292 protein-coding genes, 3 tRNA genes, 2 other RNA genes, 2 pseudogenes and 1 riboswitch (1 of these 300 running past the window's edge) are annotated in these 347889 nt (G+C 53.7%); of the genes and pseudogenes, 160 read left to right on the top strand and 139 right to left on the bottom strand.

The features are described from left to right. Positions 1 to 390: 390 nt before the first annotated feature. Positions 391 to 1341, top strand: a complete 951-nt coding sequence (locus tag AYK82_RS11485; RefSeq protein ID WP_068315553.1) for a nucleoside hydrolase — start codon at positions 391 to 393, stop codon at positions 1339 to 1341. Between the two features lie 10 nt (positions 1342 to 1351). Continuing rightward, complete coding sequence (locus AYK82_RS11480) at positions 1352 to 2305, top strand: nucleoside hydrolase (RefSeq protein WP_068315550.1); 954 nt, start codon at positions 1352 to 1354, stop codon at positions 2303 to 2305. A gap of 37 nt (positions 2306 to 2342) precedes the next feature. On the opposite strand, the gene AYK82_RS11475 is transcribed toward AYK82_RS11480, so the two are convergent. Continuing rightward, positions 2343 to 2936, bottom strand: a complete 594-nt coding sequence (locus AYK82_RS11475; RefSeq protein WP_068315548.1) for a LysE family translocator — start codon at positions 2934 to 2936, stop codon at positions 2343 to 2345. 81 nt (positions 2937 to 3017) lie between these two features. Between AYK82_RS11475 and AYK82_RS11470 the strand changes: the two genes are divergently transcribed. Next, entirely contained in the window at positions 3018 to 4439 is a 1422-nt protein-coding gene (locus AYK82_RS11470; protein ID WP_068315545.1) for an aminotransferase-like domain-containing protein, read from the top strand. 103 nt (positions 4440 to 4542) lie between these two features. On the opposite strand, the gene AYK82_RS11465 is transcribed toward AYK82_RS11470, so the two are convergent. After that, positions 4543 to 5547 carry a BMP family lipoprotein gene (locus AYK82_RS11465; RefSeq protein WP_068315542.1) on the bottom strand — a complete coding sequence of 335 codons (1005 nt, stop codon included), beginning with the start codon at positions 5545 to 5547 and terminating at the stop codon, positions 4543 to 4545. A gap of 384 nt (positions 5548 to 5931) precedes the next feature. On the opposite strand from AYK82_RS11465, the gene AYK82_RS11460 reads away from it, so the two are divergent. Further along, positions 5932 to 6759 carry a lytic murein transglycosylase gene (locus tag AYK82_RS11460; protein ID WP_068315539.1) on the top strand — a complete coding sequence of 276 codons (828 nt, stop codon included), beginning with the start codon at positions 5932 to 5934 and terminating at the stop codon, positions 6757 to 6759. A 69-nt stretch (positions 6760 to 6828) separates the two neighbouring features. Here AYK82_RS11460 and folD read toward each other — a convergent pair whose 3' ends face one another. Both folD and purU read right to left on the bottom strand, forming a co-directional pair. After that, positions 6829 to 7740, bottom strand: a complete 912-nt coding sequence (gene folD, locus AYK82_RS11455) for a bifunctional methylenetetrahydrofolate dehydrogenase/methenyltetrahydrofolate cyclohydrolase FolD (RefSeq protein ID WP_068315536.1) — start codon at positions 7738 to 7740, stop codon at positions 6829 to 6831. Between the two features lie 10 nt (positions 7741 to 7750). Next, a complete protein-coding gene (gene purU / locus AYK82_RS11450) occupies positions 7751 to 8608 on the bottom strand; it encodes a formyltetrahydrofolate deformylase (RefSeq protein WP_068315533.1) in 858 nt (285 codons plus the stop codon). A gap of 228 nt (positions 8609 to 8836) precedes the next feature. On the opposite strand from purU, the gene AYK82_RS11445 reads away from it, so the two are divergent. The 3 genes from AYK82_RS11445 to AYK82_RS17990 all read left to right on the top strand — a co-directional run bounded on the left by AYK82_RS11445 (position 8837) and on the right by AYK82_RS17990 (position 10996). Continuing rightward, positions 8837 to 9955, top strand: a complete 1119-nt coding sequence (locus tag AYK82_RS11445; RefSeq protein ID WP_068315529.1) for a glycosyltransferase — start codon at positions 8837 to 8839, stop codon at positions 9953 to 9955. Between the two features lie 148 nt (positions 9956 to 10103). Continuing rightward, a tRNA-Gln gene (locus tag AYK82_RS11440) sits at positions 10104 to 10178 on the top strand. A 146-nt stretch (positions 10179 to 10324) separates the two neighbouring features. Further along, entirely contained in the window at positions 10325 to 10996 is a 672-nt protein-coding gene (locus AYK82_RS17990) for a hypothetical protein (protein ID WP_156453327.1), read from the top strand. A 58-nt stretch (positions 10997 to 11054) separates the two neighbouring features. Here AYK82_RS17990 and AYK82_RS11430 read toward each other — a convergent pair. Further along, positions 11055 to 12148, bottom strand: a pseudogene (locus AYK82_RS11430) (IS3 family transposase). A gap of 660 nt (positions 12149 to 12808) precedes the next feature. On the opposite strand from AYK82_RS11430, the gene AYK82_RS11420 reads away from it, so the two are divergent. Then, positions 12809 to 14887, top strand: a complete 2079-nt coding sequence (locus tag AYK82_RS11420; protein WP_068315521.1) for an NERD domain-containing protein — start codon at positions 12809 to 12811, stop codon at positions 14885 to 14887. 394 nt (positions 14888 to 15281) lie between these two features. Here AYK82_RS11420 and AYK82_RS11415 read toward each other — a convergent pair whose 3' ends face one another. From AYK82_RS11415 to AYK82_RS11380, 8 genes are all read right to left on the bottom strand, one after another. Further along, positions 15282 to 16238, bottom strand: coding sequence for an alpha/beta hydrolase (locus AYK82_RS11415; RefSeq protein ID WP_068315520.1), 957 nt, complete (start codon positions 16236 to 16238; stop codon positions 15282 to 15284). A 32-nt stretch (positions 16239 to 16270) separates the two neighbouring features. After that, positions 16271 to 17191, bottom strand: coding sequence for a helix-turn-helix domain-containing protein (locus tag AYK82_RS11410; protein WP_082733871.1), 921 nt, complete (start codon positions 17189 to 17191; stop codon positions 16271 to 16273). 113 nt (positions 17192 to 17304) lie between these two features. Further along, on the bottom strand, positions 17305 to 18384 hold the full coding sequence (locus AYK82_RS11405; protein ID WP_082733870.1) for a glycosyltransferase family 2 protein: 1080 nt from the start codon (positions 18382 to 18384) through the stop codon (positions 17305 to 17307). Then, positions 18365 to 19429, bottom strand: coding sequence for a glycosyltransferase family 2 protein (locus AYK82_RS11400; protein WP_068315510.1), 1065 nt, complete (start codon positions 19427 to 19429; stop codon positions 18365 to 18367). The genes AYK82_RS11405 and AYK82_RS11400 overlap by 20 nt, the downstream gene beginning before the upstream one ends. Next, positions 19422 to 20342, bottom strand: a complete 921-nt coding sequence (locus AYK82_RS11395) for an ATP-grasp fold amidoligase family protein (protein ID WP_068315507.1) — start codon at positions 20340 to 20342, stop codon at positions 19422 to 19424. The genes AYK82_RS11400 and AYK82_RS11395 overlap by 8 nt, the downstream gene beginning before the upstream one ends. Continuing rightward, positions 20332 to 21063, bottom strand: coding sequence for a hypothetical protein (locus AYK82_RS11390; RefSeq protein WP_156453326.1), 732 nt, complete (start codon positions 21061 to 21063; stop codon positions 20332 to 20334). The genes AYK82_RS11395 and AYK82_RS11390 overlap by 11 nt, the downstream gene beginning before the upstream one ends. Positions 21064 to 21086: 23 nt before the next feature. Further along, positions 21087 to 22091, bottom strand: a complete 1005-nt coding sequence (locus tag AYK82_RS11385) for a glycosyltransferase family protein (RefSeq protein WP_068315501.1) — start codon at positions 22089 to 22091, stop codon at positions 21087 to 21089. Between the two features lie 12 nt (positions 22092 to 22103). Next, positions 22104 to 22868 (bottom strand): hypothetical protein, encoded by a 765-nt coding sequence (locus tag AYK82_RS11380; protein WP_068315498.1) that lies wholly within the window; start codon positions 22866 to 22868, stop codon positions 22104 to 22106. Positions 22869 to 22998: 130 nt separating this feature from the next. Here AYK82_RS11380 and AYK82_RS11375 point away from each other — a divergent pair, with 130 nt between their 5' ends. Then, complete coding sequence (locus AYK82_RS11375) at positions 22999 to 23829, top strand: hypothetical protein (RefSeq protein ID WP_068315496.1); 831 nt, start codon at positions 22999 to 23001, stop codon at positions 23827 to 23829. A gap of 48 nt (positions 23830 to 23877) precedes the next feature. Here the strand turns inward: AYK82_RS11375 and putA are convergent, their stop codons facing one another. Then, positions 23878 to 27534 (bottom strand): bifunctional proline dehydrogenase/L-glutamate gamma-semialdehyde dehydrogenase PutA, encoded by a 3657-nt coding sequence (gene putA, locus AYK82_RS11370; RefSeq protein WP_068315493.1) that lies wholly within the window; start codon positions 27532 to 27534, stop codon positions 23878 to 23880. Positions 27535 to 27682: 148 nt separating this feature from the next. On the opposite strand from putA, the gene AYK82_RS11365 reads away from it, so the two are divergent. After that, positions 27683 to 28126, top strand: coding sequence for an Lrp/AsnC family transcriptional regulator (locus tag AYK82_RS11365; RefSeq protein WP_068315490.1), 444 nt, complete (start codon positions 27683 to 27685; stop codon positions 28124 to 28126). 10 nt (positions 28127 to 28136) lie between these two features. Here AYK82_RS11365 and AYK82_RS11360 read toward each other — a convergent pair whose 3' ends face one another. Both AYK82_RS11360 and AYK82_RS11355 read right to left on the bottom strand, forming a co-directional pair. After that, positions 28137 to 29537 carry a YfcC family protein gene (locus tag AYK82_RS11360; RefSeq protein ID WP_068315487.1) on the bottom strand — a complete coding sequence of 467 codons (1401 nt, stop codon included), beginning with the start codon at positions 29535 to 29537 and terminating at the stop codon, positions 28137 to 28139. 154 nt (positions 29538 to 29691) lie between these two features. Next, positions 29692 to 30879, bottom strand: coding sequence for a GAK system CofD-like protein (locus tag AYK82_RS11355; RefSeq protein WP_068315765.1), 1188 nt, complete (start codon positions 30877 to 30879; stop codon positions 29692 to 29694). A gap of 281 nt (positions 30880 to 31160) precedes the next feature. On the opposite strand from AYK82_RS11355, the gene AYK82_RS11350 reads away from it, so the two are divergent. Next, positions 31161 to 32981 (top strand): AMP-dependent synthetase/ligase, encoded by a 1821-nt coding sequence (locus AYK82_RS11350; RefSeq protein WP_068315484.1) that lies wholly within the window; start codon positions 31161 to 31163, stop codon positions 32979 to 32981. Positions 32982 to 33071: 90 nt separating this feature from the next. Here AYK82_RS11350 and uxaC read toward each other — a convergent pair whose 3' ends face one another. From uxaC to AYK82_RS11325, 5 genes are read right to left on the bottom strand one after another with little or no spacing between them, the layout of a single operon-like run. Continuing rightward, complete coding sequence (gene uxaC, locus AYK82_RS11345; RefSeq protein WP_068315481.1) at positions 33072 to 34478, bottom strand: glucuronate isomerase; 1407 nt, start codon at positions 34476 to 34478, stop codon at positions 33072 to 33074. A 13-nt stretch (positions 34479 to 34491) separates the two neighbouring features. Further along, complete coding sequence (locus AYK82_RS11340; protein WP_068315478.1) at positions 34492 to 35967, bottom strand: mannitol dehydrogenase family protein; 1476 nt, start codon at positions 35965 to 35967, stop codon at positions 34492 to 34494. A gap of 12 nt (positions 35968 to 35979) precedes the next feature. Next, positions 35980 to 38379 carry a glycoside hydrolase family 31 protein gene (locus AYK82_RS11335; RefSeq protein WP_068315475.1) on the bottom strand — a complete coding sequence of 800 codons (2400 nt, stop codon included), beginning with the start codon at positions 38377 to 38379 and terminating at the stop codon, positions 35980 to 35982. Positions 38380 to 38384: 5 nt separating this feature from the next. Further along, a complete protein-coding gene (locus AYK82_RS11330) occupies positions 38385 to 39692 on the bottom strand; it encodes a TRAP transporter large permease (RefSeq protein WP_068315472.1) in 1308 nt (435 codons plus the stop codon). A gap of 12 nt (positions 39693 to 39704) precedes the next feature. Then, the gene (locus AYK82_RS11325; protein ID WP_082733869.1) at positions 39705 to 40262 is read right to left on the bottom strand and encodes a TRAP transporter small permease; all 558 of its coding nucleotides are present in this window, start codon (positions 40260 to 40262) and stop codon (positions 39705 to 39707) included. A gap of 467 nt (positions 40263 to 40729) precedes the next feature. Between AYK82_RS11325 and AYK82_RS11320 the strand changes: the two genes are divergently transcribed. From AYK82_RS11320 to AYK82_RS11295, 6 genes are all read left to right on the top strand, one after another. Then, positions 40730 to 42529: a glycoside hydrolase family 2 protein gene (locus AYK82_RS11320; RefSeq protein ID WP_068315470.1), complete on the top strand. Its 1800-nt coding sequence runs from the start codon at positions 40730 to 40732 to the stop codon at positions 42527 to 42529. Positions 42530 to 42540: 11 nt separating this feature from the next. Continuing rightward, the gene (locus AYK82_RS11315) at positions 42541 to 43308 is read left to right on the top strand and encodes an FCD domain-containing protein (RefSeq protein ID WP_068315467.1); all 768 of its coding nucleotides are present in this window, start codon (positions 42541 to 42543) and stop codon (positions 43306 to 43308) included. A 32-nt stretch (positions 43309 to 43340) separates the two neighbouring features. After that, entirely contained in the window at positions 43341 to 44522 is a 1182-nt protein-coding gene (uxuA, locus tag AYK82_RS11310; RefSeq protein WP_068315464.1) for a mannonate dehydratase, read from the top strand. 150 nt (positions 44523 to 44672) lie between these two features. Then, a complete protein-coding gene (gene znuC, locus AYK82_RS11305) occupies positions 44673 to 45491 on the top strand; it encodes a zinc ABC transporter ATP-binding protein ZnuC (protein ID WP_068315461.1) in 819 nt (272 codons plus the stop codon). Beyond that, entirely contained in the window at positions 45484 to 46290 is an 807-nt protein-coding gene (locus tag AYK82_RS11300) for an iron chelate uptake ABC transporter family permease subunit (RefSeq protein ID WP_068315457.1), read from the top strand. The genes znuC and AYK82_RS11300 overlap by 8 nt, the downstream gene beginning before the upstream one ends. Positions 46291 to 46303: 13 nt before the next feature. Further along, complete coding sequence (locus AYK82_RS11295; protein ID WP_068315454.1) at positions 46304 to 46735, top strand: Fur family transcriptional regulator; 432 nt, start codon at positions 46304 to 46306, stop codon at positions 46733 to 46735. A gap of 24 nt (positions 46736 to 46759) precedes the next feature. Here the strand turns inward: AYK82_RS11295 and AYK82_RS11290 are convergent, their stop codons facing one another. After that, complete coding sequence (locus AYK82_RS11290) at positions 46760 to 47572, bottom strand: response regulator transcription factor (protein ID WP_068315451.1); 813 nt, start codon at positions 47570 to 47572, stop codon at positions 46760 to 46762. A gap of 111 nt (positions 47573 to 47683) precedes the next feature. Between AYK82_RS11290 and AYK82_RS11285 the strand changes: the two genes are divergently transcribed. Further along, entirely contained in the window at positions 47684 to 48322 is a 639-nt protein-coding gene (locus AYK82_RS11285) for a TetR/AcrR family transcriptional regulator (RefSeq protein WP_068315762.1), read from the top strand. Between the two features lie 49 nt (positions 48323 to 48371). On the opposite strand, the gene AYK82_RS11280 is transcribed toward AYK82_RS11285, so the two are convergent. Next, positions 48372 to 48653, bottom strand: coding sequence for an SCP2 sterol-binding domain-containing protein (locus AYK82_RS11280; protein ID WP_068315449.1), 282 nt, complete (start codon positions 48651 to 48653; stop codon positions 48372 to 48374). A gap of 198 nt (positions 48654 to 48851) precedes the next feature. On the opposite strand from AYK82_RS11280, the gene rluA reads away from it, so the two are divergent. Together rluA and adhE are read left to right on the top strand one after the other, a co-directional pair. Further along, positions 48852 to 49535 carry a bifunctional tRNA pseudouridine(32) synthase/23S rRNA pseudouridine(746) synthase RluA gene (gene rluA, locus AYK82_RS11275; protein ID WP_068315446.1) on the top strand — a complete coding sequence of 228 codons (684 nt, stop codon included), beginning with the start codon at positions 48852 to 48854 and terminating at the stop codon, positions 49533 to 49535. A gap of 560 nt (positions 49536 to 50095) precedes the next feature. Next, entirely contained in the window at positions 50096 to 52771 is a 2676-nt protein-coding gene (gene adhE, locus AYK82_RS11270) for a bifunctional acetaldehyde-CoA/alcohol dehydrogenase (protein WP_068315443.1), read from the top strand. Between the two features lie 259 nt (positions 52772 to 53030). Here the strand turns inward: adhE and AYK82_RS11265 are convergent, their stop codons facing one another. The 4 genes from AYK82_RS11265 to AYK82_RS11250 are packed head-to-tail and all read right to left on the bottom strand — an operon-like array spanning position 53031 to position 56719. Further along, positions 53031 to 54167 (bottom strand): ABC transporter permease, encoded by a 1137-nt coding sequence (locus AYK82_RS11265; RefSeq protein WP_068315440.1) that lies wholly within the window; start codon positions 54165 to 54167, stop codon positions 53031 to 53033. Further along, positions 54164 to 55090 (bottom strand): ABC transporter ATP-binding protein, encoded by a 927-nt coding sequence (locus tag AYK82_RS11260; protein ID WP_068315437.1) that lies wholly within the window; start codon positions 55088 to 55090, stop codon positions 54164 to 54166. The genes AYK82_RS11265 and AYK82_RS11260 overlap by 4 nt, the downstream gene beginning before the upstream one ends. A 1-nt stretch (position 55091) precedes the next feature. Then, a complete protein-coding gene (locus tag AYK82_RS11255) occupies positions 55092 to 56036 on the bottom strand; it encodes an HlyD family secretion protein (protein WP_068315434.1) in 945 nt (314 codons plus the stop codon). A gap of 2 nt (positions 56037 to 56038) precedes the next feature. After that, a complete protein-coding gene (locus AYK82_RS11250; RefSeq protein ID WP_068315431.1) occupies positions 56039 to 56719 on the bottom strand; it encodes a CerR family C-terminal domain-containing protein in 681 nt (226 codons plus the stop codon). A 636-nt stretch (positions 56720 to 57355) separates the two neighbouring features. On the opposite strand from AYK82_RS11250, the gene AYK82_RS11245 reads away from it, so the two are divergent. From AYK82_RS11245 to AYK82_RS11230, 4 genes are all read left to right on the top strand, one after another. Next, positions 57356 to 58039, top strand: coding sequence for a GntR family transcriptional regulator (locus AYK82_RS11245; RefSeq protein ID WP_068315429.1), 684 nt, complete (start codon positions 57356 to 57358; stop codon positions 58037 to 58039). A 154-nt stretch (positions 58040 to 58193) separates the two neighbouring features. Next, the gene (locus AYK82_RS11240) at positions 58194 to 59171 is read left to right on the top strand and encodes a C4-dicarboxylate TRAP transporter substrate-binding protein (RefSeq protein ID WP_068315427.1); all 978 of its coding nucleotides are present in this window, start codon (positions 58194 to 58196) and stop codon (positions 59169 to 59171) included. A 77-nt stretch (positions 59172 to 59248) separates the two neighbouring features. Then, a complete protein-coding gene (locus AYK82_RS11235) occupies positions 59249 to 59719 on the top strand; it encodes a TRAP transporter small permease (protein WP_082733868.1) in 471 nt (156 codons plus the stop codon). After that, a complete protein-coding gene (locus tag AYK82_RS11230; protein ID WP_068315422.1) occupies positions 59716 to 60990 on the top strand; it encodes a TRAP transporter large permease in 1275 nt (424 codons plus the stop codon). Before AYK82_RS11235 ends, AYK82_RS11230 begins: the two co-directional genes overlap by 4 nt. A 222-nt stretch (positions 60991 to 61212) precedes the next feature. Here AYK82_RS11230 and AYK82_RS11225 read toward each other — a convergent pair whose 3' ends face one another. Beyond that, entirely contained in the window at positions 61213 to 62853 is a 1641-nt protein-coding gene (locus AYK82_RS11225) for a BCCT family transporter (RefSeq protein ID WP_068315419.1), read from the bottom strand. A 612-nt stretch (positions 62854 to 63465) separates the two neighbouring features. Between AYK82_RS11225 and AYK82_RS11220 the strand changes: the two genes are divergently transcribed. Both AYK82_RS11220 and AYK82_RS11215 read left to right on the top strand, forming a co-directional pair. Then, on the top strand, positions 63466 to 64179 hold the full coding sequence (locus AYK82_RS11220) for an SDR family NAD(P)-dependent oxidoreductase (RefSeq protein WP_208976464.1): 714 nt from the start codon (positions 63466 to 63468) through the stop codon (positions 64177 to 64179). A 29-nt stretch (positions 64180 to 64208) separates the two neighbouring features. Further along, positions 64209 to 64718, top strand: a complete 510-nt coding sequence (locus tag AYK82_RS11215) for a DUF2478 domain-containing protein (RefSeq protein ID WP_068315416.1) — start codon at positions 64209 to 64211, stop codon at positions 64716 to 64718. A gap of 91 nt (positions 64719 to 64809) precedes the next feature. On the opposite strand, the gene AYK82_RS11210 is transcribed toward AYK82_RS11215, so the two are convergent. From AYK82_RS11210 to AYK82_RS11185, 6 genes are all read right to left on the bottom strand, one after another. Then, positions 64810 to 66561, bottom strand: a complete 1752-nt coding sequence (locus AYK82_RS11210) for a diflavin oxidoreductase (protein WP_068315413.1) — start codon at positions 66559 to 66561, stop codon at positions 64810 to 64812. 56 nt (positions 66562 to 66617) lie between these two features. Next, positions 66618 to 72122 (bottom strand): glutamate synthase-related protein, encoded by a 5505-nt coding sequence (locus AYK82_RS11205; RefSeq protein WP_068315410.1) that lies wholly within the window; start codon positions 72120 to 72122, stop codon positions 66618 to 66620. A gap of 574 nt (positions 72123 to 72696) precedes the next feature. Then, positions 72697 to 73440: a tellurite resistance TerB family protein gene (locus AYK82_RS11200; protein ID WP_068315408.1), complete on the bottom strand. Its 744-nt coding sequence runs from the start codon at positions 73438 to 73440 to the stop codon at positions 72697 to 72699. Positions 73441 to 73546: 106 nt separating this feature from the next. Continuing rightward, positions 73547 to 74755, bottom strand: a complete 1209-nt coding sequence (locus tag AYK82_RS11195; RefSeq protein WP_172795231.1) for an iron-containing alcohol dehydrogenase — start codon at positions 74753 to 74755, stop codon at positions 73547 to 73549. A 144-nt stretch (positions 74756 to 74899) separates the two neighbouring features. Then, positions 74900 to 75580 carry a ChrR family anti-sigma-E factor gene (locus AYK82_RS11190; RefSeq protein WP_068315402.1) on the bottom strand — a complete coding sequence of 227 codons (681 nt, stop codon included), beginning with the start codon at positions 75578 to 75580 and terminating at the stop codon, positions 74900 to 74902. Next, on the bottom strand, positions 75577 to 76128 hold the full coding sequence (locus tag AYK82_RS11185; protein WP_208976463.1) for a sigma-70 family RNA polymerase sigma factor: 552 nt from the start codon (positions 76126 to 76128) through the stop codon (positions 75577 to 75579). The genes AYK82_RS11190 and AYK82_RS11185 overlap by 4 nt, the downstream gene beginning before the upstream one ends. A 171-nt stretch (positions 76129 to 76299) precedes the next feature. Between AYK82_RS11185 and AYK82_RS11180 the strand changes: the two genes are divergently transcribed. From AYK82_RS11180 to AYK82_RS11170, 3 genes are read left to right on the top strand one after another with little or no spacing between them, the layout of a single operon-like run. Continuing rightward, positions 76300 to 77643: an NAD(P)/FAD-dependent oxidoreductase gene (locus tag AYK82_RS11180; RefSeq protein ID WP_068315397.1), complete on the top strand. Its 1344-nt coding sequence runs from the start codon at positions 76300 to 76302 to the stop codon at positions 77641 to 77643. An 11-nt stretch (positions 77644 to 77654) separates the two neighbouring features. Then, positions 77655 to 78497 (top strand): DUF1365 domain-containing protein, encoded by an 843-nt coding sequence (locus tag AYK82_RS11175; protein WP_172795229.1) that lies wholly within the window; start codon positions 77655 to 77657, stop codon positions 78495 to 78497. A 14-nt stretch (positions 78498 to 78511) separates the two neighbouring features. After that, on the top strand, positions 78512 to 79753 hold the full coding sequence (locus tag AYK82_RS11170; RefSeq protein ID WP_068315755.1) for an SAM-dependent methyltransferase: 1242 nt from the start codon (positions 78512 to 78514) through the stop codon (positions 79751 to 79753). A gap of 12 nt (positions 79754 to 79765) precedes the next feature. Here the strand turns inward: AYK82_RS11170 and AYK82_RS11165 are convergent, their stop codons facing one another. From AYK82_RS11165 to AYK82_RS11145, 5 genes are all read right to left on the bottom strand, one after another. Beyond that, entirely contained in the window at positions 79766 to 80212 is a 447-nt protein-coding gene (locus AYK82_RS11165; RefSeq protein WP_068315392.1) for a nuclear transport factor 2 family protein, read from the bottom strand. Continuing rightward, positions 80209 to 80955, bottom strand: coding sequence for an SDR family NAD(P)-dependent oxidoreductase (locus AYK82_RS11160; protein ID WP_068315389.1), 747 nt, complete (start codon positions 80953 to 80955; stop codon positions 80209 to 80211). Before AYK82_RS11160 ends, AYK82_RS11165 begins: the two co-directional genes overlap by 4 nt. A gap of 150 nt (positions 80956 to 81105) precedes the next feature. After that, on the bottom strand, positions 81106 to 82260 hold the full coding sequence (locus tag AYK82_RS11155) for a M20 aminoacylase family protein (RefSeq protein ID WP_068315386.1): 1155 nt from the start codon (positions 82258 to 82260) through the stop codon (positions 81106 to 81108). Positions 82261 to 82358: 98 nt separating this feature from the next. Further along, positions 82359 to 83888, bottom strand: a complete 1530-nt coding sequence (locus tag AYK82_RS11150) for a BCCT family transporter (RefSeq protein ID WP_208976462.1) — start codon at positions 83886 to 83888, stop codon at positions 82359 to 82361. A gap of 75 nt (positions 83889 to 83963) precedes the next feature. Next, the gene (locus AYK82_RS11145; protein WP_068315383.1) at positions 83964 to 85130 is read right to left on the bottom strand and encodes a M24 family metallopeptidase; all 1167 of its coding nucleotides are present in this window, start codon (positions 85128 to 85130) and stop codon (positions 83964 to 83966) included. Positions 85131 to 85467: 337 nt separating this feature from the next. Here AYK82_RS11145 and AYK82_RS11140 point away from each other — a divergent pair, with 337 nt between their 5' ends. The 3 genes from AYK82_RS11140 (at position 85468) to dpaL (ending at position 87826) form a co-directional block, all read left to right on the top strand. Next, positions 85468 to 86172, top strand: coding sequence for a helix-turn-helix transcriptional regulator (locus AYK82_RS11140; protein WP_068315380.1), 705 nt, complete (start codon positions 85468 to 85470; stop codon positions 86170 to 86172). Continuing rightward, on the top strand, positions 86169 to 86555 hold the full coding sequence (locus AYK82_RS11135) for a RidA family protein (RefSeq protein WP_068315378.1): 387 nt from the start codon (positions 86169 to 86171) through the stop codon (positions 86553 to 86555). Before AYK82_RS11140 ends, AYK82_RS11135 begins: the two co-directional genes overlap by 4 nt. A gap of 89 nt (positions 86556 to 86644) precedes the next feature. Continuing rightward, positions 86645 to 87826 carry a diaminopropionate ammonia-lyase gene (dpaL, locus tag AYK82_RS11130; protein WP_068315375.1) on the top strand — a complete coding sequence of 394 codons (1182 nt, stop codon included), beginning with the start codon at positions 86645 to 86647 and terminating at the stop codon, positions 87824 to 87826. 141 nt (positions 87827 to 87967) lie between these two features. On the opposite strand, the gene AYK82_RS11125 is transcribed toward dpaL, so the two are convergent. From AYK82_RS11125 to mnmA, 6 genes are all read right to left on the bottom strand, one after another. Then, positions 87968 to 89284: an HlyD family type I secretion periplasmic adaptor subunit gene (locus tag AYK82_RS11125; protein ID WP_068315372.1), complete on the bottom strand. Its 1317-nt coding sequence runs from the start codon at positions 89282 to 89284 to the stop codon at positions 87968 to 87970. Beyond that, a complete protein-coding gene (locus AYK82_RS11120; protein ID WP_068315370.1) occupies positions 89277 to 91067 on the bottom strand; it encodes a type I secretion system permease/ATPase in 1791 nt (596 codons plus the stop codon). The genes AYK82_RS11125 and AYK82_RS11120 overlap by 8 nt, the downstream gene beginning before the upstream one ends. Positions 91068 to 91170: 103 nt before the next feature. Further along, on the bottom strand, positions 91171 to 95079 hold the full coding sequence (locus AYK82_RS11115; RefSeq protein WP_068315368.1) for a VCBS domain-containing protein: 3909 nt from the start codon (positions 95077 to 95079) through the stop codon (positions 91171 to 91173). 246 nt (positions 95080 to 95325) lie between these two features. Further along, positions 95326 to 95895: a helix-turn-helix domain-containing protein gene (locus tag AYK82_RS11110; RefSeq protein WP_068315366.1), complete on the bottom strand. Its 570-nt coding sequence runs from the start codon at positions 95893 to 95895 to the stop codon at positions 95326 to 95328. A gap of 271 nt (positions 95896 to 96166) precedes the next feature. Beyond that, a tRNA-Met gene (locus AYK82_RS11105) sits at positions 96167 to 96243 on the bottom strand. Between the two features lie 200 nt (positions 96244 to 96443). Further along, positions 96444 to 97649: a tRNA 2-thiouridine(34) synthase MnmA gene (gene mnmA / locus AYK82_RS11100; protein ID WP_082733891.1), complete on the bottom strand. Its 1206-nt coding sequence runs from the start codon at positions 97647 to 97649 to the stop codon at positions 96444 to 96446. Between the two features lie 402 nt (positions 97650 to 98051). Between mnmA and AYK82_RS11095 the strand changes: the two genes are divergently transcribed. The 11 genes from AYK82_RS11095 (at position 98052) to AYK82_RS11045 (ending at position 110541) form a co-directional block, all read left to right on the top strand. Next, positions 98052 to 100265: a flagellar hook-length control protein FliK gene (locus AYK82_RS11095; protein ID WP_172795228.1), complete on the top strand. Its 2214-nt coding sequence runs from the start codon at positions 98052 to 98054 to the stop codon at positions 100263 to 100265. Positions 100266 to 100290: 25 nt separating this feature from the next. Continuing rightward, positions 100291 to 100950, top strand: coding sequence for a flagellar hook assembly protein FlgD (locus tag AYK82_RS11090; protein ID WP_068315362.1), 660 nt, complete (start codon positions 100291 to 100293; stop codon positions 100948 to 100950). Between the two features lie 128 nt (positions 100951 to 101078). Next, the gene (gene sciP, locus AYK82_RS11085) at positions 101079 to 101354 is read left to right on the top strand and encodes a CtrA inhibitor SciP (RefSeq protein ID WP_068315360.1); all 276 of its coding nucleotides are present in this window, start codon (positions 101079 to 101081) and stop codon (positions 101352 to 101354) included. Positions 101355 to 101753: 399 nt separating this feature from the next. Beyond that, positions 101754 to 103424 carry a flagellar basal-body MS-ring/collar protein FliF gene (fliF, locus tag AYK82_RS11080; RefSeq protein ID WP_068315357.1) on the top strand — a complete coding sequence of 557 codons (1671 nt, stop codon included), beginning with the start codon at positions 101754 to 101756 and terminating at the stop codon, positions 103422 to 103424. Positions 103425 to 103437: 13 nt separating this feature from the next. Further along, the gene (gene fliG / locus AYK82_RS11075; protein ID WP_068315354.1) at positions 103438 to 104493 is read left to right on the top strand and encodes a flagellar motor switch protein FliG; all 1056 of its coding nucleotides are present in this window, start codon (positions 103438 to 103440) and stop codon (positions 104491 to 104493) included. A gap of 33 nt (positions 104494 to 104526) precedes the next feature. Beyond that, positions 104527 to 105234, top strand: coding sequence for a FliH/SctL family protein (locus AYK82_RS11070; RefSeq protein WP_068315350.1), 708 nt, complete (start codon positions 104527 to 104529; stop codon positions 105232 to 105234). Continuing rightward, on the top strand, positions 105231 to 105578 hold the full coding sequence (gene fliN, locus AYK82_RS11065; protein WP_068315347.1) for a flagellar motor switch protein FliN: 348 nt from the start codon (positions 105231 to 105233) through the stop codon (positions 105576 to 105578). Before AYK82_RS11070 ends, fliN begins: the two co-directional genes overlap by 4 nt. A 55-nt stretch (positions 105579 to 105633) precedes the next feature. Continuing rightward, on the top strand, positions 105634 to 106998 hold the full coding sequence (gene flbD, locus AYK82_RS11060) for a sigma-54-dependent transcriptional regulator FlbD (protein ID WP_068315344.1): 1365 nt from the start codon (positions 105634 to 105636) through the stop codon (positions 106996 to 106998). A gap of 34 nt (positions 106999 to 107032) precedes the next feature. Then, positions 107033 to 109183, top strand: coding sequence for a flagellar biosynthesis protein FlhA (gene flhA / locus AYK82_RS11055; protein WP_068315341.1), 2151 nt, complete (start codon positions 107033 to 107035; stop codon positions 109181 to 109183). Positions 109184 to 109197: 14 nt separating this feature from the next. Then, positions 109198 to 109821 (top strand): GNAT family N-acetyltransferase, encoded by a 624-nt coding sequence (locus AYK82_RS11050; RefSeq protein ID WP_068315340.1) that lies wholly within the window; start codon positions 109198 to 109200, stop codon positions 109819 to 109821. A 111-nt stretch (positions 109822 to 109932) separates the two neighbouring features. Continuing rightward, the gene (locus AYK82_RS11045) at positions 109933 to 110541 is read left to right on the top strand and encodes a hypothetical protein (RefSeq protein ID WP_068315338.1); all 609 of its coding nucleotides are present in this window, start codon (positions 109933 to 109935) and stop codon (positions 110539 to 110541) included. 7 nt (positions 110542 to 110548) lie between these two features. Here the strand turns inward: AYK82_RS11045 and AYK82_RS11040 are convergent, their stop codons facing one another. Then, positions 110549 to 111478: a metallophosphoesterase family protein gene (locus AYK82_RS11040; RefSeq protein ID WP_068315336.1), complete on the bottom strand. Its 930-nt coding sequence runs from the start codon at positions 111476 to 111478 to the stop codon at positions 110549 to 110551. Positions 111479 to 112364: 886 nt separating this feature from the next. On the opposite strand from AYK82_RS11040, the gene AYK82_RS11035 reads away from it, so the two are divergent. After that, on the top strand, positions 112365 to 112883 hold the full coding sequence (locus AYK82_RS11035; protein WP_068315746.1) for a GNAT family N-acetyltransferase: 519 nt from the start codon (positions 112365 to 112367) through the stop codon (positions 112881 to 112883). A gap of 22 nt (positions 112884 to 112905) precedes the next feature. Here AYK82_RS11035 and AYK82_RS11030 read toward each other — a convergent pair whose 3' ends face one another. The 4 genes from AYK82_RS11030 to AYK82_RS11015 are packed head-to-tail and all read right to left on the bottom strand — an operon-like array spanning position 112906 to position 119841. Beyond that, entirely contained in the window at positions 112906 to 115008 is a 2103-nt protein-coding gene (locus AYK82_RS11030; RefSeq protein ID WP_068315333.1) for a hypothetical protein, read from the bottom strand. A gap of 8 nt (positions 115009 to 115016) precedes the next feature. Further along, on the bottom strand, positions 115017 to 117848 hold the full coding sequence (locus AYK82_RS11025; protein WP_068315329.1) for a DUF4159 domain-containing protein: 2832 nt from the start codon (positions 117846 to 117848) through the stop codon (positions 115017 to 115019). Positions 117849 to 117853: 5 nt separating this feature from the next. Then, on the bottom strand, positions 117854 to 118780 hold the full coding sequence (locus AYK82_RS11020; RefSeq protein WP_068315326.1) for a DUF58 domain-containing protein: 927 nt from the start codon (positions 118778 to 118780) through the stop codon (positions 117854 to 117856). 47 nt (positions 118781 to 118827) lie between these two features. Beyond that, positions 118828 to 119841, bottom strand: a complete 1014-nt coding sequence (locus tag AYK82_RS11015) for an AAA family ATPase (RefSeq protein ID WP_068315323.1) — start codon at positions 119839 to 119841, stop codon at positions 118828 to 118830. A gap of 282 nt (positions 119842 to 120123) precedes the next feature. Between AYK82_RS11015 and AYK82_RS11010 the strand changes: the two genes are divergently transcribed. The 6 genes from AYK82_RS11010 to AYK82_RS10985 all read left to right on the top strand — a co-directional run bounded on the left by AYK82_RS11010 (position 120124) and on the right by AYK82_RS10985 (position 124496). After that, a complete protein-coding gene (locus tag AYK82_RS11010; RefSeq protein ID WP_068315320.1) occupies positions 120124 to 120702 on the top strand; it encodes a DUF1285 domain-containing protein in 579 nt (192 codons plus the stop codon). Beyond that, positions 120699 to 121364, top strand: coding sequence for a CoA pyrophosphatase (locus tag AYK82_RS11005; protein WP_068315317.1), 666 nt, complete (start codon positions 120699 to 120701; stop codon positions 121362 to 121364). The genes AYK82_RS11010 and AYK82_RS11005 overlap by 4 nt, the downstream gene beginning before the upstream one ends. A gap of 3 nt (positions 121365 to 121367) precedes the next feature. After that, complete coding sequence (locus AYK82_RS11000) at positions 121368 to 121664, top strand: DUF6111 family protein (protein ID WP_068315314.1); 297 nt, start codon at positions 121368 to 121370, stop codon at positions 121662 to 121664. Then, positions 121661 to 122887: a CCA tRNA nucleotidyltransferase gene (locus AYK82_RS10995; protein WP_068315311.1), complete on the top strand. Its 1227-nt coding sequence runs from the start codon at positions 121661 to 121663 to the stop codon at positions 122885 to 122887. Before AYK82_RS11000 ends, AYK82_RS10995 begins: the two co-directional genes overlap by 4 nt. Further along, positions 122884 to 123351, top strand: coding sequence for a DUF1284 domain-containing protein (locus AYK82_RS10990; protein ID WP_068315308.1), 468 nt, complete (start codon positions 122884 to 122886; stop codon positions 123349 to 123351). The genes AYK82_RS10995 and AYK82_RS10990 overlap by 4 nt, the downstream gene beginning before the upstream one ends. 89 nt (positions 123352 to 123440) lie before the next feature. Further along, positions 123441 to 124496: a TIM44-like domain-containing protein gene (locus AYK82_RS10985; protein ID WP_068315306.1), complete on the top strand. Its 1056-nt coding sequence runs from the start codon at positions 123441 to 123443 to the stop codon at positions 124494 to 124496. A gap of 96 nt (positions 124497 to 124592) precedes the next feature. Here the strand turns inward: AYK82_RS10985 and AYK82_RS10980 are convergent, their stop codons facing one another. Further along, complete coding sequence (locus tag AYK82_RS10980) at positions 124593 to 126335, bottom strand: ABC transporter ATP-binding protein (RefSeq protein ID WP_068315744.1); 1743 nt, start codon at positions 126333 to 126335, stop codon at positions 124593 to 124595. 690 nt (positions 126336 to 127025) lie between these two features. Between AYK82_RS10980 and AYK82_RS18365 the strand changes: the two genes are divergently transcribed. Beyond that, positions 127026 to 127514, top strand: coding sequence for an aromatic amino acid transport family protein (locus AYK82_RS18365; RefSeq protein WP_244265753.1), 489 nt, complete (start codon positions 127026 to 127028; stop codon positions 127512 to 127514). Continuing rightward, a complete protein-coding gene (locus tag AYK82_RS10970; RefSeq protein WP_244265752.1) occupies positions 127445 to 128302 on the top strand; it encodes an SLC5/6 family protein in 858 nt (285 codons plus the stop codon). The genes AYK82_RS18365 and AYK82_RS10970 overlap by 70 nt, the downstream gene beginning before the upstream one ends. A gap of 86 nt (positions 128303 to 128388) precedes the next feature. Here the strand turns inward: AYK82_RS10970 and hemF are convergent, their stop codons facing one another. Both hemF and AYK82_RS10960 read right to left on the bottom strand, forming a co-directional pair. Further along, entirely contained in the window at positions 128389 to 129300 is a 912-nt protein-coding gene (gene hemF, locus AYK82_RS10965) for an oxygen-dependent coproporphyrinogen oxidase (protein WP_068315299.1), read from the bottom strand. Between the two features lie 87 nt (positions 129301 to 129387). After that, positions 129388 to 129837, bottom strand: coding sequence for a tRNA (cytidine(34)-2'-O)-methyltransferase (locus AYK82_RS10960; protein ID WP_068315296.1), 450 nt, complete (start codon positions 129835 to 129837; stop codon positions 129388 to 129390). Between the two features lie 526 nt (positions 129838 to 130363). Here AYK82_RS10960 and AYK82_RS10955 point away from each other — a divergent pair. From AYK82_RS10955 to AYK82_RS10915, 9 genes are all read left to right on the top strand, one after another. Then, positions 130364 to 130741 carry a hypothetical protein gene (locus AYK82_RS10955; RefSeq protein ID WP_068315293.1) on the top strand — a complete coding sequence of 126 codons (378 nt, stop codon included), beginning with the start codon at positions 130364 to 130366 and terminating at the stop codon, positions 130739 to 130741. A 38-nt stretch (positions 130742 to 130779) separates the two neighbouring features. Continuing rightward, the gene (locus AYK82_RS10950; RefSeq protein ID WP_068315290.1) at positions 130780 to 132618 is read left to right on the top strand and encodes an ABC transporter ATP-binding protein; all 1839 of its coding nucleotides are present in this window, start codon (positions 130780 to 130782) and stop codon (positions 132616 to 132618) included. A 365-nt stretch (positions 132619 to 132983) separates the two neighbouring features. Further along, entirely contained in the window at positions 132984 to 133544 is a 561-nt protein-coding gene (gene petA, locus AYK82_RS10945; protein ID WP_068315741.1) for a ubiquinol-cytochrome c reductase iron-sulfur subunit, read from the top strand. A gap of 22 nt (positions 133545 to 133566) precedes the next feature. Then, positions 133567 to 134799 carry a cytochrome b gene (locus AYK82_RS10940; protein WP_068315288.1) on the top strand — a complete coding sequence of 411 codons (1233 nt, stop codon included), beginning with the start codon at positions 133567 to 133569 and terminating at the stop codon, positions 134797 to 134799. A gap of 20 nt (positions 134800 to 134819) precedes the next feature. After that, positions 134820 to 135698, top strand: a complete 879-nt coding sequence (locus AYK82_RS10935; RefSeq protein ID WP_208976461.1) for a cytochrome c1 — start codon at positions 134820 to 134822, stop codon at positions 135696 to 135698. A gap of 154 nt (positions 135699 to 135852) precedes the next feature. After that, the gene (locus tag AYK82_RS10930; RefSeq protein ID WP_068315285.1) at positions 135853 to 136395 is read left to right on the top strand and encodes an adenine phosphoribosyltransferase; all 543 of its coding nucleotides are present in this window, start codon (positions 135853 to 135855) and stop codon (positions 136393 to 136395) included. Positions 136396 to 136586: 191 nt separating this feature from the next. Continuing rightward, positions 136587 to 137087, top strand: coding sequence for a GNAT family N-acetyltransferase (locus AYK82_RS10925; protein WP_068315282.1), 501 nt, complete (start codon positions 136587 to 136589; stop codon positions 137085 to 137087). 8 nt (positions 137088 to 137095) lie between these two features. Continuing rightward, complete coding sequence (locus AYK82_RS10920) at positions 137096 to 137929, top strand: DeoR/GlpR family DNA-binding transcription regulator (protein ID WP_068315279.1); 834 nt, start codon at positions 137096 to 137098, stop codon at positions 137927 to 137929. Next, positions 137922 to 138767, top strand: coding sequence for a DeoR/GlpR family DNA-binding transcription regulator (locus tag AYK82_RS10915; protein ID WP_068315276.1), 846 nt, complete (start codon positions 137922 to 137924; stop codon positions 138765 to 138767). The genes AYK82_RS10920 and AYK82_RS10915 overlap by 8 nt, the downstream gene beginning before the upstream one ends. Before the next feature lie 111 nt (positions 138768 to 138878). Here AYK82_RS10915 and ychF read toward each other — a convergent pair whose 3' ends face one another. From ychF to lgt, 9 genes are all read right to left on the bottom strand, one after another. Next, positions 138879 to 139979 (bottom strand): redox-regulated ATPase YchF, encoded by a 1101-nt coding sequence (gene ychF, locus AYK82_RS10910; protein WP_068315272.1) that lies wholly within the window; start codon positions 139977 to 139979, stop codon positions 138879 to 138881. Between the two features lie 5 nt (positions 139980 to 139984). Beyond that, positions 139985 to 140731 (bottom strand): aminoacyl-tRNA hydrolase, encoded by a 747-nt coding sequence (gene pth, locus AYK82_RS10905; protein ID WP_068315269.1) that lies wholly within the window; start codon positions 140729 to 140731, stop codon positions 139985 to 139987. A 38-nt stretch (positions 140732 to 140769) separates the two neighbouring features. Continuing rightward, positions 140770 to 141375, bottom strand: a complete 606-nt coding sequence (locus AYK82_RS10900; RefSeq protein WP_068315267.1) for a 50S ribosomal protein L25/general stress protein Ctc — start codon at positions 141373 to 141375, stop codon at positions 140770 to 140772. A gap of 262 nt (positions 141376 to 141637) precedes the next feature. Beyond that, positions 141638 to 142570, bottom strand: coding sequence for a ribose-phosphate pyrophosphokinase (locus AYK82_RS10895; protein WP_068315265.1), 933 nt, complete (start codon positions 142568 to 142570; stop codon positions 141638 to 141640). Between the two features lie 227 nt (positions 142571 to 142797). Continuing rightward, positions 142798 to 143301 carry a hypothetical protein gene (locus tag AYK82_RS10890; RefSeq protein WP_068315262.1) on the bottom strand — a complete coding sequence of 168 codons (504 nt, stop codon included), beginning with the start codon at positions 143299 to 143301 and terminating at the stop codon, positions 142798 to 142800. Between the two features lie 73 nt (positions 143302 to 143374). Beyond that, entirely contained in the window at positions 143375 to 144535 is a 1161-nt protein-coding gene (locus AYK82_RS10885) for a M24 family metallopeptidase (protein WP_068315259.1), read from the bottom strand. 19 nt (positions 144536 to 144554) lie between these two features. After that, positions 144555 to 145340, bottom strand: coding sequence for a peptidoglycan editing factor PgeF (gene pgeF / locus AYK82_RS10880; protein WP_068315732.1), 786 nt, complete (start codon positions 145338 to 145340; stop codon positions 144555 to 144557). Positions 145341 to 145485: 145 nt separating this feature from the next. Next, entirely contained in the window at positions 145486 to 146565 is a 1080-nt protein-coding gene (locus tag AYK82_RS10875) for a class I SAM-dependent methyltransferase (protein WP_068315257.1), read from the bottom strand. Then, entirely contained in the window at positions 146566 to 147393 is an 828-nt protein-coding gene (gene lgt / locus AYK82_RS10870) for a prolipoprotein diacylglyceryl transferase (protein WP_068315729.1), read from the bottom strand. 224 nt (positions 147394 to 147617) lie between these two features. Here lgt and AYK82_RS10865 point away from each other — a divergent pair, with 224 nt between their 5' ends. The 4 genes from AYK82_RS10865 to AYK82_RS10850 all read left to right on the top strand — a co-directional run bounded on the left by AYK82_RS10865 (position 147618) and on the right by AYK82_RS10850 (position 149837). After that, entirely contained in the window at positions 147618 to 147902 is a 285-nt protein-coding gene (locus AYK82_RS10865) for an accessory factor UbiK family protein (RefSeq protein ID WP_068315254.1), read from the top strand. Positions 147903 to 148175: 273 nt separating this feature from the next. Next, entirely contained in the window at positions 148176 to 148676 is a 501-nt protein-coding gene (locus tag AYK82_RS10860) for a type III secretion system chaperone family protein (RefSeq protein WP_068315251.1), read from the top strand. Between the two features lie 100 nt (positions 148677 to 148776). Then, positions 148777 to 149466, top strand: coding sequence for a hypothetical protein (locus AYK82_RS10855; protein WP_068315249.1), 690 nt, complete (start codon positions 148777 to 148779; stop codon positions 149464 to 149466). A gap of 20 nt (positions 149467 to 149486) precedes the next feature. Then, positions 149487 to 149837, top strand: a complete 351-nt coding sequence (locus AYK82_RS10850; protein WP_425272575.1) for a tRNA-binding protein — start codon at positions 149487 to 149489, stop codon at positions 149835 to 149837. A gap of 21 nt (positions 149838 to 149858) precedes the next feature. Here AYK82_RS10850 and AYK82_RS10845 read toward each other — a convergent pair whose 3' ends face one another. The 3 genes from AYK82_RS10845 to AYK82_RS10835 are packed head-to-tail and all read right to left on the bottom strand — an operon-like array spanning position 149859 to position 152447. After that, positions 149859 to 151238, bottom strand: a complete 1380-nt coding sequence (locus AYK82_RS10845; RefSeq protein ID WP_068315244.1) for an ATP-binding protein — start codon at positions 151236 to 151238, stop codon at positions 149859 to 149861. A 14-nt stretch (positions 151239 to 151252) separates the two neighbouring features. After that, positions 151253 to 151951, bottom strand: a complete 699-nt coding sequence (locus AYK82_RS10840) for a response regulator (protein WP_068315241.1) — start codon at positions 151949 to 151951, stop codon at positions 151253 to 151255. A 16-nt stretch (positions 151952 to 151967) separates the two neighbouring features. Beyond that, entirely contained in the window at positions 151968 to 152447 is a 480-nt protein-coding gene (locus AYK82_RS10835; protein WP_068315238.1) for a MarR family winged helix-turn-helix transcriptional regulator, read from the bottom strand. Between the two features lie 322 nt (positions 152448 to 152769). Here AYK82_RS10835 and AYK82_RS10830 point away from each other — a divergent pair, with 322 nt between their 5' ends. Next, a complete protein-coding gene (locus tag AYK82_RS10830; RefSeq protein ID WP_068315235.1) occupies positions 152770 to 153666 on the top strand; it encodes a branched-chain amino acid aminotransferase in 897 nt (298 codons plus the stop codon). Between the two features lie 53 nt (positions 153667 to 153719). Here the strand turns inward: AYK82_RS10830 and AYK82_RS10825 are convergent, their stop codons facing one another. The 8 genes from AYK82_RS10825 to AYK82_RS10790 form a co-directional block, all read right to left on the bottom strand. Next, positions 153720 to 154961, bottom strand: a complete 1242-nt coding sequence (locus tag AYK82_RS10825) for a multidrug effflux MFS transporter (protein ID WP_156453323.1) — start codon at positions 154959 to 154961, stop codon at positions 153720 to 153722. A gap of 172 nt (positions 154962 to 155133) precedes the next feature. Then, positions 155134 to 155601, bottom strand: coding sequence for a molybdenum cofactor biosynthesis protein MoaE (locus AYK82_RS10820; protein WP_068315232.1), 468 nt, complete (start codon positions 155599 to 155601; stop codon positions 155134 to 155136). Positions 155602 to 155644: 43 nt separating this feature from the next. Next, positions 155645 to 155896, bottom strand: coding sequence for a molybdopterin converting factor subunit 1 (gene moaD, locus AYK82_RS10815; protein WP_068315722.1), 252 nt, complete (start codon positions 155894 to 155896; stop codon positions 155645 to 155647). Between the two features lie 30 nt (positions 155897 to 155926). Next, positions 155927 to 156499 (bottom strand): CDP-diacylglycerol--glycerol-3-phosphate 3-phosphatidyltransferase, encoded by a 573-nt coding sequence (gene pgsA, locus AYK82_RS10810; protein WP_068315229.1) that lies wholly within the window; start codon positions 156497 to 156499, stop codon positions 155927 to 155929. A gap of 103 nt (positions 156500 to 156602) precedes the next feature. Then, positions 156603 to 156890 carry an HlyU family transcriptional regulator gene (locus AYK82_RS10805; protein WP_068315228.1) on the bottom strand — a complete coding sequence of 96 codons (288 nt, stop codon included), beginning with the start codon at positions 156888 to 156890 and terminating at the stop codon, positions 156603 to 156605. Between the two features lie 28 nt (positions 156891 to 156918). After that, positions 156919 to 157548: a thymidine kinase gene (locus AYK82_RS10800; RefSeq protein ID WP_068315225.1), complete on the bottom strand. Its 630-nt coding sequence runs from the start codon at positions 157546 to 157548 to the stop codon at positions 156919 to 156921. A 133-nt stretch (positions 157549 to 157681) separates the two neighbouring features. Further along, positions 157682 to 159661, bottom strand: a complete 1980-nt coding sequence (gene uvrC / locus AYK82_RS10795; protein ID WP_068315222.1) for an excinuclease ABC subunit UvrC — start codon at positions 159659 to 159661, stop codon at positions 157682 to 157684. Between the two features lie 36 nt (positions 159662 to 159697). Next, complete coding sequence (locus AYK82_RS10790; RefSeq protein WP_068315220.1) at positions 159698 to 160687, bottom strand: calcium/sodium antiporter; 990 nt, start codon at positions 160685 to 160687, stop codon at positions 159698 to 159700. Positions 160688 to 161061: 374 nt separating this feature from the next. On the opposite strand from AYK82_RS10790, the gene AYK82_RS10785 reads away from it, so the two are divergent. Beyond that, positions 161062 to 161715: an outer membrane protein gene (locus AYK82_RS10785; RefSeq protein ID WP_068315217.1), complete on the top strand. Its 654-nt coding sequence runs from the start codon at positions 161062 to 161064 to the stop codon at positions 161713 to 161715. 109 nt (positions 161716 to 161824) lie between these two features. Here AYK82_RS10785 and AYK82_RS10780 read toward each other — a convergent pair whose 3' ends face one another. From AYK82_RS10780 to AYK82_RS18500, 4 genes are all read right to left on the bottom strand, one after another. Continuing rightward, entirely contained in the window at positions 161825 to 162436 is a 612-nt protein-coding gene (locus tag AYK82_RS10780) for a glutathione S-transferase family protein (protein ID WP_068315214.1), read from the bottom strand. 71 nt (positions 162437 to 162507) lie between these two features. Then, positions 162508 to 162963, bottom strand: coding sequence for a hypothetical protein (locus AYK82_RS10775; protein ID WP_068315212.1), 456 nt, complete (start codon positions 162961 to 162963; stop codon positions 162508 to 162510). A 133-nt stretch (positions 162964 to 163096) separates the two neighbouring features. Then, the gene (locus AYK82_RS10770; protein ID WP_068315719.1) at positions 163097 to 163957 is read right to left on the bottom strand and encodes a 23S rRNA (adenine(2030)-N(6))-methyltransferase RlmJ; all 861 of its coding nucleotides are present in this window, start codon (positions 163955 to 163957) and stop codon (positions 163097 to 163099) included. A 126-nt stretch (positions 163958 to 164083) separates the two neighbouring features. Then, on the bottom strand, positions 164084 to 164788 hold the full coding sequence (locus tag AYK82_RS18500; RefSeq protein ID WP_068315209.1) for a cold-shock protein: 705 nt from the start codon (positions 164786 to 164788) through the stop codon (positions 164084 to 164086). Positions 164789 to 165237: 449 nt separating this feature from the next. On the opposite strand from AYK82_RS18500, the gene AYK82_RS10760 reads away from it, so the two are divergent. Continuing rightward, entirely contained in the window at positions 165238 to 165903 is a 666-nt protein-coding gene (locus AYK82_RS10760) for an MBL fold metallo-hydrolase (protein ID WP_068315716.1), read from the top strand. Position 165904: 1 nt separating this feature from the next. Here AYK82_RS10760 and AYK82_RS10755 read toward each other — a convergent pair whose 3' ends face one another. Continuing rightward, positions 165905 to 166825 carry a DUF1402 family protein gene (locus tag AYK82_RS10755; RefSeq protein ID WP_208976460.1) on the bottom strand — a complete coding sequence of 307 codons (921 nt, stop codon included), beginning with the start codon at positions 166823 to 166825 and terminating at the stop codon, positions 165905 to 165907. 229 nt (positions 166826 to 167054) lie between these two features. Here AYK82_RS10755 and AYK82_RS10750 point away from each other — a divergent pair, with 229 nt between their 5' ends. After that, positions 167055 to 167819, top strand: coding sequence for a heparan-alpha-glucosaminide N-acetyltransferase (locus AYK82_RS10750; protein WP_068315203.1), 765 nt, complete (start codon positions 167055 to 167057; stop codon positions 167817 to 167819). 457 nt (positions 167820 to 168276) lie between these two features. Continuing rightward, positions 168277 to 169518: an OmpP1/FadL family transporter gene (locus tag AYK82_RS10745; protein WP_068315200.1), complete on the top strand. Its 1242-nt coding sequence runs from the start codon at positions 168277 to 168279 to the stop codon at positions 169516 to 169518. 69 nt (positions 169519 to 169587) lie between these two features. Here AYK82_RS10745 and AYK82_RS10740 read toward each other — a convergent pair whose 3' ends face one another. Next, positions 169588 to 170055, bottom strand: coding sequence for a hypothetical protein (locus tag AYK82_RS10740; protein ID WP_068315198.1), 468 nt, complete (start codon positions 170053 to 170055; stop codon positions 169588 to 169590). Between the two features lie 169 nt (positions 170056 to 170224). On the opposite strand from AYK82_RS10740, the gene uvrB reads away from it, so the two are divergent. The 3 genes from uvrB (at position 170225) to AYK82_RS10725 (ending at position 174072) form a co-directional block, all read left to right on the top strand. Continuing rightward, entirely contained in the window at positions 170225 to 172966 is a 2742-nt protein-coding gene (gene uvrB, locus AYK82_RS10735) for an excinuclease ABC subunit UvrB (protein ID WP_082733889.1), read from the top strand. A 144-nt stretch (positions 172967 to 173110) separates the two neighbouring features. Next, the gene (locus AYK82_RS10730) at positions 173111 to 173611 is read left to right on the top strand and encodes a Dps family protein (protein ID WP_068315195.1); all 501 of its coding nucleotides are present in this window, start codon (positions 173111 to 173113) and stop codon (positions 173609 to 173611) included. Further along, complete coding sequence (locus tag AYK82_RS10725; RefSeq protein ID WP_068315193.1) at positions 173608 to 174072, top strand: hypothetical protein; 465 nt, start codon at positions 173608 to 173610, stop codon at positions 174070 to 174072. Before AYK82_RS10730 ends, AYK82_RS10725 begins: the two co-directional genes overlap by 4 nt. A gap of 35 nt (positions 174073 to 174107) precedes the next feature. Here the strand turns inward: AYK82_RS10725 and AYK82_RS10720 are convergent, their stop codons facing one another. The 3 genes from AYK82_RS10720 to AYK82_RS10710 form a co-directional block, all read right to left on the bottom strand. Next, positions 174108 to 175007: a DMT family transporter gene (locus AYK82_RS10720; protein WP_068315191.1), complete on the bottom strand. Its 900-nt coding sequence runs from the start codon at positions 175005 to 175007 to the stop codon at positions 174108 to 174110. Positions 175008 to 175093: 86 nt separating this feature from the next. Then, positions 175094 to 175504 carry a DUF3775 domain-containing protein gene (locus AYK82_RS10715; protein WP_068315188.1) on the bottom strand — a complete coding sequence of 137 codons (411 nt, stop codon included), beginning with the start codon at positions 175502 to 175504 and terminating at the stop codon, positions 175094 to 175096. A gap of 697 nt (positions 175505 to 176201) precedes the next feature. After that, positions 176202 to 176567 (bottom strand): GtrA family protein, encoded by a 366-nt coding sequence (locus AYK82_RS10710; protein ID WP_068315185.1) that lies wholly within the window; start codon positions 176565 to 176567, stop codon positions 176202 to 176204. A gap of 299 nt (positions 176568 to 176866) precedes the next feature. On the opposite strand from AYK82_RS10710, the gene AYK82_RS10705 reads away from it, so the two are divergent. The 5 genes from AYK82_RS10705 to msrP all read left to right on the top strand — a co-directional run bounded on the left by AYK82_RS10705 (position 176867) and on the right by msrP (position 183860). Beyond that, positions 176867 to 178066 carry a pyridoxal phosphate-dependent aminotransferase gene (locus AYK82_RS10705; protein ID WP_068315182.1) on the top strand — a complete coding sequence of 400 codons (1200 nt, stop codon included), beginning with the start codon at positions 176867 to 176869 and terminating at the stop codon, positions 178064 to 178066. A gap of 128 nt (positions 178067 to 178194) precedes the next feature. Continuing rightward, entirely contained in the window at positions 178195 to 179634 is a 1440-nt protein-coding gene (locus tag AYK82_RS10700) for a hypothetical protein (protein WP_068315179.1), read from the top strand. Between the two features lie 187 nt (positions 179635 to 179821). Further along, positions 179822 to 180397, top strand: coding sequence for a DUF992 domain-containing protein (locus AYK82_RS10695; RefSeq protein WP_068315176.1), 576 nt, complete (start codon positions 179822 to 179824; stop codon positions 180395 to 180397). A gap of 304 nt (positions 180398 to 180701) precedes the next feature. Beyond that, positions 180702 to 182768, top strand: a complete 2067-nt coding sequence (locus AYK82_RS10690) for an elongation factor G (protein WP_068315171.1) — start codon at positions 180702 to 180704, stop codon at positions 182766 to 182768. A gap of 126 nt (positions 182769 to 182894) precedes the next feature. Further along, on the top strand, positions 182895 to 183860 hold the full coding sequence (msrP, locus tag AYK82_RS10685) for a protein-methionine-sulfoxide reductase catalytic subunit MsrP (RefSeq protein WP_068315168.1): 966 nt from the start codon (positions 182895 to 182897) through the stop codon (positions 183858 to 183860). 588 nt (positions 183861 to 184448) lie between these two features. Here msrP and AYK82_RS10680 read toward each other — a convergent pair. The 3 genes from AYK82_RS10680 to AYK82_RS10670 all read right to left on the bottom strand — a co-directional run bounded on the left by AYK82_RS10680 (position 184449) and on the right by AYK82_RS10670 (position 187389). After that, positions 184449 to 185345, bottom strand: coding sequence for a LysR family transcriptional regulator (locus tag AYK82_RS10680; RefSeq protein ID WP_068315713.1), 897 nt, complete (start codon positions 185343 to 185345; stop codon positions 184449 to 184451). A 77-nt stretch (positions 185346 to 185422) separates the two neighbouring features. Continuing rightward, positions 185423 to 186388, bottom strand: a complete 966-nt coding sequence (gene trxB, locus AYK82_RS10675) for a thioredoxin-disulfide reductase (RefSeq protein ID WP_068315165.1) — start codon at positions 186386 to 186388, stop codon at positions 185423 to 185425. A gap of 29 nt (positions 186389 to 186417) precedes the next feature. Next, positions 186418 to 187389: a mitochondrial fission ELM1 family protein gene (locus tag AYK82_RS10670; RefSeq protein ID WP_068315162.1), complete on the bottom strand. Its 972-nt coding sequence runs from the start codon at positions 187387 to 187389 to the stop codon at positions 186418 to 186420. A gap of 159 nt (positions 187390 to 187548) precedes the next feature. Here AYK82_RS10670 and AYK82_RS10665 point away from each other — a divergent pair, with 159 nt between their 5' ends. Further along, a complete protein-coding gene (locus tag AYK82_RS10665) occupies positions 187549 to 188022 on the top strand; it encodes an Lrp/AsnC family transcriptional regulator (protein ID WP_068315711.1) in 474 nt (157 codons plus the stop codon). A 46-nt stretch (positions 188023 to 188068) separates the two neighbouring features. Here the strand turns inward: AYK82_RS10665 and AYK82_RS10660 are convergent, their stop codons facing one another. From AYK82_RS10660 to AYK82_RS10645, 4 genes are all read right to left on the bottom strand, one after another. Beyond that, positions 188069 to 189415 carry a globin-coupled sensor protein gene (locus AYK82_RS10660; RefSeq protein ID WP_068315159.1) on the bottom strand — a complete coding sequence of 449 codons (1347 nt, stop codon included), beginning with the start codon at positions 189413 to 189415 and terminating at the stop codon, positions 188069 to 188071. A gap of 312 nt (positions 189416 to 189727) precedes the next feature. Then, the gene (greA, locus tag AYK82_RS10655; protein ID WP_068315708.1) at positions 189728 to 190201 is read right to left on the bottom strand and encodes a transcription elongation factor GreA; all 474 of its coding nucleotides are present in this window, start codon (positions 190199 to 190201) and stop codon (positions 189728 to 189730) included. Positions 190202 to 190306: 105 nt separating this feature from the next. After that, entirely contained in the window at positions 190307 to 193666 is a 3360-nt protein-coding gene (gene carB / locus AYK82_RS10650; RefSeq protein ID WP_068315705.1) for a carbamoyl-phosphate synthase large subunit, read from the bottom strand. A gap of 193 nt (positions 193667 to 193859) precedes the next feature. After that, positions 193860 to 194105 carry a helix-turn-helix domain-containing protein gene (locus AYK82_RS10645; protein WP_068315156.1) on the bottom strand — a complete coding sequence of 82 codons (246 nt, stop codon included), beginning with the start codon at positions 194103 to 194105 and terminating at the stop codon, positions 193860 to 193862. Positions 194106 to 194996: 891 nt separating this feature from the next. On the opposite strand from AYK82_RS10645, the gene AYK82_RS10640 reads away from it, so the two are divergent. Beyond that, positions 194997 to 195446 (top strand): MerR family transcriptional regulator, encoded by a 450-nt coding sequence (locus AYK82_RS10640; protein WP_208976459.1) that lies wholly within the window; start codon positions 194997 to 194999, stop codon positions 195444 to 195446. 82 nt (positions 195447 to 195528) lie between these two features. On the opposite strand, the gene carA is transcribed toward AYK82_RS10640, so the two are convergent. Further along, complete coding sequence (carA, locus tag AYK82_RS10635; RefSeq protein ID WP_068315150.1) at positions 195529 to 196710, bottom strand: glutamine-hydrolyzing carbamoyl-phosphate synthase small subunit; 1182 nt, start codon at positions 196708 to 196710, stop codon at positions 195529 to 195531. Between the two features lie 235 nt (positions 196711 to 196945). Between carA and AYK82_RS10630 the strand changes: the two genes are divergently transcribed. From AYK82_RS10630 to rpoD, 3 genes are all read left to right on the top strand, one after another. Beyond that, positions 196946 to 197437, top strand: a complete 492-nt coding sequence (locus tag AYK82_RS10630; RefSeq protein ID WP_068315147.1) for a GatB/YqeY domain-containing protein — start codon at positions 196946 to 196948, stop codon at positions 197435 to 197437. 168 nt (positions 197438 to 197605) lie between these two features. Further along, on the top strand, positions 197606 to 199561 hold the full coding sequence (gene dnaG, locus AYK82_RS10625; protein WP_068315145.1) for a DNA primase: 1956 nt from the start codon (positions 197606 to 197608) through the stop codon (positions 199559 to 199561). Positions 199562 to 200062: 501 nt separating this feature from the next. Beyond that, positions 200063 to 202138 carry an RNA polymerase sigma factor RpoD gene (rpoD, locus tag AYK82_RS10615; RefSeq protein WP_068315140.1) on the top strand — a complete coding sequence of 692 codons (2076 nt, stop codon included), beginning with the start codon at positions 200063 to 200065 and terminating at the stop codon, positions 202136 to 202138. A gap of 67 nt (positions 202139 to 202205) precedes the next feature. Here rpoD and AYK82_RS10610 read toward each other — a convergent pair whose 3' ends face one another. From AYK82_RS10610 to AYK82_RS10595, 4 genes are all read right to left on the bottom strand, one after another. Continuing rightward, positions 202206 to 203645, bottom strand: coding sequence for an MFS transporter (locus tag AYK82_RS10610; protein WP_068315137.1), 1440 nt, complete (start codon positions 203643 to 203645; stop codon positions 202206 to 202208). Positions 203646 to 203798: 153 nt separating this feature from the next. After that, the gene (locus AYK82_RS10605; protein ID WP_068315134.1) at positions 203799 to 204290 is read right to left on the bottom strand and encodes a cytochrome b; all 492 of its coding nucleotides are present in this window, start codon (positions 204288 to 204290) and stop codon (positions 203799 to 203801) included. A 126-nt stretch (positions 204291 to 204416) separates the two neighbouring features. Continuing rightward, entirely contained in the window at positions 204417 to 205151 is a 735-nt protein-coding gene (locus AYK82_RS10600; protein WP_068315131.1) for an SIMPL domain-containing protein, read from the bottom strand. Positions 205152 to 205253: 102 nt separating this feature from the next. Further along, on the bottom strand, positions 205254 to 206312 hold the full coding sequence (locus AYK82_RS10595) for an AI-2E family transporter (RefSeq protein ID WP_068315128.1): 1059 nt from the start codon (positions 206310 to 206312) through the stop codon (positions 205254 to 205256). Positions 206313 to 206509: 197 nt separating this feature from the next. Here AYK82_RS10595 and AYK82_RS10590 point away from each other — a divergent pair. Together AYK82_RS10590 and AYK82_RS10585 are read left to right on the top strand one after the other, a co-directional pair. Beyond that, positions 206510 to 206586: transfer RNA gene (locus AYK82_RS10590), tRNA-Ile, on the top strand. Between the two features lie 178 nt (positions 206587 to 206764). Next, positions 206765 to 207340 carry a COG3904 family protein gene (locus AYK82_RS10585; protein ID WP_068315125.1) on the top strand — a complete coding sequence of 192 codons (576 nt, stop codon included), beginning with the start codon at positions 206765 to 206767 and terminating at the stop codon, positions 207338 to 207340. A 37-nt stretch (positions 207341 to 207377) separates the two neighbouring features. Here AYK82_RS10585 and AYK82_RS10580 read toward each other — a convergent pair whose 3' ends face one another. Continuing rightward, positions 207378 to 208013, bottom strand: a complete 636-nt coding sequence (locus AYK82_RS10580; protein WP_068315122.1) for a TetR family transcriptional regulator C-terminal domain-containing protein — start codon at positions 208011 to 208013, stop codon at positions 207378 to 207380. Between the two features lie 203 nt (positions 208014 to 208216). Between AYK82_RS10580 and aptA the strand changes: the two genes are divergently transcribed. From aptA to AYK82_RS10565, 3 genes are all read left to right on the top strand, one after another. Continuing rightward, positions 208217 to 209542 (top strand): omega-aminotransferase AptA, encoded by a 1326-nt coding sequence (gene aptA / locus AYK82_RS10575; RefSeq protein WP_068315703.1) that lies wholly within the window; start codon positions 208217 to 208219, stop codon positions 209540 to 209542. Between the two features lie 296 nt (positions 209543 to 209838). Continuing rightward, positions 209839 to 211341 carry an NCS1 family nucleobase:cation symporter-1 gene (locus tag AYK82_RS10570; RefSeq protein WP_068315119.1) on the top strand — a complete coding sequence of 501 codons (1503 nt, stop codon included), beginning with the start codon at positions 209839 to 209841 and terminating at the stop codon, positions 211339 to 211341. Positions 211342 to 211476: 135 nt separating this feature from the next. After that, positions 211477 to 212415 carry a ChaN family lipoprotein gene (locus AYK82_RS10565; protein ID WP_068315117.1) on the top strand — a complete coding sequence of 313 codons (939 nt, stop codon included), beginning with the start codon at positions 211477 to 211479 and terminating at the stop codon, positions 212413 to 212415. A gap of 36 nt (positions 212416 to 212451) precedes the next feature. Here the strand turns inward: AYK82_RS10565 and nagA are convergent, their stop codons facing one another. The 8 genes from nagA to AYK82_RS10525 all read right to left on the bottom strand — a co-directional run bounded on the left by nagA (position 212452) and on the right by AYK82_RS10525 (position 218894). Further along, the gene (gene nagA / locus AYK82_RS10560; RefSeq protein WP_068315114.1) at positions 212452 to 213612 is read right to left on the bottom strand and encodes an N-acetylglucosamine-6-phosphate deacetylase; all 1161 of its coding nucleotides are present in this window, start codon (positions 213610 to 213612) and stop codon (positions 212452 to 212454) included. Beyond that, entirely contained in the window at positions 213612 to 214637 is a 1026-nt protein-coding gene (locus AYK82_RS10555) for an SIS domain-containing protein (RefSeq protein ID WP_068315112.1), read from the bottom strand. Before AYK82_RS10555 ends, nagA begins: the two co-directional genes overlap by 1 nt. A 34-nt stretch (positions 214638 to 214671) precedes the next feature. Continuing rightward, a complete protein-coding gene (locus AYK82_RS10550; protein WP_068315109.1) occupies positions 214672 to 215460 on the bottom strand; it encodes a GntR family transcriptional regulator in 789 nt (262 codons plus the stop codon). Further along, positions 215457 to 216359, bottom strand: a complete 903-nt coding sequence (locus AYK82_RS10545) for a glucosamine kinase nucleotide-binding domain-containing protein (protein WP_068315106.1) — start codon at positions 216357 to 216359, stop codon at positions 215457 to 215459. Before AYK82_RS10545 ends, AYK82_RS10550 begins: the two co-directional genes overlap by 4 nt. Positions 216360 to 216510: 151 nt before the next feature. Continuing rightward, positions 216511 to 217212, bottom strand: coding sequence for an arsenical resistance protein ArsH (arsH, locus tag AYK82_RS10540; protein ID WP_208976476.1), 702 nt, complete (start codon positions 217210 to 217212; stop codon positions 216511 to 216513). Positions 217213 to 217272: 60 nt separating this feature from the next. Beyond that, positions 217273 to 217677, bottom strand: a complete 405-nt coding sequence (arsC, locus tag AYK82_RS10535; RefSeq protein ID WP_068315100.1) for an arsenate reductase (glutaredoxin) — start codon at positions 217675 to 217677, stop codon at positions 217273 to 217275. A gap of 12 nt (positions 217678 to 217689) precedes the next feature. Continuing rightward, positions 217690 to 218058: an ArsR/SmtB family transcription factor gene (locus AYK82_RS10530; RefSeq protein ID WP_082733859.1), complete on the bottom strand. Its 369-nt coding sequence runs from the start codon at positions 218056 to 218058 to the stop codon at positions 217690 to 217692. A 95-nt stretch (positions 218059 to 218153) separates the two neighbouring features. Beyond that, positions 218154 to 218894: a pirin family protein gene (locus AYK82_RS10525; RefSeq protein ID WP_068315097.1), complete on the bottom strand. Its 741-nt coding sequence runs from the start codon at positions 218892 to 218894 to the stop codon at positions 218154 to 218156. A 360-nt stretch (positions 218895 to 219254) separates the two neighbouring features. On the opposite strand from AYK82_RS10525, the gene AYK82_RS10515 reads away from it, so the two are divergent. Together AYK82_RS10515 and AYK82_RS10510 are read left to right on the top strand one after the other, a co-directional pair. After that, positions 219255 to 220511 (top strand): exonuclease SbcCD subunit D, encoded by a 1257-nt coding sequence (locus tag AYK82_RS10515; protein ID WP_068315091.1) that lies wholly within the window; start codon positions 219255 to 219257, stop codon positions 220509 to 220511. Next, positions 220508 to 224281, top strand: coding sequence for an AAA family ATPase (locus AYK82_RS10510; RefSeq protein WP_068315087.1), 3774 nt, complete (start codon positions 220508 to 220510; stop codon positions 224279 to 224281). The genes AYK82_RS10515 and AYK82_RS10510 overlap by 4 nt, the downstream gene beginning before the upstream one ends. A 6-nt stretch (positions 224282 to 224287) precedes the next feature. Here AYK82_RS10510 and AYK82_RS10505 read toward each other — a convergent pair whose 3' ends face one another. Next, positions 224288 to 226186, bottom strand: coding sequence for a putative bifunctional diguanylate cyclase/phosphodiesterase (locus AYK82_RS10505; RefSeq protein WP_068315084.1), 1899 nt, complete (start codon positions 226184 to 226186; stop codon positions 224288 to 224290). A gap of 806 nt (positions 226187 to 226992) precedes the next feature. Beyond that, positions 226993 to 227205, top strand: a riboswitch (cobalamin riboswitch). 54 nt (positions 227206 to 227259) lie between these two features. Between AYK82_RS10505 and AYK82_RS10500 the strand changes: the two genes are divergently transcribed. Continuing rightward, positions 227260 to 227925, top strand: coding sequence for an energy-coupling factor ABC transporter permease (locus AYK82_RS10500; RefSeq protein WP_068315082.1), 666 nt, complete (start codon positions 227260 to 227262; stop codon positions 227923 to 227925). A gap of 201 nt (positions 227926 to 228126) precedes the next feature. After that, entirely contained in the window at positions 228127 to 229776 is a 1650-nt protein-coding gene (ettA, locus tag AYK82_RS10495) for an energy-dependent translational throttle protein EttA (RefSeq protein WP_068315079.1), read from the top strand. A 103-nt stretch (positions 229777 to 229879) separates the two neighbouring features. On the opposite strand, the gene AYK82_RS10490 is transcribed toward ettA, so the two are convergent. Further along, positions 229880 to 230827, bottom strand: a complete 948-nt coding sequence (locus AYK82_RS10490; protein ID WP_068315076.1) for a glycoside hydrolase family 18 protein — start codon at positions 230825 to 230827, stop codon at positions 229880 to 229882. Positions 230828 to 231081: 254 nt separating this feature from the next. Between AYK82_RS10490 and AYK82_RS10485 the strand changes: the two genes are divergently transcribed. Then, positions 231082 to 231366 carry a hypothetical protein gene (locus AYK82_RS10485; protein WP_208976458.1) on the top strand — a complete coding sequence of 95 codons (285 nt, stop codon included), beginning with the start codon at positions 231082 to 231084 and terminating at the stop codon, positions 231364 to 231366. Here AYK82_RS10485 and AYK82_RS10480 read toward each other — a convergent pair. Next, complete coding sequence (locus tag AYK82_RS10480; RefSeq protein ID WP_156453321.1) at positions 231347 to 231682, bottom strand: DUF2293 domain-containing protein; 336 nt, start codon at positions 231680 to 231682, stop codon at positions 231347 to 231349. The genes AYK82_RS10485 and AYK82_RS10480 overlap by 20 nt on opposite strands. A gap of 89 nt (positions 231683 to 231771) precedes the next feature. Between AYK82_RS10480 and AYK82_RS10475 the strand changes: the two genes are divergently transcribed. Continuing rightward, on the top strand, positions 231772 to 232407 hold the full coding sequence (locus AYK82_RS10475; protein ID WP_068315070.1) for a helix-turn-helix transcriptional regulator: 636 nt from the start codon (positions 231772 to 231774) through the stop codon (positions 232405 to 232407). Here AYK82_RS10475 and AYK82_RS10470 read toward each other — a convergent pair. Beyond that, positions 232404 to 233006: a LuxR C-terminal-related transcriptional regulator gene (locus AYK82_RS10470; RefSeq protein ID WP_068315068.1), complete on the bottom strand. Its 603-nt coding sequence runs from the start codon at positions 233004 to 233006 to the stop codon at positions 232404 to 232406. The two genes, AYK82_RS10475 and AYK82_RS10470, sit on opposite strands and share 4 nt — an antisense overlap. A 520-nt stretch (positions 233007 to 233526) precedes the next feature. On the opposite strand from AYK82_RS10470, the gene AYK82_RS10465 reads away from it, so the two are divergent. The 5 genes from AYK82_RS10465 to AYK82_RS10445 all read left to right on the top strand — a co-directional run bounded on the left by AYK82_RS10465 (position 233527) and on the right by AYK82_RS10445 (position 241308). Further along, positions 233527 to 234612 carry a DUF2336 domain-containing protein gene (locus AYK82_RS10465; RefSeq protein WP_068315065.1) on the top strand — a complete coding sequence of 362 codons (1086 nt, stop codon included), beginning with the start codon at positions 233527 to 233529 and terminating at the stop codon, positions 234610 to 234612. A gap of 208 nt (positions 234613 to 234820) precedes the next feature. After that, entirely contained in the window at positions 234821 to 235813 is a 993-nt protein-coding gene (locus AYK82_RS10460; protein ID WP_068315062.1) for an ArsR/SmtB family transcription factor, read from the top strand. Between the two features lies 1 nt (position 235814). Beyond that, positions 235815 to 236726, top strand: a complete 912-nt coding sequence (gene metF / locus AYK82_RS10455) for a methylenetetrahydrofolate reductase [NAD(P)H] (protein WP_068315060.1) — start codon at positions 235815 to 235817, stop codon at positions 236724 to 236726. Between the two features lie 67 nt (positions 236727 to 236793). Continuing rightward, a complete protein-coding gene (metH, locus tag AYK82_RS10450) occupies positions 236794 to 240543 on the top strand; it encodes a methionine synthase (protein WP_068315057.1) in 3750 nt (1249 codons plus the stop codon). A 171-nt stretch (positions 240544 to 240714) separates the two neighbouring features. Beyond that, complete coding sequence (locus tag AYK82_RS10445; protein WP_068315054.1) at positions 240715 to 241308, top strand: FMN-dependent NADH-azoreductase; 594 nt, start codon at positions 240715 to 240717, stop codon at positions 241306 to 241308. A 445-nt stretch (positions 241309 to 241753) separates the two neighbouring features. Here the strand turns inward: AYK82_RS10445 and AYK82_RS18210 are convergent, their stop codons facing one another. Then, positions 241754 to 242338, bottom strand: a complete 585-nt coding sequence (locus AYK82_RS18210; RefSeq protein WP_068315051.1) for a BA14K family protein — start codon at positions 242336 to 242338, stop codon at positions 241754 to 241756. A gap of 529 nt (positions 242339 to 242867) precedes the next feature. Here AYK82_RS18210 and AYK82_RS17980 point away from each other — a divergent pair. Next, positions 242868 to 243347, top strand: coding sequence for a class I SAM-dependent methyltransferase (locus tag AYK82_RS17980; protein ID WP_172795226.1), 480 nt, complete (start codon positions 242868 to 242870; stop codon positions 243345 to 243347). Positions 243348 to 243436: 89 nt separating this feature from the next. Beyond that, positions 243437 to 244105, top strand: a complete 669-nt coding sequence (locus AYK82_RS10430) for a class I SAM-dependent methyltransferase (protein WP_068315045.1) — start codon at positions 243437 to 243439, stop codon at positions 244103 to 244105. 9 nt (positions 244106 to 244114) lie between these two features. On the opposite strand, the gene AYK82_RS10425 is transcribed toward AYK82_RS10430, so the two are convergent. Together AYK82_RS10425 and AYK82_RS10420 are read right to left on the bottom strand one after the other, a co-directional pair. Beyond that, positions 244115 to 244780 (bottom strand): glutathione S-transferase, encoded by a 666-nt coding sequence (locus AYK82_RS10425; protein ID WP_068315043.1) that lies wholly within the window; start codon positions 244778 to 244780, stop codon positions 244115 to 244117. Next, positions 244777 to 245364 carry a thioesterase family protein gene (locus tag AYK82_RS10420; RefSeq protein ID WP_068315040.1) on the bottom strand — a complete coding sequence of 196 codons (588 nt, stop codon included), beginning with the start codon at positions 245362 to 245364 and terminating at the stop codon, positions 244777 to 244779. The genes AYK82_RS10425 and AYK82_RS10420 overlap by 4 nt, the downstream gene beginning before the upstream one ends. Before the next feature lie 188 nt (positions 245365 to 245552). On the opposite strand from AYK82_RS10420, the gene AYK82_RS10415 reads away from it, so the two are divergent. Continuing rightward, a complete protein-coding gene (locus AYK82_RS10415) occupies positions 245553 to 246671 on the top strand; it encodes an endonuclease/exonuclease/phosphatase (protein WP_068315037.1) in 1119 nt (372 codons plus the stop codon). 73 nt (positions 246672 to 246744) lie between these two features. Here AYK82_RS10415 and AYK82_RS10410 read toward each other — a convergent pair whose 3' ends face one another. Then, positions 246745 to 250350 (bottom strand): hydantoinase B/oxoprolinase family protein, encoded by a 3606-nt coding sequence (locus AYK82_RS10410; RefSeq protein ID WP_068315034.1) that lies wholly within the window; start codon positions 250348 to 250350, stop codon positions 246745 to 246747. A gap of 93 nt (positions 250351 to 250443) precedes the next feature. Between AYK82_RS10410 and AYK82_RS10405 the strand changes: the two genes are divergently transcribed. Then, positions 250444 to 250983, top strand: coding sequence for a winged helix DNA-binding protein (locus AYK82_RS10405; RefSeq protein ID WP_068315031.1), 540 nt, complete (start codon positions 250444 to 250446; stop codon positions 250981 to 250983). A 91-nt stretch (positions 250984 to 251074) separates the two neighbouring features. On the opposite strand, the gene AYK82_RS10400 is transcribed toward AYK82_RS10405, so the two are convergent. Together AYK82_RS10400 and AYK82_RS10395 are read right to left on the bottom strand one after the other, a co-directional pair. Continuing rightward, positions 251075 to 253147, bottom strand: coding sequence for a TonB-dependent receptor domain-containing protein (locus tag AYK82_RS10400; protein ID WP_068315028.1), 2073 nt, complete (start codon positions 253145 to 253147; stop codon positions 251075 to 251077). Between the two features lie 168 nt (positions 253148 to 253315). Next, a complete protein-coding gene (locus AYK82_RS10395; RefSeq protein ID WP_208976457.1) occupies positions 253316 to 255292 on the bottom strand; it encodes a putative bifunctional diguanylate cyclase/phosphodiesterase in 1977 nt (658 codons plus the stop codon). A 363-nt stretch (positions 255293 to 255655) separates the two neighbouring features. Here AYK82_RS10395 and AYK82_RS10390 point away from each other — a divergent pair, with 363 nt between their 5' ends. From AYK82_RS10390 to AYK82_RS10380, 3 genes are all read left to right on the top strand, one after another. Beyond that, on the top strand, positions 255656 to 256348 hold the full coding sequence (locus tag AYK82_RS10390; protein ID WP_068315022.1) for a J domain-containing protein: 693 nt from the start codon (positions 255656 to 255658) through the stop codon (positions 256346 to 256348). Continuing rightward, positions 256345 to 257103, top strand: coding sequence for an N-acetylmuramoyl-L-alanine amidase (locus AYK82_RS10385; RefSeq protein ID WP_068315019.1), 759 nt, complete (start codon positions 256345 to 256347; stop codon positions 257101 to 257103). The genes AYK82_RS10390 and AYK82_RS10385 overlap by 4 nt, the downstream gene beginning before the upstream one ends. A 246-nt stretch (positions 257104 to 257349) precedes the next feature. Then, positions 257350 to 257832 (top strand): lytic transglycosylase domain-containing protein, encoded by a 483-nt coding sequence (locus AYK82_RS10380; protein WP_068315016.1) that lies wholly within the window; start codon positions 257350 to 257352, stop codon positions 257830 to 257832. Positions 257833 to 257958: 126 nt separating this feature from the next. Here AYK82_RS10380 and AYK82_RS10375 read toward each other — a convergent pair whose 3' ends face one another. Then, on the bottom strand, positions 257959 to 258645 hold the full coding sequence (locus tag AYK82_RS10375) for a pyridoxamine 5'-phosphate oxidase family protein (protein ID WP_068315013.1): 687 nt from the start codon (positions 258643 to 258645) through the stop codon (positions 257959 to 257961). 109 nt (positions 258646 to 258754) lie between these two features. Between AYK82_RS10375 and AYK82_RS10370 the strand changes: the two genes are divergently transcribed. Then, positions 258755 to 260254: an aminotransferase-like domain-containing protein gene (locus AYK82_RS10370; protein ID WP_068315010.1), complete on the top strand. Its 1500-nt coding sequence runs from the start codon at positions 258755 to 258757 to the stop codon at positions 260252 to 260254. A 47-nt stretch (positions 260255 to 260301) separates the two neighbouring features. Further along, positions 260302 to 260698: RNase P RNA component class A (rnpB, locus tag AYK82_RS10365), an RNA gene on the top strand. Between the two features lie 1118 nt (positions 260699 to 261816). Here rnpB and AYK82_RS10355 read toward each other — a convergent pair. Genes AYK82_RS10355 through AYK82_RS10345 form a run of 3 tightly spaced genes read right to left on the bottom strand, consistent with a single transcriptional unit; the run spans position 261817 to position 264140 of the window. Beyond that, positions 261817 to 262407 (bottom strand): class I SAM-dependent methyltransferase, encoded by a 591-nt coding sequence (locus tag AYK82_RS10355; RefSeq protein WP_082733856.1) that lies wholly within the window; start codon positions 262405 to 262407, stop codon positions 261817 to 261819. Between the two features lie 58 nt (positions 262408 to 262465). Continuing rightward, positions 262466 to 263878, bottom strand: coding sequence for a DUF3560 domain-containing protein (locus tag AYK82_RS10350; protein WP_244265750.1), 1413 nt, complete (start codon positions 263876 to 263878; stop codon positions 262466 to 262468). 31 nt (positions 263879 to 263909) lie between these two features. Continuing rightward, the gene (locus tag AYK82_RS10345; protein WP_068315001.1) at positions 263910 to 264140 is read right to left on the bottom strand and encodes a hypothetical protein; all 231 of its coding nucleotides are present in this window, start codon (positions 264138 to 264140) and stop codon (positions 263910 to 263912) included. Positions 264141 to 264874: 734 nt separating this feature from the next. On the opposite strand from AYK82_RS10345, the gene AYK82_RS10340 reads away from it, so the two are divergent. The 24 genes from AYK82_RS10340 to AYK82_RS10210 all read left to right on the top strand — a co-directional run bounded on the left by AYK82_RS10340 (position 264875) and on the right by AYK82_RS10210 (position 288104). Further along, positions 264875 to 265339, top strand: coding sequence for a hypothetical protein (locus AYK82_RS10340; RefSeq protein ID WP_156453319.1), 465 nt, complete (start codon positions 264875 to 264877; stop codon positions 265337 to 265339). Positions 265340 to 265647: 308 nt separating this feature from the next. Further along, positions 265648 to 265980, top strand: a complete 333-nt coding sequence (locus tag AYK82_RS10335) for a hypothetical protein (RefSeq protein WP_068314994.1) — start codon at positions 265648 to 265650, stop codon at positions 265978 to 265980. A gap of 252 nt (positions 265981 to 266232) precedes the next feature. Continuing rightward, positions 266233 to 266790, top strand: coding sequence for a hypothetical protein (locus tag AYK82_RS10325; RefSeq protein WP_068314988.1), 558 nt, complete (start codon positions 266233 to 266235; stop codon positions 266788 to 266790). Positions 266791 to 266799: 9 nt separating this feature from the next. Beyond that, the gene (locus tag AYK82_RS10320; protein WP_068314986.1) at positions 266800 to 267105 is read left to right on the top strand and encodes a hypothetical protein; all 306 of its coding nucleotides are present in this window, start codon (positions 266800 to 266802) and stop codon (positions 267103 to 267105) included. A gap of 392 nt (positions 267106 to 267497) precedes the next feature. Further along, entirely contained in the window at positions 267498 to 269387 is a 1890-nt protein-coding gene (locus AYK82_RS10310; protein ID WP_068314980.1) for a hypothetical protein, read from the top strand. Beyond that, on the top strand, positions 269387 to 269809 hold the full coding sequence (locus AYK82_RS10305) for a hypothetical protein (RefSeq protein WP_068314977.1): 423 nt from the start codon (positions 269387 to 269389) through the stop codon (positions 269807 to 269809). The genes AYK82_RS10310 and AYK82_RS10305 overlap by 1 nt, the downstream gene beginning before the upstream one ends. A gap of 17 nt (positions 269810 to 269826) precedes the next feature. Continuing rightward, positions 269827 to 270615 (top strand): hypothetical protein, encoded by a 789-nt coding sequence (locus AYK82_RS10300; protein WP_068314974.1) that lies wholly within the window; start codon positions 269827 to 269829, stop codon positions 270613 to 270615. A gap of 44 nt (positions 270616 to 270659) precedes the next feature. Then, positions 270660 to 271325 (top strand): lysozyme, encoded by a 666-nt coding sequence (locus AYK82_RS10295; protein WP_156453318.1) that lies wholly within the window; start codon positions 270660 to 270662, stop codon positions 271323 to 271325. A gap of 1 nt (position 271326) precedes the next feature. Beyond that, positions 271327 to 271533, top strand: a complete 207-nt coding sequence (locus AYK82_RS10290) for a hypothetical protein (protein WP_068314968.1) — start codon at positions 271327 to 271329, stop codon at positions 271531 to 271533. A 343-nt stretch (positions 271534 to 271876) separates the two neighbouring features. After that, entirely contained in the window at positions 271877 to 272173 is a 297-nt protein-coding gene (locus tag AYK82_RS10280) for a hypothetical protein (protein ID WP_068314962.1), read from the top strand. 98 nt (positions 272174 to 272271) lie between these two features. Further along, complete coding sequence (gene terL / locus AYK82_RS10275) at positions 272272 to 273849, top strand: phage terminase large subunit (protein ID WP_068314959.1); 1578 nt, start codon at positions 272272 to 272274, stop codon at positions 273847 to 273849. After that, complete coding sequence (locus AYK82_RS10270) at positions 273842 to 275926, top strand: hypothetical protein (RefSeq protein WP_068314956.1); 2085 nt, start codon at positions 273842 to 273844, stop codon at positions 275924 to 275926. The genes terL and AYK82_RS10270 overlap by 8 nt, the downstream gene beginning before the upstream one ends. An 80-nt stretch (positions 275927 to 276006) precedes the next feature. Further along, the gene (locus AYK82_RS10265) at positions 276007 to 277044 is read left to right on the top strand and encodes a hypothetical protein (protein WP_068314953.1); all 1038 of its coding nucleotides are present in this window, start codon (positions 276007 to 276009) and stop codon (positions 277042 to 277044) included. Positions 277045 to 277054: 10 nt separating this feature from the next. Beyond that, the gene (locus AYK82_RS10260; protein ID WP_068314950.1) at positions 277055 to 278146 is read left to right on the top strand and encodes a phage major capsid protein; all 1092 of its coding nucleotides are present in this window, start codon (positions 277055 to 277057) and stop codon (positions 278144 to 278146) included. 59 nt (positions 278147 to 278205) lie between these two features. Further along, a complete protein-coding gene (locus tag AYK82_RS10255; RefSeq protein WP_068314947.1) occupies positions 278206 to 278715 on the top strand; it encodes a hypothetical protein in 510 nt (169 codons plus the stop codon). Between the two features lie 9 nt (positions 278716 to 278724). Beyond that, positions 278725 to 279426 carry a hypothetical protein gene (locus tag AYK82_RS10250; RefSeq protein WP_068314943.1) on the top strand — a complete coding sequence of 234 codons (702 nt, stop codon included), beginning with the start codon at positions 278725 to 278727 and terminating at the stop codon, positions 279424 to 279426. A gap of 12 nt (positions 279427 to 279438) precedes the next feature. Then, entirely contained in the window at positions 279439 to 280875 is a 1437-nt protein-coding gene (locus AYK82_RS10245) for a hypothetical protein (RefSeq protein ID WP_068314941.1), read from the top strand. Beyond that, positions 280875 to 281369: a hypothetical protein gene (locus AYK82_RS10240; protein WP_068314938.1), complete on the top strand. Its 495-nt coding sequence runs from the start codon at positions 280875 to 280877 to the stop codon at positions 281367 to 281369. Before AYK82_RS10245 ends, AYK82_RS10240 begins: the two co-directional genes overlap by 1 nt. A 25-nt stretch (positions 281370 to 281394) precedes the next feature. Further along, positions 281395 to 281802, top strand: a complete 408-nt coding sequence (locus AYK82_RS10235) for a GNAT family N-acetyltransferase (RefSeq protein ID WP_172795225.1) — start codon at positions 281395 to 281397, stop codon at positions 281800 to 281802. Then, on the top strand, positions 281795 to 282412 hold the full coding sequence (locus AYK82_RS10230) for a hypothetical protein (RefSeq protein ID WP_068314932.1): 618 nt from the start codon (positions 281795 to 281797) through the stop codon (positions 282410 to 282412). Before AYK82_RS10235 ends, AYK82_RS10230 begins: the two co-directional genes overlap by 8 nt. Positions 282413 to 282436: 24 nt before the next feature. Next, the gene (locus AYK82_RS10225) at positions 282437 to 283108 is read left to right on the top strand and encodes a hypothetical protein (protein WP_068314929.1); all 672 of its coding nucleotides are present in this window, start codon (positions 282437 to 282439) and stop codon (positions 283106 to 283108) included. Then, positions 283109 to 284545, top strand: a complete 1437-nt coding sequence (locus AYK82_RS10220) for a hypothetical protein (protein WP_068314926.1) — start codon at positions 283109 to 283111, stop codon at positions 284543 to 284545. Further along, entirely contained in the window at positions 284542 to 287397 is a 2856-nt protein-coding gene (locus AYK82_RS10215; RefSeq protein ID WP_068314923.1) for a hypothetical protein, read from the top strand. Before AYK82_RS10220 ends, AYK82_RS10215 begins: the two co-directional genes overlap by 4 nt. Next, positions 287394 to 288104, top strand: coding sequence for a transglycosylase SLT domain-containing protein (locus AYK82_RS10210; protein ID WP_068314921.1), 711 nt, complete (start codon positions 287394 to 287396; stop codon positions 288102 to 288104). Before AYK82_RS10215 ends, AYK82_RS10210 begins: the two co-directional genes overlap by 4 nt. Before the next feature lie 428 nt (positions 288105 to 288532). Here the strand turns inward: AYK82_RS10210 and AYK82_RS10200 are convergent, their stop codons facing one another. The 11 genes from AYK82_RS10200 to AYK82_RS10140 form a co-directional block, all read right to left on the bottom strand. Next, entirely contained in the window at positions 288533 to 289129 is a 597-nt protein-coding gene (locus AYK82_RS10200; protein WP_068314914.1) for a hypothetical protein, read from the bottom strand. 62 nt (positions 289130 to 289191) lie between these two features. Beyond that, positions 289192 to 291468 (bottom strand): AAA family ATPase, encoded by a 2277-nt coding sequence (locus AYK82_RS10195; RefSeq protein ID WP_068314912.1) that lies wholly within the window; start codon positions 291466 to 291468, stop codon positions 289192 to 289194. A 34-nt stretch (positions 291469 to 291502) separates the two neighbouring features. Then, positions 291503 to 291709 carry a hypothetical protein gene (locus AYK82_RS10190; protein WP_068314909.1) on the bottom strand — a complete coding sequence of 69 codons (207 nt, stop codon included), beginning with the start codon at positions 291707 to 291709 and terminating at the stop codon, positions 291503 to 291505. Positions 291710 to 291920: 211 nt separating this feature from the next. Then, positions 291921 to 294179, bottom strand: coding sequence for a DNA polymerase family A protein (locus AYK82_RS10180; RefSeq protein WP_068314904.1), 2259 nt, complete (start codon positions 294177 to 294179; stop codon positions 291921 to 291923). Beyond that, positions 294172 to 295191, bottom strand: coding sequence for a DNA cytosine methyltransferase (locus tag AYK82_RS10175; protein ID WP_068314901.1), 1020 nt, complete (start codon positions 295189 to 295191; stop codon positions 294172 to 294174). The genes AYK82_RS10180 and AYK82_RS10175 overlap by 8 nt, the downstream gene beginning before the upstream one ends. After that, on the bottom strand, positions 295191 to 295391 hold the full coding sequence (locus AYK82_RS10170; RefSeq protein ID WP_068314898.1) for a hypothetical protein: 201 nt from the start codon (positions 295389 to 295391) through the stop codon (positions 295191 to 295193). Before AYK82_RS10170 ends, AYK82_RS10175 begins: the two co-directional genes overlap by 1 nt. Before the next feature lie 54 nt (positions 295392 to 295445). Next, positions 295446 to 296108 carry an ssDNA-binding protein gene (locus AYK82_RS10165; protein ID WP_082733855.1) on the bottom strand — a complete coding sequence of 221 codons (663 nt, stop codon included), beginning with the start codon at positions 296106 to 296108 and terminating at the stop codon, positions 295446 to 295448. A gap of 11 nt (positions 296109 to 296119) precedes the next feature. Further along, the gene (locus tag AYK82_RS10160; protein ID WP_082733854.1) at positions 296120 to 297418 is read right to left on the bottom strand and encodes a DUF2800 domain-containing protein; all 1299 of its coding nucleotides are present in this window, start codon (positions 297416 to 297418) and stop codon (positions 296120 to 296122) included. A gap of 1 nt (position 297419) precedes the next feature. Then, positions 297420 to 298055 (bottom strand): hypothetical protein, encoded by a 636-nt coding sequence (locus AYK82_RS10155; protein ID WP_068314890.1) that lies wholly within the window; start codon positions 298053 to 298055, stop codon positions 297420 to 297422. Continuing rightward, positions 298055 to 299398 carry an SNF2-related protein gene (locus AYK82_RS10150; RefSeq protein WP_068314887.1) on the bottom strand — a complete coding sequence of 448 codons (1344 nt, stop codon included), beginning with the start codon at positions 299396 to 299398 and terminating at the stop codon, positions 298055 to 298057. The genes AYK82_RS10155 and AYK82_RS10150 overlap by 1 nt, the downstream gene beginning before the upstream one ends. 754 nt (positions 299399 to 300152) lie before the next feature. Next, positions 300153 to 300461, bottom strand: a complete 309-nt coding sequence (locus tag AYK82_RS10140) for a hypothetical protein (protein WP_068314881.1) — start codon at positions 300459 to 300461, stop codon at positions 300153 to 300155. Between the two features lie 135 nt (positions 300462 to 300596). Here AYK82_RS10140 and AYK82_RS10135 point away from each other — a divergent pair, with 135 nt between their 5' ends. From AYK82_RS10135 to AYK82_RS10130, 3 genes and pseudogenes are all read left to right on the top strand, one after another. After that, positions 300597 to 301055, top strand: coding sequence for a helix-turn-helix domain-containing protein (locus tag AYK82_RS10135; RefSeq protein ID WP_068314878.1), 459 nt, complete (start codon positions 300597 to 300599; stop codon positions 301053 to 301055). Further along, positions 301012 to 301122: pseudogene (locus AYK82_RS18355) on the top strand (hypothetical protein); the annotation flags it as partial. The gene AYK82_RS10135 and the pseudogene AYK82_RS18355, both read left to right, overlap by 44 nt. 65 nt (positions 301123 to 301187) lie before the next feature. Beyond that, the gene (locus AYK82_RS10130) at positions 301188 to 302258 is read left to right on the top strand and encodes a site-specific integrase (RefSeq protein WP_068314875.1); all 1071 of its coding nucleotides are present in this window, start codon (positions 301188 to 301190) and stop codon (positions 302256 to 302258) included. 40 nt (positions 302259 to 302298) lie between these two features. On the opposite strand, the gene AYK82_RS18350 is transcribed toward AYK82_RS10130, so the two are convergent. After that, on the bottom strand, positions 302299 to 302931 hold the full coding sequence (locus AYK82_RS18350; RefSeq protein ID WP_244265749.1) for a Gp49 family protein: 633 nt from the start codon (positions 302929 to 302931) through the stop codon (positions 302299 to 302301). A gap of 300 nt (positions 302932 to 303231) precedes the next feature. Between AYK82_RS18350 and AYK82_RS10120 the strand changes: the two genes are divergently transcribed. The 19 genes from AYK82_RS10120 to recN all read left to right on the top strand — a co-directional run bounded on the left by AYK82_RS10120 (position 303232) and on the right by recN (position 327783). Continuing rightward, the gene (locus AYK82_RS10120) at positions 303232 to 304056 is read left to right on the top strand and encodes a sugar phosphate isomerase/epimerase family protein (RefSeq protein ID WP_068314872.1); all 825 of its coding nucleotides are present in this window, start codon (positions 303232 to 303234) and stop codon (positions 304054 to 304056) included. Between the two features lie 449 nt (positions 304057 to 304505). Next, positions 304506 to 304976: a division/cell wall cluster transcriptional repressor MraZ gene (locus AYK82_RS10115; RefSeq protein ID WP_068314869.1), complete on the top strand. Its 471-nt coding sequence runs from the start codon at positions 304506 to 304508 to the stop codon at positions 304974 to 304976. Then, positions 304976 to 306013 carry a 16S rRNA (cytosine(1402)-N(4))-methyltransferase RsmH gene (gene rsmH, locus AYK82_RS10110; protein WP_068314865.1) on the top strand — a complete coding sequence of 346 codons (1038 nt, stop codon included), beginning with the start codon at positions 304976 to 304978 and terminating at the stop codon, positions 306011 to 306013. The genes AYK82_RS10115 and rsmH overlap by 1 nt, the downstream gene beginning before the upstream one ends. Positions 306014 to 306016: 3 nt before the next feature. Then, on the top strand, positions 306017 to 306367 hold the full coding sequence (ftsL, locus tag AYK82_RS10105; protein WP_208976456.1) for a cell division protein FtsL: 351 nt from the start codon (positions 306017 to 306019) through the stop codon (positions 306365 to 306367). Positions 306368 to 306373: 6 nt separating this feature from the next. Next, a complete protein-coding gene (locus AYK82_RS10100) occupies positions 306374 to 308080 on the top strand; it encodes a peptidoglycan D,D-transpeptidase FtsI family protein (RefSeq protein ID WP_082733852.1) in 1707 nt (568 codons plus the stop codon). Between the two features lie 80 nt (positions 308081 to 308160). Then, complete coding sequence (locus tag AYK82_RS18620) at positions 308161 to 311427, top strand: UDP-N-acetylmuramoylalanyl-D-glutamyl-2,6-diaminopimelate--D-alanyl-D-alanine ligase (protein ID WP_082733851.1); 3267 nt, start codon at positions 308161 to 308163, stop codon at positions 311425 to 311427. Positions 311428 to 311436: 9 nt separating this feature from the next. Further along, positions 311437 to 312522, top strand: coding sequence for a phospho-N-acetylmuramoyl-pentapeptide-transferase (mraY, locus tag AYK82_RS10085; RefSeq protein ID WP_068314862.1), 1086 nt, complete (start codon positions 311437 to 311439; stop codon positions 312520 to 312522). A gap of 13 nt (positions 312523 to 312535) precedes the next feature. Continuing rightward, the gene (gene murD, locus AYK82_RS10080; RefSeq protein WP_068314859.1) at positions 312536 to 313936 is read left to right on the top strand and encodes a UDP-N-acetylmuramoyl-L-alanine--D-glutamate ligase; all 1401 of its coding nucleotides are present in this window, start codon (positions 312536 to 312538) and stop codon (positions 313934 to 313936) included. Continuing rightward, the gene (locus AYK82_RS10075) at positions 313936 to 315111 is read left to right on the top strand and encodes an FtsW/RodA/SpoVE family cell cycle protein (RefSeq protein WP_068314857.1); all 1176 of its coding nucleotides are present in this window, start codon (positions 313936 to 313938) and stop codon (positions 315109 to 315111) included. Before murD ends, AYK82_RS10075 begins: the two co-directional genes overlap by 1 nt. Position 315112: 1 nt before the next feature. Further along, the gene (murG, locus tag AYK82_RS10070) at positions 315113 to 316213 is read left to right on the top strand and encodes an undecaprenyldiphospho-muramoylpentapeptide beta-N-acetylglucosaminyltransferase (RefSeq protein WP_068314854.1); all 1101 of its coding nucleotides are present in this window, start codon (positions 315113 to 315115) and stop codon (positions 316211 to 316213) included. A 34-nt stretch (positions 316214 to 316247) separates the two neighbouring features. Then, positions 316248 to 317678 (top strand): UDP-N-acetylmuramate--L-alanine ligase, encoded by a 1431-nt coding sequence (gene murC / locus AYK82_RS10065; protein ID WP_068314851.1) that lies wholly within the window; start codon positions 316248 to 316250, stop codon positions 317676 to 317678. Beyond that, positions 317675 to 318640, top strand: coding sequence for a UDP-N-acetylmuramate dehydrogenase (murB, locus tag AYK82_RS10060; protein WP_068314848.1), 966 nt, complete (start codon positions 317675 to 317677; stop codon positions 318638 to 318640). Before murC ends, murB begins: the two co-directional genes overlap by 4 nt. Positions 318641 to 318791: 151 nt before the next feature. After that, on the top strand, positions 318792 to 319715 hold the full coding sequence (locus AYK82_RS10055) for a D-alanine--D-alanine ligase (RefSeq protein WP_068315687.1): 924 nt from the start codon (positions 318792 to 318794) through the stop codon (positions 319713 to 319715). A gap of 8 nt (positions 319716 to 319723) precedes the next feature. Continuing rightward, positions 319724 to 320617 carry a cell division protein FtsQ/DivIB gene (locus AYK82_RS10050; RefSeq protein WP_208976455.1) on the top strand — a complete coding sequence of 298 codons (894 nt, stop codon included), beginning with the start codon at positions 319724 to 319726 and terminating at the stop codon, positions 320615 to 320617. After that, positions 320614 to 321936: a cell division protein FtsA gene (gene ftsA / locus AYK82_RS10045; RefSeq protein ID WP_068314845.1), complete on the top strand. Its 1323-nt coding sequence runs from the start codon at positions 320614 to 320616 to the stop codon at positions 321934 to 321936. The genes AYK82_RS10050 and ftsA overlap by 4 nt, the downstream gene beginning before the upstream one ends. A 105-nt stretch (positions 321937 to 322041) precedes the next feature. After that, positions 322042 to 323712: a cell division protein FtsZ gene (gene ftsZ / locus AYK82_RS10040; RefSeq protein ID WP_068315682.1), complete on the top strand. Its 1671-nt coding sequence runs from the start codon at positions 322042 to 322044 to the stop codon at positions 323710 to 323712. Positions 323713 to 323986: 274 nt separating this feature from the next. Beyond that, complete coding sequence (gene lpxC / locus AYK82_RS10035; protein ID WP_068314844.1) at positions 323987 to 324940, top strand: UDP-3-O-acyl-N-acetylglucosamine deacetylase; 954 nt, start codon at positions 323987 to 323989, stop codon at positions 324938 to 324940. A 250-nt stretch (positions 324941 to 325190) separates the two neighbouring features. Then, positions 325191 to 326042 (top strand): outer membrane protein assembly factor BamD, encoded by an 852-nt coding sequence (locus AYK82_RS10030; RefSeq protein ID WP_068314843.1) that lies wholly within the window; start codon positions 325191 to 325193, stop codon positions 326040 to 326042. Positions 326043 to 326109: 67 nt separating this feature from the next. Continuing rightward, complete coding sequence (gene recN / locus AYK82_RS10025; protein ID WP_068314842.1) at positions 326110 to 327783, top strand: DNA repair protein RecN; 1674 nt, start codon at positions 326110 to 326112, stop codon at positions 327781 to 327783. A 199-nt stretch (positions 327784 to 327982) separates the two neighbouring features. On the opposite strand, the gene AYK82_RS10020 is transcribed toward recN, so the two are convergent. Beyond that, a complete protein-coding gene (locus AYK82_RS10020) occupies positions 327983 to 328219 on the bottom strand; it encodes a DUF1127 domain-containing protein (protein WP_068314839.1) in 237 nt (78 codons plus the stop codon). A gap of 308 nt (positions 328220 to 328527) precedes the next feature. After that, complete coding sequence (locus AYK82_RS10015; RefSeq protein ID WP_208976454.1) at positions 328528 to 329157, bottom strand: LysE family translocator; 630 nt, start codon at positions 329155 to 329157, stop codon at positions 328528 to 328530. Positions 329158 to 329417: 260 nt separating this feature from the next. Between AYK82_RS10015 and ligA the strand changes: the two genes are divergently transcribed. From ligA to AYK82_RS10000, 3 genes are all read left to right on the top strand, one after another. After that, positions 329418 to 331571: an NAD-dependent DNA ligase LigA gene (ligA, locus tag AYK82_RS10010; protein ID WP_068315679.1), complete on the top strand. Its 2154-nt coding sequence runs from the start codon at positions 329418 to 329420 to the stop codon at positions 331569 to 331571. Positions 331572 to 331837: 266 nt separating this feature from the next. Beyond that, complete coding sequence (locus AYK82_RS10005) at positions 331838 to 334216, top strand: ATP-dependent helicase (RefSeq protein WP_068315676.1); 2379 nt, start codon at positions 331838 to 331840, stop codon at positions 334214 to 334216. Between the two features lie 95 nt (positions 334217 to 334311). After that, positions 334312 to 335214, top strand: a complete 903-nt coding sequence (locus AYK82_RS10000; protein WP_068314833.1) for a 50S ribosomal protein L11 methyltransferase — start codon at positions 334312 to 334314, stop codon at positions 335212 to 335214. Positions 335215 to 335577: 363 nt separating this feature from the next. Here the strand turns inward: AYK82_RS10000 and AYK82_RS09995 are convergent, their stop codons facing one another. Continuing rightward, positions 335578 to 335796 (bottom strand): hypothetical protein, encoded by a 219-nt coding sequence (locus tag AYK82_RS09995; RefSeq protein WP_068314830.1) that lies wholly within the window; start codon positions 335794 to 335796, stop codon positions 335578 to 335580. 368 nt (positions 335797 to 336164) lie between these two features. Between AYK82_RS09995 and AYK82_RS09990 the strand changes: the two genes are divergently transcribed. After that, the gene (locus AYK82_RS09990; RefSeq protein WP_068314827.1) at positions 336165 to 337982 is read left to right on the top strand and encodes an aminopeptidase P family protein; all 1818 of its coding nucleotides are present in this window, start codon (positions 336165 to 336167) and stop codon (positions 337980 to 337982) included. A 70-nt stretch (positions 337983 to 338052) separates the two neighbouring features. On the opposite strand, the gene AYK82_RS09985 is transcribed toward AYK82_RS09990, so the two are convergent. From AYK82_RS09985 to AYK82_RS09975, 3 genes are all read right to left on the bottom strand, one after another. Next, on the bottom strand, positions 338053 to 338376 hold the full coding sequence (locus AYK82_RS09985; RefSeq protein ID WP_068314825.1) for an AzlD family protein: 324 nt from the start codon (positions 338374 to 338376) through the stop codon (positions 338053 to 338055). Position 338377: 1 nt separating this feature from the next. Further along, positions 338378 to 339124 (bottom strand): AzlC family ABC transporter permease, encoded by a 747-nt coding sequence (locus tag AYK82_RS09980; RefSeq protein WP_082733883.1) that lies wholly within the window; start codon positions 339122 to 339124, stop codon positions 338378 to 338380. A 126-nt stretch (positions 339125 to 339250) separates the two neighbouring features. After that, positions 339251 to 340891 (bottom strand): chloride channel protein, encoded by a 1641-nt coding sequence (locus tag AYK82_RS09975; RefSeq protein WP_068314823.1) that lies wholly within the window; start codon positions 340889 to 340891, stop codon positions 339251 to 339253. Between the two features lie 407 nt (positions 340892 to 341298). Between AYK82_RS09975 and AYK82_RS09970 the strand changes: the two genes are divergently transcribed. Next, positions 341299 to 345426: an AsmA family protein gene (locus tag AYK82_RS09970; RefSeq protein ID WP_068314820.1), complete on the top strand. Its 4128-nt coding sequence runs from the start codon at positions 341299 to 341301 to the stop codon at positions 345424 to 345426. Here the strand turns inward: AYK82_RS09970 and AYK82_RS09965 are convergent. The 4 genes from AYK82_RS09965 to ssrA all read right to left on the bottom strand — a co-directional run bounded on the left by AYK82_RS09965 (position 345423) and on the right by ssrA (position 347049). Further along, complete coding sequence (locus AYK82_RS09965; protein WP_068314817.1) at positions 345423 to 345662, bottom strand: ribbon-helix-helix domain-containing protein; 240 nt, start codon at positions 345660 to 345662, stop codon at positions 345423 to 345425. The genes AYK82_RS09970 and AYK82_RS09965 overlap by 4 nt on opposite strands. After that, positions 345659 to 345886: a DUF4169 family protein gene (locus AYK82_RS09960; RefSeq protein ID WP_068314814.1), complete on the bottom strand. Its 228-nt coding sequence runs from the start codon at positions 345884 to 345886 to the stop codon at positions 345659 to 345661. The genes AYK82_RS09965 and AYK82_RS09960 overlap by 4 nt, the downstream gene beginning before the upstream one ends. A gap of 102 nt (positions 345887 to 345988) precedes the next feature. Further along, positions 345989 to 346591, bottom strand: coding sequence for an SspB family protein (locus tag AYK82_RS09955; RefSeq protein ID WP_068314812.1), 603 nt, complete (start codon positions 346589 to 346591; stop codon positions 345989 to 345991). A gap of 102 nt (positions 346592 to 346693) precedes the next feature. After that, positions 346694 to 347049: a transfer-messenger RNA gene (gene ssrA / locus AYK82_RS09950) on the bottom strand. 185 nt (positions 347050 to 347234) lie between these two features. On the opposite strand from ssrA, the gene AYK82_RS09945 reads away from it, so the two are divergent. Continuing rightward, a protein-coding gene (locus AYK82_RS09945; protein WP_068314809.1) for a thymidylate synthase crosses the window boundary here: on the top strand, positions 347235 to 347889 show its 5' portion. The gene runs 140 nt beyond the window's last position; only the first 655 of its 795 coding nucleotides appear in the window; its start codon is at positions 347235 to 347237; its stop codon lies beyond the right edge, outside the window.

The following is a 347889-nucleotide window of genomic DNA, read 5'->3' as shown; positions in this document are numbered from 1 at the left end:
GGAAGTGAAACGCCCCTGCGCCAATGGTACTTCGTCTTAAGACGCGGGAGAGTAGGGCGCCGCCGGACATGATAACCTCACACACACACACTTCAAATTCAAACAAACACATAAAAAACCTCCCAAAATACAAACTAGCTTCATTCAGCAACGCACGTACAAACGGCAGCATGCGCGCATCGTTGTCTAAGTGCGCGTTAAACAGCATCCGCACCCGCGCAGATCACCCGCACGCACAAAACTCCACGACCGCGCATAACACCACGACCAAAATCAAATATTTAACGAGAAAACATAAAATCTTAGTGACTAAGCAAGCAATCTCAGACCAATACGCTTGACCCGTAACTGTTTGATAACTTCTTATGAGAGCAGCGTAAGGGGAATAGTATGGGCAAACAAAAGCTTATCTTGGATGTAGACACAGGGACCGATGATGCTGTTGCGGTGATGCTTGCAGCTTTGCATCCGGATCTTGAGCTTGTTGGCGTGACGACGGTTAATGGTAATGCCGAGGTGCGATATTGTACTGAGAATACATTACGAGTGTTGGATGCGATTGATCGGAGCGATATTCCTGTTTTTGAAGGCCAGAGAAAACCACTGGTTCGTGACGATTTTCCAGTGCCACGTTTCGATGGAGATTTGACGGACAAAATCCATGGGAAGTATCTCGACGTGGCGCCTGCAAGCAGTAAAAAACAACAGGGACATGCCGTTGAGTTTTTGGTCGAGACCTATCGTAATGCAAGCGAAGAAATTATACTCGTACCTGTCGCGCCCTTGACAAATATTGCAGCAGCCTTGGTTGCAGAACCAAAATTTGCGGATTGGGTACCACGAATTGTGTTGATGGGCGGTGCGCATTTGCACGGAAATACCACGCCATCTGCGGAATTCAACATTTGGGCGGACCCGGAAGCGGCTCGCATTGTATTTGCAGCTGGCTTTGCTGATATTACAATGGTACCGCTAGATGCGACGCATAAGGCGCTGGTAACTTTAGATGATTGTAAAAAACTGCGTAGCTTGGGTACAGCAGCAGGACGCCTCACAGCGCAGTTTACCGAACACCGCATAGGTGTACACGACGAGATTCAACGCATGGACATTGCCCACTCTGCGCCTGTTCATGATGCGCTATGTATTGCTCATTTACTCCATCCTGAGGTTATTACGCTAGAAGAGCATCATGTGGATGTGGAGTGCGAAGGTCGGCTTACTGTTGGGCAGACGGTTATTGATACGCGGAAGCGCGGACGAGGACAGCCGAATTGTAAGGTCGCGTTTGATGCTGATGCAGGGTTGTTTGTTGATACTCTTATCAAAACTTTCAGCTAGGAGAAGGCGCGTGAACCATAATAAATTAATAGTCGATAGTGATGGTGGCACTGATGACGCGCTTGCCTTGCTCCTGCTTATTGGTCATGGGCGGAAGCCAGAATTGATTACGACCTGTTTTGGCAATGTGAATTTAGCGCAAGCTACTCAGAATATCTTGGACACGCTTGCTGTGTGCGATGCGGAGGTTCCGGTTTTCACTGGTGCCAAAGACCCGCTTGCCGGTAATCGGGTAGACGCCGAAGATGTGCATGGCAAAGATGGTTTGGGAGGAATAGAACGCCCTGTCCAGTCTCGCGCTATTGCTAGGGATGGTGCCGTAGAGGCTATTATTCGGCTGCTGCGAGACGAAATGGAGGAAGGGCGCAAGGTGGATGTACTCACCCTTGGCCCGCTGACCAATTTGGCATTGGCCTTAAAAAAGGCACCTGATGTGCGCAGCGGTATTGCCAGCCTCTGGGTTATGGGTGGATCATGCCGGGGACGGGGTAACGTCACGGCTGCGGCTGAATTTAACATCTATTGTGACCCTGAAGCAGCGCGTGATGTTTTTTCGTTGCCACTGAACACGCATGTGGTGCCATGGGAGCCATCGCTTGAAACGGCAGTAGAAGGAGCGGCTATTATCACGGCATTCTCTGGTCTGCCAGACGTGCCTGTTGTGCGTTTTGCACGCGATATATGCGAGCATGGACGAGCGCTTGGGCGTGATTGGTACGACGAAGACTTCTGTATAATGCCGGACCCGCTTGCTGCCGCATATTTATTGGATAGCGAAATTAGTTTGCGGACAATTGTTGCGGGGTTGATTGTCGAGACAGGTGGTGAGAACACGCGCGGTGCGACCATAGTCGATTATGAGGATAAGGTCGGGCTACCAGCCGTTGGCATTGTAGATCAAGCCGATGGAAACCGGCTATCTGTCCTGTTTGCGCAAGCGATGCGAAATTTGGCGAACGCCTGATTGAAAGCCCCGCACATGGTTTGCGGGGCTTTTTTGTTTATACCATTGAGTATCCGGTGACCCCGAGCATGAGGCCTGCGAGCGCGATTGTTACTGTTTGCATAGCGCGTCCGTCACCCAGTATCTTTAAGAGACTGTTGCCTGCGAGCGCCCATGAGTTGTGAAACACCAAGCCACCAAGGCCGAAACCAATGCTAAGAACAAGGGTATTTTGCCAAATCGATAAGTCGTTTTCGCCAAGAAAACTTGTATAGGCGGACAGGCTCATTGCCCAAGTTTTCGGGCTTAGCGGGTGTATAAACAGACATTCCCAAAAACTTGGTGGCTTGCGCAGACTGACCTTTGTGAGAGAGAGGTTGATAATGCGCCATGCCAACCAAGCCATGTAGCAAAAGCCGGCAAGCTTCATGATTGTTACTATTGTACCCCCTTGGGAAAACATATGCCCTAAGCCAAATGCAACAGTTAAGTGCAAGAATGTTCCGCCGGCTATTGCCGCGAGGACGAGAGGCAAAGTGCGCCTAAAACCCATTGTAGCCCCAAGGGACATAAAGGTTAGGTTTCCCGGCCCAGGGGTGCCCGTCATAATAATGATGAAGATGGCTAGGCCGTAAATGCTTGCCGGTTCCATCGTAGAACTCCAGTATTGTTTTCCTATTTGATTTTGGCTAGGGTTACATTCGATACAATAGAGGTCAATTGTTTTATTGTTATGGATACAATATGGGCACCCGAGCTGAGCGGGCAAAATGGGCCGATATACGCGGCTATTGTGAATCAGATGGAGATAGATGTTCGCGCGGGCGTGTTGCAGGTGGGTGATCGGCTGCCACCTCAGCGGGAGTTAGCCTATAAACTTGGTGTCACCTTGGGCACTGTGACCCGGGCTTACAAAGAGGCCGAGCGTCGCGGGTTAGCGCGTGGGGAGACTGGCAGGGGAACATTTATTGCACAGCGACGCCAAACTCCTTCGCCGCTGATACCTGCGGCTGAACCGGAAGGAGGGTATGATCTGGGGCGCAACTTTGCTTTGCCCCATTTAAATCCGCCGTTAGAATTGGCACTAAAGGGTGTTGCCAAGGGGCCACATGTGCAGCGCCTGAGCAGTTACGCCCCGTCGCAAGGGCTTGTGCATCATCGGGAAATGGGAGCTCGCTTATTTGCCGAGTATTTTGGGCTTGGTGTTGATGCGAGCGAGATCGTGTTAACATGCGGGGCGCAACATGCTGTGCAATCGGCCGTTTTGGGCTTGCTGAACGAAGGTGACACGCTGGCGGTAGATGAATTGACCTACCCATCGTTGCTCAGCATTGTACCCCGCGCGGGCAGGCGACTGGTTAATATTGCATTGCAGAAACCCGATGGGCCACGCATTGGGGCAATGGACCCTGCGGCGCTGGATCATGCTTGTGTGAGCCAAGGGGTCCGGGCGGTGTTTCTTATGCCAAGTGTGCACAACCCAACAACTCATAGTATGACTCAATCGGAAGTCGATGCATTGGTCGCTGTTTGCGCAAGGCATAAATTGTTGGTCATAGAAGATGATCCCTATACGCCATTTGTTGGCCCGGAAGCTCTGCGACTTCCTTTTGGAAAAGCATTACCAGATCAAACTGTGAGTATAGCATCGGTTGGTAAGTTGGCATCTGCCGGTGTGCGCATTGGCTATGCGCGCGCTGCCGAGCCGCATTTAAGCAGCCTGCGCAATGCGGTTGGAGATAGCGTTTGGATGGCGTCGCCCATTGGCGCGGAAATCATCAGTTATTGGATTTCTGATGATACGCTAACGCCTGTGTTAGCGGCAAAGCGGGAGGAACTGGAACGGCGCTATAAGCTAGCCAAAAGGATACTTGGGGACTGGTTTGTGCAAGGCGGGGCCGATAAGCCATTCCTGTGGTTGCCGCTTGGCAGGGATACGCAAGGTGCAGTCGTGGAAGCTGAGCTGGCGCGCCAGAACCTGCGGGTTCTGGGAGCTCATCATTTTAAAGCCGAGCAGCGCGGCGGACTTGATGGCCTGCGTGTCTCGCTGGCGACGATTGGGCCGCGCACCGGCGAGCTGGAGGCCGCGTTGGAGCTGTTTGCAAAGGTGCTGGCGCAGGTTGAGCGAGGAGGGCGCTTCGAGCCCTTAGGCTAAGCGCTTCGTTACTGTTTGGACACAATCTGCTAGCCTACTACCGAGTAAAAAGAAAAGGCCCGCGCGGAGCGGGCCTTTTGCAATTTTTCGATCAAGCAGCTGCTTATTTTACTGGGCAGCTGTTGTCGGTGCGGTAATCGTGTACGGAGATCTCGCCAGCGATGATAGCAGCTTTAGCTTTTTCAGCAGCGGCTACCATCTCAGCAGATACGAGGTCTTTGTTGTACTCGTCCATTGCGTAGCTTACAGCGTTTTCCTTCAGGCCAAGGTGCTGAAGACCAGCGGTGAACTTGTCGTTCATTGCATCGGTGAATACAGCCTCAACAGCTACGTCTACGCCTTTAACCATGGAGGTCAAAACGGAGCCCGGATGCACGTAGTTCTGGTTGGAATCTACGCCGATGGAGAATTTGCCTTCGTCAGCTGCTGCCTGCAGAACGCCAACGCCGGTGCCGCCAGCTGCCTGGAAAACAACGTCTGCGCCACGTGCAAACTGGGATTTCGCCAGCTCGCCACCTTTTACAGGGTCGTTCCATGCGGCAGGGGTGGTGCCGGTCATGTTTTCGAAGACTTCAGCGTTGGCATCGGTTGCTTTTACGCCCTGCTTGTAGCCGCAAGAGAATGCGGAGATAAGCGGAATGTCCATGCCGCCAACAAAGCCGACTTTACCGGTTTTGGAAGCCAGAGCGGCGATAACGCCAACCAGATACGAACCTTCTTGCTCTTTAAATACAACAGAGCGGACGTTTGGCAGGTCAACAACGGAGTCTACAATTGCGAATTTTGTGTCAGGGAATTCTTTTGCAACTTTTTCCATTGCAGATGCCTGAGCGAAGCCGATACCAACAATCGGGTTCATGCCGCGGCGTGCGAAATTACGCAGTGCCTGCTCGCGCTGAGATGGGTTGGTAACTTCGAATTCGCGGTATTTGATGCCAGTCTTGGCTTTAAATGCTTCTGCGCCACGGTAGGCCGCTTCGTTGAAGGACTTGTCGTGCTTGCCCCCCATGTCGAAGATAACAGCAGGTGAAATGTCTGCTGCAAACGCTGAAGTTGCAAGCGAAGATGCCACAAGTGCACCAGCTGCGATTGTCTTAAGGAAGTTCATCCCCCAGTCCTCCAAGTAAACTAGTCACAGTTTTTTATCGTGTCGTTTTCTCATGTTAGCACAAGCGATGAGTGTATTTTTTTCAACGCCTTAGCAACAAAAGCCACGGTACTAGTACCGAACCTGCGCCCTCGTAGTCTACCCCAAAACGCAGTAATAGATACTTATAGTCGCATAAACGACAACTGTTTCCGCCAAGTGTTGGCTGAATGGACATAGTTGGCCACATGAATTGGCATTACGCAAGACAAAAACTAAGAAAATCACCGGTAGATGCAAAATTATTCATGAAATGCACATTGGCTCGGCTTTTTATAAAAGAATCATGCCTTCGATTTATTTTAGATCATGGCTTACATAATAGAATCGAAGTGAGGAGGGGTGATGTTTGGAACTTGGATTAAAGTGAGTGTTTTCGCCTTAGGGTTGTGCTTTTCTGCGGTGGGGGCACATGCCGGGAACGGGGCGCAAGCCTGTGGCAATACAGGAGCCGGTTTCGCAAAATGGCTGCAAGCTTACAAGGGAGAGTTGCAACGCAAGGGGCTGAAAACTGCAAACCTAAACAAGGCTCTTGGCGGGGTGAGCTATAATGCGACCGTGATCCGCTATGACCGCAATCAGAAGTCATTTAAGCTGTCTTTTGATGATTTTTATAAGTTGCGTGTCAACAATGCGATGATCAAAAAAGGGCGCAAGCTGATGAAGCGGCATGATGCGCTGTTTACAAAGCTAGAGCGTGATTATGGTGTGCCACGCGAAATCATAGTTGCAATTTGGGGGCTGGAGACCGGGTTCGGGCGTAACATCGGTAAGATGAACACCATTCGTGCGCTGGCAACATTGGCCTATGATTGTCGGCGGGCGGCGTTTTTCCGCAATGAACTCTATTATGCCTTACTGATCGTACAAAAGGGGGATCTTGCTCCTTCTCAAATGAAAGGCGCATGGGCTGGCGAGCTTGGACAGACGCAGTTTCTTGCATCCTCCTATGTAAAGTTTGCGATTGATTATGATGGGGACGGACGCCGGGATTTGTTGCACTCTGTGCCCGATGTGCTGGCCTCAACTGCGCATTACATGTCTGCCTATGGTTGGCGACGAGGGGAACCTTGGGGCCCAGGTACTGCGAATTATGAGGTCATCCGTGATTGGAACAAGGCGGGTGTTTATATAAAAACAATTCAGGTGATGGCGGAGAAATTGTCGCGTTAATCGCGTCAAATGATGGGAGTTCTAGAAACAAGAGCCGCGCGTTTGGCGCGGCTCTGGTGTTTTTAGTGCTTACAGCAGCTCTGCTTCGTCCGGTAAGCCGAGCTGGCGGCGGGCGGCGGTTAGCGTGTTGTTCATCAACAATGCGATCGTCATTGGGCCCACACCGCCTGGAACAGGGGTAATCGCACCTGCGGTATTGAGCGCCTCTTGATAATCAACATCCCCAACAAGGCGGGTTTTTCCTTCGCCCTTTTCGGGTGCCGGGATACGATTGATACCGACATCAATGACAGTAGCGCCTGGTTTTACCCAGGAAGCCTTGATCATTTGCGGGCGGCCAACAGCGGCAATCAGGATATCGGCCGTGGCGACAAGCTTGGGCAAGTCCTTGGTTCGCGAATGAGCGATGGTGACCGTGCAGTTCTCTTGCAGCAGCAACTGGGCGACAGGCTTGCCGACGATGTTGGAACGGCCAATGACAACGGCGTGCTTGCCAGATAGGTCTGTACCAAGTGCTTTCTTTGCCAGCAGGATAGAGCCTGCAGGAGTGCAGGGCACAAGGGCTTTGTCTGTTTGGCCGGCGCTTAGGAGGCCTACGTTAATCGGGTGAAAACCATCAACGTCCTTTTCCGGCTTGATGAGGTTCAGCACTTTGCCCTCATCAATGTGCTTTGGCAAAGGCAGCTGGACGAGAATGCCGTGCACTTCTGGATCATTGTTTAGCTTGGAGACTAGTTCCAGTAGCTCTGCTTCGGCTGTGCTTTCTGGCAAGACATGCTTTTTAGAATCAAAGCCACATTTGGTTGCCATGCGCTCCTTATTGCGTACATAGACTTGGCTGGCAGGATCTTCGCCCACAAGAACGACTGTCAGGCCCGGACGTTTGCCTGTTTCTTCCAGTAGGCGGGCGGCCCTCGCCGCGATTTCGTCAGTAACCGATGCGGCAACGGCGCGGCCATCAATAATTTGGGGCGTGGACATGCGTTTGCTCCTATTTGAAGATGACCGTGCGATCGCCATTTAGCAAAATGCGATGCTCAAGGTGGTATTTAACTGCGCGCGCGAGCACTTGGCTTTCGGTGTCACGGCCTTGAGCGACAAGCTCGTCGACTGTGTGGTGGTGCTCGACACGGCTGACATCTTGCTCGATGATCGGGCCTTCATCAAGGTCTGCGGTGACGTAATGGGCGGTGGCCCCGACCATCTTAACGCCGCGGGTGTGGGCGCGGTGATATGGCTTTGCACCAATAAAGCTTGGAAGGAACGAGTGGTGGATGTTGATGACCTTACCAGCAAGCTTCTGCGAGAGATCATCGGAGAGGATTTGCATGTAGCGGGCGAGAATAACAAGATCAATGCCTTCGCGCTCGACCAAATCCAAGATCTTGGCTTCTTGCTGCGGTTTGGTGTCTTTGGTGATCGGCAAATGGTGGAAGGGGATACCCTCGTGTGCAACACGAGACTGCCACGTGGTGTGGTTTGAGGCTACAGCGGCAAGGTCCATCGGCAATTGACCAGCTGAATTGCGATATAGCAAATCGTTCAGGCAATGGCCCATCTTGGAGACTAGTATCAGGACGCGTGGCTTTTTAGCCAGATCGTGCAGTTGCCACTGCAGATCGTAGGCGGTGGCGACAGGACTAAAGCCTGAGGTGAACTGCGCAGCCGTCATCCCTTGGGGGGCTGTAAAGGAGACACGCATAAAGAAACGCATGGTTTCTGGATCGCCATACTGGGCGCTTTCACAGATATTACAGTTTTGTGAGGCGATGCAATTTGCCACAGCGGCAACAATGCCTTTCCTGTCGCCACAAGAAAGGGTGAGTACGAAGTTTGCTTGACTGTTCATTGCTGTTTCTAGTCGTTGTGTCGTCTATTGGAATCTGGCTGGCAACATAGAAAGAGCTGGGCTGATTTAAAAGGAAAAACTCAAAAGTATTTGCGAAAATATAAGGGGGACGCGGCAAAATCAGGGGGCATTTTTCAGAATTGAGTGCCGCAAGAGACAGCGTTACCCTGCTGCTGGTGATTGCTTAAATGCGGAAAAGGCATTGACGGCAGCATTGGTGGAGGAAGCATGCGTATTTGCATCCTGCTTGAGCGTTTGGATGAAACCAGCGCTTGTTTTAGTGCAAAGGTGTTGGCACGTGGCTTTGCTGCAGAAGGGCACGAAGTTTTTCTTATTGTCGCAAGGGCCAGTCTGGATGATGTAGAGCAGCTGCGGGCTACAGGCGAGCTGCCAGAAGAGATCGCGGCGTTTGGGCTTGGAGCGAACAGTAATGGTGTTGCTGTTGGACCGCTGGGGCAGCTGGTTGCGCAGATAATGCCTAGTCTTGTGTACTCCATAGGCCATGGCGCCAATATTCTTGCTGTGTGCGCTGTGAAAATACGCCTCCGGCTTGGAGTTCCTGTTGTTTTGGCGGTGCCGGAGCTGTTTGATCCACACCCTGAGCTGAATAAAGAAATGCGGCCGTTGGTGCTGTCTCTGGCGGTGCCTGACTGCTACGGAAGCGCTGCGGCGATTGTGTGCTTTGGCGATGGGCTAGAAAATATGTTGCAAGCTTGTGGACACTTGCAAGAGGTGCCAATTACGCGTGTTTACCCGCCTTTGCTTGGGGCCGAGGTCTTCGCACACCGCCAAGTGAGACAACCGGAAGAGCCCTGCAAACGTGTGGTAGTGCAATGCGGACAGGAGCAAGATCTGCAGCACTTGCGCCATGTACTTGCGCATGCTTTTTCGGGTACTTCGATTCAGTTGGTGCTAGCTGTTCCGTATTCTGACTACGGCAATGCCTGTGCGCAAATGCCGGAGGGGGCGCGAACTGCTATCTTTCCCTATGAGGACGCACAACTGCGAGATGAGATAGCCGCAGCGTCGGTGTTTGTTAACTGCTGTCGTTCTCGGCAGATTTCGCGATTGCTGGTTGAGGCTCTCGCTCATGCAAGGCCTGTTGTCTGCCACGATGTGGGGATATCGCAACGCATGCTGTTGGATGGATTGGATGGCTTCGTCTTGGTGCGAGGGGAGAGGCTGCAAGAACTGGCGGCCGCGGCTGCGGCACTGGCGTTTAGCGAAGCTACGAACTCAAAGGCCCCTCGAAGGGCACACCTATTTAATGCGCATTCAAGTGTCATGGCACATCTTTCCCTTTTTGAGCGTTGGGAGGATGTCGCTCCCCAGTTGTTGGGGAGCTGAAATTATGTGGTCTTCCAGGGCGTTTATGCGTCCTGCAATTTGCAAGTCATTGGTCATCCCTGTGAATTTCCACATTAAGTTTTGAATTTATGCAAAACTGGTGTTGCCATGAAAGTTTGTAGGGGCTATAGAAGCGCCACCGACACGATGGGGTGTAGCCAAGTGGTAAGGCAACGGTTTTTGGTACCGTGTATCGTAGGTTCGAATCCTACCACCCCAGCCATCTTCTCCTGAAAATAGTTATATGACAGCATATTACGCGATTAGAGTTTCGCAGATGATTACTTGTAGTACACCGCTGTCGTACATAACGGGTCTAAGCCATCAGAATTTATGCACTTCAACTCTCAACTCTGAGAGGTTTTACGTGTGCATAAAGTGCAACATGCTTATCGTCGCGGTGATGTTTATTATTGGCAACGAAGATTACCAAAAAAACGTCTTTTAGATCCCGAATACGGTATTGATAATCATTACAATGCATATAACGGGATAGAAGAACCGATATTTTATCGAAACAACCGTATTGCTGATAGTGTAAAACCGAAAACACCTAAAGAACACAAAAATTCATCTCCGGGAAAAATACAACATTGTTTGCATACGCGTGAGTTTTATTTCGCGAAACAGAGGGCTTCACTGCTGACAGCCTTCAGTAATGCTGTGTTTCGTGTATATAGGCAAGGTATGCTTTCGGACGCGCAGGTAGTGGCGATGATACAGGAATTCGGAATTACGTTCACACGCGATCTGGATGCTGCTGCCTTGCGTGCAAAGCAACGTACTGATTTCAATATAGATTCTGAAGAAGCTAATGAAAAAGTTCAGCACTGGTTGCACAAACTGTTCGCTGCACATGGGAATAAGGTCAAGCTGAGAGAACGAGATCGGTTGTTAATGGTTCAAGACGGGCTTGGCCTAAAAGAAATAGCAGCTGTTGAACAGAGTTTATGTGACTGCGAATACCGGGCAGATAAGTTCATTTGGTATTCCCCCCATTTTTGGAGGAGTTATGGCGTAGAGTTACGCTCCCCGTTTTGAGAGGATCCTTGTTTTAGGACCACCCGGGTGGAAGATTTTCCGGGGTGTTGCGCTCAAGTCAGGGTATCGTCTGTTGAGCATTTGCGAGTACTGCCGGGGGCTTATTCCCAATAGCACTATGAGGACGTACCTCATTGTAGTCTCTACGCCAAGTCTCCAATTTTTCACGGGCATCGTCAAGGCTCATGAACCAGTGCGCATTTAAGCACTCAACCCGCAGAGAACCGTTAAAGCTTTCAATGAAGGCGTTGTCTGTCGGCTTTCCTGGACGCGAAAAGTCGAGGGTGACCCCTTTCGCGTAGGCCCATAGATCAAGATCGCGGGATACAAACTCGCTGCCGTTATCACAGCGTATGACTTGCGGATACCCAGTCTACCTACAGACCCTTTCCAGCGTTTCAACTACGTTCTCTCCTTTGTAACTAAACCTTGGGTCCGTGGCGGGCGAAAAGCGGGAATAGGTATCAACGATGGTCAGGATACGGACTTTGCGGCCGGTCGCGAGCTGATCATGTACAAAATCCATCGCCCAGACCTGGTTTGTGTGGGTTGGATCATGGCGATCTGCTCGAAGCCTGGCCTTCACACGCCGTTTCGGCGTTTTGTTGCGCAGTTGCAGACCTAACTCATTGTAAAGACGGCGCACGCGCTTTGGATTGACAGCCCAGCCTTCCCGCCGTAACAGAACATGAACCCGCCGATAGCCAAACCGGATACGGGTTTCACAGATCTCTTTTATTCGCAGTTTCAAAGCAGCCTGATCACCACGCTTTGACTTGTAGGTGTACAGGGAACGATCAATCTTCAGAGCCTGGCAGGCTTTGCGAATTGACACATTCCATGCCTCGCACACCTCATCAACGAGCAACCGTTTGCGAGCAGGCTTTAAAGCTTTTTTGACAAAACATCCTGAAGCATTGCCTTGTCCAAAGAAAGATCCGCTACCAATTTCTTCAGACGCCCGTTTTCCGCTTCCAGTTGTCGCAACCGCTTCATCTCGCAGAGCATCAGGCCAGCATACTTCTTGCGCCAGTTGTAAAATGTCGCCTGGCTCACTCCGGCCTTGCGACAGACCTCCGCTACCGCCATGCCATCTTCAGCCTGCTTCAAAACAAAGGCAATTTGCGCTTCCGAAAACTTTGAGGCTTTCATCGAATTCTCCTCTTCCCGACAACGGGAGCTTAAATGGAAAATTCCAACCAGAAACGGTCCAGATTATTGGCGGCAGATCACAGGACAAGACAATCAAATTTCGCGTTACCTCTCACGAAAAGGAGCTGCTGCAACGAGCTGCGGAGAGGCGTGGCAAATCTGCCTCTCACATCCTACGCCGTGCGATCAAAAGTGTAGCGGCGCAAAAGGATTACGGCAGTGATTTTCGCACAAATGTTGTTGAACTCCGACGCAGCATGAGTGCATTGCTTGCCAAAGGCGATGAGCTCACCCCGCAGGATATTGCCGCTACCCGCCAAGTCGTTGAGCAAGTCCTCGCAAATTTCCGATGATCATCAAAGCCCAGCGCGTCTCAACCAAACGCGGCATTGCTTTGGAGAATTCAGTACCCTCCTTCACTTATCCATATACATAGATTGCCTCGTAAGTGGGAAAGGACCGAAAACTAATCGAATATGACCGTTGTGCAGTTAAGCTTATTGCTAGACCATCCGCCCTGCAGGTCTCCGATATTTGAGGTCTCCGACCTGCAGGGCTAACAGCTGACATGTATATTTAGAAAACCTGCAAAACTGGTATTTGCGATCATTTGCTGTAGGGTGCCCATTGATATTGCTGCTAGTATTTGGGATGTAATCAATGCCTGCTTTTACTTTTGCTTCAAGCCTCAAGAAATTTACTTCTCTTGCTCAGCCGTATGCAAACCAAGTTAACCTTGACCCCATTCCTAAAGAAGCTAGCGATGCTACCGTAATCCAAACTGCGCAAAATGCCATAAAAACAGCTCTTGCATCAGACGCTGATGGTTTTCCGTCTAGCTACCTGTTCCGAATTCGTAAATCGATGGAAATTGCATTGTACCTAGAGGAGGCTCAGGTTGAAACGTGGTACCTTCTCTATGCAATCTTTGATAGCTTAACAGGTGTTGAGAAATGCCAACACTTTGAAAACGCAGGTGCGTGGCGATGTGCGCTAGATAATGCGACTTTGCTCATTAACAATCATTGGTTTCGGCATGAATTAATCGAAGGGTCAAGAGAAGAAGCTATTGCGGGTACTGTTCGCTCTCTACGGAGTAAAGGATTTCGCATGAATGTTGATGGCACAGGCATTAAGATTGCTCCCTCGGAGCTGAAGCGGTTGTGTGTTCGTCTGGAGAAAAAAATCCATAAAGTTGGAGGGGTGCAAGCAGCAAACATCCTGCTGGCCTATATGGGTGAGATTGGCCATATCAAAGATGGCTCGCTGATACACGCTCGTCGGCCAACACAGCCGTCTAATCTTCACGGAGGGCCAAGCCTGCCTTGGCACTTCATTTATTCGTTATGTTTGAAAAATGCGCGAATTCCTGCGCGTTCCAGCGCTTCCAAGAACGATATACAATCTATTGAAGAACTAGGTAGGCTCATTGCATCTGTTGTCGATGTAGAGCCGTATAGCGCATTTGAATACTTGAACCTTGATGGAGCCTTATTTTCACAAGCTCTACATGAAACTCTTGTTTATGATGAGATGTTTGCATTTCCGCAATGGCAGCCACTCACGTCGCCAGATTTATTTGCTGACTGGTTCAGGGCGTTGGAGAATGTTGGGTGTCGATTGCCGATTGTTAATGCGGATGGGTGGACTGAGCTCTCGAAGTGTCTACTTTCTCTTTCTAGCGAGAGTGCCTTGTTTCCAGTCACACGATCAAAAATCAGAACCGAAAGTCTTTCTCATGAAGAGACGACAAAGCTCTTAGATGTAATGTGTTCTCCAAGTGTTGATTTGAATAGGAGCTACTTGAGACCACACGATACAAAGCACAGAGATGCAACCTATTTTCCGGTACTAATGGGTCCTCGTGGTGAAGCATTGTTGCAGCCAAAGGGACCTTTGGGTCGTGCTATCTGCGAACGTGCGTATGCTTTAATGCGTGAGAGCAATATCCCTAGACTTGAAAACAAAATGGGCGCGGCGTTAGAGCACGTAACAGCGAGTGCACTGCGAGATTCTGGCTCTCCTGTTTCCGTTGTAAATGGATGTTACCCCAATCCAGATGGTGGAACGGATCTTGAAATTGACATTGCAGTCGAAACTGAGGAGCGCATTTTCCTTTTTGAGTGCAAGAAAAAGGTTTTAACCAATAAATCTCGTCAAGGAGATGCATTGTCTGCACTTGCTGATCTAGATGGTAGCTTCCTGCATTTTACAATGCAGCTGGCTAGGCATGAAGCCGCTTTAAGAACGCAAGAGACGTTACATTTTAGAAATGGTCAAAAGCTGTCGTTGAGTGGACGATCAATAGAAAAAATTGGGATAAGTTTGTTTGATCATGGTTCTATGCAACACAGGGACATGGTCATCTCGTTGTTAGAGTTGTTTATCGGACGACAGCTTACAATTGATGATCCTAAAGCACAGAAGCTTTGCAGTAGTTTTAACTCTAAGCTTGATGGATTAAGCGTGAGCTTAAGAAAGATAATTGATGCTCAATCTGGAAAAGATGCGGATCTCATCTTTTCATTTGCGATGTCAACATGGTGGCTGAGCATAGACCAACTCAAGTATGCAATGCTCAAAGGTAAGGGCTTATGGGTAGGACTTGAAAGAGTAAGGCATCTGACGCAAAGATCCGGTGATCTAATTTATGATATCTGCACACTAAACAACTTGAATGAAGTTGGAGAGGCAATGCTTGAAGTTAGCAAACAAATGGACAACCGTTCGCTAATATAGCCACAACAAATTAGTAATGGCTGTTTGTAAAATCAGGCTAGTGAGGCGTCACGCCAGCAGTGAGAGAGCCTTCATTCTCCTGCAGTAAACCAAGCCACTTACACTCTGAACTTTTGCCAAACGTCTCTATTGAATAATCGCCCCACATAATGTACCCGCATAGGTGTAGTGCACAAGACATTTCTGAGTTGAAATTGTAATTATTTCAATGGCTTACAAAGTATCGGAGTTGCGGCTGAGAATCCTACCACCCCAGCCATTCTCTCCTAAAATTTTACTGAGAATTTTGGCTGTTTAGTTTATAGCGGCGCCTTGTCGCTTTTTACAGATTCTGACAGGCTTTTTGCCTGTGGGATCTGCCCACCCCAAGGGGTTTAGGGGCGGGCAGTCGCGGTCAGCCCAGCATAAAGCGCAGGGCTTCTGGGGCTCTTATTTTCCAGAATGTATCAAAATGGCTTGCCCCTTCTTGGGTGATCGCTATGTAGTCTTTACCAGCTATGTACCCTTTTTCCTTAAGGGCATTTTCAAATGCGATGTGTGGGCGGGCATACATGGCGTCGAGATCTACCGTGCCACGATCGACATACACTTTGGCATTTCCGGGAGGCGGGAAATGTTCTGCAATGGCCTGTTGTAGTGCAGCTTCAACGCGATCGAATGTGTCGGGTGGATAGTTCACTTGCTGCGGGCCAAACAAGAACAGGTGGGCCGAGAATCCAAGTGCTCCGGAAAAGACTTCGGGCCTCGCCATCAGAGCTTCTACCGCCAGCATACCGCCCATCGATTGCCCAAGAATGTAAGTGTTGCCTCGGTCGGGCTTGGTGTCGAAATTGGCGTCGATGTAAGGCTTTAGCTCGGTTATGATGAAGTCGAAATACGCTTCTGTCAGCAGTTCGCCATTGCAAGACTGAGCGAGCATTTGCTTCATCTGCGCGTCGAAGTAACGCGCTATGGTTGGCGAGTTGTATTCGCGTGAGCGTTCCAGATGAATTGCTGCATTGGCAACAACAATTGCCGGGCCGATGCCTTGATGGGCCAGCATGTCAAGGATGAGATCCAGATTCCAGCCGCTGCCATATTTACTGGCGTCCGCATCAAACAGGTTTTCTCCATCACCTGCATAGATTACGGGCAGCGGACCTTTGTGGTGTGTTGTATCAGGCACCCAGATTGCAACGTCCCGGGGCGAAACGTGTTTCGATTTGAAATTTGGCAGATAAGTGATGGTGCCCTTGTCGACTTTTGGGGGGCCATGCATGTCATCGGCCTTAGCGGGTGGGGCGCTCAATAATGTTGGCGCGGCAAGTGTAAGCGCAGCACCGCTGATCGCCTGACGTCTGTTGAGTTTCATTTGCTTCCTCCCGATAAGTTGGTGAAGAAAGCCTAATCTGCCGTTACCGAAATGTCGTGTTGCCAATTGCTCAATTGCTGTTGTGTTGTGCTCGTTGTTGCGTGTGAGGGGGAAATGCCGAAATGTCGTTTGAAGGCTTGTGCGAACGCAGAATGTGAAGTGTATCCGACTTCCACGGCCACTTCCGAAGGGCGCTTGCCGGTGAAGGCGAGCAGGTGCCACGCAAGGCCAAGACGGCGGATTGAAATCCATTCTGCGGGGCTAAGGCCGTACACTTGCTTAACTCTACGGGCAAACGAGGCGCGGCTCATATTAGCCTTGGCCGCAAGGTCGCTCATGCTGATATCATGGCGCCAGTTTTCCTGCAGGACTGTTTGCAGCTGTGAGTCTTTATCCCGCATGGCTGCCTGATAGAGACTGGAAAAAACTTGCGGGCCGTTAAATTCCAGTAATTCGAGCAGTATTTGGTTTAGCAGGAGTTTTCGCATGCGAACACTTGGGGGGCCAAAAGATTGCTCGTGCTGGTGCTGGGCAGCAAGGCGCGCTTTTAAGGAAGGGGCGGGGCTAATGCGTAGAATGCTCTGGTTCGGTTTGTCACTCGAGATCTGTACAGCGTGTGCTTGTACAAAGTCACAGAGTTCTGCTGATGTGAAAAAAACGAGGTAAGAGCGATAATCTGGGCTATCGAGCGTTAGCGTTTGTGCTCCAGCGCGATAGAGAAGTGCAGAGCCCGGCGTGACTGTTAGTTTTTGCGTTGCAGCTTGAATAAGTTTCTTGCCAGCCAAGACTACAGATAACGCGTGCTGAGAAAAGCCAAGTGACATATGCGCGGGCGTGTCTTTTGCCAGATTATGGACGACTAGATTATTGTCCGAGGCCTCTCCACTGAGGAACACATCTGGAAGGTAGTAGTCGTGTGGTGAGTTCGGTAGAGAAAAGTTTTGTGTACTCATGCTCTCTCCCGGTTGATGCCAAAAGGTGAGAGTTGGTTTAATTAAGAAATCTATATGGTGATTATAGATTGTTCCACGGTTGTTGGGAAGTTATGTGTTCCGTCTTTTGTAGATTAAAGAAAGATGGCGTTTTCTTTCATTACAAATTTTAGATGTCGGGTGGTTGAGCAACTCTTATGCAACCGTAATGCAGCTCGCATTAACGGTTTGTTGCCTTTTTGGCGCGCGGCAAAAAACACACGCTCACAGAAAAGGGCGATGTTTTTTCTACCGCCGCCAAGGTAGCCTTTTTCAAGCAGCTTCAGCACGTTGATTTGGTGTTCTGCAGTGGCGGATGCCAGCTTGACAGGGTCTTCCAGCACGTCGTGATAGAAAGGTAAGGTGTCGAGGATCGCGTCCAGCTCGTTGCGGGTTTCAGCGTTTCTTATTTTGGCTGTGTCAACTACACCGCCCATTTCATCCAAAGGGTCTGGATGGCCTTGTCTGCGCTTGTCTGCGCAGTATCTGGCGATTGCCCGGCAATTGTTTTGCGCGAGGTGTTGCTTAACCGTGGTGCTGTTGTCGTGGCTGCGGTAATCAAGCAAGACCTCACTGAGGTTTGCAATCTGCGTGCGGTCTTGCAAGCGTAACCAGAGGTCGTAGTCTTGTGCGGCTGTGAAAAATGAGCGGTAACCGCCAACATCTAGCAGCACTTGTTTTCGGATCACAACGCTTGGATGGCAAACGGGATTGCGCCCCTTGGCGAAGGCCATAGCGATTTTGTCAGGATGGGTCGGATAGCGTGAGCGTTTGGTTTTGTTGTTGCTTTGCGAGAAAACCCGCATTTGAGTGCCAATAACTCCTATTCTTGGGTGCGCTTTTAGATAGGCAACTTGCTTTGCCAACCGGGCCGGATGGGCGATGTCATCTGCGTCCATGCGTGCGATAAATTCACCGTTGGCGGCGGTGATGCCATGGTTTAGTGAGGCGACTATGCCTGCGTTTTCCTGTTTAATCACCTTCAGACGAGGATCAGAGCCAGCAATCTCATCTAGATAGGCTTGCGTTGCATCGGTAGAACCATCATTCACGACGATTAGTTCAAAGTCAGTATGGGTCTGACATAGGATGCTTTCCACCGCTGTTGGTAAAAAAGCGATGCTATTATATGTGGGCAGGACGACAGAGAGATTTCTATGAAAAGAACTTGTCAAAGCGAGGGCTCGTTCGCATTAGTGAATTTTCGAGCAAGGTTTTGCTGCTCGAAAATTTTTGGGCGCTTTTGGTGTAGAAGGGGTTTTTTGTCCCACTATCTACGATTGACTTATACCTGACATACTCCTCGGAGTTATTGTTGTGAGTTTTACGTGCAATCGCGCTATTAACTTTTTCTGAAAAGTCTTGAAGATATTTAAAATGGAGAATGCTACACCATTCGTCAGCAAGTTTTACATTTCCTTTAAGTTGATGTAGCCCGTTGCCAGCGTCTATGGTTGAATTCCATTTCAACAACGTAACCTTACTCATGGCAGGAGAATCTGCGCAGACAAAGCGTTTAATTAATAAATTTTGTAGGGCAAACAATAGTCTAGGGGATCTGTAAGTAATTGATTTGAAAAGGAAGTTTTTAGTAATATTTACCCACTTTTTGTTTGTTTTCTTATTGTAAAAAACACGCTCGCGTGGCCCTCCTTTTATCGTAAACCCTGGAATTTGGTTTTTTGAGTTGCTTTTCCCTTGAAAGCGGTATCCATTTGGATCGAAAAAACTACAACAAGCGATTAGGCTATCGCCCGCCTTGTATGAAATGTTGTTTAAATCTTGGTCGGAATACATGTCGATCATTGGAGAGAATATGGCGCTTTTGTTTTGTTTGTCCCAATATTCGCAAAGCTGGGGTAGCTTTCTTTCCGGCCATAAGGGATGGACGTATAATTCGTCCGCGTCAAGTATTAGGACCCATTTATTTTTTGCGAGTCTATCGGCGACAATCTTAAGCCAGCGAAATCTATTGTTTTTGTAGCTTTCTTTTGTGTGAAATCGGGTCACATCTATTGAGTTGTCTAAAATTTCAGCTGTTTTATCTGTTGAATTGTTGTCTATAATTAAAAAATGATCTACTCCTAAATTGCGTTGATGTCGCAAAAAGTCGGGAAGCCGTAGCTCTTCATTGTACATGACACTAATGCAGATTAACTTTTTGTGTTGTAAATCGGGAACCTTTTCTGTTGTAAACGTTGATTCAAACTCGCTACGCATCTTTCTTTATTCCATAATCGAGCATTCTATAACCTAATTTTGCGGCCATGCCTTTAAGTCCTTTTTTGGGGTAACTTGAAAAACTTAAATCATCATGCATGGGAGTTTTTTTAATGTCAGTATCAAAATCTAGAAGGCTTCCAAAAAAGACATCATGCTCGGTGGTAAGAACACCTGCTAACGGCCAGAAGGTCATTTCTCCAAACTTTGGTTTGCCGTCCAACTCATAGAGATCTACTCTCACAAATTTAAACCCATCAGCTAACGTTAATGCAGCTTCTATCATAGTTTCCCAGGAAGCAGGCCTTGGAGGGGGGGTGTTAGACGTTCGCATCAGTGGATCGAAGGGAATGCCCATTGGTTGGTAATCTCGATCTACAACGATTTCTAAAGGGGATTGTCCCGTGCGTTCATGAATGACTCGCACCCATTTTACTTCATTGCTACAACAATGAAATTTGTAATCGATGACGTCTCCAGGCATGAATTGCTCTGCAAAAAATAATGGTTTTACATGAGCATAGGCCCATTCACCTTTTTCACGGCCAAATGTTCTGCGCGCTCTCTTTTTTAAAAAACTTCGTGCATTCTTCAGGTCGTGCTTATTGTGAATCACACGAACGGAACCATTATCATGGTTTGTTTTTAGCACGTACACGGTTGGAAAAACATCAAATGGAAGGTGATCTATATGATCAGAAACTCCATACACGTCCAAAAGAAAGCTGTTTCCAATACGTTCAGCGACGTAGCCACGGCATAGATATTTGTCTACACACACTATTTGCTCAGGCCGTTGATCATATAGCTTCAGCCATTGAAGTTTGTCAGTGAAAGTACTTGGGTTTGAGAGGTTTGGGGCTACACCCTTTTTCTCAATACACAATCTATTGATGGTGCGTTCAAGCTTCATGAAAGTCCTCAACTACACATAGGCTATTCTCAGAAGTGATGCACTTGTTTGGGAACACCTTGCGTAACGGAATGTGGGCATCTTTATTGTCTTCGCTAAAGTAAACAAAGCTGTTGCTAAGATAACCTTTAAACGCCATCGCGCTATTTTCAATGGTTTCGAGAGAATGAAAACCATCGTCAATCACTATTGATGGCTTGCGGCCGTTCAAGATTTCGCGAACACGTTCTTCACCATCAACAAACTGATCAAACAAGTGAAGCTCAGGTTGGCCAGCAATAAAGGCACCATTTTCTAGTAATCTGGGAAGATTGTTATTGTAGTGCGAGGTATCAATGTCTAGACCCAAGACATCAGCGTTTGGAAATAGTTCCTTCCACAATGCAAGGCCTGTTCCTTGTAAAATGCCGATCTCAACAATTGTTAAGTTGGCGCTTCGATCTTTTAACAACGGGCTTAGGGCGCGCGAGTACTCAGATGCGTAATTGTGATGGAACATGCGATCACCACCTATCATTCCGCCTACTGACAGCTGTTCAACGCTACGCGGGTCTCGTTTTGAGACTTTGTGTCGGCGAACACCCTCAACGTAACCACCAAATTTTTTTTCAACAGCCTGTAGCCATTGTGCCGATCCAATGGCATAGGATTCTGGAGAAGATATTTTGTTATACCTTCTATTCTGCATGTACTTCTTTGCTTTTTTTATGATTGCTCGCACAAATCTGTATCCTTCTATTCCAGCTAAAACACGTGACTTATAAGCTTAGCTGACACACATGCACACGATGTTCTATCATGTGCGTGTTTCCAGCCTAGCGCACCAATGCGCCGACGAAGGGCGTCATCAGAGTGGAGACGGAGCATGAGGTCTATCACTTCTTCTCGGCCCGAGTACTCTAGGATGCCATCCTCATAAAGATCTGATAGGCCGGAGGCTTTGGGGCTTATTGTGGTAATGCCTTGTCCGAGGAGTTGGGCAATGCGGTCAGAGGCATAAAGGTACGGCATCATCAGTGGATCTGTATCGTCCAGTGGTAAGTTCAAGCTGACTGGTGCTTCGCAAAGACGCTGCAAAAATTCAGTGCCTTCGATACGCTTGCTACCAAATGCTCGGCCAGCGCAAGCGAAGCGATAATTGCTGGGAAGTGCGTCTTGGATATATTGAAGTTGCTCTTCTCGTTTGCCAATGCCTGTTCCCAGAAATTGACCATCAAGACGGAAAGAGGTCAAGGGTTGCTCGAAAATCCTTTTTGTCTCTATCGAAGGGTCTACAGGGTTTGGCATGAAGTGGAGCTTATCCATCGGGATGCCAATCGTCGCCAGCTGCTTTTTGTCGGCGGTTGTGATAAAGGCGGCATGGCAATGTGCGGCGCGCGCTTTAAAGCTGGCCATCGTCTTTTTGCGGAAAACGGCATCCACGCAAAAGGTTGCAAGGCGAATGGCAGGATGCTGCTCTTTTAAGCGGTGAAAAAAGCTATCATCCAACAGATCGCAATGGCCAAAGAGCGCCATATGTGGCTGGTAGTTTTTTGCGGTTTGCAGCAGTTTTGCTGCCATGGCCTTGCGGCCAAAGCTTTGACTATTAAATGGTGTTGCTTCGCGTGCGTGATCACGATCTGAGAAGCACAACACACTGTGGCCGCAGCGGATAAAACCGTTGGCGAGCTTGTGATCCACATTGTAGTAGTTGCTGTAGAGCCCTTTACGGCCAAAGTTCCCCACGAGCAGAATGCGTTGTGCTTTCATGATGCTATATTGTTACTCGTGCCAGTGATCTTTGATCCAAGTGGCGGGTCGAAGCCCCTTGTACCATTTGCCCGGCCAGCGACCTTCAAGAGCATCATCCGGGTTCGGGTTGCCGTGAAAGACGCAGACGCTGGCACCTTCTGGCAGTTTTGAAGGTTGAATGCGGTTAAGCAAGATTTTTGGAAAGCGCCACCCGCCAGGCAGGCAAGAAGCTTTGAAGGAAACACACCACTCGGCCGGCCAATAAGAGAGCTTGTCTTGCTTGGCTAGCTCATAGGAAAGGTAGGTTTGTTCAATCCGATATTTTTCAAACCAATGCTGCGTTGGTTTGGACTGAAAGAGTTCGTAGAGATCTGCATGCGCACCGACATTAAAGCGGAAGACGCTGGTGTTGCCGACGATGCGTTTTGGTTGGGTCCAGTTATGAATAACGATGTAGTCGCCGGGCTGGTCAAAAAAACGGTCTAGTGGCCCTGTGATGACCAAATCCAGATCGAAGAACAGCGTAGGACCTTGTAGATCCCCCAGTTCAGGATGGTAGAGTGCAAGTTTGCGCCAGGGTGTGTTTTCAAAGGGGCTATCAATTTTAATAGGTGGGATTGGCATGACCTCGATTTCAGGGCGCAGTCCTCGATGATCATCGGTAAAACACACAAAACGGAACGGCCGTTTTAGGTTGCGGGCGGTCATGGCATATAGCCGGTTTGCGTATTCGGGGCCGTACAGAGTTCCCCATTTCATACACACCACATTTACGGTTGCCGAGCTTGCACTCATTGCGCCCCACCTTCCAAAATTCCAGAGTGATCCCTCAATATTGAATGCTGATAAATCATTGTGTACTTAAGGGCAAGAAGTCTGCGCGGAACCGATAAGAATAAGCAGCATTGTTAGGGAAAAAGGTGAAATGAGTTTAGGGGCTGTAGTTCTAAGCTGGAAGGCGCAGCAAACATTGCGCAAGAGTCTAAGCTCGCATCAGCGTAGCAATTTGCTTGAAAATGTGAATGATGCTGTTGTTTTCTTTCAGGAATTTAACGAAACTGAAGAAGCAGAACTGGCGGCATCTTTCGGGTGGCGCGCTGTTGGCTCTGAGCAAAACCTCGGAATTCACCGAGGGATGGAAGAGGCGGTCGCGGCACTTCGTAGCGACACTGTGATTTATTTGGAAAACGATTGCCAGTCACTCAGCGATCCTATCGAAATGGCACGGGCAATAGAAGCAGGGCAAAGCGATCTTGATGAGGGGTATGACGTGGTGGCACTGCGCGATCGTCGTGATCCGGGCCTGCCATTTATCGGAGTTGAGAAATATCTCAAGCATCACAGTGTGATTGATGCAGTAGAAAGTAGCTTGCCTTATCGGGCGAGGTCGGAATTACAGACAGTGATACGGCGTTTGGTGCGAGGAAAGCGACGCGCAAATTTCCACCTTGGACTTGCACCTTATGTGGAAGCTCGCCCGGACTTGCGACACCCTGAGTTTTTTAAGCGAACATCATCCGGTAACTGGGGAACTGACAGCCGCGTATTCCAATGGACCAATCAACCGTTTATGTGTCGTAAAGAGTTTTTACAGGAAGTGATTTTTAAACGTGTGCGCGAACACCCCTCTCCAAAGCAGCCGCACGATAGGCAGACTTTGGAAACAGCGCTACGTTGCAAATGGTGGGGTGATCGCCGGTTTAAAGTGAGTATAGCTGATCGTGGCGCGTTTACGCATGACCGGATCGATCGTTAGGCAAAGAAAATGAAACCCCGCAAGCATGGAGCTTGCGGGGCCTGATGCTTAATCTGCCGCAGCGGCGATGAGTGAGGCGTTGCCGCCCGCTGCTGTTGTATCCACGCATACATGTCGCTCTTGGACATAGCGCCATGGTTGGCCTGCATCTGTAATAAGCGGCAATATTGCTCCATCGCGGCTTGCAAGCGACTTGCGCAGTTGTTGGGCAGTGGCGTTGTCGCTGAAGTATGCGATTGCGGCGAGATGCGGCAAGCTCTCCACGTCTATCTCCGTGATGCAGCATGGGATCGCGACGACTGGTGCGCCCAGATCCTTGAGTTTTGCAGCCAAAGCTTCCGCGCCTTGTGCAAGTAGAGCGACAGGGTTACCTGCAGCTAGAGCGGCAGCGGCCTGTTGCTCAAGATGTTCCGGGGTTGGGCCGGCACACAGTGTCAGACCACGTGGGGCAATGGAGAGTGTGTTCGTCTCGCCTGTCGGGCCTGGCATGACTTCAGCGCGCATGGCGTTGATGTTCTCAATAAGGCCTTTGCTTGCTGGAAGCGCGTTTGCGAGCGCTGCAAATCTCTCTTCATTTTTCTGCCACTGCGCTGCATTTAGATCGGCAAGCATTTGGCGCAGACGTGCGCCGGAAAGCTTCTCGCCTGTTAATGGTGCTTCCGCTTGTTCCTGCGAAAACTCGGCTTGCTTTGAGCGCATCAGCGCATGCAGGTAGCTCGGTCCGCCGGCCTTTGGACCAGTGCCGGATAAACCTTCGCCGCCAAATGGCTGGCTGCCAACAATGGCACCAATCTGGTTGCGATTGATGTAGATATTGCCTGCGTGGATGCTGTTTTCAATCTGGCGAATGCGGCCATTCAGGCGGGTGTGAAGGCCAAATGTAAGACCAAACCCCTTGCCATTGATCGCATCGATCGCTTTTTGCAATTCGGAGCTTTTGAACTTGGCAATATGCAGGACCGGACCAAAAATCTCCTCTTCCAGCTGATGAATGCCATCAAGTGCTATCAAAGCCGGGGGGCAGAAACTGCCTTCGATTGGCGCCGGAAGGGTCTTTAAGAGTTTGCCCTGCTTCTCCCAATGTTTGATGTGGGCCAATATTTTGGTCTGCGAAGCTTTGTCGATGACTGGTCCGACATCTGTTGAGAGCTTAAGCGGGTTACCAAGCTGGAGGGCGTCCATTGCGCCTTTGAGCATGGTAAGGAAACTATCGTAGATATCCTCCTGTACGTACAGCATCCGTAGTGCCGAGCAGCGCTGGCCTGCGCTTTGGAAGCTAGAGGCGATGATGTCGCGCACGGCTTGTTCTGGCAGCGCAGTGCTGTCGACGATCATGGCGTTCAAGCCGCCGGTTTCGGCAATAAGCGGGGCAGCTGGGCTGGCGTTTTGTGCCATGGCGCGGTTAATGCGCTGGGCTGTGGCCGTGGATCCGGTGAAGCTGACAGAGCCGAGACCCGCAAGGGCGGTGAGGGCCGCGCCAACTTCAGCGCCTCCGAGGAGCAGTTGCACGGCATAATCCGGCAGGCCCGCGGCGCGCATGATCTCAACAGCACGGTGGGCGACAAGTGGTGTTTGTGGTGCTGGCTTGGCAAGAACAACATTGCCAACGGCCAAAGCCGCAAAAATTTGACCGGTGAAAATCGCCAGTGGGAAATTCCAGGGCGAAATACACAGGGAGACGCCAAGCGGCGTGCCAAGAGTGCCGTTTTTCTCGTTCAGCAGCAGTTGCTCTGCGTAATAGTGCGCGAAATCAACCGCCTCGCGCAGTTCGCCAATGGCGTCCATGTGGGTTTTGCCAGCTTCGCGGGTGAGGATCGCAAACAAAGTGTCTGCATCTGCTTCTAGCGCATGGGCGATCTTAACCAGCAAGTTGGCACGCTCGCGCGGGCTAGTGGCGACCCAAGCGGCGGCATTTTCCTGCGCACATTGCATTGCTGCGGTGACAGTATCGCTGGTGGCTTCGGCCACGGTGCCGACTTGGTCGCCCGGATCTGCCGGGTTGATGACTGGAGTTGCAGCGGCGAAGGTGGCGCTTGCCTCGCAGCCAAGCAGAGGTTTTGCCTGCCATGTTTTGTTGGCTGTAGCGCTGAGAGCGGCCTCATAAGCAGCGCGGGCTGGTGGGTTGGACAAATCCCAGCCTTTGGCATTGGCGCGGTCTTCGCCATAGAGCTTGCTTGGGGCGTTGATATGGGTGTTGGCGAGGTTGTCGGCGCGCTGCGCGAGGTTTTGCAAGGGGTCAGCGGCGATTTCTGCTGGGGTGACTGCAGGATCGCGCATTTGATGGACAAACGAGCTGTTGGCGCCGTTTTCCAAAAGACGGCGTACGAGGTAGGCAAGCAAATCCTTATGCGCCCCTACCGGCGCGTAGATGCGACATTGGGTGCCAAAGCGGGCGCGGGCTTTTTCATGCAGCGCTTCGCCCATGCCGTGCAGACGCTGAAACTCGAAACTGGTTTTCGGCAGGTCTTCGGCCAGCTGCAAAATGGCGGCAACGGACTGCGCGTTATGGGTAGCGAATTGCGGGTAAATGTGATCGGTCATTGCCAGCAGCTTTGTGGCGCAGGCAAGATAGGAAATGTCAGTGTTGGCTTTACGGGTGAACACTGGGTAGCCCTCAAGCCCCAGAGTTTGTGCACGTTTGATCTCGCTATCCCAGTAGGCGCCTTTGACTAGGCGCACCATGATGCGGCGATTGTGTTTGCGGGCAAGCTCGTAAAGCCATTCGACAACAAAGCTGGCACGTGGTCCATAGGCTTGAACGACAACACCAAAACCATCCCAGCCATCTAGCGCAGGGTTGGCAAGCAGGGCCTCGATTACATCCAAAGAGAGATCAAGGCGGTCTGCCTCTTCGGCATCGATGTTGAAGCCGATATTGGAGGATTTAGCGAGGGTCATCAGCGCCAATGTGCGCGGAACCAACTCTTCCATTACCTGTTTTTTATGGGTGTATTCGTAGCGCGGGTGCAGGGCAGAAAGCTTGACTGAAATACCTGCATTGCTGCGAATGTCTTCTGCCTTGGCATTTTTGGCGATGGCGCCAATGGCATCGGAATAGGCGAGGTGATAACGGGCTGCATCGGCTTCTGTTCGGGCGGCTTCGCCCAACATGTCATAGGAGTAAGTGAAGCCTTTGTCTTCTTCGATACGGGCGTTTTTCTGCGCCTCTTCGATGGTGCGGCCAAGGACAAACTGGCGGCCCAGCTCTTTCATGGCTTGGGCCACTGCGGTGCGCAGAACCGGCTCTCCAAGGCGTTTCATCATGCCGCGCAGGGTGTTGCCAAGGCCTTGTTGCTCGGGTGCCAGCAGTTTGCCGGTGAGGAACAGCGCCCAGCTGGAGGCGTTGACAAGGCTTGAGGGGGAGTGGCCGAGGTGTTCGCCCCAACTGCTCGGGGCAATTTTGTCGCTGATCAGCTCGTCAATGGTGGTGGTGTCTGGCACGCGAAGCAGGGCTTCGGCGAGGCACATGAGAGCGATACCTTCTTGCGTAGATAGCCCGTATTCTGCAAGGAAGCTTTCCATCAAGGTGGGGGAGGTGGACTGGCGGAGGTCTTCCACGAGGGCGATGGTTGCTTCTTTAGTTGCCAAAGCTCGGTCTTCTTGCCAAGGCAGACTGGCGGCGAGTGCTTTTAGAACCTTGGTTTCATCGGTGATGTAATGCTCGCGGATTTTCTCACGCAGCTGTGTCAATGGCGCGGTGCTCATTGGTGGTTTCCTCCCTAGAACTGTTGTAATTAAAATATCAGGCAGTCTTCAGGAGGTCTTCCCGTATTTCGAGGAATTCTAGGAAATGTGCTTGGTAAATTGCATGTAGTCGTATACATTTTAACGAAATGTGAGGAAAATCAGGAAAATGGATAAGTTTGACACAAAAATCCTAGAGGTGTTGCAGAGAAATGCAAGGGTGACCCTTGCGGCGCTGGCAGAGGAAGTGGGGCTTTCCAAGTCTCCTTGTCAGGCGCGGATCAAGCGGCTTGAGGAGGAGGGGGTCATCCTTGGGTATGAAGCGCGGTTGAATCTGGCCAAGCTTGGCGCTGGGCACATTGCCTTTGTGCAAGTGACGTTGAACAGCACCCATGACGAGGCCTTAGGAGAGTTCAACAAGGCAGCTCTGGCTATTCGTGAGGTGGAGCAGTGCCATATGATTGCCAGCAGTTTTGATTATTTGCTGAAGGTGCGCACCAAAGATATTTCCAGCTACCGGCGGGTGCTTGGGGAGAAGCTGTCCCGCCTCCCGCATGTGTCTCACACCTCTACTTTCGTGTGCATGGAGGCCGTAAAGGATGTGGGGATGTGAGCGCGCTTTGCTAGAGGCTGAGCGATAGTGACAGCAGGATGAGCGCCAGCAGTGCAAGAAATGGAACAACCATGAATTTCAGCCAGCGCACGTATGGCACTTGGGCTATGGCGAGGCCGCCAATGACCACTGCCGACGTGGGGGTGATGAGGTTTACCAAGCCGCTGGCGGATTGATAGGCGGTTACCACTAGATCAGCCGGTACGTTTGAGAAGCTGGCGAGTGGTGCCAGAATCGGCATGGTGAGCACAGCTAGACCGGAGGTGGAGGGGATCAGGAAGGACAGGGCGAATTCTACGAAGAAGAGCAGGTTGATGAAAACGGCTTTGCCAAGGCCATCAAGCGCAGAGGCGGCCCAGAACAGCAGTGTATCAGTTATTGCGCCTTGATCCATGACGACAACGATGCCGCGGGCGAGGCCAACAATGAGCGCAACTCCGAGCAGCTCTTTCGCCCCCTCGATGAAGTGTTCAACAAAATCCCGCTCGTTCATGCGTTCTATAAAGCCAATGAGCAATGCGGCACTAAAAAACAGCGCGGACATTTCACCCATCCACCAGCCAAGGGACGCTGTGCCGATGACGAGTAGGACAAATGTGGCGGCGAAGGTAAGAAGCACAAGCTTGTGACGCAGGGAGAGCTTGTGGCCCAACTCCAGATCATTGTCGTTTAGAAACTGGTGCTCAAGTATCTCGCGCCGGTCAAACACCAGCGACAGCTCGGGAAAGCGGCGCACCTTGCTGGCGTAACGCATCACCCAACCGGCGCAAATAATAAATCCGATGATGAGAATGAGGAAACGCAGCCCCAGGCCTTGGGTAAAGGGAATACCTGCGGCATTGGACGCTATGACGGTGGCAAAGGGATTAATGGTTGAGCCAAGCGCGCCGATACCGGCACCCAGAATTAGAATGGCGGCACCTACAAGGCTGTCGTAGCCAGCGCGCAACATGATGGGCACAATAAGCGCGTAAAACGCCAAGGTTTCTTCTGCCATGCCGAAGATTGTGCCCCCAGCGGCAAAGCAGGCCATCAATATGGGGATCATCAGGGTTTCGCGCCCCTTCAATCTGGCAAGTACGCGGGTGAGGCCCGCATCCAGCGCGCCGGTTTTGCTGACAATACCCAGGAAGCCACCGATCATCAGCACGAATATTGAGATGTCGATGGCACGGATTGCGCCGCTGTGAAAATCGTAGAGACCCGCGATGGGGGCTTGCAGAATTGCTAGGAGCCCTTGGGGCTGCTGTGGGATTTCATGGTAACTGCCGGGGACGGGTACTTGTCGCTCCAGCAGAGGGTTTAGGACGCGGTCATAAGTTCCAGCTGGAACGAGCCAGGTTGCGGCGGCAGCAAGGATGATAAGAACAAAGAGTATTGTGTAAGCCGTGGGAAATCTGTTTTTCTTCATCAATGTGCCGCTCGTTTGCTGGTCGTGCCGTCTTTTGGCACTTTCTCAGCAGTTTGCGCCCGATCAGGTAACTGATTGGTTAGGTAACTCGACGGCTGAGGGGCCAATTTATCTTGCGCTTAACAAGAGGTTGCCAAAGGCATATTGCTCGCGCTCAAGTTAGAGAAAGCAGAGCGCAAACGAGTTTGTCTTCGTCATAACCCTTGGCCGATGCAGGCGTGTCACCGGTTTTCAGCAGAGGCGTGGTGATAAGGGGAATGCCAAGGGCATCAAGCTGGGCCTGGTCAAATTCAGCTGCGTGTGCAGGGTCGCATAAAACTAACGAGAGTAACTTGTTTGTGGGCACATCTTGGCCTGCATCGCGACGAAGTGCGCTGAGAAGGCGCAGGATGCAATCGGTGGGGCTAAGGCCTAGCTGCTCTGGATCCTTGCCAAGGTTAGGGATGTAAACCTTAGGGTTTGGGTTGTCGGCAATCGCTTTTCCTACACGGGTCGGCAGCAAGTTGGCCAGCAGGGAAGAGAAGAAGCTGCCCGGCGGATAGCAGATAAGATCGGCTTGATCTATCACGCTCCGCTTTTTTGGAGAAAGCTCGATGGTGGTTGGTTCTGCGTGGTCAAGCGAGCGAGTTAGGAACAAATCTGCGATCGGGCTCGTCAGCGGGGCTTCTTCTTTGCCGGTCATGCGGTGTTGACCAATGATGACTTGGCCATCTTGCAGCTCAGCCCCCAGATGCAAACGAGCATTGACGATGGGGGTAACTGCGCCGCGGACATTTACCAGTTTGGAGAAGAGAAAGAGAATTGGCTCCAGCTTGGAGCTGTTGTTCAGATAGCCGCCCGCAAGAATTAGATTGCCGATGCTGGCGCCGCGTAAATCGAAGCTCTTTGGCATGGCATCTAGGAAATACTCCAGCTGATTGCAGATCAGATCCCGCATGGGGTTCGGGATTTGATTGATAAGCGGGTGCTGTTGCCCCACCATGTCCAGCAGCGTGTGCAGGAGCTCCTCTGGCGCCTCTTGCTTGGGCAAGCGGTGGGTGAACAAGCGAATGACCTCCGGGTGACCCAAAACGGTTTCATCTGCAAGTGCCATCAAACGCGAGCGCAGATCTCCGATTGCAGGCATGCCAAAGGCACGGCGCAGCACAGCGGACGAGCCGCCACTGTCAAACGGGGTGACTAGGTGAATGGAGTTGTGCGTGTACGTCTTTAGCGCGCGTGCTGTCTGGTTTAGGGCCGAACCCCCGGAAAAGAACAGGATGCGTGGGCCAAGCTCAGGCAGACGTTGATAGCGATTGATCCGCACGGGATCTGGTAGGGTTAGGCCACGAGAGATTTGCATTATACGCCCCAAATTGCACGGCTGCTGCGCTGGAGAGAGCGCAGCCGGCTGGGCCAAGCTGCGATCAAGCTTTATGCATCTGATTTTTTTTTCACAAAATCCAGCGATTTTCACGCGCCCTTGTATATTTCTTCTAGTTTCACTAGCTAGATTGGGTATTAAGCAGGTTAAAGATCAATGCAGGTTGGCACAAGCTATGCTTAGCCTTGCTGGAGAATATGCCGGAATCACGCGGAACGCACCGCGCCGTAGCGGCCAATAAAGAATAAGGACGTATCGTTTTGCAGGGAATAACGGGTGCATCAAGCCAGCTTAAGCCAAGCAAGTTTTTGTCCATCCCCCATGCCTTTTTGCGCAACACCAAAAAGCTGGCAGACAAGCCTGCCTACTATGTGCGCGGACCGCAAGAATGGGAGCCGACCACGTGGTCCAGATATGGTGCGCAGGTGCGACAGGCCGCACGTGCGCTGATCCGACTTGGGGTGCATCAAGGGGATAGCCTTTGTATTTTGAGTTATAACCGCCCGGAGTGGACCATTCTGGACATGGCCGCGATGATGATCGGCGCGATGCCAACCGGAATTTACTGGACAGCGGCGGTACCGGAAATCAGCTTTATCCTGCGCCATTCGCAGGCAAAGCTCTTGCTAATTGAGCAGGGCGAGCTGCTGCATGAGATCGAAGAGTGCCGAGACAGCACGCGCTATTTGCGTCATGTGGTGCGGTTGGACGAGAAGAGCGAGAGCCAGCGCCAATTGGGCTGGGATGCCTTTATGGCGCTGGGCGCGGAAGATGAAGAGCTTGAAAACGAGCTGAAACGTCGCTTGAGTGAGATTATGCCGGAAGACATCGCAGTGCAGATTTACACATCTGGCACGACGGGCAATCCCAAAGCGGTGCAGCTGAGCCACCAAGCGCTGCGGGCAGAATCCGACGCGCTGTGTAAGGCGCAAGCGCTGAACCAGAATGATCGCTATATTTCCTATCTGCCTCTTGCGCATATTGCCGAGCAGGCTGGCACGATCATTCAGGCAAGCGATAATGGCTATTCTGTGTATTACGCCAAGGCGATTACAGAGCTGGCGAGCCACTTGGCGGAGGTTCGGCCCACTGTGATGTTTGGCGTCCCGCGCATCTATGAAAAGATGATGGACAAGCTCAGCGAGCGGTTGCGCGAAGCAACGGGGACGAAAGCCAAGATTGCCGCTTGGGCGATGGATGTTGGCGGTAAGGCCAATTTCTACACTCGGCAGGGAATGCGGGTTCCCGTGCTGCTTTTGCTGAAGAAGAAAGTGGCTGACCGTTTGGTTCTGGACAAGATCAAGCAAAAACTGGGATTGGATGCTGCGAAAATTATTATTAGCGGCGGGGCGCCGTTGTCGCCCGTCGTGATGGAGTTTTTCGCCAAGCTAGATATCACGATTTGCGAGGTTTACGGCCAATCGGAGAATTGCGGCGGGGCAACGATTAACTTGCCCGGTTCAGTGCGATTTGGCTCGGTGGGCAAGCCGCTTTCGGGCGTTGAGATTAAGATCGCAGAGGATGGAGAAGTTCTATGCCGCGCCGAGACGAATTTTTCCGGCTATGCGCATGATCCTGATGCGACTGACGAGGTGCTCAAGGATGGCTGGCTTTATAGCGGCGATTTGGGCCGCCTTGATGAGGACGGGTATCTTTATATCACTGGCCGTAAAAAAGAGATCATCGTGACCTCTGGTGGCAAGAATATCTCCCCCGCTTCCATCGAGAAGGGTTTGATGGGTTTGCCGATGGTGGAGTACGCTGTGGTTGCGGGGAACAATCGCAACTATTTAAGTGCGCTGCTTTCGCTTGATCCGATGGCTCTATCCCGTTTCGCCAAGAGCGAGGGCATGAGCGAAGAGGAGGCGCTGAAAAGCCATGCATTGCGCGCCGAGTTGCAAAGGGGTGTTGATGTGGTTAATGCGCTGCATTCCAAAGTGGAGCATATTCGCCGCTTTAGCGTGGTGCCGGGCGGCTTCTCCGCAGATAATGGCGAGTTGACACCAACTTTGAAAATCCGCCGCGCGAAGGTGCTGGCTAACAATACAGGCATGGTTGAGGATTTGTACGCCGCAGATTAAGGCAAGAGCTTTTTTCCGTATGAAATGGAACGCCCCTGACAAGTTTCACGCTGTCAGGGGCGTTTGTTTATGCGGGCTTTAGCAATAGCGCTAAAGGAACCAGCGGGCAGAGTTGTTGTAGCAGATGTCTTTGACCAAAGAGCCGGTTAGCTCATAGTTGGCGGGGACGTGGCCGTTATCCATCCACTCGCCGACCATCTTACAAAGCAGGCGGCGGAAGTACTCGTGCCGCGGGAAGGACAGGAACGAACGGCTGTCGGTCAGCATTCCAAGGAACTGAGAGAGCAAGCCCATTTGTGCCAGTGCGGTCATTTGCCGTTCCATGCCATCCAGCTGGTCATTGTGCCACCAGCCTGTACCGGCCTGCACTTTGCCGGCATAAGTACCATCTTGAAAGTTGCCTGCGGTGGTAACGATGATCTCGTTTTTGTTTGGATCCAAGCTGTACAGCACGGTGCGGGGCAGCATGTCCTCTTGATCCAGCGTATCCAGAAACGCATTGAGCGGGCCTGCCAGCTCGCTATCGCCAATGCCATCAACGCCAACATCTGGCCCTAATGCACGGAAAAGGCGGGTGCGATTGTTACGCGTGGCACCGACGTGTAGCTGCATCACCCAGCCGCGCTTGGCGTACTGCTTGCCCAAGAATACTTGCAGGGCAGATTGATAGGCCGTTATATCCTCTTGTGGTAGCGGGATGCCGTTTAAGCCTGCCTTGAAAATACGCTCAAGCTCGGCCGCACCGGGTACGGGGGCAAAGCGCATAACATCCAGACCGTGATCAGATGCGCGGCAGCCGTGGGCGTCGAAGTGGTCAAGGCGCGAGACCATCGCCTCCAATAGCTTTTCGTAGCTGGTAATCTGAATGGCGGCCGCATCGCCAAGGCGGGCGATATAGGCAGCAAAGCCATCTTTTTCGATTTTCACCGCATTGTCCGGGCGGAAGGTGGGGCGCACCACCATATCAATGCTGTCATCTTCGATGATTTGCGCGTGGTAGATTAGGCTGTCCGCTGGGTCGTCTGTGGTGCCAAGCATGACGACGTTTTGCTGTTTAAGCAGGCCCCGGGCGGAAAAATCCGGCTGGGTGAGTTTTTCATTACACACTTGCCAAACATGATCTGCGGTTTTTGGGGAAAGAACAGTTCCTTCTAGACCAAAATACCGCGACATCTCCAGATGGGTCCAGTGATAAAGAGGGTTGCCTAGGAACTTGGGTATGGCCTGTGCAAAGGCGTTGAACTTGTCGTGATACGAGGTGTTTTTGCCGGTTATGCGGGCCTCTTCGATACCTGCCCATCGCATGGCGCGCCACTTGTAGTGATCGCCCGCGAGCCAGACTTCGCCGATATCAGAAAACCGATGATCCTCGGCGATTGCCTTGGTGTCGAGGTGATTGTGATAGTCAACAATAGGGCAACTTGCTGCAAACTCGTGGTAGAGCTTGCGGGCCGGTTCATTTTGAAGAAGAAAGTCTGGGCCGAGAAACGGTTGCATCGTGTGCCTCCTGTTAGCCTAGGTCTGCGACAGCTTGACGGGCGCCCTTTTCGGCGACGGCTGCGTATGCGGCATGAATGGCAACGGTAAATGCCGGGTTGGCCACAAGATCTTTGGCAAAGACGTTATCAAGGGCCAGAAGAGCATTCACATAGGCTTGCGGGTCGTTGCCTTGTTCTTTGACGATCTGTGCCAAGCGATCTTTCATCGGGTCTTGGATTTCGTAGGTTTCGCCGTTGCGTTCGGCGCGGATGTAGTTCATCCAGCCACCAACGCCCAAAATAAGGTGGCGGTGGTCTGTGCCATGGGCCAGATGGAAGCGAACAGAGTTTAGCCAGCGCTGGGGCATTTTTTGGGTGCCATCAGAGGCGATTTGCCATGTGCGGTGTTTTAGTTTGGAATTGGCAAAGCGCTTGAGCAACATATCAGCATAGGCGATGAGATCGACTTCGCCGGGCACGTGCAATGTGGGGCGCTGTTCGTCCACCATCAGTTTGCGGGCATGTGAGGCGTAGACATCATCTGCCATGCAATCGGAAATGGTTTCTTTGCCACCAAGGAAACCAAGGTAGGCGAGGAACGAGTGGCAGCCATTTAGGGTGCGCAGTTTCATTTCTTCAAAGGGTTCAACATCGGCTACCAGCTGGGCACCTGCTGCCTCGTATTGCGGGCGACCTGCTTTAAAGTCATCCTCTACTACCCATTGGCGGAAAGGCTCGCAGATAATGCCGTTCAAGTCGGTTTGGCCGCCAAGGGCTGTTTTGATTTCAGCGCGGGCTTCGTCCGTCAGCGCGGGGACAATCCTATCGACCATGGTGGAGGGGAAGGTTACGTTTTCCTCGATCCAAGCGGCAAGGTCTGCATCTACATGGGCGGCGAACTGACGCACAGCAATACCGCAAAGTTTGCCATTGTGGGGGAGGTTGTCGCAGGAAAGCACGGTGAGGGGGCCGTTGCCTTCTGCCTTGCGTTTTGCAAGACCTGCGACAATGAGCCCAATGGCGGTTTTTGGTGCCTGCGGGTTTTGCAGGTCATGCTGGATTATGGGGTTGTCGGTGTCCAGCGCATCGCTTTTGACGCAGTAGCCCTTTTCGGTGATGGTGAGCGAGATAATGGAGACTTGCGGCTCGGCGAGGCCATTGACCAGTTTGTCTATGCCATCGCGGGCGATATGCTGGTTTTCGCAAACCGCGCCAAGCAAGCGGGTGTTTGTTGCCTCATCGGAGGTTTCGACAAGGGTGTAAAGGTGATCGTTTGCGGCGAGTTTGTCAAACAGGTTAGCGGTGCCGAACAGCTCTACTACCCGCATTCCCCAATCGCCGCCATGGGCCTCCAGCGTTTCATGCAGGTGCATTGCGATATGGGCTCGAGCAAAAGCCCCAAAGCCGATGTGAACAATGCGTGGGCGTAGGGCCTTGCGATCATAGCTTGGCCGTTTCACATTTTCAGGTAGAGCAGCTAGATCAAGCGGTTTGAACTCGTTGGTCATGGGTCTGCCTTTTTAAATATCTTGGAGGGAGCAGGAAAATGGTGCAGCGCCTGCGAGCGTGCCGTTCACCGACAATGGGGCGGCGATGCCGTTTGGATTCTTGCCAGCAACCTCGACCACAAGCGAAGCATCGGCCACATCCCACTTGCCTTGGCGGGTGATGGTGAGCGCGTTGCCTGAAGCTGAGCCGACAAGCTGCATTGTTAAGGTGAGGTGATCGCCCTGTTGCCATTTATGGCTGCGGCCATCATCCTCGAAGCAGTAGCTTTCGTTCACGCCCGTTCCTTGGAAGGGGTAGACAACCAATCGTTCCAGTTTGCTGTCTGTGGTGTTGTAGGCACAGGGGTTTGCCATGGGCAGAACAGCGCCAGCACGCACGAAGAGTGGCAAGCGCTCAAGCGGCGCATCGGTGAGAATTGTCTGTCCACCCGCATGGTAGGTTCCAGTGTCAAACTCGTACCAGCCATGATGGTTGTCTGGCAGGTAAACGTGCCGTTGGCGCTGGCCCTGTTCGACAACAGAGGCAACGAGAATATCGCGGCCAAGCATAAAGTCGTCGCATTCGGCAAACGTGTTTGGATCATGCTCATGATCCATGAAGGTTGGCCGGATCATTGGCTCGTCATGCACATGTGCGCGCCAGAGCAGGGTGTAGAAATAGGGCAGCAGCTGCTGGCGCAAACGCATGGCGTTGCGGATCAACGGGGTAACTGCGGGATACATCCAAGGTTCGTTGACGGTATGATCATCGTTCCACGAGTGGATGGTAAAGCGGGGGTGCATGACGCCGTTTTGCACCCAGCGAACGAAGAGTTCCGGGTCTGGCCGGTTTCCCGAGAAACCGCCGACATCGTGCCCTACATTGTAGATGCCAGACATGGAGAGGCCGAGGCCCATCTTGATGTTGTATTTTAAGTTGTTCCAGCCGGTGCGGTTGTCGCCTGTCCATGTTTGCACATGGCGCTGAAATCCCGGGCTGCCACAGCGGGAAATGAGGTAAGGGCGCTCTTCAGGCGCATATTCCACCTGCGCTTCTTCAGAGGCGCGCATCATCAGCAGGGAATGCAGCGGGCGAATTAGGCTGATGTCAATCGGCTGGCCGAAGCCACGGCACTTTGCGGCAGAATCCCAGATTTCGTATTCGTTGTTGTCGTTCCAAGTAGATCCTATGCCGCGCATGAGGAGCTCTTTGGTCACGTTTTCCTTCCACCATGTGATGGTGTCAGGATTGGTGAAGTCCAGATGTGAGCCCTCATCATCCCAGTAAAGAGAGCGTTCCGGCATGCCCGTTTCGCTGTCTTTAATGAAGAGCTCTTTATCTGCGCATTCGCTATAGCGCGGGTGATCTTGTAGCAAGCAGGGCTTGATATTAGCAGCCAGATTAATGCCAGCTTTCTGGAATTTGCCGGTCATTTGATCTGGAGTTGGGACCTTGTCGTAGTTCCAGTTAAAGACGTAGCGTTTATCTCCGATGGAGGTGTAGCCGGAGGAAAGCTGGAAGCTATCGCAGGGGATGGCGTTTGACTGGACAAGATCGATAAATCCTTCCAGCTGCTCCTGCGCATTATCCGCATCGGTGTAATGCATGGTCGAGCCGGAGTAGCCGATGCTCCATTTTGGGGGGAAAGCGGTTTTGCCGGTCAGCCAGACCTGTCGTTTGGTTACTTCATGCAAGGAGGGGCCAAGCGTAAAGTAGTAATCCAGATCACCATCTTCGGTGCGATAGGCGCGGTATGGCTTGTGGTAGTTGTCCAGTTCGTTGCCCAGCTCAAACCAGCAAGTGGCTAGATTATCGTAGAACAGCCCGTAGGATATGCCTGAGGCGGTTCGTGTGAGGGTAAACGGCAGGTGCTTATAGAGCGGGTCGGTTGTTTGGGCATCATAGCCCATGGCATCGAGATTGCGCATTTCGAAACGGCGGCCATTGCGCTGTAGATCGCCGGCCTTTTCGCCAAGACCGTAGTAGAGATCTCCAGAAAAGCGCTGCAGAAAGTGGCTGTGCCGGTGGTCTTGCAACGCCAGCATATAGGCGCCGGTGGGCCGGTCCTGCGCGATTTGTTGCCAATCTCCTGCCGCTGTTTTGGCTTCCCAGTGAAGCTGCAGCGGCTCGGTGATGGTGAGGCGCAGCTCGCCGGTTGTAATCACCAGTTTGTTTGTGTGGGCCAAAAGCTCGAAGTTTGGCAGGGAGAAGCCTTCAGTGGAGAGGCGGCTACGCCCCTCCCACGGTACGTCACGCCCTGCTGGGGTAATGGACCAAGTGCGGTCATGGCGCAGGGCTTTGTGCTTTTGCAGCAAGATACGGACTACCTTGTCTTCCAGCACAAAGATCGAGAATAGGTGTTTACCTTCGACTTCCAGATCAACCTGGTTGTTTTTTGTGCCGAGATAGCTCCAAGTCTTGAGCGTTTTCATGGGGTTTAACCTCCATATCCGAGGATAACGCGTGGCAGGAACAAGCTAATTTCAGGGATAAAGGTGACCAGCATGAGGATGGAGATCACAGCTGCGTAGAATGGCAGCATTGGCTTGATGATGTCCTGGATCGCCACTTTGCCGACAGAGCAACTGATGAACAGGGCACTGCCCACTGGTGGTGTGATGATGCCGATACACAGGTTGTATGTCATCATGATGCCGAAGTGGACCGGATCCATACCTAGCTCGGTGGCGACCGGCAGGAAAATTGGGGTGAAAATCAGCAGGGCCGGTGTCATATCCATGAAGGTGCCGATCACCAGCAGTGCCAAGTTGATCACCAGCATGATGATGAGGGGATTTTCTGAGACGTTGTTAAGCGCCTCGGAAATCACATAGGGGATATCCGAGAAGGCCATGGCCCAGGACATGCCGACGGAGCAGCCGATAAGCAGCAAGACGATAGACGAGGTTATGGCTGCTTCCAGAATGATGCTGGGTAACTCGGAGAATTTAACTTCTCGATAAATAACACAAGCAACGATTAGGCAGTAGACAACGGCAACAGCGGAAGCCTCGGTCGCAGTGAAGATGCCGCCGATGATGCCGCCCATGATGATGACAATCAACATCAAAGGTAAGAAAGCGTCCGCTGTTTTCTTGATGATTTCTTTTACGCCGGGTAGCGGAATTACGGGATATCCGCGGCGGGCGGCGATGATGCCGGCAACGATCATCACACCAAGACCCATGAGGATACCTGGCAGATAACCTGCGACAAACAAGGTTGCGACGGATGTGCCGCCGGAAATTAGTGAGTAAACAATGAGTGTGGAACTTGGGGGGATGAGCAACCCAGTTGGGCAGGAGGCGGCGTTTACAGCGGCGGAGTAGGCCGGATCGTAACCCTCTTTTTTCTGAAGCGGGGACATGATGCCGCCAACCGCAGCGGCTGATGCAACAGCAGAGCCGGATATGGCACCAAAGAGCATATTGGCAAGTACATTACAGTGCGCCAATGCGCCGGGGAGTTGACCGCCGATCACCTTGGCCATCTCGATAAGGCGCCGGGCAATACCGCCCCGGTTCATTATGTTGCCTGCCAGAATGAAGAAGGGAATGGCGAGCAGGGTGAAGCTGTCCAGTCCTGTCGCCATGCGCTGGGCGACAACAAAGATTGCCTGATCGAATGACATCAGGAACGTGACACAGGCGGTGGTTGCGAGACCGATGGCGAATGAAATGGGCACTCCAAAGGTTACGAGAACGGCGAAAATGCCGAAGAGTATGAGGGCTGCTTGAATTTCCATCGAATTAAATCCTTAGATGTCCGCTTTGCCTAGAGTGGCGTCTGGTATGGCGCTATCCTCGGGAGAGTGCTCTACGGGTGGGTCGTTAGGGCCTGTGCCGGTGCCATTGATCAGGCTGATGGTGAATTCCAGACAGTAGAAAAGGATGACCGCGCCGGAGAACGGGATTGCTGCGTATACCCAGCCCATAGGAAAACGTAGGGCGGGGGAGACCTGACCCGATGCAAGGGTTTTTGTCACCAGTGCCCAGCCGCCATAGACCATGACGAAGCCAGCAAAGCCTGCAATCGCGGCTAGGATAAAGAAGTCCGAAAGGCGTTTCTTTGTGCCGGTGAGTGAGCCAGTGAGCAAATCGATGGCGAGGTGGCGACGTTGTCCAAGAGTGTAGGCGGCGCCGATCAAGCCAACCCACATAAACATGAAGCGGGCGAGCTCATCGGTAACCGTACTTGGCGTGCCAAGCACGAAGCGTGAGAAGACCTGCCATACGACGCAGATTACGAGAATGGCAAATACCGAAACGGTGACCGTTCTCAGGATAAGGTTCACTAAACGGGTTAGACTGCGCATTTTGGTTCCCTAGTTTTTATTCGCGCATGATCGACCTTGATTTGAATCAAATTGGACGACCAAAAGGGTCTCACTTTCATTAGGTAGGATTTGGGTGATGCAGACTTTTTCTTTTTTTGACAGTTGTGCCGCATTCACCGAATTAGCTCAGTTTGAACAATCTTCCCTAGCGTCAGTTGATCGGCTGCTATATTGCGCATTTTGCATTATTGGTCAACCAAAATAATAAAATGGTTTGACATGTGGCGACTCTGAGGGCTATTAGTCACATGTCAGGCAATTTTGGTCGGCCAGATGTGTCGGCGCGGCTAGCAGTTTCTTTCCTTACTGTTGTGGCAAGGGAGGCGATGAGAAAGGGTTAAGCCGCGGCGCGCATTTCTTAAAACGGGTGCTTGAGGGGCCAAAACTGCTGAGACTAATGAAGTAACCGTAGACAAAAACAATCAAAATAAAAATACGGGGTTACCATGCTGGAGCGAATGGAAGGTGCCGAGAACGCGTTGGCCTGCTTGCATGACGAGGACTACGACGTTCCCTTTAACACACAGTCCTTAAATGCGGATGGTCTGGTCTTCATGGGAGGGCGTCAGCAAGAACTGCTGAATGGTGAGTGGAACTTTTGCGTTGATCTTCTAGATACGGGATTGCGGCAAAAGTGGCATACGCTGCAGCCTGAAGCGCCGGAAGATCGCAGCGAGCCCTATGACTATGATCCCTATTTGGGCGAAACGGTTCCTGTTCCTTCTTGCTGGTCTATGCTGAAAGAGAAGTGGTACTTCTTTGAAGGGAGCGCGTGGTATACACGGGCTGTCGATTTTGACGGTCTTGGTGCTGATGAGCGCTTGTTCCTGCGCGTTGGTGCGGCGCAATATGATTGCAAGGTGTTTCTGAATGGCGCTTTCCTTGGAAACCACTATGGCGGGTCTACTCCGTTTAACGTTGAGCTGAGCGAGTATATCAAAACAGGTCGCAACTGGTTGATGCTGGTGGTGAACAACACCCGCACCCGTGACCGTGTGCCCATGCGCAACACTGACTGGTTTAATTATGGCGGTATTTACCGCGATGTTTCGCTGATCCGGACACCTAAGACCTTCATCAAAGATCTCTATGTCGCGCTGGTTGGCGATGACAGCTATAGCAAGATCGCGATTGATGTTGAGGTTGACGGGGAGACTTCGCAGCCTGTTCAAGTGGCGATTGCGGAGCTTGGTCTTACCTGCGCTATCCCGTTAGAGAGGGATGGGCGCGGCAGTGTGATTATTGAAGCCCGACCCGAGCTGTGGTCGCCGGAAAGCCCCCGTCTTTATGATGTTGAGGCAACGGTTGGTGCAGACCGTGTGCGTGACCGGATTGGCTTTCGCCAAATCAAGCAGATTGGCGAGCAGTTGTACTTGAACGGGGAGAGCTTGTTCCTACGAGGCATCTCTGTGCATGAAGATGATGAAGTGCATGGCAAGGTGCTGCTTGACAGCGATCTGGAGCGCCGCTTTCGCCATGCGAAGGAACTGAACTGCAACTTTATGCGGTTTGCGCATTACCCCCATGATGAGCGCGCGGCGAAAATGGCGGATGAACTGGGTTTCTTGCTTTGGGAAGAGATCCCTGTTTATTGGGCGATTGATTTTGCCAATCCTGCGACCTTGAAAGATGCGCAGAACCAGCTACGGGAATTGATCAGGCGAGATCGCAACCGGGCCAGTGTGATTATCTGGTCAGTTGGGAATGAAAACCCGGATACGGATGAGCGGCTTGCTTTCATGCGGGCCTTGGTCGAGACGGCAAACAGCATGGACCCGACGCGTCTCACCTCGGCGGCTTGCTTGGTAAACCACGCGAAGAACCGCATCGAGGACCGACTGGCGCAGTACATTAATGTGATCGGCATTAATGAATACTACGGCTGGTACGACGAGAATTTCGATGATCTTATCGAGTTTCTTGATAACTCGGACCCGGGAAAGCCGGTGGTTATCTCTGAGACTGGCGCGGATGGCTATATTGGCGAGGGTAAGCTGGAGAGCGGGTTCTTTAGTGAGGCTTACATGGCCGAAGTTTACAAGAAGCAAATTGCGACCTTGCGGGAAAGAGAATTTGTGAAAGGGATATCTCCTTGGATTCTCTATGATTTTCGCGTTGAACGCAGGCAGAACATGTATCAGCGCGGCTGGAATCGTAAGGGGCTTATCGCCTCTGACAAGGAAACCAAGAAGCAGGCGTTCCATTTGCTCTCGGCGTTTTATGGCGAGCTGAAGGGAAAGGCTTAGGTACATAAGCGATGGCAGAGCAGACGACAAAGCGTCGCTATCAGGATGTGGCCGAGATGATCCGGAGTGAGTTGATGGTCGGCTCATTCCAGATTGGGGATCGGCTGCCAACGGAGCGGCACATTTCCGAGCAATTGGGCGTGAGCCGCTCTTTGGTGCGTGATGCGATGATTATGCTGGAGGTTGAGGGCATCGTGAGTGTGCGCAAGGGCTCGGGAACCTATGTCATGCGGCTGCCTCATGTGGGAGATGATAGTGCGGAACCACAAAATGATATTGGCCCCTTTGAGCTGCTGCAGGCGCGGCAATTGCTGGAAAGCAATATTGCGGCCTTCGCGGCTACCATGGTGACTAAGGCGGATATCGTGCGTATGCGCGAGGCGCTGGAACAAGAGCGTCACGATATGGAAACTGGCAGCGGCGCCTATGTGGCGGACGAAGAGTTCCATCGTTCTGTGGCGCTTGCAAGCCAAAATTCTGTTCTGGTGGAAGCCGTCGATCATCTCTGGGAGATGCGCAAAAGATCTAAAATGTGGGCGAAACTGCATCAACGGATTTTTGACAGTGGCTACCAAAGACATTGGCTTGACGATCACCAAGCCATTCTTGCTGCGTTGCAGTGCCGCGATCCGATGCAAGCCCGACGGGCCATGTGGCAGCATTTAGAGAATGTGCGGCTAAAACTGCTGGAATTGTCCGACGTCGACGATCCGGCCTTTGACGCCTACCTGTTTAACACTGACCCCTTGGCCGCTTTGTCTAGCGACCAGACCCAATAACCGGCAATAAGCCAAATAAAAAGAGAAGTGCAATGGAACAAACGTGGCGTTGGTACGGGCCTAATGATCCCGTTAAGTTGAGTGATATTCGTCAAGCTGGTGCAACCGGTGTTGTCTCTGCCTTGCACCACATTCCAAATGGCGTGGTGTGGAGCGTGGAGGAAATCCAGAAACGTAAAGACGAGATCGAGGCGGCTGGCCTTGTCTGGTCTGTGGTGGAGAGTATTCCTGTTCACGAAGAGATCAAAACCCGCAGCGGCGACTTTGAAGCGCATATCGAAGCTTACAAGCAGAGCATTCGCAATCTGGTAAAGTGTGGCATCACCAAGGTTTGCTACAATTTTATGCCAGTGCTGGACTGGACGCGTACGGATCTGACTTTTGAATTGCCAACGGGTGCAACCTGCTTGCGCTTTGATGCTGACATCTTTGCCGCGTTTGATCTTTATATTCTGGAGCGTGAGGGCGCTGAGGCGGAATATAGCGCGGAGGAGCTCGCGCGGGCGAAGGCCGCTTATGCCGCGATGAGCGAGGCGGATAAGGATAAGCTGGTCAAGACCATTATTGCCGGGTTGCCGGGCTCTGAAGAGAGTTACACGGTGAAAGAAATCCGCGAGAAGCTGGCGACCTATGATGGTATCGATGCTGACAAGTTACGGGAGCATCTGGCGCTGTTCTTGCAAGCTGTGATCCCGGTTTGTATCGAAGAAGGTGCGGTCATGGCGATCCACCCGGATGATCCGCCACGGCCTTTGCTTGGCTTGCCGCGCATCTGCTCGACCGAAGCGGACTATGAGTTCATCTCGAAAGCGGTTGACCATGAGGCCAACGGCTTTACCTACTGCACCGGCTCGCTTGGCGTGCGCGCTGATAATGATCTGGTTGGTATTGCTAAACGTTATGCGCATCGCATTCACTTTGTGCATTTGCGGGCAACCCAACGCGAAGATAATCCCGCCTCTTTCCACGAGGCAGATCACCTGACAGGTGATGTTGATATGGTTGGTGTTATCAGCGCATTGTTGGACGAGGAAGAGCGCCGCCATAAAGCGGGGTGGAAGGACCTTATCCCGTTCCGGCCTGACCATGGCCACGCCATGCTTTCAGATCTTACCATGAAGTCGGCACCGGGTTACCCTGCTGTGGGGCGCTTGCGCGGTTTAGCGGAGCTACGCGGCGTCGAGCTGGCGGTAAAACAGCTGCGTGCAAGCTAAGTTGCTCGCCTAATAGAGACTGTTGGAGGCTCCGTCTTGTGTATAGGCGGGGCCTTTTGTTTTGCTACGCCTCTTTGGGCTGATAAAGGCGCTTGGCAGATTGGTCTGTTATGTTATAACGCGGATTGCAATTCGATTAGGAGTGCGATCGTGCAACTCGTTTCCCTTGATGATATTGGTGTTCATCGCAGTGGCCGTTGGCTGGTGCGGAATGTCAGTTTTGATATTAAGCGCGGAGAAATTGTAAGCCTGATTGGCCCAAATGGGGCAGGCAAAAGCACCTGCGCCCGGGTGGCACTTGGGGTTATGGCTGCGAACGAAGGGCGGGTTTCCAGATCTGCGCGGCTAAAAGTGGGGTATGTGCCGCAAAAACTGGCGTTGGACTGGACGTTGCCGCTGAGCGTAGAGCGTTTAATGCGCCTGACAGAGCGACCAAGTAGCCAGCAAATAGCGGCAGCCTTGGAACGTACGGGTATCGCCGGTATGGAAAAGGCACCTGTCCAAGGGCTTTCGGGCGGTGAGTTTCAGCGTGCGTTATTGGCGCGTGCATTGCTGCGTTCGCCAAACTTGCTTGTGCTTGATGAGCCGGTGCAAGGAGTGGATTATGGTGGTGAGCTGGCGCTCTATGATTTGATTTTGCAGTTACGTGAAGAGCTTGATTGCGGCGTGTTAATGATTTCCCATGATTTACACGTCGTTATGGCGCAGACGGACTCTGTTGTGTGTCTTAACGGGCATGTTTGTTGTCGCGGGGCACCTGCAACGGTTTCTGGCTCACAGGAGTTTCAGCAGATCTTCGGCGAACAGGCGATGGCTTCGTTGGCGCTTTATCAACATAACCACGATCACCAACATCTAGATGACGGGCGTGTTGTTCCCGCAGATGCTGGCGGGTGTTGCGGTGAAAACCACAGCCATCCTCACCAGTCTTCCAAGGAGCAGGATAGTAAGGAGCGCGGCAATGCTTGATGATTTCTTCATGCGGGCGATGGTTGCCGGCTTAATGCTGGCAGCTGTTGCCGGGCCGCTTGGTTGCTTTGTTATTTGGCGGCGACTTTCCTATTTTGGCGATACCATGGCGCATGCGGCCTTGCTTGGGGTTGCGCTGGCGGTGTTTTTGCAGGTGGATATGCTGCTAGGGGTTGGCGCAATTGTGGCACTGGTGGCGGTGCTGCTGGTGGCACTGCGGCGGCGCGGCACTCTATCTGCTGATACACTATTGGGGATTTTATCGCACGGTGCGTTGGCAGTTGGGCTGGTAATGATCGGCTTTATGGATGATGCCAGGGTTGATCTTATGGCTTTGCTATTCGGCGATCTGCTTGCTGTTGATCACTCCGACATATTGGTTATTGCGATTATTGGTGCTGGTGTGCTGGTGTTGCTCTGGGCCATGTGGCAGCCATTACTAGCGGCGACGTTGAACCACGAAATTGCCGAGGCAGAGGGCCAGCGGCCGCAGCTCAGCGAGATGGTGTTTGTGCTGCTGATCGCCGGTGTGATCGCGGTGGCGCTGAAGATTGTTGGTGCTTTGTTGATTACGGCCCTATTGATTATTCCTGCGGCGGCGGCGCGATGGCTTTCACGCTCACCGGAGATAATGGCTGTTTTGGCCGCGCTTCTGGGGATGGTTGGTGTTGCTGGCGGGCTTTGGGGTTCGTTACAATTTGACAGCGCCTCGGGGCCATCTATCGTGGTTTGCAGCCTGTTGGTTTTCATGGTCTGCATCAGCTTGGGTGCGCTGATCGAGCGGCGCAAGCGTGGGTAGTGGAGGAAATGGAATGAGCCAGTGTGAAGCACATGGACATGTGAAGCGGTCTGAACCTTCTCTTACCAAAAACCAGCAGTTGGTGTGGGATGTTCTGCGCCATGCAAGCGCGCCGATGAGTGCCTATGCAATTCTGGATGAGGTGCGAGCCGATGGGCTGCGGGCGCCGCAGCAGGTATACCGGGCGCTGGATAAGCTGGTGGACACATCTCTCGTCCATAAGCTGGAAAGCTTGAACGCCTTTGTCGCATGCGCGCAGCCATGCTGTGCTGAGCATGAAATGGTGTGCTTTGCGATTTGTGAAGCGTGCGGCAGTGTCGACGAATTTGCTGATGATCAGATCGAGCAGCAATTTGCCGAGTGGACAAAGCGGTCAGGCTTTGTGCGGCGGCAAACGGCAGTTGAGATAAAGGGCCTGTGTAAAGGATGTGCAGCGCAGGCTTAGCTGCGCCGCATTATGTGGTTAGTATTAGCCTACAGCAGCCAAATTCGCCCGTAAATCGTGGGTGGTTGCATTATCTAGGGCCTGCTTTTGCCGCACAAGGCGGTGATGGGCAGCCCTGCGACTGACAGCTCGTTTGCGTTTATCAGCGCGTTGACGGGCATACTGACTATCAACACAAAGGCCGAGCTCATTTATCATGGCGACCAGTTGCGAGCGCGAGTAGAAGCCAAGTGCGCTTAGCAAGGCAGATACGTGGTGCTTTACCGTCGCCTCTGAGATGCCTAGGTCATGCGCAATTTGCTTATTCAGCTTGCCGCGCTTGAGATAGCCAAGGATGGTCGCTTGTCTTTTAGTAAGATTGGCGAGGCCGTTGTAGAATTCGCAGCCGAGCGCGGCGATTGTATCTGATGCTGTGACGGTCTCTGGCTGGATCCGTTCGCCATTAAGAAGGCGATCGATGGTTGTAAAATCTGCTGTCTTTGGCAGTACCGCCGTTGCGCCTTGTCCTTCAAAGAAACTGGCGAGGCCGGAGTTCTCTTCATCAAGTAGAATAAAGAGCTGTTTTGGGTTACCGGTCGCACGCAGAAGGGCAATTGTGCGTAGGCCCGGCGCCTCACTCATGCGCGGATTTACAAGAATAACTGCGTTAGTATGTTCTGCACACCAGTTTTCAAGCTCGTCATAGCTTGCGGTTTGCATGATTGTGCAGCCGGGCCACTTGCTGCGAAAGAGATGGGCCATCGCACTGGCAAAAGCCGGATGCTGATCACCAATCAGGACTGTTGGACACAGATCCCCTGAAACAGGCACGGATGCCTGTGGACTTTCTACGTACATGGTTTCTCCTCCCCAAAAACCGTGTCGTGAACTTAAACCTACGTATGACTACGTAGCTGTTGAAAAAAGTACATGCATATGGTTTTTTTGCAAGACAATTTTGGGGCGAAAATGGAACAGGGTAATTCCGATAGTTCGGGAAAGCAAAAATCCAGGCAGGAAGAAAAAAGTCGGCGGATGCGCCGCGAGATTGTCAATGCTGCCATCTCTGTGTTGCATGAGCAAGGCTATCATCGTGCATCTATTAAGAAAATTGCGGAGCGTAGTGCCTTCTCTCAGGGCGCACTGCAGCATCACTTTCCCACGAAGAACGACCTTATGCAGCATGTGTTGGAACGGCTTCTGCGAAAATCCGTAACACTGACGCAAGACTGGATTGCGGAGCAAGGGGGAGCAAATATTCAGCTTGGCGCACTTACACAGAGCTGGTGGCGCCTACAGATTCGTTCGCCAGAGTTTCTAGCCATGGTTGAGATTCTCGTGGCGTCACGGACAGAAGAAACCCTTCGGGGGCGACTGCGCCATGCCTTTGAGGACTATATGCAGCAGATCAGCGCGCTGCTTGCCCGGCATACGAACAGCGATGAGGCGGATGCAGCCGATGCTGCGATGCTTGCACGGGTGACACGCTGTATGCTGTTTGGTTTTATAACTTATGATGGGCTGTTTTTGTCGGAAGAAGAAATGGAGGCCTATGTCGCCAACTGGGCCAAATATCTGGATTTCGTTCAGATGGGACTTGCGGCATAAAAAAAGCGCAGCAAAACTGCGCTTTTGACATACTTTTATGGAGCATGTTTTAGATGAGCTGTTGCAGCTTCATCGCGAGGCCCATGTCCCCGTCAATTTTAAATTTGCCTTGCATAAACGCCATTGTCGGGTTGAGATCACCAGCCATCAACGCCTCGAGATCTTCAAGGGCGACGCCGATCGTGCAGTCTGCTGTCTTATCTTGAGTGCTGACCTGCTCGCCGTCGATTACAAGGACGCCGTCATCGCCACAGTCAAATTTAATCGTGCCTTCAATAGCCGCGGCTTCAACCTGAGGGCGAATGCTGTCGGCGATGGTTTCTAGGCTCATGTTTCCCTCCTAAACGGGGTGGCTGAATATCGCAGCTGACCCTCGAGTATTATTAACGTTTACGTTAAGGATAGGCTAGGGGATTGTGCTTGTCTTGTAAAGTCCTGCCAAAGAAGGGGTTTGCTTTTTGTTGTTGTCTCCAGTTTGGGGGGCGTGCTGGTTTGTTGACGCAAATCGGTGCCGCTGTATAACGGCCACATGACTTCGCAAGCACCCGCATTTATCTACACGCCCCCCAAAGAGCCGTTTCTAGATGTGCTTTATCATGATGCAGATTTGTTGGTGTTGAATAAGCCCAGTGGGCTGCTGAGTGTGCCCGGCAAGGCGGCGGAGCATAAGGACTGCCTTGAAACGCGGGCGCAACAACGCTTTCCAACGGCCACCACTGTGCACCGTCTGGATATGGATACCTCCGGTGTGATGATTATGGCGTTGAATAAAGCGGCGCATCGGCACCTTGGGCTGCAGTTTGAGCGACGGTATACAAAAAAGCAGTATCTGGCCCGCGTTTGGGGGCAGGTGGCACTAGAGAGTGGTGTTGTGGACCTGCCCTTGCGTTGTGATTGGCCGAACCGCCCCAAGCAGATGGTTGACCATGAGCTGGGGAAGCCTGCGCAAACACATTTCACCGTGCTTAGCCGTGATGCCCAAAGCTCTGTCATGCTGCTGAAACCGGTTACGGGGCGCTCGCACCAATTGCGGGTGCATATGCTGGAGTTGGGCCATCCGATCCTTGGTGACCGATTTTATGCTCAAGGAGAGGCTTTGGCCGCGGCAGATAGGCTACAGCTTCATGCGCATGTCTTGGAATTACGTCATCCTATTGGCGGTGCGGATTTGCGATTCGTGGCTGCGTGCCCGTTTCTAGCAGAATTTGGCTAGCGCAATCCTTTTTTAGTCTTGATCTTGTGATGTACTCTTGTTTGCGATGGTTTGCGAACTGCGGCATTGGCGCGCAACTTTGTCATGCTTGTAAGGCCATTTCACTAATTCTCCGGCAGGATGTCATAGAATTGTTTTCGAATTTTCGTTTTAGAATTGTGATATATCGGCAATTTCCCGCTCTTACATTTGTCATCTACGTGTATTAGGTTACGTGAAGTTGCGTGCCGCAATCGTTGTGAATTTTTGTAAGCCTTTGATGCTAAATAGATATATTAACGGTATCTGTTTGGTATGCATGTGAGTGCAAGAAGTAAAGGTAAGTATAAGATAAAATGCTTACGGAGCTTTTGTTTTTAGTTTTTATGAAACTAAAAGTAAAATGACTAATCTCTCATATATCTACCTGTTTTGACATAGATCATCAGGGTGTTTTCTTAATTGTACTTATATTGCTAGCAGCTAACGAGCTTAGGTCTCGGATGTTCCGAGGCTCTATGACAAATAAGTCATAAAATAGATAGTGTCTCCTATCAGATGCAGACCACATGGAGGTGGGAATGCCAGTCACGAACCTAACCGAACTTGACGCCCTGGTGGCACGGGTTACCAAAGCGCAAAAAGTCTTTGCCGAGTATACTCAAGAGCAAGTAGACAAAATTTTCCGCGCAGCTGCTTTGGCTGCTGCCGACAACCGCATTCCACTTGCACGCATGGCCGCTGAAGAAACCGGCATGGGTGTGATGGAAGATAAGGTTATTAAAAACCAGTTTGCTTCCGAGTACATCTACAACAAGTACAAGGATGAAAAGACCTGCGGTATTTTGTGCGAGGATGATAACTTCGGCACTATCACCATTGCAGAGCCAACTGGAGTGATTTGTGGCATTGTGCCTACCACCAACCCGACCTCTACCGCGATCTTTAAGGCATTGATTTCCTTGAAAACGCGTAATGGTATCATCTTCAGCCCGCACCCACGTGCAAAACGCGCAACCAACGAAGCTGCGCGCATCGTTCTGGATGCTGCGATTGCTGCTGGTGCTCCAAAGGACATTATCGGCTGGATCGATACGCCTTCTGTTGAGCTTTCCGAAGGGCTGATGAAACATGACGGCATCAACCTGATCCTAGCAACCGGTGGTCCGGGCATGGTGAAGGCTGCTTACTCCTCCGGTAAGCCCGCGATTGGTGTTGGTGCTGGTAACACACCTGTTGTTGTTGACGAGTTTGCAGATGTGAAGCGCGTTGTCGCCTCTATCTTGATGTCCAAAACATTTGATAATGGCGTGATCTGTGCTTCCGAGCAGTCTGTTATCGTTGTTGATGATGCTTATGAGCAAGTGAAAGAGCGTTTTGCCACTCACAAAGGTTACATCCTGAAGGGCAAAGAGCTTGGTCTGGTGCAGAAAGTTCTGCTCAATGATAAAGGTGCTCTGAACGCGGCGATCGTTGGCCAATCCGCTTACACCATTGCCAAGCTAGCTGGTGTGGACGTGCCTGAGGATACCAAGATCCTTATTGGTGAAGTGAGCGATGTGACTGAGGCAGAGCCTTTTGCACACGAGAAACTGTCGCCAACTCTGGCTATGTACCGTGCGAAAAACTTTGATGATGCTTGCACCAAAGCTGAAGCACTTGTCGCACTTGGTGGTATTGGTCACACCTCCGTATTCTACACCGATCAGGACCGTTGTGTTGAGCGTGTGAAAGAATTCGGCGAGCGGATGAAAACTGCCCGTATCTTGATCAACTCACCTGCTGCGCATGGCGGTATTGGTGATCTTTACAACTTCTCGCTTGCGCCATCGCTGACACTTGGCTGTGGCTCTTGGGGTGGTAACTCCATCTCCGAAAACGTTGGTCCTAAGCACTTGATCAACCGTAAGACCGTTGCGAAGAGGGCTGAAAACATGCTGTGGCACAAACTGCCTCAATCGATCTACTTCCGCCGCGGCTGTTTGCCAGTTGCTCTTGAGGATCTGAAAGGGGCAGAGCGTGCGCTGGTTGTAACCGACGGCTTCTTGTTCAAGAATGGCTATGCGGATGAGACTCTGGCAATCTTGAAAAACCTCGGCATGGAAACCGACGTCTTCTATGATGTGGAAGCTGATCCGACCTTGACGCAGGTTCGTAAAGCGGCTGATCTTTGCCATAGCTTCAAGCCAGACCTTATCATTGCCCTTGGTGGCGGTTCGCCTATGGATGCTGCGAAGATCATGTGGGTTATGTATGAGCACCCAGATGTTGACTTTGCCGACTTGGCACTGCGCTTCATGGATATCCGCAAGCGTATCTACAAGTTCCCGAAAATGGGTCAGAAGGCGAAGCTGGTTGCGATCCCAACCACGTCTGGTACCGGATCTGAGGTGACACCGTTTGCTGTGGTAACCGACGATGCGACTGGCATGAAGTACCCAATTGCTGACTATGAGTTGACACCAAACATGGCGATTGTTGACGCGAACCTCGTCATGAATATGCCAAAGTCGCTGACAGCGTTCGGTGGTATTGATGCAATCACCCACGCAACCGAAGCTTATGTCTCTGTGTTGGCAAACGAGTATTCTGACGGTCAAGCTCTGCAGGCGCTGAAGCTGCTGAAAGAGAACCTTGTCGACAGCTACAAGTTTGGTGCTGAAGCTCCTGTGGCTCGTGAGCGTGTTCACAATGGCGCGACACTGGCTGGTGTTGCTTTTGCTAATGCCTTCTTGGGTGTCTGCCACTCAATCGCGCACAAAGTGGGCGCTGCCTTCCACGTGCCGCACGGCTTGGCGAACGCTATGCTGATCTCTAATGTGATCCGCTACAACGCTAACGATAACCCAACCAAGCAGACTGCATTCTCGCAGTATGACCGCCCACATGCGAAGTGTCGCTATGCCGAAATCGCTGACCATCTTGGTCTGACTGCAGCAAATGACGACAACGACAAGAAAGTGGCCAAACTGATTGCTTGGATCGAAAGTGTCAAGAAAGAGCTGGAAATTCCAGCGGGCTTTAAGGATCTGGGTATTCCAGAGGACAAGTTCCTTGCCGAAGTTGAAACGGTTGCTGTTGAGGCGTTCGATGACCAGTGTACTGGCGCTAACCCACGCTATCCGCTGATCAGCGAGATCACTCAGTTGCTAATGGATGCTTACTATGGCCGCGAATTTGTTGAGGCGAATGTTCGTGCAACTGCAGAGGTTAAAGAAGACCCAAAAGCTGCGAAAAAAGATAAGGCTCCTGCATAAAAACGCTTAGGAGATCACCCCATCAAAACAGGCTCGGGCAGACATGCCCGGGCCTTTTTTGTAAGACAATCACACCAAAAACCGCTTGAAGTCGAAGGTGGTTGCGCTGGCTTGCCGCTCGGCGGCGGTGTAAAGAAACGCGCAAAAGAAAAAGCAGCAAGCACCGGATAGGTACGCTTGCTGCTTTTAGTTGGCGCCCCGGGAATTGGTCTGCGGGCGGGGCCTGTGGACGTCTAGTCGCTGTTTGGCTTGGAAGTTGCTAGTCCAGTGTCCGTTTGGAACGGGACAGTGCCATGAGCGAGAAGACGAATACGAAAACAAATAGAATAGCTAGTTCATTGCCAACTTGGCTTAAGTCTGCACCTTTAAGCATCACACCGCGAATGATGCGGATGAAGTGGGTGATGGGTAGGCACTCGCCGATGTATTGGGCCCAGTGAGGCATTCCTCGGAAAGGAAACATAAAACCGGAAAGCAGAATGCTGGGCAGGAGCGAGAGCACCATTAACTGCATGGCTTGCATCTGCGATTTTGCAATGGTGGAGAAAAAGTAACCCAGCAACACCAAGGAGAACACGTAGATCAAGGTGGAGAACAGGATGAGCCAGAGGGAGCCTACGAAGGGCACATCAAACAGTAACTGCCCTGCTCCTAAGATAATGGTCATCTGCACCGCGCCCAAGCATAGGTATGGGGTTACCTTTCCCAGCATAATCTCAGCGGAATTGGCGGGCATGGCTAGCAGATTTTCCATGGTTCCGCGTTCTCGTTCCCGAGTGAGTGAAAGGGCGGTCATCAGCACCATGGTGATCTGCATAATTACCCCTAAAAGCCCCGGTACAGTGTTGTACTGGCTAATGCCTTCCGGATTGTAGCGGCGATGCACGATGATTTGCAGGCGCTGTGCGCGCTGGAGGGCGATGGCCCGCTCTTCGCCATTAACCCGCGCAAGCGCTTCATTTGCCAAGTTTTTCAATGCGGAAACTGCACCGGAAGAGGCAGCGGGATCGGTGGCATCTGCTGCGACAAGGAGGGTTGGTTTGTCCTTGCGCTGAATGCGGGTTGCAATGTCGGAGGGGATGGTAACAATAAAGCTCACCTCGCCCTTTTGCATGAGATCATTTGCTTCGCTGGCAGAGACGCCAACATGGGAAAACTCGTAGTAATCCGAGACCTCAAGCGCCGTGACAATGGCGCGGGTATAGGGGTCATTCGAGGTGTAAACAAGCGCGGTTGGGAGTGAGTGCGGGTCGTTGTTGATCGCGTAGCCAAATAGAATAAGCTGTATGATCGGCAGCCCGAGTATCATCGCGAAGGTGATGCGATCACGCTTGGCTTGGATGAACTCCTTCAAGAACATTGCATAAAAGCGACTTATTGAGAAAAAATGGGTCATTGCATGTTGTCCTTACTGTCGGACATGAACTTGATAAAGACGTCTTCGAGAGTGGTTTCTCCAAGTTCAACTGTAAGGTCGTAATCAGCACAAATCTCGTCGACGGCACTCTTTAGCTTGTCTTCATTTGGTCCTACCACGTGAAGCGTTGAGCCAAAGGGGGCGACTTGATCAATGTCCGGATGATCGGCAAGTGTATGGGCGACTTTGTCGGTATCTTCGCCTTTAACCAACAAGGTGTGTAAGCCCGAGCTGGCGACCACTTCTTCTACGGTGCCTTGAGCGAGCATATTGCCATAGGCAATGTAGCTGATGCGGTGGCAGCGCTCGGCTTCGTCCATATAGTGTGTGGAGACTAGCACTGTCATGCCCTCAGCAGCCAGCACGTGGATCTCATCCCAAAACTCGCGGCGAGCTTTGGGATCTACCCCCGCGGTGGGTTCGTCCAGCAGGAGTAATTTTGGCTTGTGCATGGTGCAGGCAGCCAAGGCGAGGCGTTGCTTCCAGCCGCCAGAAAGAGAGCCTGCGAGCTGCTTGCGACGAGACGTAAGGCCAAGGCTTTCCAGCGTCTTATCTACGTAGGTATGCAGTGGTTTTAACTTGTAGAGGCGGGCTACAAACGCAAGGTTTTCCTCGATGGTCAGGTCGTCGTAGAACGAAAACTTCTGTGTCATGTAGCCCACCTCGCGCTTGATCTTCAGCTGGTCACGCATCAGATCAAGGCCAAGGACAGTGCCCTCGCCAGAATTGGCGGTGAGAAGTCCGCACATCATGCGGATACTGGTTGTTTTTCCTGAGCCGTTGGGGCCAAGAAAGCCGACGATTTCTCCGCGCCGAACTTGCATTGCAACTTGATTGACAACGGTTTTGTTGCCAAATCGCTTGGTCAAGTCGCGGACATCGATTACTAGTTCAGACTTCATATTACTGCCCCAGTTCAACATCGACGATCTGGCCGGGCTTTAAGCCCGAGGCGGTGTTTAGGGGCTGTGCCTCGACAAGGAACACAAGCTCTTGGCGGTTCTCTAACGAGTAGATCACCGGGGGAGTGAATTCCGGGCCGTCCGCCACATAACTGACTTTTGCCCTTAGATTGTCGGCACAAGACGAGCAGTTTACCTTGAGAGTAGTGCCAAGGTGCAGTTTGCTAAAGCTTGCTTCAGGGACATAGAGCGTGAGTTTGACTGCGCCCTCAGGTAAGACAGAAACAACTGGTGCGGTGGGGCTGGCAATTTCGCCACGATGGTGAATTACATCAAAGACTTTACCGTCGGCCGGGGCGTGGATTGTACGCTCCGCGAGGCGCCATTTTGTGCGTTCAAGGCGTGCTTTTGCTCTTTGTAGTGCGCTTTGTGCAGCTTTAATCTGGTCTTTTCGCGCCGGGAGTTTGGCGACTTCCAACTGTGCTTTAAGCTCAGCCAAGCGCGAGGACGCCACATCATGGTCGGTTTGAGCTTTGTCCAATGTTGCTTTGGACATTACCTCACGCTTATATAAACCGACTTGACGAGCGAGGACGCGTTCCTTTTCGGTTAGCAGTGCGGCAGCAGACGCTATGCTTGCTTCCAGCACGTTTATTTCTTCGGGGCGTTTGCCAAGCTTTAAATTGTCGAGATGGGCTTGCGCTTCATTCACAGCGGCTTCGGCTTCGACCAAGTCGATCTCGACGTCCTCTGTTTGCAGGCGGGCCATAATGTCTCCTGCCTTAACACTGTCGCCACGGCGGACATAGACCTGTGCAATCTCAGCGGCTTCTACGGGCGCCAAGCGGGCGTATTCGCCCTCTACATAACCGGTGGCAAGGGGGAGCGGTGACGAACAACTGGAAAACATTGCGGCGATGAGCGGCAGGGAGCAGACAAAAGACATAATTATTCCTCCCGTGCGGCGGCGATGCCCGCGCGCACTTTCTGCAAGAGTGTTGTTTTAATGAGTTTGCGTTGCTCTGGGCCGATCTCCTCCCAGCCAAGGGAGTTGAGCACGACGAACTGGGCAACGCGGAAGTAAAAAACTTGCCCGACATAGGACATGACTGCAATTTTCGCTTCTTCGGCAGTGGGGGAGATGCCGGTCGCTTTTGAATACATTAGAGCGGCTTGCTCAATGGATGGGCCAATGAACCCCTCAAAGATTTGCTGCATTGCGTCCGACTCGCTGCCGACTTCACGTAGGACAAAACTGACGAAGCTTGGGGCCTCTTTACTGCCCAACAGGAAATCGATCATGCGGCCAACGAAGCTGATGAGCGCTTCTTCAGCGTTTTCTTGGGAGAGGGACTGCCACGCCGCGCTGGTGGCGGGGGAGGTGTCGTTCACGTGCGTTTTTGCGAGCGACACGAAATATTCAGCGCATGCTGTGTGCAGTCCCTGCTTGCCGCCAAAGTGATAGGCAATAGACGAGATATTTGTGCTTGCAGCCTCGGCGATTTCGCGCGTTGAGGTCGCAGCATAGCCCTTGCTCCCAAACAGGCGAAGAGCAGCGTTGATCAGCGCAAGGCGTGTTTTCTGGCTGCTGCTTAGCTCTGTTGATTGGGTCTGGGTGTCTATTGGCATCTTTGGGGCTTCCCTGTTTTTGAGTTGAGGAAAGCATAAACCTAGTTCTGTTCCTGTGTCAATCAATCGATTGAATTAATTATAAAGGCTGTAAGTGTATCTGCGAATGGGTGAACGAAATTTTCTTATCGTGAAGGGCTTAGCGGAAATGCGAATCTTTTCAATAAAAAATAATTCTTTGAGCGCATAGAGCAATGCTCATGTTTTTGCTCGATCAATTTACGGCTTGGCAGTGGATAACTATATCGAGCTGAGGTCGACTTAATTTGCAGTGGTATTTCAGTAAAAATAAAGTTTCGTTCGTTGCGGCTCTTTTGGCTTCTGTAAAAAATTCGCTAGTTATTGCGGTTTTTTGGCATTTCAGAGTGAGGTTAGAGAACCAAACTAGGGGCTAACACCTCACCATTCATCGAAAGATAAGGGCTAGTACGTGTGCCCCATGTTGTGTCTGTAGTGTTTCTTCCGCTACGATAAGCGTCATGTTGGTGAAGTGGTAAAATGTTGAGAAAATTTTAAGTTGAGGCGAGCGCTGAAGGATTGAAGACCGCATTTTTGGTGAATGAAATGCGCAAATTTCAGATAAAAAATTTTCTATTTCATTGACAGTTTTCACGATCAAGACAAATACTTCACGCCATGATGATAACGAAGTCCACCCTAGCCAAGCAGGCGTACGAGGAAATTCACCGACTTATTTTGAGCGGAGAATTGCCACTTGGCGAAAAACTGCGCCCTGCTGATTTGGCGGCGCGACTGCATATTAGCCAAACGCCGGTGAAGGAAGCTTTGGCGATGCTGGAACGTGATGGGCTCGTTGAAGGGGAGGACCGGAAGGGCACTATGGTGCGCCAGTTTTCCAAACAAGACATTGAAAAGGTTTTTGAGGCGCGGATCCTTCTTGAAACAAACGCATTAAACGAAGGCTTTGCGCAATCAAGGGTGACACCCGCTTTTCATCGCACGCTTGCAGATTTTGCTGCAAATATGGAGGAGCTTGGGCAAGCGCACGGCCTTGCGAAGCTGGCGGAGTTTTTGCGCCTTGATCGCGAGATGCACGCAAAGATTGTCGGGTTGGCGCAGAACCCGTTGTTTAGTGAGTGGCATGAGGTGGTGCTGTGGCAAACGCAGACGATCATCACTTACTCGGTCGAGAATTATGATTTCGCCCGCACGGTTGCGGAGCACCGACAGTTGGTTGCCGCAATTTGCGAGGGGGAGCCAGATGCCGCGGTTGCATACTTGCGGACCCACTTGGTGGAATCACGGAATGACCTTTTGAAAAGGTCTGACGAGACGCTTCCTGTCAAACCCGGTCGGTAGGAAGTCAAGCCAAGATTGCTGCATGCAGAAAACTTGATTGCAGCGATTTAGATCGGAAACCGCCAGACCTAACTTGGGCTTTGAGGTTTGGCACTGCACCTTTTGGGTGCGCTTTTTATGCCCCCCGTTTTGGGGAAGCACGTGGAGGAAACTTATGTTTAAGCTACTTAAAACTGCCGCTATGGCTGCTACCATTGCAGCTGTTGGAGCGTTTTCTGCAAATGCAGCGCCTTTGGAAATCAAAGTTGCTTATGGCAACAACCCGGGCGAGCCATTTGATGTGGTCATGAACCACTGGGCGAAGCTTATCGATGAGCGTAGTAACGGTGAAATCCAGTTCAAACTGTATCCTAGCTCCCAGTTGGGTGCGAAGAAGGATGTGACCGAGCAGGCTCTGCTGGGTGTGCCGGTCATTACTCTGACCGATGTTGGCTTCCTTGCTGACTATGAGCCAGATCTGGGTGTGTTGTTTGGTCCATACCTGTCCGACAGCCCAGAAAAACTGTTCTCGATTTACGAGAGCGACTGGTTCAAGGAAAAGGAAGAAGCGCTGAAAGCTAAAGGTATTCATGTTGTCATGAAAAACTACCTTTACGGCGCACGTCACCTTTTGTCTAAAAAGCCGGTTCGCACGGTTGAAGACATGAAGGGTCTGAAGATCCGCACACCTAACAATATCATGCAGATCCGTGCGATTGAAGCGATGGGTGGCACAGCAACTCCAATGCCGCTTGGCGAGGTGTATACTGCATTGACGCAGGGCATTATCGACGGCGTTGAGAACCCGCTTCCTGTGCTGTATGGCGGTAAATTCCATGAGGAAGCCAAGTACCTCAGCCTGATCGGCTACCTCTTGAACACTTCCTTGATCATCGGTGGCGAAGAGTTCTTCTCTACCTTGAGTGAAGAACAGCTCGATATCATCCATTCTACCGCGCATGAAGCTGGTGTCTACAGCCAGAAAATTGCCGCAGAAGGTGATGAGGAAATCATCGAGAAGATGAAAGCTGCTGGCGTTGAAATCATCCGTCCAGAAGCTGGTCCGTTCCGTGATGCTGCTGTTAAAGTCTATGGCCAGTTCCCTGAGTGGACACCAGGCCTGTTTGATAAAATCCAAGACATGCTGAAATAAGCCTCAGTCTGGTAAAGGCGGCGCGGGAGACTGTGCCGCCTCTTTTTTCCCCCCGTAAATGAATAGGGCCTCCCAAAATGAGTTGGCTTAGAAGAATTGTTGATTGGAGCGTGTGCGCTCTATTTACAGTGCTGGTGTTGGCGACGACGTATGCTGTCTTTATGCGGTATTTCATCGGCGACCCTGTGCACTGGTCTGAAGAGGTGATGGGGCTGTTAACGGTTTGGATTGTTATGCTTGGGGCGATAGCTGCTGAGCGGGACGGTGAAAACCTTTCTATCCCTATCTTCACTGACATGATGCCGACGGTGATGCGCCGTTTGGTGGAGGTGCTTATAAAAGCCCTCTCGCTGGTTGCGCTCGTGTTTATTGCCTATCTGGCATGGAAGCTTGCTGAAAAAACCACCTATAAGATCACCCAGATCCTGCGAATTTCCTTCTGGTGGATTGATATTCCTGTGGCTGTTGGCTCGCTCGGTATGGGTGTTTACATGCTGCAATCCCTTATCACCACTGTCAAAGCCCTTGTAAAAGGAGAGGATGAATGAGCTGGTCTGTCATTATCCTCCTGATGTTGGCGCTGTTTGCGCTGAATATGCGTTTGTATCTGGGTATTATGGTTGCTGTGCTGGCGTACTTTTTGTTGTTTAGCGAGTTACCGCATCAGATTGCGATCCAACGCTTTATAACTGCAACGCAAAACACTTCGCTGTTGGCGATCCCGTTTTTTATCTTGCTTGGCACTTTGCTGGCCCACTCTGGAATTGCAGAGCGTGTGGTTGATCTGGCGCAGTTGCTTGTGGGGCGTATTCGGGGCGGCCTTGCCTTGACCAACATTATGGTCAGCACGCTGATGGGCGGCCTTTCTGCCTCTAACCTTGCAGACAGCGCTATGCTGGCGCGCATGATGGTACCGGAGATGGAAAAGAACGGTTATAGCCGTCCGTTTTCTGCTGCGGTTACTGCAGCAGGTGCGTTGATCACGCCAATTATTCCCCCCGGAATTGCGCTGATTATTTTCTCGCTCATGGCGGATGTGTCAGTTGGCAAGATGTTTATGGCCGGTATTGTGCCGGGCATACTCTGCGCTGTTTTGCTGATGACAACAGTCTACGTGGTTTCGGTGCGCCGTGGCTACAAGCCAACGCGTATGGCAAAGCCGACTGCGAAGGAAAGTGTGGTCACCTTGCTGCGGGCATGGCCAGCAATCTTCCTTGTTGGTGTGGTGATTGGTGGTGTTCGTGCAGGTATCTTCACGCCAACAGAAGCGGGTGCAGCGGCGGTGTTGATCGTGGTGGCCATCGGCATGTTTGTGTATCGGCGGATGTCACCGAAGAATGTACTGGATTCCTTGATCGAAACTGGAAAATCCACCTCGGCAGTGATGCTGGTGATTATGGCGAGTTCGGCATTGGCATGGGTGTTCTCGCTAGAGCAGGCCGGCCCTGCATTTGCTGAGATGATCACCGGATTTACAGAGAACAAGTATCTGTTCTTGCTCACGCTCAATATTGCATTGCTGTTTTTCGGTATGCTCATTGAGGGTACGGCGATTTTGATCGTGCTTGTGCCACTGTTGCTGCCAACGATTAAGGCCTTTGGTATAGATCCGTATCACTTTGGTATTGTTATGGTGCTCAACCTGTCTATCGGTACACTCACTCCCCCCGTTGGTACTGTGATGCTGGTTGTTTGCAATATCACCAAGACGAGTGTTGCGGCGTTCTCACGCGAGGCGTTGGCGCTCTACGGTGCGCTCTTGTTTGCTTTGGCTTTGATTGTGCTGGTGCCGGAAATCACACTGGCCTTGGTGCACTGAGTTAGCCACACTTTTAAAGAAAAGGAGAGGCGGCGCTGTTGCTTTGACAGCGCCGCCTTTTGTTGTTGATCGTCGTGTTGCGACGAGACAAAGCCATAGCAAGGCTGTGTATGCGTTGGGACGCCTGCGCAGAAAAGAAAGGGCGCTCCTGCATTTGCAAGAGCGCCCTTTCTTGGATGCTTGAATGGACCTGCGCTTCATAAAAGCGCAGGTGCCGCTAACTTATAGCTTGCCTTCGTATTCGCTCAGGTGCGTTTTGCGCTCCACATAAAGCCCGGTCACCAAGGAGTAACAGGCGAGCAACAACACGATTGCGAATGGGAAGCCGGTTGACACCGAGACAGCTTGCAAAGCGGTCAAGCCGCCGCCAAGCAGCAGGGCGATGGCGGCCAGCGCGCCAATGATCACCCAGAATACCCGCTGCGGTGTTGGTGTGTTTACCTTGCCGCCTGCTGTCATGGTATCAATGACCAGAGAGCCAGAGTCCGAGGAGGTGACAAAGAAGATCACCACCAAGAAGATGCCGGTAATCGAGGTGAACAGGGTCAACGGCAGTTCCGCCAACATGCTGAACAGTTTCAGTTCAAGTGCGGCGTCTTTTATGGAGCTCACACCTTCATGCACAACCAGCGTGATTGCGGTTTCGCCAAAAGTGGTCATCCAGATGATGGAAACCAGCGATGGAATGAGCAGCACGCAGGTAATGAATTCACGCACGGTGCGGCCACGGCTGATGCGGGCAATAAACATGCCGACAAAAGGTGACCAGGAAATCCACCAGGCCCAGTAGAAGGAGGTCCAGCCTTCCATGAAGTTCGTATCTGTGCGTCCGATCGGGTTCGACAGGGCGGGCAGGTATTCAACATAGGCCAGCAGGTTGTTGAAGAAGCCTGAAACCACAAGAGCTGTAGGGCCTGCAATGAGCACAAATAGCAGCAGAACAGCGGCTGCAACCATATTGATTTCTGAGAGCAGCTTTACCCCTGCATCAAGGCCGGCGACAACGGAAGCCAGCGCGATGGAGGTGATGGCGATAATCAGAATAACGCGTGAGGTGTTGGTGACCTCGATGCCGAAAAGATAGTTCAGGCCAGCGTTTGCTTGCTCTGCACCAATGCCTAAGGACGTTGCTAGGCCAGACATAGTGGCAAAGACAGCAAGAATATCGATCAGGTGCCCGGGCCAGCCCCAGATGCGTTCGCCAAAGATTGGATAGAATACCGAGCGGATGGTGAGCGGAAGGCCTTTGTTGTAAGCGAACAGCGCCAATGACAACCCAACAATCGCATAAACTGCCCATGGGTGGAGGCCCCAGTGGAAGATGGTTGCGGCCATGCCAAGGCGCATTGCCTCTGCTTCATTGCCAGCTGCGCCGCCAAGCGGTGCCCAATCAGACCCCGAGAACGAGGTTGAGAAGTGGGAGATTGGCTCAGATACACCGTAGAAAACGAGGCCGATGCCCATACCAGCGGCAAAAAGCATCGCAAACCATGAAAGGTAGGAGTAATCTGCGCTGGCATTAGCGCCGCCGATGCGCACGCGGCCAAGCGGTGAGAGCACAATGCCTAAACATACCAGAACAAAGATATTGCCTGCGGTTAGGAAAAAGCCGGCGAAATTGCTCGTGAGGAAGGAGCGAAGGTCCCCGAATATCGGGCCTAAACTGTCGTGAAATGCGAGGGTAATCGCAACAAACGCAACTAGAAGAGCGCCGGAGATCGCGAATACCGGATTATGAATATCCAGCTCTACCCGGCCAATTTGTGGGTTGATGTTGTCCTGACCAATTTCATAGTCAGTGTCAATCACTGCCGTCGGGCCTTCCGGGGCAGGGATAGCTTCTACATCAGAGGAATTCGTCATTGGTTACCTGTTTGTGTTCATAGCATGAGGCCATACATGACCCCAGCAGACGCGTACACAATCCACGCTTTAAAGCGCGGTCGGCCTGCAAGATGCAGGCACTGCCAAGACAGATAGAAGGCATAAAGCCGGTGCTCCTTAACACAAGAGGCACCCAAATTGCGCCCCAGTAAGGACCAGAGCAAACGCCTACCTTAATTGGGAGAGTGTTCTCCCGTTAACTCGGCTCGTATGTGCAGCAGAAGGCCTGCTTCATTCGAGTAGCGATTTCTCGCCTATAAGCGCAAGGGCTGCGCTTGCGAGATACCTAACTAAAAATAACTGAATGGTCAAGCTTTTGGCAATATTAATTCAATAATCGTTTATGCCGAAGCATCGGCTAACCAGGGTGGGTGGCTATTTGTGGTGTGTTATTTGATCTAAAATATGTACTTGTTTTGAATAATTTAATTTCACAGATGCTTCCGTTTGTAAGGAAACTACACGTTAATTTTGACGGATCGCTTGCGGTTTCAAGTAAAACATAAATGATGAAGAAATCTACGTATAAATGTGTTGGAAGTATTTTTGCGATACTTTGTTTTGTCGCTAATATTAACAAGGGAGGTGCGGGTGCGCGCAGTTATGTTCGGTGCTGGCGGGGCGATTGGAAATGCTCTTGCCCATGAACTGGCTGCACGCCACGAGGCGGTCGAGCTGGTGCTGTTCAATCGGCGCCCAGTCGCTGCGAAGGTCGCGGGGCAATCAGTGAGACAATTGGATATGCAGGATGAGCGTAAACTTGCCTTGGCCGCGCAAGAGCTTCAAACTGTTGGAGAGGTTGATTTTCTAATCATTGCGGTTGGTGCATTACACGGCGTGGCGGGCCAGCCTGAAAAAGCACTTGCAGAATTAAGCGCCGAGAAACTGAAATGGATCTACGAAGCAAACATGGTCGTGCCTGCGTTGTTAATGAAACACTTTGCGCCCCTCCTGCCGAGGGAAAGGCGCGGTGTGATCGCCGCATTGTCCGCTAGAATTGGGAGTATCAGTGATAATCAACTTGGCGGTTGGTACAGCTATCGTTGTGCTAAAGCGGCGCTTAACATGTTCATCCGCTGTGCGGCGATTGAACTTCGACGCAAACACAAGTCCAGTATTGTAGTAGGGCTTCATCCGGGCACTGTGGCGAGCGCGCTATCTGCCCCCTTTCAACAACGTATAGCACCGGAGATGGTATTTGCGCCTGCTCAAAGTGCGAAGAAGCTGGTTGAGGTATTGGAGCATTTAGAGCCTGCGGATAGTGGATGTTGCTTTGCGTATGATGGTAAAGTGATCGCTCCGTAGTGGTGTCGTAAAATTTGTCGGGAGGCCCCATGCTGGCAGTTGTTTGTTTTGGAGAAGAAGGTGGTGTGGATACGTTGCTAAAGCAGTGTGTCGAGCAGCTGCAACAAGATGGCCTCGTATTACACGGTGTACTACAGGAAGAAGGCGTGGCCACAGAATGCTGCGGACCGATGTCCTTACGGCAGATCCGCAGCGGCGAAGCTCGGCAGATTTTTCAGGAGCTTGGCGCAGGCTCGCGGGGATGCCGGTTGGATTTCGGTGCGTTGGCGGCGGTTTGCGCGCAGCTGGAAGCGGGTTTTGATGGGACAGAGGACCTCGTCATTCTCAACCGCTTTGGCAAGAGCGAGAGTGAGGGCGGCGGGCTACGCAGTGTTATCGAGATTGCAATTGCGCAGGAAACCCCGGTGTTGATCGGGGTTAAAGAGACTTACCGTGATGCCTTTTTAGAATATGCGGGTGAATTTGGTGAGGTCTTAGCAAATGATGTGAGTGCTGTGCTGGCTTGGTGCAGTGCAATGCGGGCAAAGAAAGCGGCCTAATTCAAGTCGGGGCGAGCGCCAAAAACAACAATACCCGCCGTTTCAGGCGGGTATGTGATTTTTGGATTTTCAGTCTGCCCGTTATGCAAGCTTAGTAAACATCGCGCAAGTAGCGCTTTTCTTTCTTTAGCTTGTTAACGTAATCCTTAGCGCCGTCTTCGCTGAGGTTCGCCTCTTTGGCGATGACACTGTGCAGGGCTTTGTCAACATCTTTGGCCATGCGGCTGGCATCACCACAGACATAGAAATGACCGCCTTCTGCCAGAGCTGCGAACAGTTCCTTGGAGTTTTCCATCATGCGGGTCTGAACATAGATTTTCTCGGCCTGATCGCGCGAGAACGCCAGATCAAGGCGGGACAGCACGCCGTTTTGCTGCATAGTTTCGATTTCATCTTGGTAGATATAGTCGCTAGCGGCATGTTGATCGCCAAAGAACAGCCAGTTCATACCCTTGGCACCAATTGCCTGACGCTCTTGCAAGAAGGCGCGGAACGGAGCAATTCCGGTTCCCGGGCCAACCATGATCATTGGCACATCGTTATTTTGTGGTACGCGGAACGATTTGTTTGGTGCCACAAAGATTTTTGCTGTGCCGTTCTCGATTACACGATCAGCTAAGAACGAGGAGGCAACACCACCATGCTTACGGCCATGGCTTTCATAGCGTACGGTCGCAATGGTAAGGTGTACGCTGTCAGTCGCGAACTTCGAGCTGGAAGAGATCGAGTAAGCGCGGTGCTGCAATGGCTTGAGTAGGCCGGTGATTTCATCCAGCGAGAACTCCACTTGCGGGTAAAGCAACAGCAGATCCAGGGCGTCCTTGGACCAGAGGAAGTTCTCCATGGCTTCTTTGTCGCCGTGCTCAACGATATGGGAAAGGTGATCGTCGCCTGCTTTCGCAGCAACTGCTTTTACAAAATCGTTCGAGGGAGTGGAGATTTCGAAGTGGCTGAACAACAGCTCACCCAATGGGCGGTCGTGGCCGTTGACGCTTGTCTCCAGGGATATGCCAAGGCGCTTGCCCCAATCTTCGACCAGTTGTGGATCGTTGGTTGGAATAACACCAAGTGCATCACCGGCTTCATAGGTAGGCGCGCCGTCGCCGAGGCCAATTTCGTAATGACGAATTTCCTTGGCCGAGCCTTCACCAGAGAGCAGGCGGTTCACAGTCACCGGTGCATCGTACGGGTTCTTGCGGGACCATTTGGATTTCTCAGGTTTCTTGGCAGCGCTAGCAGCAACAGGAGCAGCGCTCCCGCTCGTGCCTTTTAGCTCGGCCAGTTTTTCCAGTACGCCATTTGTCCATTCTTCAGCCGGGGCTTCAAAATCAACATCACAGTCTTTGCGCGGGTAGAGGCGTTTTGCACCCAGCTGCTCCAAGCGCAGATCCATCTGCTTACCGGCTTCACAGAAGCCATCGTAACCGGTGTCGCCAAGTGCCAGTACGGCAAAGCGCATGGCTTCAACGCGTGGGGCGTCGGTGGCTTTAAGGGCATCCCAGAACAGTTGGGCGTTGTCTGGCATTTCGCCTTCACCGTATGTAGAGATGACAATGAGCACCTGCTCCATGGCTGCAAAGTCTTCTAGGGCGATGTCATCCAGACATGCCACGGTCGGGCTCATACCGGCAGCAGTGAGGGCCTCGCCAATTTCTTCGGCCACCATTTCAGAGTTGCCGGTTTGCGTGCCGTATAAAACATTGACGCTCAGCGCAGCAGTGCCTTCTTGGGCGGCATCATCGTTGACAGCCATTTGGGTGTGAAGTCCGGCAAAAAAGCCTGCAAGCCAATTTTTCTGCTCAGGTGAAAACGGAGCGTTTTCTGGAATAAAGGGAAGTTTCATAGGTCGTTACCGTGTCTCGATCTGTCTTGAAGGATGGGTGGGAGCTCTTTGCGAGCTCATACCATCTGCTTCACCAATTCCATGGAGCTTGCCTTGGCAAACAGCATTTCGAAGTCTGGGATTTCGCCCATAGCCTGACGGTTCTGGCGGTCTTGCAGCAAGATCCAGCCATAAGTGCCGATGCTGTCCATGAGGCGGACGTTACGGTTTGAAAGTGCGGTTTTATAGTCTTTCATCCGCTTGTCCGAGATCATCACCGCGAGTTCTTCATCGCCAAAACTTTCCAGCGCTTTTCGGGCATGGCCCGCTAGTTTCTGGTTTAGCGCGAAGTCTTCTGTAAGGATCAGCTTGCGGACCCCTGAGGTGATGGTGTTTTGATCCAGATCCTCGGCCTTTTTGTAGCGCGATTTCACCACATCTTCAGCACAGTGCCAGACAGTGTAGTTGTTGATGAGGGTGTACATCAACGCTGTGTCGGTCTCGCCATAGCTCGGGATTGCGCCATCCGCGATCGGCTTACCGTCGCGGTATGCCTCTTTGAACTTGCGTGTTTGGTGGGCAACGAGAGCTTGCGACAACTCTTCCACCAGCTCTTTGCGGCTCTTGGCTTTCAAGATGGCCTCGTAGTTCTGGTAGGTTTCCAGCGCTAGCGGGGTGGCGAAACGGAAGTTCGCAACTTCGGTAGCGAAGTTGTCGAGCAGGAACTGTGCCTTCTTAGAACCGGTGAATTTTACATGGCGCTCAAGCAGTGATTTTACAGCGAGGCGGTGAATTGCTGCACGTTCGTTGTCGTCCGACAAGCGGTGCAGTTTCACGCTGTCAGCGCTGTAGAGCTTTTCGAGCTGATCGTAAGGATCGTACTGGTAGGCGACGCCGCCGGACATACCATTACAGAAGCCCTTGCCGAAGTCCCCAAGGTTCAAAATCGCACCGTTGGTCATGTATTCGCCGCAGAAGTCGCCAACACCTTCCACAACAGCGGAGGCGCCGGAGTTGCGCACGCCGAAGCGATCGCCTGCGCCGCCCTCGACATAAAGGGCGGAGCCTGAGGCACCAAACAGGGCGAAGTTACCAATAAGGACGTTTTCTTCGTCACCGCCGCCGGGAGAGACGATGGCAATGTTACCGCCAGATGCGCCTTTGCCAACACCGTCGTTACAGGTGCCAACGTGGCGGAAGATCATACCCGAGTTACAGAAAGCCGCGTAGCTTTGGCCTGCTGCACCGGTGGTGTTGACGGTGAGCGTCTCCGGCTTGATCAGGCGGCGGCCACGATCATCGGTGTAGACCATTGGCAGGCAGTTTGCCTGTTTGTCGGAGAGCTCGTATTGCAGCGTGCGCTCAATATCAATCGCCAGCTGGCCGCCAACAGTTTTGTTGCGGTTGTTGAGCTTGATGCCTTTGGAGAGCACCGCCTCTGTTTGCTGACGCTGGATGACCTGCTTGCGGAACTCTTTCAGCAGCTCGTCGTCCACATCGAAGTTGGCTTCCAGATAAACCGGTTGGTTGATTTTAACCTCAGGAACGCAGGTGAGCATTTGGCGCAGGTCTAGCTGGCCAATGGAGCGCTCGTGCGCCACAAGATGCAGGTAATCTGCGCGGCCGCGGGCTTCTTGCAAGGATTTGAAACCGAGACGGGCGAGGATTTCGCGCACTTCGTGGGCGATATTGATGAGGTACTGCGCCAGTGCGCGCGGGTCACCTTCAAACACCTCGGCGTTGGTGGTGATACCGGCCGGACATTTGATGTTACAGTTTTTCGCCATCACACACTTGATCATCATCAGTGCGGTGGTGCCGAATTCGAAGCTGTCGCCGCCCAGAAGGGCAGATTTAACGACGTCGGAACCTGTTTGGTGCGCACCGGAGCAACGCAAGATTACCTTGTCGCGCAGGCCATTTGCACACAGAGCCTGATGTACTTCGGCAAGGCCGATTTCAGCAGCGCGGCCGGTGTTCTTCAAGCTGGTTACAGCGGCAGCGCCGGTGCCGCCGGTGTTGCCGGCAACGTTGATGACATCTGCACCGGCTTTGGCCACGCCAACGGCGATGGTGCCAATGCCTTCAGAGGATACCAACTTGACGATAACGCGCACACGGGCGGCTTTGGCATCGTGAATGAGCTGGGCCAAATCCTCGATGGAGTAGGTGTCGTGGTGCGGTGGGGGGCTGACAAGCTCCACGCCCGGTGTACCGCCGCGGGCGGCTGCGATTTCCACGGTTACCTTTGGCCCCGGTAGCTGACCACCTTCACCCGGCTTGGCGCCTTGAGCAATCTTGATTTCCAGCTCTTCCAAAGTCGGGTCGGCGAGGTAGCCTGTCCATACGCCAAAGCGGCCAGATGCCAGCTGCTTGATGCGGCTGGAGCGGATGGTGCCATAGCGGGTGTAGTGTTCGCCGCCTTCGCCAGAGTTTGAGAATGCGCCGGCCATGTTGGTGCCATGGGCGACGGCTTCGTGTGCTGGGGCAACCAATGCTCCGTGGCTCATAGCGCCGGAGGCCAGTGTTGCAGTTACTTCGTGTGCTGGTTGCACCTGCGTAACTGAGAGGCTTTGGTTGGCGTTTTGCAAATTGGAGAAATAGTAGAGCGCTTGGCCACTGGCTTTGAAGGTGATGGAGTTTTCCACCTTCTTCAGATCGTTGAGTTGATCGCCAAATTTTTGGATGATTGCGTCTTTGAGCGCATCAAGGCGGGCACCATTGATCTGCGCCGGACGACCTTTGGCGCGGCCACACAAGCGTAAGGTAAAGCTGCCATCTTCGTTTTGATCGCAATCGATACCGCGCACGAGGAATGAGCTGTTGCCCACTAGATCATGGCTGAACAGTTCTTCTGCGAACTCTTTGGCGCTCATAGCCCAGTTTACGTCTGCCGGGAATGAGAGCACATCACGTAGCGCTGCCGGACGTTTGGCGCGCTCTTGCGCCAGTGACTGGGAGAACTCGCGGTACGACTTGGTGATTTTGAAACTATCAATTTCTTTAGGCGTACGGCGCTCGAAGCTAGTTTTACGATAGGCTTCCGCCCCGCTGTCATACGCGTCTTTCAAGCGGTTCAAGGTCAGCAAGGAGAGGTCTTTTTCGTCTAACTCGCTGTCTTTGTCAGAGGTGCCTTTGAGTTTGATGCCTTCTTCGGTCATCTCGACAAAGCCACGCACGGCGGTTGTGCCGTAGGAGTGGCCAGCACCTTCCGAACGTTCTTTAAACAGGCCGAGAAGCGGGATTTCCTTAGCGTCTTTTATTTCGCAAGCGCGCTGATGCCACTGGGCATTGGATAGGGCAATGGCCGCGAAGTCTACACCGCCGACTGTGGCCTTCATGTTCGGGAAGAAACGGGCGAGAACAGCCTCGTTGGTATCAAGGAAGTTTGGTTCGAAGAACTCCCCACCGATATAGCTTTCAGCGGTACATAGGCCCACTTTACCCATGGTTTTCATCAGGGACTTTTTAGCGGCCTTGATAAAGCGAGACACGTTGGCCTTGGCTTCTTCGGCGTTGCCTGCGGCCATTTCATTGGCACGGGCGATAACTGAAAGGGGCATCAAGGCTGATGCACCAAAGCCAAGGGCCGTGGCAACTTGGTGAGATGAGGCGATCTGTCCACTCTCGGCAACCAAGCTTGCCCGGAATCGCAGACCTTTTTCGATCAATCGCTGGTTTGCCGCTGCGATAAGCAAGATGAGTGGCAGGGGTGCGTTTTGTGCATCTACCTTTGCATCGGACAGGATGATGATCCCGCCTTTTTCGCGCGCCGCTGCTTCGATTTGATCGCAGGTTTTTTCCAGCGCGTTGATAAGGGTGTTTTGCTGGGCCTTGGCACAGTCTTCTGCAACCGGTTGGTACAGCGCTGCAATATCGGAGACCGGCACTTGATCCTGTGCGCGGATGGTGGCCAGCTCGCATGCGTTAAGGATCGGACTGTCGATCACGATCTGGCGCTGCTTTTCCTTATTGAAGTGCGGCTTGGCGCCAAGCGCTACGCGCAGGGTCATACCATCGGCTTCTCGCAGGGAGTCCAGCGGTGGGTTTGTAACCTGAGCAAAGCGCTGGGAGAAGAATTTGGCCATGCCGCCTTCTTGATCCGACAGGGCGTTGATGGCGACGCCGTAACCCATGGCGGAGATCTTTTCTGCGCCGGTTTGCATCATCGGATCCATCAGGAACTTATAGCTTTCCTGATTGAGTGAGTAGGCAACCGCGCGCTGCACATCGGTAAAGCCTTCAGCGAGGTCTGCAGCGGCGTCTTGTGCCGGGAGGTCCTTGATGTTGACGCGCGCTTCTTCAAGCAGGGCTTTGTAATCGTGTGCATTGGCGAGCATTTCCAGCGCTTCATGGCTGGTGTAGCTCTTACCGGTGCGGTGATCAAAGTAGAGCATACCACCGGCCTCAATACGGCCTCGGCGGGTGATTTCGTCTGCCGGGAAGTCGATCTGTCCGGCTTCGGACATAACACAAAGGTAATCGCCTGTTTCAACAGAGCGCATTGGACGCAGGCCCAGACGGTCAAGACGAGCGCCAACGACGGTACCATCGCCAAAAATGAGTGCAGCCGGGCCATCGTTCTTCTCTTCATAGAGCGAGAAGTATTCCAGCATGATGCGAACATCGTTGGAAATACGGGTGTCGTTTTCCCAAGCTGGTGGCATCATGGCAACAACAGCGGTGATAAGGTCGAGATCGTCCTCAATCAGGCGGCGCTGAAGCGTTTGGTCGAGGCGGGCACTGTCAGACTGGCCATGCGGGGTGTAGATGCGGTTGTGGCGCATTTGTGCGATGGCAGCTTCGGACAGGCGGTTCTTTTTATCTGTGTTGAGCTCGCCATTGTGCGCCATAAAGCGGAATGGCTGCGCCATGGAAGACTGCGGCTCGGTATTGGTTGAAAAGCGGGTGTGGAAGAACATGGTGTGGATCTTGTGATCCTCATCCATGAGATCCTTAAAGTATGGAATGATCTCGTCAGAGTTCAGACGGCCCTTGTAGACTTGCGTGCGGGCGGACAGTGACAGAGGGTACAGGCCTTTCAGCGCTTCGCCTTCATATGCCTGAGACTCGATCTTCAACATAATTTCGTTGATTGTGCGATCGAAGGCCTTGGCGTCTTGTCCGTTTGGTTTGGTAAAGATGACCTGACGGATTGGCAGCATGTGCTTTACAGCGGCCGGACGAATGACCGAATTGTCGACGTCGACCATGCGGGAGAGGATCACTTTGCAGCCATTCTCCTCAATAGCTGCGGTGATCAGTGCATCGGCGCTATGCCAATTGTCTTGATTTTCAGGTAAGAAAAAGTTGCCGACACCGAACTCGCCTAGGTTTAGCTCGGGGTTGCCTGTGAGTTTGCGGAAGAAGCTCTGCGAGATGTCAACGTTGACGCCAGCGCCATCACCGACACCCTCGGCACTCATGCCGCCACGGTGCGGAATTGTACAAAGGGCTTCATGGCCTTTCACCAGCACATCGTGAGTTTGTTCCCCGGTTTTACGGGTGATGAAACCTACGCCACAGCTACTTTTATCTTCGCTGTGATCATACAGACCAAACTGTTTGCGATCTTGTTCCAAAACGTGCCTCCGGTATCTTTATGGGGAGGCCTTAACGGGGCTGCATTTCAGGAGGGTCTGGGGGCAATGACGGCGTTGGGCCGTTGCTCCGGTGAAAGGCAGGGGTCCCATTCGGCCACCGTAATCTGTTGGGAAAGACGTAATTTGGATGACGCCTCAAGTCAAGAATTATGACAATACATCTTGATTTTTATTGGGCCTATTAAAAAGTTTATCGCCAAAATGTAGGGTGTTTGACAGAGTTTCTGCGATTTTTTCCCGGTTTGTGAAAGGAATTGCTGGTGAATGTTGAAGAAAGAGCAACATTCGCGAGGGGAGGTATCTTGCAGGTCGGCAAGAGCATTTGATAAAACTTACGGAGGAATTATATTTCTTGGAGATTTGTGTTTATACTTATAACTATTCTAGTTAATCTTAGAGGATTGAAGGGGAGGGTAAAGGGTAAGAAGTACTGACCAAATATTCCGAAGTTATTGTCTTGTTAATGACCTCGGACACGGATGCAGCATGAGCAACTGAAAAACCCGCCAACGTTGCCATTGGCGGGCGAATCACTCGGTACTGTTTTTCTCGTCTAAGTTTCTTGAAGGGCGGCTTTCACCGTTGCATCAATCTGGCTGACGAGCTCGGGGGGGAGTGCAAGGCGTGCAGCCAACATTTGCAAGTAGGCTTGCTCTGCGGGGTGGTCAGGCTCTATTGCCATGCGTGAGGCGGTGTAAAGCTCTATGGCCATCGTTTGATCCCCAGCAGCGGCGACGACGACTTTTTCAATATCCAGCGGCTGGCGCATTTCATCAATGACAAAGGCTTTTTCTTCCACCCCAAGCCCCAGATCATCAATGCGTTCGAATATACGCTGTTGTTCCTGAGCGTCGATATGGCCATCTGCTTTGGCAGCTTGAAGCATTGCAGTAAGAATGGCCCGTGCAAAACCCTGATCTGCCGAGCCGGTTAGCTCTTCTGCTGTCGGCGGCGCTGGCAGTAGTGCCGGAGCTGCGAGCTGAGTGCCTGAGGTGCTTGGCGCCGAAGCATTGTTGCCTTGTTGTTGGATGCTTTTGTTTGATGCGTAGTCCTGATAGGCCTTGTAGGCGAGGCCACCAACCAGCGCGAGGCCGCCATATGTGGCCGTTTTCTTAGCGAATTTGCGAGCCTTTTTGTTACCCATCAGCAACCCTGCCAAGCCGCCGGCAATAGCGCCACCTGCGAGGCCACCAGCGTTATTTTTAGCGTAAGTTTTGCCTTGATTGAGAAGATCGCCAGCCTTTGCGCCCGACCCGGAACCAACAAACTGATCTAGCAATCCTTTAGCATCAAACATATAGCCCTCCTACTTCGTCTTGTTTCATCTAGGAGATATCGGTATGCAGTCGCGATGTTTGTAGTGTTTGATACAAAAAAGGTTTCATTCTTGTGGGTTTGGCGCATCATGCCGTGTTTTCTTGCAAGGTGTTAATGAAAGACACGAGTTCACGTTCAGTGGCAAAGTAGCGTGGTACCGGGTGCGGCGTCAGATTGACTTCGCGCGTGGCGGCCTTGGCGATTGCGGCTAGGTCCTCGGTTTTAATGCAGTCAAAATGGCTAGGGATCTCTAGTTGCCTTGCCAAATCTTTAACCGCATGGATAAATGCTTGTGCGGCTTTGGTCTCACTGGCGGCGTCAAGACCGACAGCGGCTGCCATTTTTGCAAGGCGTGGTGCGCTGGTTTCAAGATAGAACTCCAAGACATATGGCAGGATGATCGCATTTGCCAAGCCGTGAGGCACGCCGTAGAGCCCGCCGATTTTATGGGCAATAGCGTGAACCCAGCCGACGCTTGTGCGGGTAAATGTCCACCCTGCATCAAAAGATGCGCGGGACATTTGCTGACGGGCCTCCACATCATGCGTGCCATCCTCAAAGGCTCTAGGCAGGTAGGTGAAGATGCGTCGAATGCTCTCCAAATTCATGCTATCGGTTTTGGCCGTGGAATACTCGCTCAAATATGATTCAACCGCATGCGTAAGGGCATCCATGCCTGTGGTTGCGGTGATCTGGGGCGGGAGGTCCATCATGTAGGCCTCGTCGAGTACGGCGACGTTTGGCACTAGGCTTGGATCCACCACAGGCAGCTTTGCTTTCTTGGCGGGATTGGTCATTACAGCGACAAGGGTCGTTTCAGAGCCGGTGCCTGCCGTTGTTGGGATGGCTATGAAGAAGTTGCCGCGCCGGCGCAGTTTGAGGGTTCCTGCAATGGCTTCCGGGCGCTTGTGCAGTGTGGCGCAAGCATTGATAATTTTAGCGCCATCAATAGAGGAGCCCCCTCCTACAGCAATAACCACATCAAAGCCATGTGCTTTGGTTATTGCGATGCCTTTTTTAATGCGCTCAATATTTGGGTCTGGCTCGATCTGGTCAAAGATAATCGTATTGAAACCTGCTGCGATTAATTCAGCGTGCAACTGCTGGAAGGCTGGCGTGGTCGCGACAAAGCTGTCTGTGATAAGTGCAGGACGGGATAGCTTCTTTTCTTGCAGCAGGGAGATTATTTGTCTTGAAGAATTGGGAGCGCTGATCACTTGCGGGGTGGAAATCGGCATAAGGCGCGAGACTGGCTTCATCACAGCCTTGTACAAGTTATATAGGATTCTCGTCATTACCATTGGCGCCTTCATTCTTGTTGTTTCCACCCCAGCGTCTAAAGGCTTTCGGTGGTATAACAAGTGATTCTAATCAGTTACTGCGTAGAGTAACGAATTCGCCGCACCTTTTTCAATGGCGAGAGTACCAGCACTTTTCAATCAAAGATCCATAAATGGTCTGAGTAATCTGGGTAAAAATGCGGTAAATCGAGGGGCGCCGGACGTAACGGTCAAGCAAATACACTCTTCTTCCCCGCCTGCAACGGGCTGGTGGCAATCGGCTGCCGTTACGCTTTGAAAGTCTCCTTTGCAGTAGTTGCCGGTTTCGTCGCTGTAAGAACCTTTGAGGACAAGGGTGTGCTCAAAGCCGTGATGACTGTGTTCTGGCGTTTTGAAACCTGGTTCAAGCGCGAGAAGGCGAACGCGTTCCGCAGGGCTCGAAAAAAGGGGCAAGGCGCACTGGCGAACACCTGGCGCGACAAAGCGCCAGCGCAGACGGCTGGAGGATTGCTGAAGAACCTGTTGGAGCAGCGGAGAGAGTGTAAATGCTTCCAGACTATTGGCAAGTTTAATAGGCTGCGGACTTTCAAGTTCGCTTGCGGCAGGCCGCTCAGCCTGTTCTATCTTATCTGAAATGCACTCGAACGTGACATTTTCACTCAGCGTTGTGGGCAAGGCGTTTTCAAGTAAAGCGCCACCGATGGATCTTGCATTCAGCGCGTGAGTGGCGCATGTCGGGCACGCTTCCAGATGAGCGGCGACAATAAGCGTTTGCCCAGTGTCGAGCGTTCCCGCTGAGTAGCTCATGAGCATTTCTGCCGAGGGGTGATGCCTGATCATTGTTTGCTGCCCTCCAACATTTCGGCAAGCCGCGTGAATGCCAGCCTGAGGCGCGATTTCACTGTTCCCAAAGGCAAGGCCAGACGTTTGGCGATATCCGAATGAGTGGCTTCCTCGAAGAATGCGAGGGTGATAACTTGCGCTTGTGGGGCTGGCAATTTTGCGATGGCTTGTGCCAGTTGGGTGTTCATTTGATTTTGATAGGTTACGTCTGTTTGGGTCTCGTGGGTGGTTAATTTAGTCGCGAAAAACTCCTCTTCTTTGTAGATCATAGCTTTTTCCTTTCGCAGTCTATCGATGCGAAGATTGCGAGCTATGGTGTAGATCCATGTAGAGGCCGCAGCCTTTTGAGGGTCATATAGGGCAGCTTTGCGCCAAATCAGCACGAAGGTCTCTTGCACCAACTCTTCGGCAGCAGCTTCTTCGCTCCCTCCTTTTAGATAGAAGGACTTGAGCCGCGGGGCAAAATGATCGAACAGCTCTCGGAATGCGTCGCGACATTTGTTGGAACCGACTTCGACCAGTCTTTCGTCAAAACTGATGGTCAAGAAGCTTAACTCCCTCGCCGCGCTGCCTGCCATGGTCTTTTTAACTCTCCGCTCACCAATATGCAGGTTTTACTGGCGTACGAACGTTATGGATCAGTTTTTTGAAGTTTTAGTGATCCAATAGTCTGTCTTCCTACATAAACGGTTTAAAAGACCCTTTAAGGATACTCTATGAAAATCGCAGTTGTTGGAAGTGGAATATCTGGAGTTTCTGCAGCTTGGCTGCTTTCAAAAGCCCATCAAGTTGATTTGTTCGAAAAAGAACAGCGCCTTGGCGGGCATGCGCATACACGCATAGTGCAGGTGCAGGGGCAGAGTGTCGCGGTTGATAGCGGGTTTATCGTGTTTAACGAGCGAACCTACCTCAATTTGACCGCGCTCTTTGGTCATCTTGGAGTTCAAACCGTTCCTTCATCCATGTCTTTTTCCGTTAGCGATCCACGTAGTGGTTTTGAGTATAGCGGCAATGGGCTTGCCGGCTTATTTGCGCAGAAGCGAAATTACATCTCCCCCCGATTTTGGCGGATGTTATACGATTTGCGCCGGTTTTATATCACCGCGAGGGCGTTTGGCGATGACGAGGCTATAGAAGCGATGACCCTTGGCGAGTATCTAGAGGCGCACCGCTACTCTGCGGCCTTCATACAAGGGCACTTGTTGCCCATGGGGGCAGCGATTTGGTCGATGAGTGTGCAGCAGATGCGCGACTTTCCATTGCTGGCTTTTTTAAGGTTCTTCAAAAATCATGGGCTGCTGCAATTTACGCAGCGCCCACAGTGGCGCACCGTATTGGGCGGCTCGCACCTCTACCTGAGTAAACTTTCCTCCAATATTTCTGGGAAAGTGCGCAAAGGCGTTGCAGTGCGGGCGATAGAGCGACGACCGCACGCAGTTCGGCTTCTGGGTCGTGAGGGCGAGCTTGGGCAGTATGATCATGTTGTGCTTGCCGGGCATAGCGATCAGTCTTTGCGAATGCTGAAAAGCGGCTCTGGTGCTAGTGCCTTAGAAGAGCGGTTATTGAGCGCCATACCCTACCAAGATAACGAGGCCTACATGCACATGGACGAGCGGTTGATGCCACAACGTCGGGCGGCATGGGCAGCGTGGAACTCGATTTGCTCACACAAAACACACGAGCAGACCGGCGTTTGTGTAAGTTATTGGATGAATGCCTTACAACCCCTGACAACGCGGCGGAATATTTTCGTTACAATTAATCCGCCGAAAAAGCCCCGTGAGGAACTGGTTCTCGCCAAGAGCTGTTATGCGCATCCTTTGTTCACTAGTGGTGCCATGACCGCGCAGCGAGATCTTTGGCAGCTTCAGGGGCGGGAAAGAACTTGGTTTTGCGGTGCCTATTTCGGACATGGTTTTCACGAGGATGGTTTGCAAGCTGGCCTGGCCGTCGCGGAGGCGTTGGGCGGGGTCAAGCGACCTTGGGATGTCGATTGCGCTTCCGGGCGAATTCATGGTGCGGATCTGTTTGGCCAGCAGCTTGCCGAAGCAGCAGAATGAAGGCGGGGCTGATGGGAGGAGAGGGGCAAGGGTGCGCAACCCACTTGAGGTTTTATCTGGGCAGCGTGGTGCACAAGCGATTTACGGCGCCCATGCATCGGTTTCAGTATCGTTCCATGATGGCTCTGGTGAAGGTCATAGAGCGAGAGGGAGCGCGCGCAGGTTGGCGGCGTGGGATGCTTTTCGGCTATGAGCGATGGGCGCTGTTTCGGTTTTACGAGCGGGATTATATGCCCGCCTCTTCAGAGGGGTTGCAGCACTTTCTGCAAGCCCAACTGGAAAGCGAAGGCTATGATGGGCCAGATTTGGTGTTTTATGCGTTGACTATGCCGCGATTTCTCGGGCGTGCCTTCAATCCGTTGACGGTGTTTTATGCAGTGGATCCGACCGGTCAGCTGCGCGCAGTGCTCTATCAGGTTAGCAATACGTTTGGCGAGCGGTATACGTACATTGCTTTTCTTCATGCTACATCAAAAGGCGAGCTTGCAGGGGGGGCACGCTTGCCAGAGCACTGGGCGGAAAAAATATTCCATGTGTCGCCATTTTTAGAGAACTCAGGGCGCTACCGGTTTCGCACATTTTATCCGGGGCAGTTGGCGCAATTGTCGATTACTCTAGAGCAAGAGGGGCGGCAGTGCTTTTATGCCGGTTTTAAAGGACGAGAGATCCGTCTTGGCGGCCTGTGGTTTTGGTTGGGCGTGCTAAGAGGGGCGGTGTCGCGTTGGCGTGTACTTGGTCTGATACACTATGAGGCGTTGAAAATTTGGCGCAAAGGGGCAAAACTAAAGCGCAAACCGCCACCGCCCAGAGTGCCGCATTCGTTAGCGCGAGCGGTGGATACCAAAGAAGATTAGTGATTGGGGGCAAAGTGCGAGAGCAAATTGGTCATGTCGCCCCCTCGGCACCGGCGGAGAAGTCGGGGCGGGGGCTGGTTTTTACTCTTTGGCGTGCACTGCTTGATCGTGTTTTCGGCGGGGTGCAGGAAGGCTCGATCATCGTACAGTTGCCCAAAGGGCAGACGTTGCACTACGGTAGGGTGTGTGCGGACGGCGCCGGCGTTGTCGTGCGCATCAAGCGGGGGCGGTTGGTGCGCCGCCTTGCTTCTGGCGGCGGTTTAGCGCTGGCTGAAGCTTATCTTGATGGCGATTGGGAATGCGATGATCTGCGTGGCCTCTTCGATGTTTTTGTCGGCAACAAGCAGATGCTGCATGGGCTCATAACTCGCGGTTCGTTGAGCAAGGTGTTGGCACGTTTGCGACATCTGGCAAGAGCGAACACAAAGCGAGGCAGTCGCCGCAATATTGCGTTTCACTATGACTTGGGCAATGCGTTTTATCGAGCATGGCTTGACGAAACCATGACTTACTCATCTGCCTACAAATTGCAGCCGGGCGGGGCGCTTGCCGCTGCGCAGCGCCGCAAGTATGCGCGGGTTTTGGAGCTTTGTGCGCTGAGCTCTGGTGAGCGCTTGCTCGAGGTTGGTTGCGGTTGGGGCGGCTTGGCAGAAGAGGCGCTTAAGTGTGGGCAGCGGTATCATGGTATTACTTTATCTAAAGAGCAGCTTGCATTTGCGCAAAAGCGCAACAGCACACGGATGACAGCGGGAAGCGATGTATTGGAGCTGCAAGATTATCGTGATGTCAATGAAACCTATGATGCCATTGCTTCGATCGAAATGATTGAAGCGGTGGGGGAGGAACACTGGCCAGCCTACTTCAATGTGTTGCATGATGCTTTAAAGCCGGGTGGAAACGCCGTTATACAGGCAATCACGATTGCGGATGATCGGTTCCATAGTTATCGCCGTAATGTGGATTTCATCCAGCATTACATTTTTCCCGGCGGTATGTTGCCCTGTGAGGCGACGCTGCGCCGGGAAGCGGGCGATGCCGGGCTGGAGCTCGTCGAGCTGGAGTATTTTGGCAAGGACTATGAGCGTACCTTGATGCTGTGGCGGGATCGTTTTCTACAAGCTTGGCCGCAGATTGCAGAACTGGGTTTTGATGAGCGTTTCAAGCGGATGTGGCACTATTACCTTGTCTATTGTGCTGCGGGATTTGCCGAGGGCACAATAAACGTGGGCCTGTTTAGATTTCAGCGACCCGAGTAGGGTGCCGCTCTTTTAGAGGGCGGCACGGCGATTGATCGCGCGGATCAAGAATCCAATTAATGGGATCTGGGCGAGGAAATGCTGATTGGCGTCCCAGTAATCCGTTTGAGAGACGATCGATCCTTCGGGATTTAGCTTTAGCTCGCTGAGGCCTGTAAAGTCTAGTTCGCCCAAGAAACGCTGCTTTGCAGTGAAGCGCCAGCGAAGCACCGCGTTGTCGCCTTGCCAGAATGTGTCGGTAACAACAAAGCGTGGTGCCTCGACATCGCGAAACATCTTGCGCAGCAGCGCGATTGCTTTGTCTTGCCCCGAGACATCATTAAAGGGATCGACAAAGCGAAAACCGGAAATGGTCAGTGGTTTGAGATCCGTAACTGTCTGGGGGCTCAGGTTTTCAAAGAAGCGGATATATGCGGAAACAGTTTCGCGTGCTTGCGCAGTCGGAGCGGCGTAACTCATTTGTTCATTCTCTTGGTGATTAAAAAATACAAGGAATAGGGAAGGTGACGGAGCAAGCGCAACGCCCATGACAGCTGCCACGGGAACGCGATTTCAAACCCCTTTTTTTCCAGTTTTTCGAGGATCGCCTTGCTGGCTTGCTCTGGAGTTCGCAGGAACGGCATTGCAAAGCTGTTTTTGCGGGTCATGGGGGTGTCCACGAAACCGGGATTAATCAGCGTGAGCTTAATGCCGATTGTTTGTAGGTCTGGTTGAAGGGTCTCGCACAGATTGATAAGCGCGGCTTTGGTCGGGCCATAGATCGCGGCTTTGGGTAGGCCGCAGTATCCAGAAAGAGAGGCGATTACTGCAATGTGACCGCCGGTATTCTGCCAATGCGGAACCAGATGTTCCAGTAGGCTGGTGAAGGCGAGGTAGTTTACTTGCATGTGCTCGGTAGCAGTGGCGTGGTTGAGGATTTCCAATCCGCCAGGCTGGTAGATTGCTGCACAGAAAATGACGTGGCTTGGTAGTTTACCAGCGTTTGCAAGGTGGGTGATTGTTGACGCGAGCTGATCGGGGCTCGCGACATCAAGTGCGAGGGCCGTGATCGTGTTCTGTGATGTTGCCAGCTCTGCCAGTGGTTCTTCCCGGCGTGCCGAGACAATGATGGTTTCGCCGCGCGCCGCCATATCCAACGCCAGTTGTTTGCCAATGCCCGAGCTGGCGCCGATGATCCATGTGCGCTTTTGTGTGGAAGCCATGCCCATTCTCCTAATAACTGGCAGCCATAAAGTTATAGGAGAGAGTTTGTGTTTTGGTTCACCTTTAATATTGAAGGGTAGACAAAAAAATGCCCTCACAGTGGGCAGATGTGAGGGCAAGTTGGAACAACTGAATATGGGAAACTTGGGTTATTGTTTCAGCTGCTCTTTGACCAGGTTTTGCCAGTAGTGCACCCCAGTCAGGAGAATGTTGTCGTTGAAGTCATAGTAAGGTTTGTGCAGGGCTGTGCCGCCCTTTTCACCCTCTGCGCCATTGCCGATAAGGATGTAACAGCTGGGGGCCTGACGCTGCATGAAGGAGAAGTCCTCTGAAATGGTGAAGGGCGGTGCTGCCCCATCTACCTTGTCTTCGCCAACAAGGGCCTTGGCTACTTTGACAGCGACGGCTGTCTCTTCCGGCGTGTTGATGGTGGACAGGAAACCATTGTGGAACTTGTAACGACACTCGACACCGGCAGAGGCGCAGATGCCGGCCGCGACACGCTCCATGGCGGCTTCGATCTTGTGCAAAGCGTCGTCTGTAAAGCAGCGGGTGTCACCTTTGAGCGTTACTGATGATGGAATAACATTGGTTGTGCCATTGGTGTTGAATTCTGTTACCGAGATGACAGCAGGTTCGTGAATGGAGCTGAGGTTCCGGCTGGTGATGTTTTGCAAGCCAAGGACGATTTGAGCCCCAACAACAATTGGGTCGGTGCCCATATGTGGCAACGCAGCATGCCCACCAGTGGCAAGAATTTCGATCTCGAATGCGCTTTCGGCGGCCATGATAGGGCCGGGATTGGTGACAAAGTGCCCTTCTGGGACGCCGGGCAGGTTGTGCATGGCGTAAACGGCATCAATGTTCCAGCGGACAAACAGGCCATCTTCGATCATGGCCTTGGCGCCGACGCCGTGTTCTTCGCCGGGCTGGAAAATGAAGTAGACGGTGCCGTCAAAATCTTTGGTGCGCGCCAGCTCGTGGGCGGCACCAAGCAACATGGCGGTATGTCCATCATGACCGCAGGCATGCATGAGGCCCTTGTGGGTTGAGGCGTGTTCGAAGTCGTTTAGCTCTTCGATTTTCAGCGCATCCATATCGGCGCGAAGGCCAATGGAGCGTGGGCTGTTGCCGCATTTCAAAATACCAACGACGCCGGTTTTACCAACATTGCGATGCACCTCAAGGCCAAACTCTTCGAGCTTTTCGGCGACGAATTTCGAGGTCTCGTGTTCTTCAAAGCCGAACTCGGGGTGTTTGTGTATGTGGTGGCGCCAGGCTTTGACTTGTTCTGCGATGTACATAACGCGCTCCCAAGTAATGATGGAGAAGGTAGAGGGCGACGATGGAGCGCCGCCCTCTGGTTATTGGTACCTCGTTTGGCAGTTTGTGCCGAACGCTCTTATTGATCAAATTCCTGACGGAACATTTTGAACGTGCTGATGATCGCAACGAACAAGACGAACATCAGTGGCAGCGCAAAGATCAGGCTGATGGATTGCAGCAGATCGATACCGGATTTTGTTGCCAGCATCAGGGTTAGAGCCATTGCGCCTTGTGCGATGGTCCACATGATCTTCTGTTTGTTGCTTGGGTTCAACGAGCCATCTTCACTCATTGAGCTCAGGGTGAAGGTCGAGCTGTTCATGGAAGTGATGAAGCAGGTGAACAGCGCGATCACAACACCGATGGAAATCAAGGTGCCCATCGGGAAGCCTTCCAGCACGATGAAGGTTGCAGCTTTTGAAGAGGCGGCAGCGGCTTTCAAGGCTTCAGGCTCTGCTTCCAACCCGATGGTGCCGAAGAAGGCAACCCAGAGGAAGATGCCAAGGCAAGGTAGGATCATGGAGCCAAGGATGAACTCGCGAACGGTGCGGCCTTTAGAAACACGCGCAATGAACGGACCAACAAAGGGTGCCCATGCAATGGCCCATGCGTAGTAGTAGATAGGCCAGCCGCCAATCCAAGAGGTTTCTTTGTCTGCTGCGAAAGTAGGCAACATCAACGCATCGGTGAAGAAGTCGTTCATGTAGTTGCCTATGGTGTCAAAGTAGACGTTGATCATCTGGGTGGTAGGGCCCAGTGCGCCAACCAGAACAATCAGGCCAACCAGCAGGTAGGCGTTGTAATCTGACAGGAGCTTGATGCCCTTTTCCAGACCTGTTGTGGTGCAAAGGATGGTGATTAGCGTAATCGAGCCCACCAGAATAATTTTGGCCATTGCGCCATCAGGTGTGCCGATAAGGTAGGACGAGGAGATGGACAAAGACAGGCCTGTTTGGCCAAGCGAGGTGGAGATACCGGCGATTGCACCAAATACACAGATGAGGTTTACAAGTTTGCCCCAACCGCCATTGGCTTTATCACGGCCCCAAGGCAGTAAGATATTACTGATAAGGCCACTTTCGCCTTTGCGGTACATCAGGTATCCAAGAATGAGACCCACGACAGAGAACGCAGCCCAAGCCTGAATGCCTTGGTGGATGAAGCTCTGTTTCATGGCAAACTCGGCAGCTTCTGGAGTTTGCGCGGCGATGCCGGTGGTTTCTAGCGGGTTGATGTAGTGGTAAACCGGTTCTGCCACACCCCAGTAGAGCATAACTGTGCCCATACCAGCGGAGAACAGCATCGCGATCCAAGAGAAGGTGCTGAATTCTGGCTTGGCGTCATCCGGGCCAAAGCGGATATTGCCGTATTTACTGAAGGCGAAATAGAACATCACCATGACATAGGCAAAAGAGCCTGCCATATAGATCCAGCCGAATTTATCTGTCAGGTAGTTCATGGTGCCGACACCGACATCATAAAGCGTTTCAGGGAACATAATCCCGGAAAGCACGACGATGACGATAAAGGCCATGGTGCTGGTGAACAGCATTTTGCCTTGTTTTAGCTCGGGGACTGCCCCTGCCGAGTTGTTTTGGTTACTCATAATTCTCCCCTGAGTTACCATGGCGAATGGAGCGTAGGCGGAGGTCCCTCCCTTCCGCCTACGTCGTTTTTTAAGCTATTTGATGATGATGAGTTCTGGTGCGGCTCGCCGAGTAAGCCACTCTGCGCCATCTTCTGTGATGACGATGTTTTCTTCGTGCACCATCTGTTTGCCCGGCGCGTAGTTCATGCCCGGCTCAAGCGTGAGCACCATGCCTGGACGCAGCAGGGTGTTGTCGGTTGCGGTGTGGGATGGGCGCTCTGTCAGCTCCATGCCAAGGCCGTGGCCAATCCGGCCGACATCGTTGCCGAGGGCTCCGGCTTCTTCCAGCACTGACCACATGGCGTTGTAGATATCGGTTGTGGTATTGCCCGGCTTAGCGGCTTCAAAGCCTTTGGTGGTGGCTTCATATGTGGCGCGGTATGCAGCTTTGGTTTGCTCACTGGCATCACCGAACGCCCAGTTACGGTCAAAATCGGAGAAGTACCCGTCACGTACTGCGCCTGTGTCGATGATAAGCAAATCGCCGTGTTCAATAACGCGATCTGTTGGCCCCATAATAATGCTGTCGTACCCATCAGGGCCGGAGCCCGCGATGATATAGGGGCATTCGTCAGCGCCCTCGCGCAGCATGTCGATGCGAAACTGCTTACAGATCTCGCGTTCGCTCATGCCGGTCTTGGCGTAGTTTGGAATCAGATCGAACGCGTTGTTGGTTATGCGACAGATTTCGCGGGTCTTTTCGATTTCTGCAGGCGATTTGACTGTGCGCAGATCGTGTATTTCGAGCGCAATATCCACTATCTCACTAGCGACTTTTTCTCTTAAATGGAGGAAGTTGTTAACGGGCATGCGCAGGTGGGACTCAATACCCAGCGTTGCGCCGATGCGACCAAACTTTCGTGGAAGCTCGTCAAGTGCTGCGGCCAGCAATGAAATGCCGTCGTCTTCAGGGCAAGGAGCGGCCCAGGTGCGAATGTCGTCAACCCACGTCGCGGCCATGCCGGTCGCGCCGATTTCCGGAATAACTGCAATTGGCTTGCCACTTGTAGGTACAATGAGGAACCAGGGGCGGGTTGGACTATGCCAGAACTGAGTGAAAAAGCCACTAAAGTAGCGAACGTTGGGCTCGGTGGTGAAGAGCACTGCGTCCAGCTCTTTTTCACGCATCAGCGCTTGTAGGCGAGCGGTGCGGTTTTCAAATTCTTCAGTGGTGAAGCCACGTGCTGCAGGACTTGCCATTATTATTCTCCCAAGTGATGGAGGTTAGCCTCCTTAGCGCGTCGCGAATCTAAATGGTTTAAAAATGTTCACCGATGCGCCTTGTGGTCAAATAAAGTGCACCATGACTATAAAGTCAAATAAATTTCACTATATATGTTGCACTACGCACACACTTGAGCTGATTATGGGAAAATTGGCCATAAAGTTCACATCTAGCGATGGTTTTGCGCATTTATTCAGATATTAAGTGAAATATATGTAACTTTCCTATTGAAGTGAAGTGATGCAATCGGTAAGTGTTGGGTAAGTTAGGTTCACTAATGTAACCTATGTGGTTATCGAAAGGTGATGAATTATGAACGCGCATGCAATTAACTCGCTAATTAAAAGCCTTAGTGAAAGCGACCATGTTGCTTTGCGAAATTACTTTCATGTTGCAGATACCATTGCGGACCTGATCGGCCCCCATTGCGAAGTGGTGGTGCACTCTTTTGCCAGTCTTGATAATTCTGTTGTTAAGATTGCAAATGGTCATCTAACAGGGCGCTCGGTTGGCTCGCCGATAACCGATCTGGGGCTGAAGGTGATGCGCGATTACCTTGAAAGTGGCGATACGACGCCAAGTGCGTATTACACAAAGACAGCAGATGGGCGGCAATTGAAATCCAGCACCACGATCTTGCTTGGAGAAAACGGGCGGGCAATCGGGATGCTTTGCGTTAACATCAACCTGTCGGCGCCGTTTTCAGAGATTGTTCAAACGTTTATTGCGCCGCAGCAGTTGCGCCCTAGCGAGGCTACAAACGAGACATTTAGCGCGAATGTGAGCGATGTTATCGATCAAGCGCTCGCACTTGCCGTGCAGGATGCGGAGGCTAATCCGGCTGTCTCCCAGAAAACCAGAAACAAAGAAATTACCCGCTTGCTGTATGAGCGCGGGATTTTTGAATTCAAAGAGGCGACGCTGCTTGTTGCGGAGCATCTCGGGATTACTCGCCATGCGATTTACAAATACATACGCGAGTTTAAAGCACACCAAAAAACTGGAGAAAACCAATGAAAAAAGTAATCGACACTGCGCAAGCCCCAGCTGCAATCGGGCCATATTCTCAGGGCATGATTTTTGATCGGCTTGTGTTTACTTCTGGCCAGTTGCCACTCGTCCCAGAGACCATGGCGTTTCCAGAGGGCGGAATTAAAGAACAGGCCGTGCAATCTCTGGCTAATCTGAAAGCTGTTCTGGAAGAGGCCGGTGCGGGTATTGATAGTGTAATCAAGACCACTTGCTTTCTGGGAAATATGGAAGACTTTGCTGCATTCAATGAAGTGTATACCGAGGTCTTTGGTACCGATGCTGCGCCAGCGCGCTCCTGCATTCAGGCAGGTCGTTTGCCAAAGGATGCTTTGGTAGAAGTTGAAGCGATCGCTTACATCAAAGGTTAAGACTTCTTGCGCGGCCTGCTTAGGTTTACTCGCCCGATCCCCTAAGGGCAGGTGGGTCGCGCAACCTGCCCAAAAAACGGATCACTGTTATGCTTAAGTCCTGTCAAAACCGCTGGTATAGCGGGCAAGGTAGCGCCTTGTTTAATGCTGAGATGGCTCAGTCCGCGCTGGCATTTCACAGAAAAATCGAGGGCTATGCCCAAACACCACTTGTTTCGCTTGAGGTTCTGGCAAAGAAGCTAGGAGTAAAAAAGGTCCTTGTTAAGGACGAGTCCTATCGTTTTGGGCTTAATGCGTTCAAAGTGCTTGGCGGTTCTTTCGCACTTGGTTGCCTGCTAGCGAAAAAGCTGGGTGTGCCGCTTAGTGAGATCGATCTAAAAACGGTCGCGAGTAAGCTGCCAGAGCCTATGGTCTTTACAACCGCAACTGCTGGCAACCACGGCACCGGGGTGGCATGGGCCGCAAGAGAAATGGGGCAAAAGGCAGTTGTTTACATGCCCAAGGGCTCACCACAGGCAAGTGTGAAGAGGGTTCGTGGACTTGGTGCAGAATGTATCGTAACCGATGTGAACTACGACGATACCGTGCGTATTGCCAATGAGACCGCGCAGGCAAACGGCTGGGACTTGGTGCAAGACACTGCCTGGGAAGGGTATGAGGAAATTCCCACATGGATTTCTCAGGGCTATATGACTATGGCTGCGGAAACAGTGCAGCAAATTGCTGATGCGGACTTGCCAAAACCAACTCATGTGATTTTGCAGGCCGGTGTGGGCGCAATGGCTGGCGGGGTACTTGGTTACCTTGTTGATGCACTTGGTGTTGGTACGTTCAAGACCCTGATCGCCGAGCCAAGAGCAGCGGAGTGCATCTATCGCTCCGGAACTTCAGATGAGGGCAAGATGACTGTGGTGGAGGGGGATATTAGCTCGATTATGGCAGGGCTAGCATGCGGTGAACCGAACCCCGTGACATGGCCAACGCTGCGTGATAACAGCGATTGGTTCTTCTCGGTGGAAGATAAGGTTGCGGCTACGGGTATGCGCATGTTGGGCTGTCCATTACGGGGTGATGTACAGGTGATTAGTGGTGAGTCTGGTGCAATCGGTGCTGGTTTGTTGTACTTGCTCCAATCTGATGAGGCTTATGCAAAAGTGGCGAAGGATGTCGGGCTCAACGCGGGTTCAGTTGTGCTGATCTTTAGTACTGAAGGTGACACCAGCGGTGCGCGTTATCAACAAATCGTGTGGGAAGGACTGCATGCTCTTTAGGCGACGGCGCTGCGGTGTGCGGCCTGTGATTGTTGAGCGTCTGGTTTAAGATATGAGAGGCGCAGCTGCCAATGCAGCTGCGCCTTTGTTGTTTCAACCGGATTGGTGTGATGTCCGTAGAAATGACAGGTCATCAACAAATCATGTTGTATCTTCGCGGAACGCTCGGCGAAATGATTGCCTTAGCGGGTCAAGCAAATAACGAAGCGGGGTATGGCGCCCAGTCTGCACGAAAACTTCTGCCGGCATGCCAGGTAATAGCTTTACGCCATCATTAAGCGTCGCGACGCGCATGTCATCGACCCTCACACGCAGGTTGTAAAAGCGTTCCCCTGTGTCTGGGTCACTTTCTGCATCCGCGCCGATCTGTATAACTTCTCCATCTAGCGGAACCATATGGCGCGCCATAAAGGATGTAATCTGTATCTTGGCTCTCATGCCAACACGGACATTATCAATATCGGAGAGCCGCAACCGTGAATCGATCAGTAACTCCTCATTCGCAGGCACAATTGTCATGATCGGCTCTCCGGGGCGTACTACCCCGCCAATAGTCTTGTTGTTTAGTTTTAATACTCGCCCGTCAATTGGTGAGCTAATAAGAGTTCGAGACAATACATCATTCGTCGCTGTCAGCGCCTCTTCCAGTTGAGCGATCTCTGAGTTAACTTTTGTTAGTTCTTCGGTGATCTCTTCAAGCGCTTCAGAACGGAGAGAGATTTTTGCCAACTTGATTTCTTCAATTTTTTGCCCTGCGCGTGCGATCGTTGAATCGAGGGCTGATATTTCGGAGCTGAGTTCAGCGCGCTTGCGTTCCAGCGCAAACATTTCGGGTTTGCGCGAGAGACCACGTTGAACTAGCATTTTTTTTGCCAGCAGCTCTTTCGCGACAAAGCTAAGCTGCTCCTCCATGCCGCGGATCTGGGCGCGCAGGCTAGAGATTTCGCTTTTGACCTGTTGTTGCTGTAGGTCGTACACAGCTTGCTGCTCACTTATTAGTTTGTTTTTAACGAGGAATTTGACCTTTTCATTGCGCACAAACTGCTGATAACTCCTGTCGTCTACTCCCTTCTCTAAGGAGGGTATCTTGAGATCTTTCTTGCCCGCCTCTTGCGCCAGCAAGCGCTCACGCACGACACGGAGCCGCTGAATTTTCCGCCGTGTTGATTGATAGTTTGCTTCGGCGAGGGCCTTATCAAGCAAAACCAACGGTTGACCTTCTGCTACAAGATCTCCCTCACGCACTTGCAATTGGCGGACAATACCGCCCTCTAAATGCTGGATCGTCCGCAGGCTGCCATCAGGGCTGACTTGACCGCTCGCAATTGCGGCTGAAGATATGTTGCTGAGGCTTGCCCATATCCCGAACCCACCAAAACAAATGGTGATTATTAGAAAGCCGAGGAACCAGTTTTTGCGAATGCTGAGCCGCAAATTGCGAGCCAAATCGTTAGCCATTTGCCCCTCCGTGCCAACTCCGGGGTGCCGCTGCAGATTTCTCGTTTGCGCTTGTGGTTGATGGCTTGAGCTTTCCCAGCTTTTTCAATGCATCGCCAACCGGGCGAATGGTTCTTCGCAGATATTCTTCGCCACTTTGTTTTTGCAGTATTTGCCCCATCCCTAGAGTGACAATTAAATCGGCTTTTGCTAGCGCAGCAGGGCGATGGCTGACAACGATTACGGTTGATCCCAAAGATCTCAGTTTGAAAATGCAATCTTGAAGCGCATTCTCGCCTTCTGCATCTAAATTTGCATTTGGCTCGTCGAGTACGATCAGTTTTGGCAGCTTGTATATGGCACGGGCAAATCCAATGCGCTGCGCTTGGCCACCTGAGAGTGTGCTGCGTCCAATGCCGATCTGGGTTTCATAGCCTTCTGGCAAGCTGTTTATCAATTCATGGCACCCGGCGAGGCGGGCCGCTTGTATCACGGCTGTGTCATCAGGCTCGCTTAACCGGGCTATGTTTTCCCGTATGCTCCCTTCCATCAATTCCACGGATTGCGCCAGATAGCCAACATTCTGACCGAGTTGTTGTTGTGACCAATTCTTCATTGCAACGCCGTCTAGTCGCACGGATCCTGATGTTGGCTCCAAAGCGCCAATGAGGAGGCGGCATAATGTCGATTTTCCGCTCCCCGAGGGGCCAACTAGTCCAATCAAAGTGCCAGCCTCTATTTGCAAATCCAATGCTCGTAATATAGGCCTTTCACGACCCGGCAAGGCGTAGCTAGCGCTCTTCAAATCCAATTTACCATGTACTTTGGGTTGCTGAATTCTCGGGGGAGCGACGGGAGCCATGCGCAGGAGATTGGTAATTCTATTGTGTGCCTGCATGGCCCCGACAAGGCTGCGCCAAGCTCCCAACGCTTGTTCGGCAGGAGCGAGAGCGCGGCCCATGATTATGGAGGCTGCGATCATGCTTCCAGCGGAGATCTGGCCGTTGGTAGCCAAATATGCGCCCAGACCTAAAATGGAGATTTGGGCCGAAAACCTTACAAACTTTGTAAGAGCGCCAATTTTCGCCGAGCTTGAAGCAACATCGTACATCGCTTGAGCGACCTTGCTGTTATCTTCCCTAAATCTGGTAAGGACTCCGGGTAACATGCCCATGCTATAGACGCTTTCACTATGGCGCGCCGCCACATCTACAGTTGATTGTGCCCTGCTTCGATGCTCTGCAAGGCCTTTCATCTTATGGCGCGTAATTCTGTCATTTATGCCAGCGAGCAGAAGCAACAATACTGCCGCTCCAACGGCAACAAGGCCAAGCCAAGGATGGATTAGCGTGACGGCAAGCATGAACAGCGGCATCCACGGCCCATCAAAAAAAGGGAGCACGCTTGGGCTGCCAACAAACTGGCGAATTGTGGCTAAATCATTGACCGCGTGAGCGTGTGATGATCCTTTGGCGCGCGAGTGCTGGACAATGGCAGCCAACAAATCCGCGTGCACACTTTCATCCCACCATCTTGCTACACTTGCGAGGATCGATCCTCGGATGGCGTCTAAAATCGCGATTATTGCCAGAAAGAAGAATACGATTACTGTTAAAAAAACTAGGGTCTCGAGGTGGCTGCTTTGCAACACACGATCAAAAATTTGTTGCATGTAAATCGGCGACACCAAAGTCCCCAGATTCACAAAAATTGAAAAGAAACCAACAGCAAAGAAGCCGGAGAACGATGAGCGATAGACTTTTACTGCAGGATAATGTGCCTCTGTCTCATCAATACTACGCATACGTGCCTCATAGCTAATCAAGACTTGTTATCATTGTTAAAACGACTGTGGTTGAGGGCAACGAGGCGTTCCCCTCAACCACAGGATAAGAAGCCAGATCGCGTTAGCCAGCGGAGCCGTCATCTTGTGTTGGAAGCAAGAAATCGGGCACGATCATTTCTCCGTCAACAATTGTGCCATACGGGGGAGTTGCATCCAGTTGCGCTTCGCCGGAGCCGTCGACATGTACGTCAAAATCTGCATTGACGGGCGCTAATCCGTCAGTGATGTCGAAATTGACATTCAGGTCGGCCGCATTGCCTTCATCCAGCATAGCCTCCAGCGCCTGAGCGAAGTTGTCATTCAGCGAGAGCTCACCGTCTTGCTGCAAGGTTACCAATTCTAGTTCGGTTAGCAGCTCAAGTGGTAGGACAATGTCTTCCCCTCCCAGTTTTAGCGTAAGCGCACCGCTCACAGTGTCCAAATCGACACTCAGATTATCGCCGTCAATATCATCTGCATTTAGGCCATCTTCGCCCAGAACGTTTATGGTATTGCCGATTGTATCTGTGTCTGTGAGCGTGACAGGTTCGGTCTGAGGTGCAAAGGTTGGTGCATCGTTTTGCCCGGTTATTGTAATCGTAACTGTTGTTGTTACTTGGGCAGTGTCATCGTCAATAGTGACTTCGAACTGCTCGAAGCGGATTTCACCGTCTGCAAGGCCTTGGATGGTGGGGTGGTCATTATTTGCGGTGTAAATCCACTCTAGATCTCCAGCGTCGTTCACATTTGCTGACAGCCCGCCGACAGGAAACCCAAAGCCTTCGATTCCAACAGGTTGCACACGCGCAATCGAATGGGTGTCTCCAGCATCAGCGTCTTCGATCGCTATTATGCCCGTTAGCGTTGTTGTGCCGTCATCTTCAGAGAAGGCAGTATTGGCACCGATCAAAACCGGCGCATCGTTGGTACCAGTTATGTTGAAGCTGAGCTGTTTTGGTAGCCCGTCATCAATACCGTCACTGACTGTAAAGCTGAATGTTTCCTCGGCTTCTTGCCCCTCTCGCAATGCGTTGAGTGCTTTTGCCTGATCGCTATCGAGCGAGTTTGCCGATGCAAGCTCGTATTTGTAGGTGCCGTCGGCATAGACGATCAGAGTACCAAAGGTGCCCAGGAGTGTTGCAGAAGCTTGTTGATCGCCTGTAGAAGACAAAGTCTTCGTGCTTGATCCATTGCTGATTTTGGTGACTTTAATATCCGCAGGATCGCTATCGACATCAACAACATCTTTCAGCAAGCCTGCATCAGGATCCGAAACCGCTGCAATAGTGTTATCAACACTGTCCTCTTCAAGTATTGTTGTGTCGCTTACGTCTTTGGCGATCGGGGCGTCGTTTGTGCCAATGATTTCGAAGGTCAGCTTCTGCTTAGCCGCACTACTTGTCTCTGCGTCTCCGCTGTCATCTTGTACGACAAATTCAAATACATCCCACTGCTGATCATCAGCCTTCAGGGCCTGCAACGCCTCATTCTTGCTCTCGCCACCGGCATTATCGTCGGCAGTAAAGAGGCGATAGCTGTAGCTGCCGTCCGATTTTATGGTCAGTACGCCGTATTTACCTTCAACCGTCGTTTCTGCACCTACATCAAATAGGGGGCTCCCTTCGACACCCACTTTGCTAACGCTGTGCAAATCGTTGATATCGGCATCGCTTACAAGTGCGTCCGTTAAGACATCCCCACTTGCGTTTAGCTCCAGATCTGTACCGTCTTCAGTTAACGGCTCATCATGAACCATTGCGGTGGCGATAGGGCGGTCGTTCGCGCCTTCAATCGTCAGGGTGACAGGCACCTGCAGCGGCTCGCTACCGTCTACGCCATCAGAAATCACCATTGTGTATGTGGCGGTGATCGTTTCTCCAGCGCCTAAATGATCCAGTTTAGCTGTATCGTTTATCTCGAAGCTGTAGAAAACCTTCCCTTTGTTGATAGAGCCGTTCGGAATGACACCCGCGGTAACTTCCATGGCAGGGATTGTTAGGTTTGGATGGCTTGTCTTAACCGTGACGTCATCTGAGAAACTGACAGAGAGTGAAGACACTTCAGTATCGGGGTCAAATACCTTTACACTTCCATCAGCGACCAGAGAGTCAGAGTTGGGAGTGTCCGCATCGCGCTCCTGGATGGTGAGAAGTCCAGGCGCAGGACCGTACAAAACAGGGCTATCATTGCTGCCGGTAATCGTGATTGAGATCGGAACTTCTTCAGAGGTTGCGCCGTGCTTGTCTTGCACCTTAATAGAATAGGTTACGACGAGGTCTTTGCCGTCAGGCAGCGCATCTAGATCCATTAACCCAGCATCGTAAACATACTTGCCGTCAACAAGTTTAATGTTCTTTGCTGCGGTAAGTTGAGCGATTTGATCTGCGGTTAAAATGTCGGTGTTGCCCTTTATCTCACCGTTCGCAGTGATAATTGCTGCAACCGTTGCCCCTGCATCCACGTCCGTGACGGTGAGAGAGAACTCGGTTTTTACAGCGAATTCTCCATCCCCCTCGCTCATCGTCGCATTGGTAGATGAGGTTATGCTTGGCGCATCGTTCTGCCCTGAAATTGTTATGGTAAGTTCTCGAGGGTCAGACCAAGCTCCTTGTTCATCCTGCACGGCGACCTGATAGGTCAGGGTGAGCACTTGCCCTAGTGCCATACTATCAAGATTGAGAGAGCCAGCCGAATACTGATAGTTTCCATCCACCACCTTGATATTCGAACCGGCTTTAAGGGTATCAAGCTGCTGTTCGCTCAGGCCGTTGGAATCGCCTTTAAGTACGGCATCGCTTTCTGCGCGAACCGCGACAACCTGAGAGTTATGATCGACATCATTCACATCCAAGTTAAACTCGGTGGCTACGACGTTGTCGCCATCTGCCTCCGTTATCTGCGCAGAGCTTGATGCGCTGATAACTGGTTTATCATTCATCCCTGCAATTTGAATGGTGATGGTGGCTGTATCGCCCCCAAGTGTGGTGTAGGTATAGGTTTCCTCGCGCACCTCTCCAGCAGCTAGAGTATCTGCCTTGTCATTGCCAATAAAGTTGGCGGCACCATTGTATTTGTTGATGTTGACGGTTCCGTAATCCCCGGAGACAACAAACACCCCGTCTTGATCTTGTCCACTTGTGTCGCCAAAAGCGAGCGATGTAATCACCGCCTTGGAGTTTACGTCGCCTATTTTTTCGTCATTGTCTAAAACGTTAAAGTTGAAGGTGTCGTCTTCACCTACGCCCTCGTAGAGGTCATCTCTGGCGATTAGGGAACTTGAGAGGTCCAGTAGTTTAACGCCATTACTGGTACCATCTTCAAACTGGGCATACTCGATGTTGACGATGGTGGTGGTTTCGGTCGTAGGGGTGCCGTCGCGTTCGACTTCTCTGGAGATCGTATAGGCCGGTTTGCCTGCAATTGTTGTCGCTGTAAATGTGTAGTCTTCTGCGCTGCCAAATAGCTGGACTACATCGTGGGATCCGCCGCGCCCATCAATATAGTCATTGCCACCATTGCCCAACAGTACGTTGTTGAGCCCGTTACCCATTAGAACATCTGCGTTTTGAGAGCCGATGGCGTTTTCAATAGATTTTAGAAGGTCGATATCTCCGGTTCCGGCCACCGAAAAGTTGAAGGCGAGATCAACAAAAACCCCTTGAGTGCCTGTAAGGTAGCTATAATCGGCGGTGTCGATACCCTCACCACCTAGCAGCAGGTCTATGCCCCCTTTTCCAATCAAAGTATCATTGCCTTTTTTCGCAATGATAATGTTCGCGCCATCGGTACCTTCCAAGGAGTCGGTATTGTCCGACCCTGCTATTAAAATGTCCAGATCAGCGTTAGGCGTGAAGACACCCGTATTGGCGCTCGGGTCATCAAGGTTAAGCCCAGAGACGTCAGAAAGGTTCACGCTCGGTGCATCTTCGATAGCTTTCAAACGCTTGGCGATGGATTCAAGAAACGCGTCCAAATTAACAGTCTTAGACATGATAGATCCTTAGTAAATCGTTGCTCGCTTGGGAGGTTGGCTAGGCGTGTTGGAGTGCAATACGCGCCTTGCTGCTGTGCTTGCGCAGATTAGTAAAGATCAGTGGGAAAGACATTCCCCATATAGGGAGTAAATATCTAATTAATCTAGGGTGTGTTGGCAAATGTATATGTATATATTTCTAGATCTATAATAGTGATTAGGTAAATTGTGATGATTACTTAATTTATTATCTGATTATATGTGCTATGAAATGAATCTGTACCTTTCAAACTTGCGAAATATAGATTTTTGATTGTTGACGCACAATTTTTGCATAACTTGTTTTAGTTGTTTATGTGCGGTGTCCAGCTGGATACCTTGTTGTTCAGCATATTGCTTCAGGGGCATCAGTCTGAGTACAGCTGACAGGACCAGAGTTTCAGATTTTGTAAGTTGAAATAGGCGTCCGAACTGCATCACATCTTCATCGTCGATCTCTTCTTCTTCGCCGATTTCGACAATAATGGCGCTACAGGCTTGCTTGCTTTCGCCCGCTGTATTTATTGGGGCGATGATTTTTAGTAAAAACTGCCGCCCATCATTTTGATTTTGTAAAAGTATCGGTTGGCAGTTTTGAGCCTGATTGCTTTGTTGCGCAAGCCTCAAGCAGGAATTGGCATCGGGGTCTTTGCAGGATATTCCATCTCGGCCCACGCGCAAAATGCCTTTGCTTAACAGTTTCTCCGCTTTGGTGTTCTTGTAGAGAACCTCATCACTAGAAAATACAATTATGCCTGCTGTTCTTCCAGATATAGTATCTGCAATTGCTGGCATAACACCCCCTGTCAGTGCTAATCATTATTGAGTAGATAGTAACAAGAATGTTTTACATTAATACTATTCTCAAATCTCCCCTGCTATTTTAAGGAGATTCTTGCCAATATTCGACATTGTTAAAATTATAAGGAAATTTGTAGTGGATTATCTAGATAAATACTATGAGATGCGGAGTGTAATAATTTCATATCACAAGTGTGTCAGCATTTTCACTATAAATAGTGCTGAATGTACTGTGATATGGTACTCGCAAATCTTAGGAAAGGGATGGTAGCGAGGGAGGGACTTGAACCCCCGACACGCGGATTATGATTCCGCTGCTCTAACCAACTGAGCTACCCCGCCATCCGGTGCGCTATGTTTGCGATGTGTTATCGCTGCGCTGTGAGGGGTGTATAAGGAGATTGCGCTTTATCGTCAAGCACGGATTTCGCAGATTTTGTGGAAACTGCACAGCCTGTGAAAAATCGCCCTAAATCAAAGCATTAGTAAACGTCTTGGTGCGTTCAACCCTAGGCTTTTTTCGGCAAAGCCTAGGGCGTTTTTTATGCAGATTTGTCGAGCCCAGCTGCTTCCCAGCTTTTGCCCAGAAGCGCTTTTAATGCAGCTTCTGCTTGCTGGTCTTTTTCTGCGCGCTGGATCCAACCACCGCCAAGTACTTGGGCTTCTTGGCCATCTTGATCGAAAAACACACAGGCCTGCCCTGGGGCAACACCGCTTTCGCCTGCAAGCAGTTCCACTGTGGTTTCGCCTTCATTGTGGCGCAGAATAGCCTCGATCGGAGGGCGAGTGGAGCGGACTTTTGCATACACTGTTTTGCCTTCCGCCGGTAAGTCTTCCAGTGTTCCCGGGCCAATCCAATTTACTTGGCGCAAAAGCAGGGAGTGGGTGGCGAGAGCCTCTTTCGGGCCAACGATGACTCGCTTGCCATCGGCATCCAGATGCACAACATAAAGCGGATCTCCGGAGGCGATGCCAAGGCCGCGCCGTTGGCCGATCGTGTAGTGTATGATCCCTTTATGGGTGCCAAGAATGCGCCCGTCGACATGCACGATGTCGCCCGGTTCTGCGGCGTGGGGACGCAACTTGGCGATGATATCGGTATAGCGCCCTTGCGGGACGAAGCAGATATCCTGACTGTCGTGCTTGTCCGCAATTTCAAGGCCAAACTCATGGGCGAGCGCGCGCACTTCCGGTTTGGTCATGCCACCAAGCGGGAAGCGCAGGAAATCCAGTTGCTCTTGCGTAGTGGCGAACAGGAAGTAGCTTTGGTCACGATCCAGGTCTACCGGACGGAACATTGCAATCTGATTGCCTTGCATATTCGTGCGCACATAATGGCCGGTTACCAGCACGTCGGCGCCCAAATCCTTGGCTGTTTCCAGCAGGTCTTTGAATTTGACTGTCTGGTTGCAGGTGACGCAAGGAATTGGCGTTTCGCCGTTGATATAGCTATCGGCAAAGCGCTCGATTACCTGTTCCTTGAAGCGGGACTCATAATCCAACACATAGTGCGGGATGTCCAGTTTCTCGGCCACGCGGCGGGCGTCGTGAATGTCTTGTCCTGCGCAACACGCGCCTTTGCGCTGCACAGCTTCGCCGTGATCGTAGAGTTGTAGCGTGACACCCACGACGTCATAGCCTTCGCGCTTCATCAAGCCGGCAACAACGGAGCTGTCAACGCCGCCCGACATGGCCACAACCACACGGGTGTCTTCCGGGCGCCCGGGCAAGCCTAGGCTGTTCAACATGGTTTGAACCTCTTTTTGGCGGGCTGCAGTGGCTTTGGCTGCTTCCAAGCGCTGCTGCATTGGCCCCTTTTTCCCGCTTTCTGCCATTGATGGCAGGCGATGGAGCTGCGGGTTCTTGCAAATTCAGCCGGACTATACAGAAAATCACGGGGGAGGCCAACGGTTTTAGGGGGAGTATGTGGAGACGGGTACTTTTTGCCGCCTGATAGGCTAAAAGTGCCTGCTGTCGCGTTGCAATTGTCTAGAAACGGGCGTGAGAAACCCCGGTTTTAGCGATTTGCGTCGTTGGCGCGAAACTTGCTTTGGGCTGTGCGGGTCTTTGCGCGCAGCGTTTGGCCCGACTTGTTGACCTGCTATGATCCGGATTCTTTATTAATGGCGCACATTGCCCAATCAGCTTTGATGAATAGCTCAAGTGCCTTGCTAGAGGGTGTTGCTCTTGCAGGGGCAGAGAGTGCTAGCGCAGCCTCTGGGGTGTTCGAAGTCCTGTTGGGCGCGCAAACTGCTGCCGTTGCTGGTGGAGAGGCGGCGCATTTAAAGGAACCTAGCGCGCAGACGTCGCTGCATGTGGATGGGCATTTTAGTGCTTCCGGGGTTCTGGCCATGCCTGTTGGGTTGGTGCAAACCGATGGGCTTCTTGAGGTTGCGACGCATTTATCTCAGGAGCAGCCTGCTTTCATGGAACCTAATGCTGCATTGGAAGAGCAGTCTCTGGATGTGCGGCAAGAAGCTGCAAATGGTGTGGCTAATGGCCTTGAAGACGTTAAACCTATAAAAAGTGAAGCGGATAAAGCACTTCGTCGCGCTCCATTGTCGGCGGAGTTGGGAGATGGCCTTGTTGTGGGGCTACTGCATGAGGACGCGAGTGTATTTGCGCCGTTATCCCCACTTGCCTCACCTGTGCGCTTCGGTGAGTTGCAGCTACCTCAAGCGACGGGGGACGATGGCAAGGAGCCCGTTCAATCGGAAAAACTAGCTGCGCCAATGGTTGCTAAAACCGTCCGGGGGACTGGCGTGGTTGCAGCCCAAGCGTCAACTGCTGCGCTGATGGCGGGTCCGCTCTCGCCGCTGATCCAGCAGGGCGAAGTTGCGGCGGAGTTTAAGCATACCCCAATACTGCGTTTTGGACATGGATGGGATGTGCAACTTGATGGTGTGGACCAAGTGCAGGATACAGCGCCGCGTCAAACACCTTTGGCGCAGCCCCTCTTAGGTAAGGGGGAAGGGCAACCGCAAGCGACATTTGCTAAGCCTGATGTCGCAGTGCTTAAGCAGGCGCGCGCACATCTGGCGTTGCAGGGAGGCTCCCATGCGGTGGAGGGATTGGTAGCCAATGCGGACCGCCTGTCTAGCGTAAAGCCTGCGACTGATGTTGCTGCGCGAACTCCTGCGCTGCTGCCACAGGAGGGCGTATCTGCTCGACATATGGCGGTTTCGCAAAGGGTGCAAGGAAGTGACGCGTTGACACTGGAGATAGAGGCAGGCAAAGCTCCCTTACGCTCTGGTGCCGCGGCAGTTTCCACCCGATCAGGCGCCACGTTGGATGGGTTGGCGGATGGCAAAACCGTAGTGATAGAGGCTGGCCTTAGGCCGCTGGAGGGACAGAAGCAGGAATTACTTCGTAACGTGAGAACAACTGGCGTGATGCCGGCAGCTCACGAGGGCGTCGTGAAAGCAGCACAGGTAGAGACGGGCCGAAAAGCAACAGAAGTTCCAAGTGCGCCCACAGCACCGGTGGAGAAGCAGGTTTTTGGCGTTACGCGGGGTGCAAGTGCCGCACAAGTTGTTGCGGAGCCTGCGGTGACAGATCCAAGAGGTGGGCAGGGTGCCACGCCAATGACCCAGATCGATCCTACACCATCCGAGTTTCATGATGATCTTATGGGGGGGGAGGTCGCGGATTTGGACAGCGCTGAGGCACCGCGCTTTGCAGCTATGCTGGGCAAGGGTGCAGTGAAGCCGGAGAAAGGACTTGGCGCGCAGGCAAGAGTTGCGGCGCCTGAGGCAATCGCGATCGAAAAAGCCAATGTGAAGCAAGTCACCGCGCCCATCGCAGAGCTTGATTTGGCTGAACTGCCACTAGAGGATATTGAGGCCGATAAGGTGTCATCGGGAGGGGCGCAGGTTGCGGAGCGTCGTGCCCCAGCTGGACAGACTGCGTTGCCCGGACAAGCCGCGCCTTCTATGCAAAAGGCGGCGCAGAGCTTGTGGTCTTCTCTTTCGCAGAAAATAGAGGGGCGCAGCTCCAAGTTTGATATTCGGTTGGATCCTCCAGAGCTGGGCAAAGTGAAAGTTTCGCTCGATTTCGGGCAGGATGGGCGCGTTCGGGCGCATTTGGTTGTCGAGCGTGCGGAAACAATGGACATGTTCCTGCGCGACCAACGCGGCTTGGAAAAAGCGCTGGCAGAGGCTGGCTACGACGGCGCTAAGACTGATCTACAGTTTTCGATGGGGCAACAGCAAGGCGGACAAGGGCAGGATAACGAGCCACAGGTTGTGCGCCAATCAAACCGCGTGTCAGAAGCTTACCGCGAGGATGCGGGGCAGCTGCAAGCCGGTGTTGTTGCAGATAGGTATGATGCGCCCGGGCGCGGCCAGCTGAACCGGTTGGTTTAATAGGAATTGAAGGTTAGAGGCTGATATGGCGACCATTTCTGATGTTGCAGGTACAGGGGCAAGCGCGACAACTACTGCTGCAACGACCACGAAAATTAACAATAGCTTTGACCTGTTTATCAAGATGCTGACGACTCAGGCGCAGAATCAGGACCCGCTCAAGCCGATGGATGCGACTCAGTTCACCAACCAGCTGGTGCAATTCACAATGGTTGAGCAACAAATTGCCTCAAATAAAAATTTGGGCAGTTTGCTTGAGCAGGTGAAGACGCAAAATGCGAGTCAATTCGTTAATTACATTGGTAAAGAAGTTACGGCGGCTGGTGATAAAACCAAGTTAGCAAATGGCGAAGCAAGCTGGAGCTACGACTCCCCAGTAAGCGGTGCTGGCAAGATTGAGATTAGCAACAGCGCCGGTCAGGTTGTTGCAACTCGGGATATAAACTTGGAAAAAGGGCGGAAAACCTTTGTTTGGGATGGCTTGCAAACCAGCGGCGCGCTAGCGCCAGAAGGCGACTACAGCATCAAAATTTCGCATGAAAGAGCGGATGGACAGAGTGTTTCAGTGCCTACAGAAGTGAGCGGACTTGTGGAGATGGTTGACTTTTCGACGGGGTCAGTCACGTTGAAAGTGAATGGCGTAGATGTGCCAATTGGCAATTTAATCAGCGTTAAAACGACCTAATTTGGTTAACTTACCCAGTGCATTTCAGTAATGAATCTTACTGAATTGTTTAAGGCGGCTTAGTTAATTTTTAAGTGAGTTGTCCTAGTCTCACACTCAAGCTTGGTCATGGTTTGTGTGAGAGTAGAATGACCGAACAGATACGTTCACGAGCAAAATACGTCATTGGTCCTGATGGTAGTCCGCTAACTATTGCAGATTTGCCGCCGACCACAACGAAACGATGGGTTATCCGCCGCAAGGCCGAAGTTGTCGCTGCAGTTCGCGGCGGGCTTCTGTCATTGGAGGAGGCATGTTCGCGTTATACTTTGACAGTTGAGGAGTACCTCTCCTGGCAGAGTTCGATTGATCGGCATGGACTTGCCGGCCTTCGCGCGACCAAGTTGCAGGATTATCGCAACTAGTCTCAATTGGGCAACACATCTGAGAGCTAAGAAGGGAGTGCATGGGTGTGCACTCCCTTTTTTGTTATGCAGCGGTGAAAGGCCCGGGTGGCAGGTCGCGCGTGTTATGCTGTTGCTAACGTTTTGTTAACCATAGTTTTTCGCTGGTACTTGCGGATTGCATGGAGGGCTTGTGCGCTGAAACGTAGCGGCTTTGCTTAGTTTTTTCTGTTCGTTTTAAGAAATTTCTAGGTGCAAAAACCTCTTGTTAACCTTATAACAGGCAAAAATTACCTAGCTAAATCTTAATGTGCGTTAAGCGTAGGGTCTAGGCTTCCAAGTAGGGGTGGTGGCCAGCGGCTGGGTTTTTGAAAGGCAAAAGCAGTGCTGGCACTGTGACTGCGGGTTCGAGGGCGGCGCGTGAACGGATTTTTTGATTTTCTAAAGAGACTTGGACCTGCCCGCCTTGGTGCTATGGGGGCGATGGCCGCCATTTTAGTTGGTGTGTTTGCATTCATCATTATGCGTGCGACCGCGCCGCAACTTGTCCCTCTTTATACAGATCTTTCTCTTGAGGATTCCTCCGCAATTGTCAGCCAGCTTCAGTCTTCTGGAACTGTCTATGAAATTCGTGAAAACGGCGCGGCCTTGTATGTGCCGCAAGAGAGTGTCCACCAGCTGCGTTTGACGATGGCTGGTGTCGGCCTTCCATCAGGCGGTGGCGTTGGTTACGAGATATTTGACAAGAGCGATACGCTCGGCGCGACCAGCTTTGTGCAGAATATCAACCGTTTGCGCGCGCTAGAGGGCGAATTGGCGCGGACGATCCGCTCAATTAGCCGCGTGGTATCTGCCCGTGTGCATCTGGTCATTCCCGAGAAGCAGCTGTTTCAGCGCGATAGGGAGCCGCCGACGGCTTCTATTGCAGTGAAGGTGCGGGGCTCCCTTGATAGTGGGCAAATTCGCTCTATTCAGCACCTCGTTGCCTCTGCTGTGGAAGGGTTGGAACCAAGCTATGTGTCTATCGTAGATGAACGCGGCGCGTTGCTGGCTGCTGGCACCGGCGCTGATGACGGGGCCTTTGGCTCTGCAAATCTGGATGAGCGCCGTATTTCCATCGAGAACCGCATGCGCGCACAAGTTGAGGACATTCTCAATAATGTGGTGGGGAGCGGGCGGGCCCGCGTTCGGGTGGCGGCCGAGCTTAACCTCAATCGTAAAACCGAAACCGAAGAAGTCTTTGATCCAAATGGGCAGGTGGTTCGCTCCAGCCAGAGTCGTGAAGAAAACCAGCGCTCCAGCTCGCTTAATCAGAGCGTGACAGTTTCCAACCAGCTGCCGGATGCAGGCGCTAATGACACCGGTGGCGGGCAAGAAGACAATTCAAATGTGACCGAGGAAACGGTCAACTATGAGATTTCTCGCAGTACCACGACAGAGGTGATCGAGGCAGGTGGCTTGGAGCGCCTTTCCATCGCGGTGCTGGTAGATGGAACCTATGTGAATGACGAGAGTGGCGCACAGGTTTATCAGCCGCGCTCTCAAGAAGAGCTGGATAGCATTGCAGCGCTTGTGCGCTCGGCTGTGGGCTTTGATGAGCGCCGCGGCGATAAGATAGAGGTCGTAAACCTCCGCTTTATCGATACGCCCGTTGAGGAGATGCCGGAGGATGGGCAGGGGTGGATGGAGTTCACCCGCGCGGACATTATGCGCCTAGCGGAACTCGGTGTTCTGCTGGTGATCTCTGTTTTGATGCTCGTTTTCGCTGTGAACCCACTTATGCGGCGTATTTTGGCCAGTGAAGACACCGCAGAGCCAAGTGAGGTGATTGGTGCTGGCGCCGCGGTGACAGGGACTGCGCCAGCTGCCGGGGCGGCTGTTGGCGCAGAGGCGGAGGCAGCGGAGCTGGGTCCTAGTGCAAGCCTGCAAGAAGCAGAGGCGCAGGCAATGCAGAAGAATGGCTGGATTGCGGATGCGAAAACGCAAGCGGCGTTGCACTCCAGCTCAATCAAGGAGCTTGGCAACATGATTGACGAGATGCCAACGGAAGCGGTGAATATCGTTCGTAGCTGGATTAACGAAGCGGCATAGGTGCAAGATCAGGATGAGCCAAGAGCAAGAAGCGGCCGGTGTTGGTCTTCAGGTTAGCGCAGACATTGCCGAGCGAAAGCTCAGCGGGCCAGAGCGCGCGGCCGTGTTGCTGTTGGCGCTAGGGGAGGAATATGGCCGCCCTATTTGGGAAGGACTTGATGATATCGAAGTGCGGCAAGTGTCGTCTGCCATGGCTAGTCTGGGCCCGATCACTCCTGCCATGCTGGAAGAACTGTTCGTTGACTTTCTGAAGCGGCTTTCGACCAATGGGGCGCTGACTGGGAACGTGGATGTAACCGAACGACTGTTGAACTCGTTCCTGCCGGGGGAGCGCGTTGAGCTGATTATGGAGGAAATCCGCGGTCCGGCAGGTCGCAATATGTGGGAGAAGCTCTCCAATGTGCCGGAAAGCGTGCTGGCGAACTACCTCAAAAACGAGTACCCGCAAACCATTGCGGTGGTGCTTTCGAAAATCCAGCCAGAGCACTCTGCGCGGGTGTTGGCGCTGTTAAATGACGAGCTTGCACTTGAAGTGGTGCACCGGATGCTCAAGATGGAGTCCATTCAAAAGGACATCCTGCGCAAGGTGGAACAGACGCTGCGCATTGAGTTTATGTCCAATCTCTCGCAGACCAGCCGTCGTGATAGCCATGAAATTATGGCGGAGATATTTAACAATTTTGACCGCCAGACCGAGGTTCGGTTTCTCTCATCCCTTGAGGAAGACAACAGGGAATCTGCAGAGCGTATTCGCAACTTGATGTTTACCTTCGAGGATCTGTTGAAGCTGGATGCAGCGAGCTGTCAAACGCTCTTGCGCAATGTCGAGAAGGATAAGCTGGCGCTGGCACTCAAGGGCGCAAATGAAATAGCGATGGAATTTTTCACGAGCAATATGTCCCAGCGCGCGGCGAAGATGCTGCAAGAGGATATGGAAGCGCTCGGGCCTGTGCGTTTGCGTGAGGTGGATGAGGCGCAATCTGCAATGGTGGCTAAGGCAAAGGAGCTGGCAACTTCCGGTGACATCGAGATTAACAAGAAGAAAGGGGAGGATGATCTTGTCTACTAACCCCTTTTTTCAATCGTTGGCTAGGATGTGCTGATGGCGCGAATTTTAGATCAGGGCGCAGTGCCAACAAGGTTTTTGTTTGAAACCGACTTTGCGACTCCGGCGGATGTCCGGGCAATGGAGCGTGAGGAAGTTGCGCCGGAGCCTGTTATCACGCTTGGTGAGCATAAGGCGGCGCTGGCAGCTGCTGAGGCGGCCGCATTCGAGCGTGGTTTGGCGCAAGCGCAAGAGCAAGCGCAGAGCGTACAACAGATGGAATCACAATTGGCGCAGCAGCGGCGCGAGGATGTATTGCGGGACGTATTGGCAAAACTTGACGGCGCGCTTGCGCAGCAGGAAAAGCGGGCCGTGCGCCTTGGGCTCATGGCGGCGCATAAGTTTTGCCAGAAACTGATAGCAAGGGAACCGCTGGGTGAAGTGAAGGCGGTGCTGGCAGACTGTTTGGCCCCGCTGCGAAAAACACCTAGCATGGTCATCGAGGTTCCGCTTGCGGATAGCGCGGCACTGGAAGAAGAGTTGGATGCTCTTATGACGCGCGGCGGATTTGAAGGGCGTATCAAGGTTGTTGGCAGTGAAACGGCGCAGCGTGGTGATTTTCGCATAGAGTGGCCCGAGGGCGGGATCATTCGCGAGCAGAGTGCGCTGGCGCGGCAGCTGGATGAAGTGATGGAAACCTATTTCGCGGCCAAGCAGGCGGGTGCTGCCGGGCTAACGCGAGAAACTGACGAGGTGCGGGCATGAGCGGTGAACAATCTGGCGATCACACGGTTGTGTTCGACGAGTTGGATGGCGAACAACGCAGCGGGCATGGCAGTGATGGGGAAACTGTTGTTTCCAAATCCGCAGCAGACCTTGAAGCGGTGTTCGATGTACCTGTGCAGATATCCGCTGTACTGGGACATTCGCGCATGAAAATCTCTGAGATGCTGCATCTGGACACTGGTGTGGTGATGGAATTGGATCGCAAGGTAGGTGAGGCGATTGACATTTATGTCAATGATCGTCTGGTGGCTCGCGGTGAAGTGGTGCTGGTGGAAGAAAAGCTAGGTGTCACTATGACCGAGATTATCAAGTCTGACCGATAAGGGCAGATATTGGCGGTGAACCGGCTTAGATGCCGCCGATTTGAAAGGATGCAACATGCGGCTGCTGATTGTTGGAACCCTTGATGGGCAGCTAACAACTGCGACGAAAATCGCCATGGACCGAGGCGCCTCGGTTACGCATGCGGGCGAGCTGACGAGCGCGCTGCGTGTGCTGCGCGGCGGCGGCGGCGCAGACTTGCTCATGGTCGATGTGGGTGTTGATATTGCTGATCTGGTTGGGCAGATGGAGCAAGAGCGTATCCATGTGCCTATTGTTGCCTGCGGGATCGGAGCGGACGCGAAATCGGCGGTGAGCGCAATCAAGGCCGGGGCGAAGGAGTACATTCCGCTACCGCCCGATCCTGAGTTGATTGCGGCGGTGCTGGCCGCCGTGTCGCAAGACCAATCCAGCATGGTGTTTCGTGATGAAGCGATGGCGGCGCTGGTTTCACTGGCACGGCAAATCGCACCTTCGGACGCATCGGTGCTGATTACCGGGGAATCAGGCAGCGGCAAGGAAGTGATTGCCCGCTTTGTACATGAAAATTCCTCGCGGAAAGACAAACCGTTTATCTCGATTAACTGCGCTGCTATTCCGGAGCATTTGTTGGAGTCCGAGCTGTTTGGGCATGAGAAAGGGGCTTTCACCGGCGCGGTTGCACGGCGCATCGGCAAATTTGAAGAAGCAAGTGGCGGCACCTTGCTGCTTGACGAAATCTCCGAGATGGATGTGCGCTTACAGGCAAAGCTGTTGCGCGCATTGCAAGAGCGGGTGATTGACCGCGTGGGCGGCTCTAAACCGGTTGCAGTCAATATCAGGGTGCTGGCCACGTCCAACCGTGATCTGACGCAAGCTGTGCAAGATGGCAGCTTCCGCGAGGATTTGCTTTATCGTCTCAATGTAGTCAATCTGAAGTTGCCGCCCTTGCGTGAGCGGCCCGGCGATATTCTGGCGCTGAGCGAGCATTTTATTCGGATCTATGCCAAGGCAAATGGCATGAAGCCGATGCCGATCAGCGCCGAGGCGCAAAGCGCGCTGGCCGCCAATGAATGGCGCGGTAATGTGCGCGAGCTAGAAAACACCATGCACCGCGCTTTGTTGTTGGCGCAGGGCGGCGAGATTGGCTTGGAAGCTATTCGTATGCCCGATGGAACGCCGATTGCGACCTCGCCAGCGCAACAGGCCGCGTCGCGTGCCGCAAGCGCCGCAGAGGCTTTGTCACGTACTATGGTAGGGCGCACGGTGGCTGATGTGGAGCGGGATCTTATTTTGGATACGCTGGATCATTGCCTTGGGAACCGAACCCACGCGGCGAAAATACTCGGGATTTCAATTCGGACCTTGCGCAATAAGCTGAACCAGTATGCGCAGGATGGTGTGGAGATTGCACAGCCGGGTGAAACCCGGGGTGGGTCATAAGCGTTAGTGTCGCTTAGGTAGTTTAAGGTAAGGCATGTCGGAGACAACGGGGGGCGAGGGCCCACAAGCAGCAGAGGGAAGCGCGGGCGCTGGCGGCAGTGGCCGATCCTTTGTGGCTGATTTTGCCGATATGCTGCGCAAGGGAGACCTAGGCCTTGCAGCAGGGGTGATGATCATCCTTGTTATGCTGATCATGCCGATGCCAGCGATTTTGCTGGATTTGTTTCTAGCGGTGTCGATCATTTTTTCTGTCATGATCCTGATGACAGGTATCTTTACCCAAAAGCCGTTAGAATTTTCTTCGTTTCCCACGGTTCTGCTCATCGCGACGATGTTGCGGCTGGCTTTGAACATGGCTTCGACCCGGCTCATTCTGGCCAATGGGCACGAGGGACCAGCTGCGGCGGGCAATGTGATTGCTGCCTTTGGCAGCTTTGTTATGAGCGGTAACTTTGTAATCGGGATTATCGTTTTTGCCATTCTGGTGATCGTGAATTTTATCGTGATCACGAAAGGTTCTGGCCGTATTGCGGAGGTGGCTGCACGCTTTACGCTTGATGCGATGCCGGGCAAACAAATGGCGATTGATGCGGACCTATCTGCCGGTTTGATCGACGAGAAAGAAGCGAAAATTCGCCGTAAGGAACTGGAATCTGAAAGCACGTTTTTCGGGGCAATGGATGGTGCCTCGAAATTTGTACGTGGTGACGCGATTGCCGGATTGATGATCACTTTCATCAATATTGTTGCGGGTATCATTATCGGCGTGGCGCAGCAGGGGCTCAGTTTTGGTGATGCTGCTCAGAACTATACGCTGCTCACCATTGGTGATGGATTGGTTTCGCAAATACCGGCGCTAATTGTATCGACTGCAGCTGGTATGTTGGTGTCAAAGGCTGGCTTGCAAGGTTCGGCTGACAAAGAGCTGATGAAGCAGTTTACCGGCTATCCAAAAGCGTTGGGCATGTCGGCGTTTGTGATGGTGGTGTTGTCGTTGTTGCCGGGTATTCCGATGGTGCCTTTTCTGGCGTTGGCGGGCGGGGCTGGATATTTAGCGTACCGGACCTCAAAGCAACAGGAGGCAGAGCGGCAACGAGAGGTCGTTCGCAAGGCGGTAGAGAACGCGCCGAAGGAGCCGCCAGAGCCGCCCATTACAGAAGCCCTGAAAATGGATGTGCTGCGCATTGAGCTTGGCTATGCTTTGCTGCCAATTATCAATGGCCGCAACCAAGAGGAAACGGATCAGGTAACCCAGCAAATCAAAGCGTTGCGACGGCAGATTGCAGCGGATATGGGCATTGTGATGCCTTCGGTTCGGTTGCTTGATAATATCCAGCTGCAACCCAACGAATATGTCATCAAGATCAAAGAGATTGATGGCGGTACGGGCACGCTGTATCCAAGCCAGTTTATGGTGATGGACCCGCAAGGGGGGCAGGTAAAGCTGCCCGGTGTTCATACAACGGAGCCGACTTTCGGTCTGCCAGCGACTTGGGTGGAAGCACAGCACCGCGAAGATGCGAGCCTGCTTGGGTATACGGTGGTGGACCCGGCGACGGTGCTTTCGACCCATTTGACCGAGTGCATCAAGGCGAATGTTTCTGAATTGCTCACTTATGCAGATGTTCAGAACCTCATTAAGGAGCTGAATGAGGAACAGGCGAAGCTGGTGGAAGATCTGGTGCCAACGCTTATTACTGTTTCGGGTATTCAGCGGGTGCTGCAGGCACTGCTCGAAGAAAGAGTTTCCATTCGCGATTTGCCGACGATCCTAGAGGGCATCGCTGAAGCGATCGGGACAACACGCAGCCCGAACCAGATTGCAGAGCATGTGCGCACGCGGCTTTCGCGGCAAATCTGCGCAGCCAACCAGTCGCCTGCCGGCTATCTCCCGCTTATCAGTCTTGGGCCGGAGTGGGAAAGCGCGTTTATCGATTCCATTGTCGGAGAAGGGGACGAGCGAGCCTTGGCGATGGCACCATCCAAACTGCAAGAATTTGTGTTGTTGGTGCGCGATGCTTTTGAAGCGGCGAGTGCGCAAGGAGAAGTGCCCGTTCTGCTTTGCTCGGCGCAATCCCGCCCGTTTGTGCGCTCAATAGTGGAGCGTTTCCGGCCACAGACATTTGTGATGAGCCAAAACGAAGTACACCCCAAAGCGCGTTTGAAAACGATTTCAACGATTTAATCCTCGAGGAATTTATGGATCAAACATTAGAAATTAGTCTTGATGGTACCACGGATATTCCACTAGACCGGATGGCATTTGTTGTCACCAATCTTGAAATGCTAAGCCCGCCCCAAGCCAAGGGCCAGTTGCCTGAAGGCATGCATTTGGAGCGACAAGAGCAGGTGACGACAGAGGGTTTTCTGGCGATGTTTCGTGCGGTGGGTACGCCGTGGCTCTGGTTCGGTCGTTTGCAGATGTCGGAACAGGAGTTGTCCGATACACTTCAAGAAGATGGACGGGAGGTCTACTTTGCCAAGTTGCACGGCACAGATGTGGGCTTGCTGGAGCTGAAGTTTTCCGATGATGGTGATGTTGAGGTCGTATACTTCGGGCTAATCCCAGAGGCAATTGGTGGTGGGCGTGGCCGTTGGATGATGGAGCAGGCCATAGCGATTGCCTTTAGCCGCGATGGGACCAAGCGGTTATGGTTGCATACCTGTACGGGTGATAGTCCGGTGGCGTTAAAATTTTACATGGCGTGCGGCTTCAAACCCGTGAGCCGCTCTATCGAGCTGGTGCGGGATCCGCGCCTAGATGGCGTGTTGCCGAAGGACACAGCCAACCATTTACCACTGCTTGGGGACGACCCTAGTTAACTGATAATTGCTGAAGTGAATTTGTTAAAATTGTATTTATCCTGCGGTAAACTATAGCTGCAGCTCGGCGCTGCGTGCTTGGATGGTAATCTCTAAAAGGATGGGATGCGCATGGCAGACGTGCCGGACAATGTTGTGCCACATGCCAAGGTAAGGTCTTTGCGCGAGGCTATGCGCAGTGTGCGTGTGGCCGAGATGGAGCGTAGTGATGCCGCCATTTCCTCTCAGGAGGGGGAGCGCACGCGGCTAGAGCTGCTTTGTGACGAGCTTGCCGATGTTTTCCAAGATGTGCCAGAGGATGATGAGCAGTTCAGCTTTCAAATCGTTCCGGGCAGTCAGCCACGGCTCTGGATTGATGTGAGTAGCCATGTGGTTATGGCGAGAGATCATCATGCCTATCGATTTGTTAAAGACACCCGTTTGGGCCGTGTGGTGTTATTGGAAAGTGCCAGTATTGACGACATGGCCGATTGTATTACCCACTACATCGCCGAACGTATCTTGGAAAAAGGCCGGGCGCTGGAAGGGGACTGGCTGCTTGAACGGGCCCGCCTCGGTGTTGGTTCTGCACTAAGTGGCGCGCGTAGCGAAGTGGGCCGTGAGCGCCCAACGCGGCTGGTTGGGCTGCGGCTGCGCAGCTTTATCTGGGGCGCGGTGTTTGGCGCTGGCGTATTGTTCGCTGTGATCCTGCTGTATTTCGGTGGAGTAGCGCCTTCCTAGTCAGATCCTAGCTGGAATTCGGGAGTATCAGCGGAGCTTTTGCGAGCGAGGTAACGCCGCTTTTCTTGTCTTGGATACCACGGGTTTCCATCAGGCAGTGCCAATGGTTTTCTTCCTTCGAGATATGGTAGAGCTTGTAGGCAGCGGCTGGTTTGTGGCCGCCCGGGCCGTTGGAGGCAGAAGGAACGCAGAGAACCGGCACAGCGCCGTGCGGGCCGGGCAATTGCATTTGCGTATCCAGATGCGTATGGCCATGCAGGATTAGCTCCGCACCATACTTTGCGATTACCTGTGCAAAGCGGCGGGATGCTACAAGGCGCTTGTGATGAGGTGTAGCCCCTTTGACTGGCGGGTGATGCAGCATAACCACACGGCAAAGGCCCTGTTTCTCACAGGTTTCTAGCAGCGCTGCAAGACGCTCTAACTGGCTTTTGCCGATGCGCCCTGTGGCCATAAAGGGGCCGGTAGCCGCAGCGGAGGAAACGCCGATAATGGCGACATCGCCGCGCACGCGCAGGTAGGGGAAGCTTGGCGTGCCATCCAATTCTTCTAGGGTATTGCTTTGCGCATCATCACCCAGCATGTAAGGCAGCCAATGCTGGCGGGCAGAGCGGATCGCGCCCGGCACATAGGCGTCGTGGTTTCCCGGGACGAGTGAAACATCCTGCGGGGAGCCGAGGCTGCGTAACCACACAGCGGCGTTGATGATTTCTGCTGGCAGTGCAAGGTTCACCAAATCGCCGCAAAGGGCAATGTGATCGGGTGCCATAGCGCGCACATCCGCAACTATCGATTCTAGGTAATGTGAGGTAAAGGCCTTTGCGCGATTGCCTTGCCAGTTGAGGTAGCCAAGGATGCGTTTTGAGGCGAGTTGGCGGGCATTAACCGCCGGAAGCGGGCCAAGATGCGGATCTGACATGTGCGCAAGCGTAAACATGGCCCGCATCTTCCCGTTGCTGCTGCGAAGGTCAAGACAAAAAGCAGCAGCAAAGAGGAAATCAACGCCTTTGAGGAGGGAGGAGAAGGCGTTGACTTCCTAAAGAGTTAACCGTGGTAGTTGGTGTGCAAAGCACAAGAATTGTTGCGCTTGTTTTGATCTACCGCTGGTGCCCAGTTAAAGGATTTGCGCTGAGCTTTTTTTGCGAAGAATTTTTTAAACATAACAGCACCTGCTGACTTATGCTGCTGCCTGTCTGGGCAATGCAGCGGTTAGGAAATATGCAATTGCTTGCTTTCTGATCTTCTTCGTACGCCGATTAAAAAAAAGGAGAACTGATATTTTTGCATGGCTGAGCTGCGCCGCCTGCATGAGCAAAAATATATCTGCTGGGCCGTGATCGCTTTGCATTTGTTGCAAGCTTGGCAATGGCAATTGCCCTATCTTGCAAGATACGGCCAATTTGGCGAATTGTGAGGCGGATTTGCAGTGTGAACCGGCGTGGTTCTAGGTGTGAAAAAAGGGCAGGTATGTTGGCATATTAAAGCCATTCCAAACAGAAACATGAGTCTTTCATGACAAGAATGCTGCCCTTTTTTTAGGAAAACACAGTTTCTGATAGGATTTGCTTTTGACTGGCTGTGTATTTTGCCGCATTGTGCGCGTCGCTTTTACTGCCATGAGGCGGAAACTCGAAATGCAAGGGCTGTGGCGCAGTGATGCTGCATAAGAACGATCAACTCCGACGACGAATGAACGCGCGAGGCATGGCTTCGCGTTGCGTTTCGTGCTGTCGTTCCGGTTGTTCTGCCATTGTTTAAGCGATTGCTGCAGGATGTATCTGAACGCAGATAACTGAGTGTTCCAGATTTCCCTGTTTGATGTGATGAGTGAATTTCAATTTAGTATGCGGCACGAGCTGCCTGAAGATCTGCCTGTGATTGAAGAAATCCAAGAGGAGGCCTTCGGACCTGGGCGGTTTACGCGAACCTCTTATCGGATACGTGAGGCGGGCGAAGTCGACGAGCGTCTGAGCTTTGTTGCAGAGGTGGATGGCGTTTTGAGTGGGTCTGTGCGGCTCACTCCAATTTTCATTGGTGAAACTGATGCGTTGTTGCTTGGGCCCTTGGCAGTGCGGCCGCCATTTAAAGGCATGGGTATTGGCCGGGCACTGATGCAGCGCGCAGCAAAAGCCGCGGCTGATGCTGAGGCGAAATTCGTATTACTCGTGGGGGACTACGAGTATTACGCCCAGCTTGGTTATGAGCAGGTTGGTGAGGGGCAGATCACTTTGCCAGGCCCGGTTGATCCTGCAAGGTTGTTGCTGTTGCGCCTAAAGGGTGGGGTGATACCTTGCGGGCCTGTGCGGGCCGTACCGCCTACGAGCACGGCGCAAGCCGAATAGCTGTAGGGCACACGATGCATTCCTAGCCGCGCCCTTCGCGATACCATGCAAAGAGCAGGGCGGCGGCAACAAGCAGTAGGCCCCATATCCCCCCAAGCAATGGAACGGATCGTACGCCGACTAGATCGCTTGCAGTTGATGCCTTAAGGGTGAGAGGGCCAGTATCGTTTCGAGTGATGGCGCGCGAGGTAAGGCGCAACTCGGGCAATGAAATGCTTTGTGCTGTGGCCGCCAGAGGGCGAAGCGACCCGCCTTGAGTCTTAACCAAAGCCTCTAGCCATTCAGTGCGGGCAACCACTTCTTGATACTCAAGCGGGTTGACAGGACCTATGTGCATCAGCGCTTTTAACTCGCCTTGCTCGGCAGTGTAGAGGCCGTGTTCTGTGACGGGAAATTGTGCTAGCCATGTACCGGGTTGCTCCTCTTGCGCTTCAAGGGTGATTTGCTGTGCTTTCCCGCTTGGAAGTTTTAAGGAAACCAGGTCCTGTGTGTGTTGCAAAGAGCGGCGCTCAATGCTGATATGATCGCCGTGTGCGGTAAGGTGCAAGCTTTCTTCTTCAAGGTCAGGCTCTTTCATGAGCCAGTGGGCAAGGCGGCGGAGCAACTGCAAGTGCGGGCCACCACCTTCGTATCCACGCGCCCACAGCCACACATGATCAGATAGCAGCGCGGCGATGCGCCCCTTTCCTTCACGGGCTAAAACCAGCAAGGGCTCTCCATTTGCGCCAGTCATGATGGTGTCACCATGGGTTGCTTCGGCCTCGATGAGGCGGAACCAGTGGCTCCACTGAGGTGGCGTGACTTGCGCACCTTGCAATGCACGAGTGACTGGATGGCGTGAGCCGATTGATGCGAGCTGAGGCAGGTATCGGTCTTCGATGACGCCTCCGTTTGGTGTTACTGGCAAAACGGTGTGTAGCGGCGTGCGATAGAGCGAGCGTCTGCCGGCAAACTCCGGCCCAGCCGCCATGAGGATAGCACCGCCATCACGAACGTATTGGGCAATATTTTCGTAGTACAGCATTGGCAAAACGCCGCGGCGTTCATAGCGATCAAAAATTATGAGGTCGAACTCATCGATTTTTTGCGAGAATAGCTCGCGTGTTGGGAAAGCGATTAGTGCGAGTTGGTTGATAGGCGTGCCATCTTGCTTGTCTGGTGGACGCAGAATAGTGAAATGTACCAAATCTACCGCCGCATCGGATTTAAGCAGGTTGCGCCAAGTTCGCTCGCCAGCGTGGGGTGTACCAGAGACAAGAAGGACGCGTAAATTTTCGCGGATGCCTTCGACAGAGAAGAACAGTCGATTGTTGATGTCGGTTAGCTCACCGGTGGAGGTGGGTATGGTGAGTTCAAAGAGGTTTTTGCCGCCGTGGGTAATGGTGAGCGGTATTTCAACCTCGCTCCCCGCTTGCGCTCGGAGTGTGGACTGCACTTCGCCGTCGTGTAGCACAGTAATTTCTAGCGGTTTGGTATTGCTTGGAGTGGGGGAGGTGGGGATAGCTGTCTGCAAGTGAAGAGAAACTCGAGCAGTTTGTTGTGAACCAACAAGCGCGAAACGGGGGGCGTGCTCCAATTTCAAAAGGTAGTCTTTTTCGCTGGGATCTGTGGTCACCAAAGCGTGTAGTGGGCCGCCGATATCCGGCAGGCTCTCACCGGTTTTGAGATCATGAAGGATGCCGTCACTGATGAGGATGACGCCAGCTCGCTGGGCGGGAGGGACATCGGCAAAAGCGGCGGATAAAGCAGGGGCGAGCTTGCTGCCTTCATTGTTCTGGTTGGTCTGGGAGGTTTTGATCTCGCGCAGCTCTAGGTTTTTGAATGGTTTGGCGCGCTCGCGCACTTGCTTCAGTGCAGCAGTTGTGCGTGATGCCCGGGCTGAAAGACTTTGGCTTTGGCTATCATCAATTATGACGGCAAGAATTGCGGGAAGCGGGTTGCGCTGCTCTTCTCGGGCAGTAGGGTTGGCAAGAACAAGCATAAGCAACAGCAAGGCTAGGATACGCCACACGGCGCGGGCACGTTGTTGCCACGCTACGAGCGTGCATAGGAGTGCGGCTACTATGCCAAGCAAAGTGAGGCTGTGAGTAGACAGGAGCGGCGAAAAACCAAGAGAGTAATCCATGAGTGCTCCTAGTTTTCCAGCCGTTCCAGCAGGGCGGGAATGTGTACTTGATCGGCCTTGTAGTTTCCGGTGAGGGCATACATGACGATGTTTATGCCGGTTCGGTAGGCAAGCTCACGCTGGAACGGATCGGCGGGCACTGTTGGTAATAGGTAACTGCCTGTGTTGCTGGTTGCCCAAGCGCCAGCAAAGTCTGCTGCGGTGATGAGCAGCGACGAGACACCATCTCCGGCTTCAACCGGGCGTTTTACTTGGTTCTCATTTTGACCAGATGGGCTTGTTGCCTCCACCCAAAGGGGGCTGCCCTGATAGCGGCCGGGAAAGCTCTCAACTAAGTAGAAAGATTTGCTAACAACGTGCTTATCTGTTGCCGGGGCCAGTTGTGGAATATCCATACCGCCCAAAAGTGTTTGCAGCCATTGCTGCTGCGGTGTTGGATTGATAGCACTAGCTTGCTGGGTCTGATCCCTTGTGTCGAACAGGATGGTGCCGCCGCCGCGCATGAAGGCGGCGATGCGTTCTTTTACTTGCGTTGTTGGTTGCGGAGCGGAAGCGTCAACAGGCCAATATATGAAAGGAAAGAAGGCAAGCTCGTCACTCTCGATATCCAGCGGCATAGGGCTTTCAGGCTCTAGAGATGTACGGGCAGCAAGGGCACGGGACAAGCCGGTAAGGCCTGCATGGGTGAGCTCGTTCAGGCTGGTATCGGAGCTGGTGACATACGCCAAGCGGGGTTCAAGCGTTGCATCCAGAGCAAATACGAGCGGATCCTTTGATTGTGCGGCGGACGGGAGGGGCGCGGCGAGTGTCAATGCCACTGCCGTCGATAGCAGCAGAAGAGCGGAGCCGCTGTGCCGCCATTTGGCACGGGGAAGACCGCCGCGAAGCACCATCAGAAGGGTATCAAGCAACAAGAGCAGCAGTGCAAAAATGAGGAATGGTGCCCGCAAGTCCCGCTGAGTTTCTTGCGGATAGCCCAAGCTTTGTTCAAATTCTGCTGGCGTACTACCAGCGATAATTTGGGATGCGACACGCGGACCTAGGTTGCGTGCAGTTGTACTCGCCTCGCTGCCCCAAAGCCCGGCGGGGTGGGCAGCGGTGATTGGCAGGTCTTGTAGGTCGGACAACGAAAGCGGTCTCGTTTTCCTAAGTGGTTTGTATAGTCGCCCGGCGCCATCCAGCAGGCGATAGGCAGGCAGCGATACGGTGTTGGGCGTGGCTTGGTCTTTTGTGTTTTGCTTGCTGGGTGTTGCTGAGGCGGTTTTGGTAATTTCGCCTAACATTTGAGCGAAGGTGCCTGAAAGTGGCAAGTTTGACCAGCTGGTGTCGGCGGTCACATGGAACAGGATCAGGCGCCCGTGGCCTTGCGTGCTTGCGGTCACCAGTGGCGTGCCGTCAGCAAGAAAGGCAAGGGTTTTGTCACGTAGCTGTGGGCCGGGCTCAGCCAGAACCTGTTTGTTTATCAAGATATCAGTTGGCACTTTGAGACCCGCAAACACCCCTTGTTCGGCAAAACCTCCGAGCGGTTGGGGCTGTTGCCAAGACAGGTTAGTTCCAAGCAATCGGCCGGTGCGGCGCAGATCGACCGGCAACAGCGTCCCCTCAGTTGCCGCCAAGCGTGGCCCGGCAAAGCGCACTAATGTGCCGCCTCGCTCAACCCATTGCGTTAATGCGGTTTCTGCCAAGGGCGAGAGCACGCCGATATCGGCAAGGAAGATGGCTGCGGCTCCTTGATTAATGGCTGCCTCGATGTTTTTCGTCAGGCTTTGATCGTGTGAAGGGAGGATCTGGCTGGTGGGGCGTAGGGCCCGCTCCAGATAGTGACCAGCGCTGAGCAGTGGTTGACCAGACGCCCTATCGGTGCCGGTGAGAATGGCGATTGCGCGTCGGCGGGCGCCGCTGTCCAGCAGGAAAACTGAGGAGGCGGCGTTCGGCGCGTTGGTTAGGCGCAAACTTTCCACATCGTTGCGCAGTTGGATCGGCATATCCAGCAGCGCGGTGGCTTGGTGCTCACCTACGCGCCAAGTGGCACTGGCGCTGCCAAGTTTACGGCCAAGCTTATCCAGCGCACTGATTGATAAGTGTTCATCTGCGGCCGTGTCGCTGCGGAGCGCGGTGAAAGTGAGGGCGCTGGTGTTGTTCGTAGCAGCCGAGAGGGCATAGGTAGCAGCGGTAGCAAGGTACGTTGTGGTTATTGTTTCATTAGTCAGATTGGGCTTAATACCGCGAAAAAGCCTTGCGGTTTCCGCCGAGGGCTTTGGGGGGAGCAGCCATGTAACTTGTGCAGGGGCGGCTTCTGCAAGCGCGTCTTGCAAGCGGTTGCCCCAATTTTCAGGGCTTGCTTGCCACCCCTCGGGCTTCATGGCCTCAAGCGCCTCGTTAGCCTTGTCGGCTGTTGTGATGCCTGTTGCTGTGGTGGGGGCGGAGGCAAGAGGGACGAGCAGAACCGGCCTGTCTGTTGTTTGTGCCTCGTCGATAAGCCTTTGAGCCAGCTGTTGTTGTTGCGGCCAGCTAAAAGCGGCGCTCCAGCTGTTGTCCATCAGGATCCAAAGTGGGCCTTTGGCTTTGCTGGCGATGATTGGGGTTTGCGGCTGCCATATTGGACCCGCGAAGGCAATAATAAGCAGTGCTGCTGCCAAGAGGCGCAGGAGCAGCAGCCACCACGGGGTGTGGGCGGGCGTTGTGCTTGTTTCTTTTAGTGAGAGCAGCAGGCGCAGGGGCGGGAAAACCTGCTGGCGCGGCTGCGGCGGGCTGTGACGCAGCAGCCACCACAGGGCAGGCAATGACAGTAGGGCGATAAGCACAAGCGGTGCGGAAAACGTGAGTGGTAAGACAGGCATCAGCGCTACGCCCTCCGATCGGCTTGCGCCGCATGGCCGCTGAGTGCGGCGTGGATTGCCAGCGCGCCTGAGCTGGCGGGCGTATCTGTGTGTAAACAGGTGTAGGAAAAGCCATGCTGCACAGCTAGAGCCTGCAGCTGGTGTTTGTGTGCGGCAAGGCGGTTGCAATAGGCCGTTTGCCATTCCTGTGCTTTTTCGCCGGTGAGGCTTTGGCGGGTTGTTGGATCAATAAAACGGGTGGCGCCGGTGAAGGGGAAGGTCTCCTCGGCGGGGTCCAGAATTTGGATGAGGTGCCCGCTGATGCCTTTGGCGCTTGCTTTTGCAAGGCAAGTGGCGAGTGTGGCGGTATCTCCAAGAAAATCAGAGCAGATCAGCAGAGAGGCCCGGCGTTTTTCCGGCAAGGCGCTGGGCAAGGGGTGATGCTGCGCGCGTGCGGCAAGGGCGTGGGCCAGTTGCGCAGCAGCGTCAAGGCGACGAGGGCGCAAAGGGGCGTCTGGCAGGCCAACTTGCTCGCCAGCCTTTGCCAGCACCTCCGCCAGCGCAAGCATGAGTACTGTTGCGCGTTCGGCTTTGCTTGGCAGCGTGTTGGATGAGCGAAATTGCATAGAGGGGCTTAGATCCGGCCAGATCCAGATGTGTTGGGATGTCTGCCATTCTTGTTCTCGCACATAGAGATGGTTGTCGCGGGCGGAGCGGCGCCAATCAATGCGCTGTGCAGGTTCACCTGATGAAAACGGGCGGTACTGCCAAAAATTCTCGCCTTGGCCTGCCTGTTTGCGTTGATGGGCCCCAGCGGCCACGCTTTGCGCAATGCGGGATGCCTCCAGCATGATTTCCGGCAAGCGCTGAGCGAGCTGAAGCGCTTGTGGCAGTGCGCAGGGCACTTGGCTATCGGTTTGCGCTGGGGTAGAGCTGAGGGCAGAGGAGACCATGGGTAAAGATGCTGTCCTTAAGGGTAAAGCGGCAGAAAAAACGAGGGTTAGCCGAGGGTTTGCGCTAGCTCGCCGATAAGGCTGTGGAGGTCCTGCCCTTCAGCGCGGGCGCTATAGGACAGCGCCATACGATGCTGGAGAACAGGTTCTGCCAGAGCAATGACGTCATCCAGTGACGGGGCTAGGCGCCCTTGCAGCAATGCCCGCGCGCGGGCGGTAACGAGCAGCGCCTGCCCTGCTCGGGGGCCGGGGCCCCAAGCAACTGACGCTTTGATTGCGTCCGGTGCTTCTGGTGTGTCGGGCCTTGCGGCGCGCACGAGGTGCAAGATGCCATCAAGGACACTTTGGGCAACAGGTACGTGCAAGAGGAAGTTTTGAATGCTCTTTAGCTCTGCTTGCGTGAGTTGTGGTTGTGGTTTGTGGCTTTGCGGACCAGTGGTTTCCAGCAGGATACGGCGCTCAGAGGCGCGATCAGGATAGCCGACATTGATTTGCAGGAGGAAGCGGTCTAACTGGGCTTCTGGCAGTGGGTAGGTGCCCTCTTGCTCCAGCGGGTTTTGGGTGGCTAAGACGTGAAAGGGCTGGGGCAGCGCGTGATGGTGCCCGGCTATGGTGACGTGCCCTTCCTGCATCGCTTGTAGCAACGCAGATTGAGTGCGGGGGCTGGCGCGGTTGATCTCGTCAGCCATCAGCAACTGGGCAAACACTGGCCCCTTGATAAAGCGAAAGGCGCGTGCGCCGCTTTCATTCTCTTCAAGGACTTCGGAACCAAGAATGTCTGCTGGCATTAAATCGGGTGTGAATTGTACACGACCTGTGTCTAACCCCAACACAATACCAAGTGTTTCGACAAGCTTGGTTTTAGCGAGGCCTGGCACACCGACAAGTAAACCGTGCCCACCGGAAAGTATTGTAATAAGCGCTTGTTCCACGACGTGTTCTTGCCCGAAAATGGCCGCGCCAATCTCGGCATTTACGCGGGTCAGCGCGCTGCAGACATCATCGGCCTGCGCCAGAATTTCCTCGGCGTTTTGAGAGGTGATGTCGCTGTGCTCGTTCATGAAAGGCGCTCGCTTGGGTTGGTTCATTGTGGGCATTTCGGGCAATTAGGCTAGAGTAAGCATAAGAGCCTTGCCAATTCGTTAGGTTTTTCTTCTAGGAAAGAGAAGCGGGGTGCTTTCGACAATCCTTTAATTTTGTAGATTGCAAATGGGTCGTGTTACAGGGGCAGCTGCCTGACAGCTCGCCAACTTGACAAGGGCGGGCCTTGCAGAAAGAGTTGCTTTAAAAAGACGGTCGTAACGCCCATATAAGCTTATGAATGTGAACAGAACGAGGTGAATATGCAGGATTTCCCAGCCGCGCTGCAGGGGCTGTTATCGCGAGGTGCGGATTTGGCCGCAGCTCCGGTAGATGCATGGGATCCGCCTGATTGCGGCGATATCGATATGTGCATACGGGCGGATGGCTCCTGGCAGTATTGCGGGTCTGGTATTGGCCGCGAGGCACTGGTTCGTTTGTTTGCCAAAGTGTTGCGGCGCGAGCGCGATGGCCGCTATGTGTTGGTAACGCCAGCGGAAAAAGTTGGAATACATGTCGAAGACGCCCCGTTTTTAGCCGTTGAAATGGCGCGCCAACCCGCCAAGAATGCCAAGTTCCCAGGTGTATTGGTGGTGCGAACAAATCTGGATGAACTGGTGGAAGTCGACGAGGATCACCCTTTGCGTTTCGCGAGGGCTGAGGATGGCGGCTTTCGTGCGTATGTCATGGTGCGGCGTGGCTTAGAGGCAGCGTTCAGCCGGTCGCTGATGTTTGATCTTGTAGAAGAGTTGGTAGAACATGCTGGCGGCTTGTGTTTGCGTAGCGGGGACTATGTTGAAAGCGTTGGGCCTGAAATTCTGCGGGAAGAGGCTGGAAAATGAGCGTGCCTGAGGTGAAAAGAGAAACGGAACTGGCGCTCTCCAGCAGCTGTCACTTACGCTTGATGGAGCAGCGGCTTTTTCCGGTTGACGCTTCGGAGCCAGAGGAACTAACCGGTGACTTTGTGTTGAATCCGGATTTTCATGGGCTGGTCGATGAGAAGCGCGCCAACCTGCGCCAAGCAGCGGTGCTTATCGGGCTTGTGGAGCGAGAGGGAGAGTTGCGGGTTCTGCTGACCAAGCGCACGGCACATCTACGAGCGCATGCAGGGCAGGTGGCGTTTCCCGGTGGCAAGATCGACCCGCAAGATAGCGGTGCGGTGGCGGCGGCTTTGCGCGAGGCGCAGGAGGAGATCGGCTTAATGCCAACGCTGGTGCAACCCTTGGGGCGGTTGCCGAACTATATCAGCGGCTCAGGCTACAATATAACACCCATCGTTGGTCGTGTGAATGATGCGGCAGCATTGCAGGCTAGCCCGGACGAGGTTGACGAAATATTCGAAGTTCCGCTTGGCTACCTGATGAACAGCCAGCATCACGAGAGTGGCTCAAGGATTTTCAAAGGACATCGGCGGTATTTTTACTCTATTGCTTATGGTCCCCATCAAATTTGGGGGGTAACAGCAGGAATTATACGTTCACTCTATCAAACGGTGTATAGCTAATCCATGCGCATTCTTATTTGGCAGGTTCTGCTGTTTTTCATTCCTTTTCTTGCCTATGCCTTGTGGGTTTATCTCAACAAGCGGGCACAGAAAGATGTTCGGTTTCGCGATGGGCCGTTTATTCGGCTAACCGCTGCCGGTATCTGGTTGATCGTTTGTAGTTTTTTGGCGTTGGCTTATGTGGCGAATGATCCGGTGCGCGAGGAATTTGTTCCCGCACAGATAATCGACGGCGAGTTTGTTCACGGTCACTACCGTCCACTTACTGATGAAAATGTGGATACATCCGAGACGCGATGATAGTGCATACCCCATTTGCTTGGCTCAACGCTCCGGCGGTGCAGCGCGCTTTTGACATTCTTGAGCAGGATGGCGCTCAAGCGCGGGCTGTTGGCGGCACGGTGCGCAATGCGCTGCTTGGTTTGCCTGTTAGTGATATCGATATTGCTTGTGATGCGTTGCCAGAGGAGAGTTTGGCACGGGCGCGAGCGGCTGGTGTTAAGGTGATTGCCACCGGGTTAGAGCATGGCACAATTACACTGGTCATTGATGGCCAACCGATTGAAGTCACCACGCTGCGCGAAGATGTGGAAACGGACGGCCGCCATGCGGTGGTGCGTTTTGGCAAGAGCTGGGAGCGTGATGCTTGCCGCCGCGACTTTACTATGAATGCACTTTATGTTGACCGGAATGGGGAACTCTTCGACCCGCTTGGCGGTTTGGATGACTGTTTGGCTGGGCGGTTGCGCTTCATTGGCGAGGCCGGGCAACGGATCCAAGAAGACTATCTGCGTATTCTTCGTTTCTTTCGTTTCTTCGCCCGCTTTGTGAAGGGGGAGCCCGAGCAGCAAGCAGTAGAAGCCTGCGAAAGGTATAAAGCAGGTTTGGCTTATCTTTCTCCAGAGCGGGTAACAAAAGAGGTGATTGGCATTATATCCGCGCCGCGTGCCGGAGAGGCCATTGCACTTATGGCTCAGCTGGGCGTATTGCAGGCGGCTTTGCGGTTTCGCGCTGATGAGGCTGCCTTGCGACGCTTGTTAGGGCTTGGCGCCACGGATGATGAAACGCGGCTGGCGGCGCTGCTTGGCGCGGTGGACTGTGCTGCACATGTGAAAGCTGGTGCGACGGGCCTGCGCCTTTCAAACAAGCAGATTGCAGGTGTTTCTCAGCGCCTTGCTGGCGCTGCTCAATTTTCTACATGCGATCACTTATTGGCAGCATTGAAGGCTTTGATGGTGGCGCGCGGGCGAGAGGTTGCGCGCGGGGCGGTGCAACTGGCAGCGGCGCAGCAAAGCTTAACCATTGCGCAGGCTCAGCAAATGCTGGAGGTTTGCAGAGGTTGGGAGATACCGCTGTTTTCTCTTAAAGGGGCCGATTTATTGGCAGCTGGCGTGCCAGCTGGCCCAGATGTGGGCATGGCGCTTGGCGCTGCTCGTGAGGCTTGGGTAAACTCTGGTTACCGATTGTACCGCGAGGAGCTGTTGCAGATTGCATTGAAGTTTAGTCAAGGGGGCTGTGATTGAGCGCTAGAGAGGATCAAGATGTGGTGCGGCTTCGGGCACACCATTTGCTATGCCTGTTAAATTACGTGGGCAAGGGCTATTCGCCCGTGTTTGTTGCAAACTACGATGATGTGGTTGCAAGGCTCCTGATCGGCGCGGACGTTGAGATTGTTGAAGGGGCGGATGATATTTGTGCTCCGCTGGCTTGTGCACGGCAAGGTGAGGGAGTAGGCGCACACTGCTTTAAGGCTTCGGTTCGCAACCGGGACGTTCTGGCTTTTGGGTTGGTGCAGAGGGTTTTGCGCGGTAGTGGTGAATTGCCGGATGTGACAGGGCGTTGGAGGCTTGGGCAAGCGCGGGTGGCGGCGCTGCGGGAGGCATACCGTACCGGTGTGTTTAGGGCTGCTTGTAGGGGGTGCCAGTGGGTGCGCCTGTGCCATCGGGTAAGCCAGAGCGACTATTCTCAGTGCCGCTTAAGATTTTGATGCAGGGCCCTTTTATTATTTTTCTTAGTTCCTATATGCCTTGCTAAATGAGGGAGTGCGTTCTCCTTAGTAGAACAAGATGAGAGACCATGAAGTTTAATCGCTTTTCCAAATTGTTGTCGCTGTTTGTCCTTGCGATGGGCCTTGCGCTGGTAACGACAGATTTTGCCGAGGCCAAGCGCGGCTTCAGCTTTGGTTCGCGCGGTACACGGACATTCAGTGCGCCGAAAACCACAAAGACAGCTCCCAAAACAGCGCCTGTGCAGCGCACGATGACCCCTAAAACACAACAGGCTCCTAAGGCGGGAAATGCTGCAGCAGCCGGTGCGGCACAGCAGAAGCGCGGCTTGTTTGGTGGCGGGTTTATGGGCTCTATGCTTGGCGGCCTGGCGCTTGGCGGCCTCATCGGGATGATGATGGGTAATGGTATCGGCGGTGCTGCTGGTATCTTTGGCTTGCTTATCCAAGGTGCATTGATTTTCTTTGGTGTAAAACTGCTAATGGGCTTTCTGCGCAGCAGGAACCAACCGCAAGCGGCAGCTGGGGGTGCTGGTCAGGCCAATATGCGGCAGGCGGGCCCCGATGGCGGGATGCCTGGCGCTATGGGTGATATGTTCTCGCGTATGCAGGCGGGCTCTGGTTCGGTGCCTAATACCGGTGCGACAGGCGTGGGGGCTGCGCCTATGGGCGAGGGCTACGCGGCCGCACCAGAGCCGGCAATCTCTACGCCTGCCGATGATGAGCTTGGCCTTGGGGCCGATGATTTTGATGCCTTTGAAGCTATGCTCACTAAAGTTTGGACCGCCTATGGTAAAGAGGATTATGCGGCAATCCGCGAGCTGACCACACCGGAGATTATGGGCTACTTCGCCGAGGAGCTTGGACAAGCCGCTTCCAAGGGGCTTGTGAATGAAGTGCGTGAGATAAAATTGTTGCAAGGCGATTTGGCAGAAAGCTGGCGCGAGGGCAGCGATGAATATGCCACTGTTGCCATGCGCTACAGCTCGATTGACGTGATGCGGGAGCGGGCGAACAACAAAGTGGTTGAAGGTGATGCGGATGTGCCGGAAGAGCGCACCGAGCTATGGACCTTTATTCGCCAAACAGGGCAACCATGGAAGCTTTCGGCGATCCAGCAAGGCTAGGCGTGCAAATGCAAAAAGGAAAGGGGCCGCGCTTAGGCCCCTTTGCCGTTATATTGGACCGTTTTTACTGGGTCCTTTAATGTTGCTGGGCGTTTGTTAGACCAGCAGCGGGCTGCTTAACGACTGTGCTTCTACAAGGCTATGATAGATGCCCTGTTTCTGCATAAGCTCTGGGTGTCTACCAAGTTCGACAACGCGCCCCTTATCCATCACTACAATCTGATCTGCGGCTTTAATGGTCGCCAGCCGGTGTGCAATGACGAGAGTGGTGCGCCCTTTTGAGAGTTTCGAGAGAGCATTTTGGATGAGTTGCTCGGCTTTGGAATCCAAGGCAGAGGTCGCCTCATCTAGGATAACAATTCTCGGGTTTTTCAAGAACATGCGGGCAATAGAGACACGCTGGCGTTGACCACCGGAGAGCTTTACGCCACGTTCACCCACAAGAGTGTCAAGGCCGTCTGGCAGTTCATCGACAAGCTCTTTGAGGTTCGCCTTTTGCGCTGCGGACAGGATATCATCGGGAGTTGCCTCCAAGCTTCCATAGGCAATGTTTTCGCCCAGTGTGCCAGAGAACAGGAAGGCACTTTGTTCAACAATACCAATATGATCGCGTAGAGAACTTTGGCTCACTTGGCGCAGGTCGGTGCCATCGAAGGTGATGGAACCGGCACTTACATCATAGAACCTTGGCAGCAATGCACAGATCGTGCTTTTGCCCGCGCCAGATGCGCCAACGAAGGCGGTGGTTTTGCCGATGGGGATGTCGAGGTTAATGTCCTCCAGTACAGCGGGCGCGGTGGAATTCTCTTGGCCATATTGAAACGCAACGTGCTCGAAACGGATAGAGCGACGGGGCGCAGGCATGGCTATGGCTTGCGGCTTGTCGATTATATCCGGCTGGATCTGTAGGAATTCACGATAGCGCTTGAAACCAGTAATGCCATTTGTGAAGCTCTCCATTACGGTGCCGATTTTCTCTAGGGGGCGAATAAAAACGCCAACCAACAGCAAGAAGCCAACCAGCTCTCCATTGGTAATTTGCCCCTCAACGACTTGCCAACCGCCCACGAGCAGCACAATAATCTGCATGGCGCGCGTGCCGGCATAGATACAGCCCATCGAAATGGAGATATTGGCGATGCCGCGTTCGCGAGCTTCGCGGAATTTTTGATTGTCCTTGTCGAAGCGCTGTTCTTCGAAGCGCTGGTTGCCAAATGATTTAACCAGCCGGATCCCGCCAACATAGTCTTCAATTCTGGCAGTCAGTGAGCCGACAGTGTCAAATAGGCTTCGCCAAATTGCTTCAAAACGGCGACCATAGATAAGCGCAGACCAGACTATGAGCGGGGCCAGAATGGCGGTGATCAGCGCAAGCTGCGGGCTTGCGTAAAACATTAGCGCCAATGATCCCAAAAAGGTTATGAGGATAATGAACACGTCTTCTGGGCCATGGTGGGCGAACTCGCCGATCTGGTCGAAGTCCTTCACCAAGCGGCCTGCTAGAACTCCAGACTTTGTATTGTCAAAAAAGCCCACTGATAGGGTTTGCAGGTGGGCGAAGGCATTGGCGCGCAGGCGCGTTTCAATCGCCATGCCAAGCATGTGGCCATAGTAATCAACGCAGAAGCGAAGGGCTGTGTTGACGGCGTATAGCAAGGCGAGCGCGAGGCTGGCTTGCCAGATTAGGCTCCAGTCTTTTTGTGGCAGCAAGGTGTCCATAAACCAGATAACGGCAACGGGGAAAAACAATTCAAGCAAAGCAGACAGGATCGCGCTGCCGAAATCGAGCGCAAAAAGGCGCTTATGCGGGGCGTACAACGCCGCGAAATCTTTAAACATGGAAAGCTCTTTCAAAGCATCAAACATGGATAACGCTGGAGACGTGGCTCCGCGCTATGTAGAATTCATCACCCGCGCGGCTATGGCCGACGGACTGTGCAATGTGGTTTTTAGGCCGTTGCTTAGTGACGGCCGCTGATGGAAATGGTTTTCATATCAGCCCCCAATGTTTGAAGTGCAATGCTGGCAACTATGGGCATGGTTGTGTTGGATGTCTAGGTGAATATCCAGATGTAAGCTTTGCAGGCATTAATTGTGCCCATTGGGCAACAGCTTCATCTAGGAGTTTTTGTAATTTTACTTTGGGTTAATTTGTCAAAAATAAGGTCAGGTTAGCTGGCATAATTTAAATGTTATACACTGCGGAAAACCAAGTCGCCGATAAAAAAGTGAACTTGTTGCAGTTGATGAATATTTCTCGTTTTGATGAAAAATATTGCATTGCTTTCTTGCGGCTTTTGGTGCCGATGCTAGCACTTAGTAAAAAAATATATATAAAACAGGTAGATACTGATTTTTCGAGAAATTGCAGAGCATACTGGTCGATATCTGAAAAGCTGAATTTCATTGATAAGTTAACATGAGATAAGTAGTAATACTTATAGAAGTTGCAAAGGCTTACGCTTAGGCACCCTCCCAAATTTCACGGGCTCCGTTCTTGCGCTGCTTAACTAGTGGAGGCATCACGTTATGTCAGAGACAACCTTATCAGGTGATGCGGGCAACAGTGCCAGCCTCTCCTCTTTTAGCAAGCAAGATCTGACATGGTCGCTTTCCATGTTCGGTACGGCTGTCGGGGCTGGGGTGTTGTTCTTGCCGATCCGCGCTGGGTTGGAAGGCTTCTGGCCATTGATTGTGATTGCTGCTCTTGTCGGGCCAATGACGTATTTCTCTCACCGGGCTTTGGCACGCTTTGTGCTGTCATCATCACGTAAAGATGCGGATATCACCGATGTAGTGGAGGAGCATTTTGGCAAGACGGCTGGCTTGCTGATTACTTTCTTCTACTTTTTTGCAATCTACCCGATTGTATTGATTTACGGAAACGCTATTACCAACACGGTTGATAGCTTCTTGATCAATCAGCTTGACATGGAGCCTTTGCCTCGTTGGCTGCTTTCCGGAGCGCTGGTGGCGATGATGATGGGGGTGATGATTTTGGTCGCCGCATTATGTTGATTACCACTGAGATGCTCGTGTACCCGCTAGTTTTTATTCTGTTTGCCATGTCGGTGTATCTTGTTCCCTCTTGGTCGTTTGAGGCGATGAGCCTGTCCACGATGCCGGACTTCGGGTCAATGATGTCTATCGTGTACCTCACTATTCCGATGCTGATATTCTCGTTTAATCATAGCCCGGCTGTGTCTTCCATGGCGCTCGCCCAACGGGAGGAGTACGGCGAGGATGCGGCGGTAAAAACTGACATGATCTTGAAGCATGCCTCGGTGATGCTGCTGGGCTTTGTGATGCTGTTTGTCTTCAGCTGCGTGTTGGCTCTATCTCCTGCGCAATTGGCTGAGGCCAAGGCACAGAATTTGCCGGTGCTTTCCTATCTTGCCAATGTGTTTGACTCGCCTGTTATCTCCGTACTCGGCCCTGTTGTAGCCTTCCTCGCGATCTTCTCCTCCTTCTTTGGCCACTACCTTGGCGCAAAAGAGGGGCTCGCAGGTATTGCCAAGAAGGCGGCTCCGGGCATGATACAGGGGATGGGCGAGGGGCGCTTTAACACGCTGCTTGTTGCGTTCTTCTTCTTTTCCACTTGGGGTGTGGCAGTGATCAATCCTTCTGTTCTTGGGATGATCGAGTCACTTGGTGCGCCTTTTATCGCGGCAATACTGTTTCTGATGCCGATGTATGCCATCAAGAAAGTGCCGACGATGCGAAAGTATGACGGGGCGCTATCTAATGTATTTATTAGTGTAATGGGCTTGATTGCGATTTCTGCAATCGTGAAAGGCTTGTTCTAGAAAACTGCGTGGGGCCACTCGCAGCAAGGGAGAGAGTGTCGCGGCAGGGGGCGGCGCTCTCTCTTTTTATAAAAAGCGAAGGACCTCTATGGCCATTTGACCACAGGGGGCATAGAGGACAGAATAGAGGCGACATTGCCGCCGGTTTTCAAGCCAAATATTGTGCCGCGATCATAAAGCAAATTGTACTCAACATAGCGGCCGCGGCGGATGAGCTGCTCTTCACGCTCTGCCTCGTTCCAAGGCTTGAGATAGTTGGCGCGCACCAGCTGCGGATAAATTTCCAGAAAGGCTTTGCCGACAGAGCGGGTAAAGGCCATATCGGCATCCCAATCGCCGGTGTTATGGTAATCGTAGAAAATGCCGCCGATACCGCGTGGCTCATTGCGATGCTTCAGGTGGAAATAGTCGTCGCACCATTGCTTGTAATGCGGGTAATCGGCGCCTTTGTGGCCTGTGCATGCCTGTTCCATCGCGTTGTGGAAGGCGATTGTATCGGGGTCGGTTTGGGTGCGGCGGGCATCCAGAACCGGTGTGAGATCTGCGCCGCCGCCAAACCATTGGCGGGTGGTGACAACCATACGGGTGTTCATATGCACCGCTGGAACATGCGGATTGTGCATGTGGGCGATGAGGGAGATGCCGGAAGCCCAGAAGCGCGGGTCTTCATCGGCGCCGGGGATTTGGCCGCGAAACTCCGGCGAGAATTCCCCGTGCACGGCGGAGACGTGCACGCCGACTTTCTCAAACACGCGGCCATGCATCATGGACATAACGCCGCCGCCGCCTTTAGCGCCGGTGTGGTCGGTGCGTTCCCATGGGGTGCGTACGAAGCGGCCAGCCGGTTTGTCGCTATTGGGGCCGCCTTCTACGGCGATATCATCCTCGAGCTTTTCAAAGGCCGCGCAGATCTGGTCGCGTAAGCTGGCAAACCACTGCGTTGCGTTTTGCTTTTTCTCTTCGATATTTGAGGGGATCGGCCCGCCGCGCTCGCTCATCGTCTGTCTCCGCTAGCTGCATTGTGATGGCATATGTAAAAGGCCGCAGGGCGGCGCACAAGTTGAAATGATCCTCATTGCCCACCATCAACCGGTTTGGCGGAGGGCTTCACCGATTGCCATGCCGGTGGTCACCGCCATATTGAGCGAGCGCATGCCGTTTTTCATCGGGATGATGACACGGGCATCGGCGGCGTTGTGGACGTCTTCGGGGACGCCAGAGCTTTCGCGGCCTATGAGCAGCAGGTCGTCTTTCTCATAGGTGAACTGGGTGTAGGGCTGTGCTGCCTTGGTGGAAAGCAGGATGAGGCGGCGGTTGCACGTTTGGCGCCACTCATTGAAGGCCTGCCATGAAATGTGGCGGGTAAGCTTGGCACGCTCGATGTAATCCATGCCTGCGCGCTTTAGTGTGTGATCGGATAGCGGGAAACCTGCTGGCTCGATCAAGTGCACGGTGACATCCATACATGCCGCAAGGCGAAGGATGGTGCCGGTGTTCTGCGGAATTTCCGGTTGGTAAAGCGCGATATCAGGCATGGGCTCTATCTAGGTATTGATCGGATTTGGGGTTTCTAGCGTTTTTTGCAGCGTATCGGCAAGCATCTATACAACGGATTTGGAAAACGGACATTCTTGCTTTTTCTGTCGCTGGTTAGCTCTTTGCGCAACTTGAGGTCGTGCTCGGATTTGTTGCGACTAGGACACAGTGCAAGGGAAATGGTGTTCCTACTAGAAATCCTAGTAGATGCGCAAAAATGAGTCGCCTATAAACGCAGGTGCAGCGGCAAAGGCGCTCCTTTACGTTTGTGAGGAAGCTGCCTTTTCACTCGATACCTGCAACGGGTATCTGAATTTTAACCTGTAGGACAAAAGGAGACGGTACATGAATGAATTTGCTTGTGTGCGTATGGCGCTGACTGTCTCTGCGCTTCATCGCTGATCTTCTCGGGTTTGGGCGCCTGCTGGTGCTCTGTCTTATTTAAAACTCAACCAATCTTTGTTTAAGGGTGCGCCTTCCTATCAGTCCGCGCGGACCCTGCTATCTTCGTCGCTGGAGTTTCCTATGTACTCGTTATTTATGCTCGCGCATCTGCGCGCGGCCCGTCTTTTTGACGCTGAAAAACCTCGAATTTTCTCGCAAAGCCCTCCGGCAAGTCAGGGGCAACAGGCTGGCGTTCTAACTCAACTGGCTGTTTATCTGCTGAGTGCCGGTGCAATTGCACTTGTTGTATTCCTGCCGATCCTCTTTGACTTCCTTGGGCGGATAGAGGTTATCGGCCACGGCGGGCTCTATGAAAGCGGTGCGGCTGCCCGTGAGCGGTTGATGCGCCTGCTCGTGGGAGCCGCAGCTGTTGGCCTTGGGCTGGCGCCTGTGTTGCTTGGAGTTTTTGGCAAGTATACGAAAGAAGAACCTTTGCAAGAAGAGGGAGGCTACCGTTAAGGTAGTTCTGCCTTTTCTGGTCGTTTGTGAGTGGTGTGATGTTTCGACTCTTTGAAAAACTGGTAGATCCGTTTGAAATAACAGAGCTGCAGACCCCACCAGAGGGTCTGTGGCAGTTTATCTGGTTTTATGCGCGGCCGTTCCGATGGCTGTTGCTTTGTACTGCGGTGCTGGCCGGGGGGATTGCGATTTTAGAAGTCTGGCTGTTTTCCTTTATGGGTGAATTGGTTAACTGGCTTGAGGCCGGAAATCGCGAAACCATATGGCAGGACAGTTCTCTGATGCTGGTTGGCATGGGGCTGGTGGTGTTGGTGGTGATGCCACTGGTCTCCATGCTATGGGAGTTTGTGTTTCACCAAGGGATTGTTGGCAACTTTCCGATGCTGATCCGCTGGCGTGGACATCGCTACCTATTGCGACAGTCTATGGACTTCTTCAACAACGACTTCGCAGGCCGGCTTTCAAACAAGTTGATGCAATCAGCGATAGCTGTGCGCGAGGTGGTTACCAAGCTGACCGATATAGGGGTTTATGTTTGCGTTTACTTCGCCACGGCTATTGCGGTGCTTGCCGCTACCGATATCTGGTTGGCACTGCCGATGTTTACGTGGATGTTTGGCTATGTGGCGGTGATGTGGTTTTTTGTACCCAAACTGCGCGATGTGGCCAAGCAACAAGCGGATGCACGTTCTGTTATGACAGGGCATGTTGTTGATGCCTATACGAATATCTCGACTGTAAAGCTGTTCTCGCAGGCGCAAGATGAAGAGGCTTATGCTCAAGGGTCTATGGAGAAATTCATGGATCCGGTGTATCGGCAGATGCGTTTGGTGACATGGCTGAACATCGTTCTGACTTCGCTTAACTGTTTGCTGTTTGCCTCATTGACAGTGACTGCGATTTACCTTTGGCAGGTTGATCTGGTAACGACCGGAAGCATTGCGGTTGCGATTGGTTTGGCCCTGCGCTTTCAGGGGATGTCCCAATGGATCCTGTGGGAAGTCGCCTCGCTGTTTGAGAATATCGGAACGGTGCAGGACGGTATTAGCATGCTGTGTAAGCCGGTGAAGGTGCAAGATGCCAAGAGCGCAACGGACCTTGTGGTGAGTGATGCGCGGATTGATTTTGACAATGTGCGTTTTCACTACGGCAAGGAAAGTGGTGTGCTAGAGCAGCTCTCGCTAAGTGTTCAGAAAGGCGAGAAGATTGGCATTGTTGGCCGTTCTGGCGCTGGGAAATCTACGCTGATGAATTTGCTGCTGCGTTTCCATGATTTGGAAGGGGGGCAAATCCGCATTGACGGGCAAGACATTGCAATGGTGCGGCAGGAATCTTTACGCTCTCAAATCGGGGTGGTGACGCAAGATACGTCACTGTTGCATCGGACAGTCTTTGAGAACATCGCTTACGGTAGCGGTGAAGTTGCGATGGAGCAGGTGCAGGAGGCGGCCCGGCGGGCACACGCGCTAGAGTTCATCGAAGGCTTGCGGGACCCTAAAGGGCGTACCGGATTTGAGACGCTGGTGGGTGAACGCGGTGTCAAACTATCTGGCGGGCAGCGGCAGCGTATTGCCATTGCGCGTGTGCTTTTGCGCAATGCGCCGATCTTGGTGTTGGACGAGGCGACCTCGGCACTGGACTCCGAAGTCGAGGCAGCTATTCAGGAAAGCTTGTTTGAGCTGATGGAAGGCAAAACCGTGATCGCCATTGCGCACCGCCTGTCAACGATCGCGGCGATGGACCGGCTTGTGGTGATGGACAAAGGCGAGATTAAAGAGATGGGCAGCCATGAAGATTTGCTGGCAGCCAATGGCCTTTACGCCTCGCTTTGGCAGCGTCAGTCTGGCGGCTTTTTGGCACAGGCTGCGGCAGAATAAAGCACCGGATATAGAATCAGTCGAAACGATGACCCGGAGGCGAAACGCTTCGGGGTTATCCTTTTTATCCACGGATTCCGGTGGTTTAGTTGCACCTGACGAGCGTTTAAAACCGTTCCAGATTGGCCGTTTTACGTGTTTTTCCCAGTTTTCCTGCGACAATAAGTCCAGATCTCCGCAAGTATACTGGACAAGTGCGACCATTGGTGCCACACAGGCCACGCTAAAATAATTGCGCAATTCACGCAGTTCGCCAACGAAGTTGCTTGCTGATTTGTCTGCTCTACCTTCAGGGGTGAAGGGAAGGCGAGGGGGGCAAGCCCTTTGGCGTATCCAGATTAATCTTGTTTCGAGAGGACGCGACCTTGGAACACACGGAAACGGCAGAACCGTCTCGCCGCGACTTTCTGTACCTTGCGACCGGCGCTGTTGGCGCTGTTGGCGTGGGTGCTGTTGCCTGGCCATTTATTGACCAGATGAACCCGGATGCATCCGCTTTGGCGCTTGCGTCTATCGAAGTGGATGTCTCTGCAATCGAGGTTGGCCAGTCGATCACTGTCAAGTGGCGCGGCAAGCCTGTCTTCATCCGTCAACGCACGGAAAAAGAGATTGAAGAAGCAAACGCTGTTGCTCTGAATGATCTGCCGGATCCGCTAGCGCGGAACCTCAATCTGGCCCCCGAGGCTGAGGCAACTGATGTGAACCGTTCGGCGACAGGTAAAGAAGCCTGGCTTGTTATGGTTGGCGTATGTACTCACCTTGGCTGTGTGCCACTTGGGGAAGAGGGCGATTTTGGTGGCTGGTTCTGTCCATGTCACGGTTCGCACTACGATACGGCCGGCCGTATTCGTAAGGGCCCGGCGCCGGAGAATATGCTGGTGCCGCCGTTCTCGTTCGTCAAAGACGATGTGATCAAAATCGGTTAAACCGGTCTTTCAGGAGGCAATAATGGCTGGACATTCCAAATATGTTCCACAAAGTGCACCTGCAAAGTGGCTAGAGGCCCGTTTGCCGGTTATCTCGCTTATCCGCGGGAGCTTTGTTGACTTTCCAACCCCGAAGAACCTGAACTACTGGTGGACTTTCGGTGGTATCGCTTTTGCTGTGCTCGTGGTGCAGATTGTTACCGGTATTGTGCTGGTAATGCATTACACCCCGCATGAAACTCTGGCGTTTGCATCTGTTGAGCACATCATGCGTGATGTGAACTTCGGCTGGCTCATTCGCTATATGCATGCGAATGGCGCATCCTTCTTCTTTATCGCGGTTTATATCCATATTTGCCGTGGCCTTTATTATGGTTCCTACAAGGCACCCCGTGAAATCTCCTGGATTTTGGGTGTGTTGATCTTCCTGATCATGATGGCAACCGCGTTTATGGGCTATGTGTTGCCTTGGGGACAGATGTCCTTGTGGGGCGCGACTGTTATTACCAACCTGTTCTCTGCGCTGCCATTTGTAGGTGAAAGCATCACCACATGGCTTTGGGGTGGGTTTGCTGTTGGTAACCCGACGCTTAATCGCTTCTTCTCGCTGCATTACCTGCTGCCGTTTGTGCTGGTTGGTATTGTGCTGCTGCACATCTGGGCATTCCATACCACTGGCAACAATAACCCGGCTGGTATCGATCCGAAGACCGAGAAAGACACTATTCCTTTCCACCCGTATTACACGGTGAAGGATCTGTTCGCGATTATCGTGTTCTTCATCTTCTTCGCTTGGTTCGTGTTCTACCTGCCTAACTTTATGGGTCACCCTGATAACTACATCGAGGCGAACCCAATGGTGACGCCTGCGCATATTGTGCCTGAGTGGTACTTCTTGCCATTCTACGCAATCTTGCGTGCGGTGCCGGACAAGCTCGGCGGTGTTGTTGCGATGTTTGGCGCGATTGCCATGCTGTTTATCCTGCCTTGGCTTGATACATCGAAGGTGCGTTCCGCCCGCTTCCGTCCAATCTATCGCATGTTGTTCTGGGTGTTCATGTTCACCTGTCTTGCGCTTGGTTGGCTCGGTGGGCAGCCCGCTGAAGAACCATTCGTGACAGCGTCACGTATCTTCACCGTGCTGTATTTCGCGCACTTCCTTATCTTCATGCCGCTGCTTGGTTTCATTGAGAAGCCGAAGAAGCTGCCGGCCTCTATCAATGATGACGTGTTGGCAAACGCCAAAGCGCATTAAGACGAGCAGGAAGATTTACGATGAAAAAGTATATGTTCAATACTGCTCGCGTGGCCGCACTGGTGGCTGGTGTGGCGCTGTCTGGCTCGGCTCTCGCAGCCGGGGCCGGCCCACACATCGAAGAGCAGAAGTGGTCCTTCTCGGGCCCATTTGGTCAGTTTGACAAGGCGCAGCTGCAGCGCGGTTTTCAGGTGTACAAGGAAGTATGTTCTTCTTGTCACTCGTTGAACTACGTTGCCTTCCGCAATCTTGCAGAAGAGGGTGGCCCGGGTTTTTCCGAGGAAGAAGTCAAGGCACTGGCAGCAGAGTATACTGTTGTTGATGGACCTAACGAAGATGGTGACATGTTCGAGCGTCCTGCCAAGCCGTTTGATCGTTTCCCTGCGCCATTTGAAAACGATGAGCAGGCAAAGGCGTCTAACGGCGGGGCATTGCCGCCTGATCTTTCTCTGATTGCAAAGGCACGGGCAACTGGCCGTGGCTGGAAGTTCTTCTCTGATCTGTTCACGCAGTATCAAGAATCCGGCCCAGACTATCTCTACAACCTGCTGACAAGCTACGAAGAAGAGTTTCCAGCTTGTGCGGGCGAGCAGTCCAACTACTTCAACCCGAAATTCATCGGCGGTACGTTGCCAGCAGAATGTGCTGAGCTGCATCTGACCGGTGGCGGGATTGCAATGGCACCACCGCTGTTCGATGAGGCAGTTGAGTATGCAGACGGTACCCCAATGACCACTGACCAATATGCACGCGACGTTTCTGCATTCCTGATGTGGACCGCAGAGCCGAAGCTTGACCAGCGTAAACAGCTTGGTCTTGGTGTTTTGGGCTTCCTGATGGTGTTTGCAAGCTTGCTCTACTACTCCAAGCGTAAGATTTGGCGTGACGTCGACCACTAGGTCTACTTAGCTGACAGGTAACGGGGCACCCTTTTGGGTGCCCTTTTTTTGTGGGTGCTTACCATTGAGATGCGGCGTTGCAGCTGCCTTGAAGCATGTGAGCAAATAGTGCTAGATACGCGGGAAAGCCCCTCGAAAAGGATCCTCTGATACAATGGAAACGCTTGCGCATAAGCTGGAGCATGTCATTCGCTCCATTCCCGATTATCCCAAATCCGGTATTATCTTTAGAGATATTACGACTCTGCTTACTGATGCAGAGGCGTTTCGCGAGAGTGTGGATGCGTTGGTAGCCCCTTGGCAGGGTGCGGGAGTAGAGCTGGTTGCAGGTGTTGAAGCGCGGGGATTTATTCTCGGCGGGGCGATCGCCCACCAGCTTGGTGCGGGTTTTCTGCCAGTCCGTAAGAAAGGCAAATTACCTTGTGATACGATCGAAATGGAGTACGAACTGGAATATGGCACGGATGTAATTGAGATCCATAGGGACGCGATCAAACCGGGTCAGAAGGTTATTCTAGTCGACGATCTTATTGCAACTGGTGGCACAGCGGTAGCAGCTGCTAAGCTTCTGCAACAGGCTGGTGCGCACATTGTATCTGCGGCATTCGTCGTAGATCTGCCAGACCTTGGCGGTAAAGAGAAGCTTGAGGCGCTTGGGGTACCTGTGCGGACACTGGTGGAATTTGCTGGCCACTAGCTGGATTATTTAGTGCTGCGCGCGGCTTGATAAGGCGAGATTACCCAAAGGGTTGTGCGGTTTTTTGTTTTGAATTTAATGCGGGAAAGTGCAAGGCTAGCACGCAGTTCTGGTTCGGGAGTAGTTTTACCAGCACGCTTGACATGGCGCTTGGCCGCGAAAATTGAGTTGATCTATTTTGGAGGGGACGCATGGCTATTACCACTCGCGCGATTGAGGAGAGTGACCGCGCGCAAGTTATTGACCTTTTGGTGCGGCGCTGGACAAGTCCGGAGATCTTGATCGATGGCGAGATGGTGAATGGTTCAGCTTTACCCGGCTTTATAGCTTTTGATGATGATGAGCTGGTGGGGCTAGTTACGCTGATTAAGCGGGAAAGTGAGTGGGAAATTCTCACGCTTGATTCTTTACGCCGTTGGGGGGGAATTGGGACGCAGCTGCTAGACCGCTGTGTGGATGGCGCACTTGAGGCTCACATTGAACGGCTTATGGTTCGTACATCAAACGACAATCTGGATGCTTTTCGCTTTTATCAAAGACGTGGGTTTCGTCTCGAGGCGGTTGTTCAGGGTGTGATAGACCGTGAACGCGAATTAAAACCGGAAATTCCGGTTACCGGCTTACATGGTATTCCTATCCGTGATGAAGTGGTGTTTGCCAGAAGCCTACCGAAACGACGCATGGAGGACTGAGGGCCACCGTGGTTGATCGTCGGCTCTATACATCTGGCTCTTTAGCTGAGCAGATCTTGCAGTTGTTGCGTGCGCAAAGATCGTTGCATATCAACAAACTACATGCGCTGTTGCAGGTTCCTGCAAGAGAGCTCACTGCCGAACTAAAGGTCTTAGCGGCGGCTGGCTTGGTTTGCCTGCGTGGTTTGAACGTCATTTGCATAGATGTGTTGCCTGAGCCAGCTCTTAGCGTCCGTATGCAGCTGCATAGTGGAGAGAAAACAGCGATTGGTGAAGCCGCTGCTGAGTTGGTCGGAGAAAGCCGAAGAGTGTTGGTGGAGGGAGGCAGTACCAGCGTCTACTTTTGCCGCGCGTTGCAAGCCAAAAAGAACCTCGAGGTTATTAGTTGCTCTCCGCTTTCCCTAAAGCCGCTGAGCGCAAGAGGCTCTTTGAAACTACGCGTAACGGGTGGGGAGGTCTGCGCGCACAACTCCAACCTTGTTGGCCCACGCGTAATCGAGGCATTTGAAAACGCAGATGCAGACTTGGGCGTGCTTAGCCCGGCCGTGATGGATCCGCGATATGGTCCGGCTTATTATGAGGAGGAGGACGCGTTGATAGCCCGGGCGATCTGCAGAGGCTCGAGGCGGGTGATTGTGCTTGCAGATCAAAGCAAGCTCGGGCAACGGTCCAACTATTCTGGCTTGGCAGAAGGGCAGCATGTTGAGGCGATGGTAAGCGATATGCGCCCGCAAGACCTTGCTGTTTTTGGTGATGTTCTTGCGCAAATGGGCCATCCCGAGGTGGTTTTCGTGAAACCTGTTACACGGGTTGACGATGAGTTGGTGTTGCTGGATGTCTAAAGAGTTTTTACCACTAAGCTTTGATAATGTTGAGCAGAGTGCGCCCTCGTTGTTGCCGCTTGTTGCGATGCATGGATCATTAAGTCTGGAGCTTGCCGTGCAGCTAACAGGAAGCTCGGCTGAAGAGCTTTTTAATGAAGCGGTAGAGCTGCAAGCAAGCGGTGAAGCTATTGCGATACTTGATGATCGCTTTGTCTTCACTGCAAAGCGTGAGATGCGGCCCTTTGTAAAGCGCATGGGGCAAGACTACTTGCAAAAGTACTTGATCGGACGAAGCGCGGCCGAGCTGCTTGGCAAGGGAGATGTGGTTGCAGTTGAAGCAGGCAGCACCTTGACCATTTTTGCGCAGCATTTGGCTGGAGTGCCTGTATCTTCTGTCTATACCAACTGCTTGAGCCTCTCTGCGATTGTTGCCGAGCGCCAGCCAGAACTGGAAGTTCATCTGGCAGGGGGGTGGATGCAAAGCGATGGCCAATCCATTCTTGGGGATGAGGCGGAGGCATTCATTGCGGCGAGGCGCTATGATTGGGGAATAGTGAGCCCAAATGCTATTAGCGTTGATGGTGTGTTGTACTACGGAACCGAAGAGGAAGCAGCCTTTGCTTGTCGGATCAGCGCGAGGGCACAACAGGTGCTCGTGCTGGCAAATAGTGCGAAAGTCGGGGTGAAAGATAAGGCTGCCGCGTTTCATTTACGCGAAGCGGACATTGTTATCAGCGATGATGGGCTTGGGGCACAAGGACGCAAGCTGCTGGCAGGTGAGGGCGGTGCACGGCGGCTCATTCTTGCAGAAATAGACGAGGATTCGCCTGAAGAATTGGTTCTGTTAGATCTATAAGCGAAAGCACCTGCGGCATGATGTAATCAAGCTTCTTGCTCCAGTGCAAAAAGTAAAGGCGCCATTGTGGCGCCTTTTCCGTTTATTTGCCTGAGCAAAGCTGTGCGTGGGTTAGGTGTTGAACTTGAACAGCATCACATCGCCGTCCTGAACAACATATTCCTTACCTTCATCACGCGCTTTGCCTGCGTCTTTGGCAGCCACTTCACCGCCTAGCTCTACATAATCCTGATAGGCAATGGTTTGGGCACGGATAAAGCCGCGCTCAAAGTCAGTATGGATAACGCCAGCAGCCTGAGGTGCCTTCGTACCTTTGGTGATCGTCCAAGCGCGGGTTTCTTTAGGGCCAGCCGTGAAGTACGTGATGAGTTCCAGCAGGTTGTAGCCTGCACGAATAAGGCGATCGAGGCCCGGCTCCTCAAGGCCCATGTCTGCCATGTATTCTTTGGCTTCCTCAGCGTCGAGCTGGGCGATTTCAGCCTCGATAGCGGCGGAGATAACAACATGTGCGTTGCCCTGTTCCGCGGCCATCTTGGCCACTTTTTCAGAAAGCGCGTTGCCTTCGCCAGCAGCATCCTCTTCTACATTACATACGTAGAGCACTGGCTTGGAGGTAAGCAGATTCAGCAAGTGCAATTGGCGACGTTCTTCTTCGTCAGCCAGTTCCAGCATGCGTACTGGTTTGCCTTCCTGCAAGATCTCCAAGGCAGCTTCCATGATGGGCAGTTGCGCTTTTGCGTCTTTATCGCCGGATTGCGCTTTTTTCTTCAGCGGCGAGATGCGTTTTTCAAGGCTTTCCATATCGGCGACCATAAGTTCGGTCTCGACGGTTTCAGCGTCGGCAATCGGGTCTACCTTGCCATCTACGTGGGTGATGTCGCTGTCTTCAAAGCAGCGCAGCACGTGGGCGATGGCATCTACTTCGCGGATGTTGGCGAGGAACTGGTTGCCAAGGCCTTCGCCCTTAGAAGCACCGCGCACAAGGCCAGCGATATCAACGAAGGTGAGGCGGGTTGGGATAATCTCTTTTGAGCCAGCGATTTGAGCAATGGCATTTTGGCGTGGATCAGGAACTGCCACATCGCCCGTGTTCGGCTCGATGGTGCAAAACGGGTAGTTAGCCGCCTGTGCTGCCGCTGTTTTGGTGAGCGCGTTGAACAGAGTTGATTTGCCAACGTTGGGCAGGCCAACGATGCCGCATTGAAAGCCCATGAGTGTTATCCTTTCGAGCCGAACAGCCGCTCCAGCCCGGAGGCGAGCGGTCCTTTTTTTGGAGATGTTTTGGTTGATGTGATTTTACCGGCGCCTGTCGCATGTTCACCGCTGCGTTCAGGGGTGGCTACCGTCTCACCGTTTTTAGGGTTCTTGGGTTTTGCCGGTTTTTGCGGGGCTTCCCCGCGAATGGTTAGGGTGACCTTGTTGGCAAATTGGCTGTCCATGCCATTGGCCAGCAAGTCCGCATGTTGAGCGATTGCATCAAGCAGTGGCTCAAGCCATTTGTTGTCTGCCTTGGCGAAATCACCGAGCACCCAGTGGTGTACAGCGTCTTTATGGCCGGGATGGCCGATACCAAGGCGAATGCGCCGGTACTTGTCGGTGATGTGTGCCGTTGCCGAGCGCAGGCCATTGTGGCCGCCGTGGCCGCCACCGGCTTTGACTTTGAATTTTCCGGGAACCAGATCAAGATCATCATAGAGGACATACACATCCTCTGGCTGCAACTTGTAAAACCGCATCGCCTCGCCGATGGAGCGGCCTGACTCATTCATATAAGTCTGCGGTTTGATAAGGAGCAGTTTTTCGCCTGCGAGTGTACCCTCGCTTACCTGCGCTTGAAAGCGGTTACGCCAAGGGGTGAAAGAGCCATGGCGGCGATGAATTTCATCAACCGCCATGAAGCCAATATTGTGCCTGTTACTTGCGTATTTCGCGCCCGGGTTACCAAGGCCGACAAAGAGTTTCATCTACCAGTCTCCCAGCACAGATCTACGCAGTCTCAGGTTTATTCTTCGCCTTCAGCTTCTTCAGCTGCCGCAGCACCGCCACCTGGAGTTGCGATGGTGGAGATGGTGAAGTCACGGTCGGTGATGGTTGGGGTGCAACCTGCTGGCAGTTCTACAGCAGAGATGTGCTGGGAAGAGCCAAGGCCAGCGCCTTCCAGATCGACAATGATTGCCTCTGGAATGTTAGAGGCTGGTACAACCATTTCAACGGTGTGACGAACGATGTTCAAGGTGCCGCCGAGCTTGAGGCCCTGGCTCTTGTCTTCGTTGATGAACTTCACAGGGATTTCTACGGTGAGCTGAGCGTCAGCTGCAACGCGCATGAAATCAACGTGCATCAGGAAGTCTTTAACCGGATGCAGGTGGAAGTCTTTAGCGATTACGGTAATTTTCTCGCCGTCCAGATCGATGGTGCCGATGTGGGACAGGAAGCCACCCTTATGCAGGGTCATGGAAGCTTCTTTAAAAGGCAGGTTGATGGTAACTGCCGGTTTTTTGTCACCGTAGATTACGGCTGGAACGAGGTTCTGACGACGAGCTGCACGAGCGGCCCCCTTGCCGGCCCGTTCACGCACCGTTGCTTTCAGCTCATAGCTGTTTGCCATGGTGGTATCTCCTAGTATTCGATAGAATGAAGGCCGCATGCGTTAGGTGTAAATACACCTTAGCTTTAGCGGCCCGTGGTGCACGCCTCCTCCAAGGGTGACGACGTGCGAGGCAGGATATAGCCGATTAGCGATAACAGGGCAAGCGCTTCGATGGGAAACAACCCTCGCAAGTGCAGAGAATCTGCTATTTTTTGTAAAAGAAAAGCCGGGGCGGGCCCCGGCTTTGACTTTGCTTGCTAAAACTCGGTTTTTCAGTGCCCTAGAAGAACAGGCTGGAGACCGAACGCTCTTGCGCAATGCGGTTGATGGCTTCGCCCAACAGCGGGGCCACAGACATGGTGCGAATGTTTGGCGCAGCCAGCACAGCGGCGGTTGGCTCGATGGAGTTGGTAATCACCAGCTCTTTCAGCTTGGAGGCAGATACACGAGCCACCGCGCCACCTGACAATACACCGTGGGTGATGTATGCAGTTACAGACTTGGCGCCGTTCTTCAACAGAGCATCTGCGGCGTTACACAGGGTGCCGCCGGAATCAACGATGTCGTCTACGAGCAGGCATTCGTAGCCATTTACATCACCAATAATGTTCATCACTTCGGATTCCCCGGGCTTGTCACGACGCTTGTCAACGATAGCCAATGGCGCATTGATGCGTTTAGCGAGGGCGCGGGCCCGTACAACGCCGCCAACATCGGGTGACACGACCATGATGTTTTCGGTGTTGTAGTGTTCTTTGATATCGCGTGTGATGACCGGCGCACCGTAAAGGTTGTCGGTAGGGATATCGAAGAAGCCCTGAATCTGGCCAGCGTGCAGGTCGATGGTCAGAACGCGGTCAGCACCGGCATTCGTGATAAGGTTGGCAACCAGCTTTGCTGAAATTGGGGTGCGAGGCCCCGGCTTGCGGTCCTGCCGGGCGTAGCCGAAATAAGGGACTACGGCGGTGATGCGGCGAGCCGAAGAGCGGCGCAGCGCATCAATCAGGATCAGCAATTCCATCAGGTGATCGTTTGCGGGGTAGCTTGTCGGCTGGATGATGAAAACATCCTCACCGCGTACATTCTCCTGAATTTCAATGTATATTTCCTGATCCGCAAATCGGCGGACCTGACAAGATGCCAGTGGAATATCCAGATACTTTGAGATTTCTTCAGCCAACGCGCGATTGGAGTTACCCGCGATGATTTTCATGACCCGCAAGTCCTTCTTGGGCTGTGGGTTCTACCTAGGCGATTGTAAAGGTAGAACTGGAACAGGGTTCCGAGGTGTGGAACTTGATCTTTTGCCGCTACAAGGGTGCAGCTTGCGCGGGCCTTGTAGCAACCTGAGCAAGGCCCGACAATAGCAAGAAGGGATGAATTGGGTGCTTTTTCGCGCTTCTGGTTATTTGCCGTGGCTAAATTTCTACAAATGGGGGCTTAGGAGCTATGCAACCATGCATCGAGGGCGGCAACGGTGCGTGCGGCGACTCGTTTGAGCGCCCCCGATTCTATCGAGCCCCATGGGTCGCCGGGGTTGCCTTTGGTGAGCTCTTGCCCCTCGATGCGGTGCACGCGTTTGCCGCTGGAATCATATACATCGAACACGTAGTGAATGGTGCTGGTGTTTTTGAACCCAGAGGCGGAGAGATGTCCCTGAACCCGATAGGTGGCCGGGGCCCCGATGCGGCGCACGAGATTGAGCTTGGCTACGTTGGCTCGCTCGGCGATCAAGCGGGCTAGGGCGTCAGCCTCATTGCCGGGGATGCCGCTGAACTGTTCAAAGGCAATGGTTGCGCGATCAGCAGGAACGGTCGGCGGGGTTGACTGGTTTTCAATCATGCCGGAGATGTCGGCGCGGGGCAGCGGGTTGTCAGCGCATGCGGCTAAAGCAAGCGCAAGGGCTAGGGCGCAGAATTTGGCTGCATTGGCGACGTTCAGCATTGGAATCCCATTTTTGCAAGTGGCAGGGCCAGCCCTGCTGCGGTTTTCTCTCTCGAAAATGAATAGGCTAGTCTTAGAGCAGCTTTTGCGGGAGGTCGAGTGATAATTGCGAGAGCGGTTCGGGGCCGTTGTCTGCAACAATATAGCTTCTGCCTAAGGTCATGGCGGTTTCGCTGTCTGAATCCATAAGCATAATCGGAGCAAACAGGACCATGTTGGCCTCGATCGGCTGAGGATTGCCCTTGTAGGCAAGGTAAGGGGCATCCATCCAGCTTGGCGCGAAGCGTGCGCCCAAGGAGTAGGCGCAAACGCTGATGCGATGGGCTGTGAGGCCACGGCTGTCCAGCTCGGTCGCATGGGCGTCGAACAAATCGCCAAAAGTGAAGCCCGGACGCATCTTATCCTCGATGGCGGAGAGCGCGGCACAGGCGGCCTGATGCAATTCCAGATGGCGGGGTGTTGGCTCGCCAATAACTACTGTGCGCATGAGGGCCGCATGATAACGGCGATAGGCCCCGGCCAGTTCCACTGTCATCTGATCATGATCGGCGAGGGTGCGGCGACCGGATTTAGGACGACACAACAGGGCGTCGCGGCCAGAGCCGAGCACAAATTCATTGGCAGCGTAATCGCCGCCGCCTTCAAAGATGGCGTGGTGCATGGCGGCCAGAATATCTGCTTCGTTGGCGCCGGGTTTGGTCGCGGCGAGTGCATCTGTAAAGGCTTGGTCGGCCAACTCGGCGGCTTTGCGCACGTAAACTAGTTCTTCTTCAGATTTTGTAAGGCGCAGCGAAGAGATGAGATAGGACGCGTCTTCAATATCGGCAAAGGAGCGCAGCGAGTCATCCAGCTCGCGGCCGCGGGCGGCAGTCAGGCCGTGACTGTCAAACTCGACACCAATGCGGGTGCCAAGCAACTCCAGCTCGAACAGCATGTCTTTCACTTGCGATACCGGAGACTTGCCAGCCACATCAATCCAAACACGGATATCATTGATGTTGGAGGTGTGGCGAGCTTGGCGCAAATCTGGCGAACGGGTTAGCAGAATTGGCTCTTCACCCGGGCGGTAGATGAGGCACTGGAAGAAGCAGAAGCCGAAACTGTCGTAACCGCTGAGCCAATACATGCTTTCTTGCGAGAAAATCAGCAGGCAGTCGAGTTTGCGCTCGGCCAGCAAGGCGTCCAATGCGGCCCGCCTGCGGGCAAATTCTTCTGATGAAAAGTGAAGCGCCATTGGGATGCCCCTTGTTTATTCAGTTTATTGCAATCGCCGAGATTTGGCGGCCATAGTCTGGTTGTTGTGCGTGTGTTGCCCGGCGATAAGAGAAGTACTGGCTCTCTTGCGCGTAGGTGCAACGGGTTTGATTCTCAATGTGCCCGATTTTTGTGCCTTTAAGGCGCTTTACAATGTAGCTAGGTAAATCAAAGTTGAAGTGCTCGGGCTTGTTGGCTCGTTTAAAAAAGACGACGTCTTCGCGGCGTTCCTCTGTAAAAGCTGCGTGGAACTCTGGACCGACCTCGTAGTTATCTTGGGATATCATCGGGCCAATTGCAGCAATGATGTTGGCGCGCTCGGCACCAAGCTTGCACATAGCGTCAATGGTGTTTTCCAACACGCCTGCTTTGGCGCCGCGCCAGCCTGCATGGGCGGCAGCGATGATTTTCTTGTCTGGATCGGCAAAGAGCACCGGGCCACAATCGGCGGTTAAGATGCCGATGGCGAGCCCTTTGGTGGCGGTGACGATGGCATCGGCGCGGGGAGGCTGCGCGGTGGTTTCGGCGGGGAAGGGGGCGTGCAGGGTTACGACATCGGCTGAATGCACTTGATAAACTGTTGCCAAGTTTGCGGGCGCTACTTGCAGCGCGTTGGCGATGCGTTCGCGATTGCGGCGAATGCTGTCGCGATCATCCTGCGAGCCCTTGCCAACGTTCAAGCTGTTGTAGAGCCCCGTGGAGCCCCCGCCCTCGCGGCCGAAGAAGCCGTGGGTGAGGCCTGAGATCTGCGATAATGCGTTTGCTTGGACCGCGTTGAGTTGCACAAATGTCCTCACTTGTTTGGCGTTGTTCAGCCTGTTGTTTTGGCGAGACATGTTGGGGTGCAGGGGCGGCGCTGTCAATTGGGCGTGCGTGAAAAGCTCTGGAGCGTTCTCACAGCCCGGGGGTGGAGCTCGCTAAACTGCGTAGCTAGAACGCAGGGGGGCACTTGGGATTTTGCGAGATGGCAAGGGCCTTAAACAGCGTACCCATTTCATTATCTGCGGCGAGGCGCTCTACTGCTTTGCGGATGCTTTCCTGCTCGTTTGCTGATTTGCCTGTGCCAAGTTGGCCTGCGCGCTCTAGCAAACCAAGGCCAAGCAACAGTTCTGCCTGTGTGATTGGGCCGAACGTGTGTATGCCCTGTGCCTTAGCGGTATTGGCGAGGCTTTCAAAATTCACGTGGGCGGTCAGATCGGCATCACCCGGCTGTTCTAATGGAGAGATTGCCTGATGGGCCTTCAGCGCTTGGAAGGTGTCTCCGCAGGTCGTTGTGGTGTAACCGTAGTCGATGAGTAGTGCACTGCCACCGTCCGATTTGATGCGTTCTGCCAAGGTTCGAATTAATGCAGTGGAGGCAGCGGAAAGTTCAAGGATATCGCCTGCGTGCGGTATGGTGCCAATAGGCAGGCCGGTTTGATCTGGCGATAATGTTGCCGCTGCGAGGCCAAAGGCGAGGTTGCCGTCATCATCAAGGCCGATGGCGCGCTCGTACCACTTGTTGTTTGCCCATTGGAATTGCTGGATGGGCAGCGCATCGAAAAGCTCATTGGCGATGAGATAGAGTGGCCCGTCCGGTAAGGTGTGGATGCTGTCATGCCACTTGATCGAAAAGGGGCGGAGTTTCTTTGCCTGTATCTTACGTAGGGAGGGACTGGTTTCTACTAGATGCAAGGTGCTTGCCTGCATGAACTGGGGGCGCAGGGCAAAAACGCGCAGCATGTCTCGCATTAACGTGCCACGCCCCGGCCCAATTTCGGCAATGACGCAGTTTTTGGGACATCCATCTTCCAGCCAGCGTTGCAGCAACCAAGCGCCGCACAACTCGCCAAAGAGCTGGGAAACCTCTGGAGCGGTGATGAAATCCCCCTGAGCGCCAAAGGGATCGCGGGTTGTGTAGTAGCCGTGATCTGGGTCGGACAGGCACAGCTCCATGTAGCGGGCGATGCTCATGGGACCATGTAGCGAGATTTGCGACTTGATCTTTTGCAGAAGTGGGCTTGGCGACATTTAGCTTGCCTTTGCTGGACTGCGTTTTACGGCGTAAAGGAGCAAGGCAAGGCCAGCCAGTATCATTGGCAGCGACAAAAGGATGCCCATGGTTAGAAAGCCACTTAAGTAGCCGATATGGGCATCTGGCACGCGGTATAGTTCGACAAACGAACGGGCCATGCCGTAGCCAATGGCAAAGCAGCCTGCTATCGCGCCCGGTTTTTGTAAAAGCTTGAAACGGTGTGAGAGCAGGCGCAGCACAAGAAACAGTAGAACTCCTTCAAGTGCGGCTTCATAGAGTTGGCTGGGGTGGCGCGGTTCTGGTCCGCCTGTCGGGAAGACGACCCCCCACGGCACATCAGTAGGGCGGCCCCAAAGCTCAGAATTGATGAAATTGGCGATACGACCAAAAAACAGGCCAATCGGCGCGGAGATTGCGGCCAGATCAAACAGGGTGAGAACGCGAAGTTTACGTTTATTGGCAAAAAGCAGCATGGCCGCGATCATGCCAAGAAAGCCTCCGTGAAAAGCCATGCCTCCGTGCCAAACTGCAAAAATTTCTGTCGGGTTATCCAGATAGAATGGCAGATTGTAAAACAAGATGTAGCCAAGGCGTCCACCTAGAACGATGCCAAGCGCGGCCCAGACGAGGAAATCGTCGATGTCTTGCGCGCTGGGGTGCGGTATTGCCCGCCAAAGTATATCATTGGCGCAGGTTTTTAACATATAGCGCCACGCGAGCAGGATGCCGGCGATGTAGGCTAGTGCGTACCAGCGGATAGCAAGCGGCCCGAACTCGATGAGCACGGGATCTATCTGCGGGAACGGAAGGGCGAAAAGCGGCATGAGAATGCAGTCCTTCGTGCTGTAGCTTTCGGGCGCGGGCGATAAGCCCAGATCTTTGGCCATGTGATAGCAAGCGGTTGCCAAGTTGGCGAGAGGAAGAGAGACGGCATAGCGGTTTTGCGGTGCATAGCCCCACATTTTTTGCGGGGGAGAGCGCTCTTCTCTTGAAGTTCCGCGAGTGAGGCAATAGTTGAGTTTAAGAGGATTAGTCTTTGGAGGGCCGGATGAGCCAGTCGAACAATCGCATTTTTGATGAGTTTGCCAAGTTGATGACCGATGCCGCCGGTATGGCGCAAGGGGCGAAGCGCGAAGTGGAGACAGCCTTTCAGGCGCAGGTTGAGCGTTTTGTCGCTGATATGAATCTGATCCACCGGGACGAGTTTGACACTGTAAAAGATATGGCAGCCAAAGCGCTGGACGAAGTTGGGCGGCTCGAGGCTCGGCTTGCTGAACTAGAAGAAAAAATCGGCGCAGGTGAGAACACTGTAAACAAGGATAGCGACTGCTGAGGCATCCGCTATTAACAGGGCTTGAAATATCTTGTGGGCGAGTGGCTGTCGTCCACAAGTTTCACGAGTTTTGCTTGGCTGGATGTGTATCGCGGAAGGATCGGCTGCCCTTATAGTCATTGGGTAAGCGGATTCGTCTTGTTGGCTATAAATATAAGTGGCTGACGACACGTAAAGTTGCTGGACAAGAGCGCGCAAGTGCCGTAGCTGCCGCATCCTGTGCGCCTCGCCAAACATTGGGAGAGGCGCAGTCTGCCAGAATGAGGGCCCCGCATGAGCCTATTGGATCTAGATTTCGAAGCGCCCAACAACCCTGTCGATGCAATTGAAAGTCTGGCGGCGCTCAATGATTGGTCGTTCGAGCGTTTGGGCGATGATGAAATTTCAATCTCTGTAAGTGGTGCTTGGTGCGACTATCATGTCACATTCTCCTGGATGGAGGAGGTGGAAGCCTTGCACATGTCCACCGCGTTTGATCAAAAAGTACCCGCAGCGCGCAAGGTCGAAGTGCTGACGTTGCTTTCGTCCATTAACGAGCAATTGTGGATGGGGCATTTTGATTTATGGAGCCGGGAGGGCTTGGTGATTTTCCGCCAGTCTCTGCTGCTGGCCGGTGGGGCCGAGGCAAACGACCAGCAAATCCAGATTATGCTCTCCAACTCCCTAGATGCGTGTGAGCGCTACTATCAGGCGCTACAATTTGTGATTTGGGCTGGGAAAAGCGCATCGGAAGCGATGGAGACCGTGATGTTTGAAACAGCGGGAGAAGCCTAGGGCGCATTGGCTCAGTGGTTGGCTGCTTGGCAGGGCTTACGTTTTACTCCTATACTGCGCTGGGTGCGGGACTGCACCTAGCCAGCGACAGGAGAGCCTTATGCCTACGGACAAGACGCGCTCGAAGATCTGCCGAGCCTATTTGGAATGCCTTGCCACCGCGCCGGTTGAGCAGGTCGGTTTTGCCGAAATCGCAGAGGGAGCACAGGTATCCTTAAGCGAAGTTCGGGCCTGTTTTTCCCGCCGCAGCGATATCCTTGCTTGGTATTATACGCAGGTTGATCAGCAGGTATTGGCGCAAATTGATGCGGATTTAGCCGGTGAACCCGTACGTGAACAATTGTTTGATTGCTTAATGAACAGGCTTGATGCACTGAGCGCGGACAGTGCGGCTCTGCTGGCGCTGGATACAGCCGCGTGCAAGGATCCCGTTTTTGCAGGCACTCTGCTTTCTCTTGAGACACGCAGTATGCACTGGATGCTGGATGCCTGTGCTGCGGCTCGTGAGGGGATTGTGCGGCAGGTGGCTGCACGCGGGTTGGCGCTGGGCTTTGTTCAGGTCATGCGGGTTTGGCTGCAAGAGGACGATGAGGCCAAGCCTCGCACGATGAGCGAGTTGGACCGTGTGTTGCGTCGCGGAGAAAACATGCTTTCACGGGTTGCAAGGGTAGAAGCTTGCCTGCAACCTGTTGCGGTGAAGAGCTTTCGACTAGCTTCATGTGTTGCCGGGGCGATGGCTGCCGGGAGGCGCAAGCGTAGAAGGCCGGAGGCCGCAGAACATACTGCCTAAGATTTTTTATGGAGTTGCTGGTGAGTGAGCAAACACCGTCTATTGGTATTGAGGATTTTCTAAAGGTCGATATTCGCGTTGGCACTATTGTCGAGGCTGAGCCGTTTCCTGAAGCGCGCAAGCCTGCGATTAAGCTGCGCGTAGATTTTGGCGAGGAGATAGGTGTCAAACGCTCATCCGCCCAGATCACTGTGCACTATGCGCCTGAAGATTTGGTCGGGCGACAGGTTCTGGCTGTTGTCAACTTCCCGTTGCGCCAGATCGGCAAATTCATGTCCGAGGTTTTGGTTTTAGGGCTTGATGATGATGAAGGTGCTATTCGCCTTATCGGCGTAGACAAAGCTGTGCCAAATGGCGGGCGGTTGCATTAAGCAACGGTGCTCTTGGCCGATTTAGATCGGTACACGCAAGCGCACACGCAAGCCACCCAATGGGGCTTCACGCAGGAAGATATCGCCGCCATGAGAACGGACTATGTCTCGGGCAATGGCGAGGCCGAGGCCGGATCCGACCGTGTCTTGATTGCGCGAGGTATCCAGCCGTAGGAAGGGACGGAAGACGTTCTCCCGCTCTTCTGGCGGAATGCCGGGCCCATCATCATCAATGGTTACGACGAGCCAATCGTCTGTTCGGTTGCCTTGCATGCGGACAGTTTTGCCATGACGGGCAGCGTTGGAAACCAAATTCAGCAGGCAGCGGCGGAAAGACTGGGCTTTCAGGATTACGTTCGGGTCACCCTCGAAGTGGGAGCTCACCTGTGCGCCGACGACTTCTGCCTCGACTTCGAGATCTTCCAGCATCAACGCTACATCGACTTGGGTTGGCTGTTCTTGCTGGCTGCCTTTGGAGAAGGACAGGTAGTCCTCCAGCATGCGGCTCATTTCATCGACATCATCGCGCAAAGCCTGTACTTCCGGACTGTCTTCAAACAGAGCGAGCTGCAAGCGGAAACGTGTGAGGATGGTGCGTAGATCGTGGGAGACACCGGCGAGCATGGTGGTGCGTTGGTCTACATGCCGTTCGATACGGCGGCGCATATCCATAAAGGCAAGCGCGGCTTTACGGACTTCACGTGCGCCGTGAGGGCGGAATTCGACCAGCTCTCGCCCTTTGCCAAATCGCTCGGCTGCATTGGCGAGCTGAACAATCGGGCGAATTTGGTTGCGCAAAAACAGAACGGCAATGGTGACCAGAACGAAGGAGGTTGCCACCATCCAAACGATAAAAATGTGAGAATTCGAGGCATGCGCCTGCGAGCGGCGGGCAACAAACTTCAGGGTTTTATCGGGCATCTGAATACGAATTTCGACAAAGCGAGAATTGCCAATGGTGTCGATCCAGAATGGCTTGTCAATCGTGGTCGCGATCTGGCGGCTCATATAGCGATCAACCAAATCGAAGAATGGTTTGGGTTTTGGCGGTGGCAAGGGTTCCAGTGGCAGAATTGCGAGTGACAAGCTCATGCTGCCTGCAACGATTTTAAGTTGCTCGTCGATTTTCTGGCCGGAAAATTCTTCGTCCATCGTCACCACAGCACGGATTTGCTTTACCACGGCCTGAGATAAGCGCTGAGTGACGAGGTCATAATGGCGCTCCATGAAGGCGAAGGCGAGTACTGACTGCAAGATAACCATTGGCATGATGATGATCAGCAGGGCACGAGAGTACAGCCCCTTGGGCAAGTGCCGATGCAGCCAACCTGCAACAAATCTGTAGGGGGCAAGTAAGGGCGATAGCCACCTTGGAAGAGACACGCCTTTGAAGTTTACCATTGCGCCAGTTTTGCCTAGTTGGTGATCAAGCGGTAACCGATGCCACGCACGGTTTGCAGATAGAGTGGGTTGCTGGGGTCCTCTTCGATCTTGCGGCGCAATCGGTTTACCTGCACATCGACTGTGCGTTCACCTTGGGCGGTGTCCGCGCTGGCAAGCTCGGAGCGGGCAACAGTCTGGCCCGGCTTCTCCGCAAAGTGATTGAGGATATGTTTTTCACGATCAGTAAGGCGAACATAGTCCTCGTCCCTTTTTAACTCACCGCGCTCAACTGTGTAGATGAAGGGGCCGAACTGCAGGGTTTCGGCACGTTCTGCCTGTTTTGGGCCACCCCGGCGGAGGATGGCGTTGATCCGCAGCAACAATTCGCGCGGCTCGAACGGCTTTGCCATATAGTCATCAACGCCTGCTTCAAGGCCATTGATGCGGTCGTCGATTTCAGAACGAGCGGTGAGCATGAGAATTGGAACAGCGCTGGTTTTGCGCAGGTCGCGGGCCAGCTCCAGTCCGCTTTCGCCGGGCATCATGACATCCAATATCAACAGGTCAAAGCTGAGGCCCTGCATGCGACGGCGCGCTTCGAAAGCATCGGCGGCATCAGTGACACGAAACCCTTGCTCGCCTAGAAAACGCTTTAGCAGGTCGCGGATGCGGCTGTCATCGTCGATGAGCAGTAGGTGGGCGGCGTTGTCGGTTGGTGGTTGTGCGGACACCTGCTGCTTCCTTCTCTTAGGTTTTTTGCTTTTTCGCAATCATGGCGGCGACTGCGCCGCGCTGGGACTCGTCGATCATTAGATACAAAAACTGGCGAATCGTCTCATCGGATCCATCTGGCATCTTGGCAATGGTTTCGTTGATTCTCTTGGTTTGAAGATAGGCGAGTTTCTTGCAAAGTGCATTGCCCGTCGGCGTGGTGTGGAGCAGGCGCTCGCGGCGATCTTGCTCGCCCGGGGCTTGCTCGATGTATCCATCGTCAACAAGCTGCTTGAGGACACGGCCTAGGCTCTGCTTGGTTATCTTAAGAATTTCAAGAAGATCAGAAACGCGCAGCCCCGGATTGCGGTTAACGAAGTGCAGTACACGGTGGTGCGCACGGCCATAGCCGATTTCGGTGAGTAGGGTATCTGGGTCCCCGGTAAAATCGCGATAAGCAAAAAACAACAACTCGATGAGGTCAAATCGGGGTTCTTTTTGCGTTTTCAAGACCATAGATGCTTTCCTATCGTGATACGACATGGTGAGCCACAAAAAAATCAGGCAAAAAGGGTCAGCTATGTTGACTTATCGCCTGTGAAATGTTACCAAACACTCACGGGATGCGAAACAAAAGAACAAAGTTGGCGTAGAAAGTTTGCGTTCATTGCTTCTCTTGTTCGTATCGCGTTATTGGAACAGGTGGCCACAAAGGCTGCCGCGCTCCGATAACGGTGAATTTGTAAATATCTAACAGCTTTAAAGCGAACAGGCCACGTTGTCTGCATTACGAAGGCGGCACTGTGAATTGTTCGTCACAGGAAAGAAGGCGAAGGTTATGGCCGGGGTTCCATTTGATCAGCGCGAAGGCGTTATCTGGTATGATGGCGAGTTTGTTCCATGGAGCGACGCAAGAGTGCACGTGCTGACGCATGGCCTGCACTATGGCAGCTCTGTATTTGAAGGGCAGCGGGCGTATGGCGGCGTGATCTTTAAGCTGCAAGAGCACACTGATCGCCTCATCGCATCAGGCCGTGAGCTTGGCTTCGAGATACCTTACAGCGCTGATGACATCAACAAGGCTTGCTATGAGTTGTTGGAGCGTCAAGGCTTGAAAGATGCCTATTTCCGCCCGGTTGCATGGCGCGGCAGCGAGATGATGGGAATTTCTGCGCAGAGCAACACCATTCATTTGGCTATTGCTGCTTGGGAGTGGCCAAGCTACTTCACAATGGAAGAACGCTTGAAGGGGCTGCGTTTGGGTATGGCGGAATACCGCCGACCAGACCCGGCAACGGCGCCCTACAAAGCCAAAGCGGCTGGTCTTTACATGATTTGCACCATCTCCAAGCACGCGGCTGAGGCAGCAGGATATGCTGATGCATTGATGCTGGATTATCGCGGGCAGGTGGCTGAGGCTACCGGGGCAAATGTGTTCTTCGTAAAGGATGGCGAGATCCACACTCCTAAGCCGGACTGCTTCCTTGACGGGATCACCCGAAGGACGGTTATCGATCTGGCGAAGCAGCGCGGGATTAACGTGATCGAGCGGGCGATTATGCCTGAGGAACTGGCTGATTTCGAGCAATGCTTCCTAACAGGGACAGCGGCTGAAGTGACGCCGGTGCGCGAAATTGCAGACTACAACTTCGAAGTCGGAGAGATCGTGAAACAGCTGGTTGAAGATTATGATGCAGTTGTTCAGCCAAATGCTGCGGCACAAGCGGCTGAGTAACCAACTGTAAATGCACGTTTAAAAGGGCGGCGTGAGGCCGCCCCTTTTTGCGTCTAGGATTCATTTTTGGGTGTAAACAAGCGTTGGCCTTCGGTGAAATATACGACCACGATGGCCAGTACGCCCAGCACAGCAAAACCGGTGGTAAGTGGAGCGGTGCTGCCGTTGAACGCATGACCAATCAATGCGCCAAGTACTGCACCGATCAGTGTGGTAAAGAAGCTGATCACCGAAGAAGCGGCGCCTGCCAGACTGCCCATTGGTTCCATGGCCATGGCATTACAGTTAGAGCCGATGAAGCCGAAGAAAAACATGCAAAGGCACTGAATGATCATAAAGCTGGTCACAGTTTGTAAGCCAGTTGCGGCCAATGTGGTGCCGACCAAGCTTGCTGCTGTGAACGCTAACATGGCGCCATGGGCGAGTTTTCGCATACCAAAGCGGCGAACCAAATTGGCGTTCAGGAAAGACGCGGCGGCCATTGTTGAGGCTATTAGGGCAAACATGATCGGGAATTCGTCCTGCAGGCCAAAAACATCAACAAAGACTTGCTGCGCCGAGTTGATAAAGCCGAAGAGCGTGCCGAGGATCAGGCTCATCGCCAGCATATAGCCAACGGTAATCGGCGTTCTCATGACCTTAATGTACGCTAGTAGAGTGCCGGAGAATGACAGGGGGCGTGAGTTTTGCGGCTTTAAGCTTTCGGGTAAGCGCACCCATAGCCAGATAAACAGCAATATTCCCACGATTGTCAACATCGCAAAGATTGCGCGCCATTCGCCAAAACTCAGGATGAGCTGGCCGATGGACGGTGCCACAATGGGCACAGACATAAAGACGACCATTGCTAGGGACATGACCCGACCCATTTCGCGACCTGAATACCAATCGCGCACCATGGAAATGGTTGCAACGCGAGGTGCGGCGGCACCAATGCCCTGGAGGAAGCGAGCGGCAAGCATAGCTTCGAAACTGGTTGCAATGGACGAGATAACTCCGCCGATGCTGTAGATCGCAAGGCCTGCTAAAAGAACCTTTCTACGGCCTATGGAATCTGAAAGAGGCCCGAAAACCAACGAGGCGACAGCCATGCCAATCAAGAAGGCGGTGATAATGAGCTGTCGGTCATTGTGAGCATCTATTTGTAGAGCGCTGCCTATGGCTGGTAATGCCGGCAACATGACATCGATGGCCAGAGCGTTCAGGGCCATTAGCGCTGCGACAAGCGCGAGCGTTTCAGCAAAAGGCAGGCCGGAAGGGGAGGCTCCCGGCGTTTTTTTCGCAGGTTGAGACATGTATTTTCCTAGATCGAAGACAGGGCATGCCGCTAGATCAAAGCAGCATTACTCGAGAATTGCTTAACATGTTATTAGAGTGGGTGTTTTGAAGACAACTGCACCATGGTCTTAAGACCGGCGGGAGGAACAGTATGATCAGTATTTTTCAGAGGTGCAAGGGTTAGGGAAATTATTTTTCCCAACGTAAGGTGTCTTGGTCATCCTGGGCCTTGGCTACAACCCAGCTTGGATTGCTGCCATCCTTTTTGTGCTCTTTTTTCCAAAAAGGGGCGCTTGTCTTGAGGTAATCCATAAGGAAGTCAGCGGCTTCAAAAGCTGCGCGGCGATGGCGGCTGGTGGCGATGACAAGGACGATCTGCTCACCGGGCTTAATTTTGCCGTGGCGGTGAATAACTGTGAGGCCACTCAGGGGCCAGCGGGCGCTGGCCTTTTTGCACAAGGTGCCTATTTGTTTTTCTGCCATGCCGGGAAAGTGTTCTAATTCCAGACAGTTAAGTGTGCCTTCTTCATCGCGACAGTAACCAACAAATGCCACTGCAGCGCCAACATTGGTTTTGCCAGCGGTTAAGCTTGCCAACTCTACTGCTTGGTCGAAGTCTTGCTCTTGTACACGCAGTGTTACGGTCGCTTGGCTCATGGGCACTCCAAATTGACGAAAGCAGACAGAATAAGCTGAAGTTTTACCCGCCTGTCATAGGTGGAAAAAAGGCTACTTCACTGATGTCAGCCAGTGCCGCGTCGGCTTCCGCATGCTCTTGGTCAAGTGCGATGCGGATGGTGTCGGGCTCTTCAAAGGCGTAGGCATAGCCCTCATCTGTTGCGGAAAGCCACGAGATAAGCTGGGCCGCTGTTGCTACGCCTTGTGGCAGTGTGATGGTTTCTTCCGCCTTGCCGATGCGCTCTCGCAGCCAAGCGAAGTATCTTATTTTTATGCTTTTTCCGCTCATGTCGTCATCCTGATACTAGGACTTTAGAAGATGTCCAATGCCAGCGCGAAAGTAATCGTAGCCGGTATATAGCGTGAGAATGGCAGCACCCCAAAGCAGAGCTACACCGATTTGTGAAGTATAGGGAAGCACAGCGTCGCCAGCCGGGCCAGCTAGTAAAAACCCGAGGGCAAGCAGTTGGAGCGTGGTTTTCCACTTCGCTAGCTTGGTTACCGGCACAGAAACGCGCAGTTCCGCTAGAAACTCGCGCAAACCTGAGACAAGGATTTCACGGCACAGGATGATAAGTGCTGCAATGACAGAGATATCTCCGATAGTCCCGCGCCATGTTAGCACGAGCAAACACACCGAAACCAAGAGTTTATCGGCGATCGGGTCTAACATGCGGCCAAGGGCGGATTGCTGCTGCCATGCCCGGGCGAGATAACCGTCGAAAAAATCGGTGATCGCCGCCAAAGCAAAAATAGCCAGAGCAACCCATCGTGCTGTATGACCGGGGAAGTAAAAGCAGACTACGACTGCCGGCACTGCGGCAATGCGCAGATAAGTCAAAACGTTCGGGAGGTTAAAAAGAATACGCTTGGACATTTGAACCTTGCAGTTTGGTGCTGGGCTTACGCCGTCTTACGCCGCCCAGCTAAAAGGTGCAACAAAAAGCTGCGGTGTTTATCCTGTTCAAAGGCCATGAGGGCTAGGCATCAAAGATACTATCGCCAAGTTCCTGTATGATTTGGCGTCCTTTTTGCAAAGAGAAGTCGGCTGCACCTTCTTTGGATGGATGGGTGTCTGCACGGATAAATTGGTGTTCTCTGGTTTCCTCGCCAAACTGCTTGGTGATGCGGCCTGCGGTTTGCCATTGGCCTGCACCGCGGCTCGTCGGTTCAGCATAGATTTTATAACCCTGAAACTCATCGGTAGCGACAGCGGCAGCCTCGCCAGACGCGGATGACATTGAAAAGAGATTGCGCAAAAATTTCATGTGTTCCTCATGTACTAAAGCAAGGATATTACCCTACCGTCGCTTCGGCGGGGGTACAAGTAATGTCTTCAGTCTTGGTCGGAGAGAGCTGGCGTTCGAGCCAGTGGTGACGACACAACGAAATGTAGGTTTGATTGCCGCCGATGACGACCTGAGCGCCTTCATCGACGATGTTACCATTTTCGTCCATACGTGCGACCATGGTGGCTTTGCTTCCGCACCAACAGATGGTGCGAATTTCGCGCAGGATATCTGCTATGGCCAGCAGCGCTTCACTGCCGGGAAACAGCTTGCCCTGGAAATCTGTCCGCAGGCCGTAGCACATAACAGGAAGTTTCAGTTTGTCTGCAACGCGTGCGAGCTGCCAAACTTGTTCTGTGCTGAGAAACTGTGCTTCATCGACAAAAATGGCGTGTAGCGGACCTGCTTGTTGCTTGGCTTCGATGTAGGCGAACATGTCGAGGTCATCAGCAAAGATGTGGGCGTGCGCGCTGAGGCCGATACGTGAGGCAATCTCGCCAAGGCCAGCGCGGTCATCAATTGCGGCGGTGAAGAGCAGGGTCTGCATGCCGCGCTCCTGATAGTTATAGGAGGCCTGCAATAGCAAAGTGGATTTGCCCGCGTTCATTGCCGAGAAGTTGAAGTAGAGCTTTGCCATGGATCCACCTGATGCCGCTTTGATAATTTGTTTGTCGCCTTAATACAGGGATTCGTCACGCACGGGTTTATTGCAGGTAAGTTACGCACAGCGACCTGCGGCATATCTCGCTGTAGTGGGTCCAGCGCTGTGCTTACTCGTGAAAGTAATCGTAGATTTGTCGTGCGGTGCTGGCAGAAATACCGTCTACAGCGCGCAAGTCTTCGACCCCAGCTTTAGAGACGGCTTTTGCTGTGCCAAAATGGTGCAACAGCGCTTTCTTGCGGGCGGGGCCGATACCTTGGATTTCGTCCAGCGGATTAGTGGAGATCGCTTTCTTGCGCTTGGCCCTGTGCGTGCCGATGGCAAAGCGGTGCGCTTCGTCCCGCAGGCGTTGTACAAAGTACAGCACCGGGTCACGCTCTGGCAACATGAAGCTGGGCTTGCCTTCTATGAAGAACTTTTCGCGGCCAGCGTCGCGATCCGGCCCTTTGGCAATGCCGACGACCGGGATGTCCGCCACGCCCAGCTCTTGCATGACCTCTTGCACCACGGAAAGTTGGCCTTTACCGCCGTCGATTAGCACAAGATCTGGCCATTCCGGCAAATCGGGGCCTTCGTGTGTTGGGTCTGCTTCGGCTTCACTTTTTGGACGAGCGGTACTGAAGCGGGCAGCATTCTGCAATCCCTGCGGGTTTTCCTTAAGCAAGCGAGCAAAGCGGCGGCTGAGAACTTCCTGCATCATGGCATAGTCGTCGCCGGGCTCTGTCTCGGGGTTCTTAATGTTGAATTTGCGGTAGTGTGCCTTTGCAAAGCCTTCTGGACCTGCGACAATCATGCCGCCTACAGCATTCGTTCCCGAGATATGAGAGTTGTCGAACACGTCGATGCGGCGCGGGGCTCGGTCAAGGCCAAAGGCTTCGCCTGCGCCGGCAAGCAGCTTGCGCTGGCTGGATGTTTCCGCCAAGCGGCGGCCAAGAGCGCCTTTTGCATTGGTGCCGGCATGGGCAACGAGGTCGGCTTTTTCGCCGCGCTTGGGCACTGCCAGCTCGACTTTGCGATTGGACTTGGTGGAGAGTGCTTGCTGCAGCAATTCGGCATCTTCGACCTCGTGAGAGGTAAGGATGAGGCGTGGGACCGGCTTGTCCTCGTAAAATTGAGAGATAAAGCTGGACAGAACTTCCGCCTCGCTAAAGCTGCTGTCTGCTTTTGGAAAATACGCGCGATTGCCCCAGTTTTGTCCAGTGCGAAAGAAAAACACCTGCACGCAGCTTTGGCCGCCTTCCTGATAAAGGGCGAAGACGTCCGCTTCCTCTGTGTTTTGCGGGTTAATGCCTTGGTGGCTCTGCACGTGGGAAAGCGCGGCGATGCGGTCGCGGTAGACAGCCGCGCGTTCAAAATCAAGATCCGCCGAGGCAGCTTCCATGGCCACGGCCAGATCTTTTTTGATTTCCTGCGAGCGCCCCGAAAGAAACGCCTTGGCTTGTTTGACCAACTCCTGATAGTCGGGGCCCGATATTTCATTGGTGCATGGGCCCGCGCAGCGTTTTATTTGATAGAGCAGACAGGGACGAGAGCGATTGGAAAAATAGCTGTCGGTGCAATTGCGAATAAGAAACGCCTTTTGCATGGCGTTGATGGTGTCGTTAACCGCACCGGCATTGGCAAACGGGCCGAAGTAGCTGCCTTTTTTATTGCGTGCCCCGCGGTGCTTCATGAGCGCGGGGGAGGGGTGATCCTCGCCGATCAAGATGTAGGGGAACGATTTGTCATCGCGCAAAAGTACGTTGTAGCGTGGGCGCAACCGCTTGATGAGATTGGCTTCCAGCAACAGGGCTTCTGCTTCTGTGCGCGTTTCGACAAACTCCATGGCGGCGGTTGCCATAATCATGCGGAGAATGCGGTTCGACTGTCCTTGCAGGCGGGTGTAGCTGGTGACACGCTTTTTTAATGACCGCGCTTTGCCGACGTATAGAACCGCGCCTTCCTTGTCGAACATGCGGTATACGCCGGGGCTGAGTGGGAGACGCTTTACGCAATCCTTGATGATCTCGACGCCGACCATGGCAGGCTCTTGTGTTGGGGCTGCGGTTTCGCTTTCAGCCGATGCTGTCTGGGCAGGTTCTTTTGCCATGGTTTCGCAACCTCTTGAGAGTGGGCAGAGGTAAGGCTAGCCCACTTGCCCAAGCTGAAAGACAATGGCCGTGTATAGCACATAGCCAAGCGTAAGCAGAATACCCCATTTGCGTGTGAGGTTCTTACTGTGGTTGGCGAAGTAAAGCAGCAATGTGGCACAGCCTAGCATCACCCATAGATCGAAATGAACCACCTGCTCGGGAACCGGGACCGGGGTGATGGCGGTGGTGATGCCCATAATGGCCAGAATATTAAATATGTTGGAGCCAATAACATTGCCAATTGCGACGGCCGAATGATTGCGGATTGCGGCCATCATTGTTGTAGAAAGCTCGGGCAGTGACGTGCCGAACGCGACGACCGTCAGCCCGATGACGGCATCCGTTACTCCCCAAGAGCGAGCGAGAATGACAGCACCGTCAATCGCAAATTTAGCGCTCAGAGGCAGGCCGATGATGCCGATCAGGACAAACAAGACCGCTTTCCAAATGCTCTTAGGCACAGCTTCTTCGTCCAGCTCGTCCATGCCGCAGCCTTCTTCTTCTGCTGCGGCTGCTTGGGCGGACGCTTTCTTATGCTTGCGAGAAATGCGGGCTGATTCATACAAGAAGATGCCGAGAAGTGCGAGCAGGACAAACGCCGCTTTGAAATCAAGCAGATCCTTTAGGCAGAGGATGGCAAAGACAACCGACACGAAAAGCATGAACTTGGCGCTTTTTAATGCGCCTTGTTCGCCGCAGGACGTGGTGGCGAAGAGCGCGGGCATGCCAAGCACCAACAGAACATTGGCGATGTTTGAACCCACAATGTTGCCGATAGCGATACCGCTGTTTCCATCCAAAGAGGATTTGATTGATACCATCAGCTCTGGGGCAGAGGTGCCGAATGCGACGATGGTTAGGCCTATCACCATTGCCGGAATCCCCATCCGGTGGGCAACGCCAACAGCGCCACGCACAAGGAGATCCCCCGTGAAGACAAGAGCTGCCAATCCTCCGATGAGGTAGATGTAACCTTCCGGCATACGATTCCCTGAATTTCTTTAGCTTTGATTGGGCCGCGAATGAGCGGGGCGGCGATATTTAACGGCTATATAGTCATTTAATGAGCCAGCTTGAAGGGGGAAGGTTGTAATTGGGTGATGGCTATCACAAGAAAACATGGCCTCGTCACAGTTTTGCGGCTTTGAGTGTGTATGAAACACTATAAATGTGCAGGGCATGCCTGAAAAATCAATGGGTTGCTGATGGTATCGCACAAAAGCCGCAATTTGTCTTCGAAAGTTCATTTTTATTGACTGGTTTGGCCCGATTACGGGGCGACAACTCTCTTCGTCGAAAGGCAAGCCTGCTGGTGGGTGGGCTTTGTTCTTTCTAACTCGTTTTAATGGAGAGTTTAATGCTGCGTACTACCACTGTTTCTGCCCTCGCTTTTGGTTTGATTGCGACGTCTGCAATGGCGGCTGACTTGCCGCAAGAAGTGCCGCAAGTTGTCTATGATGTGCCGGTCACTGTTCAAGGGTATAATTGGGCTGGTGCCTATGCTGGTGTGAATGCCGGGTGGTCTTTTGCAGGTGTTGATGCCAAAGGGGCCACTGTCGGCGCGCTGGACGACAACACCAATGGTGTTTCAGTTGGTGTTCATGGCGGCTATAACTTTATGGTGAGCCCAAATGTGGTGCTGGGTGCCGAGGCGGATATCCAATACAACGACATAAACAACAAGGTATCTGGGTCTAAGCTTAGCTCGGACTGGAATGGTAGTCTACGTGCACGGGCGGGCTATGCAGTTGACCGTACTTTGTTTTATGGTACCGGTGGTGTTGCATTTGCGCAATTCACGGCAAGTGATGCTGGCGCGAAAGACAGTAAAAATGCTGTAGGGTATGTTATTGGTGCGGGTGTTGAACATGCGCTGACAGAGAACCTGACAACCCGCATTGAGTATGCCTATCAAGATTTTGGCAAACAGAAGTTTGATTTGACGTCAGGAACAGAAACTTCGAAACTTAACGAAAACTTGGTTCGCGCTGGCATGTCCTACAAGTTCTAAAGGGCAAACGCTCAATATTCCTCCTTTATTTTTTGAAAGGGGCGCCTGTGTTTTTATGGGCACAAGCGCCCCTTTGCGCCCTGTGAAAGCTTGAAAGGCGGGCGGTCTTTTAGCTTGGCATTCTGGTTTCATCAAATGCAGGTACTTTTTGGCTGAAGTCATTTAGCCATGAAACCAGATTTGGGTTGTCAGCGCGCCAAAAGCCATCGAGACGTAGATCCAAATAACCCAGAGCGCAGGCTAGAGCGATTTGCCCCACATTTGGGGTTGCCTTCCCCAAACTTTCGGGTGGGTTGGTGGCAAGGTGAGCCAGCGCGCGGTTGATTTTCTGGCGCTGATAGTCTGTTACCAGCTCGCTGCGTTCCTCTGGTTTGCGCATGCGCTCTTCCATAACAATCAAGATCGCGGCATCGCAAATCCCATCTGCGAGTGCCTGCAGGGTTAAGGCATCGAAGCGGGCGGCACCATTGAGAAGAAGTTTGTTCCCCCCGGAAAGATGATCAATATACTCAAGGATGACACGACTGTCGTACAGCGTTTTCCCATTTTCCAAGATGAGAACGGGAATTTTTCCAAGTGGGTTTTGCTTGCGCAGTGTATCTTCAGGGTCCGCAGTATTGGCACTCTCGATGGTAATCTGGTCATAAAGACTCAGTGTTTTTGCAGCAATTTTAATTTTTCTACCAAATGGTGAAGCAGCAGATGACCTTAAGGTAAGCATTGTTTCTCCAGTTTCTTTATCGAGAGCGGTAAGGAGTAAACAGCTATCTTTGAGTCTATGCAACCATTGTTCTACATGTTTCTTCGAATGCTCCGGCATGCTGCATTGTAGACGTGAAACTTGTCCAATCCGCTTAAACAGGCCTCAACCCCCCAAGATATGCCAAATATTCCTTGATCCTCAACAATGCGGTAGAAGAGAGGGTACGTGCTGCCATCCGAGAGGAGAGCCGTCGCGCTGCAGTTACGCCGTGTGATACTGCTTTCTGGATAGCGTTCAAGCCCTTGATCTGCTGGGTGGTAGACTTGTTGTAGTGTTCTGCCATTGTAATAGAATGTGTCTGCGCGACTGATTTGCCGCGCTACGGCTCGTGCAACAGATTCATCTGCGCAAGCCGGCAGGTTGCTATACTCTTTTGAGAGTTGCGGCGTGTTTGCGGGCATGTCCGCTGCATGAAGTTCATGACCGGCAAGGGGCACGACGATAGTTGCCGATAGGAATGCAATTGTAAATATGGGTGTGCGCATGATTGCTCTCTTGCAGTCTGCCTTTAGCAACAGGAGATTGAGCAGTTTCAAAGAACCGCGATGCTACAAGTGTGATGGGCGCGACGTTTAAGAGCAATCCTGCAGATTTCAGATCAACGAGTTTGGGGGCAGGTTACTCCTCTATAACTTGTTCTACCTCAAAATATGCCCCTTCATTTTCTGAGGTTGCTTGACAAAGCCATGGAAGTAATAGTTCCATTTGAGTTTTGAGTGTGTAGGGTGGGTTGATGATCAACATGCCGCTTGATTTCATTGGCGCGTCAGGAGAGATACGTCCGGCGGAGAGTTCCAGGCGCAGTACGTTGCGCACACCTTGCTCAGCTAGGGATAGCACCATGTTGGCAACGGATCTCTGGTTCTTTACAGGGTACCAAGCTGCATATACGCCGGTTTGCCATTTTTTGTAGCCACGACTTAATCCGTCTGTGAGGCGCGAGAATTCGTCCTCTACCTCAAATGCAGGATCGATTAGCACAAGACCGCGTCGCTCTTTTGGTGGCAAGAAGCTCCCAAGTGCCAGCCATGCGTCCAACTCTATGACCTTGATTTTCTTATCATTGCCGTAGGTTTCTTTTAGGCTTGCAAAATCGGCTGGGTGCAACTCTGTTAGGGTGAGGCGATCTTCTTTGCGCAGCAATCTTTTGGCAAGCTCGGGAGAGCCGGGATATGTTTCCAGATTTCCCTGCGGATTTAGCTGGTTGACGACTTCGAGCCAAGGGGACAAGAGTTGGTGCACCTGAGGCGGAATGGTTTGAGCCTCTATCGCTTGTAAGACTAGGGCTACCCCTTTTTGCCACTCACCGGTCTTTTGGGCTTGCTCACTTGATAGATCGTAGATGCCAATGCCTGCATGCGTGTCGAATACGCGAAACGGAGCAGGCTTTTTCTTGAGATACTCAATGATCAGGGTCTGGGTAATGTGTTTAAGCACATCACCGATGTTACCAGCGTGGTAGATATGACGATAGTTCATGGGAGCCTTGCCGTTGTCAAACACAGACGATTGCCTGAGTGTGCTCCGCACTACTGGGTTTCAGCTTTCGGTGTCAAACAAAAAAGGCAGCTGGTGATGCCGCCTTTCTTGTTTACAGACCTTGTGTTAGTCCGCAGGTTCTTCTTGTAGGTGCTGTTCGTCCACTGGCTGTGCGGGCTCTAGGCGGAGTTCAACGGCTTTTGGCCCTTTGCCTCGGCGATCAGGTTCGGTTTCGAATGAAATCCGCTGACCGCTTTCCAAGTTGCCAAGGCCGGATCGCTCTACAGCTGAAATGTGTACAAACACGTCATTTGCACCTTCATCCGGTGTGATGAAGCCGAAGCCTTTGTCCAGCTTAAAGAATTTGACAGTGCCGTATTGGCGCGGGCCACGCTCTACCGGAGGATAGTTGCGGCGAAAGCCCCCGTTATTGCCTTGACCACCACCGTTGCCATAACCGCCGCGATCATCGCCGCCGCCGTTGCCATAGCCGCCTCGGTCTCCTCCACCATAGCCGCCACCGGCGCGATAGGTGCTGTTATCACCGCCATGATGACCACGGGCGCCATTGTTGAAGCCGTTGCGCGGAGGGTAGCCTCTACTTGTGTGCTCGCTATGAGATTGCTGTGTGCCAGAAAAGGCGCCACGATCGCCATACTGGTTTGAGCCGCCATCATGTGTCGGGTTATCCCATTGGGCGCCAGCTTGCTCTACTGGTTCTTGCAAAAAGCCTGGTGCACCAAATTCAATTCCGAACTCTTGCGGAGCCCCAAATTCGCGCTTGCCGCCCCGTTTGTTACGCGGGCGACGACCCGAATTCCCATTATGCATTACAATATCGCCTTTCCTGCAGTGTCAGAAGACAGTCACTGCACATCAAATAACGCTAAGGCTACCCGCTATCTTAGGGGTAGCAGATAATCTTGACAGGTTTGCTAGCTGTCGCGTGAACTTCAACGTTGCCCATTGCAATTTAAAGGCGCATATTTACGTTCGCCAACGATAGCTCTCAAGCATACTAAATTGTAAATTGGTATGGCGGCAAGTAAAATGAGAGGTAATTGTTGCAAAACCCTACATAATTTGGGGGCGGGCGTTGCGAGTATTTCAGTTTGATGAAAATCTTCTCACTAATGTCTTTGGAGAGAAAAAATTTCGTATGCAAATTGCAGTATAGATCTCGTTGGGGTGTCTAGATCTCAAATTTTGCTTTGGAGACTAGAGGTTAGGGTGCGCTCCATGATATAGCCGGAGGCAACCATCAATAAATGGAGTTGTTCATGGAACAGGATAATTCTGCAGATGTGCAGCCAAACCTGCAGATTTCTGTGGTGCCAGTGACACCGTTTCAGCAGAACTGTAGCATCATATTTAGCCCTGCAACCAAAAAAGGGGTTGTGATTGATCCTGGGGGGGATGTGGATGTTTTGCTCGATGCTGTGGCGCATTTGGGCGTTGATGTCGAGCGAATCTTGCTCACTCATGGGCACCTCGATCATGTTGGCGGTGCCGCTGAGCTTGCAGAGAAGCTTGGGGTTGACGTAGAGGGGCCGCATAAGGCCGATGAGCCACTGATTGCACGTGTTGAAGAGCAGTCCAAGCAGTTTGGTGTTGAGGGCTTGCGCACTGTGTCGCCCAATCGATGGTTGGAAGAGGGGGACAGCGTGACAATTGCAGGGCTAGACTTTGATGTATTGCACACACCGGGACACTCGCTGGGGCATGTCGTATTCTATCAGCCGCAAATGAAATTGGCGATCAGCGGAGATGTGTTGTTCGCCGGATCGGTGGGGCGAACTGACCTTCCAGGTGGAGATCATGCGACTTTGATTGCTTCGATAAAGGATAAGCTGTTGCCCCTGGGAGATGATGTTGCGTTTTTGCCTGGCCATGGCGAGGCCTCCACATTCGGGGAGGAACGCGCGTCTAACCCATTTTTAATATAATCTAGCGCCGCAACAGCGCTTCTAGGTCTTCGATCCGATCATTAACGAGCCAACCGTAGTAATTTTCTTGAGGAAGGGCGGACGGGCTTTTCCTCTTTCTTTTTGCAAAGGCTACTGCGCGCATTTGAGGGCTCCCAAGGTTGTAGAGTGTTGCGGTGATGCCGGGGTTTTTTGAGATATCAGTGTTTGCATGTCGCAAATAGGCGCGAATTGCCATTTTTAGAGTGGCTGCTGTGTAGTGCAGCGACGTTTGCGGATCCATTACGCGGCGATAAATCTCTTTTGGCTGATCCAGGTTAAGGGGAGAAAAGCCGCTAATTCTTGTTGTTATTGTGTCCGCTTTTAAGGCGGTCAGCGGGGTTAATTGCCCGATCCCAAAGCTTTGACCTGCAAAGAGGGGACGAAAAAAGGCGCGTTGCAGTGAAATTGGCTCGAAGGTTTTGCCCGCGACTGTTTTGCCTGCAAACCTCTTACGCCAGACGGTTTCAATGCACCCCCAATGGGTGGCTGAGTCTTCTGCTTGGCGGCACTGAGCCAGCTCAGGCCTTTTGATAAACTCCGAGATGTTTTCCCCTTTGTACGTGAAAGCAATTGGCAATCCGGAGTAACTTAGTGCTTTCATAAAATAGGATTGGGCTGTATCCAAAATATCATAATTATATGTGTGCTCGCCAACGATAGCACCTAAAATATGTATTGAATCAATATCATAAAGACTAGCTACTTCAGCTATCTGCCTGCGAAGTGCGCGGTCTCGATTGATCATGGCAAGGGTGCTTTGAAACTTTTGTTCAAATGAACTGGCGCGCTGCTGGGTGCGTTTGCGCGATATCCCAGGGATAGGCGGTTGTTCTGCATGCCGATTTCCGGGCGGCACGATTTGCGTGTTTGCGCCTAGTGTCGCTGCTGGAAAGCCAAGCATTATCACGGCGACTAAGAAGGGCCAGATTAGAGCTAGGAGGACACGCGGTGATCTGTTCTGAGGGCGAGGCATATTTTGCTGGCTGTTACGTTGCGCTATTTACGTATCTTCTTTGAAATGGGGTGATTGAAAACCCTTCGGTTTCGGGGGCATGGTGAATGGCTGGGTAATTCAGTGTGGATGACTACGCTGGCGTGAGGCGGACACCAAGTGAAGGAAAGAGGAAGCAATGCCAGCAGATGTGATGAAAATGGTAGATGTTAGCAAGGATAAACGCTTGTTTGCGCTTGATTTGGCGCGGGGCTGTGCTCTGGCTTTGATGCTGTTTTTTCACTTTAGTTGGGATTTGCAGTATTTCGGTTTTGTTGCTTGGCCCGTGCAATCAGGTGCGGGCTGGGTGTTGTTTGCGCAAATAATCGCTGGAAGTTTTCTGTTTCTTTCAGGGTTCTCACTTGCTATTTCGGCATCGCGAAGCCCTTTTGGGTGGAGGCGGTATTGGTGGCGTTTGGCTAAGATTGGTTGCGCCGCTGCGGCGATTTCCTTGGCGACATATTTTGCATTTGGCGCGTTTATGGTGCGATTTGGAATATTGCATGCAATCGCAGTGGGCTCGTTGTTGTGCTTGCCATTCTTATGGATCCGTTGGTATTGGGCGAGTGTGGCCGCTGTTATTGTTTGGTCCATTTCGCTGGTGCTGCCTGATGTTCTGGCCAGCTATGCTTCCTATTTGTTTTGGATTGGGTTGTCTGAGCCCGTGTACGGCACTGTCGATTTTGTGCCCGTGTTTCCTTGGTTTGCATTGCTCCTATTTGGTGTATCAGCGGCAAAGGTAATCAGGTTACCGACTGAAGTTAGCGGGTCGACACTTGCTAAGAATTGGCGGTTCATGCGGGTGGTGGCGTTGGCGGGGCGGCATTCATTGTTGGTCTATCTAGTTCATCAACCGCTGCTTTATGGAATCGTGTATTGCTTCGCTCGTATTCTTTATCTCTAATATATGGACCCTTAAATTCTAAGGTGTTCCCCTAGGGTATGCGTTGTATTTGTGCAACTGGACCAGTTTTACTGTAATTTCTGCACAACTTGTTTTTGAGGGTGCTGGAAAGCGAAATGATCCCCCCAATTTTTTTTGCAGTTTGCATAAAAGCCAAAATAACCTATAGAAAATTATAGATATTTCCCGAAAACCGGAAAGATAAGAGTGTTTGTTGTGCACCAAGCTACCGCGCAATGTCTGCTCTCGTTTACGTAACCTGCCCCTTTGTAGGTATTGACCCTTAGAAAATGGTATTTATTAAATTTAGCTAGCTGAATAGAAGTTGGCATTAACGCCAATGATAAACAACTAGAGATTGTCCAGACACGCAATTGGGGCTGCAAGGCATGGCGTCGTGCACGCGGGGATGGATCAAATGAAGCGCAGGGTTGGCTGCGCGATTTTGGGGGCACGAATGAAAAGAATTCTCGCAGCATCCTCGCTGGTAGTGCTGGGTAGCACCGCAGCGCTTGCAGGTGGCTATGATACGCAAGGCCTTGGCTCGTTTTCTATGCTGTTTGATGACAGCAAATTCGCCGTGGAAGGCAGCTACACCTACGTTGATCGTAATGTAAATGTGAAGAACGCCAAGGGGCAGCTGTTTGCAGGTCCAGCAGGTAACCTAGATGTTCCGGGAAATGGTGTCCTGGGACCGCTTTCCGGCGACAGTTCTTCGTCTATGACACCAAATGTGTGGACCTACGGGTTAAGTGTTAAGGCTCAGATCGTTGACAATGTTGACTGTATGGCGAAGCTACATAATCCTTGGATTATCGGCGAGAAGTTCTCCACCACTTGGGCAGGTCGCTACCAGATCGACAGCACAGATGCAGATAGCTTAGGGATTGATGCGACCTGTGCCTATAAGTTTGCGCTGGGCGAGAGCAACAATTTGCGGGTGTTTGGTGGCTTGCGCACAACGACCATTGATTATCTTTCGACAACATTTGTGAATGGCACAGTTGCGGCGGGTGCTGGTATACCAGTGCCTCCTGGACGCGATTATCTTGCGACGATTGACTTCAGCTCAGACGATCTTGGTGTTGGTTGGCGTGCCGGTGCGGCCTACGAAATCCCCGAGTATGCGCTGCGTGCAATGATTTCCTATGATTCTGCAGTAGATGTTGGTTTGGCGGGTGACCGAATTTTTGGCACGTCAAGAACACCAGGAACAGCGTCAATAACACTGCCTGAGTCCGTCGAGATTGCACTGCAATCTGGCGTCGCCCCGGGTTGGCTTGTTGGTGTTGATGCCAAGTGGATGAACTGGAGCCGATTGTCATCTCTTAAAGTTGATTTTGCGAATGGCGATTATCGTATCCGTCGGCTCGGATATTCTGATGGTTGGACGGTGCGCGGCTTTGTCAAGCACAAGCTAAGTGAGAAATTCGGTGTTGGCGCGAGCCTGACATGGGACAAAGGCATTGGCGGTGCTTACTCTGACACTTATGCGATTGGATCCGGTGTTTCTTACGATCTAAACGAAAAGGCGACCGTATCGCTTGGTGGTTCTGCTATCTACAAGACAGCGAGTAAGAACAACAAGATTGTGATCGATTCTAAAAGCCGTGGGACAGAAAGCACCTCAACAACTACCTACGACTACGATGGTTCGTGGAACTTTGCGGTTAACAGTAAGCTGAAGTTGAAGTTCTAAGCTCGGTATTTGGCAAATTACTGTTAAGGCGCCTTGCAAGCAGGGCGCCTTTTTCATTTTGATGCACGTCTAGTGAGAGATACCAAGAGGTGTCGAGCCAAGGTAGCAGCGCTCGTTGGCAGTGTATTGCAGATGTAGGCCAACCGACGGGTGGTTGAGCGCGCCGGAGATAGAAAAAAACAGCACTTTTACGTTTTGCCGGACGAAAGCCTTGGGCAAGCCAGTTGCGATAAACGTATGTGTGCCAGCCAGCTTTAATGGGCGCAGAGCAACCTTCTCTCCGGCAAGATGCATTGTGGCAGAAGAAGGGCTGTTGTTGCCGATCCGATACTGGACGGCGACAGTTTGGAAGAGAAAATGCGCGCCAGCCTCCTCGCAAGCGGAAGTGAGGCTGGGAATGGGGCGGCCATCGTTGGTTATGCCAAGCGTGTTGGAAAGGCTGAACTGGAGTTCGCCTTGCGCGGGCACCTTTGCCTCACCAAACCCTGTAGAGCCGATGAGGAGGGCAATTAGGAGAGCCGCTCTTTTTTGGTTCATAGCTACTAGATACAAAGTGATTTCGTCTAAAATAAACGACGCCACTATAGATAGTGTTATCTGCGAATAAAACAAGGAAGTGTGGTTAGCAAAGTGTTACTGTTACCTTTTGTTGAACAAAAAGGGAACTTTGCTTGCCATTCTACGGGTGACACGGCATATTGTCGGTATGTCTAGGAAACAAACGCCTTCTATTTCTTCATCCTCCGAAGCCTCCAAGACAGAGCCGTCGGTCACAGGGTTGGGTGAGTCGCCGCAACCGGCACTATCTGGAGCACCGCTCGCAGGCAGCTTGAGCGATTGGGCGCAGCAGATTGAAGAAGAGGACATAAGCGCTCTTAAAGCAAAGGCAGAGACGAAAAAACGATCTGATGTGGTCGTAGCTCCTATGCAGACTGATGCAAAAAATGGGGCAAGTGCTAAGCGATCTGCTCCCAAGAAGAAGTCGACAGGGGCGCCTAAGAAAAATGCCGATGCGCCTTCGCCCAGAGAGAGGGCCGGTGGCGGGCTAAACCCAATTGCGGGTCTGGATGTTTCTTTGGAAGAGGCTGAAGAGCTGCTAGAGAAGCATCGCAAAGACAATAAGAAGAAACGTAAGCAGCACAAAGTTGAGCAGATTAGCGGGGCGACCGCAACAGTACAGGCTCTGGCAGAGCTGATTCAGCGTGGCCGCGCTGAGGAGGATGAAAACCCTTGGGTGCCGCATCGCCCTGAACGCCCGCAGAAATCCGAGGGTGGTGTCCTTTTTGATTTGGTTTCCGAGTTTTCACCGCAGGGCGATCAGCCAACGGCTATTGCAGATCTGACGGAGGGGCTGGGGGAAGACGAACGCACGCAAGTGTTGCTTGGGGTGACAGGATCAGGCAAGACCTTTACGATGGCGCAGGTTATCGCGCAGAGCCAGCGGCCAGCGCTCATCCTGGCGCATAACAAGACGCTTGCGGCTCAGCTTTATGGTGAGTTTAAGCAGTTTTTTCCGAACAACGCAGTCGAGTATTTTGTTTCCTACTACGATTACTATCAGCCGGAAGCCTATGTACCGCGAACTGATACGTTTATCGAAAAAGAGAGCTCGATTAACGAACAGATTGACAGGATGCGCCACTCGGCAACGCGTGCATTGCTGGAGCGGGATGATGTAATCATTGTTGCATCGGTCTCTTGTATCTACGGTATCGGCTCGGTTGAAACATACACTGCCATGACCTTTGGCCTTTCCGTTGGCGAGCGGATCGAGCAGCGGCAACTGCTTGCGGATTTGGTGGCGCTGCAATACAAGCGCAATGATGCGGCGTTTCAGCGTGGTACTTTCCGCGTGCGCGGGGATACAATTGAGGTGTTTCCTGCGCACCTTGAAGACCGTGCTTGGCGTATCTCCCTTTGGGGCGACGAGATTGAGGGTATCACCGAGTTCGACCCGCTGACGGGTAAGAAAACCGGTGTGCTAGAGGCCGTCAAGATTTATGCGAATTCCCACTATGTGACGCCAAAGCCGACGCTGAATCAGGCTGTAAAGGCGATTAAACACGAGCTGAAGCACCGTCTTGAGGAATTAAACGGGCATGGCCGCTTGCTGGAGGCACAGCGGCTGGAGCAGCGCTGTACTTTTGATATCGAGATGATTGAGGCGACCGGATCTTGTGCCGGTATTGAAAACTACTCTCGGTATCTGACCGGCCGTGCGCCGGGTGAGCCGCCGCCAACCCTTTTCGAGTACCTACCTGATAATGCGCTGGTTTTCATCGATGAAAGCCATGTCACTATTCCACAGATTGGCGCAATGTATCGCGGTGACTTCCGCCGTAAGGCGACGCTGGCGGAGTATGGCTTCCGCCTGCCTTCTTGTATGGATAACCGGCCCTTGCGTTTTGAAGAGTGGGATGCCATGCGACCGCAGACCGTGGCTGTTTCTGCAACTCCGGCAAGCTGGGAGATGGAAGAGGCAGGCGGTGTGTTTGCCGAGCAGGTGATCCGGCCGACAGGCCTGCTTGATCCGGTGATCGAGATACGTCCTGCAAAAACGCAGGTTGATGATTTGCTTGGCGAGGTGAAGGCACAAGCGGCAAAGGGGGCGAGGACGCTGGTGACAACGCTCACCAAGCGCATGGCGGAGGACTTGACCGAGTATTTGCACGAGAACGGCGTGCGGGTACGCTACATGCACTCTGACATTGATACACTAGAGCGGATTGAGATCATTCGTGATCTGCGGCTAGGCGCTTTTGATGTACTGATCGGAATTAACCTCTTGCGTGAGGGGCTTGATATTCCCGAATGCTCGTTGGTGGCAATTCTTGATGCGGATAAAGAGGGCTTTCTTCGCTCCGAAACCTCGCTGATCCAGACGATTGGCCGTGCTGCGCGTAACGTTGATGGGCGCGTGGTGCTTTACGCCGATAAAATGACCGGATCTATGGAACGGGCCATTAATGAAACCAATCGGCGGCGTGAAAAGCAACAGGCTTATAACGAAGAGCACGGCATCACACCGGAGAGTGTGCGCAAGAATATCGGCGATATTCTGGAAAGTGTCTACGAGCAGGATCACGTTACGGTAGATGCAGGCTTCGCTGAAGAAGGCGCCACAATTGGGCACAATCTCAAAGGGCATATCGAAGACCTTGAAGCCCAGATGCGTGATGCAGCAGCCAATCTGGAGTTTGAGACAGCTGCGCGTTTGCGCGACGAAATCAAGCGACTGCAAGAAACCGAACTGGCTGTTGCCGATGATCCGCTCAGCCGCCAAAGTGATGTGGCGGGCAAGGCGGGGGCGTTTTCTGGTTCAGGAAAATATGGCTCGGCCGCCAATTTGCCCCCCGCGGAGGCGAAGGCAGCCGAAGCCGGTTCCGGGGGAGGGCGCAGTACAGGTGGCCGGCCGGGCACACGCACCTACCGAAAGAAAAAGAGCTAAGTTGTGAGTTTAGGTCAGGCAGCTGCCATGCCAGATTTACTCTTGCTGCGTCATTGCGGATTTTAACGGCCTTTGCAAAGCTTGGCTCACGCCTCAAGATTATATTGAGCGCCTGTCATCAATAATGCAATTGCGGAGGCATGCATGGAACAGGCGTCTTTAGGTTTGACCAACAGCGCGCGTGAGCAAACCGCTAAGGTACTGAATAGTTTACTTGCCGATGAATTTGTTTTGCTGGTGAAGACATGGAATTGCCACTGGAATATTCGAGGCAATGCATTCCATAGCCAGCATGTGTTGCTGGATGAGCAATATCATGCACTGGTCGAAGTGGTGGATGACATTGCTGAGCGGGTGAGGGCGCTGGGTGGCCAACCATTGGGCTCCATGCATGCGATCCATGAGCACACACGGCTAAAGGAAATGCCGTTTCATAAGCCTTTGCCCAAGGCGCAGGAAATGGTGAGCGCTTTGGTGCAGGATCACGAAACGATTGTGAGAGAACTGCGGTTGCATCATGACAGCGTTGATCAGCGGCAACATGATGTGGGGACGATTAGCCTTATGGAGGACCTCATCTTAAAGCACGAAAAGATGGCGTGGTTCTTACGCGCACATCTGGATGATGAAGAGGGGCAATCATGAGCAAGGTGCTTGTTTGGCTGGATCACCAAAGTGCTGAAGTCTACGCGCTGAAAAATCATGAAGTGCATGAAATGGACGAGATTGACAAGATTTGGGACTTTAAGGCTGTGCAGCTGCATGTGAAAGAACCGCATAGCCATTTTCATATGCACAACAAGCGCAATAAGAACGCAGGGCGACATAGCCCCGATGAGCACAAGTTCTTCGAAGAGATCGAGGCGCACTTAAAGGGAGCTGATGAGGTGCTGATCGTCGGGCCGGGCTTTGCTAAGCTCGAACTTGCTAAGCATGCGTTGAAGCATGTTCCGGCTTTTGAAGGCAAGCTGCACGGGGTTGAAACGGTTGATCACCCCACCAGTGGGCAATTGATAAACTTTGCGCGCGACTATTTTGAGATATCCGCGCAAAAGGCACTCGATGGCCTGCACGTTTTGGCGCGAAAGCACAGTCGCGCCCACTAAGGCCCAGTGCTTTCTGCCACGTGCAGACCTTTCGCTTACCCCGGGTGGCTCGGGCGCAGCTTCGCCCGCAGGTGCGGTGCGAGCTCGACGAGCAGGATTGACGAGAAGATCAACGCAGCGCCGATGCCGCTCATGACATTCAGGCGTTCACCCAGCAAGACAGCGGCAAAGAGCGCTGCGAACAATGCCTCGGATGACAGCATGATTGCGGCGTCGGCTGGTTTTGTCCACTGCTGGGCAAAGGCCTGAATGGTGAACGCAACGCCGCCAGAGCAAACCCCCGCGAAGAAAAGCTCGAACCACACTGCGTTGATAGCTGACCATGAAATCGGCTCAAGAATGAAGCCAGCAATGGTGCAAAGGATACCTACCGTTAGAAACTGGCTTAGGGCGATGGCGACAGGGCGGCCGATAGACTTGCCCAACCGACCGACGAAAATTACTTGTAAGGCCCAGAATACGGCACAGGCGAGCATAAGAAGGTCACCTGCGTTTAATGCGGTAAGACTGCCGCCGCCAAGTAAGAAGATGCCGAAGAGTGTGAGGCCGCTGGCGCACCAAACAAGTGGGTTTACTTGCTCTTTAAAGAGGAGCCACGCGAGGAACGGGGTGAGCACAACGTAAACTGCTGTTAGAAAACCTGCGTTTGTGACTGAAGTGATGATGATGCCGTATTGTTGCAATATACAGCCCAGAGTGAAGCAAAGGCCGACACCAAGCAACGGGAGGTAGCTGCTTTTGCGCAAGGGCTGCGCCTTTGGTTTTCTCGCTTCATACCACGCGAGCGGTGCGACTGCTATGCAGGCAAGGAGGAAACGGATGCCCGTGAATTGCAAGGCACCAAGGTTTTCCATGGCGGTGGACTGTGTGACAAAGGCCATGCCCCAAATGAGGCCGGACGTCAGTAGAAGTAGGTTTGCGAGTGCTCTGGACATAGCGCCTGTCTATCGAAAGGCGCTTACGGCAGCAAGGGCATTTTCTCGCCTTAACCTCAACGATTGGCTGAGTTTTTAACGTTTCCCTAGACGCCTAGTTCGTTCAAGCCGTTTTCCAGATGATCTGGGAAGTGCGGCAGGCCGAGGAGGTAGGGTTTAGCTGAGCCAGTGGCGCGTTCTTTGGCTTGCAGCACCGCTTCAGCGAAATCAGCCGCGTCATAATCACCGCGGCCAATCCAAGTGATCGCAACAAGTTCGGCGGACTCATCGATGTTTAAATCGCTCATGAGCTCTACCAGCTCTTCGTCGAGATAATCATCATGAGCTTCTTCGGCCAGCCCCTCCGGTAACACTTGAAGGGTTGCGGCGTCAGGGTCAAAGTTGACATTGCCTTCGTGTCCATCCTCATAACTGTCGGGGACAGAAGCGGAGGCGGCACGGGCTTTCTCGGCAATCATACGCACTGTGGCGGCGGAGAGACTTAAGTTTACTGCCATTGATACACCCTCCATCTGTTTTGATTTTAGTATCTGCCTAAAGGCGCGGCATGGCAAGGGGAAGTCCCTCAAGTGTGGAGATGAAGATGTTGTGGCAGAGGTTGCTCTCAAACTTTCTTTAAGCAGTGAAAACAAACGGCAAATCTAAGAAGGAAAACTAGCAGTGCAATGCAAAGGAGTGATTAAAGATGAAGTTATTCAGTAGTTTAGGCGGCTATACATTTACTTGCTTGCCTCAAGTAACAAATTGCTAAAATTTCTACTTGTTATTTGAGGGGGCAGGCGTTTATGGTTAAGAAGACTTGATCTAAATGTGGCGGACCTGAGGGCCGTGTTCTTTCACACCATGTGAGGAACACGGCCAAGCTGTTTTTAATCAGCTTGCGCGCACCTGCATCAGATTATACAGACTAAAAAAATAAACGTGGAACTCCTAGCGCCAGCAGCGGCAACAATGCTGCGGTAAAGGCATAGGCGCGGGCGTCCCATTGCGGCCACGTTAGGGCCTTTTGCGGCTCTTTTTGAGGAAGCTTTGGAAACACAACTGGTTTAGACGGGCTCTGCATATCTGATCCTCCGTGTCGAATGGCAGGAGTTATGAAGCGCTTTAACCTTGGCAAAAGCGCTACTGCAATGCGGCAGAACCTAGGCATTAGCAGGGAGATTTGTTGCGGTGCAGAGGGGCGTAGGTTGAGCTCTAACGGCGGAATGCGAGAAATTTGGAACCCAAGAAGTTGAATGCGAGCGAAACGAAGGTCGCGATCGCAAGAGCAATGTACGGGGAGAGTGCCAGTGTTGATTTCACCATATAGACATAGCTGGCATAGTTGATCAGTGCGCCTGTGCTGTTCACGGCAACGAAGCGTAGATATTCCTGCCCGACCTGGCTCCACGTTTGTGGGGTTTCGCTTCTCTGGAACGTGAATTGCCGATTCCAGAACCAGTTGTTGGTCATGGCGATGGCGATGGAGACGATGCGCGAGAGCACAGCGCCGAGGGGGGTTGTGTTTAGCAGGAGCGCAAGCACTGCCATATCGACAAGAAGCCCTGAGGTGCCGACCATGCAAAATCGTGCGAACTGGGTGCCTAACAATTTCAAGAGAAGCGATTTCATAGGGATTGGGCCTTGATTAATGTTTAGCTTGCATGTGCGGAGCTTGAGCAAACCACAACGTAGAACCGCGTGGGGTGCCTAGGCAAGCGCAGTTATTTGCATAGACTGTAGAAAACTGGAAGGGCCTTGTTCTTTCCGCTGAGAATAACTGCTGGCCTATGGGTTTTTCCTTGCGCTGGTGACGTGGCGGGCTTAGGTTTTCGCTCGCTCAATTAAACAGCATACCTACCGCTTTCATGGAGGGCATTATGGGCTTTATCGCCGACGCGCTTTCACGTGTGAAACCATCTGCAACCATTGCAGTGACAAACAAGGCACGTGAGTTACGCGCTGCTGGCCGGGACGTTATTGGTCTTGGAGCTGGCGAGCCAGATTTTGATACACCTGAGAATATCAAGCAGGCCGCGATCGACGCGATCAACTCTGGCAAGACAAAATACACCGCAGTTGACGGTATTCCTGAGCTGAAGCAGGCGATCTGCGAGAAGTTCAAACGCGATAATGGCCTTACATACGATGCGAACCAGATCACCGTTGGGACTGGTGGCAAGCAAGTGCTGTATAATGCGCTTGTGGCGACCATTAACCCGGGCGACGAGGTGTTGATTCCAACTCCTTACTGGGTGTCCTATCCAGATATGGTTTTGTTGGCAGGCGGCGAGCCGGTGTTTGTGCATGCGGACCCGAAAACCTTCAAGATTACGCCAGAAGCTTTGGACGCGGCGATTACCCCGAAAACAAAGTGGTTTATTTTTAACTCACCTTCCAACCCCTCTGGTGCGGGCTATACGAAGGCCGAGTTGAAGGCGCTGACGGATGTGCTGCTCAAACACCCGCAGGTTTGGGTGATGTCCGACGACATGTACGAGCATCTGGTTTATGACGACTATGAATTCACCACACCTGCGCAGGTTGAGCCGGAGCTTTATTCCCGCACGCTGACTTGTAACGGCGTGTCGAAAGCCTACGCGATGACCGGTTGGCGCATTGGCTATGCCGGTGGGCCGGCCGAGCTGATTAAGGCGATGGCGAAGATTCAATCGCAATCGACCTCTAACCCGAGCTCCATTGCGCAGTGGGCGGCGGTAGAAGCGCTGAATGGTACGCAAGACTTCATCGCGCCTAATAACGAGACCTTTAAGGGGCGTCGCGATTTGGTTGTGTCCATGCTTAATCAGGCAAACGGGCTTGAGTGCCCTGTGCCGGAAGGGGCGTTTTATGTGTTCCCATCCTGTGCGGCTTTGATGGGTAAAACCACGCCGAGCGGCAAGGTGCTGGAAACGGATACTGACTTTGCATCCGAGCTGCTGGAAGCAGAAGGCGTTGCAGTTGTGCCGGGCTCTGCCTTTGGTTTGGGGCCGAACTTCCGTGTTTCCTATGCCACGTCAACAGAAGCCTTGACAGAGGCGTGTGAGCGCATTCAGCGGTTTTGTGCCAGCTTGAAATAAGCCTTTCAGAAAATGGCAATTTGAGCCCCTGCAGTCCCCGAGATTGCAGGGGTTTTTTGTTGTTTGTTTCACGCTGGCCGAACGTCTGCGTCTTTCTTGTTACCTGGGGCATTGAAAGGACAAGGGCAGTGGCTTCTATCATCATTTATGGCGGCGCCGTGCAGCAGGCGCGAAACGTATTACGCTCAGCTCAGATATCTACCATGCTGGAAACACTGCGTGTCGTGTTGTGGAACCAAGCGGGCACCGCAGGCACCAACATCGGCAGTGCGTTTTCAGGTTTGCTGGTTAAGTGGTCGGCCGATCTGCTCGCGGATGCACAAGGACCAGCTGTGGCGATTAAACGTCTGCAAGATGCGCATGCACGATTGATCCAGTTTGACAATGGCACGGACATTTTCGACGTATTTGCTGTTGGCGACGGGTTGCGCGGTATAGGCGAGTATTTTGAGCTTGGTGGCGGTGGTGCGCGCGGCAAACAGGTGGAAGACTTGCGCCGCGGGTTGCGCAACAAAATCGCGTTTAATGTGGCTAACCGAGCGCGCAAGCCGGTGCCGGATTTTGCCTTGCAGGAGTGGCCGGATCTTGGGATTTTCAAGTTCAACCTGCTTGATAGATCCACCGTCAAATACATGGAGCGATTTTACGGCCCCTATATTGGCGCGGATATTTCCGGCACGACGACAGATAGCCTTGCGGTGCTGGCAGCGTTTAATGCTGACACGCTCGGGGATGACGATCTCACAAAGAGCCTAGATCAGGCGATGTTTGATGGTGAAGAGCTGGTTCCTATTGCGACGATGGTGCTGCAGTACCATCACTCCTTGATGGAGACAGGGCTTGCGCTCTCCCTTTCCTCCAGTGCGATGGGCGGTAGCTCGGTATTGCCGGAGTTTAATTTCTACAACTTCCGCAGTTTGGGGCAAAAGCATATGCAGGAGGCGCCGGCGGCGGCGCTTATGCATGGCAACAAAGTGCTCAGCCGGGATTTGGCAGGTCGTGGCTTGGTGGTGCTCCGAGATCTCATTGACATCAATCTGAACCCCTATGCGGATGTCGAGATCGGCTTGTTGGTGGAGAACCCGACAGATAGTTCCGTTTTCACATTGAATAGCAAGTATGACAAATTCTATAGAGAACGGAAGCGCCAGTCACAGCAGAACTATTTCTATCAGCATGGGGACCCGAGCTTGGCAGCTGTTGCCAATGATATGGCGGGACTAAACATTGGCGATGCGGTGACTTTTGACAATCTAATTGCGATGAACTCCATTGAACTGGCGGAGCTCAAACTGGAAGGGCGTGCCTTCGATGACTTGCAGGCGGCCTTGCAGGCTGCTGGGGGTGGCTTGCGGGTTGCGAACGCGCCGAGTAACGCGGCCAATTCGCAAGCGGCGAATGGTGGTCAGCAAAGCGCGCCTTTGCAAGCAAGCCAAGTGGTGCATGGCAATCAGTCCTCTGCCAGTGCCAATCAGGCAGCCCAGCAGGAAACGGCTCAGCAGCTGGCCAAGCAAGTGGACAAAGCGACATTGCAAAAGGCTCTGAGTTTGTTGGCGATGCAACACTAGGCTGTCGGCGTTGAAGGCCCTGCTTCCATTTTGAGCTGGCGGCAGGGCACGGTTGTAAGGAATTAACTAAAAGGAAAACTCAATAGGCTTGGGGATTTAGGTATTTGGTTTACCTGAATTTGCCTAGGGTTTTGACTTTCAGGTGCAGCAGGCGTCTCGTTGGGGTCTACGTTTGATGGAGATGCCAATGAAATATCTTGATCTCGTTTTCTCAGGTGCTGCGGTACTGATCATTGGTGGGGCTTTGTCTCTGCCTACTGGTGCAATGGCTCAGCAAAAGAATAGTGCACAAACCCAGGCAAAACCTGCGACAAAGGCAACCGATATGAAAACGCCAGCATCGGAGCCAGAGAAGGGTGGCTATGGCGTCAAGCTAGGCGTGTTGCGATGCCAGATAACCGATGCGGCGACTTTTGTCGTTGGCTCAGTTGATCGGATGATGTGTACGTTCAACAACAGTACAACCGGTAAGGATGAACAGTATTCAGCGAAGATGACCAGTGTCGGGCTTGACATTGGGCCGGTTACATCTGGATCTATGGTTTGGGCGGTGATGTCGCCATCACGCGATGTGGCGCCCGGCGCGCTTGCTGGCGGTTATGGCGGTTTAACGGCTGGCGTCACTGTTGGGGCTGGCGTGCAGGCGAACGTGCTTGTGGGCGGTTCGACAAAGTCGATAGCGTTGCAACCGATCAGCTTGCAAAGCCAAACAGGTGCCAACTTAAGCGCGGGCATCAGTGGCATGACACTCAAGAAAATGTAGCGGTAATTTCCGACTATGAATAGTTTGGGCCCGCTTCTTGGCCAAGAAGCGGGTTTTTTGCCTTGATCTCATTCGCGCCATAGGTGTTTTTCTCCTCACAAATTCAAGCCGTACCTGAGGGGGATGACATGCGGCGGACTGTCACGTTTTTGCAGCAGTGATATTTCTTTGGTTGCGCAAGGGGGGCAAACAGCGCGAGGATGGAGACCCGCAAGGCGCGGGGCGGCGCAAAGTATCTGGAGCGCCTTTGCTTTTATAGGTGCTTTGCTTTGTTGCCCTATTTCATCTAAAGGGAGTGACGGCCATGGGAGAAAAACGGGTAGGAGATGCCGGAGGCAGGGGAGTCGGCCCTCGTTGTGTTGCAATTGTAGGGCCTTTCGGTAGCGGGAAAACAACGCTGCTTGAAGCTTTATTGGCACGAACGGGGGCAATTAGCAGACAGGGGAGCGTGAGCGCCGGGACAACACTTGGTGACGCCTCACCAGAAGCACGTAGTCACACGATGAGCGTGGAACTCAACGTGGCGGGGACCAACTACAAAGGCGAAGAGTTCATTTTTATCGACACACCCGGGTCGATCGAGTTTTTGCAGGAAACAGATGCGGTGCTGGATGGCGTGGATATGGCCATTGTTGTCGCCGAGCCGGATGAGAAGAAGATACCGGCACTGCAAGTTATTTTAAAGCATCTGGAAGACCGCGGAATCCCGCGGATTATGTATCTCAATAAGATTGACAGGGCGAGCCATGGGGTGCGCCATTCTCTGATGCAGCTGCAAAGGGCCTCTGCGGTGCCACTGGTGCTGCGGCAATTGCCAATGTGGAAGGATGGGCATGTTACCGGTTTTATCGACTTAGCGCTGGAGCGGGCATTTATCTATCATGATGGTGCACCAAGCGAGCAGATTGCCATTCCCTCTGATGATCAGGCGCGGGAAGTAGAGGCACGCTATAATATGCTGGAGACATTGGCGGATCATGATGATGCGTTGATGGAGCAGCTGCTCGAGGATATCGCGCCCGAGACCTTCCAAGTCTTTGAAGATCTGGTTGGCGAAATGAAAAATGGCGATATCTGCCCCGTTTTTATTGGCAGTTCTGAGCAAGGGAACGGAATTCGCCGCTTGCTTAAGGCGTTACGGCATGAAGGGCCGAGGGTGGTGGATACTTGCTCCCGCCTTGGGATCGCACCGGAGGGTGTGCCTTTGCTGCAAGTATTAAAAACGCTTCATACCGCGCATGGTGGCAAACTCAGCATTGCCCGTGTCTTGCGTGGCAGTGTGGCGGAGAGTGGGGTTATCTACGCAAAGTCAGGGGAGGTTGGTAAGCCAGCGGGCCTGTTTACCCTGCAAGGCGAGAAAACAACCAAGGTGGCAAGCTGTGAAGCGGGGGGCTTGGTTGGCTTGGCCAAACTCGAACCTGTAAGCACGGGTGAGACACTTGGTGTTGGTGCCGCTCCTGAGGTGCTGCTGGATAGTGGCCTCGTTCTTGAGCCCACGCTTTCCAAGGCCATTGCCGTTGAGGAGCGAAAGGACGAAGTTCGCCTATCAGCAGCCCTTGCTAAGTTGGTGGAAGAAGATCCTTCCTTGCGTATGACGCATGTACAAAGTAGTGCGGAGACCCTGCTTGAAGGGCAGGGGGAAATGCACTTGAGGGTGGCATTGGAGAAGCTGCAAGGTCGTTATGGGTTGGCGGTGAAGTCCGGCATGCCATCTGTTGCCTACATGGAAACGATCCGAAGTGGGACAAATGTGCGTGGCCGGCATAAAAAGCAAAGCGGTGGGCATGGCCAGTTTGGTGATGTGGTGATTGACATTGCGCCGATGCCAAGAGGCGAGGGGCACAGTTTCTCCGATACTATCAGCGGCGGTGTGGTGCCTAAGCAGTACATTCCTTCTGTTGGTGAGGGGGTAAAAGAAGCGTTGCAGAAAGGGCCGCTGGGCTTCCCTGTTGTTGATGTGGCTGTGGTGCTGCGCGATGGCTCCTACCATAGTGTTGACAGTTCAGACCAGGCATTCCGCATGGCTGCTATTTTGGGGATGCGAGAAGGGTTGCCGCAATGCAAGCCGGTGCTGCTGGAGCCAATTTGCAAGGTCGTTGTGCATTGCCCCAGTGAGACAACCGCGAAGATTAACGCGATTATATCTGGAAGGCGTGGGCAGATACTCGGCTTTGATGCCCGAGAGAACTGGGATGGCTGGGACGAAGTGGAAGCGATGGTGCCGGAAAGCGAACTGGCCGATATTATCGTGGAAATGCGCTCTGCAACTGCGGGTGTGGCATCTTTGAAGCGCAGTTTTGACCATCTGGCAGAGCTGACCGGGCGCGCGGCGGAGCAAGTGGTGAAGGCCAAGGCCGAGGCCAGCGCCTAGGTTTCCAAAATTGTTGTCAGGTTGCTGTCGGGGCATTTGCTCCGGCAGCATTGTGCGCTGCTCACATGCTGTTGATTTGGAGTTTATCCTTGTGATCGCTTAGTGTTATCGCAAAGTGAGGGACCCATGCATCAGCTAAAACACAAAAACAGATTTGGTCATTACGAAGGCGATGTTACTCCCGAAGAGGTATATCTGAACCGGCGACAGCTGCTGCGTCACATGGGGTTTGGCGCGATTGGTGGTGGTGCTTTGGCCTCAGGGCTTTTACCCGGGGCAAGCGAGGCACTGGCAGCAACGCCTTATCCTGCGGTGCGTAGCGAGGCCTATGAAGCTGGCCGAGGTCTGACGCCGGAGCGTATTTCGAAAAACTACAATAACTATTTCGAATTTGGTTCTCACAAAGAGATCGCAGCCTTGGCACAAGGGTTGGATATCGATGGGTGGACTGTGGAGATTGATGGCTTGGTTGAACGGCCGCTCAAGCTCGATATGGACCAGTTGGTAAAACGAATGGAGCTGGAAGAGCGGGTTTATCGGCATCGCTGTGTTGAGGCGTGGGCCATGACAGTTCCGTGGAGCGGGTTCGCGCTCAAAGACCTTGTGGCGATGGTGCGGCCACTGTCGGGGGCACGGTATGTGCGCTTAGAGGGGTTTAAGCGCCCGTCGCAAGCAAGTGGGCAAAACCAGTTCTGGTATCCATGGCCATATGTGGAGGGCCTCTCCATGGCCGAGGCGCAAAATGAATTGGCGTTCATTGCGACTGGCATATATGGCAAGCCGCTTGCCAAACAGTTTGGCGCCCCTGTTCGGTTGGTAACGCCTTGGAAGTATGGCTTTAAGTCTATCAAGGGGATTACCAAGATATCCTTTGTTGAAGAGCGGCCTGTGAGCTTTTGGCAAGAGATCGCGGGTGATGAGTACGGATTTTGGGCGAATGTAAACCCCAAGGTGCCGCACCCGAGGTGGTCGCAGGCAAGTGAGCGGCTACTGGGCAGTGGTGAGCGCGTGCCAACAAAGTTGTTTAATGGCTATGGTAAGTATGTTGCGCACCTTTACAAGCATATGGAAGGTGAAGCGCTTTATCGCTAGATGGAGGAACTTTTACTTTTAACTGTAGCTTGCTCATTCCCTCCTTTTTGTGTGCATAGAAATTGCACAGCGTGTGCCTAGAAATTGGGCGGGGTGCAACTGGAGTGCTTATGCTCATATATGAACAGGATGGGCAGCGCTCTGCTTTTTGTACTCCGCCGAGATTAGCGGCGCCAAAGTTCGTAATTTATTGAAGTATAGGCAAAAAAAAGCCGGGCCAAAGGCCCGGCAGTCTAATTGATAAACACCAGAGTTTTGGTGCAATCACCTTCCAGAGGGGAACAGCTGATCAGATGCGAGCCACAGGGAGGAGAGTTGTGCCTCGCTGATCAACAGCTGCTGCATATATGCAGTGCATTCTCCTTGGTTCAAGGAACTTTTTTGCAATGCAGATATGCAATTACGGTATACCAGTGAAGATCGATTGACGATAGGGCAGGATGTCGCGGTAATCTTCCGGCAAGTCTTTGTTGCCTTAGGGGAAATTTGAATATTTAGGTATTGAATACATTGCTTGCGGGGCTTTGCGGCCTCGCATTGCCTTTGGCATACATTACTATGTGGATAGTTATTCCACCACTGACGTGGCTAGTGTGTCCATCTTTCGGCATAGGAAACAAGGAAATCGCGGAAGGCGGTGACGCGCGCGGTATTGCGCAGCTCCGAGGGATAGACAAAATATGTGTCGAAAGAGGGCAGCGTTTCTTCCTTGGTCGACATAACCGGGACGATGCCAGCATCAGACTCCACCATGTAATCTGGCAGAATGGCAAGGCCAATGCCTTTTTGGACGGCGCGTTTGATGCCGACAAGGTTATTCACCTTCAAGGCTATGTCGCGTTGTTCGCCGGTTGGCAGCTCTGTGGTTTCTAGCCAGTTCATGCCGCGCAAATACGATGGCGTGTTGTCGCCGATGGTGATGATACGGTGGTTTGCGAGATCCTCGGCAGAATTTGGGGTGCCAAATCGTTCTAGATAACTAGGCGCAGCATATACATGGAAGTGCACGGTAAAGAGTTTACGTTGAATCAGGTCTGGCTGGGTTGGTTGGCGCAGGCGAATAGCGACGTCAGCTTCGCGCATACCCAAGTCCAGCTCGTCATCCTGACAGATAATTTCCAGCCGCATATCTGGGTACAGATCGATGAATTCGTTAACACGGGCCGTCAGCCACGTCGAGCCAAGGCCGACAGTGGTGGTGATGCGTAGCAAGCCGGATGGCTTTTCCTTGGTGTCGGTTAGGCGGGCCTGAACCGACTCCAGCTTCATCAAGACTTCGCGGGAGGTGCGATAGAGCAACTCACCTTGCTCGGTGAGGATTAGGCCGCGGGCATGGCGGTGAAAAAGCGAGACGCCGAGCTCGCTTTCAAGCGCACTGACCTGACGGGATACAGCGGACTGGCTCATATTCAAAGTTTCGCCGGCATGGGTAAAGCTGCCCGCCTGCGCGGCTGCATGAAAAATTCTCAGCTTATCCCAGTCCATTGACCGCCCCTGCATATCGCTTTCTCCCATCTAGCGCCATGAAGGCTCTGCATATGTTTGATGCAGAGCCATTATTGTTATTCTGCTGCCTCGCTTTGCTTGGCCTCAAGCGCGGCGAGATATTTTTCGGCCTCTAGCGCTGCCATGCAGCCCATGCCAGCGGCTGTAACAGCCTGCCGATATTTATCGTCGGTCACATCACCGGCCGCGTACACGCCCTCTATCGAGGTCTGTGTAGAATCTGGCGCCGTCCAAAGGTAGCCTGATTCCTTCAGTTTGAGCTGATCTTTAAACAGCTCGACAGCCGGAGCATGGCCAATGGCGATGAAGACACCATCTGTGGCGAGTTCGCTGAGTTCGCCGGTGTTGGTGTCTCGCAGCTTTACGCCAGTGACGACGGCCGGACTTTCGGTGCCAACAATCTCTTCAATAGCGTTGTTCCAGCGGACTTCAATGCGTTCGTGCTTGAAGAGGCGATCTTGCAGGATCTTTTCCGCACGCAAACTGTCGCGGCGGTGGATGAGAGTTACCTTGCTGGCCAGATTGGCGAGGTAGAGCGCTTCTTCAACAGCAGAGTTGCCACCACCAACGACAACAACTTCCTTGCCGCGATAGAAGAAACCATCACAGGTGGCACATGCAGAAACGCCCCCTGCTTGGTACTTAACCTCAGATTCAAGCCCTAGCCACTTTGCCTGAGCGCCTGTGGCGATTACCAGCGTATCTGCAGTATAAACATTGCCGCTGTCGGCGGTGAGGCGGACGGGCTTTGCAGAGAGATCAGCCTCGACAATGGTGTCGTACTCGATTTTTGTGCCGACGTTCTCAGCCTGCTTGCGCATTTCCTCCACCAGCCATGGGCCTTGGATTGGATCTGCGAAGCCGGGATAGTTTTCTACATCTGTGGTGATGGTCAGCTGCCCACCCGTTTGAATACCGGTGATGAGGGTCGGTTCCAACATGGCACGGGCGCCATAGATGGCTGCGGTGTAGCCAGCGGGGCCGGAGCCGATGATCAGCAGTTTGGAGTGCTTGGTGGCCATGGTGTGTTCCTTACAATATGCGGCGGCTTCTACGCGGTATCTCGACGGGCATCCAGCATTTGACGGATAGCCTGTGCGATGATCGGTGTTGAATCGATTGGCTCGTAGGTAGAACCTTCCAGCGGGGCTGGGAAGGGGTGCAATACCCCTTTATCGAGTAAATTGCGCAAAAACCCCGTAATTTTTTTGTGAGTGCCAGTGGGTTCAAAGACAAACACCGGTTTTCCGGTTGCGGTGGCTTCTCCCACCATATTGGTGCTGTCAGCTGTGACAACAAGGGCATTAGCATTGGCGATGAATTGCATGTACGGGTTTTCCCCCTCGCCGTCCCAGTACAGCCCCCCTGTGTCAAAAGCCAGTTTTTGCAATTCTGCTTGGAGCGCGGCTGGCGTGCGACGGCTTGCGGTGATCATCAGGCTGTGGGTGTTGCTGGCGGTGCGTAGCCCTGTGAGCAAGCGCTCACTGCATTCCTTCGAAAAAGTGTGGTGACGGGAGTTGCCGCCGATCAGCACAGCGGCGCGTGGTGTGGAAAGCTTGGCGACTTGCGGCCATGGATTGGCGCGAGCCTCAATGAGCTTACTGGCGCTAAGAAGGTGCGGTGCGGTCTCGGTAACAATTACATTTGGTCCGCGCAGCTTATCATGCTGGGCAACCCAGATTAGATCAGCTGCTTTGGGACCGGTTCGCGGATCCTTCAAAAAGACAGTGAGGGTTTTGCCACCAGAGGCCTTTTTAATCGCGCGTAAATAGGGAACAGCACGACGGCCAGAAGCGATCGCCACTGTGGGGAAGGGAGGTCTTATCGGGCTATGTTGCTTGGATGGCGCGTCTTTGGGGTCTATAGGCCCGACGGGCATAGCCCATGCGAAAACTTTCCTTGGATTTATGCGCTTTGTTTCGTAGGGGAAGCCCAACGCTTCGGCTACGCCGCGGCACTGATTTTCATCTCCTGCTTTCCCATCTGTTATTACCCACAGGTTTTGCGAGGAGGTGTCTATCATTTGTACGAATCTGTCGAATTGGGAAGTTGTCTTAGTATACTATTTCGCTGATAAGCAATAAAGAGAACACAATGAACCGATTTGTAGATGATGTTCGCCGTTTGCTCACGCTTTCGGAAACTCGTAGCATCTTCGGGTGAAAAGTGCAAAGGATACGCTTTGAAGGCGCGACTAGATACGATTGATTGGCAAATCCTCAAAGAACTACAAGAGGATGGCCGTATTACCAATGTGGAGCTTGCCCGGCGTGTGGGGATCTCTGCTCCGCCGTGCCTGCGACGTGTTCGTGCGCTGGAAGAGGCTGGACTGGTGCGCGGGTATCGCACTTTGCTGGATGAAAAGCAGCTTGGCTATGAAGTGACTGCCTTTGCCATGGTTGGGTTGCACAATCAGACTGAGGCTGATTTGGTCGCTTTTGATGCCAAGATCCAGTCCTGGGACATCGTGCGTGAGAGCTTTATGCTGTCGGGGGAAGTCGACTTTATTTTAAAGTGTGTGGCACCAGATCTGGAGAGTTTTCAGACTTTCATCATTCGTGAGCTGACATCTACTCCGAATGTGGACAATGTACGCACAGCGCTGACGATCCGGCGGGTGAAGGATGTACCTTGCGTGCCGATTGAAGACGACTGATTGCTTGCCGTGTAAGGAAAAGACGGCGCCGCTCGGCGCCGTTTTTTTAGTGCTTGTCTGTTTTTACCAGTTTCAAGAAGGTCTCAATCTGTTTTGAGACCTGTGCGCTGCTATCAAGTAGCTGCTGTGCTGCATCATTGGCTTTAGACGAGGCGTCGGCGGCCATGTTTGTTTGGGTTTCTATGCCAACCACTTCGTTGTTCACACTGTCGGCGGCAACAGCAACGGTTTGAATCGAGCGGGAAATCTCCGCTGTGGCCGCGCTTTGTTCCTCGACGGCACCAGCGATGGCAGTGGAGGAGACGGAGACCTCTTCAATTTTGCGTGCAATCTCGGAGATTTCTGTCACGCACTGGCTGGTTGCGGCTTGGATCGCTTGGATTTTCTCGGCGATCTCGTTGGTTGCCTTACCTGTTTGGCTGGCCAAGTCTTTCACTTCATTGGCGACCACTGCAAATCCACGACCGGCATCGCCTGCGCGGGCAGCTTCGATGGTGGCGTTTAGTGCCAGCAGATTTGTTTGCTCTGCGATGGAACTGATCAGTTCCGTGACTTCACCGATCTCATCGGTTGCGGCTTGCAGGCCCTGTACTGTTCTGTTGGTGTTTTCTGCTTCAGAGGCTACGTTTCTTGCCGTTTCAGCAGAGTGTGTTACCTGGGAGCCAATTTCTTGAACAGAACTTGAGAGCTCTTCAACAGCCGATGCGCCGGATTGTACGTTTTGTGCTGTTTCAGTTGCCGATGAGCTTGCTTTTTCTGCTGAGGTTTTTGTGCTCTCGATTGCGTAGAGGAGTTCGCTGGTGCCGCTGCGGATCGCATTACTTGCGCCCTCAGAAGAGCGGACATGTGCTTCCACATGGTTCTCGAACTCGCGGATCGCGGTTTCCAAGCGGGAGGTGTAGGCGAGACGTTCTTCAAGGTTAACCTGATTGTAGGTATCCAGAGCAAGACTCATGTCCAGCATTAGAGCTTTTTGTAGCGCCAGCTGGGCCTTGATGAATTTGCCGCTAGAAAAGCGGTAGTGGGCGCGCATAACTTCCAGTAACTCGCCCAAAAAGAACGTGTACCCACCCAGATACCAATCTGGTGTTAGTCCGATATGGACATGCGCTCTGCCGATGCGTTCAACACGTTGGAAATAATCGTCTGAAAGGCCTGAGTTAAACAGGCTTTGCCAGTGATTGGTTTGTGAGACTTTCAGGCGATCAATGCGCCCCTCAACCGTGCTGGCCAGATCAGGTGTTTCAAGTATGAAATCATAGAACTTGGTTAAGATGCGCGGGAGGGCTTTTTCAACAGTCGGCCATATGGACTGCAGCAAAGTGATCGTTTCTTGATCTATCTGATAAAATGCCAGTTTGGCGGAGCTTGCCGCTTTATTCGAGAGTGTCATACAAACCACATTTGCTAAGAGCTAGAACAATTAAAATTGAGTTTTGTTCGTCTAAGCGGTTGTTAGGTGGCTTGTCAAACAACCTATGTGATAATAAGTGTGCAGGACTAATAAAACATCTAACTTGATGTTTTTACATATATAGAAATGTAACAAATAATTTATATATCAACATGTTGAATGAGATTTCTCCAAATCAAGCGGTGTTTTAATGTCGACGCAAAGTGGGGAGAGAAATGGCAGATTGTCGCATAAATAGAAAAAAGCGGGGCTTGGCCCCGCCTATCTACGTAGATTCGAATAGTTCGAATTTTAGATAAATTCAACTTTAAGGATTTCGAATGATCGCGCGCCGCCAGGTGCTGCAACCTCTACGCTATCGCCGACTTCTTTGCCGATGAGTGCGCGGGCGATTGGTGACGAGATGGAGATGCGGCCGATTTTGGCATCTGCTTCTACATCCCCGACGATCATGTAGCGCTTTTGCTCTTCGGTGTCTTCGTCTTCCAGCGAAACTGTTGCGCCAAATTTTACCCGCTCACCACTTAAGGTAGTCAGATCGATCACTTCGGCGCGGCCAAGCAAGCCTTCCAGCTCGGTAATGCGGCCTTCGTTCAGGCTCTGCTGCTCTTTGGCGGCATGGTACTCTGCATTTTCCGAAAGGTCGCCATGGGCGCGTGCTTCGGAAATTGCATCAATGATGCGTGGGCGGTCGACATTGGTGCGTTGCTTCAGCTCTTCATTCAGCTTTGCAAAGCCCTCTGGCGTCATCGGAACTTTTTCCATTACCCAAACCTTTCTCACATTGCCGCGGGCCACTGGCCTGCAACAATAAAATACGGAACCGGGCTAGGATTGGCCCTTAGCCCGGCTCGCGTGCGTGTTTGTTTTTTAGAAGTAGGACTGCAGCGACCTTACTTCAAGATTTCCTGCTTTATAGGCCTCTATGCCACGGGCTGCAGCCAGCGCACCGGCCACTGTCGTGTAATAGGGCACTTTATTCATAAGTGCGGCTTGACGCAAGGACCGGCTATCGGCAAGTGCCTGCGCGCCTTCCGTGGTGTTAAACACCAGCTGAACTTCGCCGTTCTTGATAGCATCAACGATATGTGGGCGACCTTCAAGAACCTTGTTCGCCTTTGAACAGGGTATCCCTTGGTTTTCCAAGTATCTCTGGGTGCCATCTGTGGCTAAAATCTTGAAGCCAAGAGCATGAAGACGCTGAGCTGCTTCTACAACGCGTGGCTTGTCGGCATCCTTTACGGCGATGAATACAGTGCCGTTAAGCGGGATTTCGACGCTCGCGCCCATTTGCGATTTGGCAAACGCAAGACCGAAGTCGCGATCAAGTCCCATGACTTCGCCAGTAGAGCGCATCTCTGGGCCGAGAATTGTATCAACGCCCGGGAAGCGGCTGAACGGGAAAACAGCCTCTTTTACGGCGATGTGATCCAGCTCTTTTGGCTCCAATTTGAAGCTCGCGAGCTGCTCGCCTGCCATTATCCGAGAGGCAATTTTGGCGATTGGCTCGCCGATTGTTTTAGCAACGAAAGGCACTGTACGCGAGGCGCGTGGGTTGACCTCTAGCACGAAGATCTCATCATCCCTGATTGCGTATTGCACGTTCATCAAGCCGCCAACATTGAGCTCTAGCGCCAAGCGGCGGGTTTGCTCTTCCAGCTGGGCAATGAGTTTTGGATCAAGCGAATAGGCTGGCAGTGAGCAAGCGCTGTCGCCGGAGTGGATACCCGCTTCCTCGATATGCTGCATGATGCCGCAGATGTATACGTCCTCACCATCGCTGAGTGCGTCCACATCCACCTCGATTGCGCCTTCCAGATAGCGGTCGAACAACAGCGGGTTGGTGCCCAGCAGGGTGTTGATCTGGCCGGTCTTATCGTTTGGATATTTGGCGCGGATATCGTGCGGTACCAATTCCGGCAGGGTGCCGAGGAGGTAGTTGTTGAGCGCCTCTTCATCGCGGATGATCTGCATGGCGCGGCCACCCAAGACATAGGAGGGGCGCACAACCAGCGGAAGACCCAGCTGACCGGCAATCAAGCGGCCTTGCTCGACAGAATAAGCAATGCCGTTTTCCGGCTGCTTGAGGCCAATTTTGTGCAGGAGCTTCTGGAAGCGATCACGGTCTTCTGCCAGATCGATCATATCAGGAGAGGTGCCAAGGATCGGGATGCCTGCTGCGACGAGAGACTGGGCCAGTTTAAGCGGAGTTTGGCCGCCGAACTGCACAATAACGCCTTTCAGTGTGCCTTTGGATTGCTCCAGTTTGAGGATTTCGAGCGTATCTTCAATGGTAAGTGGCTCAAAGTAGAGGCGGTCGGAGGTATCATAGTCGGTTGAAACTGTCTCAGGGTTACAGTTGACCATGATGGCTTCGTAGCCGGCATCTTTTAGCGCGAACGCTGCGTGACAGCAGCAGTAATCAAACTCGATACCCTGACCAATGCGGTTTGGACCACCGCCAAGGATCACCACTTTCTCACGCTCGCTTGGATTGGCTTCGCATGACTGCAAGCCTTCCAGCGGGGTTTCATAGGTGGAGTACATGTAGGCGGTTGGGGAGGCGAATTCGGCAGCGCAGGTGTCTATGCGCTTATACACCGGTTTCACGTCCAGCTTCTGGCGTAGGGTGGCAACATCCTCCAGATTCACGCCGCCGAGCTGAGCAAGGCGGCTATCGGAGAAGCCCAAGGCCTTGAGCTGACGCAGAGGTTGTGCGGTTTGTGGCAGGCCGTGTTGCTCGATCTTGGCTTCAGTGGCGATAATTGCCTGCATCTGTTCAAGGAACCACATGTCGATTTTACATGTGGCGTGAATTTGCTCACAGGTCCAGCCGTGACGCATAGCTTGCGCGACGTAGAGCAGGCGATCTGGGGTGGCAACTGCCAGTGCCTTGCGGATTGCGTTGGTGTCGTCGCCTTGGCCAAGGCCGTCGATTTCAACCGGATCAAGGCCGGTGAGGCCGGTTTCCAAACCGCGTAGGGCTTTTTGCAGGCTTTCAGGGAAGGTGCGGCCGATGGCCATGACTTCACCCACGGACTTCATCGCCGTGGTGAGGTTTGGCTCGGCGCCCGGGAATTTCTCGAAAGCGAAACGCGGGATTTTGGTGACCACGTAGTCAATGGTCGGTTCGAACGAGGCCGGGGTTGCGCCGCCAGTGATGTCGTTCTCCAACTCGTCCAAGGTGTAGCCGATGGCCAGCTTTGCCGCGATTTTCGCAATCGGGAAGCCAGTGGCTTTGGAGGCAAGCGCGGAGGAGCGCGAAACGCGCGGATTCATCTCGATAACAACGAGGCGGCCATTATCCGGATTAACGGCGAACTGCACGTTGGAGCCGCCGGTTTCAACACCGATTTCTCGCAGCACAGCCAAAGAGGCGTCGCGCATAATCTGGTATTCTTTATCGGTGAGGGTGAGCGCAGGGGCGACGGTGATACTGTCGCCGGTGTGGACGCCCATTGGATCGATATTTTCGATGGAGCAGATGATAATGCAGTTGTCTGCTTTATCACGCACCACTTCCATTTCGTATTCTTTCCAGCCGAGCAGGCTTTCATCGATCAAGACCTGCCCGTTTGGCGAGGCGTCGATGCCGGAGCGAACGATCTGTTCATATTCTTCGCGATTGTAGGCCACGCCGCCGCCGGTGCCGCCAAGTGTAAAGGCGGGGCGGATGATGGCAGGCAGACCAACTTCGTCCAGTGCGCGCATGGCGATCGCAACACCTTCAGCCCGATCATAGTCAACGATGGTGCCGTTATCGTCTTTGATGGCCGGTGAAGATGCGATGGTTGCGCGGGGGTTCTCCAGCCCGATTTTGTCCATTGCAGCGCGGAACTTCTCGCGGTCCTCAGCTTTGTCAATCACGTCGGCGCGGGCGCCAATCATCTCAACGCCGTACTTCGTCAAGGTGCCGCGGTTGTCCAGCTCCAGCGCGCAGTTCAATGCGGTTTGGCCACCCATGGTTGGTAGCAGGGCGTCCGGCTTTTCCTTGGCAATAATGCGTTCGACAACTTCCGGAGTGATCGGCTCGATGTAGGTTGCATCGGCCAGATCCGGATCAGTCATGATGGTTGCCGGATTGGAGTTGACGAGAATGACGCGATAGCCCTCTTCTCGGAGCGCCTTACAAGCCTGTGCACCAGAATAATCAAACTCGCAGGCCTGACCAATAACAATGGGTCCGGCCCCAATGATCAGGATGGATTTTATGTCGTTACGTTTTGGCATGGTAGCTCGTAAATGCTCATCGTTGCAGCCTTCGCGCGCAGTGGTTTTGTGCCACTTTGCTTGCAAAGCCTTGGGAGGGTTTTAATTGTGTCGGCTGAGCGCGTTTTATAAGAAGAATCTCGCATCAGGGAAAGGGAATTCTAAAAAAAATACGGGTATTTGCCGGAAAATATGCAAGCAGAGCCGTTTTTTCCTATTTCTTTTCATAGACTGCGAGATTTCTCAGCGGGGCGGCGCTGTCGCCGTCGTAATCTCCTATGCCTTGGAGGAGGGCAAAGCAGCTTAAACGCACTGTTTTAGGAATCTCTACCGGCTTGCCTTCACGATTGCCTTTTTCATAGTACTGAATCATGCGTTTTTTGAGGCCAAGGAGCTCGGCGGCCTCACTTTGCTTCAGGCCCATTTGCCGTCGCCATTGCCTAAACTGATCTGGCTGCATGGGGTGCTCCGGACATTGCGTTAAAACACTAGGTTGCGATGGCTATATTAGGGCTTGGCCACGACATGTCAAAACGATGAATGTCCGAACATGGTACACCAGCTCAAACCAACAGATGTAAACGCGGACATCAGTAGTAATCGATTTGCAAAACACCTCTAGTAAAATTTCAAATGAAAAATACCGCTAGATTTGCATATCTTTTGAGTTGGTATGTTTTTGTTTAGTTAAAAACAGTGTTTGATGCCATTTTTCTCATGGGAAAACTCGGTAAGATGTAGCCAAAAAGCCTTAACTTGTAATTTGTCTGTGGAATTTTTGCTCTAACTCGGCGTTAGTTTGAACAGCTGTTCAACTTTAAGTCTCCTAGTAGATCTATAGAAAAATAGAAAGGGTTCAGTGCTAAGTTGAGGAAGTCTCTGTGAAAATTTTATATGTAAGGTTATTTAATCGATAAATGTAGAGATATCACAGGGGTTTCTTTTAGATGGGTGCAAATATAATTTAGTGAACATTTGTTGATGTGTTAGTCTGGTGTAGAAATATTGAAAACTATAAATAGTTATCTATTGATTATCTAGAAATATGAGTCTCGCTTGTGCTGTAACGTGATGGTAAGGGCGAGTAAAAAATGTCTGAATAGCGTTTCGCTCCTGTTTTTTTTCTCAGGATTGTGTAGATTGTTGCTAATGCCCCTCAAAATTGTAGTGGGCATTAAGTTCGATTTGCAGGTGGTTTCACTTTTTTCGTGTATTGCGGGATGACGTGAGACCAATTGCAACTACGGAGAGATGTTAGGCAGGGGGTAGCTATTCACCGTTGGTGGGGAACGTGATTGGCTAGTCTGCATCGCTCCATAACAACAAACAGATAACCACCGGGCAAATGGAAATGAATACAATTCCAACGTCGCTTGAAATTGTTCCAGATATTGCAGGTCCGATCAATTCGGATGAAGGCGAAGGGCAGCTGCTTGCGATCTCTGAAATGTCTGAGCTATTTGGAGTAACACTGCGCACATTGCGCTTCTACGAAGAAAAGGGGTTGCTAAACCCAGTTCGTCGAGGTGCACGGCGCTTTTATCGTCCCAAGGATGTTGGCCGCATGCGGGTCATCCTTCAGGCGAAGAAAATCGGGCTGACACTGGCTGAAGTCCGCCGCATTATCAAACTGGTTGAGGGAACTACCCCGCGGCAGGACCAGCTGAGTGAGCTGAAAGAGATTTGCGAGGCACAAGAGCAGCTTCTAGCGGAGCAGGAGGCTGCCTTAAAAGAGCAGATTAGCGAAGTTCAAAGTGTTAAGGCTTCGCTTGGGTCTATGTTGGCTACTGAAGCCAGCTAGAACGTTACAAGCTGGAAATAAAGAGGGGTGCTGCGGTATTGGAACGCAGCACCCCTTTTCTTTTGTCAATGTGGAGCGCCGGTTAGCGAGCTTTGTGCTGGCGCATGTTTTCTATGAAGCGATCAAACAGATAGTGGCTGTCCTGCGGGCCCGGAGAAGCCTCTGGGTGGTGCTGAACGGAGAACACTGGTGCCGACTTCATTTGTAGGCCACAGTTCGTACCATCGAACAAGGAGACATGTGTTTCTTCTATGCCTTCTGGCAGAGTTTGCGCATCAACGGCAAAACCGTGGTTCATTGATGTGATCTCGACCTTGCCAGTGGTGTGATCATGAACCGGATGGTTGGCACCGTGGTGGCCTTGGTGCATCTTTTGGGTTTTTCCACCAAGCGCGAGTGCGAGAATCTGGTGGCCTAAGCAAATGCCGAAGATTGGCAGGCCGTTTTTAACCAATTGCTGCACCATTGGTACGGCATAGATGCCAGTAGCAGCAGGATCGCCGGGGCCGTTCGACAGGAAGACGCCGTCAGGCTTATGCGCGAGGATTTCTTCTGCGCTGGTGCTAGCGGGTACGACAGTGACCTTACAGCCTGCGTTGACGAGCAAACGCAGAATGTTGCGCTTTACACCAAAATCCACCGCAACAACATGGAACGCGTCGTTCTGCTTGTCTGCGAAGCCTTCATCCCACTGCCAAACGGTTTCTTTCCATTCGTAAGTGGATTTGGTTGTTACATCTTTCGCAAGATCAGCACCTTCCAAGCCAGCCCAGTCGGATGCTTGCTTTTTCAGCGCGTCCACATCAAAGCTGCCGGTTTCATTGTGGCTTATAACGGCATTTGGCATACCCTTGTCGCGGATGAGTGCGGTCAGAGCACGGGTATCGACACCGCATAGGCCAATGATGCCGCGATCTTTGAGCCATTTATCGAGGTGCTGCAGAGCGCGATAGTTGGACGGATTGGTGACGTCGGCGCGGATAATCATGCCGCAGGCGCCTTGCACAGCGCTCATATCCACCGTTTCCACATCTTCGTCATTGGCTCCGGTGTTGCCAATATGGGGGAAGGTGAACGTAATAATCTGTCCGGCGTAGGACGGATCTGTCATGATTTCCTGATAGCCCGTCATCGCTGTGTTGAAGCAGACCTCGCCGGTTGCTGTGCCTGTGGCACCAAGGCCCTGGCCTTTGATTGTGGTGCCGTCAGAAAGAACCAGCACGGCTGTGGCCGGTGCTGTTGTCCATACGTCTGCTGAATTCATCTTGTGCTTTCTTGATCCGGTTTGATGACAAGCTACGATCACCACCTAAGCGCCGGGGGTTGACTTTGGCGCATTTCGGTCGCATCAAGACTGGCAACTTAGGAGAACGGTCCAATATGGTCAATATCGCTTACACGAAATAGTCGGTAAGTTGGTGTAGATTTCTGAGGACTTGCTCTCCAAAGAGTAGCGCTCCACATTATGTTGGTTAGTTCTAGGTTAGGATTCATTGCAGATGTTGCGTGAGAAAATCAGCTGTGCCCTGAAAACTGCCGAGCAAAACGACCAAAAGAAGCGTGTCGCTACTCTGCGGCTGATCAATGCAGCCATTCAAGATCGCGATGCAGCTTCTCGCGAGCAAGGCAAGGATGGTCTCAGCGAAGACGAGTTGGTTGACCTTCTGGAAACGATGCTGGAGCAACGGTTGGCCTCAAGTGCGGCAACACTTGTGGAGAACGGAGAGCTAAAAGGTGAAAAGCCGGTTGTAAACTCCGATACAGCGGTTTCTGAGTGCGAAGAAGTGCAGATGATCCGTGAATTGTTACCGCCGCAGCTGAGCGACTACGAGATGAAGTTGATTTGCTCAACGTTGGTCGAAAGACTTGAAGCCAAAGGCTTGCGCGATATGGGGCGATGCATGAGCGAATTGAAAACACGTTATCCTGGGCAAATGGATTTCACACGTGCCAGCTGCTTGGTTAAGCAAATCCTGAGTTCACCGCATTAGAGACTTTCTGGGTATTGTTGCTAATAAGGGGCGGTGCGCCCGCATACCCGAGAGGATTTGCGCGGTAGTGGGGTTTTGTTCTAACTTGTCCGCTTGAACAGGCAGAGCTGAGAGCAGCACTGCGATAGGTAGAGATGCTCGGGCGTGTGCCCGCGAGACTTGAAATCAATGCGCTTTAGCCAACAGTTTCTTGAAGAAATAAAGAACCGCTTGCCACTTTCCAATGTGGTTGGGCGGCGCGTGACATGGGACAAGCGCAAGTCGCAACCGGGCAAGGGCGACTTCTGGGCGTGCTGCCCGTTTCACTCTGAAAAAACCCCCAGTTTTCACGTGGATGAGCGGCGCAACCGCTATAAATGCTTCGGTTGCGGCGAATCTGGTGACCACTTTCGTTTTGTTTGCGAGACTGAGGGGCTGAGCTTTCCCGAGGCTGTGGAGCAGCTTGCTGGGGAGGCCGGAGTGGCTATGCCAGCACCCGACCCACAGGCAGCGCGCAAGCAAGAACAGCGGAAAAGCCTTGGTGAGGTGTGCGAGCTAGCGGCGGACTACTATCGCAAGCAGTTTTGGGGGCCGATTGGCGATGGGGCGCTGCGCTATGCGCGCAGTCGCGGGCTGAGTGATGCGACACTGCGAGAATTCCAATTCGGGTTTGCGCCTGCTGGTCGAGATAATCTGAAGCAGCATTTGCTGGACAAGGGCATCAAAGAAGGCCAGCTGGTTGAAGCCGGGCTGGTGATCCGCCCAGATGATGGTCGCGCCTCCTATGACCGTTTTCGCAACCGGCTGATGATTCCCATTCATGACGAGCGAGGCCGCCCGGTTGCCTTTGGCGGGCGTACGATGGACCCAAAAGGGCAACCTAAGTACCTAAACTCGCCGGAAACGCCGATTTTTCACAAGGGAACCATGCTGTTTAACAGCCATCGTGCGCGCCAGCCTGCCTACGAGGCAAGTCAAGCTGTGGTGGTGGAAGGCTACATGGATGCCATCGCGGTTTGGCAGGCGGGCTTGAAGGGCGTTGTTGCCAGTTTGGGAACCGCCTTTACGGAAGATCAGATTCTTCGGCTTTGGAAATTTGCAGATGAGCCGGTGATTTGTTTTGATGGCGATGCGGCTGGTGTCTCCGCTGCGCACCGGGCAGTGGACCGTGTTCTCCCGGTACTTACGAGTGGAAAGTCGTTTCAGTTTGTGTTTTTGCCTGATGGGCAGGACCCAGATGACTTGCTGAATGAGGGGGGGCTGCCAGCACTTGAGGCAGAGCTCGCCAAGGCGCAGCCGCTATCTGAAGTGGTCTGGGAACGAGAGACAACGCTTGCGCGTTTGGATACGCCGGAGCGCCGTGCGGCGCTGGAAAAGGCGCTGGAAGATCTCGTTGATACCATTCGCGATGAGCGGGTGAAAAAGCGCTACCGCATGGATTTGCGCGTGCGCCTTTCCAACCTGTTTTGGGAGAATTCGCGCCCGCAGCGCGGTGCTTCCGGGCGTGCGCAGAGCGGCTGGGAACCGCGCGGGGGCAAAGGCGCACGTGTGCAGCAGCGAGTGGATGCACCGGGAACAAAGAATTTCGGCGTGGAGCGCACCTTATGCGCGATGGCGGTTAAATACCCTGAGCTATTTGAGCGTCATTTCGAACGCTTAGGGCAGGTGCGGTTTTCTAGCGAGTTGCATCAGGCGTTTATGCTAGCGCTGTGCACTATGGCCGAAGATAGGGGCGAGGCGAGCATTGCAGAGAGCTTTGGTGCTCTTGGCGAGAAGTTCTTCCAGATATTGCAGGAAGTGCAGGGTGGTGCTGGAGAAGAGGGTGCCGTGGCAAAAGGTGTGAGCAAATGGTCGGATCTTTATGATCGTGCACCGGTGCTCCAACTGGATCCCCCTGAAGATTTTGTTGAGCAATTGTTTGTGCTCAACATGGATCTGATTGAACTGCATCAACTGGAAAGCGAACTGGAAGGCGAGATGGCACTGGCAGAAACCGAGCTTAGCGAGGCGGGTTGGGTGCGCATTCAGGGGCTGACACAGGATCTTTCCCGCCGCAAAGAAGAGTGCATTCGCGAAGAGCAGCAGCTGGCAGAACGTGCACAGAAAATGCGGGCACGCGGCAAATTGTCGGTTGCGCATGGGTAGTGTGTGTCTTCTGGCCTTTGTGGTGGCCGAGAAGGCTGGCGCCCCGCGAAAGAAGGGGATGTGTCACTGTTTTTTTGAAAAAATCAATAGGAAACTGCCGCTTTTAAAGCGATTTGCGCATTTTGTTGGCGAATCGCCCTTGCGAATCACGCTAGGCAAGCTAAATACAAGATTGTTGAACAGCGACTTCCAGCGCCCGAAGGCCAATTGATGGCGAAAGCGGCGAGAAACATTGTTGTCGAAGCTGTTGCAGCTCATAACCACCGGTTTTTGGAGATGTTCCAACGTGAAAAGATTGGATGTCCTGTCGCCTATTAAAAATAAGTGTCGGGAAAAGCCGGTTTTGGTGGTGAGGTTAAGTCAGGTTTAAGGGACTTAGCGATAAATCCCAGATTTTGAGAGAGTTTATTTTAAGGTTTCCACCAGCGGGTGGCGAGGCCTTAAAATGGCGTAGGCGCGGATTTCCTAGAGTGGTATGACACTTTAGGCTTGGAGCAAAGTATGGCGACGAAGGCGACACAAGCTGAACAAACGCAGGAACCGGCAGCAGGGGAAGGTCAAGACGGACCTTTGCTCGATTTGTCGGTCGCCGCCGTCAAGAAGATGATTAAAGCTGCGAAGAAGCGCGGCTACATCACTTACGACGAGCTCAACACTGTGATGCCGCCTGATCAGGTTAGCTCGGAGCAGATTGAGGACACCATGTCTTTGCTCTCCGAGATGGGCATCAACGTTGTTGATGATGAAGAAGAGGGCGAAGCCGAAGAGGCTGCACCAGAGCAAGTGGATGGTGGCGGCGAGCTGGTTGTTGCTTCCCCGACTGCTGTTGCGAAAACGACAACAACGAAAGAGCCTTCCGATCGCACCGATGATCCTGTGCGGATGTATCTGCGCGAGATGGGCTCTGTGGAGTTGTTATCGCGCGAGGGCGAGATTGCGATCGCCAAGCGCATCGAGGCTGGCCGTGAGGCGATGATCTCTGGCCTTTGCGAGAGCCCGCTAACCTTCCAGGCGATTATTATCTGGGGTGAGGAACTTGCCGAGGGCAAGGTGCTTTTGCGCGACATTATCGATTTGGATGCCACGTATGCTGGCCCGGATGGTCGCGGCGGCCCTTCTGACGATGAGATTGCTGAGCAGGAAGAGGCTGGCGAGGGCGAGGTGCCTGACGCTGTTCGGGAGAAAGAGCGCAAAGCGGCTGCTGAACGTAAGGCAAAAGAAAAAGCCGAGGCCAACGGCGAAGCTCCTGCTACTGAAGGTGGCGAGGGTGAAGATGGCAATGGCGACGATGATGACGAGTTTGAGGCCAACGTATCTCTCTCGGTGATGGAAGCGGAACTAAAGCCGAAAGTAGTCGAGATTTTTGATCGCATTGCCGATGACTACAAGAAGCTGCGTAAGCTACAGGATCAGTTGGTTGAGAACAAACTGGCCAACAAGAGCCTGTCACCATCGCAAGAGCGCCGTTATAAAAAACTCAAGGACGATATCGTTGTTGAGGTGAAGAGCCTTTCCCTTAATGCCAATCGTATTGAATCGCTTGTTGGTCAGCTATACGACATCAATAAAAAGCTGATGGGCTTTGAGGGGCGTTTGCTGCGTCTTGCCGATAGCAATGGTGTCAACCGTGCTGATTTTATCAAGCATTATCAGGGCAGTGAGCTGGATCCGAACTGGATGCGCAAGGTGGCCAATCTTTCTGGCCGTGGTTGGAAGAAGTTTGTCACCAATGACGGCGAGCGCATTCGCGATATCCGTCAGGCTATTCAAACTCTGGCGACAGAAACCGGTTTGGAAATTACCGAGTTCCGCAAGATTGTCTCCATGGTGCAAAAAGGCGAGCGCGAAGCACGGATCGCCAAGAAGGAAATGGTGGAAGCCAACCTACGACTGGTTATCTCCATTGCCAAGAAATACACAAACCGTGGTTTGCAGTTCCTTGATCTTATTCAGGAAGGTAATATCGGCCTGATGAAGGCGGTAGACAAGTTTGAATACCGCCGTGGTTACAAATTCTCTACCTATGCGACCTGGTGGATTCGGCAGGCGATTACCCGTTCCATTGCGGATCAGGCACGTACGATCCGTATTCCGGTGCATATGATCGAGACGATCAACAAGATCGTGCGAACATCGCGCCAGATGCTGCACGAGATTGGCCGCGAACCCACGCCGGAGGAGCTTTCCGAAAAGCTGCAGATGCCGCTTGAGAAAGTTCGCAAGGTATTGAAAATTGCCAAGGAGCCGATTTCTCTGGAAACGCCGATTGGTGATGAGGAAGACAGTCATCTGGGTGATTTCATTGAGGATAAGAACGCGGTTCTACCGATCGATGCTGCCATTCAGGCGAACTTGCGCGAAACGACGACGCGCGTATTGGCGTCTTTGACCCCGCGTGAAGAGCGGGTGCTGCGTATGCGCTTTGGTATTGGTATGAATACCGACCACACTCTTGAAGAAGTCGGTCAGCAGTTCTCGGTGACCCGCGAGCGTATTCGCCAGATCGAAGCAAAGGCACTGCGCAAGTTGAAGCATCCGAGCCGTTCGCGCAAATTGCGTTCGTTCTTGGACAGCTAGAGGCTGCGGCCGCCAAAACAATCAAGGGGGTGCCTATAGGCGCCCCCTTTTGTTTTGGCTGGTAGAGTTATGCCAACCGATGGAGGCGACGGGCAAGAAAAGCCGCAGCTATGGCCAGCAGGGATAAAAGCGCAAACTGGGTTGGCGCATGGGCGCTTGCCGTTTGTGCGCTGAGGATTTCACTGCTACCAGCTTCAGTGAGGCCGATGACGCGGGCAATGAGAGCGTTCAGCGCTGCCCCAATGGCGATGCCGATCGAACCTACCGAGGGAAGGAAGGCCGCAGCGCGGTCACGGTCACTGCTATTGCTTGCATAAACAGCCACTTGGCTTAGGTACTGGTTGCTTATGCCATAGCCCGCGCCCGATAGAGCCAGCGCCAGTGCAAAGAGGGGGAGCGAGCTTAAGGCAAGAGCCAAGGCCATGAGCAGCAGGCCGCTTGCAATAGCGCTGGTGCCTATCCGGATCAGTCGAAACTGCCGGCTTTTATCGATGTCCTTGGCAACAAACCAAGCTGCAAAACTCCAGCTAAAGGCAAGTATGGTCATCAGATAGGCGGCTTCGGTTATGCTCAAGCCCCATAGGGTGCGGCCAAGGGCATTGCCGTAGAGCATGCGCACAGATGAGGCTGAACTGTCCAACAGGATGACCAGCATGACCGCCCCGATCAGATAATGGGGGTTAAATGCGACGCGCGGAATGAGGGGCGCGCTCGACTGTCTATCCCAGCGGTGGGTGATAGCAAACATGGCTATGCCGAGCGCGAAGAGTGCCAGACTGGTATCTAGGCTGCTGGCTTGGCCGACATAGCTAACCAGCAGTACGGCACTGCCGAGGCAGGTAAGGCGGGCAAACTTTGATAGGCCAGCCATTAACGCCTCTTTTTCTGTAGCATCGCGGGCTTTTGCGGGCATTACAAACAGTGCGAGGGCGAGCAGCAGCGTGACAAGCGGTAGGTTTACTAAGTATGCGGCGCGCCACGACCAGAGTTCGGTGAGGTAACCGGCGCTGACCGGGCCAATGCCCGCCGCCAATGCCCAGACGCTGGCCGACATTGCAAAAACCTTCGAGACTGCCGACTTAGGGTAGATGTCATAGATGACTGCGTAGGACAGCGCGATAATCATCCCTTCGGCAAACCCTTGCAAGGCTCTTCCAAGTAACAGCATATTGAGAGAAGCGGCAAGGCCGGCGAGTAAGGAGCCGGAAGCCAGCAGCCCGGCAGCGAGCGTGTAAAGCGACTTAGCACCAAAGCGGCTTTTTAGCGAACCGGTCAGCGTTCCACCCAAAATGGCAGTGATCTGGAAGAGGCTGAAGACCCAGTAGGCGCGTGTTTCGCCGCCCACTTCTGCAATAATATCTGGCAGGATCGCAGCGGAGATGAAGCCGTTGATGGCGTGTGAACCGATCCCCAACGCGATTGCGATGGTCGCGGCGATGTATTTTCCTTGCAGAATTAGTGGCCAATTTGGTTCGCTTGGGAGCGTTTTTTTTAAAGTGCTTGGCATTTGATTCAGGACCTTAATTAAGAAATATAATTGTTTCTTAATTCCATCTTGGGTCACGAAATATAAAAAGGCAAGTGTTATTTTATTATCGCAGCGAGAAAAAACCCGGCTGGTGGGCCGGGTTCTTGCAGTGCCTTCCTTGGAGTTGGCAACTTAGATCATGCGTTGCAATAGTTTATCCTTGATGATGAATTGGTGCCACAAGGCGGCACCCACATGCAAGGTAATGAGCAACAAGAAGGCTGGTTCCATAAAGTGGTGTATAGCGCCAGCCTGCCGGAAGCCTAGAAAGTACATGGCAATGCCTGATAGGGGCGCTAGCAACAGGATGAGATAGAACGTGTGGTGGGCGGCGGTTGCTGCTTTTGCCATTAATGGTGATGTGCCCTCTGGTTCGGCCGGGGCGCCATTCTTGATCCGTAACCACAAGCGGAGCAACACAAGGGCAAGGATGGTACAGCCAGATACAATATGCCCGTTGCCAAGAATGCTGGTTAGTGTGTCTGGCATGCCACCACTGCGGAAAGCTTCTCCCATTTTCTCTAGATACTCGACGAACGTGATTTGGTAGAAGATCAGGAGTGCAATGATCCAGTGCAGTGCTTTTTGCAGACTGGAATAGTTCGCGGGCCGTATTTTAGGCATAGTGAATCCTTGGCGATTGGTGTTTGAATTTCTGCCAATCTAGCAAAGGACAGGTACGCAAATATCGCAGAGCTGTATCAAAGTGTATCAGGGAGCCGAAGCTCCCCAAAAACTTCTCGTTCGCGGCTATTTTAGGGCGTACACAATGGTAACTGACGTGGTCAGTTGTTCTTGGCCCGCAGCCATTGGCGGGGCGGCGTCCATCGCCTTGGTCATCATCCGCATTTCCTGCATTGGATAATGATTGCTGCCTGCCTCTGCTATTTTGAGGGGTTGGCCGAGCTGCACTCCAGCGCTGCTCGCGTAGAGCTCTGCCTTGCGGCGAGCATCTGCCACGGCGAAGCGGCGCGCTTCATCTAGCTTTAAGCTGCGATCTGACACCTGAAACGAGATGTCTGAGATGCTGTTAGCGCCGGATTTGGCAAGTCGATCAATCAGCGGGCCAAGGTTATCCAGATCCTTGACGATGATGGCCAGCCCGTTATTGACTTGGTAGCCGATGATTTTTGGTGGTTCATCAGCCCGGTGTGGCTTGCCGGGCTCAGGGCGGCTATAAATGGGCGAGATGCCAAAACCGGATGTTTGCATCTGGCGTGGCTCCAAGCCTTGCTTGCGCAGCACAGCCATTATGGCTTGCATGGTTTTGGAGTTTTGTGTCAAGGCAGCAGCGGCTTCCTTGCCTGTGGAGAGCACGCTGGCACGGATCACTGCTTTATCCGGCTCTACGAATACGCTGCCGGTGCCGGTGACTGTCACCACAGCAGGCTGCTTTTCTGGTTGTTCTGCCGCGGCTATGGCCGGTGCGCCCACAAGGGCGAGACAAATAAGCGCGCTGGAAATGAAACCTCTTTCAACAAACATAGGATGTTTCCTTGGTTTAGGCCGGTGTCTGGGGTTGTTTTTGCTCATTGCAAATCTAGACAATGAATTGCGGCGGGTTTTTGGTCGATGTCGCGTTTATCATCAGCTTTGCAGTTTTATGGGTTCGCCAACATCGCCATTGGCAGAAAGCAGAATGGCAATCGGGCGTGAGGTGGGGAACTGTGCGCAAATGATCATAGCAAGGACAACCAGCGGAATACACAGGACCATGCCCAGAACACCCCAAATGGCGCCCCAGAGCGTCAGCGAGATCATGATGACGAGGGGTGAAATGTTCAGGCTGTTGCCCATCAGGCGGGGCTCGATCACATTGCCAAGAACAAACTGGATAGAGCCTAGGCCGAGCGAGATTATCATAAAGTTGCTTATGTTCTCGAAGTAGACCAGTGAGAGCAGGGCAGGAAAAACAACAGAGATCAGCGAGCCTATTGTTGGTATGTAGTTGAGCAGATAGGCAATAAATCCGAATAGCGGCGCATATGGCAGGCCGACCACCGTGAGCAACAAATAGGTCAGCAAGCCGGTTGCGAGACTGACAGCGGTCTTGATGCCCAGATAATGGCGCATGCGATGGGCGATCTCGCGGCGGATTGCCAGAGCTAGGGCAAACTTCTCTTTGCTTTCAAAGAGTGCTTCCAGTTTCTTATCAAAGGTGGCTGCTTCCATAATCATGAACAGCAGATAGATGAAGACAAGAGAGCCGGAACCGGCCAAGCTGGTGATCAGCGCCGCGCCTGTTGAGATGGCTTGGGTGAGAGAGAAATTTGGCACCAGATCTGACAGGGCAATCGGATTTTTTAGCTGCAGCTCCGTGGAGATGCTGGCGAAAAGCCGGTCCAGACGCTGCTGGTATTCAGGCGCATCTCCAGCGAGATCCTGCAGGTTGCTCGACAACATGGCAAAAACGAGCGTGAGCAAATAGAGCATCAACAGGAGCGCTAGTATCATTGTTAGTGGTTTTGGCAGAAAACTACCGATTTTGGGAGCTTGTCGAAGTAGATTTGAAAGGGAATTGGCAATGTACCAGAGAATGAGTGCAATGATCAGGGGTACAATGAGCGAGCGCCCAATCACCAACAGCCAACCAATGAGGCAGAGAAGCGCAATGGTGATGAATGTTTGGAGGAGGTGATTGCGCATGAATGTCTCCTAAGGACAATGCCAAACGGACAGATTGAAAACCTACGACACTGGCCAGTTTTGTTTAACTGATAAGTATGAAGCAATTTTTGGAGATGGGTGAGGCTAAAGGCAAGCGTTGTTTCAAACTTGCATGTTTAAAGATGGAGATTTCCTATTTACTAGGGGCGGTACACTGGTATAGGAAAAGCCTAAGTGGGCCTGTAGCTCAACTGGTTAGAGCCGTCCGCTCATAACGGATTGGTTGGGGGTTCAAGTCCCTCCGGGCCCACCACTTTCTTCCCAAAACGCAATATGAGTGATGCTGACCTCCAGTGATGCAGGTGGAGGCTGCTGTTTCTATTTTCAAAGATGTGCCGGACAAAACAATGAAGCTCAAACTGGTCAGATAGTTTTCAAAGCGCAGAAGCCCAAGCGGGTTTTTGCTTAAATTGTGCTGACTGGGGTTTGGAATGAGTTTTAAAAAGTGGGCAGCAACAGGTGTTGCTGCGGTTGTTGCCGGATTTGTTGTTGTGGGTTTGGCCAACGCGGATGAGGAGCTTTCCTTTCGTGTTGAGGGTGCAACTGCCTATATGAGCGGTGTTATTGACAGTGACGCACCGGATCTCGTGGAAGAGTTGCTTGAGGATAACCCGAAGTTGAAAGAGATTGTTCTGGTTGAGGTACCGGGTTCTGCTGATGATGTGGCCAATCTGGAGGCAGCGCTTATGGTGCGGGAGGCGGGGTTGACCACACGTCTGACGAAGGACAGCATGGTGGCATCCGGTGGTACGGACTTCTTTCTCGCTGGCAAGAAACGCATAGTTGCGAAAGGTGCGCAAATTGGCGTGCATTCTTGGGCTGACAGCGATGGGCAAACCGGTGCTGAAGCGCCAAAGGATGACCCTATGCACCAACATTATCTAGAGTACTACCGCAGCATAGGCATACAAGAGGCGTTTTACTGGTATACGCTGGAAGCTGCGCCAGCTGATGATGTGCATTGGATGACCTCAAGCGAAATCAAACGCTACCAGATCGCCAACTAGGTTTGTCTCTATGTGATCGAAAGAACTCCAACCAAGGCTATGCTTTGGTTGGAGGCGTTAACATGGCGCGGAACATGCGATCAAGGTGCGCAGATGCATCCACAAACCAATTGGGTGCGTTGTGCCCTAAGATGGCGTTTACTTGGCTGCTGAAATCTGCGTAATGCTGCGTTGTTGACCAAATCGAAAATAGCAAGTGGTAAGGGTCAACCGGATTGATGGCACCGCTGTGGGCCCAGTACTCGATAATCTCAGCTTTATCATCAACAAGCTGTTTAAGAGGGCCTGCCAGTTGCGGATGAATATGCTTGGCACCCTGGATGATTTCTGTGGCAAAGAGGCGGCTTTCGCGGGGGTAGTCCCGCGCCATTTCCAGCTTTCTTTGAACATAGGCGCAAATCTCTTCGACGGGATTTCCGGTGGCGGAAAACTTGCGCAGCGGATCAAGCCAGGAAACCAGAAGTTCTTCGATAAGGCGCTGGAAGATACCTTCCTTGCTGTCAAAGTAATACAGTAAATTGGGCTTGGACAGATTGGACTGGTTGGCGATTTGCTCCAGTGTCGCGCCCTTGTAGCCGTGAGCGGAAAACACTTCGAGTGCGGCTTCCAAGATGATTTGCTTTTTTTCGCGCTGAATGCGCGTTTGTGTTTTGGCGTCTGACGCACGCGCCATGCTTTGCACCTGTCTGTTATGGTTGTCTTTGCACTAGCAGATTTTGAGAGTAGCAGAAAGGGCCGCGCGGGTGGTTAGCCGATCTGTCGCACAACTGTGCCGTGTGTGCCTCGCTGCCAACTTAGACGCAGGTCTAGCTTATGTCTTTTCGTTAGTTTTGCTAGCACTTGAAATCCTGTGGAATGCTGAGTGGGAGCAAAGGCATGGCGGCGTCTTCCTTACCAAATGATCTTGATGCGTTTTGGATGCCGTTTACGGCGAACCGTCAGTTTAAGCAGGCGCCACGCTTGCTCGTGGCGGCCAAGGACATGCACTATACCAGCGCTGATGGCCGGCAAGTGCTGGACGGCACAGCGGGGCTTTGGTGCTGCAACGCGGGCCATGGGCGCAGCAAGATTAGCGAAGCCATTGCTGTACAGGCGCAAGAACTGGACTACGCGCCTGCCTTTCAGATGGGCCATCCCAAGGCGTTTGAGTTGTCCAACCGTTTGGTGCAACTGATGCCGGAAGGCAGCGGGCTTGATCACGTTTTTTTCAGCAACTCCGGTTCGGAAGGGGTGGAAACTGCGCTGAAAATCGCATTGGCTTATCAACGGGCGTGCGGGCAAGGTGGCCGTACGCGCCTGATTGGCCGCGAGCGCGGGTATCATGGGGTGAATTTTGGCGGTACCTCCGTTGGCGGCATCGTCGCAAACAGGCAGCAATATGGTGCGCTCTTGGGGGGCGTTGATCATCTGCCACATACGCACGATCTGGCGCGGAACGCTTTTTGTAAAGGCCAGCCGGAACACGGCGCAGACAAGGCGGACGCGCTGGAGCAACTGGTGGCGCTGCATGGGGCGGGGACAATTGCGGCAGTTATTGTGGAGCCGGTGGCAGGTTCTACCGGAGTGCTAATCCCGCCGAAGGGCTATCTGAAGCGACTGCGCGAGATTTGTGATAAGCATGATATCCTTTTAATCTTTGATGAGGTAATTACCGGGTTCGGCCGTTTGGGCTCGCCGTTTGCAGTGGAGCATTTTGATGTTGTGCCGGATATGGTTGTGTGCGCGAAAGGGCTGACCAACGGCGTTATTCCCATGGGGGCCGTGTTTGTGCAGGGCAAAATATATGATGCGCTGATGCAAGGCCCCGAGCAAAGCATTGAGCTGTTTCATGGATATACCTATTCAGGCAGCCCGATGGCCTGCGCTGCGGCGTTGGCGACGTTGGATGTTTATCGTGAAGAAGGGCTATTGGTGCGTGCTGGCGAGCTGGAAGCCTATTGGACTGAGGCATTACATAGCCTGCAAGATTTGCCGCATGTGATTGATATTCGTAGCATTGGTCTTGTAGGGGCTGTGGAGCTTGATCCGATTGCGGGAGCACTTACCAAGCGCGCGTTTAATGCCTTCCTTCGGGCCTATGAAGAGGGGGTGTTGATCCGCACAACGGGCGATATAATTGCGCTTTCGCCCCCGCTTATTATTAATCGGGTTCAGATTGACCAGATCGTCGAATGCTTGGGGCGTGTTCTGCGGATGAGCTAAGCAGATTACGCAGCTGTAAAAATGGTTTGGGTGGTATTGGTCTGCGATTTGGGAATCGAAGGCCATTGCCTAAAGTTGTTTTGCGCTTAAGCTTTGACCAAGCAGTAAAAAAACAAAGGTAAATGTGGAATACTTGGCAGAGGATATGCGGTTGTTCCGATTCTGCAGGCTCTGACAATTAAAATATCTCAGATTTTACATGACAGTGTTTTGACTTGTGTTAAACCCTCGCCAATTTGCTTGCGCGATGTCCTATGACATTGCATGCGTTGCAGAGATCTCTTTTGGGGAAAATCATGTCACAATTGGAAACCGGGGTATCTGAGACCCCAGTCGCGGACGAGTTCGGCATTATGCATAGCCAGCTCGCCGGTATTGATGCTGAGCTTTACAACGAAGACCAACTGCCCACATCGGCGCAGGCCCGCACATGGAACTGGCTGTCGATTGCCGCGCTTTGGGTTGGTATGGTGGTGAGCATTCCGGCTTATATGCTGGCATCCTACCTGATTAGTGATGGAATGAGCTGGGATCAGGCGGTGGTGATTATCCTGCTTGCCAACGTGATTGTGTTGGTGCCGATGGTGTTGATTGGCCATGCGGGCACCAAATATGGCATTCCATTTCCTGTGTTGCTGCGGTCATCCTTCGGGCCTGTCGGGGCGAAAATTCCGGCTGTTGCGCGTGGTATCGTGGCTTGTGGCTGGTTTGGTATCCAGACGTGGGTTGGCGGTTCGGCGATCTATGTGATTTTGAACACCCTGTTTGATGGGGCGCTGGCGGGCGAGGCGCTACCGGTGCTTGGCATTAATGCGGGCCAGTTTATTTCGTTCCTCGCGTTTTGGGCGCTGCATCTGTACTTCATCCGCAATGGGACCGAGTCCATCCGCTGGCTGGAGATTTACGCCGCGCCGTTCCTGCTGCTTATGGGTTTTGCCCTGTTGGCGTGGGCCTATGTGCAAGCTGGCGGGTTTGGTGCAATGCTGTCTACGCCAAGCCAGTTTGATGTGGGGCAACCGAAAGAGGGGCAGTTCTGGAGCGCTTTCTGGCCGGGCCTAACAGGGATGATTGGCTATTGGGCGACACTGGCGCTGAATATCCCAGATTTTACCCGCTATGCCTCCAGCCAAAAAGACCAGTTGGTTGGCCAAGCTGTTGGCTTGCCATTGCCCATGGCGCTGTTTGCCTTTATCGCGGCCGCTGTCACCTCGGCAACTGTGGTGATTTACGGTGAGGCTATCTGGGACCCTGTGGCATTGGCCGAGCGCATGGGCGGCATGGGTATTATTCTGGCGTTGGTGGTGCTGATTGTGGCGACGCTGACAACAAACCTTGCGGCAAACGTTGTGGCACCAGCGCATGGGTTTTCCAATCTTGCGCCGCGCAGCATCAACATGCGCCGTGGCGGCTATATCACTGCCGGGATTGGCTTGGTGATGTTCCCTTGGGTGCTGGTTAATCATATTGTGGGCTGGTTGATTGCCTATTCAGCGCTGTTGGGGCCAATTGCCGGGATTATGCTGGCTGACTATTATCTGCTGCGCAAAACCAAGCTGGATGTGGCAGAGCTCTTTAAGAAAGATGGCATTTACGCTGCCTCAAACGGTTGGAACTGGGCCGGTATGCTGGCGATGCTTATCGGTATTGCGCCAAACTTCCCCGGCTTCTTGCAGGGGGTTGGCTTGGTGCAGGATATCCCGGATATCTTTGCAGCTATCTATACCTATGCTTGGTTCGTCGGGCTGTTTGTTGCTGGTGCTGCCTATCTGGTACTGGCGCCGATCTTTGGGCGTAAATAGCTTAAAAAACTGAGTAATTTTGGAAAAAAGGGCGGCACATATGTGTCGCCCTTTTTGCTTTGCGAGGGGGCATGCGATAAGTTAAATCAACAAGTCATGTTTGTAGGCGTTATTAGGAATGCAATGATGAGGCAGATGGTAAAACTGGTTGCGGCGTTGAGTGGCCTCATGATGGTGAACGTGGCCGGAGCGGGACTGGCCCAGCAACCGCATCCCCTTAACGATGTGATTTGGGATGTGAATGCAGGCGTAGCGGTAACTGAAGATGAGCTCGGCGCTGCCCTTCTGCCTTATCGCTATGTGTTGCTGGGAGAAAAACACGACAACCCGCGCCATCATGACATTCAGGCACGGTTGCTTGCGGCAATTGCACAGGGTGAGCGGCCGCCGCGTGTGGTTTTTGAGATGCTCGATAGCGCCTCAAACACGGTGATCCAAGCGATTGCGCAGGGTGGCTTTGCTGATGATATGGCGGGGCTGGGTAAGGCGCTGCGCTGGGAGGAGCGCGGGTGGCCAGATTTTGCGATGTATGCGCCGGTTTTCGAAGTGGCGATGGCCGCCAAGCTGCCCATTGTGGCTGGTGGGCCAACCCGCGAGGCACTCAAGAGCGTTGCCAGAGGGACGCCGCCGGAGGATGCGCAGGGCCTGCGCTGGGAGCGAGCATACAGCGACAGTCAGCAGGCGGATTTGGTGGAGGAGTTGGTGGTTTCGCATTGCCAGATGGTTCCGCCCGAGCATATGGCGCCGATGGTGGCGATGCAGCGGCTAAAGGATGCGTTGATGGCGAAGGAAATGCGCGCGGCAGAGCGATCTGGCGCGGTGCTGATTGCGGGCAACGGGCATGTGCGCAAAGATCGTGGGGTGCCACACTTTCTGCCACTGGAGGGGACACGTGTGGTTTCTCCACTGGAAGTGCGTGAGGGAAAACTGAGAGCCAGCGATTATCTGGAGGTTGCGAAAGGGCTGGCGGACTATGTGTGGTTTACCCGCGCCGTGGCCAGCGAAGACCCTTGCGAGCAATACAAGGAACAGCTGCAAAAACTCAAAGAGAAGGCGGCAAAGGGGCACGAGTGACGTGTTTGCTTGGGCCCCTTTGCCGATGATGTGCTTTTACGCGGCTTGCTCGCCTTTGATCCAGACGGCATTGATCTGCATGTCATAGCTCAAGTGCAGGATACTGGCGTCCGCGCCTTCGCTGAATTGGCCGAGAGTTGCTGACAAGCCGATTGCCTGCGCGGGGTAGAGCGAGGCCATGCGCAAGGCTTCCTCTTTGCTTAGCCCAAGTTCGTTGATCACGAAACGGACCGCGCTAATCATGTCCAGATCCGCGCCGGCGAGGGTGCCATTTTCCAGAGTGAGCCTTCCGTCTGCGCGGTTGATGCGCCGACCGTTCAAGGTGAAGTGATCCATATCCGTGCCGATGGTGGACATGGCATCGGTTACAAGAAAGATCTTCGCGGGGCCTTGCTTGGCGCGCAAGGCAAGATTGAGCATTTCTTTTTGCACGTGATAGCCATCGGCAATCAGCCCCGCCCATGCCGCGCCGTTGCTCAGAGCTGCACCAACCATGCCGGGTTCGCGGTGTCCAAGGCCAGTCATGGCGTTGAACAAATGGGTGACGCCGCGCGCGCCTGCCGCCAGTGCCTCGCTTGTGCGGGCAAAACCGGCGGTGGAGTGGCCAAGGCTTACATAGATACCAGCCTCGCTTAAGCGGCGGATTTGCTCATCACTGACATTTTCCGGTGCGACAGTTACCATGAGAACCGGCAGGTCTTGCTTCAAAGCGATGAGGTTTTGCAGGTCCTGCTCTTTCATGGGGCGTACCAGCTCTTCAGCATGGGCACCGCGCTTGGCAATGGAAAGATGCGGTCCCTCCAAGTGCAGGCCAAGAAAACCCAGGGTATCGTTTGCCAAGGCTTCACGCGCTGCGGCGCGGGTGGCGGCATTTACCTGCGGACTATCGGTGATCAGGGTTGGCAGGAGTGCGGTGGTGCCCAAAGGGGCGTGAGCCTTGCAAATTGTCGCAAGGCCTTCTGCGCAGGGCGCTTCGTTGAGCAGCACACCGCCGCCGCCATTCACTTGCAGATCTATGAAGCCCGGAGCAAGCAGGCCGCCTTGCAACTCGATCTTTTTCGCGTTTTGCGGCAACTGATCGGCAGGGCAAAAACCTGTGATTTTGCCCATCTGCATGAGCAGGGCTTGGCCGCTGAGTGTTGTGTGGCCGGTGAAGATATCGGCACCGGTGAAAGCTGTTGTCGGGTGCGCTGTCATTAGCGGGTCACCGTTACTTTTTTCAGGTGTTTGGGTGTGTCAGGGTTATAGCCAACATGGCGAGAAAACCCTTCAATGAAGCTATAGAACGAGACGACAAGCGACAGCGGGTCGGTGAGCGGATGGCCTGTGGCGATAAATGGCAGGCGGGTGCCCGCGACCTCGATTTCAGAGGTCGCGAAGACATTGGCCTGTTGCTCGGCGATGCGGCCCATTGTTTGCATCAGGGATGCTTCCGCGGCATCGCGCGAGGCGAGCGCGAGTACTGGGAAAGCCTGATCGGCGATGGAGACCGGCCCATGCAGTACTTCGGCGGAGGAGTAGGCCTCTGCGTGCTTTGAGGAGGTTTCCTTGAACTTGAGCGCCGCCTCATGGGCAACAGCAAAGCCGGGACCGCGACCAATAATGTAGAGCGAGCTGGCTTCTGCCACTGGCTTGGTTAGTGCGCTCCAATCGCAAGAGATGGCTTTTTGCAGCTGGTCGGGCAGAGCGGCAAGGGCGTTTTTCAGCGCAGCGTCTCCGGTAAACTCAGCAAGCGTAGCAAGACCGGCGATGATGGAGTTGACATAGGTTTTGGTGGCGGCAACCGACAGCTCCGGTCCGGCGAGAATGTCGAGCGTTGAAGAGCAGGTCTTGGCAAGGTCTGACTGGCTGTTGTTGGTGATTGCGATGGCCGGGGCGCCGCTTTCACGTGCTGCTTTTGCTAGAGCGACAATGTCGGTGCTGGCGCCTGATTGGGAGATGGCGATACAGCCAGCGTCCCGAAGTTTCAGCGGGGCATCATAGATTGAGGCGACAGAGGGGCCGATGGAGGCAACGGGCAGGCCTGCCAGTAGTTCGAAGGCATATTTGAGATAGAGCGCGGCATGATCTGAAGAGCCACGGGCAATAGAGACGAGAAATTTGGGATCCGCGCTTTTCAGATTATCCGAGGCTGCGGTAATCGCATCAGCGCCTTCGGTGAGCAGCTGGGCAACGCGGGCCGGAATTTCTTCAACTTCGCGGCGCATGTGGGTGGTGGTCATGGGGCTATTCCTTCGCAACACAGTGGGAGGGTGGCTAGTTTTTTCCGGAGATATCAAGCTCGACAACAAAGTTGTAGGCGTCTGCACGGTAAATGGAGCAGGTGCGTTCAATCGGGCGGCCATCGGCCAGATAGGCGATGCGCTCGATATGCAGCGCTGGCTGCACAGTTGGTAATTGCAGCTGGGTGGCTATGGGTTCGGACAACATGATCGCGGAGATACGCTGCACAGCGCGTACCGGAGGGGCGTCTTGTTCCTTCAGGTAATCGTAGAGCGAGCTTTTGATGGCAAGTGGGTCTGGCACGGCGTCGACGGGAAGGGCCGAGACCTCGTGCGCGAGGGGCACACCATCTGCCAAGCGCAAGCGGGAAAGGCGGACGACGGGGGCCGCCGTAGGCAAGGTTAAGGCTAGAGCCTCTTCAGAACTGGCGCGGGTCACAGAGCGCTGCAGCCACTTACTGGAGACAGTTTTTCCTCGTGCGGCCATTTCCTGCGAAAACGAGGTAAGAGAAGCCAGTGACTGATCGAGCTGCTCGACTTTGGGTGCGACGAACGTGCCCGAGCCTTGGCGCTGCACCAAAACACCTTGATTGACTAATTCTGCAATCGCCTTGCGGACTGTGACGCGGGAAACCTCTGTCATATTGGCAAGATCACGCTCGGTTGGCAAAGCCGCGCCATGGGGCAGTGCGCCTGTGTGAATGCCGGTGGTGATACGGCCAACCAGCTGCAGGTAGAGCGGGCCACCTTCTGCGCCCCAGGTTTCCCGCGCGAAGATCTTGCTAATGGCATGAGGATCGGTGTGAACGCCGGTCTTACTCATGGGTGCGCCCCTTTGTCCGTCCCTAAAAGACAGCGCTTGGCCAAGGAGAGTGCGCCAGCGACAGCGTCGCCTTTCGGGGTCAGCAGCCTGTCTTGTAACTCTTGCGGTAAGTATGGTGCGAGAAAGCAGCTGATACTGCCAAGCATGGCAACAGGCAGGGCGCTGTTTTTCGACAGTGTGGTGATTGCTCTTGCCAGATAATCCGCATGCTGTTGGAGAACTTCAATGACAAGCGGGTCTTTTTGTTCGGCGAAGGGCAGGATCAACGGCATAAGCGCGGCTATCTCTTTCGGGCTGGCGCGGCGTGTAAACGTAGCCAGCTCTTCTGCGTTGTTGCCAAAGCGGGCAAGCATGGTTTCGGTGAGAGCAGAGTGGGGGCGCAATCCATCATGGGCAAGCAGGGTTGCTTCCAGTACTGCAAGGCTCATGCGGGCGCCACTGGCTTGATCGCCTGCGGTGAAGCCCCAGCCGCCCATCAATTGGCACTCGTCTGCTTCGCGACGAAGCAGGGCAGAGCCTGTGCCGAGGATGGCGATGATGCCATCATTGGGGCCGTGCGCGCCTTCCAAGGCTACTAGAGCATCGGAAACAAACAGGCTGCGGCCAAAGGGAAGCTGTGCGGCGAGGCTTTGCTTTTGGGCAGCGGTTAGCACGTTGACACCAGCGAGCCCAAGGACCGCGTAGCAGTTGGCGAGCGCGCGTTGATCAATGCCTGCCTGCGCGAGCGCTTCTTGTGCACAGAAACGAATAGCGGCCAAAGCGCCAGCTTGATCGGAAACAATGTTGGCAGGGCCGGCGCTTGCGGTTGCTAAGAGCGCGCCATTGGCCTGTGCAAGTGCGGCGCGGCAGCCACTGCCGCCTCCATCTATACCCAGCAGGTAGGTTTGCGAGTCACTCATTGGTATCTCTCCTATCGCAAATTATAATACCAATTAAATACCATTAAGCAAGTGGTGTTTAAGTGGTCTTCTTTACATTCTGTTTGAGAATAAAGAAAAGCGGCAACCCGTGGGCTGCCGCTTCCTTGTCAAACACTTGGGTCTAGCGCTGCTAGATGCTGCGTTGGTTGACACGCTTGGAAAGCTCTGCCGCGCTTTCTTTGCGCTCGGAATAGCGATCAACCAAGTAATCCGAGCAATCTCGTGTGAGCAGGGTGAACTTCATCAGTTCCTCCATCACATCAACCACACGGTCATACATGGAAGAGGGCTTCATGCGGTTATCGTCATCGAACTCCAAGAAGGCTTTTGGCACCGAAGACTGGTTCGGGATGGTGACCATCCGCATCCAACGCCCCAGCACCCGCATCTGGTTCAGTGCGTTAAAGCTCTGCGATCCGCCGGAGACTTGCATTAGCGCAAGCGTTTTGCCTTGTGAGGGGCGAACGGCACCGAGGGAGAGCGGGATCCAGTCGATCATGGTTTTCATAATGCCGGTCATGGCGCCGTGGCGCTCTGGAGAGCACCAGACCTGCCCTTCAGACCACATGATGAGTTCGCGGAGCTCTTGCACCTTGGGGTGGTCGGCCTCTGCATCATCGGGCAGGGGCAGGCCGGAGGGGTCGAAAGTCTTCGTTTCTGCGCCAAGTGCTTGCAGGATGCGTGCGGCTTCCTCCGTTAATAGGCGGGAAAAGGACCGCTTGCGCAGTGACCCGTACAGAAGCAGGATGCGCGGTTTGTGTGTGCTGATCTGCGGCGAAAGCAGGGCTTGCCTGTCAATCTCCTGAAAGCAGCTGGCTTCTATATTTGGCATATTCGAGGTGTCGGGAGCGCTCATTCTAGGTTATCTCGGTTGTGTTTGACGAATAGTGAGCTAGCGGCCGGTGACCTGCTCGCCATCTTCTTTGGTGAAGCTGGCAATCGCACCTTCGGGCAGAATCTCCAGGAGGACTTCAGAAGGACGGCATTGGCGCGTGCCCAGATCGGTGACGACGACAGGGCGGTTCATCAGGATGGGATTTTCAAGCATGAAGCCAATCAACTCTTCATCGCTCCAGTTGTCCCCTTGAAGGCCCAGTTCTTTAAAGCGGGCTTCTTTGGCACGCATGAATTGGCGCGCTGTGAGGCCACTTGCCTTGATGAGCTGGGTCAGAGTGGCGCGATCTGGCATGTTTTGCAAATACTCGATGACAGTTGGTGTGATACCTGCTTGTTTGAGCATGGCGAGCGTGTTGCGCGAGGTGCCGCACTTTGGGTTGTGGTAGATGGTGGCTTGCATGGCTTTGTCCCTCTAAAGCGATGATTTTAAGATATCAGGTGGTGTGGTCGGTGCGCAGGGTTCCAGCTGGCAATCGCTGGTGCTGCAAGTTTCATCCCCAGCACTGCAGCAATTCTCCGTTAGGAAATGCAGCAGGGATTGCATGGTGGAGTTGTGCAGGGCGTAAAACACTTGCCGGCCATGCTTGTGCGTGGTGAGCAGACCCGCCTTTTGCAGTGTGGTGAGATGGAATGACATGCGCGTGGGTGCGATGGCGAGTAGGTGCGCCACTTCACCTGATGGCAAGCCCTTGGGGCTGTGCTTCAGGATTAGCCGGAACGCGGCGAGCCGGTCTTTGTGGGCAAGGGCGCTGAGCGCGCTGATGGCACTGTTTTCATTCATCTCACAACACTACAAAAATATTTGTAGTGTTGCAAGTTTGTCTAAGGCAAAGGCCTTGGAGGGGTGGCCTTTGCTCTTATTAACGTTTGGTGCTGTTAATGCTGTTCAGGCTCGGCTGGTAGCATAAAGACAATGAGCTCAGCCTCCTCGCCGTTGGAAAAGCTCAGCTCTCCTGATGCGAGGGCTTGCAGGGCGTCCCCTTGTTTTAGCGTTATACCGTTGATGCTTGCAGCGCCTTTGGCAATTTGAATGTAGGCGATTTGATCGTCTGCAACCTGCATTGTGGTGGTCTTCTCATCTTGCAGGCGCAGGGCGTAAACGAATGTATCGCTTTGCATGGCGATGGAGCCTTCCCGCCCATCGGGGGAGAGAAAGAGGTGTGGTGTGCCATTTTGTAGTTTAGAGGCGATCTCTCGGGCTTCATAACGTGGTTCGGTGCCGGTCTTGTTTGGGATCAGCCAGATTTGCAGCAGATGCGTTTCTTCGCTGCTTGAGGGGTTGAATTCGGAGTGGTGCACCCCACGACCGGCGCTCATATACTGGATCTCGCCTGCTTTCACCGTGCCTTCGGAGCCCAAGCTGTCTTTATGGGCGATGGAGCCGGAAAGCGGGTATGTGAAAATCTCGAAGTTCCGATGCGGGTGCGTGGGGAAGCCACCTCCGGGGGCGATGTGGTCTTCGTTGATGACGCGCAATTGGGAAAAATGGATGTTTTGCGGGTCGTGATAGTCGGCAAAGCTGAATGAATGGGCGGCACGGAGCCAGCCATGATCAACATGACCGCGGCTTTCGGCGAGTTTGACGATCAGAGCGTCTGGATGGATCGCGGTGGACATTACGTTTTCTCCTTAACGAGTTGCCGCGGGTTCTTATTGTGGCGGCTGTTGCAACTACAATAGGAGTGAATGCTTTTCTGGACAATTTCAGTAATCATTGCCTAAGTGTTTCCAATTTTTGAACGATGAACCATGCAGTGTTGACTTTCCACGGCAGTGCCCAAGTTATCATCGGGCTGCGCACAGGCTTTCCCCAGTGTTTCCCCATGATGCCTGTGGGTAACGAAAAGCTGTGTGGGGATTGTTGGTAACTGCTTGAAACCATTGGAAAGCGTTGGAGGTTTAACAAAGTGCAGGGCGCGGGGCGTTACTCTGTGGGCTTTGGTTTTCAGATTCTCACAGGTGGGTTTTTTCGCCAGCATGGGCTTTACAATTTTGCATAGTGCCGATTGGCATATCGGCCAAACGTTGAACGGCTGGTCGCGCGGCTATGAGCATGCTTGCTTTTTCTCACAGTTGCGCGAGATTGTAGAGCAGCGGCAGGTGGATGCCCTGATCATTGCCGGGGATGTTTTTGATAACCAAAACCCCTCGGCAGAGGCGATGCGGCATTTGTTCGAGGTGTTGCACGGGCTGCGTCAGGTCAGGCCCCACCTCACAACTGTTATGGTGGCGGGCAATCATGACCCTGCTGGCCGGTTGGAGGCGCCCGCGTTGTTGCTGCAAGAAATCGGTGTGCATGTGTGCGGCGGGGTAAATTGGCTGCATGGCAAGCTTGATCCGGCACGGCATCTGGTGGCGCTACGCGATGGTGCTGGTGTGGTGCGGGCGCAAGTGGTCGCCCTGCCGTTTCCGCGTGCGAGCGATCTGCCCAGCCTTGGCACTTTGAGTGATGAGGGGCAGGGTTCCCCTGTCGTGCGGGCAGTGCATGCACTTTATGACGAGGCGGCGCAAATGGGGCGCGAGGCGGCAGGGCCAGAGCTGCCTTTGCTGGCCACAGGGCATTTGCATGTGCAAGGCGGAGAAGAATCTGAGGCATCTGAGCGGCGCATTCTGGTTGGCGGTGAGCATGCTGTGCCCGCATCGGCCTTTTGTGATGAATTTGACTATGTGGCGCTGGGACATTTGCACAAGCCGCAGCGGGTGGGGCGTGACACCATTCGCTACTCAGGCTCGCCGTTTCCGCTGTCCGTTAGCGAGCAGAACTACAAGCACGGGGTGAGTTTACTTCGCTTTCAAGAGGGAAAGCGGCAGGCGGAGATTGAGCATGTGCTGTTGCCCCGCCCTGTGGCGTTTCATCGGATTGGCGGGAAGGAAGGCGCGCTGCTGGAAGAGGTGGCCGGGCTTTTGGATGAGCTGGAGCTTGCGAGTGACGTGCCAGTAGAGGCGCGGCCTTTTTTGCATGTGAATTTGGCACCACAGACGTCGGGCTCTGGATTGCGGGCGGAGTTGGAGCAAATCCTGAGTGACTATCCGGTGCGCGGTGCGGGGATGAGCGTTATGCGCAAAGATGAGCCACGCACACTGGCAGATGAAGAGAGCGCGAGCCTGCAACGGTTGGCGGAACTGCAACCAGAAGATCTGTTCCTGCAAGTTTTCGAGCAGACCCATGGGGTTCCCGCCACTGCGGCACATACTGCGCTGTTTCGGCAAGTGACCACGGAGAATGAAGAATGAGATTGCTAAGTATCCGTGGTCAGAACTTGGCCAGCCTTTCCCAAGGATTTACGGTAAATTTTGAAGAGGAGCCGCTAAAGGGTGCCGGGTTGTTCGCCATCACCGGTGAAACAGGGGCGGGAAAATCTACCCTGCTTGATGCGATGTGTTTGGCGCTGTTTAATCAGTGCCCAAGATTAAGCGCAGAGGGCAAGGGTTATGCGCTTACCGATGTTGGCGGTGAGACGCTTGGCGAAAAAGACAGCCGTACCGTGTTGAGCCGCGGGGCGAGCGAGGGCTATGCAGAGGTGGATTTCACTGGCCAAGATGGCGACGCCTATCGGGCTCGATGGGCGGTGCGCCGGGCGCGCGGTAAAGCATCTGGGAGGCTGCAAAAAGTAGAGCGCAGCTTGATGCGACTTTCTGATGAAGTGGTTTTGGAGAATTCAATTACGGGCGTGGAAAGTGTGATCCCGCAGATATTGGGGTTATCCTACGAGCAGTTTCGCCGCACAGTGTTGTTGGCACAGGGAGATTTTGACGCTTTCTTGCGAGCTGGAGACAAAGAGCGGGCGGCACTGTTGGAGAAGATTACCGGCACCTCTGTCTACCGGCAGATCTCTAAGCAAGTTTATCAGCGCACGAGTGAAGCGCAGGCTGTTGTCGATACGCTGCGGGACAAAGGAGAGGCCATCGGCTTACTCGATGAGGCGCAAAGGGCCGAGCTTGAAGGCTTGCGCGATGCCCTCGGTGTTTCACGCGCGCGTGAGGCGGCGCAGCTCAAAGGGTTGCAAGAGGATTTGCAGAAAAACAAAGCGCTTGATGCAGCGCAGCAGCAACTTGTCAGCACAAGAGAGGCGATGGGCCAGGCGCAACAACGGCTGGGCAATGCGGCAGACAAGCAGCAGCTTTTGGCAACATTAAAGCGGATCAAAATCGTAGAGCCGCTTGCACAGCAAGTGGAGATGCGCAAGGGCGAGGAGGTTAGTGAGCTTGATGCTTTCACGCAATTGCAGACGCAGATGCAAGCGCTTGACGCGCAGCGCCAAGGCGAACAGGAAGCACTTAGAAAGGCACAGCAGCTGAGCGCGCAACTGCAGGACCAAGTCCGTCAGTTTGAGCCGCAATGGCGTTTAGCGGAGCAAAAGGACCTACAGCTTTCACATAGTCAGGCAGAGTGTGACAAGCTTTCGCGGCGCGTTGGTGACTTAGCGGTGCGCACAGCAGACACGAGGGAGAAGCTGGTCAATGCGCAATCCCGTCAACAGGATTTAGCTGCGGTAAAAGCAAAGGTGAAAGCGCAGCTGGAGCGATTACAGCCGCTTAGGCCGATTGTTGACGCGGAGCAAAGCCTGCGGGGCGATTTGCACCGTGCAGGCGATACGGCAGAGCAGTTGCAAAAACAAGAGGCGCAACTGAGCCAGTTAAAGCAGGCGGAGCACGAGAAAGCGCAACTCCAACAGGAGCTGGAATCGAAGCTGCAAGATATGGGCGCACAGGTCGCACAGGCCGAAGCGCAGCTGGCGGCAGAACAGCAGGCGATTGCGGCAATTGATGGGGCACGCTTGCATGAACAGCAAAAGCTGATGTTGCGCTTGGAGCAGCAAGTTAGCAGTCTACAGATGAGTGCGCAGAAGGCGCGGCACAAAGAACAAGATAAAGAGCAGATCAGTACAGAAGTGACTGTTCTGGAGGCGGCGTTGACCGGCCTTGCACACGAAGTAGACGGGGCGAGGCAGGTGGCCGATCAGGCCAGTCAGAATGAACGCATGACGGCGGACCTTGGTGCCTTGGCGGACATGGCTGCGAGTGAACAAGTCAAGCACTTGCGCAGCGGGTTGCTAGAGGATGAGCCTTGTCCGGTATGCGGTAGCCGAGAACATCCAGCTAGCAAGGGGGCCGCAGAACAACAGCTGTTCGCTGGTGTGCAAAAGGCTAGAACAGAGGCGCAGGTGCGCGCAAAGCAGGCGCGAGCGGCGCTGGAGCGGGTGTTGGCAAAGCAAAGCGGCGATGCAGCAAGGCTGCAAGCGCTTCTGGCGCAAAAAACGCGAGCCGAGAAAGAGATTATCGCCTTGCGCGAAGAGGCAGGGCGTGCCTGGCATGGCCTTCCTTTAATGCTAGAGCAGTCTGATTTACCTGCGCCGCCGCCGCTGGAGGATGTACTGCTTGGGCGGGGAAGCCTTACCGGGTTGCAGGAGGCGAGCAAGAGCCGCTTGGGGGAGCTTGAAGGGCAACTGGCCGCGCTAGAGGCGCAGCGGGTTGCTCTGGCAGAAGCGCAACAGGCGCGTGATGAGTTGCACCAGTCTCTAACCAGAGCAAGCGCGCAAGCAAGCGCTGTTAAAGCTGACCTCGTCGGATTGCTGGTTCAACGGCAAGAGCGCGAAGCACAACTGAAAGAGGGAAAAAGCGAGTTGGCGCGTTTGCTTGCCGCTATTGATGATGTGGCAGGCGCACCTCAGTCTGCCCGCTTAACAGGCTTGCAAGGTGAGGCGCTGATGCGCGGCTTGTCAGCACTCCTGCGGTTTGTTGGGGAAACCAGAAAGAGCTGGAACGAGTGTAAAGACGAGCTGGAGCGCTGTGAGGTGCAGCTTGGCGCTATGGCGGCAGAGATTGCCTCCTTGCAGGCACGACTGGAAGAGAATGAGGGGCAATTGCTCCCGCAGCAACAGCAGTTGGATGCCCTCCAACAGCAGCTTGGAGAATTGCAGCGGACGCGCGCAGAATTGCTTGGCGGTGAAGGCACACAGGCACATCGTGCGCGCCATCAAGACGCTTTAAAACAAGCACAAGCAGAAGCTGCGCAGCTTTTGGGGCAGCTTGGGCAGGTGAATGAGCAGCTTGCTGCTGCGCATGGGCAAAGCACACAAAAAAAGGCGCGCTTGGAAGAGTTGCGCACCGCAATCACGCAGGGCGAGGCGGGATTTGCGACGGCGCTACAGCGCGAGGGGCTTAGTCCGGAGCAATTTACATTGCTTCGACCCACCGCCGATGAGCAACTTGCGCAGCTACAAGAGGAACTGGAGCGCCTCACACAGGAGGCTGCGCTTGCGTGTGAAGCTTACAAGTTGCGGCAGAGCGATGTGGAGCGGCTCGCAGCCCAGCACGATGAATCTATGGACCTGAGCGAGCTGACCAAGCAAATTGACGAGGTGCGCGCCAAACACGAGCAAAACGCGGTGGAGCTAGGTGCTCTCAACGAACGTCTCTCATGCGATAACGTAGCCCGGGCCGAGGCTGAACAACTGGCAGTACAATTGAGTGCAGCGCAAAGCCAGACGGCGCTTTGGGGTGCGGTTAACCAAGCAATTGGTTCTGCCGATGGTGACCGGTTTCAGAAAGCTGCACAAGGCGTGACCCTTGATCTGCTGGTGGCGTTGGCCAACAAGCAACTGCATAACTTGAAACCGCGTTACCGGATGCGCCGTGACCCTGCTGGACTTGGCATCTATGTGGAGGACTTGGAGCTAGGGCTCGGTGGGCGCTCCACGCGATCATTGAGCGGCGGCGAACGTTTTCTTGTTTCGCTTTCTCTGGCGCTGGCGCTTTCGAATCTGGAAGGGCGGCAGTCCTTTGCGGATACCTTGTTTATTGACGAAGGGTTTGGCACGCTCGACAGTGAAACGCTGGATGTGGCGATTGATGCGCTCGAGATGCTACAGGGGCAAGGGCGAAAAGTCGGCGTTATTAGCCATGTCGAGGCGATGAAAGAGCGCATTCCAGTGCAAATACAGGTGTTAAAGGCGGGCGCAGGACGCAGCCGGATCGCTGTCCATGCCCCTAGCGGTTGGTAGTTTACGCTAGCTCACTTGCGCTTCATTATCATGCCAGTCTGGCGAGAGGTTTGTTTCTCGAATGCGAGGCTGTGCGCTGGGGCGGCCGAGTAGGAAACCTTGCACTTCGTTGCAGCCTTCTTTTTGTAGGAAGGCCAACTCTTCAGGCGTTTCAACGCCTTCGGCAACGACTTCCATGCCAAGAGCTTTGCCAAGCGCGATCACAGTTCGGACGATTGCTGCCAGGCTTTGCGAGGTTGGCGCGCCTGAGACAAAGCTGCGGTCAATTTTAATGCGATCAAGTGGAAAACGGCGAAGATAGCTGAGTGAAGCGAAGCCAGTGCCAAAATCATCTAGTGCAATCTTAATGCCTTTTTCCTTCAGGCGCTGGAGCAGCCGTACAACGTGGTTGTCTTCTTGGATAAGAACGCTTTCGGTAATCTCGAACTCGAGTTGATTGGCGTTGAGACCGGTTGTCCACAAAGCACGCTCGATGATCGCCAGAAGCTCCTCGTCGCTGAATTGAACTGGCGAGAGATTAATGCTCACACGCAAATCGCTTGGCCATTTGGAGGCTTGGCGGCAGGCTGTTTGTATCACCCAGCGGCCGATTGGAATGATAAGGCCGCTTTCTTCTGCGATCGGGATAAACTTGGATGGTGGTATGGGGCCTAGATATGGGTGGTTCCAGCGCAGGAGGGCTTCGTAACCAACAATTTTATTTGTGTTGGCGCAAGCTTGTGGCTGATAATGGAGTGACAGATGCCCCTGTTGCAACGCCTCCTGGAGATCGAGCTCAATGGTGCGTCGCTCTTTCAGGCTTGCTTCCATTGATGGTTCGAAGAATGCCAGCTTCCCCTTGCCAGAAAGCTCGGCGCGTTTGAGCGCCAGACCAGCCTTGGCTAGAATGGCATCAGGGTGCTTGCCTACTTCTGGAATGAGGGCGATGCCGACGCAAGCGCTTATGCGAATATTCAAATCGTTTTTTAGCGAGAATGGTTTTGCGAGCGAATCCAACATACGCTGTGCACTAAGACTGACTTCGGCCTGTGTTTTGCACTCCCTTAGGATGACTGCAAATTCATCGCCCCCGTAGCGAGCGACAAAGGCGGTGTGTCCGGCGAGGTACTTTAGCCTACCCCCGGCTTTGCGCAGGATCTGATCGGCGACAGACTGGCCATATAAGTCATTGACATCTTTGAATTTACTTAGGTCAAACAGGAGGATTGCGCAGGAGCTTTTGGTAACCTGTAAGCGATGAAGCTCTTGCAGTAGCGTTTCGCGAAAAAAACCACGGTTTGGCAAATCGGTAAGCTGGTCATGACGCGCCATATGCAACAGGCGCATTTCCTCTTCTAATTGTTGGGTTTTATCGCGGACCGCGGTGAGGCGTAATTTTTGACCGCTTATCTCTATGTCGCGCCCTCGCACTTCACATAGGCGTTTATTACCTTGTTTGTCCAAGAGTTGCAGTAGGCGGGGTTGGACTGAGTTTTTCGAAATGTGATAGATGGCATCAGCGCGGGACTCTGGCGCTGCGAAGTCTAACAGGGGGAGGCCAGTAAGCTCACTTTGGTGATAACCCAACAGTTCCGCGGCGGCCGCATTTCCTGCAATGATCTTATTATTGCAAGATACAACCAGCCCTTCAAAGGCGTTGTCTGCCAAAACGGTGAGCGCCGCAATTTTGTGTTCCAGATTAGCGGTCTCATGAGAAGCAGGGTTGTGAGTTGTAGATGTCTTGGATGTTTGCCTCGTAAAAATCGCCAGTAAACAGAGAATGATACCCGCAAAAACTAGGAGAAACCCATAGTTTCCGAGCGCAAGTTGCCAAAGGTTGACGGGCACATCCAAATCTCGAGGGCTTGGAGCTTCAGTGACGGAAGAAATATCTATAAAACTTGTGGGCGTGTTGGCGCGGGACATAGCACACCCAAGGGGGGATATTGCAGCTAACCCAAATGTATACTTCCACAAGTTTGACTGGTTCATTGATAAGCAAGTCTAATTCATCGCCGGAAACTGTGAGTTCATTTGGTTCAGGTGAACTCATTTAGATGAATATAATGAACGAAAATAAATCAAATTCTAGTGAAATTCGATTGGCTGTAACAAGAAGGCCTGCCCGTTAATCTACCTAGGATTGTTTTTAAGATTCGTTTGTTCTGCGTGATAGTTGGAGCTGTGCTCAAGTAAAATATCAGGGTCATCTCTCCAATTGTTCTGGATAAATAAATTCTCGCTAGGCTAGTTTTATGACTGTTTTTTCTGTGTTCATTATTGTAATTACCCAAGGATAATTAAAGGTATTCTACTTTTAGATTGAATTTTCTCAGTTGCTTTGGGTAGATATCAAGATAAATACTCGTTCCATGATTTGTGCATCTTGAAAGAATGTTGGGGGAAAGTAGCTCGGAAGAGCATGGCAGCGTGTTGCTAAGAGTTTTTCAAAGTCATTTGCCATAGCAAAGTAATCAGGTTCCGATTGCATAGGTTTTCTGCAAGTGGTTGGCGGGTGGATCTTGAGATATGTCAAAGACTTGGATCTTGCTGCGGTATATCAATATTTTCAGCTTCGGCTGGCACTCAGATGGGGGAGTGTCGACTTATATAGGGCGCGCAGTATTCTTACTGTTGCGCCCTTTTTTTGTCGGGGAACCTTGCTTGTACCGGCACCTGTGCTTTTTCGCCAATAAACAAAAGGCATGATTGCACCAGCAAAAGAAAATCGCCATAGTGCAGCGCATTCGGGTTTTTGATCTGCAAAAACGGATTGAATGAAAAGGGAATACGGTAGGGAAGACCAAAAGAAGGGCTCGAGCCGTAGCTGCCCCCGCAACTGTTAACAGGGAGTGCTTTCTCGTTTCGCCACTGGCTTTTGCTGGGAAGGAGAGAACGCATCATGATCTGTGAGCCAGGAGACCTGCCTGAATATATGTCCAATGCCCGTATAATTCGGGCCAAACGCACGGTGGGTGCGATAATCAGGAGTTATTATTATGCATATCGAGCCAGGTTACGTTTCCGCGGCAAAGGTTATGGCCGCGAATGTGGCGGCAGCCGGTGTCGTTCTTTGGGGTGTCAAGTTGCAGGCCGCAGAGTTCCTTAAAAATCCCTTGGTTCCGCTAAAAACGATACTTGCGGCGGTTTTCTTCTCCTTGTTCATGGAGAGTTTCCATATGCCGGTCGGGCCTTCTGAGCTCCATTTCGTTGGTGCGATGGCCATGTATCTGACGCTGGGGTTCACGCCGGTGTTTTTGGGGTTTGCTCTGGGTTTGCTGGTGCAAGGATTTCTGTTTGTACCGGCCGATCTTGTCCATTTGTCGGTGAATAGCCTTTCTTTGATCTTGCCGCTTGTGAGCGTGCACTATCTGGCGGGGCGCAAACTGTTCGATCAGGCGCTTGGCAAACGTACGACTGTCGCGCAGATTATTAAGCTTGACGCCATGTATTATGCTGGTGTGACCGGCATGGTTGGCTTCTGGCTGCTCATTGGTGAAGTTGAGACCCCGCTTTTGGCATGGGCGCAGTTCGCTGCCAGTTATTTGGCCGTTGTGGCAATTGAGCCGCTAGTGACTTATGCGGCGGTGCGTGGGCTGAAAGCTGCCGAGGGCGGCGCTTTGGTGCAGCGTCTTACAGTGGTGCCAAGCTTAAAGCTTGCCTAGATGTAGCGCTTCTTGCCGAAAAACTGATGGCCGCCTTGCGAAGGGCGGCCATTTTGCGTTTGGCGATGCGGTGATGCAAATGAATAACGAGGGGCATTGTGTGGTGAAGGCATTAGAAGTTATTGCCCCGCGGGCGCGCATCCTTTAGAAGTGCTAGCCAGAAAACCACTCGTTCCCACATTTAGGAGATGTAGGCACCTCATGGCGCGCCAATTCATCTATCACATGCACGGGGTCTCTAAAGCTTACGGTAGTAAGAAGATCCTCGATAATATTCACCTGTCCTTCTACCCAGATGCAAAGATCGGTATTCTTGGCCCAAACGGCGCGGGTAAATCCACCCTGCTGAAAATCATGGCCGGGCTTGATAAGGAGTATACCGGTGAGGCTTGGGCGGCAGAGGGAGCCAAGATTGGCTACTTGCCACAGGAGCCGCATCTGGACCCTGAAAAGAACGTGCTGGAAAACGTCATGGAAGGCGTGGCGCACAAGCAGGCGATTGTTGATCGCTACAACGAAGTCATGATGAATTATTCTGATGAGACCGCCGATGAAGGCGCGAAGCTTCAGGATATTATTGACCAGCAGGATCTTTGGAATTTGGAAAGTCAGGTCGATATGGCAATGGAAGCGCTCCGTTGCCCGCCATCGGATGCTGATGTGACTAATCTTTCTGGTGGTGAGCGCCGCCGGGTGGCTCTGTGTAAGCTTCTGCTTTCCGAGCCGGATCTGCTGCTGCTTGACGAACCGACCAACCACTTGGACGCTGAAACCGTGCATTGGCTCGAGCGCCACCTGCGCGAGTTCAAGGGCTCGGTGCTGATCATCACCCACGATCGCTACTTCCTTGACAATGTGACCGGTTGGATTCTCGAGCTGGACCGCGGCCAAGGCATTCCATACGAGGGCAACTACTCGGTTTATCTGGAGAAGAAAGAGAAGCGTATGGAGCAAGAGGGCCGCGAGAATATGGCCCGCTCTCGTGCGATCAAGCGTGAAAAAGAATGGATGGGGATGTCGCCTAAAGGGCGCCAGACCAAATCCAAGGCACGTATTCGGGCCTATGATGATCTGCTCGCTGCGCAAGAAGAGCGGATGCCAAGCATTGAGCAGATCATGATTCCGGTTGGCGAGCGCCTTGGCAACAACGTGATCGACGTTGAGAATGTGTCCAAAGGCTTTGGCGATCGTTTGCTTATTGACGATTTGAGCTTCAAGCTGCCGCGCGGTGGCATTGTTGGTGTTATCGGCCCTAACGGTGCTGGTAAATCGACATTGTTCAAGCTCTTGACCGGCAACGAAACTCCAGATTCTGGTAGTGTGACACTTGGTGAGCGTGTTCACCTTGGTTATGTGGATCAGTCGCGCGACAAGCTGGACCCGAATAAAACTGTTTGGGAAGAAATTTCCGATGGTAACGAGATCATTTACCTAGATGGTAAAGAGATCAACTCTCGTGCCTACTGCTCTTCCTTTAACTTTAAAGGCCCAAGCCAACAGGCGAAAGTGGGCGATCTGTCCGGTGGTCAGCGTAACCGCGTGCATTTGGCAAAAGTCTTGAAGCAGGGCGCAAATGTTCTGCTGCTCGATGAGCCGACCAACGATCTGGATACAGAAACTCTGGCAGCGCTGGAAGATGCGCTGGAGAGCTACGCTGGCTGTGCTGTGGTGATCTCGCACGATCGTATGTTCCTCGACCGCTTGGCAACACATATGCTGGCGTTTGAAGGCGACAGCCACGTTGAATGGTTTGAGGGCAACTTCGAAGACTATGAAAAAGACAAGGTGCGCCGTCTTGGTGCACATGCTGCCGATCCAAGCCGCATCAAGTACAAGCCGCTGACCCGCTAGGGAGCTAGTGAGCGCGAACACAATCAAGGCCCGCTACGTGCGGGCCTTTTTTGTTCGCCATTAATCGTGTAGCTTCCTGCTACTCCGCAGCACCTTTCATGGATTAGCTTTCTAGCTGCAGGCTTTGACCAACATCCTTGATCCAGTTGAGTACAAGGGTTTGGGAGGAGGGGCTCTCTGCCAGCTGCCAACCCATGGCACCTCCCATCATTGGATAATTTTTGCGCAACGGGGCAATCACTTGCGAGCAGAGCTGATCAGTTTCCAAGTAACCTGAGCCCGCATTCTGCTCCGTGGTCGGCTTGCCAAGGATTAGTTTTTGCAAGGGCAGGTTTTGCTGTTGGTTCAGGCCGACAATGCTGGTTGGAAAGGGGCTCTCAGGACCTACTCCGGCGCATTTGTGCGCTTGCTCTGGGCCTGTGCTCCCGACATCACCCGGGTTGTTGTAGTATTGGATGTTTAGGTAATCGATGGCATCGCCAGCCGATTTGAGGATATCTGAGTAAGGGGCCGGCTTTGTCTTTGAAGTGCTTTGATCTGGCCAGGATGGGGATAGATAAGGGGGTTGCGGGGCATGGGTAATGAGGTACTGGCCCGCCGGTAGGTTTTTACGTAGTGCCTTTGATAGGTCTACCAGAAACGTGACAGCATCATACTTGGGGTTGCTGCTGGTGAAGGCCTCTGTGTCTTCCCAATCGATGTCAATGCCGTCAAAGTTGTTTTGCTTGACAAAATCGGCAAGGCACTGCGCGACTTCTTCAACATTCTGGGCGCAATTCGCCCATGTATCGGAGGCAAGGGTCGCACCGCCCAAGGCAACCAGAACTTTGCGCTTGCCGCCTTCTTTCGCATCGCTGATGATTTGCTTGTTGTTGAGTGTGTACTGCAAAGGAAAATCAACCAGAGGGGTGACCTCCATGCCGCTTGCTGTAGGGGTGAAAGTCAGGCCACAGATAAAGCTTTGAATGGCAATACTGCATGAGGTGCCAACGAGCTTATCGAGGGATGCCTGCCAGTTGTCGGTGTAGATGACCAGTTGGGGGGTATGCATAGCGTTTCCTTTCGCTTGTGCGTTCAGCAGCGCGGTGGGCGTTGCTTGTGTGCATCGGGAAAGACGCCCTTGAATGGTTGGGGTGAGCGCAGAACCGTGAATTTGCCTAGGGTGATCTTAATGGAGGTGGGCAGTTTTTAGTCGTGTTTGTTTCATGCGCTGTGAAGGTCAACGATTGTGCGCAATTGTCGCATTGGCAATCATGCTTGTTTGATGCATATCAAATTTGATTTGGATCAATGAAAGTAGCCGTTATGAGCGACCTCACACTTACCCCTGATAGTCTTGAGCTCTCTGGAAAAGGCCAGTCGAAGCCCGCAGGTACATGGCTTGCGCGGATTTTGTTTGCCCTGCCCATACTTGGTTGGCTGCTTCGCGACGCAAGTCGTGGACGGGACAACGCGAAGTACTTTTTAATCGCGAACGTGGCGGTGTTGTGGGCTCTGGCGATCTACTTTTTTGGCTACCCGGCTTTTATCGTTATTGAACTGGCGATGGTGGTTGTTGGGTTCGTCTGGATTATTGCGGTGTGTCGTTAGTATCGCCGTCAATATTCTCAAACTCGTTGGGGGCTATTGTGAGCCCCCACTCCTGCAGCTGCATGCACATATCTTCCTGAACAAAGAAGCGGGCCGCATCGCGGTCATACCCCTGTTGTAGCATTGCGTCGTAGCCGGTGAACTGGTGACGGGCGAGAGCTATGGCCGCTAAACGTACAGCCCGGTAAGGGGGCGCGGTGCGTAGCGCGCCCTGTGCGGTTGAATGGCGTATCGTGAGAGCGTATGCGAGGGGGATGTTTGGCAGGAGCATGGCCATCGCCTCATCGATGAGTTGTTGTCGGCGGGTTTTGCTCAAAGGCTCTGCTCTGCATCGTGATATTGGCTGTGCGATCTTTTGAAAAGTGTAAACTTTCCAAAAGTGGTCCTGCGTGTTATTGCTGGGGCATGAATGAGCGCACCAAGCAAAGATTGCTAACTTACCTTAAAAAGCACGGATCACAGACTGCGGCGACCCTTGCCAAGGAACTGGGTATTACCAGCGTGGCTGCGCGTCAACACCTAGATTCCCTGCTAGAGCTGGGAAGTGTGACCTTTGAAGATATCAAGGGTAATGTGGGGCGTCCGCGCCGTGTTTGGTCCCTGTCTGGTGCTGGGCACCGGGCGTTTCCTGACCGCCACGACCATTTGCTCAGCGAGGTGTTGAAGGGCATGCGCGAGCTCTATGGCGAAGAAGGGGTTGAGCAGCTCGTTCGGCTGCGAGAGGCGAGCGCAGCGCAAGCCTACGCTCAGGAACTGACAGGTCTCAAGAGCTTCAGGGAGCGCTTGCAACGGTTGGCCGAGCTGCGAACAGCTGAAGGCTACATGGCCGATGTTGTCGAGGTGGAGGATGGCACCTTGATGCTGATCGAAAACCATTGCTCTATATGCCGTGCTGCGCAGACCTCACAGGCGTTTTGCCAATCGGAGTTGCGTCTGTTTCAGGCGTTGTTTGCCAACGAGGCTGAGGTGCAGCGCCAAGAACACATTATTGCTGGTGACCGGCGCTGCGCCTATAAACTGGTTCCCAAACCGGCGCCTTAAGCGAGCCGAGAGAGTAGCAGCAGCATCTCATTGCGGTTGTTTACATGCAGTTTTGCATAGATGTTTTTGCGGTGCGTTCGAAGCGTATTGGCTGATATGTTAAGAACAACCGCAATTTGAGGCTCGGTTAGAGAAGAGCACAGTTGCCTGAGTACTTCAGCTTCGCGTCTTGTTAGATCGTAAATCAACTCAGCGCGCGTCAAGCGGCGTTTTGTTAGATCAACCGGGTCAATGATTTTGAGCGCGACCAGTGGCGGTTCACTTGATAGGCTAATGACTTCAAGCAGAAAGTCTATGTCGAGTTCAGGTTTTTTAAGCTCAAATGGTGCCCTGCGCGGCAGTGAAGTGAGCTCCAATCGAGCCCGTATCGCCTCAGACACCGGGCGCAGCTGTTCGCAATCGCAAACTTCCAATATCTTTCCAGCAATATTGATTGACGGTACGCGATTCAGGTGTTGCTTTGCAGAAGTGTTTACTAATAAAATCTCGAAGGAGCGCGTTAAAATGATAACTCCGGAATCAAGCTGCTCCACCAAGTAATTGGCGGGGGCTTCCAGAGAACCAGAATTTATCTGCTCCAATAACGTGTCGGCGGTCATTGTCTCGGCTTTGCTATCAATAATTTCAGACTAATCTTTTTTGTAATTTTGTGCACGAGTCATAGAGCTATTAGTTTAATTCTAAAGCAAATCTAATATATTCCTGATTTATCAAAAAGTAAATATTTAGAAAAATGCCAGTTTGGTTAAAAAAATCCCTAAATATAGGTTTTTATATTTCGATTCACGCATTTACATCTATTTGCCATTGTATGGTATTTTAATAAAATTGAGTATAATAGTTCTAATTGCTTATTAAGTTATAGAGGAAACTAAATGAATAGTATTTATTGATTGTAACTGAAAAGCGTGGGATGTGCATGGTTTATTTTCACTCGTGTCCTAGAATGAACAAGGAGCATGTATAACCTTGTCAAAATTACGCTTGCACACTTGGAAAAGTAGGCCTTTCCTAATTAGTATTGCCGATAGATAATCTGATTTGTGCGTGTGTTCGAAGAGGCATTCGGTGTTACGCAGCCCTCTTGGTCGCGCGCTGTTAAGAGATGGTGCCAATTAAATGACCAGTTCCATGGTTTCTGAGATCGTTGACTTCAAGTCTTTATCGCTTGAATCCAATGTTGAGAAGCGCGGTGAGCTTGCCCGACAGGTTGCGTTGCTGTTTTCCAAAACGTGGGAACGGTGTTCGGAAGAGCAAATCGACATTTATGATGATGTAATGATGCGGCTGTCGGAGATGGTCGAGGTACAGGCGCGTGTCTACATGTCTGAGTGTCTTTCCAGCTTGCGGCGAGCACCAGAAGAGACTGTGCGCCAGCTTGCAAAAGACGAGATTGAAGTTGCAGCTCCCATACTGCGGAAGTCGACAGTTTTGCGCGAACAGGATCTACTAGAAATTGCCGGTGCTCTCAGTGATGCGCACCGAATGGCAATTGCGGAACGTGAGATTATCTCTGAGCCAGTATCTGAGGTGTTGGTCGAGAAGGGTGACAAGCCTGTTCGCCTGCAAGTGGCTGCGAATGATGGCGCGATGCTGAATGAGCGTGTGGTTGAAAAGCTCATGCAGGATGCGCGTGAAGACGAAACGATGCAGTATTCGCTTGGGGCACGCGGCGATCTTGCTGATGAGCAAATTGAGGAATTGATCGGGTTTGCCAGCGAGCAAGTGAGGTTGCGCTTGCTGGAGACCGGTCGCTCTGATGATGCGGCGCGGTTGCCACATGCGGCCCGATTTGCTGCACAGAAGCTTTCCAACGACTACTGGTTGGCGCGCTACGATTTTGAGACCGCTGCAGGGCGTGTTTTGGGGCTAGCGCGCGATGGCAAGCTTAATGAGACCGTTTTGCGCCGATTTGCAGAGGAAGAGCGTTTCGCAGAGGCTGCGGCTTGTTTTGCCTTGCTGGCTGGTGTTGGTTATGAAGAGGCGAAGCACTGGATGGTACGCAATGATACCACTCCGTTTATCAGTGTTTGCCGGGCGATCGACCTTAATTTGATGACGCTGCAAGCACTTCTCAAAATTGGTCCTTGGCGTTATCGCCTCACAGCGAAGGATCGGCAGCAGGCGATTTCCAGCTTCCAAAAAATGGATCTGAGTAAGGCGCGTAAAGTGCTGCAGCAATGGAAAGAAGGCTGGTCTGACTAAGCTCTCAACACACTTACTGCGAAAGGGTCGGCTCTGCCGGCCTTTTTTTATTGGTTTTGTTTTTCTAAAGGGAATGTTGAAGAGAGCGCGTGGACTCCCTTGAGAAGGATGGGTTGCTCAGCTCGCTAAATAGGTATAAAGATATCTTTATATGAGTTTAGGTGGTGGGATGATCAGCGCAATAAGAGCGACGAGCAAACTGGCGGATATGCAGGCGGAGGATGTGGTAGCGGTGCTGCGTGCATGCGGTGAAACAACGCGTTTACGGCTGCTCAGTCTGCTGTCGCAAAGTGAGCTGACTGTAAAGGACCTAACGGGGATTCTTGGGCAAAGCCAGCCGCGTATCAGCCGCCACCTTAAGCTGCTGACCGAGGCGGCCATAATCGAGCGCTACCCGGAAGGGTCATGGGTCTATTACCGGCTAGGCGAGGGGAGCTCGGCGCGAATTGCTCGCGATGCGTTGTTGCATGTCAATCAGGCGGATCCGATTGTAGCAGCTGATTTTGACCGACTTGCAGCGCTGCGGCGTGCTAAAGCCACGGAAGCGGCAGATTATTTTGCAGGGCGGGCAGAAACATGGGATGCGGAGCGCAATCTGCATGTGCCCGAGACCGATGTAGAAGCCGCGATGCGGGCCATGGTCGGCAATGGGCCCTTGCAGAGTTTTCTTGATCTTGGCACCGGAACGGGCAGACTTTTGGAAGTGTTTGCGGATTGCTATGAGCGTGGCATCGGCATTGATGCCAGTGGTGACATGCTGACAGTGGCTCGCGCCAATCTGGAGCGGGCGGGCATTACAAATGCGCAGGTGCGGCAGGGCGATATCTACGCCTTGCCCGTTACGCCGGGCCAAGCGGATCTGACGGTTGTGCATCAGGTGTTGCATTACCTTGAAGAACCGGCACGGGCCATTGCTGAGGCCGCGCGAACCTTGCGGCCCGGCGGGCGGTTGCTTCTGGTTGATTTTGCGCCGCACGATCTTGAGTTTTTGCGAGAGAAGCATGCGCATCGCCGCTTGGGCTTTGCGCAGGAGCAGATGCAGCGTTGGCTTGAAGATGCGGGGCTTGAGTTGAACGCATATAACCAGCTCAGCCCACAACGCGCCGAAACAGACAAATTATCCGTGGGGCTTTGGCTGGCCAAAGACCCGCGCATCCTAACGGATTTGCCAGTTGGCACAGAAAACAGGGAACTAGCCTGATATGACTTCTTCACTCCTTGACCGCCGCTTTCGCCTGAACAGCGCCAGCAATATCTCTGTTTCCTTCGAGTTCTTTCCCCCGAAGAACGAGCGCATGGAAGAACAACTTTGGAGCTCTATCAAGCGGCTTGAGCCACTTGGGCCAGCGTTTGTGTCGGTGACATATGGTGCGGGCGGATCCACCCGCGAACGCACGCATTCCACCGTATCGCGCATTGTGAACGAAACCAGCTTGAAACCAGCAGCGCATCTGACTTGTGTTGATGCAACCAAGGAAGAGGTGGATGATGTAGTCCGCTCCTATTGGGATGCGGGTGTTCGCCACATTGTGGCGCTGCGCGGTGACCCGGCTGCCGGTGTGGGGGCACAGTACATCCCGCCGGAGAATGGTTATCAATCGACTGCCGATCTGGTGGCCTCGATCAAGCGTATCGGTGATTTCGAGGTATCCGTTTCGGCCTACCCAGAGCGGCACCCGGAGAGCCGCAGCTGGGATGTGGAGCTGGATGTGCTCAAAGCGAAGGTTGATGCGGGCGCAACACGTGCTATTACGCAGTTCTTCTTTGATAATTCAGATTATTTGCGATATGTGGAGCGCGTGCAGGCTGCAGGCATCAACATCCCGATCATTCCGGGGATTGTGCCGGTACTCTCCTTCAAGGGGATTGCGGGTTTTGCGCGTAAGACGGGGGCTTCGGTGCCTAATTGGTTGGCGCGCCGCTTTGAGGGATTGGATGATGATCCCCGTACGCGTGAGCTGGTTGCTGCCGCTGTTGCGGCGGAGCAGGTGCTGGATCTGGTGGATCAGGGAATCGACGAGTTCCACTTCTACACCATGAACAAGGCAGATCTGGTCTACGCAATTTGCCACATGCTGGGCCTGCGCGAGAAAACCCCTGCAATTTCGGCATAAACGCCGGATACCTTATAGTTTTTCAAAGCCGAATTGCGGCACTACACACGAGCGAGTAACAGTTTCCATGGTGACCCAAGCAACCTTCAAAGGCCAAGAGATTTTCGAGGCGCTGCACAAAGCTGCAAGCGAGCGCATTCTGGTGCTCGACGGGGCCATGGGAACGATGATCCAGCAGCTGAAACTGGATGAGGCTGGGTATCGCGGGGAGCGCTTCGCTGACTGGGGGCAGGACGTGCAGGGCAACAATGATTTGTTGATCCTGACGCAGCCGGATGCGATCCGTAAAATCCACTTGCAGTATTTGCAGGCCGGTGCCGATATTATCGAGACCAATACCTTCTCCTCTACCTCCATTGCGCAGGCTGATTATGGCATGGAGGAGCTGTGTTATGAGCTTAACCTTGCTGGAGCGCGTCTTTGCCGAGAGGCGGTTGAGCAGATGTTGGCGGAGGACCCTGCACGGCCGCGGTTTGTGGCAGGTGGCCTTGGCCCAACCAATCGGACGGCTTCTATCTCGCCGGATGTGAACAATCCCGGTTTTCGGGCCGTTACCTTCGATCAGCTGAAAGACTCCTATGCGGATGCGACCCGCGGTCTGATTGATGGCGGTGTGGATCTCATTCTGGTTGAGACCATCTTTGATACGCTGAATGCGAAGGCGGCGCTGTTTGCCATTGAAGAAGTGTTCGCAGAAAAAGGTATCAAGCTGCCGGTTATGGTTTCTGGAACCATTACCGATTTGTCTGGTCGGACCCTTTCGGGGCAGACACCTGAGGCGTTTTGGAACTCCGTGCGCCATGCGCAGCCCCTGTCAATCGGCTTGAATTGTGCGCTGGGTGCAAAGGAGATGCGTGCGCACGTGGCGGAAATCAGCCGCGTGGCCGATACGCTGGTTTGTGCCTACCCAAATGCGGGCCTGCCGAACGAGTTGGGGCAGTATGATGAAAGCCCTGAACAAATGGCGGAGCTGGTGGGTGAGTTTGCCCGCAGCGGTTTGGTCAATATTGTTGGCGGGTGCTGTGGTACCTCGCCAGATCATATTGCCGCGATAGCCGGGGCTGTTAAAGGCGTTGCGCCGCGTTTGGTGCCAGATGTGCCGCGCCTGATGCGTTTGTCCGGTTTGGAGCCGTTTACGCTGACGAAAGAAGTGAACTTCGTTAATGTGGGTGAGCGTACCAACGTGACCGGCTCGGCGCGGTTCCGCAAGCTGATTAAGAATGGAGATTATGATACCGCGCTTGATGTGGCCCGCTCGCAAGTGGAGAACGGTGCGCAGATCATCGATATCAATATGGATGAAGGGCTGCTTGATAGTGAGGAGGCGATGGTGACCTTCCTCAACCTGCTTGCCGCAGAGCCGGATATCGCGCGGGTTCCTGTGATGATTGACAGTTCGAAATGGAGTGTGATCGAAGCTGGCTTGAAATGCGTTCAAGGCAAGGCGGTGGTGAACTCTATCTCGATGAAAGAGGGCATTCCGGCATTTAAGGAGCAGGCCGAGCTGATCCGTCGTTATGGCGCCGCGGTTGTTGTCATGGCATTTGACGAGACCGGGCAAGCGGATAGCTTTGAGCGTAAAGTGGAGATTTGTAAGCGCTCCTACGAAATCCTGACGCAGGAAGTGGGCTTCCCGCCGGAAGATATCATTTTTGATCCGAACGTGTTTGCCGTGGCTACCGGGATTGAGGAACACGACAATTACGGCGTTGATTTTATCAATGCGACCCAGTGGATTTCAGAGAATCTGCCGCATGCGCATATTTCGGGCGGGGTTTCAAACCTGTCATTCTCTTTCCGTGGGAATGAGCCTGTGCGCGAGGCGATGCACTCAGTCTTTTTATATCATGCTATTCAGGTTGGCATGGATATGGGCATTGTGAATGCGGGGCAGTTGGCGGTCTATGACAACTTGCCGGAGGAATTGCGCGAGCTGTGCGAAGATGTGGTGCTTAATCGCCGGGCTGATTCTACGGATCGCTTGCTTGAAGTTGCCGACAAATTCAAAGGAATCGGTGGCAAAAAGCGCGAGGTTGATCTGACTTGGCGTGAGGGAACTGTGGCCAAGCGGTTAGAGCATGCGCTGGTGCATGGGATCACCGATTTCATTGTGGAGGATACCGAGGAAGCGCGGCAAAGCTTCGATCGGCCTTTGCATGTGATTGAAGGGCCGTTGATGGACGGCATGAACGTTGTCGGTGATTTGTTTGGTGCAGGTAAGATGTTCTTGCCGCAGGTGGTGAAGTCTGCGCGGGTGATGAAAGCTGCGGTCGCCTATCTGATGCCGTTTCTTGAAGAGGAAAAGGCACGGCTTGGGCTGGATGAGAGCTCTTCCAACGGTAAAATTTTGATGGCGACGGTGAAAGGCGATGTGCACGATATCGGCAAGAACATCGTTGGCGTGGTGTTGCAGTGTAACAATTTCGAGGTGATCGACCTTGGGGTGATGGTGCCTGCAACAGAGATTCTCTCAAAAGCCAAAGAACACAATGTTGATATCATTGGCTTGTCCGGACTGATCACACCATCGCTTGACGAGATGTGCCATATCGCCTCTGAGATGGAGCGGGAGAATATGGATATTCCGCTGCTAATTGGCGGGGCGACCACATCCAAGCTGCACACGGCGGTGAAGATCCACCCGAACTATGATCGCGGTCAAGCGATCTATGTAACTGACGCAGGCCGTGCCGTTGGTGTTGCCTCCAAGTTACTCTCTGAAGAACAGCGGGTTGTTTATCTGGATGAAATCCGCGCCGAATACGCACAAATCGCTGAGAAGCACGCGCGTGGTAAAAAACAGAAGAGCCGCGCAAGCATTGAGTCTGCGCGGACCAATGGCTTTAAAACCGATTTTGAGCAACACACGCCAACACGTCCGAGTTTCTTTGGTACCAAGAGCTTTCGTGACTTCCCGCTGGAAGAGCTGGTGCCATACATTGACTGGACGCCGTTCTTTACCACATGGGAAATCAAAGGCACGTATCCTGCCGTCTTGAACGATGACAAATACGGCCCGGCGGCAACTGCGCTCTATCAGGATGCGCAGGCGATGCTTAAGGAGATTGTCGAGGGTAAGCTGCTGCAAGCCAAAGCGGTGATTGGCTTCTGGCCCTGTGGGCGCGATGGCGACGACCTTGTTGTGTACACAGATGAAAGCCGCAGTGCCGAGCTGACCCGGCTGCACACACTTCGTCAGCAAATGGATCGGCGGAACTCGGATCGTGGCAATATGGCACTTGCGGACTTTATTGCGCCGGTAGGAAGCGGTGTTGCCGACTATATCGGTGGGTTTGCCGTGACCACCGGGCATGGGGAAGATGCGCTGGCGGCGCACTATGCAGCGCAAGGGGACGATTACAACAAAATCCTCAGCCAAGCGTTGGCTGACCGGCTTGCCGAGGCATTTGCAGAGAAGATGCACGAGTTGGTGCGAAAGGACTATTGGGGCTATGCCCCTGACGAGAGCTACGCTAATGATGAATTGATCCGCGAAGCCTATGACGGTATTCGGCCTGCACCGGGCTATCCTGCACAACCAGATCATACCGAGAAAGGTACATTGTTCGAGCTACTTGACGCTGAAGCTGCGGCTGGCATTAAGCTCACCGAGAGTTACGCCATGTGGCCGGGATCTGCGGTTTCGGGTTTGTACTTTAGTCACCCGCAGGCGGAGTATTTCGGAATTGGAAAGATTGAACAGGACCAAGTGGAAGATTATGCGCGGCGTAAAGGCTGGAGCCTTGAAGAGGCCGAGCGTTGGCTGGCACCGATCCTCAACTATATTCCTTCGACGCGGGTGAGCGCTGCTGAATAGGGGCAAATACCGCTGTTGTGATGACGAGAAGCTCCGCCAATGCGGGGCTTTTTTTAGTCGACTGAAGGTCCATACAAAAAAGTAAATAGTCTGTTCAGTTTTATTGCGCTTATCGCTTCTGCGTGGCGTGCTTATATAGTTCTCAGTGAACAGCAAAAGGATGCTAGTCAGATGAGTACTGTAAAAAAAATTCTGAATGTTCAATCTTCTGCTCGAAAAGAAGGTTCTTTTACCCGCGAGCTTTCGCAGAAAGTTATTGATCGGTTTGGCGGCGCGCACGTGGTTGAGCGTGATGTGAGCGCTGGCCTGCCTTTGGTTGATGAAATGTGGATGGGCGCTGCTCACACGCCCGCCGATGCGCGTAGCGATGAGCAAAAAACCGCGCTTGCGCTGTCTGATGAACTGATCAATGAGTTGCGTGCGGCAGATGTCATCGTAGTTGGCGCACCATTTTATAATTTTTCGATGCCTGCATCTTTAAAGACTTGGATCGATCAGGTGGCGCGCGCTGGTGAAACTTTTTCTTATACCGAGGATGGGCCGAAGGGGCTACTTGAGGGCAAGAAAGCCATTATTGTTGCCGCTAGTGGCGGCGTGCCTGTTGGCTCTCCTATCGATTTTAATGTTCCCTACCTTAAGCAGGTGCTGGCGTTTATCGGTATCACCGAGGTGGAAGTTGTTGCTGCGGTAGGTGTTGCGATGAAGCCAGAGGAGGCCCGCAGCGAGGCAGAAGCGGCGATTGCGGCGCTTTCGTTGGCAGCATAACAAGAGAACTGCAAAGAAAAAGGGCCTGCAATTGCGGGCCCTTTTGTATTCTTATAAGAGTTTTCTGTTCTGTTAGATTACCCCAAGCACTATTGCTGCTGCAAAGGTAAATGCGACGGTTACCGCGATGATGTTTAAACTGCGTGTTACTGTCATCCCACACCTCCATACTCACTCAACACATAAAGAGTATGTGACAAGAGCAGCTTTGAAAAGAATAAAATATGGGCTGTATGGAATTGACAGGGTGATAAACCTGTGACTATGCGGTGTTTGAAGCTGAAATTGGCATAAAACCTACGAAATTTAAGGTGAATGTTGATTGTATTTCTATGGATACATAAGTTTTTGCTGTGAATATTTTATGGTATTTCACAGGTGGGGCAATTTGCCCCGCCTATTTTCGCGGATGTAAAACTAATGGGTACAGTCTTGCTGGGCTGGACTATTTGCAAAGTTTCTGAACCCCGGAATATGTGGTGAATGTGCCTGTTTGCGGGTTGAAGCTGCGATATTTCATAGAACAGTAGCGGAACCACTCCCGTGTCCACGGTACGGGGCTTTGGGCATGGGTGACCAGCTGCATCGGCTTGCCATTTGATGGTGCGGGCCGCCAGTTCTGACCCACTGGAACCGGGAGTGGCACGGGTTGTGCGTGGGCATTGCCGTAATGCTGCGGGTAAGGGCGCGGCGGGGTGTATGTAACTTGCGGGGCTGGGTGGTGCGTGTCCTCGTTCAAAGCGCTGGTCAAAATCATGCCTGCCGCGAGCCCGATAATGCCGATGGCTGCGATCTCGCCCGCATCCAGATCGTCATCGTCCTCGTGATAGTGATGATGGTGAACTACTTTAGTTTTGTGTTTGCGGTGCTTTTTCTTTTTGTGCTTGCGATGCTTGGTGACCTTAACGGTTTTTTCCTTGTAAATTTTGGTCGTTGTTGTGGTCACGGTTTCTGCGAATGCGCTGGTTGCGCCCTGCATGATAAAAGTGCTGGCAATCAGGCTGGCAATAATATTCTTTCTAACGGACATAGGTGTGTCTCCCGGTTATCGGCTGTTGAAGCGATAATGGGCGATTCCCTCTGAATGCGTTTTTATGTGTTCATTCATGTTCGGTTCAGGCTGTCCGCGCATAGTTACCGGTGAATTATTGTTGGAAACCGAATTAATTCTGTAAAGAAGTAGTTCTATGCGGGTATTTTGCCTGAATTGCGCGAAATTAATTAGGAATAATAACCTTAGTTAAAGATCTGAATATATCAGGCTTCAGTTAACTAAATTACGTAGTTATAATGTGGAATGTGCTTAGATCAATTTCATTGGATCTATAAAGGCAGTAGTAGATCGACATTGTTGATTTGAATCTATTGTCAGAAAGTTGTGCGTCATGACAAGTTTAAGCGCTGAAGACACGGCCTTTGGTCTTCGCAGGGGTCGAAGCCTCCGGCTATACGATCCGTTGGTTTTTGGGGTTACAAATCGGCTCATTTGGCGGGCCTCGACGCAAAAACAGTTGGAGTTTTACAATAGTTGGGTCAGTTCTAATCACTTAGAAGTGGGCGTGGGATCCGGTTTTTTTGTTGACCATTGCCACTTTCCTCATCCCCCACGTTTGGCGCTGATGGATGCAAGCAAGGATTGTCTAACCTTTTCGGCAACACGGTTGCAGCGGTATCGCCCTTCTATCCATGAACACGATATTCTTAATCCTATACAATGGGAGCGTGAGGGCTTCGATAGTATCTCGTTGGGCTATTTGCTGCATTGCTTGCCCGGGGCGATGCCCGAAAAATCGATAGTCTTTAAGCACCTTAAGCCACTGATGAAGCCAAAGGGGGTTTTGTTCGGCTCTACCTTGCTTGGGCGTGAGGAGCAGGAAACATGGGCGGCCCGCCAGCTGATGGACTATTACAATCGCCGTGGTGTTTTTTCCAATCGGGATGACAATGTGGATGCGTTGAAGTTTGAGCTTGAGTGCAATTTTGGAGTATTTGAAGTGAAGCGGGTTGGCTCTGCTGCGTTCTTCTGGGCGAAGCTGTAAGCGTGCGTTGCCTGCAATTATGGATTGAATTTTTTCAATAATCCCGTTACGTCATCTCTTTATTGAAAGAGAATGCAGCTGGAGGCTTTATGCCACAAGAGATTGCTGATGACGTAGCGCGGGCAGCCGGTGCGGCTGTCTATTCGTCGCGGACACTAAAGGCCTATGACTTTATTGTGCATGGCTTTTCAAATCGGTACTTATGGAAGGTGCGCACAGCGGAACTGATCAGTTTTTATTCGCAGAATATGGTGGGTGCGCATCTCGATGTGGGGGTGGGGAGCGGCTACTTTTTAGAGAAATGCGCCTTCAAAGCGCTTGACCGATTGGTGTTGATGGATCGCAACCGGGATTGTTTGGAGTTTGCTGCGGAACGGGCGCAGGGCGTGGAGCCTGAGCTGTTGCAGGCTGATGCCTTTGAACCCGTTGCTTTTGAACCTGAAAGCTTTGATAGTGTCTGCCTTGGCTATCTGCTGCATTGTTTACCGGGGTCAATTGCTGACAAGGCTGTGGTGTTTGACAATCTCTTGCCGCTACTGAAGCCGGGAGCGGTGCTTTATGGCGCCACAATTCTGGGTAAGGGGCTGACGCCAAACTGGGGCGCGCGCAAGCTGATGGCGCTCTACAATGAAAAGGGTGTCTTCTGCAATCTTGAAGACACGCTGGACGATCTGCAACGTGCCCTTGATACGCGCTTTGATCAAGTGGATGTGAAGCTGCACGGCAATGTGGCGCTCTTTAAAGCTATTCGGCGCTAACAGCTTGAATTAATCGCATGGGAGCTGGGGGAAGAACGTTGGTTCATCTCCCGGCTGCCATTTGGGCCATTTGGTGCCAAAAACGCTGGCAAACAACGGTGTTGCCACGCGCTCGGATAGCCAAGTCTGTACAGGCTTTGGCGCTTCGCTGGCAAAGCGTTCTGGCGCTGCATTGCAGAATTGTCGGACAAAGGGAAATAGGGCTTGGTCTGCCAAACTTGGCGTCCTGCCAAATAGGTAGGGTGTTTTCTCAAGCCGGTTTGCAAGTTCCCGTAAGGCGGAGATAGCAGAGGCGTAGTGTTCGTCTGGATTTGCGCCTTCAAAGCGGCTGGCGTACTTGAACCGATCAAGGTGGTGTTTGAAGGGACCGTCCATATGCGCGATGAGGGCGAGCATGTCGTCAAGACTGCCTGCTTGAGGTGAAAGCCAGTTTTGCGGATCGTTGCCGCGCAGGGCCCAAAGCATGATATCAAGCGACTCATCAATCACGCTCTGATCTGGTAGCTGCAGCACCGGCACGGTGCCTTTGGGCGAGATTTCCAACATATGGGCAGGCTTATCGCGCAGCACGATTTCCCGTAGTTCCACGCGTGTCTGGCTGGCGCAGATGGCGAGACGCGCGCGCATGGCATAAGGGCAGCGGCGAAAAGAGTAGAGCAGGGGAAGACGGATCATGAATTCAGGTGGCCTGTAGCTGGTTCATCTGTCGCACGGTCATACAGCTTTTGCTGCTCTTCGGCTTGCAAAAAAGCTTCAACATGGGGAGCGATTGGTGGACAGGTCGCGCTGATACCTGCTTCATTCATCCATGACTGGATCTGCACAAAGGCACGAGCTTTTCTATCATACATGCCTACACGTACCAAAGCTGAGGCTGCGACAACACCTTTGTGCTTGCCGCTCAGCAGGCGAAAACGTTGCTCAATGACGCTGGTGCTTTCGTTCCAGTAAACGATGCGGCTTTCGAGCTGAAACTTCTGGAACAGGCCAATCTCGCGGCGAAAGCGGATAGAGGCGGCAGAGACAACGGGCATCCACTTATTTTTCCAGACGGCACGCCAGAGGCCGGCGCGCAGCAGGATATCGATACGGCCGATATCCATGAGAGTTAGATACTGGCCATTGTTGAGGTGGATGTTGGTGTCGATATCGGTCGGCAGCACGTGGTATTGCAGCTTGGACGTCTCCAATGGATCAGAAAAGCGTTTGGCAAATGGGCTGGCGAGAAGAAACAGAAAAAGGCGAAACCAGAGGCGCATTGGAAGGTGCTCGATTATTCAAGTAAGGTAGTGTGACCTTAAGGTAAAGTTACGTGGTTTGAAATGCGCTCTTGGTGTCTTTTCCTCTAAATATTTATCCTTAAAAACTCAAGGGTTGTACTATGGCGCAGGTTTGCAACGCTCCTAACCGTTGTTCAGGTCGTAACCGACCAGAAACGGGGGATGCTATGCAGAGTTTTAAGCTAACCAGCTGGAATATCGAGCATGCGGACAAACTGCTAGATGCCGTGTCGGATAGTGATGCAACCAAAGCGCGGCATGCCCGCGCGCGGATGGCAGCGATTAAGGACGAAATCAGCGCGCTGGGTGCCGACGTGCTGCTCATCTGCGAGGGGCCTTGCGGTGAAGTGCGGGCGCGGACGTTTTTTGATGAGGTGGCGCCTGATTATGAGCTTGTGGTGCGCGGGACAGATGACGCGGATGCCTATGGCATGCAGGGGGCGAGTGGGCCCTTTGGGCGGCAGTGGATCTGGTTTTTGCTGCGCAAGGGGGCGCGGCTGCGGGGGCAGCTCCTGCATCTTGATCAATGGCAAGAGCTAACGGAAGTCAACTCCAAGGGGATGCACAAGGATGGTTCTTGGCCGGTTTCTTTCCCGCAGCTGCGCGATGATCGACTGGAATTTGCTGTTGATCGCAGCCATAGTTATTGGCGCCATCCGCAGGTCTTGCAGCTTGATGTTGATGGACACTTTTGCGAAGTGATCGGCCTTCACTTGAAGAGCAAGCACACCAGCACGCGCCATGATGGCGGGGTAAGCGATGATGACTTTTTTGCACGGAACCCGAAGTTGGTGGCGGAGCTGATCAAGGATCGAACCAAAATATCAACAGAATGCGCGGATGTGCGCCACTATATCGAGCAGCGGTTTGCCGCGCAGGCGAGTGCGGCGATTATTGTTGGTGGGGATATGAATGATGGGCCAGCCAAAGAGCGGATCGAGCGGCGGTTTATGTATCATGATCTGCTTGGTGGCTTACAGGGGGATGTGTTCTTTGCGCGGCGCTTTTTAAACCATGCGCTGTTTGATGCGCCAGATGGGGAGCGTTGGAGCGTGCAATTTGAGGACAAACTTGATCCGGGCCGAGATCCGCATATTTTGCTGGATCATGTCTTGTTTACCCAGAGTTTTACCAATGCTGTTGGCGTGGAACCATTTGCCTTTAAGGCACGGCGCGGCGGCGGGAAGGTGGAGCACGAGGTGCATCAACGAATTGCCGGGCCAAGGCCTAAATACGCCACAACCAGCGACCATCGGCCAATCTCAATGGTGTTTGATCGTCGCTAAAAATGGTGAGATAGAGGCAGGCTGGCGAGTTGCCCTTTTGCGATGATACTTCCGCCAGCCTGCCCCGCTACCGCTAAGCGGGACGTCCCCAGCCGCCGCTTGTCGGAGTGACTACAGTTACGGCCTCACCTGCTTGCAAGGTGGTTTGGTCGCAGGCCTCCAAGCCCTCGATTTGGCCGGAGAGACGGCGCACATAGGTTTTGCCAAGTATGCCATCCTCGCCGCCTGCCATGCCTTTGGGGGCGATGGTGCGGTGTGAGGATAAAATGGCGCATTCCATTTCTTCTAAGAAGCGGATGGTGCGGTGCGTGCCATCGCCGCCCTTCCATTGGCCTGTGCCGCCAGAGCCCTTGTTGATATGGAAGTCCTCAAGCATGACAGGATAGCGGAACTCTAGGATTTCCGGATCGGTCAGGCGTGAGTTTGTCATGTGTACATGTACGGCATCTGTCCCATGGAAGCCGGGTCCCGCTGGTGAGCCGGAGCACAGGGTCTCGTAGTATTGGTAGGTGTCGTTGCCGAATGTGAGGTTGTTCATCGTGCCTTGGCTGTTGGCCATGGCGCCAAGTGCTGCAAAGAGCGCGTTTGTGACATGCTGCGAGGTTTCCACATTACCGGCCACTACTGCGGCGGGATATTGCGGGGCGAGCATTGAACCCTTGGGCACCTTGATGGTGATCGGGCGCAGGCAGCCTGCATTCATCGGGATATTGCCGGGCACCATGACCCGGAAACAGTAGAGAACTGCTGCGCGGGTGACTGGCTCGGGAGCGTTGAAATTGTTGCCCAAAGTGTCACTGGTGCCGGTGAAATCAACGGTGGCTTGCCGGTTTTTCTTATCGACACTGATTTTAACGCAGATCTTGCCGCCGTGATCGATCGGGTACTCAAAGGAGCTGTCTTTCAGTGCTTCTATGACGCGGCGAACGCTTTCCTCTGCATTGTCTTGCACGTGGGCCATATAGGCTTGCACGGTTTGCAGCCCAAAATGGGCTGTCATTTTACGCAGTTCTTGGATGCCTTTTTCGTTAGCGGCGATTTGCGCTTTCAGATCAGCGATGTTTTGTGCCAGATTGCGCACCGGATAGGGATGATCGCTTAACAGGCGGGTGAGTGCCGCTTCTTGGAATGTGCCTTGATCTACCAGTTTGAAATTGTCGATCAGCACCCCTTCCTCTTCCACAGTGGTGGCTTTTGGTGTCATGGAGCCGGGTGCAGTGCCGCCGATATCGGCGTGATGCCCGCGCGATGCGGCCCAGAACAGGATTTCCTTGCCTTTTTCGTCAAACACGGGTGAGACAACGGTAATGTCTGGCAGGTGTGTGCCGCCATTGTAGGGCGCGTTCAGCGCAAAGACATCCCCGGGGGCGATGTTGCCCGCATTGCCAGCAATAATGGCCTCGACGGAGCGGTCCATAGAGCCAAGATGCACTGGCATGTGCGGGGCATTGGCAACCAGCGCGCCGGCTTGATCAAAAACCGCGCAGGAGAAATCCAGCCGTTCTTTGATATTGACCGAATAGGCTGTGTTTTGCAGGGTTACGCCCATTTGCTCGGCGATGGACATGAACAGGTTGTTGAACACTTCCAGCATGACCGGATCGGCCTTGGTGCCCACAGCGGCTGCATGGGCCATTGCGGTTACGCGCTTTAGGATGAAGTGGTTCTTGGCGTTTAGCTCGGCTTGCCAACCCGGCTCAACAACGATGGTGGCGTGTGGCTCCATGATGAGGCAAGGGCCGGATGCATTCATGCCGGGCAAGAAGGCTTCGCGGCGGTAAACGGGGGCGTGGCGCCACTCACCGCCGGAGAAAATTTGCGTTTGCTCTGCTGCTGGCGGCATGGCATCGCTCAGCGCGCTGTCTGGCTCGGAAAGGCCTGCGCCGCCGCCGATGGCTTCGACTTCCATAGCTTCGATGACGATTTGCTTGGCCTCATAGGCAAAGCCAAACTGCTTGGTGTGGGCGGATGTGAATGCGGCCAGCATGGCGGGCACATCTTGCGCGGTGTAGGCGATTGGCAAGGTGGTGTCGGTGCCGTCATAGCGCAGATGCGCTGTTTTGACGATGCGGATGGCCTCGGGCGCAACGCCTTGCGCCTTTACTTCTGCGAGGGTTTCTTCTGCAAGCTGTGCTGCCAGCTCTGTTGCCACTTGTAGCTCGCCTGCAATAAGGGGCAGGGTGAGCGAGCGCTGTCGGGTGGCACGGATATCTGCAAGGCCCATGCCATAGGCGGAGAGAATGCCGGAGAGCGGGTGGACAATAACGGTTTCCATCCCCAGCGCATCAGCCACCATACAGGCGCTTTGGCCGCCTGCACCGCCAAAACAGGTGAGCGCATATTCGGTCACATCATAGCCGCGTTGAACCGAGATTTTTTTAATGGCGCTTGCCATATTCTCGACGGCGATTTTCTGGAAACCTTCGGCAACTTGGGCGGCGTTCATGTTGCCCTGTGCTTTGCTGGCAAGTTCGGTGAAGGCGGTGGCTACTGCATCATAATCCAGCGGTTCGTTTTGCTGCGGGCCAAAGATTTTCGGGAAGTAGGCTGGGCTTAGTTTACCTGTCATGATGTTGGCATCGGTGACAGTAAGCGGCCCACCGCGGCGGTAACCTTTGGGACCGGGGTTGGCACCAGCGGATTCCGGGCCGACCTGAAAACGGCCTTCTTTAAACTGCAAGAGCGAGCCGCCGCCAGCAGCGACGGTGTGGATCATCATCATCGGGGCCCGCATGCGCACGCCAGCGACTTCGGTTTCAAAGGCGCGCTCATAAGCGCCATCAAAGTGGGAAACATCGGTGGAGGTGCCACCCATATCGAAGCCGATTACCTTGTCAAACCCTGCCATTTTCGAGGTTTCGACTGCGCCAACAACACCGCCAGCGGGGCCGGAGAGTATGGCATCTTTTCCCTGAAACAGAGAGGCATCGGTGAGCCCGCCAGAGGACTGCATAAACATGAGGCGGCAACCGGTACTTTCAATGTCCAGCTCGCTGGAGACCTGCTCCACATAGCGTCGCAGGATGGGCGAGAGGTAGGCATCAACAACGGTGGTATCGCCGCGGCCCACCAGCTTCATGAGCGGGGAGACTTCGTGGGAAACTGATATCTGCGTAAAGCCGATCTCATTGGCGATTGTTTTTAGCTTTAGCTCGTGGGCCGGGTAGGCATAGGCATGCATAAGCACAATGGCAATGGAGCGGATGCCCGAATTGAATGCGGCTTGCATGGCGTTGCGTGCCGCTGCCTCGTCCAGCGGGGTTTCGATGGTGCCGTCGGCGCGTACGCGTTCGCTAACTTCGCTCACAACCTCGTAGAGCAGCTCGGGCTTGATGATTTCCTTGGCAAAGATATCGGGGCGCGCCTGATAGCCGATCTCTAGCGCATCGCGGAAGCCCTTTGTGATGATGAGAGCCGTACGATCGCCTTTGCGCTCCAAAAGGGCGTTGGTGGCGACGGTGGTGCCCATTTTAACAGCGTTGATTTGTTCAGCGGGAATGCGCTCTTGCGGACCAAGGCCCATAAGGTCGCGGATACCTTGCAAAGCGGCGTCACGGTAGGCCTCGGGGTTTTCTGAAAGCACTTTATGGGGGCGCAATTCGCCCTCAGGGGTGCGGCCAACGATATCGGTGAAGGTGCCGCCGCGATCAATCCAGAAATCCCACTTTGCTGTTGTCATCTGATTCAAGCCCACTAGAATAAAGAATAGGTAAGATAGCTACATTTTGTCGACATTTTGTCAATGAAATATTCGTGTCTTTAGGGGGATGCGTTGAAAAGTGAGGTCGGTTTGAGCGAAGCGAGCAAAGATATCGGGCCGGTTGTTTCTGCGGCGCATCTGGCGCAGGGCGACTTACCGGCACTTTCAGAAATTGAATTTGCCGTTACAATGATGGTGCACGCCTATCAACGCTGGATGGTGCGTTGCATGGCAGCGTGCGGCGGCGAGGGGTTGTCGTCGCTGGAAACGCAGGTGTTGCACTCGGTCAATCATCGTGGCCGGGAGAAAACACTGGCGGATCTTTGCCTTGTGCTCAATATCGAGGATACGCATACCGTTGCCTATGCTTTGAAGAAGCTGGAGAAGGCGGGGCTGATTTGCTCTGGCAAGCGGGGCAAGGAAAAGACAGTGGCGATCACTGCAAGCGGGGAAGAGATTTGCGATCAGTATCGCAAATTGCGTGAGGCGCTATTGGTGCGGCCAATCAAAGAGCTGGGGCTTGACGAAACGGAGCTTTCGCGGTTGGCAGCAACGCTGCGATCTGTTTCGGGGCACTACGATCAAGCGGCAAGAGCAGCAGCTGCCATGTAATGTGAGATGTTGGGTAAAGGCCAATTGCGGCGGAGATGAAAAAGGGCAGCGCGTGGCTGCCCTTTTGGGTATGTGAGCATTTCTATTAATGCTAGAATTGCTTTGCGAGTGTAAGCTTGAACTCGCGCCCCTTGAGAACGCGGCCAGTGCCTGGAGTTACGACTTTCTTATCGAAAATATTATCGATAGACGCGCGCAGCTCTACCCCTGCAAATGTGCCCTCAGATGGTTTCCAATCGAGGCTGGCACTATGAAGCGAGTACGCACCGGCCTTGAAATCTGGATTGTCGAATTCGGTTTTCGCTGCAAAAAACTTACTTCGCCATTTTGCCCGCAGGTCATATTCGGCAAAATTGTAGCCAACAGAGACAAAGCCGTTTAGCGGTGGTGCTGAATCGATGACGAGATTCTTGTCATGATTTTTCGCTTTGGTGTAGGAAAGCCCTGCTTCGGCAAAAATGGTTGGGCTGTTGTAGCTTGCTTCCAGCTCAACCCCGTAATACGTGGCTCGGTTCATGTGCTCGAACATGGCGCGATTGCTGGCATGATCGTAGTAGGCCACAAGGTGGTTTCTGATTGTATTGTGATAGACAGTCGTTTTTACGCGCAGCGCGTCTTGTTCCATCCAGAGATCGTTAAACGATAGGGCGACCCCGCCCTCAATATTGTCAGAGGTTTCCTTTTTAATCTGCGAGATGCTATCAGCAGTGTAGTTAGCGCCCCCCAGAGCCTCATCAATACTCGGCATACGCTCTGTATGGGCGAAGGAGCCAAACAGACCTAGATTGTCTGTCAGGTCATAGTAGGCGGCAAGCTTTGGCGAGAACGCGACATCGCTTGGGCCTTCCTTTGCCTTCACACCTTTTCCCGGGGTAATCGAGCTGTAGTCAAGGCGCACGCCAGGTGTAAGCACCAGATCCGGCAGTACTTCTATCTCAGCCTGAGCATAAGTGCCAAGGGTCAGGCTTTCCCCTTCCGGATGTGAGGAGGAGCCGGGCGCTACGCCAGCGGCCGAATAACGGGGATTGAGACGCTCTTGCTCGACAAACTCCAGCCCGTAGGTAAGGTAGGCGGGCATTGAAAGCTCGGTGATATCAGAGCGGTTTTCGATCTTTCCTTGCCAAGTTGTATAGGCGTACTCGGTCTCATCGCCGAAGGGCTTGTACATGTGGCCCCGCCAATGTCTGATTTCCTTTAGATCGCTCTGACGTGTTTTCTCTTTCGAATAGGCGAGCTGGACGGATACATCTAACAAGTCGTTGCCATTGAAAGAATTTTCATATTTCAGCACTGCGCTTTCGTTGCGGGCGCTACGATCTGCTGTCGCCATTCCGGAGAGCAATTGGGTTCGGTCATAGATCTGATCGTCGGCGTTGTACTGGCTGCGCTCGTAGCTTGCAGTCAGACTTTGGTCTTTATCCTCGCCAAAGGTGTATTTCAGCTTGGCTAAACCTGCGTAAACGTTGGTAGCGCCTTCATCCGCGGCAACGCTGTCACCTCCACCTTTATAGGCGAACTGTCTACCGAAGTTTAAGCTGCTAAGAAACTCGAGGTCTTCACCGATTTTAGCGGCGACCAAAGCAGACGTGTTGAAGCTGTTGCCGTTTGAACTCCAGTTTCCTTTGATGCGGCCACCGATAGACTTACCATCCTCAAGAAAATCACTGGCGTCCTTGGTTTCAATAGCGATGACGCCTGCCATTGCACCAGCGCCATAAAGCGTTGACCCAGCAGGGCCACGTAACACTTCGACGGACTTGTAAAGTTCCGGATCTGCGAAGAACGACCCCATGCGGTATTGTTCGAAGAACTTCTTAACGCCGTCTACCTGCAATATCATGCGGTTCTCGTCCGCAGCTAACGCAGCGCCAATACCGCGGATGTTGAAGGACTGGCCGAGGGGGGCATCAGGGTTAATCGTGGCAACGCCGGGCACATTCTCAAGGACTTCACCGATGGTGGTGGCCTGTTCTGCGTCGATCTCTTCCTGAGAGATCACGGTGACGGCCATCGGCGTCTCAATCGCAACCTTTTCTTTGCCAAGCGATAGGACGATATCTTCTAGTTTTGTAGTTGCTTCCTGAGCAAAAGAAGGTGTGATCTGGGTAAGTGCAAGTGCGGCCACGCTTGCGTAAAGCGCGGGCTTATAGCCATGGGGTAACATGCTATCGCCTTTTGGTGTTGTTTACGGGATAGCTGGCTATGCGAGTTCGGCTGGCTTTTACTGACAAATACGTAATATGAGTATTGTAGTCAAGATTAACTAGTTATAAAGCCTAGTGTGTTGCCAAAATAACACATATGAAGCGAGACTGTTATTGAGGCGAGGCTGCTAGTCTTGAACGGCAATTTGCTGCCGTTCCTTGGCTTTTTTGCAGCGGATGCCCTCGTGAGGGGCGGCGGGATTCACATAGCGCGGGCGGCCGAAATAGAAGCCTTGCACGAGGTGACAACCGCCAGCGCGAAGAATCTTCGCCTGTCGCTCTTGTTCCACACCCTCTGCTGTGATCTGCACATTCAACGAGCGACCCATGCCAATAATGGCGGTAATGATCGCATCTGTATGGGAATCCTCGCCAATCTTCTGGACAAAGGAGCGGTCGATTTTGATTTTATTAAAAGGAAACTTGGAGAGGTAGCTCAAACTGGAGTAGCCGGTGCCAAAATCATCCATGGCGATGGAAACACCCATACGACCAATTGTGCGAAGGGATTTCAGCACGCTCTCTGTGTCGGAAATCAGGAGCCCCTCGGTGATTTCGATTTCGAGACGGCGCGGGGGCAGCTTGGCGTTGCGCAGGGCGCTGGCGATTTGCCTTTCAATCTGGCCCGATTTGAATTGGGCCGGAGAGAAGTTCACGGCAACAGATATGGTCGGGTCGGACCAGCTGGCGGCGTCTTCGCAGGCTTTGCGCAGCACATATTCACCCAGATCCTCGATCATCCCGCTTTCTTCTGCGATGGGGATGAACACTTGTGGGCTGATAGCGCCGCGCTTGGGGTGTTCCCAGCGAAGCAGTGCCTCAAAAGCTTTTAGTCGGTTATCTACAAGCGAGACTTGCGGTTGGTACATCACTTGGAAACCATTGTTTTGCAAAGCGCTGCGCATTTCCTGTTCCAAATCGCGGCGTTCTTGCAGCTCGGCATCCATGCTGGCGTGGTACCATGTGTAAGTGGCGCGGCCTGCCTGTTTAGAACGATAAAGCGCTAAATCGGCGCAATGGAGCAGCTTTGACGGGCGCCAAAGTGAATCTCTGGCGCTGGCAACACCAAGGGAGAGCGATATTTCAAGCTCCTTGCCCTCGATCACACAAGGGGTTGAGCTGGCGGCAAGCAACCGCTCGGCGTAACCGGAAACTTCTTTTGGAGTGACATCGGCATCAATAATCGCGGCGAACTCATCACCTGAAATGCGTGAGGCAAGATGCTCGCCGAACACCATGCGCAACCGATCTGCGATGACTTGCAAAAACACATCGCCGACACCGTGGCCGTAGGTATCGTTGATTTGTTTGAACTTATCGACATCGATGGCGATCACGAACACGTTGCGCAGGTTTTTACTGGCGCGCTTTAGCGTTGCACTCAAGTGATCAGAAAAGACAGCGCGATTTGGCAAATGGGTGAGGGGATCATTGTGCGCCAAAAAGCGGATGGTGTGATTGGTTTTCCAGCGCTCGTTGACATGCCGCCAGCCGATTAACACGCTAATGCCGTAGATGACCATGGTGATCAGGAAGCTGATTAGCGAGATTTTCGCAACGGCTGTATAAAGAAGCGTCCCGGGAAGAACCGGCTTGATGGACTGCGAGAGGACCATAGCCGGATAACCAGAAAGCTCGATTGTTTCTTGGCGGATAAAAGTTGGTGCCCCCCAACGCAATAGCGAGAAGGTCGAGCTGGTTATGGGGGTGGAGCTTCGGCTAAAATGCTCCAGAGCGCTTTGCGAGATCGCGTGTTGCACGGGCGGTGAGTTGTGAGAATAGGCAATCAAAGGTAGGCCCGCGCTATCTGAGAGGCTGGCCTCGATGTTTTGGCTTTTAGATATGGCTTGGGCAAGCAAGTCGCGTAGCTGCCGTTTTGCCGCGGACGATGTTACGGCTGTGTGTCTATCGGATAGAGTGGGGAGCCCGTTCGCGATCTCGACAAGGGTGGGGGCGGTTTCGCTCAAGGATTGTGCAGCGGTGCGTGAATGGGCGCTGTACAGCGAATACTGATCAACGACGTATATGCATAAGCCGAGGATGAGTAAGCTGGCGAAAGTTATAATAGTGTACGCTGTGGTTCTGAGTGGAGGTGTCGAGTCCAACGCCTCTTCCTTTTAAACGCTACGTCGGTTGTTTACAGAGAGGAGGGCACCTTAGAACCGGTGATTTGGGTTTGTTGCACTCTCTTTTCTATTATTGCTCAAAATACCTATGGTGGAGATGAATAATAGTTGATTATTAAAAATTTCTCTATCAAAGGTTGAGGCATAAAAAATGTAATATGCTGTCAGCATTGGTGCCGCTTGCACTGTGTGTTGCAGCAACTACCCGCAGGATTAGTTTTTAGAGGCTTTTGTTTTCGCCTGTCCAAAGTGTTTGGCGCTTGCGCAAAATGTGCTTTGAAAAAGTCCGATATACAGCGGATTGGGCTCGCAATGTGTTGCTATTTTGTTTAGTAAAATAATATGAATTTCTGGCTGAAAATATCGAGCTTTATTGCAAATGTGCAAGCTGGGGGCGCGCAACTGCTTGATCGGTTGCAGCAGGCCGTGTCATCTGCTGGTGAGTTGCGCCGCTCTGTTGCTTTTACTGTGGCGATGATTGCGCTCTCGGCAAAAATGGCCAAAGCGGATGGCGTGGTGACCTTTGATGAGGAAGCGGCCTTTCACGAGCTGTTTGATGTGCCTGACAAAGAGCTTGCCAATGTTGTACGCCTGTTCAATCTGGCCAAGCAGGATGTTGCGGGCTTTGAAGCCTATGCGCAGAAAATGGCGGATCTGTTCGCTGATGACGAAGCCACCAAAACCGATGTGCTTGACGGTCTGTTCCATATTGCCAAGGCAGACGGGGTGATGCATTCGGCCGAGTTGGCGTTTTTGGAGCGTGTGGCGCAGATTTTCGGGATGGATAGTGTGGCTTTTGCCCGGCTAAAAGCGCGGCACGTGCGCTCTGGCGGAGATCCCTATTTAATCCTGGGGATTGATGAAGGGGCCGGCGATGATGAAATCAAAGCCCATTACCGCCGTGAAGTGCGAGAGACGCACCCAGACCGTTTAATCGCAAGGGGAATACCTGAAGAGTTTGTGCGTATCGCCAATGAGCGTTTGGTGGCAATCAATGAAGCCTATGCACAGATTCGGGCGGAGCGAGGACTATGAGCATTAAAGCAGAGTGTGGGGTTGCCGCGAGATTACAACCATCGCCCAACCATAATGAGCGACAGTTGCCTATAGATATGCTGGTGCTGCATTACACCGCTATGGAGGACACCGAAGCGGCGCTGCGCTGGCTTTGCGATCCGCGCTCCGAGGTTTCTGCCCATTATCTGGTTAAGGAAAACGGTGGTGTTGTGCAATGTGTGCCGGAGGGTCGGCGGGCTTGGCATGCCGGGGTTTCCTCTTGGAAAGGGGAAAGCGATATCAATTCTCGCTCGATTGGCATCGAGATTGCCAATGCAGGTGTGCAAGAGGGCGAGGTTTCGGCCTTCCCGCCGGTGCAGATTGAAGCGGTCATTGCGCTTTGTCAGGATATTTTGTCAAGGCACGCAATACCGGCGGCGCATGTGCTGGGACATAGTGATGTTGCTCCGGCACGAAAGCAGGATCCGGGTCGCCATTTTCCTTGGGCACAACTCGCAGCGGCGGGCGTTGGGCATTATCTGCCGCCGGTTGAAATGATCAGCTCCTCTTTCTTTCAGGAAGGGGATAACGGCCAACCTATCGAGGCCTTGCAATCTCTGCTGGGCATTTATGGATATGGTGTCACTGTTACTGGCGTGTTCGATCAGGCGACAAAGGAGGCGGTTGCGGCATTCCAGCGGCATTTCCGCCCGTCCCAAGTGGATGGGATTGCTGATACGCAAACAATTGCCAGCTTGCATGCCTTGCTAAAGGCATTGCCGACGCTGGATTAGGTTGCGTTCCTGCGATTAATTTAATGGGTATTTTCCCTAGGCTTTAAGGGGATGAAGGCAAATGTGGCGGGCGACAACGCGCGGCTGCCACATTGTCCTTGCTGGTGCCTTTGTTTGGTCGCATTTGCTTAGCCTTGCCTTGGTTTTGCCGCGGAACCTGTAAGAGTTTGTGAAGAGTTAGTTCTAATTTTCGACGAATAATGCGGACATATCTCTTGGCCGACGAAACAACGGTCAGGATGACACATGAACTTTAAGAAGTCTTCTCTCTCTCCTATGCTTGCGATTGTTCTTGGTTTTGCGGCAATGGGAGCTGTAATCGGCTCGGCAGATGTTGCCAGTGCTTCTACCCAGAAGAAAACGATCGTGAACATGATCGAGAAAAAGGCCAAGAAGCATGGTGTGCCAACCAAGCTGGCCAAGGCAGTTGTCGAGGTAGAAAGCAGTTTTAACCCCAAAGCACGTGGCGGAGCTGGCGAGGTTGGTCTTATGCAGATCAAACCAGCGACAGCGCGCGGCATGGGCTATCGTGGCTCGGTTAAAAACCTCTACAAGCCGGAGAACAATCTCGAGTACGGCATGAAGTATCTTGCTGGCGCGCATAAAAAGGCAGGCGGCGATGTGTGCGGTACGATTTTGCGGTACAACGCTGGACACGCCGCGAAGCGGATGAACCGTATCAGCCGGAATTACTGCAAGAAGGTGAAAACCATTCTGGCGCGCAATTAGGTGCGCGCTTAACAGTTTCCCTTTCGTCTAAGGCGCGAGGGCGTCTGCAAGGACAAATAGGGCCAACTCTGAGATATCAGGGTTGGCCCTATTGTTTTATCAAGGGAGGCGGTGGTTACCGCGCCGCTAGGCGAACTTTTTTCGAGCGGCTGCAAGAGAAGGGGGCACAGGCCGGGCCGCGTTTTCCTTCGTATCGGCTATGGGCCGCCCCAATGCGGTGATGACAGGCAAGACCCCTGCCCAAATGGGTTTGTCGTAATCCTCTGGATCATCCACCGGCCCACCTGTACGGATTTTGGCCGCTGCCCATTCGATCTCGACAGCCAATATGCCTGTAGCCGCAATTTCTTTTGCAGTGTCTGCTCGCACTTCGTCATAGCGCCCGGGCAAAAGATGCTCGGTGATGGCGACAAGCGCTTGTGCATGTTCTTTCGGATGGGTGATGAGCCGGGCGTTGCCATGGGCGACAACTGAGCGATAGTTGACCGAGTGATGCATGCCGGAGCGCGCGCAGACAATGCCATCAAGCAGCGTAAAAGTAAGACAGAGGGCGGCCTCCTCCTGGTTTTGCTTGATAATACGCGCGGCTTTGGCGCCATGGATAAGCAAGGTGTTGCCTCTGCGCGCGAACGCCATGGGTATGACCATGGGCTTGCCATCGCTGATAAAACCCACATGAGCCACGAGGCTTGCATCAATAATGGGATGGATTTGTGCCTCATCGTATGTGGCCCGCGGTTTGGTGCGAACTTTAGCGTATTTCGGGCGTTCTGTTTCGGGGCTTTGGCTTTCTGGCGCGAGTGTATCAGGCATTTTCTATCTCTTCTGGCAATCATTTAAGCTTGTTAAACCGGATGTATCGTGCAATCTGGCTTTATAGAAGGTCCAGCTTCTGAAAAAAATATAGTCCAGATGGTGCCGCGTGCGTGTAAATGATGAAGAGTTTGCTGCGAGCCTAAAGATAAGACGGGGCGGCGAGGAGCCGCTCAGTGCGCAGCTTTATCGGCAGGTGCGAGCGGCGGTGATGTTCGGGGAAATGCCGAGCGGCTCGTTGTTGCCATCGACTCGTTCATTGGCGCGCTTGTTGAATGTCTCGCGTGCGGTGGTGGTGCAGACCTATGAGCTGTTGGCGGCAGATGGTGTTTTGCAGCTGCAGGCGAAAGCGCGCCCGCGCGTGTTGGCACCTGCGGTTTTTGAAGGTGCGGCACGCAAAGAAGTAGGCGAGGCGGAGTTTGCTTTGTCCGAACGAGGGCGGCGGGTATCGCAGCAGCATCGTTATATGGCAGCAGATGGGGCGCGGCGCCTGCTTTCGCCGGGGCGGCCCGATATTGACAGTTTTCCCCGGGCGCAGTGGGGGCGGGCCTTGCGACGGGCCGCTGCCCAGCTGTCTGCGAGGGATAGCAGTTACCAGACAACGGCAGCAGTCCCGCGGTTGCAGCGGGTGTTGCAAGGGCATTTGCTGCAAGCGCGCGGGGTGCAGGCTAAGTCGGAGCAAGTGATTGTGGTGCCGGGTGTGCAAGCGGCGCTTTATTTGTGCGCACTGATTTTTGGTGATGAGGTCGGCGCGGCGCTTATCGAAGAGCCCGGATATTTAGGCGCGCGGGCGGCTTTCGCCAGCTGTGGTTTGCAGATGAGCGCGGCAGCGCCGGGGGCGCTCGCGCAAAAAGTGATGGATATGCAGCGGGAGGGGCAAGCGCCGCAGTTGATCTACACCAGCCCGTCGCACCAGTTTCCTCTGGGGCGGCGCATGCCAGTTCGTGAGCGATTGGCCCTGATTGAAGCGGCGCGGACTTGCGGCGCGATGCTTCTAGAAGACGATTATGACAGTGAATTCCTGTTTGACGGGCGGCCGCTCGTGGCGATGCAAGGCCTTAGCCCGGAAAACGGGGTTGTTTATATCGGGACAGCTTCAAAGAGCCTGTTGCCTGCGGTGCGGCTGGCGTATGTGGTGGTGCCAGAGCCGTTTACTGCGGCATTTGCTTCGGCGCAGCGAAATGTAGGTGCATTGGTAAATGCGCATGTGCAACTGGCGTTTGCCGAGCTAATAGAGAGTGGCGAATTGCGGGCGCATCTGCGGCGGATTAGTCGGGATTATGCGGTTAAGGCATTGCGGCTTTATGAGCTGGTGCATGAAAAGCTTTCGGGCGCTGTGCAGGCGGAGCGGCCTAGTGGCGGTTTGCAGATGGCTTTAAAGTTTGTCCATCGGTTTGCCGGTGTTGATGATGTGGTCGTGGCGCGGGCACTCAACGAAAAAGGTTTTGCCGTGAACCCGCTGTCGGCCTATTGCCTTGGCACAGCTCAGCGCGGACTGGTGGTTGGCACCGCTGATGCGGAAGAGAGTATATGTGCAGAGTTTTGTGATGTACTGTTAGCGGCGATCACATCGGCGGCTGAGAAAAAGCAAAGTGAAAGCGTAGGATAGCGGAAAGGTGCTTGACCTTTGGCTTCATTGTGCCTAGGTGGTTCGCACCAGTCGGCCGGACGATCGCTGCTGCAAGTGCTGAAAGGCCGCAGGGGAGGAAAGTCCGGGCTCCATGGAGACACGGTGCCGGATAACGTCCGGCGAGGGCGACCTCAGGGAAAGTGCCACAGAAAGCAAACCGCCCGCACATGTGTGGGTAAGGGTGAAAGGGTGAGGTAAGAGCTCACCGCGCGCTTGGCAACAAGGGCGGCAGGGTAAACCCCACCGGGAGCAAAACCGAATAGGGGTGGCGCGGAAGCTTGTCTTCCAGCTTGTCTTCAGGCCAGACCACCCGGGTTGGTTGCTTGAGGTGCTCAGCAATGGGCATCCCAGATGAATGATCGTCACGTCGCAGGCCTTCGGGCGGCGGCCATACAGAACCCGGCTTACAGGCCGACTGGTAATTTTACTTCTCTTAAGTATTTGGTATTAAATAACTAAATACATTTTTCAGACTGTCAGACATACAATATTGGGCGCACTTTTGGGCGCAAATAGCGCGCGCTTTCTCGTTCGCTATTTCGTTTCCTGAGTAAATCTCAATAAGGGGTAGTGCCTTTTTCTTGGCTCTAAATTCTTTGGTTTTGGCCGGTGCTGGGTTGTTAATCCAACACGCTTCTTTTCGGTGCGCGGCGTTGCAGGCTTACTGACGCGGTGTAATCAAGCCAGTCTTTAGTGTTCGGGCAGAGAGTGTAAATCTTGCGTCTGTGGTTGTCGCGCCCGCAGTCCGCCCAGACCAACTGCGAGCTCTTCAAAGCCCGCTCTAAACTTTTTCTTATATCGGTATGCGACCAACCCGCTAAATCCGGCGAGCGGGCTAATATTCTGGGAGCGTATGTTTGAGCTTGACCGGGGTTCGTCAGTTGCATTCGCGGCGCGTTACTCACGTGTGCGAAGGCTTGCAGCAACAAAGACGTAGGTAATTTCCGCTCAGTCTTCGGCTGAGGCGGCGGGGCGGGCGGTTGGCCTTCTTCTACTCGCCTCGTGAATTGCTCAAAACAGGCTCGGCACCTGGTGCGGATGGTTCGCTTGCGTGGCGTGACAAAATCCACGAAACGTGCCGCGCAATCTACGCACTCGACCTCTAAATTCGCCCTCCCTGGTTTGACCCCTAGGCAGATGAAGCGCGCGTTTTTATAGCTGTGGGGGTGTGCCCACTCGCCTCCTGTTGCCAACACGAACGGTATTCGCAGTTTGCCCAAAATAGCCCCTTTTAGGTTTTGCGGGCGCGAACAAACGTTTTATAAGCTGTAGCAGCTAACAACGCTGTCCAAAAATGAGCGCCTGCAGGTTTGCCCTGCGTATTTACGAACCACGCGCAGCCGACAGCGCTAGCCAACAGGAACGCGCTCAAGATGTAGCATCCTGCGGCTCGTGCCCGCTTGTTTGTCGCTGTTAGAGTGAAGCTCAGCGCCAGCACGAATAGTAAAAACAACAATAATATTAGCCAATGCACATTCACGCCCTCCAAGTTGGCCCAATCATAAGGGGGTGTGAATGTGCTTAATAGCTAATATTTTTTATCAATTCATCGCTTCAATGAGAATGATCTTGGTTCGCACCTTGGCTGTGGCAAATGTGTTCTCGTCCAGCTCTTCCAGTGTTTGCGCGTCTTCGTGCTGAAAAGTGATAGGAACCAAGGCAACCAGTGCCGCACCTTCTTTTTTGTCTAGCAGTGCCAGCGCGGCTTTCATGTGCTGGCGCACCTTGGAAAAGGGCGGGTTCATAATGATTTTTTCAAACCTTTCCCCCGTGTCTGCCGCATATTCCAGAAAGCAACAGTTGCGCACTGTCACCCCCTCAAAGCTGAGCGCTGAGGCAAGTTTGTTGTGCCGCTCAATGGCGGTTATTGCCTGCGGCTCTGTTCCAACGTCTAGGAGGGCTTGTAACAATGCGCCGGTGCCTGCGCTTGGCTCCAGGATTTTGCCGCTTTTCAGCGGGCCTAAATAGCTCGCCATGCGAGCGGCAACCGGTGCCGGTGTTATATGGCATTCGCTGGCCCGATCAACGGTAAGCGGTTGCCGGATTTCCGGCTTTGCCAGTGTCGCTAAGTTGCGCTTTTTGCGTTCAATAAACATGGGCTTATTGGGGCGGCTATAAACGGACTTTTTCACGATAGCACCTTTACTTTTGAGGGAGGCCCGCCGCGCCCAATTGGCGCGGCGCTGCTTGTCAGGCTGCTTTCGCCTTTAGGTGCCGGTCGATCGCCTCACTTTCTGGGGCTGGGTGCGCTTTGCTGTCACTCAGGAAAACAGCCACCAACTCACGGGAGGAAAAAGGCTCGCCGCTCTTGCGATAATAGCAAACCTTAAAGCGGAACTGACCACATGTTGAGAGCCTAACGCCGCGATAATCCTTGTGTATCGCGGCATATTCGGCCTTGGTCATGGTAACTTGGTCGTAAGTAATCACCTCGCCCCTGTGGTACTGGTTCGGGCTTGAAAGTGTCTCAGCCTGAAAGTTCAGGATTGGCGCTTTTGCCGGTGCCTTGGCTGGCACTTCGTAGCCCATATCTTGCATAAGGTTGCGCCACCCTTCCACTGATAGGGTGAGGCTTTTCAGCTCAAGCCCTGCGCACATATGGGCGGGTAAATCCACACGGCTTGAAAGTTCAATTCTACCATCATCCAGTGCTTTTGCCTTCGGCTTGTCGGCCCCGTGGGTCCGGGCGAAGGTTTGCAAAACAGCCGCGCTCAACTCGCCTTTAAAGCGTGTGACAGGGCCTAGCAATTCGCGTTCGTAAGCCAAGCGGTTTAGCACATGCTCGATACAGCGGCGACGGTTACGGCCTTTAAACACATTGCCCCAAGCCTTAAGGTTGCGCTCCTTCACCTCCTGCGGGGTCAGCTCGTTTTTTATCAGGGCTTGGTAGTCCTCAAAAAGAGTGAGGGAGCCGCTCGATATATAACCGGCATTAACAAGCGCTTTTATTTGTTCGTCGCTTTCAGCTTTATTCCAGCATTTCAAAGCCTTTTGAGCGTGGTTAAGGCCGCGCTGCAAGTCGCGCAATTCTGTTAGCAGTGTTTTAATACGGCGTGCGCGAACAGCCGGCTTATTCTTATAATTGGCGTGCGCCTCGGCTCCTGATGCAAGAGACAGACAATGAGCCGCGCCTTTCTCTGCTGCTAGACCCTTGCGCATGTTTGCATCCATGCGCTCTTGTGTGCGACGGGCGCGGCGCTCTGAGTGGTGCCCTACGAGGATAGGTTGCCCCATTTCAAAGGCGCGAGAGAGTTCATCGGCTGTGTTGATGTAGCTTTGTGCCAGCCCCATTTTCTTTTGTGCTGCCGCTTCCAGCCGCTCCGCTTTGGCTTCGGCGCGTTCTGCAAGTGTGGTTTCTTCCGGCTCGACTTCGCCAGCCAATGCAAAGCAAAGGTCTTCACGTTGCGGGGTCCATGCGGGGGCAACAAACAGCTCTTGCTTTGGTGCATAGATAAAACCGTATGCCCGAACGACTTTGTAAAGGTCTTCATCCAGCCGGTAAGGTGCGTAAAGCCGCAACTTGTTATCTTCGGGGCTATAGGTGGCTTGCATGCCCTCAATTTTTTCGATGGTGACAATAGTTTGAGCGTGGGTGTTTGTCATTGTGTGTCTCCTTACAAATCATACATTATAGTTAAATTGAGAGCCAACGCTCGGAGGGTTCGAGATTGAGTTGGTGGTGCACCCCCTCGGCGCAAGCCTGCGCTTCCTCTAAATCCTCGGCAAATCCGTATTTTTTCCCCGCCTGCCACAGATAACCCTCGAGTAACGGTTGCACGCGAACGATGGTCGATTTGGACCCGTCAAACATCAGATATTTCTCGGGGCTGTCAGGGTGGGGCTCCCATTGCCATACATCGCACATGTCAGACCCCCGGCCGTTGCCAGCGTGCGGGCAATACCGCGGGGCGGGGAGTGCGGTGCAGCGTAGGCGCGCGCCCGAAATAACGGCGGTAGATGCGCGTAATGGTCCTCATTGTCAGCTCTCCTATATGTTGACGGACTGGGCGCCCTCAATCTCTGATAGGTTACATGTATGACATTATGTCGGACATGTCAACATACAAAACAGACAAAATGTAGTTAACTGAAACCAGGGTGGCGCTCAGGCGGGGCTAGGAGGTTGAGCAACATGCGCAAGCGCCCGCCCGCACGTTTAGTCGCCTACAATATGGGGGAGTTGTGACCGTGCGTTGTGACTGCGCAAGTGATACTGTACCTACGGTACTATGTAGGGCGCGCTTGAGCGCTCCTCTAGAAAAACGGGCACTATAAGAGAGGAGGCGCGGGGGCGTAGCAAAAACGATCGCGCGTGCGTGTTCGCTGACGCTCACCCGCGCGACCGTGTTCGCAGCCGCTCAGTTGTCAGATGCTCCGCCTAATAGTTTGCGTAGCGCCCGCTCTAATAGATCCGCCGATAGTAGACAGACTAGGCCGAGCACGCCCAGCAGGACGAGGGCGCAGATTAGTGTGGTGTGGATCATGGCGACATATTGTCGGGTGTGTATGGGCAGTGTCAACCGTCAAATCAGATATTTGTTGACTGTGGGTAATCTATTGAGGATGCTAGCGTCAGCATACAGATCTGGGAGTAGAGACATGCCACGCAAACCACGCGATTTAACAGCCATGGAATATAAATATATTGGTAAACGGGCCGAACTAGGGAACCCCATCGAGGCGGCGCGGGCTGCGGGCTACAAAAACCCCTCAGCGATGGCAGCTCGGCTAGAGAATAGGGCGCAAATCATTGAACAGGTCCAGCGGGCGCAGCTGGTTTGGTTAGCGGGGAGCGAGGGGGCCCAAAATGTCGCGCATCAAGTGCTACTGAGTATTATGCGAGACGACGGGGCGCGGAACCAGGACAAAATTCGCGCGGCTGACATAGTCCTAAAACAGGCGCACATGCTCACCGCCGACGGGCGGGACGACGCCAACAGGAGCCCTGACGCGTTGAGCCTCTCCCAGATAGATGCGCAAATCGCCCGCCTCGAGGCCCAGCGGCTGCAGCAGGAACGCGAATTGACGGATGTAACCCCCAAACAGCCTACTATTTTCGACTGATTGCGCAAAAGGTGGGCGCGATCCTCGAATAAATACCAGATATACGCGCATCCGGCCTGTAATAATATTACAAGGGGGCGGTGGTGCGGTCTGGGCCGGGGGCAGGTGCGCCACCGCCCCACCCCCTGGGTATGGTCCGGCGCGGCGTCGGAAACGGGCGCTAGACACGCAGACCAAAAATCGCACCCCCATAAAGTCGCCCTACATTTTGTCGTCACGCGGAGCGGCCGCTCTCTAGCGGGATAAAAGAGCTTGACTTGCGTGAAGTATGATGTATGTCTGATGTCGTACGCAATAGGGGGTTTTTTATGTCTAAATATGATACAGGCGTTTCCAAGTTAAATGCCATACTGGCGGGGACGCGAGTTCTGTCTCACCGCCGATCTTTGTTTCTGTCGCGGCGGGCGGCCTACCGGAGTGTGCGCAGCTCAGGCGTGGATTTGGTTTTCAAAGGAGGGCGGCTGATACACCAAAAAGGATGTACTTCTGATGTCGCAGGACCTGGGCTGCAGCAGGCTGTTGCTGATTTTGTCACGGCGCATAAAGGGTTGTTCTTGGATTTCCTCGAGCGCGAAATGGATGACACGGCAGCTGCGTTAGATAAGGAAGTCATGCAGCTGCAGAAAGCTACGCTGCACTAACCTAGTCGGAGTGGATGATGCCTGATAGCGAAAACATACGAGCCGACTTCGAGAAAGCGGTATCTGACTTCTCCGCTACGTTGCGAGACATAGAGCGCTCCCTCGCGGGGCGTGAGTGCGCGGCGTATTCCAGCCGCCAAGACGCTGTAGAGATTGTCAAGAAATGGAGGCGCGCAGGGTTTATCGATAAGTATGCGACGCGGGGTGAGCTCGTTGACGCAATAATTGCAGATTTAAAGAATGGAGCTAATAATGCCTAATTTCCAATATACCGCCGTAAAGCGTCGCGCTGCAACAGTGAGCCTAAGTGAAGAAATAACGCGAGACCGGCAGTGCGTTGATGCATTCGCGGAAGGGATGAAGCAAAAGCTAGCAACGAGTATTCTTAAGGGGCGTCGGGGGTGGAGAGACGCCGTGCAGGTTACAGAGGCATCGCTCGAGGTGCAGCTGAGGAGCCTCATCGGCAAGGGTAACGCCGAGAATTACATAGATATAGCGAACTTGGCGATGATGCTTCATTTCCGCTCTGGCGGAGTGGTACCTTCGGAAGCGCAACCGTGTACCCCAGACAAAGGACTTGATGCGGCTGATGAAGCTTTCGAAAAGCAATGGCGTGAGGCTCTTTTAGCTGCTGCACATCGGCTGCATCTGCGACTAGTCCCCGCGCAAGCCGGGGTCTTAGGCGACAGCGGGCAGCCTTTGCTAATTATCAGTCAGGAGACTCACAAAGAGCTTTTCGAGGACCTGCGAACGTTCCGGGGCGATCAACGCCAGGAGAGTTTCGCGAACGTTCCGTTGGCTACGGGGTAGTGTGCGATAATGGAGAAATTAACTCAAAGTCTTAAAGAGCATGCGCGCAGGTACTCGCAGCCTCTAAAGGGTGTTTTGTATGAAGCGGCGGATGCGGTAGAGCAGTTACAAATCCGCAAGAGCGATAGGGAGAGGGAGCTGGAATCCCTACTCAATAACGGAAACGCTGCCAAAGACGCGCCTGCGCTCTTGGATCACATGGCGGATTTGTTGATTAAACTCGATCCAATTATGCAGAACCATCACGCAGTTACGGCAGCCCGCAAAATCTCACGGGCTATGCGTAAGGCGTTAGAGGTAAGCCGAGATGGGTAGGCCGCCCAAGCGCGAGCGGCTGACGGGGCTAGACGAGCACGCTCTGCTAGCCGCTGAAACCGCCCTCAGCCATGCTTGGAGGTGCGCAGACCACGCCTTACCTATTGCTATCCAAGTTTATTTGGAGTGTGCGGGATCTGCTAGTCCGAAGGAGTATGCGGAGAATGTCCACGCGCATATCGGACGTATCTCCGGCGCTTATGGCGTCATGGAGGGGAGCTGTTAAGCTGAATACGTGCAGCAATTTTGTATGAAATGTATCTTGTTTTTGTCTTGTTGTCGTGTATTCTCAACTTCGTTCTCCCTTACAACTTGCCTCAGAGATTAGTTTCTCTGGGGCTTTTTTTATTGTATGGTGCGTCTGAAATGTCTGACTTGAGCCGGAGTTCGCGATGACCTACCCGAAAAGTGTGAAACTGCCATACAGGTTCACCCAGTTTGCGCAGGAGACTGGCGATGAAACATTCCCCGGATCTCAGATGGATGCTAGTTTGTTCGAGGTCCAGCGGGCACATGATGATCTGCTCAGCTTCGTTAAAGGGGTGGTGCGTGCTGATGGAAGCCTGCAAAATCAATCTGTTGGGCGCGACCAGCTTAAATACGCTCTCTCTTTGGGGTTCGAGCCGCCTCAGGCTTGGGAAGTGGGCAAAACCTTTACACCCCCAGACACGGTATATCAGGGTGATGGCATTTATATCTGCGCGCAACGACATCTATCCGTCAGTTTTGAGGATGATCTTGCTGCGAACAAGTGGGGTGTTCTGATCGATTTTGCGACCGTCGCTGCAGACGCCGTCAGTGCAAGAGACGCTGCCCGTGAAGCGCGAGATTTAGCTTCCGCTGCAGTCAGCGAATTGCAGCCTCATTTAGGCGTTGTAGCGGGCGTGGCCGATGAGCTAGGGCCTGTTGCGGAAGCGGCTGAGGGGGTTACACTGCTGGCTCAGCACATAGATGAAATACAGCAGGTGGGCGGGCTCGCCGATCCGTTGCAGATCGTTGCCGGGGTTGCTGAGGACGTAAGCGCGGTTGGAGCTGTGGCGGCGCAAGTGGAGACGGTGGCCGCTGAAATCGGAGATGTGCAGGCGGTTGCCGCCTTGGCAGCTCATATCCCGAGTGCTGCCGGTCATGCAGCTGCTGCTGAGGACGCAAGGGCGGCCGCCGCCGCCGCCGCGCAATTGGCAGAAGAGGCAAAGACAGCAGCGGTTAAGGCTGCAGCTGATGCACAAGTCGGCCTAGCTGATGGTGCGGTGACCCGTGAAAAGCTGGCGCAAGGCGTGCAAGATGAACTGGCCTCTAAAGCCGACGCTGCCACTACCACTTCCGCTCTCCAGCAGGTAGAGGCAGATGTACAAACAGCGCTAGAGACAAAGGCGGATAAGACGGAGGTTGAGAAAAAGCTTGGCGCTGACTATGCCAAATGGCTTGAATTTGGCCTACGCCCACTTGATGACGTGACAGAACTCATCACAGAAAGCGGGCCATGGTCGCCAAAACACAATGGTCGCGCACGAATTTCGCTGGTTGGCGGCGGCGGTGGTGGCGGGGGCGGGGGATCTTATCGTCGTACGACGGGCGGGCAGGCAGGTGGTACCGCTGTCCTGCTTGATGTTCCGCTGACTAAAGATATGAGTTTTGATTTGACCTTAGGAACCGGCGGAGGGAACAGAAATGGCAATGGTGTAGCTGGGAACAACAGTACCCTAACCAACCACAGGGTAAATTTGGTTGCGCAGGGCGGGGTTGGGGGTACTAAGGCCAATTCATACGTACAGATAATACCAACACGACAAAGCGGCAAGGGTCACGCAACTGGCGGCGATCTGAATTTACATGGTGGCTTAGGTGGTAGCATAACAACCACCATGTCTGGATTTTGCAGGTCGGGTGGTGGGTCCTGCGGTGGCTTTAATTACGAACAGAACGGTACAAATGACGGGTATAGCGGGGGCTTGATTGATACGGGATCTTCTCCGAGTCACTACGTAGATAGTGGCGGCGGAGGTGTGGCGGGGGCGGGCTATACGCCACACGGTGGTGGTGGCTCTTTCGGGTCAAACGGCGGGCCAAGCAATAACATCTTGGAAAATCGCGTGTTTTATCCGAAAACGTTTCACTCTGGCACCGGAGCCGGAGGTAACGGTTCTGGTGGTCGAGGACAACTCGCCGCTGGTGGTGGCTCTGTTGGTTCTGGCGGTCTTGGTGGTGGCGGTGGTGGATTAGGCGGCTTAGGCGGCCCCGGTTTCTTGCTTGTCGAATATCTGTCAATCGAGGAGGCCGAATAATGACCAACTACCTGATTAAAAAAGAAAGCCGCGAAATTGTCGGCCGCGATACCCCTGAGTTTGAAAACTGGCTCACCGGTAAATACGGCGCCGATGGCTGGGAACGTGTTCCGGATCCAGAACCAGAACCTCCAACTCGCGCCGAGATAATCGCTCAGATCAAAGCCGAGGCGCATCGCCGGATTGTTAGCTATTGCCCCGAATGGAAACAGCGCAACCTGACAGCTCGCGCCGCCGAGTTGGCGCTCAGGCTCTCTCAGGGTGCCACACTAACCGCCGAAGGACGGGCAGAGGTCGCAGCAGGGCAGGTGATCTGGGACCATATCACCGCTATTCGCGCCGCCTCAGACGCACTTGAGGCCATGGAGCCGCTGCCCGATGATGTAACCGCCGCTGAGCTGTGGCCTGCTGTGACTGGTTAGAAAGAGAGCTTAAAGCAATGACTTTTAAAGCCACATTTTCTTTCGCAAATTTCCAAGCGAACAATCCAAGCGCGCCGTTGCCGGGCATTAAGCTCGATGTCATGCAAACTGAGCTTTCCTCGGAACTCCAGACGCAGGCAGCGAAGATCGAGGGCTTACTGCGTGCTGATGGGAGGCTTCGTAACGGCGTCGTAACTATCGACAGCATCTCGGATCAACTTAAGACCTTACTAGGTCCCAGAGGTGGGGTGACGACGTATGACCTAGACCCCGCTGCGTTTGCCAGCGACGAGCAAGGGGCGGCAGGAGTTGCACAAGACCTGATTATGACGCCCGCTTCGACAAAAAAAGCTGTAGACAGTCTAAGAAGTATAGCGCAGCAAGACCGGGCGAAAAAAGGGGAGGGCGGCGGCGTGATGACTGCTGAGCTAACGAAAGAAGCTATCGATGCGCAGCGCCCTTTGGCAGACGTATCGAGCTTTAAACCAAGCGACGCCCATAAAACCCTGACAGTATCGGCAGGGGAGGGGCTCGTAAACGCCCTTAGAAAGGTGATAGCGGTCAAGGTACAGTTCGCGTTCGGGAACGTGGCTACAGGCGCGTCCGTGTGTGTTCCTGTCGAGGTGGAGGGGGTGGAGGAGCATGACCGGGTGTTGATCGCGCCCCCTGCGGAGCACCCCCTAGGTGTCTTGCTTTTCGGGCACATCGCGACACCCGGCAAGGTTACCTTTGCCGCCTTTAACGGAACGGGTTCGCCTGTTACGATCCCAGAAGTAAAGTATGCGGTGACGTTAGTGCGTTTTTAATGTATGATTGCGTTGCTGACAACAATCATACAAGGCGTATCACGATGATATCTGTCGCTGAAGTGCTGGAAGTCGCGCATCACGAAGCTTGTGTTCGGGAAATGTATAAGGACAGTGTCGGCACAGGCACGTGGGGGTTCGGGTTGACGGCAGCATCCGGCGTCGACCCCGAGGCTTTTAAAGGCAAGCCCGCCGACATGCAGAGCTGCATCGAGATTTTCATTTCCGTTCTGGAGATATATGCAGGTCAGGTCGATCGAGCGTTTAGCGGTGTACGGCTTTTACCGCACGAGCGCGCCGCTGCTATTTCTTTCCACTGGAACACTGGAGCGATTAACCGGGCGACCTGGGTAAAGCGATTTCTGGCAGGGGACGTTCACGGCGCTGAAGAAGCATTCCTTTGGTACAACAAACCGAAGGAGATCATCGATCGACGACGCGCTGAAGCTCGGCTTTTCTTCCACGGCGTCTATTGTTCGGACGGGTATACAACTGTTTACGAACGCGTGAACCCGATACGCGGTACCCCCGTATGGTCCTCAGCCAAACGCGTCCGCGTACGCGAAGATGTCGAAGCAGCGCTTATCAAAAAGGGGCGCCGGCCTATAAACTCGAGAGCGCTACCCTTGGTCTTCACCGCTGCATGTGCTGCAATTCTGTCATTCTTTGAAGAGTTGCAGGCTATTTTCAAGTCAATCTTTGGAGGATGAAATGCTGGGTAAGTTGAAGGGGTTCCGCACTTTTGCGGTCAACGCGGTCGTTGGCGGGGTGGCACTAGCCACAGAGGTGTCTCAGGTGCCAGGTTTGAGTGAGATCATTCCAGGGCACGCGCCTAAGTTCATCGCCGCTGTCGCGATCGCGAATGTGGTTTTGCGTTTCTACACAACAACTCCGGCAGGGAGAAGCAATCGTGATTAGCGCGATACTCGCTGCAGCACCCGCGGCGTTGAGGTTTCTCACTTCCGTTTTGTTGCGTAGAGCGGACACGGAGCAGCGGCATGAAGAGATGCGTTTGCGATTTCAGGAGAAGCGAGCTGCTGCTCAAGGACAGATTCCGGGGTTCGCTTGGTTGCTCGCGCCCATGGTTGTTATCTCGTCTGCGTATGTCGGGTCTGTCGTTCTCTACTCTATGCTGTTCTGCAGCGCTTGCATTTCGCCTCAAACATGGGTCATTGCGAAACTGCCGGAGCCAATAGACAGCTATGTCGGCGCGGTCATGGCATATCTCTTCTTCTACGAAGCGCGCAGAAGGTGGTGATAGATGAAATGGAATATTGAGAGCCCATGGTCGCTGCTGCTGGCGTTAGTCGGGGCGTTCGTCGCCTCGGTTTTGGTCTCCAGGCCAAAGACCGTGTTGAATGTAGTTGCGCGAGGGGTGTCTGGGCTCGTGTGCGCGCAACTTCTTACACCCATTCTTATGGAGACGCTTTCTCTGTCCGCCGTTTATTGGCGAGATGCGCTGGCTGGGCTCCTCGTGGTCACCGGCTACTCCATCGTACGCGCTGCAACCGAATTGACGTGGAGGGACGTTCTCAAACTTTTAAGGGCGGGTAAATGAAGCAGGATCCCTTGTTAAAGCCGGTTCAGATGTTAGGCGCAGTCACAGCCTTGTGGGGGTTGTTCATTGTGCTTGTTGCTGCCTATGGGGGGTAGGGGATGCCCGAAGTAGATGTGCGTACAGCGACGGACGAGCAGCTCAGGCTGTTGAAGTTTCAGCGGAACATCCTTCAAAGCCGAGAAAGGTTTATGCCATTTATCAAGCACACCATGCCGGACCAAGGGGACCCAAATAATCCCGAGAAGTCCGCATACGATAACGCAAGGCATCATGACGGGCTCGCTCAGGCTATCGAGCGAGTAATCGCCGCGGAAATACCATTTTTGATACTCACAATGCCCCCGCGCCACGGCAAATCGGAACAAGTCTCCCGAAGACTACCGGCGTTCTATTTAGGCCTCTACCCGCATCACGAGGTCGCAGTGGGGACGTATAGCGATGAGTTCGCACAGGATTTCGGGGGGCAGGTTCGCGATATCATCCAGAGTGACCGCTATAAACAAGTATTTCCCGAGACCGAGCTGGCGAAGGACGGGAAGGCGTCGAACAGGCTGAAGACTACGCGCGGGGGCGGGGCGTACTTCGTAGGGCGGGGCGGCCCCCTCACGGGCCGAGGCGCACACCTAGCTATTATCGACGATCTACTAAAAGACGATAAGGAGGCAAACTCACAGGCGATCCGAGATCAAGCTTGGAGGTGGCTGACGAGGGTCATGTTGTCGCGCCGTCGAGGGTCTAAACTCGTCATTATGACGTTCACTCGCTGGCACACAGACGACCCGATCGGTCGTTTAACAGACCCAGAGAACCCCTATTTCAGCGAGAAGCTCGCGAAAAAGATCAAGGTCATTAATCTGCCGGCGATAGCGGAAGACGATGACCCGTTAGGCCGGGTTCCCGGAGAGCCTCTGTGGCCGGACGGGCCTGATCGTTTCGATTTAGATTTTCTGGAGGAGATGAGGGCTTTCGATCCGCTGGGTTTTGAAGCCTTATACCAGCAGCGCCCAACGGCAGCGGACGGGACGCTGTTTAAGCGGGATAATATTAGATACTACAACCCCGGTGATCTGCCGGAGGAGCTGCGCATATATGCGGCTTCCGACCACGCAGTATCCACCGCACAAAAGCGTGACTTCACCGTCATGCTAAAGGTCGGCGTAGATAAGCTGGATAACATGTACCTCTTGGATTGCATTTGGGACCGCCTCGCCACTGACGTTGCTGTTGAAATGATGCTCAATATGGGAGGGACGGGCGGGCTGCGGCCTTTAATATGGTGGGCGGAAAAAGGACAGATAGCGAAATCTATTGGACCTTTTTTAAACAGGCGCATGCGTGAGACGGGTAAGTACCTAAATATAGCTAATGTCTCCCCCTCGGGGGATAAGGCGCAAAAGGCTCAATCGATCGCCGCTCGGGTTGCGCAAGGTAAGGTGTTCTTTCCGAAAGACGCGCCTTGGGTGGAGAGATCCATCGATCAAATGATGCAATTCCCAAACGGTACGTTTGACGATTTTGTAGATACACTCGCTCTCATCGGGTTGGGCTTAGGCGTCCAGTCGGGCCCCTCCGTTCGTGAACGGGTATCACGGCCTAAGACAGGAACGCTCGGGTGGGTGTTGCAAGAGAGCGCGCAGCAAGCGCGGAGGGCAAAGCGAGGGTTTTTGAATGGATAAAGTCGACAGCGTAGAGGCACCTGATGGCGCACCCGCCCTGGTAACTAAAATACTGGCGCGTATTAAGGCAGATCTGGCTCGGTGGAAGTCAGATTTCGACCGGATGCGCGAGGACCAGGAATTCGCCAGGCAAGGCGCGACATCAGAGTGGGTCAACAACGGTTGTTATGTAGCCAACTTAACGCATCAGCATGTGCGTATGAAAACCGCCGCACTTTACGCCAAAGACCCGAAGGCAGTAGCCCGGCGGAGGCCAAGATTAGACTTCGCGATTTGGGATGAAAGTGACCAAAGTCTGCAGACAGCTATGATGGTTGTGCAACAGGCCCAGCAAAGTATCGGGATGAGGTTAGTAGAGCCCGAGGCCCTGCTTGAAAACGCAGAGGTCGCGGAGGCGCAAAGCCTTTTGGCAGACTTCCAACAGGGTATGACAGCGCGGCGAAATGCAAAAAAGATAGGCAAGACGCTCGAGGTTCTGCTCGCGTACTTCATGAACGAACAACCGCCCTTGGGTTTTAAGCACGCGATGAAGGAGTTGGTCAGTCGCGCGCTCATAAACTCCGTAGGCTACATAGAGATTAATTTTAAGCGCGAGTATGAAAACCAGCTGTCGCTTGATGAAAGAGCGCCTGATACACCGGAGAGGGCCCGGTGGTTGTATGAGCAGGCGCAAGGCATGGCCGAGGGCGTGGCTGGCTCGATGGCGGATACAGCTTTAGACGGGTCCCGTGACGAAGCGAAAAACGCAGAGCTGATGTACTCCGCTCAGTCGCTGGCGGATAACGAGCCAATTATAGCGCAAGAGGGCTTGGTTTTCGATTTTCCCGCGTCAACTCAGGTTATACCTGACTGCGAATGTAAAAGCCTTAGCGGGTTCAAAGGGGGGCGCTGGCTGACGATTAGCTATTCGTACTCCTGCGAGGAAGTCGAGAAAAAATTTAATGTAAAGCTAGGCAGCAGTCAGCGCGAGCACGAGCTTAACGACAACTCCGATCGGGGAGAGAGCGCGGATCGCGCTGACCGGAGGAATGTGACTGTGTTTAAGCACTACGATAAAGTCGCGGGTCTTGTTTATTATGTGACGGAGGGGCATCCGGCGTTTCTACGCGAACCCGCCGCTCCGGATGTTTATGTAGAGCAATTCTGGCCGGTTTTCGCGCTTGCTCCTAACGAAACCGAGCACGAGGAGGAGCTGTTCCCGCTCTCCGACGTACGCCTGATCCGAGATATGCAGCACGACTACAACCAGTCAAGGCAAGGCCAGCGAGAGCACAGAAGTGCCGCACGGCCTCGCTTCGTAGCATCAAAGCATTCAGGTCTTTCCGACGAGGACAAAGGCGCGCTCGCACTCGCCGAGCCGTTTTCTGTTACTGAAATTAACATAGGCGAAAATCAAAAAATCCAAGATGTGTTTCAGCGACTTCCTATGCCCTCTGTAGATCCTAACTTGTACGAAACCGGCCAGAACTTCACAGATATACAGCTGGTGACCGGTTCGCAGGAAGCTCAGTTCGGCGCTGTTGCCAAAGCCACGGCAACGGAAAGTTCGATTGCGGAAGGAGCGCGCATGGCTGGGGTTGGCTTGGCGGTAGACGACCTCGACTTATTCCTGACTTCAGTCACCAGGGCGGCAGGTCAAATCATGCTGCAGGAGTTGAGCCGGCAGACTGTGCGCAAAATCGCCGGGCCCGGAGCTTTTTGGCCTGAGCTTGGTCTGAGCGAAATCGCCCAAGAGATCAGGCTTGAGATCGAAGCAGGCTCGAGCGGCAAGCCAAACGCTGCGGCTGAGCTACAGAACTGGGAGAGGATGCTGCCCTTCCTTATCCAAATGCCGGGGGTGCAGCCGCACTGGCTAGCTCGAGAGACAATCCGCCGGCTTGATGATAAGCTGGATCTCACCGAAGCCATTGCGGATAATTTACCCTCTATCGTAGCGCAGAACGGTCTTACGCAACCTACACCCGCGGACCCTAACGACAACCCCGCCGCGCAAGGGCATCAGGGTTTTAACAACGGACCAAGCGCCCCTTCCGGTCCTGCCGGAACGTTGCCGCCAGGGGGGAATAATCAGGTCTAGAGTGTATGAAGTGTAAGGATACAATTGATTAAATATCATATTACGTGATACAAAATGGCAAGCCTACTTAGGAGAAAACTATGAGCGGAACGGACGTATTTGGGGCAGAATCGTCACCTGCCGACAATTCAACTCAAGATGGGCGCGACCAGTTACAAGAGCTCGGCTCTGTGGCTGAAGACGCAGCTTCGCCCTCTGCGGTTCTTGGCGAAAATAGTGCGCAGGAGACGGAATTTAGCGGCCTAGTCAGGGACGCGATAGACGACGTCGTTAGAGCCCGCGCCGATCAAGCTGACGCCTCGCCAGCAGAAGCAAAAACGGAGAGTGTGGATGCGGAGACTGAAGAGCCGGAAGACGTCTCGGCTGACCCTGCTGACTGGGAAAGCGAGCCGTTCCATAAGCATCCACGTTTTAAAAAGCTGATCGGTAATCTCCAGGAACTGCGGCGTTATAGGGAGGAGACGTCGCATAAAGTGTCCGGTTTTGAAAAACTAACCGGCTACATGGAAGAAAACGGCCTAAGCGAAAGCGACGTGGCGAGCGGCATAGAGATTATGGCGCTCATGAAGCTTGACCCGGTTGAGGCGTGGGAGCGCTTACGCCCTACTCTTACGTCTCTGGCCACCGCCGCAGGGGAAGTTCTGCCTGAGGACCTCAAAGGGCAAGTGCGAAGCGGTGCAATGTCGAATGAAGTTGCGTTTCAGATCTCAAGATCCCGAGCTCGCGAGAACGCAATGAAGGTTCGCAGCCGGCACTCGCAGCATATACAGCAAAACCGCGTAGCTGAAGAAGCGAAGCGCAAGGTTGTTAGCGCTGCGGGGCACTGGGAAGAAAAATGGCTTCGGTCCGACCCTGACGCCGAGCACAAGCGCCAAATGCTGCACGGAGAGGTTTTACTCCTACACAAGGAAGAGGGCTCCCCGTCCAACCCGGAACAGGTCCGCGCTCAGCTTGATAAAGCTCTCCAGAGGGTGAATAAGCGGGTGGCTCAGTTCTCTAAGAGCCGTAAGCCTGTGATTAATCCCGTAACCGGCGGGGTGTCAGCGCCCGCCTCCAGCCGAAAGCCTATCGAGACAATGGAGACGATTGATATCGTCCGATCTAAAGGCAAAATCTGAGGACTAACCTATGCCTTTTACAAGTGCTGAAATCGAGAACATCACCAATACCACATTGGATGCGTATGATCGACGAGGGCAGGTCACGCGGCAAGACGTGCAAGACAAGCCCATGCTGAAGGCCTTCGACAAACGAGCCAAATCGTTTGTCGGCGGTAAAGAAAAAGTCACTGCGGGGGTGCGTGCAGGTGCAGGTCAGCTCTCACTCGCCGGGTACTCACATGACGATCAGGTATCCTATGGCAATCCCGTGAAGAACAAGCGAGCTGGCTATAAGTGGCGCGAACATCACATCGGCATGGGTATCACGCACACTGAGCTCAAAATGGCGGGTATCGAAGTGATTGAGCGCGACGGCACCGCAGTCACTTCGCCTGTGACAGACGCTGAAGCCGTTCAATTGGCCAACCTACTGGACGAGAAAGTGATCGACTTCGAGGAAGATTATGATATCGGCCTCGACGCATTACTCCACGGGGATGGGACTACTGACGCGAAAGCTCTGGCTGGGGTGGGGGCGTTCATACTGCTCGACCCCGCTGCAGGGACAACAGGGGGTGTTTCCCGGGGCGCTAACCCTTGGTGGCGCAACCGCGCCGCCACTAAAGACGCCCATGACGCGGGGAGTGGCGATGACGCGATTACGTCCAGTCCTACCGGCGGTGGTACGTTAATCCAGTACATGCAGAAAGAGCACAAGCAGCTTAACCGGTTCTCCCAAGGCAAGCGGCGCTCGATGAAGTTCGCTGGTTCGGACTACATTGATGCGTATGAGAGGGAGCTCCGAGCCAACGGCCTTTACACCCAACGTGGTTGGGCCAACGGGGCTACTAAACCGTCGTTGGACGGCTTCATGCCTGCGGTCTCGTTTGCGGATACAGATATTATCTACGATCCGACACTTGACGATATGGGCTGGCAAAAAGCGATGCTCGATATCGATATGAACGCCATCGAGCTGCAGTACATGAAAGGGCAGCGCAAAAAACGCCACACTCCCGCGCGGCCCCATGATCGCTACGCGCTGTACCGGGCGACTACGACAACCGTAGTCCTGATCGCACGTCGACTGCGTAGCTCCGGCGTGTACTTCATCAAATAGCACAGCAGGCGGGGGCAATCCCCGCCTTTCCACCTTCAAGTACAGATGAGAAAACCGATATGTTGTTAAAAAATCTTGCGAAATGTGAAGTTGCGCTGGGGGGGGATCGCGAGGAGACGGTTCCTCAGTCGGGCGTATCGCCTGCGGAGTTTCTTATCCTTCAGGAAATCCATGGGGCTGGGTCCGTTTTCAACCTAGAATTCACTCCTGCGGCAGAAGACCTGCCCGTTAATTTGGAACGAGAGCGGTTGCTCGAGAAGTATCCGGCACGAACTGACAAGCCATCGCCAGTAGCGATTGTCTTTCCAGACAAATTCGCACAGCTGCCTTCATCTTTTAAGGAGTGCGAAATTCTAGACGAACAGCTTAAGCCATTAAGTCGGGTTAAGGTTCCGCAAGCCTCTGCGGGCCAGGAGCCAACCAATACGAAATCGGCGGAGCGGAAAACCAAACAAACCGCTTCCCGGTCGAAACGAACCGCAGCCGGTGAGAAAAAAGCCGCTGAAGATACTGACAAAGCTGCTTCCACAGCCACGAAGGCTGGAGAGGGTGCGAACGTTCTGAGTTAAGGAGGCAACATGCCGCGCGGTGTCACTCTTATTGAGCTTCTGAACGACTACAGGTTGGAAGCGGGGCTGTCCTCAAACGTCGCGCACAATAAAGGTGTGCGCGATGCACAGGCACACAAACTGCAAAGAGTGCAGCGGCGGCTTTGGGAGTGTCACGATTGGGGTCATTTGGAGGAGTATCAGGATATCGCGGTAAACGCGGGAGAGCGATTTCCCGCGCTTCCCGATAATATTAGCACAGACCGAATTAAATTGGTTGAGGCGCGCGATCAAGGTCTCTGGGTGGGGCTGAAGCATGGCATAAATTCGATTCAATATGCTAGCTGTGATAGCGATATGGACGCCAGGAGCGACCCCCCGGAGCGGTACGAATTAAGGGGCGAACGCCTCGAGATATGGCCGATACCCAACCGGGACGCCAACATTAAGACACTTGAAGGGTACATCAGGATCCATGGAGTGCGCGACCTTAAACCGTTAAAGTCTGATAGTGACCGATGCGACTTGGATAGTGACTTGATCGTGCTGCACGCGGTGCTCGAGGATATGACAGACAAGCACAGCGCTGCGGCACAAATACTTGGGCAGAAAATCCGTCGGCTGGAGAGCGCGTTGACGAGCCAAGCTTCCAAAATTAAGCAGTTTCGCTTAGGAGCGCGCTTGCTTCGCGGAGGGAGATGGTCTCGCCAAATGCGTGCACCTGGGCGATAGGGCGGGGCGCGGATGGGTAATATATGGATCCGATCATTTAGCGGGGGGCTCGACGCCCGTAAGGTACCAGAAGTGTCCGAAGGGGGTACCTTGTTGAGGGCTCTTAACGGGCACATCGATCGGGGCGGGGCTTTCGTGCAACGAGCGGATTTCGTCAAGGTCCACGATCTGCCAGAAGGGCAGACTGTAGGTCTGAGCAGAACGCCTGAAGGGTTGGTAGTTTTCGGATCAGGACCCCGCCCCGCGGACCTCGACAGCGCGATCATCTACGAACAGCTGGAATCGCCTGAAGGGCGGCCCCTGATCGATGTCCCAAACAGTACTTTATTCGGGGGCGATACGTACTCGATCGGGGAGTTCGCGGGGGGAGATCGTCACGTCTTCCACGCCGGTGCGCGAGCGGAAGGGGATGACGCCCCGGCGAAGGCTACGGCTCTGCTGACACATATCCGAAAAATGTTCGTTGCTGGCGGAAGTGTTCTAAGATTTTCTAACCTGAAGAAACCTTTGGAATTCTCCCCGGGTTCGGATACGGGAGTTGGCGCGGGGTTTCTTGACCTGTCTATCGAGACAGAAGGCGCTTCGAAACTAACCGCCCTCGCCAAATACAGTAACAACCAAGTTGCGGTTTTTAGCGAAGACAGCATACAAACTTGGTTCTTCGACCCAAACCCCGATCTTGCGAAAATCGGCCAGACACTCGAGAAGACAGGTACTTTCGCCCCGCGTTCCGTGACCGCTTTTGGGGTGGATGATGTGTTTTATCTTGATACGTCAGGGGTTAGGTCCCTGCGGGCTCGGGACAGCTCTAATTCCCCGGCGACTACCGACATAGGCTCCGCTATCGACCCGTTAATCACCGAGGATATTGACCGGTTGGGGCTGGCGGGGGTCGCGAAGGCGATAGCGGTGAAAGAGCCTAGAGATGGGTCGTTTTGGCTGATATTGCCTGATAAAATCTACGTGTTCTCTTATTTCACGGCGTCAAAGATTTCCGCATGGTCGCTCTATGAGCCGGGGTTCGAAGTTAAGGGTGCGGTAGTGCATGAGCGCCGAGTGTACCTACGTTCGGATGACGCGATATATGCATACGGAGGGATTGACGAACGCGGCTACTCCTACAGCGAGGATGTGCGCGCGGAGGCTTGGACCCCCTATCTAGACGCAAATGCGCCAACGCGGGTTAAGTCGCTGGAAGGTGTGGACGCCTCCGTAAGAGGAGAGTGGGAAGTACGGGTCGGGTTTGACCCTCGAAACCCGCATGTGAGCGATCAGCTTTGTATTATTAACGGGCCGACATTCAACGCGGGAGGGCAGATCGGAGCTTCCGGCGGGGGGACACATATAAGCGTCCGTTTCATCTCGCGCTCGCCAGTTGACAGTCGAACACCTGCGAAGGTGTGTTCCGCTGTAATAACCCATGATCTCGACCCGAAAGAGGATAGCTAATGCGTACGGTTGACGCCAGTTTCGAATTCGTCCGGTACGTCGCCGCGAGGATGAGGGAACGGGATTACGACGAGTTTGTTTCAATGGGTTGGTGCCGAGACCGTGAAGAATTGGCGGATAGCTTGGCCTCGCGCTACGGCTCCGCCAAAGGGGTTGAGGTCGCTTTCACGGACGAAGGGATACCGGCAGCCGTCGGCGGGGCTTTGGAGTTACGACCGGGCGTCGTTACGTTGTTGTTCTTCGCGACGCCTGAATTCGACAAAATTAAAGTTGGCTTGACTAAGTACTTCTTGCGTTTCTTGTTACCTGCCATCCTTAATGGCGGCGCTCACCGCGTGGAGTGCGTAACAATGGAAGCCCACGAAGGGGTGCATCGATGGCTTGAGATACTGGGCCTAAAAAGAGAAGCCGAGCACGCCGCCTATGGCCGCTCGGGGCAGAAGTATTACACTTACGCATGGGTGAAAGACGATGTTTGTGAGGCTAGCGGATAGGCCGGACTTTCCGGCTTTGGTAGACATGGCGCGATTAAACGTCATGCAGACGCGACCTGAAATAGGTTTCAGCGAGCGGGAAGTTCTCGCGACCTGCGAGCAATATTTACAATCAGCCAACCCAACAATCTTCGTAGCGGAGGACGAGCGCTGTCTCGTTGGTTTTTTGGTCGCCTCAATGCACGGGTACATGTGGGCAGGTGGACATTACACTACGCAGGATGTACTCTTTGTGCGTCCCGAAAATCGCGGCAGTCGGGCGGCCGTCCACCTCATGAACAATTTAATCCGTTGGAGCAAACAAATCGGCGCCTCCGAGATTCTCGGCGGGAACGATAACAGTTTCAACAGCGAGAGAACAGCAGCTTTCTTAGAGCATTTCGGCTTCGAGAAGGTCGGTTTTTATATGAGAAGGGGGCTCTGCGATGGGTAAAAAAGGCGGAAGTAAAGAGGCGGCTCGAGCTCGGCGCGAAGAGGAGCAAAGGCAAGCGCGGGTACGCGCAGGCACATCGCAGATCAATAGCGTATTCGACGGCCAGTTCACAGACGACTTTTTCAAGACGCGTGCGCAGTCGTATCTCGACTACGCAAACCCGCAGCTCGAAGACCAATACAACAACGCGACGAAAGAACTATCCTTCGCGCTCGCTCGAAGCGGAACGCTTGATAGCTCTGTTCGCGGGGGCAAGCTCAGTGAGCTGCAGAAGCTTTACGATATAGAGAAGCAGAATGTGGCGGATCAAGCGCAGGCTCAATCAAAACAGTTACGAGGCGAGGTCGAGAGGTCGCGAGGGGATTTAATCAGCACTCTATCGGCTACTGGTGACGCAAAAACCGCATCGAACAGCGCGATAAACCAAGCTGAATTGCTGTCTAAGCCGGCGGCTTTCAGCCCTTTGGAGAACCTTTTTGCGGACTTTATGAGTGGCCTCGGCACCCAAGTGGCGCTTGAGCGGGCCGCATCCTATGAAGGAAACCCCCATAAACCGCGTTATTCAACAGGCCTATTTAGCCCTACGAACGCAGTAAAAGTCTCTCCGTAAATCCGCAAGCGACAGGAGCGTGAAATGTGCGACCCCATGACAATAGCAGGTATAGCGTTAAGCGGGGTTAGCGCTGCCGCAAATGGCGCGCGGCAGAGCGCCATACAAGACGCGCGCGATGACGCGATGGCGGCGGAACGGATTCGCCAGAAAGGCTTCTGGGGCGAGCAGCTGAAATTGAATGATGAAAGCCGAGCCGAGTTCGAAGATTTCGAGGATAAACGCCAGCTGGAAACGCAAAGTCTTCAGTCTTTGTTTGAGACAAACGCGGATACAGGCGCGCAGCCGGCGCTTATGCCGGATAGCTCGGAGATCGTTAACGTAAATACCGCCAAGCAAAGCGCCCGCGCTAAGCAGCATACAGACCGGCAAGCGAAAACTCTCGCCGCGCTGCGTTCCTTCGGGAATGTGCTCGGTGACGCCAATATAGAACGCGCTAAAGACGCTCAGGAAATCGGGATGATCGGCGGGCTTAGCCGCGGGTCTCAATCCGTCCTGCCGATGGAACTTGAAGCTGCCAATAGCGCCGGAGCAGGGGCTGGGCTGATTGCGGACATTGCCGGCGGGCTTGGCAGCGTCATGACGTCTGGAGGGTTGAGTGGTGGAGGCGGGTCTTTGTTTGGAGCGAGGGGGTGGGGCGGCACCCCTTTGCCTAAGCCCAAACCTTTCGGGATCCCACAGTTATATGGAGGTTAAATGTCTTCCCTAGCAAACAGGCACTATAACAACCCAGTCATTGGCGCGGCGTTCTCCCAGCTCGCGCAAGCCTTCGCGCCACAAGACCCGCGAACTGCTCTTGGGTGGCTGGAATACCAATCACAAAAAAACGAGCAGCAGTCGCGAAACGAAGCGTGGCAGATGCTGCGAAATTCTCTTTCGCCGCAAGATTACTCAGGTGCGCGCGTTATGGGCTCTGACTACCTACGCGCGCTCCCTGAATACGACCTCTACAATCGGTCGAAAGAAGAGGGAGCGCGACCAGAGGATCTGGATGCTTCTATATATGCTGTTCACGGCAAGGCGCCCAATACTTTTGCGGGTCAACGGGTTGGGGAGGACGCAGCCTTGCTCAAAGCTTTGGCCGTGGAATCTTTGAAACCGGTGGCGGAAGGGGAGACCCGGTTTATCGCGCCCGAAGTGATGCAGGCTTTAGGTATATCGGACACAGAGCAGCGTGGGTCTCAGAAACCAAGAAGCGAAAGCGAAGTTAAAGGCGCTATGCTGGGGCAAGCCTTCGCGGAAGGTCGGATATCCTCAGCCGATGTGGCTAGGGACTATAAAAGCGGCGTTAATGTCGAAACTGTTACGGGGGAGGGCGGTCGCCCGGAGCTTGTCGTAAGAAGTGACGCGATCGGGCAGACGCCATACCGTCAGCCTTCGGGCGGGGCGTTTTCGGTCAAGAACTACAAACTACCTGATGGGCGGTCTGGCACGGCCCATATCAACGTAAATACAGGTGAGATCGTAGACGCAGTGACACGCGAGCCACTACCGCAAGGTGCGTTGATCGGCGAGGCTAAATCCGATGGTTTAAAGGACTTCACGAATACAAACGTGACGGATCGAAACAGGCAGCTCTACGCGCTTGATAATCTGCAGGAGCAAATCAATAGGGGGAGAGAGTTGTTGGCGGACAACCCCGCCCTCGCGGGGATATCTGGCAGTGTACTGAGAGCGATGCAGGATGCGGCACAAACAACACGCGATCTAGCCCAGTACGTTTTCAAAGACGAAAATGGGTTGGTAACGCCAGACACCCTCGCCCAGCTTGCCGAGGCAGTCGAGAAAGAGGGAGGGTACGACCCTACTTTCTCACAGTATAACCGCTGGTTGCTTTCGATGGCATATGCGATGGCAAGCGCTGAGAACCCGCAAGGAGAGGTTAGTCGGTTTGCGCTGGAGCGTCAGCTAGAGGCTCTTCAGGGGGGAGGGCTTTTAGCTAACAGCGAAAGCGTCGGCGCGTCCTTAGACCAAATCGAGCGAGATATCGGGATCCGTCGAGGCAATTTGGGCGCGATGATGGGCGGGGCGAATCTGAACACACGCCAACCACCCGACCCAGCCCCCGACGAAGAAGGCGGGGTTGTGCGTTTTATTCGCGGGGCGGATGGCAAGATTGTGAGGGCGCAATGATAAACGTGGAGTACGAAGGGGTCACCTACCGGTTTCCCGCAGACGCTACTGACGCGGAAATAGCTGAAGCGCTTGGAACGGTTAAACCCCGAGAGCCGGTTAAAACCGATGGTTCTCTGGTCGACGCTATAATCCCGCCAGAAACTAGGGAGGTGATAGGTGGGGCCGCGGGTATCGCCGGAGGCTACGCGCGCGCGGGTGCCGCAGGGTTCACGGACGGGTTTAGTAACCTGGTTGGGCTGCCCGTTGATTTGGTGAATAGCGCGCTAGGCGCTGTCGGCCTACCAGTAAGTGACAAGCCATTTCTAGGGGGAGATTTCGTAAAAGAGGCCCTTTACGCACCTTCCGAGCTCGCCTCGCTCGCAAGCGGGCGCACGGACAAATACGGGGACTTCACAGCGCAGGCGACTGACCCGAACCGGTATAGTACAGGTCAGCGCGTATTTGGTCGTGTCGCTGATGAGTTCGGCGGGGCGGCGCTGCCTGTCGCGGGGGCTTGGGCGGGTGCGTCCAAACTAGGGAGGGAGGGTGCTAAGCAACTAGCGGTGCACGGAGGTAATTTCGTGCAAAGGATGGCCGGCGAAGCTGCCGAAACAATTGCATCGAACCCGGCAAAAGCTCTAGCAGCGGAGATAGGGACTAGCGCAGCTGCCGGAACGGGGGCTGGGGTGGCGAAAGAGATTACAGATAACCCGGTTGGTGAGTTACTTGGTGCTATTTTAGGGGTCGCTGGGGCCGGGGCTCTTACAGGCCTAGGCCGTAGCGTGAAAAACACAGTCAGCGCGGTAACGGGTAGTAAAAGCTACTCTGACGATTTGGTTGAGGGGGCGGTGGCTGACCAGCTATTGAGATCCGCAGACACTACTGCGGAGTTGGCGACGAGTAACCCGGACGCGGTCGACGCCCGATCCTTGATGCGTGCGCTAAGGGCGCCTGCAGCGGCAGAGAACGCCGTCTCGGGGTTTAAAGCCACCGCGGCGGACAGAACAGGGGACCCCGGCTTAGCTTCTCTTGAGTACGAGAGGCAATCGGGCCCGAATTCCGCGCGGTTCACATCCGCACGGGACGCGAATGCGGAAGCAGTTGACGATGCGCTTATGGGCACCCGCCCTGACACAGAGGCGAGTGCGTTCTCAGACGCCTTGCGGGAGGGCGTGGTCAATGAAATCGACACGGCAATGAGGCACGCGGAGGAGCTGGACTCCAAAGCGGTGCAAGCTGAAAGCACGATTACCCCCAGAATGACCGACGAGCAGCGAGGCGGGGTCCTGCGCCACAAATTACAGGCGAACCTCGAGGAAGCACGCGAGGCGGAGCGCGGGGCGTGGGCCGAGGTGGCTGGAGCACAGATGCCTTCAGCTCACCTGCGGGATTCCCTTAGAGGGGTTGTGTCTCGCCTTTCAGGGGCGGAAGTTATGCAGTTCGCGCCTAATAACGTGCTGGCTTTAGTCGACCGCCTTGCTGCGGGAAGCGATTACCTGCCTTTGAAGGAAGTCACGGGCGCACGTAGCGCGCTGAGTTCGTTAAAACGAGAAGCTCAAATGGCTGGCGACGCCAATAGAATGCGAGTACTGGACCAGTTCATTGGTGCGGTTGATGCGCATATAGACGCCGCAGCCCCTCCTGAAGCTTCGGAAGCGCTTGCCAGAGCGCGAGCCGTATCTTTCGACTTAAACGAACGCTTTACAAGATCGAGTAAACCTGTCGGAAAAGCCTTGAAAGAGCAGACAGGCGGGTACGCACGGCCTGATAGCTCGGTCCCGAGCCTGTTTGTGCAGCCGGAAAAAGGGAACGCCTCTTATGCGGTGACTGCTATGGAAGAGGTTTCGGACGACGAGGGGGCGGTTGATGCGCTCAAAGACGCGTTATTTGGCCGGGTGACGAGAGAAGGCCGTGATTTAGGAAACGCGAGCCGTGTGTCTGCGAATGCGGCAAGCTATAAAACCGCCCTGGAGACAGTGCCTGATGTTCAAAGCGCGGTCTCCGACGCAGTGGCTAGCCGCGGCGCCGCCGATATAGCAAAGGAAGGCGCTAGTAATGTTGCTAAAAGGCTTACGCAACGCGGACAAAGCGCTACCGCCGACTATCTCTCTTACGGTCCAGGTCAAGGGGCCCGCGCGATGAAGGAGGCGCTTGGTTCGAAAGACCCGAAGGCGGCTGTTGAAGAGCTTATGGCGCGCGCGGGCAGCGCCCCCGAGGCTGTGGATGGTGCTAAGAGGGCGTTTTGGGACGCTATGGAAGGGGCGTCGCGCGCTGTGGGTGAAGGGGGGCGGACCATGGGTGGTATGAGTGCGTGGGTCCCCCGTAAACTGCAACGTTTTTTGACGGACAATAGTGAAGCCGCACAGGCTATATACGCTGAAAACCCTAAACATCTCGCCGATATCAAGGAAATAAGTTCAGCTTTGCAGGACGTTGACGTGCGTAACCGCGCCCGAGCCCCCCAGTCTTCTGGCACTGCGCAGTCGCTGCGAACCGAAGCTGACCGAGTGGTTAATTTTGCAACCGCCCAAAGTCGATACACCGCCGTGCAAAGAGGGCAGATGTCGCCGGTTTACTTTATCACCTCAATGGCAGGGACGATTGCGCGAAACGCGACGAATAGGAGCCGGGTCGCAGCTTTTCATCGCATACTTGACGAGGCTTTGTTGGATCCTGAGAAAGCTCGTAGTTTGCTGATGAGGTACAATCCGGCTGACCGGGCAGCCTTGGCGCGGGGGCTGCGCTCTACGTGGGGCAACCGTACCGATGAATTATTAGATATCGTATCTGATGGCGAGGGGCGCGAGACGAAACCAGAACCTCTCGAACTAACAGTGAGGCCTGAAGATGCTGAAAGGGCAAAGCGATGAATATCGTCGATATCATCACAGAAGCGGCCAATACGCACGGGATCGACCCTCGCACGATGGTTCGCATTGGCGAGATCGAAAGCGCTCTTAACCCGAGAGCCCAGAACAAGAGCAGTTCAGCCGGAGGGCTCTTTCAGTTTATCGATAGTACTTGGGACGAATACGGCGGCGGCGACAAATACGACCCGAGGCTGAACTCTGATCGTGCGGGGGCATATCTTACTGATGTTCGACGCGCCCTTTCCAGGGGGTTAGGGAGGGTGCCCGAGCCCTGGGAGTTGTATCTAGGGCACCAACAGGGGGCGGGCGGCGCCCTGAAGCTGCTAACCCGACCGAACGCGCTTGCTGCAGATGTTGTCGGGGCGGATGCTGTAACGCTGAACGGAGGGGCGGAGGGCGACACTGCGGCGGCTTTTGCAGATATCTGGAAGAACAAGTATCGGGGGGCTGCGTCTAATCAACCACCGAGACTACCCGCTGTAGCGGGAAAGGCTTCTAAACAGGCGGTCGCAGGCGAAAGTGCGCGGAGCGGAGCGCCGGTGCACGACCGGCTTTTTACGAACGTCATACCCTCGAGGGTCAAGCTCGATGCTTTGAGACTGACGGATTTGTTTGAATCAGGCCCGCATCACGGGCACAGGACTAAAACAGAAGACGAAGCCGATCGCCGGCGAAGGGTAGCCGCGTTATTTGAGCTTTTAAGTTGAGGTTGTTTGGTGCTTGTTTGATCGGTACTTGTGTAATCTATTTTTACTACTATATTTGCAGTGCAGTTTTAGAGAGAATTATTAAGTTACCTAAGTGGAGACGTTTTATTATGAAATCGCAAAGTATTTCCCGAATTCACGAGAGCGATTTGGTGAGACCAACCCTCGAGCTGTTAGCGGGTGCGAAGGACGGATGCCTGACGATAGGGCAGCTGACGCGACAGCTCGCACAGAGGCTGCACCCTGCCGGGGTGGACGCGCAAATCCTACAGGACCGCAACGACACATATTTCTCGCAGAAAGTGCGTAATTTGGTGTCGCATAGAGAGCAGCCGGGGAGCCCGATCGCTCTTGGTTTGATAGAGTATATTCCAAACTCTAGTAGTTTGAGAATTACTGAGTTAGGCAAAAAACAAATCTCCTAGCTATCATCCCGCGTACTTTTTTCTGTAACCGGGCTGCAGCCATTTTAGCTCTGTACCGCCTTGGTGAGACTTGTCCCAGACGAACCACGCGTATGCTGTTGTCCCTGAGCCTGCCCGTCGCGCCCCTTTCGGGTAAAACGTGATGCGTTCGCTGAACACCCATACGCGACTTGGCGGGGTTGTTGTGAAAATCGTTTTCGCCCGCCCCGCCCCTTCTAAAAAAGCAAGACGCAGCAGCAGTGCAAATTTGTTTTCTGCGAGCTCAGCCGCTTTTTCTACAAAGCCCTGTGCTGCATTGTACGGGGGGTTGGTGACTATGTTAGGTCGCTTACTTTCGGCTTGTAGAAAATCAATGCCTGCGTCTCCGAAACCTCTATCGTAGAGGTCAGAACTGATGACGCGTTTGGAGTACTTTTCGATAACTCCCGCCATGGCCCCGTCGCCGCACGCGCATTCCCACGTATCTCCGACAAAAGGTTCATTTTCCATAAGAGCATGCGTTGCCCAAGGAGGCGTTGGGAAAAAATCCGCTCCGGCAAGGTCTGCGTTTCTTTTCACTGTAGGTTTGAAAGCACCATTTAAGTTATACGTGGGGTCCATTGATATCTCCTTGGCCGCTGGTATACTCTCTTTGTGTGAATGCACAACCTGTAAGTTCGAGCCTAGTTCAACACACTCCCGCCGTCACCCAGATCTTCAAACACCTCTGATGCGAAGCTCGAGAAGTTGACAAAGATGCCTTGAGTTGACCGGCGGTAGGTTGGTGAGCGGTAGCTGCGTTCCTCTATGTAATTGAGCTTCAACCATTTATTCAACAGACCTACTGCCTGTACGCGGCTGCGACCGAAACGCTCCATCAGCATATCGCCAGCCCATCTCGTTTTAGCTGATGGTTTGGCGGAAAACCTCTCACCCGCCAGCCCTTCATCGAGCACTGCTAGCGCCGCCTCCTCGTCGCTGCGGGTCATTCCGTCCCCCGGCCCCGGCGGTGTCCACGCCGTCGCGACCTGGACGCTATCGCCCTGCGGGTATATTTCTGTTCCGTTCTCCAGATCAAAACTGTCTAGGAATAGCCACTCTGCGCTACGAGCGGGAGGGGACATGTTGTTTTTAGCATCATCAATGCGGATGTATCTGCGACGCTGAGAGACTTCGATGCCCAGAGCTTTCGCGTCGTCTTCAGGCATAGGGGCGACTGTCAGGACCGAGCGTGCGCCTGCTGTGAGGGCGCTGCTGCCGCGCACCGCGTTCATATCACCAGCTTCCCCTTGCTTATTGAAGTGGTGCAGCAGGAGTACACCACAGGACGCTTCGTGTGCGACCTGAGCGTAGATCCTCATAAGCTCGTCTTGTGCGGATGTGTCATTCTCGTTGACTTGGTGTGACCTTGCGAACGGATCGACCACGAGCAGGTCAACTCCGTTATCTATTATACTCGCTTTTAAGAGATCCGCATCGGGTAGCTCGGTCAATGATCCTTTGTTATCCTGCTTCAGTAAGCTCAGTCTTCGGTCACGTCCCGAGAGGACTAGTATGTTGGCAAGGACATCGTCACCTAAGCCGTAAAACAACAGTGCCGCTTTCAGCCGCCTTTTGATCTCGGTCAGGTCGTCCTCCAGATTGTACATCCACACCTTGAGGGGGTGAACCGGAGTGTCGCCGATCAACTCACTCCCTGCCGCGCAGGAAACGGCTAGCACGGTTGCGAGGGCTGTCTTCCCGACCCCTCCAGGGGATGATAGGATTGTTGTGTATCCGCGCGAGATTTTGCTGCCGTATAGCCACTGCCGAGGCGGGATTTCTGCCAGGTCACCCAGAGATAGGCGGTGCGGTTTTATTGGTTCGGCAGCGGGGCCTTCGTCTATTTCAGGTCTAATCCAATCAAATGGGTCTGTTTCGGCAGCGGGGCGTTCGCCTAAATCGTTAAAGATAGATTCTACTCTACCCCGCCAACCGCCGAGGTCTTCAGCTTGCTTATACAGCCAAGATGAGCCTACCATGTAAGGCGGCTTCATTCGGTTCCAATCGGATAAAACCTCATTGTGGTCGTTTACACCGCCATCCCATCTAGAGCACCAATCGAAAAAGGCGGAGAAAGCTTCCTGCTCCAGTTCAGGGCCAAAGGCAGCCTTTACGGCGTAGCCGACCCGCAAGTAGTCATCTCTTGTCGGGAAGGTGGCCGTGGTATTTGGCAGCCGAGCCAGAGCTTGTGTGATTAAATCCCTATCCCCGACGAGGGTGCTCTGGTCAATCTCCGATCTATCTATACTACCGCCGGAGAAACGCCTGGGGGCATCGCTGTTTTGCTCTACCCACGCTAAGTAAGCCTCCAAAGCTTCAGCATCTGTCGTCGGCAGTTCGTCATACTGCGGAACGCCCTCCGGCCAGTGATAGGGGCGGGAAGTCGTTGGGTGCACCCCGTGAGCGACGAACTGCCTGCCCTCGCTTAATATCTCCACAAGAGCGCGGTCCTCTGTCTCTGTCGAGAACGTGACCTTTTCGTAGGGGATGCTTTCCGCCACGCGGTACAGCAATAGGGTTTTAGGGGCCCTTCCTATGCGTGCAGGGGCTTCACCTAGTATCTGAATGGCCGCCTTTGTTAGCTGAGCTGCTTTTGAGGGGTCGGTGGTGTCTATATCGACAGCAATCAACCCGTCTCCGGTTTTTATGCCAACGCCAGCTCCGTCCTCGTGCCATTTGGCCACTGAAAACTCAGTGCTCTCGGTGTGCACAAAGTCCAAACCCTTCCAGAGGCCGTCTACTCCAGGGACGCCGGGTGCTTTGCCGCGTGGGTCTTTGTCTGGGTGGCTCGCTAGACGTTTCGCCGCTGCGCTTTCAGGGTCGAGAGGTGCTCCAGGCGGGATGATCGGACACAGTCGCGTGTAGCCCGCCTCCCAGAACCTTTGAAAGGCATTATCTGTTTGGTTCGTTGTTGTCATTTCGACTTGCCTCTAGCACAGATCTTTACGCTGCTTAATCAAACACGCTCGGCGCGCTTCTTTTCGCAAAAAGCTGCTGCCGGCACTCCTCGAAGCTCTCACCTTCGAATTGGAGCTCCTTCCCGCCTTCGAACTTTAAAGTTAAAACCACACGGGCACCGTTCGAAAACGAGAAAACATTGATGCTTACGCGACCCCCGCTTTCCTCGCGGAGGGCGATGCGGAGCTCATCGATCGTCACAGCGTCGACCTCCCTTCTCCTCCGAAGAGCGATGGCGGCGGAGCGCATCGAGCATTAAGAAACGCATAAATGGCGAAAACTCCGTGAATCCGTAGTGCTGCGCGAGGCGCATTATCTCCTGGTCTAACTTCTCATTGAGCCTCAATGTGCGCACCTGAGTGTGCTGTGGTGGGTTTTTGCGCATGGTTTACCTTTCCTATCCCGATCGGAATTAGTCTTTCTTGTAGTGCCTCGAGCGATAGCCTTCGGCGCGTAGGGGGATGCCGGTTGCCCAAGGTGGTTTTGAGGCCAATAGGCGGCAGTACTCTTCCAAGGAGCCGAAGCCGTCCGGCACTAGAGCAACGCCTTCGTCGTGAACTGTCATGATATTGCGGTAACCTGCAGCCTCTGTCGCTTTCAAACCCTGCGCCATCAGATCTCGAGCGATTGCCTGCACAACGTTTTCTGTCAACAACCCGCCGTACAGGGACTTGCGCAACCACCTTCCGGTCTTGCTGTCTAGCGTCATGCCAGAGAGTGAGTAGGTGTCCGTGCCCCAGGGCGTTTTAGTTGTTTTTACGCGCGGCGCCCCGTAGGCCAGACAACGTTTTGAAGGCAGGCGGCACCAAAGGAAACCTAGTTTAACGAGGTATGAAACACCGCCGTAGCTGCGGCTTGTACCTGGGAATAGCGTTGCCTGTATTGCGGCGTCGACAAGCCCTTGCCACAGTTTACGAACCATGGGGTGCTTAGCGCGCCATTGCTGTTTGGTAACTTCGGAAGCTATCCAGGCTTCCCTTGGCAGAACGTCCACCCCGTATGCCAGCTTAGAGGCGGCCTCCTTTGCTTTGTCTTTACCGTGGCGAGGTGCGAGTTCGGAGTACTTCTCCTCGTAGGCTAACTTCTTTTTGCAGTATGATTTCTCGGCTTTCACCCAAACACCTTCGTCAACCGCGGCCTGCAGGCTTTCGTAGGCTTCGGCCATGTCTAGGTGGTAGGCTTCGGCCATCTCGAACAGCGCCATCACGCCACCCTCGAAGCCTAACGCTAGATCGGCAACCTTACCTACCTGTCTCCTCTTGTCCTTCTTGCCTATTGAGGCGGGGTCAACGCCGTAGATGCCGCCAGCGGCGACTTCATAAAGCCCAGGGCCCTTGCCCACATCCGCCAGCTCGTACGCCTCGATTTTCCAGCTCTCACCTGCTAGCCACGCAATAACCCGCCCTTCGATGGACGCGAAATCGGCGGCGAATAGCTCGCTGCCTTTAGGCGCGGTAATGACAGCGCGGAGGCAGTCGGAAGCTGCGGCTATCGGTGGGCCGTAGACCATGCGAATGGTCGCCGGGCTAGCAACCAGCATGGTAGGCACGGCGCTCACTGGATCCGGCACGGTTCCGGTGCCCCTCGGCATGTTTTGAGTTTGCAACAGTCTGCCAGACCAGCGACCTGTGCTCGCGCCGTGATAGACATGCACGCCGTGAATGCAGCCACTAGAACAGATAGCTTGGTCGATCTTTCTCAGCTTTGCAGTTGAGGCTTTCCCAGCCTCGAGCCTTAATTCTATTAAGCGCCTCGCTTGAACGGAGATATCGCTCCGGTTCAGAGCTTTCTCCAGTGTGGCGGCTTGAAGATCTGGTAAGGATAGCCCGAAATCGCGTTCCAGCGTGTTACGTATCCTGTCTCGCTGTAAAAGTGTGGTCACCTGACCGCCGGTTAAGCTACGGCATTCTTGATCTAATTCTTCTCGCGCATGTTCGACCTGCTGCTGCAGCGCTGAGGAAAGCTCGCGGCTGATTGGTACGCCAGCATCATTCATTCGTTCGGTGAGCCAGTACGTCTCCCATTCGCTGCGGGGCAGATCAACAAGGGCATGGCGTACGGCTTGTTGCGTTTCAACGTCTCGATCGCAGTAGAAATGCTCCCGCTCGATATCCTGCGCGTCAGCCCACCACTCAATCACCCGCCCATCCTCCGTATCGGTGTACTGCAATGGGTTCTCTCGCAAAACCGCTGGCGGGGGGAAACGTTTGTGGCTCCTATCTTCAGGTGTCCATATCTTCCGTGGTTTGGACAATTTCTGCATGAGTTTGTTCCCGTCCATATCCTTTTGGACAGGCAGCGCGAGAGCTTTAGCTAACTCCTCCAGTTTACGTGGTAATGACTGAGCTGCAGCCATGGCAGCTGTGTCGCGGTACTGCTCCAATCGGGGGGCGGGCCAGCCGTGGCGAACCGACATAACTTTGCATGTGGCGAGACGTTCGAACGCGGCGTTGTGGGCGAAAATAATTGTAGAGGGGGCGGGGAAAAGCTCCTTTATGTCTGCGGGGCAGGGGTCGCCGATTGACCATCGTTTTATCTCGCCGCTATCGTTGACTTGGTAACTCGCCATCATCACTTGCGTATAGGGGCTGTCAAAATACTTGTAGGCCCCGACGTCGCGAAGCTTCAGCGGGGAGCGGGTTTCATAGTCGATCTCAATTATGTCAGGCATCCAGCCCCCTAGATTCGCGAAAGGCCTCTATGAAGATTCGCGCCGTTTGCGCGACGATAGCATTGCCATAACCCCGCAGACGTCCCATTCGGGCGGGAGCCCTATGAGCCAGCGGGTGTGTCCCGGCCTCAACTGGCCGCCACTTGCCATCTCTGCAGAACAGCCAGTCAACATCTTGCCAGTGTTGGTCATACGTATCGGCGTGGTTATTGAGGCGACCGCACCCACTCCGTTTTGCCTGTCCTCCCGGTGCCTGTTGCAGGCCTTCGTCCCGTCCACTTGCGTTGCTGTCGGCCACCCTGCCAGTTGTACGGCGACGTCCAGCGTATCCGTTGACAGTTTTCCTTTCCTCATTCTGCCGCCCGAGTACCCACCTTTGTGGTCCCGCGCGGAAGCTGTCGGCCACCCTGCCAGTTGGGCAAAGTCGTTTAGGTTGTTGGACCTCTTGGTGTGTAGTGCTCTTGCCAGCTGCCCCCCCCCTGAAGCATCGCTCAGTTGAGGGGTCGGCCAGCCTTTGCGCTGCGAAGTAGAGACGCTGCCTGATGTGCGGGGCACCGACGCCCGCAGCGCACAAATCCGCAACCCCGATGGCGTAACCCTCTCCTTCCATGTCAGCTTGTACAGTATCGAACCAACCGAGGCCGTCTTGGCTCGCAACTTGCTCTCCAAACACGACTGCAGGTCTGCACTGTCTGATGAGGTGCTGCCAGTGCGGCCATAGGTGCCGCTCGTCAGCAACCCCGCGCTTTCGGCCTGCCGTGCTGAAAGGCTGGCAGGGGCAGGAGCCGGTCCAGACTGGGGCTTCATCAAGCCACCCCGCCTGTCTGAGCGCGTATGACCACACGCCGATTCCCGCAAAGAAATGGCACTGTGTGAATCCTCTGAGGTCAGTCGGTGTGACATCAGAAATGCTTCGCTCGTCAACTTCCCCATCCGCAATAAGCCCCCACGCTATTAGTTCTCGAAGCCATTGAGCGGCTTGTTTGTCTATCTCGTTGTAGTACGCTGACATCAGTCGAATACACTTTGCTTTTTTGCTTCGGAGGCAGGAACTGGCTTACGCAATTCAGGTTGCATAAGTTTCGCAAAGACTTCTTGCGCGCTGGTGCCGTGCTCTACTACCCACCCTTCCCCCATTTCGAAGCGCATGTTCCCCTGCCAGCGATAAGGTCCTGTTCGGCGAAGGCTGATTTCTTTAACAATGTTAATCATAAACACCTCGGAAATTTGTCGCCCGACATGTAGTCGGGCGACAAATCATACAAACTAGTCAAACAATGACGCAGCCCCGCCGCCTGTTGCAGAGACCTTTGATTTTTCGGCTTCATCCCCGCCCAGATCTTTAAAGGTTTTGGAGACATCTACACCGCCGGCGCTACCTAGTCGCTCACCCTCGCGAACGAACTGGATCGCTTCGATTGAGAACGAGACACCTTTCCCCCCTTCATCGTTTTCCCAGCAGTAAGCCCCTAGGCAGGCGTAAACGTAATCTCCTGATTTCATCACACCGTTATTGAAATCTTCTTTGGTGATTGGTGCGCGGCGGCGGTTAACGACTTGAGGGAGCCCGACTGTCTCTGAAATAAACCGGTTAGGGCGTATAAACACCAGGCCCTCGCCGAGACCTTCTTTAATCTCTCCGGTCTCTTTGTTTCTCGCCTCTTTGCCTTTGCCTGATAAAATCGGATTTTTAATAAGGCCTTCCTTAAACAGACCAACGCCTTTATCCTTCCACTCCCCGTTTACGCACTCGGCAACCATCGCCTTTAGCTCATCGATCTCGTTCTCTTTATAAATGAGCGTTACTTGGCAAATGGTCTGCCCGCGTTCGTTGACCTGTGGGTTGAATAAGCCTTGCAGATAAGAGCCGCGGGCTTCCGCAGACACCAGACGTGGCTCTGCCCGATACATTCTCTTCCGTTTCGCCATGTTTATCTTTCCTATCCTAGATCAGCGAAGAGCTCGATAGTTGCTTTAGCGGGCTCTTCTGCTCGGTTTACGACGAGTGCAAGCTCTTTGCCCGTCACAGGTCGGTCGATGTACGCAGACACGATATCTGCGGCAATTTTCTTTCGCTTCAGCGTCTTCTCAACTGCTGCCGGGGTGAGGGGGGCGGGAGCTGAAAGGAACGCATCGCGCGGCAGACCAGTTTCCATCGCGAGCAGCGCAGGTATATTTTCCTTGCCACCAATCCACGTCCGGTTCCCTTTTTTGGGGAAGAGTTTGAACTCACCGTCGGGGCTCGCGACACGCTCTCCCTTGTTTATAAGCTCTGCAGCTCGCGCCTTGCAGTCCTTAAGGAACTGGGTCAGCAGAGCCTCGTTAGAGAGCACATAGCCGATTTCCGCAGGGCTTAGCGCCGCAGGGGATGGCAGCGAGGCGGGGCGATCGAGATCTTCAAAGCGCGTCTGCGCGATTGCCAGCGCCTTGTCCGCTTGAGCGCGGCAGACACCGGCAACCGGACAAAATTTACAATGCTTGCCCGCTTTTAAGTGCCGCTGCGCCCATTCCGCCGACGTGGGGTCGAACTCATCGAGCGCCCGCTTTGCACGTACGACCGCAGCTTTAAACTCACGCGCCCAGGCGTTTTGCTCATCGGCGGTTAATCTCTCGCTCCGTACAGAGCCTTCGGTGTGCGGAGCGCGTGGCTGAACTATTGTGTTTTGCAAACTGTAATGCGCAGGAGCAACCCCATCCGACTTCGCTAAGGTGCCGTATGTCCGAGCTTGCCTGTTACCCGCAGCCTCCACTACGACGCCTTCCCCGCCCTTAAGGTCGATAACCTCCACAAGCTCCCAAGCAGGAAACACCAGAGTGCCGTCGGCTGTTCCGGCGACAGGCAACGGCAGGCCCAGCTTACCGCCGTAGTACTTGCGTTCAGAAAAGAAAGAGGGTGATGCTTCCCCATCCTCCCCGCATTTGATTTCGTCTCGGTACTCCCTCAGGCGTTGTCGAACGTAACTGACAAACTCGCCTGCAGTTTCCCTCACCTCGTCATCTATCGGGATCTTGAACCCGTCAATGTCGAGGGCAGAGAAAGGGAACGATTCCGGCTCTCCATTGTTCTTAAAGCACCACTCCGCGACTTCGTGCGCTGCGGTGCCCCAAGCTGCGGCAAAAGAGCTGCTGCGTTTCGGGGCGACATGCTCGATTAAAGCAATTCGCCCCGCGCACTCCATGTTGGGCCCGCTTGAGGAGGGGGACCAAATGGAGTGCTCTCGTTCTGAGTGGGCCTCCATATCAATCTAACAAGCCCGACCCGCCACTTTCGCGGTGGTTGTCTATTTGCTGTTGCAGCTGCTGCAGAGCCTCGTGTTGCGCTGCTGGACTTTTGCCCATGAGAGCGCTAACACCGGCGGCGCCCATCCATGTAGGGGCTTCTTGCTCAACTACATCCTGCCCCTTTAGTTCGATCAGTTTTTGCAATCGATTAATGATTTCCTTCTTGTCCACCGGGTCGAGAGGCGCTTCGGCACCCGACGCGTCTGCATCGCGTATGCGACCTTCAAGCGCAGCTTTGGCGGATGCCCGCCCATGCTCCGCGATAACGGAGTTCAGTTTATCTTCGGTAATGCCGGCGCGCTCAGCGAGTTCTACTAGTTCTGCGTCGCTCTCCATCTCCGCTTTAGTACGACGCGCTTTCCCCTCGGTTTTACCTCCGACTAAGCGGTTATCTTCTGTGCCGCTCGTATCCCCGCTCGTACCCCCGCTTGCCTCTGTCTGGCCTTCGGAGTGGGTTTCCTCTTTTGGGGTCATGCACGAATTGCCTCGCTCTTCAACAGGGGCGGAGCCTTGCTGAAAGCCTTCTGCAGCTCTTAGAATTTGGGCAACCACCCCTCGCATGTCTTCATCTTTGAATGTTAGCTCGACGCCCATTAGATTACCTTTCTGTTGGATTGAACTTTTCGGGTTAGGGATCTTTGCAGGGCCTCGTCGAGGGTCCCTGCGATTGCTGCAACGCGCACCCGCGGTTGTCGCATCTGGTTGTGATTTGTGATCCGTAGAGCAGCCTGCTTCATGTCCTTCGGGGTGAAGCTGAACTCCGCGAACACCAGTTCATTGGCGTTGGAGAGGTCGATAGCCTCCCCCGCAGCCTGAATTTGGCAAACCGCCACACGACTGCGTTCTTTGAATTGAGCTTGGGCGGCGCGCCGCTCTTCGGCAGAGCAACTGCCATCGATAAATACGGGCCTGTATTTCGCCAGCGATTTGAGGAAGTGGTCGCGAACTTCACGGTGCCAGTACATAATGACAATCCGGTCAGTGCCAGCGTCCAGCTCTTCGCATATCAGCTCGGCTAACGGGCGCGCTTTGATAGTGCCTGTTACCCTTCGTAACGGGCCTAGGTGTATGTCGAGGCTTTTCGTCTCTCCAACATCGGCTGCGTCCAGCAAGTCCGTCGCAGTCATGCCACCAGATGCCCAGATGTTACTCAGCTCTTCGCGTTGTCCGTCCGTCACCTCAAGAGGCAATACCTCGTAGATGGGTTCCTGTATCCCGACGTCTTTCTGGGTGCGTCGTAGCCAAAAACCGCTTAAAACTTCGGACAGCTCTTCTGTGTTCTTTGCTTCTAAACCGATACGTAGGCTACGGCTCCAATTACCCCTGCGCATTGTTTTGTTATAGAAGCGACAGTACCTGGCGTAGAAGTCTTCATAGGCCAATACGCCGTATTCTGATAACCGATCGGGAACGCTGAACCGCAACATAGGGTAGAGGTCCGGCGGCAGGTTTGGCACGGGCGTTCCGGTGAGAAACCAAACGTAAGGCGTTAGGCCGAACGCCCCCTCTAGCGGGCTGTAGTCGGGAGAGGCGGTAGGCCCTAAAGCTGCAATCGAACGCTTCGCTTCCGGGTTCTTGGCGTAATGGCTCTCGTCTAATATGACTAGATCCCACTGAACCTCGGCGAGTTGGTCGATTTGAGAGACCAGCGAACCCCAGCTTATGATTATATTTCTATTTGGCGTGGGCTTTTTGAGAGCACCCTTGGATGAAATGCAGCAGTCTGTTACTCCCAACCAATCTCGCCACGCCTGCCGCCAGACAGCTCCACCCGACTTAGTCGTCACGACGAGTGTGCGTTCCGCCCCGATACGCTGGCTGGCGAGTAGAGCTGCGCCGGTTTTCCCGACCCTCGGCTCATCCGCCAGCAGAGCTCGCTTGCGCGCGGCCAAGAAAGCTGCGCCAGATTTCTGCGTGTCATACGGGGTAAGGAGCATTTGCGAGCCTGATGTATGTTAAAAAGTGTCTGATGTATTCTTTGTAATCATACTATCAGACGTGCGCAAGAAAAAAAAACGCACTCGATCGGGCGAGGGCGTTTGCTTCATTGGTAAGTCTTAGTCAAGTACGGAGCGCATGTTGGCTAGTCGAGGCTGTCTCGCTCCGTAAACCGCGATTAGCGTAGCTTCTGCGCGACCGTCATTCTTCTTGAGCTTAAACAATTCAGCGCTATTCGGGAAAAAGTTCACCGCTTCCGCTCTGGCCGCGTCCTTACCTCTAATTGTTAGAGCTTTCTTCCAAACGTGAGGCGCGACCCAGCGAATTGGGATTTTTGCAGCTGCAATCGACGCTTCGCACGCTCCCGTGATCCTGCCGAAGTTGAAAGCGCGTGAAGGGCCGTCGTGTTCTTGCCCGCCGACTAGCTCGAACCAGCATTCCGTCGGGTGGTTTCGGCAAATGAAGTCGATAACCTCTGCCGTATTTAGCCTGGGTTTGTCTGATTTGCCCCGTTGTACCAGAAAGACTGGCATGTCAATGCAATCGATAACCACCATAGTGCTCGTTTCTATGCAGGACAACGCCCCCGACCCGCCAGGATCTACACCCATTATGCGCATAGCACCCCCACCCCTTTCTCTGCTAGAACCGTTTCACATTTTTTTCTCAATGCAGAAGAATTCGTGTATTTCGATATTAACTGTAATTCCTCAACGGCCTCGTTAAAAGCTTCGGTGTTTGGAGATGCGTTGTTTAGGTCGCAGGAAGAACGCCAAAAATGTCTTTCCTCGTCGTGTTGTTTTGGGCGGAACATGCGCGCTCTCCGTTAAGTAAGTATTTAGAAATATTAGTTTTTCGTTTAGTTTTCTCTGCTGATATAGCGACAAGTGCGACTGACCACGTCCCAGGTATGCTATTCCGCTCAACCCATTTTTGAATTGTGCGGATATCCGGGGCCTCGCCATAGGCGTCCATGAGCGCTTTACGGACACGAGTAGTTCGTCCGTTAATTTCCGATATTCCGGTCGCATCGTTAATCAAAGCGACAACGTCAAGTTTCATACCACACCCCCTACAAAATGTCTGGTGTATGGTTAGTGTATGACTTACGAAAGACATATTGTCAATAAGAACGGGTTGAATTTGTCCGAAAGGCGTATTACATAAGGCATACACCAAACATATTGGAGACTGGAAGTGGCAAAAGAAGAAAGAACCCATGCTGGGGCGGCGGTGCCGCGGGATACGCATGACTTTGCCCCGAGGGCGATAACTAAGGATGAGTTCGGACGGCGCGTATATTCTTTGATGCTGTCCAAAGGCTGGAACCAAAGCGAGCTCGCTCGGCGCGCCTCTTTGAATAGGGATGCGATTTCCACTTACGTGCGTGGGGCTTCGCTGCCTTCCGACGGAAACTTACGAAAACTCGCTGCAGCTCTTGAAGTGAAGCCGGAAGATTTGCTTCCTAATGTCATAGGGCGAGCGTTTGAGAAAGATAACGCGGAGTTGGAGCTGAAGGTGTCCCCTGGACGCCCTGATTACGCGTGGGTGAAGATCAACCGACTGCTATCTCTCGAGGCAGCGCTGAAGGTTATGGAGATTGTGCGCCAGGATGACGAAAAGATACGGGACGAGCCGGCTGCTAACGCAGGCTGAGGTAGCAGCTATCCTTCGTCGAAGCACTTCGGCGGTGAAGCGTCTGCGGCTTTCAGGAGCCTTGCCTTATTTACCGGGCAGGCCTGTTCTTATTCGTGAGGTTGACCTTTCGGAATACATAGAGGGGCTTACATGTCGGTACTCAAAAGGGTTAAGGGCGGGATCTCGTATCGATGCGAGCCGAACGGAAAAGGTATCTACTACATCTACTGGACAGAAGGACGGCGTTCAAGGCGCACGTCAACTCGCCAGACGAATATCGATTTCGCGGATGCGTTTTTAGATGAGTGGTTGAAACTACGCGACGATGGAGAGGTCGAGGGGCGCGGGGCTGGTTTGACTTGCCGTGAAATCTGGGGGGAGACCCATGGAAAGAACGGTGCTGATGATAATTTGAGCTCCGTATGGAAACGGCTTGACGCTTCCTTTGGGGACCTACGTTTATCAGAGGTAACCCGAGAGGTGGAGCGCAGGCACATAGCGGCGCGCTTGAGAGGGAAGTATTCAGGGAACGGGAAGCCGCCGGCCCGCTCTACGCTTCGCCTCGAATTGGCGCGGTTAAGATCATCGTGGTCTTTGGCAAGAGCTGCGGGCCTAATCAGCAAGGTGGATATCCCCGAGCTCGATCCGCTGCCGGAAGGGTCCGCGCCAAGAGAGCGGTGGTTAAGTGACGATGAGCTGCGAAAAGTTTGTGAAGCGGCTGCGTCGCTGCGCGCTGCTGACGGGCGATTGACGCGAATTGAGCGCTTCATTTGGTTGGCGCGAGAGACAGCCGCTAGGCGCACGGCTATTTTGGAGCTGAAGTGGTCGCAAGTAGATTTTGAGATTGGTGTAATCCATTATCTACCGGAGGGGCGGCAGCAAACCAGCAAAAGAAGAGCATCAGTGCCGATCTCCTCGACACTACTTCCCGTCTTGCATCGAGCGTATTCCGAGCGTATTAACGATTTCGTGTTGGATAAAAAAACACGACTGCAAGAGCCGTTTGATAAGGTGATGGAGTTATCTGGTGTGGAAGGGGTCACTCCTCACGTACTTAGGCACAGTGCGGCGACACATATGGCGCGCCGAGGGGTCTCCTTGTGGATCATCGCCAAGGTGCTAGGGAACTCCGTGGAGCAGGTCGAGAAAGTTTACGCTAAGTTCGCCCCAGACTTCGCGCGGTCCGCTGTGGAGGCGATAAGTGGGGTGGAGAGCGCCTGACAGAGTAAGCGCCCCTTTTTTTTCTTCTTCTTCTAGGCTCCTACAGCGGAGCGGAAAGCTTGTCCCTAAGGCGGAAGCCGAGAAACGCCCAGAGTTTTTCACGGGCGTTTTTGAACGCGATGTCCCTGCCAAGTTCATCGTTGAAGTTTTCCGGGGAAGCACAGGCGCTTTCGCCGGTGATTGTGAAGCCGTTCTTCAGGGTTAGGCAACAAACCGTTAAACAAGAACCTTTGAATACGTGGTAGTCCTGCGAAACAATCTCGCTGTCGAGCATGTCCGGAGTGATGCGAGGCGCGGTTAGGCCTTTATCTTCGATCTGTCGCTCTATCGCCTCTTCTGTGCACCCCTTGGAGCGCTTGCAAGGTTCGTCTGCGGTGCTCGGTACGATTAACTTACGCCCATTGTTCTCATCGTCCGTGATAACCGCACCTGGCACAAACGTGACAGCCTCAGCGACAGAGTTCGTCCCATCGTGGTTGCGCTGATGTGTAGTGACTTGGACTACGCAACCAACGCCTGTAATCTCCATAGCCTTCGTGGATTTCATCCAGCCTTCGGATTTGCTGGATGCTTTGCACAAGAGCCGGAATGCGTCCCCATTACCGACCACGACGATGTCTTTTACGTTTTTACGTGCGCCGGAAATATCTGAGTTATGTAGAGTTTTGGTCATCTGTCTACCTCGTTTGAGTTTGGGCGGGATTGCGCGCATAATGGGCGCGAATTTGGCCTACATTGACCTACATTGACCTACAAATATGTAATTAAATCACTATCAAAAAACAATATATTAAATCATACAACATCATACATTACATACTCAACAGAACCCGGCTTACAGGCCGACTGGTAATTTTACTGTCTTCCACATGATTGCGCCGAAGCTGTTACCGCTTTGACATGCGCGCGGGCTATTTGCATTGCAGATACAGCAGCATGTTGACGGCTCGCTTTTAGAGCATTGGGGAATGACATGGCAAAGCAAGCAGAGTTGGTGGTGGGCGCCGCGCTTAATCTACAGGATATTGCTGCGCATCGGGACTGGCTTTTTGAGCGGGACCGCCCCTTGGAAATTCAAGACTTTTGCGATGTGCATTTGATCAGCGAAGACTGGTCGGACAGGGCGCGTGTGGCGCGGCAGTTGCTTGACGGGTTTCAAGGGCAGGTCGGGCTGCATGGGCCATTTTACGGCATTGATCTTGGTGTTGAGGACCGGGAGTTTCAGGGGTTGGTGCGCAAGCGTTTGCAACAGGGGCTGGATGCTTGTGCCGCATTCGGGGCCAGCCAAATGGTGTTGCATAGCCCCTACAGTTATTGGGATCACAACAATCTGGGCAATTGGCCGGGTGCCACGCGGCGCAAGCTGGAGGTGGTGCTAGACAATTTGCAGGCAGCGATATCGCGCGCTGAAGATATGGGTGTCGAGCTTGTTCTGGAGAATATCGAGGATATTGATCCGGCGTGGCGCGGACAGTTGGTGCAGGCGGCGGATAGCAGAGCGCTGAAACTGTCGATCGATACAGGGCATGCACATTATGCGCATGTTTCGCACGGGGCGCCGCCGGTTGACTATTTTATCAATGTGGCCGGGAATGATTTGGCACATGTGCATTTGCAGGATGTTGATGGCTATGCAGATCGCCACTGGCATCCGGGAGAGGGGAGTGTGCCGTGGCATGCTGTATTTGCTGCGCTGCGGCGTTTGCAGCGACCGCCGCGGTTGTTGCTGGAGGTGGTTGATGTGGCCAATCTGCGCAAAGGGGCGGATTATCTTAGCAGCCTAGGATTCTGTGTTTAGTCAATAGCTTGGCAACCCCTTTTTAATTGGGGCATCTAAAATTTCAGGGAATAACGGGGAGCGTTGCCGGTGGTGACGCTCCTTTTCTGTGCCGTTGTTAAGAGGGCGCGTCGCTGGGTGGGTATGGTCTTGTGGCGCAGAGTGAGCCTCTTAGCCTTGATAAATATAGTGTTTTAACGATGCGGTTGGTAACGTTGCCTTAACCATGTTTCTTCAAAATCGATTAAATGCGGCGTCTTGCGGCGGTTGTTACTGGGATTTGGTGTCGTTGACGCCCATAGTATCCCATGCTATCCCAAAGTTGCCCGTGGTTATTGGGCGCGTTCCCAAAAAACGGGTGATCGGGTTAGGCAGCAGGCCTTCGTATGCGGCGGAGGGCTGATTTGGCGGCATGCTGGCCTGTGCGCGTGCCACGACGGCAAGCATTTGGCGGATGACACGAGGGGTTTATGGCTGGGTTTGTTTCGCACTTCACCAATCGGGTGGATGCCAAGGGACGTGTTTCTGTCCCTGCGTCTTTCCGCGCGGTGTTGGCGAGCGATGGCTATGACGGGCTTTACTGCTTTCCCTCTCCCTTTCAGGCAGCGGTCGATGCGGGCGGGCACGGGCTTGTGAGCGAAATTGAACTGCGTCTTAGCGCATTTGCACCGCTTTCTGCCGAACATGATGCCTTGTCTACCGCGCTATATGGCGCAAGCGAAACCTTGAAGATAGATCGTGACGGGCGCATCCAGCTGTCGGATATGGTGCGCCAACATGCCGGGATCAGTGATCAGGTGGTGTTTGTCGGGCAGGGCTATAAATTTCAAATTTGGGCACCGGCACGCTTTGAAGTCCATCGAAAGGACGCGATGCAGCGCGCCTTGGCGGTGCTTTCTGGCGGTGGTGGGGCCTTGCGCAGTGAAACTGGAGAAACCTAATGGGCGGCGATAACAAATTAGGGCCGGGTGTTACCGGTGACCTTGATCGCCATATTCCAGTGTTGCTGGAGCGTGTGCAGGCGGCGATGGATGCCAAGCCCGGATCTGTCATTATTGACGGAACTTTTGGTGCGGGCGGCTACAGTTCGGCGTTTTTACGTCAAGGGGCGCAGGTCATTGGTATTGACCGTGATCCGGATGCGATCCGCGATGGGCAAAAGCTGGTTGCGGCGGCCAAAGGGCAGTTGCACCTTATGCATGGCGCATTTGAAGATCTGGAGGCACATGCCCGTGCATGTGGTCACGAGCAAGTCGACGGTGTGGTTTTTGACCTTGGCGTTTCCTCCATGCAGCTGGACCAAGCGGCGCGCGGTTTTTCTTTCCGCTTTGACGGGCCACTGGACATGCGCATGGCGCAGGCGGGACCAAGCGCTGCGGATGTGGTCAACACTATCGATCGCAAAGACCTGACCCGCATCATCGGCCTTCTGGGAGAAGAAAAACGCGCTTCGTCTGTTTCGCATGCCATATGCCAAGCGCGGGAGTTAAAGCCGTTCGAGACCACACTTGAGCTGGCCAAAGTGGTGGAAAGTGTGGTGCGGCGCAATCCGAAAAAGGCGAGTATTCATCCCGCAACACGCACCTTCCAAGCTTTGCGGATTTATGTAAACAGCGAGCTGCATCAGGCGGCGAATGCGTTGGCTGCTGCGGAGCGGATTTTGAAGCCTGGCGGGCGGTTGGTGGTGGTGACATTCCATTCGCTGGAAGACAGATTGGTGAAGCGGTTTCTTGCCGATCGCTGCAAGACGCGCGGCGGCGGCTCGCGGCATATGCCGGAGCAGGATGTGCCACCTGCCACTTTTGAGTACGTGGTCAAAGGCAATCAGGATGCCAGCGATGAGGAGGTTGCGCAAAACCCCCGGGCACGCAGTGCCCGCTTGCGGGCAGGCAAGCGCACCACAGCCGCAGCGCGTGACTTGGATATATACGGGATCGGCGTGCCGCATCTGGCGCGGTTCCAAGGGCTAGGGGGGTAAGTGATGCGTTACTTCAACCTGTTTATGCTGGCTATTGTGCTTGGTGTCGCCTTCGTGGTTTACGATATCAAAATGGAAAGCGAGCAGCTGGCAGAATATGCGGAGAGCCTGCAGATGGAAATCGAGCAGGAGCGCGAAGATATCCGTTTTTATACGGCGAAGTGGAGTGCGTTGAACCAGCCGCAGCGGTTGCAAGGCATTGTTGAACGCTACAACACCTACTTGCAGCTGGAGCCTATGGAGGGCCAGCAGATTACCACGCTTGATGCGTTGCCAGTGCGGCCGGTGCAGATGGAGCCAGCGTCGGCGCGGGCCATGGGCGGCTATGCTGGCCAGCTGCCGGTGGTGGAGTAGGCGTGTATGTCTGACAGCTCTTTCCTGAAAATGCCGAGAAATGACGGATTTGCCCGCCGCCACAGTGCGCCGCGTAGCTTGCCCAAATCGCGTATCTATATGGCGATGTTAACTTTCTTTCTTGCGTATGCGGCCATCGCCGGGCGCTTGGTGTCTTTGGGATTGCAGGGCGAGGATGGGCCGAGCCGGTATGTGAGCGCGCAGCAGAAGCAGCAAACCTCACGTCCGGATATTCTGGATCGAAATGGCGAAATACTGGCGACGGATATCAAGAGCGCTTCACTGTATGCCGAACCTATCAAAATACCGGATGCTGATGAAGTCTATGACGGGTTGATTTCGGTGTTGCCGGAGCTGGATACACCTAACGTTCGCAAGCGACTGAAGAGTAAGGCGGGTTTTATCTGGCTTAAGCGGGAATTGACGATGGCGCAGCGCGAGGCCATTCATCGCTTGGGCTTGCCGGGCATTGGCTTTCGCGATGAAACACGGCGGTTTTACCCCGGAGGCAGTCTGGCGGGGCATATTCTTGGCACCGTGAACATCGATAATGACGGTATTGCGGGAATGGAGCGCTATATCGACAAGGCCTATCTTGGCGAGCTGCGCGAGCTTGGCTTTGCCAGCAACGACATGCAGATGGAGCCGGTGCGGCTATCTGTTGATTCCAGAGTTCAGCACGCCTTGCGCGATGAATTGCAACAGGCGATGGAGCGGTATCAGAGCATTGCCGCTGTCGGGGTGGTGCTGAAAGCGGATACGGGCGAGGTGATCGCCATGACATCACTGCCGGATTTTGATCCCAATGACCGGGCGCAAGCACTGGAAAAAGACCGTTTGAACCGCGCCACTGCCGGGGTCTATGAGATGGGCTCGGTGTTCAAGGGCTTGACGGTGGCGATGGCGCTGAATAGCGGTGCTGCACATATGGGTGACAGTTATGACGCGACCAAGCCCATTCGCGTGGCAGGGCGGACGATCAACGACTTTCACGGCAAAAAGCGTGTGCTGAGCGTGCCGGAGATTTTTATCTACTCCTCTAACATTGGTACCGCGAAAATGATGTTGGCTGCGGGCGTGCAAGAGCAGCAACGCTTTTTGGCATCGCTTGGCCTGACGACGCGCCTGAACACCGAATTGCCGGAGGAGGCGCGCCCATTGTTGCCGCCCAAGTGGAACGAGTTGGCCGCAATGACAATCTCGTACGGGCATGGCCTTTCCGTAAGTCCGCTACAGATGGCTGTGGCAGGGGCGGCCATGGTAAACGGTGGCAAGTTTATTCCGCCAACCTTTTTACCGCGCAGTGCCGGAGAGGCTGAAAAAGTCAGTAAGCGGATTATGAGCGCACAGGTGAGCGAGCAGGTGCGTTATCTCAACCGGCTGAATGTGCTGAAAGGCTCGGGTAAACGCGCTGCTGTGCCGGGTTATGATGTGGGTGGTAAAACCGGCACTGCGCAGAAGGTGGTGGATGGCGCCTATGTGGAGGGGCTTTATCGCACGTCGTTTCTCTCCAGTTTCCCAATGGATAAGCCGGAGTATGAATTGCTGATCATGCTGGACGAGCCCAAACCGCTGGAGGGGCAGAAGTATGCCACTGCTGGCTGGAATGCGGTGCCAACAACTGCCAATGTGGTCCGGCGGATTGCGCCGATGCTGGGTGTTGTGCCAGACTTTTCTGAGGATGCGGAAACTATTCCAGTGTCCTACCAATAATTATTGGATAGTTTGCCGGGATCGGGAGTTTTTTGCTTCTTTGCCATAATCAGGACTCATAGGCCGGAAATATCTACATCATGTTGCTTAGTGATCTTATCGCCCCGTTGCACCTAAAGCCATTGGCGCAGGATGCTGAGGTTGTCGGGCTCACCGCTGATAGTCGTGCGGTTGAGCCCCAATTTGTATTTGTGGCCCTTGATGGTGTGAAGGCCGATGGCGCGCAATTTATTGCCGCTGCCGTTGAACAAGGCGCTGTCGCTGTTGTTGTTGGTGAAGGGCGCGTTGACGAGCGCGTGCGGGAAGATGCGGCAGGGGCCGAGTTGATTGAAGTGCCCAATGCGCGGTTGGCGCTGGCGCTTATGTCTGCCCGCTTTTACGGGGCGCAACCGGAAATCGCCTGTGCCGTCACCGGCACCAACGGCAAAACATCGGTTGCGGTGTTTGTGCGCGAGATTTTCGAGTTTGCCGGGCTGAGCAGCGCCTCGATGGGTACGATTGGCACGGTGACCTCTAGCGGGAAAAGCTATGGTGGGCTGACGACACCGGATCCGGTGTCGTTGCATGCGGATTTAAGCAGGCTAGCCGATGAGGGGGTCAGCCATGTGTGTCTGGAAGCATCCAGCCACGGGCTTGATCAATACCGGCTTGACGGGGTGCAGTTGCAGGTTGCCGGGTTTACCAACCTTGGCCGCGACCATATGGATTACCACCCCACTATTGAAGACTATCTGGCGGCCAAGCTGCGCCTGTTTAGCAAAGTGTTGCCGGATGAAGGTTCTGTTGTGGTTGATCCAGCAAGCCCTTATGCCGAGGCGGTGCTGGAGGTGGTGCAGGCGCGCGGGTTGTTTGTTTTTACCACCGGTGTTGGCGGCGAAGAGCTGCGCTTGCTTGATGCTGTGCCCGAGGGCTATGGGCAGCGGTTGCATCTGGAGCTGCTTGGGGAGCCGTTTGAAGTGTTGCTGCCACTGGCCGGGACGTTTCAGGCGTCGAACGCATTGCTGGCGGCAGGTATGGCGATTTGTGCCGGTGTTGATCCCGAAGTTGCTATTGCTGCGCTTGAGCATCTTAAGGGGGCCAGCGGGCGCTTGGAGCATGTGGGCACAACCGCCGCTGGCGCGCAGGTGTTCATAGATTATGCGCACAAGCCGGATGCACTGGAGCATGTGCTGGTGGCCTTGCGGCCCTTTGCGCGTGGGCGTTTGATTTGCGTGTTTGGGTGTGGCGGAGACCGGGATACAGGCAAGCGGGCGATAATGGGCGAAATTTCCGGTCGGCTCGCGGATCTTACGATTGTTACTGATGACAATCCGCGCAGTGAAGACCCGGCTGCCATACGGCAAGAGATATTGGCGGCTGTACCTGAGGCGATTGAAATCGGGGATCGCGGTGAAGCCATTGCCACAGCGGTAAATCTGCTGGGCGAGGGGGATGTGCTGTGTGTTGCGGGCAAGGGGCATGAAACAGGCCAGATCGTTGGCGATGAGGTGCTGCCGTTTTCCGACCATGAAGCGATCGCTGCCGCCTTGGCTAGCGCGGAAGAGTTTGGCGAGGAAGCTGCGCAAGGGTTTGAAGCTTCGCTGGAGATTGATCTGGACCAAGCGCTTGAAGCCGAGCTGCTGAGTGATGGAGTGCTGGTGGAGGGTGCTGAGGAACTGGAAACAGAGCCCGAGGTTGTGCCTGAGACGGTGACATTGGACGCGGATGCAGAACTCGGCGCGGCAGGCCTTGAGGAGGGTTCGTCAGAGCCGCTGGATACAGCTGAAAAGCCTGAATTGCCCGCCGCCGAGATGGCAGAGGAAGCAGACATAACAGGTGAAACTCTTGGCGATCTTGCAGCTGATGCAGTTGAGGAAGAGAGCCTGCCTGCCTTTGATCCGCTGCGGGTTGTTGAGTTGCCGGAGGGGATGAACGCTGAAGAGGCACCGCTTTGGACCTTGCCGGAGTTCCTTGACGCTGTGGGCGGTGACGTGCTTGGCGAACCGAATGCAGAAATAACCGGAATCTCAATCGATAGCCGTAGCCTATGCGTTGGTGATGCTTTTTTTGCCATTGCTGGTGAAGCGCATGATGGGCACTCCTTTTTGGAAAAGGCTATGGAAGCCGGGGCTTCAATTGCCGTTGTGGCGCAAGAAAAACTGGAGGATCTTCCCGAGGGGGGGCGTTATGTGGTGGTGCGCGATGTGCTGCACGCCATGGAACGGCTTGGCCAGCGTGCGCGGGCGCGCATGCAGGGCCGGGTGATCGCGGTGACCGGATCTGTGGGCAAAACCGGCAGCAAAGAAGCGCTACGACTTTGCCTAGAGGCTGCTGGCAAGACGCATGCACCGGTGGCTTCCTTTAACAATCACTGGGGCGTGCCGCTGACATTGGCGCGGATGCCACGGGATACCGAATTCGGCATTTTTGAAATCGGTATGAACCATGCTGGCGAGATCACGCCGCTGGTGAAGATGGTGCGTCCTCATGTGGCGATTGTTACCACTGTCGAGCCCGTGCATATGGAATTTTTCGAGCTCTTGGAGGATGTTGCCAAGGCCAAGGCAGAGATATTTGCCGGATTGGAGCCGGGGGGCAGCGTGATCCTCAATCGGGACAACCGGCAGCATGATCTTTTGCGCTATCTGGCTGTGGTGGCAGGCGTGCAGACCATTCACAGTTTTGGGCTGAAGCCGGGAGCCGATGCCACTGTTACCCAGCTAGCGCTGAATGCCGATTGCAGCTGCTTGACCGCCTCGATATTGGGGCAGGAGATTACCTACAAGATCGGCGCGCCGGGTGAGCATCATGTGATTAATTCGCTTGCGGTGCTTGCAGGAGTTGTAGCGTTGGGTGCTGATCTGGCGCTGGCCGGTTTGGCACTTGCTGATATGCAGGCGCCCAAAGGCCGCGGCGAACAGGTGCCTTTGGAGATCGGCGGCGGTGCGGCTCTGTTGCTGGACGAGAGCTATAATGCCAATCCGGCAAGCATGGAAGCGGCGCTGAAGCTGCTTGGCACCATGCCGGTTACCGAGGGCGGGCGGCGTATCGCTGTGCTTGGCGATATGCGCGAAATGGGTGTAGATGCGGCAAAGCACCACCGAAATCTGTCCCGCTGTGTGCGCGCAAATGACATTGATCTTGTTTATTGTGTGGGTACCCTGATGCAAGAGCTGTGGGACGCCTTGCCAGAGGGCAAAAAGGGTGCCAATTCAGATGATTCGCGCGGATTGAAAAAGCGGCTTGTGAAAGACGTGCGTGCGGGTGACGTAATTATGATTAAAGGCTCGCTGGGAACGCGGATGGCACCCCTTGTGGAGGCGCTGCGCAAGAAGTATTCCGCGGTGGTAGAGCAGAACGAGGCCTGAAGGTAGATCATGCTGTATTTTCTTGGGGAATTGGCCAATCACATTTCCGCGTTGAACGTGTTTAAATACATCACCTTCCGCACGGGCGGGGCGATTATGACGGCACTTTTGTTTGTGTTTTTGTTTGGTCCGCGCATTATCGCCGCGCTGCGCCTGCGCCAAGGGCATGGACAGCCGATCCGTGAAGACGGACCGCAGAGCCATTTGCTGACTAAAAAAGGCACGCCGACAATGGGCGGGCTGATGATCCTTTCCGGTATGCTGGTTGCGACGCTGCTATGGGCGGATCTTTCCAACCCGTATGTCTGGATTGTTGTCGGGGTTACGCTCGGCTTCGGGTTGATCGGGTTTTATGATGACTATCTGAAGGTGAGCAAATCCTCGCACAAGGGCTTTGGGGGCAAAGCAAGGCTTGGGCTTGAGTTTTTGATTGCCGGATCGGCCGCTTTTGCGGTGACGCTGCTGGATACCGAGCCGTTTTCTACCTCCATTGGCTTTCCGTTTTTCAAGGAATTGACCATTAATCTGGGTCTGTTCTTCGTACCGTTTGCGGCTTTTGTCGTGGTGGGTGCGGGCAATGCGGTGAACCTGACAGACGGGCTGGATGGACTGGCGATTGTGCCCGTCATGATTGCAGCAGCGTCGTTTGCGCTGATTGCCTATCTGACTGGTAACGCGGTTTTTGCCAATTACTTGCAAATCCATCATGTGCCGGGCACGGGCGAGCTGGCTGTGATCTGCGGGGCGGTGATTGGCGCGGGGCTTGGGTTTTTATGGTTTAATGCGCCGCCAGCTGCGATCTTCATGGGGGATACCGGGTCGCTTGCCATGGGCGGCATGATTGGCGCGATTGCTGTGGCCACAAAACACGAAATTGTTTTGGCGATTATCGGCGGTTTGTTTGTGTTGGAGGCTGTCTCGGTGATTGTACAGGTGGCCTCGTTTAAGCTGACTGGCAAGCGCGTGTTTAAGATGGCGCCGATCCATCACCATTTTGAGCATCTGGGCTGGACTGAATCGCAGGTTGTTATCCGCTTCTGGATTATTGCCGTTGTGCTGGCGCTTGTTGGGCTGGCAACACTGAAACTGCGCTAGGAGCGCGAGAGAAATGATTGCCCTTTCTGTTTTTTCCGGCAAAGAGGTGGCGCTGTTCGGGCTTGGTGGCTCTGGCGTGGCGACTGCAAAAGCGCTGGAAGCTGGCGGAGCGCGGGTAGATGCCTTTGATGACAATGCAGCGCGCTGCGAGGCAGCAGAGGCTGCTGGGCTTTGTGTGCTGGATTTGCGCGAGGCGGATTTTAGCCGCTATGCGGCATTGGTGTTGGCGCCTGGTGTACCGCTCACCCATCCTCAACCGCATTGGAGCGTTGTTAAAGCGCAGGCTGCCGGGGTGGAAATCATTGGCGATATGGAGCTTTTTCAACGGCAGCTCAATGCCACTTGCCCTGATGCGCTGGTGGTTGCAATTACTGGAACCAACGGCAAATCCACCTCGACAGCGCTTGCAGCTCATATGCTTACCGAGGTTGGATTTGATGTGCAGATGGGCGGGAACATTGGCCGACCCGTGCTGGATTTGGCACCGCTTTCGGGGGACAGGGTCTACGTGCTGGAGCTGTCTTCCTATCAGATTGATCTGGCACCATCTTTTGCGCCGGATGTGGGTGTTTTGCTGAACCTTTCGCCAGATCATCTGGACAGGCACGGCACAATGGAGCATTACGCCGCGGTGAAAACGCGGCTGGTGCGGGCCAGCCGACTTGCCGTTATTGGCAGTGATGATGAGATGTCGCGGCAGATTGGCCAGCAGCTTGAGGCCGGTGGGGGTGTTGTTGAGTATATCTCTGGCGAGCAGCCGGTTGTTGCCGGGGTCTATCTAAACGAGAGCAAGCTGCTTGAAGTTTTTGAGGGCGAAGAGCAAGAGATTGCGGATCTGGCTGGAGCGCAGGCGCTGCGCGGTAAGCACAACGGGCAAAACGCAGCGGCGGCAGCGGTGATTGGCGCTGCGCTTGGTGTTGATGCGCAAGAGATTGCCAGAGGGCTTTGCAGCTTTGAGGGGCTGGCCCACCGCGCGCAGGTGGTGGCTGTGGCGGATCATGTCTTGTTTGTGAATGACAGCAAGGCCACGAATGCGGAAGCGGCATCGCATGCGCTGGAGAGTTTTGACCGGATTTTCTGGATTGCAGGCGGGCTACCCAAAGAGGGCGGAATTGACGATTTGGCGCGGTTCTTTCCTAAGATCGCCCGCGCATACCTAATTGGCGAAGCGGCAGAAGCGTTTGCGCAGCGGCTGGAGGGGCATGCGCCCTATCTGATACTTGGTTCGCTGGAAAGCGCTGTTGCGGCGGCGGCAGAGGATGCGCATAAAGACCGTAGCCGCGAGGCGGTGGTGCTGCTTTCTCCTGCCTGTGCCTCGTTTGACCAGTTTGACAGCTTTGAAAAGCGGGGCGAGGCCTTTACAGCGTTTGCCCAAGCAGCTGCCGCGCGCCTGTGTGATGGCGGGGTGAGCTGATGGTATCACGCACAGATCGCAGCCCACTGGCTGAGTGGCTATGGACGATTGACCGTTACATGTTGTTTGGTGTCATCTTTTTGATGGCTTCAGGCATTGTGCTGTCGATGGCCGCCAGTCCGCCTGTGGCAGAGCGACTGGGCGTGGATCCGATGCACTTTGTCAAACGACAGGCGTTTTTTCTAGGGCCTGCGCTGGCGGTGCTGCTGGGAGTTTCTGCATTATCACCGCGTCTCGTGCGACGGGTAGCCCTTTTGGGGCTTGTTGGCGCTGTGGGCATGCTGGTGGCGACGCTGTTTATCGGCTATGAAATCAAGGGGGCGCGGCGTTGGGTTAGTTTGTTCGGCTATTCCTTGCAGGCGTCGGAATTTGTGAAGCCCACCTTGATTGTGATTATCGCCTTTTTGCTTTCAGAGGCGCCAAGGCGGCCGGAGGTGCCGGGGAATTTCATTTCCATATTGTTGTATCTGATTGTGGCGGCCCTGCTGATTGTACAACCGGACTTTGGCCAGACGATACTGGTCAGCGTTGTGGTGGCGGCGTTGTTTTTCGTAAACGGGCTGTCGTGGTTTGCCATTGGGCCGCTACTGATGCTGGGCGTGGGCGGTTTTTTTGCAGCATTTACCTACTTGCCGCATGTGCGCAGCAGGATAATGCGGTTTATTGACCCCTCTTCCGGCGACACCTACCAAATTGATAAGGCCATCGATAGTTTTGTATCGGGTGGCTGGTTTGGCCGCGGGGTGGGGGAAGGCACAGTGAAACGTATCCTTCCAGATAGCCATACGGATTTTATCTTTGCCGTGGCGGCGGAGGAATACGGCATCCTGCTGTCTGTGGTGATTGTCTCTGTGTTCGCCATGGTGGTGCTGCGGGGGCTTTATATGGCGATGCAAGAGCAGGATCCTTTTAGTCGCCTTTCTGTTGTTGGGCTGGTGAGCCTGTTTGGGCTGCAAAGCTGCATCAATATGGCGGTGAATCTCAATCTGATCCCGCCCAAGGGGATGACGCTTCCCTTTATTTCTTCGGGTGGTTCATCCCTGTTGGCTATGGCGCTTACCATGGGGTTTGTATTGGCATTGACACGGCGGCGGCCACAGCCACGCAAAACACCGGGTGTGTTTGGCGGACGGTTTGCAGCGACAAGAAAATCACCTAAAGACGAGGCTGCATAAAATGAAGAAAACAATCATGTTGTGCGCCGGGGGGACCGGTGGGCACTTGTTTCCAGCGCAGGCACTGGCGGTAGAGCTGGGTGCGCGTGGTTATGATGTGCAGCTGATGACCGACAAGCGCAGCGATGCTTTTGGTGCGGATTTTCCCGCCAGCGCTGTGCATGTGATTGATAGCGCGACGCTTGGCGGGCGCTCTCCTTCGGCGATCTTGCGCACGGTGTTGAAGCTTTCGCGCGGGCTGTGGCAATCGCTACGCCTGCTCAGGCGAGAAAAGCCGGTGGCGATGGTTGGCTTTGGGGGGTATCCCAGTTTTCCACCGATGCTGGCGGCGCGGCTATGCGCTGTGCCAAGCGTTTTGCACGAAGCCAATGCGGTGATGGGGCGGGCCAACCGCATGCTGGCACGCGGAGCGAGTGGCGTGGCGACTGCCTTTGATTTACCCTTGCCGCAGAATTTGCAGCACAAGGCTATGGTTACGGGTAATCCTTTGCGGCCGAATGTGCGCGATGTGCTGGGCGCGCCATATGATGCGCCGGTGCCTGCGGGGCCGTTTCATCTGCTGGTGTTTGGTGGCAGCCAAGGGGCGCGTGTGTTTTCGCAGGTGGTGCCGGAGGCGCTGGCGCTGCTCGCACCGGAAGAGCGCGCACGCCTTGCGGTAGTGCAGCAGGCGCGGGCAGAGGATTTGCCAAGTGTTGAGGCACGTTACCGCGAGCTGGGCGTGGCTGCGCAATTGGCGCCGTTTTTTGCCGACTTGCCTGCTCACATTGCCGCATCGCATTTGGTTATTTGCCGCTCTGGCGCGGGAACTGTTTGCGAGTTGGCAGCGATTGGCCGACCGGCCTTGCTGGTGCCGTTTCCCGGGGCGCTGGATAATGATCAGGGCTTGAATGCGGATGTTTTGGTGCAGGCAGGCGGGGCCCGGAAGGTGCCACAGGCGCAGTTCAGCGCGCAGGCATTGGCAGGACAACTGAAAGAGTTTTTGGCGCAGCCGCAGCAGTTGGCGGATGCGGCAGCAGGGGCAAAAAGCGCTGGCCAGCTGGAAGCGGAACGCAAGCTGGCGGATTTCGCCGAGACATTGATTGCAGGGCAGCAGCGCTCGTAAGGCGCGCACCGCAAAGACCTAAGGGGTAGAACACATGAAGATGCCAGTGGAGCTGGGGCCGGTTCATTTTGTCGGGATTGGCGGTATCGGTATGAGCGGAATTGCCGAGGTGTTGCACACGCTTGGGTATACCGTTCAAGGTTCTGATCTAAACGAGAATGCCAATGTGCTGCGCCTGCGCGAAAAGGGCATCAAGGTGATGATTGGCCAGCGGGCGGAGAACCTTGAGGGCGCAGAAGTCTGCGTGATTTCCTCTGCGATCAAAGGGGATAACCCTGAGCTTATGGGCGCGCGCGAGCGTAAAATGCCTGTTGTGCGCCGGGCGGAGATGCTCGCCGAGCTGATGCGCTTCAAGCAGTCCATCGCCATTGGCGGCACGCATGGCAAGACGACGACCACCTCGATGGTGGCGGCACTGCTGGAAGCGGGGGAAATGGACCCGACTGTGATTAATGGCGGGATTATCAACGCCTATGGCACCAATGCCCGTATGGGCGGGGGGGACTGGATGGTGGTTGAGGCCGATGAATCTGACGGAACTTTCGTCAAGCTGCCCGCCGATATTGCCGTGGTTACCAATATCGATCCGGAGCATCTGGACCATTACGGCGATTTTGATGGGGTGCGCAAGGCATTTGCGCAGTTTGTCGAGAATGTGCCCTTCTATGGCTTTGCCGTTATGTGTCTGGATCATCCGGAGGTGCAGGCGCTGGTTGGGCAGATCGAAGACCGGCGTATTGTGACTTATGGCCAAAACCGGCAATCGGATGTGCGGTTCTTTGATGTGCAGATGGGCGGCGGCAAGTCCGTATTCTCTGTTGAGATCCGTGATCGACGCACCGAGGATGTGCTGTTGATGGAAGATCTGGTGCTGCCGATGCCGGGCTTGCACAATGTTTCCAACGCCACCGCGGCTATTGCGCTGGCGTATCAGCTTGGCCTCAGCGGTGAGGCGATCCGGCGCGGGCTCTCCAGTTTTGGCGGGGTGAAGCGCCGCTTTACCCATACCGGCGCGGTAGCGGGGGTCGATATTTACGATGATTATGCCCACCATCCGGTTGAGATTAAAGCCGTGTTGCATGCCGCCCGCGAGGCGGCCGAGGGCAAGGTGGTTGCGGTGGTGCAGCCGCATCGTTACAGCCGCTTGAAAGCGCTGTTCGATGAGTTTTGCGGGTGTTTTAATGATGCGGATGTGGTGCTTGTTTCGCCTGTTTACGCAGCTGGGGAACAGCCGATTGAAGGCGCGCTGCAAAGCGATCTTGTTGCTGGGTTGAAGGCCGGCGGGCACCGGCAGGCGCTGGCGGTTGATGCGCCAGAGGGGCTGGCTGCGGCGGTTGCGGCCCATGCGGAGGCGGGTGATATTGTGATCTGCCTTGGGGCGGGCACGGTGACCCAGTGGGCAAACCAGTTACCCGATGAGCTTGCCAAGCTTATGGGTGCGGGCAGCGAAGGAGCTTCAGCATGAGTGAGGCTATTGCAGAGCGGTGGCTGGGGGCTACTGCGGCGGGAGAAGTGCGCGGGCGATTGATTCCCGGGCAGCTGCTTTCCTCTGTGACATGGTTTCGCGTTGGCGGGCCTGCGGAGCTGATGTTCCAGCCCGCTGATGCCGAAGACTTGGCTTTTTTCCTCAAAGCGTTGCCTGCGGATGCGCCGGTGACGGTTGTCGGGCTGGGCTCTAACCTGTTGGTGCGCGATGGCGGCATTGATGGCGTGGTGATCCGCTTGCCGATGAAGGGATTTGGCAAAGTAGAGCATCTGGGCGGGGCCCGTTTGCAGGTGGGTGCCAGTGTTCCGGATAAGAAGTTGGCGGAAGTAGCGGCCAAGCACAGCATTGGCGGGTTTAGCTTTTTGACCGGTATTCCCGGCGGCATTGGCGGCGCGCTTCGTATGAACGCCGGGGCGCATGGCAGCGAGATGAAAGATCTGGTGCGCGAGGTGCGGGCTGTTGACCGGCAGGGAACCCGGCACACTCTCACCCTTGAAGAGATGGGTTATGCTTACCGGCACAGCGGGGCGGCAAAGGACCTGATTTTCACCTCTGTAATTATGGAGGGGGAGTTGGCAGATGAGGCGCAGATCCGCGCGCAGATGGCGGACGTGGTTGCGCACCGCGAAAAAGCCCAGCCTATTCGCGAGAAAACCGGTGGTTCGACCTTTAAAAACCCCGAGGGCACCAGCGCTTGGAAGGTTGTGGATCAGGCTGGCTGCCGCGGATATGTCGTTGGCGGCGCAAAAATGTCGGAATTGCATTGCAACTTTATGCTGAACACGGGTGATGCCAGCGCGCATGATCTGGAATTGCTTGGTGAAACTGTGCGCGCAAAAGCGCTTGCGGCCACCGGCATTCAGCTGGACTGGGAAATCAAGCGGATTGGCAAGTTTGCTGGTGCACCGATTGCGCCGTTTCTTGGCGAGCCTGTGGGCTAACGATGTGGGGTGAAGGCCGCCGGTTCTGGCGGGGCTTCTTTACATAAAACATATGCCGCGCAATTCCTGCGTGCTGGGGAAGAAAGGCGCTTTTAAAAGAGCGCCTCTTTGCTCTTTGCTGGAGCTGCGGTTTATAAGATTGGATGTTGTCATGGTGAAGCATATTGCGGTTTTGATGGGTGGTTGGGCTAATGAGCGCCCAGTTTCTCTGAGCTCTGGCAACGCTTGCGCAGATGCGTTGGAGGCGGCGGGCTACCGTGTTTCCCGCGTTGATGTGGATCGCAATCTAGTGGCGGTGTTGCAAGAGTTGCAGCCGGATGTGGCGTTTAATGCCTTGCACGGGCCATTTGGTGAAGATGGCGGGGTGCAGGGCGTGTTGGAGCTTTTGCAGATCCCCTATACCCATTCAGGCATTGCGGCCTCCGCTCTTGCTATGGACAAGATCAAAGCCAAGGCGGTGATGAAATCGGCTGGCGTGGCGGTGGCGGAGCACAAGGTTGTCACCCGTGCGCAAGCGGCTGCTGCGCATGTGATGGAGCCGCCTTATGTGCTTAAGCCGATCTGCGAGGGGTCCAGCTTTGGGGTGCTGATTGTGCGTGAAGACCACGCGCACCCGCCGCAAGAGTTGTCACGCGATGATTGGGTGTTTCCCGAGGTGTTGATGGCCGAGCGCTATATCCCCGGGCGGGAACTAACCTGCGCTGTGGTGGGTGATGTGGCGCTCGGGGTGACCGAGATTGTGCCAGTGGGCCAGAATTTCTATGATTATGATGCGAAATATGCACCTGGCGGTTCACAACATATACTTCCTGCAAAAATTTTACCCTCTGTTTACCAAGAAATACAAAAATCAGCATTGAAGGCGCATCTCGCCTTGGGCTGTAAGGGCGTGACCCGTGCAGATTTCCGCTTTCATGAAGGGCCAAACGGGCTTGGAGAGCTGATCTGTCTGGAGGTTAACACCCAGCCCGGGATGACGCCGACATCGCTGGTTCCTGAAATCGCGGCTCATGCTGGGCACAATTTCACGGAGTTGGTTTCTTGGATTGCGGAGGACGCAAGTTGCGGAAGATAAAGGCAAAAATGAATGCATGGCGGGGACGCTGGCAGCGTATGGGGCTCTTGGGCTCCCGTCGCGGCGTGTCACGCCTGCACCAGCGCCCTGCTTGGGGGGTGACTGGGATTTTTGCTTTACTGCCGCGATCTGCCGGCCCTGTGGGGGCTGCAGCGGTGCTTGCGGCTTTTACGACTTATGGCATTGTTTTGGGTGGTCACGGCCAGCAAGTTAGCGAATCAGTGACGGCGACCTTGGGCTTTTCAGTGGATTCCATCGAGATTGACGGGCTGGACCGGCTTGATGAACTGCAAATTCTTGAAAAACTTGAAATGGGTGTGCAGCCCTCACTGGTGATGTTTGATGCGCAAGCGGCGCAGGAGCGAATCCAGCAGCTGGCTTGGGTCAAGCATGTCAGCTTGCAGAAGTTTTATCCCGGCACTTTGAAAATCACAGTCGAGGAGCAAGAGCCCTACGCGCTGTGGCAGCGCGGAGACGTGGTTTCGGTGATTAACCGGGACGGGCAGGTGATTACCGATCAGGTGGATGGGCGTTATGCCAACCTGTTGCGGGTGGTGAACCATGGGGCGCAGCATCGCGCCGACGAGATAATTGATGCACTTTCCCATTTTCCCGAGTTGCGCGCGCGCGTGCGGGCGGCGAGCCTGCGCTCGGAGCGGCGCTGGGATTTGAACCTCGACAACGGAGTTGTGGTGCGTCTGCCGGAAACCGGTGTGAAGAAGGTGCTTGCCGAGCTGGTGCAGATGGATTGGGAAAGCGGGCTGCTGAACAGGGATATTACCGTTGTTGATATGCGCCTGAAGGACCGTGTTGTCGTGCGCCTATCCGATGCAGCGGCACTGCGGCGCAAAGCGGCGGTGCAGGCGCGCGCGGCGCAGCGCAAGCGGGGGGCCGCGATATGAAGGACGGGCGGAACATCGTTTTTCTACCGCGCATGCGCCCATTGCCGAGCCGGCGCTCGGTAATTGTATCTGTGCTTGATGTGGGGTCGACAAAGATTTGCTGTTTGATCGCCAAGCTGGTGCCACAGGACACCGGAGAATTGTTGCCCGGGCGCACGCATGCGATTGAGATCTTGGGCTATGGCTACCAGAACGCGAGAGGGCTGAAGTCCGGCGTGGTGGTGGACATGGATTTGGCGGAGCAATCCATCCGAAACGCAGTGGATAAAGCGGAAAAAATGTCCGGCGTGATGGTTGAGTCGCTGATTGTAAACGTGAGTTGTGGTCGCCTGCATTCGGAAGTGCTATCGGCAAAGGTGCCGGTGGCAGGTGAAAGCGTTGCTGATGCGGACATTCAGCGCGTGCTTTCGGCGGGCTCTGATCATTCCACCCCAGAGGGGCGGGCCGTGATGCACGCACTGCCAATTTCCTATGCGCTTGATGGTAGCCCGGGTATTCGCGATCCGCGCGGTATGATGGGGCGCCAACTGGGGCTGGATATGCAGGTGGTGAGTGCGGAAGTGCCGCCAGTGAGAAATCTGGAGCTGTGTATCGAACGGGGGCATTTGCAAGTGGAGCGGCTGGTGGCGACACCTTACGCCTCCGGGCTTGCAACGCTGATGGCGGACGAGACTGAATTGGGCGTCGCTTGTGTCGACTTTGGCGGCGGGACGACGACCCTCTCGATCTTTGTTGATGGCAAGATGGTGCATCTGGATGCAATGGCTGTGGGCGGTAACCATATCACCATGGATATAGCCCGCTGGTTCACCACCAATATGCACGAGGCGGAGCGGCTGAAGACACTTTATGGTTCGGCCCTGCCTTCGGTGGCGGACGAGCATGATTATATCGAGGTGGCGCCGCTGGATGCGGAAGGGGATTTGCCGCAAAGCGCGCCCAAAAGCGAGCTGACCAAAGTGATCGGCCCGCGGGTGGAAGAAACGCTGGAGCTTGTGCGTGACAAGTTGAACAGTTCCGGTTTTGCCGGACGGGTCGGCAAGCGCATTGTGCTTACAGGTGGCGGCAGCCAGCTGACGGGCATGGGCGAAATGGCTCGGCGGATCCTCGGGCACAACGTGCGTCTTGGCAGGCCTCTGGGCGTAAGCGGATTACCAGCGCAGGCGAAAGGGCCAGCGTTTGCCGCTGTCGTGGGGCTGCTTGTTTACCCGCAGGTGAGCCGTATCGAACAATTTGAACCGGGCGCCGCACGTACCCGTTGGGGCGGTTCGGGGGGCTATCTTTCCCGTGTGGGACAGTGGCTGAAAGAGAGTTTCTAGCGCAAGAGCTGCGCTGTGAATTTGGAATTTCGCTGGCAACAGCGAGCGTATGAGAGGAAGAGCGGTGTGCCCGATCCGGGCATGCTAGAGCGTCGCGAGGACAATATGACTATTAACCTGCAAATGCCTGATATTCAGGAGTTGAAGCCACGGATCACCGTGTTCGGTGTAGGTGGTGCCGGCGGCAATGCAGTCAACAATATGATCAGCTGCGGACTACAAGGCTGTGATTTTGTTGTGGCCAATACGGACGCGCAGGCTCTGGCCCTTAATCAGGCCGAGCGTGTGATCCAGATGGGCGTTGCCGTTACCGAAGGCCTTGGGGCCGGTTCGCAGCCGGAGCTGGGCTGCGCCGCTGCTGAAGAGGCGATCCAAGAGATTAATGATCATCTAGATGGCGCGCATATGGTGTTTATCACTGCCGGTATGGGCGGTGGTACCGGCACCGGTGCTGCCCCGGTGATTGCACGGGCTGCCCGTGAAAAGGGTATACTGACCGTCGGTGTGGTAACCAAGCCTTTCCAATTCGAAGGGTCCCGCCGGATGCGCGTTGCCGATGCCGGCATCGAGGAGCTGCATCGCAATGTTGATACCCTGATTGTTATTCCAAACCAGAACCTGTTCCGGGTTGCGGATCCTAAAACCACTTTCGCCGACGCCTTTGCGATGGCAGATCAGGTGCTGTATTCGGGCGTTGCCTGTATTACGGACCTGATGGTGAAAGAGGGCCTGATCAACCTCGACTTTGCTGATGTGCGCTCGATTATGCGCGGTATGGGCAAAGCGATGATGGGTACCGGTGAAAGCTCCGGCGATAGCCGCGCCATTCAGGCAGCAGAGGCGGCGATTGCCAACCCGCTGCTGGACGAAACCTCCATGAAAGGGGCGCAGGGCCTGTTGATCTCCATTACAGGTGGCAATGATCTTACCCTGTTTGAAGTGGACGAAGCGGCGACCCGTATTCGCGAAGAAGTTGACCCTGATGCCAACATCATTCTGGGCGCGACCTTCGATGAAGCGTTGGATGGCGTGATCCGCGTTTCCGTGGTTGCCACCGGCATCGACAAGCCAATTCGCGATGATATTTCGCCTGAAGAAGTGCGCATGGCCGAGCTGACACAGCGGATGCAAAATGCGACGGCACAGGCCGCGCCTGCACCTGCTCCACGGGCTGTTGCTCCGGTCCGCCCAGCTGTTGCAGCGGCGGCGCCTGTTGCGGCCTCAGCAGACCCTGAAGTTGAAATCAGCTCCTATCAGCCAGCGGCCTATGAGCCAGTGGCAGGTGTGCAGAATTTTGCACCAGAGGTGAGCGCTGCTGCGGATGAGTTGCCACAGCCGTTCATTCCCCCTGTTGCAGAATCCTATGGCGGTGCTGACCGGATGCCGCGTGTTGAAGACTTCCCTGAAGTCGCACAGCGCGAAATGCGGGCGCAAGCACCGGCACAACCTGTTGCACCTGCCGCTCCTGCCTACGAGCCAGCACCTGCGGCACCGGCTGCCTATGAAGACGAGCATGATGATGAACGCCGTCCTATGGGCTTGTTGCGCCGGTTGACCGGTGGGCTTGGACGCCGCGAGGAAGCACCTGTTGCCTATGAAGAAGAGCAGATGATGGCAGCGCCACAACAGCCTCAGGCAGCACCTCTGCAGCAGCCTGTGCAACCGGCCGCCCCACAAGGGCAATACGATATGTCTGGCCGTGATATGGCTCCGCGCCAAGCGCCAGAAGATGATCAGCTGGAAATCCCAGCTTTTCTGCGACGCCAAAGCAGCTAGGGCGAACGCCTGCGCTGTGAATAACTCGCACCTCTCAGCGGCAATTCGGATTTTCTCCGGGTTGCCGCAACGCTTTTGTGAGAGGTTATTAGGTAGATGTACCTGTAAATTTCATAGCGTTACAAATCGTAATAAACCTTTATTTCAATTCTTAGCTTCATCCCGCTATCTTCCAGCCAACTTGATAGGGCGTGCTTTTTTAGAATCTTCGCATATTGGCGAGGTTCCTTGAAAAATACCCCGTATCTATCTCGAGATTAAAAGGCTGGATGTCATGGCAATGCGTGCCGAGAAGCAAAAAACCCTCAAAGACAGTGTGACCTTGAACGGTATCGGGGTGCATTCTGGCGGGCCTGCTTCGATGACTTTGCATCCGGCCGATGCCAATACCGGGATTGTTTTTCAACGTAGCGATGCAACTGGCAGCACTGAAACACCGGCCCGCTGGGATGTGGTTTCGGCGACGGCGCTTTGTACGGTGGTTGGTGATCCAAAAACAGGCGGCGTTGCGACGATTGAGCACCTGATGGCAGCGCTGTTTGGCATGGGCGTTGATAACGCCATTGTCGAGATTGATGGTGCAGAGACACCGATTATGGATGGCTCTTCCGAAGCTTTTGTAGAAGCGATTGAGGCGACCGGCCTTTGTGAGCAGAAAGCGGCGCGCCGTTATATCAAGATCAAAGAAACGGTACGGGTTGATCAGGGCGACCAGTGGTGTCAACTCTCCCCGGCAGATCGGCCTTGTTTTGATATTACGATTGATTTTGAAAATAGTGTGATTGGTCGCCAGCAATTGGTGTTTGATCTGACACCTGAAACCTTCCGTGATGAGCTTTCGCGTGCGCGCACTTTCGGTTCTGTAAAGGATGTCGAGAAGCTATGGCAAATGGGTTTTGCCATGGGCTCTTCGCTGGAGAACTCTGTGGCGCTGGATGGCGAACGAGTGCTTAACCCGGAAGGAACCCGCTGGCCGGATGAGTTTGTGCGACACAAGAGCCTTGATGCAGTGGGTGATCTGGCACTTGCCGGGCTGCCTATCCTTGGGGAGTATCGCTCCTACAAAGGTGGCCACCGGATGAACCATTGTGTGCTGGTGGAGCTTTTCAAAAATCCTGAGGCTTTCGAGATTGTCGAAGCCGGGGAAAGCGCGCGTGTTGGCGAGAAAGGCCATGCGGAGCTGCTTGGCGGGCTGCAGGCGGCAGCATTTGGCCCGGACGTATCCTAGGACACGACTAGGGTTGGCTTGTGTGCCAATCTTTACGGGCTGTCACTTTGTTGGCAGCCTCTTTTGTTTTCTTTGGGTATTGGTGCAGGCTTTTGGGGCTTTTGCCTAGAATTCGACATATTATTCTCCCAATTGCGTAGGGAAGGCGTGACCTTGCCTGAGCATTGCGATAAAAGCATTCGTTGAAATATTGGGGTGGCCCCCGAATCCTTCCAGATACCAAGGAGAGGGATGCGTGTTGGAAAAGACTATGAACCACTGGCAAAGCCCGAAGGGGCGTAAGCGGCACACTCTGGCCGCAACACTGTTGGCAAGCGCTGTACTGCTGGCTGGCTGTGCCTCCTCGAGTGATGTAAGTGAGCTGGAGCTGGACGATACGCCGCCACAGCAGATGTTTAACGATGCCTTAGCGCTACGGGCGGCCGGGCAGCTTAAACAAGCCGAGAAGAAGTTTAACGAGCTGGATAAAACCTATCCTTATTCCGAGTTTGCTCGTAAATCGCTTATCAACATCGCTTACTTGAACTTCACCATGGGTAAGTACCCGGAGACAGTTGCAGCAGCGAAGCGTTTTGTGGCGCTTTATCCTGGCAGCGAAGATTCCGCTTATGCCCTGTTTCTGATCGGCGAATCCTATTACCGCCAGATCCCAGATGTTGGGCGCGACCAGCATGCAACAGCGCAGGCGCTGGATGCGATGCGCGAGGTTGTGCAGCGTTATCCTGACTCTGAGTATGCCAATGAAGCGCGCAATCGCATTCGGATGGCAGAGGATCAGCTTGCCGGTAAAGAAATGGAAGTTGGCCGCTACTATCTGGTTCGCAAGAATTATCTGGCGGCGATCAACCGGTTCAAGCTGGTTGTGACCAACTATCAGACCACCCGCCACGTGGAAGAGGCGTTGTTCCGCCTTACCGAGAGCTACTACGCGCTTGGTGTTGTGAACGAGGCGCAAACCGCAGCGGCGGTGCTGGGGCATAACTTCCCCGATAGCGAGTGGTATAAAGATGCCTATTCCTTGCTTAAGGACGGCGGATATCGCCCACAAGCTAGCTCTGGCAGCTGGATGAGCAAGGCTTTCGCTTCGCTGAAAATCTTTTAGGAAATCAGGGTCTGGGCCATGTGCCCGGGCCCTTCTTACTTCCCACAATTCGCCAACGATTTGTTTTATGCTGGTAACTCTTTCTATTCGCGATATCGTTTTGATCGACAAGCTGGATTTGTCGTTCGAGACGGGCATGACTGTGCTCACCGGTGAGACGGGTGCGGGTAAGTCCATTTTGCTGGACTCGCTTAGCCTTGCGCTTGGTGGACGCGGCGATGCCGGGCTTGTGCGTCAGGGCCAAGAGCGCGGGCAGATCACAGCGGTATTTGATGTGCCGCTTACCCATCCGGCGCGGCGGATTATGGCGGAAAATGATCAGGATGCGGATGGCGATATTATTTTAAGGCGCGTGCAGGCGGCGGATGGGCGTACGCGCGCGTACCTGAATGATGCACCGGTGAGCGCAGGCTTGCTGCGCCGGGTTGGCGAGACCTTGGTAGAAGTGCATGGCCAGCATGATGAGCGTGCGTTGGTGGACCCGCAAACACATCGCCGGTTGATTGACAGCTTTGGCGGGCTTAGCGAAGAGTGTGCCGAACTTGGTGCGCTGTACCGGGCCTATTCCAGCGCCAAGCGAGAGCTTTCGCAACTGGAAAAGCGTATAGATGAAGCGCGGCGCGAGGCAGATTATCTGCGCAGCAGTGTTGATGAGTTGAGCGGGCTTGATCCGCAGGCCGGGGAAGAACAAGAACTTGCGCTGAAGCGGCAAGACATGATGCAGGTGGAGAAAATCGCTAGCGAGCTCATCGAAGCACATGAGACACTTGATGGCGGCACTTCGCCTATACCGGAGTTGGCCAGCTTGCTGCGCCGGTTGGAACGCAAAGTGGAGCAGGTGCCAGCTTTGCTTTCCGGTGTTGTGGAGCAGCTTGGCACGGCGCTTGATAATCTGGAGGAAGCGCGGGCAGGTTTGCAACTGGCAGTGCGGGCAAGCGAATTCGACCAAGGTGAGTTGGAGCGGGTAGAAGAGCGTTTGTTTGGCCTGCGTGCTGCCTCGCGCAAGTTTGCTGTCCCAGTGGACGAGCTTCCCAAGCTGCGGGACAATATGGCAGCAGACTTGGAAGACCTCGATGCAGGTGAAGACAAGCTGTTGGCGCTTCGCCAGAAACTGGATGAGACTGCCGCAGCCTATGATCGCAAAGCGCTTCAATTGTCGCAAAAGCGGAGCAATACCGCGCGTGCGCTGGAGGAAGCGGTGCACCAGGAATTGCCCGCCCTTAAGCTGGAGCGGGCACGGCTGATTGTTGATCAGCAAGTGGATGAGGGTGCACGCGGGCCTGAGGGCATCGATACCATTGAGTTTCACGCGCAGACCAACCCGGGCACGCGCTCAGGCCCTATGTTCAAGGTTGCTTCAGGAGGGGAACTTTCTCGGTTCTTGCTGGCGCTTAAGGTATCGCTGGCGGACAAGGGCTCTGCCCCAACTCTGGTGTTTGATGAAATCGATACGGGAGTGGGCGGTGCTGTGGCCGAGGCGATAGGGCTACGGCTGGCCCGGCTGGCGCGGCAGGTGCAGGTGCTTACCGTAACACATGCGCCGCAGGTTGCAGCGCGGGCTGGCGGGCATTTGCTGATTTCAAAGCATGCGGTCTCCGAGGAACAGGTGGTTACGAACGTGCAGGAAATCTTTGCCGACACTCGACTGGAAGAGGTGGCACGGATGTTGGCAGGTTCGAAGATTAGCGATGAGGCAAGAGCGGCAGCGGCGCATTTGCTGGAAGAAGCGCCAGTCGTGTAACGCATGTGCGCACATCTATTGATGCTGTACGGCAAGCAGATCGGCGGTAATTTCATGACAGTCAGAATAACAAAACCCCCGCACTGTCTCTCTCGACCACATTGGTGGGAGGGATGTTGCAGGGGTTTTTGTGCATGTGGTTGATATGGGGACCACCCGGGTTTGCCAGTGTGCTTACTGGCCTTGGGGGAAGCCTGCTCTAGAAGAAGCAGGCTTGAGTGCCAAGGCGTTTCAGCTGGGCGCGGTCGTAGCCAAGATCAACCAGTTCAGCATCGCTAAGCTGCAGGAGGTGGTGGTTGGCAACGCGCTGGGCGTAAGCTTCGCGAGCGGTTATCACTGCGGCTAGGGCACGGGCAAAGAAAGATTTGGCAGGTGCTTCGTTTGCAGCAGCGGTTTCAAAATCGGCAAGAGTGCCAGCTGTAGCAGCCATAGTCATGGTCAATACCTCATGTATATCAGATAGTTGTTTCATCTATCGAGTGTGGCGCTGCAGCGTTACCGTTCGATGGGTATGTTATGCAACCATTTTGGAAATGAGAAAAGCGCGATTTCATTCTAGCCGCTATGCAAAAAGTGAATGGCTGAGAATTTCATAATTAATCGTTTAATAGCAAGTGGTTAAATGCTTTTATTTCTTTGGTTTGCCAGGGGTTCCCTAAATATACCTTATATTTGAGGGATTTCTTAGATTGATATATCGAAAGTGCATAGCTCTACGGGTAAGCACTTATGAGCTGCGGTGAATCACTTAGTGCTCAGTGCAAGGCGTAGGCCGAGGCCGATAAATACGGTGCCGATGAGGTATTTGCCGATTTGGCTGAGCCTTGTACTCGTGCGAAAAAGGCTCTTGGCCGTAGCCGCAACAAAGGCGAAGCTGCTGTCAGTGATGATGCAGATCAGGACGAAGGTGGTCCCAAGAACAAATGACTGTGCGATGGTGTGATCGGCGTTGGTTATGAACTGGGGTAAAAACGCTGCGAAGAACATGGTCGTTTTCGGATTCAACAGTGCCACCATGAAGCCATCTCGATAGATGCGGGTGCCCGGCTTGTCTGGCGGTGCGGGCTTATCGCTTGGCAGGCGACTGTTTTTTTGCAGTATGGCGCGCAGCCCGAGATAGACAAGATAGGCAGCGCCAAGCCATTTCACCACGGTAAAGGCGGTGGCAGAGGCGGCAAACAGTGCGGCAAGGCCAATGGCAGCACCAGCCATATTGACCATGTTGCCCGTGGCAACACCAAGAGCGGTGAGTAGGCCAAAACGACGACCATGGGCAACTGTGCCGGAGACGATGAAGATTACCGCGGGGCCGGGGGTGAGGCTAACAAGTAGTGCGGTTCCAGCGAAGGCTAGCAGGCTAGGTAGGTTCGGCAAAAAATCTAGTAGTATCGTGGGGTCGCCGCTTGCTGGTATATTTCAACTGTATGGACACGCGAGTTAGCCACCTCGGTGCAATGGGGTCAAGGTTAGCGGCCCATTATTTTGCGCTGCCCCACGATAATGCAGGAAAAATCCTCCCTCAACCGCGGCGTCGCTTGAGCTTGGTCTGTGCCTATGCCAAAGCTAGCACCAACCAAATCCAGCCAATTAATTCAAGGGATGCTGCCGTGAGCGCCGATCAATCAGCCCAAACCCTGCAAGAGATAGATGTTGCCCAGTTGAGCGAAGCGGAAGCGCGCGTAGAGCTGGAGAGGTTGGCGAACGAGATTGCCAAGTATGACGAGGCGTACCACGGCAAAGATGCGCCGCTGATCTCGGATGGTGAATATGATGCGCTGCGCCAACGCAATGCGGCGATTGAGGCGCGATTCCCTGATTTGGTGCGTGAGGACAGCCCTTCAAACCGTGTGGGAGCCGGTGTCGCAGATGGCTTTGGCAAGGTTACCCATGTGGTGCCGATGCTCTCGCTTGATAATGCGTTTAGCGATGGCGATGTACAGGATTTTCTTGGCAAGGTGCGGCGGTTTTTAAAGTATGACCCGCTGATGGGTGCTCTATGGGTGACTGCGGAGCCGAAAATTGACGGGCTTTCGCTTTCGCTACGCTATGAGCGCGGGCAGCTGGTTTCGGCGGCGACACGCGGCGATGGCGCGGAGGGCGAGAATGTAACCGAGAATGCCCGCAGTATTGGCGATATTCCGCAGCAGTTGCCTGCAGGCGTGCCGTATGTTGTGGAGGTGCGCGGCGAGGTTTACATGAGCCATGCGGACTTTGAAGCGCTGAACGCCCGTATGGTGGCCAATGGTGGCAAGGCTTTTGCCAATCCGCGCAATGCGGCGGCGGGCTCGTTGCGCCAGCTTAATCCCGAGATTACCAAGTCACGCCCCTTGAAGTTTTTCGCCTATGCGTGGGGCGAGATGAGCGAACTGCCTGCCAGCACGCAAATGGAGATGGTGGCTTGCTTTGGTGATTGGGGCTTCCAGATCAACCCGTTGATGGCGCGCTTTGACAGCGCCGAGGGGTTGATTGCCATGTACAAGCGCATTGAGGAAGATCGCGCAGGCCTTGGCTATGATATCGACGGGGTGGTTTACAAGGTTGACAGCCTTGAGCTGCAAAAGCGCTTGGGCTTTGTTTCGCGCTCACCGCGCTGGGCGATTGCACATAAGTTTCCCGCCGAGAAAGCTTTTACCACACTGAACGCCATCGAAATTCAGGTGGGGCGTACGGGCGCTTTAACGCCGGTGGCCAAGCTGGAGCCGATTACGGTGGGCGGTGTGGTGGTTTCTAACGCGACATTGCACAACGAGGATTATATCAAGGGCATTGGGCAGGATGGTGAGCCGCTACGCGGGGGTAAGGATATCCGCGTTGGCGATACGGTGATTGTACAGCGGGCCGGTGATGTTATTCCGCAGATTGTTGATGTGGATCTGGATCGTCGTCCGGAAGATTCAGTTGCTTTTGAGTACCCGCAGTCCTGCCCCGCTTGTGGCTCGCATGCGGTGCGCGAACAAAGCGGCGTGAAGGGCAAGCTGGATGCGGTTCGCCGTTGCACAGGCGGGTTGATTTGTCCGGCACAGGCGGTGGAGAAGCTGAAGCACTTTGTTTCGCGTAATGCCTTTGACATTGAGGGGATGGGCGAAAAGCAGGTAAGCGCATTCTTCGAGCTAGGCTTGGAAGAGGGCGGTATCCGCACACCAGCCGACATTTTCACATTGCGCGAGCGGGACGGCAAGTCGCTGGTGAAGCTGCGCAGCCGTGAAGGCTGGGGGGCGGTTTCTGCGCGCAACCTGTTTGATGCTATTGATACGCGGCGGGTGATTGATCTTAACCGGTTTATCTTCGCGCTGGGCATGCGCCATGTGGGCGAGGGGAACGCCAAGTTGCTGGCACGGGCCTATCGCACGTGGGAAGCCTTTTATAGCGCCATGCGTGCCGCTAGCGATACGCAAAGCGAGGCATGGCGCGAGCTCAATGATATTGACGGCATTGGCGATATCGTGGCGCAGGCCTTGGTGGAATTCTTTAGTGAAGCGCATAATATTGAGGCGCTGGAAGCCTTAGTGGCACAGGTGCGGCCGAAGGAAATGGTGGTGGCGGACGCCAGCGGTTCTCCGGTTGCTGGCAAGACGCTGGTATTTACCGGCTCGCTGGAGCGGATGAGCCGTGATGAGGCCAAGGCGCGAGCGGAAGAGTTGGGGGCGAAAGTTTCTGGCTCGGTTTCCAAGAAGACATCGCTGGTGATTGCAGGGCCGAAGGCGGGTTCCAAGCTGAAAAAGGCGAGTGAGCTGGGCATTGAGGTGATTTCCGAGGATGACTGGTTTGCGCTGGTGGAAGGACACTAACGTGAGTGGATGGAGCGACTAGCCCCCTGAGAACGGGTTTGGCAGAAGAACTCCCCAAGGGACAAGGCATGCTAGATCAGCACGGGTGCTGTTCAGAGGCGGCCGCTGTTGCTATAATGTTCACAAACTTGGCCGAGTATTCGCAGTTTGCGAAGAAGATGACGGCCTGAAGCTGTAGGTAAAGGCGAGATAGCTGAGAAATGGCAGAGCACACGGACGGATTTGCAGGCGAAGACCCACACGGAGCGCAGGAGGGCGGCGATGCGATGCCAGCTCCACAGGCGCAGCCGCGTGCTGGCGGGATCGCTGCAAGAGCCATGGCCGGGCGCGTGCCGGCAGCGCCATATCTTGAGGGACTGAACAAAGAGCAGCGGCAAGCCGTGGAAGCTCTGGATGGGCCGGTATTGGTCTTGGCCGGGGCGGGCACCGGGAAAACCCGGGTGCTGACCACGCGCATTGCACATATCATTGCCACGAGCCGGGCAACTCCGGGGCAAATTCTAGCGGTGACTTTCACCAACAAAGCCGCAAGGGAGATGAAAGAGCGGGTTGGCTCTTTTCTTGGTGGCGGGGTGGAAGGCATGGCTTGGCTTGGAACCTTCCATGCCATCTGTGTGAAAATCCTGCGCCGTCATGCGGAGCTTGTCGGGCTGAAATCCTCGTTTTCCATTCTGGATACGGATGACCAGATCCGACTGATCAAGCAGATTATCAAGGCAGAAGGGCTGGACGAAAAACGCTGGACGGCGCGCACCTTCGCTGGATTGATGGACAGCTGGAAGAACCGGGCGATCACGCCTGAAAAAGTGCCGATGGGCGAAGCGCAGAGTTTTGCCAGTGGTCACTCCAAGCGGCTCTACGAGCTTTATCAGGAGCGGCTGAGAATTTTGAATGCCTGTGATTTTGGCGATCTGCTGCTGCATTGCATTACGATTTTCAAGGATAATCCTGATGTTCTGAAGAGCTTTCAGGCGCGCTTTCGCTACATGTTGGTGGATGAGTATCAAGATACCAACGTGGCGCAGTATTTGTGGCTGCGGTTGCTGGCGCAGGGCAACAGCAATGTGTGTTGTGTGGGAGATGATGATCAGTCCATCTATGGTTGGCGCGGGGCCGAGGTCGATAATATCTTGCGCTTTGAGCACGATTTTCCCGGTGCGCTGGTGATCCGCCTTGAGCGCAATTATCGCTCGACCAGCCATATTCTGACAGCTGCCTCGCACCTGATTGCCCATAACCAAGGGCGTCTTGGCAAGACATTATTCACCGATCAGATGGACCCTGAAGCGGAGTTGGTCTGCGTGGCCTCCTCTTGGGACTCGCAGGAGGAAGCGCGGGCGATTGGCGAGGAGATCGAGACGCTGCAATCCCGCGGGCATACGCTCAACCAGATGGCTATTTTGGTGCGTGCTTCCTACCAGATGCGCGAGTTTGAAGACCGGTTTATCACGCTTGGCTTGAACTACCGCGTGATCGGCGGGCCCCGCTTTTACGAGCGGATGGAGATACGCGATGCGTTGGCTTATTTCCGCTGCATCGTGCAGCCTGCGGATGATCTGGCATTTGAACGGATTGTCAACACGCCGAAGCGCGGGCTGGGCGAGGCCTCGCTCAAGGTGGTGCATGAATATGCAAGGGCGCGACAAATTCCGCTGATCGCGGCGGCATCTGATCTCATTCAGACAGAAGAATTGCGCCCGAAAGCACGCAAGGCCCTTGGGGATCTGCTTGGGCAGTTTGATCATTGGCGTGTGCAGCTGAACACGATGAGCCATACGGAACTTGCCGAAATTGTGCTTGATGAAAGTGGCTATACGGAGATGTGGCGCAAGGACCGTTCTGCCGAAGCGCCGGGGCGGCTGGATAACTTGAAAGAACTTATCCGTTCGATGGAAGAGTTCGAGAGCATGGCCGGTTTTTTAGAACATATTTCGCTGGTTATGGACCGCGAGGGCGAGGCGGGCGAAGATGCGGTTTCAATCATGACGCTGCATTCTGCCAAGGGGCTGGAGTTTGACACGGTGTTTTTGCCGGGTTGGGAGGAAGGTGTCTTTCCCAATCAGCGGGCGCTGGATGAAACGGGGCTTTCCGGGCTGGAAGAAGAGCGACGGTTGGCTTATGTGGGGGTGACACGCGGGCGGCACCGGGTGAAAATCTGGTTTGCCTGCAATCGGCGGATCCATGGCTCGTGGCAAACCTCGATCCCCTCACGTTTTCTGGATGAGTTGCCAGAGGACTGTGTGGAGATTGTGGAGCAGAACTCCAGCTATGGCGGGTACAATTCGGTTTCCGGTGGCGGCTATGGGGCCAGCCGATTTGACCAGCGCGACCCGTTCCAGAATTCGTACAGCACACCGGGGTGGCAGCGGGCGCAGCGCACGCAGAGTTCTGGTGCCGATTATGGCCGCAAACATGGCGGCAATCAAAGCCGGCGGGCGCAGAAGGCCGGGCCGCGCACCATAGAAGGTGAGCTTGTTGCCAAGACGGTGAGCGATGGAGCATCAGCTTACAGCGAGGGCGAGCGTGTCTTCCATATGAAATTTGGCTATGGGCGTATTGCGCAGATCGAGGGTAACAAGTTGACCGTCGACTTTGAAAAAGCAGGGCGCAAGAAAGTCCTCGATAGCTTCGTCGAAAAGCACTAGGGATACAACGAAAGTCAAAGTGGGCGCGCCGATGCGTGCTCTAACAAAGCTGTTCTGGCGCGTTTTTACCGCAATGCAGTATTATGGAGAGTTTTATGGCGACCATTCGGGTACGCGTTCCGGCGCTGGAGGCTGAGGCCAAAGAGGTTTCAAACCAGCTGGAGTTTTTGTTTGAGGAAGAGGGTTTTCCTGTCGCGGTGTTTGAAGCCTCAGAAGATGGCCGTATCTGGATCTCAGAGGTGTTGATTCTGAATAGCGATGAGCGGGCGGCACGCGAGATCTTTGCTGCAAGGGCCGGACATTTGTTTGCCGGTGGTGTCTTGCCGGAGGAGACCGAGATTGAGGCGCTTCCAGAAATAAACTGGGTGGCGAAGTCACTTGAAGGGCTAAAGCCTGTGCGCGCTGGCCGCATTGTGGTGCACGGTGCGCATGATCGGGATTGTGTGCGCGGGCATGAGATCGGGATCGAGATCGAGGCGGCGCAGGCGTTTGGTACCGGCCACCATGGCACCACCGAGGGCTGCTTGCTGGAGTTGGCACGGCTTTTGAAACGTAATCGCTTTGAGCGCATGTTGGATCTGGGAACCGGAACCGGTGTGCTTGCAATCGCGCTCGCAAAACTGACGCGTCAGGAGGTGCTGGCAACGGATATTGATCCAATTGCCACCGAGGCTGCGGTTGATAACGCCAAGAAAAACGGTGTCGCGCCGCTTTTTAAAGCGTTTACGGCGGCAGGCGTGGACGACCGGCGGTTTTCCGAGTTTGGGCCTTTTGATCTGGCGGTTGCGAATATTCTAGCAAAACCGCTTGAGCAGATGTCTGCAAAGTTCTGTGCGCAGATGGCGGATAGGGCTGTGCTGGTGCTTTCAGGCCTGCGGGTGGAGCATGGGCCACGGATTATTTCCGCCTATGCGCAGCAGGGCTTCCGGCTTGAGCGCTCTGGCGAGATTGATGGCTGGTTGACACTGACACTGGTGCGCGGAGCATGGCAACCGTAAATCGGTTTGTGCATTTGTCGATCAGGAAGGACTGATAGGGAAGAGGGGCCGTTGTGGCCCCCTTTTTTGTCTGCGCATTCTTGCGGGCAGCTGCAAGTAGGCGCACGTGCGTTGGCGGACGGCTTAAGGAAGGTAACAAAAACAAAACCCCTGCTGCGGCGCGATCAGCGTTGGGAGGAGGTGCCGATCAGCTGCCGAAGCAGGGGTGTTTGTTTGTTTTAAGAAAAGGCTGTTGGGAGGAGTGCCTTTTCTTAAGGGGTGGGCGCGACGAATGGGAGGGTCCATCTTGCCCGCTTCAAGAACCTAGGGAGGAGCGGTTCTTGAAAGCTTTTTTGGCATTACTGCCGAAACTGGGGCTTCCTCTTAGAGGAAGCTGATTTTCGAGCCTTCTGCCTTCAGTGCTTCACGGTTGAAGCCGGTCTGTGCCAAGGTCTCATCGTCCAATTGAAGCAGGTAGTGGTTTGCTACGCGCTTTGCTTCGATTTGACGTGCCTCTACGATGCGTTCAAATGCACGGCGGAGGAAGCTTTTTTCGGTTTTTTCTAGTTGGCCGAAATCAACTGCAGTAGCGGTCATAGACATGACGTAACCTCATGTTATCATTGATTTGTTTCCGGCGCGGCACTTCCGTGTCGTGCTGACAGGAAGGGTTATGCCGATTTTTTTTGTAAGTGAAAAGGCGAGATGTCGCATGTCAGTTATGCGTTTTCAGAATGAAAGCTAAAAATATGAATAAATACAATAGCTTATAGTGTATGCAATTGTATAATATACTTGAATTCGGGGGGTGAATAAGTGTTTTTGTGCCGAAAGGCACTGTGGCCCCTAATATTTGCATAGCTGCATATCACAGTAACCTCTCACTTCACGTGGGGCTGCGCTGTTGACGTTTGTTTATGCGGACGGAAAAGCGGTTTGAGTCAGCGGCATTACGCGCTAGGCTACGTCTCATGTTTCAAGACTTCGATATCGTGAACGAAAAATCCTGCGGGCCAGAGCGGTTAGCCTTGCTGCAGGAAGAGCTGGCCAAGCGTGGCTTATCCGGATTTATCGTGCCGCGGGCGGATGCGCATCAGGGCGAATATGTACCGGCGCATGATTGCCGTTTGCAATGGCTGACCGGATTTAGCGGTTCGGCTGGTGTGGCTGCGGTGGTGGGTAATAAGGCCGCCATCTTTGTAGATGGGCGTTATACCATACAGGTGCGCGAACAGGTCGAAGAGGCGGCCTTTACCTACCGCCATCTTACCGAGGCACCGCTGAAAGCATGGCTTGGTGAGGTCGCGCAAGCTGGCGATAAAATCGGTTTTGACCCGATGTTGCACCCTCTCAAGGAAGTACGGGTGCTGCGTGAGGCGCTGGCTTCTGTGGGAGCGCAGCTGGTCGCTGTTGTTGATAATCCGGTTGATAGCGTTTGGGCGGATCGCCCGGCGGCGCCACTTGGGCAAGTGCAATTACATCCATTGGAATATGCGGGCGAAGGCGCGCAGAGCAAGATTGAGCGGGTAGGCAAAGTGATTGCCGAGCAAGGGGCGGACACTGCCCTGTTGACGCAGCCTGATTCCATTGCGTGGCTGTTTAACATTCGTGGCAGTGATGTTGAGCATACGCCGCTGCCGCTTTCCTTTGCGTTGTTGCCTGCTAGCGGGCGGCCAACCTTGTTTATCGATGGACGAAAGCTAAGCAATGTTGTGCGCAGTGAACTTGAGCAAGTGGGCGATGTGCACGAGCCCGCTGCGTTGACGGGCGCTTTGCAAGCAGCTGGCGCGGCAGGAGAAAAAGTGCTGATCGATCCGTCTTTGGCAGGCGTGGCGCTTTATGATGCTGTCGTCGACAATGGCGGCACCGTTGTTGAAGGGGCGGAGCCGACTTTGTTGCCAAAGGCGATCAAGAATTCCGCCGAGATTGATGGGGCACGAGCGGCGCATGTGCGCGATGGGGCCGCCTACGTACGCTTTCTGGCGTGGTTTTATCGTGAAGTGCCGAAAGGTGGGCACACCGAAATTTCGGTTGCGGAGAAGTTGGAGGCGTTCCGCCTTGAAACAGGGAAGCTGAAGGATCTCTCCTTTGACAGTATTTCCGCAGCTGGTCCGCACGGGGCGATCTGCCACTATCGGGTGAGCCGCGAAAGCAATCTGCCGGTGGAGAGCAACTCGGTTTATCTGATTGATTCAGGTGCGCAGTATGAAGACGGCACGACTGATATTACCCGTACACTGGCAGTGGGCGCGGTGAGTGATGAACAGAAGCGCCATTTCACACTGGTTCTCAAGGGGCATATTGCGATTGCGACAGCGCGCTTCCCGGTGGGCACCTGTGGTGCGCAGTTGGATACTCTGGCGCGGCTTGAGCTTTGGAAGGCAGGGCTAGATTTTGATCACGGTACGGGCCATGGGGTTGGCTCTTATCTTGGCGTGCATGAAGGTCCGCAGCGCATCGCCAAAAATGGTAGTCCTGTCGTGCTTGAGCCGGGGATGATCCTTTCCAACGAGCCGGGCTATTATCGCGATGGCGCCTATGGCATTCGCATCGAGAATCTGGAGCTCGTGCGCCCGGCCAGCGAGATTGACGGTGGTGATAAACCAATGCTGGGATTTGAAGCGCTCACACTGGCGCCGATTGATCTGGAGTTGGTTGATGTTTCGTTGCTGAGCGGTGATGAGTTGAGCTGGCTTAACACTTATCACCTGCGGGTATACGAGAGCCTTGCATCGCTTGTAGATGAGCAGACGCGCAGCTGGTTGGCGCAGGCGACGCGGGCACTTTAAGCGCGTATTAACAAACAAAAGAGTAAAGGCCGCTTCCTCGTGTGGAGCGGCCTTTTTGTTTCTGGTTGCGTTACAGCATGGCGAAGGCAAGGCGAAAACAGAACACTGCGATAACGCCAAGGATAATGGAGACCAGCAGCGGCAGGCGGGTGGAAACCAGCGCGGTGAGTGCGGTAGCGGCGGTTTCTGCCGGGCCGGTGGCAAAGGCGACCGGCGCGATCACTGCCATCAGGATAGCTGGCGGGGCAGCTTGCAGCGCAGCTTCTGTCCGGCCAGAGATGCGCACAAAGCGAATGATGAACTGGCCAAGGTTGCGCGCGAAGAAAGTGCTGAGAAACATGCCAAACAGGCACAGAAGCACGATGGGCGAGAGAGAGAATAGCTCTGGTGACATGTTAGCGGGCCTCCTGCGGTGCATTGGGATCATAAAGTGCGGCGGCGGAGCCCATGCCCGCCAATGCGCCAGCCATAATGTACCAAGCACCGGGTACCAATTGTTGTACCACCACTGCGCTCAAGCCGCTAACGGCGAGGGTAATGCCGGTTCGTTTGCCGCGCCAAAAACTCATGATGAGGTAGGTAAACAGTGCGGTGAAGGCAAAATCGAGACCCCACTTAGCAGGGTCTGCAACTTGTGAGCCCAAGAAGGCACCAACAAATGTACTGGCGACCCAGTTTAAATAAAACGGGGTGGCGACACCGAAGTAGAATGAAAAACTCAGCGGCTTTGTCAGCACGCGCCTTTCATAGAGGGCCCAGCTTTCATCGGTGAGGAAAAAGTAAGCGATCATGCCTTTGGGGCCACGCAGGGCGGCGGCTTTGGGTCCAAGGGACATGCCCATGAGCACGAGGCGCAGGTTGACCAGCAGGGTAGAAACCATAATCGAGACCCAAGGCAATGGGTGGGCCCACAAATCGAGCGCAACAAACTGAGAACCTCCGGCAAACACCATAGCACTCATCAGTGTTGCTTCCAAAGCACTCAGGCCCTTTTGCGTTGCCAAGGTGCCAAACAGCAAGCCAATGGGGAAAGTTGCAAACAGCAGTGGTAGAATAGTGGTGACGCCCAGAAAAAACTCGCTTTGCTTTTCTGGCGAGTGCGGGGCGTGATGCGCGGATGCGGAATGGGTGTTTGTAGACATAAGGTTTTGGTGCTCTATTGCGAAGAACGCGAGCATATAGGTGAAACTATGAAGTGTCCCACGAAAAGAGAGCGGAATGTTGCGTGGTCTACAAGTTTTTTCGTAAGGGTAGGTGATGAAAAACTATTATCGGTGCTCTTCTTCGGTTGCCTTAATTAGCGCGGAGTTGAAGACACGCAGTGCGGCAAGGTGGTGTGCGTAGCCGATGATCGTGTAGGGCTGGGCGCGGGTGACGACGGGCAGAGCGCCTTTGCCGCTTTCGTCAAAAGCTTTGAGAGCCGTGTTTAGGCAATCACTATCAAAAAGCACGGCTGTCTCGCTCTCTTTGGGGCGTTCATTGGAAGCGCCTTCGCGCAGGGGCTCCATGAAATCCGCCACATGAACGGCTTGTTCCAGCCACTTGTGAGAACCATCGCGCACGAAAACACCGCGCATTTCCAATTGCCACTGAAAGAAGGAGCGACCCAGAAGGGCATTGCTAAGGCCGGTCGAGATTGAGACACAGAGCAGCAGCGCAATGGAAAGGTCATACCCGCCGGTAAGTTCAAACACAATCAAGGTGGTGGACAAAGGCGCGCCGAGCACGGCAGAGGCCACGGCACCCATCCCCAAAATAGCATAGAGGCCGTAGCTGGAGGCAATATCGGGAAAGGCGGAGCCTGCAATAAGGCCGAATGCGCCACCTGCCATGGCGCCAATGTAGAGCGAGGGGGAGAAAATGCCGCCGCCAAATCTGGAGGCAAGTGTTATGGACGTGGCGGCGGTTTTTGCAAGGATCAATGCCAGCATCAAGGCTAACGAGAGTTTGCCATGCAGGGCTGCGTCGGTTGCTTCATAGCCCACTCCGAGCACTTGCGGGAAGAACAGGGCAATGGCGCCGATGGCCAAGCCACCGATAGCAGGGCGGAGCCAAAGGGGTAGCTTGATGTTTCGCGCTGTCCAGTCACCGGCGATAAGCGAGGCTTGCAGCAGCACGGCAACAATGGCGCAGGTAAGGCCGAGGAGGGCAAATGCCGGGAATTCCCAATAGGAGGCGATCTCGTAGGGAGGTAGGGTAAACGCAGCAGCTTCGCCAAAATAGAGGCGGGTGAAGAGTGTTCCCACTGTTGAGGCAAGGACGATGGGCACAAAGGCGCTGAGTGCGTAGTGGGCGAGGATGACTTCATGGGCGAAGAGGACACCTGCAATGGGCGCGTTAAAACTGGCGGAGACGGCGCTGGCAACGCCGCAGGCGAGTAGTATGCGGCGCGCGGTGTCGGGAAGTGCGAGCGAGCGGCACAAATTTGTGCTTAAGGTCGCTCCAAGGTGCACCACCGGGCCTTCGCGCCCGGCGCTGGCGCCGCCGCCAAGCGAAAGAGCGGTTATAAGAGCCGAAGAAATGCCGGAGCGAAACGGGAGGCCTTGCCCACCTTGCGCGCGCGCTTCAATTACATCAGCTACACCGCCAGTGCGCTGGCGGGGCTGGACGTATTGCAGCAGTAGGCCAACGAGTAAGCCGGTCACAGCAGGTACAATGAGGATGGTGTGGGGTGGCAGGGCGGCAATGCTTTGGGCGACACGCTCGGACGAGGTGCCCAACCATGTCCATTGCACCGCGCCGATGGCTACGCGAAAGGCGATGGCAGCAAGAGAGACAAGTGCACCAACAATAATAGCCAATAGCCAAAGCAAGGGCTGCCGATTGCCCGTAAAAAAACGGAGATTAGGCTCGGCCCAACTCTTTAGAAGGCGGTAAAATTCATGGATTGGGGAAAGAACTGCCTTCATGTTTTCTGCTTGTGCTGTGCGGCGTTGTTGAAGGGTGACTGTTATTGGATTTTCTAGATTCTAACAAAACCGATTTATCCGCAGGTTTACAAGTGGGAATGCCGCAATGCTGGCATATTCCTGCGCAATACCCCCTTTCACGCAAGCAAGGACCTGTTATCTTGTGGCAGGCTTCGATGGTGGCTGTTGCCCCTGTTAAAGACGCATAATTGTTATATGCTGATGATATTTAGCATTTTGTTTTTTAGAGTTGTGGAATTGTTGGCGTCCTGCCTGTTTGCCCCCACGAATACAGGGGAGGCGAGCAGATTGGGATTGGCGTAGCCCTTCGGTTTGCATTAGTGTTAATAGATTGATGTCGCGCAGATATTTGCATTGCGCAGCGGAATGTCCCAGGGAGTTGTAAGGTGAATTCGGTCTACATAACAGTCGGCACTACACTAATCTTGGCGCTAGTTGCGGCGCTGGTCGGGCCGATGTTTGTAGATTGGTCGGCCTATCGGGCGACATTCGAGCAATATGGTGAGGAAATCCTCGGACACGAAGTCGCAGTGCTGGGCAGTGTGGATGTGCAGCTGTTGCCTTCACCTTCTGTTTCATTCTCCGATGTGCGCGTTGGCGACAGGGAAGCCCCTGTCATGGTTGTCGCGCGCTTTGAAAGTGATATTGACTTGCCGTCTCTCCTGTCAGGTGAGGTGCGGGTTGTCACTATGAAGTTGCTGCAGCCGCGACTGTCGTTGTCGCTGGATGAGCAAGGCCAACTTGATTTGCTGCGTAAAACCCCGCGGCGTTCAGCAATTGCAAGCCTTGATCCTGAACAGGTGAAGTTTGACCGCATCGAAGTTTCCGAGGGAAGCTTTGTGTTTGCCGATGCCCGCAATGGCACCGAATATGAAGGCAGCAATGCAAACTTGTTGCTAAGCGCAAGATCGTTGCAAGGGCCGTTCAAGGCTTCAGGTTCTTTGGATGTTGAGGGATCGGCGTTTGACGTGCAGCTGGCAAGTGGCCGTGTAAGCGGGAACGGCGGGTTGCGCCTGAAGGCGCAAATCGCACCGGCGGGCATGGCGGTCAAAGTGTCGAGCGATGGTATTTTGAGCCGTGATGGTTTGCGACCTGTTTATGATGGCAAATTAACGCTGGAACATCACCGTGAGGGCAAGGACAATACGGCAAGCCAAGGGGGTTGGTCGGTCGCTGGTGACTTTTTGCTCGACCCTTCCGGCATAGAAATAAGCGATGCGGCATTGCAGGTGGGGAGCGCAGAGCGCCCCATCAAAGCAGAGGGACGTGCCGCTCTTTCGTTTGGCGCGCAATCCCTGTTTGAAATTGGCGCTCAATTTAAGCAGGTTGATCTGGACCGGATCCTGCGCGGCGGACCGCAAGAGCCGGTGGCCTTGCGACAGGCGTTTATGCACGGGGTTGCGGCCTTACATGGACTGCCGACCATGCGTGTGCCGGGCTATGTGCGCATTGGAGTTCCAAGCCTTGTTGTTGGCGGGCAAGTGGTGAGTGATTTTACACTTGCCCTTGGCGCCCAGGCTGGTGGTTGGAATGTCGACGAGGTGAGTGCAGTGTTGCCAGGGCGCGGCACGTTTAGCAGTAGCGGGTTTTTGGAGTTGTCGCCCAGCCTTGCCTATCGCGGCGAGTATGACCTGCGTTCCGGCGACGTGCGCCAGCTGCTGCGCTGGTTGACAAATGGCGAGGCACAGGCGCTGCAACGGCTGCCGCGATTTGCCGCCAAAGGACGCGTTGATGTGGGGGCAGAACGACTTGCGCTGAATGATCTTCGCTTTGACATGGACGAGGGGCGCTCGGTTGGCAACCTTGTGTACACGTTTGCTCCAGAGGGTTCGCGGGCAAAACTGCGGATTGATGTGGACAGCGACAAGCTGGATGTGGACCAGCTGCTGGCCTTTGGCAAAGCCATGGGCATGGGCAAAAGAGCTGTCCTTGGGCATGATCTTGACTTGCGGTATTATGCGGATGAACTCAATGCGGGGTCTGTCGCGGCGAAATCCATGGTGGTACAGGCACAGCTGCAAGATGATGCACTGGATATCAAGGAATTCAAACTGCGGGATTTGGCTGGCGCCTACGTGAATGTTTCCGGGCGTGTTTCGCATCTGGGTGCAGCGCCTTATGGTGAGATCAGCGGAGATTTAAGTGCGACCTCGCTTGTGGGGTTTGCGGAATTGTTGCGCCGTTTTCAGCCGGATAATGCAGTTCTGAGCCAGTTTGAAAAGGCGGCGCCGGCACTTGCCCCAGCGACACTGCGCGGCAAGCTTTCGGCCACGGCTGATGGCGACTTTACCGATCTGACGCTGGATCTTTCCGGGCGGCTCGGGGTTAACAGCTTAGATATGAGCGGCAGTTATGCGGGCAAGCTGGACCAATTCACTTCTGGCAAGCTGCTTGGCGAAGTTTCCCTTGGCGGCGCTGATGGCGTGATGCTGCTCAGACAGCTGGGGCTTGAGGTTCTACCGATTGATAGCGCGATTTCCGGCGATGTACGGCTTGCTGTCGACGGGCAGCTTGAGCAAGGGCTCGGCTACACACTGATGGGGCAACTAGGCAGTGCGGATTTGGTCATGGAGGGGCAAACCCAGCTCCAAAGCGATGGAATTTGGCTGTGGGACAGTCAGGTATCAGTGCGTGCGGATGATCTTGCACCCTACGGCTTGTTGTTTGGCTATACATTGCCAGTGCTTGACGGGGCGTTTGGAGTAAACCTCACTGCGGATATGCGCGGCACAGATACAAACTACGAGATTTCGCAGGTGAGTGGGCAACTTGGTGATGCGACCGTGGAGGGGTATCTGGCGGGCGAGCTTGGCGGCATCGCGATGATATCTGGTGAGGGGGCGCTTAAGGTTGATCGCGCTGATGCAGGTTCGATTGCTGCGCTGTTGCTAGGGCCGCAAGCCTTGCAGGTTGCTCTTGATGCGCCTGCATCCCGCTGGCCGGATGGCGAGATGGGGCGCTCTTTGCTGGGCGGTATTGATTTAAAGTTCGATTTTAGCAGCGATGTTATGCAGGTTACCGCCGAAGGAGAACCGCTAAAGCAGGTTGCGGGCGATCTCACGCTGCGCGAAGGCGAGGTGCTGTTTGAAGATGCCTCGGCAACCCTTGGAGATGGGCAGCTGGAAGGACGGCTTGATCTGCGACGTGCGGGCGGCCGACTGTCGCTTGGCGGGCAATTGCGCGCAGAGAAGCTAAATCTTGCGGATGTTTGGTGGCGAACCGCCGATGGCCCCGCGGCAAGCGGCCTTCTGGAGGTAACTGGCGAATTCGAAGGTATGGGCACCAGCATTGCAACTCTGGTAGAGGGCCTGTCGGGAGGCGGGACTTTCAGGGCCAGCAATGGCGCTTTGCAGGGTATGAATCCACTGGCGTTTGCGCGGGTGATTTCGCAGGTAGATGAGGGCATGGCTGTGGAACAGGCCAGCGTACAGGCGGCCTTCGAGAACTCGTTTGCTGAGGATACGCTGCCATTTGCCCAGATAGAGGGCACTCTTGCGCTTGATGGCGGTTTGATGCGTCTGCGCAATGTGAGCGTGGAGAGTCCAAATGCTACAGTGTTTGGTGGCGGGCAGTATAACTTGCTCAGCGGGCAATTTAAGGGCGATCTGGATATCAAGGTGGAGTTGGGTGCGCAAGACGTTGCCAGCGCTGACCCGCAGGTGAAATTGTTGTTTGCGGGGGGGCTTGATGCACCTCGTCAGAGCCTCGATGTGGGGCCTTTCCTTTCTTACCTCAATCTTCGCCAAATCGAGCAGAACATGCGCCGGATTGACGAGGAACAGGCGCGTATTGCCGAACAGGAGAAAAAAATCGCCGAATTGCGCCGACAGCAAGCCGTTGTGGAAGCCAAGCGCAAAGCAGAAGAAGAGGCGCGATTGAGGGCGGCAGCTGAGGCGGCCACGAAAGCTGCTGCAGAAGCCGAAGCACGGCGTAAGGCTGAAGAGATCGCGCTTGCAAAAGCTGCTGAATTGGCCGCACGCGAGGAGGCCGCGGCCTTGCAGGCGCAGCAGCGGGCCACTGAACCGACAGCTAAAGTTTACAGTGCACCAAGTGAGGGGAAGGGGGTTTCAAAAAGCTTCCTTGATGAAGTCACTTCAGCGCTGAAGGGCGCGAAAGCCAAGCAAAAGCCAGCAGATGCGTCTTTGCCTGCAAATTCGGCTGCGGATTCTGAAGTCACATTACCAATTTCGAAAAAGGGTATTGAGGCTAACGCGCTGCCTGCACTAGACGAGCTTAAGACTATTGATGGCTTTCATGAGCGCACGGTTCCGGCGGAGGCCGTGCGCGCATTGCCAGAGCTTCAGGTTTCTGGAGAAGAAAAAATCTTGGTGGCTCCGGGGGATGATGTGCGCGAAGCACAGCGGCCTATTCTCGTTCCGCTGCCAACACAGCGGGCGCCGCGCGATCATAAGGCAGCGCCATTGCCCTTGCCAAAGGCTGAGATACCTACTGGTTCGCAAGGCAATACACCAAGGTTTCGCGAGTTTCCCGGGCGCGTGTTGCAGATAGACTAGAGTTCTGTGTCTACTGCGCCTAGCTTAGTCTGCAGATAAGACAGAATTGCAACACGGATGCAGCTGGATAAACCGGCTTGCGGGTCGCGGTTGTCATCGATCCGGGCGATGGTTGCGGCGAAGCTGCTGCCGGTCTCCTTTTGCATCTCGTCCAGCGCCTGCCAAAATTCTGGTTCTAGCGCGATTGAGGTGCGGTGACCATGTAGGGTAATGGAGCGCTTGACCAGAGTGCTCATGACTTGATGTCTTTCTCTGCTTTTGGGATTGCGTGTAGTTTAGCAGGCGTGTTTTGGCGAACGTGTGCGCTCAGACGTGTTTCGCTCTGGTCGTTGCGCGCTTGTGTGAGCTGTTTTTCCGCGTTGCTTCGGCCAAATTGCGCGCGGTTTTGTGCAGCCTGCTGCTCCTTTTTGGCGCGGCTTGCCAGTTTTCGCTGCTGACGTAGGTTTATAATCTCTGCCATAGGGCCCTCTGGCGCTGTGAACTTCATGCCTAGCAGGTTTGTGCGCAGAAAAAAAGCCGGTGAGGCACCGGCTTCATGTCGTCTTCGCAATGGCTTGAGGCGCTAAGTCTTTTTGCGGAAGGCATCAAGAGAGACAACTTCGGCGCCATTGTCACCGGCGTTCGTATCACCGGATGTGTCGTCATTGTTTGTATCGTCTTCATTGGAGGTGCTGAGCGCTTCAGCTTCCGCTGCATCGCGGCTTTTCTGAAGAGCCGCTTCCATGCCTTCCAACTCGTCCTGAATTTCTTCGAGTTCTTGAGCGTCGTTCTCGACGATGCGGAATTCTTCTGGTTGTTCCTCAGCTGTCTTGCCGGGCTCGAATTCCAATGCAAATTGCACAGAGGGATCGAAGAAGCCTTTAATGGCGGAGAAGGGCACGAACAGGCGCTCGGGGACGCCGCCAAAAGACAGACCGACTTCGAATGAATGCTCGGTGACCTGTAAATCCCAAAACTGGTGCTGAAGCACCACTGTCATCTCGGTAGGATACCGCTCTTTCAGGCGAGGCGAGATTTTTACACCCGGTGCCGTGGTATCAAAGGCGATGTAGAAATGGTGCTCGCCCGGCAGGCCGGCGCGGTTGACTTCGTTCAAGATCTTGCGCACAGCACCGCGCAATGCATCTTGAATGATAATGTCGTAGCGTATCAAATCCTCTGCCATGTTGGGGCAACACCGTCCTTTTGCTCTACGCTTTGCTAAGGACAGCCAAGGCGGGAGAGCCGCGCTCGCGTGGTGTCGCCAGCAGAAGTATAACTGAAATCTAGTGAAGGCTTCTGTTGCCAGGTGCCTTCGAACCCCGCCCAAAGAGCTAAACCTCTGGGACTTGGCGGACTACCGGCACTGCATTACGCAGCGACAGCGTTGTCCATAGCATAGTTGTCGTTTGCAACTATAAAAATAGCCCGATAACGGTGGTACAATGCCGAGCAAAAGCACAACCTTTACGCCCTCGTCGATCCTATTTCGCCCCCGCCGAAACCCGCAGGAACTACGGGCTTGGGTGGAGGCGCCGGGTACCGCCCCCGGGTCCGATAGGTTTATTGCGTTGACCATTTATTGCCATAGCTGGGCAAGCCAGCAGGGGGAATATAGGTGCTGAACCCGGCAAAAGAAAGGGGCATGGCGCGCTTCGATCGGTAAGCTGTTGACAAAATGGGAGGAACCGTGGCTGACATGGCTTGCAAATACGGGGGCATTTTCCCTCACGCTTTAGGGGATCTGCCCAAGAAAACGCGGCTGTTGAACTGCAAAGGGAAACACGTAAGCTGCGCGAGACCACCCACCACGATTCGAGGATAAGAAGGTGCAGCAATATCTGGCTTTGATGCAAAGAATAATGGATGAAGGTGTCTGGCGCGGTGATCGCACCGGCACGGGCACGAAATCTGTATTTGGCCATCAAATGCGTTTTGACCTAAGCGATGGTTTTCCGCTGGTGACAACGAAAAAGCTGCATTTGCGCTCGATCATTCATGAGCTGCTTTGGTTTCTGTCTGGTTCCACCAATATTGCTTACTTAAAAGAGAAGGGGGTGCGGATCTGGGATGAATGGGCCGACGAGAATGGCGATTTGGGGCCGGTTTACGGCTATCAATGGCGCTCGTGGCCAGCATCGGACGGACGGCATATTGACCAGATTGCGCAGGTGGTAGAGCAGATTAAAACCAATCCGGAAAGCCGGCGGCTGATTGTGAGCGCTTGGAATCCGGCATTGGTAGATGAAATGGCGTTGCCGCCGTGCCATTCGCTCTTTCAGTTTTATGTGAGTGAGGGGCGGTTGTCTTGCCAACTCTATCAGCGTTCGGGAGATGTGTTTCTCGGCGTGCCGTTCAACATTGCGTCCTATGCATTGCTGACCATGATGGTGGCGCAGGTTTGCGATTTGCGTCCGGGTGACTTTGTACATACGTTGGGTGATGCGCATCTTTACTCCAATCATATGGAACAAGCACAAGAAC

Source organism: Polycladidibacter hongkongensis (assembly GCF_001561995.1).
Lineage (GTDB): Bacteria > Pseudomonadota > Alphaproteobacteria > Rhizobiales > Stappiaceae > Pseudovibrio > Pseudovibrio hongkongensis.
The sequence above is the reverse complement of the archived record's forward strand: the minus strand, read 5'-3'. Positions and strand labels throughout refer to the sequence as shown.

Excerpts from the sequence above, each read along its gene's own strand:
- AYK82_RS11485 (WP_068315553.1), top strand. The coding sequence starts at position 391 with ATGGGCAAACAAAAGCTTATCTTGGATGTAGACACAGGGACCGATGAT.
- AYK82_RS11475 (WP_068315548.1), bottom strand. The coding sequence starts at position 2,936 with ATGGAACCGGCAAGCATTTACGGCCTAGCCATCTTCATCATTATTATG.
- AYK82_RS11470 (WP_068315545.1), top strand. The coding sequence starts at position 3,018 with ATGGATACAATATGGGCACCCGAGCTGAGCGGGCAAAATGGGCCGATA.
- AYK82_RS11465 (WP_068315542.1), bottom strand. The coding sequence starts at position 5,547 with ATGAACTTCCTTAAGACAATCGCAGCTGGTGCACTTGTGGCATCTTCG.
- AYK82_RS11460 (WP_068315539.1), top strand. The coding sequence starts at position 5,932 with ATGTTTGGAACTTGGATTAAAGTGAGTGTTTTCGCCTTAGGGTTGTGC.
- folD (WP_068315536.1), bottom strand. The coding sequence starts at position 7,740 with ATGTCCACGCCCCAAATTATTGATGGCCGCGCCGTTGCCGCATCGGTT.
- purU (WP_068315533.1), bottom strand. The coding sequence starts at position 8,608 with ATGAACAGTCAAGCAAACTTCGTACTCACCCTTTCTTGTGGCGACAGG.
- AYK82_RS11445 (WP_068315529.1), top strand. The coding sequence starts at position 8,837 with ATGCGTATTTGCATCCTGCTTGAGCGTTTGGATGAAACCAGCGCTTGT.
- AYK82_RS11420 (WP_068315521.1), top strand. The coding sequence starts at position 12,809 with ATGCCTGCTTTTACTTTTGCTTCAAGCCTCAAGAAATTTACTTCTCTT.
- AYK82_RS11415 (WP_068315520.1), bottom strand. The coding sequence starts at position 16,238 with ATGAAACTCAACAGACGTCAGGCGATCAGCGGTGCTGCGCTTACACTT.
- AYK82_RS11410 (WP_082733871.1), bottom strand. The coding sequence starts at position 17,191 with ATGAGTACACAAAACTTTTCTCTACCGAACTCACCACACGACTACTAC.
- AYK82_RS11400 (WP_068315510.1), bottom strand. The coding sequence starts at position 19,429 with ATGCGTAGCGAGTTTGAATCAACGTTTACAACAGAAAAGGTTCCCGAT.
- AYK82_RS11395 (WP_068315507.1), bottom strand. The coding sequence starts at position 20,342 with ATGAAGCTTGAACGCACCATCAATAGATTGTGTATTGAGAAAAAGGGT.
- AYK82_RS11385 (WP_068315501.1), bottom strand. The coding sequence starts at position 22,091 with ATGAAAGCACAACGCATTCTGCTCGTGGGGAACTTTGGCCGTAAAGGG.
- AYK82_RS11380 (WP_068315498.1), bottom strand. The coding sequence starts at position 22,868 with ATGAGTGCAAGCTCGGCAACCGTAAATGTGGTGTGTATGAAATGGGGA.
- AYK82_RS11375 (WP_068315496.1), top strand. The coding sequence starts at position 22,999 with ATGAGTTTAGGGGCTGTAGTTCTAAGCTGGAAGGCGCAGCAAACATTG.
- putA (WP_068315493.1), bottom strand. The coding sequence starts at position 27,534 with ATGAGCACCGCGCCATTGACACAGCTGCGTGAGAAAATCCGCGAGCAT.
- AYK82_RS11365 (WP_068315490.1), top strand. The coding sequence starts at position 27,683 with ATGGATAAGTTTGACACAAAAATCCTAGAGGTGTTGCAGAGAAATGCA.
- AYK82_RS11360 (WP_068315487.1), bottom strand. The coding sequence starts at position 29,537 with ATGAAGAAAAACAGATTTCCCACGGCTTACACAATACTCTTTGTTCTT.
- AYK82_RS11355 (WP_068315765.1), bottom strand. The coding sequence starts at position 30,879 with ATGCAAATCTCTCGTGGCCTAACCCTACCAGATCCCGTGCGGATCAAT.
- uxaC (WP_068315481.1), bottom strand. The coding sequence starts at position 34,478 with ATGCAACCGTTTCTCGGCCCAGACTTTCTTCTTCAAAATGAACCGGCC.
- AYK82_RS11340 (WP_068315478.1), bottom strand. The coding sequence starts at position 35,967 with ATGACCAACGAGTTCAAACCGCTTGATCTAGCTGCTCTACCTGAAAAT.
- AYK82_RS11335 (WP_068315475.1), bottom strand. The coding sequence starts at position 38,379 with ATGAAAACGCTCAAGACTTGGAGCTATCTCGGCACAAAAAACAACCAG.
- AYK82_RS11330 (WP_068315472.1), bottom strand. The coding sequence starts at position 39,692 with ATGGAAATTCAAGCAGCCCTCATACTCTTCGGCATTTTCGCCGTTCTC.
- AYK82_RS11325 (WP_082733869.1), bottom strand. The coding sequence starts at position 40,262 with ATGCGCAGTCTAACCCGTTTAGTGAACCTTATCCTGAGAACGGTCACC.
- AYK82_RS11320 (WP_068315470.1), top strand. The coding sequence starts at position 40,730 with ATGCTGGAGCGAATGGAAGGTGCCGAGAACGCGTTGGCCTGCTTGCAT.
- AYK82_RS11315 (WP_068315467.1), top strand. The coding sequence starts at position 42,541 with ATGGCAGAGCAGACGACAAAGCGTCGCTATCAGGATGTGGCCGAGATG.
- uxuA (WP_068315464.1), top strand. The coding sequence starts at position 43,341 with ATGGAACAAACGTGGCGTTGGTACGGGCCTAATGATCCCGTTAAGTTG.
- AYK82_RS11300 (WP_068315457.1), top strand. The coding sequence starts at position 45,484 with ATGCTTGATGATTTCTTCATGCGGGCGATGGTTGCCGGCTTAATGCTG.
- AYK82_RS11295 (WP_068315454.1), top strand. The coding sequence starts at position 46,304 with ATGAGCCAGTGTGAAGCACATGGACATGTGAAGCGGTCTGAACCTTCT.
- AYK82_RS11290 (WP_068315451.1), bottom strand. The coding sequence starts at position 47,572 with ATGTACGTAGAAAGTCCACAGGCATCCGTGCCTGTTTCAGGGGATCTG.
- AYK82_RS11285 (WP_068315762.1), top strand. The coding sequence starts at position 47,684 with ATGGAACAGGGTAATTCCGATAGTTCGGGAAAGCAAAAATCCAGGCAG.
- AYK82_RS11280 (WP_068315449.1), bottom strand. The coding sequence starts at position 48,653 with ATGAGCCTAGAAACCATCGCCGACAGCATTCGCCCTCAGGTTGAAGCC.
- rluA (WP_068315446.1), top strand. The coding sequence starts at position 48,852 with ATGACTTCGCAAGCACCCGCATTTATCTACACGCCCCCCAAAGAGCCG.
- adhE (WP_068315443.1), top strand. The coding sequence starts at position 50,096 with ATGCCAGTCACGAACCTAACCGAACTTGACGCCCTGGTGGCACGGGTT.
- AYK82_RS11265 (WP_068315440.1), bottom strand. The coding sequence starts at position 54,167 with ATGACCCATTTTTTCTCAATAAGTCGCTTTTATGCAATGTTCTTGAAG.
- AYK82_RS11260 (WP_068315437.1), bottom strand. The coding sequence starts at position 55,090 with ATGAAGTCTGAACTAGTAATCGATGTCCGCGACTTGACCAAGCGATTT.
- AYK82_RS11255 (WP_068315434.1), bottom strand. The coding sequence starts at position 56,036 with ATGTCTTTTGTCTGCTCCCTGCCGCTCATCGCCGCAATGTTTTCCAGT.
- AYK82_RS11250 (WP_068315431.1), bottom strand. The coding sequence starts at position 56,719 with ATGCCAATAGACACCCAGACCCAATCAACAGAGCTAAGCAGCAGCCAG.
- AYK82_RS11245 (WP_068315429.1), top strand. The coding sequence starts at position 57,356 with ATGATGATAACGAAGTCCACCCTAGCCAAGCAGGCGTACGAGGAAATT.
- AYK82_RS11240 (WP_068315427.1), top strand. The coding sequence starts at position 58,194 with ATGTTTAAGCTACTTAAAACTGCCGCTATGGCTGCTACCATTGCAGCT.
- AYK82_RS11235 (WP_082733868.1), top strand. The coding sequence starts at position 59,249 with ATGAGTTGGCTTAGAAGAATTGTTGATTGGAGCGTGTGCGCTCTATTT.
- AYK82_RS11230 (WP_068315422.1), top strand. The coding sequence starts at position 59,716 with ATGAGCTGGTCTGTCATTATCCTCCTGATGTTGGCGCTGTTTGCGCTG.
- AYK82_RS11225 (WP_068315419.1), bottom strand. The coding sequence starts at position 62,853 with ATGACGAATTCCTCTGATGTAGAAGCTATCCCTGCCCCGGAAGGCCCG.
- AYK82_RS11215 (WP_068315416.1), top strand. The coding sequence starts at position 64,209 with ATGCTGGCAGTTGTTTGTTTTGGAGAAGAAGGTGGTGTGGATACGTTG.
- AYK82_RS11210 (WP_068315413.1), bottom strand. The coding sequence starts at position 66,561 with ATGAAACTTCCCTTTATTCCAGAAAACGCTCCGTTTTCACCTGAGCAG.
- AYK82_RS11200 (WP_068315408.1), bottom strand. The coding sequence starts at position 73,440 with ATGTTTGATGCTAAAGGATTGCTAGATCAGTTTGTTGGTTCCGGGTCG.
- AYK82_RS11195 (WP_172795231.1), bottom strand. The coding sequence starts at position 74,755 with ATGACGAGAATCCTATATAACTTGTACAAGGCTGTGATGAAGCCAGTC.
- AYK82_RS11190 (WP_068315402.1), bottom strand. The coding sequence starts at position 75,580 with ATGATCAGGCATCACCCCTCGGCAGAAATGCTCATGAGCTACTCAGCG.
- AYK82_RS11180 (WP_068315397.1), top strand. The coding sequence starts at position 76,300 with ATGAAAATCGCAGTTGTTGGAAGTGGAATATCTGGAGTTTCTGCAGCT.
- AYK82_RS11175 (WP_172795229.1), top strand. The coding sequence starts at position 77,655 with ATGGGAGGAGAGGGGCAAGGGTGCGCAACCCACTTGAGGTTTTATCTG.
- AYK82_RS11165 (WP_068315392.1), bottom strand. The coding sequence starts at position 80,212 with ATGAGTTACGCCGCTCCGACTGCGCAAGCACGCGAAACTGTTTCCGCA.
- AYK82_RS11160 (WP_068315389.1), bottom strand. The coding sequence starts at position 80,955 with ATGGCTTCCACACAAAAGCGCACATGGATCATCGGCGCCAGCTCGGGC.
- AYK82_RS11155 (WP_068315386.1), bottom strand. The coding sequence starts at position 82,260 with ATGTACATCGCAGAACAAGTCAAAGCCTGGCGCCACCACATACACAAA.
- AYK82_RS11150 (WP_208976462.1), bottom strand. The coding sequence starts at position 83,888 with ATGAGTAACCAAAACAACTCGGCAGGGGCAGTCCCCGAGCTAAAACAA.
- AYK82_RS11145 (WP_068315383.1), bottom strand. The coding sequence starts at position 85,130 with ATGGCAAGTCCTGCAGCACGTGGCTTCACCACTGAAGAATTTGAAAAC.
- AYK82_RS11140 (WP_068315380.1), top strand. The coding sequence starts at position 85,468 with ATGAACGCGCATGCAATTAACTCGCTAATTAAAAGCCTTAGTGAAAGC.
- AYK82_RS11135 (WP_068315378.1), top strand. The coding sequence starts at position 86,169 with ATGAAAAAAGTAATCGACACTGCGCAAGCCCCAGCTGCAATCGGGCCA.
- dpaL (WP_068315375.1), top strand. The coding sequence starts at position 86,645 with ATGCTTAAGTCCTGTCAAAACCGCTGGTATAGCGGGCAAGGTAGCGCC.
- AYK82_RS11125 (WP_068315372.1), bottom strand. The coding sequence starts at position 89,284 with ATGGCTAACGATTTGGCTCGCAATTTGCGGCTCAGCATTCGCAAAAAC.
- AYK82_RS11120 (WP_068315370.1), bottom strand. The coding sequence starts at position 91,067 with ATGCGTAGTATTGATGAGACAGAGGCACATTATCCTGCAGTAAAAGTC.
- AYK82_RS11115 (WP_068315368.1), bottom strand. The coding sequence starts at position 95,079 with ATGTCTAAGACTGTTAATTTGGACGCGTTTCTTGAATCCATCGCCAAG.
- AYK82_RS11110 (WP_068315366.1), bottom strand. The coding sequence starts at position 95,895 with ATGCCAGCAATTGCAGATACTATATCTGGAAGAACAGCAGGCATAATT.
- mnmA (WP_082733891.1), bottom strand. The coding sequence starts at position 97,649 with ATGTTGAACAGCCTAGGCTTGCCCGGGCGCCCGGAAGACACCCGTGTG.
- AYK82_RS11095 (WP_172795228.1), top strand. The coding sequence starts at position 98,052 with ATGAATAGCTCAAGTGCCTTGCTAGAGGGTGTTGCTCTTGCAGGGGCA.
- AYK82_RS11090 (WP_068315362.1), top strand. The coding sequence starts at position 100,291 with ATGGCGACCATTTCTGATGTTGCAGGTACAGGGGCAAGCGCGACAACT.
- sciP (WP_068315360.1), top strand. The coding sequence starts at position 101,079 with ATGACCGAACAGATACGTTCACGAGCAAAATACGTCATTGGTCCTGAT.
- fliG (WP_068315354.1), top strand. The coding sequence starts at position 103,438 with ATGAGCCAAGAGCAAGAAGCGGCCGGTGTTGGTCTTCAGGTTAGCGCA.
- AYK82_RS11070 (WP_068315350.1), top strand. The coding sequence starts at position 104,527 with ATGGCGCGAATTTTAGATCAGGGCGCAGTGCCAACAAGGTTTTTGTTT.
- fliN (WP_068315347.1), top strand. The coding sequence starts at position 105,231 with ATGAGCGGTGAACAATCTGGCGATCACACGGTTGTGTTCGACGAGTTG.
- flbD (WP_068315344.1), top strand. The coding sequence starts at position 105,634 with ATGCGGCTGCTGATTGTTGGAACCCTTGATGGGCAGCTAACAACTGCG.
- flhA (WP_068315341.1), top strand. The coding sequence starts at position 107,033 with ATGTCGGAGACAACGGGGGGCGAGGGCCCACAAGCAGCAGAGGGAAGC.
- AYK82_RS11050 (WP_068315340.1), top strand. The coding sequence starts at position 109,198 with ATGGATCAAACATTAGAAATTAGTCTTGATGGTACCACGGATATTCCA.
- AYK82_RS11045 (WP_068315338.1), top strand. The coding sequence starts at position 109,933 with ATGGCAGACGTGCCGGACAATGTTGTGCCACATGCCAAGGTAAGGTCT.
- AYK82_RS11040 (WP_068315336.1), bottom strand. The coding sequence starts at position 111,478 with ATGTTTACGCTTGCGCACATGTCAGATCCGCATCTTGGCCCGCTTCCG.
- AYK82_RS11035 (WP_068315746.1), top strand. The coding sequence starts at position 112,365 with ATGAGTGAATTTCAATTTAGTATGCGGCACGAGCTGCCTGAAGATCTG.
- AYK82_RS11030 (WP_068315333.1), bottom strand. The coding sequence starts at position 115,008 with ATGGATTACTCTCTTGGTTTTTCGCCGCTCCTGTCTACTCACAGCCTC.
- AYK82_RS11025 (WP_068315329.1), bottom strand. The coding sequence starts at position 117,848 with ATGCCTGTCTTACCACTCACGTTTTCCGCACCGCTTGTGCTTATCGCC.
- AYK82_RS11020 (WP_068315326.1), bottom strand. The coding sequence starts at position 118,780 with ATGGTCTCCTCTGCCCTCAGCTCTACCCCAGCGCAAACCGATAGCCAA.
- AYK82_RS11015 (WP_068315323.1), bottom strand. The coding sequence starts at position 119,841 with ATGAACGAGCACAGCGACATCACCTCTCAAAACGCCGAGGAAATTCTG.
- AYK82_RS11010 (WP_068315320.1), top strand. The coding sequence starts at position 120,124 with ATGCAGGATTTCCCAGCCGCGCTGCAGGGGCTGTTATCGCGAGGTGCG.
- AYK82_RS11005 (WP_068315317.1), top strand. The coding sequence starts at position 120,699 with ATGAGCGTGCCTGAGGTGAAAAGAGAAACGGAACTGGCGCTCTCCAGC.
- AYK82_RS11000 (WP_068315314.1), top strand. The coding sequence starts at position 121,368 with ATGCGCATTCTTATTTGGCAGGTTCTGCTGTTTTTCATTCCTTTTCTT.
- AYK82_RS10995 (WP_068315311.1), top strand. The coding sequence starts at position 121,661 with ATGATAGTGCATACCCCATTTGCTTGGCTCAACGCTCCGGCGGTGCAG.
- AYK82_RS10985 (WP_068315306.1), top strand. The coding sequence starts at position 123,441 with ATGAAGTTTAATCGCTTTTCCAAATTGTTGTCGCTGTTTGTCCTTGCG.
- AYK82_RS10980 (WP_068315744.1), bottom strand. The coding sequence starts at position 126,335 with ATGTTTAAAGATTTCGCGGCGTTGTACGCCCCGCATAAGCGCCTTTTT.
- AYK82_RS18365 (WP_244265753.1), top strand. The coding sequence starts at position 127,026 with ATGTCAGAGACAACCTTATCAGGTGATGCGGGCAACAGTGCCAGCCTC.
- hemF (WP_068315299.1), bottom strand. The coding sequence starts at position 129,300 with ATGAGCGAGCGCGGCGGGCCGATCCCCTCAAATATCGAAGAGAAAAAG.
- AYK82_RS10960 (WP_068315296.1), bottom strand. The coding sequence starts at position 129,837 with ATGCCTGATATCGCGCTTTACCAACCGGAAATTCCGCAGAACACCGGC.
- AYK82_RS10955 (WP_068315293.1), top strand. The coding sequence starts at position 130,364 with ATGTACTCGTTATTTATGCTCGCGCATCTGCGCGCGGCCCGTCTTTTT.
- AYK82_RS10950 (WP_068315290.1), top strand. The coding sequence starts at position 130,780 with ATGTTTCGACTCTTTGAAAAACTGGTAGATCCGTTTGAAATAACAGAG.
- AYK82_RS10940 (WP_068315288.1), top strand. The coding sequence starts at position 133,567 with ATGGCTGGACATTCCAAATATGTTCCACAAAGTGCACCTGCAAAGTGG.
- AYK82_RS10935 (WP_208976461.1), top strand. The coding sequence starts at position 134,820 with ATGAAAAAGTATATGTTCAATACTGCTCGCGTGGCCGCACTGGTGGCT.
- AYK82_RS10930 (WP_068315285.1), top strand. The coding sequence starts at position 135,853 with ATGGAAACGCTTGCGCATAAGCTGGAGCATGTCATTCGCTCCATTCCC.
- AYK82_RS10925 (WP_068315282.1), top strand. The coding sequence starts at position 136,587 with ATGGCTATTACCACTCGCGCGATTGAGGAGAGTGACCGCGCGCAAGTT.
- AYK82_RS10915 (WP_068315276.1), top strand. The coding sequence starts at position 137,922 with ATGTCTAAAGAGTTTTTACCACTAAGCTTTGATAATGTTGAGCAGAGT.
- ychF (WP_068315272.1), bottom strand. The coding sequence starts at position 139,979 with ATGGGCTTTCAATGCGGCATCGTTGGCCTGCCCAACGTTGGCAAATCA.
- pth (WP_068315269.1), bottom strand. The coding sequence starts at position 140,731 with ATGAAACTCTTTGTCGGCCTTGGTAACCCGGGCGCGAAATACGCAAGT.
- AYK82_RS10900 (WP_068315267.1), bottom strand. The coding sequence starts at position 141,375 with ATGGCAAACAGCTATGAGCTGAAAGCAACGGTGCGTGAACGGGCCGGC.
- AYK82_RS10895 (WP_068315265.1), bottom strand. The coding sequence starts at position 142,570 with ATGAAAATCATCGCGGGTAACTCCAATCGCGCGTTGGCTGAAGAAATC.
- AYK82_RS10890 (WP_068315262.1), bottom strand. The coding sequence starts at position 143,301 with ATGCTGAACGTCGCCAATGCAGCCAAATTCTGCGCCCTAGCCCTTGCG.
- AYK82_RS10885 (WP_068315259.1), bottom strand. The coding sequence starts at position 144,535 with ATGGCGCTTCACTTTTCATCAGAAGAATTTGCCCGCAGGCGGGCCGCA.
- AYK82_RS10875 (WP_068315257.1), bottom strand. The coding sequence starts at position 146,565 with ATGTCGCCAAGCCCACTTCTGCAAAAGATCAAGTCGCAAATCTCGCTA.
- lgt (WP_068315729.1), bottom strand. The coding sequence starts at position 147,393 with ATGCCGCTTTTCGCCCTTCCGTTCCCGCAGATAGATCCCGTGCTCATC.
- AYK82_RS10865 (WP_068315254.1), top strand. The coding sequence starts at position 147,618 with ATGAGCCAGTCGAACAATCGCATTTTTGATGAGTTTGCCAAGTTGATG.
- AYK82_RS10860 (WP_068315251.1), top strand. The coding sequence starts at position 148,176 with ATGAGCCTATTGGATCTAGATTTCGAAGCGCCCAACAACCCTGTCGAT.
- AYK82_RS10855 (WP_068315249.1), top strand. The coding sequence starts at position 148,777 with ATGCCTACGGACAAGACGCGCTCGAAGATCTGCCGAGCCTATTTGGAA.
- AYK82_RS10845 (WP_068315244.1), bottom strand. The coding sequence starts at position 151,238 with ATGGTAAACTTCAAAGGCGTGTCTCTTCCAAGGTGGCTATCGCCCTTA.
- AYK82_RS10835 (WP_068315238.1), bottom strand. The coding sequence starts at position 152,447 with ATGGTCTTGAAAACGCAAAAAGAACCCCGATTTGACCTCATCGAGTTG.
- AYK82_RS10830 (WP_068315235.1), top strand. The coding sequence starts at position 152,770 with ATGGCCGGGGTTCCATTTGATCAGCGCGAAGGCGTTATCTGGTATGAT.
- AYK82_RS10825 (WP_156453323.1), bottom strand. The coding sequence starts at position 154,961 with ATGTCTCAACCTGCGAAAAAAACGCCGGGAGCCTCCCCTTCCGGCCTG.
- AYK82_RS10820 (WP_068315232.1), bottom strand. The coding sequence starts at position 155,601 with ATGAGCCAAGCGACCGTAACACTGCGTGTACAAGAGCAAGACTTCGAC.
- pgsA (WP_068315229.1), bottom strand. The coding sequence starts at position 156,499 with ATGTCCAAGCGTATTCTTTTTAACCTCCCGAACGTTTTGACTTATCTG.
- AYK82_RS10805 (WP_068315228.1), bottom strand. The coding sequence starts at position 156,890 with ATGAAATTTTTGCGCAATCTCTTTTCAATGTCATCCGCGTCTGGCGAG.
- AYK82_RS10800 (WP_068315225.1), bottom strand. The coding sequence starts at position 157,548 with ATGGCAAAGCTCTACTTCAACTTCTCGGCAATGAACGCGGGCAAATCC.
- uvrC (WP_068315222.1), bottom strand. The coding sequence starts at position 159,661 with ATGGCAAAAGAACCTGCCCAGACAGCATCGGCTGAAAGCGAAACCGCA.
- AYK82_RS10790 (WP_068315220.1), bottom strand. The coding sequence starts at position 160,687 with ATGCCGGAAGGTTACATCTACCTCATCGGAGGATTGGCAGCTCTTGTC.
- AYK82_RS10785 (WP_068315217.1), top strand. The coding sequence starts at position 161,062 with ATGCTGCGTACTACCACTGTTTCTGCCCTCGCTTTTGGTTTGATTGCG.
- AYK82_RS10780 (WP_068315214.1), bottom strand. The coding sequence starts at position 162,436 with ATGCTTACCTTAAGGTCATCTGCTGCTTCACCATTTGGTAGAAAAATT.
- AYK82_RS10775 (WP_068315212.1), bottom strand. The coding sequence starts at position 162,963 with ATGCGCACACCCATATTTACAATTGCATTCCTATCGGCAACTATCGTC.
- AYK82_RS10770 (WP_068315719.1), bottom strand. The coding sequence starts at position 163,957 with ATGAACTATCGTCATATCTACCACGCTGGTAACATCGGTGATGTGCTT.
- AYK82_RS18500 (WP_068315209.1), bottom strand. The coding sequence starts at position 164,788 with ATGCATAATGGGAATTCGGGTCGTCGCCCGCGTAACAAACGGGGCGGC.
- AYK82_RS10760 (WP_068315716.1), top strand. The coding sequence starts at position 165,238 with ATGGAACAGGATAATTCTGCAGATGTGCAGCCAAACCTGCAGATTTCT.
- AYK82_RS10755 (WP_208976460.1), bottom strand. The coding sequence starts at position 166,825 with ATGCTTGGCTTTCCAGCAGCGACACTAGGCGCAAACACGCAAATCGTG.
- AYK82_RS10750 (WP_068315203.1), top strand. The coding sequence starts at position 167,055 with ATGCCAGCAGATGTGATGAAAATGGTAGATGTTAGCAAGGATAAACGC.
- AYK82_RS10745 (WP_068315200.1), top strand. The coding sequence starts at position 168,277 with ATGAAAAGAATTCTCGCAGCATCCTCGCTGGTAGTGCTGGGTAGCACC.
- AYK82_RS10740 (WP_068315198.1), bottom strand. The coding sequence starts at position 170,055 with ATGAACCAAAAAAGAGCGGCTCTCCTAATTGCCCTCCTCATCGGCTCT.
- uvrB (WP_082733889.1), top strand. The coding sequence starts at position 170,225 with ATGTCTAGGAAACAAACGCCTTCTATTTCTTCATCCTCCGAAGCCTCC.
- AYK82_RS10730 (WP_068315195.1), top strand. The coding sequence starts at position 173,111 with ATGGAACAGGCGTCTTTAGGTTTGACCAACAGCGCGCGTGAGCAAACC.
- AYK82_RS10725 (WP_068315193.1), top strand. The coding sequence starts at position 173,608 with ATGAGCAAGGTGCTTGTTTGGCTGGATCACCAAAGTGCTGAAGTCTAC.
- AYK82_RS10720 (WP_068315191.1), bottom strand. The coding sequence starts at position 175,007 with ATGTCCAGAGCACTCGCAAACCTACTTCTACTGACGTCCGGCCTCATT.
- AYK82_RS10715 (WP_068315188.1), bottom strand. The coding sequence starts at position 175,504 with ATGGCAGTAAACTTAAGTCTCTCCGCCGCCACAGTGCGTATGATTGCC.
- AYK82_RS10710 (WP_068315185.1), bottom strand. The coding sequence starts at position 176,567 with ATGGTCGGCACCTCAGGGCTTCTTGTCGATATGGCAGTGCTTGCGCTC.
- AYK82_RS10705 (WP_068315182.1), top strand. The coding sequence starts at position 176,867 with ATGGGCTTTATCGCCGACGCGCTTTCACGTGTGAAACCATCTGCAACC.
- AYK82_RS10695 (WP_068315176.1), top strand. The coding sequence starts at position 179,822 with ATGAAATATCTTGATCTCGTTTTCTCAGGTGCTGCGGTACTGATCATT.
- AYK82_RS10690 (WP_068315171.1), top strand. The coding sequence starts at position 180,702 with ATGGGAGAAAAACGGGTAGGAGATGCCGGAGGCAGGGGAGTCGGCCCT.
- msrP (WP_068315168.1), top strand. The coding sequence starts at position 182,895 with ATGCATCAGCTAAAACACAAAAACAGATTTGGTCATTACGAAGGCGAT.
- AYK82_RS10680 (WP_068315713.1), bottom strand. The coding sequence starts at position 185,345 with ATGGACTGGGATAAGCTGAGAATTTTTCATGCAGCCGCGCAGGCGGGC.
- trxB (WP_068315165.1), bottom strand. The coding sequence starts at position 186,388 with ATGGCCACCAAGCACTCCAAACTGCTGATCATCGGCTCCGGCCCCGCT.
- AYK82_RS10670 (WP_068315162.1), bottom strand. The coding sequence starts at position 187,389 with ATGATAGACACCTCCTCGCAAAACCTGTGGGTAATAACAGATGGGAAA.
- AYK82_RS10660 (WP_068315159.1), bottom strand. The coding sequence starts at position 189,415 with ATGACACTCTCGAATAAAGCGGCAAGCTCCGCCAAACTGGCATTTTAT.
- greA (WP_068315708.1), bottom strand. The coding sequence starts at position 190,201 with ATGGAAAAAGTTCCGATGACGCCAGAGGGCTTTGCAAAGCTGAATGAA.
- carB (WP_068315705.1), bottom strand. The coding sequence starts at position 193,666 with ATGCCAAAACGTAACGACATAAAATCCATCCTGATCATTGGGGCCGGA.
- AYK82_RS10645 (WP_068315156.1), bottom strand. The coding sequence starts at position 194,105 with ATGCAGCCAGATCAGTTTAGGCAATGGCGACGGCAAATGGGCCTGAAG.
- AYK82_RS10640 (WP_208976459.1), top strand. The coding sequence starts at position 194,997 with ATGAATACAATTCCAACGTCGCTTGAAATTGTTCCAGATATTGCAGGT.
- carA (WP_068315150.1), bottom strand. The coding sequence starts at position 196,710 with ATGAATTCAGCAGACGTATGGACAACAGCACCGGCCACAGCCGTGCTG.
- AYK82_RS10630 (WP_068315147.1), top strand. The coding sequence starts at position 196,946 with ATGTTGCGTGAGAAAATCAGCTGTGCCCTGAAAACTGCCGAGCAAAAC.
- dnaG (WP_068315145.1), top strand. The coding sequence starts at position 197,606 with ATGCGCTTTAGCCAACAGTTTCTTGAAGAAATAAAGAACCGCTTGCCA.
- rpoD (WP_068315140.1), top strand. The coding sequence starts at position 200,063 with ATGGCGACGAAGGCGACACAAGCTGAACAAACGCAGGAACCGGCAGCA.
- AYK82_RS10610 (WP_068315137.1), bottom strand. The coding sequence starts at position 203,645 with ATGCCAAGCACTTTAAAAAAAACGCTCCCAAGCGAACCAAATTGGCCA.
- AYK82_RS10605 (WP_068315134.1), bottom strand. The coding sequence starts at position 204,290 with ATGCCTAAAATACGGCCCGCGAACTATTCCAGTCTGCAAAAAGCACTG.
- AYK82_RS10600 (WP_068315131.1), bottom strand. The coding sequence starts at position 205,151 with ATGTTTGTTGAAAGAGGTTTCATTTCCAGCGCGCTTATTTGTCTCGCC.
- AYK82_RS10595 (WP_068315128.1), bottom strand. The coding sequence starts at position 206,312 with ATGCGCAATCACCTCCTCCAAACATTCATCACCATTGCGCTTCTCTGC.
- AYK82_RS10585 (WP_068315125.1), top strand. The coding sequence starts at position 206,765 with ATGAGTTTTAAAAAGTGGGCAGCAACAGGTGTTGCTGCGGTTGTTGCC.
- AYK82_RS10580 (WP_068315122.1), bottom strand. The coding sequence starts at position 208,013 with ATGGCGCGTGCGTCAGACGCCAAAACACAAACGCGCATTCAGCGCGAA.
- aptA (WP_068315703.1), top strand. The coding sequence starts at position 208,217 with ATGGCGGCGTCTTCCTTACCAAATGATCTTGATGCGTTTTGGATGCCG.
- AYK82_RS10570 (WP_068315119.1), top strand. The coding sequence starts at position 209,839 with ATGTCACAATTGGAAACCGGGGTATCTGAGACCCCAGTCGCGGACGAG.
- AYK82_RS10565 (WP_068315117.1), top strand. The coding sequence starts at position 211,477 with ATGGTAAAACTGGTTGCGGCGTTGAGTGGCCTCATGATGGTGAACGTG.
- nagA (WP_068315114.1), bottom strand. The coding sequence starts at position 213,612 with ATGACAGCGCACCCGACAACAGCTTTCACCGGTGCCGATATCTTCACC.
- AYK82_RS10555 (WP_068315112.1), bottom strand. The coding sequence starts at position 214,637 with ATGACCACCACCCACATGCGCCGCGAAGTTGAAGAAATTCCGGCCCGC.
- AYK82_RS10550 (WP_068315109.1), bottom strand. The coding sequence starts at position 215,460 with ATGAGTAAGACCGGCGTTCACACCGATCCTCATGCCATTAGCAAGATC.
- AYK82_RS10545 (WP_068315106.1), bottom strand. The coding sequence starts at position 216,359 with ATGAGTGACTCGCAAACCTACCTGCTGGGTATAGATGGAGGCGGCAGT.
- arsH (WP_208976476.1), bottom strand. The coding sequence starts at position 217,212 with ATGCCAAATATAGAAGCCAGCTGCTTTCAGGAGATTGACAGGCAAGCC.
- arsC (WP_068315100.1), bottom strand. The coding sequence starts at position 217,677 with ATGCAAGCCACCATCTACCACAACCCAAAGTGCGGCACCTCGCGCAAC.
- AYK82_RS10530 (WP_082733859.1), bottom strand. The coding sequence starts at position 218,058 with ATGAATGAAAACAGTGCCATCAGCGCGCTCAGCGCCCTTGCCCACAAA.
- AYK82_RS10525 (WP_068315097.1), bottom strand. The coding sequence starts at position 218,894 with ATGTCCACCGCGATCCATCCAGACGCTCTGATCGTCAAACTCGCCGAA.
- AYK82_RS10515 (WP_068315091.1), top strand. The coding sequence starts at position 219,255 with ATGGGCTTTACAATTTTGCATAGTGCCGATTGGCATATCGGCCAAACG.
- AYK82_RS10510 (WP_068315087.1), top strand. The coding sequence starts at position 220,508 with ATGAGATTGCTAAGTATCCGTGGTCAGAACTTGGCCAGCCTTTCCCAA.
- AYK82_RS10505 (WP_068315084.1), bottom strand. The coding sequence starts at position 226,186 with ATGTCCCGCGCCAACACGCCCACAAGTTTTATAGATATTTCTTCCGTC.
- AYK82_RS10500 (WP_068315082.1), top strand. The coding sequence starts at position 227,260 with ATGCATATCGAGCCAGGTTACGTTTCCGCGGCAAAGGTTATGGCCGCG.
- ettA (WP_068315079.1), top strand. The coding sequence starts at position 228,127 with ATGGCGCGCCAATTCATCTATCACATGCACGGGGTCTCTAAAGCTTAC.
- AYK82_RS10490 (WP_068315076.1), bottom strand. The coding sequence starts at position 230,827 with ATGCATACCCCCCAACTGGTCATCTACACCGACAACTGGCAGGCATCC.
- AYK82_RS10485 (WP_208976458.1), top strand. The coding sequence starts at position 231,082 with ATGAGCGACCTCACACTTACCCCTGATAGTCTTGAGCTCTCTGGAAAA.
- AYK82_RS10475 (WP_068315070.1), top strand. The coding sequence starts at position 231,772 with ATGAATGAGCGCACCAAGCAAAGATTGCTAACTTACCTTAAAAAGCAC.
- AYK82_RS10470 (WP_068315068.1), bottom strand. The coding sequence starts at position 233,006 with ATGACCGCCGACACGTTATTGGAGCAGATAAATTCTGGTTCTCTGGAA.
- AYK82_RS10465 (WP_068315065.1), top strand. The coding sequence starts at position 233,527 with ATGACCAGTTCCATGGTTTCTGAGATCGTTGACTTCAAGTCTTTATCG.
- AYK82_RS10460 (WP_068315062.1), top strand. The coding sequence starts at position 234,821 with ATGCAGGCGGAGGATGTGGTAGCGGTGCTGCGTGCATGCGGTGAAACA.
- metF (WP_068315060.1), top strand. The coding sequence starts at position 235,815 with ATGACTTCTTCACTCCTTGACCGCCGCTTTCGCCTGAACAGCGCCAGC.
- metH (WP_068315057.1), top strand. The coding sequence starts at position 236,794 with ATGGTGACCCAAGCAACCTTCAAAGGCCAAGAGATTTTCGAGGCGCTG.
- AYK82_RS10445 (WP_068315054.1), top strand. The coding sequence starts at position 240,715 with ATGAGTACTGTAAAAAAAATTCTGAATGTTCAATCTTCTGCTCGAAAA.
- AYK82_RS18210 (WP_068315051.1), bottom strand. The coding sequence starts at position 242,338 with ATGTCCGTTAGAAAGAATATTATTGCCAGCCTGATTGCCAGCACTTTT.
- AYK82_RS10430 (WP_068315045.1), top strand. The coding sequence starts at position 243,437 with ATGCCACAAGAGATTGCTGATGACGTAGCGCGGGCAGCCGGTGCGGCT.
- AYK82_RS10425 (WP_068315043.1), bottom strand. The coding sequence starts at position 244,780 with ATGATCCGTCTTCCCCTGCTCTACTCTTTTCGCCGCTGCCCTTATGCC.
- AYK82_RS10420 (WP_068315040.1), bottom strand. The coding sequence starts at position 245,364 with ATGCGCCTCTGGTTTCGCCTTTTTCTGTTTCTTCTCGCCAGCCCATTT.
- AYK82_RS10415 (WP_068315037.1), top strand. The coding sequence starts at position 245,553 with ATGCAGAGTTTTAAGCTAACCAGCTGGAATATCGAGCATGCGGACAAA.
- AYK82_RS10410 (WP_068315034.1), bottom strand. The coding sequence starts at position 250,350 with ATGACAACAGCAAAGTGGGATTTCTGGATTGATCGCGGCGGCACCTTC.
- AYK82_RS10400 (WP_068315028.1), bottom strand. The coding sequence starts at position 253,147 with ATGTTACCCCATGGCTATAAGCCCGCGCTTTACGCAAGCGTGGCCGCA.
- AYK82_RS10390 (WP_068315022.1), top strand. The coding sequence starts at position 255,656 with ATGAATTTCTGGCTGAAAATATCGAGCTTTATTGCAAATGTGCAAGCT.
- AYK82_RS10385 (WP_068315019.1), top strand. The coding sequence starts at position 256,345 with ATGAGCATTAAAGCAGAGTGTGGGGTTGCCGCGAGATTACAACCATCG.
- AYK82_RS10380 (WP_068315016.1), top strand. The coding sequence starts at position 257,350 with ATGAACTTTAAGAAGTCTTCTCTCTCTCCTATGCTTGCGATTGTTCTT.
- AYK82_RS10375 (WP_068315013.1), bottom strand. The coding sequence starts at position 258,645 with ATGCCTGATACACTCGCGCCAGAAAGCCAAAGCCCCGAAACAGAACGC.
- AYK82_RS10350 (WP_244265750.1), bottom strand. The coding sequence starts at position 263,878 with ATGACAAACACCCACGCTCAAACTATTGTCACCATCGAAAAAATTGAG.
- AYK82_RS10345 (WP_068315001.1), bottom strand. The coding sequence starts at position 264,140 with ATGTGCGATGTATGGCAATGGGAGCCCCACCCTGACAGCCCCGAGAAA.
- AYK82_RS10340 (WP_156453319.1), top strand. The coding sequence starts at position 264,875 with ATGCCACGCAAACCACGCGATTTAACAGCCATGGAATATAAATATATT.
- AYK82_RS10335 (WP_068314994.1), top strand. The coding sequence starts at position 265,648 with ATGTCTAAATATGATACAGGCGTTTCCAAGTTAAATGCCATACTGGCG.
- AYK82_RS10325 (WP_068314988.1), top strand. The coding sequence starts at position 266,233 with ATGCCTAATTTCCAATATACCGCCGTAAAGCGTCGCGCTGCAACAGTG.
- AYK82_RS10320 (WP_068314986.1), top strand. The coding sequence starts at position 266,800 with ATGGAGAAATTAACTCAAAGTCTTAAAGAGCATGCGCGCAGGTACTCG.
- AYK82_RS10310 (WP_068314980.1), top strand. The coding sequence starts at position 267,498 with ATGACCTACCCGAAAAGTGTGAAACTGCCATACAGGTTCACCCAGTTT.
- AYK82_RS10305 (WP_068314977.1), top strand. The coding sequence starts at position 269,387 with ATGACCAACTACCTGATTAAAAAAGAAAGCCGCGAAATTGTCGGCCGC.
- AYK82_RS10300 (WP_068314974.1), top strand. The coding sequence starts at position 269,827 with ATGACTTTTAAAGCCACATTTTCTTTCGCAAATTTCCAAGCGAACAAT.
- AYK82_RS10295 (WP_156453318.1), top strand. The coding sequence starts at position 270,660 with ATGATATCTGTCGCTGAAGTGCTGGAAGTCGCGCATCACGAAGCTTGT.
- AYK82_RS10290 (WP_068314968.1), top strand. The coding sequence starts at position 271,327 with ATGCTGGGTAAGTTGAAGGGGTTCCGCACTTTTGCGGTCAACGCGGTC.
- AYK82_RS10280 (WP_068314962.1), top strand. The coding sequence starts at position 271,877 with ATGAAATGGAATATTGAGAGCCCATGGTCGCTGCTGCTGGCGTTAGTC.
- terL (WP_068314959.1), top strand. The coding sequence starts at position 272,272 with ATGCCCGAAGTAGATGTGCGTACAGCGACGGACGAGCAGCTCAGGCTG.
- AYK82_RS10270 (WP_068314956.1), top strand. The coding sequence starts at position 273,842 with ATGGATAAAGTCGACAGCGTAGAGGCACCTGATGGCGCACCCGCCCTG.
- AYK82_RS10265 (WP_068314953.1), top strand. The coding sequence starts at position 276,007 with ATGAGCGGAACGGACGTATTTGGGGCAGAATCGTCACCTGCCGACAAT.
- AYK82_RS10260 (WP_068314950.1), top strand. The coding sequence starts at position 277,055 with ATGCCTTTTACAAGTGCTGAAATCGAGAACATCACCAATACCACATTG.
- AYK82_RS10255 (WP_068314947.1), top strand. The coding sequence starts at position 278,206 with ATGTTGTTAAAAAATCTTGCGAAATGTGAAGTTGCGCTGGGGGGGGAT.
- AYK82_RS10250 (WP_068314943.1), top strand. The coding sequence starts at position 278,725 with ATGCCGCGCGGTGTCACTCTTATTGAGCTTCTGAACGACTACAGGTTG.
- AYK82_RS10245 (WP_068314941.1), top strand. The coding sequence starts at position 279,439 with ATGGGTAATATATGGATCCGATCATTTAGCGGGGGGCTCGACGCCCGT.
- AYK82_RS10240 (WP_068314938.1), top strand. The coding sequence starts at position 280,875 with ATGCGTACGGTTGACGCCAGTTTCGAATTCGTCCGGTACGTCGCCGCG.
- AYK82_RS10235 (WP_172795225.1), top strand. The coding sequence starts at position 281,395 with ATGGCGCGATTAAACGTCATGCAGACGCGACCTGAAATAGGTTTCAGC.
- AYK82_RS10230 (WP_068314932.1), top strand. The coding sequence starts at position 281,795 with ATGGGTAAAAAAGGCGGAAGTAAAGAGGCGGCTCGAGCTCGGCGCGAA.
- AYK82_RS10225 (WP_068314929.1), top strand. The coding sequence starts at position 282,437 with ATGTGCGACCCCATGACAATAGCAGGTATAGCGTTAAGCGGGGTTAGC.
- AYK82_RS10220 (WP_068314926.1), top strand. The coding sequence starts at position 283,109 with ATGTCTTCCCTAGCAAACAGGCACTATAACAACCCAGTCATTGGCGCG.
- AYK82_RS10215 (WP_068314923.1), top strand. The coding sequence starts at position 284,542 with ATGATAAACGTGGAGTACGAAGGGGTCACCTACCGGTTTCCCGCAGAC.
- AYK82_RS10210 (WP_068314921.1), top strand. The coding sequence starts at position 287,394 with ATGAATATCGTCGATATCATCACAGAAGCGGCCAATACGCACGGGATC.
- AYK82_RS10200 (WP_068314914.1), bottom strand. The coding sequence starts at position 289,129 with ATGGACCCCACGTATAACTTAAATGGTGCTTTCAAACCTACAGTGAAA.
- AYK82_RS10195 (WP_068314912.1), bottom strand. The coding sequence starts at position 291,468 with ATGACAACAACGAACCAAACAGATAATGCCTTTCAAAGGTTCTGGGAG.
- AYK82_RS10180 (WP_068314904.1), bottom strand. The coding sequence starts at position 294,179 with ATGCCTGACATAATTGAGATCGACTATGAAACCCGCTCCCCGCTGAAG.
- AYK82_RS10175 (WP_068314901.1), bottom strand. The coding sequence starts at position 295,191 with ATGTCAGCGTACTACAACGAGATAGACAAACAAGCCGCTCAATGGCTT.
- AYK82_RS10170 (WP_068314898.1), bottom strand. The coding sequence starts at position 295,391 with ATGATTAACATTGTTAAAGAAATCAGCCTTCGCCGAACAGGACCTTAT.
- AYK82_RS10165 (WP_082733855.1), bottom strand. The coding sequence starts at position 296,108 with ATGGCGAAACGGAAGAGAATGTATCGGGCAGAGCCACGTCTGGTGTCT.
- AYK82_RS10160 (WP_082733854.1), bottom strand. The coding sequence starts at position 297,418 with ATGGAGGCCCACTCAGAACGAGAGCACTCCATTTGGTCCCCCTCCTCA.
- AYK82_RS10155 (WP_068314890.1), bottom strand. The coding sequence starts at position 298,055 with ATGGGCGTCGAGCTAACATTCAAAGATGAAGACATGCGAGGGGTGGTT.
- AYK82_RS10150 (WP_068314887.1), bottom strand. The coding sequence starts at position 299,398 with ATGCTCCTTACCCCGTATGACACGCAGAAATCTGGCGCAGCTTTCTTG.
- AYK82_RS10140 (WP_068314881.1), bottom strand. The coding sequence starts at position 300,461 with ATGAAACTTGACGTTGTCGCTTTGATTAACGATGCGACCGGAATATCG.
- AYK82_RS10130 (WP_068314875.1), top strand. The coding sequence starts at position 301,188 with ATGTCGGTACTCAAAAGGGTTAAGGGCGGGATCTCGTATCGATGCGAG.
- AYK82_RS18350 (WP_244265749.1), bottom strand. The coding sequence starts at position 302,931 with ATGACCAAAACTCTACATAACTCAGATATTTCCGGCGCACGTAAAAAC.
- AYK82_RS10120 (WP_068314872.1), top strand. The coding sequence starts at position 303,232 with ATGGCAAAGCAAGCAGAGTTGGTGGTGGGCGCCGCGCTTAATCTACAG.
- AYK82_RS10115 (WP_068314869.1), top strand. The coding sequence starts at position 304,506 with ATGGCTGGGTTTGTTTCGCACTTCACCAATCGGGTGGATGCCAAGGGA.
- rsmH (WP_068314865.1), top strand. The coding sequence starts at position 304,976 with ATGGGCGGCGATAACAAATTAGGGCCGGGTGTTACCGGTGACCTTGAT.
- ftsL (WP_208976456.1), top strand. The coding sequence starts at position 306,017 with ATGCGTTACTTCAACCTGTTTATGCTGGCTATTGTGCTTGGTGTCGCC.
- AYK82_RS10100 (WP_082733852.1), top strand. The coding sequence starts at position 306,374 with ATGTCTGACAGCTCTTTCCTGAAAATGCCGAGAAATGACGGATTTGCC.
- AYK82_RS18620 (WP_082733851.1), top strand. The coding sequence starts at position 308,161 with ATGTTGCTTAGTGATCTTATCGCCCCGTTGCACCTAAAGCCATTGGCG.
- mraY (WP_068314862.1), top strand. The coding sequence starts at position 311,437 with ATGCTGTATTTTCTTGGGGAATTGGCCAATCACATTTCCGCGTTGAAC.
- murD (WP_068314859.1), top strand. The coding sequence starts at position 312,536 with ATGATTGCCCTTTCTGTTTTTTCCGGCAAAGAGGTGGCGCTGTTCGGG.
- AYK82_RS10075 (WP_068314857.1), top strand. The coding sequence starts at position 313,936 with ATGGTATCACGCACAGATCGCAGCCCACTGGCTGAGTGGCTATGGACG.
- murG (WP_068314854.1), top strand. The coding sequence starts at position 315,113 with ATGAAGAAAACAATCATGTTGTGCGCCGGGGGGACCGGTGGGCACTTG.
- murC (WP_068314851.1), top strand. The coding sequence starts at position 316,248 with ATGAAGATGCCAGTGGAGCTGGGGCCGGTTCATTTTGTCGGGATTGGC.
- murB (WP_068314848.1), top strand. The coding sequence starts at position 317,675 with ATGAGTGAGGCTATTGCAGAGCGGTGGCTGGGGGCTACTGCGGCGGGA.
- AYK82_RS10055 (WP_068315687.1), top strand. The coding sequence starts at position 318,792 with ATGGTGAAGCATATTGCGGTTTTGATGGGTGGTTGGGCTAATGAGCGC.
- AYK82_RS10050 (WP_208976455.1), top strand. The coding sequence starts at position 319,724 with ATGAATGCATGGCGGGGACGCTGGCAGCGTATGGGGCTCTTGGGCTCC.
- ftsA (WP_068314845.1), top strand. The coding sequence starts at position 320,614 with ATGAAGGACGGGCGGAACATCGTTTTTCTACCGCGCATGCGCCCATTG.
- ftsZ (WP_068315682.1), top strand. The coding sequence starts at position 322,042 with ATGACTATTAACCTGCAAATGCCTGATATTCAGGAGTTGAAGCCACGG.
- lpxC (WP_068314844.1), top strand. The coding sequence starts at position 323,987 with ATGGCAATGCGTGCCGAGAAGCAAAAAACCCTCAAAGACAGTGTGACC.
- AYK82_RS10030 (WP_068314843.1), top strand. The coding sequence starts at position 325,191 with ATGAACCACTGGCAAAGCCCGAAGGGGCGTAAGCGGCACACTCTGGCC.
- recN (WP_068314842.1), top strand. The coding sequence starts at position 326,110 with ATGCTGGTAACTCTTTCTATTCGCGATATCGTTTTGATCGACAAGCTG.
- AYK82_RS10020 (WP_068314839.1), bottom strand. The coding sequence starts at position 328,219 with ATGACTATGGCTGCTACAGCTGGCACTCTTGCCGATTTTGAAACCGCT.
- AYK82_RS10005 (WP_068315676.1), top strand. The coding sequence starts at position 331,838 with ATGCCAGCTCCACAGGCGCAGCCGCGTGCTGGCGGGATCGCTGCAAGA.
- AYK82_RS10000 (WP_068314833.1), top strand. The coding sequence starts at position 334,312 with ATGGCGACCATTCGGGTACGCGTTCCGGCGCTGGAGGCTGAGGCCAAA.
- AYK82_RS09995 (WP_068314830.1), bottom strand. The coding sequence starts at position 335,796 with ATGTCTATGACCGCTACTGCAGTTGATTTCGGCCAACTAGAAAAAACC.
- AYK82_RS09990 (WP_068314827.1), top strand. The coding sequence starts at position 336,165 with ATGTTTCAAGACTTCGATATCGTGAACGAAAAATCCTGCGGGCCAGAG.
- AYK82_RS09985 (WP_068314825.1), bottom strand. The coding sequence starts at position 338,376 with ATGTCACCAGAGCTATTCTCTCTCTCGCCCATCGTGCTTCTGTGCCTG.
- AYK82_RS09980 (WP_082733883.1), bottom strand. The coding sequence starts at position 339,124 with ATGTCTACAAACACCCATTCCGCATCCGCGCATCACGCCCCGCACTCG.
- AYK82_RS09975 (WP_068314823.1), bottom strand. The coding sequence starts at position 340,891 with ATGAAGGCAGTTCTTTCCCCAATCCATGAATTTTACCGCCTTCTAAAG.
- AYK82_RS09965 (WP_068314817.1), bottom strand. The coding sequence starts at position 345,662 with ATGAGCACTCTGGTCAAGCGCTCCATTACCCTACATGGTCACCGCACC.
- AYK82_RS09960 (WP_068314814.1), bottom strand. The coding sequence starts at position 345,886 with ATGGCAGAGATTATAAACCTACGTCAGCAGCGAAAACTGGCAAGCCGC.
- AYK82_RS09955 (WP_068314812.1), bottom strand. The coding sequence starts at position 346,591 with ATGGCAGAGGATTTGATACGCTACGACATTATCATTCAAGATGCATTG.